The sequence below is a fragment of the Shinella sp. HY16 genome, from assembly GCF_028534175.1.
Classification (GTDB): domain Bacteria; phylum Pseudomonadota; class Alphaproteobacteria; order Rhizobiales; family Rhizobiaceae; genus Shinella.
Window position 1 is genome coordinate 1 of the sequence record NZ_JAHYXL010000004.1, and the last position, 326,807, is coordinate 326,807.

At 65.7% G+C, this 326,807-nt stretch carries 274 protein-coding genes and 1 pseudogene; 130 read left to right on the plus strand and 145 right to left on the minus strand.

Annotated elements, in window-relative coordinates; translation table 11 throughout:
* From repA to K0P03_RS29080, 4 genes are all read left to right on the plus strand, one after another.
* The gene (gene repA, locus K0P03_RS29065; protein WP_023516093.1) at positions 1–1,218 is read left to right on the plus strand and encodes a plasmid partitioning protein RepA; all 1,218 of its coding nucleotides are present in this window, start codon (positions 1–3) and stop codon (positions 1,216–1,218) included.
* The gene (repB, locus tag K0P03_RS29070) at positions 1,218–2,291 is read left to right on the plus strand and encodes a plasmid partitioning protein RepB (RefSeq protein ID WP_272791556.1); all 1,074 of its coding nucleotides are present in this window, start codon (positions 1,218–1,220) and stop codon (positions 2,289–2,291) included. The genes repA and repB overlap by 1 nt, the downstream gene beginning before the upstream one ends.
* A 261-nt stretch (positions 2,292–2,552) precedes the next feature.
* Positions 2,553–3,779, plus strand: coding sequence for a plasmid replication protein RepC (gene repC, locus K0P03_RS29075; RefSeq protein ID WP_272791410.1), 1,227 nt, complete (start codon positions 2,553–2,555; stop codon positions 3,777–3,779).
* A gap of 155 nt (positions 3,780–3,934) precedes the next feature.
* Positions 3,935–4,579 carry a GntR family transcriptional regulator gene (locus K0P03_RS29080; RefSeq protein WP_272791411.1) on the plus strand — a complete coding sequence of 215 codons (645 nt, stop codon included), beginning with the start codon at positions 3,935–3,937 and terminating at the stop codon, positions 4,577–4,579.
* A gap of 43 nt (positions 4,580–4,622) precedes the next feature.
* Here the strand turns inward: K0P03_RS29080 and K0P03_RS29085 are convergent, their stop codons facing one another.
* The 11 genes from K0P03_RS29085 to K0P03_RS29135 form a co-directional block, all read right to left on the minus strand.
* A complete protein-coding gene (locus tag K0P03_RS29085; protein WP_443020621.1) occupies positions 4,623–5,114 on the minus strand; it encodes a GNAT family N-acetyltransferase in 492 nt (163 codons plus the stop codon).
* 202 nt (positions 5,115–5,316) lie between these two features.
* Positions 5,317–6,174 (minus strand): transporter substrate-binding domain-containing protein, encoded by an 858-nt coding sequence (locus K0P03_RS29090; RefSeq protein WP_130516782.1) that lies wholly within the window; start codon positions 6,172–6,174, stop codon positions 5,317–5,319.
* Between the two features lie 51 nt (positions 6,175–6,225).
* Positions 6,226–7,005 (minus strand): ABC transporter ATP-binding protein, encoded by a 780-nt coding sequence (locus K0P03_RS29095; RefSeq protein WP_050744267.1) that lies wholly within the window; start codon positions 7,003–7,005, stop codon positions 6,226–6,228.
* Positions 7,002–7,730: an ABC transporter permease gene (locus K0P03_RS29100; protein ID WP_023514193.1), complete on the minus strand. Its 729-nt coding sequence runs from the start codon at positions 7,728–7,730 to the stop codon at positions 7,002–7,004. The genes K0P03_RS29095 and K0P03_RS29100 overlap by 4 nt, the downstream gene beginning before the upstream one ends.
* A complete protein-coding gene (locus tag K0P03_RS29105) occupies positions 7,730–8,449 on the minus strand; it encodes an ABC transporter permease (protein WP_037404989.1) in 720 nt (239 codons plus the stop codon). Before K0P03_RS29105 ends, K0P03_RS29100 begins: the two co-directional genes overlap by 1 nt.
* A gap of 112 nt (positions 8,450–8,561) precedes the next feature.
* Positions 8,562–9,410: a transporter substrate-binding domain-containing protein gene (locus K0P03_RS29110; protein ID WP_272791412.1), complete on the minus strand. Its 849-nt coding sequence runs from the start codon at positions 9,408–9,410 to the stop codon at positions 8,562–8,564.
* 64 nt (positions 9,411–9,474) lie between these two features.
* Positions 9,475–11,169, minus strand: coding sequence for a M28 family peptidase (locus tag K0P03_RS29115; RefSeq protein ID WP_272791413.1), 1,695 nt, complete (start codon positions 11,167–11,169; stop codon positions 9,475–9,477).
* On the minus strand, positions 11,162–12,586 hold the full coding sequence (locus tag K0P03_RS29120; protein WP_272791414.1) for a M20 family metallopeptidase: 1,425 nt from the start codon (positions 12,584–12,586) through the stop codon (positions 11,162–11,164). The genes K0P03_RS29115 and K0P03_RS29120 overlap by 8 nt, the downstream gene beginning before the upstream one ends.
* Before the next feature lie 451 nt (positions 12,587–13,037).
* Positions 13,038–13,286, minus strand: a complete 249-nt coding sequence (locus tag K0P03_RS29125; protein ID WP_023512719.1) for a hypothetical protein — start codon at positions 13,284–13,286, stop codon at positions 13,038–13,040.
* A 128-nt stretch (positions 13,287–13,414) separates the two neighbouring features.
* Entirely contained in the window at positions 13,415–14,761 is a 1,347-nt protein-coding gene (locus K0P03_RS29130) for a hypothetical protein (protein WP_050744263.1), read from the minus strand.
* Between the two features lie 215 nt (positions 14,762–14,976).
* Positions 14,977–16,317, minus strand: a complete 1,341-nt coding sequence (locus K0P03_RS29135) for an IS1380 family transposase (protein ID WP_050746896.1) — start codon at positions 16,315–16,317, stop codon at positions 14,977–14,979.
* A gap of 311 nt (positions 16,318–16,628) precedes the next feature.
* On the opposite strand from K0P03_RS29135, the gene K0P03_RS29140 reads away from it, so the two are divergent.
* On the plus strand, positions 16,629–17,537 hold the full coding sequence (locus K0P03_RS29140) for a glycoside hydrolase family protein (protein WP_023512717.1): 909 nt from the start codon (positions 16,629–16,631) through the stop codon (positions 17,535–17,537).
* Between the two features lie 128 nt (positions 17,538–17,665).
* Here the strand turns inward: K0P03_RS29140 and K0P03_RS29145 are convergent, their stop codons facing one another.
* The gene (locus K0P03_RS29145; protein WP_272791415.1) at positions 17,666–18,799 is read right to left on the minus strand and encodes a helix-turn-helix domain-containing protein; all 1,134 of its coding nucleotides are present in this window, start codon (positions 18,797–18,799) and stop codon (positions 17,666–17,668) included.
* 605 nt (positions 18,800–19,404) lie between these two features.
* On the opposite strand from K0P03_RS29145, the gene K0P03_RS29150 reads away from it, so the two are divergent.
* The 7 genes from K0P03_RS29150 (at position 19,405) to K0P03_RS29180 (ending at position 26,881) form a co-directional block, all read left to right on the plus strand.
* On the plus strand, positions 19,405–20,418 hold the full coding sequence (locus K0P03_RS29150) for a UDP-glucuronic acid decarboxylase family protein (protein WP_024269950.1): 1,014 nt from the start codon (positions 19,405–19,407) through the stop codon (positions 20,416–20,418).
* A 103-nt stretch (positions 20,419–20,521) separates the two neighbouring features.
* Positions 20,522–21,508 (plus strand): UDP-glucose 4-epimerase GalE, encoded by a 987-nt coding sequence (gene galE, locus K0P03_RS29155; protein ID WP_272791416.1) that lies wholly within the window; start codon positions 20,522–20,524, stop codon positions 21,506–21,508.
* Positions 21,505–23,361: a glycosyltransferase family 2 protein gene (locus K0P03_RS29160; protein WP_272791417.1), complete on the plus strand. Its 1,857-nt coding sequence runs from the start codon at positions 21,505–21,507 to the stop codon at positions 23,359–23,361. The genes galE and K0P03_RS29160 overlap by 4 nt, the downstream gene beginning before the upstream one ends.
* 3 nt (positions 23,362–23,364) lie before the next feature.
* Entirely contained in the window at positions 23,365–24,798 is a 1,434-nt protein-coding gene (locus K0P03_RS29165) for a UDP-glucose dehydrogenase family protein (RefSeq protein ID WP_023515727.1), read from the plus strand.
* Between the two features lie 7 nt (positions 24,799–24,805).
* Positions 24,806–25,330, plus strand: a complete 525-nt coding sequence (locus tag K0P03_RS29170) for a DUF995 domain-containing protein (protein WP_037404977.1) — start codon at positions 24,806–24,808, stop codon at positions 25,328–25,330.
* Between the two features lie 13 nt (positions 25,331–25,343).
* Positions 25,344–26,282 (plus strand): glycoside hydrolase family 26 protein, encoded by a 939-nt coding sequence (locus K0P03_RS29175; RefSeq protein WP_023515729.1) that lies wholly within the window; start codon positions 25,344–25,346, stop codon positions 26,280–26,282.
* A 53-nt stretch (positions 26,283–26,335) separates the two neighbouring features.
* On the plus strand, positions 26,336–26,881 hold the full coding sequence (locus tag K0P03_RS29180; RefSeq protein ID WP_023515730.1) for a DUF995 domain-containing protein: 546 nt from the start codon (positions 26,336–26,338) through the stop codon (positions 26,879–26,881).
* A 127-nt stretch (positions 26,882–27,008) separates the two neighbouring features.
* Here the strand turns inward: K0P03_RS29180 and K0P03_RS29185 are convergent, their stop codons facing one another.
* The gene (locus tag K0P03_RS29185) at positions 27,009–27,314 is read right to left on the minus strand and encodes a hypothetical protein (RefSeq protein ID WP_023515731.1); all 306 of its coding nucleotides are present in this window, start codon (positions 27,312–27,314) and stop codon (positions 27,009–27,011) included.
* 910 nt (positions 27,315–28,224) lie between these two features.
* Positions 28,225–29,196: a LysR family transcriptional regulator gene (locus tag K0P03_RS29190; protein WP_023512300.1), complete on the minus strand. Its 972-nt coding sequence runs from the start codon at positions 29,194–29,196 to the stop codon at positions 28,225–28,227.
* Between the two features lie 162 nt (positions 29,197–29,358).
* On the opposite strand from K0P03_RS29190, the gene K0P03_RS29195 reads away from it, so the two are divergent.
* The 12 genes from K0P03_RS29195 to K0P03_RS29250 all read left to right on the plus strand — a co-directional run bounded on the left by K0P03_RS29195 (position 29,359) and on the right by K0P03_RS29250 (position 42,630).
* Positions 29,359–30,939, plus strand: a complete 1,581-nt coding sequence (locus tag K0P03_RS29195) for an ABC transporter substrate-binding protein (RefSeq protein ID WP_197283979.1) — start codon at positions 29,359–29,361, stop codon at positions 30,937–30,939.
* A gap of 41 nt (positions 30,940–30,980) precedes the next feature.
* Positions 30,981–31,703 carry a maleate cis-trans isomerase family protein gene (locus K0P03_RS29200; RefSeq protein ID WP_023512302.1) on the plus strand — a complete coding sequence of 241 codons (723 nt, stop codon included), beginning with the start codon at positions 30,981–30,983 and terminating at the stop codon, positions 31,701–31,703.
* Between the two features lie 26 nt (positions 31,704–31,729).
* Positions 31,730–32,614, plus strand: coding sequence for an ABC transporter permease (locus tag K0P03_RS29205; RefSeq protein ID WP_023512303.1), 885 nt, complete (start codon positions 31,730–31,732; stop codon positions 32,612–32,614).
* Positions 32,615–32,618: 4 nt separating this feature from the next.
* Positions 32,619–33,566 carry an ABC transporter permease gene (locus tag K0P03_RS29210; protein WP_050744256.1) on the plus strand — a complete coding sequence of 316 codons (948 nt, stop codon included), beginning with the start codon at positions 32,619–32,621 and terminating at the stop codon, positions 33,564–33,566.
* 11 nt (positions 33,567–33,577) lie between these two features.
* Positions 33,578–35,098 carry an aldehyde dehydrogenase family protein gene (locus K0P03_RS29215; protein WP_272791418.1) on the plus strand — a complete coding sequence of 507 codons (1,521 nt, stop codon included), beginning with the start codon at positions 33,578–33,580 and terminating at the stop codon, positions 35,096–35,098.
* Between the two features lie 23 nt (positions 35,099–35,121).
* Positions 35,122–36,147: a dipeptidase gene (locus tag K0P03_RS29220; protein WP_272791419.1), complete on the plus strand. Its 1,026-nt coding sequence runs from the start codon at positions 35,122–35,124 to the stop codon at positions 36,145–36,147.
* Positions 36,148–36,215: 68 nt separating this feature from the next.
* A complete protein-coding gene (locus tag K0P03_RS29225; RefSeq protein ID WP_050744255.1) occupies positions 36,216–37,031 on the plus strand; it encodes an ABC transporter permease in 816 nt (271 codons plus the stop codon).
* 10 nt (positions 37,032–37,041) lie between these two features.
* Complete coding sequence (locus K0P03_RS29230; protein WP_272791420.1) at positions 37,042–37,821, plus strand: ABC transporter ATP-binding protein; 780 nt, start codon at positions 37,042–37,044, stop codon at positions 37,819–37,821.
* Between the two features lie 22 nt (positions 37,822–37,843).
* Positions 37,844–38,818: an ABC transporter substrate-binding protein gene (locus tag K0P03_RS29235; RefSeq protein ID WP_023512309.1), complete on the plus strand. Its 975-nt coding sequence runs from the start codon at positions 37,844–37,846 to the stop codon at positions 38,816–38,818.
* A gap of 61 nt (positions 38,819–38,879) precedes the next feature.
* Entirely contained in the window at positions 38,880–40,490 is a 1,611-nt protein-coding gene (locus K0P03_RS29240) for a phytoene desaturase family protein (RefSeq protein ID WP_272791421.1), read from the plus strand.
* Entirely contained in the window at positions 40,487–40,795 is a 309-nt protein-coding gene (locus tag K0P03_RS29245) for a muconolactone Delta-isomerase (RefSeq protein ID WP_245290276.1), read from the plus strand. The genes K0P03_RS29240 and K0P03_RS29245 overlap by 4 nt, the downstream gene beginning before the upstream one ends.
* Before the next feature lie 14 nt (positions 40,796–40,809).
* Positions 40,810–42,630, plus strand: coding sequence for an ABC transporter ATP-binding protein (locus tag K0P03_RS29250; RefSeq protein ID WP_050744251.1), 1,821 nt, complete (start codon positions 40,810–40,812; stop codon positions 42,628–42,630).
* A 339-nt stretch (positions 42,631–42,969) separates the two neighbouring features.
* On the opposite strand, the gene K0P03_RS29255 is transcribed toward K0P03_RS29250, so the two are convergent.
* The 6 genes from K0P03_RS29255 to K0P03_RS29280 all read right to left on the minus strand — a co-directional run bounded on the left by K0P03_RS29255 (position 42,970) and on the right by K0P03_RS29280 (position 47,994).
* A complete protein-coding gene (locus K0P03_RS29255) occupies positions 42,970–45,120 on the minus strand; it encodes a xanthine dehydrogenase family protein molybdopterin-binding subunit (protein WP_272791422.1) in 2,151 nt (716 codons plus the stop codon).
* A complete protein-coding gene (locus K0P03_RS29260) occupies positions 45,120–45,587 on the minus strand; it encodes a (2Fe-2S)-binding protein (protein ID WP_272791423.1) in 468 nt (155 codons plus the stop codon). The genes K0P03_RS29255 and K0P03_RS29260 overlap by 1 nt, the downstream gene beginning before the upstream one ends.
* A 16-nt stretch (positions 45,588–45,603) precedes the next feature.
* Entirely contained in the window at positions 45,604–46,182 is a 579-nt protein-coding gene (locus K0P03_RS29265; RefSeq protein ID WP_023512316.1) for a class I SAM-dependent methyltransferase, read from the minus strand.
* 66 nt (positions 46,183–46,248) lie between these two features.
* A complete protein-coding gene (locus K0P03_RS29270) occupies positions 46,249–46,794 on the minus strand; it encodes a Crp/Fnr family transcriptional regulator (RefSeq protein ID WP_050744248.1) in 546 nt (181 codons plus the stop codon).
* Between the two features lie 341 nt (positions 46,795–47,135).
* Positions 47,136–47,579, minus strand: a complete 444-nt coding sequence (locus K0P03_RS29275) for a DoxX family protein (RefSeq protein WP_023512318.1) — start codon at positions 47,577–47,579, stop codon at positions 47,136–47,138.
* A gap of 55 nt (positions 47,580–47,634) precedes the next feature.
* Positions 47,635–47,994 carry a cupin domain-containing protein gene (locus tag K0P03_RS29280; RefSeq protein WP_023512319.1) on the minus strand — a complete coding sequence of 120 codons (360 nt, stop codon included), beginning with the start codon at positions 47,992–47,994 and terminating at the stop codon, positions 47,635–47,637.
* Between the two features lie 173 nt (positions 47,995–48,167).
* On the opposite strand from K0P03_RS29280, the gene K0P03_RS29285 reads away from it, so the two are divergent.
* Together K0P03_RS29285 and K0P03_RS29290 are read left to right on the plus strand one after the other, a co-directional pair.
* Entirely contained in the window at positions 48,168–48,728 is a 561-nt protein-coding gene (locus tag K0P03_RS29285) for a MarR family transcriptional regulator (RefSeq protein ID WP_023512320.1), read from the plus strand.
* Positions 48,729–48,889: 161 nt separating this feature from the next.
* Positions 48,890–49,888, plus strand: a complete 999-nt coding sequence (locus K0P03_RS29290; RefSeq protein WP_272791424.1) for a calcium-binding protein — start codon at positions 48,890–48,892, stop codon at positions 49,886–49,888.
* A 298-nt stretch (positions 49,889–50,186) separates the two neighbouring features.
* On the opposite strand, the gene K0P03_RS29295 is transcribed toward K0P03_RS29290, so the two are convergent.
* A complete protein-coding gene (locus tag K0P03_RS29295; protein ID WP_443020622.1) occupies positions 50,187–51,158 on the minus strand; it encodes an SDR family oxidoreductase in 972 nt (323 codons plus the stop codon).
* On the opposite strand from K0P03_RS29295, the gene K0P03_RS29300 reads away from it, so the two are divergent.
* The 3 genes from K0P03_RS29300 (at position 51,102) to K0P03_RS29310 (ending at position 54,723) form a co-directional block, all read left to right on the plus strand.
* Complete coding sequence (locus K0P03_RS29300; RefSeq protein ID WP_272791425.1) at positions 51,102–52,001, plus strand: LysR family transcriptional regulator; 900 nt, start codon at positions 51,102–51,104, stop codon at positions 51,999–52,001. The genes K0P03_RS29295 and K0P03_RS29300 overlap by 57 nt on opposite strands.
* A gap of 219 nt (positions 52,002–52,220) precedes the next feature.
* Positions 52,221–52,490, plus strand: coding sequence for a hypothetical protein (locus K0P03_RS29305; RefSeq protein ID WP_130516734.1), 270 nt, complete (start codon positions 52,221–52,223; stop codon positions 52,488–52,490).
* Positions 52,491–52,848: 358 nt separating this feature from the next.
* Positions 52,849–54,723 carry a calcium-binding protein gene (locus K0P03_RS29310; RefSeq protein WP_272791426.1) on the plus strand — a complete coding sequence of 625 codons (1,875 nt, stop codon included), beginning with the start codon at positions 52,849–52,851 and terminating at the stop codon, positions 54,721–54,723.
* A 179-nt stretch (positions 54,724–54,902) separates the two neighbouring features.
* Here K0P03_RS29310 and K0P03_RS29315 read toward each other — a convergent pair whose 3' ends face one another.
* Positions 54,903–57,278 carry a penicillin acylase family protein gene (locus K0P03_RS29315; protein ID WP_272791427.1) on the minus strand — a complete coding sequence of 792 codons (2,376 nt, stop codon included), beginning with the start codon at positions 57,276–57,278 and terminating at the stop codon, positions 54,903–54,905.
* Positions 57,279–57,533: 255 nt separating this feature from the next.
* Here K0P03_RS29315 and K0P03_RS29320 point away from each other — a divergent pair, with 255 nt between their 5' ends.
* From K0P03_RS29320 to K0P03_RS29355, 8 genes are all read left to right on the plus strand, one after another.
* The gene (locus K0P03_RS29320; RefSeq protein ID WP_272791558.1) at positions 57,534–58,397 is read left to right on the plus strand and encodes a transketolase; all 864 of its coding nucleotides are present in this window, start codon (positions 57,534–57,536) and stop codon (positions 58,395–58,397) included.
* Positions 58,394–59,371, plus strand: a complete 978-nt coding sequence (locus K0P03_RS29325; protein ID WP_272791428.1) for a transketolase family protein — start codon at positions 58,394–58,396, stop codon at positions 59,369–59,371. The genes K0P03_RS29320 and K0P03_RS29325 overlap by 4 nt, the downstream gene beginning before the upstream one ends.
* Positions 59,372–59,382: 11 nt before the next feature.
* A complete protein-coding gene (locus tag K0P03_RS29330; RefSeq protein ID WP_272791429.1) occupies positions 59,383–60,684 on the plus strand; it encodes an aspartate aminotransferase family protein in 1,302 nt (433 codons plus the stop codon).
* Between the two features lie 38 nt (positions 60,685–60,722).
* Positions 60,723–61,751 carry a polyamine ABC transporter substrate-binding protein gene (locus tag K0P03_RS29335; RefSeq protein ID WP_272791430.1) on the plus strand — a complete coding sequence of 343 codons (1,029 nt, stop codon included), beginning with the start codon at positions 60,723–60,725 and terminating at the stop codon, positions 61,749–61,751.
* An 11-nt stretch (positions 61,752–61,762) separates the two neighbouring features.
* The gene (locus K0P03_RS29340; RefSeq protein WP_130516723.1) at positions 61,763–62,809 is read left to right on the plus strand and encodes an ABC transporter substrate-binding protein; all 1,047 of its coding nucleotides are present in this window, start codon (positions 61,763–61,765) and stop codon (positions 62,807–62,809) included.
* Positions 62,794–64,080 carry an ABC transporter permease gene (locus tag K0P03_RS29345; protein WP_272791431.1) on the plus strand — a complete coding sequence of 429 codons (1,287 nt, stop codon included), beginning with the start codon at positions 62,794–62,796 and terminating at the stop codon, positions 64,078–64,080. The genes K0P03_RS29340 and K0P03_RS29345 overlap by 16 nt, the downstream gene beginning before the upstream one ends.
* Positions 64,081–64,083: 3 nt before the next feature.
* Entirely contained in the window at positions 64,084–64,887 is an 804-nt protein-coding gene (locus tag K0P03_RS29350) for an ABC transporter permease (RefSeq protein ID WP_272791432.1), read from the plus strand.
* 82 nt (positions 64,888–64,969) lie between these two features.
* Positions 64,970–65,713, plus strand: a complete 744-nt coding sequence (locus tag K0P03_RS29355; protein WP_272791433.1) for an SDR family NAD(P)-dependent oxidoreductase — start codon at positions 64,970–64,972, stop codon at positions 65,711–65,713.
* A 19-nt stretch (positions 65,714–65,732) separates the two neighbouring features.
* Here the strand turns inward: K0P03_RS29355 and K0P03_RS29360 are convergent, their stop codons facing one another.
* Positions 65,733–66,410: a GntR family transcriptional regulator gene (locus K0P03_RS29360; protein WP_023516860.1), complete on the minus strand. Its 678-nt coding sequence runs from the start codon at positions 66,408–66,410 to the stop codon at positions 65,733–65,735.
* A gap of 187 nt (positions 66,411–66,597) precedes the next feature.
* On the opposite strand from K0P03_RS29360, the gene K0P03_RS29365 reads away from it, so the two are divergent.
* From K0P03_RS29365 to K0P03_RS29380, 4 genes are read left to right on the plus strand one after another with little or no spacing between them, the layout of a single operon-like run.
* Positions 66,598–67,962 (plus strand): aminotransferase, encoded by a 1,365-nt coding sequence (locus K0P03_RS29365; protein WP_272791434.1) that lies wholly within the window; start codon positions 66,598–66,600, stop codon positions 67,960–67,962.
* Positions 67,963–67,972: 10 nt separating this feature from the next.
* Positions 67,973–69,409 carry an amidase gene (locus tag K0P03_RS29370; RefSeq protein WP_272791435.1) on the plus strand — a complete coding sequence of 479 codons (1,437 nt, stop codon included), beginning with the start codon at positions 67,973–67,975 and terminating at the stop codon, positions 69,407–69,409.
* 21 nt (positions 69,410–69,430) lie between these two features.
* On the plus strand, positions 69,431–70,516 hold the full coding sequence (locus tag K0P03_RS29375) for an ABC transporter ATP-binding protein (RefSeq protein WP_023517138.1): 1,086 nt from the start codon (positions 69,431–69,433) through the stop codon (positions 70,514–70,516).
* Between the two features lies 1 nt (position 70,517).
* Complete coding sequence (locus K0P03_RS29380; protein WP_272791436.1) at positions 70,518–71,528, plus strand: histone deacetylase family protein; 1,011 nt, start codon at positions 70,518–70,520, stop codon at positions 71,526–71,528.
* Between the two features lie 27 nt (positions 71,529–71,555).
* Here K0P03_RS29380 and otsA read toward each other — a convergent pair whose 3' ends face one another.
* The 7 genes from otsA to K0P03_RS29415 form a co-directional block, all read right to left on the minus strand.
* Complete coding sequence (gene otsA, locus K0P03_RS29385; RefSeq protein ID WP_272791437.1) at positions 71,556–73,040, minus strand: alpha,alpha-trehalose-phosphate synthase (UDP-forming); 1,485 nt, start codon at positions 73,038–73,040, stop codon at positions 71,556–71,558.
* A gap of 220 nt (positions 73,041–73,260) precedes the next feature.
* A complete protein-coding gene (locus K0P03_RS29390) occupies positions 73,261–76,410 on the minus strand; it encodes an efflux RND transporter permease subunit (RefSeq protein WP_024270288.1) in 3,150 nt (1,049 codons plus the stop codon).
* 3 nt (positions 76,411–76,413) lie between these two features.
* Positions 76,414–77,523, minus strand: a complete 1,110-nt coding sequence (locus K0P03_RS29395; RefSeq protein ID WP_272791438.1) for an efflux RND transporter periplasmic adaptor subunit — start codon at positions 77,521–77,523, stop codon at positions 76,414–76,416.
* 216 nt (positions 77,524–77,739) lie between these two features.
* Positions 77,740–78,330 carry a 3'-5' exonuclease gene (locus K0P03_RS29400; RefSeq protein WP_050744409.1) on the minus strand — a complete coding sequence of 197 codons (591 nt, stop codon included), beginning with the start codon at positions 78,328–78,330 and terminating at the stop codon, positions 77,740–77,742.
* 84 nt (positions 78,331–78,414) lie between these two features.
* Positions 78,415–79,260 (minus strand): hypothetical protein, encoded by an 846-nt coding sequence (locus K0P03_RS29405; protein WP_050744437.1) that lies wholly within the window; start codon positions 79,258–79,260, stop codon positions 78,415–78,417.
* 86 nt (positions 79,261–79,346) lie between these two features.
* Complete coding sequence (locus tag K0P03_RS29410; RefSeq protein ID WP_272791439.1) at positions 79,347–80,549, minus strand: adenylate/guanylate cyclase domain-containing protein; 1,203 nt, start codon at positions 80,547–80,549, stop codon at positions 79,347–79,349.
* 22 nt (positions 80,550–80,571) lie between these two features.
* Positions 80,572–81,468 (minus strand): LysR family transcriptional regulator, encoded by an 897-nt coding sequence (locus K0P03_RS29415; protein WP_050744408.1) that lies wholly within the window; start codon positions 81,466–81,468, stop codon positions 80,572–80,574.
* Between the two features lie 119 nt (positions 81,469–81,587).
* On the opposite strand from K0P03_RS29415, the gene K0P03_RS29420 reads away from it, so the two are divergent.
* Positions 81,588–82,418 (plus strand): oxidoreductase, encoded by an 831-nt coding sequence (locus tag K0P03_RS29420; RefSeq protein ID WP_272791440.1) that lies wholly within the window; start codon positions 81,588–81,590, stop codon positions 82,416–82,418.
* 53 nt (positions 82,419–82,471) lie between these two features.
* Here K0P03_RS29420 and K0P03_RS29425 read toward each other — a convergent pair whose 3' ends face one another.
* Positions 82,472–84,274: a diguanylate cyclase gene (locus K0P03_RS29425; protein ID WP_272791441.1), complete on the minus strand. Its 1,803-nt coding sequence runs from the start codon at positions 84,272–84,274 to the stop codon at positions 82,472–82,474.
* A gap of 181 nt (positions 84,275–84,455) precedes the next feature.
* On the opposite strand from K0P03_RS29425, the gene yghU reads away from it, so the two are divergent.
* The 3 genes from yghU (at position 84,456) to K0P03_RS29440 (ending at position 87,743) form a co-directional block, all read left to right on the plus strand.
* The gene (gene yghU / locus K0P03_RS29430; protein WP_272791442.1) at positions 84,456–85,370 is read left to right on the plus strand and encodes a glutathione-dependent disulfide-bond oxidoreductase; all 915 of its coding nucleotides are present in this window, start codon (positions 84,456–84,458) and stop codon (positions 85,368–85,370) included.
* Positions 85,371–85,527: 157 nt separating this feature from the next.
* A complete protein-coding gene (locus K0P03_RS29435; protein WP_050744405.1) occupies positions 85,528–86,778 on the plus strand; it encodes a cysteine desulfurase-like protein in 1,251 nt (416 codons plus the stop codon).
* A 143-nt stretch (positions 86,779–86,921) separates the two neighbouring features.
* On the plus strand, positions 86,922–87,743 hold the full coding sequence (locus tag K0P03_RS29440; protein ID WP_272791443.1) for a helix-turn-helix transcriptional regulator: 822 nt from the start codon (positions 86,922–86,924) through the stop codon (positions 87,741–87,743).
* Positions 87,744–87,749: 6 nt separating this feature from the next.
* Here K0P03_RS29440 and K0P03_RS29445 read toward each other — a convergent pair whose 3' ends face one another.
* The 3 genes from K0P03_RS29445 to K0P03_RS29455 all read right to left on the minus strand — a co-directional run bounded on the left by K0P03_RS29445 (position 87,750) and on the right by K0P03_RS29455 (position 90,342).
* Entirely contained in the window at positions 87,750–88,862 is a 1,113-nt protein-coding gene (locus tag K0P03_RS29445) for an aminotransferase class I/II-fold pyridoxal phosphate-dependent enzyme (RefSeq protein ID WP_050744436.1), read from the minus strand.
* 85 nt (positions 88,863–88,947) lie between these two features.
* Positions 88,948–90,114 (minus strand): MFS transporter, encoded by a 1,167-nt coding sequence (locus tag K0P03_RS29450; protein WP_272791444.1) that lies wholly within the window; start codon positions 90,112–90,114, stop codon positions 88,948–88,950.
* A 24-nt stretch (positions 90,115–90,138) separates the two neighbouring features.
* Complete coding sequence (locus K0P03_RS29455) at positions 90,139–90,342, minus strand: DUF1127 domain-containing protein (RefSeq protein ID WP_050744435.1); 204 nt, start codon at positions 90,340–90,342, stop codon at positions 90,139–90,141.
* Positions 90,343–90,476: 134 nt separating this feature from the next.
* Here K0P03_RS29455 and K0P03_RS29460 point away from each other — a divergent pair, with 134 nt between their 5' ends.
* The 8 genes from K0P03_RS29460 (at position 90,477) to K0P03_RS29495 (ending at position 100,043) form a co-directional block, all read left to right on the plus strand.
* Entirely contained in the window at positions 90,477–91,982 is a 1,506-nt protein-coding gene (locus K0P03_RS29460; protein WP_272791445.1) for a winged helix-turn-helix domain-containing tetratricopeptide repeat protein, read from the plus strand.
* A 70-nt stretch (positions 91,983–92,052) separates the two neighbouring features.
* Entirely contained in the window at positions 92,053–92,949 is an 897-nt protein-coding gene (locus K0P03_RS29465; RefSeq protein WP_272791446.1) for a fructose bisphosphate aldolase, read from the plus strand.
* Positions 92,950–93,063: 114 nt separating this feature from the next.
* Positions 93,064–94,347 (plus strand): NAD(P)/FAD-dependent oxidoreductase, encoded by a 1,284-nt coding sequence (locus K0P03_RS29470; protein ID WP_272791559.1) that lies wholly within the window; start codon positions 93,064–93,066, stop codon positions 94,345–94,347.
* 217 nt (positions 94,348–94,564) lie between these two features.
* Positions 94,565–95,401, plus strand: a complete 837-nt coding sequence (locus K0P03_RS29475; RefSeq protein ID WP_024270290.1) for a MurR/RpiR family transcriptional regulator — start codon at positions 94,565–94,567, stop codon at positions 95,399–95,401.
* Positions 95,402–95,425: 24 nt separating this feature from the next.
* A complete protein-coding gene (locus tag K0P03_RS29480) occupies positions 95,426–96,547 on the plus strand; it encodes an ABC transporter substrate-binding protein (RefSeq protein WP_050744432.1) in 1,122 nt (373 codons plus the stop codon).
* A gap of 51 nt (positions 96,548–96,598) precedes the next feature.
* On the plus strand, positions 96,599–98,344 hold the full coding sequence (locus K0P03_RS29485) for an ABC transporter permease (RefSeq protein WP_023516416.1): 1,746 nt from the start codon (positions 96,599–96,601) through the stop codon (positions 98,342–98,344).
* Positions 98,341–99,441: an ABC transporter ATP-binding protein gene (locus K0P03_RS29490; RefSeq protein WP_023516415.1), complete on the plus strand. Its 1,101-nt coding sequence runs from the start codon at positions 98,341–98,343 to the stop codon at positions 99,439–99,441. Before K0P03_RS29485 ends, K0P03_RS29490 begins: the two co-directional genes overlap by 4 nt.
* Positions 99,438–100,043 (plus strand): histidine phosphatase family protein, encoded by a 606-nt coding sequence (locus tag K0P03_RS29495; protein ID WP_023516414.1) that lies wholly within the window; start codon positions 99,438–99,440, stop codon positions 100,041–100,043. Before K0P03_RS29490 ends, K0P03_RS29495 begins: the two co-directional genes overlap by 4 nt.
* A gap of 56 nt (positions 100,044–100,099) precedes the next feature.
* On the opposite strand, the gene K0P03_RS29500 is transcribed toward K0P03_RS29495, so the two are convergent.
* Together K0P03_RS29500 and K0P03_RS29505 are read right to left on the minus strand one after the other, a co-directional pair.
* Positions 100,100–101,395 carry an SGNH/GDSL hydrolase family protein gene (locus K0P03_RS29500; protein WP_272791447.1) on the minus strand — a complete coding sequence of 432 codons (1,296 nt, stop codon included), beginning with the start codon at positions 101,393–101,395 and terminating at the stop codon, positions 100,100–100,102.
* Positions 101,392–102,585 (minus strand): MFS transporter, encoded by a 1,194-nt coding sequence (locus K0P03_RS29505; protein ID WP_272791448.1) that lies wholly within the window; start codon positions 102,583–102,585, stop codon positions 101,392–101,394. Before K0P03_RS29505 ends, K0P03_RS29500 begins: the two co-directional genes overlap by 4 nt.
* A 95-nt stretch (positions 102,586–102,680) precedes the next feature.
* On the opposite strand from K0P03_RS29505, the gene K0P03_RS29510 reads away from it, so the two are divergent.
* On the plus strand, positions 102,681–103,586 hold the full coding sequence (locus K0P03_RS29510; RefSeq protein ID WP_023516411.1) for a LysR family transcriptional regulator: 906 nt from the start codon (positions 102,681–102,683) through the stop codon (positions 103,584–103,586).
* Between the two features lie 15 nt (positions 103,587–103,601).
* On the opposite strand, the gene K0P03_RS29515 is transcribed toward K0P03_RS29510, so the two are convergent.
* Complete coding sequence (locus tag K0P03_RS29515) at positions 103,602–104,852, minus strand: sensor domain-containing diguanylate cyclase (protein ID WP_272791449.1); 1,251 nt, start codon at positions 104,850–104,852, stop codon at positions 103,602–103,604.
* Positions 104,853–104,997: 145 nt separating this feature from the next.
* On the minus strand, positions 104,998–106,020 hold the full coding sequence (locus K0P03_RS29520) for a LacI family transcriptional regulator (protein ID WP_272791450.1): 1,023 nt from the start codon (positions 106,018–106,020) through the stop codon (positions 104,998–105,000).
* A gap of 305 nt (positions 106,021–106,325) precedes the next feature.
* Between K0P03_RS29520 and K0P03_RS29525 the strand changes: the two genes are divergently transcribed.
* A complete protein-coding gene (locus K0P03_RS29525; RefSeq protein ID WP_272791451.1) occupies positions 106,326–108,800 on the plus strand; it encodes a beta-mannosidase in 2,475 nt (824 codons plus the stop codon).
* A gap of 154 nt (positions 108,801–108,954) precedes the next feature.
* Here the strand turns inward: K0P03_RS29525 and K0P03_RS29530 are convergent, their stop codons facing one another.
* The 3 genes from K0P03_RS29530 to K0P03_RS29540 all read right to left on the minus strand — a co-directional run bounded on the left by K0P03_RS29530 (position 108,955) and on the right by K0P03_RS29540 (position 112,455).
* A complete protein-coding gene (locus K0P03_RS29530) occupies positions 108,955–109,968 on the minus strand; it encodes an NAD-dependent epimerase (RefSeq protein WP_272791452.1) in 1,014 nt (337 codons plus the stop codon).
* The gene (locus K0P03_RS29535) at positions 109,965–111,308 is read right to left on the minus strand and encodes a UDP-glucose dehydrogenase family protein (protein WP_130516665.1); all 1,344 of its coding nucleotides are present in this window, start codon (positions 111,306–111,308) and stop codon (positions 109,965–109,967) included. The genes K0P03_RS29530 and K0P03_RS29535 overlap by 4 nt, the downstream gene beginning before the upstream one ends.
* Before the next feature lie 184 nt (positions 111,309–111,492).
* Positions 111,493–112,455, minus strand: coding sequence for a mannosyltransferase (locus K0P03_RS29540; protein ID WP_272791453.1), 963 nt, complete (start codon positions 112,453–112,455; stop codon positions 111,493–111,495).
* 260 nt (positions 112,456–112,715) lie between these two features.
* On the opposite strand from K0P03_RS29540, the gene K0P03_RS29545 reads away from it, so the two are divergent.
* The 9 genes from K0P03_RS29545 (at position 112,716) to K0P03_RS29585 (ending at position 125,793) form a co-directional block, all read left to right on the plus strand.
* Entirely contained in the window at positions 112,716–114,611 is a 1,896-nt protein-coding gene (locus K0P03_RS29545) for a dipeptide ABC transporter ATP-binding protein (protein ID WP_081870547.1), read from the plus strand.
* The gene (locus K0P03_RS29550) at positions 114,608–116,509 is read left to right on the plus strand and encodes an ABC transporter substrate-binding protein (RefSeq protein WP_272791454.1); all 1,902 of its coding nucleotides are present in this window, start codon (positions 114,608–114,610) and stop codon (positions 116,507–116,509) included. Before K0P03_RS29545 ends, K0P03_RS29550 begins: the two co-directional genes overlap by 4 nt.
* Positions 116,510–116,621: 112 nt before the next feature.
* The gene (locus K0P03_RS29555) at positions 116,622–117,620 is read left to right on the plus strand and encodes an ABC transporter permease (RefSeq protein ID WP_023515393.1); all 999 of its coding nucleotides are present in this window, start codon (positions 116,622–116,624) and stop codon (positions 117,618–117,620) included.
* Positions 117,617–118,792, plus strand: a complete 1,176-nt coding sequence (locus K0P03_RS29560) for an ABC transporter permease (RefSeq protein ID WP_023515394.1) — start codon at positions 117,617–117,619, stop codon at positions 118,790–118,792. Before K0P03_RS29555 ends, K0P03_RS29560 begins: the two co-directional genes overlap by 4 nt.
* Positions 118,793–118,865: 73 nt before the next feature.
* The gene (locus K0P03_RS29565; RefSeq protein ID WP_023515395.1) at positions 118,866–120,068 is read left to right on the plus strand and encodes a glycosyltransferase family protein; all 1,203 of its coding nucleotides are present in this window, start codon (positions 118,866–118,868) and stop codon (positions 120,066–120,068) included.
* A 17-nt stretch (positions 120,069–120,085) separates the two neighbouring features.
* Complete coding sequence (locus K0P03_RS29570) at positions 120,086–121,396, plus strand: glycosyltransferase family 4 protein (protein ID WP_272791455.1); 1,311 nt, start codon at positions 120,086–120,088, stop codon at positions 121,394–121,396.
* Positions 121,393–122,544: a glycosyltransferase family protein gene (locus tag K0P03_RS29575; RefSeq protein WP_272791456.1), complete on the plus strand. Its 1,152-nt coding sequence runs from the start codon at positions 121,393–121,395 to the stop codon at positions 122,542–122,544. Before K0P03_RS29570 ends, K0P03_RS29575 begins: the two co-directional genes overlap by 4 nt.
* Positions 122,545–122,614: 70 nt before the next feature.
* Complete coding sequence (locus tag K0P03_RS29580; RefSeq protein WP_024270293.1) at positions 122,615–125,326, plus strand: ABC transporter transmembrane domain-containing protein; 2,712 nt, start codon at positions 122,615–122,617, stop codon at positions 125,324–125,326.
* Between the two features lie 47 nt (positions 125,327–125,373).
* Complete coding sequence (locus tag K0P03_RS29585; protein WP_023512973.1) at positions 125,374–125,793, plus strand: cyclic nucleotide-binding domain-containing protein; 420 nt, start codon at positions 125,374–125,376, stop codon at positions 125,791–125,793.
* Between the two features lie 506 nt (positions 125,794–126,299).
* On the opposite strand, the gene K0P03_RS29590 is transcribed toward K0P03_RS29585, so the two are convergent.
* Positions 126,300–127,034, minus strand: coding sequence for a polysaccharide deacetylase family protein (locus tag K0P03_RS29590; protein WP_272816004.1), 735 nt, complete (start codon positions 127,032–127,034; stop codon positions 126,300–126,302).
* The gene (locus K0P03_RS29595; protein WP_272791458.1) at positions 127,031–128,128 is read right to left on the minus strand and encodes a glycosyltransferase family 4 protein; all 1,098 of its coding nucleotides are present in this window, start codon (positions 128,126–128,128) and stop codon (positions 127,031–127,033) included. The genes K0P03_RS29590 and K0P03_RS29595 overlap by 4 nt, the downstream gene beginning before the upstream one ends.
* Positions 128,129–128,349: 221 nt before the next feature.
* Here K0P03_RS29595 and K0P03_RS29600 point away from each other — a divergent pair, with 221 nt between their 5' ends.
* The 8 genes from K0P03_RS29600 (at position 128,350) to K0P03_RS29635 (ending at position 137,059) form a co-directional block, all read left to right on the plus strand.
* Positions 128,350–129,693, plus strand: coding sequence for a nucleotide sugar dehydrogenase (locus K0P03_RS29600; protein WP_272791459.1), 1,344 nt, complete (start codon positions 128,350–128,352; stop codon positions 129,691–129,693).
* An 11-nt stretch (positions 129,694–129,704) separates the two neighbouring features.
* Complete coding sequence (locus K0P03_RS29605) at positions 129,705–130,190, plus strand: class I SAM-dependent methyltransferase (RefSeq protein ID WP_272791460.1); 486 nt, start codon at positions 129,705–129,707, stop codon at positions 130,188–130,190.
* Between the two features lie 5 nt (positions 130,191–130,195).
* Positions 130,196–131,839 (plus strand): metallophosphoesterase family protein, encoded by a 1,644-nt coding sequence (locus K0P03_RS29610; protein ID WP_272791461.1) that lies wholly within the window; start codon positions 130,196–130,198, stop codon positions 131,837–131,839.
* 119 nt (positions 131,840–131,958) lie between these two features.
* Positions 131,959–132,903 carry a hypothetical protein gene (locus K0P03_RS29615; RefSeq protein WP_245290157.1) on the plus strand — a complete coding sequence of 315 codons (945 nt, stop codon included), beginning with the start codon at positions 131,959–131,961 and terminating at the stop codon, positions 132,901–132,903.
* Positions 132,900–133,775 carry a HesA/MoeB/ThiF family protein gene (locus tag K0P03_RS29620; protein WP_272791462.1) on the plus strand — a complete coding sequence of 292 codons (876 nt, stop codon included), beginning with the start codon at positions 132,900–132,902 and terminating at the stop codon, positions 133,773–133,775. Before K0P03_RS29615 ends, K0P03_RS29620 begins: the two co-directional genes overlap by 4 nt.
* Positions 133,772–134,974 carry a hypothetical protein gene (locus K0P03_RS29625; protein WP_272791463.1) on the plus strand — a complete coding sequence of 401 codons (1,203 nt, stop codon included), beginning with the start codon at positions 133,772–133,774 and terminating at the stop codon, positions 134,972–134,974. The genes K0P03_RS29620 and K0P03_RS29625 overlap by 4 nt, the downstream gene beginning before the upstream one ends.
* Complete coding sequence (locus tag K0P03_RS29630) at positions 134,958–136,061, plus strand: GNAT family N-acetyltransferase (protein WP_272791464.1); 1,104 nt, start codon at positions 134,958–134,960, stop codon at positions 136,059–136,061. The genes K0P03_RS29625 and K0P03_RS29630 overlap by 17 nt, the downstream gene beginning before the upstream one ends.
* Positions 136,058–137,059: a hypothetical protein gene (locus K0P03_RS29635; protein ID WP_272791465.1), complete on the plus strand. Its 1,002-nt coding sequence runs from the start codon at positions 136,058–136,060 to the stop codon at positions 137,057–137,059. The genes K0P03_RS29630 and K0P03_RS29635 overlap by 4 nt, the downstream gene beginning before the upstream one ends.
* Before the next feature lie 200 nt (positions 137,060–137,259).
* Here the strand turns inward: K0P03_RS29635 and K0P03_RS29640 are convergent, their stop codons facing one another.
* The 3 genes from K0P03_RS29640 to K0P03_RS29650 form a co-directional block, all read right to left on the minus strand.
* The gene (locus K0P03_RS29640; protein ID WP_272791466.1) at positions 137,260–140,658 is read right to left on the minus strand and encodes an acyl-[ACP]--phospholipid O-acyltransferase; all 3,399 of its coding nucleotides are present in this window, start codon (positions 140,656–140,658) and stop codon (positions 137,260–137,262) included.
* 75 nt (positions 140,659–140,733) lie between these two features.
* Positions 140,734–141,012, minus strand: a complete 279-nt coding sequence (locus tag K0P03_RS29645) for a YiaA/YiaB family inner membrane protein (RefSeq protein ID WP_023517096.1) — start codon at positions 141,010–141,012, stop codon at positions 140,734–140,736.
* Positions 141,013–141,039: 27 nt separating this feature from the next.
* Positions 141,040–141,714 carry a PspA/IM30 family protein gene (locus K0P03_RS29650; protein WP_272791467.1) on the minus strand — a complete coding sequence of 225 codons (675 nt, stop codon included), beginning with the start codon at positions 141,712–141,714 and terminating at the stop codon, positions 141,040–141,042.
* A 105-nt stretch (positions 141,715–141,819) separates the two neighbouring features.
* Here K0P03_RS29650 and K0P03_RS29655 point away from each other — a divergent pair, with 105 nt between their 5' ends.
* Positions 141,820–142,413 (plus strand): TetR/AcrR family transcriptional regulator, encoded by a 594-nt coding sequence (locus K0P03_RS29655; protein WP_272791468.1) that lies wholly within the window; start codon positions 141,820–141,822, stop codon positions 142,411–142,413.
* Between the two features lie 365 nt (positions 142,414–142,778).
* Here the strand turns inward: K0P03_RS29655 and K0P03_RS29660 are convergent, their stop codons facing one another.
* The 10 genes from K0P03_RS29660 to cyoA form a co-directional block, all read right to left on the minus strand.
* Positions 142,779–143,021: a hypothetical protein gene (locus tag K0P03_RS29660; protein WP_130516635.1), complete on the minus strand. Its 243-nt coding sequence runs from the start codon at positions 143,019–143,021 to the stop codon at positions 142,779–142,781.
* Between the two features lie 23 nt (positions 143,022–143,044).
* Positions 143,045–143,191, minus strand: a complete 147-nt coding sequence (locus K0P03_RS29665) for a hypothetical protein (protein WP_272791469.1) — start codon at positions 143,189–143,191, stop codon at positions 143,045–143,047.
* Between the two features lie 11 nt (positions 143,192–143,202).
* Positions 143,203–144,123: a dihydrodipicolinate synthase family protein gene (locus K0P03_RS29670; RefSeq protein WP_272791470.1), complete on the minus strand. Its 921-nt coding sequence runs from the start codon at positions 144,121–144,123 to the stop codon at positions 143,203–143,205.
* A gap of 12 nt (positions 144,124–144,135) precedes the next feature.
* Entirely contained in the window at positions 144,136–144,552 is a 417-nt protein-coding gene (locus K0P03_RS29675) for a hypothetical protein (protein WP_272791471.1), read from the minus strand.
* Entirely contained in the window at positions 144,545–144,739 is a 195-nt protein-coding gene (locus K0P03_RS29680) for a hypothetical protein (RefSeq protein WP_272791472.1), read from the minus strand. The genes K0P03_RS29675 and K0P03_RS29680 overlap by 8 nt, the downstream gene beginning before the upstream one ends.
* Positions 144,740–144,873: 134 nt before the next feature.
* Positions 144,874–145,593 (minus strand): SURF1 family protein, encoded by a 720-nt coding sequence (locus K0P03_RS29685; RefSeq protein WP_272791474.1) that lies wholly within the window; start codon positions 145,591–145,593, stop codon positions 144,874–144,876.
* A 266-nt stretch (positions 145,594–145,859) separates the two neighbouring features.
* Positions 145,860–146,258, minus strand: a complete 399-nt coding sequence (gene cyoD, locus K0P03_RS29690; protein ID WP_050744370.1) for a cytochrome o ubiquinol oxidase subunit IV — start codon at positions 146,256–146,258, stop codon at positions 145,860–145,862.
* Positions 146,255–146,878 carry a cytochrome o ubiquinol oxidase subunit III gene (gene cyoC / locus K0P03_RS29695; protein WP_050744369.1) on the minus strand — a complete coding sequence of 208 codons (624 nt, stop codon included), beginning with the start codon at positions 146,876–146,878 and terminating at the stop codon, positions 146,255–146,257. The genes cyoD and cyoC overlap by 4 nt, the downstream gene beginning before the upstream one ends.
* A gap of 4 nt (positions 146,879–146,882) precedes the next feature.
* A complete protein-coding gene (gene cyoB / locus K0P03_RS29700; RefSeq protein WP_272791475.1) occupies positions 146,883–148,886 on the minus strand; it encodes a cytochrome o ubiquinol oxidase subunit I in 2,004 nt (667 codons plus the stop codon).
* Positions 148,887–148,978: 92 nt separating this feature from the next.
* Positions 148,979–150,073, minus strand: a complete 1,095-nt coding sequence (gene cyoA / locus K0P03_RS29705) for a ubiquinol oxidase subunit II (RefSeq protein WP_023516010.1) — start codon at positions 150,071–150,073, stop codon at positions 148,979–148,981.
* Positions 150,074–150,369: 296 nt separating this feature from the next.
* On the opposite strand from cyoA, the gene K0P03_RS29710 reads away from it, so the two are divergent.
* Positions 150,370–151,695, plus strand: a complete 1,326-nt coding sequence (locus tag K0P03_RS29710; protein ID WP_050744367.1) for an MFS transporter — start codon at positions 150,370–150,372, stop codon at positions 151,693–151,695.
* Between the two features lie 179 nt (positions 151,696–151,874).
* On the opposite strand, the gene K0P03_RS29715 is transcribed toward K0P03_RS29710, so the two are convergent.
* The 3 genes from K0P03_RS29715 to K0P03_RS29725 form a co-directional block, all read right to left on the minus strand.
* Positions 151,875–152,951, minus strand: a complete 1,077-nt coding sequence (locus K0P03_RS29715; protein WP_272791477.1) for an NAD(P)H-dependent flavin oxidoreductase — start codon at positions 152,949–152,951, stop codon at positions 151,875–151,877.
* A gap of 62 nt (positions 152,952–153,013) precedes the next feature.
* Positions 153,014–153,439 (minus strand): hypothetical protein, encoded by a 426-nt coding sequence (locus tag K0P03_RS29720; protein WP_272791478.1) that lies wholly within the window; start codon positions 153,437–153,439, stop codon positions 153,014–153,016.
* 130 nt (positions 153,440–153,569) lie between these two features.
* Entirely contained in the window at positions 153,570–154,484 is a 915-nt protein-coding gene (locus K0P03_RS29725; RefSeq protein ID WP_050744364.1) for a LysR family transcriptional regulator, read from the minus strand.
* A gap of 142 nt (positions 154,485–154,626) precedes the next feature.
* Here K0P03_RS29725 and K0P03_RS29730 point away from each other — a divergent pair, with 142 nt between their 5' ends.
* The 3 genes from K0P03_RS29730 to K0P03_RS29740 all read left to right on the plus strand — a co-directional run bounded on the left by K0P03_RS29730 (position 154,627) and on the right by K0P03_RS29740 (position 160,189).
* Positions 154,627–155,424, plus strand: a complete 798-nt coding sequence (locus tag K0P03_RS29730; protein WP_272791479.1) for an alpha/beta hydrolase fold domain-containing protein — start codon at positions 154,627–154,629, stop codon at positions 155,422–155,424.
* 58 nt (positions 155,425–155,482) lie between these two features.
* Positions 155,483–156,673, plus strand: coding sequence for an efflux RND transporter periplasmic adaptor subunit (locus K0P03_RS29735; protein ID WP_272791480.1), 1,191 nt, complete (start codon positions 155,483–155,485; stop codon positions 156,671–156,673).
* Between the two features lie 327 nt (positions 156,674–157,000).
* Positions 157,001–160,189 carry an efflux RND transporter permease subunit gene (locus K0P03_RS29740; RefSeq protein WP_272791481.1) on the plus strand — a complete coding sequence of 1,063 codons (3,189 nt, stop codon included), beginning with the start codon at positions 157,001–157,003 and terminating at the stop codon, positions 160,187–160,189.
* Between the two features lie 189 nt (positions 160,190–160,378).
* Here K0P03_RS29740 and K0P03_RS29745 read toward each other — a convergent pair whose 3' ends face one another.
* The 7 genes from K0P03_RS29745 to K0P03_RS29775 all read right to left on the minus strand — a co-directional run bounded on the left by K0P03_RS29745 (position 160,379) and on the right by K0P03_RS29775 (position 167,832).
* Positions 160,379–161,998, minus strand: coding sequence for a dihydroxyacetone kinase subunit DhaK (locus K0P03_RS29745; protein ID WP_130516623.1), 1,620 nt, complete (start codon positions 161,996–161,998; stop codon positions 160,379–160,381).
* 14 nt (positions 161,999–162,012) lie between these two features.
* Positions 162,013–163,008 (minus strand): ABC transporter ATP-binding protein, encoded by a 996-nt coding sequence (locus K0P03_RS29750; protein ID WP_272791482.1) that lies wholly within the window; start codon positions 163,006–163,008, stop codon positions 162,013–162,015.
* Positions 163,001–164,098, minus strand: a complete 1,098-nt coding sequence (locus K0P03_RS29755) for an ABC transporter ATP-binding protein (RefSeq protein WP_272791483.1) — start codon at positions 164,096–164,098, stop codon at positions 163,001–163,003. The genes K0P03_RS29750 and K0P03_RS29755 overlap by 8 nt, the downstream gene beginning before the upstream one ends.
* Positions 164,099–164,102: 4 nt before the next feature.
* Positions 164,103–164,291: a hypothetical protein gene (locus tag K0P03_RS29760; RefSeq protein WP_272791484.1), complete on the minus strand. Its 189-nt coding sequence runs from the start codon at positions 164,289–164,291 to the stop codon at positions 164,103–164,105.
* Complete coding sequence (locus K0P03_RS29765; RefSeq protein WP_050744357.1) at positions 164,288–165,229, minus strand: carbohydrate ABC transporter permease; 942 nt, start codon at positions 165,227–165,229, stop codon at positions 164,288–164,290. The genes K0P03_RS29760 and K0P03_RS29765 overlap by 4 nt, the downstream gene beginning before the upstream one ends.
* On the minus strand, positions 165,226–166,173 hold the full coding sequence (locus K0P03_RS29770) for a carbohydrate ABC transporter permease (RefSeq protein ID WP_272791485.1): 948 nt from the start codon (positions 166,171–166,173) through the stop codon (positions 165,226–165,228). The genes K0P03_RS29765 and K0P03_RS29770 overlap by 4 nt, the downstream gene beginning before the upstream one ends.
* A gap of 324 nt (positions 166,174–166,497) precedes the next feature.
* Positions 166,498–167,832: an ABC transporter substrate-binding protein gene (locus K0P03_RS29775; RefSeq protein WP_272791486.1), complete on the minus strand. Its 1,335-nt coding sequence runs from the start codon at positions 167,830–167,832 to the stop codon at positions 166,498–166,500.
* A 296-nt stretch (positions 167,833–168,128) separates the two neighbouring features.
* Between K0P03_RS29775 and K0P03_RS29780 the strand changes: the two genes are divergently transcribed.
* Positions 168,129–169,175: a LacI family DNA-binding transcriptional regulator gene (locus tag K0P03_RS29780; RefSeq protein ID WP_023517188.1), complete on the plus strand. Its 1,047-nt coding sequence runs from the start codon at positions 168,129–168,131 to the stop codon at positions 169,173–169,175.
* A 116-nt stretch (positions 169,176–169,291) separates the two neighbouring features.
* On the opposite strand, the gene K0P03_RS29785 is transcribed toward K0P03_RS29780, so the two are convergent.
* The 6 genes from K0P03_RS29785 to K0P03_RS29810 form a co-directional block, all read right to left on the minus strand.
* Positions 169,292–171,943 carry a nitrate reductase gene (locus tag K0P03_RS29785; RefSeq protein ID WP_272791487.1) on the minus strand — a complete coding sequence of 884 codons (2,652 nt, stop codon included), beginning with the start codon at positions 171,941–171,943 and terminating at the stop codon, positions 169,292–169,294.
* Positions 171,944–172,118: 175 nt separating this feature from the next.
* Positions 172,119–172,454, minus strand: coding sequence for a nitrite reductase small subunit NirD (gene nirD / locus K0P03_RS29790; RefSeq protein WP_443020623.1), 336 nt, complete (start codon positions 172,452–172,454; stop codon positions 172,119–172,121).
* Between the two features lie 5 nt (positions 172,455–172,459).
* On the minus strand, positions 172,460–174,910 hold the full coding sequence (gene nirB / locus K0P03_RS29795) for a nitrite reductase large subunit NirB (protein ID WP_272791489.1): 2,451 nt from the start codon (positions 174,908–174,910) through the stop codon (positions 172,460–172,462).
* Between the two features lie 9 nt (positions 174,911–174,919).
* Positions 174,920–176,146, minus strand: a complete 1,227-nt coding sequence (locus K0P03_RS29800) for an MFS transporter (protein WP_272791490.1) — start codon at positions 176,144–176,146, stop codon at positions 174,920–174,922.
* A gap of 415 nt (positions 176,147–176,561) precedes the next feature.
* On the minus strand, positions 176,562–177,773 hold the full coding sequence (locus tag K0P03_RS29805) for a CmpA/NrtA family ABC transporter substrate-binding protein (protein ID WP_272791491.1): 1,212 nt from the start codon (positions 177,771–177,773) through the stop codon (positions 176,562–176,564).
* Positions 177,770–178,384 (minus strand): ANTAR domain-containing response regulator, encoded by a 615-nt coding sequence (locus tag K0P03_RS29810; protein WP_037408701.1) that lies wholly within the window; start codon positions 178,382–178,384, stop codon positions 177,770–177,772. Before K0P03_RS29810 ends, K0P03_RS29805 begins: the two co-directional genes overlap by 4 nt.
* A 355-nt stretch (positions 178,385–178,739) precedes the next feature.
* On the opposite strand from K0P03_RS29810, the gene K0P03_RS29815 reads away from it, so the two are divergent.
* Entirely contained in the window at positions 178,740–179,552 is an 813-nt protein-coding gene (locus K0P03_RS29815) for an alpha/beta fold hydrolase (protein WP_023517204.1), read from the plus strand.
* On the opposite strand, the gene K0P03_RS29820 is transcribed toward K0P03_RS29815, so the two are convergent.
* The 7 genes and pseudogenes from K0P03_RS29820 to K0P03_RS29850 form a co-directional block, all read right to left on the minus strand.
* Positions 179,537–180,634, minus strand: a complete 1,098-nt coding sequence (locus K0P03_RS29820) for an aminotransferase class V-fold PLP-dependent enzyme (protein ID WP_272791492.1) — start codon at positions 180,632–180,634, stop codon at positions 179,537–179,539. The genes K0P03_RS29815 and K0P03_RS29820 overlap by 16 nt on opposite strands.
* Entirely contained in the window at positions 180,624–181,421 is a 798-nt protein-coding gene (locus K0P03_RS29825) for an ABC transporter ATP-binding protein (RefSeq protein ID WP_272791493.1), read from the minus strand. Before K0P03_RS29825 ends, K0P03_RS29820 begins: the two co-directional genes overlap by 11 nt.
* On the minus strand, positions 181,418–182,194 hold the full coding sequence (locus K0P03_RS29830) for an ATP-binding cassette domain-containing protein (RefSeq protein WP_272791560.1): 777 nt from the start codon (positions 182,192–182,194) through the stop codon (positions 181,418–181,420). The genes K0P03_RS29825 and K0P03_RS29830 overlap by 4 nt, the downstream gene beginning before the upstream one ends.
* 123 nt (positions 182,195–182,317) lie before the next feature.
* A pseudogene (locus K0P03_RS29835) lies at positions 182,318–183,136 on the minus strand (ABC transporter permease); the annotation flags it as partial.
* The gene (locus K0P03_RS29840) at positions 183,133–184,122 is read right to left on the minus strand and encodes an ABC transporter permease (RefSeq protein WP_272791494.1); all 990 of its coding nucleotides are present in this window, start codon (positions 184,120–184,122) and stop codon (positions 183,133–183,135) included. The pseudogene K0P03_RS29835 and the gene K0P03_RS29840, both read right to left, overlap by 4 nt.
* Positions 184,123–184,375: 253 nt before the next feature.
* Positions 184,376–185,986, minus strand: coding sequence for an ABC transporter substrate-binding protein (locus K0P03_RS29845; protein WP_272791495.1), 1,611 nt, complete (start codon positions 185,984–185,986; stop codon positions 184,376–184,378).
* 178 nt (positions 185,987–186,164) lie between these two features.
* A complete protein-coding gene (locus K0P03_RS29850; protein ID WP_272791496.1) occupies positions 186,165–187,007 on the minus strand; it encodes a LysR family transcriptional regulator in 843 nt (280 codons plus the stop codon).
* Between the two features lie 303 nt (positions 187,008–187,310).
* On the opposite strand from K0P03_RS29850, the gene K0P03_RS29855 reads away from it, so the two are divergent.
* A complete protein-coding gene (locus tag K0P03_RS29855) occupies positions 187,311–188,327 on the plus strand; it encodes a LacI family DNA-binding transcriptional regulator (protein WP_272791497.1) in 1,017 nt (338 codons plus the stop codon).
* A 96-nt stretch (positions 188,328–188,423) separates the two neighbouring features.
* On the opposite strand, the gene K0P03_RS29860 is transcribed toward K0P03_RS29855, so the two are convergent.
* The 11 genes from K0P03_RS29860 to K0P03_RS29910 form a co-directional block, all read right to left on the minus strand.
* A complete protein-coding gene (locus K0P03_RS29860; protein WP_272791498.1) occupies positions 188,424–190,013 on the minus strand; it encodes a metallophosphoesterase family protein in 1,590 nt (529 codons plus the stop codon).
* Entirely contained in the window at positions 190,010–190,651 is a 642-nt protein-coding gene (locus tag K0P03_RS29865) for a dual specificity protein phosphatase family protein (RefSeq protein WP_272791499.1), read from the minus strand. Before K0P03_RS29865 ends, K0P03_RS29860 begins: the two co-directional genes overlap by 4 nt.
* Positions 190,648–191,493 (minus strand): inositol monophosphatase family protein, encoded by an 846-nt coding sequence (locus K0P03_RS29870; RefSeq protein WP_272791500.1) that lies wholly within the window; start codon positions 191,491–191,493, stop codon positions 190,648–190,650. Before K0P03_RS29870 ends, K0P03_RS29865 begins: the two co-directional genes overlap by 4 nt.
* A gap of 96 nt (positions 191,494–191,589) precedes the next feature.
* Positions 191,590–192,696: an ABC transporter substrate-binding protein gene (locus K0P03_RS29875; protein ID WP_023517333.1), complete on the minus strand. Its 1,107-nt coding sequence runs from the start codon at positions 192,694–192,696 to the stop codon at positions 191,590–191,592.
* A 72-nt stretch (positions 192,697–192,768) separates the two neighbouring features.
* Complete coding sequence (locus tag K0P03_RS29880) at positions 192,769–193,890, minus strand: ABC transporter ATP-binding protein (RefSeq protein WP_023517334.1); 1,122 nt, start codon at positions 193,888–193,890, stop codon at positions 192,769–192,771.
* Positions 193,890–195,716: an ABC transporter permease gene (locus tag K0P03_RS29885; RefSeq protein WP_050744425.1), complete on the minus strand. Its 1,827-nt coding sequence runs from the start codon at positions 195,714–195,716 to the stop codon at positions 193,890–193,892. The genes K0P03_RS29880 and K0P03_RS29885 overlap by 1 nt, the downstream gene beginning before the upstream one ends.
* A gap of 222 nt (positions 195,717–195,938) precedes the next feature.
* Positions 195,939–196,739 carry an inositol monophosphatase family protein gene (locus K0P03_RS29890; RefSeq protein WP_050744338.1) on the minus strand — a complete coding sequence of 267 codons (801 nt, stop codon included), beginning with the start codon at positions 196,737–196,739 and terminating at the stop codon, positions 195,939–195,941.
* 115 nt (positions 196,740–196,854) lie between these two features.
* A complete protein-coding gene (locus K0P03_RS29895; protein ID WP_050744337.1) occupies positions 196,855–197,916 on the minus strand; it encodes an ABC transporter ATP-binding protein in 1,062 nt (353 codons plus the stop codon).
* Complete coding sequence (locus K0P03_RS29900; protein WP_050744336.1) at positions 197,913–200,126, minus strand: ABC transporter permease; 2,214 nt, start codon at positions 200,124–200,126, stop codon at positions 197,913–197,915. The genes K0P03_RS29895 and K0P03_RS29900 overlap by 4 nt, the downstream gene beginning before the upstream one ends.
* A gap of 72 nt (positions 200,127–200,198) precedes the next feature.
* Positions 200,199–201,227, minus strand: a complete 1,029-nt coding sequence (locus K0P03_RS29905; protein WP_023515868.1) for an ABC transporter substrate-binding protein — start codon at positions 201,225–201,227, stop codon at positions 200,199–200,201.
* Between the two features lie 122 nt (positions 201,228–201,349).
* Positions 201,350–202,372, minus strand: coding sequence for an ABC transporter substrate-binding protein (locus K0P03_RS29910; protein ID WP_023515867.1), 1,023 nt, complete (start codon positions 202,370–202,372; stop codon positions 201,350–201,352).
* Between the two features lie 233 nt (positions 202,373–202,605).
* Between K0P03_RS29910 and K0P03_RS29915 the strand changes: the two genes are divergently transcribed.
* Both K0P03_RS29915 and K0P03_RS29920 read left to right on the plus strand, forming a co-directional pair.
* A complete protein-coding gene (locus K0P03_RS29915; RefSeq protein WP_023515866.1) occupies positions 202,606–203,346 on the plus strand; it encodes a response regulator in 741 nt (246 codons plus the stop codon).
* Positions 203,343–205,445: an ATP-binding protein gene (locus K0P03_RS29920; RefSeq protein ID WP_272791501.1), complete on the plus strand. Its 2,103-nt coding sequence runs from the start codon at positions 203,343–203,345 to the stop codon at positions 205,443–205,445. The genes K0P03_RS29915 and K0P03_RS29920 overlap by 4 nt, the downstream gene beginning before the upstream one ends.
* Before the next feature lie 14 nt (positions 205,446–205,459).
* Here the strand turns inward: K0P03_RS29920 and K0P03_RS29925 are convergent, their stop codons facing one another.
* The 4 genes from K0P03_RS29925 to K0P03_RS29940 all read right to left on the minus strand — a co-directional run bounded on the left by K0P03_RS29925 (position 205,460) and on the right by K0P03_RS29940 (position 209,780).
* On the minus strand, positions 205,460–206,473 hold the full coding sequence (locus K0P03_RS29925) for an acyltransferase family protein (protein WP_272791561.1): 1,014 nt from the start codon (positions 206,471–206,473) through the stop codon (positions 205,460–205,462).
* 17 nt (positions 206,474–206,490) lie between these two features.
* A complete protein-coding gene (locus K0P03_RS29930; RefSeq protein WP_272791502.1) occupies positions 206,491–207,768 on the minus strand; it encodes an O-antigen ligase family protein in 1,278 nt (425 codons plus the stop codon).
* Between the two features lie 7 nt (positions 207,769–207,775).
* Positions 207,776–208,999 carry a polysaccharide biosynthesis/export family protein gene (locus K0P03_RS29935; RefSeq protein ID WP_037407048.1) on the minus strand — a complete coding sequence of 408 codons (1,224 nt, stop codon included), beginning with the start codon at positions 208,997–208,999 and terminating at the stop codon, positions 207,776–207,778.
* Between the two features lie 103 nt (positions 209,000–209,102).
* The gene (locus tag K0P03_RS29940) at positions 209,103–209,780 is read right to left on the minus strand and encodes a sugar transferase (RefSeq protein ID WP_023516822.1); all 678 of its coding nucleotides are present in this window, start codon (positions 209,778–209,780) and stop codon (positions 209,103–209,105) included.
* A 678-nt stretch (positions 209,781–210,458) separates the two neighbouring features.
* On the opposite strand from K0P03_RS29940, the gene K0P03_RS29945 reads away from it, so the two are divergent.
* The gene (locus K0P03_RS29945) at positions 210,459–210,785 is read left to right on the plus strand and encodes an exopolysaccharide production repressor protein (RefSeq protein WP_024270521.1); all 327 of its coding nucleotides are present in this window, start codon (positions 210,459–210,461) and stop codon (positions 210,783–210,785) included.
* A gap of 102 nt (positions 210,786–210,887) precedes the next feature.
* Positions 210,888–211,892 (plus strand): glycosyltransferase family 2 protein, encoded by a 1,005-nt coding sequence (locus tag K0P03_RS29950; protein WP_443020625.1) that lies wholly within the window; start codon positions 210,888–210,890, stop codon positions 211,890–211,892.
* 25 nt (positions 211,893–211,917) lie between these two features.
* Here K0P03_RS29950 and K0P03_RS29955 read toward each other — a convergent pair whose 3' ends face one another.
* Entirely contained in the window at positions 211,918–212,865 is a 948-nt protein-coding gene (locus K0P03_RS29955; protein WP_272791504.1) for a polysaccharide pyruvyl transferase family protein, read from the minus strand.
* Between the two features lie 63 nt (positions 212,866–212,928).
* Positions 212,929–213,888, minus strand: a complete 960-nt coding sequence (locus K0P03_RS29960; protein WP_272791505.1) for a glycosyltransferase family 2 protein — start codon at positions 213,886–213,888, stop codon at positions 212,929–212,931.
* 122 nt (positions 213,889–214,010) lie between these two features.
* On the opposite strand from K0P03_RS29960, the gene K0P03_RS29965 reads away from it, so the two are divergent.
* The 9 genes from K0P03_RS29965 to K0P03_RS30005 all read left to right on the plus strand — a co-directional run bounded on the left by K0P03_RS29965 (position 214,011) and on the right by K0P03_RS30005 (position 225,283).
* Positions 214,011–215,483, plus strand: a complete 1,473-nt coding sequence (locus K0P03_RS29965) for a lipopolysaccharide biosynthesis protein (protein ID WP_272791506.1) — start codon at positions 214,011–214,013, stop codon at positions 215,481–215,483.
* 371 nt (positions 215,484–215,854) lie between these two features.
* On the plus strand, positions 215,855–216,979 hold the full coding sequence (locus K0P03_RS29970) for an acyltransferase family protein (RefSeq protein WP_051758581.1): 1,125 nt from the start codon (positions 215,855–215,857) through the stop codon (positions 216,977–216,979).
* A 5-nt stretch (positions 216,980–216,984) separates the two neighbouring features.
* Positions 216,985–217,770, plus strand: a complete 786-nt coding sequence (locus K0P03_RS29975; RefSeq protein ID WP_272791507.1) for a glycoside hydrolase family 16 protein — start codon at positions 216,985–216,987, stop codon at positions 217,768–217,770.
* Positions 217,771–217,784: 14 nt separating this feature from the next.
* Complete coding sequence (locus K0P03_RS29980; protein ID WP_272791508.1) at positions 217,785–218,987, plus strand: glycosyl transferase family 1; 1,203 nt, start codon at positions 217,785–217,787, stop codon at positions 218,985–218,987.
* Positions 218,977–219,975: a glycosyltransferase family 2 protein gene (locus K0P03_RS29985; RefSeq protein ID WP_272791509.1), complete on the plus strand. Its 999-nt coding sequence runs from the start codon at positions 218,977–218,979 to the stop codon at positions 219,973–219,975. Before K0P03_RS29980 ends, K0P03_RS29985 begins: the two co-directional genes overlap by 11 nt.
* Positions 219,972–220,901 carry a glycosyltransferase gene (locus K0P03_RS29990; RefSeq protein ID WP_272791510.1) on the plus strand — a complete coding sequence of 310 codons (930 nt, stop codon included), beginning with the start codon at positions 219,972–219,974 and terminating at the stop codon, positions 220,899–220,901. Before K0P03_RS29985 ends, K0P03_RS29990 begins: the two co-directional genes overlap by 4 nt.
* Positions 220,898–221,929, plus strand: a complete 1,032-nt coding sequence (locus K0P03_RS29995) for a glycosyltransferase family 2 protein (protein ID WP_272791511.1) — start codon at positions 220,898–220,900, stop codon at positions 221,927–221,929. The genes K0P03_RS29990 and K0P03_RS29995 overlap by 4 nt, the downstream gene beginning before the upstream one ends.
* Before the next feature lie 4 nt (positions 221,930–221,933).
* Positions 221,934–222,839 carry a UTP--glucose-1-phosphate uridylyltransferase gene (locus K0P03_RS30000; protein WP_272791512.1) on the plus strand — a complete coding sequence of 302 codons (906 nt, stop codon included), beginning with the start codon at positions 221,934–221,936 and terminating at the stop codon, positions 222,837–222,839.
* A gap of 59 nt (positions 222,840–222,898) precedes the next feature.
* Positions 222,899–225,283, plus strand: a complete 2,385-nt coding sequence (locus K0P03_RS30005; RefSeq protein ID WP_272791513.1) for a polysaccharide biosynthesis tyrosine autokinase — start codon at positions 222,899–222,901, stop codon at positions 225,281–225,283.
* 37 nt (positions 225,284–225,320) lie between these two features.
* Here the strand turns inward: K0P03_RS30005 and K0P03_RS30010 are convergent, their stop codons facing one another.
* From K0P03_RS30010 to K0P03_RS30050, 9 genes are all read right to left on the minus strand, one after another.
* Entirely contained in the window at positions 225,321–226,862 is a 1,542-nt protein-coding gene (locus K0P03_RS30010) for a SpoVR family protein (RefSeq protein WP_272791514.1), read from the minus strand.
* Positions 226,863–226,875: 13 nt separating this feature from the next.
* On the minus strand, positions 226,876–228,198 hold the full coding sequence (locus K0P03_RS30015) for a YeaH/YhbH family protein (protein ID WP_023513230.1): 1,323 nt from the start codon (positions 228,196–228,198) through the stop codon (positions 226,876–226,878).
* A gap of 25 nt (positions 228,199–228,223) precedes the next feature.
* Entirely contained in the window at positions 228,224–230,173 is a 1,950-nt protein-coding gene (locus tag K0P03_RS30020) for a PrkA family serine protein kinase (protein WP_023513229.1), read from the minus strand.
* Between the two features lie 148 nt (positions 230,174–230,321).
* Positions 230,322–231,953 carry an AMP-binding protein gene (locus K0P03_RS30025; RefSeq protein ID WP_272791515.1) on the minus strand — a complete coding sequence of 544 codons (1,632 nt, stop codon included), beginning with the start codon at positions 231,951–231,953 and terminating at the stop codon, positions 230,322–230,324.
* Positions 231,954–231,955: 2 nt separating this feature from the next.
* The gene (locus K0P03_RS30030; RefSeq protein ID WP_130516878.1) at positions 231,956–232,705 is read right to left on the minus strand and encodes an enoyl-CoA hydratase/isomerase family protein; all 750 of its coding nucleotides are present in this window, start codon (positions 232,703–232,705) and stop codon (positions 231,956–231,958) included.
* Positions 232,706–232,714: 9 nt separating this feature from the next.
* Positions 232,715–234,415 (minus strand): methylmalonyl-CoA mutase family protein, encoded by a 1,701-nt coding sequence (locus K0P03_RS30035; RefSeq protein ID WP_272791516.1) that lies wholly within the window; start codon positions 234,413–234,415, stop codon positions 232,715–232,717.
* Positions 234,412–235,404: a methylmalonyl Co-A mutase-associated GTPase MeaB gene (gene meaB / locus K0P03_RS30040; protein ID WP_272791517.1), complete on the minus strand. Its 993-nt coding sequence runs from the start codon at positions 235,402–235,404 to the stop codon at positions 234,412–234,414. The genes K0P03_RS30035 and meaB overlap by 4 nt, the downstream gene beginning before the upstream one ends.
* On the minus strand, positions 235,401–235,859 hold the full coding sequence (locus K0P03_RS30045; protein WP_023517487.1) for a cobalamin B12-binding domain-containing protein: 459 nt from the start codon (positions 235,857–235,859) through the stop codon (positions 235,401–235,403). Before K0P03_RS30045 ends, meaB begins: the two co-directional genes overlap by 4 nt.
* A gap of 13 nt (positions 235,860–235,872) precedes the next feature.
* Complete coding sequence (locus tag K0P03_RS30050) at positions 235,873–237,204, minus strand: aspartate aminotransferase family protein (RefSeq protein WP_272791518.1); 1,332 nt, start codon at positions 237,202–237,204, stop codon at positions 235,873–235,875.
* Between the two features lie 92 nt (positions 237,205–237,296).
* On the opposite strand from K0P03_RS30050, the gene K0P03_RS30055 reads away from it, so the two are divergent.
* Positions 237,297–238,154 (plus strand): LysR family transcriptional regulator, encoded by an 858-nt coding sequence (locus K0P03_RS30055; protein ID WP_272791519.1) that lies wholly within the window; start codon positions 237,297–237,299, stop codon positions 238,152–238,154.
* 63 nt (positions 238,155–238,217) lie between these two features.
* Here the strand turns inward: K0P03_RS30055 and K0P03_RS30060 are convergent, their stop codons facing one another.
* Positions 238,218–239,336, minus strand: coding sequence for a branched-chain amino acid ABC transporter substrate-binding protein (locus K0P03_RS30060; RefSeq protein WP_272791520.1), 1,119 nt, complete (start codon positions 239,334–239,336; stop codon positions 238,218–238,220).
* 320 nt (positions 239,337–239,656) lie between these two features.
* Between K0P03_RS30060 and K0P03_RS30065 the strand changes: the two genes are divergently transcribed.
* Positions 239,657–240,655, plus strand: a complete 999-nt coding sequence (locus tag K0P03_RS30065; protein ID WP_024270074.1) for an AraC family transcriptional regulator — start codon at positions 239,657–239,659, stop codon at positions 240,653–240,655.
* Between the two features lie 12 nt (positions 240,656–240,667).
* Here the strand turns inward: K0P03_RS30065 and mce are convergent, their stop codons facing one another.
* The 5 genes from mce to K0P03_RS30090 are packed head-to-tail and all read right to left on the minus strand — an operon-like array spanning position 240,668 to position 247,127.
* Positions 240,668–241,069: a methylmalonyl-CoA epimerase gene (gene mce / locus K0P03_RS30070; RefSeq protein WP_024270073.1), complete on the minus strand. Its 402-nt coding sequence runs from the start codon at positions 241,067–241,069 to the stop codon at positions 240,668–240,670.
* 7 nt (positions 241,070–241,076) lie between these two features.
* Positions 241,077–243,215 (minus strand): methylmalonyl-CoA mutase, encoded by a 2,139-nt coding sequence (gene scpA / locus K0P03_RS30075; RefSeq protein WP_050744312.1) that lies wholly within the window; start codon positions 243,213–243,215, stop codon positions 241,077–241,079.
* Positions 243,216–243,255: 40 nt separating this feature from the next.
* A complete protein-coding gene (locus K0P03_RS30080; protein ID WP_024270071.1) occupies positions 243,256–245,274 on the minus strand; it encodes an acetyl-CoA carboxylase biotin carboxylase subunit in 2,019 nt (672 codons plus the stop codon).
* 24 nt (positions 245,275–245,298) lie between these two features.
* On the minus strand, positions 245,299–245,580 hold the full coding sequence (locus K0P03_RS30085) for a hypothetical protein (RefSeq protein WP_245290161.1): 282 nt from the start codon (positions 245,578–245,580) through the stop codon (positions 245,299–245,301).
* Between the two features lie 14 nt (positions 245,581–245,594).
* Positions 245,595–247,127 carry an acyl-CoA carboxylase subunit beta gene (locus tag K0P03_RS30090; RefSeq protein ID WP_024270070.1) on the minus strand — a complete coding sequence of 511 codons (1,533 nt, stop codon included), beginning with the start codon at positions 247,125–247,127 and terminating at the stop codon, positions 245,595–245,597.
* A gap of 120 nt (positions 247,128–247,247) precedes the next feature.
* Here K0P03_RS30090 and K0P03_RS30095 point away from each other — a divergent pair, with 120 nt between their 5' ends.
* The gene (locus tag K0P03_RS30095; protein WP_272791521.1) at positions 247,248–248,657 is read left to right on the plus strand and encodes a helix-turn-helix domain-containing protein; all 1,410 of its coding nucleotides are present in this window, start codon (positions 247,248–247,250) and stop codon (positions 248,655–248,657) included.
* 9 nt (positions 248,658–248,666) lie between these two features.
* On the opposite strand, the gene K0P03_RS30100 is transcribed toward K0P03_RS30095, so the two are convergent.
* The 4 genes from K0P03_RS30100 to K0P03_RS30115 all read right to left on the minus strand — a co-directional run bounded on the left by K0P03_RS30100 (position 248,667) and on the right by K0P03_RS30115 (position 253,773).
* A complete protein-coding gene (locus K0P03_RS30100) occupies positions 248,667–249,038 on the minus strand; it encodes a response regulator (protein WP_023517393.1) in 372 nt (123 codons plus the stop codon).
* A complete protein-coding gene (locus K0P03_RS30105; RefSeq protein ID WP_272791522.1) occupies positions 249,035–251,782 on the minus strand; it encodes a hybrid sensor histidine kinase/response regulator in 2,748 nt (915 codons plus the stop codon). Before K0P03_RS30105 ends, K0P03_RS30100 begins: the two co-directional genes overlap by 4 nt.
* A complete protein-coding gene (locus K0P03_RS30110; protein ID WP_050744307.1) occupies positions 251,779–252,531 on the minus strand; it encodes a Tll0287-like domain-containing protein in 753 nt (250 codons plus the stop codon). Before K0P03_RS30110 ends, K0P03_RS30105 begins: the two co-directional genes overlap by 4 nt.
* Before the next feature lie 300 nt (positions 252,532–252,831).
* The gene (locus K0P03_RS30115; protein ID WP_050744306.1) at positions 252,832–253,773 is read right to left on the minus strand and encodes a PP2C family protein-serine/threonine phosphatase; all 942 of its coding nucleotides are present in this window, start codon (positions 253,771–253,773) and stop codon (positions 252,832–252,834) included.
* A gap of 193 nt (positions 253,774–253,966) precedes the next feature.
* Here K0P03_RS30115 and K0P03_RS30120 point away from each other — a divergent pair, with 193 nt between their 5' ends.
* Genes K0P03_RS30120 through K0P03_RS30140 form a run of 5 tightly spaced genes read left to right on the plus strand, consistent with a single transcriptional unit; the run spans position 253,967 to position 258,935 of the window.
* Positions 253,967–254,485, plus strand: coding sequence for a hypothetical protein (locus K0P03_RS30120; protein ID WP_023515362.1), 519 nt, complete (start codon positions 253,967–253,969; stop codon positions 254,483–254,485).
* Positions 254,482–255,660 carry a class I SAM-dependent methyltransferase gene (locus K0P03_RS30125; protein WP_130516862.1) on the plus strand — a complete coding sequence of 393 codons (1,179 nt, stop codon included), beginning with the start codon at positions 254,482–254,484 and terminating at the stop codon, positions 255,658–255,660. The genes K0P03_RS30120 and K0P03_RS30125 overlap by 4 nt, the downstream gene beginning before the upstream one ends.
* Positions 255,657–258,014 (plus strand): SpoIIE family protein phosphatase, encoded by a 2,358-nt coding sequence (locus tag K0P03_RS30130; protein ID WP_272791523.1) that lies wholly within the window; start codon positions 255,657–255,659, stop codon positions 258,012–258,014. The genes K0P03_RS30125 and K0P03_RS30130 overlap by 4 nt, the downstream gene beginning before the upstream one ends.
* 4 nt (positions 258,015–258,018) lie before the next feature.
* A complete protein-coding gene (locus tag K0P03_RS30135) occupies positions 258,019–258,567 on the plus strand; it encodes a slr1658 superfamily regulator (protein ID WP_023515365.1) in 549 nt (182 codons plus the stop codon).
* Positions 258,568–258,596: 29 nt separating this feature from the next.
* On the plus strand, positions 258,597–258,935 hold the full coding sequence (locus K0P03_RS30140) for a slr1659 superfamily regulator (protein ID WP_023515366.1): 339 nt from the start codon (positions 258,597–258,599) through the stop codon (positions 258,933–258,935).
* Between the two features lie 140 nt (positions 258,936–259,075).
* Here K0P03_RS30140 and K0P03_RS30145 read toward each other — a convergent pair whose 3' ends face one another.
* The 13 genes from K0P03_RS30145 to K0P03_RS30205 form a co-directional block, all read right to left on the minus strand.
* The gene (locus K0P03_RS30145) at positions 259,076–259,843 is read right to left on the minus strand and encodes a protein kinase domain-containing protein (protein WP_272791524.1); all 768 of its coding nucleotides are present in this window, start codon (positions 259,841–259,843) and stop codon (positions 259,076–259,078) included.
* 4 nt (positions 259,844–259,847) lie between these two features.
* On the minus strand, positions 259,848–261,386 hold the full coding sequence (locus K0P03_RS30150; protein WP_272791525.1) for a class I SAM-dependent methyltransferase: 1,539 nt from the start codon (positions 261,384–261,386) through the stop codon (positions 259,848–259,850).
* A gap of 118 nt (positions 261,387–261,504) precedes the next feature.
* A complete protein-coding gene (gene tssG / locus K0P03_RS30155; protein WP_272791526.1) occupies positions 261,505–262,596 on the minus strand; it encodes a type VI secretion system baseplate subunit TssG in 1,092 nt (363 codons plus the stop codon).
* Complete coding sequence (gene tssF / locus K0P03_RS30160) at positions 262,560–264,395, minus strand: type VI secretion system baseplate subunit TssF (protein ID WP_272791527.1); 1,836 nt, start codon at positions 264,393–264,395, stop codon at positions 262,560–262,562. Before tssF ends, tssG begins: the two co-directional genes overlap by 37 nt.
* 96 nt (positions 264,396–264,491) lie before the next feature.
* Complete coding sequence (gene tssM / locus K0P03_RS30165) at positions 264,492–268,007, minus strand: type VI secretion system membrane subunit TssM (RefSeq protein WP_272791528.1); 3,516 nt, start codon at positions 268,005–268,007, stop codon at positions 264,492–264,494.
* Positions 268,004–269,791: a type VI secretion protein IcmF/TssM N-terminal domain-containing protein gene (locus tag K0P03_RS30170; RefSeq protein ID WP_272791529.1), complete on the minus strand. Its 1,788-nt coding sequence runs from the start codon at positions 269,789–269,791 to the stop codon at positions 268,004–268,006. The genes tssM and K0P03_RS30170 overlap by 4 nt, the downstream gene beginning before the upstream one ends.
* Complete coding sequence (gene icmH / locus K0P03_RS30175; RefSeq protein WP_272791530.1) at positions 269,788–271,230, minus strand: type IVB secretion system protein IcmH/DotU; 1,443 nt, start codon at positions 271,228–271,230, stop codon at positions 269,788–269,790. Before icmH ends, K0P03_RS30170 begins: the two co-directional genes overlap by 4 nt.
* Before the next feature lie 10 nt (positions 271,231–271,240).
* Complete coding sequence (tssK, locus tag K0P03_RS30180; protein ID WP_024270065.1) at positions 271,241–272,572, minus strand: type VI secretion system baseplate subunit TssK; 1,332 nt, start codon at positions 272,570–272,572, stop codon at positions 271,241–271,243.
* A gap of 74 nt (positions 272,573–272,646) precedes the next feature.
* Complete coding sequence (gene tssJ / locus K0P03_RS30185; RefSeq protein ID WP_272791531.1) at positions 272,647–273,207, minus strand: type VI secretion system lipoprotein TssJ; 561 nt, start codon at positions 273,205–273,207, stop codon at positions 272,647–272,649.
* Positions 273,204–273,962, minus strand: coding sequence for an FHA domain-containing protein (locus K0P03_RS30190; protein WP_272791532.1), 759 nt, complete (start codon positions 273,960–273,962; stop codon positions 273,204–273,206). Before K0P03_RS30190 ends, tssJ begins: the two co-directional genes overlap by 4 nt.
* A gap of 79 nt (positions 273,963–274,041) precedes the next feature.
* Positions 274,042–275,121, minus strand: a complete 1,080-nt coding sequence (locus tag K0P03_RS30195; protein WP_272791533.1) for a class I SAM-dependent methyltransferase — start codon at positions 275,119–275,121, stop codon at positions 274,042–274,044.
* 1 nt (position 275,122) lies between these two features.
* Positions 275,123–275,503, minus strand: coding sequence for a PAAR domain-containing protein (locus K0P03_RS30200; RefSeq protein WP_023517450.1), 381 nt, complete (start codon positions 275,501–275,503; stop codon positions 275,123–275,125).
* Positions 275,500–276,528 (minus strand): ATP-binding protein, encoded by a 1,029-nt coding sequence (locus K0P03_RS30205; RefSeq protein ID WP_272791534.1) that lies wholly within the window; start codon positions 276,526–276,528, stop codon positions 275,500–275,502. Before K0P03_RS30205 ends, K0P03_RS30200 begins: the two co-directional genes overlap by 4 nt.
* Before the next feature lie 100 nt (positions 276,529–276,628).
* Between K0P03_RS30205 and K0P03_RS30210 the strand changes: the two genes are divergently transcribed.
* The 13 genes from K0P03_RS30210 (at position 276,629) to K0P03_RS30270 (ending at position 292,337) form a co-directional block, all read left to right on the plus strand.
* Complete coding sequence (locus K0P03_RS30210; protein ID WP_245290162.1) at positions 276,629–276,991, plus strand: STAS domain-containing protein; 363 nt, start codon at positions 276,629–276,631, stop codon at positions 276,989–276,991.
* A 152-nt stretch (positions 276,992–277,143) separates the two neighbouring features.
* Entirely contained in the window at positions 277,144–279,849 is a 2,706-nt protein-coding gene (gene tssH, locus K0P03_RS30215) for a type VI secretion system ATPase TssH (RefSeq protein WP_272791562.1), read from the plus strand.
* A gap of 74 nt (positions 279,850–279,923) precedes the next feature.
* The gene (locus K0P03_RS30220) at positions 279,924–280,400 is read left to right on the plus strand and encodes an Hcp family type VI secretion system effector (protein WP_023515568.1); all 477 of its coding nucleotides are present in this window, start codon (positions 279,924–279,926) and stop codon (positions 280,398–280,400) included.
* 149 nt (positions 280,401–280,549) lie between these two features.
* Positions 280,550–282,586, plus strand: coding sequence for a type VI secretion system Vgr family protein (locus tag K0P03_RS30225; RefSeq protein WP_272791535.1), 2,037 nt, complete (start codon positions 280,550–280,552; stop codon positions 282,584–282,586).
* Positions 282,587–282,648: 62 nt separating this feature from the next.
* Positions 282,649–283,263 (plus strand): DUF6931 family protein, encoded by a 615-nt coding sequence (locus tag K0P03_RS30230; RefSeq protein WP_023515570.1) that lies wholly within the window; start codon positions 282,649–282,651, stop codon positions 283,261–283,263.
* 209 nt (positions 283,264–283,472) lie between these two features.
* Complete coding sequence (tssA, locus tag K0P03_RS30235; protein ID WP_023515571.1) at positions 283,473–284,612, plus strand: type VI secretion system protein TssA; 1,140 nt, start codon at positions 283,473–283,475, stop codon at positions 284,610–284,612.
* A gap of 42 nt (positions 284,613–284,654) precedes the next feature.
* Entirely contained in the window at positions 284,655–285,158 is a 504-nt protein-coding gene (tssB, locus tag K0P03_RS30240; protein ID WP_023515572.1) for a type VI secretion system contractile sheath small subunit, read from the plus strand.
* A 4-nt stretch (positions 285,159–285,162) separates the two neighbouring features.
* A complete protein-coding gene (tssC, locus tag K0P03_RS30245; RefSeq protein ID WP_272791536.1) occupies positions 285,163–286,656 on the plus strand; it encodes a type VI secretion system contractile sheath large subunit in 1,494 nt (497 codons plus the stop codon).
* Between the two features lie 7 nt (positions 286,657–286,663).
* Positions 286,664–288,190 (plus strand): type VI secretion system contractile sheath large subunit, encoded by a 1,527-nt coding sequence (tssC, locus tag K0P03_RS30250; RefSeq protein ID WP_272791537.1) that lies wholly within the window; start codon positions 286,664–286,666, stop codon positions 288,188–288,190.
* A 15-nt stretch (positions 288,191–288,205) separates the two neighbouring features.
* Positions 288,206–288,685: a type VI secretion system baseplate subunit TssE gene (tssE, locus tag K0P03_RS30255; protein ID WP_023515575.1), complete on the plus strand. Its 480-nt coding sequence runs from the start codon at positions 288,206–288,208 to the stop codon at positions 288,683–288,685.
* Between the two features lie 110 nt (positions 288,686–288,795).
* Positions 288,796–289,962, plus strand: coding sequence for a PP2C family protein-serine/threonine phosphatase (locus tag K0P03_RS30260; protein WP_050744294.1), 1,167 nt, complete (start codon positions 288,796–288,798; stop codon positions 289,960–289,962).
* Positions 289,963–290,155: 193 nt separating this feature from the next.
* Positions 290,156–290,959 carry a hypothetical protein gene (locus K0P03_RS30265; RefSeq protein WP_050744293.1) on the plus strand — a complete coding sequence of 268 codons (804 nt, stop codon included), beginning with the start codon at positions 290,156–290,158 and terminating at the stop codon, positions 290,957–290,959.
* A gap of 307 nt (positions 290,960–291,266) precedes the next feature.
* Positions 291,267–292,337: a threonine aldolase family protein gene (locus K0P03_RS30270; protein WP_272791538.1), complete on the plus strand. Its 1,071-nt coding sequence runs from the start codon at positions 291,267–291,269 to the stop codon at positions 292,335–292,337.
* Here K0P03_RS30270 and K0P03_RS30275 read toward each other — a convergent pair.
* The 12 genes from K0P03_RS30275 to K0P03_RS30330 all read right to left on the minus strand — a co-directional run bounded on the left by K0P03_RS30275 (position 292,322) and on the right by K0P03_RS30330 (position 303,184).
* On the minus strand, positions 292,322–293,368 hold the full coding sequence (locus K0P03_RS30275) for an AbrB family transcriptional regulator (RefSeq protein ID WP_272791539.1): 1,047 nt from the start codon (positions 293,366–293,368) through the stop codon (positions 292,322–292,324). The genes K0P03_RS30270 and K0P03_RS30275 overlap by 16 nt on opposite strands.
* A 10-nt stretch (positions 293,369–293,378) precedes the next feature.
* Positions 293,379–293,672, minus strand: a complete 294-nt coding sequence (locus tag K0P03_RS30280) for an antibiotic biosynthesis monooxygenase family protein (RefSeq protein WP_272791540.1) — start codon at positions 293,670–293,672, stop codon at positions 293,379–293,381.
* A gap of 11 nt (positions 293,673–293,683) precedes the next feature.
* Positions 293,684–294,091 carry a cupin domain-containing protein gene (locus K0P03_RS30285; protein WP_272791541.1) on the minus strand — a complete coding sequence of 136 codons (408 nt, stop codon included), beginning with the start codon at positions 294,089–294,091 and terminating at the stop codon, positions 293,684–293,686.
* A gap of 8 nt (positions 294,092–294,099) precedes the next feature.
* A complete protein-coding gene (locus K0P03_RS30290) occupies positions 294,100–295,476 on the minus strand; it encodes an NAD-dependent succinate-semialdehyde dehydrogenase (protein ID WP_272791542.1) in 1,377 nt (458 codons plus the stop codon).
* Positions 295,473–296,258: a hydroxypyruvate isomerase family protein gene (locus K0P03_RS30295; RefSeq protein ID WP_272791543.1), complete on the minus strand. Its 786-nt coding sequence runs from the start codon at positions 296,256–296,258 to the stop codon at positions 295,473–295,475. Before K0P03_RS30295 ends, K0P03_RS30290 begins: the two co-directional genes overlap by 4 nt.
* Positions 296,258–297,337: an Ldh family oxidoreductase gene (locus tag K0P03_RS30300; RefSeq protein ID WP_272791544.1), complete on the minus strand. Its 1,080-nt coding sequence runs from the start codon at positions 297,335–297,337 to the stop codon at positions 296,258–296,260. Before K0P03_RS30300 ends, K0P03_RS30295 begins: the two co-directional genes overlap by 1 nt.
* An 82-nt stretch (positions 297,338–297,419) precedes the next feature.
* Complete coding sequence (locus tag K0P03_RS30305) at positions 297,420–298,937, minus strand: tripartite tricarboxylate transporter permease (protein ID WP_272791545.1); 1,518 nt, start codon at positions 298,935–298,937, stop codon at positions 297,420–297,422.
* Between the two features lies 1 nt (position 298,938).
* Positions 298,939–299,412 (minus strand): tripartite tricarboxylate transporter TctB family protein, encoded by a 474-nt coding sequence (locus tag K0P03_RS30310; protein WP_023515586.1) that lies wholly within the window; start codon positions 299,410–299,412, stop codon positions 298,939–298,941.
* A gap of 30 nt (positions 299,413–299,442) precedes the next feature.
* A complete protein-coding gene (locus K0P03_RS30315) occupies positions 299,443–300,396 on the minus strand; it encodes a tripartite tricarboxylate transporter substrate binding protein (RefSeq protein ID WP_023515587.1) in 954 nt (317 codons plus the stop codon).
* Between the two features lie 217 nt (positions 300,397–300,613).
* Positions 300,614–300,916 (minus strand): DUF4387 family protein, encoded by a 303-nt coding sequence (locus tag K0P03_RS30320; RefSeq protein WP_050744286.1) that lies wholly within the window; start codon positions 300,914–300,916, stop codon positions 300,614–300,616.
* Complete coding sequence (locus K0P03_RS30325; protein WP_050744285.1) at positions 300,909–302,267, minus strand: acyclic terpene utilization AtuA family protein; 1,359 nt, start codon at positions 302,265–302,267, stop codon at positions 300,909–300,911. Before K0P03_RS30325 ends, K0P03_RS30320 begins: the two co-directional genes overlap by 8 nt.
* Positions 302,264–303,184, minus strand: a complete 921-nt coding sequence (locus K0P03_RS30330) for a GntR family transcriptional regulator (protein ID WP_050744284.1) — start codon at positions 303,182–303,184, stop codon at positions 302,264–302,266. The genes K0P03_RS30325 and K0P03_RS30330 overlap by 4 nt, the downstream gene beginning before the upstream one ends.
* A 213-nt stretch (positions 303,185–303,397) precedes the next feature.
* Between K0P03_RS30330 and K0P03_RS30335 the strand changes: the two genes are divergently transcribed.
* Together K0P03_RS30335 and K0P03_RS30340 are read left to right on the plus strand one after the other, a co-directional pair.
* On the plus strand, positions 303,398–304,270 hold the full coding sequence (locus K0P03_RS30335; protein ID WP_023515591.1) for a GntR family transcriptional regulator: 873 nt from the start codon (positions 303,398–303,400) through the stop codon (positions 304,268–304,270).
* 132 nt (positions 304,271–304,402) lie between these two features.
* Entirely contained in the window at positions 304,403–305,920 is a 1,518-nt protein-coding gene (locus K0P03_RS30340; RefSeq protein ID WP_272791546.1) for a malonate--CoA ligase, read from the plus strand.
* A gap of 68 nt (positions 305,921–305,988) precedes the next feature.
* On the opposite strand, the gene K0P03_RS30345 is transcribed toward K0P03_RS30340, so the two are convergent.
* Positions 305,989–306,756, minus strand: coding sequence for an SDR family NAD(P)-dependent oxidoreductase (locus K0P03_RS30345; protein ID WP_023515593.1), 768 nt, complete (start codon positions 306,754–306,756; stop codon positions 305,989–305,991).
* A gap of 241 nt (positions 306,757–306,997) precedes the next feature.
* Here K0P03_RS30345 and K0P03_RS30350 point away from each other — a divergent pair, with 241 nt between their 5' ends.
* From K0P03_RS30350 to K0P03_RS30395, 10 genes are all read left to right on the plus strand, one after another.
* A complete protein-coding gene (locus K0P03_RS30350; protein ID WP_272791547.1) occupies positions 306,998–309,337 on the plus strand; it encodes a mechanosensitive ion channel family protein in 2,340 nt (779 codons plus the stop codon).
* 147 nt (positions 309,338–309,484) lie between these two features.
* Entirely contained in the window at positions 309,485–310,069 is a 585-nt protein-coding gene (locus K0P03_RS30355; RefSeq protein ID WP_272791548.1) for a tyrosine phosphatase family protein, read from the plus strand.
* Between the two features lie 213 nt (positions 310,070–310,282).
* The gene (locus K0P03_RS30360; protein WP_443020627.1) at positions 310,283–311,668 is read left to right on the plus strand and encodes a TrkH family potassium uptake protein; all 1,386 of its coding nucleotides are present in this window, start codon (positions 310,283–310,285) and stop codon (positions 311,666–311,668) included.
* A 246-nt stretch (positions 311,669–311,914) separates the two neighbouring features.
* Positions 311,915–312,289, plus strand: a complete 375-nt coding sequence (locus K0P03_RS30365; RefSeq protein WP_272791550.1) for a hypothetical protein — start codon at positions 311,915–311,917, stop codon at positions 312,287–312,289.
* A gap of 88 nt (positions 312,290–312,377) precedes the next feature.
* A complete protein-coding gene (locus tag K0P03_RS30370; protein ID WP_130516807.1) occupies positions 312,378–312,596 on the plus strand; it encodes a hypothetical protein in 219 nt (72 codons plus the stop codon).
* A complete protein-coding gene (locus K0P03_RS30375) occupies positions 312,596–314,056 on the plus strand; it encodes a TolC family protein (protein WP_272791563.1) in 1,461 nt (486 codons plus the stop codon). The genes K0P03_RS30370 and K0P03_RS30375 overlap by 1 nt, the downstream gene beginning before the upstream one ends.
* 14 nt (positions 314,057–314,070) lie before the next feature.
* Complete coding sequence (locus K0P03_RS30380; RefSeq protein ID WP_050744279.1) at positions 314,071–315,429, plus strand: multicopper oxidase family protein; 1,359 nt, start codon at positions 314,071–314,073, stop codon at positions 315,427–315,429.
* Positions 315,430–315,461: 32 nt separating this feature from the next.
* The gene (locus K0P03_RS30385; protein ID WP_037405311.1) at positions 315,462–315,929 is read left to right on the plus strand and encodes a cupredoxin domain-containing protein; all 468 of its coding nucleotides are present in this window, start codon (positions 315,462–315,464) and stop codon (positions 315,927–315,929) included.
* 17 nt (positions 315,930–315,946) lie between these two features.
* Complete coding sequence (locus K0P03_RS30390; protein ID WP_272791551.1) at positions 315,947–316,231, plus strand: copper-binding protein; 285 nt, start codon at positions 315,947–315,949, stop codon at positions 316,229–316,231.
* A gap of 200 nt (positions 316,232–316,431) precedes the next feature.
* Positions 316,432–316,866, plus strand: coding sequence for a GNAT family N-acetyltransferase (locus tag K0P03_RS30395; protein ID WP_023515004.1), 435 nt, complete (start codon positions 316,432–316,434; stop codon positions 316,864–316,866).
* Positions 316,867–316,884: 18 nt separating this feature from the next.
* On the opposite strand, the gene K0P03_RS30400 is transcribed toward K0P03_RS30395, so the two are convergent.
* Positions 316,885–317,232 carry a hypothetical protein gene (locus K0P03_RS30400; protein ID WP_024270057.1) on the minus strand — a complete coding sequence of 116 codons (348 nt, stop codon included), beginning with the start codon at positions 317,230–317,232 and terminating at the stop codon, positions 316,885–316,887.
* 247 nt (positions 317,233–317,479) lie between these two features.
* Between K0P03_RS30400 and K0P03_RS30405 the strand changes: the two genes are divergently transcribed.
* From K0P03_RS30405 to K0P03_RS30420, 4 genes are all read left to right on the plus strand, one after another.
* Complete coding sequence (locus tag K0P03_RS30405) at positions 317,480–318,580, plus strand: TRAP transporter substrate-binding protein (RefSeq protein ID WP_272791552.1); 1,101 nt, start codon at positions 317,480–317,482, stop codon at positions 318,578–318,580.
* Between the two features lie 31 nt (positions 318,581–318,611).
* Positions 318,612–321,308: a bifunctional diguanylate cyclase/phosphodiesterase gene (locus K0P03_RS30410; protein ID WP_272791564.1), complete on the plus strand. Its 2,697-nt coding sequence runs from the start codon at positions 318,612–318,614 to the stop codon at positions 321,306–321,308.
* A gap of 224 nt (positions 321,309–321,532) precedes the next feature.
* Positions 321,533–322,165, plus strand: a complete 633-nt coding sequence (locus tag K0P03_RS30415; protein WP_130516795.1) for an RBBP9/YdeN family alpha/beta hydrolase — start codon at positions 321,533–321,535, stop codon at positions 322,163–322,165.
* Between the two features lie 9 nt (positions 322,166–322,174).
* Entirely contained in the window at positions 322,175–323,614 is a 1,440-nt protein-coding gene (locus K0P03_RS30420; protein ID WP_272791553.1) for an FAD/NAD(P)-binding protein, read from the plus strand.
* 76 nt (positions 323,615–323,690) lie between these two features.
* Here K0P03_RS30420 and K0P03_RS30425 read toward each other — a convergent pair whose 3' ends face one another.
* The 3 genes from K0P03_RS30425 to K0P03_RS30435 form a co-directional block, all read right to left on the minus strand.
* Entirely contained in the window at positions 323,691–324,971 is a 1,281-nt protein-coding gene (locus K0P03_RS30425; RefSeq protein ID WP_272791554.1) for a type II toxin-antitoxin system HipA family toxin, read from the minus strand.
* Complete coding sequence (locus K0P03_RS30430; RefSeq protein ID WP_050744271.1) at positions 324,971–325,312, minus strand: helix-turn-helix domain-containing protein; 342 nt, start codon at positions 325,310–325,312, stop codon at positions 324,971–324,973. Before K0P03_RS30430 ends, K0P03_RS30425 begins: the two co-directional genes overlap by 1 nt.
* Before the next feature lie 700 nt (positions 325,313–326,012).
* Entirely contained in the window at positions 326,013–326,270 is a 258-nt protein-coding gene (locus K0P03_RS30435) for a WGR domain-containing protein (RefSeq protein ID WP_272791555.1), read from the minus strand.
* Between the last annotated feature and the right edge of the window lie 537 nt (positions 326,271–326,807).

The following is a 326,807-nucleotide window of genomic DNA, read 5'->3' on the forward strand; positions in this document are numbered from 1 at the left end:
ATGTCGACGCTTCGCCCGGCCGACGAAACCATTGCGGAAGACGCACAGGCGCTGTCCGTGCAGCTCCAGGCCATGCGCGACCGGCTGTTTCCGCCGACTTCGCAGAAGACGCTGCGCAGCTTCACCTCGGGCGAGGCGGCGCGGCTGATCGGCGTTTCGGACGGCTATCTCAGGCAGATATCGCTGGCGGGCGAAGGACCGGAGCTGGCGACCGGTCCGGGCGGCCGGCGCATGTATTCGCTCGCCGATATCGATGCGCTGCGCCATCACCTCGCCGAACAGGCGCGCGCCAAGGGCAATGCGGCAAAGGCCCGTTCCTATGTGAAGTGGCGCGATCCGGCGCGTGGTGAACACCTGCAGATCATCTCGGTCACCAATTTCAAGGGCGGCTCTGGCAAGACGACGTCCACGGTGCATCTGGCCCAGCATCTCGCCATGACCGGCCACCGGGTGCTTGCCATCGACCTCGACCCGCAGGCCTCGCTCTCGGCGCTCTTCGGCTATCAGCCGGAACTCGACCTTGCCGGCAACGACACGATCTACGGCGCGATCCGCTATGACGGCGAAGCCCGTCCGCTGTCCGCCATCGTTCGAAAAACCTATTTCCACAATCTCGATCTCGTGCCCGGCAATCTGGAACTGCAGGAATTCGAGCATGCGACACCGCGTGCGCTTGCCGAGCGCCGGGCAGGGGAGGCGCACGGCCTGTTCTTCACCCGCGTGCAGGCGGCGCTCGCCTCAGTCGCCGACGACTACGACGTCGTCGTCATCGATTGCCCGCCGCAGCTCGGTTATCTCACGCTCTCGGCGCTCTGCGCCTCCACCTCGGTCATCGTCACCGTGCATCCGCAGATGCTCGACGTTGCCTCGATGAGCCAGTTCCTGTTCATGACCTCGGATCTGCTCGGCGTGGTGCGCGAGGCGGGCGGCCAGCTCAATTTCGATTTCCTGCGCTATCTCGTTACCCGCTACGAGCCGCATGACGGGCCGCAGGCGCAGATCGTCGGGTTCCTGCGCTCGCTCTTCGGCAACCGCGTCCTGACCTCGACCATGCTGAAATCCACCGCCGTCTCCGATGCCGGCCTCACCAAGCAAACACTCTATGAGGTCGGCCGCGAGAATTTTTCCCGCGGGACCTATGACCGGGCGATGGATTCGCTCGAGGCGGTCAACCAGGAAATCGAACAGCTCGTTCACAGCGCATGGGGTCGCACATGATGACCGGCCGCGACCGTAAGAACTCGATCAAGGCGCTGTTCGGCGGGGATATCCTGCCCGCCGGCGCGGAGCGCGCGCCCGAGACGAAATCGCTCCCCGTCGCCGAGACACCCGCCACGCCGGGGCGCACGTCCTCCGGCGCCGTCAAGGCGATGGGGCTCACGCTGTCCTCCATCACCCGCGAGGCGGAGGAGGCACGGGTGCTGCGCCAGGCTCTGGAAGAGGGCGAGCGCATCGTCTCGCTCGATACCGGGCGGATCGACGTCTCCTTCGTCAGCGACCGTCTCTCCGACGAGGAGCGCGACGATCCGGACTTTCTTGCGCTTGTCGAAAGCATGCGCGAGAACGGCCAGCAGGTGCCCATCCTCGTGCGCCCGTCCTTCGCCACGGATGGGGCAGGCGAGAGTGAAGGCCGCTACCAGGTTGCCTACGGTCACCGCCGTCTGAAGGCGGCCCGCCGTCTCGGCGTCAAGGTCAAGGCGGTCGTGCGGCCGCTCACCGATGACGAGCTGGTGCTCGCCCAGGGCAAGGAAAATGCCGAGCGGCGCAATCTGAGCTTCATCGAGCGCGCGCTCTTTGCCCATACGCTTGTCGGCCGCAGTTTTGAGCGCAGGCTCGTCTGCGATGCGCTGGCGGTGCAGAAGAGCGAACTGTCGCGGCTGCTGCAGGTGGCCGATGCGGTGCCGCTGCGCTTTATCCGCGCGATCGGCCCGGCGCCGAAGGCGGGGCGCGAGCGCTGGATGGCGCTCGGCGCGCTGTTTGCGAACGGCAACGGAGCGGAGATCGAGAAGGCGGACGACGAGACGACCTCCGCGCGCTTTGCGACGGCAGCGAGCGACGAGCGCTTCCAGATGCTGTTTGACCGCCTGCTGCGCCCGGCGCAGAAGGCGCCGGCTGCTGCTGAGGAGATCGTCCGGGCTGACGGCGCGCTGCTTGCCACGGTCGAGCGCAAGGGTAAAGCGGTGCGTCTTTCTTTCGCGAAAGATGTCGATCCGGCCTTCATCGCGGCGCTGAAGAGCCGCCTGCGGGAGGATTATGCAGTCTTTCTTGCCGAAAAGGCGGAGAAGGACTGAGCAGGTAAACACCTGATTCGGCCGCGTGAGCGGCTGGCAAACACCTGAGAAACCAGCGGAAGGATACGCGGAGACAAGAAAAAAGGCCCCCAAAACGTCACCATTTCGGAAGCCCTCTTCTATGTAGCAATTCGAGAGAATCACTTCCAACAGTCAAAGTCAAGAGTCGTCCGGCCCTGTTGCCGCGCGAAACAAAGACCTTCGTCTGCCTGATGGCCGGCGTTGACGGGACTTCCTTGCCTCGGAAAAGGGGACCCGACAATGATGGAGCAGATTGCAACGACGCCTTTTGGCGGCGGACGGATGAGTGCGCGCCTTTTCCTGAGGCAGCGCGCGACAACGGAGCGACAGGAGAAGCTGCGTGCCGGCGAAGGCGGCAACGACACCGGGCGCGCCGACAAATGGCAGCTCATGCGCGCCGTGACGGAAGCCCGCCGGGTCTACGGCATCGGCGACCGCACGATCAGCGTGCTGGAGGCGCTCGTCTCCTTCGCCACGGAGCGCGAGCTCGACGGCACGGCGCCGATCATCGTCTTTCCTTCCAATCGCGAGCTTTCGCTGCGCGCGCGTGGCATGGCCCCGGCGACGATCCGGCGCCATATCGTAGCGCTCGTCGAGGCCGGCATGATCTTCCGCCGCGACAGCGCCAACGGCAAGCGCTTCTGCCGCCGGGACGAGGCGGGCGCGCTGGAGGATGCCTTCGGCTTCGACCTGGCGCCGCTGGCGCTGCGGGCCGGCGAGATTTTCGAGGCGGCAGAGACCGTGCGGGCAGAGGATCGCGCTCAGCGGGCCCTGCGCGGCGAGGTGACGCTGCACCAGCGTGACATCGCCAAGATCGTTGCCACGGCCCTGGAAGAGGGCAGGGCTGGCGACTGGCTGGATTACGCCGCACGTCTTGCACAGCTTGCCGCCGGGCTTGGCCGCCGCGCTGCCTGCGATCTCCTGGCCGATCGGCGAGAGGCCTTGCTGCATCTTCGGGCCAAAGTGGAAAACGCTTATCTCTCAAGCCTTTCGGAAGAAGAATTGAGCGGCAGTGACCTTCAGACTGAGCAGCATATACAGAATTCAAACACAGACCAAAAATTTGAATCCTATAGCCGAGAAACTCAAAAGGCGAAGGCGGTGAACGAGGCACGGCCGGCACCGGAGCAGAAGATGGCGATCAGCCTTGCTCGGCTGGTCAAACTTTGCCCCGATATCGCCGATTACGGACGAGATGGCGTTACCAGCTGGGCCGATCTCCTGGCAGCGGCCGACCTCGTGCGCTCGATGCTCGGCATTTCGCCTGATGCCTGGCGCAAGGCCAAGGCCGCGATGGGCGAACAGGCGGCCGCGGTGGTGATCGCCGCGCTCCTGCAACGGGGTGAAGCCATTCGCTCGCCCGGCGGTTATCTCCGCGATCTCACCGAAAAGGCCGGCCGTGGGGCGTTCAGCATCTATCCAATGCTGCAGGCGCTGGAGCGGGGACGGGCGGTCGGGGATGACTGATGCTGCAGGGTGGCAGGACGGGAAACTCGGCAAGCTTTTGACTGAAAACGGCAATCCGCATTGAATTGCGCGGGCAGCTATCATAGTTTCTCCAAAAATGGCGCCAATTCCGCGATCGAAGCAGAGCGGCGCGCGGTCAGAAAGCGGGACGGACGATGCGGGCGGCACAGACGGAAGCGGCACTCGAGGCGGAGGAACGGGATGTCACGGATCTCCTGTTGCAGGATATCCTGACGGGAACCCTGCCGGCAGGCACCTGGCTGAAGCAGATCGACCTCGAACGCCGCTACGCCTGCACGCGGCCGGAGGTGCGCCGGGCGCTCGACCGTCTGTCGCAGAAGCGGCTGGTGCAGCACATTCCCAACCGCGGCTACCAGGTCTACGAGGTCGACGATGCCCGCACGCAGGAGATCAGCGACATCCGCGTGATCCTGGAGACGTCCGTTGCCGACCGGATGGTCGCTCATGCGACACCCGAGGCGATCGAGACCCTGCGCGGCCTTGCCCGGCAATTCGACGATATGTCCTTTCGCGGCACGATCATCGAGCACTACGACGCCAACCTCGCCTTCCACCGGGCGCTGCTGCTCCTTTCGGGCAATCTCGAACTTGTCGAACTCGTCGCGGAAATCCGCCAGCGCACGGCCTCCGCGCCGGTCTCCCAGTGGCGCACCCGCGCGCGCATCGAACAATCCGCCCGCGAGCACCACCTGATGGTCGATGCGCTGGCGGCCGGCGATGTCGCGGAGCTGAAGCGGCTGATCGAAATCCACATCCGCCAGGCGCCGATCCGCAGCTGAGTGGCGAAAAGAGCCGGAGCAGGCGTGCTGCTCCGGCCGGCCGTCAGGCTTTCAGGCGCAGACGGGCATTTTCGAACGGCAGGCCTTCGTCGTCGCTCGGCCGCCGGGAGATTTCCGCAAAGCCGAGGGCGCCGTAGAAGGCAAAGGCCTCGGCATTACGCGTATAGACCTCCAGCACCAGCTCGCCCTTCAGGGCAAGCGCCTCGGCGATCAGGGTGCGCCCGATCCCGCGGCCCTGCTGGCCCGGCGCGACGAACAGGCCGCCGACGAAGGTGTCGAGCAGGCTGATGAAACCAACGGGCCTTTCGCGATGGCAGGCGACGATGGTTTCGGCTGCGGGCAGGTAGGTCGTTTCGATCAGCGTCTGCTGCGCGCGCAGACGCGGTTCGCCCAGGAAGGCATGGGCCTTCAGCGAGGCGTCGAACCAGATGTTGGACAGGGTCTTGAGGTCCGATGCCGGGTCATAGGCACGGAGAATGATGTCGTTTTTCACGAAAACTCCACAGAAAGATGGATATGCAAAGGGGATCGGCATCCGGGATGCCGGGCAGCACCGCATAGGGCGGCTCAGACGGGACCTCTGCGCATAAATCTCCTTCTCTCGGGAGCCTCCGCTGTAGGGTAGCCGCGACGGGCTGTCAACAGACGGCCGCTCGCGCCCTGCAAGCCGCCCGTTTCCGGGATCCTTGCAGGGCGCGTTCGATCAGGGATTTGCTCTTGCTGGCTTCAACCGGGCATCAGCGCGGCGTCAGGTCGAAGCCGAACCACTTTTCCGACAGGCGCTTGATCGTGCCGTCGTCCTTGGCGGCGGTGATGGCGGCATCGAACAGCGCCTTCAGCTCCGGATCGCTCTTGCGCAGGCCGACCGAGCTGCCGGCGCCGAGGAACCCGCCCTGGAAGCGCGGGCCGACGATGGCCATGTCCGCATTGGCCGGCTTTTCCGCTGCGGTCATCAGGTAGCCCATGGAGGCCATGACGAGATCGACCCGACCGGCGATGAGGTCGAGGTCGTGCTGCTCGGTCGTCTTGTATTCCCGTACCTCGACGGCGCCCTTCAGGTATTCGTCGATGAAGCGGGCGGCGATCGAGGCGCTCTGCACGCCGATGGTCTTGCCTTCGAGCAGCGGCTTCAGGTCTTCTGCGGCCTTGCGGGCGCCCGCCTCGTTGGAGGCAAGGGAGAAAAGCTCGCCTTTCATCGGCATGTTTTCGAGGTCGCTGCCCTTCAGGGTGGCAAAAGCCTGGCCGGTGCTGCCGTAGGACAGCGAGAAGTCGATGACCTCCTTGCGCTTTTCCGTCGCCGACATGCCGGCCATGATGGCATCGAACTTGCCGGCGTTCAGCGCCGGGATGATGCCGTCGAAGGCCTGCGGCACGATGGTGCATTCGACCTTCATATGGGCGCAGAGAACCTTGCTGAGCTCGATCTCGTAGCCGTCGAGCGTGCCGTCGGGCTTGGTGAGGTTGTAAGGCGGGAAGGCGCCCTCGGTGGCGATCGTCACCGTCGTCCACGTCTTCTCCTCCGCCATGGCCGCGCCGGCCGTGACGGTCGTGGCGAGGCCGAGGGCCGCTAGGGCGATCTTGGCTGTGTTCTTCATGTGCATTCCCCTTTTGTTTGGTGGCGGTGGCGTTTTGCGGCTGAAACGCGCTCAGGCGCTGATGAACTGTCGGAACCGGGCGGATCCGGAGCGGGTGAAGACCTCGTCAGGCGTGCCTTCCTCCTCGATGGCGCCCTGGTGGAGGAAGACGACGCGGTTCGACACGTCGCGGGCGAAACCCATCTCATGGGTGACGACCAGCATGGTGCGGCCTTCCTCGGCAAGGCCACGCATGACGCGCAGCACCTCGCCGACGAGCTCGGGATCGAGCGCGGAAGTGGGCTCGTCGAACAGCATGGCCTTGGGCCGCATGGCGAGCGCCCGGGCGATGGCGGCGCGCTGCTGCTGGCCGCCGGAGAGGTGGGCGGGATAGTGGTTGCGCTTGTCGGCGATGCCGACTTTGGCCAGCAGCGCCTCGGCTTCCTCGATCGCCTCGCGGCGCGGGCGCTTCAGCACATGGACGGGCGCCTCGATGACGTTTTCCAGGACGGTGCGATGGGACCAGAGATTGAAGCTCTGGAAGACCATGCCGAGTTCGGCGCGGATGCGGTCGACCTGCCGCGCATCGGCCGGCCGGCTGCGGCCATCGCCGGCGGCCTTCAGGCGGATTTCCTCGCCCGCGACGCAGATCGAGCCGGAATCAGGCACTTCCAGAAGGTTGATGCAGCGCAGCAGCGTCGACTTGCCGGAGCCGGAGGAGCCGAGGATCGAGACGACCTCGCCCTCGCGTGCTTCCAGGCTGATGCCCTTCAGCACCTCGATGGGGCCGAAGCGCTTCTTCAGGTCGCGCACGGCGATGGCGACGGGCGGTGCGGTGTGGGTCTGGGTCAAGGGGTTTCTCCCGAAAGGGCGGCGGAGGAGGGCAGGGGCAGCGGCCGGCGCTGCGCCGGGCTCAGCCGGTGTTCGAGCGCGGCGACGAGCCGGGTGAGCACGAAATTGAGCACGAGATAGAGCGCGCCGGCGACGACGAAGACCTCGATCACCCGGTAGCTTTCCGAGATGATGCGCGCCGCGACGCCGGTGATTTCCATCAGCGTGATGATCGAGGCGAGCGAGGTCGCTTTCACCATGGCGATCATCTCGTTGCCGTAGCCCGGCAGCGCCTGGCGAATGGCGAGCGGCAGGACGACCCGGCGGAAGATCATGAAGCGCGGCATGCCGCAGGCACGCGCGGCCTCGACCTGTCCATGCGGCACGGAGAGCAGGCCGCCGCGGATGATCTCGCTGGCATAGGCGGCCGTGTTCAGCATCAGCGCCAGGACGGCGCACCAGTAGGGTTCGCGCAGCACCGGCCAGAGGAAGGAGTGCCGCACGGCCGGGAACTGGCTGAGGCCGTAGTAGATGAGGAAGATCTGCACCAGAAGCGGCGTGCCGCGGAAGAGGAAGACATAGAGCCGGGCGGACCAGTCGAGCAGGAAAATGCCGGAAAGCCGGGCAAGCGCCAGCGCCAGGGCGAGGCCCGCGCCGAGCAGGATGGCGGTTGCCGCAAGCTCCAGCGTCAGCGGCAGGGCGCCAAGCAGGCTGACGAAGGTTTCCCAGAGAAAGACGATGTCCATCAGCCCCTCCTGACGCCGCGGGAGAACCGGCGCTCCGAGGTGTGGAGCAGAAAGCCGGACAGGGTGGATATGGCGAGGTAGATCAGCGCCGCGATCAGGTAGAAATCGAAGGGCAGGCTGGTGGAGCCCGCGCCGATCTGCGCCTGGCGCAGCAGCTCGACGACGCCGGTGACCGAGACGAGAGCGGATTCCTTCAGCACCACCTGCCAGACATTGCCGAGGCCGGGCAGGGCATGGCGCAGCGTCAGCGGCGCGACGACCCGGCGGAATTTCAGCGCCCGGCCCATGCCGCAGGCGGTTGCCGCCTCCAGCTCGCCGGGATGCACGGCGCGGAAGGCGCCGCGAAAGACCTCGGTCTGCTGCGCGCCCGAGGTGACGCCGACGGCAAGGGCGCCGGCCAGAAAGCCCGGAAAACTGACGAAACCCTCCGCCCCGAACAGCCGCCCGACCGCGCTGACGACGGCACTGCCGCCGAAATAGAAGAGGTAGATGACGAGCAGGTCCGGAATGCCGCGCAGCACCGTCGTGTAGGTTTCCGCGGCGAACCGCACGGCCGGCCCGCCGGAAATCTTCGCCCAGGCGCCCGCCGTGCCGATCAGGCCGCCGATGAAGAAGCCGGCCAGCGCGATGAGGATCGTCATGGTGGCGCCGGCGGCCAGCGCCTGGCCCCAGCCGTTCGGCCCGAAGCTTACGAGATCGAGGATGCTGGGTTGGCTCATGGCGAGAAGGGTCCCCGGCCCGCCGGTATCGAGTTTGGCCATCTGTTCATTGTGGTGTGTCCGCCTGACGAGGGCCGGATGGGTCCTGAAAGACCCACCCGGCGGGCTCGGTTCACTGGTAGGAAGGGGTTAGATCAAGCTTGCTCCATTTCGTGGAGAGGGCGCGAATGACACCATCGGCAGCGGCCTGCTTGATCGCCTCGTCGAATTTGGCTTTCAACTCGACTTCGCCCTTGCGCATACCCATGGCGACTTCCGTCGCCAGCATTGCGCCTTTCACCAGCGGGCCGGTCATCGCCAGGGTCTCGTTGCCCGGCTCGGCAAGCATCTTCGTGCCGTAGACGCCGCTGTCGAAGCCTGCGTCGAGGCGGCCAGCCTTGATGTCGAGGTCGCGTTCACCCGAACTTTTGTAGGTGCGGACCGTGACGGCGTCGCCGAAATACGCGTTGATGAGCTGCTCCTGGCTGGTCGACTGCACGACACCGATCGTTCTGCCTTCGAGGCGCTTGCCGATCTCCGCCATGACCGGCTCAGCCTTTTGCTTGTCGTTGAGATTGAGGCGTTCTCCCGTCATGGGGAGTTCTGCGACCGGTCCGTCCCTGGCAATCAGGAACGTTGCGACGCCACTGGCGTAGGGAACTGTGAAGTCAACGACCTTCTTGCGCTTCTCGTTGATGCCGAGCGTCATGACGAGGTCGAATTTCCCGGCATTCAGACTGGGTATGAGGCTCGTCCACTCGCCCGCCTGCAACTCGCATTCGACCTTGGCGCGGGCGCATATGTCCTTGATCAGGTCAACGTCGAAGCCGGACAGTTGCCCCTTCGCGTCGAGCGCATTCCATGGCGGAAATGCACCCTCTATGCCCACCCGGACATGGGTCCAGTCCTTGGCGGCGGCCGTAGACGCCGCAAGGGCAATGCTGCTCAGGAGAATTGCCGATATCCATGCATTCCGTTTCATCTTTCCGTTCCCTTTTTATTGCCGAATGTCTCTCGGTTGTGCCGCGGTGAAATGATGCGTTTTGTCAGCGTTCCCTGCGCTCGATGAGGGCGGCAAGCACCGCCTGTGCCTCCCCAAGGCTATGGGTGACGAGATTTCTGCTTTGTCGTGCGGAGACGACATGGAAGGCGGTGTCCGCAGCGTCTTCGGAGAGCTCTGCGAGCGTGCGGAGGCCGGAAAGCGAGGGCCAGGCAGGATGCGGCAGCGCGCTGTCATGGCTGAACCGATTGCCGCTCGTGTAGTTGATCGGCACGAGGGCACGCGACACACGCATCAGGGCGCGGTCGATCTCGGCCCGCTGGCCTTCACGCGCGCTCTTGGCCATTTCGTTCACGGTTCGGGCCGCCGCCTCAAGCGCATCGAGGCGGCCGAGCAGACCGGTGATATCAAGACGGCCATCGAGGCCGGCTACCAGCGCCGAGAGTTCCGAACGCATCGAGGCGGTGAAGGCCGTATAGTCCAACGGCAGGACCGGATCGATGAGCAGGCGAGACAGCACGGCCAGGACGATTGCCGTATCGCGATCGAGGTTGTCGAGGTCCATGTGCTCGATCAGGTCGTGCGGCGTGTGCCACCACCAGCCATGGGCCGAAGGGCGCTTCACGCCGCCGGGAGGGTGATGGCTGATGCTTCCGAACATCGAAGGTATTCCGATGCCCCAGAAAGACTGGTCTGCAACCCGCTGGTGGCGGCGACCCGCGTGAATCTGGCCGGACACCGCCTCGATTTCCTCGGCGGCAAGCGTCTTCAGCTCGTCGATGACCGCCGAGTTTGCAAGAACGCTTGCCCCCGCGCCGCCGGTCGAATCGACGTTGACATGGACGGCGCAACGCCGGTTGAGTTCATCCCAGTGTTCATCCGCATACCAGGCCGATCCGGAATAGCGACCATGGGAGTGCCCGGACCAGAAGCAGAGCCTGAGGCCGCGCCTCCACAGGTCGCGTCGCTCGGCAAGCAACCGCGCTGCTTCGAGCATGGTGGCGTTGGCGCCGCCATTGTCCATGACGCCGTAGTGCCATGTGTCGTGGTGGCCGGACAGCAGAACGAACGGATGGTCGGTGTGCTCCGCGTTCGCCGGCGGCAACTCGGCGACAAGGAGCGGCGTCTTTCGCCAGCCGGTATCCACCTCGGTCCAGAGCTTCACGGAGAGGGTTTCATCGCTCAGTGAGCGCGCCTTCAGGGCAGCCCCGTCATCACAGGCGATGGTGCAAACGACCGTGGATGGCAGCAGCGGCCGCGTTATCTGCGAAGGATTGCCCCATACCGGCGAAACACACATCTCGTAGAGATGTTCGTTTGGGCTGATATGGATCTGACCCACCGCGCCATGGAGGGCGGCCAGTGCGGTTACTTGTTCGTCGGCGATCCCGTCGACCAGAACAACCTTGCCGGAGACGCTGTTCGAGGCGAAGGACACGGCGCTGCCGTCGCCGATATAGACAAGCGGTGCGCAAATTCCCTCGGCCGGGGTCGAAAGAGACATGGAATGCGTGATGCATCGCAGGCTTTCGCCCCCGACCTCGATGCGGGCACGCCCGGGCAGGCTGATATAGGCGTCGTGGGCGAGGAGTTCCGTCCGGTAGCCGTAGGACGCCATCTCCCGTTCGAGATAGCGAAAGCTCTCGCGCTCTTCCATTGTGCCGGAGAGTTTGATGCGGCGGGCGAACTCTTCGATATGTGCGGCGAGGCGCGCGCGGTCGGGACGAGGCGGATTACGCATTGGACTTCACCGGCAATGGAGGATCGACGTCGTCGGGGATGGGGTTGACGAAGGGCGTGCCGTCGAGCCGGGCGGCGTGATCGGCCTTTGCGGCAGCGATGAGGGCGGGATCTGCGATGAGGTCGAGCGCCGTTGCGGCCATCACCTTGGCGGCGTGTTCCATGCCCCTGTGGGCGGCGGGCAGCTTGCCCTGCGCCACGAGTTGCCAGGAATGGCCGGGCGTGCCGATCGCATAGGTCGCCCCGCGCATTTGCACCGTCGGCACGACCCAGCTCACCGTGCCGACATCGGTGGAGCCGACCAGCGTGCCCGCGCCGCTTTCGGGCGGAAAGATCGTGTCGCACAAGGCCACGCCGCGCCGCAGCTTCAGCCCGAAACGTTCGAAGGCCGAGGCGATGTCCTCGGCGGTGAAGGTCTTCTGGAACGCTTCCGCCGTGGCGCGGTCGGCCGCGTCGAAGGCCGGCGGGCCGAGCCGTTCGAGATGGCGGTGCATGAGGGTCTCGAGCGGCGTGTTGCCGACGAGATTGGCATCGCCGCTGACGATCTGGCTCGTGACGGCCGTGCCGGTCATCATCGCCGCGCCCTCGGCGACGGCGCGCACGCGGGCCGAGAGGGCATGCAGTTCCGGCAGGCTGCGGGCGCGCACGAGATGGCGCACCGAGGCGCGGGCCTGCACGACATTCGGCGCATGGCCACCAGCGTCGGTGATGGCATAGTGGATGCGGGCGCTGGAGGGCATGTGCTCGCGCAGATAGTTGACGCCGACATTCATCAGCTCGACGGCATCGAGCGCGCTGCGCCCGAGATGGGGTGTGGCGGAGGCATGGGCGGCACGGCCGGAGAAATGGAAGTCGATCTCGTTGCAGGCGAGCGAGACGGGATTGTTGACGCCGGCAAAGGGCGCCGGATGCCACGATATCGCGATGTCGACGTCATCGAACAGGCCGGCGCGTACCATGAAGCCCTTGGAGGAGCCGCCCTCCTCGGCGGGGCAGCCATAGTAGCGGACGCGTCCGGCAAGCCCGTGTGCCGCCAGATAGTCCTTGACCGCGGTGGCGGCCATCAGCGCGCCCGCGCCGAGCAGGTTGTGGCCGCAGCCATGCCCGTTGCCGCCGGCAACGAGCGGCCGCTCCTCGGCAAGCCCCGCCACCTGGCTGAGGCCCGGCAGCGCATCGAATTCGCCGAGAATGGCGATGACCGGACCGCCTTGCCCGGCTTCCCCCATCACCGCCGTCGGCATGCCCGCCATGCCCCGCGCGACACGAAAGCCTTCCGCGTCCAGAACCGCTGCATGGGCCTCGGCGGCGGCATGTTCCGCATAGTTCGTTTCGGGCGTGTCCCACACCCGGTCGCTGAGGTCGAAAAACACCGCCCGCTTCGCCTCGATGAGGCCCCAGATGGCATCGGAATTCATCATCACGTCTCTGCCTTGCAAATGGTATCCAAGATTGGCGCCAATTTACGATAACATTTTTGGATACGCAAGGGGGCTGTGCTGTTGTCGGCAGGAGACGGCTGCGGGGCCTTGAGCATTGCCAGCCGAAGCGGGATCGCTTCGGCGTCGGACAATGCGGAAAAACAAGGAGATAGAAGGCCTCCAGTAAACCCGCTTTCACCGGAAATACTTTGGCGCAGGGGGCTGGGGGAGGGGAAAACACACTGCCTTGCGTTGGCGTCCCGTCCCTTTCCAACACTGCGGTCTTCTCCGGCATGGAGAAAAGAGCCGGTTGTCGAAGGGGGCACAGCCGCCCCGTCCTTGGGGGGAGGGGGACGCCCGGCACGCAGCCTGTTTGGTCACCCGGCCGGCAGGTCCGGCCTGGCGTGGGCCATTTCGGTATGCTGTGCGCCGGAGCCGAAACCTGCCGCGCTCATGCGCGCCATGCAAGGATCGTCATGACAAGCGGCGTGCCGAGCACGACGCCGACGATGGAGAACAGCGGCCCGTAGAAAAGAGCACTGAGGGGGATCCAGGACAGGCACTGCGCAAGGCCGCCCGCCAGGCAGCTGTGCGTCCCACCCTCGAAAAGGCTGTAGACCGGAAGAAACAGACCCGCGACGGCGAGGCTGGCGCAGAAGGCAAGGACGGCCGACAGGAGGAGGAGACTCAGGGATCTCATTGCACTGGACTACAGAGGGTTCCCGCCCCGATCAATGACGGCTTTTGCCTTCTTGGAGATCCCCTCGCGGAAAAGGCGGTTTCTCCGGATCGGATGTTGCCGTCCCGCCCGCAAGATCCGCTGTTTCCCTAGCGGTTTGCAACATATTCCAATCGATACCAGTCGATGAGGCCGGTGCGGAAATGGTTGGCCGCAGCCCGGGACCACATCGGCGTGTTGTGATCGCCGACGACCATGATGTCGAGGGGCGGCAGGTCCGGATCGGCGGCGATCGCGGCGACGGCGTCGAACACCTCCATCCAGATTTCCGTCAGCTCGCACGGAATGCGGTCGGTTATCCGGGCCTGAGCCGAATTGCATGCCAGGGGGCCGTTTTCGACGGGAACATACGGCAGATGGCTGTTCAGCGTGAGCCAATAGACGAACTTTCGCTGGCCGTTCGACGCGGCAAGCTCGCGATGGACGCGCTTTCCGACATCACTGTCGCAGAGCCCCTTCAAAGCGGATCCGCATTGGCGGGTAAACTCGGACGGATGATCTCTCTCCAGGTCGTCGCGAAAGTTCAGTGTCTTGAGTCCGATGCTCGGATACCAGTCTCGCAGGGCAAGGAGCCCGCCCTTGAAACCGTCATAGCTGATCGTCGCGAAGCCGGCGTCGGCGAGCCTGAAAGGAAGGCAATCATAGCGTTTATCGGCGAGATAGTCGGTGAAAGTACCCCATCTGCCGCACAGTTCCCGGGAGATCGCGCCGCTGGTGGAGCCATAGTGCGCGTTCACGCCGTGTGTCAGCTTGAACCGGTTCCCGGCCGCGTCACGCAGCTTGCTTTCAAGTAGGCTGCGCTCTTGCGGATCCGCGAAGGCGCCCATTCCCTCGACCAGCACCAGCAGCACGTTTCTGTCGTTGCGAATGATCATGTCCGACGTCAGGTTCGCCTGCTGCATTGCGCTCTCGAATGCTGCGGGCTTGCCGGGCTTGTACAGATTGACGCTTCGGTCGATCCAGATGACCGCCGCGACCGCGATGATCAACGGGATGAGCGATGCGGCGCGCAACCTGTCACGATAGCGGTTGATCAAATAGGCGGACGCCAAGGCAAGGACGATGAACCAGACCGTGCCGGCGACATACAGGAAGGACGCGCCGATATCGATTTCCGTCAGGAAGCGCAGGGAGGCGAGGGAGACATCGAAGGGCATGTCGAACATCAGGCATATGATGACGAAACCGTCGATCGCCGCAGCCAGAAGAAAGAGCAGGTAGCTGAAGGGCCTTGGCAGGGCGAGCGAGAGGACGGCTGCGGCAAGATAGATGGCCGGACTGGGCAGGCGCCGCACGATCAGCCATGGCGATGCAAGGATAAAGAGCGCGTTTGGAAGAACTGCGATCAGGAGAACGGCCAGCCAGGCATCACGATCGCGCAGCTTTTCGAGGTAGCCGCCAGGGCGTGATTGATAGTCCACGGACGGAGCGGCCATGAATGATCTCCATTGTTGGGCGGCTCTCTAACATGGTTCAGTTAACCGCCTTAATGCATGGCGCGGGCCGTTTTGGCGACGAGATGCGAGGCTTTTGCTGGCTGCGCGACACCGCAGGCAAGTTTTTCCAGTCGCCGGAGTTGATCCGTCGCGATGGAAGGCGGGGTTTGCAGGTTGAGGTCAGGGGTCGTTTTGGGGCGTCAGCGCCCCGTTGGCTATGTCACGAGCCGCGGGATGCGATCCAGGACGATGCGCAGGATGCGCTGATCCGGGCAGGATGTCGGCAGGTGCAGGCGGATCTGGGTTTTCATCTCGACCACGCGCGCGGCAATCTTGATGAGGCGCAGTCGCAGCGTGTCGAATTGGGCGACGGCAAAGCTGGATCGTTTCGGCATTGCGGCGCGCAGGCCCCACATCAACCAGTAGGCGCCAGCATGCAAGAACAGCCGGAACTGGTTGGCCGCCGCTCTCGTACAGGAGGTCCGGTCGGCGGCGAGATGCGTCTTCCATGACTTGATGTGGTTCTCGGCCGCTCCACGCCGGCAGTAGACGTCCTCGTAGAGCGCTTTGGCCTTGCCACCTGCAAGGTTGGTGACGATGAAGCGGGTGTCGGCGCCTTGGGCGCCAACCTCGACGCGGGCGATGATGCGCTCGACGCGGCTCCAGCTGGCGGCGCCATCAAAGAATTCCTTGAACCTGCGGACCTTGCCCGTCTTCGCCGACGCTTCGAACCGCGCCACCGTGCTGGTTTCCAGGTCTGCGACATGCTTGCGCAAGGTGGTGGTGGGCGCGAGACCGAAGATGAAGTCGACATGGTTGGCGCGGCACCAGTCAATGACCTGCGGGCTGCAGTAATGACTGTCGGCCCGGATCAGGATCCGGGTGTTCGGCCAATTGCTCCGGATCGCCTGCACCAGGCGGCGCAAGTGGGGACGGATTTCGACCCCGCTCGGCCGCTTTGCCGGTCGCAGAACCGCACCGACGAACCGTCCCGCGTCATCGAACACAACAATCGGCTGGAAGCCATATTCATCGTAATGGGCATTGAACAGCCGCAATTGCTGGCCGCCATGCACGGCGTCAAAGGTGTCGTCAATGTCGAGCACGATCCGCTTGGGAACTTGCCGGAAAGAGACGCAGTAAAGGTCGACCATCGCCCGGCCCATCGCCACCAGTTCCCGCACGCCGGGCAGGTTCTCCAGCCGGCAGATCGTCGATTGCGAGGCCAGGTTACGACCCGACGGCAGCGCGTCCTGGGCCATCTTGAAGACCGGATCGGAACGCAGACGGTTGGCATCGTTGCCATCCTCGTAGCCGGCAGCGATCATCTTCATGCGAAAGCCGATCATGTCGGCCAGGCTATGGATGGTCTGGTCCGGGCAGCGCGGATCGTCGATGCAGCGCGCCAGACGGTCAGCCACCCGCAGCCGCTTCTCGACTTCGGCAAGAGCGAGAACCCCACTGTTGGACGACAGCATGCCGCCATCAAAACGGGCGACAACGCACTTGCCGCGAACAGATGACAAACCGGGCAGCGCTAGCGTAGGATCATTCATGGCGGGTGCGGTCTCCCAGAAACGACGCGGATCGGCGTAAGCAACCAAATCCTACGTCATTTCAACGGCTTGAACCACATCCGCCAACCCCTCATGAATTATTCGGGTTAAAAGAATGGTTTGTCGGTGCGGGCATGATGTCCATGCGGCCCTGTTAATTTAGTAATGTGTTAACCAGATCGATTCCGGGGATATATACGCTTCTGTGCCACGCTTGACGCCTGTAGATCTCGGAATCCCGGGGTCCTGGCCTCGGTGGGGAGCACGTGCAGCGCGCTTTGACGGCAAGTGACTGGTTGGAACGAAGCGGATTGCTCCGCCTCGATCAGCGTCCGTTCCTGGAAGACAACTTCATCTTCCGGAGCAACCGGGAGGAGGCGTGGCATTCGGAATTCTCGGAAGCGTCGCTCGATCATGGCGCGGCGAAGGTCGGTGGCACGGTGTCCCTGAAGAATCCTGGCAAGGTTGGTATCGGCACCTGGGAGATCGATTCCGACGCGAGCGCCTTCAGCGATCTCGATATCTTCGATTTCGGCTGGTATACGAACTGGCGGCCCGATCCCCTGTCCACGCCGCAGGGCAAGGGACACGCACAGGGGCTTGCCGATGCGCGGTTCGTGCCGATGATCTGGGGCAAGACGGACCTCAGCACCACGAACATCAAGGCGCTGAAGGACACGAAATCGGGTTATCTGCTCGGCTTCAACGAGCCCGACAACAAGGACCAGTCGAACCTGACGGTGGCGGAGGCGATAAAGCTCTGGCCGAAACTGATGAAGACCGGCCTCACGCTCGGCTCGCCCGCCGTCACGACGCCCGAGACCCTGGGCAAGAACTCCTGGCTCGGCAAGTTCATGAACCTTGCGGACAAGAAGGGGTATGACGTCGATTTCATCGCCGTCCACTACTACTCGGAAAATCCGAGCATCGGGGAATTCAAGAAATTCCTGAAAAACGTTCAGAAGGCCTATGACAAGCCGGTCTGGGTGACGGAATGGGCCCTGGTGGACTGGGACAATCCCGACCGCTTCAGCACCAAGCAGATCGCCGCTTTCGCCGATGCCGCGACGCGCATGATGGACAGCCTCGACTTCGTCAAGCGCCATGCCTGGTTCGGGGCCTATGACGGCGGCGACGGCTGGCATATCAACACGCAGCTGCTGGATGCCGATGGCGACCTGACGAAGGTCGGCAAGGCGTTCTACGATCTTTTGCTCTAGAGTTTGTCAGGGAAAAGTGGAACCCGGTTTTCCTGACAAGACAAACGGAAACAAAGAACTCTGGAGCCAGTCAGGTTCGGCATGAAGCTGACTGGCTCCAGACGCTGGTCGCCGTCCTCCGGCGCCTCTCAGAAGAGACCCAGCGTGCGCAGCATGCCTTCGAAGGTTTCCGGTCGCCCACCGTCCTTGCCCGCATGCCCCTTGGCCAGCACAGGCTTGTGATCCTGCGTGTGCTTGTAGATGTTGCTGGGGCTGTAGCCGAACTGCTGCGTGAAGGCACGGCTGAAATTTGCCGGGGAATCGATTCCGATCGCGGCGCCGATCTCGGCAACCTTGCGGCTGTCGGACGGGTCCGACAGCATGGCGTGGGCCGCCAGCAGACGGCGGCGGCGGATGTAGTTGGCAACGCCGCCCGATGTTTCGAACAGCTCGTAGAGCCGGGTCCGGGAGATTGCCAGCTGCTTGCAGAGTGCTTCGGCGGTCAGATCGGGCGAGGCGATATTGCCCGCGATGAAACGCCTTGCGCGCGCCATCAGCCCCATGTCCGAAACCTGATCCCCACCGGCGTTGCGTTCCACCAGCGGTGTTACCGCCTCGAACACCATTTCGCGCAGGCGTTCCTTGACGTTGTTGAGGTCGTCATGCGTGAGGAAGCGCAGATTGGCCTCGACGCTGGCGACATAATCCGCCAGCAGCCGGACCCGGTGGCCGCCGAGCACGACATTGTTGCTGGCTGCCGGCAGACCTCCGTGATCGGAAAACAGATCGACGGGGGCGATCAGGCCGATCGATTCCGTGGCCAGCTTGCGCCCGCGGAACGGGCGGCCAAGCGAGCGGATTTCCACCAGCCCCGGCTCGTTCCTGGCAACCCGGCCATCGACCTCCGTCCAGCTCTGGCCTGAATGCAGAAAAATGATGTGCCAATGATCGAGGGGGCTCAACCGGACCTTTTCGGGCAGGCGCGCGTAGCCGACGGCCGGGCTGCTGTGCTGGATCATCAGCATGCCGCCAAGGTTCCACACGCTCTGCTGGGCGGAAAACCCATCCTCGGGATAGACATTTTCGGGCAGATGCACGTCGAGCAGGGGGGAGATGTAGTCCTGCCAGGCGGCGAACTGCTGGGGCGGCGGCAGGTCGCCGGTTGTGAAATCCAGCGGGGACAGCACGCCATTCTGTGCTTCCTCGACGCCGAGCGGAGGCTGCGTTACGCGCGCAAAGCGCCTGCGTTCGACAAAATCCGGCCCTGACCGAGTGTCAACCATTGCTCTGACCCTGCTTACCCCAACCTGTTGGGGTGCTTGTGCTCCAACCGGCCTACAGCGGTTCGTGTTCGGCTCTCCGTACGCTTTTAGGGGCGTCTGTTGCGGAGAGAGCATTGAAGTAACGGCAATCTGTCTTCAGTAGCGATAAATCCGGGTGTGCTTTTCGTCGTGCACAACCATGTATAACCAGAAATTTAGAACCCTTCAATAGTACTATTTTTGTGCTTTCTGACCTGTGAAAAATGACTTCCCCGCTTGGTTCTCACGCGAACCTGTCTGCGGATCTCCCTCTATTCATTTAGGGGGCTTCTTAAATTCGAGGCATTCTTGCGAACCCGACGCAGTTTCCGCAGTTTTTCGGGCTCATTCCCGCTCCGGTACAAAATCCACTCAAATGAACTGGGTATATATCCAGCCTGGTTTTCCGAAAGTGGAGAAAGAATCTCATCTCAAAAGAATGGATAAATTGGAAAGTTTTCGGATTCGCTGATATTGCGCCACTATATTTGAATATCCTATAACAGGAAAAGAGTTAATAAAGCATGAAAGTCGCGCAGATACTGATCTGTATTTGCTGAGGTTGCCCCTTTGTATTGGAGTATGCTGTGGGTAAGCCATATAAATCTTTCACTTTCACCCCGAAATTAAAAGTCAACCGGCGTATTCTTGTGGCTGGTGGTGCCGGATTCCTCGGATCACATCTTTGTGAGCGCCTGCTGAAAGACGGAAACACCGTCATTTGCCTGGACAATTTCTCTACGGGCCGCATGGATAATCTGCGCCACCTGCTGCGCTACGACACATTCAGCTTCGTTCGCCATGATATTGTCGAGCCGATAGACGTTGCGGTCGATGAAATCTACAACCTCGCCTGTCCCGCCTCGCCGCCGCATTATCAGGCCGATCCGGTCCATACGATGATGACCAGCGTGCTGGGCGCGCTCAATCTTCTCGAGCTCGCCGCCCATCACAAGGCGCGGATCTTCCAGGCGTCCACGTCGGAGGTCTATGGCGACCCCCATGTGCATCCGCAGCCCGAGAGCTACTGGGGGAACGTCAATTCCTTCGGCCCGCGCGCCTGCTACGACGAGGGCAAGCGGTCTGCCGAGACGCTGTTCTACAGCTTCCATCAGCAGTACGGTGTCGATATCCGCATCGTGCGCATCTTCAACACCTATGGCCCGCGGATGCGGGCCGACGATGGCCGCGTCGTCTCCAACTTCATCGTTCAGGCGCTGAAGGGCGAGGATATCACCGTCTATGGTGATGGCTCCCAGACCCGCTCCTTCTGTTATGTCGATGACCTGATCGAAGGCTTCTACCGGCTGATGAACAGTCCGGCCCCGATCCACACGCCGGTCAATATCGGCAATCCCGGCGAATTCACCGTCAAGCAACTGGCCGAGCAGGTTGTCGCCATGACGGGGTCGTCCTCCAGGATCGTGTATCGCCCGTTGCCGGTCGACGACCCGCACCAGCGCAAGCCCGACATCACCATGGCCGAGCGGGGGCTCGGATGGGCGCCGACGGTGGCGCTTGCGGAAGGCCTGAAGGCGACGATCGCCTATTTCGAGCATCAGTTGGCTCCTCCCGCCAAGGAATTCGCCGTCGTCGCGTAGATACGGCGGGCAGTCTGAACCGAACCACATCCGCAGTGACGCTATCACTCCCGCGCATGGCCGGGGGCGTGGGCCGTCGCGTGCCGTCGAGAAGGCACTGGCAATGGACAGGAAAAAGGTACTTGTCGTCGGTGGCGCCGGCTTCATCGGAAGCAATACGGCAAAGCTGTTGAGTGCGCAGGGTTTCGAGCCTGTCGTCTACGACAATCTGTCGACCGGCAACCGGGAGGCCGTGCGCTGGGGACGTCTCGTCGAAGGCGATATCCTCGATACGCAGAGGCTCGGCGCCGCGATCGATGAGGACAAGCCGGTCGCCGTGATCCATTTCGCGGCTTCGGCCTATGTCGGCGAATCCGTCGTGGACCCGGCGAAATACTACCGCAACAATGTCAGCGGCACCCTGTCCCTGCTGGAGGCCTGCCGGCTTGCAGGGGTGCGCAACCTCATTTTTTCCTCGAGCTGCGCGACCTACGGTGTCCCTGACAGCCTGCCGATCCGCGAGGGGGCAAGCCAGCGCCCGATCAATCCCTATGGCCGCACGAAGCTGATCGCAGAGCAGATGCTGGCCGATTATGCGGCGGCCTACGATCTGCACTATGTGGCGCTGCGCTATTTCAACGCTTCCGGCGCGGATATCGATGGTGAGCTCGGCGAAGCGCACGATCCGGAAACGCATCTCATCCCGCGTGCCATGATGGCCGCCGCCGGCAGCATCGATGTGCTGGAGGTCTATGGCGACGACTACGACACGCCGGATGGCACCTGCATCCGCGACTATATCCATGTGGGCGATCTCGCCCGCGCGCATGTGCTGGCGGTCGAGCATCTGCTCGGCGGCGGCGGCAACCTGGCCGTCAATCTCGGCACGGGGCGCGGCACCTCGATCAGGGAGATCCTGGAATCCATCCGGCGCCTGACGGGGCGCGCGGTACCCATCGTGCTGCGCCCGCGCCGCGCCGGCGATCCTCCGGCGCTCTATGCGGATCCTGCGCTTGCGGCGGAGACGCTGGGCTTCCGCGCCGTCTATTCCGATCTCGATACCATCATCCGCACGGCCGCTCCGTTCTTCGGCCTGGAGGTGCGGGCATGAAGAGGCGTCAGAGAGGCCGCAGCCGGAGCCGCGATGTTCCCCTGATGGTGCCGGTCTTCACCGGCTGGCAGCGGGTGGGATTTCTCGTCGGCATGGGCCTTTGGATCGTCGCGCTTGGCGTTTTCTGGATCTGGTGGCTGCAGCCGGCCCATCATGCCTCCTGGATGGGGTCGATAGTGGTGACGGGGATCCTCGCTTGGGGCACCCTGCTGCCGGCCTACTTCGTCTTTCTGTCCTTCCGCGCCTGCCGGCCGAACGGGCCGCTGAGGCTGCCGCGCGGCAGCCGCGTGGCGATGGTGGTGACGAAGGCGCCTTCCGAGCCCTTCTCGCTGCTTGCCGAAACCCTGAGCGCCATGCTCGCCCAGGAGGTGCCGCACGATACCTGGCTCGCCGACGAAGATCCGACCCCCGAGACGCTCGAATGGTGCCGCCGCAATGGCGTCTTCGTCTCGACCCGGAAGGGGAGGGAGGAGTATCACCGCAAGGTCTGGCCGCGGCGCACGCGCTGCAAGGAAGGCAACCTCGCCTTCTTCTACGATCAGTACGGCTATGACCGCTATGATTTCGTCGTGCAGCTCGATGCCGATCACGTGCCGGCGCCCGGCTATCTCTTCGAGATGCTGCGGCCCTTTGCCGATGCGGGTGTGGGCTACGTTTCCGCGCCGAGCATCTGCAGCCGCAATGCGGCAGGAAGCTGGGCGGCCCGCGGCCGCCTCTATGCGGAAGCCTGCATGCATGGCGCCTTGCAGGCCGGCTACAACAACGGCTTCGCCCCGCTCTGCTTCGGCTCGCACTATGCGGTGCGCACCAGGGCGCTGAAGGAGATCGGCGGCCTCGGCCCGGAGCTTGCCGAAGACCATTCCACCACGATGATGATGAACGCCCATGGATGGCGCGGGGTGCATGCGCTCGATGCCATTGCCTATGGCGACGGACCGAGCACCTTTGCCGACCTCGTGACGCAGGAATTCCAGTGGTCGCGCAGCCTCATGATGATCCTCCTGCAATATTCGCCGAAACTGTGCCGCACGCTGCCGTTTCGCCTGAGATTCCAGTTCATGTTCGCACAGTTCTGGTATCCGCTGCTCTCGCTCTTCATGGCGCTGATGTTCCTCCTGCCGATCGTCGCGCTGGTGACGGGGATCAATTTCGTCACGGTCACCTATCTCGACTTCCTCGGCCATTACCTGCCCCAGGCAGCCCTCTTGATCCTTCTGGCCTATGGCTGGCGCGCCTCGCGCACCTTCCGGCCGCATGACGCGAAAGTGCTGAGTTTCGAGGTGACGCTGTTTCTCTTCGCGCGGTGGCCCTGGGCGCTGGCGGGCACGCTTGCGGCGCTGCGCGACTGGTCGACGGGCTCGTTCGTCGATTTCCGCATCACGCCGAAGGGCGTGTCCGAGGTCGATCCCCTGCCGCTGCGCGTGCTGGCGCCCTACGCCTTCATGGCGATCGCTTCCATCCTGCCGGTTCTGCTCATTCCGGAGGCAAATGACAGCAGCCGGGGCTTCTACATCTTCGCGATCATGAATGCGGCGATCTACACGGCGCTGCTCGTCGTGGTCGTCGTTCAGCACGCCCGCGAGAACAGGGTTCGCTATCCGGCCCGTTCCTACCGGCCGGTGATGGCGGCAAGCCTCGCCGCCCTGGTGGCGCTGCCCTGCTTCGCAGCGGCGGAGCGCGGTCGGGACGGCATCGAGTCGCTGGCCTGGGGCACGGAGAGCTTCGCCCTCTTTGAAAACCGCTTCTCCGTGTCCGGTGCGGGGGTCGGCGGTCATGACGTGCACAGGACCATCTTCAATCCCCACTGGCGCGTCCTGCGTCCGGTGGTCGTGAAAGGCAACAGGAGACTGTAGACGATGAAGATCGCAGTTATTGGAACCGGCTATGTCGGACTGGTCAGCGGCGCCTGCTTTGCCAATTGGGGCCATCAGGTCGCGTGCGTCGACAAGAATGCGCAGAAGATCGCAGCTCTGCAGAACGGCATCGTGCCGATCTACGAGCCGGGCCTCGACGAACTCGTCGAGCGCAATTTCGGGGCAGGGCGCCTGTCGTTCACCTGCGATCTGCTCGAGGCGGTCAAGGGCGCGGCGATGGTGCTCATCGCCGTCGGCACGCCGCCGCGCGCCGCCCACGGCGATGCGGACCTGTCCTTCGTCTTCTCGGCGGCGCGTGAGCTGGCGCCGCTGATCGACGACGATACGGTCGTGGTCGTGAAGTCCACCGTTCCCGTGGGCACCGGCGACATCGTGCAGAAGATCATCGGATCGGTCCGCGAGGCCGGGACGTTCTCCGTCGCATCGAACCCGGAGTTCCTGCGCGAGGGTGTCGCGATCAGCGATTTCCTCGAGCCCGATCGTGTCGTGGTCGGGGTCGAGGACGATCGTGCCCGCGCGCGTCTGACGGAACTCTACGGGGTGCCGCTGAAGGCGCGCAAGACGCCGATCATCGTCACGCAGCGCCGCACGTCGGAGCTGATAAAATATGCCGCCAACGCATTCCTGGCGACCAAGATCACCTTCATCAACGAGCTGGCGGATCTTTGCGAGCAGGTGGGCAGCGATGTCAGCCAGCTTGCCGTCGGCATCGGGCTCGACAAGCGGATCGGGACGAGTTTCCTGAATGCCGGGCCGGGCTATGGCGGCTCCTGCTTCCCGAAGGATACGATGGCGCTGCTGCGGACCGCCCAGGACTATGGCGTTCCCCTGCGCATCGTCGAGGAGACCGTGACGGCCAACGAGGCGCGCAAGCGCCGGATGGCCCTCAAGGTGACCGACGCCCTGGACGGCGACGTCGAGGGACTGACCATCGCGGTGCTGGGCCTGACCTTCAAGCCCGATACGGACGACATGCGCGAGGCCCCCGCCGTCCCGCTCATCGAGACGCTGCAGCGTTTCGGCGCGCATATCCGGGCCTATGACCCGGTCGGAACCGAAAATGCCCGGCGGGTCCTGTCGGATGTCGACCTCCATACGGACGCCTATGAATGCGCCCGCGATGCGGATGCCGTGGTCGTCGTGACGGAGTGGGACGATATCCGCAATCTCGATCTTATGCGTCTCCGGCGGATCATGCGCCAGGGCGTTCTGGTCGACCTTCGCAACGCGTTCGACCCCGCAAGGGCGGAACAGGCGGGCTTCCGGGTCTCGGCCATCGGCCGCCGTTCGACGGCGAACCGCTACGAAGCGCATACCGCGACCGGCCATTCCCAGGTGCCGGGCCATGCCGTCTTCGCCCGGAAGGCGGAGAATGTCCAACCCCAAAGCGCAGGAGGCTCCATTGACCATAGATGAATCGACAATGCAGCAGAAACCGCGCCGGTTCCGAAGGCTGGCGGTGCTCGCCATGGCGGCATCCCTGCTTGCGGGGGCGGCCCGGGCCGAAAACGTCGCAATTCCCTCGGATGCCCGTCCGATGACGGCGCTGGAGCTCTACACGCTCTACCGCGACAAGAGCTGGCAATGGGAAAACGGCGCGGGGCTGATGCGGGAGGCGGACCGGCAGTTCAGCGCCTGGGTCCGCGGCGAGAAGTGGAACTCCTGGGCAGAAGGACGCTGGGCCATCACCGATACCGGCCTCCTGTGCCTCAAGGCGACGTGGCATACGCAGGAAGGGTCGGCGCCGATCAAGTCCTGTTTTTCCCACCGGATCGCCGCGGGCACGATCTATCAGAAACGTGAACCCGACGGGCAGTGGTATGTCTTCCGCCATGCCATTCCCCAAAAGGGTGATGAGGCCAGCAAGCTGGTTGCCGCCGATCTGGTCTCCCAGCAGCGTGACGCCATTCAAGCTGCGCTCGGCGTAGCTCCGTCAACCGAACAGTGAGGGAGGAGAAGTTATGCAAAATTTCTTGAAACTGGCTGTGGTTCTGCTCGGCAGCGTTGCCATGTCCGGCAGCGTCCTTGCGACCGGCGACGTGTCGGGGGCCAGTACCGACACGCGCTTCAACGACAAGCGCCCCGTGATATCGACGGGTTCGCTGACCCTGGGTGCCTACGATCCCCATGGCGATTTCGCCAATGATTCCAACTCCAAGATCGAGCACCTCTTCCTCCCCTGGGAGGATGTCGATCTGGCGACCCTCACGGCCGCCGACGACTATGCCCGCGCACGGGGGCGCTCGCTCCTGATCAGCGTCGAGCCGTGGTCCTGGGCGCGCGACTGGCGCGTCAGCCCGGACGATCTCCTGAAAGGTATCCTTGCGGGAGAATACGATACCAACATGGCAGGCATCTGCGCGGCGGCGGCCAAGCTGAAGAGCCCCGTGACGATCCGCTGGGCACAGGAAATGGACGACAAGAGCGGCCAGTTCACCTGGGCCTTCTGGAAGCCGGAGGGCTATGTGAAGGCCTACCGGCATGTCGTCGATGTCTGCCGCATGAGCCTGCCGAAGGCGCAATACATGTGGTCGCCGAAGGGCGAGCCGGGGCTGGAAGCCTACTATCCGGGTGACCGCTATGTCGACGTCGTCGGCCTGTCGGTCTTCGCCTATCAGCCCTATGACAAGCTGGAATTCGGGCGCGACACGACATTCGTCGAGCGCACGAAGCCCGGCTACGACCGTGTCGCGGGTTTCGGCAAGCCGATCGTCATCGCCGAATTCGGCTATGAAGGCAGCAATGACTATGTGCGTGCCTGGGCGGCGGATGCCAACAAGCCGCATGCGGAGTTTCCGGGCCTGACCGCGGTCGTCTATTTCAACGATCTCGAGGTCTATCCCTGGCCGCGCAACGTCGGGAGGCCGAAATGGCGCGTGGCCGATCATCCCCTGAATTGATCTCAAGCGTGCGGGGTCGCCCGCGGGAAATTTTTGTTCGAACGGAGGGTAAAATGGTGTCGATCCGTTTCTTGTGCATGAATGCTGTACTCTCTGTCCTGTTGGTAGCAGGCCAGGCGACCGCCGGATCCAAACCCCGGACGGTCGACGCGACGGCGGCCCGTGCCGTCGCCGCAACGCCGATGAAAACCAGCGAACTCGAAAGGATGTATGCCGGCCGGACCTGGAAATGGAAAACCGGTGGCGGGTATTTCTCCGGCGAGTCCGAAACGCGCTGGTTCCTGCCGGCCGACTCGAAACGCTTTGCCGGCTGGGTTCGTGAGGGCAAGGCCCGGTATTATGGCGAAGGCAGCTGGTATGCGATGGATGGCGGAAAAGTGTGCATGAACGCCCGTTGGGGCGGCAAGCGCAGCAGCAGCCATGCGATCAACTGCTTCCTGCATCGCGAGAAGGACGGCGTCATCTACCAGAAGCCGACCATCGGCGGGAAATGGTATGTGTTCCGGCACAATCCCGTGCAGAAATACGATGAAGTGCAGCGGCTGATCAGCGGCGATCTGGCGTCGAGGGAAGTCGCGCGCATCAAGGACATACGCTGACAGAAACGAAAAAGCTGTCGGGCGATCCGTCCGGCAGCTTTCTTGTCATCGTCAGCCCGTCGAGGCCGGACCGCCAGCCAAGAGCATTTCCAGCCGAAGCGAGATCGCTTCGGCGTCGGATAATGCCCTAGATGCCGCGGCAGCGCGCCTTCTGGCCAAAGCCGCTCGGCGTGCAGACGTAGAGGCTGTTGTTCAGATAGTCGGCCGCCGAAATTTTCATGACCTGGCCGCGGGGATTCTTGCGATAGCGGACCTCGTTGCCGACCCAGTATTTCACGAGATAGACCGACTTGGTCTGAACCTTCGGCTTGCCGGCGTCTCCGGCCTGGGCGCATGCCCCAAGGGCGGTCGACATGGCCATCGCGAGCACAATGGTGGCCGTCCATTTCGGGCGGGTCTTCAGGGCATGGGAACGAGTCTTATCGAACGTCATCTGTATCTCCGGTGCCCCTTGCTGGGCCGGGAAAGGTGTAGCGCATCCGTGTTAAGATTTCGGATACGCTGTTTGGGCATTTCCAGCCGTTGGCCGGGACGTGTTTACCATCTGGAAATGGCGCAAGGCTTATCTGCACAGGATGCCGAAAGGCGTTTCCCGCCAAGGCAGGAACCATATGGATGGCAACATCCGCATTCTCTTGATGCGACGGCCCATAAAGCACGCTGGCCGGAAAGTCGAGGGCAGGCAGGTGCACGGGCTGTGGAAACAGCCGCCATGGATGGAACCGGCAGGCCATGCCAGGAGGCGGCGCAAACCGCGCCGCGCCACGATTTTTGCCTGTCTGCTCGATGAGACGGGCCGTTTTCACTCTATTGTGAAAAATAACCGATAAGGCAATCTTATCCAGCATTATATGTGAAAGACGAGGCGTGCGGTTAAGCCGCAATTTATCGCATAAACTGCATACTCTCTATATGTTGGTGGTGCAATTGACCCGTCATTCCGCTCGTATGACCTATCGGACGTGAAGCTGGGCGGGGTTGTGGGTGATCGTGCTTCGTTTCGGCGGCTCTGCGGTTTCTCCCGATCGGAGCGGATCGCCGGGGTGCACTGCCTTGTTCACTTTCGCCGGAGCCTTGCCGTTCCTGGTCTGGGCACCCTCCTGCTCGAGGCGATCCCGGGTCAGTGCAAGGCCGGTATCCACATTCGCCTGACCGCCATCCCTACAATATGAAACGGAGCGCGAAGATCATTGCCGCGGCCGGATAAACCGCAGAATGGCAGCCCATCGAACCATTGTCGCATCGCCAAGTGGACAAGGATGACGGCCGCCGCCGCACATGGTCTTCATCCAGGTGAAAATACTGCAAATTCAAGTGCCGAGCACGGTCCGCGCACAGGTTTCCTAGAATGTTGCGATCCGTGAATGGCTTTTGGCAATGACGGCGAGCTCCGCCTCGACCGTCTTCACCAACGCCGTCACCATGGAGGGGAGGGCGCGGCCAAGCCGCGTGACGATGTAGACGCTGCGCCATGCCACCGGCTCGACGAGCCCGAGGAAGGCGATGCGGTTGTCGGGAAGGAACTCTGCTGCCAGCGCCGGTGCCGTGGTGATGCCGAGACCGTTTTCGATCAGGGCCCAGAGCGTCGGATAGGTCGATACCTCGTATTTTGGCACGCGGATGGATTCGGGAAGGTGCTCCATTTGCGAGAGGATCGGGCCGGTCGCCGTGTCCAGTGTCAGGCCGACGAAATTGTGGTTGGCGAGATCGGCCCAGCGCAGCACACCGTCTTGTGCAGTTGCATGCAGGGGATGCGTGTGGCGAAGGAAGAGGCCGAGCTGGTCCTTGAACAGCGGCTTGAAAACCAGCTCGGCATCGGGGCCGTCCATGCTGGCAAAGCCGATATCCACCTCGTTGCGCCGCACGAGACGGCGCACGTCGTTCGAGTTTCCCTCGCGAAGCTGGACGCGAAGCCCCGGCCTGGAGGCGAGAAACGCCTCCAGGATGCGGGGCATGATCTTGGTTGCGATCGAGCTGACCACACCGACGCGGATGCAGCTGTTTCGGCTCGAGGCCGTCAGCCGGATGTTGCGGATCGCCAGGTCGAAATCGTCGACGACACGTTCGGCCACCGGGAAGAGATCGGTTCCTTCCTGGGTCAGGATGACGTTGCGCGTCGTCCGGTCGAACAGCGTCCCTCCGACGATGTCTTCCAGCTGCTGGATCGTCATCGTCAGCGACGGTTGCGACAGATGCAACTCCGTTGCTGCGCGCGTGAAACTGCGATGCTTCGCGACGCTGAGAAACGCCCGAAGGTGGCGGATGGTCGCGGTGTAGGACGGGGAGGGCAGAGCCTGGGGTTGTGGGCCGACCATCGAATATCTCCAGACGTTTATTTATAGTTCATTGTGATCAATCCCGAAAGTTTTTCAATTTGATTTATCGAATCCTGGCGCCTTTAATGATGGTCACGGGTCGCAGCCACTCATCCTCGGCGCGGAATAAACCCAACCAACAAGGGGAACAGGATGTTGAATATGTTGACGAAACGCCATCTGGCGGCGGCTTTCGCTTGCCTTGTCGCCAGTTCCGCCCTCGTGGCTCCGGCTTCCGCGCTGGCGCAGACGGTTGTCATCGGTTCCGAAGGCGCCATACCGCCGCTGGATCCGCACCGCATGACCGGCACGCCCGGTCTTCGGGTGATCGATGCGATCTACGACCCGCTCGTGCGGGAGGATCTGTCGGTCGTGACCGATACGGCACCGGCGCTGAAGGGCAGCCTCGCCGAAAGCTGGACCGTGAGCGACGATGGCCTGGTCTATCGGTTTACGTTGCGCTCCGGCGTCAAGTTCCACGATGGCACGGATTTCAATGCGGACGCCGTCCAGGCCAATTTCGCCAGGATCATGGACAAGGCGTCGCCGGCCTATGACGAGCGTGCCGCCGGCAACATGACCTTCCTCACCCGCTGGATCGCCGGCACGGCGGCGATCGATGCGCAGACCTTCGAGATCAAGGTGAAGGAGCCGTTTTCGGGTCTGCTGCGCCTTCTCAGCGACCGCCGCTCCGGCATCATCAGTCCGGCCGCGATGGCGGCTCACAAGGGCGATGCGATGGGCTTGAACCCTGTCGGAACCGGACCCTTCCGGCTGGAGGCCTTTCAGCAGGGACAGCAGCTCGATCTGAAACGGAACGAGGCCTATTGGGGCGGTGCGGCCGCCGTCGATACCCTCATCTTCAGACCTGTGACCGACCCGACCGCCATGGCGATCGCCATGCAGACCGGCCAGGTGGACATCATCCCGAGCGCAAGCTCGCAGCAGATCGCCCAGCTTTCCGTCGACCCGAGCCTGCAGATCCAGTATCCCGAGCCGGCGAACCAGTATTTCGTGCGGCTCAACACCAAGGCGCAATATACGGACAACAAGTTGTTCCGGCAGGCGCTGAACTATGCCGTCAACCGCGACAATCTGGCGGCCCTGCTCAACGGGCAGGTCACGCCGCTCGGCGGACCGGTTCCCTCGGGCAATGAGCTGCCGGGCACGACCGGATCCATCTATGTCTATGATCCGGAAAAGGCGAAGGCGCTGCTGGCCGAAGCCGGTTTTTCCACTGGCGTCACCATCAAGCTGATGGCGCCGAACAGCGGCCCCGGTTTCGGGCAGGCCTCCGAGGTTGTCACGCTCCTGCAACAGGATCTCGGCGAGGTCGGCATCACGCTGGAGCCGCAGTTCCTCGAATTCGCGACGCTCGTTTCGACCGAGGGGCCCGGCTACAAGGATGACGTCCAGGGCTCGTTCAATGGCTGGACGACAGGCGCCGACAGTGCCTACTGGCTGGAGCGCATGTTCGCCGGCGACCAGCAGCCGCCCCGCGGCGTCAATCGCGGCTGGTTCACCAATGCCGAGGCCGACCAGCGCTTCGCCGAGGCGCGTGGCGAGAGCGACGAGGCCAAACGCCTCGACCTCTATCGGCAGGCGGCCGAACGCATCGCCGACGATAGTCCATGGATCTTCCTCTATCAGGATCGCCTGCCGCGCGTGCTGAGCGCCCGTGTCGGCGGCATCCTGCCGGCAAGATCCGTCTTCATCGACTACCCCCGCATTCAGGTAAAGTAACCTGCTGTTTTGATTGGGATCTGAAAGAGGAGAATACGCAGATGATGTTAGGTTGGCGCGCGCGCATCGGGCAGATGAGGCCGGCGACGGCGATCGAGGGGGCCGAAGAATGGCGGTCGGTTGCGCCTGTCGGCGTTGCCTTCGCCGACGCCCGGACCATCGTGCCGCGGGTCGATGAGGAAGGCCTGAAGGTGATGATGTCGCAGGTGCTGGAAGCCTCGCGCCAGCTCGCGACCGCCAAGGTGGATCTCATCGTTCAGTGCGGTGCACCAGGCACGTTCCTGCGCGGTGTCGGCCACGACGAGGAGGTCTGTGCCCAGATCGAAGCGGAAACCGGCATCCCGGCCATCACCATGATGGCGGCGCAGATGGATGCGCTGAAGGCGCTCGGCGCCACCTCGATTGCGGTTGCGACGATCTATTCCGACGAGGTCAATGAGAAGATGGGTGCCTTCATGGAAGCAAAGGGCTTCAAGATCGCCTCCATGCTGGGCCTCCAGATCACCGATCCGTTCGATGCAAGCGTGCATGACGCCGACAGCGCCTACAGGCTCGGCAAGCAGGCGTTCAAGGCCGCCGGCAAATGCGATGCGATCCTGATCTCCTGCGGCACTTATCGCACCTTCCCGATCCTTCCCTATCTGGAAATGGATACGGGTGCAGCCGTCGTATCGAGCAACCAGGCCACACTGTGGCGCGCGCTGCGCGCCGTCGGCCTGAAGGACCAGATCCCGAACCTCGGCAAGCTCTGGTACGCCGCCTGACCGCAGAACCGCGACGGAAGAGAACGATGACGACCGTGACCGAACAGACAGTCAGGCCCGCGCGCAAATGGCGAGGAGCCTTTCGCGGCATCCTGGGCAATCCGGCGCTGGCCATCGGCCTTGGCATCCTGGCCGTCATCGTCTTCGCTGCGATCTTTGCCGACTGGGTATCGCCCTTCGATCCGTTGAGGGCCAATCCGCTCGCCCGCTACAAGGGGGTGTTCTCCGGCTGGAATCTCCTCGGTACGGATGAGCTCGGGCGCGACATCCTGAGCCGCCTCATCCACGGCACGCGCTACGCGCTGCTGGTTGCGATCGTGCCGACGGTCATTGCGCTCGCCATCGGTGGCCTGCTCGGGATGATCGCCGGCTATATCGGCGGGTTCGTCGATACCGTGATCATGCGCTTCTTCGACATCATGTTCGCCTTTCCCGGCATCCTTCTGGCGCTTGGCATCAGCGCGGCGCTCGGGCCGGGGCTGTCGTCGATGATCATCGCGATGGTCGTTGTCACCGTACCCGCGTTCGGCCGCATCGTTCGCGGCGCCGTGCTGCAGGTCAAGGAGGAGGTGTTCATCGAGGCCTCCCACGCTCTCGGCTTCCGCGCCCGGCGCATCGCGCTCCGGCACATCCTGCCGAACATCCTCGGCCCGGCCATCGTCTACGGCACGCTGCAGACCGGACGGAATGTCATCCTGTCGTCGAGCCTCAGCTTTCTCGGCCTCGGCCCGCAGCCGCCCGCTCCCGAATGGGGTCAGATGCTGTCGAGCGGCCGTACGGCACTGGCGACTGCCGCCCATGTCGCGACCATTCCGGGCCTTGCCATCGTCGTGCTCGCCGTCGCCTTCAACCTCATCGGTGATGGTGCCCGCGACTACCTCGATCCACGTTTCAACAAGCAGCGGGACTAAGACGATGCTCGTGTTCGCCCTCAGACGCGCGTTCCAGATCGTTCCCGTGATCATCGGGGTCACGATCGCGACCTTCCTGCTCGCCAAGATCATCCCCGGCGATCCGGCCGACATGCTGCTCGGCGCCACGGCTTCGGAAGAGGCAAAGGAAGCGCTGCGGCTCAGCATGGGGCTGCATGAACCGGCCTATGTTCAATACCTGATCTATGTCGGCAACCTGCTGCAGGGCGATCTCGGTCAGTCCTTCACCTTTGCGCAGCCCGTTGCGACCGTCATCCTCGATCGCCTCGGCAACACGGCTCTTCTCGCCGTTGCCGCCATCATCCTTGCCGCCATCGTCGGCGTTGCGGCAGGCACCTGGGCGGCGCTGAAGCCGGGTTCGCTGCGCGACCAGTCGCTGTCGGTGATTGTCCTGTTCTTCAATTCGATGCCGTCCTTCTGGCTCGGCCTCGTGCTTATCATGATCTTCGGTCTCTATCTGCGCGTCCTGCCGGTTGCGGGGATGCAGAGCGTCGGTGGCGGCGACGGCATGCTCAGCCTTGCCGCGCATATGATTCTGCCGTCGATCACCCTTGCCGCCTGGTCGCTGGCGACGATCGCCCGCATGACCCGCTCCTCGCTGCTGGAGGTCATCAACAGCGATTACGTCCGCACCGCGAGGGCGAAGGGCATGCGTGAGTCCCGTGTGGTGCTGCGTCATGCGCTGCCGAACGCGATGCCGCAGATCATTACGGTGATCGGCATGCAGATGGGCTTCCTGCTTAGCGGCGCCGTGCTGACCGAAACCATCTTCTCCTGGCCCGGCATCGGCCTTGCCATGTACCAGGCGATTTCGACCCGCGACATTCCGCTGATCCAGGGCGGCATCCTGATCCTCGCCCTGGCCTTCGTGCTCATCAATTTCGCTGTCGACGTCCTCTACTCGTACTTCAACCCGAAAATCAAACTGTGAAGGAGCCGGCCATGTCTCTCCTCACACTGCAAACGGATCCGACCCCGACAATGCCCACATCCGCCCAACAGGACGTTTTCACTTCCTATGTCAGCGGCGCTGCAATCGCGCCCGCCGGCCGGAAGATCCCGCTTCATGACCCCTCGACCGGTGCCGTCTGGGCAAGTGCCGTCGTTTCTGACGACGCTGTCGAGCTTGCCGTTGCCAGCGCCACCAAGGCCTTCGTTTCGGAGCCGTGGGCGTCGATGACGGGATATGACCGCGCATTGCTTCTGCGCAAGCTCGGTGCGCTGATCGCTGCCAACGCGGATCGCCTCGGTGCGCTGGAAAGCCTTGCCAATGGCAAGAGCCATGCCGCCACTGCTGCCGAAATGAAGGCGACGGCCACCTGGTACGACTACTATGCGAGCGCGCTCGACACCCATGACGATGTCTTCCGCACCGTCTCGCGCACCGCAGACGCCCGCATCGTGCGCGAGCCGCTCGGTGTCGTCGTCGCCATCACGCCGTTCAACGGCGCACTCTCGCTCGGCTCCTGGAAGTTGGCGCCGGCGCTTGCCATGGGCAATGCGGTGATCCTGAAGCCGCCGGCGGAGGCGCCGGGCTCCAGCATCGCGCTTGCCGAGCTGGCGATGGAAGCAGGTTTCCCGGCGGGCATCGTCAATGCGGTGATCGGTGATGCGGTGGCCAGCGAGGCGCTCGCGACCCATCCCGGTGTGCAGATGGTGAGTTTTACCGGCAGCACGGCGACAGCCAAGGTCCTGGGTGCAAAGGTCGCCGCCGGCATGAAGCGCTTCGTCTGCGAGGCGGGTGGCAAGTCAGCCCATATCGTCTTTGCCGATGGCGATATCGACGGTGCCGTCATTGCCGCAACGCAAGGGGCCTTTTCCGGCAGCGGTCAGACCTGCGTCGCCGGCTCGCGCATCCTTGTACAGGCCGAAATCTACGACAGCTTTGTCGAGCGCTACATCGCCTCCGTGAGCCGTATCCGTCTCGGCCATCCTGCCTCGCCAAGGGCGCATATCGGCCCGGTCGCGAACAGGCGGCAGTACGAGCGTATCAACGGTTTCGTGAACGAAGCGGTGGCAGAGGGTGCGCGCCTTGCTTCCGGTGGTCAGAAGCCCGATCTCGGGCCGGAACTCATCGATGGCTACTGGATCGCGCCGACAATCGTTCTCGATGTTTCGAGCGACATGCGGATCTGCCGCGAGGAAATTTTTGGACCCGTCGTCACCGTGCAGCGTTTCGAGACGGAAGAAGAGGCGATTTCCATGGCGAACGGCGTGGAATACGGCCTTGCCGCCGGCTTCTGGACCCGCGACGTCGGCCGCGTGCGCCGCGTCTCGCGACAACTGCAGGCCGGAACCGTCTGGGTCAACACCTATCGGGCGATCAACCTGCGTGTCCCCTTTGGCGGCTACAAACAATCCGGTATCGGCCGCGAGAACGGCGTCGAGGCCATGGACGAGTTCTCCCAGGTCAAGGCGATCGTCGTCGAATACGGCCCGGCGGCCGACCCCTTCGCAAACTGACATTCGAACGGAAAGGAAATCCGATGACACTATCGGCAAGAAAGCCCCTGTTGATCGACGCCCTGCAATACAACAAGCCGGAGCGCGCCCGCTTCGAGGAGTGGAAGCGCGGTGGCGTCGGCTGCGTGCACGTGACGCTGTCGATCTGGGAGAATGCCCGCGAAACGCTGACCGTGATCGGCGAATGGAACCGCCTTCTCGAGCAGAACGCGGACCTGATCGCACTTGCGACGACGGGCGAGGACATCGAGCGCATCGCCGCCTCCGGGCGCACCGCGGTGGTCTACGGTTTCCAGGATACCTCGCCCTTTGAAGACGATATCGAGCTGATCGAGATCTTCTACCAGCTCGGCGTGCGCATCGCGCAGCTCACCTACAACGTCCAGAACCGGGTTGCTTCGGGGTGCTGGGAGCCTGACGAGGCCGGCGTTTCGAAATTCTTCGGCCGAAATGTCATCGCGGAAATGAACCGCGTCGGCATGGTGGTGGACGTCTCGCACTGCACGGAGCGTACCTGCTTCGACGCGATCGAATATTCTTCGCGCCCGATCGCCGTCACCCACGCCAATCCGCAGGAATTCGTCGGCACGGACATCGAGCTGAATCGCCGCAACAAGTCGACGGCGCTGATCAAGCGCCTCGCCGAGACCGGCGGCGTCATCGGCCTCAGCAACTATCCGAAGATCATGAAGAACGGGTCGGACTGCACGCTCGACACCTTCCTCGACATGGTCGCCTGGACCGTCGATCTTGTCGGTGCCGACCATGTCGGCCTCGGCACGGATTTCTACGACGGCTGGCCGGAAAGCCAGATCAAGTGGTGGCGCGCCGGCCGCTGGGCGCGCGAGAGTGCCATCCCGATCAAGGGCTTCTCCAAGTGGCCCTCGTGGTTCCAGTCCCCGGTCGATTTCCCGAACATTCTCGAAGGTCTCGAAAAGCGCGGCTTTTCCGGAGAGGAGATTGCCGGGATCGCCGGCGGAAACTGGCTGAAGCTCTTCCGCGAAGGCTTCGTTCCAGCCGCCTCGGTGAAAACGGCCAACGCCGCATGAAACGGCGGTGATGGCGGGAGACACCTGTCGTCCCGCCATCACCCACCAGGATTGAACCGGAGAGCACGATGAGCCAGACCGATATGACAATGCAGGCGAGCGGAGGCGTGGGATTTTCCATGAAGGTATCCCGCGTGGTCTACCCGCTCCTGTCGCTGATCGTGATCATCGCGTTGTGGCAGCTCGTCGTCTCGGTCGCAAAGCCCGCGCCCTATCTCCTGCCGTCGCCCGGGTCCGTGGCCTCCACGCTGATTTCGCAGTTTCCCGTGCTGATCTATCATTCGGGCATCACCGCGTTTGAAACGCTGATCGCCTTTCTGCTCAGCATCGTCGTCGCGCTGCCGCTCGCAGTGCTGATCGCACGCTTCCGCTGGTTCGAGGACGCGGTCTATCCGCTGCTCGTCACCAGTCAGGCCGTGCCGAAGGTCGCGCTGGCGCCGCTCATTCTCGTCTGGCTCGGCTTCGGCCTGCACACCAACATCGTCGTCGGCGTGCTGATGGCCTTCTTCCCGGTCGTCATCAGCGGCGTTGTCGGCCTCAAGAGCGTGCCGCAGGATATGGTCTTCCTCGGCAAGACGATGGGGCTTTCGCAGGCGCAGATGTTCCGCAAGATCTATCTGCCCCATGCGCTGCCGAGCCTCTTCGGCGGCCTGAAGGTCTGCGTCACGCTCGCCGTGGTCGGTGCTGTCGTCGGCGAGTTCGTTGGCTCGGATCGTGGCCTCGGTTATCTGATCCTCTTGTCCAGCGGACAGCTGCAGACGGCGCTGATGTTCGCCGCCCTCATCCTTCTGGTCCTCATCGGGGTCGTCAGCTTCGCCATCGTGCAATTCGTCGAGGCGCGCGTGATGCCGTGGCATCGCTCTCAGCGCCGCGACGGACATTGAGGAGCGCGCCATGGGCAAGTCCATCACAATCGACAAGGTCTCGCGGTCCTATGCCGGACTGGAAGCGCTGGTACCGACCTCCATCAACATTGAGCCGGGTGAGTTCCTCTCCATCGTCGGGCCTAGCGGGTGCGGCAAGAGCACGCTGTTGCGCATCATCGCCGGCCTCGACTTCCCGACCACGGGTACGCTTCGCATCGGCGGCCGGCCGGTGAGCAAGGCGGAAACGGATCTCGGTTTCGTCTTCCAGTCGCCGGTCCTGCTGGAATGGCGCAGCGTTATCGACAACATCCTCCTGCAGGCGGAGGCACGCGGGCTGCCGGATGCGGAATACCGTGCCAAGGCGAAGGATCTCCTGGCCGCAGCCGGTCTTGCCGGCTTCGAGAACGCCTATCCGCACCAGCTCTCGGGCGGCATGAGCCAGCGTGTCAGCGTCTGCCGCGCGCTTGTGCACGACCCGTCGCTGCTCCTGATGGACGAGCCTTTCGGTGCACTGGATGCGCTTACCCGCGACCAGATGATGGTCGACCTCCAGTCGCTCTGGCTGCGCTCGCGACCGACCGTCGTCTTCGTCACGCACTCGATCCAGGAGGCCGTGTTCCTGTCCGACCGCATCGTGGTGATGGCGCCGCGCCCCGGGCGCGTCGAAGCGGTGCTGGACGTGCCGTTGCCACGCCGTCGCCGGCTCTCGGTGCGCGGCACGCCGGAATTCAACGGGATCGTCGACCAGATCCTTGTCCATTTTGAACGCATGGGCGTCATCCGTGACGATGCCGAAGACGCAGCCTGAGATCCCTGGAAAGGAACCGAACATGAGACATTTCAAGCAGGCGGGCAGCACGCTTCTGGCCCTTGCCCTGATGAGCACGACAGCCCTTGCCGCAGACAGCATCCGCCTGCGCCTCGACTGGAGCTGGTGGGCGGGGCAGACGCCGATGATCCTTGCCAAGGAGAAGGGGTTCTACGACGAGGTCGATCTCGACGTGGAGATCGCGCAGGGACAGGGATCGAAGACCACGACCATGGTGGTCGGCGAAAATGCCGATCCGATCGGCCATGCCAACCTTTCAACCGTCGCCCAGTCGGTTTCCGCGGGCGTGCCGATCACTGCCGTTGCCGGCTGGTGGCAGCAGGGCCCGATCTCGCTGATCTGCGCCGATCCGTCCATCAAGACGCCGGCCGATGTGAAGGGCAAGCGCATCGGTTCCACGCCGACCGGCTCCGACGGCCAGATCCTGCCCGCCTTCCTCAAGGCCAACGGCCTTGAACTGACCGACATCTCGCTCGTCAACATGCCCGGCGACGCGAAGTTCGCCGGTATCGCTTCCGGCCAGCTCGATTGCATCAGCGGCGACGACTATTTCTACGCCCCGCAGCTCAAGGCGCAGGGCAAGGCGGTTTCGGTGCTGAAATATGCCGATTGGGGCGTAACCAATCTCGGCTTCGGCATCGTCGTCAACAATGAGTATCTGGCGCAGAACCCGGACATCGTGAAGCGCTTCCTCGCCGCGACGAGGAAGGGCATGGAATACACCTTCGCCCACAAGGACGAGGCCGTCGAAATCTTCCTCAAGGTTTCCGGCAACACCCAGCCGGCCGAGTTCCACCGCAGCGTGCTCGATGCCTATGAGGCTTCGCTCCACACCAAGGAGAGCGCGGGCAAGCCGCTCGGCTGGATGGCCGAGGCGGACTGGGAGGCGATGAACAAGACGCTCGCCGAATTCGGCTCGATGCTCGGCAAGAAGGAGGCGACCGCCTACTTCTCCAACGATCATCTGCCGCAATAGCCCGCACTGAACGCGAGCGGCTTGCCCGCCCGCCCTCTATCGCAAGCAAACTGGAAATCGCATGTCGAACATCGCCGATATATCGACTGGCACATACGACGCCATCGTCGTGGGGGGAGGGCACAACGGTCTCGTGGCGACCGCCTATCTCGCCAAGGCCGGGCTGCGCCCGCTGCTGATCGAGGCGCGGCCGACGCTCGGAGGCCCCTGCGGAACCTTCGAGTTCCTGCCGGGCTATCGCTGCGCCTTCACCAACTCGCCCGGCAGTTTCGAGCCGCGCTTCATCGCCGAGCTGCAGTTGGAGCATTTCGGCCTGAAATTCATTCGCACCGATCCGACGGTCGTGCATCCGTTTCCGCGCGGCGCCTTTATCGGCTGGCGCGACAGGGACCGGCTGGCGGCGCAGTTCGACGCCTATGCGCCGGGTGAAGCGGAGCGCTATTTCGGCCTCCTGTCCGATCTCGAAGAACTCGGGCGGCATCTGGGCGCATCGATGTTCGCGCCGTCTCCCGATCTGGTTCGCGCCGCCCGCGACGTGCCCCGCCATCTCGCTGGTCTCTTCGACCGCGTGATGTGCGGCAGCCTGCGCCAGCTGCTCGACGAACGGCTGCAATCGGAGGAAGCCAAGGCACTGCTCGGCATGCTGGCGCTCAATGCGACGCTGACCCCGCCGTCCGCACCCGGTTCGGCCGTCGGCCTGATGATGCGGCCGATCTCGCTCGCCTCCTATGCAGCGCTGGACGAAGACGACCCGCGACGTGCGGCGCTCCGGGGCTCGACGGGCCTTCCGGTCGGCGGTATGGGCGCGATCATTGACGCGCTCGAAGCCTGCTGCATTGCGCATGGTGCGACCATCCTGAAGGATGCGCCGATCGAGCGGATCCTTCATGCATCGGGCCGGGCTCGGGGTGTCGTCACCGTCAAGGGCGATGAATTCTACGCGACGGCCGTGTTGTCGGCGATCAATCCGAAGACGCTTTTCGGCAGGCTGCTGGATGACGAAGCGGTGGGCGCCGACACCCGACGCGAGATCGCTGCGGTGCCGATGCGGGGTTCTGCCTTCAAACTGGTCCTCGCACTCGACGGCGTGCCGCGCTATGCCGGCCTTCCGGCAGATGTGGATCCGGCGCAGGCGGCACAGGTGCAGTTCCGCATCGCGCCGTCCCTCGACTACATCGAGCGGGCAATCGCGGACGGACTGGCGGGGCGACTGGCCGAGCGGCCGATCATGTGGGGCCTGATGCCATCGGTGACCTCGCCGGATATGGCGCCGGCAGGCTGCCACCTCCTCAGCGTCAACGTCTGGCACGCACCCTATACGCTTTCCGAGGGGAGCTGGCCGGAAGCCGGCGAGCGTTTCGCCAATATCTGTATCGACGAGCTTGCGCACTACATGCCGGACCTGCGGCGGCGCCTCGTTGGTCTTCGTTACTTTAATCCAGTCGAGATCGAGGCCGAGCTTGGCCTCGTCCAGTCGAACATCACGCATGGCGACATGCTGCCGAATGCGCTTTTCGGTGCGCGTCCGCATCGCAAGGCACACGATTACCGCACGCCGCTTTCCGGGCTTTACCTCTCGGGTGGCGGAACTTGGCCGGGTGGCTACGTCACCGGCATCCCCGGCTACAACGCCGCAAACACCATCATCAAGGATCTGGACGTCAAATCATGAGAGAACATGCAATGGAATTTCTGGTCAACATCAAGCTTCGCTGGTCTGACGACATGGATCCGGAATTGAAGGCGAAGGTGATCCACGACGAGCGCGCCCACGCTGCCGAACTGATCAAGGAGGGGCATCTGGTGCGTATGTGGCGTGTGCCCTGCCGCTTCGAGAATTGGGGGCTGTGGCGCGCGGCGGATGCCACGCAGCTGCATGAGATCATCACCAGTCTGCCGGCCAATCCGTGGATGTACGATATCGACGTGCTTCCGCTGGCCAAGCATCCTGTCGATCCGATCCACACCGCCGCCTAAGAGGAAAAAGCGAGATGGACACACATCCCGCCCAGATGCCGGTTCTGTCCGTCAGCGATCTCACGACGGCGTTCAGGTCGGGCGACCAGTGGAAGCCGGTCGTCCGCAACCTTTCCTTCTCGATCGCTCCGCGCGAAACGGTGGCAATCGTCGGCGAGTCCGGATCCGGCAAGAGCGTGACGTCCCTGTCGATCATGCGGCTTCTGCCGAAGTATGCGAGCCGCATCGAAGGCAAGGTGGTGTTCGGCGGGCGCGATCTGCTGGCGCTTGGCGAGGAGGAGATGCGCAAGGTCCGCGGCAACGATATCTCGATGATCTTCCAGGAGCCGATGACCTCGCTCAATCCGATCTTCCCGATCGGCAAGCAGATCGCAGAGGCGATCACCTGCCACCGCTCCCTTTCCCGGAGCGAGGCGCGGGCGGAGGTGACCAGGCTTCTGGAAAAGGTCCGCATTCCCAACGCCAAGGGCCGGTTCGACGACTATCCGCACCAGTTTTCCGGTGGCATGCGCCAGCGCGTGATGATCGCCATGGCGCTCGCCTCGAAACCAAAGCTCCTGATCGCGGATGAGCCGACGACGGCGCTCGACGTGACGATCCAGGGCCAGATCCTCGACCTCATCAAGACGCTGCAGGAAGAGGAGGATATGGCGGTCCTTTTCATCACGCACGACATGGGCGTGGTGGCGGAAGTCGCCGACCGGACGATCGTGATGTTCCGCGGCGATGCGGTGGAGACCGGTGCAACCGAAGACATCTTCAACAGCGGCAGGCACCCCTATACGCGGGCATTGCTCTCGGCGGTTCCGCGCCTTGGCTCCATGGCGGGCCGTGCCCGGCCGATGCGCTTTCCGGTGATCGACATTACGACCGGCGAGACGCGCCAGTCGGAAAGCGAGGGGCCGATGCCTGCGACCGGCGAGAGGCCTCTCCTGGAGGTGAAGAACCTGACGACACGCTTCGATATCCGCTCGGGCCTGCTCGGGCGAAGGAGCGGCGCCGTCCATGCGGTGGAGGACGTGTCCTTCGACCTGAAGGCGGGCGAGACGCTGTCGCTCGTCGGCGAATCCGGGTGCGGCAAGTCGACGACGGGGCGTTCGATCATACGGCTCGTGGAGCCGACGGGTGGAGCGATCTCGCTTGGCGGTCACGATGTGATGGGCCTCGATCGGGGGGCATTGCGCACGATGCGGCGCAGCATCCAGATGGTGTTCCAGGATCCCTTCGCCAGCCTTGATCCGCGCATGACGGTAGGCGCGGCAGTGATGGAACCATTTATCGAGCATGGCCTCGGCACCAGGGAGCAGGCACGCGACAAGGCCGCCGATCTGCTCGGGCGTGTCGGGCTCAACGCGGACATGATGCGGCGCTTCCCGCACGAATTCTCCGGCGGTCAGCGCCAACGCATCGCGATCGCGCGCGCACTGATGCTCGATCCGAAGGTGATCATCGCCGACGAGGCGGTGTCGGCGCTCGACGTGTCGGTCAAGGCGCAGGTGTGCAACCTCCTTCTCGACCTGCAGCAGAGCTTCAACCTCGCCTATCTGTTCATCAGCCACGATATGGCTGTCGTGGAACGGGTCAGTCATCGGGTGGCGGTGATGTATCTCGGCGAGATCGTCGAGATCGGCCCGCGCCGGGAGGTGTTCGAAAATCCGCAGCATCCCTATACGAGGAAGCTGATGGCCGCCGTGCCGATCCCTGATCCCGCCAGGCGCACCATCCGGCGAAATCTCTCCACCGACGAGACAAAAAGCCCGGTCCGCCCCCTCGGCTATGCCCCACCCAAACGGCGCTACCACGAGGTCTCGGCGCAGCATTTCGTCCAGGTTTGAGAGGGCTCCGCCACAGTCGGCGCGTTGGTCGCTTTCGGGCTGTTGCAGAGCGATGCAAACGCAGCCCGAAGCGTGACGCGGGCGCGGACTGTGGGTGTCGGGTATCCCTAATCCAAACGAGCAAGGCCTCGCGGTAAAGTTTGGCGTCGCGCGGGCGCTGTCAATCGGACGCTTTAGGAACTGGCGCGCGCTGGCCTAGAGCTTGTCAGGGAAAAGTGGAACCGGTCTTCCTGAAAAGGCAAACGAAAACAAAGAACGCTAGAGTCCGCCGAAATCTGCGAAGCATCCAGGCAAGGTGATTCGTGCCTGGAATCCGACCCTGACCCCACACAAAGACGTCTATGCTGGTGCATGCCGGACCGGCAACCGCGTTGCTGTTTCCCCCGTTATGGCGGCAATGGCATTGGTGATGGCGGCGGTTGCGCAGGTGATGGCGGTCTCGCCGGCTCCTGTGGGCACGGGGCTTCCCTCAATCAGCCGGATCTGTATGTCCGGCACGTCTGACATGACGGGTACGGTGTAGTCAAAGAAGCTTTCGGCAGGGATCGCCCCGTCCTCGATCATCAGCTCTTCCCGCAGTGCCATGCCGATTCCCCATACGAGATTGCCTTCAACCTGAGCCCGAACCTGATCTGGATTGATCACCAGCCCGCAGTCGTGCGCGCACCACAGGCCCGTCACTCGATAGCCGTCCGCTGTCCGTGCCACGCGCGCGACGGCGGCGGCATAGGACATTTCCTTGTAGATGCCGCAGGCAAGCCCCATCGCTTCGTCAGCCGTTGCCGATCGGGAAGTCCAGCCGGCCATGTCGGCGGCCTCCTTGAGGACTGTTCTCAACCGGTCATGCTGTGGGCCCAATGCGGCGAGGCGCATCTCCAATGGATCGAGCCCCTTGGTTCGTGCCAGAACGTCCATGGCGGTCTCCACTGCAAAATGGTTGGCGGCAGTCCCCAGGCCGCGCCATGGTCCCGTCTTGACGGGCAGGCGTACGTCCTCGAATGCTACATGACTGGCCTGGGCGTGGTACGGTGGGGTCGCACCACGCGCAACACCGGGATCGCCGACAAAACTCGTGGCGAACTGCAGGCCCGGTCCCATGGCGGCCGAAGTGAAGATGATGTGGCCGGACCGGAAGATGTGATGCCACTTCGAAATCCGGCCCGTGGCATCGGCCGATGCGCGGATGCGGTGGCAGGAGGGTGGCCGATGGAAGCCTGACCTGAACTCGTCGCGCCGTGACCATTGCACCTTGACTGGCCTGCCGCAGAGCTTGGCCAGCCGTGCGGCCTCCATTTCCGCGGCGACAATGGTTCGAGCGCCGAACCCGCCGCCAATGCGCATGGCATGAACCGTAACGGAGCTTTGGGGGAGGCCGAAGGCGGCAGCGAGCGTGTTGCGGACGAAGAACGGATCCTGTGTGCCGGTCCACACTTCAAGATCGCCGTCACGAAACTGGGCGACTGCTGTGCGCGGCTCGATTGAGGCATGTGCCGCAAGCGGTACGGAAAGTGTGATATCCATGTCGAAGGGCCGGTCGTCCGGAACGCCGGTGTCGAGTATTGTATGTTCCAGCCGTCTGTCGTCAGCGACTGACACCATCTCCGCAATATCGAGGGAAGCAAGCGGTGGGCTGTTTTCCTCCACCAGGGAAAGTAGGTCGAGCGCCTGTGCCAGCGCGCCGCGCCGGTTGGCGACGATGCCGATGAAATCATCCTCGCGGTAGAGACCGACATAGCCAGGCACTGCGGCGGCAGCCGACGCATCGACGGAGAGGATGCGACCTTCAATCGCGCGCGGCCGTACGATCGCGCCGAACACCATGTTCTCCAGCCTGATGTCGTCGGCATAAAGCGGTCGGCTGCCAGTCACGATGGCGTCGATGTCGTGGGTCGGAAAGGGATGGCCTACGTTTCGCCGGTCATCACGCCGCACTGCAAGCTTCGGCCTTGCCGCATCCACCTCCTCACCCGTCACCAGCAGAGCCGGACCGGACCCGAGCGTCTCGAAGGAAAGCAGAGAGCCATCATCGCCACGGACACCTGCCGGTTCGATGCGAAGGGTATCGAGCGGGCGGGCAAGTCGTGTCGCGGCTTCGCGTAGAATAGCAGTAGAAAGCGCCGCCGCTGCGCGGGCGACGAGCGGCCCTGTTTCCCGCATGGCATCGGAACCCACCGTCGAACGGGCGACGGGGATGAGGGAGGTATCCGGCAATACGAGATCGATGCGATCGACATTGACATTGAGCTCGTCGGCGGCGACCTGCCTGAGCCCCATGGATATGCCCTGGCCCATCTCCGCGCGGGTCGACAAAAGCCTGAACCTTCCGTCCGGCCGAAGACTGATCCAGGTCGCCGCGTCGACGGTTGTCGGGCCTTTGCGTGGCGGCAGCACCGGCATCAGTGCCCAGGTCGCGCCACCGGCAACGGCAGTGATGCCGGCTGTACCCCATCCGAGCGCCTTGAGGAAACCGCGCCGAGAAAGCTTCGGCATCATGTTTCCCTCTGCATGATAGTCTGTGCCCGAGCGATCGCCCGGCGGATACGTGCCTGGGTGCCACATCGGCAGAGTACGCCGTCCATGGCTTCGGCGATCGTGTCCGGGCCAGCTGCTGGATGAGCGGAAAGCAGGGCGTGCGCCGTCATGATCTGCCCGTTCTGGCAGTAGCCGCATTGCGGCACGCTCTCGGCGATCCAGCTTTCCTGCAAGGGGTGCAGTTTGCCGTCGGCGGCCAGCCCCTCCAGCGTCAGGATCGTCCGGCCATCGACTGCGCCGGCGGTGAGCAGACAGGAGCGTTGTGCCTCGCCGTCGATGATGACGGTGCAGGCGCCGCAGGAGCCGACACCGCAGCCGAAACGTGGACCGTTGAGGCCGAAATGGTCCCGGAGCAAGAAGAGCAGCGGTTCGTCGGCGAGATCGTCTGGGACGCTGGCAGGCTGACGGTTCAGGACAATATCCATCGTTTTCTCCCTTCGGTCACTTCCGCAACGGCAATCGCGTGATCCGGTAGACGCTGGCTGGCGGCAGGTTGATCGGCACAAAGCTGCGAAAGCGCGCTGTAAGGCCCAAGGCGAGCAAAATGGCATCAGGCACAGGGCACCGCGGTCCATAGGTGAACTGGAAGAGATGGGCGCCATCCGCCATGTGATCGAAGGCGCATGCGAGGATGCGCTCGACCTGTGCTCGTGGCATGGAGAGCAGCGGCAGGCCACTGATCGCCGCTGAAAAGCCGGACTGATCGCGGGGCAGGGCCGCTGCATCGGCTTCGAGCAGGGTGGCTGCCGGAAATCGGGATCGCAGCAATCGCGCGAAAGCGGGGTCGCGTTCCACCAGCGTCAAAGCGCCCTCAGGAATGCCGCGTCGCAGGAGGGCACGCGTGAAGACGCCTGTACCCGGGCCCAGTTCCAGCACGCGGCCACCATCCCGTGGCACCTCAGCGGTGATCGCATCGGCCAGCCAACGGCTCGACGGCGCGACTGCTGCCACCTGAAGGGGTCGGCTGATCCATGAGCGAAGAAACAGGAGGTGGTCGGACTTGCGTTGCGGCAGGCTCATATAGTCGGCTCCATCCGGCGATGAAGCCGATATCGCCGACGAGGCTGCAGTCCGCATTAACCCGGGTTAAGTCGCGTGGCCGCTTTCCCGCACACGCCTTGCGATACGGCTGAGGCCGACGGGTGTGACGCCGAGATGGGAGGCCAGATCCTTTTGCGGCACGCGTGCGACCAGATGCGGCTCCTCATCGAGCAGCAGCCGGTAGCGGGCTTCCGCGGTCATCGTCAGGAACTGGCGCTCGCGGCGCTCCTTGCGTTCGGCGAAGATCATCAGGGCGTGCCGCACCATGCGCGACCAGGACAGGTCGCGATCGGCCATCTGCTCCAGCAGCGTGAAAGGCAGTCGTTCCAGCACGCAGGCTTCGATGGCGCTGACGGAGAAACTCGCCTGACCGGATCGCAATGCGGAGAGGCTTGCAAAGAACTGCCCTTCGGCCACGAGGGACTTGATCCATTCCTCGCCCTGCCTGTTGAGATAGGTGAGCTTCAGGAGGCCCTGTCGCACAACATAAACGTAGGGATGCGCCTCGTCCTGGGAGAACAGGGTTTCTCCGGCGCGAACATGGCGCAGCTCAACCGCCTCTGCCACGAGGCCCCGATTGGCCAGAGCCATCCCAGCGATGTGCTCGAACAGTTTGATTGCGACGCATTCTTCTGGCTTGATCCGTACCAATACCAATCCCCCGGATGCCCGGCTTGAAAAACGCCGCTGGACACGCGCCATTTGTCGGGGGGCATTCGGCTGGACCAGCTGCCCCGTTTGCAACCACGTGAATTTGTTTGCTCGTGACGGATATACGAAAGCGACCGCAAACTTCATCCCGCCGCACACGAGGAAATTAACGCCCTCTCGTCCCTGATAGCGACGCATTCTCGCGTTGGGATCGGCTTGTCGCAACGTGCCGGCGTGCGCGCCCGATGAGGACGTATGACGCCTCTTTCGCACGGATTTGGTCACTGCCCGGAAGGGTGCAGGGAGGCCGATCCGAGCGGGGCGGATCTGTCCGGGGGATTGCTGGCGAAGGGGAACACGGCCCGCAGGCGCGGGTCGCGAAGCCAGAGCCCACCCCACATGAACAGTCCCAGATAACCGCTGAACAGGATGTGGCTGAAGAGCGGGCTTTCCGCCCTGATCTGCGTCGCCATCGCTCCCCCGAGAAGTCCCGTCATCAGGATTGCACCGAGCAGACGCGCAGGCGGGACGAGATAGAGCACGAGGCACGTCAGTTCGATCACGCCGATCATGAAGGCATAGCCCGCTGGCCAGCCGAGTTGTGCCAGGGTCTCTTCGGCGACCGGCATTCCCAGCAGCTTTGGCGTGATGGATGCACCCAGGAGAAACAGGGTGAAGAGACCGGTCAGGGTGCGGCCGGTCCAGAGCATGACGGGCTTGTTCATTTCCATGATCCTTGGTTCTGCAGCACTCCGCTGCGTGATTGGGGTATTCCTGCCGTCAGGAATGACGGGGCGCGACGCCTTGAACATCGATCTGCTGAATGGTTGCGCTCGGATGGATGGCGACGATCTCCAGCCGCCCGGTTCCCACATTGGTGAAGCGATGGGGAACGTGAGCGGGGCCGACGACGACATCCCCGGCGCTGCCGTGCACAGTCTCCTCGCCGACCGTGAACTCCGCTTCGCCTTTCTGGACGATCCAGGTCTCGGTGTAGGGATGGCTGTGCAGTTCGGAACCGCGTCCGGGCTCGACATCGACAAGGAAAAGTGAAACCGGGCTTCCGATCTCGCGGCCTTCCAGCCGAACGGTGCGGCGCTGGTCGGGGGCGGGCTCCTTGCGACGGCGAACCGTGATCATTCTGGTCTCCTGCTGCCATTGGCGTGCCGGCGGGTGCAAATGTCTTTGTGAGAAGATATTTCATCAAAACTGTCTTCCCGTCAAGATATATATCTTTGCATAAAGACAGTTTATTGCGGGCGGCGCTTGCTCTAGGATCGGCTAGCGGAGTTAAGCGACACACGAGGCAGGCAATGAAGGAAGAAGGCGAGGGGGCACGCTACGGCGTACGCGGCGACAGCGCGCCGCAAGAGGATCACGTCGATCGGCTGCGCGCCCAGTGGACACGAGAGCTGCCGGACCTCGACACGGAGCCCATGGCCATTCTCGGCCGGGCCAAGCGGCTCTCCAACCTCGTGGCTGCTGGTATCGAGGACACGTTCGCTGCCTTCGATCTCGACCGCGGTGAGTTCGACGTGATCAGCACGCTGCGCCGGGCCGGGCCACCCTATCAGCTGACGCCGACCGAGATGTATACGTCGCTGATGCTGTCCTCGGGCGGCCTCACGCATCGGCTGAGCCGGCTTGAGAAAACCGGGCTCATCCGGCGCGAGAAGTCGAACCTCGATGGGCGAAGCGTCGTCGTGACATTGCTGCCGCGGGGAATAGAACTGGCGGAACAGGCCTTCAGGGCGGACATGGCCAATGAGCTTCTGGTTCTGCAGCCGTTGAACCGGGACGAGCGAGACCTGCTTTCCGCCTTGCTTCGTAAACTGCTTCACAGCCTCGAAAGCCAGAGCAAGCCCGACGTTTAATTCTGTGCTGCCGTCTACCAGTGACGTGCTCTGCCCCCCAAAGACAGTCCGGCGCATTGGCGAGCGTTAAGCTTAACTGCCATTAAGATACTGGTTTCGGTTCACAAATTCCGGCTTTGCGGATAATCGTTGCAGCCTGTTTGTGAGAAAGCCCCATCTCCATGGCCACCATAACCGGCACTGCCTCCAACGACCTTCTCTACGGCACCGACACCACCGACACCTACAAAGGGCTGGGCGGTGACGACAAGTTCGTCTGGAGCAAGGGTAACGACAGCGTCTATGGCGGCGACGGATGGGACACGATGTCCTACTTTCACTATACCGGTAACGTCACGGTGACGCTTAACGGTGAAAGCCGCGGCATTGCCACCGGTTCGCTTGGCGATACGAAGCACCTTTATTCCATCGAGGCCGTCATCCTCGGCAACGGCACCGACGTCGCAACGGGGGATGCAGGCGCCAATACCTTCTTCGGGCTTCGCGGCGACGACCGTTTCGTCTACTCGCCCGGCGAGGATTTGATGTACGGTGATGATGGCTGGGATACGCTCGACTACTTCGCCTACACGGGTAACCTCGCCATAACCATGAAGGGCGACAAGCTCGGCACGACGAAGGGATCGCTGGGCGACCTCCAGCACTTCTATTCGATCGAAGCGATCATCCTCGGCCGCGGCAACGATATCGTCAAGGGCGACGCGGCCGCAAACACAATCTGGGGTGAGCGCGGCAACGACAACCTCGATGGTGGAAAGGGCAATGACAAGCTGGACGGCGGTGCCGGCAGCGACAAGCTGCGCGGCAGCATCGGCGCAGACCGCTTGACGGGCGGCACGGGTGCCGACCAATTTGTCTTCAAGTCCATCACGGAATCGACCGTCAGCGCGTCCGGTCGCGACTCCATCACCGATTTCAGCCAGATACAGGGCGACAAGATCAACCTGTCCGTGATCGACGCCAACACGAAGCTTGCCGGCGATCAGGCCTTCAGCTTCATCGGTGCGACTGGTTTCCACCACGAAGCTGGAGAACTTCGCATCGCCACGGCGTCCGGCGACACCTACTTGTACGGAGATGTCGATGGCAACGGCAAAGCCGATTTCGCCATCCGCATCGATGATATTGTCGCGTTCAAGGCGTCGGATTTCCTGCTCTGAATGTCGAGCGGTTGATCCTCGGACCGCCCCGGGTCGTGCTGATGCTCAGCGAATACCCCAATGCCTGTGGAACGCCGTGCGTCAGGACAGAGGACTGGTCGTCCTGCCGCTGACGGCGGCGTGGATACGTTTTGGCCGGTCGATGGCCCTCCCACGATGACGGGCTTCTTGACCGCCTTGCAAACCGCTTGGATCACCTCCGGCACATCCACCGATGCGCGACAAGCAAGCAGATCGGACGCGTGTACGCTGTAGCGGGCGACAGGTGCACACGCGCCCGCATGCGCGCGTTTCTCACTCAGTCTGCCGACAGCGTCATGTCCCGTTGCGCTTCCAGTTCGGCCACGCGCGCCGTCAGGGCTTTGTGGATGTTTCCGAAAGCCGTGCTTCCCAGTGCCAGACGACGCGGCATTTCAGCCTGGTCTGCGACAGCAATCATCGCATCGACACTTCGTCCCACGTCGGCCAGCTTGGCGAAGCTTTCGCCTGCGCCTCCTCCGGCGATCCCCGACAGGATGCGGCGGATCTCGTCGACGGTCGTGCCGTCATAAACGGGGCTGGCGGTTGCAAAATCGACGGAGGCGGCAAAATCGGTCGGTGTCGGCCCCGGTTCGACGATCATCATCTCGACCCCGAAGCCCGCGAGCTCCTGCGACACCGCCTCGATGAAACCTTCAATGCCCCATTTGGTCGCGTGGTAGAGGCTGAAGCCGGAATATGCCACCTGGCCGCCCTCGGAGGACACCTGCAGGAAACGCCCGCCGCCCTGGGCGCGAAAGTGCGGGATGGTCGCGCGAACGAGATCGATGGCCCCGACCAGGTTCGTGGCAATCTGGCGTGCGATAGCCGCATCGGCCAGTTCCTCGGCCGCCCCGAACAGGCCATAGCCGGCATTGCCGACGACGACGTCGATACGCTGCGCCGCGAAGGCTTCGTTGGCTGCCGCGCGTATCGAACCGGCGTCGGTCAGGTCCATTTTCAGGATGTTCAGGTTTGGATGTCCGAGATCCAGAGAGCCTTCCCGTCGGACGGTCGCGATCACATGATCGCCACGGGCGAGCAGTTTCTCCGTCATGTTGCGGCCGAAACCACGCGCCGCACCGGTAATGAGCCAAGTCTTCGTCATAGCAAACTCCTTGTTGACGCAGACCATATGGTGGACGGGAGAGTTATGCGGTATCGATGAAAAATCGCATGAATTGGTGAGCATAATTTGACAATTACGCCTCCCCTCCCTGACCTGCTGGCCTTCGCTGCCGTTGCCCGCCATCGGAGTTTCAGCCGTGCCGCCGCGGAGATCGGCGTATCGCGCTCCGCACTGAGCCATACGGTGCGGATGCTGGAGCAGCGTTTGGATTTTCGGCTGTTGAACCGCACGACCCGCAGCGTCGCGCTGACCGAAGCCGGGGCAGAGCTTTTGTCGAGACTCATGCCGGTTCTGGGCGACCTGGAAACGATCTTCGACGACCTTGCAGAACGGCAGGGCGAGCCATCTGGTCTGTTGCGGATCACTACGCCGGAATCGGCTGCGCGGCTGTTGATGCGGAACGTCGTCCCCGAGTTCCTGAAGCGCTACCCCCAGATGCGACTTGATCTTGCCGCTGACGGACGGTTCGTCGACATCGTCGCCCAGGGCTTCGATGCCGGAATTCGTCTGTCCGAGGCCGTGCCGCTTGACATGATCGCCGTGCCCTTCGGCGGAACCGTAAGGTTTGTGGCCGTCGCGTCACCGGACTATTTTTCGGCCAGTCCGCGGCCGGCTGTCCCGGACGATCTGGCTGTCCACCGATGCATACGTCAACGCTTGCCAAGCGGCACGCCCTATCGGTGGGAATTCGAGAGGGAAGGACAAACCCGAAACGTCGATGTGCAGGGGGTTCTGACGCTGGACCACAACGGCATGATGGTCGAAGCGGCGGTCGCGGGAATGGGCATTGCCTATGTGCCGGAAACGGTCGCCAAGGAGGACCTGGACAACGGAACCCTGGTTCTGGTCCTTGAGGAATGGTGCCCGCCCGCTCCGGGACTTTGCCTCTATTTCCCCGGCCGTCGCCATGTCCCCGCCGGCCTTCGGGCGTTTATCGACGTCCTGCGCAGGGAGTTGCCGAACTGAGCGCCCGCGAGAACGAAACGAAGTGGCATATCGAAACCGGCCCGATCACATCCGCATTCGCGAATTTCCCCGCTTCGTGCCGGTCCTCCGACGAGGTTGGCCCGGACGGACGCCTTGGTCGCCCTGTTTGAAGAGTGCCGGGATTGCCGGTGGGAGGGCTGTTTTGACGATACCGGCGGTCAGGTGTAAGCTGGCGGTCTATCGTCAGGAGCCTCTACCATGCGTATCGGAGTGCTCGTTGCCGGCTTGGCCATGGCCTTGACCCCCACCATGGCGGATGCCCACAATTGCAAATGCCGAAATCGCGGCGTGATGTTCGAGCTCGGCCAGACAGCCTGTCTGAGGGTCGATGGCGGCTCCTATCTCGCGCGCTGCGAAATGAAGCTCAACGTCTCGTCCTGGACCAGAATCCAGGAGGGGTGCCCGGTGACGGAACGTTCGCTGAAGCGCCCGGCGCTCACCACTTGGCCACCTCGTCAGGTGATGTAGCGCCCGCTTCTGTATCCGGCCGTGGCCGGGCCTTCGCTATCCGGCCGTAGAGCAGGGCGATTGTGTCCGAGATGTCGTATTTTCCGCGCGCGCCTGCTCTGACGCAATCCGGGATCAAGCTTCTCAACCGATTGACCTTGGCGGCCTTGTTCATGCCCTGCCGCTGTCCGGTATTGTGCAATTGCCATAACCTCGTCCGACGCGATGCATACGGCGCCAGGCCTGCCGCGCATGTTGCTTTGGAGTGGGAAAGAATATTCCGTCCCTTTGTTGTCGCGTTGACAGGATATTCTGCAGCCAGGATACTATAGGTGGGGTGTGTCGCTGGTGGGCGATGCCGTTGGGATGAGGGTGGTAGATGGCGACCGTTCAGCAATATTCCGAACTTACCGGAAGAGACACTTTTGACAACGATGCGTTCTCGAGTAATGGGGAGTTTTATCCGGTATTTAAGATTGGTAAAGACGTTGTCGGTAGATTTATAGGGTCTATCGATGATTATCTTGGAAATGATCGCGCAGATTACTTTGTTCTTGATCTGGAGGCCTCCGGCCTAAAGGCTGGAGATGAGCTTTTCGTTTCTTTTTTTGGCTCTTCCGGCACGGATCTTTCTATTAGGTTTGGCGCATATACATATGAATATCTAAAAACGTTTGGGCTTAATTACAACACGCATCTTCTGAGCAATGAAAAGACGCGCGGTTCCCTGATCATACCCGAAGGCCTCGATGTCATTTCCTTCCAGGTTTGGAGCATCAGCGATTTCAGCGGCACCTATCAGGTCGATATGCTGCACCATCCCAAGCTGCGCACGCTCCTGAACTTGAAGGGTATCGGAGACCGGCCGGAGCTGTTCAGGGCTTCCGATGCGACGGAGCCGGTCGAGGTCCTGGCCGGCGACGGGAATGATTTCGCCTGGACCGGAAAGGCTGCGGATGTGATTTTCGGCGGGCTGGGCCGGGATATTGCGGTCGGTCTGGACGGCAACGATTTCATCTATGGCTACGGCAAGTCGGACATTTCCGGCCTTGGCGCCAAGGATGGGGCTGATCAGCTGCTCGGCGGGCGCGGCAACGACAAGATGTTTGGCGGCGCCGGCGGCGACTACATGCATGGCGAGTGGAACAACGACACTCTTAAAGGCGAGGACGGCAACGACCTCATGCAGGGCGGCTATGGCGGCGACGTGATGGACGGTGGCAACGGCAACGATCTGATGTATGGCGGAACGGAAACCAAGCTGCGCGGAGACTGGTTCGGCGAGGCCCTGACCCTCACCTGGGATGGCACGACGGGCAAGACCATGACGCCGCAGAAGTGGTCCATCCCCGGGGAGGTACAGGCCGACGACAAGAGCAGCGACCGCATGTCGGGCGGCAACGGCGACGACGGCATGTGGGGTCAGGGTGGCAACGACACCATGAAGGGAGGCGCCGGCAAGGACAAGATCGATGGCGGCAGCGGCAACGATGCGATTGACGGCGGATCGGGAAGCGACGTCATCCATGCCGGCAGCGGCGATGACGCGATCGTGGATAGCGGAGGGTCCGACAAGAGCTACGGGGAAGCTGGAAACGACACCTACGCGGTGCGTGAAATCATGGACAGCTACGAGCGTTATTTCAGTGGCGGCACCGGCACGGACACCGTGGACTTCAGCAAGCTCCAGGGCCTCAAGCCGGAAATCCTCGTCAACGACAAATATGTCGATATCAGAGGCTATAAGGTCGACGAAGTCTTCCGGATGGAGCTCGAGGGCGTCGAGATCATCCGGGCCGGAAGCGGTGACGATCAGATAAGGATGAACGCGGACGACAACACGATCAACGGCAATGGCGGCAACGACAAGATCAACGGCGCCGGCGGCGACGACAAGCTCTATGGCGGGTCCGGCAAGGATGCTCTCGTCGGCGGCAGCGGCAAGGACATGTTCGTGTTCAACACGAAACTCGGCGCCACCAATGTCGATACGATCGGCGATTTTTCGGTGAAAAAAGACAAGATCGTTCTCGATGACGATGTTTTCAAAGCCGGGAAAGTCGGCGATTTGAGTTCGGGCGCTTTCAGCACCGGCACGAAGGCACAGGATGCTTCCGACCGCATCATCTACGACAAGGCAAGCGGGAAGCTCTGGTACGATGCCGATGGCAGCGGCAGCGGCAAGGCCGTTCTGTTCGGGGTGCTCGACAAGGGCCTGAACCTGACCGCGGGCGACTTCGATATCATCTCGTAGGGCAGGCGGCGCAATCCCGCTTCTACGACGGCGGCAACGATCTGGCTGCCTTGGCCGGCAGATGACGCGTCGGCTGTTCTCCAGGAGCGAACGTTGGCGGTCGGCCAATGACGGTCGCGGTTCGTGGAACCGCGACCGGGAGGTTTCCTTTGCCTTTCCGGGCCGGCCAATCCGGGATATCAGTCGATCGTCAGCTTCAGGGTTTCGACGGCTACCTTCTCGACCGCGCTGCGTGTCAGCGCCTGCGGACGGCAGGTAAAGGTCTCGTAAAGCTTGATCTGGTCGTCATAGTGCGGTGACGTCTGGCCTGCGGGGCTGATGAAGCCGCTCTGGCCGGGCGGCGTCACCATGCAGACGGAGGCGGTGCCGTCCTTGAAGGTGATGAGGTCGCTCTGCGTGCCGCGGTTCATCGTCGTGCCGACCTCGATGCCCGCATCCTCGCCGGCCTGCGCGATACCAAGATAGTTCTTGGTGACGAAGAGGTGCTGCGGCAACGCTGCGCGCCAGCTTTCGGGCTTGTCGCTGCCATGTTCCGCGGTCAGGGCGGCTGCCGCCTTGCCGAGCGCCGTAAGCATGACCTCATTCTTGTCGGCGCCGTTGAAGAAGTCGTGGCGCTGCGGGATGCCGGCCTTGTCCCCGAGAAGCGCGTTGCGCAGCACCTGTGTCGGGCGTGAGATGCGGTTGAGGGCGACGGTCGGGTCGATGCCGGGCTGGTCGTCCATCAGCACGTCCGCCACCATGATCTTGACCCAGCGCTGGAAGAGCGCGACGGCAGGCGCCGTGGCGCGGCCGTCCTCGCCCCGGACCATGCGGCCGTCCCAGTCCTTCAGCACCGTGACCAGGCCCTGGCGCGGGTCATCGGCGGCAAGCTTTGCCGCTGCCTCGAAGAGGAACGGCAGCAGCGCGCGGGCATTGATGTCGAGAAACGCGATGTTCTCGTTGATGTCCCAGACGTCCTGCGGCGTCAGCTTGTCCTTGCCGGTGATCAGTGCGACGATCTCATCGACGCGGTCCGAAGCCCCCCAGGGCGTCGCCTCGAAGTTGGCGACCTCGCCATGGGCCGAACGGTTGTTCCAGTTGGCGATCCAGCCTTGCTCCGGATTGTAGGTCTTCGGCACGTCGGCGAAGGCGCGGATGCCCTGCCAGTCCATGGAGCCGTCGCCCCTGGCCGGCACGCGCTGGTCCTGCTCCGGATTGCGGACCGGCAGATAGCCTGGCGAGACGTAGCCGATGTTCCCGTCCTTGTCCGCGTAGTACCAGTTGATCGTGGTGGCGACGTTCTTCGCCTGTTTCAACCAGTCCTCGTAGCTCTGCGCCTTGGTCGAGTTGACCCAGGCAAGCAGCGTCTGGATTTCCCTGCCCTTCCAGGTCCGGTTGAAGGCGTAGGCCGTATGGTTTTGCGGGTCGATCTCGCTGACGACACCGTAGTCGCTCTCATAGACCACGGTGGCGACGTCGGCCTGGCCCTTGACCTTGAAGGTTTCCGGGCGGGCGCGCATGTCGTGCCAGGTGCCGTTCTTGCGGTACTGCGCCGGGTTGTCGGGATTGAGTTCGAGCTGGAAGTAGTCGTTGACGTCGAGCGGGCCCGCGGTCGCGCCCCAGGCGATCTGGCCGTTCGTTCCGAACAGCACGTTCGGCACCGCGAAGGGCGTCGAGCCGGTCAGGTCGAAGCCTGCGCCGTGCAGGCCGATCGAATAGACATAGGACGGGTTGAAATTGCCGAATTGCGGCCCGTTCATCAGCATGGTCGAGCCGTCGGTGGTCTTCTTCGGTCCGAGGATCCAGAGGTTCGAGGCGCGGGGGCGCGCTTCGTCTCCACCGGGAACGCTCCGGTCGGCGAGGGCGCTGAAACGCGTGCCATCCAAGAACGGCTTGTTTTCCGCCCTGATCTGATACTGGCCGCCCTTCGGCACGGTCGTCGGGGCAAGCGGGTCCTCCAGCCAGAACATCTGGTCGAAGAGTTCGGCGGCCTTCTCCTTGCCGTGCTGCTTCTCGAGTTTTGCCAGAACCTTGGCGTTGTCGAGCTCGGTCGAGTAGTGCGAGAAGCGGCCGGCCATGGTCACGACATAGATCATCGCGACGTCGAAATCGCTCCAGGTCGTCGGCTCGATCCCGAAATCGCTGAACTCCTTCGGCAGCAGCCGGCTGCGGTCGGCCAGAACCTCGGCGACGCGCTTGTTGTAGCCGGCGGCATAGCCGCGCAGGATGTCCCGTTCTTCCTTCGACAGGGCCTCGATCTGCGCCCGGATATCGGCATGGTCGAAATCGGCCCGCGTCGCGATGTCGTAGCCGAGATGGTCCGCGCCGAGCACCTGCGAAACCTTGCCGAGAACGGAATGCTTCGACATCTCCATTTGGAAGAGCCGGTCGGTCGCCACGGCATAACCGAAGCCGGCATAGAGCCCATAGACGTCACCGGCATAGACATGGGGCACACCCCAGTTGTCGCGGATGATCTCGACATCGGAAGCGGCGAGGGCGGCGGCGGGAGCGAGCGGCATAAGCGCGGCGGAGATCAGGAAAGCGGCAAGCGCCGGCCGGCGGGTGTGGAACATTCTTTCCTCCTGGCATGTTCACAATCGGCGCCATCCTCCATGGCGCGCGGCAACAATTACTATTAACCGAACGACCGGTCAATCTATTCTCGTCCGCCGGATGAAGGCGCTTGCGACGGGTGTGTGGCGGAATGCGCTGCCGGCGCAAAAAACTGTTGCGCGTCTGCCGGTTTTCTATATCTTATAACTTATAAGTTAGAAAACAGCGGGAGCAGATCCTTGTCAGTGCGACAGACTCCAGGCGGCCACCTTTCGGTGGCGCGCAACGATGACCTATTGTCCGGCGAACAGCTTGCCTTCCTTAAGGAGCGTGCGCGCTTCATCCGGCTCGAGACGCTTCGGCTGATCTCGATCGCCAAGGTTGGCCACTACACCTCCGTCTTCTCCTGCGCGGAGATTTTTGCGGCGCTCTATTACGATGTGATGCGGCTTCGAAAGGGCGAGCCGGCGTGGGCCGACCGGGACCGCTTCCTGATGGGCAAGGGCCATGCGGCCGTCGGCCTTTTCCCCATTCTCGCCGATCTCGGCTTCTTCGATCCCGCATGGCTTGAAAGCTATACGCGGCTCGGCAGCCCCCTCGGCGACCATCCCGACATGACGAAGGTTCCCGGCGTCGATTTCAGCTCCGGTTCCATCGGGCATGCCTTGTCGAACGGCGTCGGCATGCTGCTTGGCGCACGCTTTCAGAAACGGGATTTCAATGCCTTCGTCCTGCTCGGTGACGGGGAAATGCAGGAGGGCCAGGTCTGGGAAGCCGCCTTGTCCGCTGCTTCACACAACCTCTCCAGCCTCGTCGCGATTGTCGATCGCAACGGCTACCAGCTCGACGGCAAGGTCGACGACGTCCTGGCGATCGAACCGCTCGACGAGAAATGGCGCGCCTTCGGCTGGGAGGTCCACACCGTCGACGGCCATGACCTTGCGGCGCTGACGACGCTGCTGCGCGCCGTCAAGGCCGATCGCACGCGCGAAAAACCCTGCTGCATCATCGCCCGCACGGTGAAGGGCAAGGGCATCGACTACATGGAAACCGAACCCGGCTGGCATCTCGGCTATCTCGGCGCGGAAGACGAAGCCAAGGCCCGCGAAACGATCCTGAACACGGTAATCTCCCAATGACCCAGCTGCTTTCCAAGGACTCGTGGCAATACCGCGAGATCAACCGCCGCGCGCCTTCGCTCCCCACGCTGTCGAATGCGCTCATCGCCCTTGCCGAGGCCGGCCACCCCGTCATGGCGGGCACGGCGGACCTGCAATATTCCAACGGCCTTTCCGCCTTCGCCCAGCGCTATCCGGAGCGTTTCGTGCAGTTCGGCATTTCCGAGCAGAACATGGTCTCGGCGGCCGCCGGCATGGCGACGACCGGCGTCATTCCCTATGTCGCGACCTTCGCCTCGTTCCTCGCGCTTCTGTGCTGCGAGCAGATCCGCATGGATGTCGCCTATTGCAGGCAGCCGGTTCGTCTGATCGGGCATCACACCGGTATTTCGCTCGGCTTTTACGGAACCTCCCATCACGCGACCGAAGACATCGCCATCATGCGCAGCATCGCCAACCTCGCTGTCGTGTCGACGGCGGACGGGCCGGCGCTCGATGCGGCCCTCAGGGCGACCGTCGACTATCCGCTTCCGATCTATTTCCGCATCCACCGCGGCCATGATCCGGTCGTCTACGAGAACGGTGTCACCTTCGAACTCGGCAAGGCGATCGTGCACGGCATCGGCAAGGACATCACCATCATCGCCGCGGGCTATCCCGTGCATGGCGCCAGACGCGCGATGGAGGAGCTGAATGCTGCCGGCCATTCCGTCGGCTTGATCGACATGCATTCGATCAAGCCGCTCGACGAGGAGGCGATCATCGAGGCCTCGGCTCGTTCCAGGGTCATCCTGACGGTCGAGGAGCACAACATCCTCGGCGGCCTCGGCGGTGCGGTTGCGGAAGTGCTGGCCGAAAAGGGCAAGGGCGCCCGCCTCGTCAGGCACGGCATTCGCGACGAATACAGCCTGATTGCCCCCCCCACCCATCTCTACAGGCACTACCGCCTGGACGGCGACGGCATCAAGGCCGTGGCGCTTGAAAGCCTTGCGTAAGGAGAATGCCGATGCCGACGAACAACGAAACGATCGCCGCGCGCGCGGAAGCCGTCATTCCCGGCGGCCTGTTGAGCCCCAGCCGGCGCCTCGGCGCGCCGATCGCCTTTGCCCGGGCGGAAGGCCCCTATCTCTATGACGCGGACGGCAACCGCTACACCGACTATCACTGCGCCTTCGGCGCCAATGTGCTCGGTCATCGCCCGCCCGCCGTCGCTGCCGCGATTGCAAAGACGGCCGAAAACCTCGATCTGATCGGTGCCGGCGTGCTGGAGCTGGAGGTCGAGGTGGCCGAGCTGCTCGTAAACGCGATCCCCTGCGCCGATCAGGTGGCCTTCTGCAGCAGTGGCTCGGAGGCGACCTACCATGCCCTTCGCCTTGCCCGCGCCTATACCGGGCGGAAACAGATCATCAAGTTCCAGGGCGGCTATCACGGCTGGCACGATTATGTCGCCATGAATGGCCAGTCGAGCCGCCAGATGCTCGGCTCCTACGACCCGATGTCCGATGGCATGCTGTTCGATGCCGCCCGCCACACCGCCATCCTGCCCTACAACGATGCCGGTGCCGTCGAGGACTACATCCGCAAAAACCCGGGCGAGGTGGCGGCGATCATCGTGGAGCCGATCGCGCACAATATGGGCGCGGTGATTGCCGAGACGCAGTTCCTCTCCGACCTACGCCGGATCACCGCCGAGCACGGGGTCGTCCTCATTTTCGACGAGGTGATCACCGGTTTCCGGCACGCGCTGGGCGGCTACCAGTCGATCGTCGGTGTCACGCCCGACCTTGCCACCTTCGGGAAAGCAGCGACCAGCGGATATCCGATCGGCCTCGTCGCCGGCCGGCGCGAGATCATGGAACGGGTGGGCCGCACGGGCGAGGGCGCCGTCTTCATGGGCGGCACGTTCAACGGCACGCCGTCCTCGATGGCGGCCGTCAAGGCGACGATCGAGGAGCTGGCGAGACCGGGCGTCTATGAGCGGCTGTTCGAGCTTGGCGCCTATCTGCGCAGCGAGATCGACGGCATCATCGCACGGCACGGCCTGAAGGCGCAGGCCGCAGGCTTCGGCTCGGTCTGGCTCGTCTATTTCTTCGACGGCGCATTCCGCGACTACACGGATCTTCTGCGCAACGACAACGATCTCGACATGCGCTTCCGCCGCGCGCTGATCGCCGGCCGGCAGGTCTTCCAGCCGCTCCAGCTCAAACGCCTCTACCTCTCGCTGAGCCACGACCGCGCCGTCCTCGACGACACGCTCGAACTCATCGACACGACCATGGCCGGCCTCGCCCGGTCCGTCGCGGCCTGATCTTTCCAAACCCGCTCTCAAACACAAAAGGGGAACCCATGAGAACTCGGTTTTTTGCAATGATGGCGAGCGCCGCGCTCGTCGTCGCCTCTCCGGCGCTGTCCCGCGACCTGACCGTCGTCGGCTTCGGCGGCGCGACGCAGGAAGCGATGCGCGAAACGCTCTTCAAGCCCTATCAGGAGAAAGCCGGCGCGCCGCTTCTGGAGGAATCCTATACGGGCGGCATCGCCAAGGTGAAGGCCATGGTCGAGACCGGCACGACGACCTGGGACGTCGTGCAGATGGACGAGAACGAGATGATTCTCGCCTGCGACCAGGGCCTTCTGGAGCCGTTCGACTGGGCCGGTCTGCCGAACAGCGCCGACATCATCGCGCCGGCCAAGTCCGATTGCGGCGTCGGCGCCTTCGTCTGGTCGAAGATCCTCGCCTATGACGGTGACAAGACGAGCGGCGTCGCCTCCTGGGCGGATTTCTGGAATCTCGAGAAATGGCCGGGAAAACGCGGGCTGCGCAAGCAGGCGCGCATGACGCTCGAAGTCGCCCTGCTCGCAGACGGCGCAAAGCCGGAGGAGCTCTACGATATCCTGGCAACCAAGGAGGGACAGGACCGCGCCTTTGCCAAGCTCGATGCGATCAAGCCGAACATCCAGTGGTGGGAAAGCGGCGCGCAGCCGATGGAATGGCTGGCCTCCGGCGAGGTGACGATGACCTCGGCCTATAACGGGCGCGTCATCGCCGCGAACCAGCAGGGCCGGCATTTCAAGATGTCCTGGACCAACCAGCTCTATGCGATGGACTTCTGGGCCATTCCGAAGGGCGGCAACAGAGACCAAGCCTTCGACATCGTCAATTTCATGACGAGCCCCGAGCCGCAGAAGGCCTTTGCCGAGAAGATGGTCTACGGCGTGACCAACGCCAAGGCGATGGACAGCATCTCCGCCGACATCAAGCCGCAGCTTCCGACGGCCGAGGAGAACATGGTGGGGGCGCTCGCCGTCAGCACGCCGTTCTGGGTGGATCACGAAGAGGAACTTCAGCAGCGTTTCAACCGCTGGGTCGCACAATAAGGGAGGATGTCATGACCTATCGTGGGTTTTTTGGCGGGCTGGGCATGCTCGCCGTCCTGGCGGGGGCTTCCGCCGCCTTTGCCGATGCCGGCAAACTGACCGTCGTCGGGGCCGGCGGCGTGCTGCAGGACGCCGAGCGCAAGGCCTTTTTCGAACCCTTCGCGGCGGCGTCAGGCGTGGCGCTGACGGAAGATTCCTATTCCGGGCAGATGGCCAAGGTGCGTGCCATGGTCGACAGCGGCAGCGTCTCCTGGGATGTCATGCAGGTGGAGCAGAACACGCTCCTGTCGGGCTGCGCCGAAGGTCTTTTCGAGGAACTGGACTGGAGCAGGATCGGCAAGCGGGAGGACTTCATTCCCGAAGCCTACAGCGATTGCGGCGTCGGCGCCTTCGTCTGGTCCATGGTGCCGAGCTATGACAAGGCGAAGCTGGCGGACGGGCCAAAGAACTGGGCCGACCTGTGGAATGTCGAGAAATGGCCCGGCAAGCGCGGGTTCCGCCAGACGGCGAAGATGACCCTCGAAATCGCGCTCCTTGCGGACGGGGTTACCAAGGACGAGGTCTATGACGTGCTTGCGACGGACGAGGGCCAGGACCGCGCCTTTGCCAAGCTCGATGAGATCAAGTCGTCGATCCTCTGGTGGACGACGGGCGCGGAATCCGTCGAGCGTCTTGCCGCCGGCGACGTCGTCGCCACGGCGACCTTCAACGGCCGCGTCGCGGCGGCGAATGCCTCCGGCAAGGACTTCGCCCTCATCTGGGACGGTCAGGTCTTCGGCATCGACTACTGGGGCATCGTAAAGGGTTCGCCCAACCGGGAAAATGCGGAGAAGTTCATCGCCTTCGCCTCGACCGAGAGCGCCCAGGCGACCTTCCCGCAGCATATCGCCTATGGCGTTACCAATCTCGCGGCCATTCGCGGCGTCAAGCCGGAGATCGCCAAGGACCTTCCGACGACCGAGGCGAACATGACCGCGGCGGTGGCGCTCGACACGGAGTTCTGGGCCGACCACGGCGAGGCGCTCGAGGCGAGATTTGCGACATGGCGCGCGCAATGACGTCGGATGTTCTCCTGCGGCCGCGCATCGGCGCGGCCGACGGCCAGCAAGGGCGGGTTTCCGCCCTTGCCACTGGCTTTCGCGCCGACAGGCGGCGGCAGACGATCGTCAGCCTCGTCCTGATCGGTCCTCTCGTCGCCTTCATCGTCTTTGCCTTCGTGCTGCCGCTCGGCACCATGCTGTTCCATGCCATCAACAATCCCGAGGTCCGCACGGCGTTTCCGGCGACGCTTTCCTCTCTGGAGGACTGGGACGGGCGCGATACGCCGTCCGATGCGGCCTTCGAGGCGCTGGTCGCCGATATCCGGGCAGGCGCTGATCCCAAGATCATGGCGGAGGCGGGCCGCCGGCTGAACTACGAGATCACCGGGTTCCGCAGCCTTCTCGCCAAGACGGTCCGAACGGTCCGCAAGGCGCCGGAGGCGCCGGCAAAGGCCCAGTTGCTCGCCATCGACGCGAACTGGGACAACCCGGCCTACTGGCGGGTCATCCAGCGCAACGGCGCGCCGCTGACGGCCTTTTACCTGCTCTCGGCCGTCGACCTGCGTCCCGGCGAGAACGGCGGTGTGCAGATGGCCCCGCCGGAGGAGCGGCTGTTTCTCTCGACGCTGATGCGGACATTGACGATCAGCGCGCTGGTCACGGTGATCTGCCTCTTCGTCGCCTATCCGATCGCCAATGCCATCGTCGCCATCGGCGGCCGGTTCTCGGCGATCATGCTGGCCTGCGTGCTCCTGCCCTTCTGGACGTCTCTTCTGGTCCGGACGAGCGCCTGGATCGTCATCCTGCAGAAGGAGGGGGTGGTGAACCGCCTGCTTCAGGCGCTGAACATCACGGATGCACCGCTCGAACTCGTGTTCAACCGGACCGGCCTCTACATCGCGATGGTGCATATCCTGCTGCCATTCATGGTGCTGCCGCTGGTCAGCGTCATGAAGGGCATCTCGCCGTCCTATGTCAAAGCCTCCGCTTCGCTCGGTGCGGGACCCGTCACGACGTTTCTCAGGGTCTATCTGCCGCTCACGCTGCCGGGCGTCGGCGCGGGATGTCTCCTCACCTTCATCATCTCCGCCGGTTACTACGTCACGCCCACCCTCGTCGGCGGCGCATCGGACCAGATGCTGAGCTACTTCGTGGCCTTCTATGCCAACACCACGATCAACTGGGGCATGTCCGCCGCGCTCGGCGTCCTGCTTTTGACCTGCATCCTCGCGCTCTACGCGGTTGTCGGGCGGATCGTCGGCATCGGCCGCATCGTCGGAATGGAGTGAGAGATGCCTGTTGCCTTGAGACGCGTGCAGATCGCCTTCTGCTGCCTTGCGATGATCTTCCTGATCGGACCTACGCTCGTGATCATCCCGATCTCCTTCAGTTCGGCCAACTTCCTGTCCTATCCGCTGCCGGGCTTTTCGCTGCAATGGTATGAGAAGATCCTGCAGCCGCAGCCCTGGATGTCGGCGCTCCTCAACAGCCTGATCATCGGCGCCGGCGCGACATTGGTGTCGACGGTGCTGGGCACGCTGGCGGCGCTCGGCATGTCGCGCGGCCGGCTTCCCGCCCGGTCGATGATCCTCGCGGTGGTGATCTCGCCGATGATCGTGCCCGTCGTCATCAGCGGCGTCGGCATGTATTTCTTCTTCGCCAAGCTGGGCCTCGTCGCGACCTTCCTGGGCCTCGTTCTCGCCCATGCGGTCCTGGCGGTGCCCTTCGTGCTGATCACGGTCACCGCCACGCTGAAGAACTTCGACATGAACCTCGTCCGGGCGGCGGCAAGCCTCGGTGCGAGCCCGGTCCATGCCTTCCGCACGGTGACGCTGCCGCTCATCGCGCCGGGCGTCATCTCGGGCGCGCTCTTCGCCTTCGTCTTCTCGTTCGACGAGGTCGTCGTCGCGCTCTTCATCAGCGGTCCGGGCCAGCGCACGCTGCCGCGCCAGATGTTCGATGGCCTCAGGGACAATATCGATCCGTCTATCCTGGCGATGTCGACATTGCTCGTGATCATCTCCATCGTCCTGATGGGGGGCGGGGCCTTGGCCCAGAAGCGCGCGGCGGCGCACCGTTCGACCGGCAACAGCTAGGTGCCGGAACCTTGTTTTACTTTATCAGTCGATGCCGGAGCGTTGTCGCTCCGGCTGGACATGCTTTGTGGAGTGACTGGAAATGATCATCGTGACAGGTGCCACGCACGGGATAGGGCGGGCCTGCGTGGAGAAGCTTGCATCGGACGGCGCCCGCGTGGTGGCGACGGGCCGTGATGCCGAGGCGGGCAGGGCGCTCGAGGATATCGCTCCCGGCGTCACCTTCGTGCCCGGCGATGTCAGCCGCGAGGAGGATTGCCGGCGTGTCATCGACCGGGCGCTCGACCTTGGCGGGGGCGCGCTTTCGGGCCTCGTCAACAATGCCGGCATGTCGAAGCGCATCTCCTTCGCTTCCGCCACGCAGGACGACTGGGACGAGGTGCTTGCGGTCAATGCCCGCAGCACGTTCCTTTTCATTCGCCATGCGCTGGAAGGCCTGCGGCGCGGCAGGGGATCGGTCGTCAACATCGCCAGCATCGCCGGAAAGACCGGCGAGGAAGGGCTTGCCGTCTACTGCGCCTCGAAGGCTGCCGTCATCGGCCTCACCCAGGCGCTGGCGCTGGAGTTCGGCGAGGAGGTGCGCTTCAACGCGGTCTGCCCCGGCCAGATCGAAACGCGCATGATGGGCAAGATCATGAGCGACGCGCTGCGCAAGAAACAGCTCGAACTGCGCATCCCCGCCAACCGTTTCGGCGCCCCGCAGGAGGTGGCGGATGTCGTCGCCTGGCTGCTGTCGGATCAGTCGACCTATGTCAACGGCACGGTGGTGACCGTGGACGGCGGGGAAACCGCCGGCTTGCGCACCCCGCGCATCGCGCAGGTCTGAGATTTCTCCGGCGCCGGTTTCACGCGGCGCCGCGTTCCTCGAAGTACCGCAGGAGACTGGGCGAGGCCCGCTGGATATCGTTCTCGATGGCCAGGCGGGCCTTCTTCTTGTCGCCGACCCTGAGCGCCTCGATGAGATGGTCGTGTTCCTCCGCACCGGTATAGCCGTGCGGGATTTCCCGGTAGTAGACATTGAGGATCGGGCCCATCGAGACCCACATGCTCTCGATCTGGCCGACCAGCATCGGCATGCGCGAGAGGCGGTAGACACCGAAGTGGAAGGCCCGGTTGGCGGAGCGCGCCGCCTCCAAATTGCCGGCCTTTTCGTTCTTCACGAAGGCGGCGTGGAAGTCTTCGAGCTGCGCGAGATCGGCCGCGGTCACGTGGTCGGTGGCATGTTCTGCCGCCATCCCTTCGAGCGCCATGCGGATGAGCTTGATCTGGATGTAGCGGGCGCGGCTGAGGTCCGGCACCGTGACGAAACGGCCGGAACGCAGTTCCAGCGCCTGTTCGCTGACCAGCCGCAGGCAGGCCTCGCGCACCGGCGTGACGCTGGTCCCGAGCTGTTCTGCGAGATCCTGCATGAGGAGGCGGTCGCCCGGCGCGAAGTTGCCGACGATGAGGCCTTCCCGCACCTTGTTGTAGATCCGGGCGGACAGGCTGCCCGCTTCGCCGGGCTGCATCTCCATAACGCTCATGGGACTTCTCCTGATCTTTGTTGCAGCTCTAGCTGAAATGCTGGGGGCCGCCAATCGCTTATATCTTATCGCTCGACGCGACGGTGGGACGCCGCAAAAAGTTTCCCGTCTCCGGTGAAATTCGCTTGCATGCGTTTTCTGATAACTTATAACTTATAAAATAGCAAACACGGTTCCGGAGGCTACCTTGCACAACTCGCTGCGGGCGCGCGACATGGCGTACCACTTCCATTCCCAGACCAACCCGCGCAGGCACGAGGCCGAAGGCCCGTTGGTGATCACGGCGGGGGAGGGCTGCTACGTCGTCGACGAGATGGGGAATCGTTATCTCGAAGGCATGGGAGGCCTGTGGTGCGCCTCGCTCGGCTTTCGCAACGAGCGTCTTGCGGATGTGGCGGCGAGCCAGATGCGCAGGCTCGCCACCTACCACACGTTCAATCACCGCTCGAACGACCCGACAGTCGATGTCGTCGAGCAGATCGCGACGCTTTCCCCCATCCCGGGCAGCAAGGTCTTCCTCGTGAATTCGGGCTCGGAAGCCAACGACACGATGGTCAAGCTGGCCTGGTACTACAATGTTGCACGCGGCAAGCCCGGCAAGCGCAAGATCATCAGCCGCAAGGGCGCCTTCCACGGCAGCACGATCATGGGGGCGGCCCTTGGCGGGCTGCCGCACATGCACGAGAGCTTCAACATGCCGGGTCTCAACGTGATCTATACCGAGAAGCCGCACTATTATCGCAACGCCCTGCCGGGCGAGAGCGAGGAGGCCTATTGCGCCCGGCTGATCGCTGCGCTGGAAACCCTGATCGAGGCGGAAGGGCCGGAAACCATCGCCGCGATGATCGCCGAGCCGATCATGGGGGCGGGCGGTGTTGTCACGCCGCCGCCGGGATACTTCCCGGCGCTGCAGCAGCTTCTGACGAAGCACGACATCCTGCTTCTTGCGGACGAGGTCGTTTCCGGCTTCGGGCGAACCGGAAAGTGGTTCGGGTCCGAGGCCTGCGGCTTCGTTCCGGACATGATGTCGGTCGCCAAGGGACTGTCCTCCGGCTACCTGCCCATCGCCGCGGCGGTGATCGGCGATCCCATCTATCAGGCGATCGCCGACGAGGCCGACCGCATCGGGGTCTTCGGCCACGGCTTCACCTATTCCGGCCATCCGGTCACCGCCGCGGTGGCGGCCGATGTGCTGCGCATCTATCAGGAAATGGATGCCCCGGGCCGGGCCGCCGAACTCGGCCGCCGGCTCTTCGCCGCGCTCGACGCGCGGATTGCGAGCCATGCGCTCGTCGGCGAGGTCAGGGGGACCGGTTTCCTTGCCGGCATCGAGCTGGTGGCCGACAAGGCAAGCCGCGCACCCTTCGATCCGGCCTTGAAGGTCGGCGCGCTTGTCGAGCAGCGCTGCCGGGCGCACGGCGTCATGATCCGCAACATGGGCGACGTCATTTCGATTTGTCCGCCCTTCGTCATGACGCTTGAGGAAGTCGACCAGCTCGTCGACGGGATAGCGGCGGCGCTCGACGATGCCGCCGCCCGGCTTGCAGCGTGAGGGCGTGACGATGGATGATTTTGTCAATCTGGACCTCACCGCGCAGGCGGATCTCGTAAAGTCGGGGCAGGTCACGGCCGGGGAGCTGGTCGAGGCGGCCATCCGGCGTGCTGGAAAGGTGAACCCCGCGATCAACGCCATCATCGCCCCGCTCTATGACGAAGGGCGTGCGGAAGCCGCGCAGGCGGGCAAGGACAGCCTCTTTGCCGGGGCGCCGTTCCTGGTGAAGGACCTCTATTGTCACATGAAGGGCGTGCCGACCACCGGCGCCTCCCGGCTGACCCGGAACTTCGTGCCCGCCCGGGACAGCGAGCTGATGTGCCGCTACCGCGCGGCCGGTCTCAGCACGTTCGGCAAGACCAACCTGTGTGAGTTCGGCACGCTGGGCACCACCGAGCCGAAGCTGTTCGGCCCGACGCGCAATCCCTGGAACGTCGCGCGGTCGAGCGGCGGTTCGAGCGGCGGCGCCGGCGCGGCGGTGGCGGCGGGCATCGTGCCGGCGGCACATGGCGGCGACGGTGCCGGTTCCATTCGCATCCCCGCGTCGTGCTGCGGCGTCTTCGGACTGAAACCCTCGCGCGGGCGCATCACGCTGGGGCCGGATCTCGGCGACAGCACGGGCGGGATCGTCAACGAACATGTCCTCTCCCGCAGCGTGCGCGACAGCGCCGCCCTTCTCGATGCCACACAGGGTTCGATGCCCGGCGACCCCTACACGGCACCGTCCCCCTCGGGTCGCTATGCCGATGCGATCCGGATGAAGCCGCGCCGCCTGCGCATCGGCTTCACCACGGCCTCCCTGCTCGGCACCGCGGTCGATCCCGACTGCGTCGCGGCGACGATCGATACGGCACGCCTTTGCGAAAGCCTCGGCCACGAGGTCGTGGAATGCACGCCGACGATCGATGGGGAGACCTACAGCACTCTCTACAAGCGGTTCTGGGCGATGACGGCGACACGCGCGATCACCGCGCTGGCGCGAAATCGCGGCGAGACCCCGTCTGCGCTCGTGGGTGAGGTGGAGAGCTTCAACCAGTATCTCTACGGTGTCGGCTCGCGGATTTCGGCGGCCGACTATCTCGTCGATCTCAACTGGTTCCACACGACGGGCAGGACGCTGGCGAATTTCCTGCTCGACATCGACGTGTGGCTGACCCCGACGCTTGGCACGCCACCGCCGGAACTCGGCCATTTCGATGCCGACAGGCATGGCGGAGAGGCGGTCATGGAGCGTTTTCTCGAGTTTCTCGCCTTCACGACCTTCGCCAACATGGCGGGCCTGCCGGCAATGAGCATGCCGCTCTCCTGGACGGCCGACGGCCTGCCCGTCGGTACGCAGTTCACCGGCCGGTTCGACGACGAGGCGACATTGCTTCAGCTCGCGGCGCAACTGGAAGAGGCGCGCCCCTGGGCGCAGCGCCGCCCCGCCGTCCACGCGGCTGAATGACAGATAAAAAGGGGAACCAGAATGTCATCCTCCAACTACGTCGAATTCCTCAACATCGACAAGAGCTACGACGGCCGCAGCCTCGTGGTCGATGATCTCAACCTCACCATCGCGAAGGGCGAGTTTCTGACCATGCTTGGGCCGTCCGGCTCGGGAAAGACGACGAGCCTGATGATGCTGGCAGGCTTCGAGGCGCCGAGTTCCGGCAGCATCCGGATCGACGGGCGATCGCTGGAAGCCGTGCCGCCGCATCGCCGGAATATCGGCATGGTGTTTCAGAACTATGCGCTCTTTCCCCATCTCACGGTCGCCGAAAACCTCGACTATCCCTTGCGGGTGCGCAAGATCGCGAAGGGAGAGCGGGCCGGCCGCGTCCGAAGGGCGCTGGACATGGTCCAGATGGGGGCGATGGGCGAAAGAAAGCCGACCCAGCTCTCCGGCGGGCAGCAGCAGCGCATCGCGCTCGCCCGTGCCATCATCTTCGAGCCGGATGTGGTGCTGATGGACGAACCGCTCGGCGCGCTGGACAAGAACCTGCGCGAACATCTCCAGCTCGAGATCAAGCATCTCCACGAGCGCCTCGGCATCACCGTCGTCTATGTCACGCACGACCAGTCCGAGGCGCTGACCATGTCCGACCGCGTCGCCGTGTTCAATGCCGGCAGGATCGAGCAGCTTGCGCCGCCGAGCGAGCTCTACGAGCGTCCCGCGACGGCCTTCGTCGCCGGCTTCATCGGCGAAAACAACCGGTTTACCGGCAAGATCGTCAGCAGCAGCGACGGCGGCGAATACGGCGTGCGCACGGAGGACGGGCAGGTCATCAGCGTTTCCAGCAGCACGGCCTTTTCGAAGGGCCAGCCCGTCATCGTCTCCCTGCGTCCGGAACGGCTCTATGTCGACCAGGCCGCCGCCTGCGCAAACCGCTTTTCCGGAACGGTCGACGAGGTCATCTATCTCGGCGACCACCGTCGGGTGCATGTCCGCTTCGGGGAGAATGCGACGCTTGTCGCCAAGATCCCCAATGCGGGCACGGGCAGCGATATCGCGCCGGCGCAGGCCATTTCGCTCGGCTGGAACAGCCGCGACGCCGTTTTGATCCCGGCCTGACATGAAGGCGGTCTATTGCGACCGGCATCGGCTGCACAGCCCGGGCACCGTCGTCGAAGGCGGCGTTGCCCGGCCGAGCCGGGACGTGCCCGCCCGTCTCGATGCACTCTTGCGGGCGGTGCGACGTGCCGGGCTTGCGGTGGTCGATGCCGTCGATCACGGCAGCGCACCGCTCGCGGCCGTCCATACGGGCTGTTATCTCGACTTTCTCGCGGCATCGGAAGGTGCGGAGCACGGGCCGCTCGCACCCGCCATCTTCGAAACCCGTCCCGATGCCTATCGGCCGGACTGGTCGCCGATCGCCAAGGCGGGGTATCATCTGCGGGATCAGATAACTCCTCTTGGCGCGGGCACATGGCAGGCCGCATACTGGGCGGCGCAGGTGGCGCTTACCGCCGCTGCGCTCATCCGCGCGGGCGAGCGGCGGGCCTATGCGCTCTGCCGGCCGTCGGGCCATCATGCCGGCCGCGACTTCGGCGGCGGCGCGACCTATCTCAACAATGCCGCCATTGCGGCACGGGCGCTTGCTACATCCCTCGGGCGGGTAAGCCTCATCGATATCGACGTTCACCACGGCAACGGCACGCAGGATATCTTCTGGGAGGATCCAAACGTCTTCTTCGCCTCCCTGCACCGCAGCCCGGCCGGCTACTATCCGCATCTCACCGGTTTTTCCGACGAGACCGGGGGGCAATCAGCCCCGGGTCTCACGCTGAACCACCCCCTTGCGGAAGGAACCGGCGATGCGGCCTATCTCATGGCATTCACGGCCTGCCTCGACGCCGCGCTCGCCCACCGGCCCGCGGCGCTGGTCATCTCCCTCGGCTTCGACGCGCTGGCGAGCGATCCGGCCCGGGGTCTCCAGCTGACTGCCGATGCCTTCGGGACGATGGGTAACCGGCTCGGACAGCTCGATTTGCCGGTCCTGTTGGTGCAGGAGGGCGGATACGATCTGGCGACCCTGGAACAGGTCGCCACCCGGTTCCTCTCCGCTTTCACGGGTGATGGCTGAGCAAAGCCATCACCCGGGAACGGACGTCTACGACCAGCGCGCGACCGGTGTCGACATTGCCTTCCGCAGGGGCTGCGTGCGGGCCTCGGACGTCCTGACGGGTGTCGAGACAGAGGCGGGGCGGGCCTTCTGCACGGGCTTGGCGGCGAGATCCTCGAGGAACGTGTCGCACCAGGTGAAGACGTCGTTGGCGCGCAGCGTCGTCATCATGGCGCTCCAGCGCTCCCGCCGCTCCTCCAGGGGCATGGCGAGGCTTCGGGCGATGGCTTCCGCGGTACCCTCGACGTCGTAGGGGTTGACGAGCACGGCCTCCTTCAGCTCCTGCGCGGCGCCGGCGAAACGGGAGAGCAACAGGACGCCGGGATCTTCCTCCCTCTGCGCCGCCACGAACTCCTTGGCGACGAGGTTCATGCCGTCGCGCAATGGCGTGACCAGGGCGAGCTTGGCCATGCGGTAGAGCCCGGCGAGAGCCGGCCGGCGCAGCGAGCGGTTGATGTAGCGGATCGGCACCCAGTCGACCGTGCCGAGCGCGCCGTTGACGCGACCGGCCTGTTCCGCGACGGCCCGCTGCATCGCCTCGTATTCCGGTACTTCGGAGCGGGATTTCGGTGTGATCTGCAGCAGCGTCACCTTGCGCTGGCTGTCGGAATGGCGGGTCAGGAAGGATTCGAACGCATCGATGCGCTGGGTGATGCCCTTGGAATAGTCGAGCCGGTCGACGCCGATGATCAGCTGCTTGCCGTCGAGGCTCTGCAGCATGCGCTTGTGCAGCGCGGTCTGTGCCGCCCGTTTCGCCAGCGCGGCGAATTCTTCCGTCTCGATGCCGATCGGATAGGGCCGGGCGGTGAAGACGCGCCCATCGGTGGCAAAGCGCGAAGCATCCAGACGGGCGGCGAGGTCGCGCCGCGACAGGCAGTCGGCAAAGTTCTCGCGATCATGTTCGGTCTGGAAACCAAGCACGTCATAGGCGGTCAGGCTCGTCAGAAGTGCCTCGTGCACCGGCATGGCATGGAAGACGTCCGGTGCCGGCCAGGGAATGTGCAGGAAGAAGCCGATCCGGTTGGTCACACCCTGACGGCGCAGCTCGGCGGCCAGCGGGATGAGATGATAGTCGTGGATCCAGATCAGGTCGTCCGGCTCGATGAGCGGCAGGAGGCGGCTTGCAAAGAAGCGGTTCACGCGGAAATAGCCGGCCATCTCGCGCCGGCCATATTCGGCAAGGTCCAGCCTGTAGTGGCAGATCGGCCAGAGCACCCGGTTTGCAAAGCCCTGGTAGTATTCCTCGACATCGCGTTCCGTGAGGTCGGTGAGGGCGTATTCGATATTGCCCTCCTTCTGCATCTGCAGCGGCCCGACCGTATCGTCCGCGCAGGATCGGCCGGACCAGCCGAGCCAGAGCCCGCCGCGCGCTTCGAGTGCCGATTGAAGGGCGACCGCCAGCCCTCCGGCAGGGGCGGTGCCGCTCTTGTCGGGAATGGGAACGCGGTTGGAAACGACGACGAGACGAGCCATGAATTCACTACACCTTTGGGGCAGCACGTCCCATTGCAGAGGCGCGTCGAACCCTGAAAAGAGGGATTTTGCGCCAGCGAACGGCGCCAGCGAACTTTTCGCAACGCAGCGTAAACCGTCCACCGGCGCGAAGGTTCCCTCCGCCCCGGCTGGTTTTTCGTGACCGGGCGCATGCCCGGCCTGTCCCGGAGGTGTTCGGGGTCTCCGAAGTCGGCAGAGTTCAGGACTGCTGGAGCGAGGCGTCCTCTTCGGCCTGCCGCTCCCTGTGGCGGGGGCCCTTGGGGAACCATCCGGAAACGCGCGTTCCGACCGGATCGAGCAGCGTCAGCACCACGGGCACGAAGACGAGCGTCAGAAGCGTGGAGGAGATGAGGCCGCCGATGACAGCATGGGCCATCGGCGCGCGCTGCTCGCCGCCCTCGCCGAGGCCGATGGCCATCGGCAGCATGCCGAAGATCATCGCCAGCGTCGTCATGATGATCGGCCGCAGGCGCACCGCGCCGGCATCCGCGAGGCTGTCCTGAAGGCTCTTGCCTTCCCGCCGGCCCTGGTTGGAATAATCGACGAGCAGGATCGCGTTCTTGGTGACGAGGCCCATCAGCATGATGAAGCCGATGATCGAGAACATGTTGAGCGTCGAGCCGGTGACGAGAAGGCCGATCAGCACGCCGATCAGCGAGAGCGGCAGCGTCATCATGATGGCGACCGGCTGAAGGAAGGACCCGAACTGCGAGGCAAGGATGATGTAGATAAAGATGACGGCGAGAGCGAGCGACTGGAGCGCATAACCCATGCTCTCCTCGAGGTTTTCGGCATCGCCCCCGAAGCTGATGCGGTAGCCCGCCGGGATCTGCATCTTGGCGATGGCGGCGTTCAGATCCTCCGTCACGTCGCCGAGCGCCCGCCCCTCGATATTGCTCTTGATCCGGATCTCGCGCGAGAGGTCCTTGCGCGTGATGGCGTCCGGCGCGGTGCTTTCGATGACGTCGGCGACCTGGTCGAGAAGAACGGTGATCGGCTTGCCGTCCTCGTCCGTCCGGCCGGTGGCGATGGTGAGATCGCGAAGCTGCGCGGCATCGCGCCGGCCCGTTGCCGGCAGGCGCACCACGACATCGTAGGTCTCCCCGTCGGGCGCATTCCAGACGGAGATGGCATCGCCCGCCACGAGCGGGCGCAGGGTATCGCCGATGGCCGCGATCGAGACGTCGAGATCGCTTGCCGCCTCGTGCCGGATCCGCACGGCAAGCGTCGGGCGCTTGTTCTCGATCGACGATTCGACCTCGGTCGCACCCGGAATGGCGGCGAGGGCGGTGGTGATCTCGGTGGAGATGCGGCGCAGCTCCGCCTCGCCGTCGCCGAGAACGGAAAGCTGGAGCGGCTTTTCCGACGAGCCCATGCCGGTGTTCTGGCCGATGGAGACCTCAAGGCCGGCAATGGAGGCAAGGCGCTTGCGGAACGGCTCCATGCTGGCCGCCGTCGTCACCGAGCGCTCGTCGCTCGGCTTGAGCTGGACGGCCACCGTCGCCTCGTTGAAACCGCGTGCCCCGCCGGCATTGACGGTGGAGTAGATGGTGTCGACATAGTCGAATTCGCGCAGCGCCCGCTCGACCTGGCTGACCTTCGCCGCCATGTAGTCCAGCGACGCGCCCTCATTGGCCTTCAGCGCGATGGAGACCTCGCCCTGGTCGGCCGGGGGCAGGAATTCCGCGCCGATGCGCGGCACGAGCATCAGGCTTGCGAAGAACAGCGCGATGACCACGAAGACGGTCGTCTTACGATAGCGGAAGGTCCAGCGGATGAGCCGGCGATAGCGGTCGGCAAGCCGGTCGAACCAGCGGTCGAACCGCGCGATCAGCCGTCCGAGGAAGCCGCGCTTCGCGTTCACCTCGGACTGCGGATCGTACCAGACGCTCGACAGCATCGGATCGAGCGTGAAGGACACGAAGAGCGAGATGAGCACCGCGACGGCGACGGTCACGCCGAACTGCAGGAAGAACCGGCCGATGAGGCCGCCCATGAAGGCGACGGGCAGGAAGACCGCGACGATGCAGAGCGTGGTGGCGAGAACGGCAAGGCCGATCTCGTTCGTGCCGTCGAGCGCGGCATCCACATGGCTCTTGCCCATGTGCAGGTGGCGCGTGATGTTTTCGCGTACGACGATCGCATCGTCGATCAGGATGCCGATCGACAGCGACAGCGCCATGAGCGTCATGGTGTTGAGTGTGAAGCCGAGCGCATAGATGAGGGCGAAGGTGCCGATCACCGAGATCGGCAGCGTCAGCCCGGTGATGACGGTCGAGCGCCAGGAATTGAGGAACAGGAAGACGATCACCACGGTGAGTATGCCCCCCTCGACCAGCGTGCGCTGGACTTCGTCGACCTGCGCGGCGATGGGGCGGGAATTGTCGCGCGTCACCTTCAGCTCGACACCCTCGGGGGCGAGCTCGACATTCAGCGCCGCGATCTCCTTGCGCAGCTCCGCCGCCACTTCCACCGTGTTCGCACCCTGCACCTTGACGACGTCGAGCCCCAGCGAGGGCAGACCCTGATAGGTGGCGCGGCTCGTCACCTCGGCGCCGACATCCAGGATCGTCGCGACATCGGACAGATAGACCGGGTAACCGCCGCTCTGCGCCACGATGATGCTGTTGAAGCCCGTCACGTCAGGAACGCGGCCCTCGACCGTGACGATGCGCTGGTTGATGCCCGATATCAGCGTGCCGGCGGCACGGTCCTGGTTCTCCTTGCGGATGGCATCCATGACCGATGTGACCGCGATGCCATAGGCTTCGAGGCGGTCGGGATCGACCATCACGAGCACCTGGCGCTCGCTGCCGCCGACCAGCGAGATCTGGCCGACGCCGGCGATGACGCTGAGCCGGTTGGTGATCACGCGGTTGGCGAGCGTGGTGATTTCCGAAAGCGTGCGCTTCGACGAGGACGCGGCGATGGAGAGGATGGGCTCGTCGTCCGGATTGAAGCGGGTGACCTGCGGCGTGTCCACCGCATCGGGAAAGCTCGCCTCCAGCCGGGCAACGCGGTCACGAACCTCCTGGGCGGCGACCTGCGAATCCACGTCGAGCTCGAACTGCACGACGACGACGGAGCGGCCCTCGTAGGATTCGGAAATGATCGTGTCGATGCCGCCGATCGTGTTCAACGCAGTCTCGATCGGGCGGGAAACCTCGCTTTCGACGGTCGAGGGCGAGGCGCCGGTATAGGTCGCCGTGACGACGACGATGGGAAGGTCGGTCTCGGGGAACTGGTCGACGCCGAGGCGGGAATAGGCGAACAACCCGATGACGAGGATCGTCACCATCATCATGGTGGCGAAGACGGGGTGGCGGACGCTGATGCGCGTGAGGAACATCGCTTACAGCCCCTCGACGACGACCGGCATGTCCGCTTCCAGTGCCGGAAGCGGTGCGGAGACGACGACGTCGCCGGCCGCAGGCCCCGAGACTTCGACGAGGCCCCGGTCCGTCCACGCGGTGCCCAGCACGACCGGCTGGCGGCGCAGCATGCCTTCCGTCACCTTGAGCACGAAGCTGCCCGTCTGGTCCTGGCGGATCGCCGCATTCGGCAGGGCGATGACGCCCTTGCGTTCGTCGACCTTGAGGATGCCCGTGGTGAACATGCCGCCCTTCAACGTCCGGTCGTTGTTGTCGATCGCCAGGAAGACCCGCACGGCCCGCGAGCCGGCGACGGCGGTGGGCGATATGCGCGTGACGGCACCGGAGAAGGTCCTGTCCGGAAAACCCTCGACATTGAGCTCGACCGGCTGGCCGATCCGCACCATGGGAATACGGCTGGTCGGCACGCCCGCATCCACCTCCATCCTGGAGAGATCGACGATGGTGAGGAGTTCCGTGTTGAGCGCCACCGTCTGGTCCTGCTCGACGGGCCGCGATGCGACGACGCCGTCGAACACGGCGCGGACCTCCGCGTCGGCGAGGTCGCGCTCGGCATCCGCGATCTCGGCCTGTTTCGAGCGAAGCTGGGCCGCGAGATTGGCGACATTCGCCTCGGCCTCCAGGGTAGCCGCTTCCGTGGAGGCGCCGCTCTGCCCGAGGTTGGTGGTGCGGCGCAGGACGGATTCGGCAAGCTGCAGCTGTGCGGCCAGGGCCTCTGCCGAAGCCCGGCGCACGGTCAGGGTGGATTCGAGCGCCCGTGTGTCGAAGCGGACGAGAAGATCTCCCTTCCTGACGACATCGCCGACCTTGACGGGCAGTTCGACGATCGTCGAGGCGACGCGGGCGGCGAGTGTCGACCGGCGGATCGGGGTGAGCGAGCCCGAGATCCGCACGTCGCTGGCAATGTCGCGCGGCTCGACGCGCGTGACGTCGACGCCGGCCAGTTCCAGCGGCGGGGTGGATGCGTCCGACGTCTCTGCCCGGGCGGCGTGCGGCCCGTTGATGGCGACGGCGATCAAAAGCCATGCGGCCCCGGCCGCGCTGGACCATGCCTTGTTGCGTGCGAACATTGTTGCTCCGAATGACAGCCGACGATGACGGTGTTGGACCGGTACGTAGAGTTCCGACTGCGTACAATCCAGGAATGAAAAGCGACGATAGAAAAAATTTTGGCGATAGTACGGGGCGCCCCGTTTTGCAGCGGTGCGGCCCTTTCTTTCAACCAGATACGGGCTTTTGCAAGGCGGAAAACTGCATCGTCGGCAAGCCCGGGACGGGGCCGCCCGTCAGGCCTTGCGGCAGGTGCAGGCCTCGTAGCCGCCGGCAAACAGGCGCCCCGCCTTCATGCCGATCCGGGCCGGTACATCCTGCACGCGTTCCACCTTGAGGGAGCGCGCGATCGAGAGCGCGGCTTGTGCACAGACCGCGGCATCCTCGGCCGCATTGTGATGCGCGAAGGTCAGGCCGAGATGGGCGGCGAGCACATTGAGTTTGTGGGACCCGAGATCCGGCCACACCTTCTGCGCCATCTTCACCGAGCAGAGATAGTGCAGCTCCGGATAGCTCTGCCGGTACTGGTCGAGGCAGGCGCGCCAGACGCTGAAATCGAAGGCCGCGTTGTGGGCGATCATCGTGGCGTTCCGGAAGTCGTCGGCGAATTCGTCCATGACCTCCGGGAATTCGCCGGCATCCTCGACATGGTCCGGCCGGATGCCGTGGATGGCGATGTTGAAGGAGGAGAAGCGCATCGTCTTCGGCCGGATCAGCCGCTCCTCGACGCGCACCACCCGGCCGTCCTCGATCCAGGCGAGGCCGACCGAGCAGGCGCTGGCGCGCTGCTCATTGGCGGTCTCGAAATCGATTGCGATGGTCTTCAAGAATGGCTCCGGCCGTTTGTGCATATCCGCGCATGCTCTAGCGGCGCCGGGGTGATTCGGCAAAAGGCAAAGGTTGGGGCCGTCCTATTCCATCCGGGAAAGCGCCTTGGGAACACGGTAGACGGAAGCGTCGTAGCGGAGCCGGTGGGTGGCCGTTGCCGCCGTCTCGGTGTCGAGGCAGGCCCCGTCCTTGCCGGCGACGTTGACGGTCGTCGTGGTCTTCTCGCTCACGACGATGTCGGCTATGGCCGATTGCGGCGACGGCTCCATCGAGAGGGTGCGCTCGGTGTTTTCGAACTCGCCGGCGCAATTTGTGTCCCATTCTCCCCGGTTGCTCGAAACGACGATGTTGTCCAGTACGGGCCGGAGCTTGCCGTCGTCGACCAGGAAGAGCCACAGCGTCGTTTCACCGAAGGGATTGGGACGCGAGCTGCCCTGGAGGGAAAGCCGCAGGCCGAAGGCGATCTTCCTGGATGCGAGGCGATAGAATGCCGTGTCGAGGGCGACGCTGGAGACATAGAGCGCGTCATCGGTCATCAGGCCGGGAAGCCGCAATCGCTGCCGGACCGTCGCCTTCTTGCTGTCCACGACGAGGAGCTCGATGTCGCCCTCGTTTCCATCGTCGGCCTGCCGGGTCATCAGCGGCACCGCGACGAGGGTCAGCGCGGGCTGCGACGGCCAGGTACGGCACACCACGGCATGGGCGTCGCTATCGTCCTGCTCCGGCAGCCGGATGGTCGCGCCATCGACGTCGAACGCCCCGTCGGCGCTCCGTGCTGCCGTCGGATAGGCACTCTCGATGATCGTGGCTCCCTGGACGATGCAGGCATCCGGTGCCGCCCGGGCAGCCGGCGCGCTGACGGCGAGGAGGGTGGCGGCCAGTGCCGCCAGCGCGAGCGGCAGGGTGAAAGATGGGGACGGCAGCGTCATCGGGTCATCCGCGGCAAGAGGAGGTTCGATCGTTTCGGGGAGCATACAGGCGGCATTGCGGCGGCACAATTTGCCGGCCGGCCGTGTCATGGCCTCCTCGGCGCATGCAGCCGCTTCTTGCGTTTCACGCCCTTCAGGCGAAATGCGCCGAGATCCTCGAAGGCGCTGGCTTCCAGCACCGGCAGAAGGCTCAGAAGGTCGTTGGAGATCAAAAGCTGGCGGCCGACCTTGCGGCTGGCGGCGACGATGCGCGAGGCCTCGTTGACCGCCGGGCCGATCACCGTGAAGTCCAGCCGATCGTTGCTGCCGATATTGCCGTAGAACACCTCGCCGATATGCAGCCCGACATGAACGGTCGTGGTGGCAAGCCCCGCCTCCTGCCGCCGGGCGTTCAGCGCCTCGACGCGGCTGGCGAGATCATACCAGGCCTTGAGGCTGGCGGCGGCGGCCTCCTGCGGGTCGGCGTGGTTGAAGATGGCGAGCGTGCCGTCGCCCATCAGCTTGAGCACGTCGCCGCCGGCTGCGTGCACGGCGGAGATGGCCGCCTCGGCATAATCGCCCAGCATGGCGATCAGGTCGCCACTGTGCACGCTTTCCGACAGCGCGGTGTAGTTGCGCATGTCGGAGAACCACAGCACGGCCTTGATGCTATCGACCTTGCCGCGCTCGATGCGGCCTTTGAGCACCCGTCGCGCAGCGTCACGTCCGAGATAGACCTCGACGAGCGCGCTGGTCATGCGGCGGAACGCGGTGGATTTCACGGCCAGCGCGAAGGCCGGCACCGTGCGCCGCAGGCAGGCGATGTCCTCGGCGGAAAAACCGCCCGGCCGTTTCGTCGACCAGCGCGAGAACAGGCCATCGACCTCGCCGATCGCCTCGCCCAGCCGGTGGAGCTGGAGGAAATAATCGGTGTGGCCCTCTGCACGCAGGTCCTCGAGCACCGGAAAGGTGTAGTTGCTCTTTTCGGTAAGGTTGATGTGCAACTCGCCGAGCTCGTTTTCCAGCATGTGGAAGAACGGGCTTGCGCGCCATTGCGGCTCGTTGCGCTCTGCGTCCAGGCGCGAGAAGTCGCGGCGCGCCGCACTCGCCTCGTCCGCGACGTCCCAGAAATAACCTTGCGATTCCAGCACGGGATGCAGCGTGTCGATGAAGATCGCTGCCTGCTCGAGTTCGATGCCCAGCCGGCCGAGCCGATGGCAGAAGGCAGTGATCAGCTCGGTCTCATCCAGACCGTCGAGGCCCCGTTGCACGAGCCAGTCCACGACATTGCCGATCTCTTGAGGGTCCAATGGCGATACTCCGCAAATCAGGTCAGGCGCGGTGTGCCTGCCGGGCAAAATCGATAAAGGCCCTGAGCGCGGCAGGCAATTGCCGGCGGCTCGGATAATAAAGATAGAGCCCCTTGTAGTAGGGACACCAGTCCTCCAGCACCCGCACCAGCCGGCCGGCGCGGATATGCTCGCTCACCTGGTCCTCGAACGCATAGGCGATGCCGGCGCCCATCAGCGCGGCGTCCACCATCAGGTCCTGGTCGCCGACGACGAGTGGCCCCTCCACCTCGACGGAAAGCTCCACGCCGCCCCGTTCGAACTCCCAGGCATAGAGCCGTCCAGAGCCGAAGCGCAGGCCGATGCAGGGAAGGCCGCGCAGCTGTTCCGGCGTCAGGGGCACAGGATGCTGCTCGAAGAGCGCCGGCGCCGCCACGATGGCGCTGCGCTGGCGCGGCCCGAGCGGCACGGCGATCATGTCCTTCGCGATCACCTCGCCGAAGCGCACGCCCGCATCGAAGCCCTCGGAGACCACATCGACGAAGTCGTTGTCGATGGCGATCTCCACGCTGATGCGCTGATGCGTCTTCAGGAACTGCGCGACGAGCGGCAGCAGCACCATCCTTGCCGAGGCGCGCGCCGTGTTGAAGCGCAGCCGGCCGATCGGCGCACCGCGCAATTCGTTGAGATCGTCCACCGCGTCGTCGATGTCGCGGAAGGCCGGGGCGATGCGCGACAAGAGCCGCTCGCCGGCCTCCGTCAGCGCGACGCTGCGCGTCGTGCGGTTGAAGAGGCGCAGATCCAGCCGGCTCTCCAGACCCTTCAGCGAATGGCTGAGGGCAGAGGCGGTGCAGCCGAGTTCGTCGGCGGCGCGGCGAAAGCTCCTGTGGCGGGCGATCGCCAGGAACGGCAGCAGATCGGCAGGGGAAATCCGGCTCATTGATGAATCATGCTCAGTAGATCGACGAGAACTTACGCGATTATCTCATCAGATGGGTCGCGCTACAACCGTCCTGCCACCGAAGACGGGGCACAGATCCGACACTCAAGGAGAGTATTATGCGGACATGGTTCATCACGGGTGCCTCGCGCGGTTTCGGGGCTCTGATTGCAGAAAAGGCGCTGGAAAAGGGCGACCGCGTCGTTGCGACAGCGCGCAACCCGCAGGCGATCCTCGACCGGTTCGGCACACGCCCGGACCTGCTTGCCGTCGCACTCGACGTCACCGACGAAGCACAGGCGCACAGGGCCGTCGGTGAGGCGGTCGCCCGGTTCGGCGGTATCGACATTCTCGTCAACAATGCCGGTTATGGCCTGCTCGGTGCCGTCGAAGAGGCGACGGGGGCGGAGGTGGAAGCGCTCTACCGGACGAATGTCTTCGGCCTTCTCGCCGTCACCCGCGCCGTGCTGCCGCATATGCGGCGTCAGCGTTCCGGGCATATCCTCAACTTCTCCTCGATCGGCGGCTATCGCAGCGGTCCCGGCTTCGGCGTCTATTCCTCGACGAAATTCGCCGTCGAGGGCCTGACGGAGGCCCTTTCCGCCGAACTCGCCCCACTCGGTATCCATGCGACGGCGATCGAGCCCGGTTACTTCCGCACGGATTTCCTCGATGCGACCTCGCTCTCGATCAGCCCGATCGAGATTGCGGATTATGCGCAGACCGCCGGTGCGGTGCGGGAAAGGGCGAAGGTCATCAGCCACAACCAGCCCGGCAATCCGCAGAGGTTGGCCGAGGTCGTCGTCGATTTCGTCGATGTGCCCAACCCGCCGGTCCGCCTGCCGCTCGGCAGCGATACGATCGCAGCGATTGCCGCAAAACATGCGGACAACGAAGCACTCATCGCCGAATGGCGGGCGATTGCGGTTTCGACGGATTTTCCGTCCTGAAGAGGGGGACGCGAGTGCCTGCTTCCCGGCATTCGCCGAAGTCGGGGAGCGGGTCAGGAGCTCTTTCGCGCGGCCGCCTTCTTGATCTGGCTTGCGGCCATGGTCCGGTCGCGGCCGGCGGCTTTCGCCTCGAGCAATGCGGCATCGGCGCGGGTGATGAGTGTCGCGACGGAGCCGTCCAGCGGGGAGGCCGCAACACCGATGGAGGCCGATACGGTGCCGAGAACCTGGCCGGAATGGGAGAGTGTCGCACTGGCGATCTTCTGCCGCAGCGTGTCTGCCATTTCGGTGCCTTCCTGCTCGCCGAGCCCGGGCAGGAGCACGGTGAACTCCTCGCCGCCGAAGCGATAGGCGCTGCCGGCGGCGCCCACCGTCTCGCGCAGTGTCTGCCCGACATATTGCATGACGAGGTCTCCTGCATCGTGCCCGAACTGGTCGTTGAAGCGCTTGAAATGGTCGATATCGATCATCAGGCAGGCGAGCGGTTCGCTGCTGCGATCCTGGCCGTGCAGCTGCAATGCTTCATCGAGGAAGCGGCGGTTGAACAGGCCGGTGAGGGGGTCGCGTACGGCAAGCGCGATCAGCTTCTCCCGCAGCTGCAGGTTCGCGATCGCCAGGCCGACATTTTCCGCGATCAGTTCGAGATAGAGCCGCAGGCCGCCCGGCCCGAGCGCTTCTTCCTCCCGCCCCTCCATGTAGAGGAGGCCGATCATGTCGCCCTGGGCCGTTAGCGGCACGCAGAGCGCCGCCGCGCCCGACATGTCGAGATGCTGGCAGGGAACGTCGGAGCCGCTCGTGCCACTTTCATGGGAGCGACCGCGGCGGAGCCCCCAGCAGGCGGAGGCGGGAAACGCCGCCGGCGAATGCTGCGGCTCGAGCCAGGCGCCGGCGCGGGCGAGCGCCGTCTTGCTGTCGTTGAGGATGTAGAGGCTGCCGGCAAGTTCGGGGAAGATCTGCGGAGCGAAGCGAACCACGACCTCGGCAAGCTCGTCCTGGTTCTGGCACGCCTGAACGCGGTGCATCATCTGCAGGATCATATCCTTGGTGCGCTGGTCGGCCCTGCGTTCGCCATCCAGCTTCTCCCGCTCGATCAGGTTGGCGCGGAAGATCTCGATCGCCTCGTTCATTTCGCCGATCTCGTCGGCGCGCCGGTCGACAGGCACCTCGACCGTATAGTCCTGCTTGGCGAGCCGGCTGACGATACCCGTCATCCGCATCAGCGGCATCGCCACCCGCCGGCGAAGAACGAAGTAGAGCACGGCGACGAACAGGGCGCCCGTCAAGGCGAGCATGACCTTGGCGACGAGGCTCCACAGGTTGCTGCGGTCCTGCGCAGCTTCAAGCTGGGCGCCGGTGCGCGCCGCCGTCAGGTCGCGGAAATGAGCGACCGTCTGGAGAAGCGCCTTCTGGAATCGTTCGTGCTCCGGTCCGAAAAGCGCATCCTGCGCGGCGACCTTGTCCCCGCGTTGAAAGGCCTCGATCGCGGACAGTTCGATCTTGTCCAGCGCCTCGGCGTCGCGAACCACCTCCTTCAGCGCCTCCGCCTCGCCGGGCGCCAGCCCCTGGGCGATGAGCCGTGCGGCCGTCGCCTCGCGACGGCGTTCCGATTCCTCCTCCGTGCGAAACGCCTCCAGGTGGCGCTCCTCGCCGCGCATCACGTAGAGCCGCGCTTCGTCGCTGCGAAGCTCGGCGCCGAGCGCCAGTTCCTCGGCGAGCGTATCCAGCGTCAGATGCTCCTCGACCGCGGCGCGCTCCTGGAGGGCGCTGCGGGAGGACATCATGAAGGAGGCGCCCGAAAGCGCGGTCAGAACGACCGTGATTCCATAGGCCCAGTTGGTGATCGTGGTGATTCGCATCCTGCTACAGTGCCAGCGGCTGTTTGAAAGGAGGATTAAGGAAACACCGTCATTTGCTGGGAGGGGCTGCCCGTTGCAACGAAGGACGCGGGAGGGGATAAGAAAATGCAATCGCCTTCCTATATGGAGCAAGGTGCATCCGGCAGGCCGGATGCGTTCGGGCAAAGACAAGGATAGATTCATGACCGAGAAATCCCCAGCCGACAATTTTCCCGCCGGCTACGAACCCCCGAAAGTATGGACATGGGAAAGCGGCAATGGCGGTGCCTTCGCCAACATCAACCGCCCCATCGCCGGCGCGACGCATGAGAAGGACCGGCCGGTCGGCAAGCATCCGCTGCAGCTCTATTCGCTTGCCACGCCCAATGGCGTGAAGGTCACGATCATGCTGGAGGAGCTTCTGGCCGCCGGCCATGCGGGCGCCGAATACGATGCCTGGCCCATCCGCATCGGCGATGGCGACCAGTTCGGCTCCGGTTTCGTCGAGGTCAATCCGAATTCCAAGATCCCGGCTTTGATGGACCACGCGCCTGCGGGCGGCGGCGCGCCGGTGCGCGTCTTCGAATCCGCCTCCATCCTGCTCTACCTTGCCGAAAAGTTCGGCGCCTTCCTGCCGAGCGCCCTGCGCGCCCGCACGGAAACCTTCAACTGGCTGTTCTGGCAGATGGGCTCCGCCCCCTTCCTCGGCGGCGGCTTCGGCCATTTCTATGCCTATGCGCCCATGCGTATCCAGTATGCCATCGATCGTTACGCGATGGAGGTGAAGCGCCAACTCGACGTGCTCGACCGGCATCTGGCGGACAACCGGTACATGGCCGGCGACGATTACACCATCGCCGACATGGCCATCTGGCCCTGGTACGGCAACCTGGCGCTCGGCCAGGCCTATGGCGATGCCGGCACCTTCCTCGACGTCAAGAGCTACGGCAATGTCCAGCGCTGGACGGCCGAGATCGCCGTCCGGCCGGCGGTAAGGCGTGGCCGCATGGTCAACCGGCTGAGCGGCGATCCGGCCGAGCAGCTGCACGAACGCCACGATGCCTCCGACTTCGACACGAAGACGCAGGACAAGCTGGAAGCCAGCAAGACGGCGTAACGACGACCGGCACGGTTGTCCGGCCGATGTTTGAAGACCCTTCCCCTTTTGGGGAGGGGTTTTTTATGGCAGCGCCTCATCTTCTGGGAGGATTGCGAGGGTTTTCTGGACGCGGGATAAGCGGGTATCCTGACCTATGCCGCAAAGAGTGTTCCCCATGACCGCCTATCCCATCGATCTGATCCGCGCCGCCTTCCCGGCTCTGGCGCAGTCGCGCACGGCCTATCTCGACAATCCGGCCGGAACGCTGGTCCCCCGTTCGGTCATCGATGCCGTGGCCGGGGCGATGGCGACGGCATCGGCCAATCTGGGTGGGCGTTTTGCCGCCTCCGAGCGGGCCGATGCGATCTGGCGCGCCGCGCACGAGGCGGCGGCGGAATTCGTCAACGCCGGCTCGTGGCAGGAAATGATCATCGGCCCCAACATGACGACGCTGGCCTTCCAGATGGCGCGTGTCATTGGCAAGACGCTGGTGGCCGGCGACGAGATCATCGTCACGCGCATGGACCATGAGGGCAACATCTCGCCCTGGCTTGCCATGGCCGAGGACCATGGCCTGGTGGTGAAGTGGCTCGCCTTCGACAAGGAGACCTGGCGTATCGAGCCTGAAGACCTTGCCGCGCTGCTCTCGCCCCGCACGAAATTCCTCGCCCTCAACTATGCCTCCAACATGACCGGCAGCATCAACGACGTGACCAGGCTTGCGGCAATGGCCCGGGCGGCCGGCGCGCTCGTCTGGATTGACGCGGTCCAGCTGGCGCCGCACCGCCTGCCGGATGTTCAGGCGATCGGCTGCGATTTCCTCGCCTGCTCGTCCTACAAGTTCTTCGGCCCGCATCTCGGCATCCTGTGGGGGCGTGACAAGGTGCTGCGCGCGCTGCCGCCCCACCGGGTGCGCTGCCAGAGCGACGACCTGCCGGACCGCTTCTGCACGGGCACGCCGCAGACCGAGCTTCTTGCCGGTCTGACCGCGACGATCGACTATCTCGCCTGGGCCGGCGAAACGACGGGCGCGACGGGCACGCGGCGCGAGAGGATGGCGGGCGCCTACCAGGCCTTCGACGCCTATGAGGCCGACCTGATGCGCCGGCTGATCGGCGGATTGACGGCGCTGCCCGGCATCCGGCTGATGGGCATCGCCAATGCGAACCTTTTCGCCCACCGCGTGCCGACGATCTCGTTCACCCATGACCGCCTGTCGACCCATCGCTTCGCCGAGGAACTGGCGGGCCATGACGTCAATGTCTGGTCCGGCCACAACTACGCGCTGGAACCGGCGCGTCATCTCGGCCTCTCCGAAGAGGAAGGCGTCGTGCGCATCGGTATCGCCCACTACAACAGCGAGGAAGAGATCGAACGCACACTCGCCGTCGTCGGCGCGCTTGTGCGGCAGGGCGCTGCATCGTAACTGTGTCGGCCGGCGGTGCAGTCCACGCCGAGCCGCATCGTTTCGGTGCCGGACAATACGATAGGAACAAGAAACCGGAGCGGTTCCGGTGACCGGGCAACCTGTTCTGGCCGGCTTTTCTCAGGATTTTCACAGATGGTGCCATGTCGGAACCGCTTGCTGCGCGCTGGGTAGCGCCCTTCGCCCATGCGCTTGATCGCTACGACCAGCCGGACAGCGTTGCCGCGCTGCTGGCGGCCATCGGTTCGCTCGCGCGCTTCCATCTCGCGCTCTCGGTGGTCCACCGGAAGAACGGCGGGCCGAGCTATGTCTTCGACACGTTTTCCGGCCCGCGCGCCAAGCGGGCCGTGGCCCTGTTCATTGCCGGCACCTATGTCCTGAACCCGTTCTACAATGCCTATCTCGGTGGCCTCGCCTCGGGCATCTACCTGATGCGGGATCTGGCGCCGGACAACTATCTCGGCTCGGATCTGTATCGCGGCCTCGACATCCGCCGTCACGAGGATGAAGAGCTCGGCTATCGCACCCATGGCTGGCCGGAAGGCATGGAGGAGTTGCTCATCGCCGTCGACCTGCCGGGCGGCGAGATGGCGGAGATCAGCCTGTCGCGTATCCGCGGCGAAGGCGGCTTCGATGCAGCGTCGGTCGCCCGGCTTCGGGAGGCCCATGCCCTGATCGCCGCGATCTTCCGCCGGCTGTGGGCGCATCTGTCCCGCAGCGAGGCGCGGCCGCAGCCGCGCCCCCTCGACCATCTCTTCACCGATTTCGGCCGCGGCCTCCTGAGCCCGCGGGAGCGGGAGGTGGCGCTGCTGATCCTCAAGGGCCATTCCAGCGAATCGATCGGCTACCATCTCGGCATCTCGATCGCCACGGTGAAGACCCACCGGCAGAAGCTCTATGCCAAGCTCAATCTCTCGACCCAGCAGGAGCTGTTCTCCGCCTTCCTGCGCAGCCTCAACCTCTAGAGCCTGTCAGGTCCTCAGGCTTTCGCGGATCGCCGCGGAGATTGCCGCCAGGCCCTGGCGCAGTTCCGCCTCGCTCGACCAGGCGTAGCCGATGCGGAAGTGCCGGTCGTCCTGCTCGAACCAGCGGCCGCGGCCGACATAGGCGTGGTGCTGGCTGTAGAGGCGCTCGTGGAAGGCGGCAAGATCGACATCCGCCGACGGCACGATGCGCGGGAAGCAGACGCAGCCGCCCGACGGCTCGACCCATTCGACCAGCGGTTCACTGGCGATCCAGTCCTTGACGATGGCAAAGGCGCTGGCGATGCGGGCATTGTTGAAGGCCAGCCACTCCTCGCGCTGGCTGAGCGCGACATAGGCGATGTATTCGTCCACCATGCTGCCGGAAATGCCGATCTGCTCGCGGGCGGCAAGGAAGGTCTCCATCAGTGCGGCGTCGCGGCTGATCAGCCAGCCGATGCGGATGCCGGGAATGCCGTAGGTCTTCGAGAGCGAGGAGACGCTGATCACCCTGTCCGACAGGCTGGCGGCGACCGGAAGCATCGGGCCGAAGGTCATCTCGCGATAGGTCTCGTCGAACAGCAGATGGATGCCCTTGCGCTCCACCAGCGCGACGAGGGCGGCAAGCTTGGCCGGCGAAATCATCACGCCCGTCGGGTTGTGCGGATAGGTGACCGAGACATATTTCGTCTCCGGCCGGATCGCAGCCTCGATCTTTGCAAGATCCAGCCGGTAGCCTTCCTCGAAGGTGAGGTCGACAAGGCTGAGTTTGCAGCCGATGGCGCGCGGCGTCTCGATATTGGTCGCGTAGTTCGGCCGCACCACGACGATGTGGTCGCCGGCTTTCAGCATGGAGGTCGCGATGATGAAGAGTGCGCCCGCAGCACCGGCCGTCACCAGCACGTCGTCGGCCGAGAGGCCTTCGCCCGTGCCGGCGATCAGGCCGCGCAGGTCGGGTGCGCCGCGATGGTCGCCGTAGCACAGCAGGATGTCGTCGAGCGTCAGCTTCAGCTCGCCGAGGCGGCGGTCGGCGACGGAGCTTTCCGAAAGGTTGTAGCGGATCGTGTCGTAGCCGAGCTGTTCGGGCGATTCGAGCTCGATGGGCATGCGGGTGTATTTCATGGGGGCGCTCTCCTTGTCCTTGCCCGGCATTCAAGAAGCCTAGAGCAAGGCGGCAACGCTTCCCATCCACCTCGAAGGGGATGGCTCAGACCTGTCGTCGGCGCAGCACCAGGAGGAGGGCGAGCACGAAGCACAGGAGACCGAGGGAAGCGGGCAGTCCCTGATGGCCGATCAACTGCATGGCAAGGCCCGTCGCGGGCGAACCCGTCATGCCGCCAAGGCCCCAGACGAGGGCGAAGGCGGCATTGCCGGCGATCAGCGCCTGGCCGGTGAAGCGTTCGCCGAGCTCGATCAGCGCCATGGTGTAGATGCCGAAGGAAACCCCGCCCCAGACGAAGAGGAGCGGCCAGACGGGCCAGGCGGCAAAGACCTGTGGCAAAAGCAGGCAGAAGAACAGTGCGGCAAGCGCGCAGGCCAGCATGGTGCGCGCCGCACCGCACCGTTCGGCGATGCGCCCCAGCACGACCTGCAGCACGGCGTTGCCGGCGATGAACACGGTGATGAGCGCGGCGATGCGCGCCTCGCTGCTGCCGAGCGCTGTGCCATAAACCGCAAAGAGCGACACGAAGGTCTGTTCGAAGGCGGCCGCGGTGAAGACGGCGAAGAGGAGGAGTGGCGCGCGCGAAAAAATACCGGCGATCGATACCGCCTCGCCCTCCTGTGGGATGTCCGGCAGGCGCTGCGCGACGGCGAGCACGATCAGGCTGCAGAGGACGAAGGCGACGATGCCGACGAGAAACGGTGCCCAGCCCGCCGTGCCGACAAGGCCGAGCGACAGCGGGCCGATGGCAAAGCCGCCGGAGACGACCGATGAATAGAGGCCGAGAATGCGGCCGCGGCGGGCGGCGGGCGTGAGCGCGATCAGCCAGGTCTCGCTGACCACGTAGAGCGGATTGGCGAAGACGCCGAGCAGGAAGCGCAGTGGCATCCAGGCGCGCACGTCCTGCACCAACCCGATGGCCGCAAGTGCGAACGCGGCGAGGAGTGCGCAGAGGATTGCCAGCCGCGCCCCGCCGACGCGCTGCGCGAGCGCCGGAATGAAGGGTGCGGAAACGATGAAGCCGAGCGGCGTCATGGCGGCCGACAGGCCGATGAGGGCGGGTGTCGTGCCCTGCCGTTCCAGGATGAAGCTGAGCAGCGGATAGGTCAGCCCCTGTGCCAGGGCAAAGACCGAGACGGTCGCGATGATCCCGGCCATCGCGGCCCACGGGATGCCGCTCTCCCCTGTTGATGTCGTGCTTTCCGCCGTCATGCAAACCTCGACATGATCCCGGTCTTATACCCGCCAGAACGGCTTGGCGATCTCGGTCTCGACCGCGTCGCGCGTCAGGCCGATGTCGTCGATCAGGTGCGGGGTCTCCGCCGCCTTGCGCGCAAGATCCCAGCGGAAGCGCAGGCGGGCGTCCCAGGCGGCCAGAAGCGTGCGGATGCTGACACGGCCCGGCGGGGCGGACGGCCTTGCTGTGGAAATGTGGGTCATGGCAACCTCCAAGGGATTTTCCGGGGAAAGGCCCGGTCTTGAAGGCTCGATTGTGCCGGCGGCGGGCGGGAACCGTCCTTAAGCCCTCCCAAAAAGTTCTCAAAAACTTCCAAAACCGGCTATAGATGCGCCCTATGCAGGGAGCGCGCTTTGCCTTTGGTCCGTTCGTGCTTGATTCCGGAGCGGGAACGCTCCTTCGGAACGATGATCCCGTTGCCGTCGGCCATCGCGGGCTGAAGCTGCTTGCCGCGCTCGTCGGGCGGCCCGGCGAAATCCTCGGCAAGGCCGAGCTGATGGATGCGGCCTGGCCCGGCACGGCCGTCGAGGAGGGCAACCTCACCGTCCAGATCGCCCAGCTGCGCAAACTGCTCGGCCCGGCCGAAGGCGGCGGCGAATGGATCTCGACGGTGCCGCGCGTCGGCTATCGCTTCACCGGGGCCATCGCGCCGCACCGGATGGATCGGGTGCCCCGCCCGCTGCCCGACAGGCCGTCGATCGCCGTGCTGCCCTTCGTCAATGTCAGCAGCGATCCGCAGCAGGAGAGCTTTTCCGACGGGTTGACGGAAGATCTCATCACCGACCTTTCCCGCATGCCCGGCCTCTTCGTCATCGCCCGCAACTCGGTCTTCGCCTACAAGGGCAGGGCGGCGGATGTGCGCGCCATCGCCGAGGATCTCGGCGTGCGCTACCTGTTGCAGGGCAGTGCGCGGCATGCCGGCGGGCGTGTGCGGATCAATGCCCAGCTGGTCGATGCGCTGCATGGCGACCATCTCTGGGCGGATCGTTTCGACCGGAGCCTCGACGACATCTTTGCCGTACAGGACGAGGTCGCCGGCAAGATCGTAGAGGCGCTGCTCGGGCGCTTGCGCGCACCGCCGCCACGCAACCGGCCGAAGAGCCTCGAAGCCTACGACCTGTGCGTGCGGGCGCGAAAACTGATCGACGATTCGCCGCAGACGGCGCGCGAGGCGCATCTGATGCTGACGCGCGCCGTCGCGCTCGATCCGCACTATGCCGAGGCCTACCGCTGGCTCGCCATGAACCACTGGATGGGCTGGGTGCACTGGGGCGAGCCGGAGGAGCCGGCCCGTGGGCTTGCCCTCGCGCTTGCGGAAAAAGCCGTCGCGATCGACCCCAACGACGCGGGCTGCCGCTGGGTGCTGGCCAACCTGCTCGCCTACGAGCGCCGCTTCGACGAAGCGGATGCGGAATTTGACCGGGCCATCGCGCTCGATCCGAACGAGGCCGACACCTTCGCCACCCGCTCCGACATCCTCGTGCTTGCCGGGCGCGTCGAGGAGGGGCTGGAGCAGATCCGCAAGGCCTTCCGGCTCAATCCCTATCCGGCGAGCTGGTACTATCTGACGCTCGGTCAGGCGCAATATGCCGCCGGCGCCTACGAGGCCGCCGTCGAGACGTTGATCCGCGACGAGACCTACCGCACCGGCTCGCGCCGGTTCCTCGCGGCAAGCCTTGCCCAGCTCGGCCGGCTCGACGAGGCGCGGGCGGAGGTCGCGTTGTTCCTGATCGCAAATCCGCATTTTTCGACCAGCCAATGGGCCGAGACGGAGCCGTTCCGCGATGCCGCGACGCGCGCGCATTTCGTCGAGGGCTACCGTAGGGCCGGCCTTCCGGCATAAGGCCGGGCGGTGGGCAAGAAGAGATCAGGGCAGGGCGCGCCGCGTCCCGGCCCGCAACAGGGAGGAAACCATGGCCGATGCAAGGATGATGGCGCAGATGACCGGCAAGGAGGGCTTTATCGCCGCCCTCGACCAGAGCGGAGGCTCGACGCCCGGTGCCCTCCGGCTCTACGGCATCGCGGAGACCGACTATGACGGCGAGGAGGCGATGTACCGGCTGATGCACGAGATGCGCGTGCGCATCATGACGGCGCCCGCCTTCACCGGCGAAAAGGTGATCGGTGCCATCCTGTTCGAGAAGACCATGGACGGCGACGCCGGCGGCAGGCCGGTGCCAGCCTATCTGTGGGAGGAGCGCGGCGTGGTGCCCTTCCTCAAGGTCGACAAGGGTCTTGCCACCGAGGAGAGCGGCGCGCAGGTGATGAAGCCGATGCCCGATCTCGACGCCCTGCTTGCCCGCGCGGCGAAGAAGGGCATCTTCGGCACCAAGATGCGCTCGGTCATCGCCCATGCCGACAGAGCCGGCATTGTCGCCGTGGTGAAGCAGCAGTTCGCGGTCGGCCGGCAGATCCTCGGCCAGGGCCTCGTGCCGATCATCGAGCCGGAAGTCTCGATCAAGAGCCCGAGCAAGGGGGAGGCCGAGGCGATCCTGCGCGACGAGATCGCCCGGGAGCTCGACGCCCTGCCGGCGAGCGAGAAGGTGATGCTGAAGCTCACCATCCCCACGCTTGCGGATTTCTACAAGCCGCTTGTCGAGCACAAGGCGGTCACCCGCGTCGTCGCCCTTTCGGGTGGCTACAGCCGGGCGGATGCCTGCGAGAAGCTCAGCCGCAACCACGGCATGATCGCCAGTTTCTCGCGCGCCCTCACCGAGGATCTGCGCGTGACGATGAACGATGCCGCGTTCAACGCCAGCCTCGGCAGGACGATCGACGAAATCTACACCGCCAGCGTGGTGAAGGTCTGAGGGCGGGGCCGGTGCGGCCCTTGCCCTGAAACGGCATGAAACGCACGCCGCGACAGGGGCGCCGCCTCGTTCGCGGCGTCTGCGTGTGGAACAAGGACAAGCGGGATGACGAACATGCAGGATGCGCCTTCCTCCAACGCCCACCGTCTCGTCGTGGTCGGCGCCGGCTTTGCCGGCCTCGCGCTGGTCAAGGCGCTGCGGTTTCCGGGGCTGCACATCACGATCGTCGACCAGCGAAACCACCATCTCTTTCAGCCGCTGCTCTACCAGGTGGCGACGACGATCCTGCCCACCTCCGATGTCGCCTGGCCGGTCCGCAACCTCTTCAAGACGCGCGCGGATGTGACGACGATCCTCGGTGAGGTGGTCGGCATCGACGAGGCGGCACGGCGCGTCGATCTCAAGGAGAGCGCCCCGCTTGCCTACGACACGCTGGTGCTGGCAACCGGTGCCCGGCATTCCTATTTCGGCCACGACGAATGGGAGGGCGCGGCGCCGGGCCTGAAGTCGCTGGAAGATGCGACGACGATCCGCCGCCGCGTGCTCCTCGCCTTCGAGAAGGCCGAGGTCTCCGAGAGCGCCGCGGAACGGGCGGCGCTGTTGACCTTCGTGGTGATCGGCGCCGGACCGACCGGCGTCGAACTTGCCGGCATCATCGCCGAGCTGGCGCAGCACATCCTGCCGAAGGAGTTCCGCAACATCGACACGCGCACCGCCCGCGTGATCCTGGTCGAGGCGGGGCCGCGCGTCCTGCCGGCCTTTGCCGAGAGCCTGTCGGCCTATGCGCAAGCGGCGCTCACCCGGCTCGGCGTCAGTGTGCAGACCGGCGAGGCGGTGACGAACATCACCGACGAGGGGGTGCGCATCGGCGAAAACGAGATCGCCGCCCGCACGGTTCTCTGGGCGGCGGGCGTGAAGGCGTCTCCCGCCGCGGCCTGGCTTGGCGTGGAGGCCGACCGGGCCGGGCGTGTGCGGGTCGGGCCGGATCTCGGCGTGCCCGGCCATCCCGAGATCTTCGTCATCGGCGATACGGCGAGCGTGCTCAACGAGAACGGCACGCCGGTGCCGGGCATCGCGCCGGCGGCCAAGCAACAGGGACGCTTCGTGGCAGGACTGCTGCGCGATCGGCTCTCCGGTAAACCGCCGCCGGGGCGCTTCCGCTATCGCCATTCCGGCAATCTCGCGACGATCGGCAGGAGCGCCGCGGTGGTGGATTTCGGTCGCATCCAGCTCAAGGGCGCGCTGGCCTGGTGGTTCTGGGGCATTGCCCATATCTTCTTCCTGATCGGCACCCGCAGCCGCATCGCCGTGGCGCTGAGCTGGCTGTGGTCCTATGCCACCGGCCGCAACAGCGCGCGCCTCATCACCCAGCGCGACATTCACCGGAACGAGCGCTAGCGACCTGTCGGTTCCTTCGCATTCCATCTGTCGGGTCGCGGCTCTCTGTTTCGGGGCCGCCGGTCCCGACGCCTTGTTTTCCCTGCCGAATTGTCTCCCACGGCCCCGCCCGGCGGCGCGGCTTTGCAGAGCCTTGCAAGGATTCTTGCGGTGCCTGTCTTGACTGCAAGGTGCTTTGCCAACACCATCGGCGCTGCAAACAACCTTGTCGAGCGCCATGACCCTTCTCGATCGCATAAAGGCCAAGTCCCGCCGGCTCACGGAGGCGGACCAGAAGCTGATCGCCGCCATGCTGGAGAACCGCGCGGAGGCGGCGTTCCTGTCCGGCCCGCAGCTCTCCCAGCGCGCCAGCGTGCATGAGGCGACGGCGACACGGCTGGCGCAGAAGCTCGGCTACAAGGGCTTTCCGGACCTGCGAGCCGAATTGCAGCGCGAGGTTCTGCTCGATCAGGACGCGGCCAACCGCATGCGCCGCTCGGTCGCCAAGGTCGAGCACGGCGACTACCTTTCCGACCTCATCGCGGCAGAGATCACCGCGTTGGAGGCATTGGCCCGCGCGGTGCCGCAGGCCGATATCGACCGCGCCGCCGACATGATCTTCGAGGCGCGCCGCGTCTTCGTCTTCGGCCAGGGCCATGCCCAGTCCGTCGCCGGCTTCCTGCAGCGCCGGCTCGACCGGTTCGGCATGACGACCATCGCGCTGACGGGCCGCGGCCGCGACATTGCCGAGCGGCTGGTCGGCATGGAGGCGGGCGACCTCGTCGTCGCGCTCGCCTTCCGCAAGCAGCCGCAGAGCTACGGGCCGCTGGTGCGCCACGCCGCGCGGGTCGGCGCACGCACCATTCTCGTCTCGGACCTTGCCGGACCGCTGATGGAGCCTGCGGCCGATCTGATGCTCGCCGCCCCGCGCGGGCGTTCGGGAAGCGAATTCCAGACCCCGACGATCCCCTTCGCCATTGTCAACGGCATCGTGCTGACGATCGCCGGACGGCACGAGCGGGAGGTCATCGGGCGATTGGAGAAACTGTCGGAGCTTTTCAACGACTTCGACTGAATGGGGAAAATGGAGGAGGAAACCATGCTGAAACGAGTATACGCATCCGCCCTCGTGGCGTGTCTCGCCCTGCCGGGCATCGCGCTTTCCGAGGATCTCGATAGCCTGACGCCGGAGCAATTGCTGCCGCTCGCCCAGAAGGAGGGCAGCGTCACGGTCTTCTCGCTGTCGAGCCGCATCGCCAAGATCGAGGCGGCCTTCGAGAAGGCCTATCCGGGCATCGACCTGGTCGGCGTCGACATGAGCTCGACCAAGCAGATCGCCCGCGTGGAGGCCGAGCAGCAAGCCGGCGTCCATGCCGTCGACGTGCTCTACATCGCCGACACGCCCGTCGTCTTCACGAAGCTTCTGGAGGGAAAGCGCGTCGTGAACTACGTGCCGCCGCGCGTGGCGGGCGAGCTGGAGGACCGCTACAAGGCGCCGCTGCTCACCCAGCGTCTCTCCACCAAGGTGCTGATGTACAATGAGAAGGCCTTCCCGGACGGTTCGCCCGTCACCAATCTCTGGCAGCTCACCGAGCCGGAATGGCAGGGGAGGGTGCTGATGGTCGATCCGAGCCAGCGCGGCGAACTGCTCGATCTCCTGACCGAGATCGCGCTGCATCCCGACGAGATGGCGGCGGCCTACAAGACGCAGTACGGCAAGGACATCGAGATCGAGGATGGCCTCGAAGGGGCCGGCGAGCAGTATATCAAGGCGCTGTTCGAAAACGACCTGATCCTCGTTCCCAACAGCGACGTGCTCAACAAATCGGTCGGCGATGCCGGCGCCAAGAACCCGCCCGTCGGCTTCGGCACCTATTCCGACCGCCGCGATAACGAGAAGGAAGGCTGGGCGCTGCAGGTCGCCAACAATGTCGAGCCGTCGAACGGCATCCTCTTCCCGGCGGTGCTGACGATTGCCGACAAGGCGCCGCATCCGGCCGCCGCGCGTCTCCTGATCGACTTCATGTTCGGCGACGACACGCCGACCGGCGGTCCGGGCTTCGAGCCCTTCAACGTGCCGGGCGACTATGCGGTGCGCAAGGCGATCGCCGACCACCCCGATTCCGTCAAGCTCGGCGAGCTGAAGGCCTGGACGATCGATCCGGCGAAGACGGCGGCCGCGCGCGGCCGCATCGCCGACCTCATCATCACGCTTCAGTAACGGACCCGTCCACCGGCGCCTTGCGTGCGCCGGTGGACGTGGAGGATCATCATGACATCCACGTCGCTTTCCGTGCCATCGGGCAGGCGCCTGCTCCGATCGGGCTTTCTCTTGCCGGCGCTGCTCATCGCCATCGTCGCCGTCCTCGTCGTCGCGCCGCTCCTGCGCATTCTCCTGTCCACGCTGACGCCCGAGGGTCTCGAGGCCTGGCAGGCGGTGCTCGCCAGCCGGCTCTCCGCCAACCTGTGGTGGCGCCCGCTCCTCAACACGATGATCCTCGGCTTCAGCGTGGCCGGCGGCTGCCTCCTGATGGGCGGCTTCCTTGCCTGGCTGGTCGTGCTCACCGACGTGCCGGGCCGTCGTTTCCTCGCGCTGATGGCGACGTTACCCTACATGATCCCGAGCTTTGCCGCCGCGCTCGCTTGGGGCACGTTGTTCCGCAATTCCCGGCTCGGCGGTTCCGCGGGTTTCTTCGAGACGAGCGGCCTTGCCATTCCCGACTGGCTCGCCTGGGGCCTCATCCCGACGGCGATCGTGCTCGTCGCGCACTATTATTCGCTGGCCTATACGATCATCGCTGCCGCGCTCAGCTCCGTCGGGGCCGACCTTGTCGAAGCCGGGCAGATGGCCGGCGCAAAACGCCCCCGCATCTTTTTCGGCATCATCCTGCCGGTCGTCACGCCCGCGCTGATCGCCGCCGCCTCGCTCACCTTCGCCGGCGCCGTCTCCAACTTCGCCGCACCCGCGCTGCTCGGCCTGCCGGTGCGCATGCAGACGCTCTCCACCCGCCTCTTCGGCATGATCGAGACCGGGCAGAACGAGCGCGGCTTCGTCATCGCGCTGCTGCTGATCGCCGTCTCGGCCCTGTTCCTCTTCCTCTCCGACCGTATCGTCTCCGGCCGCAAGGCCTTCATCACCGTCACCGGCAAGGGCGGGCGCACCAAGCGTTTCCCGTTGGGCAGCTGGCGCTGGCCGCTCTTTGCGCTCGCCGTGCTGATCGGCTTCGTCACCACCGTGCTGCCCGTTCTCGTTCTGGCGGCCTCCAGCCTCGCCCCGCAGAGCGGTGCGCTGTTCTCCAACTGGACGCTGCATTTCTGGATCGGCGAGGGCGGCGGCGAGATGGCGCAGGGCCAGGCCGGCATCTTCCGCAATCCCGTGCTGCTCGATGCGCTCTGGACCACGATCCGCCTCGGCCTCGTCGTCGCCTTCACCACCATGCTGCTTGGCCTGGCGCTCGCCTATACGATCGTGCAGCGCCGCGGCAGCCTGCTCGCCACCGTGCTCAGCCAGCTTGCCTTCCTGCCGCTGCTGATCCCGAGCATCGCCTTCGCCGCGGCCTATATCGCGCTCTACGGTGCGCCCATCGGCCCGCTGCCTTCCCTCTACGGCACGTTCGCGCTATTGGTCATCGCGGCCTCGGCGCACAACCTGCCCTTCGCTGTGCAGTCCGGCCGCTCGGTGCTCGGGCAGATCTCTGCCGACATCGAGGAAAGCGCCCGGCTGACCGGCGCGAGCCTCGTGCGGCGCCTCTTCGCCATCATCTTCCCGCTGGCGATCCGGGGCCTGTTCGCCGGGGCGATCCTCGTCTTCGTGAAGATGGTGCGCGACCTCTCGCTCGTCGTGCTGCTCTTCACCGCCACCTCGCCGGTGCTCAGCATGGTCGCTTACCGCTATGCGGCCGAAGGCTTCATGCAGTTCGCCAATGCCATCACCCTCGTCATCCTCGTGGTCTGCCTTGCGGCTTCCTTCCTCGCCCATGGCCTGCAGAACCGCGTCCAGAAATGGAAAGAGACATGAACGCCCTTGCGAAAGGCGCCGCGGACGCCATCCAGATCCGCAATCTCGTCAAACGGTTCGGTGCCTTCACCGCCGTTCAGGACGTCGATATCTCCGTTCCGCCCGGCGCTTTCCTGGTTCTCGTCGGCCCGTCGGGCTGCGGCAAGTCGACCCTGCTGCGCATGCTGGCCGGCCTGGAAAGCCCGAGCGAGGGCGAGATCGCCTTCGTCGGGCAGACCGTCTCCAGCGGCACGGGCGGCGTCATCGCCGATGCCGGCCGGCGCAATGCCGGGCTCGTCTTCCAGAGCTACGCGCTTTGGCCGCACATGACCGTTGCCGGCAACATCGCCTGGCCGCTGAAGGTCGCGAGATGGCCGCGCGAAAAGCGCGAGCGGCGGGTGAGGGAGGTGCTTGCCCTGCTCGGCATCGACGCGCTTTCAGAGCGCTATCCGGCGGAGATTTCCGGCGGCCAGCAGCAGCGCGTGGCGATCGCCCGCACCATCGCGCCCGAGCCGAGCATCCTGCTTTTCGACGAGCCCCTGTCGAACCTTGACGCGAAGCTGCGCATCGAGATGCGCAGCGAGCTGATGCGCATCCACCGGGCAACGGGCGCGACCTCGGTCTACGTCACCCACGACCAGGTGGAGGCGATGACGATGGCGACCCACGTCGCGGTGCTCAACAATGGCCGCGTCGAGCAGTTCGGCAAGCCGATCGACCTCCTGCGCAACCCGCAGACCACCTTCGTCGCCACCTTCCTCGGCACGCCGCCGGCCAATCTCTTGCCGGTGCGCCTCAAGGGCGATGCCCTCTTCTTCAACGACCTCGCCCTCGCGCCGGCGGCGCTTGCCGGCGGGCGGGCGGAAGCGCAGCTCCTCTACCGTGCCGAGGATGTCGGCGTCGGCGTCGTCGCCGGCATGCCCTCGCTGACGGCGCGCTTTGCCGAGGCCGCGCCGATTGCCGGACGCACCATGGTGACCGCGATGATCGGCGACCTGCGCATCACCGGCATGGCGGACGGCTATTTCACGGCGACGCCCGGCGAGCCGATCCCCCTCTCGTTCATTCGAACACCCGATGCGGTCTTTGCCGCCACTGGAGAAAGGATACATCAATGAGGCTGATCCTCATGCGTCACGGCGAAACGGAATGGAACGCCGAGCAGCGGCTGCAGGGCCAGGACAACTCGCTGTTGTCCGAACGCGGCGTCGCGCAGGTCAAGCGCTTCCGCCCCTATGCCAAGGCGCTGAAGCCGGCCCGCATCATCGCTTCGGATCTCGGCCGCACCCGGCAGACCGTCGCGCTCATCGGCCACCCCGACGCCCCCTCCGACGAGCGGTTCCGCGAACTCGACATGGGCGAGTGGACGGGCCTGCGCAAGCCGGACCTGATCGCCGACCATCCCGAGGACTACGTCGCCTGGCGCGCCGGCACCTTCACCCCGACGCGGGGCGAGACGTGGGTCGCCTTCCGCGGCCGCGTCGCCGATGGTGTGCACGACTGGATGTCCCGCACGGAGGGCGACCTGCTGGTCGTCGCCCATGGCGGTGTCATCCGCGCCGTCTGCCATGAATTCCTCGACCTGCCGCCGTCGCGCGTCGTTCCCGTCACGCCGGGTACCGCGACGATCCTCAACTTCCCGCAGAAGAACGGCGCGGCCGCCCAGCTCGAAGGCTACAATATCGGCTCCGTCGCCCCGGATGTTTCCGTCGCCGACTGATGAGGCGAGGGCCCCGGCGGACAGCCGGGGCCTTCCGCGCGGAACGGTGGCCGGGATCAGCGGCCGAGCAGTGCGTCGAGATCGATGGCCTCCGCCATCGCCCGGTTGCCCGCATCGCCAGGATGCAGATGGTCACCGGAATCGAACGACGGGGCGATGCGCTCACGGCGCTCCGGATCGCGCAGCACCGCGTCGAAATCCACGACGGCATCGAAAGCGCCGCTCTCCCGGATCCAGCGATTGATCTCCTGGCGCAGGGCGTCCTTGTCGGGGTGATAGTAGTTGTCGAGCGGCGTTCCGCTGAGTGCACCTTCGAAGGGCAGCAGCGTCGCTCCGATGACCCTGACATTGCGCGCATGGGCAAGGCTGATCACCTGCCGGTAACCGGCGATCAGGTCTTGCGCCGTCGGTTGCGGCTGGTTCGGGGCAAAGTCCGTGCCGGGCCAGGAAATGTCGTTGATGCCGATAAGGACGATGATGGCCTTCAGGTTCGGCTGGGAGAACACGTCCCGCTCAAGCCGCGCGGCGACGTTCACGCCCATCTTGTCCTGCAGCAGCCTGCCGCCGGAAATGCCGGCGTTCAGCACGGCCACCCGATGCGGGGCGAGGCGCCTTGCAAGGAAGTCGGGCCAGCGGGTGTCGGCATCGACCGTCGCGCCGTTCCCGTCGGTGATCGAATCTCCGATCGCAACGACGGTGCCTTCGTTCGGCGTATCGACCAGTACCTGACTGAGGAAGAGGCGGGTGTCCGTGCTCGCCGTCGCGGGGAAGTCCTTCGCCGCCGTGAGGTCTCCCTTGCCGAACCATGCTGTCTGCCGGCCGTCCCAGTGAAAGGTGGTCAGCGGCGTTTCGCCGGGCAGGTAGAGGGAGACGGCGAGCTTGCCCTGGGCATCGACCTCGATGTCCAGGGGATCGCTGACGACGGGCGCTCCGGGTGGCACGACGATCGTATCGCCGCCCCCGAAGGTGATCTTATGGATCGTGCCGGATACCGCTCCGGTTTCTCCGGCGAGCCCCACGCTCGCTCCGCCGATCCGCAGCGGACGGTCGCCATAGGCATTGGAAAAGACGAGGCGGATGCGCGAGCCGCCGAGGCTGACGCGCACGATCTGGCGGATGGTCTCGTCCGTCACGGAGGCGGGGATTTTCGTCGGCAGGGCGAAATCCGCTCCCCAGATTGGCTGGGGGCTCGCCGCCCAGGTTCCGACCCAGCTCGTCTCTGCGGCCATCGCCGGCGATGGGCCGGAGAGGGCGGCGGCAAGCAGGAGGGTGCTGGCGAGAAGCACGGTGCCGGCAGGTTTTTCACGCGGTTGACGGCGGCGGGTCGGCCAGTGTGATGTAAGAGAGGTCATTTGCTCAATCCTGCGGTTTGATTTGCGTAGACGGTTTGCGCGGAAGGCTGCGGGCTCCGTGCCGCAAGCGCGGCGACGAGGATGGTGACGGCGGGAAAGGCGGCGGCGACGAGCGGCACCCAGGCGAGGCCGGGCCCCTGGTCGAGGATCACGCCACCGACCCAGGCGCCGATGGCGTTTCCGAGGTTGAAGGCGCCGATATTGAAGCTCGAAGCGAGGCTCTGGCCTGCGCCTTCCGCCTTGGAAAGCACCCACATCTGCAAGGGGGCGACCGTGGCAAAGCCGGCGGCCCCGAGGAGCCCGATGAAGATCACCGCGGCCACCTGGCTGTTGAAGGCGAAGGTCATCAGCCCGAGCACAAGGGCGAGGGCGGCAAGGGTGCCGAAGATGGAGCGCAGCAGGTTGCGGTCGGCGAGCCTTCCGCCCAGCAGGTTGCCTACGACCAGCCCTCCGCCGAAGACCAGAAGGATCAGCGACACCGCGGTATCCGAGAAGCCGCTGATCTCAGTCAGAAGCGGCGCGACATAGGTGAAGACGGCAAAGACGCCGGCATAGCCGAGCACCGTGGTCAGGAGACCGAGCAGGACGGCGGGGCGGGCGATCGCCCGCAGATCGGCCCGCCAGTCCGGCGCGGCGAGCGCGGCCGTATCCCGGGGAACCAGCGTGGCGAGAACGATCAGCGCGACCAGTCCGACCAGCGTCACGGCCCAGAAGGTGGACCGCCAGCCATAGTGCTGGCCGAGCCAGGTGCCGAACGGCACGCCGATCACCGTCGCTACGGTCAGTCCCGTGAACATGAGGGCGATGGCGGAGGCGCGCTTGTCCTCGGCGACGAGGTTCGTGGCGACGACCGAGCCGACGCCGAAGAAGGTGCCGTGGGTCAATGCCGTCAGCACGCGTGCCGCCATCAGCCAGCCGTAGTCCGGCGCAAGCGCCGCGGCAGCGTTGCCGGCGACAAAGATGGCCATCAGGCCGACAAGCACGCGCTTGCGCGGCCAGCGTGCGGTCATCGCCGTCAGGATCGGTGCGCCGATGGTGACGCCGAGCGCGTAGCCGGAAATCAGCAGCCCCGCGGCCGCGATGGTGACGTTCAGTTCGCTGCTGACCTCCAGAAGGAGGCCCATGATGACAAATTCGGTGACGCCGATGCCGAAGGCACCAACCGTCAGGGCGTAAAGCGCTAGAGGCATTGTCCACTCCAATCGTGTGTTGACCGGAAGATAGACACTGACGAAGGGGTGAATTAGATATCCGAGAGGAACATAATTTGTGAGTTGAATTCATCATGGGTCGATCCGAAGTCAACCGATCCGGCGAAATGGAGATCTTTGCGCGCGTGGTTGAGCTCGGGGGATTTTCGCCCGCTGCGCGTGCCGCGGGCATGACGCCCTCGGCGGTCAGCAAGCTCATCGCGCGGCTGGAGGCGCGGCTCGGTGCACGCCTGCTCAACCGCTCGACGCGGCAGTTGCAAGTGACGCCGGAGGGCTGCGCGTTCTACGAGCGGGCAAAGCGCATCCTGGCTGATCTGGAGGATGCCGAGCGGGCGGCGGGCCTCGGGGAGCAGCCGGTCGGGCGCGTGCGCATCAACACCAGCGCGTCCTATGCCACGCATGTGCTCGCGCCGCTTCTGCCGGAGTTTCTGGCGCTGCATGCCGGCATCACCCTCGACATCATTCTGACCGACGCCGTCGTCGATCTTCTTGCCGAGCGCACCGATGTCGCCGTGCGTGCCGGACCGCTGAAAAGCTCGAGCCTCATCGCCCGCAAGCTGGGGGAGACGCAACTGGTCGTCGTTGCCGCGCCCGCCTACCTTTCACGCTGCGGCGAACCCCGCACGATCGCCGAGCTTCAGGCGCACAACCGCCTCGGCTTCGGCTATACGCGGGCAGTGGACGGCTGGCCGCTGCGGGAGAACGGCAAGGCCGTCATCGTGCCCGCCACGGGCCGTATCCAGGCGAGCGACGGCGAAGCCCTTCGCTATCTGGCATTGGCGGGGGTCGGCCTTGCCCGTCTTTCCGCCTTCACCGTGCGCCAAGACATTGCCGCCGGCCGCCTCGTGCCTGTGCTCGGGCATCTTGGTGCCGAAGAGAAGGAGGCCTTCCATGCGGTCTATGTCGGCCAGGGCGGGCCGCTTCCTTCCCGCGTGAGGGCGCTGCTCGATTTTCTTGCGGAGCGCGGCAAGGTCTCCTGACCGGCTTGCCGCTTGCTAGCAGAAGGCCACTTCGAGGTTCTGCCGGTCGCGGGCAATGACCGAACAGGCCGTTTCGAAGCCCTCCGCCTTGATGGAGAGCATGAAATCGGGCGGTATGCCCGCGGAATTGCTGACCGTGATGCCCGCGCTGTCCACGCCGAGGCTCTTGACGGTGCAGTCGATCGTCGAGCGGCGGTCGTTGAAGATGATGGATCCGGCCTTCAGCACGCGCCGCCGTGCGCCGATACCGCCGGCCGCCTGCAGGGACGACCAGGCGGTGCAGCGGTTTCGCCCGTTCTGCTTGGCGTGGTACATGGCGGCATCCGCCTGGGCCAGCAACGTTTCGATGTCCCGCCCGACGATGGACAGGGCCGCGCAGCCGAAGCTGGCGGTAACGGCGAGTGTGCCGAAGGTGCCGGAAATCGGCCGTGCGGCAATCTCGCCGCGCAGCTTTTCCGCGGTGATCATCGCATCTTCCGCGCTGGTATGGGGCAGTACGATGGCGAACTCCTCGCCGCCGAGCCGCCCGAAAAGATCGCTGGCGCGCAGGCTGGACCGGCAGGCGGCGGCCACGGCCTTCAGTGCCTCGTCGCCCGCCGCGTGGCCGTGGGTGTCGTTGACGTTCTTGAAGTGATCGACATCCAGCACCAGGCACGACAGGTCATGCTTGTGGCGCAGTGCCGCGGCGATCAGCTGTTCCGCCTCGCGCTTGAAGGCGCGGCGGGTGAGGGCCTCGGTCAGGCTGTCGGTCGCGGCCGCCTGCATCAGTTCGATCCGGTCCATCGCAGCCCCCGCCAGCTCCTGCAGGATGTCGAGATCCTTCCGGCCGAAGGAGCGCGGCCTCCGGTCGATCGCGCAGACCGTGCCGACTGTGGAGCCGGCCTTGGTCTTCAGCGGCACGCCGGCATAGAAGCGGATGTGCTCGGGGCCGGTGACCGCGGGATGCGCGACGAAACGCGGATCCCGCGTCGCGTCCTGGACGATCATCGGCTGCTCGTCGACAAGCACATGGCGGCAGAACGTATCCTCGAGCGGGACCTCGTCTGCGGAAAGGCCGGAGCAGGCCTGGTACCATTGCCGATGCCCGTCGATGAGGGAGACGAGGCCGATCTCCACGGTGAAGATCTGCTGGATCAGCCGGACGAACCGGTCGAAGCCCGCGTCGCGCGGGCCGTTGAGGAGATCGAGGTTTTCCAGTGCGGCAAGGCGTTTCCTTTGCCGCTGGATCGTCTCGTCAGACGATTTGCCGAATGTCCTGACCGTCACGAAACACTCCTCCGCTGGACAAAACCGGTTTGCTGGTTTCAGCACGACGGGCGCCTGCCTGCAACACTGCCAGGGTTGGCGCCGGGTGTTTTCCCCGCCGGGCTTGCCGGCATGCGAACCGGGCGTTGCGCCGGCGCGGTGCCGATCAACGCAGGTGTGAGGCCGCTTCGGGATTTTTCCAGACCGGATGGCTGAGGGTTTGCAGGCTGCGGGCATCGGCGCCGGCGATCCGGGCCATCAGCGCTCTCGCCATCTCGCGGCCGGCCAGATGCACGTCCTCGTCGGCCGTCAGGATCTCCGGGCGCATCCAGTTGAGGGCGGGCGAGACCTGCTTGGAAACGATGTCGAGGTCCTTGCCGATCTCCTTGCCGGCCATCTCGGCACCAGCGCTGACGGCAACGGCGAGGCTGGCGCTGACGCAGAGGACGGCGTCCGGCGGCTCCGGCGCCCGCATCGCGCGGTCCATCGCGGCCCTGACGTCGAGAAGGGGGGTGTCGATCGAGACCGGCAACGACACCTCGGTCATGCCGAAGTCGCGCAGCCCGCGCTCGAGCCCGGCGGCGATATGGGCCGCGTAGGTGAGGTCGCGGGGAGGGCGGATGATCGCCAGGCGCCTGCGGCCCCGGCCGGCCAGCTTCCCGACGGCCTGATAGACGAAGCTCTCATTGTCGAAATCGTGGAAGGGATGCGTCCATCCGGAATCGGTCCGGCCATGGGTCACGAAGGGAAAGTCCTTCTCCAGCAGCAGCTGCACGCGCCGGTCGTCCGGCGCAGTGCGCATAATGATGACGCCGTCGGCCGAGCGGCTCTGCAGGATGTTGCGGACCGGCAGCAGGGGATCGCTGTCATGGGAACTCGGGCTGACGATCAGATTGTATCCCGTGTCCTTCAGCGCCTGCGAAATGCCGAAGATCATCTGGCTGGTGAAGCCCATGATCTCGTCGTCGACATTCAGGACCAGCGCCAGCACGCTGGTCCTGCCCGTCCGGAGGCGCAGGCCCGCCCTGTTCGGCTGATAGCCGATCTGGCTGGCGACGAGCCGGACACGTTCCTTGGTTTCCGGCCCGATATCCGGCGCATCGCTGAGCGCGCGTGAAACCGATGTGGTGCTGAGGCCCGTCATGAAGGCGATCGTCTTCAGGGTGGGCGGCAGGTTTCCATCCCGCATGTCGCTCTCCATTTCCCTATGGCGCCTGATGCGATCAGGCCCGCCGGGCATCCGCTCGAAATTTTCTACGATTTGCTTTAACGATAAAGTATTTTGGGTGATATCCCCGCTCGGAAAAATATCTTTATGAATCAGAATAGTAGAAGATGCTTTGGTGGTGTATTGAAAAATATTCCGATGTGGCGTAGCAATTTACATTATCGATTAAGTTGGCGAATGTCGATGCACCTGCGCGTGCGGTCATCGTCACTGCCGATCCCTGCAGGCCGCCGGTCGTCCATCGAGCGGCAGATCCGGACAAAGCCATGACATCCTTGCCGAAAGCCAATCCCGCGATCGATCTTTCCGGCCCGTGGACACTCACCTCGGCCGATGGCGACATCACGGCGCCGATCACGCTGCCGGGCGATGTGCACACGGCGCTGACGGCCGCGGGCCTCATTCCTGATCCCTATGTCGGCCGCAACGAGGAGGCGGTGCAATGGGTGGCGCACCGCGGCTGGGTTCTCGAGCGCCGCTTCCTGTTGCCGGAACCGGATGGCGACTGGTACCTCGACATCGACTATCTCGACACGGTGGCGGCCGTCTTCGTCAACGACGCGCCGGTGCTGCTCGCCGACAACTGCTTCCGCCGCTACCGGCCCGATGTCGGCGCCCAGCTGAAGGCGGGCGAGAATGTCATCCGCATCGTCTTCCAGTCGAGCATCGCGGCGAGTGCCGACCGACAGGCCCGGCAGCCCTTCTACGTTCCCTACCATCCCGGCAATTCGCCCATCCCCAACGGCAACATGCTGCGCAAGCCGCAGTGCCATTTCGGCTGGGACTGGAACATCGCGATCGCGCCGCTGGGTCTCTACGGCACGATCCGGCTCTGCCGGCTCGACAGGGCCCGCATCGAGCACGTGACGACGCGGCAGACGCACAATGCGGATGGTTCGGTCTATCTGCAGGTGGCGGCGACGGTTTTTGCGAAGAACCCAGACATCGTGGCCCTCCATTTCGCGCTTGATGACGAGCGTGTCCGCCTCGATGTCGGCGTCAATGCCGGCGAAACGGTTGTCACCCATGTCTTCGAGATCGCCGCGCCGCGGCTGTGGTGGCCGGCGGGAAGCGGTGAGCAGGCGCTCTACACGCTTCGCGTGGAGCTGCCCGGTGATGTCGTCGTCAGGCAGATCGGTCTGCGCATGGTGGAGCTCGTCACCACGCCTGACGCGGCCGGAAGCCGCTTCGCGCTGAAGGTCAACGGGCGCGAAATCTTCTGCCGTGGCGCCAACTGGATCCCGGCCGACGCGCTGTTTTCACTGTCGAGCCCGGACGGGACCGCGGATCTCCTGCAATCCGCTGCGGCAGCCAACATGAACATGATCCGCGTCTGGGGCGGTGGTTTTTACGAGCCGGACTGGTTCTACGACCTTTGCGACCGGCTGGGTCTTCTCGTCTGGCAGGACTTCATGTTCGCCTGCAATCTCTATCCCTCCACCGAGGACTTCCTCGACAATGTCGCACGGGAGGTGGACTACCAGGTGCGTCGCCTCTCCTCCCATCCGTCGCTTGCGCTCTGGTGCGGCGACAACGAGCTGGTCGGCGCGCTCACCTGGTTCGACGAGCCGCGGAAGGACCGCGACCGTTACCTGGTGTCCTATGATCGCCTGAACCGCACGATCGAGCAGGCGATGCGCAAGGCGGCGCCCGATGCGATCTGGTGGCCGTCGAGCCCGGCCTCCGGCTATCTCGATTTCGGCGACGCCTGGCATGCCGACGGCTCCGGCGACATGCACTACTGGTCCGTCTGGCACGAGAACAAGCCGTTCGACAATTACCGCAGCGTGCGGCCGCGTTTCTGCTCGGAGTTCGGCTTCCAGTCCTATACGTCGCTGCCCGTCATCAAGACCTATGCCGAGGCGAGGGATATGAACATCGCCTCGCCCGTCATGGAACTGCATCAGAAGAATGCCGGCGGCAACGAGCGCATTGCCGCCACCATGTTCCGCTACTTCCGCTTCCCGAAGGATTTCCCGAACTTCGTCTATCTCAGCCAGATCCAGCAGGGTCTCGCCATCAAGACGGCGGTGGAATACTGGCGTTCGCTGAAGCCGCATTGCATGGGCACGCTCTACTGGCAGCTCAACGACACCTGGCCGGTCGCCTCCTGGTCGAGCCTCGACTATGGCGGCCGCTGGAAGGCGATGCACTATCTCGTCCGCCGCTTCTTCCAGCCGGTCGCGATCGCGGCAATCCCGGAGGAAGGCGGCGAAGCGATCCGCTTCTCGCTGGTCAACGACACGCTTGCCGATGTCACGGTCGACCTTTCGATCGCGCTCCTCGACATGAAGGGAGAGCGCCGGCTGCTCGTGGATGCCCGGGCGGCCTGCACGCCGGACGCCGCGGTGACCGCTGCGACCGTCACGGCGGCGGATCTGCCGGCCGGTGCCCTCATCGTCTGGCGCTTCACCGCATCGAACGGCATGCAGGGTGAAGGGCACTATGTGCATGGCACCTACAAGGCGCTGGACCTGGAGCCGGCCGGGCTGACATTCACGCAGGAAGATGGACCGGACGGGATCATCCACCTCGATGTCACCGCCACCGGACTGGCGCTCTTCGTGATGATCGAGACCGACACCGACGGCCGTTATTCCGACAATGCCTTCGACCTTGCGGCCGGCGAGACACGCCGCATCGCCTTCACTCCCGCCAAACCGCTCCCCGCCGGCCCCCGCCCGGTCTTCCGCCTCTACGACCTGCAATCCTGCCATGCGACAGAACCGGCTGCCGGGTGAGACGCTTCCGGCAGGAGGCATGGCCGGTACATGCGTTCCATAAATCGTCTTATGTGATCAGAGGGCGAAAAATGCGGCTCTGATCTCCGAGGCACTGTCTGGCGGTCCCAGTCCCCCTGCGCCATCCCTGCCCTGTGGGCAGGAAAGCGCGGTGTCAGTGCGCTCGCCACTCCCGATACCATGCCACGAAAGCGGCGATGCCGTCTTCCAGCGACACGCGTGGGACAAAGCCGGTGAGGTGGGTCAACAGGTCGGTGGAGGCGAAGGTGCGGGGCACGTCGCCGGGCTGCATGGGCATGTAGTTGCGCGTGGCGGGGCGGCCGAGCGCTTTTTCGATCGTCTCGATGAAGGTCATCAGCCCGACCGGCTGACCGCCGCCGATGTTGACGGTGCGGAAGGGCGCGCCGGCCGAGAGCGTATCGATGATGCCGGGCACCGTGACACGGCCGTCTTCCCGCGGCACGACGTCGACGAGCCGCACGATGGCCTCGACGATGTCGTCGATATAGGTGAAGTCGCGGCTCATCCTGCCCTCGCCATAGACGTCGATCGGGCGGCCGGAGAGGATGGCGTCGGAGAACTTGATCGGCGCCATGTCGGGCCGGCCCCAGGGGCCGTAGACGGTGAAGAAACGGAAGGCCGTCGTCGGCACCCCGTAGAGATGGGCGTAGGAATGCGCCATCAGTTCCATCGATTTCTTCGAGGCGGCATAGAGCGTCATCGGCTCGTCGGCCCGGTCGGTCTCGGCGAAGGGAACCTTCTCGTTGGCGCCGTAGATCGAGGAGGTGGAGGCGAGCAGCAGGTGCTTTGGTTGCAGCGCGCGTGCCAGCTCCAGCACGTTCCACGAGCCGACGAGGTTGGATTCCACATAGGCGCCGGGATTTTCCAGGCTGTAGCGCACGCCGGCCTGGGCGGCGAGATGGAGGATGACGTCGGGCTCTTTCAGCGCGGCCGCGGCATCGAGCGCGGCACGGTCCTCCAGCCGGCCGGTGACCTGGCGGAAGCCGTCATGAGGTTCGAGCAGGGCGAGGCGTTGCGCCTTCAGCCGCACGTCGTAATAGGGTGTCATGCCGTCGAAGCCGGTGACCGTGTGGCCGTCGGCGAGCAGGCGCCGCGCGAGGTGGAAGCCGATGAAGCCCGCGGTGCCGCTGACGAGGAAATGCGTCATTCCGCCGCCTCGGAGACCGGTGCGACCATCGGAGAGGTGCCGCGGCCGATGCTCGAATAGGCAAAGCCGTGGCGGGCCACTTCCTCCGGCTTGTAGACATTGCGCAGGTCCACCAGCACGGGTTTGGCCATGCTCGCCTTCAGCCGCTGGAAATCGAGCGCGCGGAACTGGTTCCATTCCGTGACGATGACCATCGCCTCCGCACCCTCGGCAATGTCGTAGGGCGAGGTGCCGTAGGTCACGTGGTCGAGCACGGTCCTGGAGGCCTCCATGCCCTCGGGGTCGTAGGCGAAAACTTTCGCGCCGCCGTCCTGCAGGGCCTGGATGATGGAGATCGACGGCGCGTCGCGCATGTCGTCGGTCTCCGGCTTGAAGGTGAGGCCGAGCACGGCGATCTTCTTGCCGCGCACCTCGCCGCCAAGTGCGGTGACGACCTTGCGGGCCATGGCGCGCTTGCGCGTGTCGTTGATGGCGATGGTGGTCTCGATCAGCCGCACGGGGCTGTCATTGTCCTGCGCGGTCTTGACCAGCGCCAGCGTGTCCTTCGGGAAGCACGAGCCGCCATAACCGGGGCCGGCATGCAGGAACTTGGCGCCGATGCGCCCGTCGAGGCCGATGCCGCGCGAGATCTGCTGCACGTCCGCGCCGACCTTTTCGCAGAGATCCGCAATCTCGTTGATGAAGGTGATCTTCATGGCGAGGAAGGCGTTGGCCGCATATTTGATCAGCTCGGAGGTGCGCCGGGTGGTGAAGAGCAGCGGCGACTGGTTGAGGTAGAGCGGCCGGTAGACCTCCGTCATCACCTCGCGCGCCCGCTCGTCCTCGATGCCGACGACGATGCGATCCGGTCGCTTGAAATCGCTGATCGCAGCCCCCTCGCGCAGGAACTCCGGGTTCGACACGACGGCGATGTCGGCCTCGGGGCGGGTTTCGCGCATGATGCGCTCGACCTCGTCGCCGGTGCCGACGGGCACGGTCGATTTCGTGACGACGACGGTGAAACCCTTGACCGACTGGGCGATTTCGCGGGCGGCGGCGTAGACATAGGAGAGGTCTGCATGGCCATCGCCGCGCCGCGAAGGCGTACCGACGGCGATGAAGACGACGTCGGCCTCGCTGACAGGGCCGGAAAATTCGGTGGTGAAGGAGAGCCGGCCCGCCTTGACGTTCTCCGCCACCAGCGCCTCGAGGCCCGGTTCGAAGATCGGGATCTCGCCGCGGTTCAACGCCTCGATCTTCGCCTCGGCCTTGTCGATGCATACGACGGTGTGGCCGAAATCGGCAAAACAGGCGCCGGATACCAGGCCCACATAGCCCGAACCGATCATCGCGATCTTCATGATGCTTCTTCTCCGGATGGGACCTTTTCGCGGCTGTCCTGGCCGTCGACGATCACAGATAGAATACGACGCCGGGCAAAGCACGGAACGCCGCCCGCTTCAAGCGGAATGCGGGCGGTATCTAGTGTGCGGCGGCGGTCTTCGCCACCCCGCGCCTTCCGCCCTGCGGGCCAGGGGGCGCCTGTCACCACGATTTCCAGGCCAGCAACAACCCGCCATCGTCATGCTCGGCCGCCCGGCAGGCCGCCTCGACATCGCCGAACGGTGCGCCGCGCGGCAGGTCGCCCGCTACAAGCGCGGCGTCGGCCAGCGTGATCGCGCCGCCCCGGGCGATGACGGTGAAGATCAGCGGGCCGGTGGACCACCAGGCCGGCGCCCCGGGCATGGCCGCGACGACATCGGGCAGCACCGCATTGAGGCGGATGAGGACCGGGTGATGGGCGGGCGCGGCCAGGAAGGAATTGGCGAGCAGCAGGCTGCCGCGGCCGGTCTTGCGGGGAATGTCCTCCGCCATGGCGGTCAGCCCGGTCATCGGCAAGAGATCGTGGAAGCTGATGTCGGCGCGGGCGGGATACCAGTCGCAATCGAGGTAGATGCCGCCCTCCTGTTCGACGAGGAGATAGCGCGCGATATCGACGGCGCCGGGATAGTCGCCCCGCTCCAGCATGGCGCGGAACGCCTTGTTCTCGTGGATGCCGGCCTCTTCCAGGTCCTTCTCCCGCCAGAGGAAATGGCCATAGCCATGGGCCTTGGCGTGCTTTTCCCAGGCTTTGGCCGAGGGCGGCACGGCCCCCTGCCCGATCCAGACCTGATGGATGACGGGCGGGATCGCGGTGCGGTTCGCCTCGGCGATCGCCCGCCGCTCGGCCGAGGAGAAGGTTCCGTGCGTGGCCAGAAGGTCCGGATCGGGCACGAGATGGTACTGGTAGCCGATCCGCTCCAGCGGATCGTCCTCGGCCTTCGCGAGCTTGAGGAAAGCCGAATGCAGCCGGCGCGGCAGGCCGAGCGCCGTTTCCTGCCCGAGGGCGGCACGCTCCGGATCGGCGGAAACCGCCTCCAGCACCTGCCAGGCGGCACCGAAATCGCCGTCCTCGCGGTATTCGGCGGCTTTTTCCAGTTGTTCGTTCAATCGTTGCTTGGCTGACATCAAGCTGTCCTAGGGGAGTTCCGGCAAAAGTGCGAAGCGGTTTTGCATCCGCCGGCGGGGTTGAAGCAAGAGCGTGCCCGTCTGCCGGCGGCGTTTCTTCATATTCGGTCCCGGCCGGAGCAACGACAACCCCCAACCTTGCCTGGAGTAAGGCGTGGACAGAAAAAAGTGTGCGCGCTAGTGTCTTGGCGGGGAACATCAAGAAAAGGCCGCGTGGATAAAATCCGTCAGGCGGGAAAGCACATATGAATTCGAATGCGATGCGCCGGCCGAGGGACCTGCTGCGGATTGAAGACCTGCACGTCTCCTTCTCCCTGATGGGCGCGAGGATCACTGCCGTCAGGGGCGCAAATCTCAGGGTGTTGCCCGGCAAGGTGACCGCCCTCGTGGGAGAATCCGGCTCCGGCAAGTCCGTCATCAGCCAGACCGCCATGGGCTTGCAGCCGCCGACCGCGCGGGTCACCGGCAAGATCCTCTTCGACGACCCGCTCTCCGACGAAGGCCCGATCGACATCCTGCCCCTGCCCCGCGACGGCAAGAAGATCCGCTCCATTCGCGGCGGGCGCATGGGCATGATCTTCCAGGAGCCGATGACCTCGTTTTCGCCGCTGCACACGATCGGCGACCAGATCAGCGAGTCCCTTGCCATCCACACCGGCCTTACCGTCGCGGAGATGCGCGAGCGCTGCGAGGACATGCTGGCGCGCGTCGGCTTCAACAATCCGCGCAAGGTCTACGACATGTATTCCTTCGAGTTGTCCGGCGGCATGCGCCAGCGCGCGATGATCGCCATGGCGCTCGTCTGCGGCCCGGCGCTGCTGATCGCCGACGAGCCGACCACGGCGCTCGACGTGACCATCCAGGCGCAGATCCTGAAACTCCTGCGCGACCTGCAGCAGCAGATGGACATGGCGGTGCTGCTCGTCACGCACGATCTCGGCGTCGTTGCCAACATCGCCGACGAGGTCGTGGTGATCTACCAGGGCGAGATCATGGAGGCGGGGCCGGTCGAGACGATCTTCCATCGGCCTGCCCATCCCTACCTCAAGGGCCTGATGGCGGCGATCCCGCATTTCGGCATGAAGCGCGGCGACCGGCTGAAGCCGCTGCGCGAGATCGAGGTCAACCAGGACAGCCTGCTGTCGAAGAAATATCAGGCCCGCACCGGGCCGGATGTCATCCTCTCGGTCCGCGACCTCAGCAAGACCTTCGTGACCCGCAAGGACAACTGGGCCATGCCGGGCCAGCAGAAGGAAAAGCCGCGGCCGGCCGTCGATGGCGTCAGCTTTGACATCAGGCGCGGCGAATGTCTCGGCCTCGTCGGCGAAAGCGGTTGCGGCAAGACCACCGTCAGCAAGATCCTGATGCGCGCGATCAAGCCGGACGCCGGATCGGTGCTGTTCGACGACGGCAAGGGGCCGGTCGACGTGCTGAACGCCAAGGGCGCCGAGCTGCAATCGCTGCGCACGCGCCTGCAGATGGTGTTCCAGGACCCGCAATCCTCGCTCTCGCCGCGCATGACGGTCGGCGACATCCTGCGTGAACCCCTCGACATCCACGACTATGGCGATGCGGCCAAGCGCAGGATGGCGTCGAAGGCGCTGATCCGCGCCATCGGCCTCGACGAGGCCTCGCTGAAGCGCTATCCGCACTCCTTCTCCGGCGGTCAGCGCCAGCGTATCGGCATCGCCCGGGCACTTGCCCTCGGCCCGAGCATGATCATCTGCGACGAACCGGTTTCCGCGCTCGACGTCTCCGTGCAGGCGCAGATCCTCAACCTGCTCAAGGACCTCCAGAAGGACCTCGGCCTCACCTATCTCTTCATCTCGCACAACCTTGCCGTGGTCGATTACATGGCCGACCGGGTCGCCGTGATGTGGGCCGGGCGCATCGTCGAGATCGCGCCGCGCGAGATCATCATGACCGCGCCGGTGCATCCCTATACGCGGGCGCTGCTCGATGCCGTTCCCTTCCCCGATCTCGAGCGCCCGCTGAACTTCGAGACGGCCGGCCGGACCAGCGCCGTCTCGCGCGAGAGCTGGGCACAGGTCTTCCGCGACGAGGAGGGCAGCGAGGGGCTGGCGCCGGCCGATCTCGGTGGCGGCCATTTCGTGCTTGCCCGCAGGAATGCCGACATGCGGGAGCTTTGCTCGTGATCACGCGCCGCACCACACTCGGCCTGCTGGCCGCCGCCTTCGTTCCCGGCATCGCCCGCGGCTTGGACAGCGATGCCGCCTATTTCAAGGACAAGATCGCGGCGGGCGAACTGCCGCCGGTTTCAGAGCGCCTGCCGAAGGTGCCACGCGTCGTCAACACCGCCGCGCTCGGCGGCGTCCCCGGCAAGCAAGGCGGGCGGCTGCGCATCCTGATCGGCGGCCAGCGCGACGTGCGCCTCGTCCCGATCAACAGCTATTCGCGCCTTGTCGGCTACGATCGCGACCTGAAGCTCGTCGCCGACATCCTCGAGAGCTTCACTGTGGAAGAGGAGCGCATCTTCACCTTCCGCCTGCGCGAAGGGCACAGATGGTCGAGCGGCGACCCCTTCACGGTGGAGGACTTCCGCTATTGCTGGGAAGAGGTCATCCTCAACCGCGAGCTCCTGAAGGGTGGTCCGCCCACCGACCTGCTCGTCGAAGGCAAGCCGCCCGCCTTCGACGTGGTCGATCCGCTGACGGTGCGCTACACCTGGGAAAAGCCGATCCCGGATTTCCTGCCGAAACTCGCCTCGCCCATTCCGCTGGTGCTGGCGCTGCCGTCCGCCTACATGCGGCAGTTCCACAAGAAGTTCCAGACAGCGGAGGCGCTGGAAAAGCATATCAAGAAGCAGCGCGTCGACGACTGGCGCGGCCTGCACATCAAGATGTCGCGCCAGACCCGGCCGGAAAACCCGGATCTCCCGACGCTGGAGGCCTGGCGGCCGCGCACCGCCCCGCCCGCCGAACAGTTCATCTTCGAGCGCAACCCGTTCTTCCACCGGGTCGACGAGAACGGCACGCAGCTGCCCTATGTCGACCGGCTGGTGCTGAACGTCTCCTCGCCGGATCTCATCTCCGCCAAGACGGCGACCGGGGAAAGCGACCTGCAGATCGGCAATCTCGACTTCACCGACTACACGCTGCTGAAGAGCGCCGAGGCGACGTATCCGATCAACGTGATGCTGTGGAAACGCACGCTGGGCTCGCGTGTCGCCCTGATCCCCAATCTCAACTGCGGCGATGAAGGCTGGCGCACGGTGCTGCGCGACGTGCGCGTGCGCAGGGCGATGTCGCTCGCCATCAACCGTACGGAGATCAACAAGGCGGTCTTCTACGGCCTCGGCCAGGAAAGTGCCAACACGGTGCTGCCGGAAAGCACCCTCTTCAAGCCGGACTATGCAAAGGCCTATGCCGGCTACGACCCGGCGGAGGCCAACCGCCTGCTCGATGCGGCCGGGCTCGACAAGCGCGACGACGAGGGCACGCGGCTTCTTCCGGATGGCCGCCCCGCCCAGGTCGTCATCGAGAGCGCCGGCGAGAGCACGCTGGAAACGGACGTGCTGGAACTCGTCACCGACTATTTCCGCGAGATCGGCCTCGGGCTTTTCGTACGGGTTTCCCAGCGCGACATCTTCCGCAGCCGCGCCATCGGCGGCGAGGTGGTGATGTCCGTCTGGTACGGGCTCGACAATGGCGTGCCCACACCGGAAATGTCGCCCGCCGAACTGGCGCCGAGCTCCGACGACCAGTACCAGTGGCCCGTCTGGGGCATGTACTACGCGACCGTCAAGACCAAGGGCGAGCCGCCCGACATGCCCGAGGTGCAGTATCTCGTCGACAGGCTCGCCGCCTGGGAAATGACGACGACGGAAGCGGAGCGCACGGCGATCTGGCATGAAATGCTCGCCCATCACGCCGACCAGGTCTTCACCATCGGCACGGTCAACGGCATTTCCCAACCGGTGGTGCGTGCGCGCCAGCTGCGCAACATGCCGGAAAAGGCCCTCTGCGGTTTCCAGCCGACCGCCTTCCTCGGGGTCTACATGCCGGATACGTTCTGGTACGAGGAGGGTGCGTGATGGGACAGGCGATCTTCCATGCGTGGTCGTCAGCCAGCTGGCAGGCGGATGAGGGGCGGCCACGGACGAAACCTTGTCGCTTCGCCCTGCCCCGGCCCCAGGAGCCAGCCCGATGATCCGCTACATCCTCTGGCGCATCGCCGTCATGGTTCCGACGCTCGCGCTCATCTCGGTGCTGGTTTTCACCATCATCGAGCTGCCGCCAGGCGACTATTTCGAGAGCTACATCTCGGAGCTGCGCGCCATGGGCGAGGCGACCGACATGGCCGAGATCGAGGAGCTGCGCGAGCGCTACGGCTTCGACAAGCCTGCGCCGTTGCGCTACCTGCACTGGGTCGGCGGCATGCTCATCGGCGATTTCGGCTACTCTTTCGAATATCGCCTTCCCGTTTCGGAGGTGGTGGGCGACCGGCTCTGGCTGACGGTGCTGGTCTCCTTCGTGACCATCATCTTCACCTGGCTCATCGCCTTCCCGATCGGCATCTACTCGGCCACCCACCAGTATAGCTGGGGCGACTACGGCCTGACGCTCGCCGGCCTCATCGGCATTGCCGTGCCGAACTTCATGCTGGCGCTGGTCGTCATGTATTTCGCCAATATCTGGTTCGGCGTCTCGATCGGCGGGCTGATGGACCGCCAGTTCCTCGGTGCGCCGATGAGTTGGGAGAAATTCCGCTCCATCCTCTCGCATATCTGGATACCCGTGATCATCATCGGCACGGCGGGCACGGCCGCGATGGTGCGCCGCCTGCGCGCCAACCTGCTCGACGAGCTCAACAAGCAATATGTCGTGACCGCACGCTCCAAGGGCCTGCATCCGATGCGTGTCCTCACCAAATATCCGCTGCGCATGTCTCTCAACTTCTTCATCTCCGATATCGGTTCCATCCTGCCCTCGATCATCTCGGGCGCGGAGGTGACCGCCATCGTGCTGTCGCTCGAAACGACCGGCCCCATGCTGATCAAGGCCTTGCAGACACAGGACATGTATCTCGCCGGTTCCTTCCTGATGTTCCTGGCCTTCCTGACGGTCATCGGCGTGCTGATCTCGGATATCGCGCTCGCCATTCTGGATCCGCGCATCCGGCTCGGCGGAGGAAGCCGCAAGTGAAGACGCCTCTTCCCGAACCCGGCGCCCCGCTCGGCCATTTCGTCTCGGACAAGCCGTTCGACCCCTATGCCGCCGAACACAAGACGGAGGAGCTGAAGAAGGTCGCGCAGGCCTCGCAGTTCCAGTTGATGTGGTGGCAGTTCCGCCGCCACCGCATGGCGCTCGTCTCCGGCATCTTCCTCCTCGTCATCTACCTGATGATCGCGGTCAGCGAGTTCCTGTCGCCCTACAACCTGCACACCCGCAACATCGACTTCATCTACTCCCCGCCGCAGACCCTGCGTTTCATGCATGAGGGCCAGTTCGTCGGTCCTTTCGTCTATGGCCAGAAGATGACGCTCGACATGGACAATCTGCGGCGCGTCTACACGGACGACAAGACGGACGTGCAGAAGCTGCGCTTCTTCTGCAGTGGCGACAAATACAAGTTCTGGGGCCTGTTCACCTCGGACGTCCATCTTGTCTGCCCGGCCAAGGACGGCCAGTTCTTCTTCCTCGGCACCGACCGGCTGGGGCGCGACATGCTCTCGCGCATCCTCTATGGCGCGCGCATCTCGCTCACCATCGGTGCGCTAGGCGTTGCCATGAGCTTCGTGCTCGGCATCGTCATCGGTGGCCTTGCCGGCTATCACGGCGGCGTCTTCGATCTCATCGTGCAGCGCGTCATCGAGGTCCTTCAGTCGATTCCAAGCATTCCCCTGTGGATGGCGCTCGCCGCGATCATCCCGGTCACCTGGAGCCCCATTCTCGTCTATATCGGCATTACGATCATCCTCGGCATGCTCGACTGGACCGGACTTGCACGCGCCGTGCGCTCGAAACTTCTTGCCTTGCGGGAGGAAGATTATGTATTGGCGGCCCAGGTCATGGGCGCGGGCAGCGCCCGCATCATTCGCCGCCATCTCATACCCGGCTTCATGTCCCACCTGATCGCCAGCGCAACGCTGACCATTCCGGGCATGATCCTCGGGGAGACGGCACTGAGTTTCCTCGGGCTCGGCCTCCGGCCACCCATCACCAGTTGGGGCATCCTTCTGACGGAAGCCCGCAGCATCAACATTATCGCCCTCTATCCGTGGCTGCTCTTTCCGGTGGTACCCGTCGTTTTGGTCATTCTGGCTTTCAACTTCCTTGGCGATGGACTGCGTGATGCGGCTGACCCCTATAAGTGAAATCGGGATTACGAATGCAGAAGAATCGCCCCTCCACGATGGCGAGCCCGGCGGATTTCGGGAGACTTTGCCCTTGAGCCGCAGTTTCGAGCACGCCCGCATCCTCATGTACAGCCACGACACGTTCGGCCTCGGGCACCTGCGCCGCTGCCGTACGATCGCCCATGCGCTGGTGGAGGAATATCGCGGCCTCAACGTCCTGATCATCTCGGGCGCGACGATCGCCGGCGCCTTCGATTATCGCGCCCGTGTCGACTTCGTGAAGATCCCCAGCGTCATCAAGCTGCGCAACGGCGAATACACCTCGCTGGAGCGCCATATCGACCTGGAAGACACGCTGACCATGCGCCGGTCGATCATCCGCCACACGGCCGAGACGTTCAATCCGGACATCTTCATCATCGACAAGGAGCCGATGGGCCTTTCCGGCGAGGTGGAGGAAACGCTGGCCTACCTGAAGGGCCGCGGCACGCGGCTGATCCTCGGCCTGCGTGAAGTCATGGATTCTCCGCACCTGCTCGATGCCGAGTGGAAGCGCAAGGACGTCATGCACAAGATCGCGCGGTTCTACGACGACATCTGGGTCTACGGCCCGCCGGATTTCTATGATCCGCTCGTCGGCCTCGACGTGCCGCAGGGCGTGCGCGACAAGCTGAACTTCGTCGGCTTCCTGCAGCGCAACGCGCTGCAGATGGACCGCGCCCAGTACCAGCCCTCGGGCGACTACATCCTGGTGACGACCGGCGGCGGCGGCGACGGGGCTGAACTGGTGGAGGATGTGCTTCGCGCCTACCGGCACGATGCCGGTCTCACCCATCGCGCCCTCATCGTGCTCGGCCCCTACATGCCGCAGGGCGAGCGCACCAAGCTGACGCAGGAAGCTGCGAAAATCCCCTATGTCGAGGTGATCGAGTTCGATTCGCGCATGGAGGACCTGGTGGCCGGCGCGAAGGCCGTGGTGGCGATGGGCGGCTACAACACCTATTGCGAGATTCTCTCCTTCGACAAGCCGGCGCTCATCGTGCCGCGCGTGCAGCCGCGCGAGGAGCAGCTCATCCGTGCCACCCGCGCTGCCGAACTCGGCCTCATCAACATGCTGCTGCCGGAGGAATCGGCCGATCCCGCGCGCCTTGCCGCCGTGCTGAAGACCCTTCCGGAATGCCGCCCGCCCTCGAGCGGCAATCCCGAACTCCGGCTCGAAGGCCTGCGCAACATCGCCCGCATCGTCGGCGAGGAGCTTTCCGCGCGGGAACTCACCCCGCCGTCCGTCGCTTGAAAGAGGCCACGCCCGCCGTGTCGCTGCCGCATAAGATCGTCGTGCTGCTGAAGGGCTATCCGCGCCTTTCGGAAACCTTCATCGCTCAGGAGCTGCGCGGGCTGGAGCGCGCTGGGCTTGAGCTTGTGCTCGTCTCGCTCCGCCGCCCGACGGACAAGAAACGCCATCCCGTGCACGACGAGATCAAGGCCCCGGTGTTCTACCTGCCGGAATACCTGCACGAGGAGCCGCTGCGCGTGCTGCACGGCCTGTTCAAAAGCCTTCGCGCCCCCGGCTTCGGGGCCGCTTTCCGCCAGTTCCTGAAGGATCTGCCGCGCGATTTCAGCCGCAACCGGTTCCGCCGCTTCGGCCAGGCGGCGGTGCTCGTGGGGGAATTTCCCGAGGCCGGCGGCTGGCTGCACGCCCATTTCATCCACACCCCCGCCTCCGTCGCCAATTATGCGGCCCGCATGCTTGCCCTGCCCTTCTCGGTCTCGGCCCATGCCAAGGACATCTGGACATCGAAGGACTGGGAACTCGCCGACAAGCTGACGATCGCCGACTGGGCGGTGACCTGCACCAAATCCGGCCACGCCCACCTGCAGACCCTTGCCGGCCCGCACCGTGACCGGGTGCACCTCAGCTACCACGGCCTCGATCTCGACCGGTTTCCGCCGCTTGAGACCGGGGAGCACGCCCCCCTGGCCGGATGCGACTGCGCCCATCCGGCAGAGGCCGCCGCGAGCGGCAATGCCCGCCCACTGCGTGACGGAGCTGACCCGCAGGATCCCGTCACCATCATCAGCGTCGGGCGTGCGGTGCCGAAGAAGGGCTACGATGTCCTGTTGAAGGCCCTTGCGCGGCTTCCGGCCGATCTTCACTGGCGTTTCGTTCATGCCGGCGACGGCGGCGAGCGGGCGAAGCTGCAAAAGCTCGCCGACGAGCTTGGCATCGCGCAAAGGATCACCTGGCTCGGCGCGGTCGACCAGAAGGATGTGCTTGCCGCCTATCGCCGCTCCGACATTTTCGCGCTCGCCTGCCGCATCACGCCGGACGGCGACCGCGACGGTCTGCCGAACGTGCTGGTGGAGGCGGCAAGCCAGCAGCTCGCCTGCGTGGCGACCGACATTTCCGGCATCCCCGAGCTTTTCGAGAACGAGGAGAACGGCCTGCTCGTCCCCTCCGAGGACGTGGATGCGTTTTCCCGAGCGCTTGAACGCGCGATCCGCGATCCCGCCCTTCGCCACCGCCTCGGTGCGGCCGCCGAGGCGAAGGTGCGCCGGAGCTTCGACCACCATACCAGCATTGCGCAGCTGAAGGCGCTGTTCGAGGCGGGAGCCCGCCGATGAGCGTCCCGCGCGTCCTCTTCTATGTCCAGCACCTGCTCGGCATCGGCCATCTCGCCCGCGCCAGCCGCATCGTGCGCGCGCTCGTCGATGACGGCTTTGAGGTCACGCTCGTCACCGGCGGCATGCCGGTCGACGGCTTTCCCGGTCCCGGCATCGACCATATAGCCCTCCCGGCCATCGCGGTCGGTGACGGCGGCTTTTCCGCGCTCGTCGACGAGAACGGCGGGGTCATCGACGAGGCCTTCAAGGCCGCGCGGCGCGACGAACTGCTCGCCGCCTATCATGCCGTGCGGCCCGATATCGTCATTGTCGAGGCCTTCCCCTTCGGCCGCCGCCAGGTGCGCTTCGAGCTGCTGCCGCTGATCGAGGCGATCGAGGCGAGCACGCCGCGTCCCCTCCTCCTGACCTCGCTGCGCGACATCCTGCAGGAGCGCGCCAAGCCGGGCCGCGACGAGGAGACGATCGACCTCGTGCGTCGTCATTTCGACCGGGTGCTCGTGCACGGCGATCCCGCCTTCGTGCGTCTGGAGGATACGTTCCCGCTGGCGGAGGCCATTGCCGAGCGGGTGGTCTATACCGGCCTCGTCGGCGGTCCGGCGGCACAGCCTGCCGCCGAACGCTACGACGTCGTCGTCTCGGCTGGCGGCGGGGCTGTCGGCGCCGGCCTGGTGGAGGCCGCACTCCAGGCGGCGCAGGGGCTCGATAGCGCCTGCCGCTGGCTGGTGATCACCGGCCCCAACATGCCGCAGGCCGATTTTTCGCGCCTTTCCGGCGCATGCCCGGCCAATGTCGATCTCGTGCGCTTCCGCACCGATTTCCGCAATCTCCTCGCGGCAGCGCGGCTCTCGGTCTCACAGGCCGGTTACAACACTGTCTGCGACGTGCTGCAGGCCGGCTGCGGCGCCGTGCTGGTGCCCTTCGCGTCGGGCGGCGAGAGCGAGCAGACGGCGCGTGCCGAACGGCTGGAACGGCTCGGCCGGGCTGTCGTGCTGCGCGAGGATACGCTTTCCAGGGAGACGATGGCAGACGCAATTTCTCGTGCGCTTTCCGCGGAAACGGAGAAAAATGTGCCTGTTTTGCAACTGGATGGCGCCAATCGCACCGCAAAAATCCTGAGGGACCTACTAAAACAGCGAGCGACTACCTAGCTCTTGCGGTATTGCGGCTGTCTTATAATCTTCACACGAGACAGCGGCCTTTCACGCACAGAAGCTCTTCATGGAAAAAAGCCTCGCCCGGTACATTTGGGTCCACACCCGGCCGCAGCAGCTCGCGATCCTGCTGATCGTCGCCCTGTCCATGATTCCCTACTATCTGGCCTTCGACCTGCCCAAGCAGATCGTCAACGGCCCGATCCAGGGGACGGGATTCGAGCAGCCCGGCAACACCCAGCTCTTCATGCCGATCGCCTTCGACCTGCCGTTCTTCGGCCATGTCGAGCTTTTCGCCGGCCTGCCGCTGGAGCGCATGCCCTCGCTGCTCGCCCTCAGCCTGACGTTCCTCGTGCTCGTCATCATCAACGGCCTGTTCAAGTATTTCATCAACACCTACAAGGGCCGCCTTGGCGAGCGGCTGCTGCGGCGCATCCGCTACGAACTCGTCGATCGCATCCTGCGTTTCCCGCCGCGCTATTTCAAGCACATCAAGGCCGGCGAAGTTTCCTCCATGGTCAAGGACGAGGTGGAACCGCTCGGCGGCTTCACCGCGGATGCCTTCGTGCAGCCGGCGCTGCTCGGCGGCCAGGCGCTGACGGCGCTGATCTTCATCTTCATCCAGCATTTCTGGCTCGGCTTCATCGCCTTCGCGATGGCGATGATCCAGGTCGGCATCATCCCGCGCATGCGCCGCCGGCTCATCGAGCTCGGCCGCGAGCGCCAGCTCACCGCCCGCCAGCTCGCTGGGCGCGTGGCGGAAATCGTCGACGGCATCGACACGATCCACGCCTACGACACCTCGAACTACGAGCGCGCCGACATCGCCGCCCGGCTCGGCCGCATCTTCAAGATCCGTTACGACATCTACCAGTGGAAGTTCCTGGTCAAATTCCTCAACAACTTCCTCGCCCAGCTGACACCCTTCCTGTTCTACTGCATCGGCGGCTACCTCACGATCGTCGGCAGGCTCGACGTCGGCCAGCTCGTCGCCGTCATCAACGCCTACAAGGAGCTTCCGGGGCCGCTGAAGGAGCTGATCGACTGGGAGCTGGTGCGCCAGGACGTTCAGGTGAAGTACGAGCAGGTCGTCGAGCAGTTCGAAGCCGATGAAATGATCGCTCCGGAAATCCAGGCGATCGACGCGGAGAGCCAGCCGGCGCTGAACCATCCGCTCAGCACCACGAACCTCCTGATCGACGACGATATCGGCGGGCGGGCCCTGGAGCATGTCACGGTCAAGATCGCGCCCGGCGAGACCGTCGCCATCATCGGCACGGCGGCGAGCGGCGGCGATCGTCTCGCCGAGGTGCTGGCGCGCGTCGTCTGGCCGGCCGGCGGCAAGGTGACGGCGGGCGACGACGACCTCTTCAGCTTGCCTGAGGCCGTGACCGGCAGGCGCATCTCCTATGTCTCGCCCGATGCCTATTTCTTCCATGGCAGCCTGCAGGACAACCTGCTCTACGGCCTCAAGCACGCACCGATCGAGCCGGCCGTCTACAAGGGGCAGGAGGCCGACCAGCGCAAGTGGGACGTGCTGGAGGCGCGCCGCTCCGGCAATCCGGATTTCGACCTCAACGGCAACTGGATCGACCTCGCCACGCTCAATGCCAACGGTACGGACGGGCTGTTCGGCGCGATGATGGCGGTGATGGACGTGGTGGAGCTGTCCGACGACGTGCTGCAGCTGGCGCTGCATTCCTCGATCGCGGTCAACAACAATCCCGATTTCGCCGCCCAGATCGTCGAGATGCGCCATGACCTTCGCGAGGAGCTGAACCGCCGCGACCTCAACAGCCTCATCGTGCCGTTCCGCGACAACGAGTACAACACCGAGGCGCCGGTCGCCGAGAACCTGTTCTTCGGCATGATGCCGGATCCGAAGGCCTCCACCAGGGCCATCGTCAAAACGCCCTATTTCCGCAACATCATGCGCGAGAGCGGCCTTGGCGAGGCGCTGTTCGAGATGGGCAAGGGCATTGCGGAGAGCACGGTGGAGCTCTTCAAGGACCTGCCGCCCGACCACCCGTTCTTCGAACAGCTGACCTTCATGCGGGCGGACGAGATTCCGACCTATCAGCACCTCCTCCAGAAGCTGCGGCACAATGCCGCACCCAGCGAGGAAGACAGGATTGCGCTGATCAGGCTCAGCTTCTTCTATGTCGAGCCGCGGCACCGCTTCGGCGTGCTCGACGAGACGCTGATGCGCAAGATCGTCGAGGTGCGCCACCAGTTCCACGCGAACCTGCCGGTGGAACTGCAGACCCATATTGAACGTTACAATCCGAATGCCTATCTGACATCGGGAACGCTGGTCGACAATATCGTGTTCGGCAAGCTCAACCATCGCTTCAGCGACGCGATTTCCAAGCTCAGGGAGATCGGTGGGGAGCTTTTGGCCAAGCGGCCGGAACTCTACCGCGCGTTGATGGCGTTGGGGCTGGAATCGAATATCGGGACCGGTGGCCGGCGACTGAACAGCCTGCAGCGCCTGAAGCTGGGCCTTGCCCGCGCCCTCATCCGCCGCTCTGACTACTACATCTTCAACCGGGCGTTCTCGGGCGTCGACCACCACCTCCAGGAGCACATCGTGGAGGCGGCCCTTGCGTTCCTGGCCAAGAGCGGTGATAATCCAGCCGTTGTCTGGGTTTTGTCAAATACCCCGCTTGCAAAACACTTTAAAAGAGTGCTTGCTTTTGATGGCGGAAGTTTGGTGGAAGACGGAACCTACGAAACGATCGTCGAAAGTGGTACGGTATACAAGCAACTGATAGCATGACTGGTATGAAGTGATCAGATAACCGGAATTCGAGGCGGTTGACTGTTATGATCTTGAACGACGAAGTGCAGATGTTACGACGGGTGCCGCTGTTCTCGGGCATCGACGCAGGCAAGCTGAAACTGCTCGCCTTCGCTTCGGACCGCGTCAGCTACCGTGAGGGCCAGGAGCTCTTCCATCAGGGCGATGAAGGCGATGCCGCCTATGTCGTTCTGTCGGGCGTCGTCGATGTCTACAAGGAAGGCCCCTCAGGAGACGAGAAGATCGCATCGACCGGCAGTTGCTCGGTCGTCGGCGAAATCGCCATCCTCTGCGGCACGACCCGCAATGCCACCGTCAAGGCCTCCACGGTCGTGGAAGCGTTGCGCATTCGCAAGGATTGCTTCCTCAAGGTTCTCTCGTCCTGCCCCCGCAGCATGGCCGAAACCATGCGCGTGATGGGCGAGCGGCTCGCAACCGCGCACTGAGGACCTCTCCGTCGGCCTTGCCTGCCGGCATGTCCTGAACGTCCCCTTCGGGTCGGCCAGATTTCTGTTGCGTGCGTCCACGCAACAGGCGTTCTCATCCTTTTCCGAAAGCCTTTCGCGAAGGCATTCCGTTACCGGACTTTTCTCCGCCGTGGAGGGAAAACCCGTTCCGCGAAGCAGCGAAGCACCTTGCGGCGCGGGCTGGATTTGCCAAGGAATTGCGGCAGAAACAAGGGACTAGTCCCCTCACCCCGCTCTCGCGTCTTTCATATTTCTGTGATCATCCGTTCACCGCCTGCAAGGCCGTGGTTTGCGCAAGTCGCCCGGCGCGGCGGCGGCGGGCGACTTGCGACGGGCATTTCCCGCTGGAAACCCTGGGCTGTCCGACGGTGAAGCGCTCCGCCCTGCCGGGAGGCGGGTGGTCACGGAACAAGACGTCTCTTCCTTTCCTGGCGAGCCGGACGGCAGCAAAAAATGAAGCGGCGGCACTGGAAGAGGATACTACCCTACCCGACGAGGTCTCCCGCGCGGGCCCAGACGCAGCCCGCCGTCCCGGCGGTCGCCTCGAAAATCAGCGCCATCAGCGCCCACGCGGCTGCGTCGTGCACGAGGTGGTGGGTCAGGAGGCCGATCGGGCCGTCGTGGGCCTGCGACAGGCGCACGAGATCGGCAATCACCGCCTCGGCCGGCCGGGCACCCCGCGTGCCGCGCCAGTCGATGATGTCCACATGCGTGTTGAGCACAACGAGCGGTGCCGGCTTTTCCGGACCGAAGACGGAGAGCGCCTTGAAACCAAGGGACGGCAGGCCGCCGACAACGGCAGGTGCGATGCGGTTCCACGGCGGCACCAGCATGGGCACGAAGCGGCCGGCATGGAGCGTGGAAAGGTGTTTGAAGCCCTGCTCAAGCTCGGCAAGGACCGTTTCCGCCGGGCGATGGGCGCCGAGCTCCTGGTTCTTCTCCCCTGGCCCCGCATGGTTTGCATGCGCCCAGCCATGCACCGCCACGTGCGCCTGCGGGGCTTCGGCCAGCCGCGCCGCGAGTGCCGCACCTGTGAAGGCCGGGATGACCGCGATGAGCACGGGCACCGCGTGGCGCTCCGTCAGCGCCAGCAACGTGTCGAGCGCTGCTGTGGGCTCCACGGCGTCGTCGTCGCGCAGCCACAGCCTCAGCGGCTTTCCCGCCGCGGCCCGGCGGGCGATTTCTTCCACGAGGGGTTTTGCGCTGGCTGGCGGCGTCATCCTGTCTCTCCTACAGCTTTCCGCACGATGGCGTCGAGCGCCGCGGCGGCGGCCGGCAGCGAATGCTCGGCCAGCACGCGGGCGCGGGCGTTGTGGGCAAGACGCCGGCGTTCCGCTGCGTCGTCCATGAGGGCCGCGATGGCCGCCGCATAGGCAGCATGATCGCCCGGCGCGGTGAGGCGCCCCGTCTTGCCGTCCTCGACCACCTCCGGAACGCCCGCCGTCCGCAGGGCGACGACGGGAAGGCCGGCGGCCTGCGCCTCCAGATAGGCGAGCCCATAGGCTTCGCCGCAGCCCGGCCAGACATAGAGCGCGCCTTCGGCCAGGATCTCTGCCACAGCGGCCTGCGGCTTCTGCCCCAGCCAGGCGATGCGCCCGTCGCCGATGCCGGAAAACAGTGCTTCCACCTCGCCCCGCAGCGGCCCGTCGCCCACCACCGAAAGGCGCCAGGGCCTGTCCTCGACCAGCCGCAGCGCCGCAGCAAGCGCGCGAAAGCTCTCCAGCTTGTCGCCGGCCCGCATCATGGCCACGGTGACGAGATGGCCCGGCTGTGGCCGCGGGGTCTGACCTGTGAACGGTGCGGCGCCGATGAAGGGTTTCAGCGGCGCAATGATCGCCTCCGGCGTGGCGGCGGCAAGGCCCGCCCGGTCGCGGGCGGTGAGCCCGATATTGACTGTGGCGCCGCGGACGGCGTCCAGCACGCGTGCCTGCATGTCGGCCCAGATGCCGACATTGCGGCGCCGGGAATAGGAGGCTTCGGCCGTGGCATAGGCGATGCCGAAACGTTCGCAGAGCGCGGGGCCGATCAGGTCCGGCGCCTTGTAGTAGGGGTGGTAGCAGAACCAGAGGTCCGGCGCCCCTTCCGCCCGCCAGAGCGTCGAAAGCCGCTCGACCTCGGCCGCAGCCTGCGCCGTGAGCGCCGCATAGGCCGCTGCGTCATCGCTGTCGCCGCAAAAGGCGCGCAGCTCCGAGGCGAGTGCGACTGCATGGCCGGCGTGGCCGAGGCACGCGAGAAGCTGGCGGGCCATCAACCGGTCGCCCGAGGGCACGGGGTGGTGGGGCGATTTCAGCGGGGCGTAGAATGCGATCTTCATGCTCGCCCGCGGGCCCTTTCTGCTTGTCGTCCGGGTGCCGCAAGCACGGCGCGCGTTGCGGAACAGCTCGCTGCGCACCGTGTTGCCGCAGCATTGCGGGCGGGTCGGAAACCGGCCCACGGACCTCGCATCCATCCCCCGCCCCGTTCGGGCTAGGGTTGACAGGCTGGCCAAACTCTCCCATCTCAACGCGCGGTCCTGTATATGTGCGCGGAGTGCCGATGCCAACTGCCTTGCTTTCCCACGAGACGCTGCTGGCCCGAATAACGTCTCGCGGGGCCCGCGTCGGCATTGTCGGCCTCGGCTATGTCGGCCTGCCGCTCGCCATCACCGCTGCCCGTGCCGGCTTTACCGTGACGGGTTTCGATATCGACCCGGGTAAGATCACCGCGATCGAGGCCGGGCGCAGCTATATCGAGGCGGTGCCGAGTGACATTCTCGACGCGGAGCATCGCGCCGGCCGCTTTGCCGCGACGAGCGATTTCTCCCGGCTCGGTGAATGCGACATCATCGCCATCTGCGTGCCGACGCCGCTGACGCGTCACCGCGATCCCGACATGCGCTATGTCGAGCAGACCTGCCGCGACATCGCCGCGACGCTTCGCCCCGGCCAGCTCGTCGTTCTGGAATCGACCACCTATCCCGGCACGACCGACGGCCTGGTGCGTCGCACGCTGGAGGCCGGTGGCCTGAAATCCGGCACGGATTTCTTCCTCGGCTTCTCGCCGGAGCGGGAGGACCCCGGCAACCGCGAATTCCAGACCTCGACCATCCCGAAGATCGTCGCCGGCGACGGCGATACGGCGCAGGCGCTCGTCGCCGCCTTCTACGGCGCGGTGGTCAAGACGGTCGTGCCCGTCTCCTCCACCGCCACGGCGGAAGCGGTGAAGCTGACGGAGAACATCTTTCGCGCCGTGAATATCGCCTTGGTGAACGAGCTGAAGGTCGTCTACGAGGCCATGGGCATCGACATCTGGGAGGTGATCGACGCCGCCAGTTCGAAACCCTTCGGTTACATGCCCTTCTATCCCGGCCCGGGCCTCGGCGGCCATTGTATCCCGATCGATCCCTTCTACCTCACCTGGGCCTCGCGCGCCCACGAGCTGCCGACCCGCTTCATCGAGTTGGCCGGCGAGATCAATTCGGCCATGCCCCGTCACGTGGTGGCAAGGCTGGCCGAAGCGCTCGACCGGCGCGCCGGCAAGGCGCTGAGCCGCTCGAAGGTGCTGGTGATCGGCCTTGCCTACAAGAAGAACGTGCCCGACATCCGCGAAAGCCCCTCGCTGAAGCTGATCGAGCTGATCGAGGAGCGCGGCGGTTCGGCAAGCTACTATGACCCGCATGTGCCGGAGATACCGCCGACCCGCGAATACGGCGCGTTCCGCGGCCGCCCGTCGGCTTCCTGGAACGAGGCGGATATCCGTGCCTTCGACGCGATCCTCATCGCCACCGACCATGACGATGTCGACTATGCGGCGCTCGCCGAATGGGGCGCGCTGATCGTCGACACGCGCAACGTCTTCGCCCGGCGCGGCATCGCCGCCGATACGATCCTCAAGGCCTGAGATTTTCCTGCATGAGCCGTCTCGAAAGCTTCATCCGCCGCATGTCCGCCCAGCGCGACGTCATCGATCATGTCGCGCAGAACCTGCCGCTGCCGGACGACGGCGCGATCCTCGAAATCGGCCTTGGCAACGGCCGCACCTTCGATCACCTGCGCGAAAAATTCCCCGGGCGGCGCATCGTCGCCTTCGACCGGGCGCTCGGCGCGCATTCCTCCTCCACACCGCCGCCGGGCGACCTGGTGCTCGGGGAGATCGTCGAGACGGCAAGGGCTTTTGCCGGCACGAATGCCGCGCTCGTCCATGCCGATATCGGCACCGGTTATGACGACAAGGACGCGGTCACGCTGATCTGGCTGCCGGATGTCGTCGCCCGCGCGCTCGGCATCGGCGGCGTTGCCATCAGCGGCCTGCCGCTCGACCATGCCGTACTGGAGCCTCTGGCGCTGCCCGCCTCCGTCGACAGCAAGCGCTACTTCCTCTACCGCAGGCGGGCCTGAGCCCCATGGCCCGCGTCGCCGTCATCGCGGACGCCCATTTCCACGATATCGAAGGCGACTATGATTTTCCCGGCATCGTCGTGAACGGACGAAGGCTGACGGTGCGCACCTTCGCCGATACCGCCCGCTCCACCCGTGTCTACAACGAGAGTTTCGCCGCCCTGCCCGCGGCGCTCGACCGGATCGTCGCCATGGGCATCCGCCATGTCGTGCTGCTCGGCGACTATACGGATGACGGCCAGCGCGGCACGGTGGCGAGCCTCGTACGGCTGCTCGCGGCCTATCGTGATCGTCATGGCCTCCGCTTCCATGCCACGCCCGGCAACCACGACGTCTTCGGCCCGCTCGGCAAGCATCATGACACCCGCTACGTGAATGCCGAGGGCGGCACGACGCTGGTGACGAGCGATGCGGAAAAGGCGGCGGAGGATCCGGGCCGCCCGGTCGTGACGGAGAAGATGTATTGCGACGGCGTGCTGGCGGGCATTCGCGCGCTCGGCGATTTCGGCTATTTCCGCCGTCCCGACGATCTTCATTTCGAAACGCCCTTCGGCACCAGCGATGCGCCGCCCGAGCGCGAGCATGACCTCCATTCCGCCGATGGCGGCACCGTGCGGCGGCTGATGGACGCCTCCTACCTGGTCGAGCCGGAAGACGGCCTGTGGCTCCTGATGATCGACGCCAATGTCTTCGAGCCGCGCAACGGCCGGGGCGACATCGCTCGCAAGAAGGCCTTTTTCGGCAGTTCCGATGCCGGCTGGAACGCGCTCCTGCGCGTGAAACCCTATCTCCTTGCCTGGATCGCCGACGTCGCGGCGCGGGCGGAACGCGATGGCAAGACGCTCCTCGCCTTCTCGCACTACCCCGTTCTCGACCCGTTCGAGGACGGGACGGACAGCGAGCGCGCCCTCTTCGGCGAAACGATCGTGGCGAAGCGCACGCCGTGCCTGATCGTTGCCGAGACGCTCGCCGCCGGCGGCCTGTCGCTGCATTTCAGCGGCCACCTGCATGTCGAGGCCCGCACGCGCCATTCGGCCGATGGCCGCAGCCTCGTCAATATCGCCGTACCCTCGCTCGTTGCCTTTCCCGCCGGCTTCGTCGTGGTCGAGACGGGAGACGGGGCGCCGTCGGTCGAGACCGTCTCGCTTGCCGAGACGCCGCTCGATGCCGATCTCCTCGCGCTCTACCGGATTGAGCAGGCCCGCACGGGCCTTGCCCCCGACCCGGCGCTTGCCGCGCGTAACTATGGGGATTTCCTGCACCGCCACATGCGCGCCCTCGTCGTCCAGCGCTTCCTGCCGCGGGAATGGCCGGCAGAGATGGCGGAACTGGCGCGCGGCATGACGCTCGCCGGTCTCTCCCGGCTGATGGCAGGGGGAAGGTCGCCGGCCGGTCTCGACATCGCGCCGCTGGAGGCCATCCCTCTCCTCGACCTCGTCGTCGACTGGTATTGCCTGCGCCAGTCGCCGGCTGCCGCACCTTCCTATATCGCCCCCGACAGGTTCGCCTGCTACCGGTCTCTGGCCGAGCACTTCGGCGACTTCACGCCGGTGGCCGAGGACGGGCCCAGGCGGTTCTTCGCCATTTTTCTTGGCGTTCTCGGCCGGAGTTTGGAGCGGGCGTCAAGGGAGGCGGGGCGTTCGGCCTGAGGAGGAGCGTGGCGCACGATACCCCCTTACAAACCGCCTATCCTCCGCGTTAAACCAAATCTTACCTCTCGACCGCCACTATGCGCGGCCAGCCCGCCCCTCGTTTCCGGATCGGTTCCTTGTACAACCTCCTGTCGGTCGTCCTGAAGAAGCGCCTCGACCTCGATCTCAAGACCTCGGCCGATTTTCGCGCCCGGATCGTCGAGTTTCCGGGCCTGTGGATGAACGAGCGCGAGCTCGGCGCGCTCAGGGCCGATCTCCTGAAGGTCGCCGGCCGCGCGGTGCCGCATGGCGATCTCGACTACGGCGTCTTTTCGGCGCGCGAGGACGTGCTCCAGCGCACCATCGTCACGCTGGTCTACCGCGTTTCCGACGGCACGCCCGTCGCCTTCAATGCGTTGCCGGTCCTCTCGCTCTCGCTGTCGGGCAAGCCCGTCGAGGTGCTGCATCTCGGGCTGGTGATGATCGACCCGACGGTGCGCAGCCAGGGTCTTTCCTGGGTGCTCTACGGCCTCACCTGTTTCCTGCTTTTCCTGCGCAACCAGCTCCGGCCGCTCTGGATCTCCAACGTCACGCAGGTTCCCGCCGTCGCCGGCATGGTGGCGGAAACCTTTTCCGACGTCTTTCCCTCGCCGAGCCGTGGCGCGCGGCGCTCGCTGCGCCAGCAGATGATCGCGACGGAGATCATGGCCGCGCACCGCCATGTCTTCGGCGTCGGCAAGGAGGCGGGCTTCGACGCCGACCGCTTCGTCATCACCGATGCCTATACCGGCGGCTCGGACAACCTGAAAAAGACCTTCGACGCCGCGCCAAAACACCGCAAGGCGGAATACAACGATTTTTGCGCCGCCGAACTCGACTATGCCCGCGGCGACGACCTGTTGCAGATCGGCCAGCTCGATCTCAACGCCGCCCAGCGCTACCTCCTCGAAAGCGTGCCGCGCAACGCGCTCGGGCGCCTTGCGGTGGCAAGCTTCGTCATCCTCGTGCAGCGGCTGGTGCTGCCCCTCATGCACTGGGCGGACGGCCGCCGGCCCTGGGGCATATTGAGGCCTTCCCGATGAGTTTTTCCTACGAGACCTTCACCACCCGCAATATCGGCTTCGTCAGCGAGGCGGAGCAGCGCCGGCTGCAGGAGGCCGGCGTCTTCGTCTGCGGCACCGGCGGTATGGGCGGCGCCGCCATCCAGGCGCTGGCGCGCGCCGGCATCGGCCGGCTGGTGCTCGCCGATATCGACCGCTTTGAGATGTCGAACCTCAACCGCCAGGTCTTCTGCTTTGCCGATACGATCGGCCGGCAGAAGGCCGAAGCGACCCGCGACCTCTGCCTGAAGATCAATCCGGATCTCGCCATCACCGTCTTCGGCCCGGACTGGACGGATCAGGTGGAGACGCTGGTCGAAAACGCCGACGTTGTCATCAACGGCACCGACGATCTCGGCGCGAGCCTCCTCCTCTACCGCACCGCGCGCCGCCACGGCAAAACCGTCATCGACGCCTATGCCGCGCCGCTCCCCTCCATCTATGTGACGCGTGCGGAAGACCCGATGCCGGAAGAACGGCTCGGCTACCCGACATCCGGCACCGCCTGGAACGCCCTCACCCCCGACCAGCGCGCCGAAAGTTTTCTGCGCGAGGCGGAGCATGTGATGGTGCATTCCTCCTCCCGCCACCAATTCGACCTTGCGCTCGCCGGCGAGGTGGTGGCCGGCACGCGCAGCCGCATGTCCTTCGCTCCCATGGTTATCTCGACCGGCATGCTGATGGCCTATGAGGCGATCAACGCCGTGCTCGGCCGGCCGCACGGCGCCGATTGCCGCGGCTGGTTCTTCAATCCGCACGCCGGCCGCGTCGAGCGCCCGCGCAATGCGCTTTTCGCGGCGCTGCTGCGCCCGCTGGTGCGGCGCTTCATTCAGCGGCTGACGGCAAAACCATGATCCCGCCGACCATCGCCGACACGTTCATCTCGCTTGCCGCCTTCGCAGGGCTCATCGTCCTGATCCGCGCCATCCGTTCGTTCGATGCGGAAAGCCCGCTGACCCGCCGCTTCCTCTTCGGCCTGCGCGTGCTGGCGGCGCTGATGATCAGCCGGGTCCTTGCCTGGTGGACCGGCCTCTTCATCTTCGAGGCCGCGACGATCATCGCCGCCGGCCTCGTGCCGCTCGCCACCGTCATCCTCGCCGAGGGCCTGATGCGCCGCCACGCGCCGCGCCTCACCAAATGGATCGCCGCCGGCGGCGCGGTAAGCTTCGCCGTGCTCGCCTTCCTGCCCGCCTCCTTTGCCGATCCGTGGCGGTTCCTTGGCCTCTTCCTCTACCAGCTCGTCACCTTCGCGCTGGCCGGCCACATGGCCGTGACGCGCGACCGCAAAAGCCTCTCCCGGGCGGAAAACCAGGCGGTGGACCGCATCGCGCTTTCGCTGCTGCTCATCCTGCCACTGCTCGTCACGGATTTCCGCTCGACCTATATCGACCTGCCCGTCCGGCTCGGCGGCGTCGCCATCCTCTTCCTCTGCTGGCTGCTGATCAGCCTCGGCCAGCGCGCCACCAGCCACCGCGACACCGTCACCGCCTTCATCATCCTCACTGGCGTTGCCTTCACCGCCGCGCTCGCCATCAGCGTCGAGAACGGCTTTGACGCCGCCGCCTTTACGCGAACCGCCAGCGTGGTGACGTCAGCGGCCCTGCTCGGCGTCCTCTGGAAAGACAGCATCAGCCTCAGAACCGAACATCGCCGCCAGAGCCTCATCCGTCACCTCGCCGAAGACCGCATCGACGACACGCTGGGTTTCCTGAAGGAATTGCAGAACCATCCGCTGGTCGAGGGCGCGCTGCTGCTCGAGGAGGCGGCGCTTGCCGATCTCGACCTTGCCGGCCTCAAGACGCTGCTTTCCGCCCGTCCGCTGCTGCGCGCCACGGAAACGGCGGACCTTGCGGAAACCGACGCCGAACAGCTCGCCTGGCTCACCGAAAAATACGAGGCGACCCACTTGATGCTGGTTTCCCGAAAACCCTTCCGGCTGATCGCGCTCAACATGCCCTCCGTCTCCGCCACGCCGGGCGCCGAGACGGAGCTGAAGGTTGTCCAGCGCATGGCGCTGCTGATTTCGGAGAGGACGCATGATCGAGATCCGTGAGGGCGACATCGGCGCCTTCTTCGCCGCACCCTTCGCCGTCTATGCCGGCACGCCCTACGTCTCGCCGATGAAAGGCGACCTCAGGCGCTTCCTCTCGGCGAAGACGAACCCGCTCTTCGAAACCCCTGACGATTTTTCCATCTTCACCGCCCATGACAACGGCGCGGTGCGCGGCCGCATCACCGCCCATGTGCACCGCGCCTCCAACACGCGTTTCGGCCTGAAACGCAGTTATTTCGGCTATTTCGACTGCGCCGACGACGAGCGCGTCGCCGCCGCGCTGCTGGAACGGGCAGAAGACTGGGCGCGCCAAAAGGGCTTTTCGGAGATCCTCGGCAATTTCAACCTCACCGCCATGCAGCAGGCCGGTATCATGACCGGCGGCTTCGAACACGCGCCCTATACCGACCAGGTCTGGGGACCGCCGCACCTGCCGCGCCTCCTGGAAAGCCGCGGCTATTCCCCGTCCTTCCCCATGACGACCTTCGAGATCGACATCCGCTCGGCACCCCTCGGCGGCATCCTCGACGGCGCGGAGATGCGGGCGCTGCGCGCCGACGGTTTTTCCTTCTCGCCGATCGAGCGGAAAACGCTCGACCGGCGGCTGGAGGATTCCCGGCTCATCCTCAACGAGAGTTTTGCCGACAACCCGATGTTCGTGCCCGTCAGCCGCGCGGAATACGAATTCCAGGCAAAGGAGATGAAGTGGATCATGGACCCGCGCATCTCGGCCGTCGCGGAAAAGGACGGCAAACCCGCCGGCGCCGTCATCGCCATTCCCGACGTCAACCCGATGCTGAAGGCGATGGGCTCGCGCCTCGGCCTCTCCACGCCCTGGCACCTTATAAAACATCGGCTGAGACGCCGCCGCGCCGTCGTCATCTTCCAGGGCGTCGAGCCGGAATTCTGGGGCCGCGGCCTCAACCCGCTGATGCTCGCCCACATCCTCGGTGAGATGAAGCGGGCCGGCTACGAGACCGCCGGGGGCACCTGGATCGCGGACGCCAACGCCGCAAGCCTGCGCCAGGCCGAAAAGGCCGGCGCCCGTCCGCTGCACCGGCTGCATCTCTTCGGAAAAACGCTGTGATCGACATCGCCACGCTCAGGACGCTCGCCGCTGAGGCCAACCGCGCCCCCTCCACGCACAACACCCAGCCCGCCCGCTTCGCGCTCGATGATGCCGGCCGCATCCTCGTCGTCGCCGATCTCTCCCGCCGCCTTGCGGTCGGCGACCCGACGAACCGCGACATGGGCCTTTCCTGCGGCGCGGCGCTCGAAGGCCTCGTCATGGCCCTTGCCGGCCGCGGCATCGGCGCCGAAGTCGAGGACCTTTGGCCTGCGGATATCCTGTGGCGCCCCGGTTATCGCCTCGCCGCCCGCCTCACCCCGTCGGGCGCGGCGACCGCGCCTGATCTCGCCGCCTTCACCGAAAAACGCTTCACATGGCGCGGCCTGTTTTCACCCGCAACGCCGGAGACGCTGGCGGCCCTCGAAGCCTCAGTGCGGGGGAAAGACGACGTCACCTTCGCCGGCGGAAAGGATGCCCTCGCTTTCATCGCCGCACGCAACGACGCGGCAAGCCTCGCCGTCATGCGCGAACGTGCCTTCCGCGACGAGCTCGTCGCCTGGATGCGGCTTTCGCCGAACCACCCCGCCTATAGGAGCGACGGCCTCAATCTCGACGCGCTGCGCATGGGCCGGCTGGAGGGCGCCGTGGCGGGAAAAATCCTCGCCTCTCCGCTCTTTTCCCTCGCCGACCGTCTCGGCCTTGCGGCGTCGCTGGTCTCCGAGACCGCCAAGACGATGACGGCGGCGGCCTGCCTGCTCTTCCACCGTCCGGCAGGCGAAAGCCCGGTCGCGACGGGCCGGGCCTTCTACCGGTTCTGGCTGGATTTCACCCGCTTTGGCCTTGCCGGCTGGCCGATGGCGGTTCTGGCCGACGTACCCGCCGCCGCCGAGGCGATGGGACAGCGCTTTGCCGTGCCGGCGGGGCATCGGCTGATCAATGTGCTACGCGTCGGACCGGCGCCTTTCGTGACGACGAAGTACCGGTTGCCGGCGGAAGAGCTCGTGCTGGACGGCTGACGGCGACGCAGATTGCCCCTCATCCGGCTGCCGCCACCTTCTCCCCGCAAGCTGGGAGAAGGGCATCTGTGGCTACATTCTTCCTCACGCAAGGCGGTTTCATTTGCGGGAGGCCGGTGCATCCTTTTCCTTCGCCCCGCAAGCGGGGAGAAGGTGGCGGCAGCCGGATGAGGGGCGAACCCTCGCCAGCGCCAAAAACCTCAAGCCGCCACTTCCGCCCGGGCCTGTTCCGCCAGCAACTTCTGTGCACTGACGAAATCCACCTTGCCGGAGCCGAGCACCGGAACGGTGCCGACCTTCACCTCCGAGGGCACCATCATGTCCATCGCGCCCTTTTCCTTGGCAAAGCGCAGGAAGGCGGCGCGGGTGGCGTCGGGGGCGTCGGTGAGGAGGACGAGGCGCTCGCCCTTCTTGGCATCCGGCAGGGAGACGACGACCGACAACTTTCCGGACCAGAGTTCGCCGGCCAGCGCCTCCACGGCGGCGAGCGAGACCATTTCGCCGCCGATCTTGGCAAAACGCTTGGCGCGGCCGCGGATGGTGATGAAGCCGTCCTCGTCGACGGTCACGATGTCGCCGGTGTCGTGCCAGCCGTCCGGCGTCGGCTCCAGCACGCCAGGGTTTTCGGCGCGAAGATAGCCGGACATGACGTTTGCGCCGCGCACGAAGAGGCGGCCGCCGACGTCGACGCCCGGCACCGGATCGAGCCGGTATTCCATGCCGGGCATGATCTTGCCGACGCTGCCGGCCTTGTTGAACATCGGCGTGTTGAGCGCGATGACCGGGGCCGCCTCGGTGACGCCGTAGCCTTCGAGGATGCGCACGCCGAACTTTTCCATGTAGAGCGCGCGCGTGGTGGCGCGCACCGGTTCGGCGCCGGCAAAGCAGTAGCGGATCGAGCGGAAATCATAGGGGTGCGCGGTGCGGGCGTAACCGTTGAGGAAGGTGTCCGTGCCGAAGATGATGGTGGCGTTGGAGGAATAGATCAGCTCCGGAATGATGCGGTAGTGCAGCGGCGAGGGATAGAAATAAACCGGCACGCCCGAGACGAGCGGCAGGATGGTGCCGGCCGTCAGCCCGAAGGAGTGGAAGACCGGCAGGATGTTGAACACCTTGTCACCGGAATGGAAATCGATGCGCGAGGCGGCCTGCGCGGCGTTGGAGAGGATGTTGCGGTGGGTGAGCACCACGCCCTTCGGCGCGCCTTCCGAGCCCGAGGTGAAGAGGATCACCGCCGGATCGTCCGCCTTGCGCTTGACGAGCGGCCGGCCTTTTCGCAGGAGACCGCGCAGCTTGTCGGCAAAACCGATGGTCTGGCGCAGGTCGTCGAGCCAGACGATCTCCAGCGTCTTTGCGAGTTCTTCCACGACCGGGCCCAGTTTCGCCTGGGTGACGAAGGCGCGGGAGGTGAGCACGCGGCGCACCTCGGCCGCCTTGCAGGCCGACAGGATGTTGGCGGAACCGGCGGTAAAATTCAGCATGGCCGGCACCTTGCCCGCGGACATGACGCCGAGAAGGGTCGCGACGGAGCCGTTGGCATTGGGCAGGAGCACGCCGAGCGTCCGGTCCTCCGGGTAGAGCGCGCGGAATTTTGCGCCGAGCACGGCGGCAGCGGTCAAAAGCTTGCCATAGGTGAGCGAACCGGTGACGGGATCCTGCACGGCAAGACGGCGCATGCCGCGCTCCTCGGCGCTTTCGATGACCTTTTCGAGGACGGTCGTGCTGGTGTCCGTGGTGGAGAACATCAGCATGGACATGACCTGGTAGAGCTCGGCGCCCGCCGCCATGCGGCGCTTGCGGCCCTTCAGCTCGGCCGGCACGGTGAGGCGCACCGGCGGCAGGATCGTCACCTTGACCTTGGGGAACAGGCGGCGGCGCACATGCAGCGCGGAAAGGCGCGAGAAATAGCTCTTCTCCAGCCCGTCGATGCGCACGGGCACGACCATCGCGCCGGTCTTGTCGGCCACCATGGCGGCGCCGTCATAGACCTTCATCAGTGCGCCCGTCACGGTGATGCGGCCCTCGGGGAAGATGACCAGCGGCTCGCCATTGTTGACGGTCTTGATCAAGGTGCGCGTCGCCATCGGCTTCGAGGGATCGAGCGGCAGGAAGTTGCACATCTTGAGGAAGGGTTTCACCCACCAGGCCTTGGCGATGGTGTAGTCGACGGCGAAGGTCGGTTCTTCGTCGGTGAGGGCAAGCGCCAACGCGCCGTCGAGGAAGGACACGTGGTTGAGCGCGATGATCGGCGCCTTGCCGGCCTTCTTCAGGTTGTCGAGCCCGTCCACCTCCAGCCGCAGGAAGGCGCGGAAGAGGATGGAGACGAAATCGCGGAAGGCATTGGTGGGGAGCGTCTTCAGCATCACCCAGGCAGCGACGATATTGGCGATGGCGAGGCCGGCGAGCAGCAGGGGCGTCGAGGTGCCCGCCGCCTGCAAGGCCGCGACAAGGCCGCCGCCGACTGTCATGAAGCCGGCCGAGAGCACATTGGCCGCGCCGATGACGCGCGAGCGCTGCTCTTCCTCGGCGAAGGCCTGCAAGGCGGCGAAGGTGGGCACGACGAGGAAGGCACCCGCGATCGCCATGCCGGCGAGATCGATGGCGATGCGGATCGTGTAGGGGTTGGCGAAGAAGGCGGAGAGGCTTTCGGCGGGCGCCACAACACCGGCATGGCCGACGCTCCAGGCGAGATCGAGGCCGAAGACGGCCATGATCAGCGTGCCGATCGGCGCCGGCAGCAGCACGATGCGGCCGGCGGACATCCAGGCGGCGATGGCCGAACCGATGCCGACGGCGACGGCGAAGACGGCGAGATAGGCGGTAATCGCGGTCTCGTCACCGCCGAGGCTGCCCTTGACCATGGGCGGCAGCAGGGAGAGCACGATGGCACCGACCAGCCAGAACCACGACGCCATCAGCGCCGAACGCCACAGGCGCTTGTCGCCGCGCAGCGCATTGACGAGGCGGCCGGTGGAGCGGAAGACGTTGCGATCGACGGCAAGGTCCGGGGCCTTCGCGCCGACGCGGGGAATGTAGCGGCTCGACAGCCAGCAGGCGAGGGCAAGGGCCAGCATCATCGGCCCGAAGAGCCAGGGATTGACGCCGTCAGCGGCGGCAAGGCCGGCGACCAGCGTGCCGCCGAGAATGGCGATGAAGGTGGCGCCCTCGATCCAGGCATTGGCGCGCGGCAGTTCCTTGCGTTCGAGATGATCGGGCAGGATGCCGTATTTGACCGGGCCGAACAAAGCGGAGATGACGCCGTAGAGGAAGAGCGCCACCATCAGCGCCGTGATGGAGTGGAAGGCGAGGCCGACGACCGCGACACCCGCCGCCGCCAGTTCCACCCGCTTCAGCCGCTCGGCCATCACGGCCTTGTCGAACTTGTCGGCAAGCTCGCCGCCGAGGGCGGAGAACAACAGGAACGGCGCCATGAAGACCGCGCCGGCGAGCGTCACCAGCGATCCCGCGTCTTCTGCCGCGACCGTCGCGAGGATGAGGAAGACCAGCGTGTTTTTCAGGAAATTGTCGTTGAAGGCGGACAGGAACTGGGTCCAGAAGAGCGGCGCGAAGCGCCGGGACGTCATGAGATTCTGTTGCACGGCGCATCCCCCATCTTGCGGGATTGTTTAAAGGCAAGACCTTGCCGCTTGGTTGAGAGGCAAGGTCGCTTTCGATCAGACGTCTTCGCTCTTGATGCCGAGCAGCAGCTTTTCCGTCTTGGCGTCGTCGATGCGGCGGAGCAGCTTGTCGGCTTCCTGGTTGTCGCGCAACGTCTTGGTGACGTTTACGGTGGTCTGCACCAGCATCAGGATGCCCATGGCGAGATAGCCTTTGCCCCAGAGATCGAGCGGCATCATGTAGAGGCCGAGCGCCAGCATGAAGGCGGCGAGGCCGAAGCTGGCATAGGAGAAGGTCGTCCAGGCGGACGAGTGTTTCATCAGGCTGTCGTTCATGGCGATGGTTCCCTTCAAATGTGTGAATTAAGCGCTCATGCGGCTGCGCAGGCGCTGGAGCACCTCGTCCGCGCTGGTGACGAGCGGGCGGCCGCAGCCGGCAGCGGCGAGTTTTTCGGCGAGCGCCGCCGGGTCCGGGCCGGTCTCCAGCGTCGTCAGCGCCTCGGCCGTCAGTTCCGCCTCGCGCTGGCGCTGCTCCAGCCGGGCCAGCGTCGCTTCGGCGTCGGCGAGCGTGTTTTCGCCCGGCGCGTCGTTCGAAAGGCGCCGGGTGCGATCGCGCGCCAGGGCCAGCCGTTCGCCGCGGCGCAGCGCCGAAAGCCGCATCTCGCTCTGCCGCACCGCCTGTCTCAGACGGTCGATGCCGCCGGAAAATTCGGCCTGCACCTGGCGGGCGTTCTGCAATTCGGTCTCCAGCCGGGCAATCGAGCCGGCGGCCTCGGTGGCAAGGTCGTCACGGCCCGTCTCGAGCGCGGCGATGGTGCGGCTTTCAAGGTCCTTGATGCGGGCGGCGAGGCGTTCGGCGTTTTCCGTCTCCAGCCGGTTCTGGGCAATGGCGACGGCCACGGCCCGGCGGGCCGCCTCCACGCCGCGCGCGGCGTCGCGGATCTGCTGGGCGAGGATGGGAAGGGCATGACGGTCGCCGAAGGCCTCTTGCGCCTCGTGGGCACGACCGCGCATCAGCGTCAGGATCTGTTTGAACATTTGCGTCTCTCCCTATATGAACAATGTTCAATAATCTTGTCGCATAAAAATGAACGTTGTTCAATATAAGAAATGAACACCGTTCAAAAATAGGAGTCGAGACCGATGGCGGGACCGCGGACCAAGAAGGAAGACCTGAAAACCCGGCTTGTCGCGGCCGGCACGGACCTCATCCGCGACCAGGGACTGAAAGGCCTTCGCGCCCGCGACATCGCCGAGCGGGCGGGAGCGGCGCTCGGCGGGCTCTATACGGTGTTTCCCGATCTCGACGGGCTGATCCTGGCGGTCAATTCCGGCACGCTGAAGCGGCTGGAGACGGCGCTGGAAACCGCCATCCCGCAAGAAGCCGGCATCGAGGACACGTTCCTCAACCTGTCGCTCGCCTATCTCCGTTTCGCGCTGGCGGAAAAGAACCTCTGGGCCGCGCTCTTCGAGCATCGCATGCCGGAGGGCGTTGCAGTGCCCGACTGGCACCTTGCCGAACACGCCTTCCTGATCGGCCTCATCGCCGTGCCGATGGCGGCGCGCATGCCGGATGCGTCCGCCGGCGACATCGCCATCCGCGCCCGCACCTTCTTTTCCGCCGTGCACGGCGTCATCGCCATCAGCCTGGAGGGCCGCTTCGTCGGCATCACGCCGGCGCGGCTGGAACAGGAGGTCGCCGCCCTCGCCCGCATTCTGGCGAGAAGTCTCGGGTGACCGGCGGGACGGGCGGATTTTCGAACAAAGTCCCCCTCTGCCCGTAGGCACCTTCCACAAGCGCCGGCAATCGCTCGGGCATGCGCGGTGGCCGCACCTTCCCTTCTCCCCGTGGGGAGAAGGTGGCCCAAAGGGTTCAGGCGCAACATGTTGCGCCGGGGATGAGGGGGGCGATGGGGATGGATCCCCGGCTTTTCTAGCCTTCGGCTTCCCCCTCATCCCGCTGCCGCGACCTTCTCCCCCTCGGGGAGAAGGGGCTGGGGGCAGCGAATGTATTCCATAGGCAATAGCCCGCCCCCGGGGAGATTGGGAACGGGCCTTCGTGATGTAAACCGGCTCTGCTGCGGCAGCCGGCCGTAAGACTTTTAGGCGAACCGGAACGCGATCGCGGCGCCAATTTGCTGGCGGCGCACGGCCTTGCGGTCACGGTTGCTCTCTTCCAGCGCATAGTGCATCGCCGCCTCCTCGCTGGCGAACAGGCCGCCGACGCGGCCGAGGCGGTCTTCCACCACCCACCAGCCATGCGGGTCGCGGCCGACGGTGAAGCGGGGCGGCTCCGGCGGTCGGCTGGCGCGGCGGACGCGGTTTTTGCGGGTCTGGCGGTGCATGGGTCTTCCTTTCGGGGGATGGATCAGGGTTGCGGCAGAAAATGCTGCACGGCCGCCGCGGCGACGATGATGAGGCCGATGCGCAGAAGCAGCGCCGGCAGCGGCAGCGGGGGTTTGGGGTGTGGCAGCGCGGCGGCGATCGCCTTGCGGTCCTTCTTCCTGGTTTTCATGTGCCGGTCCCTCAGCTCGCCCTGGCAAGCTGCGCGGCGCATTCCGGTAGGCCGGCAAGCGCCCGGCGCACCGACGCGCCCATCGCGGACGAGGCGGGCACCAGCGGCAGCCGCACCGTCTCGGAAAGGCCGAGCACGGGCGAGAGCCCGTGTTTGACCACGGCCGGGTCGGGCGTATCGCCGAGCGCGGCAAAGAGCGGCGTGAGGCGATCCTTCAGGTCGAGCGCAAGGTCAATGTTGCGGGTCCTGAGCGCCTGGTGCATGGCGCTCGTCAGGCGCGGCGCGAGGTTTGCGGCCGGCGACAGCGTGCCGCTTCCGCCGAGCACGTTGAAGGCGAAGGCGGTCGCATCATGGGCGGAATAGAGCGCCAGCCGCTCGCGCAGCCTGCGGTCGATCACGGCGAGCCGCGCCATGTCGCCGGATGCGTCGACGAAGCCGTGGATGCCCACGATCTCGCTGAGTGCCCAAAGGGTTTCGGCCGTGACGTCCGAACGCGTCGTCGCGGGATCGGCGAGCGCCAGGATCGGCAGCGCCGTCGCCTCCGCCACGGCGCCGAGATGGGCGATGATGCCCTTCTGCGTCGGCTTGCTGTAATAGGGCGTCGCGACGACCAGTCCGTCCGCGCCCTCTTCTTCCGCATCGAGCGCCAGTCTTATGGTCGCGTCCGTCGCATAGGTGCCGACCGCGGCAAGCACGGGCACGGCAAGGCCGGCGCTGCGGACCGCCGTCGCGAGCACCGCGCGGCGCTCCTCGCGGCCAAGCGCCGGCCCCTCGCCCAGCCGGCCGCAGACGGCGATGCCGGAAACGCCGCTCGCAATCTGCCAGTCGATGAGGGCGGCGATCGCCGCGTGGTCCACTGCCTCGCCGGCAAAGGGCGTGACGAGATCGGAAATGAGGCCCTGAACGGGAATGCGGCGCCGATGCTCCGGCATGGTATTGTCCTTTCAGTGTTTTGAGGGGGCGGGGCGATCGAGCGCCACCAGGGCGGCCATGACGGCGGCGCGCCGGTCGCCATGCACGGCGACGGCGCGGCGGGGCGCGGCCTCCGTGAGGACGATGCGGGCGATCCAGACGCCGTCGAGCGCCTGCAGCCGGTCGAGCCGGCGGGCGGGGCATGCGGCCGCAACCAGCGCCCGGCTTGCGCCGTCGAGGTCGTCACGCTCCATCAGGATGCGGAAGGCGCGGCGGAACCCGATGTCTTCGCGCGCTTCGGCAAGCGAGGGCAGGACGCGCAGCACCTCCCAGAAGTGGTGTTCGCGCAGGCGCGGCACGGTGGCGAGGCGCGCGGCGAGCGCATCGGTATCGGCGGGCAGGATTTCCGGCACGGCGGCCGGCAATTGCCACGGAGAAAGCCTAGGCATGGGCCACCGCCAGCAGCGCCAGGGCGGCAAGAGCCGCGAGCAGCGCCCAGGTCGTGGCGGGCCGCGGCGTCGCATCCGCCCGGCGGAACCGCCTTGCGGCGTTTTCGTGCATGCGCACGCGGTGGTTGAGAAAGATCATCCGCGTCGAGAGCGGCGGCAGGGACGGGGCAGGCTGGTCTTTGCGCATCAGGGCGCCTCCTGGAATGTCGAGGCCAGGGCCGTATCCGGCGGTGGCTTCGACCTTCAAGCTAGGCGTGCCGACATAACTTCTCGATTGGGAAAAGCGGCGGGGAAGATAGGGATTTCATAAAGACGGCGGGGCTAAACAAGCTTCCGGCGATGCACGGCCCAGACGGCCGCCGCGCTCATGGCCGCCAGCGCGAACCAGGTCAGCGCGTAGACGAGATGGCTGTTGCGGAAGGCGATGACAGTCATGCCGCCGACCGGCAGGCCGCCGGGGTTTGCCGTCGCGTCCGCATCGATGAAATAGGGCGCGACATCGGTAAGGCCCTTTGCAGCGGTGATGGCGGCGACATCGCGGGAGAACCAGCGATCCCCGGCCGGGTCGTTGGCGCGCAGGAACGCGCCGCCGGGTTCGCTGAGCCTGAGGAGGCCCGTCACCGCGACGGGGCCGGCGGCAAGTTCGCTGGCGATGCGGTCGGCGGGCTCGCGTCGGTCCGCGGGCACGAAGCCGCGGTTGATCAGCACGGTTGTCTCGTCCGGCAGGCGGAGCGGCGTCAGCACCCAGAAGCCCGCGCCGCGCTCCGTCACGGCCTGCACCAGCACCGTCCGGTCATGCTGGAAGAGGCCGGTGGCGGTGACGCGGCGGTATTCGTCCTTCTCGCGGGAGATCTCGGGCCATTCGGCACGCGCGGGGGTTGGCACAGGGTCAGCGTTCACGCGGCTGTCGACGCGGGCGATGAGGTCGAGCTTCCAGAAGAGGCGTTGCACCTGCCAGGCGCCGAGCGCGAGGAAGGCGGCGACGAGAAGGAGGAGGAAGCCGGTAAGGAGGCGCCGGGCGCGGGGGGACGGTTGGGGCATCAGGCCTATTGCACCCCCCTCTGCCCTGCCGAAGACCCGCACGATGCGTCGGGCCATTGTATCCGGGCAATGCCCCTCACCCTAACCCTCTCCCCGCAAGCGGGGAGAGGGAACTTGCCCCACGGATCGCTGCAACTTGAGAAAAACGGCGCGGCATATCCCCTTCGCCCCGCTTGCTGGGAGAAAGTGGCCGGCAGGCCGGATGAGGGGCAGAGGGGCGTGGTCGCCAAAGCGGTCCATTTTTTCCCGCACATCCACCACCCCGCTCAGGGCATGTTCTTCATCATCTCGTGGGTCATCGGCATCATGTTGGTGTTGAGGTGATGCATGACCCAGAGCGAGCCGGCGATCGCGATGCCGACGATGATGAGGGTGAAGATCAGCGCCATCATCGTCCAGCCGCCTTCCGAGCGCGGGTTCATGTGCAGGAAGTAGACCATGTGCACGACGATCTGCACCACGCCGATGCCCATGACGAGAACGGCGGTGAAAAGCTTGCTGTCGAGCACGCCGCCCATGACCAGCCAGAAGGGAATGGCCGTCAGGACGATCGAGAGCACGAAGCCGATCATGTAGCCCTTGAACGAGCCGTGGCCGGCGCCATGGCCATCGCTGTGGGCATGGTGGGTGTCGTGGGCGCTTTCGTGGGTGGGGTGGGCGCTCATCCGAGGACTCCCAGGAGATAGACGAAGGAGAAGACGCCGATCCAGATGACGTCGAGGAAGTGCCAGAACATGGACAGGCACATCAGGCGGCGGCGGTTCTCGGGGTTGAGACCGTGTTTCTTCACCTGCACCATCAGCGTGATCAGCCAGATCATGCCGAAGGTGACGTGCAGGCCGTGCGTGCCGACCAGCGTGAAGAAGGAGGACAGGAACGCCGAACGCGTCGGGCCGGCGCCCTCGGCAATCAGGTGGTAGAACTCGTAGAGCTCCAGCGCCAGGAACGCCGCGCCGAAGACGCCGGTGATGCCGAGCCAGACCAGGGTCTCCATCTTGGCGCCCCGCTCCATCTGGAGCATCGCAAATCCATAGGTGATGGAGGAGAGGAGCAGCATCGCCGTGTTGATGGCGACGAGATTGAGGTCGAACAGATCGGCCGGCGAGGGCCCTGCTGCATAGTTGCGGCCGAGCACGCCGTGCGTTGCGAACAGCACGGCGAAGATCAGGCAGTCGCTCATCAGGTAGAGCCAGAAACCCAGCATGGTGCTGTTTTCCGGGTGATGATCGTCCTTGAGGTAGAAGACCGGCTTTTCGTCCGGGTTATGGACTTGGGTCGCGCTCATGGGCTCAGGTCCGTTCTTCAAGCAGTTTCGTGCGCGCATCCTCGGTCGCCGTCACGGTGTCGGCGGGGATGAAGAAGTCGCGGTCGTAGTTGAAGGTGTGGGCGATCGAAACAGTGACGATGCCGATGAAGGAGAGCGCTGCAAGCCACCAGATGTACCAGATCAGCGCGAAGGCGAGCACGACGCTGATGGCCGACAGGATGACGCCCGTGCCGGTGTTCTTCGGCATGTGGATCGGCCGGAACCCGCCGAGCGGACGCTCATAGCCGCGGCTCTTCATGTCGTACCAGCTGTCGTGGTCGTGCACGACAGGAGTAAAGGCGAAGTTGTAGTCCGGCGGCGGCGAGGAGGTCGACCATTCGAGCGTGCGGCCGTCCCAGGGGTCGCCGCTGTCGCAGCGCAGCTGGTCGCGCTTGAAGTAGCTGACGACGAGCTGCACGATGAAGGAGCCGATGCCGAGCGCGATCAGGAAGGCACCGAAGGCGGCGATGATGAACCAGATCTGCAGCGAGGGATCCTCGAACTGGCTGACACGGCGGGTGACGCCCATCAGGCCCAGCACGTAGAGCGGCATGAAGGCGAAGAAGAAGCCGATCTGCCAGAACCAGAAGCTCATCTTGCCCCAGAAGGGATCGAGCTTGTAGCCGAAGGCCTTGGGGAACCAGTAGACGACGCCCGCCATCAGCCCGAACAGCACGCCGCCGATGATGACGTTGTGGAAATGGGCGATGAGGAACAGCGAGTTGTGCAGCACGAAGTCGGCCGGGGGGATGGCGAGCATCACACCCGTCATGCCGCCGATGACGAAGGTCACCATGAAGCCGACCGTCCACAGCATCGGCACCTCGTAGCGGATGCGCCCGCGATACATGGTGAAGAGCCAGTTGAACATCTTCGCCCCCGTTGGGATCGAGATGATCATCGTCGTGATGCCGAAGAAGGCGTTGACGGACGCGCCCGAGCCCATGGTGAAGAAGTGGTGCAGCCAGACGAGATAGGAGAGGATCATGATCACGCAGGTCGCGTAGACCATCGACGTGTAGCCGAAGAGCCGCTTGCCGCAGAAGGTCGCGACCACCTCGGAGAAGATGCCGAAGGCCGGCAGAACGAGGATGTAGACCTCCGGATGGCCCCAGATCCAGATGAGGTTGATATACATCATCGGGTTGCCGCCGAGGTCGTTCGTGAAGAAGTTCGTGTCCACGTAACGGTCGAGCGACAGGAGGGCGAGCGTCGCCGTCAGGATCGGGAAGGTCGCGACGATGAGGATGTTGGTGCAGAGCGCGGTCCAGGTGAAGACCGGCATTTTCATGAAGGTCATGCCCGGCGCGCGCATCTTCACGATGGTCGCGATCAGATTGATGCCCGACAAGGTCGTGCCCACACCCGCGACCTGTAGCCCCCAGATGTAATAGTCGACGCCGACGCCGGGGCTGTAGTCCGCGCCCGAAAGGGGCGGATAGGCGAGCCAGCCGGTGCGCGCGAATTCGCCGACGAACAGCGACATCATGATGATGACCGCGCCGGCCGTCGTCATCCAGAAGGAAAAATTGTTCAGGAACGGGAAGGAGACGTCACGCGCGCCGATCTGCAACGGCACGACATAGTTCATGAAGCCGGTGACGAAGGGCATCGCCACGAAGAAGATCATGATCACGCCATGGGCGGTAAAAATCTGGTCGTAGTGGTGGGCGTTGAGATAGCCCTCGTTGCCGCCGAAGGCGATCGCCTGCTGGATGCGCATCATGATGGCATCGGCAAAGCCACGCAAAAGCATGACGATGGCGAGGATGATGTACATGATGCCGATCTTCTTGTGATCGACCGACGTGAACCACTCGTGCCAGAGATAGCCCCAGAGCTTGAACTTGGTGATCAGGCCGAGAAGCGCGATGCCGCCCAGCGCCACGACCGCGAAGGTCACGACGAGGATGGGCTCATGGTAGGGGATCGCTTCCCAGGTGAGCCGTCCAAAGATGAATTGCGTGAGGCTGATGTCGCCGAACATGGGATCGTCCAATATCGTTGCGTAGGCGGCCCGGCGGGCCTTGGGCCTTGCGCGCCCGCCGCAGCCGGCGGGCGCAATGAAAACTGGTGCGGCTAGTGCGACTGGTGCGCGTCGTGGTTCATCGTTGCCGGGTTCTCCTCGACGCCCTCGGCCGGTTCTTCGCTGCGCGCGGGATTGCCGGTCTCGGGGAAGGTGGCGGCGGGTGCCTCGTCCTCGGCATGGCGGTTGTCATGCTCGAGCTTGGCCTTGTTGTCGTGGCTTTCCTTGCCGGCGCCGCCCATCATGTCGATGTGCATCATGTCCTTCATGCACATCTGGCCGTCGCGCACGCACATGTTGAGCACCGCCTGGTAGAGCCCGTTGTCGACAGTGGCGTAGTAGCGCACCGGCTCCTTCACGCTCGGCTTTTCGAGCTTCAGGTAGGCGTCGCGGTTGAGCGCCGTGCCGTTCTGCTTGACCCGCGCCACCCAGGCCTCGAAACCGGCCTGGTCGACCCCGTGGAACTTGAAGCGCATGTGCGAGAAACCGTCACCACTGTAGTTCGACGACAGGCCCTCGTACTCGCCCGCCTTGTTGATGACGGCGTGCAGCTTCGTCTCCATGCCGGGCATGGTGTAGATCATGCCGGCAAGCGCGGGCACATAGAAGGAGTTCATCACCGAAGAGGCGGTGAGCTTGAAGTTGATCGGCACGTCGACGGGCGCTGCCATCTCGTTGACGGTGGCGATGCCGTATTCCGGATAGAAGAACAGCCATTTCCAATCGAGCGCCACCACCTCCACGGTGATCGGTTTCATCTCTTCCGTCACCGGCCGCGCCGCGTCGAGCCGCTCCAGCGGCCGGTACGGATCGAGCTTGTGGGTGCTGACCCAGGTGATGGCCCCGAGCGCGATGATGATGGCGAGCGGGGCCGACCAGATGGCGACTTCCAGGCCCGTCGAATGATGCCACTCCGGATCGTACTTCGCCGCGGTGTTCGACTGGCGGTAATGCCAGGCGAAATAGAGCGTCATTGCCAGCACCGGTACGATGATGATCAGCATGAGAATGGTCGAGACGACGATCAGGTCCCGTTGCTGGGCGGCGATGTCGCCGGACGGCGACATGACAACCATGTTGCATCCGGTGAGCAGGACCAGCATCAGGGGGAGGATCGAGACTCGGGCTAAACTGAATGGCTTCGGCATTGCGGCCTCAACTTGCGTTCTGTCTAGTCGGCAATAAGCGGGCATGGTCGCGCTTGGAAGTGAGGTGCTTCGTCGCAGCGCAGCATTCTGTCGCAGTGCGGTAGAGACATTTGGGCTGTCCGCCGCCGCAAAATTGATCTAGCGCAATAATCGTCGCGGGTCTCGCATGCCCGCTGCGACGGATCGAAGGTTCGGACGCAACCTTGCCGCAACGCGCACGTTTCGCCTAATTCTTGATATTGGACGCCGAATAGTCAACACTCTAACGACATGGCGCACATTGCTCGGAGAAATTCATGAGTTCGGTCGCTAATCCTTCGTCCTCCGGTCTCGAGCGGGATGCCCGCCGCATGCATGCGGACGACAAGCCGCTGTCGCCCGGCAGTGTCGCCATCGGCGTGGTGATCGGGCGCACCTCCGAATTCTTCGATTTCTTCGTTTACGGCCTCGGCTCCATCCTCGTTTTCCCGAAGCTGATCTTCCCCTTCGCCGGCAGCGCCGTCGCCGCGACGCTGATGTCCTTCGCGCTCTTCCCCCTCGCCTTCCTCGCCCGTCCGGTCGGCTCCTTCGTCTTCATGTGGATCGACCGCAACTACGGCCGCGGCACCAAGCTGACGGTGGCACTGGTCATCCTTGGCGGCTCCACCGCCTCCATCGCCTTCCTGCCGGGTTACGAGACGATCGGCTACTGGGCGGTCGCGCTGCTCGCGCTCTTCCGGCTGGGCCAGGGTTTCGCGCTCGGCGGCGCCTGGGACGGGCTCGCCTCGCTGCTCAGCCTCAGCGCGCCGGAAAACCGCCGCGGCTGGTACGCGATGATCCCGCAGCTCGGCGCGCCCTTCGGCTTTGCGCTCGCCAGCATCCTGTTCGGTTATTTCGTCACCAGTCTTTCGGAGGCGGATTTCCTCGCCTGGGGCTGGCGCTATCCGTTCTTCGTCGCCTTCGCCATCAACGTCGTGGCGCTCTTCGCGCGCCTGCGCATCGTCGCCAGCAAGGAGTTCGGCGCGGCCATGGAGGCGCAGGAACTGCAGCCCCGGCCGGTCTTCGAAATGCTCAGCAAACATTCGATGGACGTGGTGCTCGGCGCCTTCGTGCCGCTGGCAAGCTTCGCCATGTTCCACCTCGTCACTATCTTCCCGCTCTCCTGGATCACGCTCAATGGCGGCCAGTCGGTGCAGGAGTTTCTCTGGGTGCAGGTGGCGGGCGCGGCCGTCGGCGCCGTGGGGATCGTGCTCTCGGGCGTCATCGCCGATCGCATCGGGCGGCGCAACCAGCTCATGGCCGGCGCCATCCTCATCGCGATCTTCTCCTTCTCCGCGCCGTTCCTGCTGGATTCCGGCGGCAAGGGGCAGGATGCCTATATCCTGATCGGCTTCTTCATCCTCGGCCTCACCTTCGGCCAGTCCTCGGGCGCCGTCTCCTCGCGCTTCACGAAGTACTATCGCTACACCGGCGCGGCGCTGACCTCGGACCTCGCCTGGCTCGTCGGCGCCGGCTTTGCGCCGCTCGTGGCGCTCGGCCTTGCCACCAGCTTCGGCATCATCTTCATCGGCGGTTATCTGATTTCAGGCGCGATCTGCACCATTGCGGCGCTGACGCTGACGCGGGCGCTCGACCAGAACTGAGGTCGAACTCAGAGCGACTTCGCCCCGCATCCGCCTGCCGGCGCCTTCTCCCCGCAAGCGGGGCGAAGGCCTGTGTTGCGCCGGTTTCCCATACTAAGGCCGTTCGTGGGACAAGTCCCCTCTCCCCGCTTGCGGGGAGAGGGTTAGGGTGAGGGGCAAAGCTCACACCTTGGTCCACATCAACGCCGCCCCAAAACCTCCAGTGCCTCCGCAACGAGCTTTGTCGTCAGCTCCCCTGCCGGCAGGGCCCGCGCGAGCCGTGCGGCCTGGCCGGACCAGAGATTGGTGAAATCATCCCGTCCCGCCGCCTCGGCCTTCGCGCGGATCGGGGCGAGCGCGCCGCCGGCCGTCGGGAAGGCGGGGGCGAGCTCCGACATCGGGCCGATCTCCCGCATCAGCCGGTTGAAGATGCCGCGTGCCGGCCGGCCGGTGAAAAGATTGGTGAGCGCCGTGTTGTCGTCGCGTGCCGTCGCCATCGCCGCCTTGTGGAACGGGTTCATCCGCGCCTCCGGTGTGAAGAGATAGGCCGTGCCGACCTGCACGGCCGACGCGCCCAGCATCAGCGCCGCCGCCACCCCTCGCCCATCGGCGATGCCGCCCGCTGCGATGACGGGAACCTTCACCGCATCCACCACCTGCGGCACCAGCGCCATCGTGCCCACCTGCGCCGCCATGTTGTCGGTCAGGAAACTGCCGCGGTGGCCGCCGGCCTCGAAGCCCATGGCGATGACCGCATCCACGCCATGCGCCTCCAGCCAGACGGCCTCGGCGACCGTCGTCGCCGACGAGATGATTTTCGCGCCCGTCGCCCTGACCCTTGCGAGCAGCCCCGCCTCCGGCAGGCCGAAATGAAAGCTCACCACCTCCGGCCGCACCGTTTCCACCACGCGGCAATAGGCGTCGTCGAAGGGCGCGCGCCCCGTCGCGGGGATCGGCATGGCGGGGTCGAGACCCGCTTCGAGGTAATAGCCGGAGAGACCCTGTTTCCAGGCCGCATCGGCGGCCGCGTTCTCCGTCGGCGGCGTATGGGCAAAAAAATTCACATTGACCGGCCGATCCGTGGCGGTGCGGATATCGGTGAGCGCCGCCTGTACCTGCTCGACGCTGAGCAGCGCACTCGGCAGCGACCCCAGCCCGCCGGCCCTTGAAACGGCGATGGCCATCTCCGCTCCGGTCGAGCCGGCCATCGGCGCCTGGAGGATGGGCAGGTCGATGCCGAAGAGATCGAGAATGCGGCGGTCGGGCCAGCGGTCCATGGGCTGTTCCTTTCGGTGGGGAAGATGTGTTGGATCCGTTATACGCCCATTGCCACGAGCGTCTATGTCGCACTCGGAGAGACGGCCTTCCGCACGGCAACCTGGCTCTGGCCGGCAGCGGCCATGGCGGCAAGCAGCCGCAGCGCGTCGGCGGCGAGCGACGGCTGGCGGGTGAACCGGAAGCGCGTGCGGGCGGCAAGGCCGAGGGCGGCAGCGCCCTCCTCCGTCAGGACAAGCTCGACATGGTCGGGATGGCCGATGAGCGCACGCACCGCGTGGCCGTCGCAGGCAAGGTCCTGGTCCGTGCGTTCAAGATAGAGCAGGTCTTCGAGGAGCGGCGGTTCCGTGCTGCTCCGGGTACGCCCGCAGGCGATGTGCAAGATGTCGAGCGGATCGTCCGCTGACGCAAAGCCGAGCGAGAGCACGAGGAGTTCGCCCTCCTCAAACAGGATCTCCTCGATCTCGAAATCGTGCGTGTCAAACGCCAAGAACCGGCATCCTCTCGTTCTTGAGGGTGGTCGCCGCGTTCCGTTTGCCGGGTGCGACCCGTATTCGCGCCGTCAAACCGGACATGCCTTCTCCCCTGTGCCGGCGTCATGACGAGACAGCCGTTTCGGCCTAGGCCGGTTTGCCGAGCTGTGCTTCGGCAAGCAGGCGCACCAGCCAGTCGACGAAGACGCGCACCTTGTTGGAGAGGTGTCGGTTCGGCGGATAGACGATGTAGAGCGGAATGGGTTCGGAGCGCCAGCCGGGCAGAACGGGCACCAGCGCCCCGCTCGCCAGCGCCTCCGTCGCCATGAAGCGCGGTAGCGGCACGATGCCGAGGCCGGAGAGCGCGGCGGCGAGATAGCTGCGGGCATCGTTGACCGACACGATATAGCGGCTGTTGACCTCGATTTTTTCCGCGCCTTTCTCGAATTCGAAGGGCATGGTGCGGCCCGTCTGTGCGAGGAAGTAATTGACACAATGATGCTCTCCGCCGAGATCCAGCGGATGCTCCGGCGCCCCGAAGATCTCCAGATAGGCAGGCGCGGCACAGGTAACCACGTCGATCTCCGCCACCCGCCTTGCGATCAGCGACTGGTCGCCCGGCGCCCCGCCGCGCAGGGCGCAGTCGACGTTCTCGGCGAGATAATCCACCGTCCGGTCGCCAACCCCGAGGTCGATATGGATATCGGGATATTTCTTATGGAAATCGCCGAGCTTCGGGATGATCAGGAGGTCGGCGAAGGCCCCCGCCATCTCGACGCGCAGCCGGCCACGGGGGCTCGCATGGGAGTGCGAAAGGCTGCCGTCGAGTTCGTCGATCTCCGCGACGATCTGGATTGCCCGCTCGTAATAAAGCGCGCCGTCCGTCGTCACCATCACCCGCCGCGTCGTGCGGTTGAGCAGCTTGGTCTGGAGATGGGTTTCCAGATTCTGGATGAGATTGCTCACCGTCGCCTTGGGCATGCCGAGCGCGGCGGAGGCCCGGGTGAAATTGCCGGTCTCGACCACACGGAGAAAGGCACGCATTGCGGAAAGCTGATCCATGGAACATTCCTGCGTCGGAAGCTATGATTGTTCGAAATTCTGGATAGTGAAGTCAGTTTTAGCACACTTATATCGCAGAGATCAGGTACGATATAAATGGTGAGGCCCCATTCTAATTCCGGAGCGGGGCGAGGGCGAGACGATGTCGGTAGAGATCAAGGACATGACGTTCGACAAGGTGGCCAGCGGCCCCGTGTCCGCGCGCGTCTATCAGGGAGCGGAGTTCGCCAAGGGCGCCCCCATCCTGCTCTACTTTCATGGCGGCGCTTTCCTCGAATCCGGTGTTGTCGAGTGCCCGCTTGCCGAAATGCTGGCTGCGACCGGTGCCATCGTCGCCGTGCCCGACTATAACGCGCCGGGTGGCGGGGTCTTCCCCCAGCCGCTGGAAGTCGGCTTCTCGGTGTTTTCCTATCTCGCCAAGAAGTGTGCAGGCCTCGGCGACCGCAAGTCGCCGCTGCTCATCGGCGGCGAGGAAGCTGGCGGCAACATCGCCGCCGGCGTGGCGCTGAAGGCGCGCGACCACTTTGCCAACGAGCTCGACGGTCAGGTGCTCATCTCGCCGCTGCTCGATCCCTTCATGGGTACGACCTCCTTCCGCAGCGCCGATGAGATCGGGATGCGCGAGCGCTGGTCCAATGGCTGGAGCCATTATCTCAGCGGCGGCGTTTGCCACCCCTACGCCGCCCCGAGCCTCTGTTCGCGGCTCTCGGGCGTCGCCCCGGCCCTTGTCCTGTCGGCGGCGGACGACCCGCTCCTCGACGAGGCGCAGGGTTATGCCGACCGTCTGAGGGCGTCGGGCGTCAAGGTTCAGCAGCATGTTCTTCCCGCGGGAACAGGCTGGTCTTCGATTTACAGCGGGAAATCCGATGTCACCGGAGCATGGCGAAACTCCCTCGCCGAGCATTTCTCCGATTTCATCAAGGATATAAGCATTCACTAATTTGCATTGAGAACAAGCCGATAGAGCGTGGCCGGAAAGGCCGCAAGGAGAAGAGACAATGACGTCGAAGCGCAAACGCTGGGCCCTGACGGGCGCCGGCCTGGGACTGGCTGTGTCCGTTTCCGCCGCAGCCCTTTATTTCCAACTGCCGGGCAACGTCGCCCAGGCCGAAGCCACCGTGACGGCCGAAGTGCCGGCGGTGCCGGTCACGGTCGCCGTCGTCGAGAACCGCGATGTCGTTGCCTGGCAGGAGTTTTCCGGCCGCCTGGAGGCCATCGACCGCGTGCAGATCCGCTCGCGCGTCGCCGGCGCCATCGAGGCGGTGAATTTCCGCGAAGGCGCATTGGTGAAGGCGGGCGACCTGCTCTTCACCATCGACCAGGAGCCCTACAAGACAGCGGTGACGCAGGCCGAAGGCCAGTACGCCTCCGCCGAAGCGCGAGTGAAACTCGCCTCGATCGAACTGGAACGCGGTGAGCGGCTTGCCAAGAGCAACAGCGTCTCGCAGAGCGAGGTCGATCAGCGCCAGAACGCGCTGGCCGAGGCCCGCGCCGCGCTGAAGACGGCGCAAGCCGCCCTGCATGCCGCAAAGCTCCAGCTCGGCTATACCGAAGTGCGCGCACCGGTCGCCGGCCGTGTGGGCAAAGTGGAGATCACCGTCGGCAACCTCGTTGCCGAAGGCTCCGCCTCGCCGGCCCTGACGACGCTCGTCTCGGTCGATCCGATCTATGCCGGCTTCAATGTCAGCGAGGAGACGGTCGCCAAGGCGCTCGCCGCCCTGCCGGCCTCCGATGGCGCGCTGCCGCCGATCGACCAGATCCCGGTGGAAGTCGGCACGCTTGTCGACGAGGGCACGCCGATCCACGGCAAGCTCCAGCTCATCGGCAACGAGGTGGATGCGGCAAGCGGCACGATCACCGTGCGCGCCGTCTTCGACAATCCCGGCGGCCGGCTGATCCCCGGCCAGTTCGTGCGCATCCGCATGGGCGAGCCCAGGGCCGAGAGCAAGATCCTCGTCAGCGAGAAGGCTGTCGGCACGGACCAGGACAAGAAGTTCGTCTTCGTCATCGACAAGGACAACAAGGTGACCTACCGGCCGGTCGTGCTCGGCGGCCTCTCGGGCAATGAGCGCATCGTCGAAAGCGGCCTTTCCGGCGGTGACCGCATCGTCGTCAACGGCCTGCAGCGCATCCGCCCGGGTGTCGTCGTCGATCCGCAGGTGCAGGAGAACGTCGCCTCGGTGAAGTAAGCGGGCGGGTCGAGGTTCGGCCCCTCACCCTAACCCTCTCCCCGCAAGCGGGGAGAGGGGACGTGCCCGACGAACGGGCACGATAGGGAAAACCGGCGCGGCGGATCCCCTTCGCCCCGTTTACGGCGAGAAGGTGGCCGGCAGGCCGGATGAGGGGCCAGACCGACCGCGACGATCTTCCCTACGGAAGGCGTGGCGATCGCCATAACCAAAGATCGGCAGGACGCTCACCCGCCCTGCCCCAATGCAAGCAACAATCCCATACCCGCCGGCGGCGCATCGCCCGCCGGATGGGCCTGTTCGTCCCTGGAGAGGGGTCCTTTCGCCATGAATATCTCCCGTTTCTTCATCGATCGCCCGGTCTTTGCCGGTGTGCTGTCGATCCTCATCGTGGTCGCCGGCCTGATCGGCATGCGCGCCCTGCCGATCTCCGAATATCCCGAGGTCGTTCCGCCCTCGATCGTCGTGCGCGCCACCTATCCCGGTGCAAACCCGGTCGTCATTTCCGAAACCGTCGCGACACCGCTCGAAGAGCAGATCAACGGCGTCGAGGACATGCTCTACATGAACAGCCAGGCGACCTCCGACGGCGTCCTGACGCTGACGGTCACCTTCAAGCTCGGCACCGACCCGGACAAGGCCCAGCAGCTCGTGCAGAACCGCGTGTCGCAGGCCGAGCCGCGCCTGCCGGCGGAAGTGCGCGCGCTCGGCGTCACCACGGTCAAAAGCTCGCCCGACTTCATCATGGTGGTGAACCTCGTCTCGAAGACCGACCGATACGACATCACCTATCTTCGCAACTATGCCACGCTGAACATCAAGGACCGCCTCGCCCGCATCGAAGGCGTCGGCCAGGTCCAGGTGTTCGGCGCGGGCGACTATGCGATGCGCGTCTGGATCGACCCGCAGAAGGCGGCCGAACATGCGCTCGCCGCCAGCGATATTTCCAACGCCATCCGCGAGCAGAACGTCCAGGCGGCCGCCGGCATCATCGGTGCCTCGCCGACGTCCAGCGACGTCAACCTCCAGCTCAACGTCAACGCGCAAGGCCGCCTTCGCACGCCGGAAGAGTTCGGCAACATCATCGTGAAGACCGGCACGGAAGGCGAGATCACCCGCCTTCGCGACGTCGCGCGCATCGAGATGGGCGCGGCCGACTATTCGCTGCGCTCGCTGCTCGACGGCGAGCCGGCCGTCGCCGTCGCCGTGCTCCAGGCGCCAGGCTCGAACGCCATCGAGATCGCCGACAACGTGCGCGCCACGATGGACCAGCTCCAGCTCGCCATGCCCGAAGGCGTGAAATACGAGATCGTCTACGACACGACGGAATTCGTGCGCGCCTCGATCGACAAGGTCGTCGATACGCTGCTCGAAGCCATCGCGCTCGTCGTGCTCGTCGTCATCGTCTTCCTCCAGACCTGGCGCGCCTCGATCATCCCGCTGCTCGCCGTCCCGGTCTCGATCATCGGCACCTTCGCCGTGATGTATGCCTTCGGCTTCTCGGTGAACGCGCTGACGCTCTTCGGCCTCGTGCTCGCCATCGGCATCGTGGTGGATGACGCGATCGTCGTCGTCGAAAACGTCGAGCGCAACATCGAGAACGGCCTCACCCCGCGCGAAGCCACCTACCGGGCGATGCGCGAAGTCTCCGGCCCGATCATCGCCATCGCGCTGGTGCTCGTCGCTGTCTTCGTGCCGCTCGCCTTCATCAGCGGTCTTTCCGGCCAGTTCTACCGCCAGTTCGCGCTGACCATCGCCATCTCGACGGTCATCTCCGCCATCAACTCGCTGACGCTTTCCCCGGCATTGGCGGCTCTTCTCCTGAAGGACCATCATGCGCCGAAGGATTGGCTGACGCGGATCATGGACGGCCTGTTCGGCTGGTTCTTCCGCGGCTTCAACCGCGCCTTCAACGCCGCCGGCAAGGGGTACGGCCGCAGCGTCGGCGGGCTGGTCTCGCGCAAGTCGCTGGTCATGGCGGTCTATCTCGCTCTCGTCGGCGCGACCTATGCGGTGTTCAACGCCGTGCCCGGCGGCTTCGTGCCGGCACAGGACAAGCAGTATCTCATCGGCTTCGCACAGCTTCCTGACGGAGCCACCCTCGACCGCACGGAAGAGGTCATCAAGAAGATGAGCGAGATCGCGCTGGAACAGCCGGGCGTCGAACACGCCATCGCCTTCCCGGGCCTGTCGATCAACGGCTTCACCATCGGCTCGAACTCCGGCATCGTCTTCGCCTCGCTCGCCCCCTTCGAGGAGCGCACGACGCCGGAGCTTTCCGGCGGTGCCATCGCCATGCAGCTCAACCAGAAATTCTCCGGCATCCAGGACGCCTTCATCGCCATGTTCCCGCCGCCGCCGGTCAACGGTCTCGGCACGACGGGCGGTTTCAAGCTGCAGATCGAGGACCGCGCGGGCCTCGGCTACGGGCCGCTCAACGAGGCGACCCAGGCGTTCCTCGCCAAAGCCTACCAGACGCCGGAGCTGGCGGGCCTGTTCTCCAGCTTCCAGATCAACGTGCCGCAGCTCTACGCCGACCTCGACCGTTCCAAGGCCCAGCAACTCGGCGTGCGCGTGACCGACGTGTTCGAGACGTTGCAGATCTATCTCGGCTCGCTCTACGTCAACGACTTCAACGCCTTCGGCCGCACCTATTCGGTGCGTGTCCAGGCCGACTCCGCCTTCCGCGCCAAACCGGAAGACATCGGCCAGTTGAAAGTGCGCTCGCAGACCGGCGAGATGATCCCGCTCGCCGCGCTGCTCAAGGTGGACGCCACCACCGGCCCGGAGCGCACCACGCGCTACAACGGCTTCCTTGCCGCCGACATCAACGGCGGCCCGGCCCCCGGCTTCTCCTCCGGCCAGGCGCAGGCCGCGGTGGAAAGGATCGCCGCCGAGACGCTGCCATCAGGCATCGACTTCGAGTGGACGGATCTCACCTACCAGCAGATCCTTGCCGGCAATTCGAGCATCGTCGTCTTCCCGCTGGCGCTGCTGCTGGTCTACCTGGTGCTCGCCGCGCAATATGAAAGCCTGACGCTGCCGATCGCCATCATCATGATCGTGCCGATGGGCGTGCTCGCGGCGCTCGCCGGGGTCTGGTATACGGGCGGCGACAACAACGTCTTCACCCAGATCGGCCTCGTGGTTCTGGTGGGCCTGTCGGCGAAGAACGCCATCCTGATCGTCGAGTTCGCACGCGAGCTGGAATTCGAGGGCAGGACACCCGTCCAGGCCGCGATCGAAGCCAGCCGCCTGCGTCTTCGCCCGATCCTGATGACCTCCATGGCCTTCATCATGGGCGTCGTGCCGCTGGTGCTCTCGACCGGCGCGGGTGCCGAAATGCGCGCCGCCATGGGCCTTGCCGTGTTCTCCGGCATGATCGGCGTCACCTTCTTCGGCATCTTCATGACGCCGGTGTTCTACGTGCTGCTGCGGCGCCTCGCGGGCAACCGCCCGCTGGTGCAGCACGGCAAGTCGACGATGGAAGGGGAAAGCGAGGCGCACGCGGCGTAACCAGCGCAGCCTTATCTCAACAGACAAAGGCCGGGGCAGCAAATCGCTGCCCCGGCCTTGCTTTTTGGACGGCCCTCACCCCACCCTCTTCCGTCATCCTCGGGTTTAACCCAAGGATCCACGCGGCACCCGCGGCTTGGATGGTCGGGTCAGGCCCGACCATGACGGAGGAGAGGTTTCGCCACTACGTCAAGCCGCCAGATGCTCGAACAGCCGGGCAACCGCCTCCGCACCCGGATCGACATGGCCCTCCAACTGCTTCGCATTGATGTAGGCCGCCCGCCCGGCCTTCGCCCGCGTCAGCGTCGCGGTGAAGTTCGCGCCCTGCCTTGCCGCACCCGCAGCGGCGGCAACACTCTCGCCGAGCGCTTCGAGCGCCGGGGAGAGCGCATCGACCATGGTGCGGTCGCCGATATGCGCGCCGCCGATCTCCTGCATGCGGGCAAGGCCCGCGCGCAACGCCTCGCGCATCGGCAGGCCGCTGGAGGCGCCGTCGCCGGCGGCGGCGAAGAAGATGGCGAGCAGCACGCCGGAGGAGCCGCCCATCGTCTGGCTCAGCTCCTGGCCGATGGCGCGCAGGAGCTGCGTGTGGTCGGAGAGCGGCAGACGGTCGATGGCGCTGATCAGCGCGCGGGCGGCGCCGGCCAGCGTCGAGCCGGTGTCGCCGTCGCCGGATTTGGCGTCGAGGGCGTTGAGGTCCTGTTCGGCGGCGATGAGGACATTGCAGCAATCGATGACGAAGGCGCGGGTCGCTTCGTGGTGCGAGGCCATCGGCGTGATCGGCGTCAGGCCGTCCGGCAGGGCGGCGATGGCGATCGGCCGGATTTCCGAAACGCCGGGCCAGGCAGCGATCGGCACGGGGGTTTTCAGGAGTTCCAGCTCGGCCGCGTCGACGGGGAAGACGGAGATCGAAAAACCCTGCATGTCGAGCGAGGTCATCAGCGGCGCGGGGCCGATGGCGTGGGTGATCTTTGCACCGATGGAAGAGCCGAGGAGGTCATGGGCGAGCACCGACATTTCCACCACCGAGGCGCCGCCGAGATTGTTGATCAGCGCGACATGCGGCCCCTCGCCCATGACGGCGGCGAGCCGCTCGACCATGGTGGCGACGGCGGCGCGGGCACCGGTGAAGTCGATCTGCTCGACGCCCGCCTCACCATGGATGCCGAGGCCGAGTTCAGCCTTGCCGTCGGGAATGCGGTCCTCCTTCGGCGAGCCGGGCACGCGGCAGGTATCGAGCGACATGCCGATGGAGCGCGTGCCGGTGATGACGTGCCTGGCGGCTTTCGTGACCGTGTCGAGGTCGGCGCCCTGTTCGGCGAGCGCGCCGGCGATCTTGTGCACGAAGAGCGTGCCGGCGACGCCGCGGGCTTGCGGCAGGTCGGGCAGCGCGATGTCGTCGCCGACGATGACCATCGAGACATTGAGGCCGAAGGCGCGGGCGCGCTCGGCGGCAAGGCCGAAATTGAGGCGGTCGCCGGTGTAGTTCTTGACGATGAGGAGACATCCGGCGGGGCCGGTGACCGCCAGAATGCCGGCGAGTACGGCGTCGACGCTCGGCGAGGCAAAGACGTCGCCGCAGACGGCGGCAGTCAGCATGCCCTTGCCGACGAAGCCGACATGGGCGGGCTCGTGGCCCGAGCCGCCGCCGGAGACGATCGCCACCTTCGACTTGTCCCAGTCGCTGCGAAGGACAACGCGGATATGCGGATAGCCGTCGAGCCGGGTCAGTGCCCCGCCGGAAAGGGCCAGCACCCCGTCGATCGCCTCGGTGACGACGTCTTCGCGCTTGTTGATGAATTGCGCCATGGTTGTTGTTCTCCCTAAGCTATACGCATGCCGGCGGCGTCGAAATAGAGCGGCCGCGACGGTTGGATTTTTATGGTCTCGCCGCCCCTGAGCGGCGTGTGGGCGTCGGTGACGGTGATGAGGTCGTGCCGCTTGAAGGTGAGGTGCAGGCGGGTCTGGTCGCCGAGATGCTCGACGCGCTTGACCAGCGCCTCCTCGCCCTCCCCTTGCGATATATGCTCCGGACGAAGGCCGATGTTCTTCGCCCCCGCCGGAGCGCCGGCGAAAAGATCGGCCGGCAGCACGTTGATGCGCGGCTGGCCGAGGCGGGTCGCGGCATAGACGCTGACCGGCTGCTCGTAGACCTCACGCGGCGAGCCGAACTGCACCAGCCTGCCCTCGTTGAGCACGCCGACATGGGTCGCCATGGTCATCGCCTCGATCTGGTCGTGGGTGACGTAGAGCAGCGTCGCGCCGGATTTCGCCTGGATGCGCTTCAATTCGATGCGCAGGTCCGCCCTAAGTTTCGCGTCGAGCGAGCTCAGCGGCTCGTCCATCAGGAAGATTTCGGGATTGCGCACCAGCGCACGGCCGATGGAGACGCGCTGCATCTCGCCGCCCGAAAGCGCCGTCGCCTTGTTCTCCAGCTTGTGGGCGATTTGCAGGACCTCGGCGACCTCCCGGACCTTCCGGTCGATCGCCGCACGCGGCGTCTTCAGGAGCGGGGATTTCAGCGGGAACTCCAGGTTCTGGCGGACGGTGAGGTGCGGATAGAGCGAATATTGCTGAAACACCATGGCGACATTGCGCTCGGCCGGCGACAGGCCCTTCATCGGCCGGCCGTCGATGAAGACCTCGCCGCTGTCGGGCGCATCGAGGCCGGAGACCATGCGCAGCGTGGTCGTCTTGCCCGCGCCCGTCGGCCCGAGCAGCACGACGAAGGATCCGTCCGGCACCGTCAGGGAGACATTGTCGAGCGCGACGGTGCCGCCGAAGCGTTTCGTGACGTTTTCAAGCACGATCTCAGCCATGGGCCAGCACTCCTTCATTGCCCTCTGACAGGAGGGCCTTGCCGCTTTCCGCATCGAACAGCGAGAGGGTTCGCGCGTCGAAATCGAGGCCGACCAGCTCGTCCTCGCGCACCCTATGGCCGGAGGAAATGCGCGCCTTCAGCTCGCCGTGCCCCGTCGAGAGCGTGACGATCTGCGTCGTGCCGAGATATTCGACGGCGCTGACCCGGCCGCGATAGGCCGCGTCGTCGCGCAATCTCACATGTTCCGGGCGCACGCCGAGCGTCAGGCGGCCGGCGCGGCCTTCGCGGGCGGCGGGCACGGTCATCCTGATGCCGCCGAGATCGACGCTGTCGCCGCCAATGCCGATCATGCCTTCGAACTCCAGAAAATTCATCGAGGGCGAGCCGATGAACTGGGCGACGAATTTCGTCGCCGGCCAGTCGTAGATCTGCTGCGGCCGGCCGAACTGTTCGACGACGCCATGGTTCATCACGACGATCTTGTCGCCCATCTGCATGGCTTCGAGCTGGTCGTGCGTGACATAGACGGTTGTCGCGCCCATGCGGTCGTGCAGGGCGCGCAGTTCCTCCGCCATATGCTCGCGGAACTCGGCGTCGAGCGCGCCGAGCGGCTCGTCCATGAAGAAGGCTTTTGGGCGGCGCACGATGGCTCTGCCGAGCGCCACGCGCTGGCGGTCGCCGCCCGAGAGCCCGCCGACGGGTTTTTCGAGGATATGCTCGATCTTGAGGATGCGGGCGACCTCGGCAACGCGGGCCTTCACCTCCTCGCGCTTCATGCCCTGGCTGACCAGCGGATAGGAGATGTTCTTGCGTACGTTCATGTGCGGGTAGAGCGCGAACATCTGGAAGACGAAGGCGATGTCGCGCTGGCTCGCCGGCTTCATGCCGACCTCCTCGCCGTCGATGAAGATCTCGCCCGAGGTCGGCAGTTCGAGGCCGGCCATCATGCGTAGCGTCGTGGTCTTGCCGCAGCCGGAGGGACCGAGCAGCATGAAGAATTCGCCGTCCTCGATGGTGAAGGAGGAGGAGCGCACGGCGGTGAAGGCGCCGAATTCCTTGCGCACGTTCTGGATCCTGATTTGCGCCATGGGCCTACTCCGGAAAATGGCTGACGATGATGAACATCACCGTGCCCAGCAGGGTTGTGACGAAGGACCAGGAATAGAGCGCGAGCGCGAAGGGCTGCATGAGCATGGTGACGCCCGCGGCGATCAGCACCGAGGCCAGCATTTCCCAGGCGCTGCGCCGAAAATGCAGGAGGCCGTTGAAAAATCGTGTCATTTGCGGACTGCTCCGAAGGTGATGCCGCGCAGCAGATGTTTGCGCAGAAGGATGGTGAACACCATGACCGGCACGAGGAAGAGCGTCGCGCCGGCGGCGACGGCGGGCCAATCCTGGCCGCTGACGCCGATGATGGTGGGAATGAAGGGCGGGGCCGTCTGGGCGTTGCCAGATGTCAACAGCACGGCGAAGGCGTATTCGTTCCAGGCGAAGATCAGGCAGAAGATCGCGGTGGAGGCGATGCCCGTCGCCGCCTGCGGCAGCACGACCTTGTAGAAGGCCTGGAAGCGGGTGTAGCCGTCGATCAGCGCCGCCTCCTCATATTCGACGGGGATCTCGTCGATGAAGCCTTTCAGCAGCCAGACGGAGAGCGACAGGTTCACCGCCGTATAGAGCAGGATCATGCCGGCATGGGTGTCGCTGAGGCCGAGCGAGCGGAACATCAGGAAGATCGGGATGGCGACGGCGATGGGCGGCATCATGCGGGTGGAGAGGATGAAGAAGAGGAGATCGTCCTTCAGCGGCACCTTGAAGCGCGAGAAGGCATAGGCCGCGGCCGTGCCGAGCACGATACACAGCACCGTCGAGCCGAAGCCGATGATGACGGAATTGGTGAACCGTTCGGCAAAACGCGAGGGGCCGGAAATGACGAGCCCGTCCTTGCGCACCAGCTTGTCGTACCAGGTGGTGGGCTCGCCCAGCGCCTGCAACTGTTCAGGCGAAAGCCGGGTGCGCGTGGTGAAGACGTTGACGTAACCCTCGACCGTCGGCGTGAAGAAGGTTTTCGGCGGATAGGCGATGGCGTCGGACGGGGTCTTGAAGCTGGTGCCGATGATCCAGACCAAGGGCAGGATGGTGATCAGCGCATAGCCGACGACCAGGATGCCCGCGACCCATTTCTGCCGGCGCGACGGCTCGGTGACGGAATAGCTGCTCATCGTTGTTTCACCTTGTTGAGCGCTTTGACATAGATCGAGGCGAGGCCGAAGACCGTGACGAAGAGGATGACGGCATAGGCCGAGGCGTAGCCGGTGCGCCACTTCTCGAAGGCCTCGCGCTTGAGGTTGATCGAGGTGAGCTCGGTGACCGAGCCCGGGCCGCCGCCTGTCAGTTGCACGACGAGGTCGAACATCTTGAAGTTCTCGATGCCGCGGAAGAGCACGGCGAGCATCAGGAAGGGCAGGACGAGCGGGATGGTGATCGTCCAGAACTGCCGCCACTTGCTGGCGCGGTCGCATTCGGCGGCCTCATAGATGCTGCCGGGAATGGAGCGCAGGCCCGCAAGGCAGATCAGCATGACGAAGGGCGTCCACATCCAGGTATCGACGATGATGATCGCCCAGGGCGCCAGTTTGACGTCGCCGATCATCGAGAAGCTGGAGGGGTCCGCGCCGGTGAGGAATCCGACCGCGTAATTGAACAGGCCGATCTGCGGCTGGTACAAAAAGGTCCAGAAATTGCCGACCACGGCCGGGCTCAGCATCATCGGCAGCACGATGATCGTCGTCCAGAGGTCGTTGCCGCGGAACTTCTTGTTGATGAGATAGGCGAGCGCGAAACCGATCAGCACCTGCAAGACGATGGTCCAGATCAGGAAATGCGCCGTCGCCTGCATGGTCAGCCAGATGTCGCGGTCCGACAGGATGTTCAGGTAGTTCTTCAGGCCGACGAACTCGACCTCGGCATTCGGCCGGTTGACGCGGAAATTGGTGAAACTCAGCCGGATGGTCCAGATGAGCGGGAAGATGTTGACCGCCAGCAGGAGCACGATCGACGGGGCGACGAAGAGCCAGGCGAGCGCGCGGTCGGACAGGCCGTGCATGCGTCTGGCGATGGAATGCGGTGTCGCCTTGGCGACCCGGTCCACGGAGGATTTCAGCATGGGTATTCCCCTAATATTTTTCGACTGAGCGGCGACAGAGCCGGGGGAACATTCCCGGCTCCGGCCGCGCCGTGGCCCGCTGGGAGGCGCGGGTACAGGGCGGAGTATGAAGGCGATCGGCGGTGATGCAATACGGTGCCGCTCTCCCTTCTCCCCCGCGGGGAGAAGGTGGCCCGAAGGGTCGGATGAGGGGGGCGCCGACGGATCACTCCGATTTTTGACGCCGTCGATCTCCCCTCATCCGCCTGCCGGCACCTTCCCCCCGCCGGGGAGAAGGGGATGGGGCAGCGTTTCCATCCCTAGGCGAGCGACCACCCGATGGCGTCAGTACTTGCCTTCGTCGTCAAACACCTGCGTCCAGTCCTTGACCAGACCATCGAGCGCATCCTTGGACGAACCCTGGCCGGCGACGACATAGTCGTGGAAGCGTTTCTGCGCCGCCTGGAGCAGCGAGGCATAGGCCGGCTCCGCCCAGAAATCCTGCACGATCGCCATGGAATCGAGGAAGGTCTGCGCATAGGGCTGGCTGGTGGCGAACTTCGGGTCCTCGACCACCTTCAAGAGCGCCGAGTAACCGCCCATCTCCCACCATTTCTGCTGGATGTCCGGCTGTGCGAACCACTTGATATAGGCGAGCGCATCCTCCTGCTTTTCCGAGGAGGAGACGACCGAGATGCCCTGGCCGCCGAGCTGGGCATAGGCGACACCGTCAGGCCCGGCCGGGTTCGGGAAATAACCCGACTTTTCGCCGCCGACATTGGCGTCGGCATGGATGCCCGGCCAGGTGAAGGCGAAGTTCATGTGCAGCGCGACCTGGCCCGATTTGTAGGCGTCGATGTCCTCCGACATATAGGCGTCGGAATGGCCGGGCGGCGTGCAACAATCGTAGAGTTCCTTGTAGAACTCCAGCCCCTTCACCGCCTCGGCGGAGTTGACGTAGCCCTCCAGCTCATAGGGCTTTTCCGGGTTTTCGTATTTGAAGCCGAAACTGTAGAGCACATCCATGACGCCCATGGTGATGCCCTCGGAGCCGCGCTCCGTATAGATCGCCGCGCCATAGACGGTCTTGCCGTCGATCTCGCGCTTCTGGAAGAACTGCGCGATGTCCTTCAATTCGCCGAACGTTTTCGGCACGGCCAGGTCGCGGCCGTATTTCTCCTTGAACTCGGCCTGCAATTCCGGACGGGCGAACCAGTCCTTGCGGTAGCTCCAGCCGACGACGTCGCCGAAGGCCGGCAGCGCCCAGTAGTTCGGCGAGTTTTTCGGCCATTCGGCATAACCGACGACGGTCGCCGGGATGAAGTCGCTCATCTTGATCCCTTCCTTGTCGAAGAAATCGTTGAGCTTGACATATTGGCCGTTCTCCGCAGCGCCGCCGATCCACTGGCTGTCGCCGATCATCAGGTCGCAAAGCTTGCCGCCGGAATTCAGCTCGTTGAGCATGCGGTCGGCAAAATTCGGCCACGGCACGAACTCGAATTTCATGGTGACGCCGCTCTTGGCCTCGAAATCCTTGCTGAGCTCGACGAGCGCGTTCGCCGGATCCCAGGCGGCCCAGCACAGCGTCAAGTCCTTGGCGCTCGCCTGACCGGTCGTTGCGACGCCGGCGGCCAGAAGCGCACCGAAAGCGGCCAATGTTTTTACGTTGCGAAATTTCATGGCGGGACCCTCCTCCCTCGCCTCCCGAGCCATCGGAAGGCTGAAAACGCCCGTTGCGGGCACATGACGCGGAATGACTTCCCGGCGGGCCTGTCTCCTCCGCGCCGCCTCTGCGGCACGCATTTTCCTCCTGCAAGCCGCGTCAGGAGTCATATTGAGGTGCGCACCTCAATGCAAGCGATTTTTGAGGTGCGCACTTCAATTCTTGCTTTTCGCTTGGCTTTGTTAGAGAAATCGCATCAGGGATTACGCCGTCGTGCCCGGCATCGCGCCGGCATCATGAAAGAGAGCGGAGAATGCGGCCAACCGCAAAAGACCTGGCAGAAGCCGCAGGCGTCAGCCTCGCGACCGTCGACCGCGTCCTCAACGAGCGCCCGAATGTCAGTCCCAAGGCGGCAAAGCGGGTGGCCGAGGCGATCGAGCGCATCGGCTTCGTGCGCAATCCCGCGGCCGTCGCGCTGGCGCGCAACAAGACCTATCGCTTCCGCTTCGTGCTGCCGACCTCCGGCGACCAGTACCTGACGGAACTCATCGCCCGCGTCGGCGAGGCCAAGGAGGCGCTGCGCGCCGATTCGATCGAGGTCGAGGCCGTGCGGATCCCGATGAGCGACCCGCACCATGTCGCCAAATATCTGACGGTCATCGACCACGACGCGGTGGACGGCGTTGCCGTCATGGCGCCGGAATCGCCCCAGGTGCGCGACGCGCTGGTGCGACTCGTCGAGCGCGACGTCAAGGTCGTGCAGTTCCTCTCCGGTCAGGAGCGGCTGGAAAGCGCCGACTATGTCGGCATCGACAATTTTGCCGCCGGCGCGACGGCGGGCAAGATCGCCGGCCGTTTCATCGGCGCGCGGCCGGGAAAGATCATGGTCGTCGCCGAAACCATGATGGCGCTCGACAGCATCCAGCGCCGCCTCGGCTTCGACAGCATCATCAACGCCCAGTTCCCGCACCTGCAAAGCCTGCCGTCGCTGGAGACCTATGCCGACGAAAAACGCGCCGACCTCATCATCCAGCGCACCTTGCAGCACAATCCCGATACCATCGCCGTCTACGTGCTGAGTTCGGAAGCCCGCGTGCCGCTGACCGCCGTCTGGAACGCGCAAGGCGCCCGCCCCCTCACTGTCGTCGCGCACGAACACACGCCGTTCAGCGAACAGGCGCTGCTCGACGAGCGCATCGACGCCGTGATCGCCCAGGATCCCGGCCATGCCGTGCGCAGCGCACTGCGCATCATGCGCGCCCGCGCCGACCACCGCGAACTCTTGGCCTCGCAGGAGCGCATCCGCATCGAGGTCCTGCTGAAGGAGAATCTTCAGTTGCAGACGGCGGCGGGGTTCTGACGGGGCACATGGGGCAGGACGATGCCGCCTTCCCTTCTCCTCCGCGGGGAGAAGGGGAGCGTGGCGACGCTTGCATTTCACAAGCTACCGCCTTGCCCCCGCTAAGCCTTCCGGCGCTACTCCGCCGCCGCGGCAAGGCATCCGTCGATGATGCCGCGGATTTCGCCGCGGCAGGAGCCGCAGTTCGTGCCGGCATTCAGCGCCGTGCCGACCGCCTCGACGCTGTGGCACCCTCCGCGCACTGCGGCCACGATCTGGTTGACGCCGACGCCGAAACAGGCGCAGACGGTGGCGCCGGGATCCGGCTTGTCCGCCCCCGGCCGCCCGGCGACGAGGGAGAAACGCTTGCGCAGGTTCGTGTGTTCGGCGGAGAGTTCTGCGATCGCCCAGTTGCGCGCCACCGCCACCGGCTCCTTTGCCAGGAAGAAGGCGGCCAGCAGGCGTGGCCCGTCGAAGAAGGCGAGCCGGATTTCGCCGGTCTGCCGGTCGGCGTAACCGAGCGGCTCGATACCGGGGGGAACGACAAAGCTGCGGCGGCACCATTCGGCCCAGTCGTCCACCGGGGTTTCGAAGGCAAGCTCCAGCCGCCAGCCGCCCTCGGCCCTGGCCAGCGCCCAATAGGCGGCATCGAACCCTTCGGGTTTCGCCCGCGACACGGCAAAGCCATACAGCGCCGCCTTGAACGGGCGGGCGGCGACGGCGACATTTTTCGAAGCCGGCTGGCCGGAGATCCTGTCGGTCACCGGCGGCACGAGGACGTCGATGCGGGCCTTCGCGGCGAACTGGTCGTTCCAGTGCATCGGCGCGAAAAGGCTGCCGCGCGCCTGGCGATCGGTGACGAGGGCGCGCACCACCGCCCTGCCCAACGGGCTTTCGATCTCGACGAGGCCGGCTGGCACGACGCCGATCTCCAGCGCGTCGCGCGGATGGAGTTCGGCAAAGGGCTCGGCGATATGGGCGCAGAGGCGGGCGCTTTTGCCCGTGCGCGTCATGGTGTGCCACTGGTCGCGGATGCGGCCGGTGTTGAGCGTGAAGGGATAGGTGGCGTCCGTGCGGTCCGTGGCGGCGGGCGCGACCGCGATGAAGCGGGCCTTGCCGTCCCGGTGATAGAAGCCGCCATCGGCAAAGAAGCGGGTTTCCGCTGGCCCGCTTCCGAGGGGCTGCGGCCATTGGAAGGGGACAAGCGCCTCATAGGCCGGCCCCTCGATGCCGGCATGGGCGCCGATGTCGAAATCACGGCTGCCGTGGTTCTCGAAGGCGGAGAGCGCGGCGTGCTCGGCGAAGATCGCGGCCGGTGTTTCGTAAGCGAAGGCTTTCGCAAAGCCCATGCGCCGGGCGACCGCGGCAAGCTGCCACCAGTCCGCCCGCGCCGCGCCGGGCGCGGCCATGAAATCGCGCTGGCGGGAGATGCGGCGTTCGGAATTGGTCACCGTGCCGGTCTTCTCGCCCCAGCCGAGCGAGGGCAGCAGCACATGGGCGTGGCGCGCCGTGTCCGTCTCGCGCAGGATGTCGGAGACGACGACGAAGGGACAGGTTTTTAGCGCCGCCGCGACGGCGTCGGCGTCCGGCATCGAGACGACGGGGTTCGTCGCCATGATCCACAGCGCCTTGATGCGCCCCGCCGCCACCGCCTGGAAGAGATCGACCGCCTTCAGCCCCGGCTTGTCGGCGATGTGCGGCGCATTCCAGAAGCGCCGCACCCGGTCGCGGTCCTCGGTGCTCTCGATCGCCATATGGGCGGCGAGCATGTTGGCGAGCCCGCCGACCTCGCGCCCGCCCATGGCGTTCGGCTGGCCGGTCAGCGAAAACGGCCCCATGCCCGGCCGGCCGATCCGGCAGGTGGCGAGGTGGCAATTGAGGATGGCGTTGACCTTGTCGGTGCCCGACGAGGACTGGTTGACGCCCTGGCTGTAGCAGGTCACCACCTTTTCCGTCGTCGTGAACAGCCGGTAGAATTCGCGAAGCTGCATGGCGGGCAGGCCGGTTCTCTCCAGCACGTCGTTGAAGGAAAGGGCCGCGGCGAAGGTGTCGGCAAAGCCTGACGTATGCGCCGCGACGAAATTCTGGTCCACCGCGCCGTTCTGCACGAGATGGGAGAACAGGCCGGAGAAGAGCGCCACATCCGTATCCGGCCGGATGGCAAGATGCAGGTCGGCGATATCGGCCGTCATGGTGCGGCGCGGATCGATGACCACCACCTTGAGGCCCGGCCGCTTCGCCTTTGCCGCCGCCAGCCGCTGGTAGAGCACGGGATGGCACCAGGCGAGGTTCGAGCCGGTGAGGACGACGAGGTCGGCGAGCTCCAGGTCCGCGTAGGTGCCCGGCACCGTATCCGCCCCGAAAGCGCGGCGATGGCCGGCGACGGAGGAGGACATGCAGAGCCGAGAATTGGTGTCGATATTGGCCGAGCCGACAAAGCCCTTCATCAGCTTGTTGGCGACGTAGTAGTCTTCCGTCAGCAACTGGCCAGAGACGTAGAAGGCGACGGAATCGGGGCCGTGCTCGGCGATGGCCGCGGTGAATTTCTCGGCGACGCGGTCGAGCGCCGCATCCCATGTCGATGGCCGTCCGCCGATTTCGGGATGGAGGAGGCGGCCGTCGAGGTTGATCGTTTCGGCGAGCGCCGAGCCTTTCGAGCAGAGCCGGCCGTGGTTCGCGGGATGGTCGGGATCGCCCTTGACGGAGACGGCGCCGTCGTCGGCCACCGTTGCAATGACCCCGCAGCCGACGCCGCAATAGGGGCAGGTGGTCTTTGTTTCAACGGACATGGGCGGCTCCTACCGGGAGCGACGCACGCCCCTCATCCCCCTGCCGGGACCTTCTCCCCGCAAGCGGGGAGAAGAAGGGTGTGGCAATGCCGGTGCTCCAACAGCCGTCTCCCCGTCTCGACGGGGAGAAGGTGGCGGCAGCCGGATGAGGGGCGAGACTGGCTCCTGTCATCGCCTACTCCGCTGCCGCCATCAGCCGTTCGAGCGCGATGAACAGCGCCCCGTCCTCGTTGCGCAGCGGAAGGGTCCTGACGGCCCCCTCGTCCGCGCCGAGCGCCTTGCCGGTCTCCAGCGAGATCACCCAGTTGTGCAGCGGGCAGGTGACGGCTTTCGCATGCACGATGCCCTGCGAGAGCGGGCCGCCCTTGTGCGGGCAATGGTCGTCGATGGCGAAAACCTCGTTTTCCGCGGTGCGGAACACGGCGATCTTGCCTTCGGGCGTCTTCACGCAGCGCGCGCCGCGCAGGGGGATGTCGGCGATGTTGCCGATGGGAAACCAGATCATGTCCATGCTCCTCATTCGGCGGCCTCGCCGTAGCCGATGGTCGCCATCGGCCTGAATTCATGTTTGTCCTTGCCAGAAACCCGCTCCGACCACGGATCGACCTGCGCGAATTTTTGGGAGAAGACGAAGCGGTCGTAAAAAGCCTTGCGCTTGTCGGTATCGCCGAGGATCTGGCGACGGATCTCGTCGAGGCCGATGCGCTTGGCCCATTTGTAGATGCGTTCCAGGTAACGCGCCTGCTCACGGTACATCTGCGTCAGCGCCACGATATGCTCCAGCGCCTCGTCCTCGGTCTTCACGAGGCCCAAAACCTCCGTGCCCTTGATGTCGAGGCCCGCCGCGCCGGCGAAATGGATCTCGAAGCCGCTATCAACGCAGATGACGCCGATATCCTTGCAGGTCGCCTCGGCGCAGTTGCGCGGACAGCCGGACACGGCGAGCTTCAGCTTGGCCGGCGTCCAGGAGCCCCACATGAACTTTTCGATGCGGATGCCGAGCCCGGTGGAATCCTGCGTGCCGAAGCGGCACCAGTCGGAACCGACGCAGGTTTTGACGGTGCGCAGGCCCTTGGCATAGGCCTGGCCGGAGATGAAGCCGGCCTTGCCGAGATCGGCCCAGACCGCGGGCAGGTCCTCCTTCTCGATGCCGAGCAGGTCGATGCGCTGGCCGCCCGTCACCTTCACCAGGGGGATCTCGAACTTGTCGACGACATCGGCGATGGCGCGCAACTCGCCGGCATTGGTGACGCCGCCCCACATGCGCGGCACGACCGAATAGGTGCCGTCCTTCTGGATGTTGGCGTGCACGCGCTCGTTGATGAAGCGCGACTGGTAGTCGTCGGCATATTCGTCCGGAAAATCGCAGACGAGGTAATAGTTGAGCGCCGGGCGGCATTTGGCGCAGCCGCAGGAGGTCTTCCATTCCAGTTCCTGCAGCACGGCGGGAATGGTCTTCAGCCCCTTCGCCTTGATCAGGCGGCGCACGTCGTCATGGCCGAGATCGGTGCAGCCGCACATCGGCTGAACGGCCGCGGGGTTGTAGCTGTCGCCGAGCGTCAGCGTCATCAACTGCTCGACGAGGCCGGTGCAGGAACCGCAGGAGGCCGACGCCTTGGTATGGGCGCGCACCTCGTCGAGCGCGGTCAGGCCCTTTTCCGTGATGGTCGAGACGATTTTTCCCTTGCAGACGCCGTTGCAGCCGCAGATTTCCGCATCATCCGGCAAGGCTGCAACGGCCGCCATAGGGTCCAGCGGAGCGCCCCCCTGATAGGCCTGGCCGAAGATCAGCGTCTCGCGCATCTCGGAAATGTCGGTCTGCTTCTTCTTGAGGTCGTTGAACCAGGCGCCGTCGGCGGTCTCGCCATAAAGCACCGTGCCGATGATGCGGTTGTCCTTCAGCACCAGCCGCTTGTAGACGCCGGCCGAGGCGTCGCGCAGCACGATTTCCTCCCGGTCGTCGCCGTCGGCGAAATCGCCGAGCGAGAAAAGCTCGATGCCTGTCACCTTCAATTTGGTCGGCGTATCGGAATGCACGAAGGCGGCCGCGTGCTCGCCAGCCAGATGCGCAGCGGCGACGCGGGCCATCTCGTAGAGCGGGGCGACGAGGCCATAGACCATGCCGCCCACCTCCGCACATTCGCCGAGCGCGAAAATGCTGCCGTCGGAGGTCAACATGCCGTGATCGACGACGATGCCGCGGTTGACGGCGAGGCCGGCCTCCTTGGCGAGGCCGACGCTGGGGCGGATGCCGACGGCCATGACGACGAGCGTTGCGGGAATGACGCGGCCGTCGTCCAGTTCGATACCCTCGACCTTGCCGTTGCCGACGATGGCCTTGGTGTTCGCCTTGCAGAGGATCTTGATGCCGCGCCCTTCCAGCTCCCTTTGCAGCAGATAACCCGCGGCGGGGTCGAGCTGGCGGTCCATCAGGGTGGGCATGACGTGGAGGACCGTCACATCCATGCCGCGGCCGGCAAGGCCCGCGGCGGCTTCGAGGCCGAGCAAGCCGCCGCCGATGACCACGGCCTTTTCGCGCGACTGGGCGGCGAGCAGCATGGCCTGCACGTCGTCGAGATCGCGATAGGTGATGACGCCGCGCATGTCATGGCCCGGCACCGGCAGGATGAAGGGCACGGAGCCGGTGGCGATGACCAGCTTGTCGTAGCGTTCGGTGACGCCGTGATCGGAGGTGACGGTTTTTGCGGCGCGGTCGATGGCGACGATGCGGTGGCCCTTGTAGAGCGTGATGCCGTGTTTGATGTACCAGCCGTCGCCGTGGATGATGATCTCTTCGTAGTCCTTCTCGCCCGAAAGCACCGGCGAGAGCATGATGCGATCGTAGTTCACCCGCGGCTCGGCGTTGAAGATGGTGACCTCATAGCGGCCGGGGGCCTTTTCGAGGAGGTGCTCCAGCATGCGCCCGGGGGCCATGCCGTTGCCGACGATGACGAGTTTCTCGGTCATGGGATTTCCTTACGCGGCAACGGGGGAGACGGAGGGGCGCTCCATCTGGCGGATGGAGAGGTGCATCCAGACAAGCGAGACGGCGACGACGGCGAAGAGCAGCAGGAAACAGCTCGACCACAGGCCGGTCGCGTCCTTCAGCAGGCCGAAGGCGATGGGCAGCACGAAGCCGCCGAGCCCGCCGACCATGCCGACCACCCCGCCGACCGCGCCGACATTGTCGGGGTAATAGGCCGGGATGTGCTTGTAGACCGCCGCCTTGCCGAGGCTCATGACGAAGCCGAGCACGAAGACGGTGACGATGAAGACGGCGGGCGTGACGCCGGACGGCAGCGCGAGGATAAGCGTCGCGACCGCGGAAACGCCGAACATCCAGTACATGACGGCGCGGGCGCCCTTGCGATCGGACAGCATGCCGCCGAGCGCGCGAAAAATGCTGCCGGGGATGGAATAGGCGGCGGCGACCATGCCGGCGGTGGCGATATCGAAACCGTAGACGCCGACGAGATAGCGCGGCAGCCAGAGTGCGAGCGCCACGAAGCCGCCGAAGGCGAAGAAATAATAGAGCGAGAAGCGCCAGACCTGCGCCTTCTTCAGGGGTGCGAATTCCTGCATGAGGCTGCGCTTCGGCGCCGTGCCGGCGCGGCGGCTGCGGAAGGCCGGATCGTCGCTGGTGGTGAACCAGAACAGGCAGGCGGTGAGGATCAGCGCCGCCGCCCAGATTTCCGCCACCATCTGCCAGCCGGCGGCGACGAGCACGAAGGGCGCGACGAATTTGGTCAGCGCCGCGCCGACATTGCCGGCGCCGAAGATGCCGAGCACCGTGCCCTGCTTTTCCGCCGGAAAGAACGGCGAAACATAGGCGACACCGACCGCGAAGGACCCGCCGGCAAGGCCGACGCCGAGGCCGGCAAGCAGCATCTGCGGGAAGGTGGCGGCGTGCGAGAGCAGTAGCGTCGAAAACGCCGCGGCCAGCATGGTCAGCGTATAGACGAGGCGGCCGCCAAAACGCGGCGTCCAGACGCCGAGCAGGATGCGCACCAGCGACCCAGTGAGGATAGGCGTGCCGACGAGCAAACCGAACTGGGCTTCGGAGAGCCCGAGGTCTTCCTTGATGCGGATGCCGATGATGGCAAAGATCGTCCAGACGGCGAAACAGATGGTGAAGGCGAAGGTGGACATCCACAAGGCGATGGCGGGTTCGCGTGGGGACAGGGGCTGCTGGGGCTTGGACATGGCTTCTCCGGGGCCCGACAAGGTCGTGCCGCTCCATCTTGGGGGTTGAAAAACAAAAAGCCGCTGGTCAGGTCTTTCCCGCGCGGCACGGAGGGAGGCCGTGTGCGCAAAAAACCCGATCAGCGGCTTTGCTGGTGGCGCCCGTCGTTGGACGCCGATATCGTGGCCCGAGGGCCTACGGAGAATAAAGCAATCGGCGTGCCAGTTCGGCAAGCCTTTGATTTACAACCATCTCCGAAGCAGCAGGTTGACGGCGCGCATGTGTCGTCGGCACGAGCGGCGTCAAATTTTGTGCAGTGCGTATAAAATAGGCGCGAGAGTTTGTCAGGGAAAAGTGGAACCCGGTTTTCCCGAAAAGACAAACGAAAACAAAGAACGCTAAAGTCCGTCAGGTTCAGTATGAAGCTGACGGACTTTAGCGCGATTGCGCTGCGATATAGCCGTCAACGGCGTCGGGGTCGAAACGGCCGCCATCGAAGAAGCCGTCCGGGCCGAGCGTCAGCGCGCCGGAGGAGCCGACGGGGGTTTCCACGGTCAGCGCGCCCTCGACCTTGGCGCTCGCGGAGGGCATGGCGATGCCGAGCGCCTTCAGCGCGGCGCGGTAGACATCCGGGCGATAGGTCTCCGCGGCGATCTCACGGTTCGCCTCCGTATGCGCCACCTGCCGCCAGCGGACCATCTGGGTGTAGAACCACAGCGCATGGCTCTTCCACGGGAAGGTGGCGGCCTTGGCATGCGGCACGAAGAAATCGCCGACCGGGCGCACCACGTCGCCGCCGACCGGCAGGTTGCCGGAGAGCGCCGGCAGCAGCAGGTCCGCCGCGCGCCCGACATAGGCGGGCAGCGCCAGCAGCCGGGCGAGTTCCGCGTGGTTGCGCGCATCACCGCACCAGAGCGAGGCGTGGTGCAGCGCGACGAGCAGCGCGGCCAGCGCCTCCGGGTTCGCCTCGCCCCAGCGCGCGTTGACGCCGAGCACCTTTTCCGGGCTGGATTTCCAGATCGCCGCCTTGACGGTGGCGAGATGCGCGCCGCGTTTCAAAACCCCAAAGGTGTTCCACGGTTCGCCGGCGCAATAGCCGTCGATCAGGCCCTCGGCGAGCGCATCGCCCATATCCGGCGGCGGCAGGACGAGGATTTCGATGTCGCGGTCCGGATCGACGCCGCTCGCCGCCAGCCAGTAGCGCAGTTCGTAATTGTGCCCGGAATAGGGATGCACGACGCCGAAACGCAGCGGCTCGCCCCCGCGCCCGTCGATCACTTTCCGGAGCGCCGCGCCGTTCCGGCGTGCGTCGAGATCGTCCGTCGCGCCGGCCCCGGCCATCGCCTGCCACAGCGCGGCGGAAACGGTGACGGCATTGCCGCCGAGGCCGAGCGCCATGGGCACGATCATTTTGGGCGCCGGGGCGGAGAGGCCGAGATTGCAGGCGATCGGCATGGGGCCGAGAATATGGGCGACGTCGAACTGGCGGACGGCGAGGCGGTCGCGGATGCTCGCCCAGGAACGCTCGCGCACCAGCGTCAGGTCGATCGACTGCGCTTCGGCAAAACCCTTTTCCCGGGCGGCGACGAGCAGCGCACTGTCGAGCAGCGGCACGAAGCCGGCGGTGATGGCGTGGCGCATCGTCATTCCTTTGCTCCAGGATCGGGCGCTCCCGGATCGAGCAGGCTCGCCGCCGTGACGAGGCTTTGCGCGATCTCGGCGATCTTGCGGTTCTGGTTCATCGCCGTGCGGCGCAGCAGCGCATAGGCCGCCTCCTCGGAAAGCCCGCGCGAGCGCATCAGGAGCCCCTTGGCGCGATCGATCACCTTGCGGTTCTCCAGTTCGCTGCGCGTCTCCTCCAGTTCGCGGTTGAGGCGGGAGAAGGCGTTGAAGCGGCTGATCGCCATCTTGAGGATCGGCCGCACGCGCTCCTGCTTCAGCCCGTCGACGATATAGGCAGAGACGCCCGCCTCCACCGCCGCCTCGATGGAGGCCTCGTCGGACTTGTCGACGAACATGGCGATGGGACGTTTGACCGCGCGGGTGAGCTGGAAAATGCTCTCCAGCATGTCGCGATTGGGGTTTTCCAGGTCGATGACGATGACGTCGGGGTTGAGGTCGGCGATGCGGCGGGCGAGGCCCTGCATCTCCTCGACGACGGTGACGGCATAGCCGGCATCGCGCAGCCCCTCCTCGATGATGGCGGCGCGAATGCGGTTCTCGTCGATGACCAGTACGTTCAGTGCGCCCGGTTTCATATCCCACCGTGTCAGCGTCAGGGTCTTCGGCAGATGCCTCCGAATGGCCGGGAAAATCAAGCTGCGCTGCGGGCAAAAAAAATGGGCCAGCGGAAACCGCGGCCCATGAAGTGTGAAGGTCATAAAACCTCCAGAGGGGAACAGCTGATGCAGCGGCACTGGGAGGAAAACCGCTGTGTGCATCAACTGAGGGCACTATGCGGCTTTTTTGACCAAATGGGAAACATTTATTGTGCAATGCAGCTATGCAAATGCTGCGTTGCTTCTTGCGACGGCACCGTCTGCCCGATTTTTGCGCAGGCTTGTCGGGAGGCGCCAGGCTCGGCCGTCTTCCAGAAAAGCCAGGGAGAAGCCCATGCAGGTGAACGACGACGATCTGAAAATTTTCGAGGCGGAGGGCGCGCCGCCGCTTCCGGCAGGTGGCCGGCAGGGTTTTGTCGCGCGCGACGGCGCGCGAATCTGGTTCAGCATGCATGGGGCCGGCCCGGCCGTCGCGCTGCTGCATGGCGGGCTCGGCCATGCCGGCAACTGGGGCCATCAGGTACCGGCGCTGATGGCGGCGGGCCGCACGGTGCTCGTCATCGACAGTCACGGGCATGGCCGCAGCACGCGCGATGCCGGGCCGTTCGGCTATGTCCGCATGGCAGAGGACGTGCTTGCGGTCATGGATCATCTCGGTCTTCAAACGGCGGGCCTCGTCGGCTGGAGCGACGGCGCCGTAACAGCGCTCATCCTTGCCGACCGGCATCCCGAACGGGTCGAGGGCGTGTTCTTCTTCGCCTGCAACATGGACCCGGGCGGCGCGCGCGATCTGGAACCGACGCCGGTGCTGGACCGTTGCTTTAATCGCCACCGTCTCGACTATGCGGCCCTGTCGGCGACGCCCGATGATTTCGACGGCTTCGTGGCCGATGTCTCGCGCATGATGCAGAGCGAGCCGGACTACAGCGCCGCGCAGCTCGCCGCCATCCGGGTGCCGGTCGCCATCGTCATCGGCGAAGGGGACGAATTCATCCGGCAGGAACACGCCGCCTATCTGGCCCACACCATTCCCGGTGCCACGCTTAGGGTGCTGCCCGGCGTCAGCCATTTCGCCCCGTTGCAGCGGCCGGACCTCTTCAATCGCACGGTACTCGATTTCCTCGACCGGCTTCAGTCCGCGCCGTAATGGGCGGCGACCGCCGCGGCGGCGGCCGCAAGATCCGCCGGGGCGCCGCATTTCTGAAGGGCGATGCCATAGGCGAGCACATTGCCGAGCACGATATCGAAGCGCGCGCGGCGGCCGGTATGGTTGAGCCGTACCAGCCGTCCGGCGCCCGGGCCGATGCCGGCGGAAAGCTCCATGTCGAGCGGCGCGGCGGCGGCAAGGAACAGGTCGGGATCAACAGTCTCTGGCAGCGCCGCGGTGGTGACGAGATGGGACGCCCGGCCCGGGTCCGCCCAGGGATGGGCGCCGAGTGCCAGGAGGCCGTCACGCGTCGCGGCTGCCGCCCGGGCATGGCGGGCGAGCACGGCGTCGGCTCCTTCGGCCTCGAAGCGGTCGAGCGCGGCCTCGAGGGCGAAGAACTCCAGCGGTGCCGCCGTACCGGGCAGTGCACCGCGCCCGCTGTCGAGCCAGTCCCGGCGATCGAGCAGGGAGAGCGTCGAGTTCCGTACTCCGCCCTCCGCGGAAATCAGCGCCCAGGCAGCCCGGCTCACTGACAGTGCGCAGACCCCGGCCGGCCCGGCCAGCGATTTCTGCGGGCCGATCACGGCAATATCGATGCCAAGCGCGTCGACATCGAGCGCATGCCCAGCCACCGAGGCGACGGCGTCGACGATCGTCACGATGCCGCGTGCGCGGGCGGCGGCGGCGATCTCCGCCAGCGGGTTGAGTACGCCGTTCGCCGATTCGGCATGGCAGAGGATGACGGCCTTCACTTCGGGATGGGTGTGGAAGGCAGCCTTCACGCTCTCGACGTCGATGGGTCGGGCGGCTTCGGCCGAAAGCGTGACGACCTCCGCCCCGCCGCGCCGCAGCCAGTCGCCGAACCAGGCGCCGAAGGGGCTGGTGACAATGTTGAGCGCCGTCAGCCCCGGCCGCGCGATGCTGCTCGCCACCGCCTCCAGTGCCACGACGGCCTCCGTCTGGAAGAGCAGGATGTCGTTGCGGGTCTTCAGGATGCGGGCGATCCGCTCGGCGAGCGGTCCGAGGCGGCCGGCCGGGAAATCGGGCACATCGTTGAGGGCGTTCCAGCGGTCAGCGGCCATCGGGGCTTTCCTTGCTTTCCGGGGGGAGGAGGCGCGGCACGGCGCGGATGAGGGCGCGGGCGGCGGGCGATTGCGGGCCGGCGATGACGCGGCCCGCCGGCCCGCATTCGACGATGCGTCCGCCCTCCATCACGGCGATGCGGTGGGAGAGCGCGCGCAGCACGGCCAGGTCGTGCGAGACGAAGAGATAGGCGATGCCGCGTTCTTCCTGCAACGTGGCGAGCAGCATCAGGATACGTTCGCGCACCGAGACGTCGAGCGCCGAGACCGCTTCGTCAAGCACGATCAACGCCGGGCGTGTGGCGATGGCGCGGGCGATGGCGACGCGCTGGCGCTGGCCGCCGGAGAGGTCGCGGACCGCGCGGCCGGCATAGGCGGCGGGCACGCCGACCCGTTCGAGCAGGGCCGCGATCTCGCGCGGCCGCTCGGCCTTCGGCACCACGGCGTGGATGCGCAGGGGATCGTCGAGCGCGGCGGCCACGGTGGCGCGCGGATTGAAGGCGCCGGCGACGTCCTGGAACACCATCTGCATGCGGGCGCGGCGGTGGCGCAGGTCCGCGCCCGACAGGCCGAGCCAGTCCTCGCCGGCAAAGCGCACGCTGCCGCCATCGGCCGGCAAGAGCCGGGTGAGGATGCGCGCCAGCGTGGACTTGCCGCTGCCGGAGGCGCCGGCAAGGCCGAGGGTTTCCCCTGCGGCAAGGCTGAGCGAGACATCGTTCAGCGCCGCCACGGTTCGGCCGCCGTAGGAAAAGCGCTTGCTGAGATTGTCCGCGACGAGGAGGCTCATGCGCTGATCTCCCCGACCAGCGGCGTGGAGGCGAGATCGCGGTGGCTGGCGACCAGCTGCTTCGTATAGGTCGCGTGCGGGGCGGCAAGCACGGCGGCCGCGGGACCGGTTTCGACGAGCGCCCCGTCCTTGAAGATCGCCACCCGATCGGCAAAGCCGGCGGTCAGCGCGATGTCGTGGGTGATGAAGACGAGTGTCATCCCCGCCGCGCGCACCAGTTCGTCGAGCAGCGCGACGATCTCCGCCTGCGCCACCATGTCGAGCGCGCTGGTCGGCTCGTCGGCAATGAGCAGCCCCGGGCGGGCGGCGAGTGCGGCGGCGATCGCCACGCGCTGGCGCTGGCCGCCCGAGAGCTGGTGCGGATAGGCGTCGAGCAGCTTTTTCGGCTCGGGAAGATGCACCCGCTCCAGCATGTCGAGTGCGCGGGCGCGCGCCTCGGGCCAGGAAAGGCCGAGATGCCGGCGGGCGCCTTCGGCCACCTGTTCGCCGATCGTCAGCACCGGGTTGAGGCTGGCGGAGGGGTCCTGCAGCACGTAACCGAGATCGCGGCCGGCACGCGGCGCGGCGCTTCCCGTCCAGTGCACCCTGCCCTCCATCTCGGCCCCATCGGGCAGGAGCCCGGCCAGTGCCCGCGCAAAGGTGCTCTTGCCCGAGCCGCTCTCGCCGATGATCGCCAGCCGCTCGCCGACGCGGATCGGAAGGTCGAGATCCCTCAGCGCCGGCGTCTCCTGGCCGCGATAGGTGACGGAGAGGTTTTTCACCCGGCAGAGCACGCCCTCCTCTCCCTGTTCGGCAGGACGGCTATTGCCAGCGCTGTCATCCCTCTCTGCCCTGCCGGGCAAAGAGGAGGATTTGCCGCGGCTTCGAAGCTTCTTTCCTTCATTGACGTTTGTTCTCCCCTCCCCCGCCAGCGCATTGGTCAGCCCCTCGCCGAACAGGTAGACGCCGATCACCGTCGCGACCAAAGCGAGGCCGGGAAAGATCGACAGGAAGGGCGCGGAGCGCAGGACGTTGCGCCCCTCGGCGATCATCGAGCCCCAGGTGACGGCATTCGGATCGCCGAGGCCGAGGAAGGAGAGCGCCGCCTCCGTCAGGATGGCGGCGGCGACGATGATGGCCGAGAGCGCCAGCACCGGCGGCAGCACATTGGGCAGGATCTCGCGCAGGGCGATCTCCACCGGGTGCATGCCGGCAACACGCGCGGCGGCGACATAGTCCCGCTCGCGCGCGGACAGCACCTCGGCACGGGTGAGCCGCGCAGGATCCGCCCAGGCGCCGAGCGCGATGGCCAGCACCACGACCGGCACCGAAGGCCCGACGACGCTGACGAAGGCGAGCGCCAGAAGGAAGCTCGGCACGATCTGGAAGGCATCGACCACGCGCATCAGCGCCTCGTCTGCAATCCCCCCGGCAAAGCCCGCTGCAAGCCCCACCGAAAGGCCGATTGCCAGCGCCGCGAGCGCCGCCGCAAGGCCGACGAAGAGCGAGGTGCGCGCGCCGTGCACGATGCCGGCCAGCACGTCGCGGCCGAGCCGGTCGGTGCCGAGCGGAAAGGCGGGATCGGTGAAGGGCACGGTCAGCGCCCGGCCGGCGATCTTCAGCGGATCACCGGGGAAGAGAACGGGCGCCAGCAGCGCGAGAAGCGCAAGCACGGCGAGGAGCACAAGGCCGGTCGCGGCTTCAGGCTGGCGCAGGACGGTGCGGACGAGGATCATGCGCCGCGCTCCGCGGCGCCGACACGCGGATCGAGCGCGGCATAGACGATGTCGACGAGGAGGTTGACGAGGATGACCAGCACGGCGCTCGTGACGATGATGCCGCAGAGCAGCGCCGCGTCGCGCCCACTTACGGCCTCCTGCGCCAGGCGCCCGAAACCAGGAATGGCAAAGATGCTCTCGATGACGACGCTGCCGCCGAGCATGGCGGCGGCCTGCAGGCCAAGCATGGTGACGAGCGGCAGGAGCGCATTGCGCGCCACATGGCGCAGGACGATGCGAGGGCGCGAAAGCCCCTTGGCCCGGGCGAAGAGCACGAAATCCAGCCGCCAGATGCCGGCCATGCCGGCGCGCATGACGCGCAGGAACAGGGCGGTGTAGAGGAGCGCCAGCGTGCCGACGGGCAGGACGAGATGGGCCGCGATGTCGGCGGCGCGGGAAAGGCCCGTGCGGCCGGAGGCGATCGTCTCGATGCCCGAGGTCGGCAGCCAGCGCAGCTGCACGGCAAAGACGATGGCGAGCACCAGGCCGAGCCAGAAGCCCGGTATGGCATAGACGACAAGCGAGGCGGTGGAAAGCAGCCGGTCGCGCAGGTTGCCCGGCCGCGCGCCGGCGAGAATGCCGAGCGTCGAGCCGAAGGCGAAGGCGAGTGCGGTGGCGCTTCCCATCAAAAGCAGCGTGTTCGGCAGGCGCTCGACGATCAGCCCGAGAACCGGCCGGTCGAAGGCGACGGACCAGCCGAGATCGAACCGGGCGAGCGAGGAGAGATAGAGCCACAGCCGGGCCGGCATGGACTGGTCGAGCCCATAGGCCTGCCGCAGCGACTGCGCGATCGCCGCGTCCCCGCCGCCGATGGAAAGCAGGTAGGCATCGACCGCATCCCCCGCCGCGGTCTCCAGCAGCAGAAAGGTCATGACGATGACGATCATCAGCACCGGAATGCTGCTGAGAGCGCGGCGTGCGGTGAGGCGGAGGGCACGGGTCATGGGGTGCGCCGGGTGGGGGGCGTGGTGCGGGAACCACTCCCCTCTGCCCTGCCGGGCATCTCCCCCACAGGGAGGGAGACCGAATGGAGCGCCGTCTCGCCCATCTTCCACGCTGCGGTTTGAGCGAGGCTCTTGCTTCTTGCTGATCTCTGCCCTTGTGGGGGAGATGCCCGGCAGGGCAGAGGGGGGGGCTGGTATCCTATGCGATTGCCATTTACCCCGAGAAGGTGAGAGCTGTTCACGGCAACGCCCGTCACGCCTTGAGCGCGGTATCGGCCCAGTTCGACACCGCCCAGCGCGGATTGCTGGCGACGTTGAGCACGCTGTCGCGCGCCACCGTGATGAAGCCCCATTCGGCGACGTTGATCAGCGGCAGGTCGGCGGCGACCAGCTTCTGGAACTGGCGGTAGAGGTCGGTGCGGGCTGTCGTGTCGATCGTCTCTGCCGCCTTTGCAATGACGGCGTCGAGCTCGGTGTTGGCATAACCGCCCTGGTTGGAGAAGCCGACGCCGGCCGGAATGCCCGACTGCACGAGAATGGTCGTGGAGATCGCCGGATCGCCGCGGAAGACCGGTGGGGCGACGGCAAGGTCGAAATCGTGGTCGGTATAGACGGCTTTCTGGTGGGCGGCCGAATCCGCGTTCACCAGCTCCGCATCGATGCCGATTTCGGCGAGTGCCTGGCGGAGATAGTCGCCGAACTGTCGCGTCTCGTTGAAATAGGGCGCCGGGCGCAGCTTCAGCGTGAAGCGCGTGCCGGTTTCGCCCTTCGCATAGCCAGCCGCGTCGAGCAGGGCATTGGCCTTCGCGATGTCGAAGGCATAGGCTGGCACGTCGGCTTCGTAAAATTGCGGCGCGTTCTTCGGCACCGGGCCGGTTGAGGCTTCGGCATAGCCGAGAAAGATCGTGTCGACGACGAACTTTTTGTCGATGGCGTGGGCGATCGCCTGGCGCACCCTGAGGTCGGCGAGTTCCTTGCGGCGGTGGTTGATCTCCACGACGAGCTGGTAGGTCAGCGCCTCGTAGCCCTTCGTGATGACCGCAAGGCCCGGCACCTTGGAAATGCGGTCGAGATCGGCGAGCGGAACGGCGGAGAAGGCGGCAAGCTGGATTTCCTCCGCCTCCAGCGCCGCACCGGCTCCGGCGCGGTCCGGCAGCACGCGGAAGATGATCTCGTCGAGCTTCGGCTGGTCCTTGTCCCAATAGGCCTCGTTCCGTGTCAGGCGGTAATATTCGCCCGGCTTGTATTCGGCGAAGCGGAAGGGGCCGGTGCCGACGAGCCGGGTGTTCGCCGGATTTGTCGCGATATCCGTGCCCTCGTAGAGATGTTTCGGGATGACGCTGCTGACGACCGGCAGGGCATTGCGGATGAGCTGCAGCGGTGTGGGCTTGGAAAAGCGGAAGATGGCAGTGGCGGCGTCCGGCGTTTCGACGGCCTCGAGATGGGCGAAGACGATGCGGCCGAGATTCTGCAGCGGTTTCCAGACCTCCAGGGCCGAAAAGGCGACATCGGCTGATGTGAAGGGTTTGCCGTCGTGCCAAGTCACACCCTCGCGCAGGCGGAAGGTGACCGAAAGGCCGTCTTCCGACCCCTCCCAGCCCGTCGCAAGGCGGGGCGACAGCCCGTCCTCACCCGCAAAGGCGGCTTCCGCCAGCGGCTCGACGACCTTGCTGGCGACGAAGAACACGCCGTTGGAGGCGACGATCGCGGGGTTGAGGTTCTTCGGTTCGGAATCGGCCGCCACCACCAGCCGGCCGCCGGCAGGCGCACTTTCGGCACGTGCGATGGCCGGCAGCGCCGTCGAGGCGAGAAGGACGGCCCCGGCCTGCAAGAACGAGCGCCGGGTGGGATTCGCGATCAGCATCTTTGTCTCCTGCGGTCAGCGTTTGCTGCCGATATTGGCGGCGATTCGCCGGTTAACATAGGCAGGAAATTCTCCTCTTGCCGCCGGCAACAACAAAATCTTGTCCGGGTGACATTCCGTTACCGCATGCCTGTTGCGGGCGGCGGAAAATCGCGTTGCAGCGCCGTCTCCCGTAACGTCAGGGAGAGACCTGCCGCAGGCCGCGCAGGGCCTCCTGCACATCCTGCCGGGCCTCGGCCGTTTCCGGATAGACGGCATAGGCCGGATAGGGGAATTCGGGGGCATCTTCCACCCGCTCAAGGTCGCCCGCTGCCAGATGGGGCGCGACGGTTCCCTTGCGGAAATAGCCCATGCCGCCCGTGCGCAGAATATAGTGGAGGGCGAGCGGACCGAAATCCACCTTCAGCGCCGGTTCGGCAAACCCCGCCGGCCCGAAACCGCCCTGCCCGGCAAATTGCGGCCCCCAGTCGACATGCACATAGTCCGGCAGACCGCTCTCTCCCGAGCTGGCAACCCTGCGCACCAGCACGAGCCGTTCCTCCTCCATCAGCTCGACCTTGAAGCCCGGCATCAGCTTCGGCGCGTAGAGCACGGCGACATCGAGCACGCCGGTGCGCAGCTGCTCGAGCAGCTGGTCGGGCATGCCGACGGCGGCATGGATGGCGATGGCAGGACAATTGCCCTTCATCCAGACCAGCCAGTCGAGCATCAGCGGGTTCCACAGGCTCATCTCGCCGCCCACCGCCACGACCGAGGTTCGACCCGGTGGCACGGTGAGCTGCTGGCGTGCCCGCTCCCAGACCTGGACGAAGGATTGCGCGAAACGCTCGAATTCGCGGCCGGCAGCGGTCAATGCGGCTCCGTTGCGCGTGCGCACGAAAAGCTTGCGCCCCAGCGCCTCCTCCAGCGTGCGGATGCGCGCACTCACCGTCGTCTGGGTGATGTGCAGCCGCTCGGAAGCCTTCAGGAAGCTGCCGGTATGGACGATCTCGAGGAAGGTGCGCGCCCGGTCGATATCCATGGAATCCCCCGTTGAGTGCAATTATTTTGCCTTCATACAGGATTTGATGCGGCTTGCCTTCCGTCTTTCCGCTGGCCGAGCCTTCCGACTGCGGGAAGCGGCGGACCATCGTGTCGACGCGCATGACGCCGGCGTGAGCGCTCTTTGCACAGCCGTGCGAAAACCTGTGAGGGTCCTGGCATGAAAGTGCGGGAATGCTCCGCATGATTTCCGGTTTTTCCGGAGAAATCTGCCCCGGCGCCGCTTTGCACAGGGCGAAGAATATGCGCAAGTAGGCGTAGACGCCACCGGAGGCAGGAAGACGTGTCGACACCCAGATCCAGGCCGAAAAAGGCCTCGGTCAGCGCCATTCGCGTGGCCGAGCTCGCGGGCGTCTCGCGCTCGGCCGTCTCGCGCACCTTCACCGACGGGGCCAGCGTTTCGCCGGCAACGCGTGCCAAGGTGCTCGCGGCGGCGGAAAAACTCGGATACCACGTCAACCATCTGGCGCGCGGGCTGATCCATCACCGGTCCGGCATCGTCTGCATGATCGTGGCGGAACTTCAGGCGCCTTTCCACTCCAATGTGGTGGAGGTCACCACGCGCAAGCTGCAGGCGATCGGCAAGGTGGTGATGGTGCTGAATACCGCCGGCCAGCCGGACAATGTCGAGGCGGCCCTGCGCCAGACGCTGAACTACCGGGCGGACGCCACGGTGGTGGTGTCAGGCGCCCCGCCTGTCTCGCTGATCGAGACCTGCATCGAGAACGGCCAGCGTGTGATCCTCATCAACCGCGACGACCCGATCGAGGGGCCGGAGATCGTGCTGGTGGACAACGAGAGCGCTGCGCGCGAAGCCTGCCTCATGCTGCACCGCGCCGGCTGCCGGCACCTTGCCGTGGTCAGCTCGACGGCCGGCACGCCGAGCATCGTGACGCGCGAACAGTCCTTCGTCGCCGCTGCCGCCGAGCTCGGGCTTGAAGCCCAGGTCAGCCGTGCCGGGCCGACCAGCTACGCGACCGGCGCGGAGGGCGCCCGCCAGCTGCTCGGGGCCTCCAGCCGGCCGGACGGCGTGTTCTGCGTCACCGACCTGCTGGCGCTCGGCTTCATGGATGTGGCCCGGCTGGAATTCCGCCTCGACATCCCCGAGGCGCTCTGCGTCGTCGGCTTCGACGATATCCCGCAGGCGGGCTGGATCGGCTACAACCTCACCACCTTCCGCCAGCCGATTGGCGCGATCGCCGACCATATCGTCGCCATCATCGAGAAGGACGAGGCCGAGCCCGCCCCGCCCAAGCGCCTGCCGACGCAGGTCGCCTGGCGCAAGAGCGTACGGCCCTAGAACCTGTCAGGTTCATTCTGAACCTGACAGGTTCTAGGTTTCTTTGTGTTCGTTTGTCTCTTCGGGAAAACCGTTCCCACTTTTCCCTGACAAACTCTAAAGTGCCCTGACGGCAAGGTCGGGCAGGCTGAGGGAGAAATCCCGGTTCGGCGGGCGTTCGAGATAGGCGCGCATCATGCGCAGCAGCGTGGCGAAGCGGGCCGGCAGGCCGTCGCCCTCGATATGCGGCGCCCTTGCGCAGAGGTCCCGATAGAAAGCCAGCCGGTCGGTCGCGATGTCCGCATGGCTGAGTTCACCCGCCTTGCGCAGCCGATACCAGTCCTCGACGAGCGCGCCGAGGCCGAAGGTCGGCGCGCCGGCGCGGTCGAACCCAAGCGCTTCAAGAAGATCGGCGACCGTCGCCGTGCGCGCGAACTCCACCATCTCGCGCGGCCATTCGCGCGCGAGATAGCGCCCGTGCACGAGATTGACGAGGTGGCGGCTGAGGAAGGCGCCATGATCGGCCGCCGAGCTGGCGGCAGGCTCCTCCGCCCCCTCCCGCGCCGCCTCGGCGCGATAGGCCGCAAAGGCTGCGTCGTGGCCGGGCACCTGCCGCAGCGAGAGCGTGCGGATCTCGCTGCGATCGGCATGGAGATCGACGATCTTCAGGCCCGGTCCGTAGCCGACCGGCGAGGGAACCGCGATATTGACGAAGCGCCCGGCGACCGTCTCGTGCCGCGCCGTGTCGTTGACATGAAGATGGCCGGAAAAATGCAGGGAAACGCCGGTGGCGGCAAACGCATCGGCCACCGCGGCCGTCGGCGCGCGGCGGGCAAGGCCGGTGGCGCCGAACAGCGCGACCTCCTCGCTCGACACGCCGCCGAGCGGATCGAGCGCCGGATAATGCGAGAAGGCGACGAGCCGCTTGCCCTTCGCCTTCGCCCGCGCCGCCACGTCCGCCATCCAGGCGAAAAGATGGGCGCGATGCGCGAGCACCGCCCGCCAGCCGCCGTCAGTCGGATCGTGGAACTGGGCAGGATCGGCAAGATCGTCCGCCCCGTCGCGCGGCACGCAGACATTGGCGTCGATGGCGAGCACCCAGAGGTCCTCCACCGGCTCGACGAGATAGGAGGAATCGATCATCCGGCAGCGCGTGCCGCCGTCCGGGCTCACCGCTTCGTAACTGCGGGCCGACCAGGGGGGGTCGGTGCCGAAGGGGCTTTCCCAGTGGAGATCGCCGGCTTCCGGCGTGAAGCCGAGGCCGGAGAGCATGGCAAGCGCCTCCGCCGTGCCGAGCGTTGCCGCCTCCGGGCAATCGGCGCTGCGCAGGAGCAGCGGCGTGCCGTCGGTCATGAGGAAGCTCTTGTCCTGCGGCCGGCCGGCAAGGGCATAGAAATCGTGGTTGCCGGGGGTCATCAGCACGCGGATGCCATGGCGCTCCCGATACTCCGCAACAAGGGCAAGCGCGGCGCGGATATTCGGCCGCTGGCCGTCGTCGGTGAGGTCGCCGACGAGGAGCACGATCTTCGCGCCTGACGCGGCGACGCGGTCCAGCGCCGCGCGGAAGGCGGGGATGCTCTCGTTGAAGACGCGGGTCGAGGCGGCGGTCTCGGCGAAGCTGCGGATGGCGCCGGGCAGGCCCGAACCGTCCGGTATCCAGGCACAATCATGCACATGCGGATCGGCAATGACGGCGATGCGGATCATGCGGTGGCCCTTGCGGGGGCGGCAGCGCGGGCACGGTCGGCCTCGACGAGGCGCACCCAGCCGGCGGCGCTTTCGGCGGCGGCGACCAGCATGGGCTTCGGCGTCTCGTGCCATTCGTCGGGGTGCAGCGCGCGCTTCACCCGCACATGGTCGACGGCGGAGGCGAGCGTCGGGAATTCGCCGGGGATCTGCAGGTGCAGCAGCAGCGCGGCGAGGATCACCGAGCGGGAACGCCCGGCCCGGCAGTTGACCAGCACGTTGCCGCGCTCGCGCATCGGGTAGCTCGGCTTTTCTGGAAGTATCTGCTGCAGCGCGCCGAGCAGCTGGTAGTAACCGGCGAGGAACATCGTGTCGGGATTGCCGGGACCGTCGACGATGCCGAGCTTGTAGTAGCGGATGGGTGCCGGGCCGTAGCCGACGTGGCTGTCATGCGAGACCTCGTCGGGCGCCGCGACATAGTTGAAGTCGAGATTGACCGCACAGTTGAGCACGGTGGAAATGCCGTTCTCGCGCAGCAGCGGTACGTCCGATGCTCCCTCGCGGCCGCCGACGAACAGATCGACGCCGAAGCCCGGCAGGTTTTCGTAGACGCGGCTGATCGACGGGCGATCGTAATGGCGGGTTTTCTTTTCGGTCATGCGGTTCTCCGATGCTCTTCTTCCGCTGCGGCCAGAAGGTCCGGCCCGGCGAGAAGGGGAATGCCTGTCGCCTCCGACAGGGTGGCGGCGACGCCCGGCGCGGCGGCCAGCACGGCTGCGCCGGCGGTCAGCCCGCCGAGCGACAGGAACGGCCCCGTCACCCCGCCGGCCTCGCGCACGAGGAGGAGACCGGCAAGGCAATCCCAGGAATTCATGTGCAGCTCCGCATAGCCATCGCTGCGCCCGTCCGCAACATAGGCGAGCCCCAGCGCTCCGCAGGCGCCGCGCCGGACATTGCTGCCCGCCTCATAGAGCGCGTTGAGCGCGCCGATATAGCGGGAGAGCGGCCGGCGGTTCGACCAGCCCATCTCGAAGGAGGTTGCGGTGATGTCGGTCGTGGCGGAAACGTGGATCGGCTTGCCGTTGAGGGTAGCCCCGCGACCGACGCGGGCGAAATAGACCTCGTCCAGCACGGGGTTGACGATGGCGCCGAGCTGCACCTCGCCGTCCGCGATGAAGGCGATGGCGACGCAGAAATGCGGGATCGCGCGGGCGAAATTGGCCGTGCCGTCGATGGGATCGACCACCCAAGCCTGGCGGCCCGGCTCGCCGCCGCCCTCCTCGCCGAGGAAGCCGTCCTCGGGGAAGGCGTCGGAAATCCGGGCGCGCAGATGATCCTCCACCTGCCCGTCGGTTTCCGTCAGGTAATCCTGCGGGCCCTTCATGCTGATCGCCTGCCCCGTCTGCCGGGCAAAGCCCGCGCGGGCGAGATCCGCCGCCTCGTGGACCAGGTCGTGCAGGAAGGCCTCCCGGCGATCGATCGCCCCGTCGTCAATGCTCATGCGCCCTGTCTTTCCTGCCCTGTTCGTCGTTTTCGGTTCGTCAGTCCCGCTGCAAAGGCGGCAGGCGGGCCGCGGACCGGCCCGCCCGTCTTTCGCTCAGCGCTTGTAGTGGACGCGCCAGAAATCCTGCCAGTCCTGCCGGCTGTCCCAGTCTTCGAGGCCCGTCGCGGGGTCGTAGATCAGCAGCGTTTCAAGATGTTTGCCGATGCCCGACGGCTCGTCGGCGGGCAGGCCCACGCTGCGATTGCTCGACATCTTGCCGTCGTCGGTCTGCGGTGCGATGCCCTCGGCCGTCATGGCGTAGTGGACGAAGAGCTTCGCCGTGTTCGGGCTGTCCGAGCCCTTGACGATGACGCCGACCGTCGGGTTGGCGAAACCGATGATTGGATCCACCCCGGCGCAAAGGCCGAGCGTGAAGCCCTTGCCCGCATTGTCGCGGAACTTGGCGGAGGAGACGAGGCCGATGAAGGGCTCGCTCTGGCCGGGCGCGGCGACGGCCTCGGCGGCGGCGGAATCCGAATCCGTCAGCAGCGGGCCGTTGGCCGCCAGCGCCGCCACGAAGGCTTGCGTCGCGCTGCCGAGGTCGCTTTCCAGCTTCTTGCCGTACTGCTTTTCGTAGGCGGCGGCGATCTTGTCGTCGATGCGGCTGCGCATCTGGTTGAACCAGTCGGTGTAGGACGGCTTGCCGAGCGGGTCCTGCATCGCGACCTTGCCCTTCCACTCCGCCTCGGTGAGCTGCCAGATGTTGGTGATCGGGCACTTGTCGTAGAGCTTGGTGTTGTAGGCGAGGAAGTTGGGGCTCGAAACGACGAGCAGCGGGTTGTGCGCCTCGGGCGAGATGTCCTTGGCGAGATCCGGCGGCACCCAGTTTTCCACAAAGCCGGCGGGCATCAGCTGGCCGACCACCGCCGAGGGGTCGGAGATGAAGGACACGTCCGTCTGGATGTTGCCCGACTGGGATTCGCGGATGATCGTCTCGAGCTGCGCGGTCGCCTTGGATTTGGCGCCCTCCGCCTTCAACCCGTATTTGGCGTTGAACGCCTCGACCATGTCGACGATCTTGCCGGTGCTGTCATAGACCGACAGCGGCGGCTCCTTCTTTGCCGCCTCGATGAGGGCGTCGAGATTGAACTCTTCCGCCAGCGCCCCGCCGGCCATGCCGAGCACAAGGGCGACACCCGCCAGTAAACCGTATTTCCGCATGCTCTCCTCCTCCAGCTTCGCCCCATCCGTCTCTTCCCATCGGATGGCGCGGGTTTCAGTTTCCGTTTCGGTTCAGGCGGCCTGCGCCAGCGTGTCGTCGGCGCCGGCGAGCCTCAGGCCCGCCGCGTCGAAGACGTGCATGGCCGTCGGCCGCGCATGGACGAAGACCCGCTCGCCGCCCTTCAGCACCGGGCATTCGGTGGTGGTGGCGAAAAGGGCGCGGCCGTCGACCTTCAGTTCGATGATCCAGCTTCCGCCGGTCGGCAGGATGCCGGTAACCTCGGCCGCATGGCGGAAGCTGTCGCCGGGAACGGCAGCCTCCGAGCGCGCGATCTGCAGGGCCTCGGGCCGAAAGCCCACCGAGCCGACCCCCGCGCTCTCGCCGAGCCGACCGGCGAGCCAATGCGATGCGGCGCGATCCAGCGTATGGCCGGTCGCGGTTTCGAGAATGTTGATCGGTGGACTGCCGACGAATTCGGCGACGAAGCGGTTCGCCGGCCGGTCGTAGATGTCGTTGGGCGTGCCGAGCTGCTGCAACCGGCCCTCGTTCATGACGGCGATGGAGGTGGCGAGCGTCATCGCCTCCCACTGGTCGTGCGTGACGAAGACGATGGTGGTGCGGAAGGCGGCGTGGATGCGCTTCAGTTCGGCGCGCATTTCGAGCCTCAGGCGCGCGTCAAGGTTGGACAGCGGCTCGTCGAGCAGCAGCACGCCGGGATTGACCGCCAGCATGCGGGCGAGCGCCACACGCTGCTGCTGGCCGCCGGAGAGCTGCGAGGGATAGCGGTGCCGGTACTTCTCGATATCCAGCGCCTTCATGACCTCGGTGACGCGCGCCTCGCGCTCGGCCTTCGGCATCTTGCGCAGGCGCAGGCCGAAATCCGTGTTGCGCTCGATGGTGAGATGCGGCCAGAGCGCATAGGACTGGAAGACGAGGCCCATGCCGCGCTTTTCCGGGCCGATGAAGGCACCGCGCGCCGGGCTGTCGACGATCTTCCCGCCGACGCCGATCTCGCCGTCGGTCAGGTTCTCCAGCCCCGCGATCATACGCAGCGTCGTCGTCTTGCCGCAGCCGGAGGGCCCGAGCAGGCACATGAACTCGCCGTCCCCGATGTGGAGGTCGAGGTCGCTCACCGCGTTGGGCGAGCCGGCGCCGTAGGATTTCTGCACATGGCTGAGAACGATATCGGGCATCAGTTTCCAAGTCCCTCGGCAAGGTTGGTGCGGGTGAGCCGCTGGGCGAGCACCGTGCCGCCATAGGCAAGGCCGGCGATGATCAGCACCACGGCATTGGCGGCCTGGGTATAGTTGTAGTCCACGAGGCGCAGCGAGAAGGTCGTCAGCACGTCCGTGGCGGGCACGGCGAGGATGACGAAGAGGCTGAGCCCCTTGATGCCCGAGATGAAGGGCAGGAGGATGCCGGTGACGAGCGAGCCCTTCTGGATCGGGATGACGATTGATGTCATGCGGCGGAACCAGCCGGCGCCGACGATCTGCGCTGCCTCCTCCGGATCCTTGCCGAGCTGCATCATGGCCGAAATGCCGGCGCGGGATGCATAGGGCATCTGGTCCGCCATCAGCGCGAGGATGAGGATCAGCGTCGTGCCGTAGAGGCCGGGGATCGGCCCGCGCTGCACGGCGAAAAGCGAGAGATAGGCCGCGGCAAAGGCGATGCCGGGCACCAGATAGGGCATGAAGGTGACCTGCCGCAGGAAGATCGCCAGCGGCCGGATGGTGGTGCGCACCACGACATAGCCCGTCAGCACGCCGAGGATGCCCGAGCAGATGGAGGCGATACCGACGATCGAAATCGTGTTCCACGCCGCCTGCCAGAGATCGGGGCTGAGCAGTATGCCGGTGCGCATGGCGACCGTCGGCAGGTCCTGGCCGATCCAGTAGTCGAGCGTGAAGTTCGACAGGGCGAAGCTGCCGGGCTGGTGCATGACCGTCGAAAGCGCCAGCGTCAGGAGGGGCATGCCGACCGAGACGACGAAGATGGCGGCGGCAAAGCCGCTGGCCGGCCAGCGCCAGGATTTCAGCCGCGACAGCCGGTTCATCGCGCCCTTGGAGCCGACGGTGACGAAGCGGCGCGCCTCACGGGCGAGATGCGCATCGATCATGATGGCCAGCACGCCGATCAGCATGATGGCGCCGGCGAGCACGCCGGCCACACCCGTCTGGCGCGAGCCGATGGACCGGTAGAGCGAGGTCGCCAGCACGTCGAACTTCACCGGCAGGCCGAGCACATAGGGCACGCCGAACTCGCCGAGGCATTTGGCAAAGATGAGCAGCACGGCCGACAGCAGCGCGGGGCGCATCAGCGGCAAGATGATCTGCAGGGCGACCACCCGGCCCGGCGCACCGAGAATGCGCGCGCTGTCCTCCAGCTGGCTGTCGAAGCGGCGCAACGCCGAGCCGAACAGCAGGATGACGAAAGGGGTATAGTGCAGTGCGAGGATGATGGTGATCGGCACCTGGCCATAGGCGAGCCAGTCCGGCGGCGTCAGGCCCACCGCCTCGAACCAGCCCGGCTGGCCGCCGACGGTGCGGTTCTTGAACAGCGTGGTCCAGGCGAGCGCGAAGGTCCAGGCTGGCAGCATGTAGGGCACGATGAGGGCGGTGGCGAACCAGCGGCGGCCGAACATGTCGGTGCGCGCGATCAGCCAGGCGAGAATACCGCCCACCGACAGCGAGATGGCAATGGCGCCGAAGGCGACCTTCAGCGTGTTGAGGAGCGGTTCCCAGAAGAGATCGTGCGCGACCGGCGAAGCGAAGGCGCGGTAGAGGTAGTAGGCGGTGAAGCTGCCCGTTTCGCCTGCCGTGCGCCGCTCGTCACCGAACTGCACGGTCGCCGCGTCCGCAAGGATCGACAGGATCGGCACGACGATGAGATAGGCGAACAGCGCCGCCATCAGGACGGCGATGACAGTCGTCGGCTCGCGCAGCGCCAGCCGCAACCGGTAGCGCCAGCGCGCGCCGCCAACGGGCGCCGGCGCTACAGTCGCATCAGAGGCGGCCATGAAGCCCGCCTTGTGCGCTGCGGCACGTTTTTCCGACAGTGTTCGCAAAGCCGTGCAATGTTTCCTCCCCTGCCCGCTTTCGCCGGCCACCGCACCGAATTTGACCAAACCAGGAATGTTTCCTCCCATCCCGATTGGTCATTGGGTGCAGTCAATCATTGAGGGTCGGTGCTTGTCAATATAATATTGCACAGCCGTGCATTGATGGGAGAAGCCGGCCTGCTAGGTGAGCCCGGCCAGCCTTTCGAGGTCGGCGCGGGCGCCCGGGCCGGCGGCGACGACCGGCCCGCCCCTGGTCAATTGCTCGCCCTCCACCGGGAAGGGATGATGCCAGCCGCCGGCCTCCTTCACGAGGCAATAGCCGGCAAGGCAATCCCAGGCGTGCATGTAGGGCTCGTAGTAGCCGACGAGCCGGCCGGCCGCGACATAGGCGAGCATCAGCGCACCGGAGCCGTTGCGGATGAAGGTGCCGCCTGCCTGCAGCAGCCGGCGGATGATGTCGGCCATGGCGTCCGGCGTCACATGGCTGTTGGCGCCGATGCCGGTCATGGCGTTGCGCACGTTGCGGGTGGGATCCAGCGTCAGGACCTTGCCGTTGAGCTTGGCGCCCCGGCCGGCGGCGGCGGCATAGAGCTCGTTGTGGCAGGGCGCGCCGATGACGCCGATGACGGGCTCATTGTGGTGCAGCACGGCGATCGAGACGCACCAGGTCGGCATGCCGCTGACGAAAGGCGCGGTGCCGTCGATGGGATCGACCACCCAGGTGTAGCCGGAGCTGCCGGCCGTGTGGCCGAACTCCTCGCCGAGGAAGCCGTCCCCGGGGAACGTCGCCTCGACCCGCTCGCGGATCAGCTTTTCCACGGTGCGGTCGGCGATGGAGACGACATCCTGCGGGTCGCGCTTTGTCTCGATCACCAGGCTGTCGCGACGGTTGAAATAATCGAGTGCCATGGCTCCCGCCTCCTGGGCGATGGCCTTGGCGAGGACGAAGCGTCTGTCTAGGTCCGTCTCTTGCGACGTCATGCTGTTTTCCTTGGGTAAGCAATTCCAGCAAAAGTGCGAAGCGGTTTTGCGTCCGGAATTGCGTAAAAACAAAAAGATAGAGCGTTTCCGCGATTCGAAGAAAAGTGGACTTGCTCTAGTTGCTGATGAGGGCGATGCCGCGGCCCTTGAAGCCGAGCGTGGCGTCGGAGGCAGCGGGCAGGATGCGGTCGATGGCATGGTCGACGATGAAGAGCGTGCCGACATCGGTCTCCACCTCGTATTCGACATGGTCGCCGAGATAGGCCGAATGCAGGATGCGCCCGGCCAGCCCCTCGCCGCGGCCTTCGGCGAGCGTTACCGCGCCGGGGCGCACGGCAAGACTGGCAGCGCCCGGCTTCGCCCGGCCGGCCGGCACGCGGTGCTTCAGGTTGCCGATGCGGATGTCGGCCTCCGTGCCGTCGATGCCCAGGACCTCGCAGGCGATGACATTCGCCTCGCCCATGAAATCGGCGATGAAGGCGGAGGCGGGGAACTCGTAGAGATCGCGCGGGGCGCCGGACTGCGCGATCTCGCCATCCTTCATGACGATGATGCGGTCGGAGACGGCGAGCGCCTCGTCCTGATCATGCGTGACATAGACGGCGGTGAAGCCGAGGCGCTGCTGAAGTTCGCGGATCTCCGTGCGCACCCGCCGGCGCAGGCGCGCGTCGAGGTTGGAGAGCGGCTCGTCGAGCAGAAGCACCTGCGGTTCCAGCACCAGCGCGCGGGCGACGGCGACACGTTGCTGCTGGCCGCCGGAAAGTTCGGCCGGCAGGCGTCCGCCCATGCCGGCGAGGCCGACGAGTGCCAGCCCCTCCTCCGCCTTCTCCCGCGCCTCCTTGCGCGAGAGGCCGGAGGATTCGAGGCCATAGGCGACGTTGTCGAGCGAACTCATATGCGGAAAGAGCGCATAGGACTGGAAGACCATCGAGACGTCGCGCTCGTTGGCCGGCAGCATGGTGACGTCCTTGCCCCCGATGAGGATGCGCCCGGCCGTCGGATGTTCCAGCCCGGCGAGCATGCGCAGCGTCGTCGTCTTGCCGCAGCCGGAAGGGCCGAGCAGGGTGACGAGCGTGCCGGGCTCGATGGTGAGCGAGAGGTCGGGAATGGCGGTGAAGGCGCCGAAGGTCTTCTTCACGTTCTCGAACGTGACGGAGCCGGCTTTCTGGTTGATCATGCGATTTTCTCCTGACGAGAGGGGGCAAGGCCGGCGACGCGGTTCTCACGGCGCAGGCGCCGTTCGCCCACGAGAAGCTGGAAGCCGGTGATGACCGTGATCATCACGACGATCAGCATGGAGGAATAGGCGATCGCCACGCCGTACTCGCCGTTCTCGACGAGGCCGACGATATAGGAGGTCGCCATGTTGTATTCGGCGCTGACGAGGAAGATGACGGCGCTGATCGAGGTGATGGCGCGCACGAAGGAATAGACGAGCGCGGCGGTGATGGCGGGCCGCAGGAGCGGCAGGATGACCTTGCGGATGGTGCGGAAGCTGCCGGCACGCAGCGTCAGCGAGGCCTCGTCCAGGCTCTTGTCGAGCTGGCTCATCGCCGCAATCCCGCCGCGCACGCCGACCGGCATGTTGCGGAAGACGAAGCAGGCGATGAGGATCAGTGCCGAGCCGGTCATCTCCAGCGGGGGCAGGTTGAAGGCCATGATGTAGCTGACGCCGATGACCGTGCCGGGAATGGCAAAGCTCATCATCAGCGCGAACTCGAAGACGTTCTTGCCGGTGAATTTCTGGCGCACGATGATGTAGGCCGTCAGAAGGCCGACGATGGCCGTCAGCGGTGCGGAGATCAGCGCGATCTCCATCGTCGTCCAGAACGAGTTCCAGGCAACGCCCGTCCAGGCGATGCCGCCGTCGAAGCCGATGGAGAAGGCCTTGGCGTAGTGGTCGAGCGTCAGCGAGTTGTCGAGGCCCCAGGTCTTCACGAAGCCGCCGACGAGGATCATGCCGTAGACGACCAGCGTGAACAGGCCCCAGGGAATGACGATGGCATGCACGCCGAGCGACACCCCGCGCGGCAGCGCGATATGCGCCCCGCTGTCGCCCTTACCCGTCACGGTGGCGAAGTTCTTGCCCGACAGCCAGAAGCGCTGGGCGAGGAAGGCCGAGAGCGTGAAGACGAGCAGGACCGTGGCGAGCACGGCGGCGCGCGATGGGTCGTTCTGCGAGCCGACCACGGCGAAGAAGATCTCCGTCGAGAGCACGCCGTGGCTGCCGCCGAGCACCAGCGGATTGCCGAAATCGGCCATGCTCTCGATGAAGCCGATGAGGAAGGCATTGGCGAGGCCCGGCTTCATCAGGGGCAGCGAGACGCGCCGGAAGGTGCGCCAGCGATCGGCGCGCAGTGTCGTGGAGGCCTCCTCCATCGACGGGCTGACACCCTCGACGACACCGATCAGGACGAGGAAGGCGATCGGCGTGAAGGAGAGGACCTGTGCGATCCAGATGCCGGTGAGGCCGTAGAGCCAGCGGCCGGGCTCGATGCCGAAGAGATCGGAAAGCCCCTGTGTGACGACGCCCGCGCGGCCGAAGAGCAGCGTCAGCGCCAGGCCGATGACGAAGGGCGGCGTGATGATCGGCAGGATGGTAAGGAGCCGCAGGCCCTTCTTGTAGGGAAAGCGCGTGCGGGTGGCGACCAGCGCGAAGGCAAGGCCGAGCAGCGTCGAGCCGAGGCCCGTCATGATGGCGAGCCACAGAGTGCGCCAGGCGACGCCGCAGCGCCCGTCACCGATGACGCAGCTGAGGCTCCAGATGCCGGGATCCTGCATGTTGCGGATGAAGCCGTCCGGATTGAACGAGCCGTCGAAATCCTGCACCGAGCCGGCGAACATGCTGCCGATCGGATAGAAGACGAAGACCGCGACGAGGAAGACGAGCAGCGAGATGGCGCTGACGACGAAGGCATCGCCCTTCATCACGCCGCGCTCGGCAAGGCCGAAGGCGAAGAGAAGCACGAAGACGACGGCCGAGAGCACGGCCCCGGCGCCCATCGAGGGCTGGCCGTCCGAAAGCGCGCCGAACAGGCTTTCGCTCACCGTCCATGTCCAGCCGGAAAAGCCGATGGCAAGGCCCTGCAGCGACAGGAAGAGGATGCCGAGCGCGCCCAGAAAGGCGAGGGCTGCACCACGGCGCATCGGATCCGCCATGCTGCGCGCGGCGACCGCGAGAAGAAGAAGAAGCGCGCTACCGGCCAGCCACAGGCGGCCATGCACGGCGATCTGCACAAGGCCAGGCGCGGCCTCGGTGGAAAGAGGGAACCCGGCCAGCCAACCGAACCCGTAGAAGCCGCCGTCGATCCGGTACCAGGGCAGTAGGGTCAAAGCGACCACGCCCAGGATCAGGACCACGTCCAGCCTGCGATTGCCATGTCTCATGGCCGACCTCGCTGTGATTTGTCGTTTCGGGAAGACGGCGCCCGGAGGAGACGGGCGCCGTCCATCAGGCCGTCAGTTGGCGGCCGCGCCGACTTCGCGGTCCCAGCGCTCCAGCAGCGCCTTGCGCTTGGCCGGGTCGCCATAGGTCTTGAAGTCGTAGTCGATCAGCTTGATGTCCTCGAAGCGCGGTGCCTCCTTCGGGATTTCGGCGCTCTTGTTGGACGGCAGCTGGAAGGATTTCGCATCCTTCATGCGCGACTGGACTTCCGGGGTCAGCGCCCAGTCGTACCAGACCTTGGCGTTGTCGAGGTTGCGCGCGCCCTTGACGATCGACATGGAGCCGATCTCGTAGCCGGTGCCCTCGCAGGGCGTGATCGACTTGACCGGGAAGCCTTCGGCCGTCTGCGTCACCGCGTCATGCACGAAGACGATGCCGAGCGCCGTCTCGCCGCGGGCTGCCGCCTTGACGGGTGCCGAGCCGGACTTGGTGTATTGCGAGATGTTGTCGTTGAGCTTCTTCAGGTAGTCAAAGGCCGGGTCCTCGCCCATGATCTGCACGAGGGAGGCGAGCGCCGTATAGGCGGTGCCGGAGGAGTTGGGGTTGGCGATCTGGATTTCGCCCTTCAGCTCCGGTGCCAGGAGATCGGCCCAGCAGACCGGCTCCTTGAAACCCTTCGCCTTGAAAATCTCGGTGTTGTAGCCCCAGCCGAGCGCACCGGCATAGATGCCGACCGTCTTGTAGCCAGCGCTTTCGGCCTGTTTCTTCGCCCAGTCGTTGAGTTCGTCGAGCTTCGGCGACTTGTATTCCAGCGTCAGGTTTTCCGAGGCGGCCTGGAGATGCGGATCGCCGGTGCCGCCCCACCAGATGTCGGTCTTCGGGTTGCGGGCCTCGGCGCGCACCTTGGCATAGGTCTCGCCCGAGGACAGGCGCACCATGTTCACCTTGATGTCGCTGTGCGCCTTCTCGAAATCGCCCTTCATCTGCTCGCAGATGACGACGTCGGCCGAGCAGATGAGGTTGAGGTCGCCGGCCGCCTGCGCCGGCAGGGCGGCAAGCGCCGTTCCGGCGAAAAGCATGAGGGAAAGGGTCTTGGTCTTCATTGGGGCATCCTCCTGTTGCCTTGGTTTGAATCCTGGCGTGAACGGACATGCCGGGGCCATCGGGCTGCCCGCGGGCGGCTCGTTCGCGTTCTTGTCGATTTGGGTCTGTTTCCGGTCCTCGATCAGTTCGTTGCGGAGAGCACCGCGTCGAACCGTTTGAGCAGCCGATGTCGTTCTTCGGGCGTGCCGAAGGTGGCGAAGTCGTAGTCCACCATCTTGATCAGCGAGATGTCGGGCGCGGCGAGCGGCAGGCTCGCCATGGAATTCGAAGGTACCTGGTTCTGGCCGGCCGCGGCACCCGTCGCCTGGCCTTCCGGGCTCAGCGCGAAATCGACGAAGCGTTTTGCCGCTTCGACATGGCGCGCGCCCCTGACGATGCTGACGGCGCCGATCTCGTAGCCCGTACCTTCGCAGGGCGCGACGATGACCAGCGGGGACCCCGCCTGTTTCTGCGTGACCGCATCGTGCATGAAGGAAATGCCGATCAGCACCTCGCCCCGCGCCGCAGCCTTGACCGGGGCGGAGCCAGACGCCGTGTAGCGCTCGATGTTGCGGTTGAGCGCGGCGAGATAGCGGAAGGCCTCGTCCTCGCCGAAGAGCTGCACCAGCGTCGCCAGTGTCGTGAACGCAGTGCCGGAGGAGTTCGGATTGCCGCTCTGGATACGGCCGCGATAGGCGATGTCCGCCAGGTCCTTCCAGCAGGTCGGCGCCGGCAGCTTCGCCGCGCGCAGCAGGTCGGCATTGTAGGCAAAGCCCAGCGCCCCGGCATAGATGCCGGCCGAGCGGCCGCCGGACATGGCGAAGAAGTTCTGCGCCCAGGGCAGCATGTCGCGCTCATGCGCCGGCTGGTAGGGCTCGAGCAGGTTTTCCGAACCGGCCTGCAGATGTGTGTCGCCCGTGCCGCCCCACCAGACGTCTATGGTGGGCGCGTCCTTTTCCGCGCGGATCTGGTTGAGGATGTCGCCGGTGCTCCGGCGCGTCATCGCGATCTCAAGGCCGGTCTCCGCCTCGTAAGCTTTCTGCATGGCGGCACACCACACCTCGTCCACACCGCACAGGACGGTGAGTGAAGGGGCCGTCATGCCGGCCGTGGCGGTCGCCAGCCACAGGGCCACGCCCGCGCCGAAAGCGCTGATGCCTCTCACGATGTTCCTCCCATTTGGAACGCCCTCTCCACTGCCGGACGTTCCAATCTCCGCGTTCAGGATGGCATATCCGCCGCGCACCGCAATCGAAGAATGGTTACCGTTCTTACAATCCCCGGCCGGTGCGCCCTGTCAAAAATGACAAAGGTTACAAATGTGACAAAGCCGCATAATGCGAGCTGCTTTGAACAATCATCCGGGCCTTACTATGATGGGCGCGGGAGGACGGACATGTGTTGAACGAGAGGGTACGGATTCTGATCGTCGAGGACGATCCCGACATGGCGGAGCTCATCTCCGATCTGGTGGAGGCGGAGGGCTGGATACCGGTGACCGCACCATCGGCGGAGGTGGCGGCGGGCGTGCTGGCGCGCGAGAGCGTGCATCTCGTGCTCATCGACCATAACCTGCCCGGCATTTCCGGCAGGGCCTTCGCCCAGCGCCTGCGCGCGCAGACCAGTATCGGCATCGTCATGGTGACGGCGGCGGGCAGCCCCGCCGACCGGGTGCTGGGGCTGGAGACGGCGGCGGACGACTATGTCGTCAAGCCCTTCGAGCCCATCGAGCTGACGGCGCGCATCAAGGCCGTGCTGCGGCGGACGATCCCCACGCTGAAGCCCGAGCGGGACGGCGAGCGTGAGCACGAACCGGCTTCCCTGAAGCTCGGCGACTGGTCGGTGGATCTGGCGCGCCGCCGCGCCGTCTGCCGCACCGATCCCGGAAAGTCGCTGACCGGCGCCGAATTCGCCCTGCTGGAAATCCTCGCCGAGACGCCGAACATCCCGGTCAGCCGGGCGCATATCCTCGACCGTCTCGGCGCGGAAAGCGACCGCTACATTGACCGCAACGTCGACGTGCTGGTGCTGCGCCTGCGCCGCAAGATCGAGCGCAATCCGGACCTGCCGCGCCATGTCAAGACGCGGCGCGGCAAGGGTTATGTGCTCGACACCGACGACACCGAGCTTTCGCCGTGATCAACCGCCCCTTCCTGTCCTCGATCGCCTTCCGCCTGCCCTTTGCGATCGTCTTCATCTGCGTGCTCGTCGTCAGCCTGTCGACCATCGCCATTTATGGCTTGCAGCGGGCGCGCGAGGAGATGGCGACCTATGGCCTGCAGGCCTTTTCCAGCCTCGCCAAGGCCTCGCTGGTCTCGCGACAGGTCTCCGATCTCGTCTCCAGCGCGCCCTTCCTGATGAACGCCACCTCGCCCTACCGGGTTTCCAGCGAAAGCCACTCGGTGGTCGCGCAGGTCGATGCGCTGCTGCACGCCATGGCACCGGATAGCGGCCCGGCCGGGATGAAGGGTTTTGCCAGCACCCGCATCGTCGAGCTTCTCGAAACGATCCGCACGCAGACCACGGCGCTTGCCGGCGATGCGGACAGCGCCCAGCAGCACAAGGCCGAGGCCGCCGCGGCGCTCGGCGAGATCGCTACCGGCAGCGGCATCGCGGATGCCGATTTCCGCCGGCGGCTGAACGCCATCGTGCAGTCGGCGTCCAATTCCGACAGCCTGTTCCAGCTCGGGGAACTGCGCCGCCGCTATGTGGCCGAAACCGCGCCGCGCATTGCGCGTGCAGCGCCGGACGTGCGGATTTCCGCTGCCGAATTCGCGCCCTACGAGCGCATCTTCGAGGCGCAGACGCGCTATCTCCTCGAAATGTTTTCCATCCGCGCCGCCGTCTCGCGGCTGCATTCCGTGTCCCGCGATCTTTCGCACGCCACCGAAACCCAGAGCGAGGCGGTCGCGCGCAGCCTGAACGACGATCTCGCCTCGACATCCGCCGCGCTGAGCCGCCTGCTCGTCATCGTCGCCTTCGCGGCGCTGCTCGTGCTCGTCATGGCGATCTTCTCCATCCGCTCCGTCATGCGCGTCTCGCGCGGCATCGTTGCGCTGTCCAACGGCATGAATGCGCTGGCGGAAGGGCGCAAGGATGTCGACGCGCCGCGCTACGACGGCACGGAGACCGAGCTGGTGCGGTTGCTGGAGGCCTTCCGGGCCTTCCGGGAAAGCGTCGAGCGCGTCTCGCGGCTGCGGCGCACCGCCGAGGCCGCCGCACGCACCATCCGCTCCACCTTCCGCACCATGAACGAGGGCATCGCGCTGTTCGATCCGCGCGGCAAGCCGATCACCATGAACCGCCGCGTCATCGAACTGGTCGGCTGGTCGGGCTCGGCGCGCAAACTGCCGGTGCGCAAGTTCGTCGCGCCGATCCCCGAGATCGACCCGGCGCTGCTACCGGCGGAGGGCGAGGCGGGCGCGCTCGGCGATCGCTCCGTGCTGCGCCATCGCTCCGAGGCAGGGCGGGTGACGGAGGTCTCGCTGTCGCGCCAGCCGGATGGCGGTATCGTGCTTTTGGCGCGCGACGTCACCGACATCGACCGGCAGGAGGCGGAGACCGCCAAGATCCAGCGTCTCGACGGCATCATGCGCATGACGCACCAGGTGAGCCACGAGGTCGGCAACATGATCGGCATCATCACCGGCAGCCTCGGCCTCCTGGAGCGCGAGACCGGCTTCAACGACCGGCAGAAGCGCCACCTCGCCCGCATCCGCAAGGCCGCCGACCGGGGCCGGTCGCTGGCCGGCAGCATGCTTTCCATCGGCAGCCAGCAGCCGATCCATCCCGGCGCGGTGGAAATCGGTGCGCTGCTGCGCGGCATGGCGGACGTGCTGGAGATCGCCGTCGGGGAGAGGTGCCGGCTCGTCTTCGACATTGCCGATGGCCTGCCGACGGTGCTGCTCGATGCGGCGCTGTTCGAGCAGTCCGTGCTCAATCTCTGCCTCAACGCCGCCGCTGCCATGCCGTCGGGGGGAACGATCCTCATCCGCTCCCTCGGCGGGGGAGCCGGCGTCGTGGTTTCGGTGGCCGACGAGGGCATCGGCATGTCGCCGGAAGCTGCCGACAAGGCCTTCGAGCCCTATTTCACCACGCGCGACGAGGAAGGCGGCGCCGGCCTCGGCCTTGCCGTGGTCTACGGCTTCGTGCGCCAGAGTGGCGGCGACGCCCGCATCCTCTCGATACAAGGAAAGGGGACGGTGGTGGAGCTCACATTCCCCGTGCTCCGGGCCTGACGGGACACGAGAGCTTAGCCATCGGCTGCAACCACCCGCCGGGCAGCGTCCGTGCGGCGCTTTCCGGAAAACCCGCGTAGCAGTGGGCGCTCGATGAGCCGATAGCCGGCAAGGCCGGAAAGGACGCCGGCGAGGACCGCGGCGATGAAGACGAGCGGCGGCGCCAGGCCGAGCGTGACGCCCGCCTTCGCCGCGACCGAGATGGCGAAGGTGTGCCAGAGATAGATCGAATAGGATGCATCGCCGAGAAGCGCGGGAAGCCTCAGACGCGGCACGCCGCCCTCCCGCTCCAGCGCCGCCGTGCCGTAGACCAGCATGGCCGCGAGCGGCCCGCAGGTCCATTCGTCGAAGGGCAGCCGCAGGAGGCCGATCACGGCGAAGCCGGCGAGCGACAGCGTAACGAGCGCGAGGCCTAGCCCCTTGCCTCGCACGCGCCCGGTTAGCCACAGCCGGCCGATCAGCATGCCCGCGACGAATTCCAGGATGATCGGCCGCGTATAGGTGACGAAGAGCGGGGTGTCGCTTGTCACCGTGAGGCCGAGCGTGACAAGGCCGAGGAAGATCGCGGCAACGGCGGCAAGCCTCATGCGTGCCGGCAGCAACAGGCAGGCGGCGAAGACGGCATAGAAGAAGAGCTCGTAGTTGAGCGTCCAGCCCTGGACGAGCAGCGGCCAGATCTCGCCGCTGCTCGGCGAGGGCAAGGGCACGAAGAACAGCGAGGCGAGGAGGTGCTGTGCCGTCAGCGCGAGATTGGGGAAGAGGCCGAGCAGCGCGCCTGCCACCATGGCCCCGGTCGCGAGCCAATAGACGGGCACGATGCGGCGCAGGCGCTCGGCAAGGAAACGGCCGGGCGAGACCGGGCGCCGCGCGACGATCACCCACATGATGAAGCCGCTGATGACGAAGAAGACGTCGACCCCCGCCGCGCCGATCGCCAGCGCATGGCCGCTGCGCTCGCCGGCATGGAAGAAGACGACCGCAAGCGCGGCGAGCGCTCGCAAGTACTGGATGCCGTAGAGCGTTGTCACCGGCCGTGTTTCCTCCGTCATGGGCGGATGGCCCCTTCTGGGCGCAGCGGCAGCCTGACGCGATACACCGGCTGCCGCCTTCGGGCGCGGCGGGCATCGGCCAGCTTGCCGGCGGCGAAATAGAGCAGGAACGAGCCGACATGGTAGGGATTGAGGATGTCGATCTCGACGAAGGTGCGCACCGCCAAAAGCGCCGCCACGGTGAAGAGAACCAGCGCCTCCAGGTCGTGGGCGGCAGAGAGTAGCCGGTGGAGATGGCCGGCGAGCGCGACGAGCAGCACCATCGACAGGAGCAGGCAGCCGATCAGACCGGTCTCCACCGTCGCGGCGATGAAGGTGTTGTGGAAGTGGAAGCCCGAGCGGGTGCCGATGAAGAAGGCGGCCCACAGCCGCTCGGCCTCGGCAAAACCCTGCACCCAGAAGGCCTGGTAGCCGATGCCGACGAAGGGTGCGGCCGCGGCCGTCTCGATGCCCTGCTGCCAGAGATAGGTGCGCCCTGTCAGCGTCGCATCCTTGCCGAAGGCGCCGAGCACCAGCGCATAGCCCCCGCCATAGGCTCCGGCGAGGAGCACGAGCGCGGCGAAGACGGCGAGCACGAGAAACAGGATCTTGCGGTGTGCCGGCGCCAGCCATTCCAGCGCCTTCAGCCCGAGGCAGAGGCCCGCGACGGCGGCGGTCGTCAGCACGGAGGTCGCCGATTGCGAGGCTTTCAGGCAGTAGAGCGCCACCGCCACGCAGACAAGGGCGACGAGCTTCCACGCCCCGCGCTCACCCCCGAGGAAGAGCGCGGCGAAGGCGAAGAGCACGGCGAGCGAGGCATAGAAGCCAAGCTGGTTCTTGGAGGCGAAGGCGCCGACGAAGCTGTAGGTGCCGTCGAGCGGATCGAGATGGTAGACGCCGAAGACGAGCGAGTAACACAAGACGAGCGCCGTGCCGGCAAGGCCGCCGCGCACCAGCGTGCGCGTGTCGACGACGCGCATGGCGATCAGCGCGCAGACGACATGGGAAAGATATTGCACGCCCGCCCGGGTCGTGACGCCTGGCGCCTGCGACCAGAAGACGGAAAGGCAGGCGAAAATGGCGAAGGCGAAGATCCAGCCGTAGCGCGCATAGTTCCCGAGCACCCGCCGGTAGTCGACGACGACCAGTGGCAGCCACAGCGCGTAGTAGGCGAGGATCGACACCTGACCGAAGCGGAAGGAATAGGCGAAGACGAAGAAGGACAGCGCGACGGCCGTCGCGGCATAGGCCGTGTTGGCCCCCGGCTCGATCAGGCTTGCCTTGGCGATCCGCATGGCCGGCTCACTGCGTCTTCAGGCTCAGTCCCACCTTGACGATGTCGCCCGGCAGGACCGTCGTCGTCTCGGTGGCGCTGATCTCTTCGGCCTTGCCCTTCACCGTGCGCAGGATCGAATAGGCGATGTTGGCGGAGGAGAGCCCGTCCTTGAAGGCGGCCGCATCGGCCGATTGCATCAGCGCCTCCGACATCAGGCTGCGGCTCGTACCGAGTTTCAGGGCCAGCGTGTCGAGTTCCTGCTCGGTGTTCTGCAACTCCTGGGCAAGCTGCGCGTCCCAGTCGTTCGTGAGGTTGGTCTCGTCCTGCGTGGCCTTGTTGATGTCCTGCTTGGCCTTCAGCGAGGCGGTGTCGATGTCGAGCAGGGCGGCTTGCAGGTCGGCCGTGCGCTGTTCCAGCGCCAGCCGCCGGGAGCTGATCGCCAGGCCCTTTTCGGCGAGTGTGTCGACCTTGTCGAGATCGGCCTGGACGAGCTCGAGCTGCCGCGTCTGGGTCTGCGATTTCTTGCCGAGCGCCTCGATCTCGGTGCTGAGCAGGGATTTTAGGTCGGCGAGCGCCGTCAATTGCAGGCGTTGGCGCTTCTCCCGCGAGACCATCAGCGCCGTCTCGCTTTCCATCAGGGCGCGCGCCTCCTCGGCCTCGCCGAGCTCCTTCGGCATGGCGATGCCCTTGGCGTTGTTCATTTCCGCCTGGATGCGGGCGCGGCGGACCAGCAGGCGGTTGCGTTCGGAAAGAAAGACGGCGGCCTCGCCTTCGGAGCGCAGGAAATCCCGCGTGAAGCGCTGGCTGGCATCGGCGCGGCGCAGGCCCCCGCCGAAGCTGACGGCCTTCAGCACCGTCAGCCCCGGTGCATAGGGATAGGCGCCGGGTGTCTGCACCTCGCCGGCGAGATAGACCGGTCGGTATTCGGCGATCTCCACCGAGGCGGACGGACGGTCGCGCAGGCCGAACAGCACCTGCATCTTCTGGCCGATCTCCTCGGCAAGCTCGCCGGTCGTGCGGCCGTCTGCCGGCAACGGGCCGATGAAGGGCACGGAAACCGCCCCGTCCGCTCCGATGCTGTAGTCGCCACTGACGGCGCTCCAGTCGCGGATCGCCCCTTCGGCGGTCTGCCATTCGGCAACGCGGATGCGCAGCTTGTCCATCACGCCGAGCCGGTATTCACCGGCCTGTGCACCCGCCGGACCGGCAAGGACGAGAAAAGCAAGGCACAGCGCCGTGCGTGCCTTCATGGGAAACGCGGCCGCGGCGAAAGCCACGTTCGGTGTCTTCGTGTTCATGAGAACCCCTGTCTTCCGGCGCTCCGCAGCCGGGGCCGCGGGCGTTGCTGCCGGATCAATAGCTGCCGCGCGAAAGGCAGACGGCCGGGATGGTGCGGGCGACGATCATGAGATCGCTCACCAGTGACCAGTTGCACACATAGTGCGTATCGAAGGCGACGCGCGCCGCATAGGACACGTCGTTGCGCCCGCTGACCTGCCAGAGGCCCGTGAGGCCGGGGCGGGTCTGGAGATAGTAGATGGCGGAGGCCTCGTAGAGCTCCAGTTCGTCTTCCACCACCGGACGTGGCCCGACGAGGCTCATCTCGCCGCGCAGGATGTTGAAGAGCTGTGGCAGCTCGTCGAGGCTGAGCTTGCGCAGCACGGTGCCGACGACGGTCACGCGCGGATCGTGCTGCAGCTTGCGCGCGTTGCGCCACTCCTCATAGGCGGCCGGGTTGTCCTTCAGGTATTGCTGCAGGATGGCGTCGCCATTTTCCGCCATCGTGCGGAACTTTAGGCAGCGGAAGGTCGTGCCGTTGTAGCCGATACGGCGATGGCCGTAGAAGACACTGCCGCCGTCGGAAAACTTCACCAGCGCCATGATCATCAGGAAGATGGGGCTGATGAGGATGAAGGCGCCAAGCGCCACGAGGATGTCGAAGCTTCGTTTCGATATTCCTCCCACCGGCGGGGCGCCGGTTGCAAACGAACTGAAATACGGCGAACTGGCCGATCGTGTCGCGGACTTCATAGAGAGGGCTCCACTTGGATTTGCGATAGGGTCGGTCCCTTCGGACGCGCCCCGTCATCCAATGCGGACTGTGTGGTCACAGTTTGTTTTTTGAAACGTGAAGTCGGTGTTAGTTGCGGACGCAGTGAATTTAAGAAATACGTTATGTGCTAAATTGAAGTCCTTCCGAAGATGGTTCGGTCTATTTTCGTGATGCGCCCGGATATTTCCGTTTTTTATGTCTCAGATATTCAGTAGGATTCTTCATAATCACTTATTTTGATAAAAATCATGCCAGATAAGTACGAAGCGATTCCGATAATCGACTTTCACAGGTTGAAATTCTCTCAAAGTATACACGCGGAACGCCGTTTATTTTGCGGTGCAATATTGCTTTTGCAACGCACAGTTTCCGATAAAAAGGCACTGAAACCGTAACAAAATTTGATCCATCGGCATGGCCTTCGCAACTCCGCGGATAGGCTGGAGGTGCGATAACCCGCATGCGGCGCGCAACCGGGCTTGATTGGGGCGAAAACAAGGCGGCGAATCGCAGGCGGTTTGGTTTAACGGAAGCGCAAGGTCGCCGGGCTAGGGTGGAACCGGTGCAGGCGCCTGCGGGTTCTGACCTTTGATTGCACCTCTTGAAGCGGCACATTATAGTGCCGGGCGGCCTGCGAGGAGAAGGCGAATCCAACGATGAAACGCGTACCGGACAAAAAGTGGCGGGACAGCATGGCCTATGCGCCGCGCTTCTTCCTCAGCATGGCCATCGCGCTCGTCGCCTTCGCCGTGGTGAGCTATCTGTCCACCGGTTCGCTCGCCACAACCGCCTGGCAGACGTTCCTCTGCGCCATCCTCATCCAGATCGGCTACTTCCTCACCACGCTCTTTCTCGTCTGGCGGACGGCGCGGGAGCGCCGGCAGGGAACCGACCCCGGCACGCCGGATGCCGACAAATCCCGCGACGCGGCCAAGAGCAAGGTTCCCGTTTCGATGAACGAGCCCGGCCACTCCAAACCCTGACCCCCGCATTGCCCCTGCGGGTCGTTTTTGTGCCCTTTTCCCCTTTCATGCTGCATTGCAGCGCGGGCAGGTACCGCGCCATGGTCCAACGCGTGACGGGGAGTGCTCATGGCCCGGGAAGAAACGGTCTGCGTCATCATTGCCGCGAAGAATGCAGAAAAGACGATCGGGAAGGCCGTCGGCTCGGCTCTTGCGCAGCCGGAAGTGGCCGAAGTCGTGGTGGTCGACGACGGCTCGGACGACCGCACCATGGCGGCGGCCGCCGCCGCGAACGATGCGAGCGGCCGGCTGGATATCCTGGGTTTCGTCCAAAACCGCGGACCCTCGGCGGCCCGCAACCGGGCGATTGCGGTGTCCCGCGCGCCGCTGATCGCCATTCTCGATGCGGACGACATCTTCTTTCCCGGCCGTTTCCGCCAGATGCTCGCCTGCCCGGACTGGGATTTCATCGCTGACAACATCGCCTTCATGGCCGAGACCGAGCCGCTCCGCCAGCCGGCGCAGTTCGCGCCCCGCCCGCGCCGGCTCGATCTCAAGGCCTTCGTGGAGGGCAACATCTCCCGCCGCGGCGCGCCGCGCGGAGAACTCGGTTTCCTGAAGCCGCTCATGCGCCGCGCCTTTCTCGATGCGTACGGGCTGCGCTACCGCGAGGAGATGCGGCTGGGCGAGGACTACGAGCTCTATGTGCGGGCGCTGGCAAACGGCGCGCGCTATACGGTGATCGAGAGCTGTGGCTACGGCGCGCTGGTGCGTGAGAACTCGCTCAGTGGCCGGCACCGCACGGAGGATCTGGCGGCGCTGCATGCAGCGGAGCGGTCGATCCTTGCGGCGGGCGGTGTTTCCCCGGAGGCGCTCGGCGTCATGCGCCGGCACTGCCGCCAGATCGGCGACCGTCATGCCCTGCGTCATTTCCTCGACAGCAGGCGGGAGCGGGGCGTCGGTGCGGCGCTCGCCTATGCCTTCGGCAATCCTGCCACCCTGCCGGCCATTGCCGGCGGCATCCTGCGCGATAAGGCGGAGGCCGCCTACCGGCGTTTGCGCCCACAGCCGCCGGCGCCGGCAGGCCCGCGCTACCTTTTGCCCGCCTCTCCCGCCGAGCCGGCCTGACGGGGCCGGCCCGGCATCGCCGGCTTTACAGGTAGTCGCGCCGCACGTCTTCCAGCACATCGTAGAGCTGTGCCTTGCGCGCCGCGAGGCGGGTGTCGGCGCTGAGCTGCGGCTCGGCGCGGCTCGCCTGCCAGAGCGCCAGTGTCGAGGGGGCGGCGAGCACCTGCTTGGCCGCAAGGCGAAGGCTCGCGCCGGATGCCGGCCTTGCGGCCTCGGCCACCGCGACATCCCCGGCCTGGCCGGGCGCGGGCCGCGCGACGCTGCGCCCCTCGTAATCGACGCCCCAGAAGCGGGCGCCCTTGACGATGGCCTCCGCGCGGCTGGAGATCGGCACGCGCCGCGGCCGGTGCTCGACCCCTACCGTTGCGGCCCAGTCGCGCCATTTGAAGCCGTTGATGCTGTCCGACGTGCTGACGGCCACCCAGGGCACGCGGAAGGCGTCGGCGAGGATCGCGCCATGCATGGATTCCGCGACGATCCGCTCAGACTGCGCGATCGCCCGGATCACGGCCTTCGCCTCGCCGCGCGGATCGATATAGGTGAGGCCGGCCGTGGTGCAGACGGTGGGCCACAGGCCCGCCACCGCCGATTCCCAATGGGGCACGAAGCTGCAGCCATGACGCTTCGGCAGGTTTGAAAACTCCGGCATGTCGGCTACCAGCACCGCCGGGTCGATGATGCCCAGCGCCTCCGGCACACCCACCTTCTGCGCCGTCAGCGGCCCGCGCACGCAGCGGATGTCCCAGACGCCTTCATCCCGCATGTCCGGCAGCGCGCCGTAGCCGAAGCCGCTGCCGACGACGAGCTTGCGCCCTGCCTCGGGCAGCAAGGCCCTGTTCAGCACGGTGCCGACGCCGACGAGCAGCACGTCCGGATGGACCGCGCGAAAGCCCGGCAGCAGGAAGTCCCAGAGCCAGAGATTGAGGTCGTCGCCGAAATTGCCATGCTGCGATTCCCAGTAATAGGGCTTCATGTCCATCTCCTTGGAAAAGCGGGTCGCAAAAGGACCGGGCGTGCTGCCCGGCGCGAAAAGGGATCAGCGGGAGACCTTGCCGACGGCAAGCGCGAAGGCGCTGGTGATCAACCGCGGATCGCGCAGCGCCCAGCGGGCGAGCATGTCGAGCTGGGGCAGCTTGCGCCGCTTGACGCGCCGCGCCTGCCCCCAGAGCGCCTGGCGCCGGGCTGTCTGCTTGTAGGCGCGCAGCGAGGCGACCTCCGCCGGCCGTTCGGTGAAGCGCGTCTCCAGCCGGTCGAGCGCCAGCCAGGTGTTGAACTGCTGGCGCAGGAATTGCGGGGAATCGTTGTCGACGCCGTGGAAGATGTTGATTCCCTCGCCGCGTACGGCCCCCGCCTCCGCGCCGAGCACGACGCGTCCGGCCGCCAGCACGCAATCGCAGAAGAACAGCACGTCTTCCGCAGCAAGCCGCAGCGCCGCATCGAAGCGCACCTGCTCGATCAGCGGCCGGCCGATGACCATCGAGGAGAGGTGCAGGAAGCTCCAGTTCTTCAGCATGACCTGCGTCAGGCCGGGGATTTCGAGGAGGAGCGGATCCTCCTCGAGCCGCACCACGGTCTCGCTTTCCGCAAGATCGGCGACGCCGAAATGATAGTAGAAGGCATCGCCCCCCGTGATGGAGGCGAAGTAGCAATCGGCCCCGTACCGGGTCATCGCCGCATGGGCGCGCGCGAGATGGCCGGGGGCGAAGGTGTCGTCCGAATCAAGGAAGGCGACGAGCTCGGTTTCCGGGGAGACATGGTCGAGCCCGGTGTTGCGCGCCCCGCCCGGCCCGGCATTTTCCTGGCGCAGGATGCGCACGCGCGCCTGATCTTCCGGTAAAAGCGCAATGATGTCGCCATCGGCCGGATACGGCGATTCGTCGTCAACGACGATAACGTCGAAGTCGTTGAAATTCTGGGCAAAAACAGATCTGAGCGCACGCTCCAGGATGCCCGGCTCCTTCTGATAGAAGGGGATGATAACTGTCAGCTTCGCCATCTTTTCGTCCCTGTGGTTTCTCTAGAAAGAGTTTCGCATGGTCTCCTCCCACGGGGGCGCGGCCGTTTCCGGCGCAGGCATTTCGTCGTCGCCAGGGCTCCTTTTTCGAGCAGGTATCCGCCATGTCCCAGCAGGTGAACGCGAAGTCGGTGACGCGAAACGTCGGCTGGAGCGTCCTATCCAAGACAAGCACATTCGGGCTTAAATTTGTCACGGTGCCCATTCTCGCCCGGCTGCTTTCGCCCGAGGAGTTCGGCGCGGTGGCCGTCGCGCTCGCCCTCGTGCAGTTCCTGGCGATGATCGGCGGGGCGGGTCTCGCCTCGGCTCTCATCCTCGAGCCGCGGGAAGACGAGGAGACGATTCACTCGGTGTTCTGGGCCAATCTGGCATTCGCCTTCCTGATGGCGGCGGGGTTGTTTTTCTGGGCCGAGCCATTGGCCGGCTGGCTCGGTGCAGCCGATGCCGCCCCGCTCCTGCGCCTGATGAGCCTGCTCGTTCCGTTGCAGCTTGCCGGCGACGTCGCCTATGCCCTCGTCGCCCGGCGCATGCAGTTCAGCCAGGATGCGCTTTGGAGCATGGTGTCCGAATCGCTGGCGGCGATCGCCGCGGTCGTGCTGGCGCTCGCCGGCTTCGGCGTCGTCGCACTGGTCGTCCAGCTTTTCGTGGCGGGCGTTATCCGGCTTGCCGGCCTGTTCTTCGTCTCGCGCTACCTGCCGCGCCTCACCTTCCGTCTCGGCGAGGTGACGCGGCTCGCGCGCTTCAGCCTCGGGCTGATGGGCTCGGAGATCGCCAATTTCGTCACCTTCCAGTCGCCGATGGTCGTCATCTCGCGCTTCCTGGGACTGGCGGAAGCCGGGGCCTATTCCGCGGCAAACCGCTTTTCCAGTATTCCCAACCAGGTGGTGCTGTCGGCCGTCATGGGCGTGCTCTTTCCCGCCTTCAGCGCGATGATGCACGATCGCGAACGCCGTTCGCAGGCGCTGATGCTCAGCATGCAGGTGACGACCCTGCTGCTCGCGCCGATGATGTTCGGCCTGTGGGCGCTTGCCGAACCCGCCATGCTCCTGCTGTTCGGCCCGCAATGGGCAGCCGCCTGGCCGGTGCTCGGCCTGCTCGCGCTGTCAAAGGGCATCCTGACGCCTTGCAGCACGTTCATCCCCTATCTGAAAGGCGCCGGCCATGGCGGCGCGCTTTTCCGCTGGGCAGTCGGCCGGGCCGTCGCCACCACCGCCGCCGTCGCCTATGGCGCCTATGAGGGCACGTTGATCGCGGCGATGACGGCACTCTGCATCGTCAATGCGCTGGTGCTGGTCGGCTATTCCCGGCTGGTGTTCAGCGCCGATGGCGCGCCGTTCCTCTCCGGCTTCTATCGCGCGGTGCGCCCGATGCTGATGGCTGCGCTGATGGCGCTTGCCGTGCGCTATGCCCTTGAGCACTACCTCGCCCAGCGGCTGCCGGCCACCCTGCAGCTTGTCGCCGGTATTGCGCTTGGCGGCGTGCTCTACGGCGGGCTGGTCCTCCTGACGGAGCGACCCCTGCTGCGCAAGCTCATCGATCTCGCACGCCGCCCCAAGACATCGCCCGCTTTGCCCTGAGCCCGCCGCATTTCGGCCCCGGCCTGCCGCAATCGGCCTCCCGCCAGACCGATTGCGCATAGTCTTCGAAAAAAACTTCGTGAGCTCCTGCACCCCATAATTGCAGGAAGATCAGTATATTCGAATAGACTTCAAAGAATTGATGCCGCGGTGCTTGGTCTTGCCGGACGGCGGCTGGCATTCCCTTTCCGTACGCGGTGCCGAACCTGTCGCTATGTTGCAATGCAACCTTCTCATCACGCGAATTTGTTGCGTCGCCATATTTTTTTCCGTCCCGTCACCCAGACTCCGCTTCGTAGGCTCGAGTCTGCTCTTGTTTGAACGGCCGCTTGGGGGAGCGGCACACCAGAGGGGTGACGGACACCGTGGATATCGACGCGACCGTTTCACAGCGCATCAACCTGATGCGCATCGTGCTGATCAGCGGCATCATCTTCGTGCATGTGCCCTATGATCCCGCGACCAGCCCCTATGCCGGGCAGTTTGGCGGGATCGACTGGTTGCGCGTCTTCCTCGGTGACAGCCTGTTCCGGATCGGCGTCCCCTGCCTCAGCGCGATTTCCGGCTATCTGCTCTTCCAGCGCGGGTTTGCGGGTTTCGATTATCCAAGGACGTTGCGCAGCAAGGCCTCGACGATCCTTGTGCCGTTCCTCCTGTGGAACACGGCCTTCCTTCTTCTCGTGCTGGCGGCCCAGGCGCGCGGCATCGGCTTCGGCTACCTGCCGGACGTCCTGAGCGCCACGCCGCGCGAATGGATGAACCTTGCCTTCGCCATCGAGACCTGGCCGGTCAATGTCCCGCTCTATTTCCTGCGGGACCTGCTGCTCTGCCTTCTCCTCTCGCCGCTCATCGCCATTGCCGTGCTGCGTTATCCGCGCACCGTGCTGACGTTGATGCTGGCCTATGCGGTGCTGCCGCTGCCGAACGGCATCTTCCTGAAGAAATCCATCCTGTTCGGCTTCAGCTTCGGTGTCTGCGCCGCGCTGCACCGCTTCGACATCCGCCGCCTCGACCGCTTTGCCGTTCCGCTCGTCCTTGCCGTGCTCGCCATGGCCGTGGCGCTGTCGCTCGCCCTCTTTGCCTTCGGCCCGGTGTTCCCGGCCTGGCTGGACATGCTGCGCAGCCTGACGGCGATCGCCGGCATCTTCGGCGCCTGGGCACTTTCTGCGCTCCTGGTGCGCACGGCGCCGGGCGCGGCGCTGGCGAAGCTCGGCGGCCTCAGCTTCTGGATCTTCTGCGCGCACTATCCGCTGCTCATCCTGTTCTGGATGGTCTGGAACCGCTTCGGCAGCGTGGACGACTACCCGCTCTTCTACGCCGCAAGCCCCATCCTCGCGCTGGCCATCCTCGTTGTCAGCCATGCCGCGGCGCGGCGCTTTACACCATCGCTGCACGCCATCCTCACCGGCCGCCGGCTGGGCAGCCCACGGGCGTCCACGGGCCGGCGCCAAACCCCGCCGATGGAGCCGAACGGTTCCGTCGCTCAACGGAGGTAACCCGAATGACCGCTTCCTTGAACACCGTCCTTCGCACCGGCGCGTTCCTGACGGCACTCGCCGCAGCCGCCCCGCTCGCCGCCCAGGAGGGGGCCGGCGGACCCTCCTTCGTCGAGGAGTTCGATACGCTCGACACAGGCTTCTGGTACGTCTCCGACGGCTGGAACAACGGTGCGCACCAGAACTGCACCTGGTCGAAGGACCGGGTCGCGGTCCGGGACGGCAAGTTGCTGCTCTCCTTCGATGCGGCGCCGGCCGGCGAACGAAATTACGCCTGCGGCGAGGTGCAGACCCGCAAGCGCTACGGCTACGGCACCTATGAGGTGCGCATGAAGACGGCGACCGGCTCCGGCCTCAACTCGGCCTTCTTCACCTATATCGGCCCGGCCGACAAGAAACAGCACGACGAGATCGATTTCGAGGTGCTCGGCAAGGACACGTCGCGCGTGCAGCTCAACCAGTATGTCGCCGGCAAGGGCGGCAACGAGAAGCTGGTGCCACTCCCCGGCCCGGCGGATGCCGGCTTCAACGACTATGCCTTCGTCTGGCAGAAGGACCGGCTCCGCTACTATGTCAACGGCGCCCTCGTGCACGAGGTGACCGACCCGGCGGCGCTGCCGGAGAATGCCCAGAAGGTGTTCCTCTCGCTCTGGGGCAGCGACACGCTGACCGGCTGGATGGGCCGCTTCGCCTTCGCCGGCCCGACAAAGCTGGAGGTGGAGCGCGTCGCCTTCACCGTCGAGGGCGATGCCTGTCCCTTCGCCGGCTCCGTCGCCTGCCTGCTGAACTGACCGGGACACGGCCTATGCTTCGCGTGCTCTATCTCGTTCACGATCTTTCCGACCCTGCGGTGCGCCGCCGCGTGCTGATGCTGCAGGCGGGCGGGGCGGAGGTCGTGCTGGCCGGCTTCCGGCGTGGCGGGAATCGGCTGGCGGCGGTGGAGGGTGTCGTTCCCCTGGAGCTCGGCACGACCCGGGACGCCCGCTTCGCCCAGCGCCTTGCCGCCGTCGCCCGCGCCGGTGTCACGCTGCGCCGCCGGCTGGCTGGGCTGGCGCGGCCAGATGTCATCCTCGCGCGCAATCTCGAAATGCTGGCGCTGGCAGGCCGGGCGCAGGCGATCTTCGGCGGCGCTGTGCCTGTCGCCTATGAATGCCTCGACATCCACCGGCTGCTGACCGGCAGCGGCGTGACGAGCCGTGGCCTGCGCGCGGCAGAGCGCCATTTCGCCCGCAACGCCGGTCTCCTCCTCACCAGCTCGCCAGCCTTTGTGGAGCATTATTTCCAGCCGCTTTCCGGCATCAGGGCGCCTGTCCATCTCGTTGAAAACCGCGTGCTGGAGCTGGACGGCCCGGCGGACGAGCTGCGCCTGCGGGCAAAAAAGCCGCCGGGCGAGCCCTGGCGCATCGGCTGGTTCGGCGCGATCCGTTGCCGCAAGTCGCTCGATCTGCTTGCCGCCTTCACGCGGCGCATGGAAGGCCGGTTCGAGGTGGTTCTGCGCGGCCGCCCCGCCCGGTCGGAGTTCGAGGATTTCGACGGCCTCGTGGCGCGCGAACCCTTCATCCGTTTCGAAGGCGCCTACCGCAATCCGGAGGACCTCGCCACCATCTATCGCGGGGTCGACCTTGCCTGGGCGATCGACTTCTTCGAGGAGGGGCTGAACTCCGCCTGGCTGCTGCCCAACCGGCTCTACGAAGGATGCCGCCATGGCGCCGTGCCTATCGTTCTGGGCGGAACGGAGACGGCGCGGCTTGCCGGCCGGCGCGGCATCGGCATTGCCCTGCGCGATGCGCGCCTCGAAACGCTGGTGACGCGTTTCTCCGCCTTCGACGATGACGGCTACCGAACGCTGCAGGCCGCGCTCGCCAGGCTCGGGCCGAAGCCCTGGATCCATGACCGGGCCGATTGCGCCGGGCTCGTCCAGCGCCTTGCCGCGCTTCAAGCGCCGACGGCGGAACCCACGCCTGTTCCTTCCCTTCTCGCAAGCAAGGTGGATTGCCATGACCATTGATCCCGTGACATCCGTGCGGTGCCTGATCGTGATCCCGTGCCTCAACGAGGCGCGTTACCTGGAGCCGCTGGTGCGGCAGCTCGAGCCGGCGCTCGCCGAGCTCAACGCCACGCTCGTCGTTGCCGACGGCGGCAGCAAGGACGGCACGCGGGACATTGCCGCCCGGCTTGCGGCGAGCGTGCCGAACCTCACTCTCCTCGATAATCCCAAGCGTATCCAGAGCGCCGCCGTGAATCTTGCCGTCGAGACCTTCGGCATGGACCACGACTACCTGATCCGCATCGATGCGCACGGCACCTATCCCGCGGACTATTGCCGCGTGCTCCTCGAGGAAGCGCTTTCGACCGGAGCCGATTCCGTCGTGGTCGCCATGCAGACCGTCGGCTTCGGCACCTTCCAGAAAGCCACCGCCGTCGCGCAGAACTCGGTGCTCGGCAATGGCGGCGCCAAGCATCGCGCCGGTGCGGAAAGCCACTGGGCCGAGCACGGCCACCACGCGCTGATGCGCATTTCCGCCTTCCGCACGGTCGGCGGTTATGACGAGAGCTTCACCGCCAACGAGGATGCCGAATACGACTATCGCCTGCTGGCTGCCGGCTACCGGATCTGGATGACCGCACGCACCGCGATGGTCTACTATCCACGCGCCAGCGCCGGGCCGCTGTTCAGGCAATATTTCCGTTATGGCCGCGGGCGGGCACGCAATTTCCTCAAGCACCGCGCCCGCCCGAGCCTGCGCCAGCTTCTGCCGCTGATGGTGGCGCCGGTGGCGGTCGGGGCGTTCCTGGCGGCCATCACCTGGATCGCCGCCGTGCCCTTCGCACTGTGGGCGGCGGCCTGCCTCGGCTATGGCGCCTGGATGGCGCTCGGCCAGCGCAATCCCTATGGTCCGCTCGCCGCCGTCTCGGCCATGATCATGCATTTCGCCTGGTCTGCCGGCTTCTGGCGCGAGCTTCTCGATTTCCGCCAGCACCGGGTGCCCGCATGACGGCCCCCGCTCCCCTCCGTGTCGATATCGCAGTCTGCACCTTCCGGCGGGCGAAAGCGCTCGGCGAGACGCTTGCCTCGCTCGTGGCGTTGACGGTGCCGTCGGGCGTTGCACTGCGTATCATCGTCGCCGACAATGATGTCGAGCCGAGCGCCCACGCACGCGTCGAGGCCGCGCGGGCAGGCTTGCCGATGGCGCTTTCCTATGTGCACTGCCCGGCCGGCAACATTTCGCTCGCCCGCAATGCCTGCCTGGACGAAGCCGAAGCCGATTTCCTCGCCTTCGTCGACGATGACGAGACGGTGGAGCCGCAATGGCTTGAAAACCTGCTTGCCGCGGCGGCGACGGGCGCCGCGGATGTGGTCCTCGGCCCGGTCAGGGCGCAATATGGGCCGGACGCCCCCGGCTGGATGCGGCGCGGCGATTTCCATTCCACCCGCCCCGTCTGGGTGAAGGGGGAGATCCGCACCGGCTATACCTGCAACGTGCTCTTGCGCCTTGCCGCCCCGGCCATCGCCGGCCGCCGGTTCGACCATGCGCTCGGCCGCAGTGGCGGCGAGGACACCGCCTTCTTCATGCAGGTGTACGCCGCCGGCGGGCGCATCGCCTTTGCCGATGAGGCCTGGGTCAACGAGCCGGTGCCGCCCGCCCGCGCCCGATTTTCCTGGCTGGCGCAGCGCCGGCTGCGCATGGGCCAGACCCATGGCCGGCTTCTTGCCGGTCGCGGCGCGGGTCGGACCGCCGCCGCGGGGCTGGCCGCCGCGAAAGCCGCCATGTGCCTTGCGGCGGCAACGGCCTTCGTCCTCCTGCCGGTACCACGCAACCGCTTCCTCCTGCGCGGCCTGCTGCATGCCGGCGTGGTCGGCGGCCTTTTTGGCGCCCGCGCCATCGAACCCTACGGGCAGCTGGAGGCCGCGGCGCGATGAACGGGACTCTTCTGTCTGATACCATCCCCGATGTCTCCGTCGTGATCGCCGCCTACAATGCGGCCGATACGATCGGCGATGCGATCGGCAGCGCCGCCGCGCAGGAGGGCGTGACGGTGGAGATCATCGTTGTCGACGATTGTTCCTCCGACGCGACCCGTGCGACCGTCGCCGCGCTCGGCACGCCGGGGCTGACACTTCTGCCGCTCGATCGCAACCGCGGTCCGGGTGGTGCGCGCAATGCGGGTTTTGCGGCCGCGCGAGGCCGCTGGATTGCGGTGCTCGACGCCGACGACACGCTGCAGCCGGATCGCCTTTGCCGCATGATCGCCATGGCCGAGGCGAAGGATGCGGCGGTCGTCGTGGACAATCTCGACGTGCTGCATGCCGATGGCCGCAGGGAGCGGATGTTCGCCCCGGCGCTGCTCGCTGCCATGCTGGCCCTGACGCTGCCCGTCTTCATCGACGCCAACCGGATTTTTCACGCTACGCACAATTTCGGCTACATGAAGCCGGTCTTCCGCCGCTCCTTCCTGGAGGACAAGGACTTGGCCTTCGACGAGGCGTTGCGCATCGGCGAGGATTATCTCCTGCTCGCCTCCGTGCTCGCCGCGGGCGGAACCTCTGCCGTCGTGCCCGAGGCGGGTTATGTCTACCGCATCCGCGAGGGCTCGATCTCGCGCGTGCTGCGCCTTGACCATGTCGATGCGATGCTGGCCGGCGACCGGCGGTTTCTCGCCCGTTTCCCGCTTCGCGGCGCGGCCGCGGACGCCCAGCGCCGGCGCACGCGCAACCTCGAGGAAACGCGGTCCTTCCTCGCGCTGATCCAGCATCTGAAGAACCGTTCGCTCGGACCCGCCCTCAGGGTGGCGCTGGGCGATCCCGTCGCGCTCCGGCATCTTTCGATGCCGATCGCCGCCCGGTGGCGCCGCCTGATGGCGCTGTCGGCCCATCCGAGGACGGCCGCGCCCCGCGCGGACCTCTCCCCAACGACAGCGGAGGATCTGCCGCTTGAGAACAAAGGATAATGCCATGGAGCGAACCAAGACCGTCCGCAAGGCCGTCATCCCGGTTGCCGGCAACGGCACCCGTTTCCTGCCGGCCACCAAGGCCATGCCGAAGGAAATGCTGACCATCGTCGATCGCCCGGTCGTGCAATATGCGCTCGACGAGGCACGCGAGGCCGGCATCGAGCACGTCGTCTTCGTCACCAGCCGCAACAAGCAGGTCATCGAGGACCATTTCGACGACACGCCGGAGCTGATCTCCTCGCTGGAGCGCTCCGGCAAGGACGCCGCGGTCAGCGAACTCGGCCGGCTGCTGCCGGCGGCGGGTGCGGTGAGCTTCACCCGCCAGCAGGCCCCGCTCGGCCTTGGCCATGCGGTCTGGTGTGCGCGTGACCTCATCGGCGACGAACCCTTCGCGCTGCTCCTGCCGGACATGGTATCCTTCGGCCCGCGCGGCTGCCTTTCCGGCCTGATGGACCTTTATGGCGAGGTCGGCGGCAATGTGGTTGGCGTCGAACAATGCGCGCCCGAGGAGACCTCGCAATACGGCATCGTCGGCAGGGGCTTGGGCGTGCGCCATGGCTTTGCCGTCACCCACATGGTCGAGAAGCCCGCGCCGGGCACGGCACCGTCCAATCTCTTCCTCAACGGGCGTTACATCCTCCAGCCGGAAGTGTTCGGCCATCTCGCCCGCCAGCAGCGCGGCGCCGGCAACGAGATCCAGTTGACCGACAGCATGCTGAAGCTCTCCGCCACGCAGCCCTTCCATGCCCATCTCTACGAGGGGCGGACCTATGATTGCGGTTCGAAGCAGGGCTTCATCGAGGCGAATGTCGCCTTCGCGCTGGCCCGGCCGGAGCTCGGTGGCGCGCTCGTCGAGCCCCTGCGTGATCTCGTCATGGCCCACGGCGGCGGCGTGCGTGCCGCCTGACGCGAGACCCCGGGCCGGGCTTGCCGGCCCGGGGGCCTCCCAGGGCAAAGCAGCGACCCATGAGCCGAAAGGCAGAACGGAGCCCCATGCACCACCGCACCGTGCCGTACGGCAGTCTTTTCCGCAGGGAGCCGGATACGTCCGACAGCTTCATCGATCTCAACCGCCTGATGACGATCCTCATGCGGCGGGCGCGGCTGATCGCGCTCTCCGTCGTCGTGGCGCTGGCGCTTGGTGTCCTCTATCTCGTTTTCGCGACGCCGCTCTATACGGCGATGACCCAGATCCTGCTCGACGACGACCTGTCGCGGTATGCCGAGGAGGCCGAGACCACGCCGCAAAGCAGCCAGCAGGCGGACACGCGCCTTGCGAGCGCCATCGAGATTCTGAAATCGGGCCGGCTGGCGCTGCGCGTGGTCGATGATCTCGATCTTTCGCAGAACGAGACGATCCTCAACCCGCCGCAATCGCCTGTCTCGCTCGCGAAGGGCTGGGTCAAGTCGCTTGCCTCCCTGGGCTCTGGTGGGGCCGCCCCCTCGGCAGAGGCGGAAGCAGAGGGCCGGCGGCAGAAGGCGGCAGCGATGCTGCAGCAGGGCCTCGGCGTCGAGCGTGTCGCGCGCAGCTCCGTCGTCGCGGTGTCCTTCCGCTCCCCCGACCCGCAGCTTTCGGCGACCATTGCAAAAGCCTATGCCGAGGCCTTCTTTGCCGAGCAGCTCAGCGCCAATGTCCATGCCAGCGAACAGGCCAGTGCCTGGCTGCAGGAACGGCTTGCCGATATCCAGCAGCGCTCGCAGGCAGCCGCGCTGGAGGTCGAGCGCTACCGCAACGAGAACGGCCTGACCGCTGCGCGCGGAGAGCTCATGTCGGAGCAGCAGCTTGCCGACCTCAACAGCCAGCTCATCGTGGCGCAGGCGGATGCGGCAAGCGCTTCCGCCCGCTACAACCAGTTTCGCGCCATCGTCGAGCAGGGGCCGGAAAGGGCGGTCGCCAATGCGACCATCCCGGCGCGGCAGGGTGACAATTCCATCGTGCAGGACCTGCGCGGCCGCTACAACGCCGTCGTCAAGCGCGAGGGGGAGATCACCCGTTCCTTCGGCGCCGACCATCCCCAGGCGACGGCACTCCGGGCCGAGAAGGAAGATCTTGCCCGGCAGATCTACCAGGAACTGCAGCAGCTGACGGCGAGCTACCGAAACGACTACGACGTCGCCCGCTCGCGGGAGATTTCGCTGCGCGAAAGCATCGAGAAGGTCGCCGGCAGCAATGCCGAAGCGAACCGTTCCTCTGTGCAGCTGCGCACACTGGAACAGAAGGCCACGGCGCTGAAGACGCTGTCGGACGCCTATCTCGCCCGCTACGAGCAGGCGACACAGCAGCAATCCTTCCCCATCGCCAAGGCACGGGTGATTTCCGACGCCGGCGTGCCGACGGCGGCCTCCAGTCCGAGCAGGACGCTGACGATAGGCCTGTCGCTGGTGCTCGGCCTGATGGGCGGCGGTGCGCTGACCTTCCTGCAGGAAATGCGCGAGCGCTCCTTCCGGGTCGGTAACGACATCCGCGCCGTGCTGGGACTGCGCCCGCTCGGATACCTGCCGCTGGTCGGCGCCCGCAAGGAGCGCGCGCAGCCCGCCCGGCCTGAGGACGGCGGTGCGGACGAAGGCGACGTCATTCCCTTCGAGCGCATGACGCGCATCGTGCTCGACGCGCCGGGCTCGGCTTTTGCCGAGACCCTGCGTCATGCCCGGCTCGCCAGCGACATGATGCTGCATGGACGGGAAAGCCGCGTGATCGGCATCGTCTCCGCCCTGCCGCAGGAGGGCAAGTCCACCGTCGCGATCAACTTCGCCGCGCTGCTCGCCGCCAGTGGCAAGCGCACGCTGCTGATCGACGCGGACCTGCGCCGGCCGAGCCTGACCGGCATGCTGAACCCCGCCCCGCAGGCGGGCCTCGTTGAGGTGCTGCTCGGGCAGGCCGCCTGGAACCAGGCCATCAAGGTCGACCGCCGCAGCAAGCTTGCCGTCCTGCCGGCCGGCGGCCGCATGCGCGGCGGCGAGGTCCACCACCCCAACGAGCTGATGGCCTCCGCCGGCATGAAGCGGCTCTTCGACGAGCTGCGCCAGACCTTCGACTACGTCATCGTCGATCTCGCGCCGCTCGCCCCTGTCGTCGACGTGAAGACCTTCGAGCCGCTGGCCGACGGCTTCCTCTTCGTGGTGGAATGGGGCAAGACCCCCTCGCCGCTGGTGCGCGACCTGCTTGCCGCCGAAAGCCGCATCGAGGCGAAGATCGTCGGCGTCGTGCTCAACAAGACGGACATGACGGCGCTCCCCCGCTACAGCGATTTCGGCGCGGCGGAGAAATATCGCAGCCTCTACGATCAGTATTGCACCGATTCCGTCCCGCCGGTGCCCGCGCGGCAGAAGAGCGCGCCGACGCAAGGGTGACGCTGCGGGTCTGGCCTGACAGGTCGGGCCCGCACTGCTAGTCTCCCGTCGCCGAGCACTCGTAGAGGGAGGCCCCCGTCTGCGCATCCACACCGGACAGGCTGACATTGTAGCCCCACAGCCGGCGCACATGGGCGAGGGTCGCGTCACGGTCGGTCTCGTTCAGCAGGATGCCGCTCTTCACGCGGTGGCGCAGCCGAAGCTGCCGGTCGCCCAGGAGGTCGACATCGACCACCTGGATGTCCGGCCGGTTGACGCCGGGATCGTAGTTGCGGGCGAGTGCGGCGCGCACGGCGGAGTAGCCCCGCTCGTCGTGGATGGAGGCGACCTCGCAGAACCGTTCGTCGGCACGGTCGGTGAGGTGGAACAGGCGGAAGTGGCGCATCAGCGTCGGGCTGAGATATTGCAGGATGAAGGATTCGTCGCGGTGGTTTTCCCAGGCGTCGAGCAATGTCGCCCGCCAGTCGCCATTGCCGGCGATGGTGGGAAACCAGTCCCGGTCCTCGTCGGTCGGCCGGGTGCAGATGCGCTCGATGTCCTGCATCATCGCAAAACCGAGTGCATAGGGATTGAGACCCGAAAAGCGCGGATCGTCGAAATCCGGCTGGAACACCACATTGGCGTGGCTCGCCAGCAGCTCCAGCATCGCGCCCTCGCTCATCCTGCCCTGGTCGAACAGCCGGTTGATGATGAAATAGTGCACGAAGGTGGCGCAGCCCTCGTTCATCACCTTGGTCTGGCCCTGCGGATAGAAATACTGGGCGATGACACGCACGATGCGCAGGATCTCACGCTGCCAGGGTTCGAGGATCAGGCTGTGTTTTTCCAGGAAGTAGAGCAGGTTCTCTTCCGGCAGGTTCAGCGCCTGCTTGCGCTCCAGCGCCTCCTGCTCGGCCGCCTCGATGCCGGCATGGCCGTTGGTGGTGGGCAGGGTGCGCCAGAGGTCGCTATAGGTCTGTTCCTCGTATTCCAGCCGCTCACGCGCCCGCTCGGTCACCTTCTCCGAGGATAGCCGCGGCGGGCGGCGATAGTGGAAGACGCCCTGGTCCATCAGGGCATGTGCCGCGTCGAGGATCTCCTCCACCGCCGCCGTGCCGTGCCGCTCCTCGCATCTGGCGACGTATTTCTTGGCGAAATCCATGTAGCCGAGGATGGCGCTCGCATCCGTCCACTGGCGGAACAGGTAGTTGTTCTTGAAGAAATGGTTGTGGCCGAAGGAGGCATGGGCGGTGACGAGCGCCTGCATCGGCATGGTGTTCTCTTCCATGAGATAGGTGATGCAGGGATTGGAATTGATGACGAGTTCATAGGCGAGCCCGCGGTAGCCCTTGCGGTAGAGATGGCTTTCGAAGACGAAGCGTTTGCCGAAGGACCAGTGCTGATACATCAGCGGCATGCCGACCGAGGAATAGGCGTCCAGCATCTGTTCGGATGAGATGACCTCGATCTGGTTCGGGTAGACGTCGAGCCCCATTTCGCCGAGGGCGATCGTCTCGATCGCGTCATAGGCCCGCGACAGGGTCGCGAAGTTCCATTCGGAACCGTCGAACAGCAGGGAAGAGGCCGGTCGCTTCGCCATCCCTATGCTCCCCTCAGACGCGCGCGGCGCGGGGTTGATGCCGGGCGAAGAGCTTGCGGAAGACGGGGTAGATGTCGGCGGGTCGGGAAATGCGCGTCATCTGGAAGTTCGGTACCGCTCCGTCGACGGTGCGATAGGCGCGCCACAGCGACGTGCCGTTGTCGGTGGTGCCGAAAATCTCGCTTTCGCGCTCGTCGATGATCTCGACATAGGCATAATACTGGCAAAGCCGCATCAGCTCGTCGCGCAGCAGCGAGGCGCAACGCTCGGAATCGCCATTGGCATTGTCGCCGTCCGAGGCTTGTGCGGCGTAGATGTTCCAGATGTTGGAAGGATAGCGGTCCATGATGATGCGCTGCATCTCCTCCAGCGCGGTGGAGACGACCGTTCCCCCGCTCTGCTTGCTGAAGAAGAAGGTCTCCTCGTCCACCTCGTGCGCCTCGTCCGTGTGGCGGATGAAGACGATGTCGATCCGCTCGTAGCGGCGCTTGAGGAAGAGATGCAGCAGAACGAAGAAGCGTTTTGCCAGATCCTTCTCGCGTTCGCCCATCGAGGCGGAGACATCCATCAGGCAGAACATCACCGCGCTCGCATTGGGCTGCGGTTTGCGCTCGTAGCGATTGAACCGCACGTCGACCGGGTCGACATAGGCGATGCGTCGACGCCGGCGCTCCAGCACCTCCAGCTCCTGGCGCAGCTGCGTGAGCCGGTTGCGCTGCGGCAGCGACAACCGCTCCTCTGCTTCCAGTTCGGCGATCTCGTCGGCAAGCACCCGGCATTCCCGTTCGCTCGGGCGGCGCAGCGCCATGCGGCGCCCGAAGCTGTTGCGCATGGTGCGCCCGACATTGATGTTGGTGGGCGTGCCTGACGTCGTCAGCCCGGCGCGGTGCGGCTTGTAGGTGACGGTTTCCCGGAGGTTGAGCTTCACGAGGTCCGGAAGCTCCAGATCTTCGAAGAAGAGGTCCAGCACCTCTTCGCGGGACAGGATGAAGAGGAAGTCGTCCGCCGCCTCGCCGCGCCCCGGGCCGCGTCCGTTGCCCCCGCCACCGGCGCCCGCCTCGGGCTTGCGGATCTTGTCACCCGGCGAGAAGGTCTGGTTGCCGGGCAGCACATGATGGCGTTCACCGCTGACGCCGGAGTGGCGGAAGCTCGGCTCGTCCGCGCCGCGCCGTGGGATCGGCACGCCATGGGCCGCGTCCACGTCGGCGATCTTGTCGGACTTCACCTGGTCGCGGATCGTGCGCTTCAGTTCGTCATGCACGCGCTTGAGGAAACGCTGCCGATTGCCGAGGCTCCGGTCCTTGGGATTGAGCCGGCGGTCGATGAAATGAGGCATACGCCAATCCCCCGCTTCGGCATGGTCAGCCGGCCTTGTTCACGCGCATGTACCAGTCGACGAGCCGGCGGACCTGGCGGCTCGTATAACCGCGCGCCGTCATGCGCTGGACGAATTCGGCGTGCTGCTTCTCGGTCGTGCTGTCCTTCTTCGAGCCGAAGCTGATGACGGGCAGGAGATCCTCGACCTGTCCGAACATGCGCTTCTCGATGACTTCCCGCAGTTTCTCGTAGCTCGTCCAGGCAGGGTTGCGCCCGTTGTTGCGGGCGCGGGCGCGCAAGGTGAACTTCACGACCTCGTTGCGGAAGTCCTTGGGATTGGCGATGCCGGCCGGCTTTTCGATCTGCGACAGCTCGCTGTCGAGGATCTCGCGGTTGAGGATCTGGCCCGTGTCGGGATCCTTGAAGTCCTGGTCTTCCAGCCAGGCATCGGCATAGGCGATGTAGCGGTCGAAGAGGTTCTGGCCGTATTCGCTGTAGGATTCCAGATAGGCCTTCTGGATCTCGTGGCCGATGAACTCGGCATAGCGGGCGGCAAGCTCGGAGCGGATGAAGTCGAGATAGTTTGCCTCGACCTCCTTGGGAAACTGCTCGCGCCGGATCGCCTGTTCGAGGATGTACATGAGGTGCACGGAATCGGCCGCCACCTCCTTGGTGTCGTAGTTGAAGGTTTCCGACAGCACCTTGAAGGCGAAACGCGTGCTGATGCCCGTCATGCCCTCGTCGATGCCGGCGGCATCGCGGTATTCCTGCAGCGATTTCGCCTTGGGGTCGGTGTCCTTCAGGTTCTCGCCGTCATAGACCCGCATCTTCGTGTAGGTCGGCGAGTTCTCGTGCGGGGAAAGGCGCGTGGCGACGGTGAATCGGCTGAGGTTTTCCAGCACTTCCGGCGCACAGGGGCTATCGGCCAGCTCGCTCTCGCGCAGCAGTTTTTCGTAGATCAGCCGCTCCTCGGTGACGCGCAGGCAATAGGGTACTTTCACGACGAGGATGCGGTCGAGGAAGGCCTCGTTGTTCTTGTTGTGTTTGAACTGCAGCCATTCGGACTCGTTGGAATGGGCGAGAACGATGCCCTGGTAGGGGAAGGCGCCGAAATTCTCCGTGCCGTTGTAGCTGCCCTCCTGTGTTGCGGTCAAAAGCGGATGCAGCACCTTGATCGGCGCCTTGAACATCTCGACGAATTCGAGCAGCCCCTGTGTCGTGCGGTTGAGGCCGCCGCTGTAGGAATAGGCGTCGGGATCGGCCTGGCTGAAATTCTCGAGCTGCCGGATATCCACCTTGCCGACGAGCGCGGACACGTCCTGGTTGGTCTCGTCGCCCGGCTCCGTCTTGGCGATGGCGATCTGCCGCAGCCGCGAGGGCATCAGCTTGACGACGCTGAACCTGGAGATGTCGCCGCCGATCTCGTCCAGCCGCTTGGTCGCCCAGGGCGAAATGAGGCCGGTGAGCCGGCGCTGGGCGATGCCGTATTTGTCTTCCAGCAGTTCGCCCATGCGCTCGCGGGAAAACAGGCCGAGCGGCGATTCGAAGACCGGGCTGATCTTGCCGTCGATGGCGAGCGTATAGATCGGCTGCTCTTCCATCAGCTTCTTGAGGCGCTCGGCGAGCGAGGACTTACCGCCCCCGACCGGCCCCAGAAGGTAGAGGATCTGCTTGCGCTCCTCCAGTCCCTGGGCGGCATAGCGGAAATAGCCGACGATGCGTTCGATCGTGTCTTCCATGCCGAAGAAATCGGCAAAGGCGGGGTATATCTTGATGGTACGGTTGGCAAAAACCCGGCCGAAACGCTCGTCCGCACTGGTATCGACGAGGGTCGGCGCGCCGATCGCCGCCACCATGCGCTCCGGCGCCGTGGCGTAGAGGCTCTTGTCGTCGCGGCAGGCCAACAGGTATTCCTGAAGGCTCAATTCTTCTTGTGCTGTACTCGCGTATACCTTTGAAAACAGGTCGAAAACGTCGCTGCCAGTGGTTCCCATGGAACCCTCCCGCGGTCGTTAGCCGGGAGTGTCGAATCTCCCGCGTATAGTGTACGCCGGAACGCAATCGACTGCAATTTGTTCCCCGCATTCTTCAAGCGAATGTGTGAAATCTCCCTCTATCCGTGACCGGCCCCGTTCATGCCGCCTAGCGCGCGCCGCGATCGAAGGTCGCCGGCCCGAGACCGCGCTGGCGCAGCACGCTGCGCGCCACTTTTTCCGTTGGCGTGCGGGGCAGCGGCGCATCGGTGATCTCGATATAGCGCGGCACCATGTGGCGTGGTGCGCTGGTCCTGAAATGCTCGAGCAGGCCGGCCGCATCGACCGTTGAGCCGGCACGGCGGAAGGCCACCACCATGATGTCCTCCTCGGTGAATTCGGAGGCGATGCCGAAGGCGGCGCTTTCGACGATGTCGGGATGCTGTTCGGCCAGCATCTCCACCTCGTAGGCGGAGATGTTCTCGCCGCGGCGGCGGATCGCCTCGTTCAGCCGGTGCTTGAAGTAGAGCCAGCCATCCGCGTCCATCACGCCGGCATCACCGGAATGATACCAGAGATTGCGCAGCGTCTCGACCGTCTTGGCCTCGGCGCGATAATAGCCGGAAAACATGCTCCAGCTCTTCTTGGGGCGCGAGACGATCTCGCCGATGCTGCCGGGCGGCAGCGGGCGGTCCTTGTCGTCGACAACGGCCACCTCCCAGTCGGGATGCGCCCGGCCGCAGGAACCGGGCCGCGTGTCGTCCACGGTGTCGAGCGTCACGAAACTGGTCTCCGTCTGGCCGTAGCCCGTGACAAGGCGCATGCCGAAGCGGTCCTCGAACGCCGCCTTGTCCGGCACCATGGGAATGCACTGGCAGACCCGCACGGGGTTGTCGCCGTCGTGCCCTTCCTGCGGCGCGCGCATGAGGATGACGGCCATGGCGCCGAGAAGGTTCGTCGCCGTCGCACCGCTGTCGCGCACCTGCGCCCAGAAGCGCGAGGCGCTGAACCCGTCGGCGAGCGTTGTTCGTGTGCCGTAGATCAGCGGCAGATAGACGCCGAACATCTGCGCATCGGTGTGGAACAGCGGCAGGGCGGAAAAGTAGCTGTCATCCGTGTTGTAGCCCAGATTGGCGGCCATCGCCGCCGCCCAGGCGTAACAATGGTGGTGCGACATCAGCGCGCCCTTGGCCGGGCCCGTCGTACCCGACGTATAGAGGATCGCCATCGGATCGCTGTAGTGCACGGCCGAAAGGTCGAGGCCGGCGGGTGGCGCGAGGCATTCCTCGAAATGCAGGATGCGGTCGATCCGGATCCCCGCCGCGCGCGCTGCCGCGGGATCGGCGCCGACGAGGATGAGCGTGCGGAGCGCCGGCAGCCGGTCCTGCACGATGGCGAGTTCCGGCAGGACGCTCGCATCGGCGACCAGCACCTCCGCCCCGCAATTGTTGAGGTTGTGGCAGAGCAGGTCGCCCTTCAGCCCCGGATTGTTCGGCACCTCGATCGCGCCGAGGCTGGAGGCGGCGAACCAGGTGGCGACGAGTTCGAGGCAGTTCGGCAACAGCATCGCCACCCGGTCGGCGCGGCCGACGCCCAGCCGGCGAAGGCCGCCGGAAAGCCGGCAGGTGAGGGTCAGCATCTCCTCGAAGCTCGCCGTGCGGCCGCAGATATCGATGAAGGGACGGGAGCCGAAACGTTCGGCCTGCGCTACGAGGATCTTCGGCAGGACACGCTCTTCGATCGCATCGTCGTGAAGGCCCGGGATGGCCGAAAGGGAAGAGAAGGCGGGGAGGATGGACACGGTCAGAACCCTTTTGCCTTTGCCTGCGCCGCAGGAGAGAGAAAGCCGCGAACCGTGGCCACCGTCTCCTGCGCCATCGCGTCTTCGAGAGAGGAATGAAAGCCGTCATTGATGGCGCGCTTGACATCCGCCACCGCACCCGCCGGACGGTCGGCGATCGCAAGAGCGAGGCGCCTGGCTTCGTCGAGCAGCGTATCGTCGGGCACGACCTTCCAGGCGATGCCGGTCTCCAGCGCCTTTTGCGCATCGTGGCGTTCGCCGAGGATGAGCAGTTCCTTGGTGACCTGCGGGCCGACCTGTTTCGTCAGGAGCGCGGTTACGCCGCCCGTCACGAACAGGCCGTAGCCGACTTCGGGGAAGAACCAGCGGGTGTTCTCGGCAAAGAGCCGGAAATCGCAGTTGATCGCCCATTCCAGCGCGCCGCCGACACACCAGCCATGCACGGCAGCGATCACGATCTTGCGCGAGCGCATGACATGGAGCGTGACGGCCTGGATGGCCTCCACCCAGTCCTCGGTCTCGGCCTTCGACGCGGTCTGTGCATCGAGGTCCTTGAGATCGTCGCCCGAGCAGAAGGCCCGGCCGGCGCCATTGAGGATGACCGCGCGGATATCGTCGTTCGCCTCGGCGGCGGAAAGCGCTGCGATCAGCCCGTCGACGAGCGGCCGGTTCATGGCGTTCAGCCGCTCCGGCCGGTTGAGCGTGATCCAGGCGATCGGCCCTTCGAGGGTGATGAGGACAGTGTCGTTCATCGCCCCGCCTCACACGATCATCGGTTCGGAATAGGCGCCCCAGACACCGCGCAGCGCGGTGCAGATCTCGCCGAGCGTCGCCTTCGCCTTGACCAGTTCGATGGTCTTCGGCAGCAGGTTCATGTCCTCCGAACGGGCCTGCTCGACGAGTTCCTGCATCAGGACCTTGATGCGCGCATCGTCCCGGTTGGCCCGGACGATCTTCAGGCGATCGACCTGAAGCTGCGTGCAATGATCGTCATAGGGGTGGATATGGACATCCGCCGTGCTGCTCGCCTCGTCGGCGAACTTGTTGACGCCGACGGAAATCTTCTCCCCGGAATCGATCTTCTTGAAGGTGGCATAGGCGGAATCGGCGAGCTTCTGCTGGAACCAGCCTTCTTCCACCAGTTTAACCGCGCCGCCACGCTCTTCCACCTCGTCGAGCATCTTCCAGATCTCGGTCTCCATGTCCTTGGTCAGCCGCTCGATGAAGTAGGAGCCGCCGAGCGGGTCGATCACCGAAGTGACGTTGATCTCCTCGCGGATGATCTGCTGGGTGCGGATGGCAAGTTTCATCGCCTCCTCGGTGGGGATGGCGAAGGCCTCGTCGAGGCCGTTGGTGTGCATGCTCTGGCAGCCGCCGAGCACCGCGCCAAGCGCCTGGATGGCGGTGCGCATCAGGTTGTTGTGGTGCTCGACCTTGGTGAGGCTCATCGCGGCCGTCTGCACATGGACGCGCAGGCGCATGGATTCCGGCTTCCGGGCCTTGAAACGCTCCGCCATGATCTTCGCATAGACGCGCCGCGCGGCGCGGAACTTGCAGATCTGCTCGAAGAAATCCTGGTGGCTGATGAAGAAGAACGACAGGCGCGGCGCGAAATCGTCGATATCCATGCCTGCCTTCGTCACCTCCTCGCAATAGGCGATGGTGAAAGCCATGGTGAAGGCGATCTCCTGCAGTGCATTGCCGCCGACATCGGAGAGATGGTAGCCGCTGAGGCTGACCGGATTGATCTTCGGCGTCGCCTTGGCGCTGTACATGATGAGGTCGCGCAGCAGCCGCACGGCGGGGCGGACGGGATAGATCCACTCCTTCTGGGCGACATATTCCTTCAGCGGATCGGCCTGCAGCGTGCCGGTCAGCTTGTGCAGGTCGCAGCCGCGCTGCTCCGCCACCGCGACGAACATGGCATAGACCACCCAGGCCGAGGGGTTGATCGTCAGCGAGACGGAGATCTTTTCTAGGTCGATGCCGTCGAACAGCCGGTCGATATCGTCCATCGTGTCGATGGCGACGCCGACGCGGCCGACCTCGCCGAAGGCCATCGGGTCGTCGGAATCAAGCCCCAGCAGCGTCGGCAGGTCGAAGTCGGTGGAGAGGCCGGTCTGGCCGGTCTGGATCATGTACTTGTAGCGCTGGTTCGTCGCCTCGGGATTGCCGAAGCCGGCGACCTGACGGATCGTCCAGGGGCGGCCGCGATACATCGTCGGGTAGACGCCGCGGGTGAAGGGATAGGCGCCGGGAAAGCCGAGCTCCTCGGCCGGAATGTCGGCAACGTCGGCGGCCGTATAGATGCGCTTCAGCGGGATGCCGCTTTCCGTCTCGTAGACGTCCTTTTCCTCCGGCCGGTTCTTCAGGAAGGCGGCAAGGGCGCCCTCCTCCCATTCCGCCTGGCTTTCGCGGACGGCGTCGATGGCGGGCGCAGAGAAGAGATGGGCGTTGTTCATGGGGTTTCCTCCCAACCCAGAAGGGCGCGGGCGACGACGGAAGGGTCCATCCGCCGTTCCGCCACCGCCCGGATCTGCCGTTCGAGCGTTTCGGGTGCTTGCTGGAATTTCTGCTGAAAGAGATGGCGGGCCGTGCCGAGGATGCGCGTGCGGCCCATGGCGTGCTGGCGCTCGGCCCGTTCGCCGCTCTCGTTGAGATGCGCCCAGTGCGCGTCGATGGCGTCCTTCAATTCGCCGACGCGTTCGCCGGAAATCGAGCTGACGGGCAGGACCGGCGATGTCCAACGGGAATCGTGGTGGTCCCCGCCGAGCGCCAGCATGCCGCGCAGCGCCGAGACCGTCGCGGCCGCCTCCGGCTTGTCGCATTTGCTGACGGCATGGATGTCGGCGATCTCGAGAATGCCGGCCTTGATCGCCTGGATGTCGTCGCCGAGGCCCGGGGCGGAGAGCACGACGACGGTATGCGCGGCCGTGACCACCTCCACCTCGTCCTGCCCGACGCCCACGGTCTCGATGATGACGGGGTCGTAGCCCGCCGCATCCAGCACGTCGACCGCCTGGAGCGTGGCGCGCGTCAGCCCGCCGAGATGGCCGCGGGTCGCCATGCTGCGCACGAAGGCGCCGCCGGCCGCCGCCGTCTCGCTCATGCGCACGCGGTCGCCGAGGATCGCTCCGCCGGAATAGGGGCTGCTTGGATCGACGGCGATGACGCCGACCTTGTGGCCTTCGGCGGCATAGGCCTTGATCAGCGCCGAAACGAGGGTCGATTTGCCCGCGCCCGGAACGCCGGTAATGCCGATGATATGGGCGCTACCGCCAAGCCGGTAGAGTTCCGCGAGCGCCGCGGCGGCTTCGGGATAGCCCTCCTCCGCGCGCGAAATCATCCGGGCGATGGCGATGGCCCGGCCCGCCAGCACGTCCTTCACCAGGTCGGCCGAGGGGACATAGGTCGCCCGCCGCGGTTTTGCGGAATGGGTGACGACCGTCATATCCGGCCACGTGCCGTGACGAGATCGGTGATCGTCGTGACGATCAGGTCGGAACGGGCCTCCTGGGGAACGATGGCATCGACGCCGCCCTCCAGCAGAGCGGGATAGTCCTGCTCGGGAATGACCCCGCCGGCGACGACGAGGATGTGCCCGGCCCCCTCCTCGCGCAGGCAGCGGCCGAGTTCCCGGAACAGCGGGACATGCGAGCCGGAGAGCAGGCTGACGCCGATGACGTCGACATCCTCCTGGATCGCCGCCTGCACGACGTCCTTCGGTGTCTTGTAGAGGCCGGTATAAACGACCTCCATGCCGGCATCGCGCAGGATGCGCGCCACCACCTTGGCACCCCGGTCATGGCCGTCGAGGCCGAGCTTGGCGACGAGGACGCGGATGGTGTCGGGGGTCTCGTCCGGCCCGGTGGAAAGGCTTTCGCCGGCAAGGGTCGCGTCGCGCATCCGTTCTTTCTCCCTACTCGGCCGCGATGCCCGGCGCACGGGCACCGGAAACGGAGGCGGCCTCGATGGATTGGGCGATGATGCGCAGGCCGATGTCGATCTCCTCCTCGGAAATCGTCAGCGGCGGCGCGATGCGGAACACGCCGCCCATGCCGGGCAGCTTGACGATGTTCATGCTGAGCCCGCGGCGGAAGGCTTCCGCGGCGATGCGACTGCCGAGCTCGTGGTCGGCGCTGCGGTCCGGATTGACGATCTCGACGCCGAGCATCAGACCGCGGCCGCGCACGTCGCCGACACAGTCGAAGCGCTGCTTGAGCTGCGACAGGCCCTCGAACAGCCGCGCGCCAAGCCGGCCGGCGCGCGCGACGAGCCCTTCCTCCTCCACGATGTCGAGCACGGCGAGGCCCACGGCTGCCGGCAGCGGATCGGAGACATGGGTCGTGTAGAAGAGGTAGCCCTTCTCATGGGCGATGTCCTCGATCTCCGCCGTCGTCATGACGGCCGCCAAAGGCAGGCCGGCACCGATCGTCTTGGAAAGCGTCAGGATATCGGGAGTCACGCCGTCGCGCTGGAAGGCGAACATGGTGCCCGTGCGGCCGATGCCGGTCTGGGCCTCGTCAAGGATGAGCAGCATGCCGCGCTCGCGGCACTTTTCCTTCAGTGCGGCCAGATAGCCGAGCGGCAGTTCCAGCATGCCGCCGCTCGACAGGATCGGCTCGGCGATGAAGGCGGCAAGACTGCCGACCGACTGGCTGTCGATCAGCCCGAAAGCGTCGTCGAGTTCGGTCTTCCAGTCGAGGCTGCCATCCGCATGGCGGAAGCGCGGGCGGAAGGTATTCGGCGCGGGAATGGTGAGCGAGCCCACCATGGCGGGGCCGTAACCCTTGCGGCCGGCGCTGTAGGTGGCCGAGCTCGCGGCGCCCGTCATGCCGTGCCAGCTCTTGGAGAAGGCGACGATCTCGTGCCTGCCGGTGACCAGCTTGGCCATGCGGATGGCCGCTTCGTTGGATTCCGCGCCGGTCGACAGCAGCATGACCCGGTCGAGCCCCGGCGCCAGTGCCGCCAGCCGCTCGGCAAGGTTCACGACGGGCCGCGACAGCATGCCGCTGAAGAGATGCGCCACGGCACCCATCTGGCGCTGGACAGTGGCGACGATGTGCGGATGGGAATGACCGACGAGCGCGCTCATCTGGCCGGAGGTGAAATCGAGAATGGGGCGCTCGTCCGCATCGAAGACGAAGCAACCCTCGGCCCGCTCGATGATGGCGGGGTCGAAGCTGCCGCCGTAGCGGATGAGGTGCTTGCGTGCGGCCGCCCAGAAGGCGGGGTCCTGGTTGCGTGACATGTGAGCCTCCGATGCCGTTTCAAAAGCGATACCGGCTGGCAGGGTCTCTGTAAAATTGATAGTATTTGGATTCCGATATAAGGAAAACTGATATGCTGGTGCCGCTGGATCTTCGCCTGCTCATCACCTTCGTCAACGCCGCCCATTCCGGTTCGCTGAGCGCCACGGCCGTGCAGGTCGGCCGCACGCAATCGGCCGTGACGATGCAGATGCAGCGGCTGGAAGAGATGCTGGGGCAGAGCCTCCTGCACCGCAGCGGCAGCGGCGTCCGGCTGACGGGAAGCGGCGAGCGCTTCCTTGCCTATGCCGAGCGTATCCTGAAAATGCACGACGAGGCCGTGTCCGCCTTTTCCCAAAAGGGCCTGCACGGCTCCATCGTCTTCGGCAGCCCGGAAGACTACCTTCTGTCGTTCTTTCCCATGCTCCTGAAAAGCTTCGGCACGCGTTATCCGGATGTCGAGATCAAGGTGCTCTCCGCCCCGACCGCCGAGCTGCGCGCCCTTCTGCCGTCGCGCAAGGTCGACCTGGCGCTGGTCTCGACGCCCAATCTTGCCGATGTGGACAATATCGTGCGGACCGAGCCGCTGGTCTGGGTCGGCAGCAAACCGACGCTGGAGGCGCATGATTTCGGCGATACGGTGCCGCTGGCGCTGCCGGCCTCCAATGCGATGGACCACCGCGCGGCCTGCGAGGCGATGGCGCGGGCGGGGCTTCGCTACAAGATCTCCTATGCCAGCAACAGCCTTGCCGGTCTTATCGGCCTTGCCCGCTCCGGCCTTGCCATCTGCGTCATGACGCAGGAGGCCGTGCCGCCCGACCTCCATATCCTCAACGCGCCGCTGCCGCATCTGCCGCATCTCGGCATGCTGATCGCCTTTGCCGACGGCGACCCGTCGCCCGCGACGAGCGCCTTTGCCGACCATATCCGCGCGGTGTTGCCGACGCTGTGACGCGAACGGCCGCGGCAGGTCTCCCCGCCGCGGCCGCCCTGTTCCCAAGCGATGGCCTGCGACCTATTTCTCGAAATAGGTCGGTTTGCCGTCCTCGCCCTTGCGCCATTCGTAGATGACATAGTCCGGCCGGTTGATGTCGCCCTTGGCGTCGTAGCCGATCTCGCCCAGCGCCGTCGCCCAGGGTCCGCCGGACTTGATGGTCTCGGCGACCTTCTGCGCATCCTCGGCCGAGCCCGTCTTCTCGATGGCGGACGCGATGATCTGCACGGCGATGTAGGAATAGAGCGTATAGGCCTCCGGTTCGAAGCCGGCGGTGCGGAAGGCCTCGACCACGTCCTTGGCCGCCGGGTTGCGGCGCGGGTCGGGGGCGAAGGTGTTCAGCGTGCCGACGACGGCGTCGCCCGCGATCTGCGCCAGTTCGCTGGAGACCATGCCGTCGCCGGAGAACAGCGTCGCCTTCAGCCCCTGGTCGGCCGATTGGCGCATGATCAGGCCGGCCTCGGTGTGCAGGCCGCCGAAATAGATCAGCGTGACGCCGGCCGCCTTCATCTTGGCGATCAGCGCGGAGAAATCCTTCTCGCCGCCGGTGATGCCTTCATAGAGGACCTCGGTGATGCCTGCGCCGTTCAGCTCCTGCTTTGCGACGTCGACGAGGCCCTGGCCGTAGGGTGTCTTGTCATGGACGATCGCGATCTTCGCGTCCTTGAAATTGGCCGCGATATAGGCCGCCGCCACCTTGCCCTGCTGGTCGTCGCGCCCGCAGGTGCGGAAGGTGTTCCACAGGCCGCGCTCGGTGAATTGCGGGTTGGTCGAGGCAGGCGTGATCTGCAGCACGCCGTTTTCTGCATAGACCTCCGAGGCCGGGATCGAGACGCCGGAGTTGAAATGGCCGACGACATAGTGGACGCCGTCGGCGACGAACTTGTTGGCAACCGAGATGCCCTGCTTCGGATCCGAGACGTCGTCGCCGATGACGATCTTCACCTGTTCGCCGAGCACACCGCCAGCGGCGTTGATGTTGGCGGCCGCCTGCTCGGCGCCCTTGACGAACTGCGCGCCGAAGGCAGCGTTCGGGCCGGTGATGGGGCCGGCGACGCCGATGACGATGTCGGCGAAGGCACTGCCGCCGGACAGGACCAGAGACGTCAGGACCACCGACGACAAGAAGAATTTTTTCATGGATGCGCTCCCAGTTTGGCTGCGGGCGATGGTTGAGGCTTTGCTGCGCTGCCCACGATCGGCGCAGAACGCCATCCGGCGCGTGAAGACACCCGCCAGGCATTCGGTCTTGATGATGTCGGACTGTGTCCGGCGGGTGGTTCGGGCTCCCTGCCCCGCCGGCCGCCCTGTCAGGCGGCGAAGACGCGGCGCCTCGGCCCCATGCCACCCGGCTCCCCTTCTTGTGAGAGGGGATGATGCGGCGGAGAAATATGGTATGCAATGACCGAAGGTTTCAGATTTCGTGATCGCTTTTGCCATAGAGATGGAGGGCAGGCCGCATGGAACGCCGCATGATCGCGCCCTGTTTCATGGACGACACGCTCGAATGCCTGCGGCGGCAGGGGGTGGAGGCCGCGCCGCTTCTCGCCGAAGCGGGCCTTCCGCCGGTCATCACCGGCCCCATTCCGGCTGAGCGATACGGTGCCTTCTGGCACGCGGTGGCCCGCACCATGGACGACGAGTTCTTCGGCGAAGGCGCGCGGCCCATGCGTGCCGGCTCCTTCGCGCTGCTCTGTCAGGCCATCCTCTCGACGGCGACGCTGGAACATGCACTACGGCGGGCCCTGCGGTTCCTCAAGGTCGTGCTCGACGACCCCCGCGGCACGCTGGTCGTCGAGGAGGGGCTGGCGCAGATCGTGCTGAGGGATGCGGGCGGGCCGCGCTCGGCCTTCGCCTACCGTACCTTCTGGATCATCGTGCACGGGGTCAATTGCTGGCTGATCGGACGGCGGCTACCGATCCGCTGGGTCGATTTCCGCTGCAGCGCGCCGCCGGCCGGCACCGACTACCGCCTGTTCTTCGGCGCGCCGGTGCGCTTCGACCAGCCGGAGACGCGGCTGGTCTTCGATGCGGAATTCCTGAACCTGCCGACCATCCGCGACGAGCGCGCGCTGAGGGAATTCCTCCGCCACGCGCCGGGCAATCTCCTCGTGCGCTACCGACATGACATGGGCCTGTCGGCCGCCATCCGCCAGCGTCTCGGCGGCCTCGCGCCGCAGGCCTGGCCGGGCTTCGAGGAGCTGGCCGGACGCATGCGCATCCCCGCGCCGAGCCTGCGGCGGCGGCTGAAGCTGGAGGGGCAGACCTATCGGGAGATCAAGGATGACCTGCGCCGCGCGCTCGCCATGGAGGCGCTTGCGGACGGCCATGCCAATGTCACGCAGCTTGCCGCCGACCTCGGCTTTTCCGAGCCGAGCGCCTTCTACCGCGCCTTCCGCAAGTGGACCGGGAAATCCCCGGCCGTCTTCCGGCGCAGCGCGGGCGAGATGGAGGCGTAGGGTGGCCTCCCGTCAGTTCTCCTCGAACTCGACGAGCGTGCCCTGGAAATCCTTGGGATGGGCGAAGACGACGGGATTGCCGTGTGCGCCGATCTTCGGCTCGCCGCCGCCGAGCAGGCGGATGCCGTTCGCCGTCGCCGTGCCGATGGCCGCCGAAATGTCGTCCACGTCGAAGCAGACATGGTGGATGCCACCCGCCGGCTGGCGCTCCAGAAAAGCGGCGATGGGCGAATTCGGCCCCAGCGGCTCCAGAAGCTCGATCTTGGTGTTCTCGAACTCCACGAAGACGATGCGCACACCGTGTTCCGGCAACTCCTGCGGCTCGGTCGTGGTGACGCCGAGATCGCGGTAGCGGCTGGCCGCCGCTGCCAGATCCGGGACGGCGATGGCGATATGGTTGACGCGCTTCAGCATGCTGACCTCACTGGTTCCTGCGGCGGCCTTCGATCAGGTCGAGCACCGTCCGGGCGGCATCGAGCACGTTGGTGCCCGGGCCGAAGACGGCGGCCACGCCGTTGTCCATCAGATAGGAGTAGTCCTGCCGCGGGATGACCCCGCCGCAGACGACGATGATGTCCTCGCCGCCCGTCGTCTTCAGGGCCTCGGCAAGCTGCGGCATCAATGTCTTGTGGCCGGCGGCGAGCGAGGAGACGCCGATGACGTCGACCTCCTTCGCGGCGGCCATGGCGGCCGCCTCCTCCGGTGTCTGGAACAACGGCCCCGCCAGAACATCGAAGCCGAGGTCGCCGAAGGCCGAGGCGATCACCTTGGCGCCGCGGTCGTGGCCGTCCTGCCCGAGTTTTGCGACCATGACGCGCGGCTTGCGCCCGAGCTTGGTGGCGACGCCGTCGAGACGTTCGGTCAGGACCGACAGTTCCGGCTCGCCCTCATAGGCCTTGCCATAGATGTTGCGCACGACCTTGGGCTCGGCGACATGGTTGCCGAAGACCGCACGCATGGCATCGGAGATCTCGCCCACGGTGGCTCTGGCGCGGGCACAGTCGACGGCCGCGTCCAGGATGTTGCCCTCGCCGGTGCGGGCGACCTCCTCAAGGCGCGCGAGCGCGGCCGTGACGGCAGCGGAATCCCGCCGGCGCCGGATCGCTTCGAGTCGCTTGATCTGTGACGAGCGGACGGCGGTGTTGTCGATCTCCAGCGTGTCGATCGGCGCCTCGTCCTCCAGGCGGAACCTGTTGACGCCGACGATCACCTCTTCGCCCTTGTCGACCGCTGCCTGCCGGCGCGTCGCCGCCTCCTCGATCAGCCGCTTCGGCAAGCCGGCATCGACGGCCTTCGTCATGCCGCCCATCGCCTCGACGTCCTCGATCAGCGCCCAGGCCTTTTCCGCCAGTTCGTTGGTGAGGCTCTCGACATAATAGGAGCCGGCGAGCGGATCGACGACCTTCGTCACGCCCGTCTCGTTCTGCAGGATGAGCTGGGTGTTGCGGGCGATGCGGGCGGAAAACTCCGTCGGCAGCGCGATCGCCTCGTCGAGCGCATTGGTGTGCAGCGACTGGGTGCCGCCGAGCGCGGCCGACAGCGCCTCATAGGCGGTGCGGATGACGTTGTTGTAGGGGTCCTGCTCCTGCAGCGAGACGCCGGAGGTCTGGCAATGGGTGCGCAGCATCAGCGAGGACGGCTTCTTCGGCTCGAATTCCTGCATGATGCGCGTCCACAGGAGACGCGCCGCGCGCAGCTTGGCAGCCTCCATGAAGAAGTTCATGCCGATGGCGAAGAAGAAGGAGAGGCGCCCGGCGAAATCGTCGACGTCGAGCCCCTTGGCAAGCGCGGCACGGACATATTCGCGCCCGTCCGCCAGCGTGAAGGCCAGTTCCTGCACCAGCGTCGCCCCGGCCTCCTGCATGTGATAGCCGGAGATCGAGATGGAGTTGAACTTCGGCATCTGCCGCGCGGTATATTCGATGATGTCGGCGATGATCCGCATGGAGGGAGCCGGCGGGTAGATGTAGGTGTTGCGGACCATGAACTCCTTGAGGATGTCGTTCTGGATAGTCCCCGACAGCTTTTCGCGCGGGACGCCCTGCTCCTCGCCCGCCACGATGAAGCTGGCGAGGATGGGGATGACGGCGCCGTTCATCGTCATCGACACGGAGATCTTTTCCAGCGGGATGCCGTCGAACAGGATCTTCATGTCCTCGACGCTGTCAATGGCGACGCCCGCCTTGCCGACATCGCCAACGACGCGCGGATGGTCGCTGTCATAGCCGCGATGGGTGGCGAGGTCGAAGGCGACCGACACGCCCTGCTGCCCGGCGGCCAGATTCTTCCGGTAGAAGGCGTTCGAGGCCTCGGCGGTGGAGAAGCCGGCATATTGCCGGATGGTCCACGGCCGCCCCGCATACATGGTCGCGCGCGGCCCGCGCACGAAGGGCGCAAAGCCGGGCAGCGAGGCGAGGTGCTCGATGCCCTCGATGTCGGCGGCGGTATAGAGCGGCTTGACGGCAATGCCCTCGGGCGTCTGCCACGTCAGCGTTTCCGGCGAGGCCTTCAGCTCCTTCTCGGCCAGCGCCTCCCAGTCGGCGATCGTCTTTTCACTCATCGGGCGCCCTCCTGCCGGCTGCGGTCAAGCTCGTCTGCCATCATTCGAACTCCATGATCAGCTCGTCGACCGCAAGGCTCGCGCCGGGCTCGACGGCAACGCGCTTGACGATCGCGCGTTTTTCCGCGCGCAGGATGTTTTCCATCTTCATCGCCTCGACGACGGCGAGCGCCTGGCCCGCCTCGACGGTATCGCCCGCCTTGGCGCTCACGGAGGTGATGACGCCCGGCATCGGGCAGAGCAGCATCTTCGAGGTGTCCGGCGGCTGCTTCTTCGGCATCAGCCGTGCCAGCGCCGCGACCCGGCCCGAGCGGACATGCGCCTTGATATCGATGCCGCGCCAGCGCAGGCGGATGGCCGGGCCGACGAGATCGACCTTCATGCCGACCGTCTCTCCGGCGATGGTGAAGGTGGCGTGCGTGGAACCCGGCACGAAGCTGCCGGCAACGGGCAGCACGGTGCCGTCGGCAAAGCGCACGCTGGCGCCCTCCACGCCGGTTTCCAGCGTCAGGGCAAGCTCGGTCTCGCCGAAGCGCACCACCCAGTCCTTGCCGAGAACGCGGCGGTGGTTGCCGATCGTGCCGGAAATCTGCACGGCGCGCGCCTGCATCACCTGGCTGACCGAGGCGGCGACGGCGGCAAGCACCCGTGCGGCCTCGCCGTCCGGCTCGACGCCGTGGAAGCCGTCCGGGAATTCCTCCGCGATATAGGCGGTCGTCAGCCGCCCCTCGCGGAACCGCGGCTGCTGCATGACGGCCGACAGGAACGGCAGATTGTGACCGACGCCCTCCACCTCGAAACCGTCGAGCGCGCGGGCCATGGCGTCCACCGCCGCAAGCCGGGCCTCGGCTCCTTCCCCCGGCGCCCAGGCGCAGAGCTTGGCGACCATCGGGTCGTAATACATCGAGATCTCGCCGCCCTCGTAGACGCCGGTATCGTTGCGCACGACGGTGCCGTCGGCCGCCTTGCCCTCGGCCGGCGGGCGGTAGCGCGTGAGGCGGCCAATCGACGGCAGGAAGTTGCGGTAAGGGTCCTCGGCATAGAGGCGGCTTTCGATCGCCCAGCCGTTCAGCTTTACGTCGTCCTGGCCGAAAGTGAGCTTTTCGCCGGCGGCGACGCGGATCATCTGCTCGACGAGGTCGATGCCGGTGATGAGCTCCGTCACGGGATGCTCGACCTGCAGGCGCGTGTTCATTTCGAGGAAGTAGAAATTGCGGTTCCCGTCGACGATGAACTCCACCGTACCCGCGGAGTGATAGCCGACGGCCTTTGCCAGCGCCACGGCTTGCTCGCCCATGGCCTTGCGCGTTGCCGCGTCGAGGAAGGGCGACGGCGCCTCCTCGATGACCTTCTGGTTGCGTCTCTGGATCGAGCATTCGCGCTCGCCGAGATAGAGCGTGCTGCCGTGTTTGTCGCCCAGCACCTGGATCTCGATATGGCGCGGCTGCGTGACGAACTTCTCGATGAAAATGCGGTCGTCGCCGAACGAGCTTTTCGCCTCGTTCCGGGAGGACTGGAAGCCCTCGCGCGCCTCCGCGTCGTTCCAGGCGATGCGCATGCCCTTGCCGCCGCCGCCGGCAGACGCCTTGATCATCACGGGGTAGCCGATGCGCGAGGCGATCGTCACCGCCTCGTCGGCATCCTCGATCAGGCCCATATGGCCGGGCACCGTGCTGACGCCGGCCTCCGCCGCCAGCTTCTTCGAGGTGATCTTGTCGCCCATCGCCTGGATGGCACCGACCGGCGGGCCGATGAAGGCGACGCCCTCCTTCTCCAAGGCTTCGGCAAAGGCGGCGTTTTCCGACAGGAAGCCGTAGCCGGGATGCACGGCGTCCGCGCCGGTCTTGCGGATGGCGTCGAGGATGCGGTCGATGACGATGTAGGACTGCGCCGACGGCGCCGGCCCGATATGCACGGCCTCGTCGGCCATCGTCACATGCAGCGCGTTGCGGTCGGCATCGGAATAGACCGCGACGGTGGGGATGCCGAGCCTGCGGGCGGTCTTGATGACGCGGCAGGCGATCTCGCCACGATTGGCAATCAGGATTTTCTTGAACATCAGGTGTCTTCCGGTCCCGGTCTCTTAATCTTTGTATTTCTTCTCATAGGGCATCAGCAGGATGGCCGAGGCCGTCGCGGCCCCGCCGAACAGCGAGGCGAAGGGCACGACAAGCAGGAGGACCGGCATCACCGGGTCCGCCGCACGGGCGATGCGCGTGCCGATGCCGCCGATGTCGAGGAGAATGACGGCGGCGGCCGTCGCCGCGCCGATCAGGCCGCCGACGAGCGCATGCAGCATCATGAAACGCAGCATGTGCCAGTGATCCTTGCGCGCCTCCTCCGGCGTCAGTTCCGGCCGTTCCATCCTCCCCGTCCTCGTCAAAGCGGTATCGTGTCGTGCTTCTTCCAGCGCGTCTCCACCTGCTTGTTCTTCAGCGATGCGAAGGCCCGCGCGATGCGCCGGCGCGAGGAATGCGGCATGATCACCTCGTCGATGAAGCCGCGCTCGGCGGCGACGAAGGGGTTGGCGAAGCGCGCCTCGTATTCCTTCGTGCGGGCGGCGATCTTTTCCGCATCGCCGAGTTCCGAGCGATAGAGGATTTCGGTCGCACCCTTGGCGCCCATGACGGCGATCTCGGCGGTGGGCCAGGCATAATTGACGTCGGCGCCGATATGCTTGGAGGCCATGACGTCATAGGCCCCGCCATAGGCCTTGCGGGTGATCAGCGTCACCATCGGGACGGTCGCCTGACTGTAGGCGAAGAGCAGCTTGGCGCCGTGCTTGATGATGCCGTTATATTCCTGTGCGGTGCCGGGCAGGAAGCCGGGCACGTCGACAAGGGTCAGGAGCGGGATCGAGAAGGCATCGCAGAAGCGCACGAATTTCGCGGCCTTGCGGGCGGAATCGATGTCGAGGCAACCGGCCAGCACCATCGGCTGGTTGGCGACGACGCCGACCGTCTGGCCTTCCAGCCGGATGAAGCCGGTGATGATGTTGCGGGCGAAGGCCTCCTGCAATTCGAAGAAGTCGCCCTCGTCGGCCAGCGCCAGGATCAGCTCCTTCATGTCGTAAGGCTTGGTCGAGCTTTCGGGCACGAGGCTGTCGAGGCGCATCTCGAGGCGTGCGGGATCGTCGTGGAACGGACGGACCGGCGGCTTCTCCCGGTTGTTGAGCGGCAGGAAATCGAAGAGCAGCCGGACATTCTCCAGCGTCTCGATGTCGTTCTCATAGGCCGCGTCGGCGACCGAGGATTTCTTCGTATGGGTGCCGGCGCCGCCGAGTTCCTCGGCGGTGACGATCTCGTTCGTCACGGTCTTCACCACGTCCGGGCCGGTCACGAACATGTAGGACGTGTCGCGCACCATGAAGATGAAATCGGTCATGGCCGGCGAATAGACGGCCCCGCCCGCGCAGGGGCCCATGATGACGGAAATCTGCGGGATGACGCCGGAAGCCTCCGCATTGCGGCGGAAGACCTCGGCATAGCCGGCAAGCGAGGCGACGCCTTCCTGGATGCGCGCGCCGCCGCTGTCGTTGAGGCCGATGACCGGGGCGCCGTTGCGCACCGCCATATCCATGATCTTGCAGATCTTCTGGGCATGGGTTTCCGACAGCGAACCGCCGAGGACCGTGAAATCCTGGCTGAAGACATAGACCTGGCGGCCGTTGATCGTGCCCCAGCCGGTGACGACGCCGTCGCCCGCGAAGGTCTGTCCCGCCATGCCGAAATCGACGGCCCGGTGGGTGACGTACATGTCGTATTCCTCGAAGGAGCCCTCGTCGAGCAGCACCTCGATGCGCTCGCGCGCCGTCAGCTTGCCCTTGCCGTGTTGGGCGTCGATGCGCTTCTGGCCGCCGCCGAGCCTTGCCTCGCTGCGGCGTTGTTCGAGTTGTTCAAGGATGTCGCGCATGAAGGCTCCCACTGGTGTCGTATCGATACTCATACCGGTTTGCATGGATTTGCTGAACCCTTGATCGGGCGCAAATGTGGAATTATAAATCTGCAAACTGAAACTTGCGAAATTGCGAACATGGCGCTCGGAAAACTGTTCATCGGCCTTAAGGTGCGCGAGCTGCGCGTGGCGAGCCAGCAGACGCAGAGCCAGTTCGCCAAGCGCATCGGCATTTCTACCAGCTACCTCAACCAGATCGAGAACAACCAGCGCTCCGTCTCGGCCGCCGTGCTGCTGCAGCTCGCCGACAAGTTCAACCTCGACATCAGCGAACTGTCACGCGGGGAGACGGACCGGCTGCTCTCGGCGCTCAGCGAGGCGCTCGCCGATCCGATCTTCGAGAGTTTCAGCCCTTCCCTCCAGGAACTCAAGCTGATTTCGCAGAACGCGCCGGCGCTGGCCCATGCGCTCGTGCTCGCCCACCAGGCCTATCGCCGCAAGAGCGAACAGCTGGCGAGCCTCGACCACGACCGCGAGAACGCCCCCGGCCTCGGCGCCACACCCTATGAGGAGGTGCGCGACTTCTTCCATTTCGTCGACAACTACGTGCACGCGCTCGATGTTCTCGCCGAAACGCTGGCGGCCGGCCTTTACGGTGCGGGCTTCGACCGCAGGTCCGCCCTCGTGCGCCATCTTGGGGAGCAGTTCGGCGTCTCGGTCGTTTTCGCGGAGACCAATGACAGCCCGCTGCGCCACTATGACCGCGACCGGAAGACCCTGACCCTCAACCGGCTCTCGGCGAACCCGACGCAGGTCTTCCAGCTTGCCCACCAGATCTCCCAGCTCCATGCGGCGCGGGAGATCGAGGAGATCGTCCAGCGGGCGAATTTTCGCACGGACGAAGCAAGGGACATCTGTCGCATCGGGCTGCACAACTATTTCGCCGGCGCTCTCGTCATGCCGTACAGCGATTTCCTTGCCGCCGCCCAGGCGCTGCGCCACGATATCGAATTGTTGTCCGCCCGTTTCGAGGCCTCGCTGGAGCAGGTCTGCCACCGGCTCTCGACACTGCAGCGGCCGGGCAACAAGGGCGTGCCGATCTTCTTCGCGAGGATCGACCGTGCCGGCAACATCACCAAGCGGCACAGCGCGACGAAGCTGCAATTCGCCCGCTTCGGCGCGGCCTGTCCGCTGTGGAACGCCCACCGGGCCTTCGAGGTGCCGCAGGGCATCATCCGCCAGCTTGCCGAGACGCCCGACGGGGTACGCTATCTCTGTCTTGCAACGCAGACCTTCAAGGGCACCGGCGGTTTTGCCGCCACGCGCACGGGCTATGTGCTCGCCTTCGGCTGCGAGGTCTCCTATGCCGACCAGTTTGTCTATGCGGACGACCTTGATATCGGCGAGCGCTCCCGCTTCGAGCCGATCGGCATTTCCTGCCGGCTGTGCGAACGTGGCAACTGTCCGAGCCGGGCGGTCCCGCCGATCCGCGGCCGCCTGCAGGTCGATCCCGATATCCGCGAGACGATCCCCTATCGCCTCGCCTGAGCAAAAGCCCTACCCGTGTCCGGACAGCAGCCGCTCCATCTTGCCGAGCAGGCGTGGCAGGTCCACCGGCTTGGTGTCGAAGTCGTCGCAGCCGGCTTCGCGCGCCCGCGCCTCATCGACGCTCATGGCATGGGCGGTGAGCGCAATGATGGGCAGGCCCGTACCGGCCGGGCCGCTGCGGATGCGGCGCGTCGCCTCGCAGCCGTCGATGCCGGGCAGGCCGATATCCATCAGCACGAGGTCCGGCGCATCCGTTCCCGCCCGCACCACGGCCTGTTCGCCATCTTCGGCGAGGATCACCTCGTAGCCTTTCCGCTCCAGCCGGCGGGAGAGCATGTCGCGGTTCATCTCGTTGTCTTCGACCAGCAGGATCTTGGTCATGGCGTCAATTCCCGATCGGTTTTTCGCGTGCGTGTGACGATGACCTCGCGCAGCGCCTGCGTGAGTTCGACATGCGCACCCTTGCCCTTGCCGATGATCTGCGTCGCCCGGGCGCTGAGCAGGTCCCGTTCGGCATTGCTGAGATGCTTGGCGGTGACGACGAGGACCGGCACCGTATCCCATTCCTCCCGCTCGCGCAGGGCGGCGAGGAATTCGAAGCCGTTCATTTCCGGCATCTGCAAATCGAGGAGGATGGCGACCGGCGGCGGGTTGGCGGCCAGCCACGCCATGCCCTGACGCCCGTTCTCCGTCAGCGCCACGCTGCGTCCGAGCCGTTCGACGGTGCGCTGCATGAGCAGACGCGTCGCCGGGTCGTCTTCCACCACCAGCACCGTGCCGCCCTGGCTGCCGCCGGTCAGACGCGCGATGAAATCGCTGAGCTCGCCGCGATCGACGGGCTTTGCCAGCATGGCGGCGGCGCCGAGCGTGAAGCCGAGTGCCTTCTCGTTGCTGATGGAGACGATGACGACGGGGATGGCGGCCAGTTCCGGATCGGATTTCAGCGCGACGAGCACGGACCAGCCATCCATCTGCGGCATCAGGATGTCGAGCGTGATGGCGGCGGGACGGTGCTTGCGCGCCATGTCCAGCGCCTGCTCGCCCGTGCCGGCGTAGAGCACCCGGTAGCCGTCGCGCTTGAGATGCGAGCCGATGATGTTCATCGACGCCTCGTCGTCGTCGACGACGAGCACGGCGGGCCGCTCTGCCTGCTCCGGCCTTGCGGCAAGACCCGCCTCCTCGCCGAGGAGGCCTTCGCCGTCTTCCGCATCGTCCGCCGTGTTCTCCTGAGGATCGGGCAGGATGAAGGTGAAGCGCGAGCCTTCGCCCGGCCGGCTTTCCACCGTTAGGTCGCCGCCGAGCATCTGGGCGAAGCTGCGGCTGATGGCAAGGCCGAGGCCGGTGCCGCCGAACTTGCGCGAGGTTGAGCTGTCGGCCTGGGAAAACGCCTGGAAGAGGCGGCCCAGCTGTTCCTCGTTCATGCCGATGCCGGTGTCGCGGACGGTCAGCGACAGGAGCCGGCCGGCACCCTTGCCCTGCCGCGCGACGGTGAGCGTGACAGTGCCCTTTTCGGTGAATTTGCAGGCGTTGCTGAGAAGGTTGAGCAGGGTCTGCTTGACCTTGGTGATGTCGGTCTCGATCGTGCCGATATCGGCCGGGCACTCCACGGCAAAGGTATTGTCGTTCTTGGCGGCCAACGGCCGGATCAGCGCCGCGACGTCCTGCGTCAGGGCGCCGATATCGAAGCGCTCGCGATAGACCTCCATGCGTCCCGCCTCGATCTTCGACAGGTCAAGGATGCCGTTGATGAGGCCGAGCAGGTGGTTGCCGGCACTCTCGATCTTCTTGAGGTCGGGCAGGAAATCGGTCTGGCCGGTATCCTCCGCGTCCTCCTGCAGGATCTGCGCGTAGCCGATGATGGCATTCAGCGGCGTGCGCAGCTCGTGGCTCATGTTGGCGAGGAATTCGGACTTCACCTGCGTGGCGCGCTGCGCCTCGTCACGGGCCAGCTCCAGCTCCTGCTGGCGCTGGCGCAGCTCGGTGATGTCGACATAGACGATGGTGAAGCCGCCTTCGTGGGTGCGGCGCTCACTGATCTGCATCCAGCGCCCGTCCCGGAAGGGGGTGACGCGGGTGGCGCTGTGGTCGTGCGAGGCGAGCCGGGTGGCGAACCATTCGTCGAACGGTTTGTCGAGTTCGACGACGTGGCGCCCACCCGCCTCGATGACATCGCGGAAGGTCGAGGTGCCGGCCACCATGGCGTCGTGCACGGGATGCATGTCGCGAAAGCGCTGGTTGACGATCAGCAGCCGCTCGTCGGGTCCATAAAGGGTGAAACCTTCCGCGATGCTCTCGATGGCATCGACGAGTGTCCGGCGTTGATGCTCGGCCTCCTGCGTCAGTCGCGCCCGCTCCGCCTGCCCTTCCTTCAGAAGCTGCAGGGCCGCGCTCACCTTGCCGAGTTCGTCGGCGGCCGCCGCAGGCACGGCGACATCCGCATCGCCCGCCGTCAGGCCGCGCACGGCCGCAACGATTTCGCCGAGCGGTTTGAGGATCGAGCCGAGGATGACGATGGTCAGCACCGCGCCGATGACGACGGCGGCGATCGAGAGCAGAGAGGCGACATTGGCTGCCCGCTCGAACTGCCGCAGGATGTTCGCCCGCGCTGCCGTGGCCTGGCGTGAAAGCACGCCCTGGAGGGCCGTCAGCTGCTCGTCCACGCTGATGCCGTAGCGCCGCGCCTCGGCGAAGTGGGTGTTGCCGATGACGCGCTGGTCGTCGGTATAGGCATCGACGGCCTGGGTTGCGAGGTCGTCGAAGCGGGCGACCTCCTGACGGATCGCCTCGGCCTCGGCCGGCCGGTGTTCCGCAAGCCGGTCGAGCCGTTCGCCAAGGCGCGTGCGGGCCTCGCCGGCACGGGTCTCGGCCAGCGTCAGCAGGCTGACGGAAAGGTCGGCCTGCCAGTAGCGCAGGCTGTTGAAGGCGGCGCGCACGTCGTCCGACAGGACGATGATCTCGGCGATGCGATTGGCTTCCTCGCCCGATTCGAGGGCTTCGGAGAGTTCGCTGCGGGTAAAGAGGCTGCTGCCGATGGTCGCAAACAGCAGCACCGCCGCCAGGAGGACAAGCCGCACCCGGATCGACAGGCGCCGCAGCGAGAGGAACGACGCGGGCGAACGGCTCATTGCGGGATGAGCCCGATGCTGATCACCCCGCCGAGATCGCCCTCATGGGCGCCCTCCTTCGGATAGCCGGTCACGTCCAGTTCGCCGGCCGGATCGCCGTGACAGGTCAGACAGGAGGGCACGTAGTACTCTGGCACCATGACGCGCGCCCTCTCCTGCCCCTCCTCGAAAACCATGGCCGAATAGATCTGGCCCTTCGGCCAGTCGGCCTTTTCGAGATAGTCGCGGATCGCCGCGGCCTCGAAGGCGTCCGGCCGGGCCTTGCGGTTGCGGATCAGCACGGGGGGCGCGGTGAATTTCATGCTTGCCTCCTTGCCGGCACGCGCCTCGAAGGCCTCGTTGACGAGACGCGTGAAGGTGGCGGGTATGAACCCCTTGAAGCCCTTGCCCTTGGCGTTGATCGTCTCCTGGTTGGAGTCCATCACCTCGACCACCGCGTCCATCTGCGCCCGGATGAGCCGTCCTTCATAGGAGGCGGGATCGATGGTGTTCGGATCCCGGCCGGTGGCCTGGCGGTAGTTGGCGATGGCCTTTTCCAGTACGGCCGCGCCCGAAAGACCCTTGTCGCCCAGCGCGGGGTCGTTGATGCGCTCCTGGTTGGTGGAAATGACCGCACGCGCCGATTGCAGCATGGTGGCAAGGCTTTGGGCGATGGCAAGGTCTGCCGGGCCGGCCTCGGCAGCGAAAGCACCGCCAGCAAGGGCCGACATCAACAGCGCGGCAAGGCCGCCTTTCACGAACGCACGCATCGCCGTCCTCCCCTGCGCCCGCCGAACCGGCGTTACGATGATGGAAAGATAGCGGAATTCCGCTGACCGGCAATCGGCAAATCATGGAGCGAAGCGCGGGCGTCGCCCTCTGCCATGGCCCCTCACCCTAACCCTCTCCCCGCAGGCGGGGAGAGAGGACCTGTCCTGTGCTGGGTTGTGAATCCCGGGAAACCGGATCTGCCCATTCCCGTCGCCCCGCTTGCGGGGAGAAGGTGCCGGCAGGCAGATGAGGGCGATCTGCGACCTCGTCGCGAACACGATCGCGTGATGGCAAGCCGCCTAGAAGCGAATCTCCAGCAGGGAGAAATCGTCCGGCAGCGGCCCGGTGCCATTGAAGGATTTCACCCAGGCGAGGATGTCCTTCGGACCGCTGGCATGGGCTTCGGCGTGTTCGGCGAGCGCCTCGACGCTCAGCATCTCCTCGTCGGGCCCATCCACCTCAAATGTTCCATCGCTGATGACGAGCAGCCTGTCGCCCGGGAAGATTTGGGTGACGTCGCTGTCATAGTCCATGTCGGGCAGCGCGCCGATCGCCACGCCACCAACGGTGATGAGCAGTTCGCGGGAGGGTGTGCCCGCGGGGCGGCCCGGCCCGCGCAGGAGGATCGATGGCGGATGGCCGCCGGTCGCATAGCGCAGTTCGCCGGTGCTCGCCTTGTAGACGCCGTACCAGATGGTGAAGAACATATTGTTCTGTTTTTCCATCGGAAACGTGTTGTTGAGCGCCTTCAGCACCGTGGACGGATCACGGAAATCCGCGCCCGTCAGTGCGGAAGCGCGCAGCACGTTGATGACGGTGACGGAGAGCAGCGCGGCGCCGACGCCGTGGCCGCAGACATCCAGCAGGTAGATGGCGAAATGATCGTCGTCGATGCGGTGGTAGCCGAAGGAATCGCCGCCGAGCTCGGTGGAGGGCACCAGCAGCCAGTCGGTCGCGGGCGCTTCGGTGCGCTTGTCGGGCAGGATGGAGAAGACGTAGCGGCCGGCATCGTTCAGCTCCTCGTCGAGCCGCGCCTGCGTGCGCTCCAGGAGCAGGTTCTGCTCGGCCAGTTGGTCCTCGACGGCCTCGCCATGTTCGATCATGGCCTCGTAGAGCAGCTTCAGATCGTCGTATTCTGCCTCCAGTTGTGCAAAATCGAGGCGCAGCCGGGCGAGTTCCGCGGCGTCGCCATCCGTGAAAGGTACTGAAGAAGCGGCAGACAAGTTTGACGAATCCTTCATGATTGTATGGAAAGCTCCTCACACGTTCGGAGGGGGCGGCGCAACTACCGATATCATATCGCGCGTGCCGGTCTCCGCTGGCAGCCCCCGCGCATCGCCCGCACTTCGGACATTACATAGTCTAGGAATTTCCCGAAAGATAGGTAAGCGCGCGGCCGCCGCTCCCGCTTACGACATCATGAGGCTGGGGCGAATGGATCTTCGAGCAGTGCAGACGGGAGCGGACGATCATGTCCTGCTTCTGGAGTTCGACATGGACATGGGTGGCTTTGCGTCCAACTGGGCCTATTGCGACCGGCTGTCGACCTATTTCGCCCGCATGATCAGCCACAATCGAAGCGACTCGCTGCTCTATTCCAACCTGTTCTCTTCGGCCCTCAACGAGCTTCTGGAAACGGTCTATCGCCTGCACGCGCCGACCGGCAGCTTCGTCTGCGCGGTTTCCCGCAAGGGCGCCAGCGACCGCATCATCCTGACCATCCCGGCCGATGCGCAAACGGCCGGTTTCTATCGGCAGGCCGTCGATGTCCTGAACGAAGGCGACGTCGCCGCGCGGTATCACAGTGCCCTCTTCACAGAAGGCCCCCTGCAGCCGAATATCGGCCTCCTGGAGCTGGCCGTCGACTATGCCGCCCGCTTTTCCATCGAACCCGCCGACGGAGATGCCATCCGTCTCATTGCCGAACTCACGCTGGAGGCAACTGTCGCATGATCGCCGATTCGCTTGTCCAGACCTACAAGGTCTCCTTTGACGAAAACAATCAGGAGTTCGCGCTGTCCGGCTCGATGCGCCCCGAGCGCGCTGCCGAGATGGAGGCATGCGTCCGCCTCATCGAAAAATCGATCGCGTCGATCCGCGGCACCTTCTACGTCAACGTCAAGCGCCTCGTGCGCCTCAACAACGTGGCGTTCCACGCGCTGGCCGGCGCGCTGCTGAAGGCGGCCGAGGAGCGGCCGGAGCTCAAGATCTCCATCGTCACGTCGAGCGTCATCGGCTGGTCGACGAAGAAGTTCGGCGCGCTGACGGCCAAGAACCCGCGCATCCTCGTCGAGGAATATGACAGCGAGTTCTACCCGGGCCAGGCCTTCCTGGAAGAGGGCGGCTTTGTGCCGGTGCTGCGCACGCAAACCAAGCTGACCTGGAAACACGAGCGCTCCATCCTGCCGCGTCACGGCCTCGCCCCGGGCATGACCATGGCGGACATCTGCTGCGGCATCGGCGATTTCGCCGTGCTGGTCGCCAAGGAATTCTCCCCGTCGCGCATCGTGGCGCTCGACCATTCGAAGTCGAGCCTTGCCTATGCGCGCCAGGTCGCCAGCGAATTCGATATCGGCGGCATCGAATACATCTATGGCGATGCGGCCGAAATGCTGCTGGAGGACGGCCAGTTCGACTTCGTCTCCTGCCGCCATGCGCTGCAGATCTTCAACAAGCCCGAGATGATCGTCGAGGAGCTGGTGCGCATCTGCAAGCCCGGCGGGCGCGTCTACGTCACCAACGAGAAGATCTCCCAGTGCCTCGGCGAGCCGCGCGGTCCGTCGATCCAGTGGACCTATGACCAGCTGTCGAAGCTCTTTGCCGATTTCGATATGGATCTCGAATTCGGCCCGAAGAGCTACCAGGCCCTGCAGCGCGCCGGCCTCGAGGACATCCGCATCGAAAGCTTCATGGTGACCAACCGGGACGGCGACGCGCAGGCCTTCGCCGACATGGTCATGGCCTGGGAGGAAATGTTCGCCGGCGGCATGTGCGAGAAGCGCGGTGACGACGCGGCCTTCGTGGAGAAGTTCCGCCGCGGTTTCGAGGATCATATCGCCGCCGCCCTTCACCCCGGCGGGTATGCCGGCTGGCCCGTCTGGGTCGCGTCGGGACGCAAGCCGCAATGAGCGATTTTGCCGAAACGCCGCCCTCGCTCTGGGGCTTTTCGCTGACCTCGTTCCGCGCGAAATTCGTGCTCGTCGTCGGCGGCGCCGTGCTGGTGGACCTCCTGGTCGCCGGCGGCATTGCGCTGTGGAACGTCAACCGCCTTTCCACCAACGCCATGGACGAGGTCGGTCGCGGTCTCGAAAAGGCGAATATCGAATACCTGCAGAACTATATCGCGACGACCGTCGAGCGCACGGACCTGCTGCTCGACCGCTACCATTCCGAGGTGAGCGGCCTTGCGGGATCGATGCAGACGTTCATTGACAATCCCGCGCTTTCCGACAAGCTCGGCCAGCAGCTGCAAACCGACGGCGTGACCACCCCGCTCGCCTATAACGAGGCCGGCAACTGGTGGCAGAACCAGCCGGGCGAGGCTTCCGCCGTCACCGTCTGGGGCTATCTGCTCGACGAGAACAAGCAGCCGACGCCGGATGCGATGAAGACCGTGCGCGAAAGCGCCGCCTTCAACCTTGTCGGCCCGAGCTTCCTGTCCGCCGGCCCGCCGAAGCTGCAGATGTACTATATCGGCCCGCGCGCCAACCCGATCCTGCGGTCGACGCCCTACAACGACCAGGGCTCCGTCTTCGACAAGGTCTATCCCGGCCACAACGAGACGAACTGGTGGGATTTCTATTTCCCCGGCCTCTACGAGACCTGGGAAACCTGGCTGGCGAAACCGTCGGAGCGCCCGGTCGACAGTCCCATCACCATGCTGTCTCCCTATCTCGACGGCATTACCGGAAAGATCATCGTCAGCTTCTTCCAGCCGCTGACGACGCCCGACCGCAAGGACCTCAACGGCATCGTCGGCGTCGACCTGACGCTCGACCAGCTCGCCGACATCGTCAAGAGCGTGAAGATCGCCGAGACGGGCTTCGCCTTCCTCTCGATGTCGAACGGCAACGTGCTTGCCGTCACCGAGGACGGCGAGAAGACGCTGGGTGTCAAGATCAACAACGAGAGCGGCTTCGACCGGCGGCTTGCGCACAGCAGCCAGGCGGCCATTGCCGGGCTCGCCATGCCATCCAGCCCGGAGACCGTGCTTACCACGCTGACGCTGAAGGAAAACGGCGAGGACGTGCCCTATGTCGTGCTCCTCAAGCAGCTCAACGCGGAAAACCTCTATACCGGCAAGGTGCCCGTCACCCGCGAGGTCATGTCGCTCGGCTTCATGGTGCCCGAGCGGGAGATCTATGCCTCGCTGATCGCGGCCAAGGACGGCATTTCGGCCGAGACGCGCCAGGTCGTGACCTGGCAGGTCGGGACCGTCATCCTGTCACTGCTCGTCGTTCTCAGCGCCGTCTTCGCGATTTCCGGCCGCATTACCGCCGGTCTGCGGGCGCTGGCGGATGCTGCCCAGCGCCTCCAGAACAAGGACTATTCCGTGCGTGTCGCCATTCCCGCGCGCGACGAGGTGGCCGCCGTGGGCGTCGCCTTCAACCGCATGGCGGAGGAGATCAGCTACCACACGGAAAACCTTGAAAACCTTGTTGCCGAGCGCACCAAGGCGCTCGAAACGGCCAATGGCGAGATCAGCGCGCTGAATGCCAAGCTGAAGAGCGAGAACCTGCGCCTCGGCGCCGAGCTCGATGTCGCCCGGCACATCCAGATGATGGTGCTGCCGAAACGCGACGAGCTGGACGAGATCAAGGGCATCGACGTCTCCGGCTACATGGAGCCGGCCGACGAGGTGGGCGGCGACTATTTCGACGTGCTGCACGATCAGGGCCGCATGAAGGTCGGCATCGGCGACGTGACGGGCCACGGCCTCGAAAGCGGCGTGCTCATGCTGATGGTACAGTCGGTTGCGCGCGCCCTTCAGGAGCAGGGCGACGAGGATCCGCGCGAATTCCTTGAAGTGCTGAACCGCGCCGTCTTCAAGAACATCCAGCGCACCAAGACCGACAAGCACCTCTCGCTTGCCTTCCTCGACTACGAGGATCGCAAGATCACGCTGTCCGGCCAGCACGAGGAGGTGCTGGTCCTGCGCGACAACGATGAGGTCGAGCGCATCGACACGGTCGATCTCGGTTTCCCGATCGGCCTGGAAAGCGACATCGGACCCTTCGTCGACACGCATGAATTCCCGTTCGATTCCGGCGACGTCATCGTGTTGCACACGGACGGCGTGACCGAGGCGGAAAGCCCGGCGGGCGAACTCTTCGGCTTCGATCGGCTGTGCGAGAGCGCCAAGCGCCATCGCCGCAAGGACGCCGACGCGATCAAGGACGGCATCATTGCCGACCTCATGGCACATATCGGCACCCAGAAGATCCACGACGACATCACGCTCGTCGTCATGAAACACAGGTAACGTCATGGAAGCCACATTCGGACAGGTGGAATTCACCAACGGCGCCGGGGCGCTGAAGAACCGCATCCGTCTTGCCGACGGGCCGCTCGACCTTGCCTGGCAGCATTGCGGCGTTACGTCGGAATTCCTCGGCGACTTCTTCGCCCTGCGGCGGCGGGACGAGGGCGGCGATTATAACGAGGCGCGCCACAGCATCGGCTATCTCGCCAACGAACTGCTCGAGAATGCGGTGAAGTTCCGCCATGGCGACGGCATCACGCTGGAGGCCTCGCTCGACGGCAGCTGCTTCGAGATCCGCATCAGCAATCTCGTCACCCAGGAGACGGCCGGCAGGTTCCAGGCGCTCCTTGCCGAACTGACGACCCGTGACCCGGGTGAACTCCTCATCGAACGCATCGAAGAAAATGCGGAGAACATGAATTCGAGCGGCTCGGGACTTGGCCTGCTCACCCTAATGAGCGACTATGGCGCGCGTCTCGGCTGGCGTTTCCAACCAGCGGCAGTACCGGACGCGATGCGCCTCGACACCTACGCCGCCCTCGACATCGTTTGAGCAGACATACCGGGAGTTTATTGTACAAAATGGAAATCAAGACGAACGAATACCGTGTCTGGAGCGAGGGTTCTGCGATCCATTACGAGGGCACGATGCGCCTTTCCGGCACGGAGGCCTATGCCCCGATCCTGGAACTGATGCAGCAGGTGCTGACCGAGAAGCCGGAAACCATCACGCTCGATCTGTCGGGGCTGGAATTCCTCAACAGCTCCGGCATCAACCTGCTCGCCAAATTCACCATCGACGTGCGCAAGCAGCCGGGCATCGGCCTCATGGTCAAAGGCAGCACGCAGATCCCGTGGCAGTCCAAGTCCCTGCCGAACCTGAAGAAGCTGCACCCGGCAGTCAATCTGGTCATCGCCTGAGGATGGAGGGGCGGAGCGCCCCTCATCCGCCTGCCGGCAGCTTCTCCCTGCAAGCAAGGCGAAGGGAAGATGCCGCCGCCGTTTTTCCCGCTCACGACGATTTGTAGGGCAAGTCCCCTCTTCCGCTTGCCGGGAGAGGGTCAGGGTGAGGGGCAGGTGCCCTCTAGTATCCGCAGGAACTCCGCCGCCGTCGGCCGGTCCGCCGCACCGATTCCCGCCATCAGCACGCCGAGCAGAGCGGGGTCCTCCCGTTCCAGGGCCGCGGAGACGACGAAAGCCGGCGGCTCGCCCGCCCGCCGGCGGCGCAGCACCGCCTCCGCCTCGCCTTCATAGGGCTTTTCCCCCGTCAGCAGGAACAGGCCGAGCGCCGCGAGCGGCCAGATGTCGGCCGCCGGACCGGCCGGTTCGCCGGCAAGCTGTTCCGGCGCCATCCAGGCGGGCGAACCGGACAGTTCCGCTCGCTGCAGGTCATCGCCGGGCGTACCGGCAATGCCGAAATCGATGAGCACCGGCGTTCCGCCGTCGAAGAGCACGTGCGCCGGCTTCACGTCGCGGTGGACGACACCGCGCGCATGGGCGAAGGCAAGCGCAGCGGCAAGCCTGGCGAGCAGCGGGCGGAGGGCGGCCGGATCCGCGTAGCGCGCCGCCACATCGGGTTCGCAAAGCGCCTTCCCCAGCATCTTGAAGGCAATCCAGTCCTCGCCCTCCGCCACGAGCTGCGGCAGCGAGGGATGTACCAGCAGCCGGGCGATCCGCCGCTCGCGCTCGAAACGCCGGAGCGCCACGGCATCCCCGTCCCCGACGAGACGCTTGACGATGACGGGCGCCGCCCCGATCTGCGCGCGGTAGACCCGCACGGGACCCTGCCCGCGCAGGACGGCTTCGCTGACCGGGGGCGGTGCGCCCATCGGCCTAGATCGCGCCGATGCGCCGCCACATCGGCAGGGCGACGGTCAGGATCAGGTCGACATTTTCCCGGATGACACGCAGCGCCTCCCCCTCGTCCTCGATCGGGACGCCCTCGTTGCGCAGCCGGTCGCCGCGCGCCGCCAGCAGGGCGTGGATGGCCGCCGTCACCGCGCCGGCCTCCGCCTCGACGCCGTCGAGCAGCACTTCGTAGGCCAGCATTTCGAACAGGCGCACCGTGATGCCGGAGCCGATCCCCGCCGCCGCGAGCGCGCAGACGGCGCGGCCCTCGTCGGAGCAGATCCTGAGATGGGCGCGGTTGTAGCGCCGCACCGCTGCGACGCTCTCCTCCGTCACCGCATTCGGCAGGGCCATCACCTGGCGGGAGCCGATCAGCATGCCCAGTACCTCACGCTCCGTGGCGGACGAGCCGTCCGCCTCCGGCAGGCTCCTGAGCGCGCCGATCGTCATGGGGCCTTCGGCGAGGGCGGCAAGGGCCGGGCCGTAGAAGCTCTCGTTCAGCGTTGCCTCGCCGACCGGCACCTTCACGGAAAGCTTGATCGCGGAGGGTGGCACGACGAGGGCGAGCCTGCGGGCCGCCAGCCGCTTTTCCAGCCGCCGGGCGGCGATCGGCCGGGGCCCGCGCATATAGATGTCGCGCCGGAAGCTGCGGGCAAGGAAGAAGTCCCGCGCGGTTTCCGCATGGGCGGCGGGGAAGCCCTCGATGAGACGCCGCTGGGCGTCGGTCGTGCAGAGGTCCGGATAGTTCTCGAAGAGATTGGCTGCGGCGACGAAGGACAGCTTGGCCGCCGCCAGATCCTGCGCCACGTCGATCTGGTAGCAGGGCGACCAGTGTGCATTGAGATATTCGTGGCTGAGATAGGCGGTTCCCTCCGCCCGCTCCTTGTCCAGCCGGTCGAGCATTTCCGCCGGGATCAGGTCGGCGCCGGCCTCGGAGAAGGCGCGAGCCATGTCCAGCGCCCGCAGCACGCGCCGGTCGCTGCGCTCGCTGTCATGCGCGGCGGCGAGGCTGACGAGGCGCTGCATCGGCATGGAAGCGGTCCAGCGCGGCAGAGCATTGTAGGTGACATAGAGGAGCCCGCCGGGCTTCAGATGACGGGCGGCGAAATCGACGATATGGCGGCGGTTCTCCGCGCTGACCCAGCTCCAGACGCCATGCAGCGTGATATAGTCGAACATCGGCAGGCCCGGTTGCCGGCCATGGGCCAGATCCTCGAAGGAGGCCTCCTCCAGGCGGATATTGCCGACGGAACCGGCCGCGGCGAGCGAGCGCCCGCGTGCGATATGCGCCGGATTGAAATCGAAACCCCAGACGTCGGCCTGCGGGTTGGCTGCGGCGATCGTCAGCGCCGTTTCGCCGACCCCGCATCCCAGTTCGCAATAGGCGAAGGGCGCCCCCTCCTCCACCGGCGGCTCGATGCCACGCAGGAGACAGGCCACGTCCAGATGCGCCGGCGTCTGCTCGATATAGAAGCCGGGGAGATATTCGATGTCGGAAACGTAGCCGTGGGTCCAGTCATTCATGATGAAATCCTATGCTCGAGCAATATCAATAGGGATACGCGGGCGGCGCGGGAACGACAGGTGCGCCAGTCTTCTGTTTTTCCGCAAAACCGCTGCGCAGCTCTGCCGGGAACGTCTTTCAGCGCAGATGCGGCGGCGGGCGGAACTGGACGGCGGCCGGCTGCTGGCGCGGGCGTGCCGGCTGGAGCCAGGTGTTCCAGCCGAGCCTGCTCGCTTTGGTGTCCTCGCGCTGCCCGCCGAGCCGCAGCGCCGGCACATGGTCGGGTTTCAGCTCCAGGCGGATGTTGAACATCTTGTCGGCGCCGAGCGCGCTGGCGGCAAGGTCGGTGAGTAGCCGTGCCCGGCTGCCGTCCGGCAGCAGCGATCGGAAGGCCGGATAGTCCAGCCCCTCCACGCGCAGCGTGACCGTGGACTGGATGTCGAAGGTCTTCGTACCGATCACCGCATCGTCGCCGAGGCACGCGAAGGCGCCACGCGGCCGGGTGCGGTCGGGCAGTTGCGTGCGGTCGGACGGGGCGATCGGATACCATTCGCCGGCGAACTGCTCGACGCGCAGCGTGTGCCCGAGCGCGCCGGCGAGCGCCTGCTCGATTGCCACCGCCGAGCGGCCCTGCCGGGCAAGAAGCCCGCCGAAGAAGACGAAGGTGTGGTCGCCCACCCGGGTGCGGTCGGTCATCGCCGGCAGGCCGAGGCCGACAAGGGATTTCAGCGCGTGGTCGATGGGGGCGGCGGTCGAAAGCTGCGCCGCCCGCTCGCGCTCGATCGCCGGGCGATACTTGGCCCAGGCATTGTAGAGCAAGCCAGAAAGCCGGTTGTTGAAGACGTCGAAGAACTCGCGCAGGGCAAAATTGCGTTCGCGCACGCTCATCTGCACGAGCTCGCTCATGGCATGCGGCAGCACGCCCGAGGGGCCGGTCAGGCCGACCAGCGTCTGCGTCATCTCGACAGGTCCGCCGCTGCGCGGTCGGCGCACGGAAAGCACCTCCGCCGAGGCGAAGCCGAGCGGCACCGACGAACGGATCTTCACGGCCGCCCGCTCGGGGTCCACCCCCTGCCCGACCGGATCGACCGGCCGGTGCGCGGTGTCGTGCCCCTCCTCCGCGCCAAGCGCTTCCAGGATGCGGATCATCTGGAAGAGTTCGAACGCCTGCGGCCCGTCGAAGGCGCGGGCGACTAGAGAAGAATTCGATCGCCTGCCCGTGCCGGCCATGTCTTCAGCTTTCCGCTTCGCCCCCGAACGAGGGCGGTGAGCCGTGAGAATGAATTGACGCTCGCATAGAGGCCGAGGAAACGCTCGATGATGCTCGCCATGAGGAATACGCCGTTACCGGAGAAATTGCCTTCCTCGAAGGTCATCGTCACGTCGACGCCGCGGCAGAAGGCGCTCTGGCCGAAGCTGCGCACCCGCGCCGTGCCGCTTTGCGAGGAGAGCGCCGTGATGCCGTCGATCAATGCCCGCGTTTCGGCGGAGTTGCGGAAATCGTAGAGCAGCAGGATTTCCTTCAGCGCCTCCACCCCGCCATCGGAGACGAGCGAGAGATGGTTGAGCGCCAGATGCGAGATAAGCCGCCAGCGCCCGCCCTGGCCGTAATGCGGGCGGATCGTCGCGGTCGGCACCGTCAGCAGCCGCATGCCCTTCACCATCGGCACCGGCTCGACCATCCGCAATTGCGGCTGGCCGCCGCCGAAGGGCAGCCGCTCCGGCCGGTTGCGGTTGAGGCAGAGCGTTTCCACCGACAGGACGTCGTCGGCAAGGCTCTTCGGGTTGAATTCGGGATCGGAGAGCGACAGGAAGACCTCGCTGCCCGGGTTCTCCTCCTCGGCCGGCCGGCGGTGCGAGAGCCACCAGGCTGCCGCCTTCTCCTCGCCGCGGACCTCGTCGGCATCGACGCCGTGGCGGATGCCGTAGAACGGCGACAGCGTCCTCGCGTCCCCCTCGGCATTCACGGTGGCAACGGCCTCGATGCTGTAGACCTCCAGCGCATTCAGCCGCCGGCTGTCCGGCACGACGCGGTATTCGGTGACCGTCCTGTCGAGCTTGACCGGCTCGGCGGTCTGGGGGAACAGGTTGACGATCGGCGTGCAGCCGAGCGCGAAGGCGGCCGCCGTCAACGAGCGCTCCAGGCTGGGCGCGGCACGGTTGAGATAGAGGAAGACGTCGAGCGTACGCCCCTTGCCGGCAAGGCGCCCGGCCTCCGGGAATTCGAGATCGACGAACAGGAATTTTTCGGGGAAGGCGAAATACTCGGTCAGAAGCCGGTAGGCCGGATGCGAGGCCTGCGGATAGGGCAGCATGCTCTCGTGCGGGCCGAAGCCGCCCGGTGAAAGAGCGTCGGCATCCAGCATTGCCGGGCTGCGGTCGCTGGCGCCTTCGGCAAAGGCGATCGCGACCACGTCGTTGAGCAGGAGTTCGTAGAGCGGATAGACGAGCTGCGGCTGGCCCCGCAGGAAGAAGCGCAGGCGCCCGGGATTGTAGCTCGAAAAACTCTGGTCCTCACCCGCCATTTCCAACGTCAGGCGCAGGCAGCCCGCCGCATTGTGCGCCTGCGGCGTTTCCGGCGCGGTGATCGGGCGGCCGGTGAGCGTGGCCGCACGCACGACGATCGGATGCAGCGTGACATCCGAGCAGGTACTGAACCGGCAGCGCTCGCCATCGACCGGCTCGGTGTCGAGCAGCGTGCCCGACGGGACGGGATAGGGCTCTGCCAGCTCCGCCTTCGGATCGAGCTGGAGGATCGACATGGACGGGATCGGCCGGTCGAAATGCGGATAGAGGATGCCGAGCATGGCATTGGTCAGCTCAGGGAAATCGTCGTCCATCTTCTGCCGCACGCGGGCGGTGAGATAGGCGAAAGCCTCGATGAGCCGGCCGACATGCGGATCCTCGATCGCGTCCTCGGACAGGCGCAGCCGGCCCGCGATGCGCGGGTTTTCGGCCGCAAAGGCCGCCGCAGCCCGGCGGATGCTCAGCAGTTCGCGGTTGTAGTGGACAAGCAGATCATCCGACATGGAGGCCCCTTGGCGATTGGAAACGGGCATATCGCGATGGTTGTGCGGACATTGGCGCACTCCGTTTCATGCTGTCAAGGAAAGGCGGACGGTGTCTCATAGCGTCGGGCACGCGAACGGGGAGAGGACGTCGCGCGCGAAGGGGTTGCGCGTGGCGGGGGCGGTGAGGCGCATCAGCACGGCGCGGCTGCCGAGGCGGAACTGGTAGGTGACGACGTCCGTCGGGTTCTTCTCGATCTTGCGGCCCTGGTCGAAAAGGCGGAAGAGCGCCCAGGCGCCCTGTTCCGTCAGGATGTTTCGCTGGCCGGCAACCTCGGGCGTCATGGACATGGACGCGCCCGCCACCAGGTTCTCCGGCGGCCAGAGATATTGCGTGCCTGCCGGCGGTCCGTGCGTGTAGCTCGCCACCTTGCCGCCGATATCGATGAGGAAGGCGCGGGCCGTCATGTCCAGCTTGCCGACTTCCACGGTGAAGTCGACATTCGGCTTCTCCTGCCCGGCAAAGAAGACGGTCGTGATGTCGTCGGCCTTTTCGAAGGCGGCGAGGACCTCATCGGGGAAACCGAGGCCGAATTGCTGGCCGCTTTTCCAGCGCCAGGGCTTCGTCGTCCGGTCGATATAGGGCTTCAGATAGGTGTCGCGGAAACCGGCGATCGCGCCTTGCGGACCGAGCAGCCGGGAAAAGTCGTCGAGCGAGGCGTCGTTGATGCTCTCCCGGTCGAAGGGGTAGCGGCCGACAGTCGTGGCGGTGCACAGCGGCAGGATGGTCGAGGTCCAGATCTCCTTCAGCCGCTCACGCGAACTGCCGCCCGTCACCGCGCCCACCTGGGTGAGGATGCGGGCGAAGAAGGGCTGCAGGTTTGCCGGGAGCTTGCCGTTGCGGTCGGTGAGCTGGCTGAGGATCGTCTGCGGTTCGGCGCCGAGCTCCAGCACGTCGCCGCCGGCTGCCACGTGGTTCAGCTGGCGATAGAGCGGTTCGAGCGCGGCGAGCATGTCGTCGACTTGCGACTGCTGTCCCTCCGCCGCCGGCACGACCGCGAGACGGAAGGCCCTGAAATGATCGCTGACCGATTGCGGCACGTTGACGACGCGGCGCGGCGCCCGCACGGTCTTCGTCACCTGCGAAAGCCGCTCGGCCGCCAGTGCCTCGACGGCGCTTGCCGCCGTCGTCGACAGGTCCTGGAGATCCACCTCCGTGGCGATGGCGACGAAAAGCTCCTTGGCCGGCGAAGGGTTGCCGGCGACGATGGCCACCGCATCGGCAAGACGGCGTGCGTCGGTCTCGCCGGAAATGCCGAGGTCGGCGATCAGGCTGTCCCAGCGGCTCATGTAGGTGACACGGTAGAGATCGGCGAGGCCGTCACGGATGCGGCCGGTCTCGCGCTCGCGGTCGAGCGCGGTATCGGGCCGGCCCATCACCCAGAGATCGTCGGCAAGCGTGCTCGCGGCCTCTGCCGAAGCGCGCATCATCACGCCGAGGCCGTTCTTCGTGTAGATGCCCTCGATACCGTCGAAGAAGCTTGCCCCGCTCACCCGCGCCAGCGCCTCGGGACCGGAAAGCCCCATATGGTCGACCGGCCGCCACATGGCCATCGCCGCAACGTCGGGCAGCGTCAGCGCCTGGTCGTAGGCAAGCCGGGCGAGGCTGTAATTGGTGATGTCCGCCCTCGCCTTCTCGATCAGCGCGACATCGGCCGCCGGCGCCGGGATCGCAACGGACGCGAGTTCGGAGAAATGCTCGGCAATGCGCCGGTCCACCGCGTCGCTGCGGTCGTAGAGCATCCAGTTGGCGGCAAAGTCCGGGCCGAGCAGTGCTGCTGTCTCGCGGCCCGGCGGACGCTCGCCGGTCAGCATCAGGTAGAACTTCAGCTGGGTGAAGCGCAGTGCCGCGGGTGTGGCGGGGTTCTCGAGGCCCTGACGCAGATATTGCCAGACGAAGGGAAAGAACAGGTTGGCAAGCGCCTTGTCATAGGCCTTGCGCGCCTCGCCCTGCACAGGATCGGGGCTGTAGAGGCCGAAGGTCGCGCCGCGCGGTTCGGCCTCGCTGAGCGCGGCAAGCCGGTCGAGCACCGCCAGGACCGGCTCGAAGCGCATGGAGAGCGTGCCGCCCGGCACGGCCTCGGCGATCTCGCCGCGGGCCGCGGTGGTCTGGCCGGTGACGCCGGCGACATAGGCGCGCCCGTCGGAAAAGCCGAACCACCAGAAGGCGAGCGCGGCGAAGGCGGCAAGGCAGAGGACGGCGTTGATCGCCAGATCCTTGAACCGCGCCGCCGCGAGCGCCGGCCGCGTCAGCCCGCCAAGATCGGCCTCCGGCAAGATGGCCTTGCGGAAGAGCCCGTAGAGGAAGAAGGGCCGCACGCGCCGCATGCCCGGATCGGGTGCCAGCGACAGCGCCGCCGCGCTGCGCCCGAAGACCGGCGCGAGCGAGCCGGCCAGCGCATCGACATTGTCGCCGTCCTGCCGGCAGGAGACGAAGAAGACGCCGCGCATGTTCGTGGCGGTGCCGAAGCGGTGCTGGGTGGCAAGCTGCTGCACGAACGGCTGGATGCGCTCACGCAGCAGCGCGAACTGTGCGGGAAACTCGAAGGCCCGGCGGCGGCGCATCTCGTCGGGCTCTTCCTGCAGGCAGACGAACTGGCGCTGCATGATCCGCTCGACGAGGCCGGCAAACCCCTTGTCGAGGGCTTCTGCCGGTCCGCGCGCATCGCCGCCGAGATCCGGCGCGATCGGCAGGCCAAAGGCGGCCGCACGCTCTTCGGTCGTCAGGTCCTCGAAAAGCTCCTCGAAGCCGACGATCCGGTCGAGCTTCGTCACGACGATGTAGACCGGCGCGTTGGCGCGCAGGCGCTGCACCGCCTCGTCGAGCCGCTGGCGAATGGCCGTGGCATAGGCGACCGCCTCTTCCGGCAGCATGGCCAGCAGCTCGTCGACACTGATCGCAACGAGGATGCCGTTGACCGGCTGGCGCGACCGCAGGCTGCGGATGTGCTGCAGCGCCTTGAGCCAGAGCTGGCGTGCCTGCGGCTCCTCGCTGCCGGTGAGCCGGCCGGAAAACTCCACCAGCAGTGCCTGGTCGCTGATGTGGAAACGGGCGGAAGGGGTCTCCACCGTGCCGTCGCCCTCGAACGGCAGCGTCAGGCCGCTGGCGCGCACCAGCGACGTCTTGCCCGCGCCGTCGGCGCCGAGCACCATGTACCAGGGCAGTGCGTAGCGCGCGCTGACGAAGAGATCGCCATGGCCCCGCCTGAGCAGGCCCATCGCCCGGCCGGCCGCGTCGCGGAACGCGGATATCTCGGCTTCGGCCTCTGCCGTGGCCCTGTCGGATTTTGCGGTCGCTTCCTCTTCCTGCTTGCGCAGGGCCGCAAGCAGCGCGGCCTCTTCGCTGGACCGCTTGGTGCGCATCAGGAAACCGACGCCGCCCCAGACGAGCGCCAGCAGGAGGAGCATGGCAAGACGGGCGCTGGACGATCCCAGCGGGCGCATGTCGCCAAAAGCGATGAGCGGGCCGATGAACCAGACGACGAGTGCTAGAAACAGCACGACGAGCGTCAGGATGACGCCCGGGCGGCGCAGCACCCGCAAACGCTTCCTGAGTCGCGCACCCACGCTCACGTCAGGCTTTCCCGGTAGGCGATGCGTCGGCGTGCGGCCTCGACATAGGCGCGGTCGACGGCAAGGCCGCCGGCCTGGCGGATCGCCTCCAGCGCCTCGGCGACGAATTTTTCGGGATGACCGCCGGCAACCGCCGGGGCGCGGTTCTCGAGCCATGCGCGCAATGCCGGCGAGGCCGGATCGCCGGCCGTTTCAGCCAGGGCGATCAGCGCATTGAGTGCTGCCGTGTCGTTCCCGTCTTCGACGAGGTCGGCCTCGAGCCAGGCGGCGACCTGCGGCGCGAGCGCATTGACGTGCAGCGCCCGCTTCGCCTCTGCAAGACCGTCCTTCAGCATGCCGCGCTTGTCGAGCCAGAAGGCGTAGCGCGGCACGGGCTTCTGCGCGGCCAGCACGAGGCTCACCGCATCGAGCCGCTCCAGCGCGGCAAGCGTGCGCGGCAGGTCCTCCCGGCGCGTGGGTCCGGTGAGCGGCGCGGCATCGCCGATCGCCTCCTGCACCTGGCGCCGCAGGCCGATCTCGTGGTCGAAGGTCGAGAACAGGGCGTAGCCGCCGGCCGCACAGACGAGGAGGGCAAGGGCGAGCGGCAGCCAGTAGAGGGCGGGCGCGGCCGCGCGCTGGCGCTCCTTCAGCACGAGGCCGGCTTCCGGGAGGATGGCCTTCTTCACGGCGCCGCTGATGAAATAGCCGTGGTTCAGTTCCTCGTCGCCGCCGAGATCGGGCGGCAGCATGCCGCTGCGGGGCATGGCGAAGCGGCGCGACAGTTCCGGCAGCAGGGCGTCGATGGACAGCATCTCCTGGCGCGCGCTGGTCATGAAGATGCCGCGCAGGAGAACGCCCCGCCAGGCGCCGTTGCCCATCGGCATCATCGCATCGACAACAGGCATGATGATGCGCTGGATCGCCGCGATCTGCGCGGAAAAACCGTGGATATGCACGCAGCGGATCGCATCGGCCTCCTTCGACAGGAGTTCGATATGGCGGCGGCGCATGGTCTCGACGATGTCGCCGAAGCCGGCGTCGATCTCCGCGTGCAGCGCCTCGACGGTTTTCGTCTCTTTTCTGTCATGCGCCAGGGCAAAGCCCCAGGGCTGTGCCCGGTCGGCCGGCTCGATGCGCTCGAAAATCTCCTGGAAGCCGGGCACGAGATCGGTGCGTGACAGGAGCGCATAGGCCGGAAGCGTCTGGTCGAGCGTCTCGTCGGCCTGGCGGAACCAGGTGGCGATGGTTTCGGCGGTCATGCGCTGCTCGATCTGGTCGGCCAGGACAAGATCCGCCGGACTGACGACGAGGAGGATGCCGTTGACGGGCAGCTTCGGCCGCACGGCGCGCAGCAGGCGGAACAGTTCGCCGGCATCCTCGGAAACCTGCGCCTCGACGAACACGGCCTCCGGGCCGACCCACCAGTTGGCCGGGCCGATCGTCTTCGGCATGCCGAGGCGCATCTCGGTGCTTTCGAGCAGGCAGGTCTTGCCGCTGCCCGCCGGGCCGACGACGAGGAAGAACGGCACCGAGTAGCGCCCGCGCGCACCCTTGAGGCCGCGATCGGCGAGGAAGGCGGAAACCTGCCGGCGCAGGTCGCGCAGCGCCGGCGTCTCGGGCGTGCCGCGCTTCAGGAAGAGGCGGGAGAAGACCACCGGCAGCAACGCCCAGACCACGACGGGCAGCAGCGGCAGCAGGAGCTTCAGGTCGGGATTGTCGACGGGCGGCTGCTTGGCCAGAAACCAGCCCGCGGCAAGCGCCGCCGCAAGTCCGAGAAACCAGGTGATGAGCAGCCATGGCCTCATGGCGTCTTTTCCGCCGGGATCTGGAATTCGACGCGCCGGTTGCGCGCGCGGTTCTCCCGCGTCGTGTTCGGCAGGATCGGGTCGTTGGCGCCGCGGCCCTCGAAGGTGACACGCGCAGCGTCATCGACATGACGTTGCAGCATCTGCGCCGCCGAGCGCGCCCGGGCGAGCGAAACCGCCATGTTGTCGCCGAGCGGGCTTCCCGCGCCGACGGGCACGTTGTCGGTATGGCCGACGACGACGATGGCGCCGCTCTCGCCATCCAGCGCGTCGCCGATCTTGGTGATCAGCGGTTCCTCGGCCAGCGACAGGTCGGTGCCGCCGGAGGGGAAGGAGGCCTTCAGCATGCGGATCGCGACCTTGTCGCCGATGCTCGCCACCTCGACCCGGCCATCGGCGATCTCGGCGGCCAGCGCCTCCGACAGGCGCTCGATCTGCGTCTTGCGCACCGGCGGCACGGGATCCGGGATGGTCGGGATGCCGGCGCGCTCGACGAGAAGCGGAATGGCGGGAACGAGCGCGCTGATCTGCGTCGCGGTCTCCTCCATGCTGGAGCGCAGGCTGATGGACGAGAAGGCCCAGATGACTGCGAGCAGCGCCAGCAGCACGAGCGCCGCCGCCCAGGGCGCTGCCATGCTGCGCGGGGCGCGGTGCGGTGCGGCGGCACTTTGCCAGACCTGGGAGAGATTGCGCTCATAGGGGCCGCGTACCCGGCGGATGACGCGGTAGAGATCCTGCCTGAGCCGCGCGAACTGCCCCTGCCCGCCATCCATGACGCGGTACTTGCCGCTGAAGCCGATGGACAGGCAGATCGCCATCAGCTCCAGCACGTCGATGTTCTGCTCGGGCTGCTGCAGGAGCTGCTGGAGCAGGTCGTAGAAGCGCTCGCCGCCCCAGGTCTCGTTGTAGAGGATGGAGACGAGGCTCTGGCTCGCCCAGCCGGTCGTCGCGCCCCAGCGGGTGTTGAGGATGATGTCGTCGATGACGGCGCACAGCGCATAGCGCGAGACGCGCACCAGCCGGTCGGGCGTGTCGCGCGCCATGGCGGCCGTCTCGAAATTGCGGATCTCCTCCAGCACGCGGCGGCGGAACTCGGCGATGTCGTCGGGCGCGGCGCTTTCGTTGAGCCGGCCGGCAAGCCAGAGCAGCGGCGAGGCGGCGCCGACCAGCGGGTTCACCGCGGCAAGGTCGAAGGCCTTTTCGATGGCGGGGTCGCCGCGATGGCGCGCGCGCTCGACCGGCAGGGCATCCAGCCCGAAATCGAGATCGTCCTTCTGGCCAGCGACGGGACGGGCGGCGAAGAAGCCGCCATCGCCGGAAAAACCACCGCGCGGCAGGCTCTCCTGGCCGAAGCCGGACACCGGGCGTGCCTGAACGCCGCCGAGCGGCCTGCGGATCGTGTCGTCGGCGTTCGGGAAATCGGCAAATGGATCGTTCACGCCCGCCTCCTCAGTCCTTCACGGCCCAAAGGTCGAGCTCGAGCGCCGGGAAATCGCCGGCCACGTGGATGGCAAGCCCGGTGCCGGCCGCGATCTGCTTCCAGTTGGGGCTGGAGCGGTCGAGCTCGAAATAGGCTTTCCCCGTGTGGTAGGGGATCTGGCGCGGGGCGACCGGCAGGGCGCGCAGCATGACGCCCGGAAGCGCCGCATTGACGAGTTCGGTGATCTGCTCGGCTGCGCCGATCTTGATCTGGCCGACGAGGCGGCGCACCAGCGCATCGGCCGGCATGTCGGCCTTGGCGGCCAGGATGAAGGAATATTTGCCGTAGATCGAGCGGTCCGGCACATCCGCGACGCGGATGCCGTAGCGATGCTCGATGAGCGGGATGGTGATGGCGCTGCGCTCCAGAACGGCGTTGAGCGCCTGGCGCACCGCCGCCGCGACGGGCGCGAAGGAGAGCTGCAGGCGCTCGTGATCGTAGACCGGGAAGGGGCGCGGCCGGTGGCCGGCGGCGGTGAAGGTGGCAAGCTCGCCGGCGAGCCCGATCATCGCCACGAACAGCCGCTCGGGATGCACGAAGGCCGCCGAGGCCATATGGGTGAAGACGGGCTGCCAGCGGTTGATCGTCTGCAGCATCATCAGGTCGGTGATTTCGGCGGCCGTTCCCACATTGGTGCCGGCAAGGCGCGAGGCGATCGCTTCGCCGCGATGGTTGGTGAGGCCGACGATTTCCGTCAAAAGGCCGGAGAGGATCGGCGAGACGGAGCAGTCCATCGCCGGCGGCACGTAGCTTTCGTCGAGCACCACGGAATTGTCGCTGCGCACCTCGACGATGCGCGCGAGCCCGATGCCGACGAGGCCGCTGCGGTCGCTCGTCTCTAGCCCGTAGCGCAGGCGCAGCTTGCCGACATTGATCGGCGCGGCGGAGAGATCGGAGCTGTTGGCATCGGCCACATCGACCTCGGCGAGCGTGTAGCGCGTGGTCAGCTCGGCATCGGCGTCCGCCACCTCGCGTCCGCCCGGCTCCGTCAGCGGCAGGGTGAGGTAGATCACGGCGTTGCGGACGCTCTCGCCGAGCATAAGCGGCGGCAGGCGTACGCCGCCGTCGGGCAGGGAGAATGGCGTGCCGTCGGGAAACACGCCGGCCGCGCGCTCGACGGCGAACTGGCCGATCGACAGGAGTTCGCGGTTGAGGCGCAGCTCGGTCAAGCCCCAGCCATAGGGAACGAGCGCTTTGGTCCGGGCTCTCAGCTGGCGCTCGACATGGCGCGCTTCCTGCTGGAAGTGCTGGGCACGGATAAACATCCCCTCCGACCAGATCACCTTGTCATCGAACGACATCCACACCCTTCCTTACGCCGGCGGCGCGGGCTCTGCCCGCGTCGCACCGGCCTTGCCGCTACGCCACGACTTGCTCAGTCCTGCGGCCCCAGTTCGATGGACAGCGTCTTCAGCTCCGCCTTGAGCTTGAACTTCTTGTCCCCCTGGAGCCCGACCATGGCCCGCCACTTGGCCTCCTCGAAATTGCGAAACCCGACCACCACGGCAATAATCGTGGTTCCCTCGATCAGGTTCGCCTTGACCCGCTGCACCTCACCGGGTGCGAAATAAAGTTCCGTCTTGCCCAGCATGGTGGGCCCCAGCGTTTCGGCATCCGCTTCCCAGAGCTGGCGGAAGCTGGCATTGGCGAATGCCGTCTCGCCGTTCAGCTGGTAGAGCCGCATCACCACCGGTTGCGGCAGCCCGTCCGGCCCCGGATTGACGAGGGGTGAGGCGACCGCGATGACGTCGAGACTGGCATCGACCGGCGCCGGCTTGATCTCGATCTCCGTCGGCGGCGGCTTCTTCGCACCGAAGGCACCACAGCCGGCGAGGGAAAAGGCCACCAGACCCAGGCACAGGAAGGCGAAAGGGCGCGCGAGCGCCGCGCACAACCCGGCCAGCCACCACCGCACCGGATAGAGTCCAGTCGTCAACCTGCCTTCTCCTTGCGAAGAAGATCCCGCAACCGCCCCTCAAACCTACGCTTTTCGTCCACAGACAAGACCGACATCGCCGCTTCAACAGCCCTCGCGAACGCCGCCGCATCCAGCCCTACGGCTGCCGCAACGAGATTCGCTTCCGCATCGGACGAGGCTACCGTCTCGCCCGCCGCATTGGTATTTGCATTCGAGGCATTGCCCATGCCCCCGGAGATATCCACAGGATTTGGCTCGCCATGCCGGCTTGCCGCATCGGGAATCCACCAATCCTGTAGGACCGCAACCTTGTCTCTAGCATTCTCCGGCGTCGCATCCGGCAAGATGGCGGACTCCACGGCCTGCTCGGCAAGGTCGTCGAAACCGAAGGGGCCTTCGGCGAAGGGATCGTCGGCGCCGGCGGAGGGAACGGCCTGGCCGGCATTGGCCGTGACGAGCGGCGCTTCCGTCTCGATCGCAATCGCGATGACGGCATCGCCGAGCGTCAGCACATCCCTGTCGACCAGCATGCGGGAGGCTTCGCGCCCCAGCGGCACGCCGTTGACCAGGACGCCGTTGGTGGAGATGTCGGTGAGAAGAAAGCCGCCGGCCTGCCGTTCGATGCGGCAATGACGCTTGGAAACGATGCGTTCGGGATCGGCAAGCACCCAGTCGGCCTCGGCCGAGCGCCCGATGACGACGGCACCCGTCTCGACGGTCTTCTCCCGCAGACCGGCCATCAGCCGCTCCGGCCCCTTGAGTACGAGTCGCAATCGCATTGTCCACCCCCGCTGACGATCCGGATCTTCCGTCTGACCGAAAGAATCACGGAATCGCTGGCACGCGGGGATGTTACCCCACCGTCTTGCGCGCGACCACCAGATAAGCGGAATAATACATGCAGGAGCGATCGTGCAACCGGACGTGCCAGGGCACTTCGGCAGGGGCCCCGGTGCGTCGGAGCGTATCGGCGGCAAGCGGCCCGTCGGACAGGAGGAGGTCCAGAATGGCCTCCGGGCTGCCGGCATGGCCGGAGCGCTGCGAGTGGCCGCCCAGCCAGGCTTCCACCGGCGTCACCTGACCCGCCCAGTCGAAGGGCACGGACAGCACCGCGCTGCCGTGGTCGGCAAGCACGCGGCTGATTTCGATGAGCCCTGCCCGCGGATCGCGCATACAATCGACGACGTTCATGCCGATGGCAAGCGCGAAGGTGCCGGCGGAAAACGGCAGCGCGAGCGCATCGCAGAGCCACACGTCACCGCGCCCTTCGGCCCGGTGGCGGAGGGCGTAGGACCGCCGGTCGTACACGAGGCCGACGCGGCGCAGGCCGTAGTCGATGCGGCCGCCGACCACCGCCTGTCGGCCGCAGCGCGCCAGCGGCACGGAGAGGTCGATGCCGAGCACGTCGCGGCCGAGCCGCTCCGCCGCGTCCGTCACGGTGCGGCCGGCCGCGCAGCCGATGTCGAGCACGGGGCCCTCCGGCAGGTCCCCGTCCAGCATGTCGAGGGCCTGGGCGAGGTTGCGCGACACCGCGCCGGGCACGCCGCCGCCCGGCACCGGGGTGAAGGCGGCGGGATCGTGATCTCCCCAATGGTCCCAGGCGTAGGAGGAGACGTGCTGGCGGATCGATTCGAGACCGCTGCCAGGCCCCGCGGCGTCGCCCAGCAGGCTTTCGACGGCGGGCGTCAGGTCGGTGCGGGCCACGAGGTAGAAGAGGTTGTCCTGCACGAAGCGGCGCACCTCCGGCACGATGACCGGCATGCCGTCGAGGATGGGGAATTCCGAGCCGCACAGCGCGCAGGAGAGGATGCCGCTCTGAACGTCCTCCCCGGTCTCGGCCTCGATCGTGGTGAGCTTCAGCCGGCCTTCCAGCCCGTTCAGCCGGCAAACCGGACAGACCGGCCGCAACGTCTCGAAATGGGTTATCCGCACGTCAGCCGCCGATCATCACGGTCGGGCAACCGGGCGGCAGGATCTTTCCGACGGGACTGGGGATCGGCGCGACGCAGACGGCGTGCAGCGTCAGGTCGTTGACCCTTGCGGCCGGCAGGCCGCCGATCAGAACGGTGGAGGAGCCCTTGGAGATCATGCCCGGTCCACCGGGCACGCAGCTGGGCAGCGAGCAGAGGATCGTCATGTCCGTCATCCTTGCGGCGGGCATGTTGCCGATCATCACGGTCGGCAGGCCGCCGATGATGGCAAGCGGCAGGGCGGGATGGGGCACCGGCGTCGGTACAAGCGCGGCCGGGTGGATCGGCGCATGGCAATGCGGCGCATCCTGCTTGACCATGTCTCCCATGCGTGCGGCGTTCACGATGCCTTCTCCGCCTCTGCGACGAGGTGTTTTTCCAGTTTCAACACGTTCCAGCCATTACGGCGGCTGTAGGAAACCCTGTCAAGCAGCGTGCGCACGAAATGCATGCCGAGGCCGCCGATCTGTCGGCTTTCCAGGTCCGCCTCCAGGTCGGGCTCGGGAATGCCGAGCGGATCGAAAGGGCGCCCGTCGTCCTGCACCTCGATCGTCAGCAGGTTCGACGCGATCGACAGGGCGAGGACGATTTCGTGGGCTCCGCCGTCCTCGAAGCCGTAGTTCACGATGTTGGTAAGGATCTCGTCGAGTGCCACGTCGATGCCGGTGACATCGGCCTCGCCGGCGCCGTGCGTCTCCAGAAAGCGCCGCACCTTCTCCGCCGCGACCTGGATGTCGCCATGGGTGTTGCCGAGGGAGAAGGCCGCTTCCTGCGCAAGGCGGCCGCGTGCCTTGACGAGCAGCGCGCAGGCCGCGCCGGAGCGGCCTCGGCCGATCCGCTCGTGCACCAGCGCGGCGATGCCGTCCAGCGGTGTGGCGACCGCGGCCGGAGGAGCGGCGACGTCGCCGGCCGTCAGCCACGCGATGTCGCCAGCCTGCAGAACCGCCGTACCGGCCTGTTCCGACCGGGCGAGAACCGCCGATGCCCTGCCGCAGGCCGCCCCCGATGCCGTGCCGGTGACGACGTCGAGGACGAGGAGGCCGATATCGAGGCCGGCCGTGTCGATCCGCTCCGCCAGGGCCGCCAGCGCCTCCTGCGCACTCGCCGTCTTGGCGACAAGGGCGCGCAAAAGCTGCCGGATGCCTGCCGCGCGCAGCGCCGCGGCGATGTCGCCACCCGCTACCCGCACGGCGCTGGCGGCGAGCAGCGACGGCGCCGGCCAATGATGGTCGTAAAAGGAGACGGCATCGCCCGCATCGCCCGCACCGCCTTCCAGCTCGGCCTCGCGGCGCACCGGAAACCGTTGCGGCAAGAGGGACGCGCGCAGATGCGCGATCAGCGCGGCATCGGAGACAGGGCCTTCCCGCATCACGCCGGCACACCGAAAAGTGTCAAAAAACGTTCTGGCAAGTCGCGCAACTTTCTGAAATCATCGCCCGCATCCGACGCCGTCCCGGCGAAGCGCCAGAGTGATCAACAGGAAGCCCGAGGTCAATATCATCATGAACATCGCCGAGGCCCGGCAGGGAGGCAAGCTCGTCGTTTCTCCCAGCGGCAGGATCGACAGCCAGACCTCTCCCGTCTTCGACAGGCATCTTTCCGCGGTCATCGACCGGGGCGACGTCAACCTCGTCATCGACCTGACAAATCTCGACTATATCAGCAGCACCGGGCTTTCCGCCTTCCTCTCCGCGGCCAAGAAGATCCGCGCGGCAGGCGGCGGCATGGCGCTGGCCGGCCTCAACAGCCGCATCCGCCTGGTCTTCGAAATGAGTGGTTTCTTAAGGTTGTTTCCAATCTACCCGAATGTGGACGCCGCACTCTCCGGGTGAGAAACAAACGACGGTAGACTTTTACGCGTACTAGGTTTTAGAGTTGGTAATCGTTTTGCCTTACGAGAATTGATTCTAATCATCCTTTTACGCTGAAGCACGGTTATACCGGGTTTTGGCGTGGCAAAAGCTGGGGGGCTGCTTTGCTGAACGTGGATCTGCAATCGCTGGTAGGGCGACTGAATGCACATTGCCGCTCGTCGCTCGAAGGTGCTGTCGGGCTGACGCTGTCCAGAACCCACTACAATGTCGAGATCGAGCACTGGCTGACGAAGCTGGTGGAGGCGACGGACAACGACGTCGCGGCCATCCTGCGCCATTTCGAGATCGACACGGGCCGGCTCGCGGCCGATCTCACCAAGGTGCTCGACCGGTTGAAGACCGGCAACAGCCGCTCGCCGGCCCTCACCCCCAATGTGGTCAAGTGGGTGCGCGAGGCCTGGATCTACGGCTCCTTGCAATATGGCGACAGCTCGATCCGCAGCGGCTATCTCATCGTCAGCCTGCTCGGCGACGACGCCCTCTCCGCACTGGCGCGCGATGCCTCTCCGCTCTTCGCGCGGATCAATGCGGAAACGCTGAAGACCAGTCTTCTGAAGATCGTCTCGGGCAGCAGCGAGGCCGGCCAGTCGGCCGCCGCCAGCGGCAAGACGGCAGCCTCCGGCGAGGCCTCCACCTCGTCCCCGGCCGGCCCGGCCGGCGGTTCGGCGCTCGACCAGTACACGATCAACCTCACGGCGCGGGCGCGCGAAGGCAAGATCGATCCCGTGCTCGGCCGCGATTCCGAGACGCGCCAGATCGTCGACATCCTCACCCGCCGCCGCCAGAACAACCCGATCCTGACCGGTGAGGCCGGCGTCGGCAAGACGGCGGTCGTGGAAGGTTTTGCGCTGAAGATCGCCGCCGGCGAGGTGCCGTCTGCCCTCAAGGATGTCGAACTCCTGTCGCTCGATCTCGGCCTGTTGCAGGCGGGGGCGGGTATGAAGGGCGAGTTCGAGAACCGGCTGAAGAAGGTGATCGAGGAGGTCAAGGCTTCCGCCAAGCCGATCATCATGTTCATCGACGAGGCCCATACGCTGATCGGCGCCGGTGGCGCTGCCGGCCAGAACGATGCGGCAAACCTCCTGAAGCCGGCGCTCGCCCGCGGCGAGATGCGCACCATCGCCGCCACGACCTGGGCGGAGTACAAGAAGTATTTCGAGCGCGATCCCGCGCTGACCCGCCGCTTCCAGGTGGTCAAGGTGGAGGAGCCGGACGACGTTGCGGCCATCGCCATGATGCGCGGTCTCATTCCGACGCTGGAACGCCACCACGGCGTGCGCGTCCTTGCCGAGGCCGTGGAGGATGCCGTCCGGCTGTCGCGCCGCTACATTCCGAGCCGCCAGCTGCCCGACAAGGCGGTGAGCCTGCTCGACACGGCCTGCGGCCGCGTCGCCATCGCCAGCAATGCCGTGCCCGCGGCCGTCGAGGACCGCCGCCGCCGGCTGGACATGATCGACGTCGATCTCGGCGTACTGGCGCGTGAAACGAAGATCGGCGCGGACCATGCCGGGCGCATCGCGGACCTCGAAGAGGAGCGCGTGCGCGTTGCCGAGGAACTGGAAAAGCTGGAAGACCAGTGGAAGCGCGAGCAGGACCTCGTCTCGCGCATCCGCGCGCTGCACGATGCCCTGACCGCTCCGGACGAAGCCGAGCCGGGCGAGAAGACCACCGAGGAGATGAAGGCGGAGCTTTCCGTCCTCACCGGGGAGCTGGAAGCGCTGCAGGGCGAGACGCCGCTGATGCGGGTGACGGTCGATAGCCAGGCGATCGCCGAAGTGGTCGGCAACTGGACCGGCATTCCGGTCGGACGCATGGTCTCCAACGAGATCAAGACGATCCTCGGCCTCAACGACAAGCTGCGCGAGCGCGTCATCGGCCAGTCCCATGCGCTGGAGGCGATTGCCGAAACCATCCGCACGTCGCGCGCAAAGCTGCTCGATCCGAGAAAGCCGATCGGCGTGTTCCTGATGGTCGGCACCTCGGGCGTCGGCAAGACCGAAACGGCGCTGGCGCTTGCCGACCTGCTCTATGGCGGCGAGCAGAACCTCACCGTCATCAACATGTCGGAATTCAAGGAAGAGCATAAGGTTTCCATGCTCGTCGGCTCGCCTCCCGGTTATGTCGGCTACGGCGAAGGCGGCGTGCTGACGGAGGCCGTGCGCCGGCGGCCCTATTCGGTCATCCTCTTCGACGAGATGGAAAAGGCCCATCCCGGCGTGCAGGACGTCTTCTACCAGGTGTTCGACAAGGGCATGCTGCGCGACGGCGAAGGCCGCGACATCGACTTCAAGAACACGGTCATCATCATGACCTCGAACGCCGGCACCGACCTCATCCACAAGCTCTATGCGGACCCCGCCAAGCGGCCGGACCTGACCGAGCTGACGGAGGCGATCCGCCCGGAACTGCTGAAGAGCTTCAAGCCGGCCTTCCTCGGCCGCTGCTCCGTGGTTCCGTATTTTCCGCTCGCCGACGACGTCATCCGCCAGATCGTCACCCTGCAGCTCGGCCGTATCCGCAAGCGTTTCGCGGAAAACTACAACGCGGTCCTGAGCTGGGACGACACGCTCGTCGAGGAGATCGCCAGCCGCTGCACGGAAGTGGAAAGCGGCGCCCGAAACATCGAGTACATTCTTTCGCGTGGGCTCCTGCCGAGGCTGTCGTCCCATGTTCTCGCCGTCATGGCGGAGGGCGGACAGATCGGCGGACTGAAGGCCGTGCTCGATGAAAACGGCCAGTTCGAATTCCACGCGCAACCTTCGGGCGATACGGTCGCGCAGCCGGAACAGCCGACGGAATTCGTGGCAGCGCAATGAAGCCAATGCGGGGCGGGCCGTGATCGTCCCGATCCATCGACGACATCTCCATCAGGATACCAAGGGAGCAAACTATGGCAATCTACCTGAAATACGAAGGCATCGAAGGGGAAGCGACGCACGACACCCACAAGAAGTGGATCGACGTGTCGTCCCTGCAGTTCGGCGTCGGCCGCGGCATTTCCACGCCGGCGGGCGCAAGCACGAACCGCGAGGCCAGCGAGCCGAGCATCAGTGAAGTCGTCGTCACCAAGACGCTCGACGGCGCCTCGCCGAAGCTGTTCACCGAATCGGTGACGGGCACCACCGGCAAGAAGGTGGAAATCCACCTGGTCAGCACGGGCAACCCGGGCAACACCTATGTCGAATACACGCTGACCAACGCGCTCATCTCGGGCTACAGCGTCTCCTCGGGCGGTGACCGTCCGACGGAATCGCTCTCGATCAACTTCACCAAGATCGAATTCAAGTTCGTGCCCTACGACGACAAGAACAAGGGCGGCACCCCGGTCACGGTCAACTACGACCTGTCCACGACCAAGAGCGGCTGACGCCAGCCACAGGCCTTCACGGCGCGGCTTACCGCAAGAGGCGGGGTCGCGCCGCGAGCTTCGACGGAGCGTCCGGCCCTGCCGCCTCCGACCCATGACACAAGACGGCGATGCGTGCCTCGCGCGCATCTTTCGGGCAGCAAGACCCCATGGCGACGACCCTAGTTCAAGAGGACCGCTGGATCACCCTGGAGACACCTCTCGGGAAAGACGTCTTCGTCGCCACGGAAGCGCGCGGCACGGAAGGCATCTCCAGCCTCTTCGAATTCACCGTCAGCGCCCTTTCCACGCGCGCCTCGATCGATCCGAAGGATCTGCTCGGCAAGAGCGTGACCCTCTCCATGGCGCGTCCCGGCGGCAAGCGCCGCTATGTCAACGGCATCGTCACCGCCTTCTCGGCCGGTGCCTTCACGCGCAACGAATACCGGCTCTATACGCTTGTCGTCTCGCCCAGCCTGTGGCTGCTCAAGCGCACCTCCGATCACAAGGTCTTCCAGGAGAAGACCGCAGTCGCCATCATCGAGCAGTTGCTCGGCGACAGCGACGTGCCCTTCGAGAAGAAGCTGAGCGCCAGCTACGAGACCTGTGAATACCGGGTCCAGTTCGGCGAGACGGACTTCGACTTCTTCCAGCGCCTCCTTTCCGAGGAGGGCATCTTCTATTTCTTCAAGCACAAGGACGGCGAGCACAAGCTGGTGCTGGCAGACAACGCGTCCGCCTATGCCGATTGCCTGCAGGACACCGTCGAATACCGCCAGGCGCAGGAAGAGGCGGTCGACAGCATCCACACCTTCGACACGGGCGCGAGCCTCACGGACGCCGAATGGCATATCGAGGACTACGACTTCGAGAAGCCCGCCGACAACATCGAGGGCGAACGCAAGACGAACCAGCAGCCCGCCTCGAGCAAGAAATGGGAGCATTTCCGCTTCCCTGGCACGTCTGTGAAAGCCGATACGCTGAAGCGGTATGCCACCGCCGCCATCGACGCGGCCGAGGCCGGCTTCGAGACGGCGAGCGGTGGCGGCACCTGCGCCAGCTTCACGAGCGGCCATGCCTTCACGCTGAAGGGGCATCCCGTCTCTGCGGAAAACCGCCGCCTCGTCTTGACGGAAGTGCATCACGAGGCCCTTGATCGCGCGCATTTCACCATGCGGCCCGGCACCGAGGTCAAACCCTACTACCGCAACCGTTTCTCCTCCATGCCGGCGACGCGCATCGCGCGCAATCCGCTGCCGACGCCGAAGCCCGTGGTTCAGGGGCCGCAGACCGCCCTTGTCGTCGGCCCGTCCGGCGATGAGATCCACACCGACAAATATGGCCGCATCCGCGTGCAGTTCCATTGGGACCGCTACGGCAAGAAGAACGAGAAGAGCTCCTGCTTCGTGCGCGTGGCGCAGTCGCTCGCCGGCAGCAACTGGGGCTCCGTCTTCGTGCCGCGCATCGGCATGGAGGTGGTGGTGCAGTTTCTCGACGGCGATCCGGACCGGCCGCTGGTGACGGGCGCTGTCTACAATGCCGACAACATGCCGCCCTGGGCGCTGCCCGCCAACATGACGAAGAGCGGGCTTCTGACCCGCAGCAGCAAGTCCGGCCAGACGGCAAATGCCAACGAGCTCTCCTTCGAGGACAAGAAGGGCGAAGAAAAGATCACCTTCCATGCGGAGAAGGATTTCCTGCGGGAAGTCGAGAACGACGACACGCTGGATGTCGGGCACGACCAGAAGCGCACGATCAAGAACGACCGCACCACCGAGATCACCGAGGGCAACGAGACCCTGACGATCAAGAAGGGCAACCGGACGGAAAAGATCGAGACGGGCAACGAGACGCTCGACATCGACAAGGGCAACCGCACCGTCACGCTGTCCACCGGCAATGACGACCTGACGCTCAAGAAGGGTGGCCGTACCGTGGCGCTCACCATGGGCGACGACAGCCTGACGCTGTCCAAGGGCAACCAGACGACGAAGGCCAGCGCCGGCAAGATCACGCTTGAGGCGATGCAGGGCATCACGCTGAAATGCGGCGCCAGCACGGTGGAGATCACGCAGGCCGGCATCACCATCAAGGGCGTCACCCTTTCCATCGAGGGTTCCGCCAAGACGGATGTCAAGGGACCGGTCGTCAACGTCGCGGGCGATGGCATGGCCATCCTCAAGGGCGGCATCGTGAAGATCAACTAGGCCGGCTCCGGTGGGGAGCAGGCGCTCCGCCATCCGGAACCGGCAAGAACGAAGGGCAGACGGTGAAGATCCAGACGGAAGCGTTCCGCAAGGTGACGGCCCAGACGGCGCAGGAGATCTGCAGCCGGGCGGACCTGTCTGCCGAGGCTCGCCCCTTCCTTTTGCCCGACCTGTCACCGCAAGGCTTCCTCGCGCTGCTCGTCGAGGCGGAAAACATTGGGGACGCCGTGCGGTTCGTCGCCTTTGCATTGCCCATCCGCGAGGCGATCTGGTGGGCGCATGTGGTGGCCAGAACCAACATTCCGGTGCCGACCGAGCTGGAAATGCTGTGCCTCGACCGCACGGCGGCCTGGGTCTACGAGCCGAGCGACGCCCGTCGCCGCTCTTGCATGGAATGCGCCGAATCGGCCAAGTTCACGGGAGCGGCGGCCTATGCCGCGCTCTCGGTGTTCTGGTCCGGCGGCAGCCTTGCGCCGGAGGGCATGCCGGATGCGGAGGCCGATCCGCGCCTGGGGCCGATCGGCGCGGGGGCGTCCATCCTCTTGTCGATCACCAATGGCGATGCGGCGACGCTCGTCGATCGCTTCGAGACGGCGATCGTCCGGGCGGTCAGCATTGCCAATGGCGGCAACGGCTGGTTGCCGGGCGAGCGGCCGGTAGGAACGAATGGATCGTGAGCCAGGCTTCACAAAAACGTGTGACGTTTGTGGAACAACAGGCTCGGGGCGAAGCTCCAGAATCGGGAGATTCGCTTCAAGATCAATTAAGTATTTGGGGCTAAGCATTCTCTGCCAGCCCCGCGTGTAGCGGTATCCAATTGAAGTGCGGCGGAAGCGGCATGCGCCGGCTATTCCGCAATCAGCCCGCGAGGGGAGGATCTAGACCCATGGCTCTGCCGCAGGTTATCGATGTCGATGCTCTGCTCCAGCCGATCTCGGAAGAGGCGCCTGCCGGGACCGATCCGCGTTCCGACAGCTCCCCCACCTCGCTCTACTACCGCACCAAGGACGCCCGTAACGCCGCCCGCTCGGCCGAGCGGGCCGCTGTCGAACTCGGCGGCGCACCGCCCGAGGAATGGGATACGGTCGCCGAAACGGCGGCGGAGATTCTCGGCACGCATGGCAAGGATCTCGAAATCGCCGCATGGCTGATCGAAGCCCTGTTGCGGCAGGACGGGTTCATGGGCCTGCGCGATGGCCTGAAGGTGATGACCGGCCTCGTCGCGGGTTTCTGGGAGACGTGTTTTCCCGAGCTTGACGAAGACGGTGTGGAAGGAAAAGTATCCGCCGTCGCCGGCCTCAACGGCTCCGGCGCGGTCGGTACGCTCATCCAGCCGATCCGCCTCGTGTCCATCACCCGCGGTTCGCAGGGCAGCTACTCGCTGTGGAACTACGAGCAGGCGACGGACCTTGCCAAGGTCACCGATTCCAATCGCCGGCAGGAGCGGATCGACAACGGCGCGGTGACCATGGAGCAATTCATGGAGAGCGTGGCCGATACGCCCGCCTCCTTCTTCGCCGAAACCCAGACCGGAATCGCGGAGGCGCTTGCCGCCCTTGCCGAGATGTCGGCGGCCTTCGACGCGGTGGCAGGCGTCGATGCCCCGCCCGTTTCGGCGCTGCGCGAGCTTCTGGAGGAGATCTCCCGCTCGATCGCCCATTTCGCCGCTGACAAGCTGGCAGTTGCAAACTACTCTTCCGGCAGCGAGGACATCGCCGCCGACGGTCCGGCAGACGAGGGCGAGGCCGGCATGCGCGCGGCGGGGGAAACCACCGTCGTCGTGCGGAAGATCGAAGGCTATCAGTCTCGTGAGGAGGCGCTGGCGGAACTGTCCCGCATCGCCGCCTATTTCCGCAAGACGGAGCCCCATTCGCCCATGTCGTACACGCTCGATGACGCCGTCAGGCGTGCGCGCATGAGCCTGCCCGAACTGCTGCTGGAGCTGGTCGAGGACCCGTCCCATCTGCAGCGCATCTTGCTGGCGGCGGGCATCAAGCCGCCGGAGCCGGCCGAACAGGGTTATTGATAACGAGTCGCAGAAAATCCACCGCTTGAAGAGGGGGCCGTCATGGCAGAAAGCGTTCAACAGAAACTGAAGAGAGTGCGTGCACCGCGCGTTCACATCACCTATGACGTGGAGACGGAAGGCGCGCAGGTCCGCAAGGAACTGCCGTTCGTCGTCGGCGTGATCGGCGACTTTTCGGGCAAGCCCTACGAGCCGCAGAAGCCGCTGCGTGACCGCAAGTTCATCCAGATCGACCGCGACAATTTCGACGACGTCATGCAGCGCATGACGCCCGGCGCGGAATTCAAGGTGGAGAACACGCTGGCGGGTGACGATTCCCTGCTGCCGGTCGCGCTGAAGTTCAAGTCGATCGACGATTTCGAGCCCGGCGCCATCGTCGACCAGGTCGAGCCGCTGCGCAAGTTGCTGGCCGTGCGCAACAAGCTGCGCGACCTGATGTCGAAGGTCGATCGCTCGGAAGAGCTGGAAAGCCTCCTGGAAGAAGTCCTGCAGAACACCGACAAGCTGACGGCCCTGGCGGGCGAGCTTGGCGCAGAGAAGGAGTAAGGGCATGAGCGCCGAGACCCAAGCAGCCGGCAGCGCCGCTGTCGCCGAAGAGACCGGCTCCCTGAGCCTTCTCGACCAGGCCATCCAGGTCACCAAGACCGCCGAGCCCGACGAGATCCAGGACCTCCTGCGCACGCTGACCTCCGAAGCCCTTTCCGGCACGGTGACGTTCAGCAAGAACCTGACGCAGACCTTCAACAAGGCGATCGCGGCCATCGACGAGAAGCTTTCCAAGCAGCTCACCGCGATCATGCATAATGATGAGTTCCAGAAGCTGGAAGGCACCTGGCGCGGTCTGAACTATCTCGTCAAGAACTCGGAAACCAGCTCGACGCTGAAGATCCGCATGCTCAACATGACGAAGAAGGAGCTGCACAAGGACCTCACCAAGGCCGTCGAATTCGACCAGAGCCAGATTTTCAAGAAGCTCTATGAAAACGAATTCGGCACGCCCGGCGGCGAACCCTACGGCGCGCTGATCGGCGACTTCGAATTCGGCAGCGGCACGGAAGACCTCGAAGTGCTGCAGGGCATGTCGAATGTCGCCGCTGCGTCCTTCGCGCCCTTCATCTCGGCCGCCAGCCCGAAGATGTTCGGCCTCGAAAGCTTCACCGAGCTTTCCAAACCGCGCGACCTCGAAAAGATCTTCGACAGCTCGGAATACATCAAGTGGCGCAGCTTCCGTGACAGCGACGACAGCCGCTTCGTCACGCTCACCATGCCGCGCGTGCTCGCCCGCGTGCCCTACGGTTCGCAGGGCAAGCAGATCGAGGAGTTCAAGTTCGAGGAAGCCCCGATCGATGCCAACGGCGTCGTCACCAAGATGCAGTCGCAAGACTTCACCTGGATGAATGCATCCTACGCGCTGGGTGAACGCCTGACCTCGGCCTTCGCCAAGTACGGCTGGTGCGTGGCCATCCGCGGTGCGGAAGGCGGCGGCAAGGTGGAGAACCTTCCGACCTTCACCTTCACCAGCGACGACGGCGATGCCGACCAGCAGTGCCCGACGGAAATCGGTATCACCGACCGCCGCGAAGCCGAACTTTCCAAGCTCGGCTTCCTGCCGCTCTGCCACTACAAGAGCACCGACTATGCCGTGTTCTTCGGTGCACAGACGACCCAGCGCCCGAAGAAGTACGACAAGCCGGACGCGACGGCCAATGCCGCCATCTCCGCCCGCCTGCCCTACATCATGGCGACGTCGCGCTTCTCGCACTATCTCAAGGTCATGGGCCGCGACAAGATCGGCTCCTTCCTCGAGGTCAGCGATTGCGAGACCTGGCTCAACAACTGGATCCGTAACTTCGTCAACGGCAATCCGGATGCGAGCGCCGAGATGAAGGCGCAGTATCCGCTGGCCGAAGCCCAGGTCACGGTGAAGGAAATCCCGGGTTCGCCGGGCGCCTACAACGCCGTCGCGTACCTGCGTCCGTGGTTGCAGATGGAAGAGCTGACCGCCTCCATGCGCCTCGTCGCCCGCATTCCGCAGATGGGCTGACGCCCGGATGCACGAAGACGACGCCATCGCTGCGGGACACGCCTCCGGCGGCGATGGTGCGACGGGCGAAGCCGGCCTGCGGCTTCGGATCGTCGACGCTGTCCTGGGCCGCGGCGGGGATGCTCCTGCCGCGGCACTCGACCGGTTCCTCGACTGCGAGGACCCTGCCGAATGCCTCCGTCTCTGGTTCGGCCCGCGCAAGGGCGGCGACCGCTGGCGCGCGGTGCTGACCCGCGATATCGCGGCGATCGATCCGCTCCTCGGCGACCAGATCGACGCCATCATTCACACTCCTGATTTCAAGGCGCTGGAAGCCTCCTGGCGCGGTGTCGATCTCCTGCTTTCGGAAACCGGCAACGACGACAAGGTCCGCGTCAAGCTCTTCAACGCGACCTGGGCGGAGCTGTCGCGGGACTTCGACCGTGCCATCGAGTTCGACCAGAGCACGCTGTTCGCCAAGGTCTACAGCGAAGAATACGGCATGCCGGGCGGCGTGCCCTACGGTCTGCTTCTGTGCGATCATGCGGTGCGCCACCGTGCCCCCGGCGGGCAGGACGATGTCGGCACGCTCACCGGGCTTGCGCAGGTCGCCGCTGCGGCCTTCTCTCCCTGCATCCTTGGTGCCGCGCCGGAGCTCTTCGGCGTCACCACCTTCGCCGACCTTTCCTATGCACAACGTCTCGATGCAGGCTTCCAGCTCGGCGAATACCATCGCTGGCGCCGGCTGCGCGACCTCGAGGACAGCCGTTTCCTCGGCATCGCCATGCCGCGTGTCCTGCTGCGCGACCGATACCGCGACAGCGCCTCCCGCCAGGACGGCTTCCGCTACAGCGAGGGTGGCGCGGGGGTCGATTCCTGGCTCTGGGGCAATGCCGCCTTCGCCTTCGGCGTCATTGCCATCCGCGCCTTCCGTGACTGGGGCTGGTTTGCCGACATGTGCGGCACGCGCGGTCCGGAGGGCGATCTCGGTGGTGTGGTCGACCATCTGCCGGCGGCAAATTTTTCCACCGGCGAGGCCATCGCCTACCGGCGGCCGCTGGAGGTGGAGCTTACCGACAAGAAGCAGAAGATTCTCGAAGGGCTCGGCTTCATCGCGCTTACCCCGCGCAATTTCGATCGGTCCGTCGTCTTCCTCGGCGCGCAATCGCTCTATGCCGCCCCGAATGACGGCGACCTGCCCATGCAGGTCAATGGCCGGCTGTCCTCCATGCTGCACTATGTCATGTGCATGAGCCGCTTCGCCCATTATGTGAAGATCATGGCGCGCGACCGGGTCGGCGCCTATACGACGCCGCAGGACCTCGAACGGTATCTCGAAGACTGGTTGCGCAACTACACGATCGGCAACACCGATGCCGGCCCCGAGCTGAAGGCGCGCTATCCGCTGGCCGGGGCGCGGCTGGAGATGAGCGAGGTGAGCGGGCGCCCGGGCGTCATGAACTGCGTGCTGCATCTCCAGCCGCATTTCCAGTTCGACCAGGTCGTCTCGGGGTTCCGGATGCGCACTGAAGTCCAGGCGATGCGGTCGCGGTAAGGCAAAGGAGAACGCATGGCCCGGCTTCCCAACAAGGCCCCTCCCCGGCTTCCGCTCTTCGACCGGCTGCTGCAGGGCGACAGCATCGAGACCGATCGCAGCGCCGACCGCGCCATGCAGGAACTGCACGAATCGGTCCGGCGCGACCTGGAAATCCTGTTCAACACCCGGCCGGGCCGCCTGCCGGAGGACGCGCGGCTGACGGAGCTGCGCCAGTCGATCCTGACCTACGGCCTGCCGGAAGTGCAAAGCCAGCACCTCGCCTCGCCCGCCCAGCAGGAACAGTTCCGCAAGGGACTGGAGGATGTCATCCGCCGGTTCGAGCCACGCTTCCGCGAGCTTTCCGTCGTGCTGGTCGTGCCGGAAAACCAGGTCGAGCGGGTGCTGCGCTTCCAGATCAACGCGCTTCTGGAAACCGATTCCTCCAGCGAGGCGGTGATCTTCAACACGGCGATCGATCCCGTGACGGGCATGCTCTCGATCAACGGGCGGTAAGGCCGGGCACGGTATGGCAATTCCATCCGCCGCCTTGAAACGCCGCGCGATTGGCGTAACCTGACACCCAGGCGCCGCCCTTCATCCGCATCGCAGCCACGAGGCCCTCTTTGGATTTCTCCCAGGCAAGAATCCTCATCGTCGACGATATCGAGGACAATAGGGACGTGCTGGCGCGCCGGCTGCGGCGGCAGGGTCTCGTCGATGTGCACCAGGCGGCCGACGGCCTCGAGGCGCTCGACAGGATCCGCAGCGAGCCCTTCGATCTCGTGCTGCTCGACGTGATGATGCCGCGCATGAACGGTGTCGATGCGCTGCAGGCCATGCGTGACGAAGGCTGGCTTCAGAAGACGCCCGTCGTGATGATCTCCGCCGCATCGGAGATCGAGACGGTGGTGCGTTGCGTCGAGCTGGGCGCCGAGGACTATCTGCCGAAGCCTTTCAATCCCGCGCTGCTTGCTGCCCGCGTCAGGGCCGTGCTGGAACGCAAGTTCCTGCGCGACATCAACCAGCGCCAGCTCGACCGGCTGGAGCGCGAACTGGCGGAAGCCTGGCTGTGCCAGCAATCCATGCTGCCCACCGAATTTCCCGTCGATCCGGCAAGGCTCGACATCTTTGCGAGCGTCGATCCTGCCCTTGAAATCGGCGGCGATCTCTACGACGTGTTCGAGGTCGCGCCGGGCCTCGTCGCGCTGGCGATTGGCGATGTGGCGGGCAAGGGTGCTTCGGCCGCGCTCTTCATGGCGCGCACGCGCAGTCTCCTGCGGGCGGGGACGCTGCAGTTCCACGCCATAGCCGGCCGGGTGCCGCAGCCTTCCGAGATCGTCGCCCTCGTCAACGACGAGCTTTGCAAGAACAATCCGAATTCCCGCTTCGTTACGCTGTTCTTCGCCCTGCTGGAGGTTGCGACCGGTCGCCTCGCCTATTGCAATGCCGGGCATGTCTATCCCATCCTGACAGGCGCGGCGGCCGTGTCGGAGGTCTCCACGCCGCCCGATCCGGCGCTCGGGGTCATCGAGGCGCTGACCTTTGCCGATCATGAGCTGACCCTTGCTGCGGGCGACTGCCTGTTCCTCACCTCCGATGGTCTTTCGGACATGCAGAACGCGGATCAGGCCCAGTTCGGTACGGAGGCCATCCTTGCCGAGATCGCCGGCAATCGCGGCGCTTCCTCGGCCGATCTTGCCGGTGCCGTTTTGGCGAAGGCGCGTGCCTTTGCCGGCGGCGCGGCACAGTTCGACGACATCACGGTGCTGGTCGTCCGGCGGTGTGCCTGAACGCGAAAAGTGCGGTTGGGCCGTGACTTGCCACTGTCAATTGTGCGGAGTTTGCAGTAGCGTCTGCGTCGGCATTTTAGTGATGGCGTAAGCAAGCGACGCCGCGTAACGTAGTGGGGACAAGGGGTAGAACGGCACGGCGAGCAAGGGCTGCACACGGGCCGGTCTCTGGTTTTTCAAAGGGGGACAGGTCGTGCCGGGTGGTATCAATTTTGGCGCGCTCGACAAGGGCGACGCGGAAGACGTGTGCTGGTGTGTCGTGGAATCGATCGCGGATATGGACGACACCGCATCGAGCATCGTGGCGGTCGTGCATTTCCTGCGCGAGGTCTACGGCGCGGAGGATGCGGATGAGAGGGTCATCCCGAACCCGGCCTTCCTGGCCAACGGACATGACGGCATGTCGCCGAAGACGCGCAAGTATTTCACCGGGCGCACCTTCAAGGGGCTCGGCGGCAGCGCGGTCAGTCTCGCCGGGGGCCTTGCCTCGGGCGTGACGGCGGTCGATGTCGGTAGCATCCTGAAGGAGGGCAGCGCCGTCGGCACCACGGCTGCGCATCTCATCGGCATCAAGGCCGCCGGCAAGGGCTTCAAGAAGAGCGAGACGGTGACGCGCTGGGTCGATGCCATGCTCAAGGCGAAGGTGGCTAAGATCGGCGTGCGCGGCGTCGGTCTTGCCGGTGCCGCCATTCCGATCCCGGCGGTCGGCCTCGCCACCAGCGTGGCCACCACCGTCGCCAAGCTCGGCATCAAGGTGACGCTGAGCAAGCTCGTCGCGCGCACCGCGATGGAGGTTCACTGGCGCGCGTATCAGGAAACCGTTATCGCCGGTGCTTTCGGTGGCCGCGGCGGGCCCGTCGGCCCGGCCTCGGCGATGTTCTACGAGATCTTCACAAAACGCAGCTTCACCCGCATCTTCGGCAAGCACGACACTGCCGCCCTGATCAAGGAGCCCGGCGGCTGGATGGCGCTGAACGACAAGCTGATGCTGATGTAATCGGCGCGCCCTGGGGCGGTCGCGGCAGATCCTGCGCCGGACCGGACCCTTTTTCTGAACGGAAAGGCAAGCTTCTTGCCTTTCCGCGTCTCGGCGCGATTGTCGCCAGCGCCGCCCTTCCGGGCAGGCCGAGCCGGGATCTCCGTTCCTGCGGTGCCGTTGTGCTACCCTTCCAGGGCGTGGAGGTAGGAAGTGGCCTCCTCATCAGGTGCGGCTGCGTGTTGTGGCAACCGTCTCCTTCCGGATAGGATCGCTCCGGTGCGCCGTCGGCGCGCCGGTTGCCGCCTCGCATTCAAGGATAGCGTTCATGTCCCCCCCTTCCCCCCTCATCGATCTTGCCGCCGACACCGCCACGCGCCCCGGCGAAGGCATGCGCCAGGCCATTGCGGCGGCGGTCGTGGGGGATGAGCAGCGGGGCGAGGACCCGACGACGCTGGCGCTGGAGGCACGGGTGGCCGAGCTGCTGGGGCAAGAGAAGGCGCTGTTCCTGCCTTCAGGAACGATGGCGAACCAGATCGCCTTCCTCGTCCATTGCCGGGCGGGGGACGAGATCGTCTGTGCGGAAAACGCCCATGTCTTCGGTTCGGAAGGGGCGGGCGCAGCGGCGCTTTCCGGGGCGCAGTTCCGCCCGATCGAGACGGCGACGGGCCTCTTTTCCGTGGAGGACGTCGCACGCCGGTTGCGGGTGCCGCGCCACCGTTCGCCGCGCAGCCGGGTCATCGCCATCGAGCAGACCACCAATCGCGGCGGCGGGCGCATCTGGCCCGAGGCGACGATCCTTGCCCTGAAGGCACTGGCGCAGGAAAAGGGGCTCGCGCTGCACATGGACGGTGCGCGGCTGCTCAACGCCGCCGTCGCCACCGGCCTTCCGGCGGCCCGCTTCGCCGCGCCGTGCGACAGCGTCTGGATCGATCTTTCCAAGGGTTTGGGATGCCCGGTCGGTGCGGTTCTGGCGGGGCCGGAAGGCTTCATCGAAGAGGCGTTGATCTGGAAGCACCGGCTCGGTGGCGCCATGCGGCAATCCGGCATTCTCGCCGCTGCGGGACTCTATGCGCTCGATCACAATGTCGCGCGCATGGCGGAGGATCACGCCAATGCCCGCCGGCTTGCCACGTTGCTCGGCGTCGTGCCCGGCCTTGGCCTGCAGCCCGAGGGCGATGTCACCAACATCCTGTTTCTCGACCTTTCGGGGACAGGCGTTCCCGCGCGCACCTTGGCCGAGGCACTGTTCGGTGCGGGGATCCGCGTCAATGTCGAGGGCGAGAGCCGCGTCCGCATGGTCACCCATATCGACATTTCCGCCGAGGACGTGGAGGTCGCCGGGCGGGCGATCGTTGCGGCGCTGGCACGGCTGCGGTCGCCTCAGCCGGGCGGCTGAGCCCGGCGCATGAGGCGGAACAGGATCGGCGCGCCGAGGATGACCACCAGGATGCGCGTGAGGTGGTGCACGACGACGAAGCTCAGGTCCGCGCCGGAGACCAGCGCCAGCATCGACATTTCCGCCTGCCCGCCGGGAATGAAGGCAAGGAAGCCTTCGACGGGCGGGGCAAGGCCGGTCAGCGTCACGAGTTCCGTCACCGCGCCGGCGAGCGCGGCGAGGATCAGCACGAAGGCAGCCCCGCCGGTGACGGTGTTGCGCAGTTCGCGCAGCGTCACGCCGACATAGCTGACGCCGATGCCCATGCCGATGAGGAATTGTGCGGCCAGAAGCGCCTCGCGCGGCGGACGCAGATGCAGGATGCCGGCGAGCGACAGGACGGCGGAGACGAGGAGCGGCCCGAGGATCGCCGCGCCGAAAAGGCCGATCCGCTCGCCGCCCTTCCAGCCGACGAGAGCGGCGACCGCCATGATCAGCATTTCCGGAACCGGCAGGTCGGAGGCCGGCGGGCCGACCGGATGCGTGAGGCCGACGCCGTAGATGTTGACGAGGATGATGGGCGCAACGACCATGATGACCATCAGCCGCGTGACGTGGACCAGCGACAATTGCCGGACATTCGCCCCGGCCTCCTGTCCGAAGATCGTCATGTCCGCCGCCCCGCCGGGCATGGCGGCATAAAAGGCCGTTACCGGAACGAAGCCGCAGACGCGCCGGAAGAAGGGCACGCCGATCAGCCCGATCACGACGATATAGACCGGCACCAGTGCCAGGGAGGCGACCATCGAGGGCAGTTCGGCGATCAGCGCCGGGGTGACGGAGGTTCCGATGGCAATGCCGAGCACGGAGCGCGCGGCAATCGACACCTGCCCCAGCCCTGCCAGCGGCGCGCCGAACAGCGCCGCCACCAGCGAGGCGGCCATCGGCCCGAACAGGAACGGCAGGGGCAGATGCAGGGCGAGGAAGACTGCAACGCCAGCTGCCGCGATCAGCACGGTCATCCCGCGCCGGAAAAGGAGGGTGCGCGCCATGCCCCGCCCGTCAGAGAGCCACGGCCGCCGAATGGGTGACGACCGGCGGCGCTGCGAAATAGGGCGAAGCGAGTCCCCGCCATCTCTGGAAACCGTCGGAAGCGCGGAACGTGACCATATGGTCCTCGATGCTGCGCCATGTCACGAGCAGCCGGTAGGTCTCCGGCGTCTCGACGACGCGGTGTAAGGCGAGATCGAGACAACCTTCGGCAGCGAGAAAAAAGGGCCGCGCCGCCGCAACGGCGGCCTCGAAGCCGGCGGGATCGGTGACCCTGATCTCCGCCACCTCAACGACGGGGGACATGGGGTTCTCCTTCATTTCGCTGCATGGCCGTGTTCGGCATCGATCGACCGGCTCTCGCCGGATGCGACCATGGTGCGGGTGGCATCGACCGTGGCGTAGGTCCAGAAGATGCGCATCGGCTTGTCCGACGCGTTGATGAAGCGGTGCGGCACGTTGGCGGGAATCCAGGTCGTGTCGTTGGTGGAAAGATGGTGCTGCACGCCATCGATCTCGGCGATCGCCTCACCCTCGATCACCATGACGCTTTCCTCGCAATTGTGGAAATGCAGGCCGATGGCGGCGCCGGGATCGAAGGCCGTGATGCCGTTGATCATGCTGGTGGAGCCGCAGCGCCGGGTGACGAGCGGCGTGGTGCGCGCGCCGCCGCCGCGGTCGTTGGTCTTCAGCTCGTGCGGGCGCAGGATAGCGGGTTCGGACATTGGGGACCTCACTTGGAAGGACCGATCCAGACGGTCTTGATGTTGACGAATTCGCGGATGCCATAGACGCCGAGTTCACGCCCGTAGCCGGAGCGCTTGATGCCGCCGAAGGGGTAGCGCGGGTCGGAGGCGGTCATGCCGTTGACGAAGACGGCGCCGGCATCGATGCGGGCGGCGAGTTCTCGTCCGCGGGCAGCATCGCCCGCCCAGAGTGCAGCGCCGAGGCCGTATTCGCTGTCATTGGCCATGGCGACGGCCTCGTCCGCGTCCTTCGCGCGGATGATGGCGGCAACCGGGCCAAACGTTTCCTCGCGGAAGGCCGTCATGCCTGGCCTGACGTGGTCGAGCACGGTCGGTGGATAGTAGAAGCCATCGCCTTCGAGTGGCTCGCCGCCGAGTTTCAGCACGGCCCCCTCGGCAAGCGAGCGCTTGACCTGATCGTGCAGACCGGTGCGCAGGTTTTCGCGCGCCATCGGGCCGATTTTCGTGTCGTGCTCCATCGGATCGCCGATCTTCAACGCGGCGGCCTTTTCGACGAAGAGCGCGGTGAAGCGATCAGCGACGGCCTCCTCCACGATGAAGCGCTTCGCGTTGACGCAGGACTGGCCGACATTGATGTAACGCGCCTTGACGGCGGTCTCGGCGGCGGCCTCCAGATCGGCATCGGCGAGCACGATGAACGGGTCGGAGCCGCCGAGTTCCAGCACCTGCTTCTTCAGCGCCTTGCCGGCCTGCGAAGCGACGATGGCGCCGACCTCGGTCGAGCCCGTCAGCGTCACGGCCGCGATGCGCGGGTCGGCAATGAGGCCGGCGACCTTGGCCGTATCGACGAGCAACGTCGCCGTCAGCCCGGCCGGGGTGCCGGCGGCGTCCATCACCTCCTGCACGGCAAGCGCGCATTCCGGCACGTTGTTGGCGTGCTTGAGGATCGCGCCGTTGCCGGCGGCAAGCGCCGGGGCGACGAAGCGGAAATACTGCCAGAACGGATAGTTCCACGGCATGATCGCCAGCACCACGCCGAGCGGTTCGAAGGCGACGACGCTCTCGCTGGCATTGGAGGCAACGGGCTCGTCGGCGAGATAGACCGGCGCATGCTCGGCGTAGAAATCGCAGTTGTAGGCGCATTTCTCGATCTCGGCCTCGGCCTCGGCGATGGGCTTGCCCATTTCGCGCACGATCATCTCGGCGTACCGCGCCTTGCCGGCGCGCAGCGCCGCGGCCATGCGGGTGAGCAGCGCCACGCGCTCGCCGACCGGGACGCGCCGCCAGGCGCGCTGTGCGCGGGCTGCTGCCTCCAGCGCAGCGTCCACGGCGGCATCGTCCTGCAGGTCGAAGCTGCGGATGGGCTTTCCGGTGGCGGGATTGACGGAGGTGATCGCGGTCATGGGGAAACCTTTTCGGAAAGGAGCCGCTTCCAGCCGGGAAGGAAGGACGTGCTGGCGGATGTCGCGGCGGAGGGGATATATTCGAAGCCGATTGCACCGGCGTAACCGGCTGCCGTGAGGGCGGCGAGCATGGGCTCGAAGGCGAGCGTGCCGGTTCCCGGCTCGTGGCGGCCGGGGTGGTCGGCGATATGGACATGGCCGATGCGGTCGGCATTCCGCGTGATCCAGAGGCGCGGGTCCTCACCGAGAACGGTGGCATGGTAGGTGTCGAACAGCAGGGCGAAACGGCCGTGGAACTGGTCCTGCAACTCTGCCGCAAGGGCAAGGCTGCCCATATGGTAGCCGGGAATGGTGATCGCCTCGACGAGCACCCGCACGCCGCTGCCCTCCACCTGGTTCAGCGCCCAGGAGAGGTTGAGCCTGTAGGTCTCGGCTGCATCCAGAACGCCGCCCTTCGGCACTCCCGCCATGGGATGGACGAAGGGGCAGCCGATCTCCAGCGCATAGGCAAGCGCCCGGTCGAAGCCGGCGCGGAACGCAGCCTCGCGGCCGGCAAGGGCGGCAAGGCCCTTTTCGCCCGCGGCTGCATCGCCCATGCCCGACGTGACCTGTGAGAAGGTGAGGTCGAGATCGGCAAGGCGGGCGCGCATCTCCTTCGCCGGCACGGCAAAGGGCTCGGGATGCTCGACGGCGGTGAAGCCGTCGCGTGCCGCCGCCGCCGGCCGTTCGGCAAGCGGCAGGTCGCCATAGAGGTAGCCGATGTGGGCGGAGAGGCGGTTCATCAGGCTGCCTCGAAAGGGGCCGCGCTGCCTTCCGGGAAGGCGACGCCGGGGCCTTCACCCTCGGCGATGAGATCCGCGACGACATTGCCGGTGACGGGGATGCCGGTGCGGCGGCGTTCGTCCTCGCGGCGCTGCTCGGGCTCGCCCGGCATCATGATCTCGTCGACGCCGGCCGCGCGCGGCAGCACCTTGATGCGCTCGTAGAACTCGTCCATGCGCGCGCCAAAATCATCGAGCGACAGGAAGAGGTCCGGCTTGATGGCGAAGAACAGGTGGCCGACATTCTGCGGCTCGGAATGGTCGAAATAGAGGCTCTTCACGTCGCCGCCGAAATTCGCGCCGGTGAGGACACCGGACATCAGGTCCATCAGTGTCGCAAGCACCGAACCCTTGACGCCGCCGAAGGGCAGGCAGACGCCCTCGAAGGCCTTGGCGGCGTCCGTGGTGGGGTTGCCGTCGACATCGAGCGCCAGGCCCTCGGCGATGGGGTCGCCCTTCATGGCAGCGAGCCGGATTTTTCCGCGCGCGATGACCGTCATCGCCATGTCCATGACATAGGGCGGGTGCTTGCCGCCCGGAATGCCGGCGGCGATGGGGCTTGCGCCGAGGAAGGTGGTGCGCCCGCCCCACATCGGAATGGCGGGCGAGGAATTGGTGAAGATCATCGAGATGAAACCGCGCTCGATGGCGCGCAGCGCATAACACGCTCCCATGCCGAAATGCGTCGAGCGGTTCACGCCGGCAAGGCCGATGCCCATCTCGCCGGCAATGTCGCAGGCGGCGTTCATGGCGATGTTGGAGGCGACGAAGCCCATGCCGTTGTCGCCGTCGACCGCGGCGACGGCGCCGGCCACCTTCGTCACCTTCACGTCGGGGCGCGGATTGACGAGGCCGCGCTTCAGCCGCTCCAGATACATCGGGATGCGGCTGACGCCATGGCTGTCGACGCCGCGCAGGTTCGCCTTGACGAGGTCGCCCGCGATCAGCGCCGCATCGGCCTTGCTCATGCCGACGGAGAGGAACATCTCGGTGGCGTAGCGGGTCAGGTCTTCGGCTCGGAAGTAAAGCGTTTCAGCCATGGTGGGCTCCCTGAGGGTTGCGTTTTCCCATCCGGCCGCAGGGGTGCGGCCGGTCGGGCATTGGCATCGGTGGTGGGCGGCGTCAGGCGCCGGCGGTTTTGTCGGGCATGTCGATCTTGCGGGTGCGCCGCCAGTGCAGCATTGCCGGCACGATGAGGATCAGGGCGGAGATGGCGACGAGCACGGCCGAGAGCGGGGTGGAGACGAAGACCATCGGATCCCCCTGCCCCACGGCGAGCGCCCGGCGCATCTGCACCTCCGCCATCGGCCCCAGAATGAGACCGATCAGCACCGGCGCGATCGGGAAGTCATAGACACGCATCGTGTAGCCGAGCAGGCCGACGCCGAACATCATGGCAAGGTCCACCCAGGAGTTGGATACGCCCCAGATGCCGACCAGCGAGAAGATGAGGATGCCGGCATAGAGATAGGGACGCGGGATGAAGAGCAGCCGTACCCAGAGCCCCGCCAGCGGCAGGTTGAGGATCAGCAGCATCAGGTTGCCGACATAGAGCGAAGCGATGAGGCCCCAGACGAGATCGGCGGAGTTGATAAACAGCATCGGCCCCGGCTGCAGCCCGTAGTTCTGGAAGGCGGCGAGCAGGATCGCCGCGGTGGCCGACGTCGGCAGCCCGAGCGTCAGGAGCGGCACCAGCACGCCCGCAGCGGCGGCGTTGTTCGCAGCCTCCGGACCCGCCACGCCCTCGATGGCGCCGTTGCCGAACTCTTCCGGATGCTTGGTCAGCTTGCGCTCGACCGTATACGAGAGGAAGGTCGGGATTTCTGCGCCGCCGGCCGGCAGCGCGCCGATGGGAAAGCCGAAGAAAGTGCCGCGCAGCCACGGCTTCCAGGAGCGCTTCCAGTCTTCCTTCGTCATCCAGATGCCGCCGGCGAGCGGATTGAGGTTGGGCTTCTGCAGGCCGAAGCGGCTGGCGACATAGAGCGTCTCGCCGATGGCGAAGAGCGAGACGAGCACGACCGTCATCTCGACGCCGTCCATGAGGTCGGGCACGCCGAAGGTCAGCCTCTGCAGGCCGGTCTGCTTGTCGATGCCGACGACGCCGAGCGACAGGCCGAGCAGGAGCGCGATGAAGCCGCGCACCTTGGACGTTCCCATCACGACCGAGACGGAGAGGAACGCGAGCAGCATCAGGGCGAAATAGTCCTGCGGCTTGAAGATGAAGGCGAGCTCGGCGATGGGCGGCGCCAGGAAGGTGATGCCCAGCGTGCCGATGGTGCCGGCGACGAAGGAGCCGATCGCGGCCGTGCAGAGCGCCGCCGCGCCGCGACCCTGGCGGGCCATCTTGTTGCCCTCGAGCGCGGTCATCATCGCGCCGCTCTCGCCGGGCGTGTTGAGCAGGATCGAGGTGGTGGAGCCGCCATACATGGCGCCGTAGAAGATGCCGGCGAACATGATGAAGGCCGCGGTCGGTTCGATATAGACGGTGACGGGCAACAGCAGCGCGATGGTCAGCGCCGGGCCGATGCCGGGCAGGACACCGATGGCGGTGCCCATGAAGGTGCCGACGAAGGCCCACATCAGGTTCTGTGGCTGAAGGGCGACGGAAAAACCGTTCATCAAGCCGGTGATCGCATCCATCCTACACCCCCATCATCGGAAGAAGACCGCCAAGCTGGACACCCAGCTTGCGGAAGAGCCACCAGCACAACAGCGAGAAGCCGAGGCCGAGCACCAGGTCGAGATGCCAGCGGCGCGACTTGAAGGCCGCGGCCACCAGCACGAAACAGCCGGTGCAGGTGATGACGAAGCCGAGCGGCTTCATCGTCAGCATCGGCAGGGCGCAGGCCGCCGCGGCAAGGCAGAGCGCGGTGTAGTTGACCGCGTGGTCCTCACTGACGTCCTCGGCATCCTGTTCCTCGAACGGAACGCCCCGGTAGATCTGCAGTGTCAGCAGCAGGCCCATGAGGACCAGGCCGATCCCGATGGCCGAGGGCATGAAGCCCGGGCCGACATGGGCGTACTGGTCGAACTGGGGCAGTTCCGCGGCCTTCCAGAAAACGATGGCTCCCCAGCCGACCGTTCCCGCCGCAAGCCAATAGGGGCGTTCCGTCATGTCAGACATCCTTTCGAAAAGCGCCGCGGCTTACTTGACGAGGCCGGCTTCCTTCAGGATGGCGCCGATGCGGGTCTTTTCGTCGTTGAGAAACGCGACGAAATCGTCTCCGGCGAGGTAGGCGTCTTCCCAGCCCTGCTTGGCGAGAATGTCCTTCCAGGCAGCGCTTTCATGCATCTTGGCAAAGCGGTCGAGCCACATCTTGCGGCCGTCCGCAGACATGTCGGGCGCACCGACGATGCCGCGCCAGTTGCCGACGACCACGTTGAGGCCGGCTTCCTTCAGGCTCGGCGCATCGATGCCGTTGACGCGGCCTTCGGAGGTGACCGCGATGATGCGGATGCGGCCGGCATCGGCCATCGGCTTGAACTCCGAGACGCCCGAGACGGCGACCGTCACGGCACCGCCGCCGAGCGCGGTCACGGCTTCCGCACCGCTGTCATAGGGGATGTAGTTCAGCTTGGCCGGCTCCAGGCCGCTTTCCTTGGCGATCAGCGCCATCACGATGTGGTCGACGCCGCCGGCCGAGCCGCCGCCGATCGACACGGCGCCGAGGTTTTCCTTCATCGCCTTGACGAGATCGTCCACCGTCTTGATCGGGGAATCGGTCGCGACGGCGACGACACCCGTATCGTTGGTGAGGCGCACCAGCGGCGTCACGTCATCGAGCGTGACGGGCGAGGAGTTGAGCAGGATGCCCCCGACCATGATGACGCCCATCGACATGACTGCATTGTCGTTGCCGCGGTTCGCGCCGACAAATTCGGCAAGACCGATCGTGCCGCCGGCACCGCCCTTGTTGGTGAAGGTCGCGCCGTCGGCGAAGATGCCTTCCTTCGACATCGCGTCGAACGGCAGGCGCGCCATGGCGTCATACCCGCCACCGGCACCGCCCGGCGCCATCACCACGGCCGGATCGGCAAAGGCCGGCGCTGCGGCCGAAAGCGAAAACGCCACTGCGGCGGCAAAAACTGCTTTGATCATAATTTCCTCCCAATAAGTCCGGGCTGAAAGCCCTGGTGCTGCCGAGCCGGCAACACAGACATCGGCCTCCTTGCCGTTGTCGTATTAATACACTTACGACAATCTGGCCGCTTGTCAACATTGTTTTGCCGGGGGACGGGGAGAAGGCGTCGCGGTGGCCGGCGTGTCCCCCGCCGATGGCGAGGGACGGGATCGGGAAAGGTGCGTTCGGGACCGGTCAGTCGACCTGCAGTTCCTCCAGGAGGCAGGCCCAACCGGCACCGTGCATGTCGCGGTCGGCGCGCGTGCCCTGGACGACGGGGCGCGGCACGGAGAATTTCACGACGTTGAGCGCGGGAATGTCGAAACGCTTGAGCAACTGCTGCTCGACGCCGAAGAGCCGCGCCACGGTGGCATCCTTCAGCCCGTCACGCACCCGGGCATAGGTCGCCGGATCGTCGCAGAAGACGTCGATCGTCAACCAGAACGGCCCGGCATTCTTGGAGCGTACCTTGCTGACGAGGCTTCCCAGTTCAGGCATGTCCCACCTCATGGGTTTCGAGCACGAAGGCGGCGAGCGGGTCGTCCAGCTCCATCACATGGTTGAGGCAGAACTCGTAGAGCGCGCCGCGCTGCATTTCGGCGGGCGAGAAGGGAAAGGCGAAGGTCGGCATCGGCTCGTCCTCGGTCAGGGGATGATGCAGGAGATAGGGGTTGAGGATCTTGCCGGCCTCGGCCGCCTGTTCGGCGGTCGGGCAGGTGAGAATGCCGAGAATGCCGACCTCGACGGGAATGTCGTGACGGTTCTCCAGCGCGCCGAGCGTCGCATCCATGCCGATCAGCCGGATCTCGACGCTGAAGGTATCGGGGGCGAGACCCATGCGGGCGACGATCTTGTCGCGCACCTTGGCCTCGATATCCGCCGCCCATTCGCGCACATGCTGGACATAACGGCGCTCGCGCACCACGGCGAGGCCGACGGTCTGGTAGCCGACGATGCGGGCGCCCTCCAGCTTGACCGTGTAGCGCCCCGGCACCCATTTCGAGCCCTCGACACGCACCCGGCGCCCGTCGAGCGCCTCGTATTCGGACCGCGTGACGTCGAGATGGCCGCCCGGCTCGTGCAGGATGAACGGATCGGAATTCTCGTAGAGCATATGGGCGGAGACGGTATAGGGCGTCGCGGCGGCGTCTGCCGCCATCGGCTCGATGGTGAAGCCGGAGGCGTCGAAGTCGATCTGGATCACGCCGGAATTCGGCTGCGTGGTGGCGAGCGCCCCGCATTCGCCGACCTTGGCGCCGTGCCATGCGGCGCCGGCATGGTCGCCGCGAACGACCGGCAGCGCCGCGATGATGGCGGTGTCCGTGGTGCGCCCGGCAATGACGATATCCGCCCCGGTGGCGAGCGCCGCCGCGACCTGCTCGACGCCGGCGAGGGCGACGATGTTGGTGCAGTCGTCGACGATGGCCTCGTTAACATCGGGTGCGGCCGGCAGCGCGTGCAGACGGCCGTCGCCGAGCGCGGCTTTCACCCGCTCCTTCGGCTGGCCGGATTTCAGCGTGGCGACCTTGACCTGCATGCCCTCCTCCAGGGCGATCTCGCGGGTGATGTCGAAGAGCCAGTCCACCGCATCATCCGCGCCGCAGGTGCCGGCGGTGCCGATGACGAGCGGAACGCCGGCCTTCGCCCGCGCCTGCATCAACTCGCGCCATTCCACCTTGGTTGAGGCGCGCGAATATTTCGAGACGCCGCGCCCGAGATAGGACGGGCCGCTGTCCGTCGAGCCGCCGTCGATGGCGATGATGTCGGGCTGGTTGGCGACGCCGCGCTCCAGCGCCGCGCGGTCATAACCCAGACCCAGCGCGCCTGCGGGTATAAGTACGCGTGTCATGTGTCATCTCCCTTGTCCGGCCCGCCAGCGGGGCCACCGGAAAACATTTCGGCGCGGGCCTTGCGCAGCTTGGCCTTGCCGAGGTGGTCGTGCATCAGATCCGCCGCCTTCGCGGTGTCGCCGACATCAAGCGCATCGAGGATCGCAAGATGCTCGGCATTCTGGCCACGCACCTGCTCGGCGTTCAGCGTCTGGCGGTATTCGATCAGGCGGCGAAGCTGGTTGAGCTTCTGCACCGTGTTGATCAGGAAACGATTGCCGGAGAGCGCGGCGAGGCCTTCGTGAAACGACGAATTCGCCTCGAACAGCTCCATCTGGCTCAGCCGCTGCCAGCCACCGTCGGCGACGATCTCCTGCCGGCGGCGCAGGTCCGCGAGGATGACGGGATCGGCGCGGAACTCGGGTGAGCGGATGCCGTGCACCTCAATCACCTGACGCAGGTCGTAACATTCCCGGTAGGCCTCGACGGAATCGATCAGCACCGCGAAGGTCCAGCCCCGGCCCTCGTTGCGCTCGATCCAGCCCTCGCCGGAGATGCGCGTCAGGATGCGTCGCAGCCCCAGCCGCGACACGCCGTAGCGCCGCATCAGGTCGGTCTCGCTCACCCGGTCCGGCAGGCGGCGCGACAGGCGGTCATCGGCAATGCGCAGATAGGTCGCCTCGTCCGACGTATCGTTGGCGGCGGGCAGCGGGTCGGCGGCGATGCGGTCGGGATCGCGCAGATAGAAGCCCTTGTTGGGCACCTGCTCGACAATGCCCTGGTCCGCCAGAATGCCGAGCGCCGAGCGGATCGGCTGGCGCGACGTGCCGAACAGGGACTGGAAGCTGGCTTCTGTCAGGTGCTGTCCCCGTTCCATGGCCGATGTCCTGATATGGCGGACGATCTTGTCCGCCAGCGAGCGATGAAGTTCGTTCATGATCGACCCCTGGATGGTATTAAGCGCGTATATACGACAATCCGTAGGCAATCAATCAATCTGGCCGCGCCGTTTCCGCCGGCCGCCTTCTCATGGTATTTCGAAATGACAAAAGTCCAATAGTCTGAATCATGGTACTATGCAAGCGCAAAGGACCAGCGCTTGGCGAAGGCTGTGGAACGTGCGACAAGACCGGGCCATCCAGGAGCATCCATGACCCAGATATCCAGCCCCCTCGCCCGTGAGATCGCCCGGCTCGTGCATGCCGAACGGTTGGCGCCGGGCGAGCCGCTGACCGAGCGCAGCCTTGCGGAGCGCTTCCTGGTCTCGCGCTCGCCGATCCGCACCGCATTGCGCGAACTGCAGCAGGCCGGCGTTTTGGCTGCGGCCGAGCGCGGCGGCTTCAAGGTGGCCGATCCCTCCGCCGCAAGGGCCCTTGCCGCCAGCGAGCCGGCGCCCGACGGCGGAGAGGAGGTCTATCTCGCCATCGCGCGCGACCGGCTGGCCGGCGAAATTCCCGACCGGGCGAGTGAAAACGAGCTCCTGCGCCGCTACGGCATCACGCGCCCGCGCCTGCAGGCCCTGCTCCGGCGCATGTCGGAGGAGGGCTGGGCGGAGCGGCTGCCGGGGCACGGCTGGCGTTTCCTGCCGGTGTTGACCTCGATGGAAACCTACCGGCAGAGCTACAGCTTTCGTCAGGCGATCGAGCCGGCCGCATTGCTGGAGCCGGGTTTTGTGCTCAATCGCCCGGTGCTGGAGCGGCATCTCGAACAGCAGCGGCGCTTCGTGGCGGGGGAGATCCTGGAAATCTCGGCGGTTCGCCTGTTCGAGACGAACAGCGAGATGCACGAGGCGATCGCCGAATGCAGCCGCAACGCCTTCTTCATCGAAAGCCTGAGGCGTGTCGACCGGCTGCGCCGGCTCATCGAATACCAGCAGCGGGTGGACCGCGAACAGGCCCGCCAGCGCTGTGCCGAACATGTGCACATCCTCGAACTGGTGCTGGACGGAAGGAACGGCAAGGCCGCCGAGGCGATGCGCAAGCATCTGAGCGCCCTCGGGCCGCTGAAGGCGCCTTCGCCCTGAACCGGCCTGCAGGGAATTCGAGTTGTCGCGCGGAGCTCCACAAGGCTAGTGTGCCCGCGCGGCCTGCACGGTGAGGGGAACCCCGGCGCGGGCAGCGCGGGACAGTATCGGCACTACGAGGGAAACGAGCCCATGAGCAACCACCTCTTCGACGCAATCCGGGCGGAGGCACGGCCGGAGGCGGCCTTCATCGAGACCGGCGACGGGCGTCGATGGACCTATGGCGACATGATTGCCCTTTCGGGGCAGCTGGCGGGTGCTCTTGCCACGCGCGGCGTCCGGCCGGGGGATCGGGTCGCCGTGCAGGTGGAAAAGAGCGCCGAGGCGCTGATGCTCTATCTCGCCTGCGTCAGGGCCGGTGCCGTCTACCTGCCGCTCAACACCGCCTACACATTGGCGGAACTCGACTATTTCATCGGCGATGCCGAGCCGAGACTGGTCGTCGTCTCGCCGGGCGCCCGCGACGGCGTGAGCCCCGTCGCCGGCAAGTACGGCGCGGCCGTCGAAACGCTGGATGACAAGGGCGGCGGCTCGCTGCTGGAGCTTGCCCGCACGGAGACGCCCGAATTCGCCGATATCGGGCGCGGTGCGGATGACCTTGCGGCGATCCTCTATACGTCGGGCACGACCGGCCGCTCCAAGGGCGCGATGCTGACGCATAACAATCTCCTGTCCAACGCGCTCGCCCTTCGCGACCACTGGCGCTTCACCAGCGCCGACCGGCTGATCCATGCCCTGCCGATCTTTCACACGCACGGCCTGTTCGTCGCCTCGAACGTCACGCTGCTGTCAGGCGCGTCGATGTATCTCCTGCCGAAGTTCGATGCCGACGAGGCGCTGCGCCTGATGGCGGACGCCACCGTGATGATGGGCGTGCCGACCTTCTATGTCCGCCTCGTGCAGCATGCCGGCCTGACGCCGGCGGCGACGGCCGGCATGCGGCTCTTCGTGTCCGGCTCGGCGCCCCTTCTTGCCGAGACGCATCGCAGTTTTTCGGAAAAGACCGGCCACGCCATCCTCGAGCGCTACGGCATGACCGAGACCAACATGAACACCTCCAACCCCTATGACGGCGAGCGCATTGCCGGCACCGTGGGCTTCCCGCTGCCGGGCGTTTCGCTGCGCGTCACCGAGCCGGAAACCGGCACACCGCTGCCGGATGGCGAGACCGGCATGATCGAGGTGAAGGGACCGAACGTCTTCAAGGGCTACTGGCGCATGCCGGAGAAGACCGCGGCAGAGTTCCGCACGGACGGGTTCTTCATCACCGGCGATCTCGGCCTGATCGATGCGCGGGGTTATGTGCACATCGTCGGGCGCGGCAAGGACCTCGTCATTTCCGGCGGCTACAACATCTATCCCAAGGAAGTGGAAACCGAGATCGACGGCATGCCCGGCGTCGTCGAAAGCGCGGTCATCGGTGTTCCCCACCCCGATTTCGGCGAGGGCGTGACGGCCGTCGTGGTGCGCCAGAAGGGCGCGACCATCGACGAACGGGCGGTGCTCGACGGGCTGAAGGACCGGCTGGCGCGCTACAAGCAGCCCAAACGCGTGCTCTTCGTCGACGACCTGCCCCGCAACACGATGGGCAAGGTGCAGAAGAACGTGCTGCGTCAGACCTATGCGGACCTCTATTCCGGCAAGCCATAGGCACGGTACCGGTTTTCGGATCGACCAAAGAGCGGGAGCAGGTCCCGCCCCTCCACCGACCTTATCCTTCAGACGGCGGTAAAGCCGTTGTCCACGAAGAGATGGGTGCCCGTGATGAAGCGGGACTCGTCGCTGGCGAGGTAGAGCGCGGCGCGCGCGACGTCCTCCGGCTCGCCGATACGCCCCTGCTGCGCGGCAAGGGCCGCATCGGAAACATCGACGCCCAGCGCCTGCAGGTCCTCGATCTCGCGCAGGCCGTGCGGCGTGCGGATGAAGCCCGGGCAGACGGCGTTGCACCGGATGTTGCGGTCGCGGAACTCCACGGCGATCGCCCGTGCAAACTGGTGCACCGCTCCCTTGGTCGTGTCGTACAGCACCTCCATCGGTGTTGCTGCGACGGCCGAGATCGAGGAGGTGCAGACGATGGCGCCCTCGCCTGTCGAGATCATGCCGGGCAGGACGGCGCGGGTCATCAGGAACATCGAGCGGACATTGACCGCATGCAGCCACTCCCACTCCGCCAGCGTCGTTTCGAGGAACGGCTTGATGACGATCGTGCCGGCATGGTTGAAGAGAACATTGGCCGGACCATAGGTCGCCTCGACACCCCTGACCGCCGCGTTGACGGCGTCCTCGTCGGAAACATCCGCCGTCCAGAAGGCGGCTTCGCCGCCTGCGGCGCGAATGGCCGCGACCGTAGCCTCCGCCGCCTCCGCATTGCGGTCGATGATCGCCACGCGCGCCCCTTCGGCGGCAAAGAGTTTCGAGGAGGCGCCGCCCATGCCCGTCGCGCCGCCTGAAATGATCGCGGTCTTGTTCTTCAGTCTGTCTGCCATTTTGAAATCTACCCGTCCCTCTGGATTTTCCGTTGCCCTCCCGAGCGGGAGGGCGGCCCCAAGCTAGACCATTTTCCGCGGCGATGTGCAGCGGTTTTGCAGCCTGCTGTTCGGTGGCAAAAGTGTGGCCGAGAATTGAAACCGGCGATGGCCGTTCTGCGCGGCATGTACTAATATTCCTTTGGACACTCGAAGGGTGCCGGCGGCTCCAGGCAGTGGCGCCGTCCATCAAGGGGAGATCATGACATCTATGGTGACTGCAATCCGCGATCTCTTGCCCTGCAGGATGCTCTTCGGGGCGATGATCCTCCTTCTCGCCGGCCTTGCCCAGCCTGCGCTGGCGCAAGATGCCGACACGGCGCCGCAGGACAAGCTGCGCGAGATATCGCGCCTGCTTGCCGATCCCGATGTTGCCGCTTGGCTGGAAGCGACCCGCAAGGACGAGACCAAGGCGGACGAAGCGCCGGCCGGCGGCATGGGGTCGATGATGCAGTCAGGCTATGTCGCCGACAGGCTCGACGTGGTCCAGCGCCGCATCGACACCATCATGCGGGGCAGCATGGAGCTTGGCGGCGGCGCCAGCACCGCCCTGTCGCGGCTGCGCGCCGAAGTCACCCAGATCGGCGCCCTGCGCCTCCTCACGCTGCTGATGCTTGTGCCCCTGCTCGCCATTGGCTTCGAGCGGCTGTTCAACCACCTGTCCGGCCGGCACTGGCGCCGCGCGGAGGCGGGGCCACGGCCCGATCCGGTGGGCGTGGTGCCGATGGGGCTGCATGTCGGCGGGCAGGCCATCAGCTTCGCCGTCGGCGCGCTGCTGCCGCTCGCCATGGTCGCCTGGCCGCCGCTCCTCCAGCGCACCGCGCTCATCCTCGCCATTGCCGCCATCCTTGCCCGCTTCGGCAGCCTCATCGGCGCCTATGTCGTCTGGCTGCTCGAACAACCCGCCCGCCGTCCGGCGCCTGTCGTCGAAACGGTGCCGGCCGAGGGCGAGATACCGGCCGTGCCGGGTGAAGCGGCCCTCATTGCCGAAACGCCGGCGGTCACGCTGCCGGAAGGCGACGGCGCGGCCGCTTTCGCCATGCCGGCCGCCACCGAAACCATGCCGGATGCCGACGCTGTCGTTGTGTCGGCCGAGGAGCCCTCTCCTGTACGTCGCATCACGCCGGAGCAGGCGCACTACTGGTTCACGCGGCTGCAGCGCGCGCTGCGCTTCTTCGCCGTCGGCTGGGTCGTGCTGGAATCGATGCGGGTGTTCGGCTTCTCCCAGGGCTCGATGCTGCTCGTCATGTTGGCCTTCGACCTCGGTCTCTTCACCATCGCCATCGAGGCGGTCTGGTCGCGCCCGCGCCGGGCCGATCAGACGGACACCACCCGCAAGATCTGGTCCTGGCTGGCGACGGTGGCAGTCATCCTGCTGCTTGTCGTCTGGACGGCCGGGCTGCATCTTCTGTTTTGGGCCGGCATCGTGGCGTTCGTATTGCCCCCGCTCCTGCGTCTGACGACGGCGATCGTCGCGCGCCTGCATGGTGGCGATGAGGTGGATCGCCCGACAGGTATGTACTTCGTCATCGGCGAACGCGGTGCGCGCGGCGTCGTCATCATCCTGTGCGCATGGCTGGTGGCCGCCGCCGCCGGTGTCGATGCCGCCGGCATGATGGGCGCCGGGGAAACGCTGGTCAGCCGCGTCGCCCATGCCATCACCCAGGCGATCGCCGTGCTGCTGGTCGCCGATATCGCCTGGCAGTTCCTCAAGGCGGAGATCGCCGTGCGCATGGCCGACGGCCCGCTCGACCGCCGCGTTTCCGACGAGGAGCGCGGCCGCAACGCCCGCATCCGCACGCTGCTGCCGATCCTGCGCAACATCCTCGCCGTGACGCTCGCCGCCGTCGCCGTGATGATGGTGCTGACCAGCCTCGGCGTCGATATCGGCCCGCTGATCGCCGGCGCGGGCGTTGCGGGCGTCGCCATCGGCTTTGGCGCCCAGACCATCGTCAAGGACCTGATCTCGGGCATCTTCTATCTCTGGGACGACGCCTTCCGCATCGGCGAATATATCGAGACCGGAAAGTACAAGGGTGTCGTCGAGAGCTTCTCGCTGCGCTCGGTCAAGCTGCGCCACCACCGCGGTCCGCTCACCACCGTCCCCTTCGGCGAGCTCGGCGCGGTGCAGAACATGAGCCGTGACTGGTCGGTCATCAAGTTCAACCTCTCCGTCACCTACGACACGGATCTTGAAAAGCTGCGCAAGGTCATCAAGCGCATCGGCGCGGAGATCGCCGAAAAGCCGGAATACAAGGATATCCTGCTCGAACCGCTGAAGATGAAGGGTGTTTCCGATTTCGGCGAATATGCCATCGTCGTGCGTGTCGGCTTCACCACCAAGCCGGGCGAGCAGTTCATGATCCGCCGCGAGATCATGAATCGCATCAAGCTCGACTTCAAGCAGAACGGCATCCAGTTCGCCTCCCCCACCGTGCAGGTCGGTGGCCACAGCGGCGAGGGCCAGGCCGAGGCTGCGGCGATCGAGGCCCACCGCCGGCGCCAGGAGACGCTCGCCGCCGCCAACGGGGCAGGCGCCTGATTGTCAGCGCGAGGCCCCCGGATTTTGCCCTATCGGCGCCCGCCTGCCTGTCGTAGAAGCAGGCGGCGCGCGACATGCTTTCGCCCTCGTTTGGCGCCAGCGTTGACGTGGCGATGGGCCGAAGCAGCAGGATTGGAAGGATAGACCATGGATGTGATTTTTACCCCGGAACTGACGGTTTGCGGGATCGATGAACTGCCGGCCCAGCGTGAGCGCAAGGTGACCCACGTCCTGTCCATCGTCGATCCCGATCTGCCCGAGCTCGAGGCCTTTGCGACCTATGCCCGGCACCACCGCACGACGCTGCGTTTCCATGACATCATCGCCGCCCTGCCGGACCAGGTGATGCCCCGGCCGGACCATGTCGAGGCGATCCTGCAGTTCGGCTCGGATTTCCAGGCACGGCAGGACAGCCAGGGACCGAGCCACCTCCTGGTCCATTGCCATATGGGCGTGTCGCGCTCGACGGCCGCCATGCTGACCCTGATGGCGCAGGCCAACCCCGGCGAGGCAGCCGAGGATCTTTTCACCCGCCTCGTCGCCATTCGCCCGCAGGCGTGGCCGAACTCGCAGATGATCGGCTTTGCCGATGCCCAGCTCGGCCGCAAGGGCGAACTCAACGCTGCGCTCGGCCGCCACTACGGCCGCCAGATCAAGAACCGCCCGCAATATACCGAATGGATGACGCAGCTCGGCCGTGAGGCCGAACTGCGCATGGCCGTACTCGACTGAGCCCAGTCCGCTGCCGCGACTGCCGCCGATCCGCCGGAAGGCGCTTCCGGGCGGCGGTCTTCCGGTGTAGGGAGAGGAACCTGAAAGCCTGCGGCAGCCGCCGGAGGGCGCGGGCGGCCATGCCTTGATGAGGGACCATCTTCCTTGAACGCCACGATCTACCGGTCCGCCATCAACATCTCGGCGATCTGCGGGCTGTATCTTGCCGCCGCCATGCTCGTGCCCGCCATGGTCGACATTTATTACGGCCATCGGGACTGGCAGGTCTTCGTGCTGTCGGCGGTGCTCGTCGGCGGCGTTTCTCTGCTTGCGGCCGCAGCGACCCGCTCCGGCCCGCCGCCCTTCAACAAGAAGATGGGCTTTCTGCTCGTCAACCTGCTCTGGCTGGTCTTCTCGCTCGTCGGCGCGGTGCCCTTCATGTTGTCCTCGCTCGACATGGACCTCGCCAAGGCGCTGTTCGAATCGGTCTCGGCGATCACCACGACCGGCTCGACCGTCATTGCCGGGCTGGACCACGCTCCGCCGGGCATCCTGATGTGGCGCTCGCTGCTGCACTGGCTGGGCGGCATCGGCATCGTCGCGCTCGGCCTTTTCGTCATGCCCTATCTCAGGGTCGGCGGCATCTCCTTCTTCAAGATGGAATCCTCCGACACGAACGACAAGCCGTTCGCCCGCATCGCCAGCTTCACCCGCGCCTTCGTGCTCGTCTACGTGCTGATCACGCTCGCCTGCACGCTCACCTATGCCGTGCTCGGCATGAGCCGCTTCGATGCGCTCAACCATGCCATGGCGACGGTGGCGACCGGCGGGTTCTCCACCCATGACGCTTCCTTCGGCTATTTCAACAGCCTCCCGCTGCTGTGGGCCGGCACGTTCTTCATGACGGTGTGCAGCCTCCCGTTCTCGATCCTGATCGTCTTCATGGTGCGCGGCCGGCTCGACGCGCTGCGCGACCCGCAGATCGGCGTCTTCCTCGCCTATCTCGTCGCCTTCTCGGTGGCGATCGCCGTCTATCACCGACTGAACAGCGGCGTGCCCTTCCACGCTGCGCTCGCCCATTCCTTCTTCACGGTCTCGACGATCCTCTCGACGACGGGCTTTGCCAGCGAGGACTATACGCTCTGGGGGCCCTTCGTCGTCGCCATGGCGTTCTTCATGACCTTCATGGGCGGCTGCTCAGGCTCGACGGCGGGCGGCATCAAGGCCTACCGCTTCATCATTCTCTTCAACATGATCCGCACTGGCCTCTACAAGCTGATCTATCCGAACGGCATCCATGCGGTGCGCTACGGCAGGATGACGGTGGATCCCGAACTGCAGCGCGCCGTCGTCCTGTTCTTCACCACCTATCTGATGCTCTGGGCCGCCGGCAGCCTCGCCATGTCGGCCTTCGGCTACGACGTGCTGACCTCGACGTCGGCCGTCATCACCGCGCTCTCGAATGTCGGCCCGGGCATCGGCGCCATCATCGGCCCGGCCGGCAATTTCTCGACCATCTCCGACCCCGCCCTCTACCTGCTCTCGGTGATGATGCTGCTCGGCCGCCTCGAGGTGCTGACGGTGCTCGTGGTGCTGACGCCGCTTTTCTGGAAGAGCTGATACCCGCTGCCGCTCCCTTACAAATTTGTAAGGTTTGCGAGAGGTGAGGGAAAAATCGTCGCCCTAGCCTTCCCGTGCTGCATGTCGCAGCCGTGAACGAGGACCTGGACGATGCTCAAACGAACCGCCTTCCTCCTGGCCGCCCCGCGTGCTGCCCGTCTGTCTTTCGACGGGGGGCGTGCAGTTTGAGAGCGGGGCCGGTTGACAATCTTCAAGGCTCCGGTGATTTACGGGATCATGAGCGGCATGCTTCGATTCGCCTCTGCAGCGGCAACGCTGATTTTTCGACTGGTGATCGTCGTATCGCTGGCGGGCTACAGCCTGTCCTCGGCAAATGCCGCCATGCATCCGCAGACGCCGGCCGCAGCTTCCCAGATCGAAGCCGATCATGGCACCGACCACGCCGCCGTCGCGGACGAGGATCACCACGGCGGCGGTGAGCGGCAGGCGGGCGCGAAGGACACCAAGCCGGACTGCTGCCAGGATTATTGCGGCGTCGCGGCCATCGACTGCGACAGCGCCGCGCTGGCCCATCCGCGTCTTGACCCCGTGCTTGCGTTCATCGACGACAACGATCTCGTCGGCCTTGCACCCCGTCTGCACCTGCCGCCCAATATCTGAGATCCCGCAGACCCCTTGAGGGTGTTGCAGTGCCCGTGCGCGGCAACGCGCGCCGGCGCCTTCGTCATCTATTTCTCGGATTTTCACCATGAAACTCATGTTCCTGGTGGCTGCCATTCCGCTTGTCGCGAGCGGATGTGCATCCACGCTGCCCGAAGTCGTCGCTTCGTCCCATGATCCTGACACCGCCGTAGCGGCTCCCCTTGCCTATCAGAGCCCCATCGGCGCCTATTCCCATCGCATGCCCGTCGATCCCAAGCCGTGGCGTGGCCTCAACAACGATCAGGCACCGAAGGGCGGTGCATGATGGTATCGCTGAAGATGAAGCTGGTCGCCTCGCTTGTGCTTCCCCTGTTCGCCACCGGCTGCGCCAGCACCGGCTATTCGGCGAAGACGGCGGGCTTTTCCGACGCTTCGGCCAAAAGCGCGGAAGCCACGGGCAAGCAGACCGTCTGGGTGCAGAACCGCCAGCAGGCCGAAGAGACCCGTCAACGCGTGAAGGCGCTGATGGCCAGGAAGTCGATCGACGTCGAGACCGCCGTCCAGGTCGCGCTCCTCAACAACAAGGGCCTGCAGGCGGCCTATGCCGATCTTGGCGACAGCGCCGCCGACGCCTGGCAGACCCAGCTTTCCGTGCTGCCGACAGTTTCCGTCGGGCTCTCCGGCATCGGCACGCCGGGGCTTGAGGCCTACCGGGTTCTGGAGGGGGCCATCGCGGCGAACATCCTTGCGCTCGCCACCTACGACCGGGACATCAAGCTGGCCGAAACGCGCTTCCGGCAGGCGCAGCTGAACGCTGCGGTCGAGACGGTCTCGCTGGCGGCGGAAACCCGCCGTGCCTGGATCAACGCCGTCTCCGCCTGGGAGAACGTCACCTATCTCAACCAGGCCAAGGTGGCCGCCGACGCGGCTTCCGAACTCGCCACGAAGATCGGCGAGGCCGGGTCGATGCCCAAGGCGGACCAGGCCCGCGAGCACGTCTTCTATGCCGAGCTGACGGGAGAGACCGCCAAGGCGCGGCTCGCCGCGAAGCTCGCCAAGGAAGAGCTGGTCCGGCTGATGGGCCTGTCGGGCTCGGACATCGAGTTCCAGATCCCCAATCGCCTGCCGTCGCTTCCCAAGGCGCTGGCCAAGCAGGACGATATCGAGGCCGAGGCCATCCACAAGCGCATGGACCTGCGGGTCGCCCGGCTGGAGCTTTCGGCGACGGCCCAGTCCTACAAGCTCACCGACGCCACCCGCCTCGTTACGGATATCGAGCTGGTCGGCACGCTGGAACAGGAGCGTGAGCGCGAGGACGGCAAGATCCGCCGGAGCATTTCCAAGACGGCGGGGCTGGAATTCACCATCCCGATCTTCGATTCCGGCCAGGCCCGCATGCGCAAGGGCGAACTCGCCTATATGCGGGCAGCCAACCAGCTCGCGGAAAAGGCGGTCAACGTCCGTTCCGAGGCGCGCTCGGCCTATGTGGCCTACCGGTCGACCTACGACATCGCCCGCCACTACCGCAACAGCGTCCTGCCGCTGCGCACGGCCATCGAGGAGCAATCCATGATGACTTACAACGGCATGATCACCAGCACCTTCGAGCTGATCGCGGACAGCCGCGAGAAGATCGATTCCACCCTCCTTGCCGTCAACGCCAAGCGCGACTTCTGGCTCGCCGAAGCGAACCTTGCTCCCGTGCTTTACGGCGGCAGCACCGGTTCGGCGGCGGCGGAAGGCGGCGCGGCACCGGCTGAAGAAGCCGAAAGCGCCGGCCATTGAGAAAGGAAACGACGATGTTCAACAGAAGACAGTTTCTCGGGGCTGGCGCTGCAGGCGCGGCGCTCGTCTCGTCCACCGCCTGGGCCCAGACCTCCAATATGGGCCTGCCCGAGGCGGCGGTCATGGATAGCGCGGCCACCCAGTTCCCGGTGCGTCCCACCACTGGCCCGGACTACACGCCTGTCGTCACGCTCAACGGCTGGACGCTCCCCTACCGCATGAACAATGGCGTCAAGGAGTTCCACCTGATCGCCGAGCCTGTCGAGCGCGAGATGGCGGAGGGCATGACGGCCTATCTCTGGGGCTATAACGGCCAGTCGCCGGGCCCGACCATCGAGGCGGTCGAGGGCGACCGCGTGCGCATCTTCGTGACGAACAAGCTGCCGGAGCACACGACGATCCACTGGCACGGCATGATCCTGCCCTCGGGCATGGACGGCGTCGGCGGGCTCTCGCAGCCGCATATCCCGGTCGGAAAGACCTTTGTCTACGAGTTCGACCTCATCAAGTCCGGCACCTTCATGTACCACCCGCATTCGGACGAGATGGTCCAGATGGCGATGGGCATGATGGGCTTCTTCGTCGTGCATCCGAAGGACCCGGCCTTCATGCCCGTCGACCGGGATTTTGTGTTCCTCCTGAACGCCTTCGACATCGAGCCCGGCGCCTATGTCCCGCGCATCATGGAGATGACCGACTTCAACCTGTGGGCCTGGAACAGCCGTGTCTTCCCGGGGATCGACCCCCTGGTGGTCTCCAAGAACGACAAGGTCCGCGTGCGTGTCGGCAACCTGACGATGACGAACCACCCGGTCCACATGCACGGCTACGATTTCGAGGTGACGTGCACGGACGGCGGCTGGGTCCGACCGGAAGCACGCTGGCCGGAGGTCAGCATCGACATCCCCGTCGGGGCGATGCGGGCCTACGAGTTCGACGCGAAATATGTCGGCGACTGGGCGATCCATTGCCACAAGTCGCACCACACCATGAACGCCATGGGGCACGACGTCCCGACATTCATCGGCGTCGACAAGAAGGAGGTCGCCAAGAAGATCAGACAGTTCCGTCCCGAATACATGCCCATGGGCACCGCCGGCATGGCGGATATGGGCGCAATGTCGATGGAGATACCGGAGAACACGATCCCCATGATGAACGGCTGGGGCCCGCATGGCCCGATCGAAATGGGTGGCATGTTCTCGGTCGTGAAGGTCCGCGAGGGTATCTCGGCGGGCGATTACAGCGATCCGGGCTGGTACGAAAACCCGCCCGGCACGCAGGCCTGGGAGTGGACGGGCGCCTTGCCCGAAACGACCAAGGCCAAGGACGCGAAGACCACGATTACCCCCGGCCACGCCAGGCACGGCTGAGCCAACCCCCTCGAAACGAAGGATATGAAATGATGAAGACCGCACTGACCGCGCTGCTGCTCGCAGCGGGCTTTTCGACGAGCGCCCTTGCCGATGCCGGCCACGGCGCCATGGCCGTCGGCGAACCCGGCAAGAAGGCCGAGGCCACCCAGACCATCCGCGTGACGATGAAGGAGACCGACGACGGCAAGATGATCTTCACGCCGAGCACCTTCAAGGTCCGCAAGGGCCAGACGATCGTCTTCGCGATCAAGAATTCCGGCGAGCTCGACCATGAATTCGTGCTCGACGAGGAGAAGGAGGTCATGAAGCACAAGGCGGTCATGGAGAAGTTCCCGGAAATGGAACACGAGGATCCCAATGCCATCCGCCTTGCCCCCGGCAAGGCCGGCGAGGTCGTCTGGAAGTTCACCAATGACGGCGTCTTCAAGATCGCCTGCCTCGTGCCGGGGCACTACGACGCCGGCATGCACGGCGACATCACCGTCGCCAAGAAGTGAGAAGAAAGGAGAACGTCATGAAATTCATCGCAAAAATCGCTCTTTCCGCAGCGCTCGTCCTTGCGGCCGCCTCCGGCGCCTTCGCGCAGGAATTCACGAGCGGCACCGTCAAGAAGGTGGACGAGAAGGCCAAGAAGGTCACGCTCGTCCACGAGGAGCTGAAGAACCTCGAAATGCCCGCCATGACCATGGTCTTCCAGGTCGCCGACGCGGCGCTCATGGAGAAGCTCAAGGCCGGCGCAAAGGTCGAGTTCGTCGCAGAGCGGGTCAATGGCAAGCTGACGGTCACGCAGGTGAAGTAAGGCCGGGAGGCCGCGCTCTCGAAAGGAGCGCGGCATTTCCCCGCCGGGGGCGATCGCGTGGGGTCTGCGGAGATGGCCGGCCGGGCAGAGGGGCCCCGCGCACTCCATCCGACACCGGCGATCGCCCTCACCCGGCCCCATGGAATTTCCGGTCCGGCGCTCCCATCTTCGGGGCATCGGTCAGGGAGCACAGGACGCGCATGCAGTTGAGACGGATCACCCCGCAGGATTGGCCATGGATCCAGCACTGGTTCGAGGACGAACGCCTCAACGAGGAACTCGGTCCGCTCGACGAGGCATGGCTCGATCACGTCCTGCACGCAACGGACGGCGTCCAGCTCGTCGGTGTCGAGGACGGTGCACCCGCTGCGCTCGTCGGTTGTGTGTGGAGTCCCGAGCCAGGCGGGCTCCACGGGATAACGGATATCGCGGTGCGCCCCGCCGTGCGTGGCACGGGCCTGGGCCGCCGGGCGCTTGCCGCGGTCGTCGGCTGGGACGGCCATCCGCCGGCCGCCGGCTGGATGGCCTTCGTCGATCACGAGAACGACGCGGCCCACGCCTTCTTCACGGCATTGGCATGGACCTATCGCGGCCTCGACGACGAGATGCACCGCTTCGAGCTTATGGCCGCCTGATCTCGGCGGGGGATCCGGTCAGCCTTCGGCGTCGTCGGACGCCGGCCTGTCCTTGGCCCAGTAGTGGTCGCGGATGTTCTGGCCGTTGCGGATGACGAAGGTGGCGATGTCGGGATCGCCGCCCTCGAAGGTCTCGGGGTCCGCGCCGCACAGGTGCAGGAACAGCTGCTGCTGCGCGTGGGCGACAAAATAGTCGTAGGCCGGCGGCGGCTCGTCGAGGCCGACGGCCTTCAATTCCTCGGCAGCCTGTTCGATCGCGGTCTTCAGCGCCGCGTGGATTGCGGCCATCATGGCCTTCTCCACCCGCTCCTGTATCTCGACATAATGTTTCTCTGCGGGCGTGAGAACGGGGCAGGTCGTGTTCAAGCATCAGTCTCCTTGCGGTCCGAGCGCCTATCTGGCGTCCGGAAGCGGCCGGTTCAAGAGGGGCCGGATATCGATCCCGCCCTATTCGACGAAATCGCAGCGGGCAAGCCAGACTGCGGAGCATCCCGGAAAACGCGGGCGTATCGATGCAACTCAAGATGTCATATTTCGCAGTTCGGACACAGGGTCCGTTAACTTCTATGACGGAAGATTTCACGCTGGGAGAAGAGTAAGCCGGGGGTAACGAATGAGCGGACGAGGGTGCGGGCGTGCAGCGGCAGGCCGCTTTACCGGCGCATGGCTGGCGTGCACCCTGTTTGCTGCGCTGCTTGGCTGTGCCGGCGGTGCCTCCGCCCAGCAATCTTCAGGCGATCAGGTCCGGTTGCAGGTCATCGGCGGTCTTGCAGGCGTCACGCAGTTCACCAAGATCGAGCAGCCGTTCTGGGAAACGGAAATCGGGCCGCTGTCGCAGGGCCGGATCAGCGCGGCGATCCGCCCGCTGGATGCCGGCGGGCTGCGTGCCCAGGAAATGCTTCAGCTCTTGCGGCTTGGCGTCGTCTCCTTCGGGACCGTGCTGCTGAGCGCCACCGCCGGGGACGAGCCGGAACTGAGCGCGATCGACCTGCCGACGCTGAACCCCAACGTGGCGATGCTGCGCCGGACGGTCGGCGCCTACCGGCCGCACCTGGAAATGGTGCTGGACCAGCGCTACGACATCCGGCTTCTCGGCGTCTACGCCTATCCCGCGCAGGTGCTGTTCTGCGTCGACGCGTTCACCGGTCTCGACGACCTCGCCGGCCGGCGGATCCGGACGTCTTCCGTCGCGCAATCGGAACTGGTGACGGCGCTCGGTGCCGTGCCGGTGAGCATACCCTTTGCCGATATCGTGCCGAGCCTTCGCGATGACCTCGTCGACTGCGCGATCACCGGCACGCTGAGCGGCTACGAGATCGGGCTGCCGGAGGTCACATCCTATGTGCATGCCATGGCGCTGAGCTGGGGCGTATCGATCTTCGGCGTCAACCGGCCCTATTGGGACAACCTGCCCGTCGATGTGCGCAGCACGGTCGCGCAGGGTGTGCGCCAGCTCGAACAGCGGATCTGGGCCCAGGCCGAGGCGGACACGGAGCGTGGGCTCGCCTGCAATGCCGGCGCGCCTGACTGTTCCGGCGAAACCCAGGCGGCGATGACCATCGTGCCGACATCGCCGGAGGACGAGGTGCGGCGGCAGCGCCTGCTGCTCGACGTCGTACTGCCGCGCTGGTTCAAGCGATGCGGAAAGAGCTGCGAGCAGACCTGGAACACCTATCTCAAACCCGTCCTTGCAAACGAGCCCCAAAGCCCATGACCAACCAGAAATGCCGGGGTATCCTGCCGTGATGAAACGCCTTCAGCTCGTGGTCTGCGCCGGCACGGCCGCCATCCTGACGATCATCGCGCTTGGCACCGTGCATGTCGTGGAAAAGGCGGAACGGGCTGCCTGGCAGGCCGCGCGGCAATCGCTGGAAGGGTCCGCCAAGGCGGTGGAGAACGCGCTCGAGCGGCAGTTGCTTCAGGTCGACGGCGCGCTGGCGAGCCTCCCGGCCTTGTTCAAGGCGGCGAAGATCGCCCCGGGCCAGGCCGGGCCGGCCGGCCAGCTGCTGAGCGGCATCAGCTTCCAGACGATGGCCTTTCGCGATCTCCTGCTGGTTGCGCCGGATGGCAGCGTGGTGGCGTCCGGGCAATCGATGACGGTGCGCCATCCGCTGCCGACCGATGTCGCGCTGGTGGGCCGTAATCCGACAACCCTGATCGGCCCGGTGCACAATCCCGTCACCGGCGACTGGTCGCTCTATGTCGCGCGCCCGATCCCCGGATGGATCGGCATCGTTCCGGTCGCCGAAGTGCCGTTGCAGACCCTGATGAAGCTGGTGTCGGAGACCAATCTCGGGCGCGGTACGCGGATCTTCCTGGAGCGCGCCGATGGCAGGGTCATCGCCTCGCAGCCGCATGACGAGCTGCTGATCGGCAAATCCCATGGCGCTGTCCATCGGCAGGGGGCGGTGAACGGCGTGGCCTTCCCGGCCACCGAGACCGGTGCGGACGATGGCGTGCTGACGGTCGCCCGGCAGTCGCTCTATGGTGACATCAGGGTGGTGCTCAGCGCACAGAACGCGGTTCTGCTCTCCGACTGGCGCAGCGCGCGCGACGGCATCGTTCTCGGCGCCGGGATCGTCGCGCTGTTCGTGCTCGCCTTCGCGGCGGCGATCCTGGTCGCCATCCGCCAGAGGGAAAAGGTCGGCGCGGAGCGTGAGCGCGCCTCTGCCGTCCTCGACAATGCGATCGCGGCGATGTCCGATGGCTTCGTGATGTGGGACGAGAACGACCGGCTGGTGACCTGCAACCAGCGCTACCGCGACCTCTACGCGCTGAGCGCCCCCTTCATCGAGGCAGGCGCGCGTTTCGAGGATATCGTTCGCCAGGGCGCCGAAAGGGGCCAGTATCCGCAGCTTACGGGGGACATCGATACCTTCATCGGCGATCTTGTCGCCTGGCACAGCGGGGACAGCGGCGCGATCGAGAGCATGCTGCCGAACGGCGTCTGGGTGCTGGCGAGCGAGCGGCGGACGGCCGATGGCGGCCGCGTCGGCATCCGCACGGACATCACCGCGCTGAAGGCGGCCCACGCGGAGCTCGCCGCGGCCAATGCCCGCGCCAATGCCGCGGTCGAGGAGGCACAGCGGCAGAACATTGCCCTCACCCGCCAGGAAAGCCGCATCCGCTTCCTTGCCCATCACGATGACCTGACCGGCCTGCAGAACCGGCTGGCCTTCCGCACGCAGATTGCCGATGTCCTGCAGCAGATCGGCACCAGGGGTGGGCAGGCCGCGCTGCTGTTCCTCGATCTCGACCGTTTCAAGGACATCAACGACACGCTCGGCCACCCGGTCGGCGACCAGCTGCTGCGGGACGTCGCGCGGCGCCTGTCCGCCTGTGTGCGCAAGACCGACACCGTCGCGCGCCTCGGCGGCGATGAGTTCGCGATCCTGTGCACCGGGCACGACCAGCCGCAATCCGCCGAAGTGCTGAGCGCCCGCATCGTCGATGTGCTCAGCCAGCCGTTCTCCATCGAGGGCCGGGCGATCGCCATATCGACGAGCATCGGCATCGCCATTGCCGAGGGTGCGGGCGGGGATGCCGACACGCTGCTGAAGCAGGCGGATGTGGCGCTCTACCAGTCCAAGTCCCGCGGGCGCGGCACGTTCTGCTTCTTCACGGAGGAAATGGACGAGCAGCTGCATGGCCGCATCGCACTCGAGGCGGACCTTCGACGGGCGATTGCCGAGGAGCAGTTCGAGCTCGCCTACCAGCCGATCTACCAGCTGGCCTCCCGCACGCTCAGCGGCTTCGAGGCCCTGCTGCGCTGGCAGCATCCCGAGCGCGGTTCCGTGTCTCCGGGGGAGTTCATCCCGCTGGCAGAGGAGACCCGGCTGATCGTCGAGATCGGCGCCTGGGCCTTGCGGCAAGCGTGCCGGGATGCCGTGCATCTGCCGGGCGCGCCGCGCATTGCCGTCAACCTGTCGCCGGTGCAGCTCGCCTTCGGCGACATGGTCGCGATCGTCCGGGATGTGCTGGCCGAGACCGGCCTCGATCCGGCGCGGCTCGAGCTGGAGATCACCGAGACCGCCCTGTTCGACGACGACAACCGGACCCTTGCCGCGGTGAAGAGCCTGAAGGCGCTCGGCGTGCGCATCGTCCTCGATGATTTCGGCACGGGATATTCGAGCCTCAGCCACCTGCGGCTGGCCCCGCTGGACAAGGTCAAGATCGACCGTTCCTTCGTCAACGACATCACGGTCCGCCCCGACAGCGCCGCCATCGTCTCGGCCATCGCGGCGCTTGCAGGCGAGCTGGGCATGACGACGACGGCCGAGGGTATCGAGACCCCGGCCCAGCTGGAAGCGATCCGCCAGGCGGGCTGCACGGAAGCCCAGGGCTTCCTGCTCGGCAGGCCCCAGCCGCTGCTCAAGGCCGTCTCCAGCATCCTTGTCCATGAAGAGATCGAGGCCATCACGGCCAGACGCCTGGTGTCCTGAAACCGGCGCCGCCCGCGCGGGCAAGGGCCACGGCCTCTATCGCCGATGGCCGCCCTTGGCGGGGCGTGGGCTTCGAGTGTTGCAGGTTATGCTTCCCGTTTCGGGCGAAAAGGCTTTTCGAAAATTAGTCCATATAAAAGATAGAATTCCTATACTCGCCGGCCGAACGCGTTATCCTCCCCGGTATCGATGCCGCAGGGCATCCCGATCGTCTGGAGGCCACCATGCCGTCGCTCGATATTCCCGTCGATACGCTCATCCTGCCGGGTCTCAATGGCTCGCCGGCGGCGCATTGGCAGCGCCATTGGGCGCGCGACAACCTGGAAAGCCGCGTGGTCGAGCAGCACGACTGGTCCTGCCCGGAGCAGCGGGACTGGCTCGTCCGGCTGGAACGGGTGGTGGAGATGGTGGGCAACGACGTCTGGCTGGTCGGCCACAGCCTCGGCTGCATCCTCGCGGCGCATTTTGCCGAAAGCCGGCTCGCCGGGCGCATCCGTGGCGCGCTGCTCGTGGCGCCTTGCGATCTGGAGACGACCGAAGGGCTGCATCCCTGCATCATCCGGTTCGGCGCCATGCCGGTGCGCCCGCTGCCCTTTCCCTCGCTCGTCGTCGGCAGCCTCAACGATCCCTACATGCCGGCCGAGCGGCTGCGCCAGACGGCGCGCGCCTGGGGCAGCGACCTCGTCGATATCGGCCATGCCGGCCATATCAACATCGCCAGCGGTTTCGGCCGTTGGACCGCCGGCTATGATTTCCTCGAACTTCTGAAAACGCGGGCGGCCGGTGCGGGCCGGGCAACGGGGCACCTGCCGTCCCCTCTCCCCTCCCCCGGGCTTTCCCCCGCAGCCCTCCACTGAAAGACGCACATGAGCACCTCATCCTTCCTCCCGGTCGTGGCGATCGTCGGCGGCGGCTTCAGCGGCGCGGCGGTCGCCTACCACCTGGCGCGCGCGCTGCCGGCGCATGCGGCGCGCATCGTCGTGTTCGAGCCCCGCGCCCGGCTCGGTGGAGGCCTTGCCTATGACACGGACGAACCGGTCAACCGCATCAATGTGCCGGCCGCGCGCATGTCGCTTTTGCCGGAGGATGGCGAGCATTTCGCCCGCTGGCTGCGGGTGACCGGCTATCTTGCGACGGACCCCGATGCCGAGACGGCGGACGGCCATGTCTTCACCCGTCGCTCGGCCTTCGGCCGCTACGTCGCCAACCAGCTCGCACCGCTCCTCGCCAGCGGGGCGGTGGAGCACCATCGCGGCCGCGTCGCTGCGGTGACCCGGCAGGAGGGCGGCGACTGGCGCATCGCGGCCGCCGACGGCACGGTGCTCTTCGCCGACACCGTCGTCATCGCCACGACCCACCCGGCGCCGCGCGCCCCGGCCGTGCTGGCGCATGCCCTTGCCGGACATCCGGGCTACATCCCTGATGCCACCGTGCCCGGCGCGCTCCGGCGCATCGGGGCGCTCGACCGGGTTCTTGTCGTCGGTGCCGGCCTCACCGCGGCGGATGTGATCGCCGCGCTCGATGCCCGCGGGCATCGCGGCCTCATCACCGCCGTCTCGCGCCGGGGCCTGCGTGCCCGCGGGCACGATCTTGCCGCGCCTGCGCCGTTCGGCAATTTCACCGCCCCGCCCGCCCGCTCGGCGCGCGCCCTGCTCCGCCGGATCCGCCAGACCGTCGCCGAGGCCGGAGCGCAGGACGTCGGCTGGCATGCGGTCATCGACCGGGTGCGGGCGGAGGGCGGTACGATCTGGCGCGCGCTGCCCCTCGCCGAGCAGCGACGGCTCCTGCGCTTCCTGCGGCCCTATTGGGATGCGCACCGCTTCCGCATCGCCCCGCAGGTGGAAGCGGTGCTGGAGCAGCGCCTTGCCGAGGGAACGCTCGCCTTTCGCGCCGGCTCGATCGCGGCAGCCGAACACGACGCTGCGGGCGGCCTTGCCGTGCGCCTGCGCCTGCGCCTGCGCCTGCGGCACGGCGGAGGCTTCGAAGATGGCCGTTTCGATGCGGTGGTGGTGACGACGGGGCCGGGCCACGAGGCGGTGCTGGAAAGCCAGCCCTATCTCTCCGGTCTTGCCGCCGCGGGCCATGTGCGGGCGGACCCGGTGGGTCTCGGCCTGCTGGTCGATGAGCAAAGCCGCAGCGTTGCCGCCAGCGGCCGGCCTTCCGGCACGCTCTTCGTTGCCGGCCCGCTGGCGCGCGGCACGTTCGGCGAGCTGATGGGCCTGCCGCAGGTGACGGAGCACGCCGTGCTCGTCGCCCGCGCAATCGCCGCCAGCCTCCCCGCCGCGCAGGTGCGTGCGCACGGCTAGAGTTTGTCAGGGAAAAGCGGAACTGCTCTGAGCGCGCCCTCCCCTCCCCTGCCGCGGGGAGGAGAGGGGAGGAGGGTCAACCCCGCGCTTCCTCAACCAGCGCCAGCGTCTCGAGCCGCGCAATCAGGCGGTCCGCCTGCGGTGCGCCAAGATGCGCCCTCAGCGCTTCGGGCCACAGATCGAGTGCCATCAGCACGGTGTCGCGCACCTCCCGCTCGATCCAGTCCGGATCGAGCCCGAGGAAGTCCGCGACGCGGCGAAAGCGGCGCAGGGTGACGGCGGAAAAGCCGTGGGTGCCGACGAAGCGCAGCGCCAGCTGGTCGTCGGGCGCAAAGAGCACGGTCGGCACGATGTCGTAGGCCGGCGACAGCCGCACCGCCCCGCCTCCCGGAAACAGGAAGGACCAGTTCTTCAAATGATTGTCGCCATTGCCGATGAGCACGTCGGCGACAATGCGGCGGATGCCCTCCAGCACGTCGGCACGCCAGTCGGTGCTGAAGCGGCGGATCATGTTGAGGATAGTCTCGTAGGTCGCCATCGTGTATTTGCGCTCGCCGACGGCACCGACGACCTGGCCGGCATCCTCCATGTGCAGGCGCTCCCCCTCCCCCGGCCGGTCGAACCGGTCGACGGCGAGCGCCATCGCGCCACCCGAAAGCAGGCCGGCAGACAGGCCGTCGATCTCCCCCACCGGCACGAGCCGGCAACCGGCCGTCGTCACGCCGATCATCCGGCAGAGCGTCATGGCGGCGAATTCGGCCTCCGGCAGGCCGGGATAGCGCGCCGTGGGCACCTTGAGGATCGCCCGTCCCTCTCCGCCCCGCGCCGGCACGGTCAGCCGGGCACCGGCGGGGGCGGCGGAGAATTTCAGCTGCACACCGGCCAGTGAGAATTTGACCAGTCCTTCCGGCTGCGGCAGGTCGAGCCCGGCGAACCGTTCGAGATGGAGGGGACCGGCGGTCTCGGGCGGCGCCGTCTCTGACGTCACCAGCACGGCACCCGGCAGGTCGCCGCCGAGTCGCGTCAGGAGATCGAACTGATCGTGCCGGCCCGGGCCCATCTCGGCGAGCACGAGGTCGCGCAGCGCGCCCTCGGGCAGGAGACCGGCAAACCACGGCGGCAGGTGACCGTTGAGGCCGATCTTGTCGCCGCGTGCGGCAAGCCGGCCGCGCGTCGCCGCCTCGTCGCCCGGCACCTGCCAGCCGAGGCTCAGCACCGGCCGGGCCGGATCGCGCAGATAGGCCTCGTCGACGATAAAGGCCGTCGCCCCCTCCCCGTCGCGCGACAGGATGCCGACCCGCCGGGGCCGGCCCGCAGGATCAAGGAGGTGCACCCCGAGCACCGCCGCGCGCACCATTACGCTTCTCCGTCGGCAAGGTCGATGAAGACGTCGTCGAAGGCGGTGCCGTCCGGGCGCGCGGCGTCTTCTTTCGGTCCGGTGGGCGCCAGCAGGGCCTGCACCGCCGCCAGCCGTTCGGCCGGCACCAGCACGGGCGAAAGGTCGAGCGCATCGCAGATCTCCAGGAGCAGCGCCAGCCGGTCGCGCCCGAGACGTCCCTGGATGAGGTCGCGCTCCAGCTCCGAAATGCGCGCCCGATCCCGCCCCAGCCGCGCCGCCAGCGCCGGCTGGGTGAGGTCGCGGCTCTTGCGAGTGCGGCGAAGCTGCGCGCCCAGATTTTCGGCGACGGAGGATTTCATGCGGAAAGACGCTCTTTGCTGCAAAACAAGCGGATTTTCGCATACCATGGAACGGGCTTACAAAAAAGCGGAATTCCGCTTTTCCTGGCGCAGAGAGCGGGATTCCGCTTTTTCGGTACCCTTGCATGCCGGCATTCTGCGCCGTTCCCGGAGTGCCATCCATTGCCGCGCCTGTTTTCCTCCATTGCTTGCTCTGCGTTGCGGCAAGGAGTGCCACGCGGCTGTCCCGGGCGGCTGCGGGCCCGAGCGGCACATCGCGGTTTGGCGCCCTCTGCGACATGGCGGTCGGGCGGGTCTGCCGGAATGGTCGATCCGACCATGGTGCTGGCGTTTTACACCATCGGACGCGCCTGCCAGCCTGGCGTACTGCTCCCATCGGGGCCGTGCCGAGTTGACAGCTGGCAATCAAATGGTGTCCCGCGCCCCTATGCCTCCGACAAGGAAGCGCTCTTGCCGAGGGGCTGGAGCTGCCGGCACAGGACAGGAAGAAGGATGCGGCCCCGCTGGTCATCGCTGCGATGCGCGGGCGAATGCTGGAGCGCGTTGGCGGGTGTTGCTGTACGTGCGTAGGGTTCCGGAATGTCAAATCGGCGGGTCGGCGAATGGCGGAACGCCACTACCGGCATCGTCAACGCCGCGTATCGGGGCCGGCATCTCGTCCACGCCTCACCTCGCCCGGCAGCCGGTGTGTTGACAGCTGTCAACGCCCGCCATCGGCCTCGATCAGCCTGTAGCCCCGCCGCTGTTTCTGCACCGCCAGCCGGTCCGCATCCCGGCAGGCGCCGGCAAGATTCTCCTTCGCCTCCCTGCGCTCGCGGGCATAGACGCCGATGCGTCCCCATTCGCGTACCAAGAGCACGGTGCCGAAAAGATCCCGCGTTACCGTCAGACGGTAGAAGCGCTGCATGTTGCGGGTCGCGTCCCGGCGTTCGAAATGGCTTGACCTCGTCTCGTCCATGGGGCGAGTCTCGCCGGTAGGGCGAATCCCGTCCAACGCATTTTTGGAATCGATGGCTACGCATCGATTCATGATGCTGATGGATCGCGCGGTTGACAGCTGTCAACGGAGCCCTTGAGCAAGGTGGGAACGAGAATCGGCAGGCGTGGCCGACGATTCGGCTGCGGCCCGGCGCAAAGCGCCTCCGACCTTGCGCGGGACGGAGTCAGAATCCGGTGGATGACGCGCCGCCGGGAACCGCCAGAGTCCTGATTCCGCGGGATTCCGGCCCTCACCCGCCAGGGCGTCGTTAACCAAAAAACGCTTGACGCGACTCGGAACCTGCCCCACCGTCTCTTACGGAACCGGGCGAAGATTGTGATTTTCGCCGTAACTGCCGAAAGCCTCTGTAGATTTCTTCGCCCCCGCATATCCCCGGGGGTGAGAATCGGAGAAACTATAGGCAAGCCGGTCTGCCGGACCATGAGGGGCCGCGGATCGGGGAATGAACGGAGACTGCCGATGGCCAAGCCGTCGCACACAGCCCTTGGAGAATCC

Bases quoted from the DNA above. Each gene is read 5' to 3' on its own strand.
- repA (WP_023516093.1), top strand. From the start codon at position 1: ATGTCGACGCTTCGCCCGGCCGACGAAACCATTGCGGAAGACGCACAG.
- repB (WP_272791556.1), top strand. From the start codon at position 1,218: ATGACCGGCCGCGACCGTAAGAACTCGATCAAGGCGCTGTTCGGCGGG.
- repC (WP_272791410.1), top strand. From the start codon at position 2,553: ATGATGGAGCAGATTGCAACGACGCCTTTTGGCGGCGGACGGATGAGT.
- K0P03_RS29080 (WP_272791411.1), top strand. From the start codon at position 3,935: ATGCGGGCGGCACAGACGGAAGCGGCACTCGAGGCGGAGGAACGGGAT.
- K0P03_RS29085 (WP_443020621.1), bottom strand. From the start codon at position 5,114: ATGCCGATCCCCTTTGCATATCCATCTTTCTGTGGAGTTTTCGTGAAA.
- K0P03_RS29090 (WP_130516782.1), bottom strand. From the start codon at position 6,174: ATGAAGAACACAGCCAAGATCGCCCTAGCGGCCCTCGGCCTCGCCACG.
- K0P03_RS29100 (WP_023514193.1), bottom strand. From the start codon at position 7,730: ATGGACATCGTCTTTCTCTGGGAAACCTTCGTCAGCCTGCTTGGCGCC.
- K0P03_RS29105 (WP_037404989.1), bottom strand. From the start codon at position 8,449: ATGAGCCAACCCAGCATCCTCGATCTCGTAAGCTTCGGGCCGAACGGC.
- K0P03_RS29110 (WP_272791412.1), bottom strand. From the start codon at position 9,410: ATGAAACGGAATGCATGGATATCGGCAATTCTCCTGAGCAGCATTGCC.
- K0P03_RS29115 (WP_272791413.1), bottom strand. From the start codon at position 11,169: ATGCGTAATCCGCCTCGTCCCGACCGCGCGCGCCTCGCCGCACATATC.
- K0P03_RS29120 (WP_272791414.1), bottom strand. From the start codon at position 12,586: ATGATGAATTCCGATGCCATCTGGGGCCTCATCGAGGCGAAGCGGGCG.
- K0P03_RS29125 (WP_023512719.1), bottom strand. From the start codon at position 13,286: ATGAGATCCCTGAGTCTCCTCCTCCTGTCGGCCGTCCTTGCCTTCTGC.
- K0P03_RS29130 (WP_050744263.1), bottom strand. From the start codon at position 14,761: ATGGCCGCTCCGTCCGTGGACTATCAATCACGCCCTGGCGGCTACCTC.
- K0P03_RS29135 (WP_050746896.1), bottom strand. From the start codon at position 16,317: ATGAATGATCCTACGCTAGCGCTGCCCGGTTTGTCATCTGTTCGCGGC.
- K0P03_RS29145 (WP_272791415.1), bottom strand. From the start codon at position 18,799: ATGGTTGACACTCGGTCAGGGCCGGATTTTGTCGAACGCAGGCGCTTT.
- galE (WP_272791416.1), top strand. From the start codon at position 20,522: ATGGACAGGAAAAAGGTACTTGTCGTCGGTGGCGCCGGCTTCATCGGA.
- K0P03_RS29160 (WP_272791417.1), top strand. From the start codon at position 21,505: ATGAAGAGGCGTCAGAGAGGCCGCAGCCGGAGCCGCGATGTTCCCCTG.
- K0P03_RS29165 (WP_023515727.1), top strand. From the start codon at position 23,365: ATGAAGATCGCAGTTATTGGAACCGGCTATGTCGGACTGGTCAGCGGC.
- K0P03_RS29170 (WP_037404977.1), top strand. From the start codon at position 24,806: ATGCAGCAGAAACCGCGCCGGTTCCGAAGGCTGGCGGTGCTCGCCATG.
- K0P03_RS29175 (WP_023515729.1), top strand. From the start codon at position 25,344: ATGCAAAATTTCTTGAAACTGGCTGTGGTTCTGCTCGGCAGCGTTGCC.
- K0P03_RS29180 (WP_023515730.1), top strand. From the start codon at position 26,336: ATGGTGTCGATCCGTTTCTTGTGCATGAATGCTGTACTCTCTGTCCTG.
- K0P03_RS29185 (WP_023515731.1), bottom strand. From the start codon at position 27,314: ATGACGTTCGATAAGACTCGTTCCCATGCCCTGAAGACCCGCCCGAAA.
- K0P03_RS29190 (WP_023512300.1), bottom strand. From the start codon at position 29,196: ATGGTCGGCCCACAACCCCAGGCTCTGCCCTCCCCGTCCTACACCGCG.
- K0P03_RS29195 (WP_197283979.1), top strand. From the start codon at position 29,359: ATGTTGACGAAACGCCATCTGGCGGCGGCTTTCGCTTGCCTTGTCGCC.
- K0P03_RS29200 (WP_023512302.1), top strand. From the start codon at position 30,981: ATGATGTTAGGTTGGCGCGCGCGCATCGGGCAGATGAGGCCGGCGACG.
- K0P03_RS29205 (WP_023512303.1), top strand. From the start codon at position 31,730: ATGACGACCGTGACCGAACAGACAGTCAGGCCCGCGCGCAAATGGCGA.
- K0P03_RS29210 (WP_050744256.1), top strand. From the start codon at position 32,619: ATGCTCGTGTTCGCCCTCAGACGCGCGTTCCAGATCGTTCCCGTGATC.
- K0P03_RS29215 (WP_272791418.1), top strand. From the start codon at position 33,578: ATGTCTCTCCTCACACTGCAAACGGATCCGACCCCGACAATGCCCACA.
- K0P03_RS29220 (WP_272791419.1), top strand. From the start codon at position 35,122: ATGACACTATCGGCAAGAAAGCCCCTGTTGATCGACGCCCTGCAATAC.
- K0P03_RS29225 (WP_050744255.1), top strand. From the start codon at position 36,216: ATGAGCCAGACCGATATGACAATGCAGGCGAGCGGAGGCGTGGGATTT.
- K0P03_RS29230 (WP_272791420.1), top strand. From the start codon at position 37,042: ATGGGCAAGTCCATCACAATCGACAAGGTCTCGCGGTCCTATGCCGGA.
- K0P03_RS29235 (WP_023512309.1), top strand. From the start codon at position 37,844: ATGAGACATTTCAAGCAGGCGGGCAGCACGCTTCTGGCCCTTGCCCTG.
- K0P03_RS29240 (WP_272791421.1), top strand. From the start codon at position 38,880: ATGTCGAACATCGCCGATATATCGACTGGCACATACGACGCCATCGTC.
- K0P03_RS29245 (WP_245290276.1), top strand. From the start codon at position 40,487: ATGAGAGAACATGCAATGGAATTTCTGGTCAACATCAAGCTTCGCTGG.
- K0P03_RS29250 (WP_050744251.1), top strand. From the start codon at position 40,810: ATGGACACACATCCCGCCCAGATGCCGGTTCTGTCCGTCAGCGATCTC.
- K0P03_RS29255 (WP_272791422.1), bottom strand. From the start codon at position 45,120: ATGCCGAAGCTTTCTCGGCGCGGTTTCCTCAAGGCGCTCGGATGGGGT.
- K0P03_RS29260 (WP_272791423.1), bottom strand. From the start codon at position 45,587: ATGGATATTGTCCTGAACCGTCAGCCTGCCAGCGTCCCAGACGATCTC.
- K0P03_RS29265 (WP_023512316.1), bottom strand. From the start codon at position 46,182: ATGAGCCTGCCGCAACGCAAGTCCGACCACCTCCTGTTTCTTCGCTCA.
- K0P03_RS29270 (WP_050744248.1), bottom strand. From the start codon at position 46,794: ATGGCTCTGGCCAATCGGGGCCTCGTGGCAGAGGCGGTTGAGCTGCGC.
- K0P03_RS29275 (WP_023512318.1), bottom strand. From the start codon at position 47,579: ATGAACAAGCCCGTCATGCTCTGGACCGGCCGCACCCTGACCGGTCTC.
- K0P03_RS29280 (WP_023512319.1), bottom strand. From the start codon at position 47,994: ATGATCACGGTTCGCCGTCGCAAGGAGCCCGCCCCCGACCAGCGCCGC.
- K0P03_RS29285 (WP_023512320.1), top strand. From the start codon at position 48,168: ATGAAGGAAGAAGGCGAGGGGGCACGCTACGGCGTACGCGGCGACAGC.
- K0P03_RS29290 (WP_272791424.1), top strand. From the start codon at position 48,890: ATGGCCACCATAACCGGCACTGCCTCCAACGACCTTCTCTACGGCACC.
- K0P03_RS29295 (WP_443020622.1), bottom strand. From the start codon at position 51,158: ATGGCGGGCAACGGCAGCGAAGGCCAGCAGGTCAGGGAGGGGAGGCGT.
- K0P03_RS29305 (WP_130516734.1), top strand. From the start codon at position 52,221: ATGCGTATCGGAGTGCTCGTTGCCGGCTTGGCCATGGCCTTGACCCCC.
- K0P03_RS29310 (WP_272791426.1), top strand. From the start codon at position 52,849: ATGGCGACCGTTCAGCAATATTCCGAACTTACCGGAAGAGACACTTTT.
- K0P03_RS29315 (WP_272791427.1), bottom strand. From the start codon at position 57,278: ATGTTCCACACCCGCCGGCCGGCGCTTGCCGCTTTCCTGATCTCCGCC.
- K0P03_RS29325 (WP_272791428.1), top strand. From the start codon at position 58,394: ATGACCCAGCTGCTTTCCAAGGACTCGTGGCAATACCGCGAGATCAAC.
- K0P03_RS29330 (WP_272791429.1), top strand. From the start codon at position 59,383: ATGCCGACGAACAACGAAACGATCGCCGCGCGCGCGGAAGCCGTCATT.
- K0P03_RS29335 (WP_272791430.1), top strand. From the start codon at position 60,723: ATGAGAACTCGGTTTTTTGCAATGATGGCGAGCGCCGCGCTCGTCGTC.
- K0P03_RS29340 (WP_130516723.1), top strand. From the start codon at position 61,763: ATGACCTATCGTGGGTTTTTTGGCGGGCTGGGCATGCTCGCCGTCCTG.
- K0P03_RS29345 (WP_272791431.1), top strand. From the start codon at position 62,794: ATGGCGCGCGCAATGACGTCGGATGTTCTCCTGCGGCCGCGCATCGGC.
- K0P03_RS29350 (WP_272791432.1), top strand. From the start codon at position 64,084: ATGCCTGTTGCCTTGAGACGCGTGCAGATCGCCTTCTGCTGCCTTGCG.
- K0P03_RS29355 (WP_272791433.1), top strand. From the start codon at position 64,970: ATGATCATCGTGACAGGTGCCACGCACGGGATAGGGCGGGCCTGCGTG.
- K0P03_RS29360 (WP_023516860.1), bottom strand. From the start codon at position 66,410: ATGAGCGTTATGGAGATGCAGCCCGGCGAAGCGGGCAGCCTGTCCGCC.
- K0P03_RS29370 (WP_272791435.1), top strand. From the start codon at position 67,973: ATGGATGATTTTGTCAATCTGGACCTCACCGCGCAGGCGGATCTCGTA.
- K0P03_RS29375 (WP_023517138.1), top strand. From the start codon at position 69,431: ATGTCATCCTCCAACTACGTCGAATTCCTCAACATCGACAAGAGCTAC.
- K0P03_RS29380 (WP_272791436.1), top strand. From the start codon at position 70,518: ATGAAGGCGGTCTATTGCGACCGGCATCGGCTGCACAGCCCGGGCACC.
- otsA (WP_272791437.1), bottom strand. From the start codon at position 73,040: ATGGCTCGTCTCGTCGTCGTTTCCAACCGCGTTCCCATTCCCGACAAG.
- K0P03_RS29390 (WP_024270288.1), bottom strand. From the start codon at position 76,410: ATGTTCCTCACGCGCATCAGCGTCCGCCACCCCGTCTTCGCCACCATG.
- K0P03_RS29395 (WP_272791438.1), bottom strand. From the start codon at position 77,523: ATGTTCGCACGCAACAAGGCATGGTCCAGCGCGGCCGGGGCCGCATGG.
- K0P03_RS29405 (WP_050744437.1), bottom strand. From the start codon at position 79,260: ATGACGCTGCCGTCCCCATCTTTCACCCTGCCGCTCGCGCTGGCGGCA.
- K0P03_RS29415 (WP_050744408.1), bottom strand. From the start codon at position 81,468: ATGAGCCGGATTTCCCCTGCCGATCTGCTGCCGTTCCTGGCGATCGCC.
- K0P03_RS29420 (WP_272791440.1), top strand. From the start codon at position 81,588: ATGCGGACATGGTTCATCACGGGTGCCTCGCGCGGTTTCGGGGCTCTG.
- K0P03_RS29425 (WP_272791441.1), bottom strand. From the start codon at position 84,274: ATGCGAATCACCACGATCACCAACTGGGCCTATGGAATCACGGTCGTT.
- yghU (WP_272791442.1), top strand. From the start codon at position 84,456: ATGACCGAGAAATCCCCAGCCGACAATTTTCCCGCCGGCTACGAACCC.
- K0P03_RS29435 (WP_050744405.1), top strand. From the start codon at position 85,528: ATGACCGCCTATCCCATCGATCTGATCCGCGCCGCCTTCCCGGCTCTG.
- K0P03_RS29440 (WP_272791443.1), top strand. From the start codon at position 86,922: ATGTCGGAACCGCTTGCTGCGCGCTGGGTAGCGCCCTTCGCCCATGCG.
- K0P03_RS29445 (WP_050744436.1), bottom strand. From the start codon at position 88,862: ATGAAATACACCCGCATGCCCATCGAGCTCGAATCGCCCGAACAGCTC.
- K0P03_RS29450 (WP_272791444.1), bottom strand. From the start codon at position 90,114: ATGACGGCGGAAAGCACGACATCAACAGGGGAGAGCGGCATCCCGTGG.
- K0P03_RS29455 (WP_050744435.1), bottom strand. From the start codon at position 90,342: ATGACCCACATTTCCACAGCAAGGCCGTCCGCCCCGCCGGGCCGTGTC.
- K0P03_RS29460 (WP_272791445.1), top strand. From the start codon at position 90,477: ATGCAGGGAGCGCGCTTTGCCTTTGGTCCGTTCGTGCTTGATTCCGGA.
- K0P03_RS29465 (WP_272791446.1), top strand. From the start codon at position 92,053: ATGGCCGATGCAAGGATGATGGCGCAGATGACCGGCAAGGAGGGCTTT.
- K0P03_RS29470 (WP_272791559.1), top strand. From the start codon at position 93,064: ATGCAGGATGCGCCTTCCTCCAACGCCCACCGTCTCGTCGTGGTCGGC.
- K0P03_RS29475 (WP_024270290.1), top strand. From the start codon at position 94,565: ATGACCCTTCTCGATCGCATAAAGGCCAAGTCCCGCCGGCTCACGGAG.
- K0P03_RS29480 (WP_050744432.1), top strand. From the start codon at position 95,426: ATGCTGAAACGAGTATACGCATCCGCCCTCGTGGCGTGTCTCGCCCTG.
- K0P03_RS29485 (WP_023516416.1), top strand. From the start codon at position 96,599: ATGACATCCACGTCGCTTTCCGTGCCATCGGGCAGGCGCCTGCTCCGA.
- K0P03_RS29490 (WP_023516415.1), top strand. From the start codon at position 98,341: ATGAACGCCCTTGCGAAAGGCGCCGCGGACGCCATCCAGATCCGCAAT.
- K0P03_RS29495 (WP_023516414.1), top strand. From the start codon at position 99,438: ATGAGGCTGATCCTCATGCGTCACGGCGAAACGGAATGGAACGCCGAG.
- K0P03_RS29500 (WP_272791447.1), bottom strand. From the start codon at position 101,395: ATGACCTCTCTTACATCACACTGGCCGACCCGCCGCCGTCAACCGCGT.
- K0P03_RS29505 (WP_272791448.1), bottom strand. From the start codon at position 102,585: ATGCCTCTAGCGCTTTACGCCCTGACGGTTGGTGCCTTCGGCATCGGC.
- K0P03_RS29510 (WP_023516411.1), top strand. From the start codon at position 102,681: ATGGGTCGATCCGAAGTCAACCGATCCGGCGAAATGGAGATCTTTGCG.
- K0P03_RS29520 (WP_272791450.1), bottom strand. From the start codon at position 106,020: ATGCGGGATGGAAACCTGCCGCCCACCCTGAAGACGATCGCCTTCATG.
- K0P03_RS29525 (WP_272791451.1), top strand. From the start codon at position 106,326: ATGACATCCTTGCCGAAAGCCAATCCCGCGATCGATCTTTCCGGCCCG.
- K0P03_RS29530 (WP_272791452.1), bottom strand. From the start codon at position 109,968: ATGACGCATTTCCTCGTCAGCGGCACCGCGGGCTTCATCGGCTTCCAC.
- K0P03_RS29535 (WP_130516665.1), bottom strand. From the start codon at position 111,308: ATGAAGATCGCGATGATCGGTTCGGGCTATGTGGGCCTGGTATCCGGC.
- K0P03_RS29540 (WP_272791453.1), bottom strand. From the start codon at position 112,455: ATGTCAGCCAAGCAACGATTGAACGAACAACTGGAAAAAGCCGCCGAA.
- K0P03_RS29545 (WP_081870547.1), top strand. From the start codon at position 112,716: ATGCGCCGGCCGAGGGACCTGCTGCGGATTGAAGACCTGCACGTCTCC.
- K0P03_RS29555 (WP_023515393.1), top strand. From the start codon at position 116,622: ATGATCCGCTACATCCTCTGGCGCATCGCCGTCATGGTTCCGACGCTC.
- K0P03_RS29575 (WP_272791456.1), top strand. From the start codon at position 121,393: ATGAGCGTCCCGCGCGTCCTCTTCTATGTCCAGCACCTGCTCGGCATC.
- K0P03_RS29580 (WP_024270293.1), top strand. From the start codon at position 122,615: ATGGAAAAAAGCCTCGCCCGGTACATTTGGGTCCACACCCGGCCGCAG.
- K0P03_RS29585 (WP_023512973.1), top strand. From the start codon at position 125,374: ATGATCTTGAACGACGAAGTGCAGATGTTACGACGGGTGCCGCTGTTC.
- K0P03_RS29590 (WP_272816004.1), bottom strand. From the start codon at position 127,034: ATGACGCCGCCAGCCAGCGCAAAACCCCTCGTGGAAGAAATCGCCCGC.
- K0P03_RS29595 (WP_272791458.1), bottom strand. From the start codon at position 128,128: ATGAAGATCGCATTCTACGCCCCGCTGAAATCGCCCCACCACCCCGTG.
- K0P03_RS29600 (WP_272791459.1), top strand. From the start codon at position 128,350: ATGCCAACTGCCTTGCTTTCCCACGAGACGCTGCTGGCCCGAATAACG.
- K0P03_RS29605 (WP_272791460.1), top strand. From the start codon at position 129,705: ATGAGCCGTCTCGAAAGCTTCATCCGCCGCATGTCCGCCCAGCGCGAC.
- K0P03_RS29610 (WP_272791461.1), top strand. From the start codon at position 130,196: ATGGCCCGCGTCGCCGTCATCGCGGACGCCCATTTCCACGATATCGAA.
- K0P03_RS29620 (WP_272791462.1), top strand. From the start codon at position 132,900: ATGAGTTTTTCCTACGAGACCTTCACCACCCGCAATATCGGCTTCGTC.
- K0P03_RS29625 (WP_272791463.1), top strand. From the start codon at position 133,772: ATGATCCCGCCGACCATCGCCGACACGTTCATCTCGCTTGCCGCCTTC.
- K0P03_RS29630 (WP_272791464.1), top strand. From the start codon at position 134,958: ATGATCGAGATCCGTGAGGGCGACATCGGCGCCTTCTTCGCCGCACCC.
- K0P03_RS29645 (WP_023517096.1), bottom strand. From the start codon at position 141,012: ATGAACGACAGCCTGATGAAACACTCGTCCGCCTGGACGACCTTCTCC.
- K0P03_RS29650 (WP_272791467.1), bottom strand. From the start codon at position 141,714: ATGTTCAAACAGATCCTGACGCTGATGCGCGGTCGTGCCCACGAGGCG.
- K0P03_RS29655 (WP_272791468.1), top strand. From the start codon at position 141,820: ATGGCGGGACCGCGGACCAAGAAGGAAGACCTGAAAACCCGGCTTGTC.
- K0P03_RS29660 (WP_130516635.1), bottom strand. From the start codon at position 143,021: ATGCACCGCCAGACCCGCAAAAACCGCGTCCGCCGCGCCAGCCGACCG.
- K0P03_RS29665 (WP_272791469.1), bottom strand. From the start codon at position 143,191: ATGAAAACCAGGAAGAAGGACCGCAAGGCGATCGCCGCCGCGCTGCCA.
- K0P03_RS29670 (WP_272791470.1), bottom strand. From the start codon at position 144,123: ATGCCGGAGCATCGGCGCCGCATTCCCGTTCAGGGCCTCATTTCCGAT.
- K0P03_RS29675 (WP_272791471.1), bottom strand. From the start codon at position 144,552: ATGCCTAGGCTTTCTCCGTGGCAATTGCCGGCCGCCGTGCCGGAAATC.
- K0P03_RS29680 (WP_272791472.1), bottom strand. From the start codon at position 144,739: ATGCGCAAAGACCAGCCTGCCCCGTCCCTGCCGCCGCTCTCGACGCGG.
- K0P03_RS29685 (WP_272791474.1), bottom strand. From the start codon at position 145,593: ATGCCCCAACCGTCCCCCCGCGCCCGGCGCCTCCTTACCGGCTTCCTC.
- cyoD (WP_050744370.1), bottom strand. From the start codon at position 146,258: ATGAGCGCCCACCCCACCCACGAAAGCGCCCACGACACCCACCATGCC.
- cyoC (WP_050744369.1), bottom strand. From the start codon at position 146,878: ATGAGCGCGACCCAAGTCCATAACCCGGACGAAAAGCCGGTCTTCTAC.
- cyoB (WP_272791475.1), bottom strand. From the start codon at position 148,886: ATGTTCGGCGACATCAGCCTCACGCAATTCATCTTTGGACGGCTCACC.
- cyoA (WP_023516010.1), bottom strand. From the start codon at position 150,073: ATGCCGAAGCCATTCAGTTTAGCCCGAGTCTCGATCCTCCCCCTGATG.
- K0P03_RS29710 (WP_050744367.1), top strand. From the start codon at position 150,370: ATGAGTTCGGTCGCTAATCCTTCGTCCTCCGGTCTCGAGCGGGATGCC.
- K0P03_RS29715 (WP_272791477.1), bottom strand. From the start codon at position 152,951: ATGGACCGCTGGCCCGACCGCCGCATTCTCGATCTCTTCGGCATCGAC.
- K0P03_RS29725 (WP_050744364.1), bottom strand. From the start codon at position 154,484: ATGGATCAGCTTTCCGCAATGCGTGCCTTTCTCCGTGTGGTCGAGACC.
- K0P03_RS29730 (WP_272791479.1), top strand. From the start codon at position 154,627: ATGTCGGTAGAGATCAAGGACATGACGTTCGACAAGGTGGCCAGCGGC.
- K0P03_RS29735 (WP_272791480.1), top strand. From the start codon at position 155,483: ATGACGTCGAAGCGCAAACGCTGGGCCCTGACGGGCGCCGGCCTGGGA.
- K0P03_RS29740 (WP_272791481.1), top strand. From the start codon at position 157,001: ATGAATATCTCCCGTTTCTTCATCGATCGCCCGGTCTTTGCCGGTGTG.
- K0P03_RS29745 (WP_130516623.1), bottom strand. From the start codon at position 161,998: ATGGCGCAATTCATCAACAAGCGCGAAGACGTCGTCACCGAGGCGATC.
- K0P03_RS29750 (WP_272791482.1), bottom strand. From the start codon at position 163,008: ATGGCTGAGATCGTGCTTGAAAACGTCACGAAACGCTTCGGCGGCACC.
- K0P03_RS29755 (WP_272791483.1), bottom strand. From the start codon at position 164,098: ATGGCGCAAATCAGGATCCAGAACGTGCGCAAGGAATTCGGCGCCTTC.
- K0P03_RS29760 (WP_272791484.1), bottom strand. From the start codon at position 164,291: ATGACACGATTTTTCAACGGCCTCCTGCATTTTCGGCGCAGCGCCTGG.
- K0P03_RS29765 (WP_050744357.1), bottom strand. From the start codon at position 165,229: ATGAGCAGCTATTCCGTCACCGAGCCGTCGCGCCGGCAGAAATGGGTC.
- K0P03_RS29770 (WP_272791485.1), bottom strand. From the start codon at position 166,173: ATGCTGAAATCCTCCGTGGACCGGGTCGCCAAGGCGACACCGCATTCC.
- K0P03_RS29775 (WP_272791486.1), bottom strand. From the start codon at position 167,832: ATGAAATTTCGCAACGTAAAAACATTGGCCGCTTTCGGTGCGCTTCTG.
- K0P03_RS29780 (WP_023517188.1), top strand. From the start codon at position 168,129: ATGCGGCCAACCGCAAAAGACCTGGCAGAAGCCGCAGGCGTCAGCCTC.
- K0P03_RS29785 (WP_272791487.1), bottom strand. From the start codon at position 171,943: ATGTCCGTTGAAACAAAGACCACCTGCCCCTATTGCGGCGTCGGCTGC.
- nirD (WP_443020623.1), bottom strand. From the start codon at position 172,454: ATGGACATGATCTGGTTTCCCATCGGCAACATCGCCGACATCCCCCTG.
- nirB (WP_272791489.1), bottom strand. From the start codon at position 174,910: ATGACCGAGAAACTCGTCATCGTCGGCAACGGCATGGCCCCCGGGCGC.
- K0P03_RS29800 (WP_272791490.1), bottom strand. From the start codon at position 176,146: ATGTCCAAGCCCCAGCAGCCCCTGTCCCCACGCGAACCCGCCATCGCC.
- K0P03_RS29805 (WP_272791491.1), bottom strand. From the start codon at position 177,773: ATGACGATGCGCCACGCCATCACCGCCGGCTTCGTGCCGCTGCTCGAC.
- K0P03_RS29810 (WP_037408701.1), bottom strand. From the start codon at position 178,384: ATGAAACCGGGCGCACTGAACGTACTGGTCATCGACGAGAACCGCATT.
- K0P03_RS29815 (WP_023517204.1), top strand. From the start codon at position 178,740: ATGCAGGTGAACGACGACGATCTGAAAATTTTCGAGGCGGAGGGCGCG.
- K0P03_RS29820 (WP_272791492.1), bottom strand. From the start codon at position 180,634: ATGGCCGCTGACCGCTGGAACGCCCTCAACGATGTGCCCGATTTCCCG.
- K0P03_RS29825 (WP_272791493.1), bottom strand. From the start codon at position 181,421: ATGAGCCTCCTCGTCGCGGACAATCTCAGCAAGCGCTTTTCCTACGGC.
- K0P03_RS29840 (WP_272791494.1), bottom strand. From the start codon at position 184,122: ATGACCCGTGCCCTCCGCCTCACCGCACGCCGCGCTCTCAGCAGCATT.
- K0P03_RS29845 (WP_272791495.1), bottom strand. From the start codon at position 185,986: ATGCTGATCGCGAATCCCACCCGGCGCTCGTTCTTGCAGGCCGGGGCC.
- K0P03_RS29850 (WP_272791496.1), bottom strand. From the start codon at position 187,007: ATGGATATCGACCGGGCGCGCACCTTCCTCGAGATCGTCCATACCGGC.
- K0P03_RS29860 (WP_272791498.1), bottom strand. From the start codon at position 190,013: ATGATCCGCATCGCCGTCATTGCCGATCCGCATGTGCATGATTGTGCC.
- K0P03_RS29865 (WP_272791499.1), bottom strand. From the start codon at position 190,651: ATGACCGAAAAGAAAACCCGCCATTACGATCGCCCGTCGATCAGCCGC.
- K0P03_RS29870 (WP_272791500.1), bottom strand. From the start codon at position 191,493: ATGAGCATTGACGACGGGGCGATCGATCGCCGGGAGGCCTTCCTGCAC.
- K0P03_RS29875 (WP_023517333.1), bottom strand. From the start codon at position 192,696: ATGCGGAAATACGGTTTACTGGCGGGTGTCGCCCTTGTGCTCGGCATG.
- K0P03_RS29880 (WP_023517334.1), bottom strand. From the start codon at position 193,890: ATGCCCGATATCGTTCTCAGCCATGTGCAGAAATCCTACGGCGCCGGC.
- K0P03_RS29885 (WP_050744425.1), bottom strand. From the start codon at position 195,716: ATGGCCGCCTCTGATGCGACTGTAGCGCCGGCGCCCGTTGGCGGCGCG.
- K0P03_RS29890 (WP_050744338.1), bottom strand. From the start codon at position 196,739: ATGACGTCGCAAGAGACGGACCTAGACAGACGCTTCGTCCTCGCCAAG.
- K0P03_RS29895 (WP_050744337.1), bottom strand. From the start codon at position 197,916: ATGATCAACCAGAAAGCCGGCTCCGTCACGTTCGAGAACGTGAAGAAG.
- K0P03_RS29900 (WP_050744336.1), bottom strand. From the start codon at position 200,126: ATGAGACATGGCAATCGCAGGCTGGACGTGGTCCTGATCCTGGGCGTG.
- K0P03_RS29905 (WP_023515868.1), bottom strand. From the start codon at position 201,227: ATGAAGACCAAGACCCTTTCCCTCATGCTTTTCGCCGGAACGGCGCTT.
- K0P03_RS29930 (WP_272791502.1), bottom strand. From the start codon at position 207,768: ATGCGGATCGCCAAGGCAAGCCTGATCGAGCCGGGGGCCAACACGGCC.
- K0P03_RS29935 (WP_037407048.1), bottom strand. From the start codon at position 208,999: ATGAAGGCACGCACGGCGCTGTGCCTTGCTTTTCTCGTCCTTGCCGGT.
- K0P03_RS29940 (WP_023516822.1), bottom strand. From the start codon at position 209,780: ATGAAGTCCGCGACACGATCGGCCAGTTCGCCGTATTTCAGTTCGTTT.
- K0P03_RS29945 (WP_024270521.1), top strand. From the start codon at position 210,459: ATGAAACGCGTACCGGACAAAAAGTGGCGGGACAGCATGGCCTATGCG.
- K0P03_RS29955 (WP_272791504.1), bottom strand. From the start codon at position 212,865: ATGAAGCCCTATTACTGGGAATCGCAGCATGGCAATTTCGGCGACGAC.
- K0P03_RS29960 (WP_272791505.1), bottom strand. From the start codon at position 213,888: ATGGCGAAGCTGACAGTTATCATCCCCTTCTATCAGAAGGAGCCGGGC.
- K0P03_RS29965 (WP_272791506.1), top strand. From the start codon at position 214,011: ATGTCCCAGCAGGTGAACGCGAAGTCGGTGACGCGAAACGTCGGCTGG.
- K0P03_RS29975 (WP_272791507.1), top strand. From the start codon at position 216,985: ATGACCGCTTCCTTGAACACCGTCCTTCGCACCGGCGCGTTCCTGACG.
- K0P03_RS29980 (WP_272791508.1), top strand. From the start codon at position 217,785: ATGCTTCGCGTGCTCTATCTCGTTCACGATCTTTCCGACCCTGCGGTG.
- K0P03_RS29985 (WP_272791509.1), top strand. From the start codon at position 218,977: ATGACCATTGATCCCGTGACATCCGTGCGGTGCCTGATCGTGATCCCG.
- K0P03_RS29990 (WP_272791510.1), top strand. From the start codon at position 219,972: ATGACGGCCCCCGCTCCCCTCCGTGTCGATATCGCAGTCTGCACCTTC.
- K0P03_RS29995 (WP_272791511.1), top strand. From the start codon at position 220,898: ATGAACGGGACTCTTCTGTCTGATACCATCCCCGATGTCTCCGTCGTG.
- K0P03_RS30000 (WP_272791512.1), top strand. From the start codon at position 221,934: ATGGAGCGAACCAAGACCGTCCGCAAGGCCGTCATCCCGGTTGCCGGC.
- K0P03_RS30005 (WP_272791513.1), top strand. From the start codon at position 222,899: ATGAGCCGAAAGGCAGAACGGAGCCCCATGCACCACCGCACCGTGCCG.
- K0P03_RS30010 (WP_272791514.1), bottom strand. From the start codon at position 226,862: ATGGCGAAGCGACCGGCCTCTTCCCTGCTGTTCGACGGTTCCGAATGG.
- K0P03_RS30015 (WP_023513230.1), bottom strand. From the start codon at position 228,198: ATGCCTCATTTCATCGACCGCCGGCTCAATCCCAAGGACCGGAGCCTC.
- K0P03_RS30020 (WP_023513229.1), bottom strand. From the start codon at position 230,173: ATGGGAACCACTGGCAGCGACGTTTTCGACCTGTTTTCAAAGGTATAC.
- K0P03_RS30030 (WP_130516878.1), bottom strand. From the start codon at position 232,705: ATGAACGACACTGTCCTCATCACCCTCGAAGGGCCGATCGCCTGGATC.
- K0P03_RS30035 (WP_272791516.1), bottom strand. From the start codon at position 234,415: ATGAACAACGCCCATCTCTTCTCTGCGCCCGCCATCGACGCCGTCCGC.
- meaB (WP_272791517.1), bottom strand. From the start codon at position 235,404: ATGACGGTCGTCACCCATTCCGCAAAACCGCGGCGGGCGACCTATGTC.
- K0P03_RS30045 (WP_023517487.1), bottom strand. From the start codon at position 235,859: ATGCGCGACGCGACCCTTGCCGGCGAAAGCCTTTCCACCGGGCCGGAC.
- K0P03_RS30050 (WP_272791518.1), bottom strand. From the start codon at position 237,204: ATGTCACGCAACCAGGACCCCGCCTTCTGGGCGGCCGCACGCAAGCAC.
- K0P03_RS30055 (WP_272791519.1), top strand. From the start codon at position 237,297: ATGCTGGTGCCGCTGGATCTTCGCCTGCTCATCACCTTCGTCAACGCC.
- K0P03_RS30060 (WP_272791520.1), bottom strand. From the start codon at position 239,336: ATGAAAAAATTCTTCTTGTCGTCGGTGGTCCTGACGTCTCTGGTCCTG.
- K0P03_RS30065 (WP_024270074.1), top strand. From the start codon at position 239,657: ATGGAACGCCGCATGATCGCGCCCTGTTTCATGGACGACACGCTCGAA.
- mce (WP_024270073.1), bottom strand. From the start codon at position 241,069: ATGCTGAAGCGCGTCAACCATATCGCCATCGCCGTCCCGGATCTGGCA.
- scpA (WP_050744312.1), bottom strand. From the start codon at position 243,215: ATGAGTGAAAAGACGATCGCCGACTGGGAGGCGCTGGCCGAGAAGGAG.
- K0P03_RS30080 (WP_024270071.1), bottom strand. From the start codon at position 245,274: ATGTTCAAGAAAATCCTGATTGCCAATCGTGGCGAGATCGCCTGCCGC.
- K0P03_RS30085 (WP_245290161.1), bottom strand. From the start codon at position 245,580: ATGGAACGGCCGGAACTGACGCCGGAGGAGGCGCGCAAGGATCACTGG.
- K0P03_RS30090 (WP_024270070.1), bottom strand. From the start codon at position 247,127: ATGCGCGACATCCTTGAACAACTCGAACAACGCCGCAGCGAGGCAAGG.
- K0P03_RS30095 (WP_272791521.1), top strand. From the start codon at position 247,248: ATGGCGCTCGGAAAACTGTTCATCGGCCTTAAGGTGCGCGAGCTGCGC.
- K0P03_RS30100 (WP_023517393.1), bottom strand. From the start codon at position 249,038: ATGACCAAGATCCTGCTGGTCGAAGACAACGAGATGAACCGCGACATG.
- K0P03_RS30105 (WP_272791522.1), bottom strand. From the start codon at position 251,782: ATGAGCCGTTCGCCCGCGTCGTTCCTCTCGCTGCGGCGCCTGTCGATC.
- K0P03_RS30110 (WP_050744307.1), bottom strand. From the start codon at position 252,531: ATGCGTGCGTTCGTGAAAGGCGGCCTTGCCGCGCTGTTGATGTCGGCC.
- K0P03_RS30115 (WP_050744306.1), bottom strand. From the start codon at position 253,773: ATGAAGGATTCGTCAAACTTGTCTGCCGCTTCTTCAGTACCTTTCACG.
- K0P03_RS30120 (WP_023515362.1), top strand. From the start codon at position 253,967: ATGGATCTTCGAGCAGTGCAGACGGGAGCGGACGATCATGTCCTGCTT.
- K0P03_RS30125 (WP_130516862.1), top strand. From the start codon at position 254,482: ATGATCGCCGATTCGCTTGTCCAGACCTACAAGGTCTCCTTTGACGAA.
- K0P03_RS30130 (WP_272791523.1), top strand. From the start codon at position 255,657: ATGAGCGATTTTGCCGAAACGCCGCCCTCGCTCTGGGGCTTTTCGCTG.
- K0P03_RS30135 (WP_023515365.1), top strand. From the start codon at position 258,019: ATGGAAGCCACATTCGGACAGGTGGAATTCACCAACGGCGCCGGGGCG.
- K0P03_RS30140 (WP_023515366.1), top strand. From the start codon at position 258,597: ATGGAAATCAAGACGAACGAATACCGTGTCTGGAGCGAGGGTTCTGCG.
- K0P03_RS30145 (WP_272791524.1), bottom strand. From the start codon at position 259,843: ATGGGCGCACCGCCCCCGGTCAGCGAAGCCGTCCTGCGCGGGCAGGGT.
- K0P03_RS30150 (WP_272791525.1), bottom strand. From the start codon at position 261,386: ATGAATGACTGGACCCACGGCTACGTTTCCGACATCGAATATCTCCCC.
- tssG (WP_272791526.1), bottom strand. From the start codon at position 262,596: ATGGCCGGCACGGGCAGGCGATCGAATTCTTCTCTAGTCGCCCGCGCC.
- tssF (WP_272791527.1), bottom strand. From the start codon at position 264,395: ATGTCGGATGATCTGCTTGTCCACTACAACCGCGAACTGCTGAGCATC.
- K0P03_RS30170 (WP_272791529.1), bottom strand. From the start codon at position 269,791: ATGAGGCCATGGCTGCTCATCACCTGGTTTCTCGGACTTGCGGCGGCG.
- tssK (WP_024270065.1), bottom strand. From the start codon at position 272,572: ATGTCGTTCGATGACAAGGTGATCTGGTCGGAGGGGATGTTTATCCGT.
- K0P03_RS30205 (WP_272791534.1), bottom strand. From the start codon at position 276,528: ATGCGGGAAGGCCCTGTCTCCGATGCCGCGCTGATCGCGCATCTGCGC.
- K0P03_RS30220 (WP_023515568.1), top strand. From the start codon at position 279,924: ATGGCAATCTACCTGAAATACGAAGGCATCGAAGGGGAAGCGACGCAC.
- K0P03_RS30225 (WP_272791535.1), top strand. From the start codon at position 280,550: ATGGCGACGACCCTAGTTCAAGAGGACCGCTGGATCACCCTGGAGACA.
- tssA (WP_023515571.1), top strand. From the start codon at position 283,473: ATGGCTCTGCCGCAGGTTATCGATGTCGATGCTCTGCTCCAGCCGATC.
- tssB (WP_023515572.1), top strand. From the start codon at position 284,655: ATGGCAGAAAGCGTTCAACAGAAACTGAAGAGAGTGCGTGCACCGCGC.
- tssC (WP_272791536.1), top strand. From the start codon at position 285,163: ATGAGCGCCGAGACCCAAGCAGCCGGCAGCGCCGCTGTCGCCGAAGAG.
- tssC (WP_272791537.1), top strand. From the start codon at position 286,664: ATGCACGAAGACGACGCCATCGCTGCGGGACACGCCTCCGGCGGCGAT.
- tssE (WP_023515575.1), top strand. From the start codon at position 288,206: ATGGCCCGGCTTCCCAACAAGGCCCCTCCCCGGCTTCCGCTCTTCGAC.
- K0P03_RS30270 (WP_272791538.1), top strand. From the start codon at position 291,267: ATGTCCCCCCCTTCCCCCCTCATCGATCTTGCCGCCGACACCGCCACG.
- K0P03_RS30275 (WP_272791539.1), bottom strand. From the start codon at position 293,368: ATGGCGCGCACCCTCCTTTTCCGGCGCGGGATGACCGTGCTGATCGCG.
- K0P03_RS30280 (WP_272791540.1), bottom strand. From the start codon at position 293,672: ATGTCCCCCGTCGTTGAGGTGGCGGAGATCAGGGTCACCGATCCCGCC.
- K0P03_RS30285 (WP_272791541.1), bottom strand. From the start codon at position 294,091: ATGTCCGAACCCGCTATCCTGCGCCCGCACGAGCTGAAGACCAACGAC.
- K0P03_RS30290 (WP_272791542.1), bottom strand. From the start codon at position 295,476: ATGACCGCGATCACCTCCGTCAATCCCGCCACCGGAAAGCCCATCCGC.
- K0P03_RS30295 (WP_272791543.1), bottom strand. From the start codon at position 296,258: ATGAACCGCCTCTCCGCCCACATCGGCTACCTCTATGGCGACCTGCCG.
- K0P03_RS30300 (WP_272791544.1), bottom strand. From the start codon at position 297,337: ATGGCTGAAACGCTTTACTTCCGAGCCGAAGACCTGACCCGCTACGCC.
- K0P03_RS30305 (WP_272791545.1), bottom strand. From the start codon at position 298,937: ATGGATGCGATCACCGGCTTGATGAACGGTTTTTCCGTCGCCCTTCAG.
- K0P03_RS30310 (WP_023515586.1), bottom strand. From the start codon at position 299,412: ATGACGGAACGCCCCTATTGGCTTGCGGCGGGAACGGTCGGCTGGGGA.
- K0P03_RS30315 (WP_023515587.1), bottom strand. From the start codon at position 300,396: ATGATCAAAGCAGTTTTTGCCGCCGCAGTGGCGTTTTCGCTTTCGGCC.
- K0P03_RS30320 (WP_050744286.1), bottom strand. From the start codon at position 300,916: ATGCCTGAACTGGGAAGCCTCGTCAGCAAGGTACGCTCCAAGAATGCC.
- K0P03_RS30325 (WP_050744285.1), bottom strand. From the start codon at position 302,267: ATGACACGCGTACTTATACCCGCAGGCGCGCTGGGTCTGGGTTATGAC.
- K0P03_RS30330 (WP_050744284.1), bottom strand. From the start codon at position 303,184: ATGAACGAACTTCATCGCTCGCTGGCGGACAAGATCGTCCGCCATATC.
- K0P03_RS30335 (WP_023515591.1), top strand. From the start codon at position 303,398: ATGACCCAGATATCCAGCCCCCTCGCCCGTGAGATCGCCCGGCTCGTG.
- K0P03_RS30340 (WP_272791546.1), top strand. From the start codon at position 304,403: ATGAGCAACCACCTCTTCGACGCAATCCGGGCGGAGGCACGGCCGGAG.
- K0P03_RS30345 (WP_023515593.1), bottom strand. From the start codon at position 306,756: ATGGCAGACAGACTGAAGAACAAGACCGCGATCATTTCAGGCGGCGCG.
- K0P03_RS30350 (WP_272791547.1), top strand. From the start codon at position 306,998: ATGACATCTATGGTGACTGCAATCCGCGATCTCTTGCCCTGCAGGATG.
- K0P03_RS30355 (WP_272791548.1), top strand. From the start codon at position 309,485: ATGGATGTGATTTTTACCCCGGAACTGACGGTTTGCGGGATCGATGAA.
- K0P03_RS30360 (WP_443020627.1), top strand. From the start codon at position 310,283: ATGCTCGTGCCCGCCATGGTCGACATTTATTACGGCCATCGGGACTGG.
- K0P03_RS30365 (WP_272791550.1), top strand. From the start codon at position 311,915: ATGCTTCGATTCGCCTCTGCAGCGGCAACGCTGATTTTTCGACTGGTG.
- K0P03_RS30370 (WP_130516807.1), top strand. From the start codon at position 312,378: ATGAAACTCATGTTCCTGGTGGCTGCCATTCCGCTTGTCGCGAGCGGA.
- K0P03_RS30375 (WP_272791563.1), top strand. From the start codon at position 312,596: ATGGTATCGCTGAAGATGAAGCTGGTCGCCTCGCTTGTGCTTCCCCTG.
- K0P03_RS30380 (WP_050744279.1), top strand. From the start codon at position 314,071: ATGTTCAACAGAAGACAGTTTCTCGGGGCTGGCGCTGCAGGCGCGGCG.
- K0P03_RS30385 (WP_037405311.1), top strand. From the start codon at position 315,462: ATGAAGACCGCACTGACCGCGCTGCTGCTCGCAGCGGGCTTTTCGACG.
- K0P03_RS30390 (WP_272791551.1), top strand. From the start codon at position 315,947: ATGAAATTCATCGCAAAAATCGCTCTTTCCGCAGCGCTCGTCCTTGCG.
- K0P03_RS30395 (WP_023515004.1), top strand. From the start codon at position 316,432: ATGCAGTTGAGACGGATCACCCCGCAGGATTGGCCATGGATCCAGCAC.
- K0P03_RS30405 (WP_272791552.1), top strand. From the start codon at position 317,480: ATGAGCGGACGAGGGTGCGGGCGTGCAGCGGCAGGCCGCTTTACCGGC.
- K0P03_RS30410 (WP_272791564.1), top strand. From the start codon at position 318,612: ATGAAACGCCTTCAGCTCGTGGTCTGCGCCGGCACGGCCGCCATCCTG.
- K0P03_RS30415 (WP_130516795.1), top strand. From the start codon at position 321,533: ATGCCGTCGCTCGATATTCCCGTCGATACGCTCATCCTGCCGGGTCTC.
- K0P03_RS30420 (WP_272791553.1), top strand. From the start codon at position 322,175: ATGAGCACCTCATCCTTCCTCCCGGTCGTGGCGATCGTCGGCGGCGGC.
- K0P03_RS30425 (WP_272791554.1), bottom strand. From the start codon at position 324,971: ATGGTGCGCGCGGCGGTGCTCGGGGTGCACCTCCTTGATCCTGCGGGC.
- K0P03_RS30430 (WP_050744271.1), bottom strand. From the start codon at position 325,312: ATGAAATCCTCCGTCGCCGAAAATCTGGGCGCGCAGCTTCGCCGCACT.
- K0P03_RS30435 (WP_272791555.1), bottom strand. From the start codon at position 326,270: ATGGACGAGACGAGGTCAAGCCATTTCGAACGCCGGGACGCGACCCGC.